General features: G+C 71.2%; 438 protein-coding genes, 3 tRNA genes, 1 other RNA gene, 6 pseudogenes and 2 riboswitches (2 of these 450 only partly in view). Of the genes and pseudogenes, 255 read left to right on the top strand and 193 right to left on the bottom strand.

Going from position 1 to position 450,495, the window contains the following annotated elements:
* The 3 genes in view from BKA14_RS24230 to BKA14_RS24220 are tightly spaced (at most 47 nt apart) and all read left to right on the top strand, a layout consistent with a single transcriptional unit that may run on beyond the window.
* Positions 1-1,138: the 3' portion of an amidohydrolase family protein gene (locus BKA14_RS24230; protein WP_184953167.1), read on the top strand. Its footprint begins 248 nt before the window's first position; the window shows 1,138 of its 1,386 coding nt (coding positions 249-1,386); its start codon lies beyond the left edge, outside the window; the stop codon is at positions 1,136-1,138.
* Positions 1,139-1,149: 11 nt separating this feature from the next.
* Positions 1,150-1,953, top strand: coding sequence for an IclR family transcriptional regulator domain-containing protein (locus BKA14_RS24225; protein WP_184953166.1), 804 nt, complete (start codon positions 1,150-1,152; stop codon positions 1,951-1,953).
* Positions 1,954-2,000: 47 nt separating this feature from the next.
* Positions 2,001-2,321, top strand: a complete 321-nt coding sequence (locus tag BKA14_RS24220; RefSeq protein WP_184953165.1) for a hypothetical protein — start codon at positions 2,001-2,003, stop codon at positions 2,319-2,321.
* 3 nt (positions 2,322-2,324) lie between these two features.
* On the opposite strand, the gene BKA14_RS24215 is transcribed toward BKA14_RS24220, so the two are convergent.
* The gene (locus tag BKA14_RS24215; protein WP_184953164.1) at positions 2,325-2,909 is read right to left on the bottom strand and encodes a MarR family winged helix-turn-helix transcriptional regulator; all 585 of its coding nucleotides are present in this window, start codon (positions 2,907-2,909) and stop codon (positions 2,325-2,327) included.
* Positions 2,910-3,001: 92 nt separating this feature from the next.
* Between BKA14_RS24215 and BKA14_RS24210 the strand changes: the two genes are divergently transcribed.
* On the top strand, positions 3,002-3,637 hold the full coding sequence (locus BKA14_RS24210; RefSeq protein ID WP_184953163.1) for an FMN-dependent NADH-azoreductase: 636 nt from the start codon (positions 3,002-3,004) through the stop codon (positions 3,635-3,637).
* 93 nt (positions 3,638-3,730) lie between these two features.
* Entirely contained in the window at positions 3,731-4,936 is a 1,206-nt protein-coding gene (locus BKA14_RS24205; RefSeq protein ID WP_184953162.1) for a DUF4241 domain-containing protein, read from the top strand.
* Between the two features lie 282 nt (positions 4,937-5,218).
* On the opposite strand, the gene BKA14_RS24200 is transcribed toward BKA14_RS24205, so the two are convergent.
* Positions 5,219-6,046, bottom strand: a complete 828-nt coding sequence (locus BKA14_RS24200) for a sigma-70 family RNA polymerase sigma factor (protein ID WP_184953161.1) — start codon at positions 6,044-6,046, stop codon at positions 5,219-5,221.
* 137 nt (positions 6,047-6,183) lie between these two features.
* Here BKA14_RS24200 and BKA14_RS24195 point away from each other — a divergent pair, with 137 nt between their 5' ends.
* A complete protein-coding gene (locus BKA14_RS24195) occupies positions 6,184-6,630 on the top strand; it encodes a carboxymuconolactone decarboxylase family protein (RefSeq protein ID WP_203722216.1) in 447 nt (148 codons plus the stop codon).
* A 64-nt stretch (positions 6,631-6,694) separates the two neighbouring features.
* Here the strand turns inward: BKA14_RS24195 and BKA14_RS24190 are convergent, their stop codons facing one another.
* Positions 6,695-7,411, bottom strand: a complete 717-nt coding sequence (locus BKA14_RS24190) for a helix-turn-helix domain-containing protein (RefSeq protein ID WP_184953159.1) — start codon at positions 7,409-7,411, stop codon at positions 6,695-6,697.
* Positions 7,412-7,460: 49 nt separating this feature from the next.
* Positions 7,461-8,597 (bottom strand): serine hydrolase domain-containing protein, encoded by a 1,137-nt coding sequence (locus BKA14_RS24185; protein WP_184953158.1) that lies wholly within the window; start codon positions 8,595-8,597, stop codon positions 7,461-7,463.
* 134 nt (positions 8,598-8,731) lie between these two features.
* Here BKA14_RS24185 and BKA14_RS24180 point away from each other — a divergent pair, with 134 nt between their 5' ends.
* From BKA14_RS24180 to BKA14_RS24170, 3 genes are read left to right on the top strand one after another with little or no spacing between them, the layout of a single operon-like run.
* Complete coding sequence (locus BKA14_RS24180) at positions 8,732-9,811, top strand: sensor histidine kinase (protein ID WP_239092709.1); 1,080 nt, start codon at positions 8,732-8,734, stop codon at positions 9,809-9,811.
* Positions 9,808-10,473 carry a response regulator gene (locus BKA14_RS24175; RefSeq protein ID WP_184953156.1) on the top strand — a complete coding sequence of 222 codons (666 nt, stop codon included), beginning with the start codon at positions 9,808-9,810 and terminating at the stop codon, positions 10,471-10,473. The genes BKA14_RS24180 and BKA14_RS24175 overlap by 4 nt, the downstream gene beginning before the upstream one ends.
* Positions 10,474-10,482: 9 nt before the next feature.
* Positions 10,483-11,205 (top strand): 16S rRNA (uracil(1498)-N(3))-methyltransferase, encoded by a 723-nt coding sequence (locus BKA14_RS24170; RefSeq protein ID WP_184953155.1) that lies wholly within the window; start codon positions 10,483-10,485, stop codon positions 11,203-11,205.
* On the opposite strand, the gene BKA14_RS24165 is transcribed toward BKA14_RS24170, so the two are convergent.
* Positions 11,206-11,997, bottom strand: coding sequence for a hypothetical protein (locus BKA14_RS24165; protein WP_184953154.1), 792 nt, complete (start codon positions 11,995-11,997; stop codon positions 11,206-11,208).
* 155 nt (positions 11,998-12,152) lie between these two features.
* Here BKA14_RS24165 and BKA14_RS43290 point away from each other — a divergent pair, with 155 nt between their 5' ends.
* Positions 12,153-13,715 carry an ABC transporter transmembrane domain-containing protein gene (locus BKA14_RS43290; protein WP_221477306.1) on the top strand — a complete coding sequence of 521 codons (1,563 nt, stop codon included), beginning with the start codon at positions 12,153-12,155 and terminating at the stop codon, positions 13,713-13,715.
* Positions 13,712-15,442: an ABC transporter ATP-binding protein gene (locus BKA14_RS45200; RefSeq protein WP_203722212.1), complete on the top strand. Its 1,731-nt coding sequence runs from the start codon at positions 13,712-13,714 to the stop codon at positions 15,440-15,442. The genes BKA14_RS43290 and BKA14_RS45200 overlap by 4 nt, the downstream gene beginning before the upstream one ends.
* Before the next feature lie 468 nt (positions 15,443-15,910).
* On the opposite strand, the gene BKA14_RS24155 is transcribed toward BKA14_RS45200, so the two are convergent.
* On the bottom strand, positions 15,911-18,283 hold the full coding sequence (locus BKA14_RS24155; protein ID WP_184953153.1) for a beta-glucosidase family protein: 2,373 nt from the start codon (positions 18,281-18,283) through the stop codon (positions 15,911-15,913).
* Positions 18,284-18,367: 84 nt separating this feature from the next.
* On the opposite strand from BKA14_RS24155, the gene BKA14_RS24150 reads away from it, so the two are divergent.
* From BKA14_RS24150 to BKA14_RS24120, 7 genes are all read left to right on the top strand, one after another.
* Complete coding sequence (locus BKA14_RS24150; protein ID WP_184953152.1) at positions 18,368-19,747, top strand: serine hydrolase domain-containing protein; 1,380 nt, start codon at positions 18,368-18,370, stop codon at positions 19,745-19,747.
* A gap of 153 nt (positions 19,748-19,900) precedes the next feature.
* Positions 19,901-20,977: a PhoH family protein gene (locus BKA14_RS24145; protein WP_184953151.1), complete on the top strand. Its 1,077-nt coding sequence runs from the start codon at positions 19,901-19,903 to the stop codon at positions 20,975-20,977.
* 22 nt (positions 20,978-20,999) lie between these two features.
* Positions 21,000-21,467: an rRNA maturation RNase YbeY gene (gene ybeY / locus BKA14_RS24140; protein WP_184953150.1), complete on the top strand. Its 468-nt coding sequence runs from the start codon at positions 21,000-21,002 to the stop codon at positions 21,465-21,467.
* A gap of 2 nt (positions 21,468-21,469) precedes the next feature.
* The gene (locus BKA14_RS24135) at positions 21,470-22,843 is read left to right on the top strand and encodes a hemolysin family protein (RefSeq protein ID WP_184953149.1); all 1,374 of its coding nucleotides are present in this window, start codon (positions 21,470-21,472) and stop codon (positions 22,841-22,843) included.
* Positions 22,836-23,186 (top strand): cytidine deaminase-like protein, encoded by a 351-nt coding sequence (locus tag BKA14_RS24130; protein ID WP_184953148.1) that lies wholly within the window; start codon positions 22,836-22,838, stop codon positions 23,184-23,186. The genes BKA14_RS24135 and BKA14_RS24130 overlap by 8 nt, the downstream gene beginning before the upstream one ends.
* 434 nt (positions 23,187-23,620) lie before the next feature.
* Positions 23,621-24,511: a GTPase Era gene (gene era / locus BKA14_RS24125; RefSeq protein WP_184956929.1), complete on the top strand. Its 891-nt coding sequence runs from the start codon at positions 23,621-23,623 to the stop codon at positions 24,509-24,511.
* 107 nt (positions 24,512-24,618) lie between these two features.
* Positions 24,619-25,722, top strand: coding sequence for an acyltransferase family protein (locus BKA14_RS24120; protein WP_184953147.1), 1,104 nt, complete (start codon positions 24,619-24,621; stop codon positions 25,720-25,722).
* Between the two features lie 120 nt (positions 25,723-25,842).
* On the opposite strand, the gene BKA14_RS24115 is transcribed toward BKA14_RS24120, so the two are convergent.
* Positions 25,843-26,598, bottom strand: a complete 756-nt coding sequence (locus BKA14_RS24115) for a thioesterase family protein (RefSeq protein ID WP_184953146.1) — start codon at positions 26,596-26,598, stop codon at positions 25,843-25,845.
* Between the two features lie 7 nt (positions 26,599-26,605).
* Positions 26,606-27,394, bottom strand: a complete 789-nt coding sequence (locus BKA14_RS24110) for a DUF4097 family beta strand repeat-containing protein (RefSeq protein ID WP_184953145.1) — start codon at positions 27,392-27,394, stop codon at positions 26,606-26,608.
* A gap of 140 nt (positions 27,395-27,534) precedes the next feature.
* Here BKA14_RS24110 and recO point away from each other — a divergent pair, with 140 nt between their 5' ends.
* From recO to BKA14_RS24095, 3 genes are all read left to right on the top strand, one after another.
* Positions 27,535-28,311, top strand: coding sequence for a DNA repair protein RecO (gene recO / locus BKA14_RS24105; protein WP_184953144.1), 777 nt, complete (start codon positions 27,535-27,537; stop codon positions 28,309-28,311).
* Positions 28,308-29,090 (top strand): isoprenyl transferase, encoded by a 783-nt coding sequence (locus tag BKA14_RS24100; RefSeq protein ID WP_184953143.1) that lies wholly within the window; start codon positions 28,308-28,310, stop codon positions 29,088-29,090. The genes recO and BKA14_RS24100 overlap by 4 nt, the downstream gene beginning before the upstream one ends.
* Positions 29,091-29,220: 130 nt before the next feature.
* Positions 29,221-29,736: a histidine phosphatase family protein gene (locus BKA14_RS24095; RefSeq protein WP_239092712.1), complete on the top strand. Its 516-nt coding sequence runs from the start codon at positions 29,221-29,223 to the stop codon at positions 29,734-29,736.
* 281 nt (positions 29,737-30,017) lie between these two features.
* On the opposite strand, the gene BKA14_RS24090 is transcribed toward BKA14_RS24095, so the two are convergent.
* From BKA14_RS24090 to BKA14_RS24080, 3 genes are all read right to left on the bottom strand, one after another.
* A complete protein-coding gene (locus BKA14_RS24090) occupies positions 30,018-30,722 on the bottom strand; it encodes an HAD family hydrolase (protein WP_239092713.1) in 705 nt (234 codons plus the stop codon).
* Entirely contained in the window at positions 30,719-31,012 is a 294-nt protein-coding gene (locus BKA14_RS24085) for an MTH1187 family thiamine-binding protein (protein WP_133872614.1), read from the bottom strand. The genes BKA14_RS24090 and BKA14_RS24085 overlap by 4 nt, the downstream gene beginning before the upstream one ends.
* 135 nt (positions 31,013-31,147) lie before the next feature.
* Positions 31,148-31,816: an NADPH-dependent F420 reductase gene (locus BKA14_RS24080; protein ID WP_184953141.1), complete on the bottom strand. Its 669-nt coding sequence runs from the start codon at positions 31,814-31,816 to the stop codon at positions 31,148-31,150.
* Between the two features lie 125 nt (positions 31,817-31,941).
* Here BKA14_RS24080 and BKA14_RS24075 point away from each other — a divergent pair, with 125 nt between their 5' ends.
* Positions 31,942-32,817, top strand: coding sequence for an aldo/keto reductase (locus tag BKA14_RS24075; protein ID WP_239092714.1), 876 nt, complete (start codon positions 31,942-31,944; stop codon positions 32,815-32,817).
* Between the two features lies 1 nt (position 32,818).
* Here BKA14_RS24075 and BKA14_RS24070 read toward each other — a convergent pair whose 3' ends face one another.
* From BKA14_RS24070 to BKA14_RS24060, 3 genes are read right to left on the bottom strand one after another with little or no spacing between them, the layout of a single operon-like run.
* On the bottom strand, positions 32,819-33,748 hold the full coding sequence (locus tag BKA14_RS24070) for a methylenetetrahydrofolate reductase (protein WP_184953140.1): 930 nt from the start codon (positions 33,746-33,748) through the stop codon (positions 32,819-32,821).
* A gap of 21 nt (positions 33,749-33,769) precedes the next feature.
* Positions 33,770-34,243: a hypothetical protein gene (locus BKA14_RS24065; protein WP_239092715.1), complete on the bottom strand. Its 474-nt coding sequence runs from the start codon at positions 34,241-34,243 to the stop codon at positions 33,770-33,772.
* Positions 34,240-35,994, bottom strand: coding sequence for a histidinol-phosphatase (locus tag BKA14_RS24060; protein WP_239092716.1), 1,755 nt, complete (start codon positions 35,992-35,994; stop codon positions 34,240-34,242). Before BKA14_RS24060 ends, BKA14_RS24065 begins: the two co-directional genes overlap by 4 nt.
* 114 nt (positions 35,995-36,108) lie before the next feature.
* Between BKA14_RS24060 and BKA14_RS24055 the strand changes: the two are divergent.
* Positions 36,109-36,753: pseudogene (locus BKA14_RS24055) on the top strand (ABC transporter ATP-binding protein); the annotation flags it as partial.
* Between the two features lie 56 nt (positions 36,754-36,809).
* Positions 36,810-37,565, top strand: a complete 756-nt coding sequence (locus BKA14_RS24050) for an ABC transporter permease (RefSeq protein WP_184953138.1) — start codon at positions 36,810-36,812, stop codon at positions 37,563-37,565.
* Positions 37,566-37,568: 3 nt separating this feature from the next.
* Here BKA14_RS24050 and BKA14_RS24045 read toward each other — a convergent pair whose 3' ends face one another.
* Both BKA14_RS24045 and BKA14_RS24040 read right to left on the bottom strand, forming a co-directional pair.
* Positions 37,569-38,219 carry a response regulator gene (locus BKA14_RS24045; RefSeq protein ID WP_184953137.1) on the bottom strand — a complete coding sequence of 217 codons (651 nt, stop codon included), beginning with the start codon at positions 38,217-38,219 and terminating at the stop codon, positions 37,569-37,571.
* Between the two features lie 37 nt (positions 38,220-38,256).
* On the bottom strand, positions 38,257-39,678 hold the full coding sequence (locus BKA14_RS24040; RefSeq protein ID WP_184953136.1) for a sensor histidine kinase: 1,422 nt from the start codon (positions 39,676-39,678) through the stop codon (positions 38,257-38,259).
* Positions 39,679-42,249: 2,571 nt separating this feature from the next.
* Here BKA14_RS24040 and BKA14_RS24035 point away from each other — a divergent pair.
* On the top strand, positions 42,250-43,545 hold the full coding sequence (locus tag BKA14_RS24035) for an IS256 family transposase (RefSeq protein WP_239092718.1): 1,296 nt from the start codon (positions 42,250-42,252) through the stop codon (positions 43,543-43,545).
* Between the two features lie 208 nt (positions 43,546-43,753).
* Here the strand turns inward: BKA14_RS24035 and BKA14_RS24030 are convergent, their stop codons facing one another.
* From BKA14_RS24030 to BKA14_RS24020, 3 genes are read right to left on the bottom strand one after another with little or no spacing between them, the layout of a single operon-like run.
* Positions 43,754-44,554 (bottom strand): energy-coupling factor transporter transmembrane component T family protein, encoded by an 801-nt coding sequence (locus BKA14_RS24030; RefSeq protein ID WP_184953135.1) that lies wholly within the window; start codon positions 44,552-44,554, stop codon positions 43,754-43,756.
* Between the two features lie 37 nt (positions 44,555-44,591).
* Complete coding sequence (locus BKA14_RS24025) at positions 44,592-46,025, bottom strand: ABC transporter ATP-binding protein (RefSeq protein ID WP_184953134.1); 1,434 nt, start codon at positions 46,023-46,025, stop codon at positions 44,592-44,594.
* Positions 46,026-46,042: 17 nt separating this feature from the next.
* The gene (locus BKA14_RS24020) at positions 46,043-46,618 is read right to left on the bottom strand and encodes an ECF transporter S component (RefSeq protein ID WP_184953133.1); all 576 of its coding nucleotides are present in this window, start codon (positions 46,616-46,618) and stop codon (positions 46,043-46,045) included.
* 71 nt (positions 46,619-46,689) lie between these two features.
* Positions 46,690-46,791: riboswitch (TPP riboswitch) on the bottom strand.
* A gap of 61 nt (positions 46,792-46,852) precedes the next feature.
* Here BKA14_RS24020 and BKA14_RS24015 point away from each other — a divergent pair.
* Both BKA14_RS24015 and BKA14_RS24010 read left to right on the top strand, forming a co-directional pair.
* A complete protein-coding gene (locus tag BKA14_RS24015) occupies positions 46,853-47,674 on the top strand; it encodes an alpha/beta fold hydrolase (RefSeq protein WP_184953132.1) in 822 nt (273 codons plus the stop codon).
* A gap of 31 nt (positions 47,675-47,705) precedes the next feature.
* Complete coding sequence (locus tag BKA14_RS24010; protein WP_184953131.1) at positions 47,706-48,257, top strand: DUF6328 family protein; 552 nt, start codon at positions 47,706-47,708, stop codon at positions 48,255-48,257.
* Here the strand turns inward: BKA14_RS24010 and BKA14_RS24005 are convergent.
* Genes BKA14_RS24005 through BKA14_RS23975 form a run of 7 tightly spaced genes read right to left on the bottom strand, consistent with a single transcriptional unit; the run spans position 48,223 to position 52,434 of the window.
* Positions 48,223-48,831 (bottom strand): hypothetical protein, encoded by a 609-nt coding sequence (locus tag BKA14_RS24005; protein ID WP_184953130.1) that lies wholly within the window; start codon positions 48,829-48,831, stop codon positions 48,223-48,225. The two genes, BKA14_RS24010 and BKA14_RS24005, sit on opposite strands and share 35 nt — an antisense overlap.
* A gap of 16 nt (positions 48,832-48,847) precedes the next feature.
* The gene (locus BKA14_RS24000; RefSeq protein ID WP_184953129.1) at positions 48,848-49,255 is read right to left on the bottom strand and encodes a Fur family transcriptional regulator; all 408 of its coding nucleotides are present in this window, start codon (positions 49,253-49,255) and stop codon (positions 48,848-48,850) included.
* Positions 49,252-49,554 (bottom strand): ArsR/SmtB family transcription factor, encoded by a 303-nt coding sequence (locus BKA14_RS23995; protein WP_133872604.1) that lies wholly within the window; start codon positions 49,552-49,554, stop codon positions 49,252-49,254. The genes BKA14_RS24000 and BKA14_RS23995 overlap by 4 nt, the downstream gene beginning before the upstream one ends.
* On the bottom strand, positions 49,551-50,429 hold the full coding sequence (locus BKA14_RS23990; protein WP_184953128.1) for a metal ABC transporter permease: 879 nt from the start codon (positions 50,427-50,429) through the stop codon (positions 49,551-49,553). Before BKA14_RS23990 ends, BKA14_RS23995 begins: the two co-directional genes overlap by 4 nt.
* 1 nt (position 50,430) lies before the next feature.
* Complete coding sequence (locus BKA14_RS23985) at positions 50,431-51,210, bottom strand: metal ABC transporter ATP-binding protein (protein ID WP_184953127.1); 780 nt, start codon at positions 51,208-51,210, stop codon at positions 50,431-50,433.
* Positions 51,207-52,130 (bottom strand): metal ABC transporter substrate-binding protein, encoded by a 924-nt coding sequence (locus BKA14_RS23980; RefSeq protein WP_184953126.1) that lies wholly within the window; start codon positions 52,128-52,130, stop codon positions 51,207-51,209. Before BKA14_RS23980 ends, BKA14_RS23985 begins: the two co-directional genes overlap by 4 nt.
* A 49-nt stretch (positions 52,131-52,179) precedes the next feature.
* The gene (locus BKA14_RS23975; protein ID WP_184953125.1) at positions 52,180-52,434 is read right to left on the bottom strand and encodes a DUF6703 family protein; all 255 of its coding nucleotides are present in this window, start codon (positions 52,432-52,434) and stop codon (positions 52,180-52,182) included.
* Between the two features lie 34 nt (positions 52,435-52,468).
* On the opposite strand from BKA14_RS23975, the gene BKA14_RS23970 reads away from it, so the two are divergent.
* From BKA14_RS23970 to BKA14_RS23960, 3 genes are all read left to right on the top strand, one after another.
* Positions 52,469-52,810, top strand: a complete 342-nt coding sequence (locus BKA14_RS23970; RefSeq protein WP_184953124.1) for an antibiotic biosynthesis monooxygenase family protein — start codon at positions 52,469-52,471, stop codon at positions 52,808-52,810.
* Positions 52,811-52,827: 17 nt separating this feature from the next.
* Positions 52,828-53,322 (top strand): hypothetical protein, encoded by a 495-nt coding sequence (locus BKA14_RS23965; protein WP_184953123.1) that lies wholly within the window; start codon positions 52,828-52,830, stop codon positions 53,320-53,322.
* Between the two features lie 79 nt (positions 53,323-53,401).
* The gene (locus BKA14_RS23960) at positions 53,402-54,781 is read left to right on the top strand and encodes a glycine--tRNA ligase (RefSeq protein WP_184953122.1); all 1,380 of its coding nucleotides are present in this window, start codon (positions 53,402-53,404) and stop codon (positions 54,779-54,781) included.
* A 6-nt stretch (positions 54,782-54,787) separates the two neighbouring features.
* On the opposite strand, the gene BKA14_RS23955 is transcribed toward BKA14_RS23960, so the two are convergent.
* Positions 54,788-55,270, bottom strand: coding sequence for an XdhC family protein (locus BKA14_RS23955; RefSeq protein ID WP_184953121.1), 483 nt, complete (start codon positions 55,268-55,270; stop codon positions 54,788-54,790).
* Positions 55,271-55,293: 23 nt separating this feature from the next.
* Positions 55,294-55,767, bottom strand: coding sequence for a hypothetical protein (locus BKA14_RS23950; RefSeq protein ID WP_184953120.1), 474 nt, complete (start codon positions 55,765-55,767; stop codon positions 55,294-55,296).
* 56 nt (positions 55,768-55,823) lie between these two features.
* Between BKA14_RS23950 and dusB the strand changes: the two genes are divergently transcribed.
* Positions 55,824-56,942 (top strand): tRNA dihydrouridine synthase DusB, encoded by a 1,119-nt coding sequence (gene dusB, locus BKA14_RS23945; RefSeq protein ID WP_184956923.1) that lies wholly within the window; start codon positions 55,824-55,826, stop codon positions 56,940-56,942.
* On the opposite strand, the gene BKA14_RS23940 is transcribed toward dusB, so the two are convergent.
* From BKA14_RS23940 to BKA14_RS23910, 7 genes are all read right to left on the bottom strand, one after another.
* Complete coding sequence (locus tag BKA14_RS23940) at positions 56,939-58,033, bottom strand: MFS transporter (RefSeq protein WP_184953119.1); 1,095 nt, start codon at positions 58,031-58,033, stop codon at positions 56,939-56,941. The two genes, dusB and BKA14_RS23940, sit on opposite strands and share 4 nt — an antisense overlap.
* Before the next feature lie 57 nt (positions 58,034-58,090).
* Positions 58,091-59,164: a DUF2786 domain-containing protein gene (locus tag BKA14_RS23935; protein WP_184953118.1), complete on the bottom strand. Its 1,074-nt coding sequence runs from the start codon at positions 59,162-59,164 to the stop codon at positions 58,091-58,093.
* A gap of 69 nt (positions 59,165-59,233) precedes the next feature.
* Positions 59,234-59,605, bottom strand: a complete 372-nt coding sequence (locus tag BKA14_RS23930; protein WP_127504994.1) for a hypothetical protein — start codon at positions 59,603-59,605, stop codon at positions 59,234-59,236.
* A 67-nt stretch (positions 59,606-59,672) separates the two neighbouring features.
* Positions 59,673-60,158, bottom strand: a complete 486-nt coding sequence (locus BKA14_RS23925; protein WP_184953117.1) for a roadblock/LC7 domain-containing protein — start codon at positions 60,156-60,158, stop codon at positions 59,673-59,675.
* Between the two features lie 35 nt (positions 60,159-60,193).
* Complete coding sequence (locus tag BKA14_RS23920) at positions 60,194-61,210, bottom strand: DUF4388 domain-containing protein (protein ID WP_311776113.1); 1,017 nt, start codon at positions 61,208-61,210, stop codon at positions 60,194-60,196.
* 11 nt (positions 61,211-61,221) lie between these two features.
* Positions 61,222-61,569, bottom strand: coding sequence for a hypothetical protein (locus BKA14_RS23915; RefSeq protein WP_221477305.1), 348 nt, complete (start codon positions 61,567-61,569; stop codon positions 61,222-61,224).
* 180 nt (positions 61,570-61,749) lie between these two features.
* Positions 61,750-62,259 carry a DUF4388 domain-containing protein gene (locus BKA14_RS23910; RefSeq protein WP_184953114.1) on the bottom strand — a complete coding sequence of 170 codons (510 nt, stop codon included), beginning with the start codon at positions 62,257-62,259 and terminating at the stop codon, positions 61,750-61,752.
* Positions 62,260-62,377: 118 nt separating this feature from the next.
* Between BKA14_RS23910 and BKA14_RS23905 the strand changes: the two genes are divergently transcribed.
* The 14 genes from BKA14_RS23905 to BKA14_RS23840 all read left to right on the top strand — a co-directional run bounded on the left by BKA14_RS23905 (position 62,378) and on the right by BKA14_RS23840 (position 77,524).
* Complete coding sequence (locus BKA14_RS23905) at positions 62,378-62,734, top strand: VOC family protein (RefSeq protein ID WP_184953113.1); 357 nt, start codon at positions 62,378-62,380, stop codon at positions 62,732-62,734.
* 27 nt (positions 62,735-62,761) lie between these two features.
* Positions 62,762-63,976 carry a deoxyguanosinetriphosphate triphosphohydrolase gene (locus BKA14_RS23900; RefSeq protein WP_184953112.1) on the top strand — a complete coding sequence of 405 codons (1,215 nt, stop codon included), beginning with the start codon at positions 62,762-62,764 and terminating at the stop codon, positions 63,974-63,976.
* Between the two features lie 11 nt (positions 63,977-63,987).
* The gene (dnaG, locus tag BKA14_RS23895; protein WP_184953111.1) at positions 63,988-65,847 is read left to right on the top strand and encodes a DNA primase; all 1,860 of its coding nucleotides are present in this window, start codon (positions 63,988-63,990) and stop codon (positions 65,845-65,847) included.
* The gene (locus BKA14_RS23890) at positions 65,844-66,383 is read left to right on the top strand and encodes a hypothetical protein (protein ID WP_184953110.1); all 540 of its coding nucleotides are present in this window, start codon (positions 65,844-65,846) and stop codon (positions 66,381-66,383) included. The genes dnaG and BKA14_RS23890 overlap by 4 nt, the downstream gene beginning before the upstream one ends.
* Positions 66,384-66,444: 61 nt before the next feature.
* Entirely contained in the window at positions 66,445-67,287 is an 843-nt protein-coding gene (locus BKA14_RS23885; protein ID WP_184953109.1) for a MerR family transcriptional regulator, read from the top strand.
* A 75-nt stretch (positions 67,288-67,362) separates the two neighbouring features.
* Positions 67,363-68,286: an ABC transporter ATP-binding protein gene (locus tag BKA14_RS23880; protein WP_184953108.1), complete on the top strand. Its 924-nt coding sequence runs from the start codon at positions 67,363-67,365 to the stop codon at positions 68,284-68,286.
* Complete coding sequence (locus BKA14_RS23875; protein WP_184953107.1) at positions 68,286-69,044, top strand: ABC transporter permease; 759 nt, start codon at positions 68,286-68,288, stop codon at positions 69,042-69,044. Before BKA14_RS23880 ends, BKA14_RS23875 begins: the two co-directional genes overlap by 1 nt.
* A 2-nt stretch (positions 69,045-69,046) precedes the next feature.
* Positions 69,047-69,856 (top strand): ABC transporter permease, encoded by an 810-nt coding sequence (locus tag BKA14_RS23870; RefSeq protein WP_184953106.1) that lies wholly within the window; start codon positions 69,047-69,049, stop codon positions 69,854-69,856.
* 170 nt (positions 69,857-70,026) lie between these two features.
* Entirely contained in the window at positions 70,027-71,136 is a 1,110-nt protein-coding gene (locus BKA14_RS23865) for a YihY/virulence factor BrkB family protein (protein ID WP_184953105.1), read from the top strand.
* 229 nt (positions 71,137-71,365) lie between these two features.
* Positions 71,366-72,592 (top strand): ROK family transcriptional regulator, encoded by a 1,227-nt coding sequence (locus tag BKA14_RS23860; protein WP_184953104.1) that lies wholly within the window; start codon positions 71,366-71,368, stop codon positions 72,590-72,592.
* Positions 72,589-74,196 carry a sugar ABC transporter ATP-binding protein gene (locus tag BKA14_RS23855; RefSeq protein ID WP_184953103.1) on the top strand — a complete coding sequence of 536 codons (1,608 nt, stop codon included), beginning with the start codon at positions 72,589-72,591 and terminating at the stop codon, positions 74,194-74,196. The genes BKA14_RS23860 and BKA14_RS23855 overlap by 4 nt, the downstream gene beginning before the upstream one ends.
* A complete protein-coding gene (locus BKA14_RS23850; RefSeq protein ID WP_184953102.1) occupies positions 74,193-75,209 on the top strand; it encodes an ABC transporter permease in 1,017 nt (338 codons plus the stop codon). The genes BKA14_RS23855 and BKA14_RS23850 overlap by 4 nt, the downstream gene beginning before the upstream one ends.
* 48 nt (positions 75,210-75,257) lie before the next feature.
* Positions 75,258-76,304 carry a substrate-binding domain-containing protein gene (locus BKA14_RS23845; RefSeq protein ID WP_184953101.1) on the top strand — a complete coding sequence of 349 codons (1,047 nt, stop codon included), beginning with the start codon at positions 75,258-75,260 and terminating at the stop codon, positions 76,302-76,304.
* A 29-nt stretch (positions 76,305-76,333) separates the two neighbouring features.
* Positions 76,334-77,524 carry a Gfo/Idh/MocA family protein gene (locus tag BKA14_RS23840; RefSeq protein ID WP_184953100.1) on the top strand — a complete coding sequence of 397 codons (1,191 nt, stop codon included), beginning with the start codon at positions 76,334-76,336 and terminating at the stop codon, positions 77,522-77,524.
* Positions 77,525-77,593: 69 nt separating this feature from the next.
* Here the strand turns inward: BKA14_RS23840 and BKA14_RS23835 are convergent, their stop codons facing one another.
* From BKA14_RS23835 to BKA14_RS23810, 6 genes are all read right to left on the bottom strand, one after another.
* Complete coding sequence (locus BKA14_RS23835) at positions 77,594-77,905, bottom strand: hypothetical protein (protein ID WP_184953099.1); 312 nt, start codon at positions 77,903-77,905, stop codon at positions 77,594-77,596.
* Between the two features lie 64 nt (positions 77,906-77,969).
* Positions 77,970-78,662, bottom strand: coding sequence for a WXG100 family type VII secretion target (locus BKA14_RS23830; RefSeq protein ID WP_184953098.1), 693 nt, complete (start codon positions 78,660-78,662; stop codon positions 77,970-77,972).
* Positions 78,659-78,973 (bottom strand): type VII secretion target, encoded by a 315-nt coding sequence (locus tag BKA14_RS23825; RefSeq protein ID WP_184953097.1) that lies wholly within the window; start codon positions 78,971-78,973, stop codon positions 78,659-78,661. The genes BKA14_RS23830 and BKA14_RS23825 overlap by 4 nt, the downstream gene beginning before the upstream one ends.
* Positions 78,966-79,334, bottom strand: coding sequence for a YbaB/EbfC family nucleoid-associated protein (locus BKA14_RS23820; protein ID WP_184953096.1), 369 nt, complete (start codon positions 79,332-79,334; stop codon positions 78,966-78,968). Before BKA14_RS23820 ends, BKA14_RS23825 begins: the two co-directional genes overlap by 8 nt.
* 9 nt (positions 79,335-79,343) lie before the next feature.
* A complete protein-coding gene (locus BKA14_RS23815; RefSeq protein WP_239092719.1) occupies positions 79,344-79,697 on the bottom strand; it encodes a hypothetical protein in 354 nt (117 codons plus the stop codon).
* Positions 79,698-79,701: 4 nt separating this feature from the next.
* Complete coding sequence (locus BKA14_RS23810; protein ID WP_184953095.1) at positions 79,702-80,229, bottom strand: hypothetical protein; 528 nt, start codon at positions 80,227-80,229, stop codon at positions 79,702-79,704.
* A 335-nt stretch (positions 80,230-80,564) separates the two neighbouring features.
* Here BKA14_RS23810 and BKA14_RS23805 point away from each other — a divergent pair, with 335 nt between their 5' ends.
* From BKA14_RS23805 to BKA14_RS23790, 4 genes are all read left to right on the top strand, one after another.
* The gene (locus BKA14_RS23805; protein WP_184953094.1) at positions 80,565-80,981 is read left to right on the top strand and encodes an iron chaperone; all 417 of its coding nucleotides are present in this window, start codon (positions 80,565-80,567) and stop codon (positions 80,979-80,981) included.
* Between the two features lie 91 nt (positions 80,982-81,072).
* Positions 81,073-81,582, top strand: a complete 510-nt coding sequence (locus BKA14_RS23800; protein ID WP_203722233.1) for a class I SAM-dependent methyltransferase — start codon at positions 81,073-81,075, stop codon at positions 81,580-81,582.
* Between the two features lie 207 nt (positions 81,583-81,789).
* Positions 81,790-82,986: a DUF1996 domain-containing protein gene (locus BKA14_RS23795; protein ID WP_184953092.1), complete on the top strand. Its 1,197-nt coding sequence runs from the start codon at positions 81,790-81,792 to the stop codon at positions 82,984-82,986.
* Between the two features lie 31 nt (positions 82,987-83,017).
* Positions 83,018-83,590: a DEAD/DEAH box helicase gene (locus tag BKA14_RS23790; protein ID WP_184953091.1), complete on the top strand. Its 573-nt coding sequence runs from the start codon at positions 83,018-83,020 to the stop codon at positions 83,588-83,590.
* Positions 83,591-83,649: 59 nt separating this feature from the next.
* Here BKA14_RS23790 and BKA14_RS23785 read toward each other — a convergent pair whose 3' ends face one another.
* The 3 genes from BKA14_RS23785 to BKA14_RS23775 are packed head-to-tail and all read right to left on the bottom strand — an operon-like array spanning position 83,650 to position 87,040.
* Positions 83,650-85,128 (bottom strand): acyl-CoA synthetase, encoded by a 1,479-nt coding sequence (locus BKA14_RS23785; protein WP_184953090.1) that lies wholly within the window; start codon positions 85,126-85,128, stop codon positions 83,650-83,652.
* Positions 85,128-86,255 carry a DUF5938 domain-containing protein gene (locus tag BKA14_RS23780; protein WP_184953089.1) on the bottom strand — a complete coding sequence of 376 codons (1,128 nt, stop codon included), beginning with the start codon at positions 86,253-86,255 and terminating at the stop codon, positions 85,128-85,130. Before BKA14_RS23780 ends, BKA14_RS23785 begins: the two co-directional genes overlap by 1 nt.
* 2 nt (positions 86,256-86,257) lie before the next feature.
* Positions 86,258-87,040 (bottom strand): SDR family NAD(P)-dependent oxidoreductase, encoded by a 783-nt coding sequence (locus BKA14_RS23775; protein ID WP_184953088.1) that lies wholly within the window; start codon positions 87,038-87,040, stop codon positions 86,258-86,260.
* A 98-nt stretch (positions 87,041-87,138) separates the two neighbouring features.
* Here BKA14_RS23775 and BKA14_RS23770 point away from each other — a divergent pair, with 98 nt between their 5' ends.
* The 7 genes from BKA14_RS23770 to BKA14_RS23740 all read left to right on the top strand — a co-directional run bounded on the left by BKA14_RS23770 (position 87,139) and on the right by BKA14_RS23740 (position 91,978).
* Complete coding sequence (locus tag BKA14_RS23770) at positions 87,139-87,774, top strand: TetR/AcrR family transcriptional regulator (RefSeq protein WP_239092720.1); 636 nt, start codon at positions 87,139-87,141, stop codon at positions 87,772-87,774.
* Between the two features lie 276 nt (positions 87,775-88,050).
* Positions 88,051-88,227, top strand: coding sequence for a hypothetical protein (locus tag BKA14_RS23765; protein WP_184953087.1), 177 nt, complete (start codon positions 88,051-88,053; stop codon positions 88,225-88,227).
* Between the two features lie 119 nt (positions 88,228-88,346).
* A complete protein-coding gene (locus BKA14_RS23760) occupies positions 88,347-88,763 on the top strand; it encodes a SitI3 family protein (RefSeq protein WP_184953086.1) in 417 nt (138 codons plus the stop codon).
* Between the two features lie 11 nt (positions 88,764-88,774).
* Positions 88,775-89,824 (top strand): DUF2293 domain-containing protein, encoded by a 1,050-nt coding sequence (locus BKA14_RS23755; protein WP_184953085.1) that lies wholly within the window; start codon positions 88,775-88,777, stop codon positions 89,822-89,824.
* Between the two features lie 9 nt (positions 89,825-89,833).
* The gene (locus BKA14_RS23750; RefSeq protein ID WP_184953084.1) at positions 89,834-90,742 is read left to right on the top strand and encodes an acyltransferase domain-containing protein; all 909 of its coding nucleotides are present in this window, start codon (positions 89,834-89,836) and stop codon (positions 90,740-90,742) included.
* Position 90,743: 1 nt separating this feature from the next.
* Positions 90,744-91,784, top strand: coding sequence for an amidohydrolase family protein (locus BKA14_RS23745; RefSeq protein ID WP_184953083.1), 1,041 nt, complete (start codon positions 90,744-90,746; stop codon positions 91,782-91,784).
* A 23-nt stretch (positions 91,785-91,807) separates the two neighbouring features.
* The gene (locus tag BKA14_RS23740; RefSeq protein WP_184953082.1) at positions 91,808-91,978 is read left to right on the top strand and encodes a DUF5808 domain-containing protein; all 171 of its coding nucleotides are present in this window, start codon (positions 91,808-91,810) and stop codon (positions 91,976-91,978) included.
* 157 nt (positions 91,979-92,135) lie between these two features.
* On the opposite strand, the gene BKA14_RS23735 is transcribed toward BKA14_RS23740, so the two are convergent.
* Both BKA14_RS23735 and BKA14_RS23730 read right to left on the bottom strand, forming a co-directional pair.
* Positions 92,136-93,137, bottom strand: a complete 1,002-nt coding sequence (locus tag BKA14_RS23735) for an NAD(P)H-dependent glycerol-3-phosphate dehydrogenase (protein WP_184953081.1) — start codon at positions 93,135-93,137, stop codon at positions 92,136-92,138.
* Positions 93,138-93,203: 66 nt separating this feature from the next.
* Positions 93,204-93,770 (bottom strand): TetR/AcrR family transcriptional regulator, encoded by a 567-nt coding sequence (locus tag BKA14_RS23730; protein ID WP_184953080.1) that lies wholly within the window; start codon positions 93,768-93,770, stop codon positions 93,204-93,206.
* Positions 93,771-93,857: 87 nt separating this feature from the next.
* Between BKA14_RS23730 and BKA14_RS23725 the strand changes: the two genes are divergently transcribed.
* Positions 93,858-94,841, top strand: a complete 984-nt coding sequence (locus BKA14_RS23725) for an NAD-dependent epimerase/dehydratase family protein (protein ID WP_184953079.1) — start codon at positions 93,858-93,860, stop codon at positions 94,839-94,841.
* Here BKA14_RS23725 and BKA14_RS23720 read toward each other — a convergent pair.
* From BKA14_RS23720 to BKA14_RS23690, 8 genes are all read right to left on the bottom strand, one after another.
* Positions 94,787-95,407: a Uma2 family endonuclease gene (locus BKA14_RS23720; RefSeq protein ID WP_184953078.1), complete on the bottom strand. Its 621-nt coding sequence runs from the start codon at positions 95,405-95,407 to the stop codon at positions 94,787-94,789. The two genes, BKA14_RS23725 and BKA14_RS23720, sit on opposite strands and share 55 nt — an antisense overlap.
* 216 nt (positions 95,408-95,623) lie before the next feature.
* Positions 95,624-95,697: transfer RNA gene (locus BKA14_RS23715), tRNA-Ile, on the bottom strand.
* Between the two features lie 79 nt (positions 95,698-95,776).
* Positions 95,777-97,039 (bottom strand): NAD(P)/FAD-dependent oxidoreductase, encoded by a 1,263-nt coding sequence (locus BKA14_RS23710; protein ID WP_184953077.1) that lies wholly within the window; start codon positions 97,037-97,039, stop codon positions 95,777-95,779.
* Positions 97,040-97,123: 84 nt separating this feature from the next.
* Positions 97,124-98,233 (bottom strand): alpha/beta hydrolase family protein, encoded by a 1,110-nt coding sequence (locus tag BKA14_RS23705; RefSeq protein ID WP_184953076.1) that lies wholly within the window; start codon positions 98,231-98,233, stop codon positions 97,124-97,126.
* A 101-nt stretch (positions 98,234-98,334) separates the two neighbouring features.
* Positions 98,335-99,051: a chitinase gene (locus BKA14_RS23700; RefSeq protein WP_184956920.1), complete on the bottom strand. Its 717-nt coding sequence runs from the start codon at positions 99,049-99,051 to the stop codon at positions 98,335-98,337.
* A gap of 2 nt (positions 99,052-99,053) precedes the next feature.
* Positions 99,054-99,188, bottom strand: a complete 135-nt coding sequence (locus BKA14_RS44300) for a hypothetical protein (protein WP_260416573.1) — start codon at positions 99,186-99,188, stop codon at positions 99,054-99,056.
* 47 nt (positions 99,189-99,235) lie between these two features.
* Positions 99,236-100,423, bottom strand: a complete 1,188-nt coding sequence (locus tag BKA14_RS23695; RefSeq protein ID WP_184953075.1) for a beta-1,3-glucanase family protein — start codon at positions 100,421-100,423, stop codon at positions 99,236-99,238.
* Between the two features lie 421 nt (positions 100,424-100,844).
* A tRNA-Asn gene (locus tag BKA14_RS23690) sits at positions 100,845-100,917 on the bottom strand.
* 189 nt (positions 100,918-101,106) lie between these two features.
* On the opposite strand from BKA14_RS23690, the gene BKA14_RS23685 reads away from it, so the two are divergent.
* The gene (locus BKA14_RS23685; protein WP_184953074.1) at positions 101,107-101,412 is read left to right on the top strand and encodes a hypothetical protein; all 306 of its coding nucleotides are present in this window, start codon (positions 101,107-101,109) and stop codon (positions 101,410-101,412) included.
* Between the two features lie 71 nt (positions 101,413-101,483).
* On the opposite strand, the gene BKA14_RS23680 is transcribed toward BKA14_RS23685, so the two are convergent.
* From BKA14_RS23680 to BKA14_RS23670, 3 genes are all read right to left on the bottom strand, one after another.
* Entirely contained in the window at positions 101,484-102,488 is a 1,005-nt protein-coding gene (locus BKA14_RS23680) for a sugar phosphate isomerase/epimerase family protein (protein WP_184953073.1), read from the bottom strand.
* A gap of 157 nt (positions 102,489-102,645) precedes the next feature.
* Positions 102,646-103,488 carry a sugar phosphate isomerase/epimerase family protein gene (locus BKA14_RS23675; protein WP_239092722.1) on the bottom strand — a complete coding sequence of 281 codons (843 nt, stop codon included), beginning with the start codon at positions 103,486-103,488 and terminating at the stop codon, positions 102,646-102,648.
* 514 nt (positions 103,489-104,002) lie between these two features.
* Positions 104,003-104,647, bottom strand: coding sequence for a response regulator (locus BKA14_RS23670; protein WP_184953071.1), 645 nt, complete (start codon positions 104,645-104,647; stop codon positions 104,003-104,005).
* 144 nt (positions 104,648-104,791) lie between these two features.
* On the opposite strand from BKA14_RS23670, the gene BKA14_RS23665 reads away from it, so the two are divergent.
* The 5 genes from BKA14_RS23665 to BKA14_RS23645 all read left to right on the top strand — a co-directional run bounded on the left by BKA14_RS23665 (position 104,792) and on the right by BKA14_RS23645 (position 109,198).
* Positions 104,792-106,381 (top strand): GAF domain-containing sensor histidine kinase, encoded by a 1,590-nt coding sequence (locus BKA14_RS23665; RefSeq protein WP_184956919.1) that lies wholly within the window; start codon positions 104,792-104,794, stop codon positions 106,379-106,381.
* Between the two features lie 53 nt (positions 106,382-106,434).
* Entirely contained in the window at positions 106,435-107,382 is a 948-nt protein-coding gene (locus BKA14_RS23660; RefSeq protein ID WP_184953070.1) for an Acg family FMN-binding oxidoreductase, read from the top strand.
* 3 nt (positions 107,383-107,385) lie between these two features.
* Entirely contained in the window at positions 107,386-108,342 is a 957-nt protein-coding gene (locus BKA14_RS23655; RefSeq protein WP_184953069.1) for an Acg family FMN-binding oxidoreductase, read from the top strand.
* A gap of 287 nt (positions 108,343-108,629) precedes the next feature.
* On the top strand, positions 108,630-108,947 hold the full coding sequence (locus BKA14_RS23650; protein WP_184953068.1) for a hypothetical protein: 318 nt from the start codon (positions 108,630-108,632) through the stop codon (positions 108,945-108,947).
* Entirely contained in the window at positions 108,944-109,198 is a 255-nt protein-coding gene (locus tag BKA14_RS23645) for a hypothetical protein (protein WP_184953067.1), read from the top strand. The genes BKA14_RS23650 and BKA14_RS23645 overlap by 4 nt, the downstream gene beginning before the upstream one ends.
* A 37-nt stretch (positions 109,199-109,235) precedes the next feature.
* Here BKA14_RS23645 and BKA14_RS23640 read toward each other — a convergent pair whose 3' ends face one another.
* Entirely contained in the window at positions 109,236-109,769 is a 534-nt protein-coding gene (locus tag BKA14_RS23640) for a DinB family protein (protein ID WP_184953066.1), read from the bottom strand.
* A 91-nt stretch (positions 109,770-109,860) separates the two neighbouring features.
* Complete coding sequence (locus tag BKA14_RS23635) at positions 109,861-110,418, bottom strand: DoxX family protein (RefSeq protein WP_184953065.1); 558 nt, start codon at positions 110,416-110,418, stop codon at positions 109,861-109,863.
* Between the two features lie 171 nt (positions 110,419-110,589).
* On the opposite strand from BKA14_RS23635, the gene BKA14_RS23630 reads away from it, so the two are divergent.
* The 7 genes from BKA14_RS23630 to BKA14_RS23600 all read left to right on the top strand — a co-directional run bounded on the left by BKA14_RS23630 (position 110,590) and on the right by BKA14_RS23600 (position 119,805).
* Positions 110,590-111,777 (top strand): extracellular solute-binding protein, encoded by a 1,188-nt coding sequence (locus BKA14_RS23630; RefSeq protein ID WP_239092724.1) that lies wholly within the window; start codon positions 110,590-110,592, stop codon positions 111,775-111,777.
* A complete protein-coding gene (locus tag BKA14_RS23625; RefSeq protein ID WP_184953064.1) occupies positions 111,774-112,115 on the top strand; it encodes a hypothetical protein in 342 nt (113 codons plus the stop codon). Before BKA14_RS23630 ends, BKA14_RS23625 begins: the two co-directional genes overlap by 4 nt.
* 3 nt (positions 112,116-112,118) lie before the next feature.
* Positions 112,119-112,673, top strand: coding sequence for a flavoprotein (locus BKA14_RS23620; protein ID WP_184953063.1), 555 nt, complete (start codon positions 112,119-112,121; stop codon positions 112,671-112,673).
* Positions 112,670-114,328 (top strand): glycoside hydrolase family 3 protein, encoded by a 1,659-nt coding sequence (locus BKA14_RS23615; RefSeq protein ID WP_203722220.1) that lies wholly within the window; start codon positions 112,670-112,672, stop codon positions 114,326-114,328. Before BKA14_RS23620 ends, BKA14_RS23615 begins: the two co-directional genes overlap by 4 nt.
* A gap of 44 nt (positions 114,329-114,372) precedes the next feature.
* Positions 114,373-116,364 carry a SpoIIE family protein phosphatase gene (locus tag BKA14_RS23610; RefSeq protein ID WP_184953062.1) on the top strand — a complete coding sequence of 664 codons (1,992 nt, stop codon included), beginning with the start codon at positions 114,373-114,375 and terminating at the stop codon, positions 116,362-116,364.
* Positions 116,365-116,448: 84 nt separating this feature from the next.
* Positions 116,449-117,213: a GAF and ANTAR domain-containing protein gene (locus BKA14_RS23605; RefSeq protein ID WP_184953061.1), complete on the top strand. Its 765-nt coding sequence runs from the start codon at positions 116,449-116,451 to the stop codon at positions 117,211-117,213.
* Positions 117,214-117,246: 33 nt separating this feature from the next.
* Positions 117,247-119,805 (top strand): ATP-binding protein, encoded by a 2,559-nt coding sequence (locus BKA14_RS23600; RefSeq protein WP_184953060.1) that lies wholly within the window; start codon positions 117,247-117,249, stop codon positions 119,803-119,805.
* A 265-nt stretch (positions 119,806-120,070) separates the two neighbouring features.
* Here the strand turns inward: BKA14_RS23600 and BKA14_RS23595 are convergent, their stop codons facing one another.
* From BKA14_RS23595 to urtA, 8 genes are all read right to left on the bottom strand, one after another.
* On the bottom strand, positions 120,071-120,634 hold the full coding sequence (locus BKA14_RS23595) for a TetR/AcrR family transcriptional regulator (protein ID WP_184953059.1): 564 nt from the start codon (positions 120,632-120,634) through the stop codon (positions 120,071-120,073).
* Positions 120,631-121,197, bottom strand: a complete 567-nt coding sequence (locus BKA14_RS23590; protein WP_184953058.1) for a TetR/AcrR family transcriptional regulator — start codon at positions 121,195-121,197, stop codon at positions 120,631-120,633. The genes BKA14_RS23595 and BKA14_RS23590 overlap by 4 nt, the downstream gene beginning before the upstream one ends.
* A complete protein-coding gene (locus tag BKA14_RS23585; RefSeq protein WP_184953057.1) occupies positions 121,197-122,873 on the bottom strand; it encodes a purine-cytosine permease family protein in 1,677 nt (558 codons plus the stop codon). Before BKA14_RS23585 ends, BKA14_RS23590 begins: the two co-directional genes overlap by 1 nt.
* 90 nt (positions 122,874-122,963) lie before the next feature.
* Positions 122,964-123,647: an ATP-binding cassette domain-containing protein gene (locus BKA14_RS23580; protein ID WP_184953056.1), complete on the bottom strand. Its 684-nt coding sequence runs from the start codon at positions 123,645-123,647 to the stop codon at positions 122,964-122,966.
* A gap of 1 nt (position 123,648) precedes the next feature.
* Positions 123,649-124,440, bottom strand: a complete 792-nt coding sequence (gene urtD / locus BKA14_RS23575) for an urea ABC transporter ATP-binding protein UrtD (RefSeq protein WP_184953055.1) — start codon at positions 124,438-124,440, stop codon at positions 123,649-123,651.
* Positions 124,437-125,534 (bottom strand): urea ABC transporter permease subunit UrtC, encoded by a 1,098-nt coding sequence (urtC, locus tag BKA14_RS23570; RefSeq protein ID WP_184953054.1) that lies wholly within the window; start codon positions 125,532-125,534, stop codon positions 124,437-124,439. Before urtC ends, urtD begins: the two co-directional genes overlap by 4 nt.
* The gene (gene urtB / locus BKA14_RS23565) at positions 125,531-126,415 is read right to left on the bottom strand and encodes an urea ABC transporter permease subunit UrtB (protein ID WP_184953053.1); all 885 of its coding nucleotides are present in this window, start codon (positions 126,413-126,415) and stop codon (positions 125,531-125,533) included. The genes urtC and urtB overlap by 4 nt, the downstream gene beginning before the upstream one ends.
* Positions 126,416-126,491: 76 nt before the next feature.
* Positions 126,492-127,790 (bottom strand): urea ABC transporter substrate-binding protein, encoded by a 1,299-nt coding sequence (gene urtA / locus BKA14_RS23560; RefSeq protein WP_184953052.1) that lies wholly within the window; start codon positions 127,788-127,790, stop codon positions 126,492-126,494.
* 338 nt (positions 127,791-128,128) lie between these two features.
* Here urtA and BKA14_RS23555 point away from each other — a divergent pair, with 338 nt between their 5' ends.
* Positions 128,129-128,938: a class I SAM-dependent methyltransferase gene (locus BKA14_RS23555; RefSeq protein WP_203722222.1), complete on the top strand. Its 810-nt coding sequence runs from the start codon at positions 128,129-128,131 to the stop codon at positions 128,936-128,938.
* Here the strand turns inward: BKA14_RS23555 and BKA14_RS23550 are convergent.
* Positions 128,935-129,405 (bottom strand): SRPBCC family protein, encoded by a 471-nt coding sequence (locus BKA14_RS23550; protein ID WP_184953050.1) that lies wholly within the window; start codon positions 129,403-129,405, stop codon positions 128,935-128,937. The two genes, BKA14_RS23555 and BKA14_RS23550, sit on opposite strands and share 4 nt — an antisense overlap.
* Before the next feature lie 44 nt (positions 129,406-129,449).
* Positions 129,450-129,845, bottom strand: coding sequence for a protein-tyrosine phosphatase family protein (locus tag BKA14_RS23545; RefSeq protein ID WP_184956916.1), 396 nt, complete (start codon positions 129,843-129,845; stop codon positions 129,450-129,452).
* Positions 129,846-130,060: 215 nt separating this feature from the next.
* Between BKA14_RS23545 and argS the strand changes: the two genes are divergently transcribed.
* The gene (gene argS / locus BKA14_RS23540; RefSeq protein ID WP_184953049.1) at positions 130,061-131,662 is read left to right on the top strand and encodes an arginine--tRNA ligase; all 1,602 of its coding nucleotides are present in this window, start codon (positions 130,061-130,063) and stop codon (positions 131,660-131,662) included.
* Position 131,663: 1 nt separating this feature from the next.
* On the opposite strand, the gene BKA14_RS23535 is transcribed toward argS, so the two are convergent.
* From BKA14_RS23535 to BKA14_RS23520, 4 genes are all read right to left on the bottom strand, one after another.
* Entirely contained in the window at positions 131,664-131,999 is a 336-nt protein-coding gene (locus BKA14_RS23535) for a hypothetical protein (protein WP_184953048.1), read from the bottom strand.
* Between the two features lie 80 nt (positions 132,000-132,079).
* Positions 132,080-132,934: a MerR family transcriptional regulator gene (locus BKA14_RS23530; RefSeq protein ID WP_184953047.1), complete on the bottom strand. Its 855-nt coding sequence runs from the start codon at positions 132,932-132,934 to the stop codon at positions 132,080-132,082.
* Positions 132,935-132,976: 42 nt separating this feature from the next.
* On the bottom strand, positions 132,977-134,407 hold the full coding sequence (locus tag BKA14_RS23525; protein ID WP_184953046.1) for a serine/threonine-protein kinase: 1,431 nt from the start codon (positions 134,405-134,407) through the stop codon (positions 132,977-132,979).
* A gap of 165 nt (positions 134,408-134,572) precedes the next feature.
* Positions 134,573-135,001, bottom strand: coding sequence for a hypothetical protein (locus BKA14_RS23520; RefSeq protein WP_184953045.1), 429 nt, complete (start codon positions 134,999-135,001; stop codon positions 134,573-134,575).
* A 318-nt stretch (positions 135,002-135,319) separates the two neighbouring features.
* On the opposite strand from BKA14_RS23520, the gene BKA14_RS23515 reads away from it, so the two are divergent.
* Positions 135,320-135,682 (top strand): STAS domain-containing protein, encoded by a 363-nt coding sequence (locus BKA14_RS23515; RefSeq protein WP_184953044.1) that lies wholly within the window; start codon positions 135,320-135,322, stop codon positions 135,680-135,682.
* A 55-nt stretch (positions 135,683-135,737) separates the two neighbouring features.
* On the opposite strand, the gene surE is transcribed toward BKA14_RS23515, so the two are convergent.
* Genes surE through BKA14_RS23500 form a run of 3 tightly spaced genes read right to left on the bottom strand, consistent with a single transcriptional unit; the run spans position 135,738 to position 137,892 of the window.
* Positions 135,738-136,577: a 5'/3'-nucleotidase SurE gene (gene surE / locus BKA14_RS23510; protein WP_184953043.1), complete on the bottom strand. Its 840-nt coding sequence runs from the start codon at positions 136,575-136,577 to the stop codon at positions 135,738-135,740.
* Positions 136,574-137,506, bottom strand: coding sequence for a 1-phosphofructokinase family hexose kinase (locus BKA14_RS23505; RefSeq protein ID WP_239092726.1), 933 nt, complete (start codon positions 137,504-137,506; stop codon positions 136,574-136,576). Before BKA14_RS23505 ends, surE begins: the two co-directional genes overlap by 4 nt.
* Before the next feature lie 53 nt (positions 137,507-137,559).
* Positions 137,560-137,892, bottom strand: a complete 333-nt coding sequence (locus BKA14_RS23500; protein WP_221477303.1) for a hypothetical protein — start codon at positions 137,890-137,892, stop codon at positions 137,560-137,562.
* Positions 137,893-138,067: 175 nt separating this feature from the next.
* Here BKA14_RS23500 and BKA14_RS23495 point away from each other — a divergent pair, with 175 nt between their 5' ends.
* On the top strand, positions 138,068-139,000 hold the full coding sequence (locus tag BKA14_RS23495; protein WP_184953042.1) for an SMP-30/gluconolactonase/LRE family protein: 933 nt from the start codon (positions 138,068-138,070) through the stop codon (positions 138,998-139,000).
* A gap of 3 nt (positions 139,001-139,003) precedes the next feature.
* Here the strand turns inward: BKA14_RS23495 and BKA14_RS23490 are convergent, their stop codons facing one another.
* On the bottom strand, positions 139,004-141,127 hold the full coding sequence (locus BKA14_RS23490) for a HelD family protein (protein WP_184953041.1): 2,124 nt from the start codon (positions 141,125-141,127) through the stop codon (positions 139,004-139,006).
* Between the two features lie 144 nt (positions 141,128-141,271).
* Between BKA14_RS23490 and BKA14_RS23485 the strand changes: the two genes are divergently transcribed.
* A complete protein-coding gene (locus BKA14_RS23485; RefSeq protein ID WP_184953040.1) occupies positions 141,272-141,595 on the top strand; it encodes an ArsR/SmtB family transcription factor in 324 nt (107 codons plus the stop codon).
* The gene (locus BKA14_RS23480; protein WP_184953039.1) at positions 141,592-142,047 is read left to right on the top strand and encodes an SRPBCC family protein; all 456 of its coding nucleotides are present in this window, start codon (positions 141,592-141,594) and stop codon (positions 142,045-142,047) included. Before BKA14_RS23485 ends, BKA14_RS23480 begins: the two co-directional genes overlap by 4 nt.
* 169 nt (positions 142,048-142,216) lie before the next feature.
* On the opposite strand, the gene BKA14_RS23475 is transcribed toward BKA14_RS23480, so the two are convergent.
* A complete protein-coding gene (locus BKA14_RS23475; RefSeq protein ID WP_239092727.1) occupies positions 142,217-143,188 on the bottom strand; it encodes an alpha/beta fold hydrolase in 972 nt (323 codons plus the stop codon).
* Between the two features lie 152 nt (positions 143,189-143,340).
* On the opposite strand from BKA14_RS23475, the gene BKA14_RS23470 reads away from it, so the two are divergent.
* Entirely contained in the window at positions 143,341-143,961 is a 621-nt protein-coding gene (locus BKA14_RS23470) for a carbonic anhydrase (protein ID WP_184953038.1), read from the top strand.
* Between the two features lie 115 nt (positions 143,962-144,076).
* Here BKA14_RS23470 and BKA14_RS23465 read toward each other — a convergent pair whose 3' ends face one another.
* Positions 144,077-144,403 carry a hypothetical protein gene (locus BKA14_RS23465; RefSeq protein WP_184953037.1) on the bottom strand — a complete coding sequence of 109 codons (327 nt, stop codon included), beginning with the start codon at positions 144,401-144,403 and terminating at the stop codon, positions 144,077-144,079.
* A gap of 234 nt (positions 144,404-144,637) precedes the next feature.
* Between BKA14_RS23465 and BKA14_RS23460 the strand changes: the two genes are divergently transcribed.
* Both BKA14_RS23460 and BKA14_RS23455 read left to right on the top strand, forming a co-directional pair.
* Positions 144,638-145,129, top strand: coding sequence for a DUF3145 domain-containing protein (locus BKA14_RS23460; protein ID WP_133872489.1), 492 nt, complete (start codon positions 144,638-144,640; stop codon positions 145,127-145,129).
* Between the two features lie 42 nt (positions 145,130-145,171).
* Positions 145,172-146,890 (top strand): glycoside hydrolase family 3 protein, encoded by a 1,719-nt coding sequence (locus BKA14_RS23455; RefSeq protein WP_184953036.1) that lies wholly within the window; start codon positions 145,172-145,174, stop codon positions 146,888-146,890.
* A 42-nt stretch (positions 146,891-146,932) separates the two neighbouring features.
* Here BKA14_RS23455 and fabF read toward each other — a convergent pair whose 3' ends face one another.
* From fabF to BKA14_RS23430, 5 genes are all read right to left on the bottom strand, one after another.
* Positions 146,933-148,159, bottom strand: a complete 1,227-nt coding sequence (gene fabF / locus BKA14_RS23450; protein WP_184953035.1) for a beta-ketoacyl-ACP synthase II — start codon at positions 148,157-148,159, stop codon at positions 146,933-146,935.
* A gap of 1 nt (position 148,160) precedes the next feature.
* Positions 148,161-148,403 carry an acyl carrier protein gene (locus tag BKA14_RS23445; RefSeq protein WP_184953034.1) on the bottom strand — a complete coding sequence of 81 codons (243 nt, stop codon included), beginning with the start codon at positions 148,401-148,403 and terminating at the stop codon, positions 148,161-148,163.
* Positions 148,404-148,452: 49 nt separating this feature from the next.
* Positions 148,453-149,403, bottom strand: coding sequence for a beta-ketoacyl-ACP synthase III (locus tag BKA14_RS23440; protein ID WP_184953033.1), 951 nt, complete (start codon positions 149,401-149,403; stop codon positions 148,453-148,455).
* Positions 149,400-150,344: an ACP S-malonyltransferase gene (locus BKA14_RS23435; protein ID WP_184953032.1), complete on the bottom strand. Its 945-nt coding sequence runs from the start codon at positions 150,342-150,344 to the stop codon at positions 149,400-149,402. Before BKA14_RS23435 ends, BKA14_RS23440 begins: the two co-directional genes overlap by 4 nt.
* 190 nt (positions 150,345-150,534) lie before the next feature.
* Entirely contained in the window at positions 150,535-151,731 is a 1,197-nt protein-coding gene (locus BKA14_RS23430; RefSeq protein ID WP_184953031.1) for a PucR family transcriptional regulator, read from the bottom strand.
* A 447-nt stretch (positions 151,732-152,178) separates the two neighbouring features.
* On the opposite strand from BKA14_RS23430, the gene BKA14_RS23425 reads away from it, so the two are divergent.
* The 4 genes from BKA14_RS23425 to BKA14_RS23410 all read left to right on the top strand — a co-directional run bounded on the left by BKA14_RS23425 (position 152,179) and on the right by BKA14_RS23410 (position 154,968).
* On the top strand, positions 152,179-152,418 hold the full coding sequence (locus BKA14_RS23425; protein WP_239092729.1) for a hypothetical protein: 240 nt from the start codon (positions 152,179-152,181) through the stop codon (positions 152,416-152,418).
* Between the two features lie 659 nt (positions 152,419-153,077).
* A complete protein-coding gene (locus tag BKA14_RS23420) occupies positions 153,078-153,623 on the top strand; it encodes a TetR/AcrR family transcriptional regulator (RefSeq protein ID WP_184953029.1) in 546 nt (181 codons plus the stop codon).
* Positions 153,624-153,670: 47 nt separating this feature from the next.
* On the top strand, positions 153,671-154,168 hold the full coding sequence (locus BKA14_RS23415) for an RNA polymerase sigma factor (RefSeq protein WP_184953028.1): 498 nt from the start codon (positions 153,671-153,673) through the stop codon (positions 154,166-154,168).
* Positions 154,165-154,968 (top strand): hypothetical protein, encoded by an 804-nt coding sequence (locus tag BKA14_RS23410; protein ID WP_184953027.1) that lies wholly within the window; start codon positions 154,165-154,167, stop codon positions 154,966-154,968. Before BKA14_RS23415 ends, BKA14_RS23410 begins: the two co-directional genes overlap by 4 nt.
* A 161-nt stretch (positions 154,969-155,129) precedes the next feature.
* Here the strand turns inward: BKA14_RS23410 and BKA14_RS23405 are convergent, their stop codons facing one another.
* The 3 genes from BKA14_RS23405 to BKA14_RS23395 all read right to left on the bottom strand — a co-directional run bounded on the left by BKA14_RS23405 (position 155,130) and on the right by BKA14_RS23395 (position 158,765).
* Entirely contained in the window at positions 155,130-155,798 is a 669-nt protein-coding gene (locus tag BKA14_RS23405) for a hypothetical protein (RefSeq protein ID WP_184953026.1), read from the bottom strand.
* A gap of 305 nt (positions 155,799-156,103) precedes the next feature.
* Complete coding sequence (gltX, locus tag BKA14_RS23400; RefSeq protein WP_184953025.1) at positions 156,104-157,510, bottom strand: glutamate--tRNA ligase; 1,407 nt, start codon at positions 157,508-157,510, stop codon at positions 156,104-156,106.
* A 13-nt stretch (positions 157,511-157,523) separates the two neighbouring features.
* Positions 157,524-158,765, bottom strand: coding sequence for an MFS transporter (locus tag BKA14_RS23395; RefSeq protein WP_184953024.1), 1,242 nt, complete (start codon positions 158,763-158,765; stop codon positions 157,524-157,526).
* Positions 158,766-158,960: 195 nt separating this feature from the next.
* Here BKA14_RS23395 and BKA14_RS23390 point away from each other — a divergent pair, with 195 nt between their 5' ends.
* On the top strand, positions 158,961-159,497 hold the full coding sequence (locus BKA14_RS23390; RefSeq protein WP_184953023.1) for a dihydrofolate reductase family protein: 537 nt from the start codon (positions 158,961-158,963) through the stop codon (positions 159,495-159,497).
* Here BKA14_RS23390 and BKA14_RS23385 read toward each other — a convergent pair.
* The 3 genes from BKA14_RS23385 to BKA14_RS23375 form a co-directional block, all read right to left on the bottom strand.
* A complete protein-coding gene (locus tag BKA14_RS23385; RefSeq protein WP_184953022.1) occupies positions 159,487-161,622 on the bottom strand; it encodes a methyl-accepting chemotaxis protein in 2,136 nt (711 codons plus the stop codon). The genes BKA14_RS23390 and BKA14_RS23385 overlap by 11 nt on opposite strands.
* A 150-nt stretch (positions 161,623-161,772) precedes the next feature.
* The gene (aceE, locus tag BKA14_RS23380; protein WP_184953021.1) at positions 161,773-164,511 is read right to left on the bottom strand and encodes a pyruvate dehydrogenase (acetyl-transferring), homodimeric type; all 2,739 of its coding nucleotides are present in this window, start codon (positions 164,509-164,511) and stop codon (positions 161,773-161,775) included.
* A gap of 148 nt (positions 164,512-164,659) precedes the next feature.
* Entirely contained in the window at positions 164,660-165,064 is a 405-nt protein-coding gene (locus BKA14_RS23375; protein ID WP_184953020.1) for a YjbQ family protein, read from the bottom strand.
* A gap of 55 nt (positions 165,065-165,119) precedes the next feature.
* Here BKA14_RS23375 and BKA14_RS23370 point away from each other — a divergent pair, with 55 nt between their 5' ends.
* From BKA14_RS23370 to BKA14_RS23345, 6 genes are all read left to right on the top strand, one after another.
* The gene (locus tag BKA14_RS23370) at positions 165,120-167,390 is read left to right on the top strand and encodes a thiamine pyrophosphate-dependent enzyme (RefSeq protein ID WP_184953019.1); all 2,271 of its coding nucleotides are present in this window, start codon (positions 165,120-165,122) and stop codon (positions 167,388-167,390) included.
* A 99-nt stretch (positions 167,391-167,489) separates the two neighbouring features.
* Positions 167,490-167,921 (top strand): DUF3052 domain-containing protein, encoded by a 432-nt coding sequence (locus tag BKA14_RS23365; RefSeq protein WP_184953018.1) that lies wholly within the window; start codon positions 167,490-167,492, stop codon positions 167,919-167,921.
* A 61-nt stretch (positions 167,922-167,982) separates the two neighbouring features.
* Positions 167,983-168,441, top strand: coding sequence for a peroxiredoxin (locus BKA14_RS23360; protein WP_184953017.1), 459 nt, complete (start codon positions 167,983-167,985; stop codon positions 168,439-168,441).
* Positions 168,442-168,468: 27 nt separating this feature from the next.
* Positions 168,469-168,540, top strand: a tRNA-Val gene (locus tag BKA14_RS23355).
* Positions 168,541-169,000: 460 nt separating this feature from the next.
* Positions 169,001-169,309: a hypothetical protein gene (locus tag BKA14_RS23350; protein ID WP_184953016.1), complete on the top strand. Its 309-nt coding sequence runs from the start codon at positions 169,001-169,003 to the stop codon at positions 169,307-169,309.
* 19 nt (positions 169,310-169,328) lie between these two features.
* Positions 169,329-170,261 (top strand): zinc metalloprotease, encoded by a 933-nt coding sequence (locus BKA14_RS23345; protein WP_184953015.1) that lies wholly within the window; start codon positions 169,329-169,331, stop codon positions 170,259-170,261.
* A gap of 116 nt (positions 170,262-170,377) precedes the next feature.
* Here the strand turns inward: BKA14_RS23345 and BKA14_RS23340 are convergent, their stop codons facing one another.
* Positions 170,378-170,917: a hypothetical protein gene (locus BKA14_RS23340; protein WP_184953014.1), complete on the bottom strand. Its 540-nt coding sequence runs from the start codon at positions 170,915-170,917 to the stop codon at positions 170,378-170,380.
* 55 nt (positions 170,918-170,972) lie between these two features.
* On the bottom strand, positions 170,973-171,602 hold the full coding sequence (locus BKA14_RS23335; RefSeq protein ID WP_203722224.1) for a maleylpyruvate isomerase family mycothiol-dependent enzyme: 630 nt from the start codon (positions 171,600-171,602) through the stop codon (positions 170,973-170,975).
* A gap of 254 nt (positions 171,603-171,856) precedes the next feature.
* On the opposite strand from BKA14_RS23335, the gene BKA14_RS23330 reads away from it, so the two are divergent.
* Entirely contained in the window at positions 171,857-172,726 is an 870-nt protein-coding gene (locus tag BKA14_RS23330; RefSeq protein ID WP_184953012.1) for a hypothetical protein, read from the top strand.
* Here the strand turns inward: BKA14_RS23330 and BKA14_RS23325 are convergent.
* Entirely contained in the window at positions 172,677-173,522 is an 846-nt protein-coding gene (locus tag BKA14_RS23325; protein WP_184953011.1) for an NAD(P)/FAD-dependent oxidoreductase, read from the bottom strand. The genes BKA14_RS23330 and BKA14_RS23325 overlap by 50 nt on opposite strands.
* A gap of 47 nt (positions 173,523-173,569) precedes the next feature.
* On the opposite strand from BKA14_RS23325, the gene BKA14_RS23320 reads away from it, so the two are divergent.
* Positions 173,570-174,154, top strand: coding sequence for a helix-turn-helix domain-containing protein (locus BKA14_RS23320; RefSeq protein ID WP_184953010.1), 585 nt, complete (start codon positions 173,570-173,572; stop codon positions 174,152-174,154).
* A 62-nt stretch (positions 174,155-174,216) separates the two neighbouring features.
* On the opposite strand, the gene BKA14_RS23315 is transcribed toward BKA14_RS23320, so the two are convergent.
* Positions 174,217-174,879, bottom strand: a complete 663-nt coding sequence (locus tag BKA14_RS23315; protein WP_184953009.1) for a bifunctional DNA primase/polymerase — start codon at positions 174,877-174,879, stop codon at positions 174,217-174,219.
* Positions 174,880-175,119: 240 nt separating this feature from the next.
* On the opposite strand from BKA14_RS23315, the gene BKA14_RS23310 reads away from it, so the two are divergent.
* The 6 genes from BKA14_RS23310 (at position 175,120) to BKA14_RS23285 (ending at position 181,043) form a co-directional block, all read left to right on the top strand.
* Entirely contained in the window at positions 175,120-176,355 is a 1,236-nt protein-coding gene (locus BKA14_RS23310) for a helix-turn-helix domain-containing protein (RefSeq protein ID WP_184953008.1), read from the top strand.
* 70 nt (positions 176,356-176,425) lie between these two features.
* The gene (locus BKA14_RS23305; RefSeq protein ID WP_239092756.1) at positions 176,426-176,953 is read left to right on the top strand and encodes a flavoprotein; all 528 of its coding nucleotides are present in this window, start codon (positions 176,426-176,428) and stop codon (positions 176,951-176,953) included.
* Between the two features lie 82 nt (positions 176,954-177,035).
* Positions 177,036-177,857: a Nif3-like dinuclear metal center hexameric protein gene (locus BKA14_RS23300; protein WP_184956912.1), complete on the top strand. Its 822-nt coding sequence runs from the start codon at positions 177,036-177,038 to the stop codon at positions 177,855-177,857.
* Positions 177,854-178,588 carry a zinc ribbon domain-containing protein gene (locus BKA14_RS23295; protein WP_184953006.1) on the top strand — a complete coding sequence of 245 codons (735 nt, stop codon included), beginning with the start codon at positions 177,854-177,856 and terminating at the stop codon, positions 178,586-178,588. The genes BKA14_RS23300 and BKA14_RS23295 overlap by 4 nt, the downstream gene beginning before the upstream one ends.
* Entirely contained in the window at positions 178,546-179,682 is a 1,137-nt protein-coding gene (locus BKA14_RS23290; RefSeq protein WP_184953005.1) for a bifunctional RNase H/acid phosphatase, read from the top strand. Before BKA14_RS23295 ends, BKA14_RS23290 begins: the two co-directional genes overlap by 43 nt.
* Positions 179,683-179,762: 80 nt before the next feature.
* Entirely contained in the window at positions 179,763-181,043 is a 1,281-nt protein-coding gene (locus BKA14_RS23285) for a glycoside hydrolase family 18 protein (protein ID WP_184953004.1), read from the top strand.
* Between the two features lie 52 nt (positions 181,044-181,095).
* Here BKA14_RS23285 and BKA14_RS23280 read toward each other — a convergent pair whose 3' ends face one another.
* Positions 181,096-181,902, bottom strand: coding sequence for an SAM-dependent methyltransferase (locus tag BKA14_RS23280; RefSeq protein ID WP_184953003.1), 807 nt, complete (start codon positions 181,900-181,902; stop codon positions 181,096-181,098).
* 203 nt (positions 181,903-182,105) lie between these two features.
* On the opposite strand from BKA14_RS23280, the gene BKA14_RS23275 reads away from it, so the two are divergent.
* The 3 genes from BKA14_RS23275 (at position 182,106) to BKA14_RS23265 (ending at position 184,638) form a co-directional block, all read left to right on the top strand.
* Entirely contained in the window at positions 182,106-182,333 is a 228-nt protein-coding gene (locus BKA14_RS23275; RefSeq protein ID WP_184953002.1) for a DUF3311 domain-containing protein, read from the top strand.
* Positions 182,334-182,337: 4 nt separating this feature from the next.
* Positions 182,338-183,984 carry a monocarboxylate uptake permease MctP gene (gene mctP / locus BKA14_RS23270; protein ID WP_184953001.1) on the top strand — a complete coding sequence of 549 codons (1,647 nt, stop codon included), beginning with the start codon at positions 182,338-182,340 and terminating at the stop codon, positions 183,982-183,984.
* A 72-nt stretch (positions 183,985-184,056) separates the two neighbouring features.
* A complete protein-coding gene (locus BKA14_RS23265) occupies positions 184,057-184,638 on the top strand; it encodes a class I SAM-dependent methyltransferase (RefSeq protein WP_203722225.1) in 582 nt (193 codons plus the stop codon).
* Here BKA14_RS23265 and BKA14_RS23260 read toward each other — a convergent pair.
* Positions 184,635-185,048 carry a VOC family protein gene (locus BKA14_RS23260; protein ID WP_184956911.1) on the bottom strand — a complete coding sequence of 138 codons (414 nt, stop codon included), beginning with the start codon at positions 185,046-185,048 and terminating at the stop codon, positions 184,635-184,637. The genes BKA14_RS23265 and BKA14_RS23260 overlap by 4 nt on opposite strands.
* 247 nt (positions 185,049-185,295) lie before the next feature.
* Here BKA14_RS23260 and BKA14_RS23255 point away from each other — a divergent pair, with 247 nt between their 5' ends.
* On the top strand, positions 185,296-186,645 hold the full coding sequence (locus BKA14_RS23255; RefSeq protein WP_184952999.1) for a stress response protein: 1,350 nt from the start codon (positions 185,296-185,298) through the stop codon (positions 186,643-186,645).
* Positions 186,646-186,672: 27 nt separating this feature from the next.
* Entirely contained in the window at positions 186,673-187,818 is a 1,146-nt protein-coding gene (locus tag BKA14_RS23250) for an MFS transporter (RefSeq protein ID WP_184952998.1), read from the top strand.
* Here BKA14_RS23250 and BKA14_RS23245 read toward each other — a convergent pair.
* The 3 genes from BKA14_RS23245 to BKA14_RS23235 all read right to left on the bottom strand — a co-directional run bounded on the left by BKA14_RS23245 (position 187,815) and on the right by BKA14_RS23235 (position 190,433).
* Entirely contained in the window at positions 187,815-188,672 is an 858-nt protein-coding gene (locus tag BKA14_RS23245; RefSeq protein ID WP_184952997.1) for an aminoglycoside phosphotransferase family protein, read from the bottom strand. The genes BKA14_RS23250 and BKA14_RS23245 overlap by 4 nt on opposite strands.
* A gap of 182 nt (positions 188,673-188,854) precedes the next feature.
* Positions 188,855-189,442, bottom strand: a complete 588-nt coding sequence (locus BKA14_RS23240; RefSeq protein WP_184952996.1) for a hypothetical protein — start codon at positions 189,440-189,442, stop codon at positions 188,855-188,857.
* A 31-nt stretch (positions 189,443-189,473) separates the two neighbouring features.
* Positions 189,474-190,433 (bottom strand): glycoside hydrolase family protein, encoded by a 960-nt coding sequence (locus BKA14_RS23235; RefSeq protein ID WP_184952995.1) that lies wholly within the window; start codon positions 190,431-190,433, stop codon positions 189,474-189,476.
* Positions 190,434-190,626: 193 nt separating this feature from the next.
* Here BKA14_RS23235 and BKA14_RS23230 point away from each other — a divergent pair, with 193 nt between their 5' ends.
* The 9 genes and pseudogenes from BKA14_RS23230 to BKA14_RS23195 all read left to right on the top strand — a co-directional run bounded on the left by BKA14_RS23230 (position 190,627) and on the right by BKA14_RS23195 (position 198,118).
* A complete protein-coding gene (locus BKA14_RS23230; RefSeq protein WP_239092731.1) occupies positions 190,627-191,625 on the top strand; it encodes a LacI family DNA-binding transcriptional regulator in 999 nt (332 codons plus the stop codon).
* Positions 191,618-193,216: an FAD-dependent oxidoreductase gene (locus BKA14_RS23225; protein ID WP_203722229.1), complete on the top strand. Its 1,599-nt coding sequence runs from the start codon at positions 191,618-191,620 to the stop codon at positions 193,214-193,216. Before BKA14_RS23230 ends, BKA14_RS23225 begins: the two co-directional genes overlap by 8 nt.
* A 16-nt stretch (positions 193,217-193,232) precedes the next feature.
* Positions 193,233-194,471 carry an ABC transporter substrate-binding protein gene (locus BKA14_RS23220; RefSeq protein WP_184952994.1) on the top strand — a complete coding sequence of 413 codons (1,239 nt, stop codon included), beginning with the start codon at positions 193,233-193,235 and terminating at the stop codon, positions 194,469-194,471.
* Positions 194,468-195,382 carry a carbohydrate ABC transporter permease gene (locus tag BKA14_RS23215; RefSeq protein WP_184952993.1) on the top strand — a complete coding sequence of 305 codons (915 nt, stop codon included), beginning with the start codon at positions 194,468-194,470 and terminating at the stop codon, positions 195,380-195,382. The genes BKA14_RS23220 and BKA14_RS23215 overlap by 4 nt, the downstream gene beginning before the upstream one ends.
* Positions 195,372-196,196, top strand: coding sequence for a carbohydrate ABC transporter permease (locus tag BKA14_RS23210; RefSeq protein ID WP_184952992.1), 825 nt, complete (start codon positions 195,372-195,374; stop codon positions 196,194-196,196). Before BKA14_RS23215 ends, BKA14_RS23210 begins: the two co-directional genes overlap by 11 nt.
* Positions 196,197-196,274: 78 nt before the next feature.
* Positions 196,275-196,508: pseudogene (locus BKA14_RS44290) on the top strand (DUF2625 family protein); the annotation flags it as partial.
* A 91-nt stretch (positions 196,509-196,599) separates the two neighbouring features.
* The gene (locus BKA14_RS44285) at positions 196,600-196,818 is read left to right on the top strand and encodes a DUF2625 family protein (RefSeq protein ID WP_260416571.1); all 219 of its coding nucleotides are present in this window, start codon (positions 196,600-196,602) and stop codon (positions 196,816-196,818) included.
* 145 nt (positions 196,819-196,963) lie between these two features.
* Complete coding sequence (locus tag BKA14_RS23200; RefSeq protein WP_184952991.1) at positions 196,964-197,581, top strand: NUDIX hydrolase; 618 nt, start codon at positions 196,964-196,966, stop codon at positions 197,579-197,581.
* A 54-nt stretch (positions 197,582-197,635) separates the two neighbouring features.
* A complete protein-coding gene (locus tag BKA14_RS23195) occupies positions 197,636-198,118 on the top strand; it encodes a hypothetical protein (RefSeq protein ID WP_184952990.1) in 483 nt (160 codons plus the stop codon).
* On the opposite strand, the gene BKA14_RS23190 is transcribed toward BKA14_RS23195, so the two are convergent.
* Together BKA14_RS23190 and BKA14_RS23185 are read right to left on the bottom strand one after the other, a co-directional pair.
* Positions 198,084-198,683, bottom strand: coding sequence for a DEAD/DEAH box helicase family protein (locus BKA14_RS23190; RefSeq protein WP_184952988.1), 600 nt, complete (start codon positions 198,681-198,683; stop codon positions 198,084-198,086). The genes BKA14_RS23195 and BKA14_RS23190 overlap by 35 nt on opposite strands.
* A 100-nt stretch (positions 198,684-198,783) precedes the next feature.
* Entirely contained in the window at positions 198,784-199,548 is a 765-nt protein-coding gene (locus BKA14_RS23185; protein WP_184952987.1) for a sulfite exporter TauE/SafE family protein, read from the bottom strand.
* A 26-nt stretch (positions 199,549-199,574) separates the two neighbouring features.
* On the opposite strand from BKA14_RS23185, the gene rnpB reads away from it, so the two are divergent.
* Positions 199,575-199,978: RNase P RNA component class A (rnpB, locus tag BKA14_RS23180), an RNA gene on the top strand.
* A gap of 396 nt (positions 199,979-200,374) precedes the next feature.
* Positions 200,375-201,010: a hypothetical protein gene (locus BKA14_RS23175; protein ID WP_184952986.1), complete on the top strand. Its 636-nt coding sequence runs from the start codon at positions 200,375-200,377 to the stop codon at positions 201,008-201,010.
* 47 nt (positions 201,011-201,057) lie between these two features.
* Here BKA14_RS23175 and BKA14_RS23170 read toward each other — a convergent pair whose 3' ends face one another.
* Positions 201,058-201,495, bottom strand: coding sequence for a hypothetical protein (locus BKA14_RS23170; RefSeq protein WP_184952985.1), 438 nt, complete (start codon positions 201,493-201,495; stop codon positions 201,058-201,060).
* A gap of 101 nt (positions 201,496-201,596) precedes the next feature.
* On the opposite strand from BKA14_RS23170, the gene BKA14_RS23165 reads away from it, so the two are divergent.
* Entirely contained in the window at positions 201,597-204,809 is a 3,213-nt protein-coding gene (locus BKA14_RS23165; protein ID WP_184952984.1) for an AfsR/SARP family transcriptional regulator, read from the top strand.
* On the opposite strand, the gene BKA14_RS23160 is transcribed toward BKA14_RS23165, so the two are convergent.
* The 7 genes from BKA14_RS23160 to BKA14_RS23130 all read right to left on the bottom strand — a co-directional run bounded on the left by BKA14_RS23160 (position 204,771) and on the right by BKA14_RS23130 (position 209,971).
* Positions 204,771-204,950 carry a hypothetical protein gene (locus BKA14_RS23160; protein WP_184952982.1) on the bottom strand — a complete coding sequence of 60 codons (180 nt, stop codon included), beginning with the start codon at positions 204,948-204,950 and terminating at the stop codon, positions 204,771-204,773. The genes BKA14_RS23165 and BKA14_RS23160 overlap by 39 nt on opposite strands.
* Positions 204,951-205,006: 56 nt before the next feature.
* Positions 205,007-205,510, bottom strand: coding sequence for a hypothetical protein (locus BKA14_RS23155; protein ID WP_184952981.1), 504 nt, complete (start codon positions 205,508-205,510; stop codon positions 205,007-205,009).
* A gap of 7 nt (positions 205,511-205,517) precedes the next feature.
* Positions 205,518-206,072 (bottom strand): pyridoxamine 5'-phosphate oxidase family protein, encoded by a 555-nt coding sequence (locus BKA14_RS23150; protein ID WP_184952979.1) that lies wholly within the window; start codon positions 206,070-206,072, stop codon positions 205,518-205,520.
* Positions 206,036-206,944, bottom strand: coding sequence for a threonine/serine dehydratase (locus tag BKA14_RS23145; protein ID WP_184952978.1), 909 nt, complete (start codon positions 206,942-206,944; stop codon positions 206,036-206,038). The genes BKA14_RS23150 and BKA14_RS23145 overlap by 37 nt, the downstream gene beginning before the upstream one ends.
* A 10-nt stretch (positions 206,945-206,954) precedes the next feature.
* Positions 206,955-208,013, bottom strand: a complete 1,059-nt coding sequence (locus BKA14_RS23140) for a type I glyceraldehyde-3-phosphate dehydrogenase (protein ID WP_184952977.1) — start codon at positions 208,011-208,013, stop codon at positions 206,955-206,957.
* Between the two features lie 325 nt (positions 208,014-208,338).
* A complete protein-coding gene (locus tag BKA14_RS23135; protein WP_184952976.1) occupies positions 208,339-208,767 on the bottom strand; it encodes a MarR family winged helix-turn-helix transcriptional regulator in 429 nt (142 codons plus the stop codon).
* Positions 208,757-209,971: an MFS transporter gene (locus tag BKA14_RS23130; protein ID WP_184952975.1), complete on the bottom strand. Its 1,215-nt coding sequence runs from the start codon at positions 209,969-209,971 to the stop codon at positions 208,757-208,759. The genes BKA14_RS23135 and BKA14_RS23130 overlap by 11 nt, the downstream gene beginning before the upstream one ends.
* 67 nt (positions 209,972-210,038) lie before the next feature.
* Here BKA14_RS23130 and BKA14_RS23125 point away from each other — a divergent pair, with 67 nt between their 5' ends.
* From BKA14_RS23125 to BKA14_RS23110, 4 genes are all read left to right on the top strand, one after another.
* Positions 210,039-210,929, top strand: coding sequence for a LysR family transcriptional regulator (locus BKA14_RS23125; RefSeq protein WP_239092733.1), 891 nt, complete (start codon positions 210,039-210,041; stop codon positions 210,927-210,929).
* Positions 210,930-211,000: 71 nt separating this feature from the next.
* Positions 211,001-212,131, top strand: coding sequence for a hypothetical protein (locus tag BKA14_RS23120; RefSeq protein WP_239092735.1), 1,131 nt, complete (start codon positions 211,001-211,003; stop codon positions 212,129-212,131).
* A gap of 33 nt (positions 212,132-212,164) precedes the next feature.
* Positions 212,165-212,767 (top strand): GTP cyclohydrolase II, encoded by a 603-nt coding sequence (locus BKA14_RS23115; RefSeq protein WP_184952974.1) that lies wholly within the window; start codon positions 212,165-212,167, stop codon positions 212,765-212,767.
* A 49-nt stretch (positions 212,768-212,816) separates the two neighbouring features.
* Positions 212,817-213,419 (top strand): M15 family metallopeptidase, encoded by a 603-nt coding sequence (locus BKA14_RS23110; RefSeq protein ID WP_184952973.1) that lies wholly within the window; start codon positions 212,817-212,819, stop codon positions 213,417-213,419.
* A 6-nt stretch (positions 213,420-213,425) separates the two neighbouring features.
* Here BKA14_RS23110 and BKA14_RS23105 read toward each other — a convergent pair whose 3' ends face one another.
* Positions 213,426-214,223 carry a class I SAM-dependent methyltransferase gene (locus tag BKA14_RS23105; RefSeq protein WP_184952972.1) on the bottom strand — a complete coding sequence of 266 codons (798 nt, stop codon included), beginning with the start codon at positions 214,221-214,223 and terminating at the stop codon, positions 213,426-213,428.
* Positions 214,224-214,335: 112 nt separating this feature from the next.
* Between BKA14_RS23105 and BKA14_RS23100 the strand changes: the two genes are divergently transcribed.
* Together BKA14_RS23100 and BKA14_RS23095 are read left to right on the top strand one after the other, a co-directional pair.
* Entirely contained in the window at positions 214,336-215,358 is a 1,023-nt protein-coding gene (locus tag BKA14_RS23100; RefSeq protein WP_184952971.1) for an aspartate-semialdehyde dehydrogenase, read from the top strand.
* A gap of 136 nt (positions 215,359-215,494) precedes the next feature.
* Positions 215,495-215,701, top strand: coding sequence for a hypothetical protein (locus BKA14_RS23095; protein WP_184952970.1), 207 nt, complete (start codon positions 215,495-215,497; stop codon positions 215,699-215,701).
* 85 nt (positions 215,702-215,786) lie between these two features.
* Here BKA14_RS23095 and BKA14_RS23090 read toward each other — a convergent pair whose 3' ends face one another.
* Complete coding sequence (locus tag BKA14_RS23090; RefSeq protein WP_184952969.1) at positions 215,787-216,728, bottom strand: hypothetical protein; 942 nt, start codon at positions 216,726-216,728, stop codon at positions 215,787-215,789.
* Between BKA14_RS23090 and BKA14_RS23085 the strand changes: the two genes are divergently transcribed.
* The gene (locus BKA14_RS23085; protein ID WP_184952968.1) at positions 216,697-218,076 is read left to right on the top strand and encodes a hypothetical protein; all 1,380 of its coding nucleotides are present in this window, start codon (positions 216,697-216,699) and stop codon (positions 218,074-218,076) included. The two genes, BKA14_RS23090 and BKA14_RS23085, sit on opposite strands and share 32 nt — an antisense overlap.
* 74 nt (positions 218,077-218,150) lie before the next feature.
* Complete coding sequence (locus tag BKA14_RS23080) at positions 218,151-219,566, top strand: RNB domain-containing ribonuclease (protein ID WP_184952967.1); 1,416 nt, start codon at positions 218,151-218,153, stop codon at positions 219,564-219,566.
* A 142-nt stretch (positions 219,567-219,708) separates the two neighbouring features.
* Here BKA14_RS23080 and panB read toward each other — a convergent pair whose 3' ends face one another.
* Positions 219,709-220,539 carry a 3-methyl-2-oxobutanoate hydroxymethyltransferase gene (gene panB, locus BKA14_RS23075; protein WP_184952966.1) on the bottom strand — a complete coding sequence of 277 codons (831 nt, stop codon included), beginning with the start codon at positions 220,537-220,539 and terminating at the stop codon, positions 219,709-219,711.
* A gap of 200 nt (positions 220,540-220,739) precedes the next feature.
* On the opposite strand from panB, the gene BKA14_RS23070 reads away from it, so the two are divergent.
* From BKA14_RS23070 to BKA14_RS45195, 3 genes and pseudogenes are all read left to right on the top strand, one after another.
* Positions 220,740-222,092: a glutamine synthetase family protein gene (locus tag BKA14_RS23070; RefSeq protein ID WP_184952965.1), complete on the top strand. Its 1,353-nt coding sequence runs from the start codon at positions 220,740-220,742 to the stop codon at positions 222,090-222,092.
* Between the two features lie 57 nt (positions 222,093-222,149).
* The gene (locus BKA14_RS23065) at positions 222,150-222,575 is read left to right on the top strand and encodes a DUF350 domain-containing protein (protein ID WP_184952964.1); all 426 of its coding nucleotides are present in this window, start codon (positions 222,150-222,152) and stop codon (positions 222,573-222,575) included.
* A 637-nt stretch (positions 222,576-223,212) separates the two neighbouring features.
* A pseudogene (locus tag BKA14_RS45195) lies at positions 223,213-223,569 on the top strand (GNAT family N-acetyltransferase); the annotation flags it as partial.
* Here the strand turns inward: BKA14_RS45195 and BKA14_RS44275 are convergent.
* Positions 223,550-224,515, bottom strand: a complete 966-nt coding sequence (locus BKA14_RS44275) for an EamA family transporter (protein ID WP_239092737.1) — start codon at positions 224,513-224,515, stop codon at positions 223,550-223,552. The pseudogene BKA14_RS45195 and the gene BKA14_RS44275 sit on opposite strands and share 20 nt — an antisense overlap.
* Positions 224,516-224,546: 31 nt before the next feature.
* On the opposite strand from BKA14_RS44275, the gene BKA14_RS23050 reads away from it, so the two are divergent.
* Genes BKA14_RS23050 through BKA14_RS23040 form a run of 3 tightly spaced genes read left to right on the top strand, consistent with a single transcriptional unit; the run spans position 224,547 to position 228,560 of the window.
* Positions 224,547-225,332: a type 1 glutamine amidotransferase gene (locus BKA14_RS23050; RefSeq protein WP_184952962.1), complete on the top strand. Its 786-nt coding sequence runs from the start codon at positions 224,547-224,549 to the stop codon at positions 225,330-225,332.
* Position 225,333: 1 nt separating this feature from the next.
* On the top strand, positions 225,334-228,345 hold the full coding sequence (locus BKA14_RS23045) for a bifunctional [glutamine synthetase] adenylyltransferase/[glutamine synthetase]-adenylyl-L-tyrosine phosphorylase (protein ID WP_184952961.1): 3,012 nt from the start codon (positions 225,334-225,336) through the stop codon (positions 228,343-228,345).
* A gap of 17 nt (positions 228,346-228,362) precedes the next feature.
* A complete protein-coding gene (locus BKA14_RS23040; protein ID WP_184952960.1) occupies positions 228,363-228,560 on the top strand; it encodes a hypothetical protein in 198 nt (65 codons plus the stop codon).
* 10 nt (positions 228,561-228,570) lie between these two features.
* Here BKA14_RS23040 and BKA14_RS23035 read toward each other — a convergent pair whose 3' ends face one another.
* From BKA14_RS23035 to BKA14_RS23025, 3 genes are read right to left on the bottom strand one after another with little or no spacing between them, the layout of a single operon-like run.
* The gene (locus tag BKA14_RS23035) at positions 228,571-228,810 is read right to left on the bottom strand and encodes a hypothetical protein (RefSeq protein ID WP_184952959.1); all 240 of its coding nucleotides are present in this window, start codon (positions 228,808-228,810) and stop codon (positions 228,571-228,573) included.
* 40 nt (positions 228,811-228,850) lie between these two features.
* Positions 228,851-229,732 carry a helix-turn-helix domain-containing protein gene (locus tag BKA14_RS23030; protein ID WP_184952958.1) on the bottom strand — a complete coding sequence of 294 codons (882 nt, stop codon included), beginning with the start codon at positions 229,730-229,732 and terminating at the stop codon, positions 228,851-228,853.
* Between the two features lie 32 nt (positions 229,733-229,764).
* Positions 229,765-229,992, bottom strand: a complete 228-nt coding sequence (locus tag BKA14_RS23025) for a hypothetical protein (RefSeq protein ID WP_184952957.1) — start codon at positions 229,990-229,992, stop codon at positions 229,765-229,767.
* Between the two features lie 324 nt (positions 229,993-230,316).
* Between BKA14_RS23025 and BKA14_RS23020 the strand changes: the two genes are divergently transcribed.
* Entirely contained in the window at positions 230,317-230,568 is a 252-nt protein-coding gene (locus tag BKA14_RS23020; RefSeq protein WP_184952956.1) for a hypothetical protein, read from the top strand.
* A gap of 26 nt (positions 230,569-230,594) precedes the next feature.
* Complete coding sequence (locus BKA14_RS23015; RefSeq protein ID WP_184952955.1) at positions 230,595-230,858, top strand: hypothetical protein; 264 nt, start codon at positions 230,595-230,597, stop codon at positions 230,856-230,858.
* On the opposite strand, the gene BKA14_RS23010 is transcribed toward BKA14_RS23015, so the two are convergent.
* Both BKA14_RS23010 and BKA14_RS23005 read right to left on the bottom strand, forming a co-directional pair.
* Positions 230,842-231,852, bottom strand: a complete 1,011-nt coding sequence (locus BKA14_RS23010) for a Glu/Leu/Phe/Val dehydrogenase dimerization domain-containing protein (protein WP_184952954.1) — start codon at positions 231,850-231,852, stop codon at positions 230,842-230,844. The two genes, BKA14_RS23015 and BKA14_RS23010, sit on opposite strands and share 17 nt — an antisense overlap.
* A gap of 275 nt (positions 231,853-232,127) precedes the next feature.
* Positions 232,128-233,798 carry a hypothetical protein gene (locus BKA14_RS23005; RefSeq protein WP_260416569.1) on the bottom strand — a complete coding sequence of 557 codons (1,671 nt, stop codon included), beginning with the start codon at positions 233,796-233,798 and terminating at the stop codon, positions 232,128-232,130.
* Here BKA14_RS23005 and mptB point away from each other — a divergent pair.
* The 3 genes from mptB to BKA14_RS22990 are packed head-to-tail and all read left to right on the top strand — an operon-like array spanning position 233,797 to position 238,573.
* On the top strand, positions 233,797-235,398 hold the full coding sequence (gene mptB, locus BKA14_RS23000; RefSeq protein ID WP_221477298.1) for a polyprenol phosphomannose-dependent alpha 1,6 mannosyltransferase MptB: 1,602 nt from the start codon (positions 233,797-233,799) through the stop codon (positions 235,396-235,398). The two genes, BKA14_RS23005 and mptB, sit on opposite strands and share 2 nt — an antisense overlap.
* Complete coding sequence (locus BKA14_RS22995; protein WP_184952951.1) at positions 235,322-236,464, top strand: glycosyltransferase 87 family protein; 1,143 nt, start codon at positions 235,322-235,324, stop codon at positions 236,462-236,464. The genes mptB and BKA14_RS22995 overlap by 77 nt, the downstream gene beginning before the upstream one ends.
* A gap of 9 nt (positions 236,465-236,473) precedes the next feature.
* A complete protein-coding gene (locus BKA14_RS22990; RefSeq protein ID WP_184952950.1) occupies positions 236,474-238,573 on the top strand; it encodes an esterase-like activity of phytase family protein in 2,100 nt (699 codons plus the stop codon).
* On the opposite strand, the gene BKA14_RS22985 is transcribed toward BKA14_RS22990, so the two are convergent.
* The 3 genes from BKA14_RS22985 to BKA14_RS22975 are packed head-to-tail and all read right to left on the bottom strand — an operon-like array spanning position 238,574 to position 242,497.
* Positions 238,574-241,576 carry an AfsR/SARP family transcriptional regulator gene (locus BKA14_RS22985; RefSeq protein ID WP_184952949.1) on the bottom strand — a complete coding sequence of 1,001 codons (3,003 nt, stop codon included), beginning with the start codon at positions 241,574-241,576 and terminating at the stop codon, positions 238,574-238,576. It abuts the gene before it with no gap.
* Between the two features lie 52 nt (positions 241,577-241,628).
* A complete protein-coding gene (locus BKA14_RS22980) occupies positions 241,629-241,979 on the bottom strand; it encodes a hypothetical protein (protein WP_184952948.1) in 351 nt (116 codons plus the stop codon).
* A 41-nt stretch (positions 241,980-242,020) separates the two neighbouring features.
* Positions 242,021-242,497: an MSMEG_6728 family protein gene (locus tag BKA14_RS22975; RefSeq protein ID WP_184952947.1), complete on the bottom strand. Its 477-nt coding sequence runs from the start codon at positions 242,495-242,497 to the stop codon at positions 242,021-242,023.
* Positions 242,498-242,519: 22 nt separating this feature from the next.
* Between BKA14_RS22975 and BKA14_RS22970 the strand changes: the two genes are divergently transcribed.
* Entirely contained in the window at positions 242,520-242,837 is a 318-nt protein-coding gene (locus BKA14_RS22970) for a GNAT family N-acetyltransferase (protein ID WP_239092739.1), read from the top strand.
* A gap of 27 nt (positions 242,838-242,864) precedes the next feature.
* Here the strand turns inward: BKA14_RS22970 and BKA14_RS45730 are convergent.
* Both BKA14_RS45730 and BKA14_RS22965 read right to left on the bottom strand, forming a co-directional pair.
* Positions 242,865-243,047 (bottom strand): annotated as a pseudogene (locus BKA14_RS45730) (site-specific integrase); the annotation flags it as partial.
* Positions 243,048-243,428: 381 nt separating this feature from the next.
* Positions 243,429-243,941, bottom strand: a complete 513-nt coding sequence (locus BKA14_RS22965; RefSeq protein ID WP_184952946.1) for a CGNR zinc finger domain-containing protein — start codon at positions 243,939-243,941, stop codon at positions 243,429-243,431.
* Positions 243,942-243,977: 36 nt separating this feature from the next.
* Between BKA14_RS22965 and BKA14_RS22960 the strand changes: the two genes are divergently transcribed.
* The 7 genes from BKA14_RS22960 (at position 243,978) to BKA14_RS22930 (ending at position 250,704) form a co-directional block, all read left to right on the top strand.
* A complete protein-coding gene (locus BKA14_RS22960) occupies positions 243,978-244,679 on the top strand; it encodes a hypothetical protein (RefSeq protein WP_184952945.1) in 702 nt (233 codons plus the stop codon).
* Between the two features lie 659 nt (positions 244,680-245,338).
* Positions 245,339-246,961: a phosphatidylglycerol lysyltransferase domain-containing protein gene (locus BKA14_RS22955; protein ID WP_239092742.1), complete on the top strand. Its 1,623-nt coding sequence runs from the start codon at positions 245,339-245,341 to the stop codon at positions 246,959-246,961.
* On the top strand, positions 246,958-247,737 hold the full coding sequence (locus BKA14_RS22950; RefSeq protein WP_184952943.1) for a hypothetical protein: 780 nt from the start codon (positions 246,958-246,960) through the stop codon (positions 247,735-247,737). The genes BKA14_RS22955 and BKA14_RS22950 overlap by 4 nt, the downstream gene beginning before the upstream one ends.
* Entirely contained in the window at positions 247,734-248,687 is a 954-nt protein-coding gene (locus BKA14_RS22945; protein WP_184952942.1) for an alpha/beta hydrolase, read from the top strand. The genes BKA14_RS22950 and BKA14_RS22945 overlap by 4 nt, the downstream gene beginning before the upstream one ends.
* Complete coding sequence (locus BKA14_RS22940; RefSeq protein ID WP_184952941.1) at positions 248,684-249,334, top strand: SGNH/GDSL hydrolase family protein; 651 nt, start codon at positions 248,684-248,686, stop codon at positions 249,332-249,334. The genes BKA14_RS22945 and BKA14_RS22940 overlap by 4 nt, the downstream gene beginning before the upstream one ends.
* 165 nt (positions 249,335-249,499) lie before the next feature.
* Positions 249,500-250,210: a DUF427 domain-containing protein gene (locus tag BKA14_RS22935; RefSeq protein WP_184952940.1), complete on the top strand. Its 711-nt coding sequence runs from the start codon at positions 249,500-249,502 to the stop codon at positions 250,208-250,210.
* Between the two features lie 35 nt (positions 250,211-250,245).
* On the top strand, positions 250,246-250,704 hold the full coding sequence (locus BKA14_RS22930; protein ID WP_239092743.1) for a GNAT family N-acetyltransferase: 459 nt from the start codon (positions 250,246-250,248) through the stop codon (positions 250,702-250,704).
* Here the strand turns inward: BKA14_RS22930 and BKA14_RS22925 are convergent.
* Both BKA14_RS22925 and BKA14_RS22920 read right to left on the bottom strand, forming a co-directional pair.
* Positions 250,691-251,620, bottom strand: a complete 930-nt coding sequence (locus BKA14_RS22925; RefSeq protein WP_184952938.1) for a phosphotransferase family protein — start codon at positions 251,618-251,620, stop codon at positions 250,691-250,693. The genes BKA14_RS22930 and BKA14_RS22925 overlap by 14 nt on opposite strands.
* 72 nt (positions 251,621-251,692) lie before the next feature.
* Entirely contained in the window at positions 251,693-252,376 is a 684-nt protein-coding gene (locus BKA14_RS22920; protein WP_184952937.1) for a maleylpyruvate isomerase N-terminal domain-containing protein, read from the bottom strand.
* A gap of 45 nt (positions 252,377-252,421) precedes the next feature.
* Between BKA14_RS22920 and BKA14_RS22915 the strand changes: the two genes are divergently transcribed.
* Positions 252,422-252,823 (top strand): hypothetical protein, encoded by a 402-nt coding sequence (locus tag BKA14_RS22915; RefSeq protein ID WP_239092746.1) that lies wholly within the window; start codon positions 252,422-252,424, stop codon positions 252,821-252,823.
* Between the two features lie 18 nt (positions 252,824-252,841).
* On the top strand, positions 252,842-253,153 hold the full coding sequence (locus tag BKA14_RS22910; protein WP_239092748.1) for a tyrosine-type recombinase/integrase: 312 nt from the start codon (positions 252,842-252,844) through the stop codon (positions 253,151-253,153).
* 69 nt (positions 253,154-253,222) lie between these two features.
* Here BKA14_RS22910 and glnA read toward each other — a convergent pair whose 3' ends face one another.
* Complete coding sequence (gene glnA / locus BKA14_RS22905; protein ID WP_184956904.1) at positions 253,223-254,647, bottom strand: type I glutamate--ammonia ligase; 1,425 nt, start codon at positions 254,645-254,647, stop codon at positions 253,223-253,225.
* 215 nt (positions 254,648-254,862) lie between these two features.
* On the opposite strand from glnA, the gene BKA14_RS22900 reads away from it, so the two are divergent.
* On the top strand, positions 254,863-255,258 hold the full coding sequence (locus BKA14_RS22900; protein ID WP_184952936.1) for an RDD family protein: 396 nt from the start codon (positions 254,863-254,865) through the stop codon (positions 255,256-255,258).
* Between the two features lie 157 nt (positions 255,259-255,415).
* Here BKA14_RS22900 and BKA14_RS22895 read toward each other — a convergent pair whose 3' ends face one another.
* On the bottom strand, positions 255,416-256,105 hold the full coding sequence (locus tag BKA14_RS22895) for a DUF4191 domain-containing protein (protein ID WP_184952935.1): 690 nt from the start codon (positions 256,103-256,105) through the stop codon (positions 255,416-255,418).
* A 167-nt stretch (positions 256,106-256,272) separates the two neighbouring features.
* On the opposite strand from BKA14_RS22895, the gene BKA14_RS22890 reads away from it, so the two are divergent.
* Both BKA14_RS22890 and BKA14_RS22885 read left to right on the top strand, forming a co-directional pair.
* Positions 256,273-256,440 carry a hypothetical protein gene (locus tag BKA14_RS22890; RefSeq protein ID WP_184952934.1) on the top strand — a complete coding sequence of 56 codons (168 nt, stop codon included), beginning with the start codon at positions 256,273-256,275 and terminating at the stop codon, positions 256,438-256,440.
* Between the two features lie 38 nt (positions 256,441-256,478).
* Positions 256,479-259,310 (top strand): ATP-binding protein, encoded by a 2,832-nt coding sequence (locus BKA14_RS22885; RefSeq protein WP_239092750.1) that lies wholly within the window; start codon positions 256,479-256,481, stop codon positions 259,308-259,310.
* 1,282 nt (positions 259,311-260,592) lie between these two features.
* Here BKA14_RS22885 and BKA14_RS22880 read toward each other — a convergent pair.
* The 3 genes from BKA14_RS22880 to lipA form a co-directional block, all read right to left on the bottom strand.
* Positions 260,593-261,252, bottom strand: coding sequence for a class I SAM-dependent methyltransferase (locus tag BKA14_RS22880; RefSeq protein WP_184952933.1), 660 nt, complete (start codon positions 261,250-261,252; stop codon positions 260,593-260,595).
* Positions 261,253-261,270: 18 nt separating this feature from the next.
* Complete coding sequence (locus BKA14_RS22875) at positions 261,271-262,239, bottom strand: hypothetical protein (protein WP_184952932.1); 969 nt, start codon at positions 262,237-262,239, stop codon at positions 261,271-261,273.
* A gap of 406 nt (positions 262,240-262,645) precedes the next feature.
* Entirely contained in the window at positions 262,646-263,542 is an 897-nt protein-coding gene (gene lipA / locus BKA14_RS22870; protein ID WP_184956902.1) for a lipoyl synthase, read from the bottom strand.
* Positions 263,543-263,923: 381 nt separating this feature from the next.
* Between lipA and aspS the strand changes: the two genes are divergently transcribed.
* Both aspS and BKA14_RS22860 read left to right on the top strand, forming a co-directional pair.
* On the top strand, positions 263,924-265,174 hold the full coding sequence (gene aspS, locus BKA14_RS22865) for an aspartate--tRNA(Asn) ligase (RefSeq protein WP_184952931.1): 1,251 nt from the start codon (positions 263,924-263,926) through the stop codon (positions 265,172-265,174).
* Between the two features lie 147 nt (positions 265,175-265,321).
* Positions 265,322-266,479: an outer membrane protein assembly factor BamB family protein gene (locus BKA14_RS22860; RefSeq protein ID WP_184952930.1), complete on the top strand. Its 1,158-nt coding sequence runs from the start codon at positions 265,322-265,324 to the stop codon at positions 266,477-266,479.
* On the opposite strand, the gene BKA14_RS22855 is transcribed toward BKA14_RS22860, so the two are convergent.
* The 6 genes from BKA14_RS22855 to lpdA all read right to left on the bottom strand — a co-directional run bounded on the left by BKA14_RS22855 (position 266,476) and on the right by lpdA (position 273,454).
* Entirely contained in the window at positions 266,476-266,640 is a 165-nt protein-coding gene (locus BKA14_RS22855) for a DUF5808 domain-containing protein (protein WP_184952929.1), read from the bottom strand. The two genes, BKA14_RS22860 and BKA14_RS22855, sit on opposite strands and share 4 nt — an antisense overlap.
* Positions 266,640-267,275 carry a lipoyl(octanoyl) transferase LipB gene (lipB, locus tag BKA14_RS22850; RefSeq protein ID WP_184952928.1) on the bottom strand — a complete coding sequence of 212 codons (636 nt, stop codon included), beginning with the start codon at positions 267,273-267,275 and terminating at the stop codon, positions 266,640-266,642. Before lipB ends, BKA14_RS22855 begins: the two co-directional genes overlap by 1 nt.
* Positions 267,276-267,297: 22 nt before the next feature.
* The gene (locus tag BKA14_RS22845; RefSeq protein WP_184952927.1) at positions 267,298-269,148 is read right to left on the bottom strand and encodes a DUF6311 domain-containing protein; all 1,851 of its coding nucleotides are present in this window, start codon (positions 269,146-269,148) and stop codon (positions 267,298-267,300) included.
* Positions 269,149-269,179: 31 nt separating this feature from the next.
* On the bottom strand, positions 269,180-270,088 hold the full coding sequence (locus BKA14_RS22840; RefSeq protein WP_184952926.1) for a TIGR01777 family oxidoreductase: 909 nt from the start codon (positions 270,086-270,088) through the stop codon (positions 269,180-269,182).
* Between the two features lie 86 nt (positions 270,089-270,174).
* A complete protein-coding gene (sucB, locus tag BKA14_RS22835) occupies positions 270,175-272,013 on the bottom strand; it encodes a 2-oxoglutarate dehydrogenase, E2 component, dihydrolipoamide succinyltransferase (RefSeq protein WP_184952925.1) in 1,839 nt (612 codons plus the stop codon).
* Between the two features lie 52 nt (positions 272,014-272,065).
* Positions 272,066-273,454 carry a dihydrolipoyl dehydrogenase gene (gene lpdA / locus BKA14_RS22830; protein ID WP_184952924.1) on the bottom strand — a complete coding sequence of 463 codons (1,389 nt, stop codon included), beginning with the start codon at positions 273,452-273,454 and terminating at the stop codon, positions 272,066-272,068.
* 164 nt (positions 273,455-273,618) lie between these two features.
* Here lpdA and BKA14_RS22825 point away from each other — a divergent pair, with 164 nt between their 5' ends.
* The gene (locus BKA14_RS22825; RefSeq protein ID WP_184952923.1) at positions 273,619-273,948 is read left to right on the top strand and encodes a hypothetical protein; all 330 of its coding nucleotides are present in this window, start codon (positions 273,619-273,621) and stop codon (positions 273,946-273,948) included.
* A 38-nt stretch (positions 273,949-273,986) separates the two neighbouring features.
* On the opposite strand, the gene BKA14_RS22820 is transcribed toward BKA14_RS22825, so the two are convergent.
* On the bottom strand, positions 273,987-275,522 hold the full coding sequence (locus BKA14_RS22820; protein WP_184952922.1) for a leucyl aminopeptidase: 1,536 nt from the start codon (positions 275,520-275,522) through the stop codon (positions 273,987-273,989).
* A 140-nt stretch (positions 275,523-275,662) separates the two neighbouring features.
* Here BKA14_RS22820 and gcvT point away from each other — a divergent pair, with 140 nt between their 5' ends.
* A complete protein-coding gene (gene gcvT / locus BKA14_RS22815; RefSeq protein ID WP_184952921.1) occupies positions 275,663-276,745 on the top strand; it encodes a glycine cleavage system aminomethyltransferase GcvT in 1,083 nt (360 codons plus the stop codon).
* Here the strand turns inward: gcvT and BKA14_RS22810 are convergent.
* Both BKA14_RS22810 and BKA14_RS22805 read right to left on the bottom strand, forming a co-directional pair.
* Positions 276,742-277,479, bottom strand: a complete 738-nt coding sequence (locus BKA14_RS22810) for an adenosylcobinamide-GDP ribazoletransferase (protein ID WP_184952920.1) — start codon at positions 277,477-277,479, stop codon at positions 276,742-276,744. The two genes, gcvT and BKA14_RS22810, sit on opposite strands and share 4 nt — an antisense overlap.
* Positions 277,476-279,266 (bottom strand): bifunctional adenosylcobinamide kinase/adenosylcobinamide-phosphate guanylyltransferase, encoded by a 1,791-nt coding sequence (locus BKA14_RS22805; protein WP_184952919.1) that lies wholly within the window; start codon positions 279,264-279,266, stop codon positions 277,476-277,478. The genes BKA14_RS22810 and BKA14_RS22805 overlap by 4 nt, the downstream gene beginning before the upstream one ends.
* Before the next feature lie 81 nt (positions 279,267-279,347).
* Between BKA14_RS22805 and BKA14_RS22800 the strand changes: the two genes are divergently transcribed.
* Both BKA14_RS22800 and BKA14_RS22795 read left to right on the top strand, forming a co-directional pair.
* Positions 279,348-279,545 carry a hypothetical protein gene (locus tag BKA14_RS22800; protein WP_184952918.1) on the top strand — a complete coding sequence of 66 codons (198 nt, stop codon included), beginning with the start codon at positions 279,348-279,350 and terminating at the stop codon, positions 279,543-279,545.
* Positions 279,546-279,555: 10 nt separating this feature from the next.
* Complete coding sequence (locus BKA14_RS22795; protein ID WP_184952917.1) at positions 279,556-280,389, top strand: site-2 protease family protein; 834 nt, start codon at positions 279,556-279,558, stop codon at positions 280,387-280,389.
* A gap of 26 nt (positions 280,390-280,415) precedes the next feature.
* Here BKA14_RS22795 and BKA14_RS22790 read toward each other — a convergent pair whose 3' ends face one another.
* On the bottom strand, positions 280,416-281,414 hold the full coding sequence (locus BKA14_RS22790) for an aldo/keto reductase family protein (protein ID WP_184952916.1): 999 nt from the start codon (positions 281,412-281,414) through the stop codon (positions 280,416-280,418).
* Between the two features lie 50 nt (positions 281,415-281,464).
* Positions 281,465-284,050 carry a WG repeat-containing protein gene (locus BKA14_RS45190; protein WP_184952915.1) on the bottom strand — a complete coding sequence of 862 codons (2,586 nt, stop codon included), beginning with the start codon at positions 284,048-284,050 and terminating at the stop codon, positions 281,465-281,467.
* Between the two features lie 898 nt (positions 284,051-284,948).
* Here BKA14_RS45190 and BKA14_RS22780 point away from each other — a divergent pair.
* From BKA14_RS22780 to BKA14_RS22760, 5 genes are all read left to right on the top strand, one after another.
* Positions 284,949-285,227, top strand: a complete 279-nt coding sequence (locus tag BKA14_RS22780; protein WP_184952914.1) for a hypothetical protein — start codon at positions 284,949-284,951, stop codon at positions 285,225-285,227.
* A gap of 1,875 nt (positions 285,228-287,102) precedes the next feature.
* A complete protein-coding gene (locus tag BKA14_RS22775) occupies positions 287,103-287,963 on the top strand; it encodes an ABC transporter permease (protein ID WP_239092762.1) in 861 nt (286 codons plus the stop codon).
* Positions 287,956-288,756, top strand: coding sequence for an ABC transporter permease (locus BKA14_RS22770; RefSeq protein ID WP_184952913.1), 801 nt, complete (start codon positions 287,956-287,958; stop codon positions 288,754-288,756). The genes BKA14_RS22775 and BKA14_RS22770 overlap by 8 nt, the downstream gene beginning before the upstream one ends.
* Entirely contained in the window at positions 288,753-289,706 is a 954-nt protein-coding gene (locus BKA14_RS22765; protein ID WP_184952912.1) for an ABC transporter ATP-binding protein, read from the top strand. Before BKA14_RS22770 ends, BKA14_RS22765 begins: the two co-directional genes overlap by 4 nt.
* A gap of 43 nt (positions 289,707-289,749) precedes the next feature.
* Positions 289,750-291,024: a glycoside hydrolase family 16 protein gene (locus BKA14_RS22760; protein WP_184952911.1), complete on the top strand. Its 1,275-nt coding sequence runs from the start codon at positions 289,750-289,752 to the stop codon at positions 291,022-291,024.
* On the opposite strand, the gene BKA14_RS22755 is transcribed toward BKA14_RS22760, so the two are convergent.
* On the bottom strand, positions 291,021-291,587 hold the full coding sequence (locus BKA14_RS22755) for a helix-turn-helix domain-containing protein (protein ID WP_184952910.1): 567 nt from the start codon (positions 291,585-291,587) through the stop codon (positions 291,021-291,023). The two genes, BKA14_RS22760 and BKA14_RS22755, sit on opposite strands and share 4 nt — an antisense overlap.
* A 55-nt stretch (positions 291,588-291,642) precedes the next feature.
* On the opposite strand from BKA14_RS22755, the gene BKA14_RS22750 reads away from it, so the two are divergent.
* Entirely contained in the window at positions 291,643-292,458 is an 816-nt protein-coding gene (locus BKA14_RS22750) for an AzlC family ABC transporter permease (protein ID WP_184952909.1), read from the top strand.
* 70 nt (positions 292,459-292,528) lie between these two features.
* Positions 292,529-292,852, top strand: coding sequence for an AzlD domain-containing protein (locus BKA14_RS22745; RefSeq protein ID WP_438861900.1), 324 nt, complete (start codon positions 292,529-292,531; stop codon positions 292,850-292,852).
* A 143-nt stretch (positions 292,853-292,995) separates the two neighbouring features.
* On the opposite strand, the gene BKA14_RS22740 is transcribed toward BKA14_RS22745, so the two are convergent.
* The 4 genes from BKA14_RS22740 to nadA form a co-directional block, all read right to left on the bottom strand.
* Complete coding sequence (locus tag BKA14_RS22740) at positions 292,996-293,754, bottom strand: class I SAM-dependent methyltransferase (protein WP_184952908.1); 759 nt, start codon at positions 293,752-293,754, stop codon at positions 292,996-292,998.
* Between the two features lie 61 nt (positions 293,755-293,815).
* Positions 293,816-294,436 (bottom strand): DUF3043 domain-containing protein, encoded by a 621-nt coding sequence (locus BKA14_RS22735; RefSeq protein ID WP_184952907.1) that lies wholly within the window; start codon positions 294,434-294,436, stop codon positions 293,816-293,818.
* A 68-nt stretch (positions 294,437-294,504) separates the two neighbouring features.
* Entirely contained in the window at positions 294,505-295,860 is a 1,356-nt protein-coding gene (gene murA / locus BKA14_RS22730) for a UDP-N-acetylglucosamine 1-carboxyvinyltransferase (RefSeq protein WP_184952906.1), read from the bottom strand.
* A gap of 210 nt (positions 295,861-296,070) precedes the next feature.
* Positions 296,071-297,249, bottom strand: a complete 1,179-nt coding sequence (gene nadA, locus BKA14_RS22725) for a quinolinate synthase NadA (RefSeq protein WP_221477296.1) — start codon at positions 297,247-297,249, stop codon at positions 296,071-296,073.
* Positions 297,250-297,309: 60 nt separating this feature from the next.
* On the opposite strand from nadA, the gene BKA14_RS22720 reads away from it, so the two are divergent.
* The 4 genes from BKA14_RS22720 (at position 297,310) to BKA14_RS22705 (ending at position 300,510) form a co-directional block, all read left to right on the top strand.
* Positions 297,310-298,413 carry a glycerate kinase family protein gene (locus BKA14_RS22720; protein WP_184952904.1) on the top strand — a complete coding sequence of 368 codons (1,104 nt, stop codon included), beginning with the start codon at positions 297,310-297,312 and terminating at the stop codon, positions 298,411-298,413.
* 100 nt (positions 298,414-298,513) lie between these two features.
* On the top strand, positions 298,514-298,882 hold the full coding sequence (gene erpA / locus BKA14_RS22715; protein WP_184952903.1) for an iron-sulfur cluster insertion protein ErpA: 369 nt from the start codon (positions 298,514-298,516) through the stop codon (positions 298,880-298,882).
* 121 nt (positions 298,883-299,003) lie between these two features.
* Complete coding sequence (locus BKA14_RS22710; RefSeq protein ID WP_184952902.1) at positions 299,004-299,981, top strand: carbohydrate kinase family protein; 978 nt, start codon at positions 299,004-299,006, stop codon at positions 299,979-299,981.
* Between the two features lie 25 nt (positions 299,982-300,006).
* Positions 300,007-300,510 carry a P-loop nucleotide/nucleoside kinase family protein gene (locus BKA14_RS22705; RefSeq protein ID WP_184952901.1) on the top strand — a complete coding sequence of 168 codons (504 nt, stop codon included), beginning with the start codon at positions 300,007-300,009 and terminating at the stop codon, positions 300,508-300,510.
* Positions 300,511-300,557: 47 nt separating this feature from the next.
* Here BKA14_RS22705 and BKA14_RS22700 read toward each other — a convergent pair whose 3' ends face one another.
* The gene (locus BKA14_RS22700) at positions 300,558-300,770 is read right to left on the bottom strand and encodes a sulfurtransferase TusA family protein (protein WP_184952900.1); all 213 of its coding nucleotides are present in this window, start codon (positions 300,768-300,770) and stop codon (positions 300,558-300,560) included.
* Positions 300,767-301,912: a cysteine desulfurase family protein gene (locus tag BKA14_RS22695; RefSeq protein WP_184952899.1), complete on the bottom strand. Its 1,146-nt coding sequence runs from the start codon at positions 301,910-301,912 to the stop codon at positions 300,767-300,769. The genes BKA14_RS22700 and BKA14_RS22695 overlap by 4 nt, the downstream gene beginning before the upstream one ends.
* A 250-nt stretch (positions 301,913-302,162) precedes the next feature.
* On the opposite strand from BKA14_RS22695, the gene ctaC reads away from it, so the two are divergent.
* Together ctaC and BKA14_RS22685 are read left to right on the top strand one after the other, a co-directional pair.
* Positions 302,163-303,041 (top strand): aa3-type cytochrome oxidase subunit II, encoded by an 879-nt coding sequence (gene ctaC / locus BKA14_RS22690; protein ID WP_184956899.1) that lies wholly within the window; start codon positions 302,163-302,165, stop codon positions 303,039-303,041.
* A 6-nt stretch (positions 303,042-303,047) separates the two neighbouring features.
* The gene (locus BKA14_RS22685; RefSeq protein ID WP_184952898.1) at positions 303,048-303,473 is read left to right on the top strand and encodes a cytochrome c oxidase subunit 4; all 426 of its coding nucleotides are present in this window, start codon (positions 303,048-303,050) and stop codon (positions 303,471-303,473) included.
* Positions 303,474-303,533: 60 nt separating this feature from the next.
* Here the strand turns inward: BKA14_RS22685 and BKA14_RS22680 are convergent, their stop codons facing one another.
* From BKA14_RS22680 to BKA14_RS22665, 4 genes are all read right to left on the bottom strand, one after another.
* Positions 303,534-303,725, bottom strand: a complete 192-nt coding sequence (locus BKA14_RS22680; RefSeq protein ID WP_184952897.1) for a hypothetical protein — start codon at positions 303,723-303,725, stop codon at positions 303,534-303,536.
* 118 nt (positions 303,726-303,843) lie between these two features.
* Complete coding sequence (gene trpD / locus BKA14_RS22675; RefSeq protein WP_184952896.1) at positions 303,844-304,902, bottom strand: anthranilate phosphoribosyltransferase; 1,059 nt, start codon at positions 304,900-304,902, stop codon at positions 303,844-303,846.
* 28 nt (positions 304,903-304,930) lie between these two features.
* Positions 304,931-305,365 (bottom strand): hypothetical protein, encoded by a 435-nt coding sequence (locus BKA14_RS22670; protein ID WP_184952895.1) that lies wholly within the window; start codon positions 305,363-305,365, stop codon positions 304,931-304,933.
* Positions 305,366-305,415: 50 nt separating this feature from the next.
* A complete protein-coding gene (locus BKA14_RS22665; RefSeq protein ID WP_184952894.1) occupies positions 305,416-306,411 on the bottom strand; it encodes a cytochrome c oxidase assembly protein in 996 nt (331 codons plus the stop codon).
* Between the two features lie 108 nt (positions 306,412-306,519).
* Between BKA14_RS22665 and ctaE the strand changes: the two genes are divergently transcribed.
* The 5 genes from ctaE (at position 306,520) to BKA14_RS22640 (ending at position 311,157) form a co-directional block, all read left to right on the top strand.
* On the top strand, positions 306,520-307,119 hold the full coding sequence (ctaE, locus tag BKA14_RS22660) for an aa3-type cytochrome oxidase subunit III (RefSeq protein WP_184952893.1): 600 nt from the start codon (positions 306,520-306,522) through the stop codon (positions 307,117-307,119).
* A 52-nt stretch (positions 307,120-307,171) separates the two neighbouring features.
* Complete coding sequence (qcrC, locus tag BKA14_RS22655) at positions 307,172-308,020, top strand: cytochrome bc1 complex diheme cytochrome c subunit (protein WP_184952892.1); 849 nt, start codon at positions 307,172-307,174, stop codon at positions 308,018-308,020.
* Positions 308,017-309,120, top strand: a complete 1,104-nt coding sequence (gene qcrA, locus BKA14_RS22650) for a cytochrome bc1 complex Rieske iron-sulfur subunit (protein ID WP_184952891.1) — start codon at positions 308,017-308,019, stop codon at positions 309,118-309,120. Before qcrC ends, qcrA begins: the two co-directional genes overlap by 4 nt.
* A complete protein-coding gene (gene qcrB / locus BKA14_RS22645; protein ID WP_184952890.1) occupies positions 309,117-310,727 on the top strand; it encodes a cytochrome bc1 complex cytochrome b subunit in 1,611 nt (536 codons plus the stop codon). Before qcrA ends, qcrB begins: the two co-directional genes overlap by 4 nt.
* A 142-nt stretch (positions 310,728-310,869) precedes the next feature.
* Positions 310,870-311,157, top strand: a complete 288-nt coding sequence (locus BKA14_RS22640) for an Lrp/AsnC family transcriptional regulator (protein ID WP_184952889.1) — start codon at positions 310,870-310,872, stop codon at positions 311,155-311,157.
* 6 nt (positions 311,158-311,163) lie between these two features.
* Here the strand turns inward: BKA14_RS22640 and BKA14_RS22635 are convergent, their stop codons facing one another.
* From BKA14_RS22635 to BKA14_RS22615, 5 genes are all read right to left on the bottom strand, one after another.
* Positions 311,164-311,562 (bottom strand): YybH family protein, encoded by a 399-nt coding sequence (locus BKA14_RS22635; RefSeq protein WP_184952888.1) that lies wholly within the window; start codon positions 311,560-311,562, stop codon positions 311,164-311,166.
* A gap of 128 nt (positions 311,563-311,690) precedes the next feature.
* Entirely contained in the window at positions 311,691-312,524 is an 834-nt protein-coding gene (locus tag BKA14_RS22630) for a nucleotidyltransferase family protein (protein WP_184952887.1), read from the bottom strand.
* Positions 312,521-312,967 carry an NUDIX hydrolase gene (locus tag BKA14_RS22625; protein WP_184956898.1) on the bottom strand — a complete coding sequence of 149 codons (447 nt, stop codon included), beginning with the start codon at positions 312,965-312,967 and terminating at the stop codon, positions 312,521-312,523. The genes BKA14_RS22630 and BKA14_RS22625 overlap by 4 nt, the downstream gene beginning before the upstream one ends.
* 82 nt (positions 312,968-313,049) lie before the next feature.
* Positions 313,050-314,840, bottom strand: a complete 1,791-nt coding sequence (locus BKA14_RS22620) for a RelA/SpoT family protein (RefSeq protein WP_184952886.1) — start codon at positions 314,838-314,840, stop codon at positions 313,050-313,052.
* Between the two features lie 108 nt (positions 314,841-314,948).
* Positions 314,949-316,748 carry a DEDD exonuclease domain-containing protein gene (locus BKA14_RS22615; protein ID WP_184952885.1) on the bottom strand — a complete coding sequence of 600 codons (1,800 nt, stop codon included), beginning with the start codon at positions 316,746-316,748 and terminating at the stop codon, positions 314,949-314,951.
* A 104-nt stretch (positions 316,749-316,852) separates the two neighbouring features.
* Between BKA14_RS22615 and BKA14_RS22610 the strand changes: the two genes are divergently transcribed.
* The 4 genes from BKA14_RS22610 to BKA14_RS22595 all read left to right on the top strand — a co-directional run bounded on the left by BKA14_RS22610 (position 316,853) and on the right by BKA14_RS22595 (position 321,010).
* Positions 316,853-318,223: an NYN domain-containing protein gene (locus BKA14_RS22610; protein ID WP_184952884.1), complete on the top strand. Its 1,371-nt coding sequence runs from the start codon at positions 316,853-316,855 to the stop codon at positions 318,221-318,223.
* A gap of 117 nt (positions 318,224-318,340) precedes the next feature.
* Positions 318,341-318,562, top strand: a complete 222-nt coding sequence (locus BKA14_RS22605; protein WP_184952883.1) for a hypothetical protein — start codon at positions 318,341-318,343, stop codon at positions 318,560-318,562.
* A gap of 67 nt (positions 318,563-318,629) precedes the next feature.
* A complete protein-coding gene (locus tag BKA14_RS22600) occupies positions 318,630-319,883 on the top strand; it encodes a M48 family metallopeptidase (RefSeq protein ID WP_184952882.1) in 1,254 nt (417 codons plus the stop codon).
* On the top strand, positions 319,883-321,010 hold the full coding sequence (locus BKA14_RS22595) for a glycosyltransferase family 4 protein (protein ID WP_184952881.1): 1,128 nt from the start codon (positions 319,883-319,885) through the stop codon (positions 321,008-321,010). The genes BKA14_RS22600 and BKA14_RS22595 overlap by 1 nt, the downstream gene beginning before the upstream one ends.
* Here BKA14_RS22595 and BKA14_RS43280 read toward each other — a convergent pair.
* Positions 321,007-321,711 (bottom strand): thioredoxin family protein, encoded by a 705-nt coding sequence (locus BKA14_RS43280; RefSeq protein WP_203722252.1) that lies wholly within the window; start codon positions 321,709-321,711, stop codon positions 321,007-321,009. The genes BKA14_RS22595 and BKA14_RS43280 overlap by 4 nt on opposite strands.
* A 573-nt stretch (positions 321,712-322,284) precedes the next feature.
* Positions 322,285-323,520, bottom strand: coding sequence for an MFS transporter (locus BKA14_RS22585; protein WP_184952880.1), 1,236 nt, complete (start codon positions 323,518-323,520; stop codon positions 322,285-322,287).
* Positions 323,521-323,630: 110 nt separating this feature from the next.
* On the opposite strand from BKA14_RS22585, the gene BKA14_RS22580 reads away from it, so the two are divergent.
* Both BKA14_RS22580 and BKA14_RS22575 read left to right on the top strand, forming a co-directional pair.
* Entirely contained in the window at positions 323,631-324,134 is a 504-nt protein-coding gene (locus BKA14_RS22580; RefSeq protein ID WP_184952879.1) for a MarR family winged helix-turn-helix transcriptional regulator, read from the top strand.
* A gap of 59 nt (positions 324,135-324,193) precedes the next feature.
* Complete coding sequence (locus BKA14_RS22575) at positions 324,194-324,607, top strand: DUF4395 domain-containing protein (RefSeq protein WP_184952878.1); 414 nt, start codon at positions 324,194-324,196, stop codon at positions 324,605-324,607.
* A 72-nt stretch (positions 324,608-324,679) separates the two neighbouring features.
* Here BKA14_RS22575 and BKA14_RS22570 read toward each other — a convergent pair whose 3' ends face one another.
* Entirely contained in the window at positions 324,680-325,348 is a 669-nt protein-coding gene (locus BKA14_RS22570; RefSeq protein ID WP_020512124.1) for a response regulator transcription factor, read from the bottom strand.
* 7 nt (positions 325,349-325,355) lie between these two features.
* Complete coding sequence (locus BKA14_RS22565; RefSeq protein WP_438861899.1) at positions 325,356-327,038, bottom strand: sensor histidine kinase; 1,683 nt, start codon at positions 327,036-327,038, stop codon at positions 325,356-325,358.
* Positions 327,039-327,128: 90 nt separating this feature from the next.
* Between BKA14_RS22565 and BKA14_RS22560 the strand changes: the two genes are divergently transcribed.
* The 6 genes from BKA14_RS22560 (at position 327,129) to BKA14_RS22535 (ending at position 332,517) form a co-directional block, all read left to right on the top strand.
* The gene (locus tag BKA14_RS22560) at positions 327,129-327,572 is read left to right on the top strand and encodes an SRPBCC family protein (RefSeq protein WP_184952877.1); all 444 of its coding nucleotides are present in this window, start codon (positions 327,129-327,131) and stop codon (positions 327,570-327,572) included.
* A 12-nt stretch (positions 327,573-327,584) separates the two neighbouring features.
* The gene (locus BKA14_RS22555) at positions 327,585-328,718 is read left to right on the top strand and encodes a hypothetical protein (RefSeq protein ID WP_184952876.1); all 1,134 of its coding nucleotides are present in this window, start codon (positions 327,585-327,587) and stop codon (positions 328,716-328,718) included.
* Positions 328,719-328,732: 14 nt separating this feature from the next.
* A complete protein-coding gene (locus BKA14_RS22550) occupies positions 328,733-329,683 on the top strand; it encodes an ROK family glucokinase (RefSeq protein WP_184952875.1) in 951 nt (316 codons plus the stop codon).
* A gap of 16 nt (positions 329,684-329,699) precedes the next feature.
* The gene (locus tag BKA14_RS22545; protein WP_184952874.1) at positions 329,700-330,377 is read left to right on the top strand and encodes an endonuclease/exonuclease/phosphatase family protein; all 678 of its coding nucleotides are present in this window, start codon (positions 329,700-329,702) and stop codon (positions 330,375-330,377) included.
* Between the two features lie 26 nt (positions 330,378-330,403).
* Positions 330,404-331,747, top strand: a complete 1,344-nt coding sequence (locus BKA14_RS22540) for a flavin-containing monooxygenase (protein WP_184952873.1) — start codon at positions 330,404-330,406, stop codon at positions 331,745-331,747.
* A 68-nt stretch (positions 331,748-331,815) separates the two neighbouring features.
* Entirely contained in the window at positions 331,816-332,517 is a 702-nt protein-coding gene (locus BKA14_RS22535) for an alpha/beta hydrolase (protein WP_184956894.1), read from the top strand.
* Here BKA14_RS22535 and BKA14_RS22530 read toward each other — a convergent pair.
* A complete protein-coding gene (locus BKA14_RS22530) occupies positions 332,514-333,914 on the bottom strand; it encodes an alpha,alpha-trehalose-phosphate synthase (UDP-forming) (RefSeq protein ID WP_184956895.1) in 1,401 nt (466 codons plus the stop codon). The genes BKA14_RS22535 and BKA14_RS22530 overlap by 4 nt on opposite strands.
* Positions 333,915-333,987: 73 nt before the next feature.
* The gene (locus BKA14_RS22525; protein ID WP_184952872.1) at positions 333,988-334,815 is read right to left on the bottom strand and encodes a DUF308 domain-containing protein; all 828 of its coding nucleotides are present in this window, start codon (positions 334,813-334,815) and stop codon (positions 333,988-333,990) included.
* Positions 334,816-334,944: 129 nt separating this feature from the next.
* Here BKA14_RS22525 and BKA14_RS22520 point away from each other — a divergent pair, with 129 nt between their 5' ends.
* A complete protein-coding gene (locus BKA14_RS22520; protein ID WP_184952871.1) occupies positions 334,945-335,652 on the top strand; it encodes a lysophospholipid acyltransferase family protein in 708 nt (235 codons plus the stop codon).
* Here BKA14_RS22520 and BKA14_RS22515 read toward each other — a convergent pair.
* The gene (locus BKA14_RS22515) at positions 335,603-336,283 is read right to left on the bottom strand and encodes a Crp/Fnr family transcriptional regulator (RefSeq protein WP_221477949.1); all 681 of its coding nucleotides are present in this window, start codon (positions 336,281-336,283) and stop codon (positions 335,603-335,605) included. The genes BKA14_RS22520 and BKA14_RS22515 overlap by 50 nt on opposite strands.
* Before the next feature lie 279 nt (positions 336,284-336,562).
* On the opposite strand from BKA14_RS22515, the gene BKA14_RS22510 reads away from it, so the two are divergent.
* The 5 genes from BKA14_RS22510 (at position 336,563) to proC (ending at position 340,519) form a co-directional block, all read left to right on the top strand.
* Positions 336,563-337,417: a phosphotransferase enzyme family protein gene (locus tag BKA14_RS22510; protein WP_184952869.1), complete on the top strand. Its 855-nt coding sequence runs from the start codon at positions 336,563-336,565 to the stop codon at positions 337,415-337,417.
* 21 nt (positions 337,418-337,438) lie between these two features.
* Complete coding sequence (locus tag BKA14_RS22505; RefSeq protein WP_184956893.1) at positions 337,439-337,927, top strand: polyadenylate-specific 3'-exoribonuclease AS; 489 nt, start codon at positions 337,439-337,441, stop codon at positions 337,925-337,927.
* Between the two features lie 34 nt (positions 337,928-337,961).
* On the top strand, positions 337,962-338,459 hold the full coding sequence (locus tag BKA14_RS22500) for a pyridoxamine 5'-phosphate oxidase family protein (RefSeq protein ID WP_184952868.1): 498 nt from the start codon (positions 337,962-337,964) through the stop codon (positions 338,457-338,459).
* 135 nt (positions 338,460-338,594) lie between these two features.
* Positions 338,595-339,623 carry a 6-phosphofructokinase gene (locus BKA14_RS22495; RefSeq protein ID WP_184952867.1) on the top strand — a complete coding sequence of 343 codons (1,029 nt, stop codon included), beginning with the start codon at positions 338,595-338,597 and terminating at the stop codon, positions 339,621-339,623.
* Between the two features lie 68 nt (positions 339,624-339,691).
* A complete protein-coding gene (gene proC / locus BKA14_RS22490; RefSeq protein WP_184952866.1) occupies positions 339,692-340,519 on the top strand; it encodes a pyrroline-5-carboxylate reductase in 828 nt (275 codons plus the stop codon).
* Here the strand turns inward: proC and BKA14_RS22485 are convergent.
* Positions 340,506-341,183 carry a DUF429 domain-containing protein gene (locus tag BKA14_RS22485; RefSeq protein WP_184952865.1) on the bottom strand — a complete coding sequence of 226 codons (678 nt, stop codon included), beginning with the start codon at positions 341,181-341,183 and terminating at the stop codon, positions 340,506-340,508. The genes proC and BKA14_RS22485 overlap by 14 nt on opposite strands.
* Positions 341,184-341,401: 218 nt before the next feature.
* Between BKA14_RS22485 and BKA14_RS22480 the strand changes: the two genes are divergently transcribed.
* From BKA14_RS22480 to BKA14_RS22470, 3 genes are all read left to right on the top strand, one after another.
* On the top strand, positions 341,402-342,889 hold the full coding sequence (locus tag BKA14_RS22480; protein ID WP_184952864.1) for a glycosyl hydrolase family 18 protein: 1,488 nt from the start codon (positions 341,402-341,404) through the stop codon (positions 342,887-342,889).
* Between the two features lie 75 nt (positions 342,890-342,964).
* A complete protein-coding gene (locus BKA14_RS22475) occupies positions 342,965-344,371 on the top strand; it encodes a class II 3-deoxy-7-phosphoheptulonate synthase (RefSeq protein ID WP_184952863.1) in 1,407 nt (468 codons plus the stop codon).
* Positions 344,364-345,383: a threonine aldolase family protein gene (locus tag BKA14_RS22470; RefSeq protein ID WP_184952862.1), complete on the top strand. Its 1,020-nt coding sequence runs from the start codon at positions 344,364-344,366 to the stop codon at positions 345,381-345,383. The genes BKA14_RS22475 and BKA14_RS22470 overlap by 8 nt, the downstream gene beginning before the upstream one ends.
* Before the next feature lie 52 nt (positions 345,384-345,435).
* Here the strand turns inward: BKA14_RS22470 and BKA14_RS22465 are convergent, their stop codons facing one another.
* Entirely contained in the window at positions 345,436-346,053 is a 618-nt protein-coding gene (locus BKA14_RS22465; protein ID WP_184952861.1) for a thymidine kinase, read from the bottom strand.
* A gap of 94 nt (positions 346,054-346,147) precedes the next feature.
* On the opposite strand from BKA14_RS22465, the gene BKA14_RS22460 reads away from it, so the two are divergent.
* Positions 346,148-347,554: an MFS transporter gene (locus BKA14_RS22460; protein WP_239092764.1), complete on the top strand. Its 1,407-nt coding sequence runs from the start codon at positions 346,148-346,150 to the stop codon at positions 347,552-347,554.
* 219 nt (positions 347,555-347,773) lie between these two features.
* On the opposite strand, the gene BKA14_RS22455 is transcribed toward BKA14_RS22460, so the two are convergent.
* The 4 genes from BKA14_RS22455 to metF form a co-directional block, all read right to left on the bottom strand.
* Positions 347,774-348,229: a hypothetical protein gene (locus tag BKA14_RS22455; RefSeq protein ID WP_184952860.1), complete on the bottom strand. Its 456-nt coding sequence runs from the start codon at positions 348,227-348,229 to the stop codon at positions 347,774-347,776.
* Positions 348,230-348,618: 389 nt separating this feature from the next.
* Positions 348,619-349,086: a MarR family winged helix-turn-helix transcriptional regulator gene (locus tag BKA14_RS22450; RefSeq protein ID WP_184952859.1), complete on the bottom strand. Its 468-nt coding sequence runs from the start codon at positions 349,084-349,086 to the stop codon at positions 348,619-348,621.
* A 356-nt stretch (positions 349,087-349,442) separates the two neighbouring features.
* Positions 349,443-350,123, bottom strand: coding sequence for a CDP-alcohol phosphatidyltransferase family protein (locus tag BKA14_RS22445; RefSeq protein ID WP_438861898.1), 681 nt, complete (start codon positions 350,121-350,123; stop codon positions 349,443-349,445).
* Positions 350,087-351,004: a methylenetetrahydrofolate reductase [NAD(P)H] gene (gene metF, locus BKA14_RS22440; protein WP_184952858.1), complete on the bottom strand. Its 918-nt coding sequence runs from the start codon at positions 351,002-351,004 to the stop codon at positions 350,087-350,089. Before metF ends, BKA14_RS22445 begins: the two co-directional genes overlap by 37 nt.
* On the opposite strand from metF, the gene BKA14_RS22435 reads away from it, so the two are divergent.
* A complete protein-coding gene (locus tag BKA14_RS22435; RefSeq protein WP_184952857.1) occupies positions 351,005-352,111 on the top strand; it encodes a polyprenyl synthetase family protein in 1,107 nt (368 codons plus the stop codon).
* Here BKA14_RS22435 and BKA14_RS22430 read toward each other — a convergent pair.
* Positions 352,108-352,458 (bottom strand): Rv2175c family DNA-binding protein, encoded by a 351-nt coding sequence (locus BKA14_RS22430; RefSeq protein WP_184952856.1) that lies wholly within the window; start codon positions 352,456-352,458, stop codon positions 352,108-352,110. The genes BKA14_RS22435 and BKA14_RS22430 overlap by 4 nt on opposite strands.
* Positions 352,459-352,491: 33 nt before the next feature.
* Between BKA14_RS22430 and BKA14_RS22425 the strand changes: the two genes are divergently transcribed.
* The 5 genes from BKA14_RS22425 (at position 352,492) to BKA14_RS22405 (ending at position 357,893) form a co-directional block, all read left to right on the top strand.
* On the top strand, positions 352,492-353,214 hold the full coding sequence (locus BKA14_RS22425) for a hypothetical protein (RefSeq protein WP_184952855.1): 723 nt from the start codon (positions 352,492-352,494) through the stop codon (positions 353,212-353,214).
* 114 nt (positions 353,215-353,328) lie between these two features.
* Entirely contained in the window at positions 353,329-355,275 is a 1,947-nt protein-coding gene (locus BKA14_RS22420) for a Stk1 family PASTA domain-containing Ser/Thr kinase (protein WP_184952854.1), read from the top strand.
* Entirely contained in the window at positions 355,266-356,123 is an 858-nt protein-coding gene (locus tag BKA14_RS22415) for a deoxyribonuclease IV (RefSeq protein WP_184952853.1), read from the top strand. Before BKA14_RS22420 ends, BKA14_RS22415 begins: the two co-directional genes overlap by 10 nt.
* Positions 356,124-356,203: 80 nt before the next feature.
* Positions 356,204-356,680, top strand: coding sequence for a hypothetical protein (locus BKA14_RS22410; protein ID WP_184952852.1), 477 nt, complete (start codon positions 356,204-356,206; stop codon positions 356,678-356,680).
* Between the two features lie 34 nt (positions 356,681-356,714).
* The gene (locus BKA14_RS22405) at positions 356,715-357,893 is read left to right on the top strand and encodes an MFS transporter (RefSeq protein WP_184952851.1); all 1,179 of its coding nucleotides are present in this window, start codon (positions 356,715-356,717) and stop codon (positions 357,891-357,893) included.
* Between the two features lie 423 nt (positions 357,894-358,316).
* Here BKA14_RS22405 and BKA14_RS22400 read toward each other — a convergent pair whose 3' ends face one another.
* Genes BKA14_RS22400 through BKA14_RS22390 form a run of 3 tightly spaced genes read right to left on the bottom strand, consistent with a single transcriptional unit; the run spans position 358,317 to position 361,655 of the window.
* On the bottom strand, positions 358,317-359,063 hold the full coding sequence (locus tag BKA14_RS22400) for a succinate dehydrogenase/fumarate reductase iron-sulfur subunit (RefSeq protein WP_184952850.1): 747 nt from the start codon (positions 359,061-359,063) through the stop codon (positions 358,317-358,319).
* Positions 359,063-361,009: a fumarate reductase/succinate dehydrogenase flavoprotein subunit gene (locus BKA14_RS22395; RefSeq protein WP_184952849.1), complete on the bottom strand. Its 1,947-nt coding sequence runs from the start codon at positions 361,007-361,009 to the stop codon at positions 359,063-359,065. The genes BKA14_RS22400 and BKA14_RS22395 overlap by 1 nt, the downstream gene beginning before the upstream one ends.
* A gap of 1 nt (position 361,010) precedes the next feature.
* On the bottom strand, positions 361,011-361,655 hold the full coding sequence (locus BKA14_RS22390) for a succinate dehydrogenase cytochrome b subunit (protein WP_260417252.1): 645 nt from the start codon (positions 361,653-361,655) through the stop codon (positions 361,011-361,013).
* Positions 361,656-361,810: 155 nt separating this feature from the next.
* Between BKA14_RS22390 and BKA14_RS22385 the strand changes: the two genes are divergently transcribed.
* From BKA14_RS22385 to BKA14_RS22375, 3 genes are all read left to right on the top strand, one after another.
* The gene (locus BKA14_RS22385) at positions 361,811-362,734 is read left to right on the top strand and encodes a LysR family transcriptional regulator (RefSeq protein WP_184956890.1); all 924 of its coding nucleotides are present in this window, start codon (positions 361,811-361,813) and stop codon (positions 362,732-362,734) included.
* Positions 362,735-362,812: 78 nt separating this feature from the next.
* Positions 362,813-363,565 carry a class I SAM-dependent methyltransferase gene (locus tag BKA14_RS22380; protein ID WP_203722254.1) on the top strand — a complete coding sequence of 251 codons (753 nt, stop codon included), beginning with the start codon at positions 362,813-362,815 and terminating at the stop codon, positions 363,563-363,565.
* A 174-nt stretch (positions 363,566-363,739) separates the two neighbouring features.
* Positions 363,740-365,461: a substrate-binding domain-containing protein gene (locus tag BKA14_RS22375; RefSeq protein WP_184952847.1), complete on the top strand. Its 1,722-nt coding sequence runs from the start codon at positions 363,740-363,742 to the stop codon at positions 365,459-365,461.
* Positions 365,462-365,493: 32 nt separating this feature from the next.
* Here the strand turns inward: BKA14_RS22375 and BKA14_RS22370 are convergent, their stop codons facing one another.
* The 8 genes from BKA14_RS22370 to BKA14_RS22335 all read right to left on the bottom strand — a co-directional run bounded on the left by BKA14_RS22370 (position 365,494) and on the right by BKA14_RS22335 (position 373,505).
* Entirely contained in the window at positions 365,494-366,924 is a 1,431-nt protein-coding gene (locus BKA14_RS22370; RefSeq protein ID WP_184952846.1) for a phytoene desaturase family protein, read from the bottom strand.
* A gap of 838 nt (positions 366,925-367,762) precedes the next feature.
* The gene (locus tag BKA14_RS22365; RefSeq protein WP_184952845.1) at positions 367,763-368,857 is read right to left on the bottom strand and encodes a glycosyltransferase family 2 protein; all 1,095 of its coding nucleotides are present in this window, start codon (positions 368,855-368,857) and stop codon (positions 367,763-367,765) included.
* Positions 368,854-369,639 carry a carotenoid biosynthesis protein gene (locus BKA14_RS22360; RefSeq protein WP_184952844.1) on the bottom strand — a complete coding sequence of 262 codons (786 nt, stop codon included), beginning with the start codon at positions 369,637-369,639 and terminating at the stop codon, positions 368,854-368,856. Before BKA14_RS22360 ends, BKA14_RS22365 begins: the two co-directional genes overlap by 4 nt.
* Entirely contained in the window at positions 369,614-370,192 is a 579-nt protein-coding gene (locus BKA14_RS22355; RefSeq protein WP_184952843.1) for a GNAT family N-acetyltransferase, read from the bottom strand. Before BKA14_RS22355 ends, BKA14_RS22360 begins: the two co-directional genes overlap by 26 nt.
* Before the next feature lie 19 nt (positions 370,193-370,211).
* Positions 370,212-370,805 carry a hypothetical protein gene (locus tag BKA14_RS22350; RefSeq protein WP_438861948.1) on the bottom strand — a complete coding sequence of 198 codons (594 nt, stop codon included), beginning with the start codon at positions 370,803-370,805 and terminating at the stop codon, positions 370,212-370,214.
* A 53-nt stretch (positions 370,806-370,858) separates the two neighbouring features.
* Positions 370,859-371,347, bottom strand: a complete 489-nt coding sequence (locus BKA14_RS22345; RefSeq protein WP_184952841.1) for a YbaK/EbsC family protein — start codon at positions 371,345-371,347, stop codon at positions 370,859-370,861.
* Between the two features lie 10 nt (positions 371,348-371,357).
* Positions 371,358-372,635, bottom strand: a complete 1,278-nt coding sequence (locus tag BKA14_RS22340) for a ferredoxin reductase family protein (RefSeq protein WP_184952840.1) — start codon at positions 372,633-372,635, stop codon at positions 371,358-371,360.
* Between the two features lie 75 nt (positions 372,636-372,710).
* Positions 372,711-373,505, bottom strand: a complete 795-nt coding sequence (locus tag BKA14_RS22335) for an SDR family NAD(P)-dependent oxidoreductase (RefSeq protein ID WP_184952839.1) — start codon at positions 373,503-373,505, stop codon at positions 372,711-372,713.
* A gap of 35 nt (positions 373,506-373,540) precedes the next feature.
* Here BKA14_RS22335 and BKA14_RS22330 point away from each other — a divergent pair, with 35 nt between their 5' ends.
* Positions 373,541-374,410, top strand: coding sequence for a helix-turn-helix domain-containing GNAT family N-acetyltransferase (locus BKA14_RS22330; RefSeq protein ID WP_184952838.1), 870 nt, complete (start codon positions 373,541-373,543; stop codon positions 374,408-374,410).
* Between the two features lie 877 nt (positions 374,411-375,287).
* Here the strand turns inward: BKA14_RS22330 and BKA14_RS22325 are convergent.
* Positions 375,288-375,473 carry a hypothetical protein gene (locus tag BKA14_RS22325; RefSeq protein ID WP_184952837.1) on the bottom strand — a complete coding sequence of 62 codons (186 nt, stop codon included), beginning with the start codon at positions 375,471-375,473 and terminating at the stop codon, positions 375,288-375,290.
* A gap of 346 nt (positions 375,474-375,819) precedes the next feature.
* Between BKA14_RS22325 and BKA14_RS22320 the strand changes: the two genes are divergently transcribed.
* The 9 genes and pseudogenes from BKA14_RS22320 to BKA14_RS22280 all read left to right on the top strand — a co-directional run bounded on the left by BKA14_RS22320 (position 375,820) and on the right by BKA14_RS22280 (position 387,495).
* The gene (locus BKA14_RS22320) at positions 375,820-376,221 is read left to right on the top strand and encodes an SAV_6107 family HEPN domain-containing protein (protein ID WP_184956888.1); all 402 of its coding nucleotides are present in this window, start codon (positions 375,820-375,822) and stop codon (positions 376,219-376,221) included.
* Between the two features lie 472 nt (positions 376,222-376,693).
* Positions 376,694-377,455: pseudogene (gene imuA' / locus BKA14_RS22315) on the top strand (DnaE2-dependent mutagenesis accessory factor ImuA'); the annotation flags it as partial.
* A gap of 511 nt (positions 377,456-377,966) precedes the next feature.
* Positions 377,967-379,901 carry a DNA polymerase Y family protein gene (locus tag BKA14_RS22310; RefSeq protein WP_184956887.1) on the top strand — a complete coding sequence of 645 codons (1,935 nt, stop codon included), beginning with the start codon at positions 377,967-377,969 and terminating at the stop codon, positions 379,899-379,901.
* 8 nt (positions 379,902-379,909) lie between these two features.
* Positions 379,910-383,257, top strand: coding sequence for an error-prone DNA polymerase (locus BKA14_RS22305; protein WP_184952836.1), 3,348 nt, complete (start codon positions 379,910-379,912; stop codon positions 383,255-383,257).
* A 32-nt stretch (positions 383,258-383,289) separates the two neighbouring features.
* The gene (locus tag BKA14_RS22300) at positions 383,290-383,685 is read left to right on the top strand and encodes an SSI family serine proteinase inhibitor (protein WP_184952835.1); all 396 of its coding nucleotides are present in this window, start codon (positions 383,290-383,292) and stop codon (positions 383,683-383,685) included.
* Positions 383,686-383,705: 20 nt separating this feature from the next.
* The gene (locus BKA14_RS22295; protein ID WP_239092767.1) at positions 383,706-384,452 is read left to right on the top strand and encodes a methyltransferase domain-containing protein; all 747 of its coding nucleotides are present in this window, start codon (positions 383,706-383,708) and stop codon (positions 384,450-384,452) included.
* Between the two features lie 64 nt (positions 384,453-384,516).
* Entirely contained in the window at positions 384,517-385,671 is a 1,155-nt protein-coding gene (locus BKA14_RS22290) for an alkaline phosphatase family protein (protein WP_438861947.1), read from the top strand.
* 38 nt (positions 385,672-385,709) lie between these two features.
* Positions 385,710-387,005 (top strand): DNA polymerase IV, encoded by a 1,296-nt coding sequence (gene dinB / locus BKA14_RS22285; RefSeq protein WP_184952833.1) that lies wholly within the window; start codon positions 385,710-385,712, stop codon positions 387,003-387,005.
* A 100-nt stretch (positions 387,006-387,105) separates the two neighbouring features.
* Entirely contained in the window at positions 387,106-387,495 is a 390-nt protein-coding gene (locus BKA14_RS22280; protein WP_184952832.1) for an SCO2097 family morphological protein, read from the top strand.
* Between the two features lie 429 nt (positions 387,496-387,924).
* On the opposite strand, the gene BKA14_RS22275 is transcribed toward BKA14_RS22280, so the two are convergent.
* Genes BKA14_RS22275 through BKA14_RS22265 form a run of 3 tightly spaced genes read right to left on the bottom strand, consistent with a single transcriptional unit; the run spans position 387,925 to position 392,713 of the window.
* Positions 387,925-390,366 (bottom strand): transglutaminaseTgpA domain-containing protein, encoded by a 2,442-nt coding sequence (locus BKA14_RS22275; RefSeq protein WP_184952831.1) that lies wholly within the window; start codon positions 390,364-390,366, stop codon positions 387,925-387,927.
* The gene (locus BKA14_RS22270) at positions 390,363-391,661 is read right to left on the bottom strand and encodes a DUF58 domain-containing protein (protein WP_184952830.1); all 1,299 of its coding nucleotides are present in this window, start codon (positions 391,659-391,661) and stop codon (positions 390,363-390,365) included. Before BKA14_RS22270 ends, BKA14_RS22275 begins: the two co-directional genes overlap by 4 nt.
* 2 nt (positions 391,662-391,663) lie before the next feature.
* Positions 391,664-392,713, bottom strand: coding sequence for an AAA family ATPase (locus BKA14_RS22265; protein ID WP_184952829.1), 1,050 nt, complete (start codon positions 392,711-392,713; stop codon positions 391,664-391,666).
* A gap of 314 nt (positions 392,714-393,027) precedes the next feature.
* Here BKA14_RS22265 and BKA14_RS22260 point away from each other — a divergent pair, with 314 nt between their 5' ends.
* Both BKA14_RS22260 and leuS read left to right on the top strand, forming a co-directional pair.
* Entirely contained in the window at positions 393,028-395,898 is a 2,871-nt protein-coding gene (locus BKA14_RS22260; protein WP_184952828.1) for a M36 family metallopeptidase, read from the top strand.
* A 190-nt stretch (positions 395,899-396,088) separates the two neighbouring features.
* Entirely contained in the window at positions 396,089-398,893 is a 2,805-nt protein-coding gene (gene leuS, locus BKA14_RS22255) for a leucine--tRNA ligase (protein WP_239092769.1), read from the top strand.
* A gap of 55 nt (positions 398,894-398,948) precedes the next feature.
* On the opposite strand, the gene BKA14_RS22250 is transcribed toward leuS, so the two are convergent.
* Genes BKA14_RS22250 through BKA14_RS22240 form a run of 3 tightly spaced genes read right to left on the bottom strand, consistent with a single transcriptional unit; the run spans position 398,949 to position 401,653 of the window.
* On the bottom strand, positions 398,949-399,695 hold the full coding sequence (locus tag BKA14_RS22250; protein ID WP_184952826.1) for a TVP38/TMEM64 family protein: 747 nt from the start codon (positions 399,693-399,695) through the stop codon (positions 398,949-398,951).
* A gap of 34 nt (positions 399,696-399,729) precedes the next feature.
* The gene (locus tag BKA14_RS22245; protein WP_184952825.1) at positions 399,730-400,443 is read right to left on the bottom strand and encodes a type 1 glutamine amidotransferase; all 714 of its coding nucleotides are present in this window, start codon (positions 400,441-400,443) and stop codon (positions 399,730-399,732) included.
* Positions 400,433-401,653 carry a MurT ligase domain-containing protein gene (locus BKA14_RS22240; protein WP_184956885.1) on the bottom strand — a complete coding sequence of 407 codons (1,221 nt, stop codon included), beginning with the start codon at positions 401,651-401,653 and terminating at the stop codon, positions 400,433-400,435. The genes BKA14_RS22245 and BKA14_RS22240 overlap by 11 nt, the downstream gene beginning before the upstream one ends.
* Positions 401,654-402,112: 459 nt before the next feature.
* A riboswitch (cyclic di-AMP (ydaO/yuaA leader) is annotated at positions 402,113-402,291 on the top strand.
* Positions 402,292-402,297: 6 nt separating this feature from the next.
* Here BKA14_RS22240 and BKA14_RS22235 point away from each other — a divergent pair.
* From BKA14_RS22235 to BKA14_RS22105, 27 genes and pseudogenes are all read left to right on the top strand, one after another.
* Positions 402,298-403,116, top strand: a complete 819-nt coding sequence (locus BKA14_RS22235) for a C40 family peptidase (RefSeq protein ID WP_184952824.1) — start codon at positions 402,298-402,300, stop codon at positions 403,114-403,116.
* Positions 403,117-404,170: 1,054 nt separating this feature from the next.
* Positions 404,171-404,602, top strand: a complete 432-nt coding sequence (mraZ, locus tag BKA14_RS22230; protein WP_184952823.1) for a division/cell wall cluster transcriptional repressor MraZ — start codon at positions 404,171-404,173, stop codon at positions 404,600-404,602.
* A gap of 288 nt (positions 404,603-404,890) precedes the next feature.
* Positions 404,891-405,946 carry a 16S rRNA (cytosine(1402)-N(4))-methyltransferase RsmH gene (gene rsmH / locus BKA14_RS22225; protein ID WP_184952822.1) on the top strand — a complete coding sequence of 352 codons (1,056 nt, stop codon included), beginning with the start codon at positions 404,891-404,893 and terminating at the stop codon, positions 405,944-405,946.
* A complete protein-coding gene (gene ftsL, locus BKA14_RS22220) occupies positions 405,943-406,941 on the top strand; it encodes a cell division protein FtsL (RefSeq protein WP_184952821.1) in 999 nt (332 codons plus the stop codon). The genes rsmH and ftsL overlap by 4 nt, the downstream gene beginning before the upstream one ends.
* Positions 406,942-406,947: 6 nt before the next feature.
* Positions 406,948-409,299, top strand: a complete 2,352-nt coding sequence (locus BKA14_RS22215; RefSeq protein ID WP_184952820.1) for a peptidoglycan D,D-transpeptidase FtsI family protein — start codon at positions 406,948-406,950, stop codon at positions 409,297-409,299.
* 54 nt (positions 409,300-409,353) lie between these two features.
* Positions 409,354-410,868: a UDP-N-acetylmuramoyl-L-alanyl-D-glutamate--2,6-diaminopimelate ligase gene (locus tag BKA14_RS22210; RefSeq protein ID WP_184952819.1), complete on the top strand. Its 1,515-nt coding sequence runs from the start codon at positions 409,354-409,356 to the stop codon at positions 410,866-410,868.
* Positions 410,865-412,250 carry a UDP-N-acetylmuramoyl-tripeptide--D-alanyl-D-alanine ligase gene (locus BKA14_RS22205; RefSeq protein WP_184952818.1) on the top strand — a complete coding sequence of 462 codons (1,386 nt, stop codon included), beginning with the start codon at positions 410,865-410,867 and terminating at the stop codon, positions 412,248-412,250. The genes BKA14_RS22210 and BKA14_RS22205 overlap by 4 nt, the downstream gene beginning before the upstream one ends.
* A complete protein-coding gene (gene mraY, locus BKA14_RS22200; RefSeq protein ID WP_184952817.1) occupies positions 412,247-413,350 on the top strand; it encodes a phospho-N-acetylmuramoyl-pentapeptide-transferase in 1,104 nt (367 codons plus the stop codon). The genes BKA14_RS22205 and mraY overlap by 4 nt, the downstream gene beginning before the upstream one ends.
* 65 nt (positions 413,351-413,415) lie before the next feature.
* Positions 413,416-414,868, top strand: a pseudogene (locus BKA14_RS22195) (FtsW/RodA/SpoVE family cell cycle protein); the annotation flags it as partial.
* Complete coding sequence (gene murG / locus BKA14_RS22190) at positions 414,789-415,901, top strand: undecaprenyldiphospho-muramoylpentapeptide beta-N-acetylglucosaminyltransferase (RefSeq protein ID WP_184952815.1); 1,113 nt, start codon at positions 414,789-414,791, stop codon at positions 415,899-415,901. The pseudogene BKA14_RS22195 and the gene murG, both read left to right, overlap by 80 nt.
* A gap of 22 nt (positions 415,902-415,923) precedes the next feature.
* The gene (murC, locus tag BKA14_RS22185) at positions 415,924-417,351 is read left to right on the top strand and encodes a UDP-N-acetylmuramate--L-alanine ligase (RefSeq protein WP_184952814.1); all 1,428 of its coding nucleotides are present in this window, start codon (positions 415,924-415,926) and stop codon (positions 417,349-417,351) included.
* A gap of 18 nt (positions 417,352-417,369) precedes the next feature.
* Positions 417,370-418,131, top strand: a complete 762-nt coding sequence (locus tag BKA14_RS22180) for a cell division protein FtsQ/DivIB (RefSeq protein WP_184952813.1) — start codon at positions 417,370-417,372, stop codon at positions 418,129-418,131.
* A gap of 296 nt (positions 418,132-418,427) precedes the next feature.
* A complete protein-coding gene (gene ftsZ / locus BKA14_RS22175) occupies positions 418,428-419,573 on the top strand; it encodes a cell division protein FtsZ (RefSeq protein ID WP_184952812.1) in 1,146 nt (381 codons plus the stop codon).
* Positions 419,570-420,277: a YggS family pyridoxal phosphate-dependent enzyme gene (locus BKA14_RS22170; protein ID WP_184952811.1), complete on the top strand. Its 708-nt coding sequence runs from the start codon at positions 419,570-419,572 to the stop codon at positions 420,275-420,277. Before ftsZ ends, BKA14_RS22170 begins: the two co-directional genes overlap by 4 nt.
* Positions 420,278-420,524: 247 nt before the next feature.
* Positions 420,525-421,223, top strand: a complete 699-nt coding sequence (locus tag BKA14_RS22165; RefSeq protein WP_184952810.1) for a cell division protein SepF — start codon at positions 420,525-420,527, stop codon at positions 421,221-421,223.
* 45 nt (positions 421,224-421,268) lie between these two features.
* Complete coding sequence (locus BKA14_RS22160) at positions 421,269-421,574, top strand: YggT family protein (RefSeq protein WP_184952809.1); 306 nt, start codon at positions 421,269-421,271, stop codon at positions 421,572-421,574.
* A gap of 43 nt (positions 421,575-421,617) precedes the next feature.
* Entirely contained in the window at positions 421,618-422,430 is an 813-nt protein-coding gene (locus tag BKA14_RS22155; RefSeq protein WP_184952808.1) for a DivIVA domain-containing protein, read from the top strand.
* A gap of 39 nt (positions 422,431-422,469) precedes the next feature.
* The gene (locus tag BKA14_RS22150) at positions 422,470-423,384 is read left to right on the top strand and encodes a hypothetical protein (RefSeq protein ID WP_184957301.1); all 915 of its coding nucleotides are present in this window, start codon (positions 422,470-422,472) and stop codon (positions 423,382-423,384) included.
* Positions 423,385-423,480: 96 nt separating this feature from the next.
* Positions 423,481-423,810 (top strand): DUF167 domain-containing protein, encoded by a 330-nt coding sequence (locus tag BKA14_RS22145; RefSeq protein ID WP_184952807.1) that lies wholly within the window; start codon positions 423,481-423,483, stop codon positions 423,808-423,810.
* Entirely contained in the window at positions 423,807-425,351 is a 1,545-nt protein-coding gene (locus BKA14_RS22140) for a potassium/proton antiporter (protein WP_184952806.1), read from the top strand. The genes BKA14_RS22145 and BKA14_RS22140 overlap by 4 nt, the downstream gene beginning before the upstream one ends.
* A gap of 293 nt (positions 425,352-425,644) precedes the next feature.
* Positions 425,645-426,079: a TraR/DksA family transcriptional regulator gene (locus BKA14_RS22135; RefSeq protein ID WP_184952805.1), complete on the top strand. Its 435-nt coding sequence runs from the start codon at positions 425,645-425,647 to the stop codon at positions 426,077-426,079.
* Entirely contained in the window at positions 426,052-426,669 is a 618-nt protein-coding gene (gene lspA / locus BKA14_RS22130) for a signal peptidase II (protein ID WP_184952804.1), read from the top strand. Before BKA14_RS22135 ends, lspA begins: the two co-directional genes overlap by 28 nt.
* Positions 426,670-426,710: 41 nt before the next feature.
* A complete protein-coding gene (locus BKA14_RS22125; protein WP_221477925.1) occupies positions 426,711-427,595 on the top strand; it encodes an RluA family pseudouridine synthase in 885 nt (294 codons plus the stop codon).
* 19 nt (positions 427,596-427,614) lie between these two features.
* Positions 427,615-428,598: a hypothetical protein gene (locus BKA14_RS22120; protein ID WP_184952802.1), complete on the top strand. Its 984-nt coding sequence runs from the start codon at positions 427,615-427,617 to the stop codon at positions 428,596-428,598.
* A gap of 182 nt (positions 428,599-428,780) precedes the next feature.
* Positions 428,781-430,241 (top strand): MinD/ParA family ATP-binding protein, encoded by a 1,461-nt coding sequence (locus BKA14_RS22115; RefSeq protein ID WP_184952801.1) that lies wholly within the window; start codon positions 428,781-428,783, stop codon positions 430,239-430,241.
* A gap of 76 nt (positions 430,242-430,317) precedes the next feature.
* Complete coding sequence (gene dnaE / locus BKA14_RS22110) at positions 430,318-433,851, top strand: DNA polymerase III subunit alpha (RefSeq protein WP_184952800.1); 3,534 nt, start codon at positions 430,318-430,320, stop codon at positions 433,849-433,851.
* Between the two features lie 55 nt (positions 433,852-433,906).
* Positions 433,907-434,770, top strand: coding sequence for a hypothetical protein (locus BKA14_RS22105; RefSeq protein WP_184952799.1), 864 nt, complete (start codon positions 433,907-433,909; stop codon positions 434,768-434,770).
* Between the two features lie 457 nt (positions 434,771-435,227).
* Here the strand turns inward: BKA14_RS22105 and BKA14_RS22100 are convergent, their stop codons facing one another.
* Positions 435,228-435,935 (bottom strand): LON peptidase substrate-binding domain-containing protein, encoded by a 708-nt coding sequence (locus BKA14_RS22100; protein ID WP_184952798.1) that lies wholly within the window; start codon positions 435,933-435,935, stop codon positions 435,228-435,230.
* A gap of 139 nt (positions 435,936-436,074) precedes the next feature.
* On the opposite strand from BKA14_RS22100, the gene hisD reads away from it, so the two are divergent.
* The 7 genes from hisD to priA all read left to right on the top strand — a co-directional run bounded on the left by hisD (position 436,075) and on the right by priA (position 441,009).
* Positions 436,075-437,382 (top strand): histidinol dehydrogenase, encoded by a 1,308-nt coding sequence (hisD, locus tag BKA14_RS22095; protein ID WP_184952797.1) that lies wholly within the window; start codon positions 436,075-436,077, stop codon positions 437,380-437,382.
* Complete coding sequence (locus BKA14_RS22090; protein WP_184952796.1) at positions 437,379-438,443, top strand: histidinol-phosphate transaminase; 1,065 nt, start codon at positions 437,379-437,381, stop codon at positions 438,441-438,443. Before hisD ends, BKA14_RS22090 begins: the two co-directional genes overlap by 4 nt.
* Complete coding sequence (gene hisB, locus BKA14_RS22085) at positions 438,440-439,051, top strand: imidazoleglycerol-phosphate dehydratase HisB (protein WP_184952795.1); 612 nt, start codon at positions 438,440-438,442, stop codon at positions 439,049-439,051. Before BKA14_RS22090 ends, hisB begins: the two co-directional genes overlap by 4 nt.
* Positions 439,051-439,197 (top strand): CG2302 family histidine operon protein, encoded by a 147-nt coding sequence (locus BKA14_RS22080; protein WP_184952794.1) that lies wholly within the window; start codon positions 439,051-439,053, stop codon positions 439,195-439,197. The genes hisB and BKA14_RS22080 overlap by 1 nt, the downstream gene beginning before the upstream one ends.
* A complete protein-coding gene (gene hisH / locus BKA14_RS22075; RefSeq protein ID WP_184952793.1) occupies positions 439,197-439,817 on the top strand; it encodes an imidazole glycerol phosphate synthase subunit HisH in 621 nt (206 codons plus the stop codon). The genes BKA14_RS22080 and hisH overlap by 1 nt, the downstream gene beginning before the upstream one ends.
* A gap of 4 nt (positions 439,818-439,821) precedes the next feature.
* Complete coding sequence (locus BKA14_RS22070) at positions 439,822-440,142, top strand: hypothetical protein (protein ID WP_184952792.1); 321 nt, start codon at positions 439,822-439,824, stop codon at positions 440,140-440,142.
* 141 nt (positions 440,143-440,283) lie between these two features.
* Complete coding sequence (priA, locus tag BKA14_RS22065) at positions 440,284-441,009, top strand: bifunctional 1-(5-phosphoribosyl)-5-((5-phosphoribosylamino)methylideneamino)imidazole-4-carboxamide isomerase/phosphoribosylanthranilate isomerase PriA (protein WP_184952791.1); 726 nt, start codon at positions 440,284-440,286, stop codon at positions 441,007-441,009.
* On the opposite strand, the gene BKA14_RS22060 is transcribed toward priA, so the two are convergent.
* Positions 440,969-441,883, bottom strand: a complete 915-nt coding sequence (locus BKA14_RS22060) for a LysR family transcriptional regulator (RefSeq protein ID WP_184952790.1) — start codon at positions 441,881-441,883, stop codon at positions 440,969-440,971. The genes priA and BKA14_RS22060 overlap by 41 nt on opposite strands.
* Before the next feature lie 71 nt (positions 441,884-441,954).
* On the opposite strand from BKA14_RS22060, the gene BKA14_RS22055 reads away from it, so the two are divergent.
* From BKA14_RS22055 to BKA14_RS22035, 5 genes are all read left to right on the top strand, one after another.
* Complete coding sequence (locus tag BKA14_RS22055; RefSeq protein WP_184952789.1) at positions 441,955-442,830, top strand: EamA family transporter; 876 nt, start codon at positions 441,955-441,957, stop codon at positions 442,828-442,830.
* Positions 442,827-443,588 (top strand): imidazole glycerol phosphate synthase subunit HisF, encoded by a 762-nt coding sequence (gene hisF, locus BKA14_RS22050; protein WP_184952788.1) that lies wholly within the window; start codon positions 442,827-442,829, stop codon positions 443,586-443,588. The genes BKA14_RS22055 and hisF overlap by 4 nt, the downstream gene beginning before the upstream one ends.
* 163 nt (positions 443,589-443,751) lie before the next feature.
* Complete coding sequence (locus tag BKA14_RS45725; protein WP_184952787.1) at positions 443,752-444,279, top strand: MerR family transcriptional regulator; 528 nt, start codon at positions 443,752-443,754, stop codon at positions 444,277-444,279.
* Positions 444,276-445,178: an aminoglycoside phosphotransferase family protein gene (locus tag BKA14_RS22040; RefSeq protein WP_184952786.1), complete on the top strand. Its 903-nt coding sequence runs from the start codon at positions 444,276-444,278 to the stop codon at positions 445,176-445,178. Before BKA14_RS45725 ends, BKA14_RS22040 begins: the two co-directional genes overlap by 4 nt.
* Positions 445,179-445,512: 334 nt before the next feature.
* Complete coding sequence (locus BKA14_RS22035) at positions 445,513-447,336, top strand: AMP-dependent synthetase/ligase (RefSeq protein WP_184952785.1); 1,824 nt, start codon at positions 445,513-445,515, stop codon at positions 447,334-447,336.
* Between the two features lie 55 nt (positions 447,337-447,391).
* On the opposite strand, the gene BKA14_RS22030 is transcribed toward BKA14_RS22035, so the two are convergent.
* Positions 447,392-448,249 (bottom strand): sigma-70 family RNA polymerase sigma factor, encoded by an 858-nt coding sequence (locus tag BKA14_RS22030; RefSeq protein ID WP_184952784.1) that lies wholly within the window; start codon positions 448,247-448,249, stop codon positions 447,392-447,394.
* Between the two features lie 44 nt (positions 448,250-448,293).
* Between BKA14_RS22030 and BKA14_RS22025 the strand changes: the two genes are divergently transcribed.
* Positions 448,294-448,746 (top strand): pyridoxamine 5'-phosphate oxidase family protein, encoded by a 453-nt coding sequence (locus BKA14_RS22025; RefSeq protein ID WP_184952783.1) that lies wholly within the window; start codon positions 448,294-448,296, stop codon positions 448,744-448,746.
* A 21-nt stretch (positions 448,747-448,767) separates the two neighbouring features.
* Here BKA14_RS22025 and yczR read toward each other — a convergent pair whose 3' ends face one another.
* Complete coding sequence (gene yczR / locus BKA14_RS22020; protein WP_184952782.1) at positions 448,768-450,222, bottom strand: MocR-like transcription factor YczR; 1,455 nt, start codon at positions 450,220-450,222, stop codon at positions 448,768-448,770.
* Positions 450,223-450,281: 59 nt separating this feature from the next.
* Between yczR and yczE the strand changes: the two genes are divergently transcribed.
* On the top strand, positions 450,282-450,495 hold the start of the coding sequence (gene yczE, locus BKA14_RS22015; protein WP_184952781.1) for a membrane protein YczE. It continues 434 nt past the right edge of the window; 214 of the gene's 648 nt are visible here — the first part of the coding sequence; it begins with the start codon at positions 450,282-450,284; its stop codon lies beyond the right edge, outside the window.

Here is a 450,495-nt window from a genome sequence, read left to right as displayed (position 1 = left end):
CTGGTACTACCTCGAGTCGGGCAAGCACTTCCGCCCCGAGGACATCTACGCCGGCAACCTGCTGGGCGCGCTGGAGGCGATCGACTCCGGCGTCACCACGACCGTCGACTGGTCGCACGGCCTGCAGAGCGCCGACCACGCCGACGCCGCGGTCGACGCGCTCGAGGCCGTGCCCGGACGGTTCGTGCTGGCGTACGGGAACATCCAGCAGGGACCGTGGGAGTGGTCGACGGCGCCCGAGTTCCAGGACTTCCACCGTCGCCGCATCGACGGCGGCAAGCTGGCCGGCTTCCAGATGGCCTTCGACGTCACCGGTGACCCCGCCTTCCCCGAGAAGGCCGCCTTCGAGGTCGCGCGCGAACTCGGCGTGCCCGTCACCACGCACGCGGGCGTCTGGGGCGCCACCAACGACGACGGCATCCGGCTCATGCACGACAGCGGCTTCATGAGCCCGGGCCACGTCTACGTGCACGCGGCCACCCTCTCCAGCGACTCCTACCACCGGATCGCGGCCACCGGCGGCTCGGTGTCGGTGTCGACCGAGAGCGAGCAGAGCGCCGGCCAGGGCTACCCGCCCACCTGGCAGCTGCGCCGCCACGGGATTCCGGTCTCGCTGTCGATGGACACCAGCGTGTGGTGGAGCGGCGACCTGTTCTCGGCCATGCGCAGCACACTCAGCGCCGACCGGGCCCGCGAGCACCTCGAGGCGCACGGCCGGCAGGAGACGGTCACCCATCACCACCTGCGGGCCGAGCAGGTCGTCGACTGGGCCACCCGCGGCGGGGCCAAGGCGCTGGGGATGGACTCGTCGATCGGCGCGCTCACCCCGGGTCGTCAGGCCGACGTCGTGCTGCTCAAGAACGACGACTCGCCGGCCGGCTTCCCGGTGCTCAACCCGTACGGGCATGTGGTTTTCCAAGCCGGGCGGGGCGACGTGCACACCGTCGTGGTCGGCGGCCGCACGGTCAAGCGGGACGGCAAGCTGGTGGACGCCGACCTGGCCACCGCCCGGGCCAAGGTGACCGCGACGATCGAGCACCTGCGCTCGACGCTGGGGGAGGACGCCTGGCGGCAGGGCATGAACCCGGACATCCCCGAGGCCCGGATCCTGCACAACCCGTATCAGTACACCAAGTAGGGTCCCGTTCCATGACGGACATCGGACGGGGCGCGGGACCCGACTTCATCGAGGCGCTGGCCCGTGGCCTCGACGTCCTGCGCTCCTTCCGTCCGGGCACGCCGGCCATGACGCTCAGCGAGATCGCCGGGCACACCGGGCTGGCCCGGCCCACCGTACGGCGCATCCTGATCACGCTGGAGGCGCTGGGTTACGTGCGGGCCGACGGCCGGGGGTACGCGCTCACCCCGCGGGTGCTCGAGCTCGGGATGGCCTACGTGAACGCGCAGAACATGTGGGACGTGGCCCGGCCGCACATGGAGAAGCTGGTCGCGCTGACCAACGAGTCGACATCGATGGCCCAGCTCGACGGGGGCGACATCGTCTACGTGGCCCGGGTGGCCGTACCGAAGATCGTCACGCTGGCGGTCACGATCGGCACCCGGTTCCCGGCCCCGGCCACCTCGATGGGCAAGGTGCTGCTGGCCGCGCTGCCCCCGGACGAGCTGCCGGGCGTGCTGGCCGAGCCGTCCCGCTCGGGCATCACGGCGCGCTGGCAGCCCGAGCCCGCTGAGCTCGACGCGTCGCTGCGCGAGGTGCGGGCCAAGGGGTGGGCGCTGGCCGACCAGGACCTCGCGCCCGGCATCCGGTCGATCGCCACGGGCGTACGGGGTGGGGACGGGCGGGTCGTGGCGGCGATCAACGTGACCGTGCACGCGGCCGAGACGTCGCTCGAAACCCTGCTCGAGGAGCATCTGCCCCGGCTGCTGCGCACGGCGGCCGACATCGGGCACGACTGGTCACTGACCGCAGCCGTTCCCGCCATCACCGTCTGAGAATTCCTCGCGGTGCGGTGACGCTGCGGCCGTGCCACGCTGGTCACGTGAGGCTGGTGACCGATCTCTTCGACCCCGAACCCGTACGGTGGGGTCTGCGCGGCGACCCGTGGGTCTGGCGCGCCATGTGTGAGCAGCTCACCGGTCTGGCCCTGCCTCCGTCGGTGGGCGAGGTGGAACGGCTGCTGATCGCGACCTTCGACCGGGTGGTCAAGTGCGACCTGGCCACCGAGACCGCGCCTTGGGTGTTCCGCGAGGAGTTCGCCCGCGGCTCGGGCATGTCCGACGGCAGCGTGCACCTGGAGATGTGGCGTTCCGAGCTGCTGCCCACCCTGGTCGACCGCGCCCGCAGCCGGTTGGACGGCTGAACCTCAGCAGCCGGGAATCGGGCGGCCCCGTTCGGCCGCTTCGATCTGTTGCTCGGCCAGGTCGGCCGCCACGATCTGCTCCTCGATGTGCCGCATCGTGGCTGGGGCGGCCGCCGCGGTGATCTCCTGGGCGACGCGCTGCAACTGACGCACCTGCGTCGCGGTCAAGTTGTCGAAGACCAGGCGACGAGCTTCCCGTACGTGTCCCGGCGCGGCCGCCACGAGCGCGTCGTAGCCCTCCGGGGTGAGCACGGCCTCGATGCATCGCCCTTCACCGGCGGCGTTGGTGCGACGTTTCACATAGCCCTGCTTCTCGAGCCGGCTCACCGCGTGCGACAGCCGGGAGAGCGACCCGCCGGCGATGTGCGCCAGGTTGGTCATCTGCACCGCGTGCTCCTGCGGCCGGGACAGCGACGACAGGATCGAATACTCGAAAAAGTTGATGCCCGCGTCGCGCTTGAGCTGGGCCTCGATGGCGGCCGGGAGGGTCATCACCATCGCCACCAGCGTCATCCACGCCGCGCGTTCCTCACTGTGGAGCCAGGGCGCCTCCTGGGCCACCTGCTCGCCGGACGTGTCGGTGCTCACGACGGAAGAATACCGCCTCGCCGCACTTGAATGTTCAACCCGAAGCTGTCATGGTTCCTATTGAACATTCAACCCGTTAGGGAGAAGGCATCATGAGCGTTCTGCGCATCGACTCGAGCATTCAGGGCCCCGTCTCGGCCTCGAGCGAACTGGCCGACGTGGCCGAGGCGGAGTGGACCGCCGTGCGCCCCGGCGCCTCGTTCGTCCGCCGCCATCTCGGCGCCTCGCCCCTGCCCGCCGACGCCTGGGCGAACGCCATCCACGCCAAGTTCACGCCGGCCGACCAGCGCACCCCGGCCCAGGTCGAGGCCGCGGCCCTGGCCGACCAGCTGGCCGCCGAGGTGCGCGACGCCGAGGCCGCGATCCTCGCCCTGCCGCTCTACAACTACGGCGTCTCGCAGCACGTCAAGGCCTGGATCGACCTGGTCATGGCCGGCGCCACCACGCCCGACGAGAAGCTGCTCGACGGCAAGCCGGTCATCGTGCTCACCACCCGCGGCGGCGGCTACGGCCCGGGCACCCCGCGCGAGGGCTGGGACCACAACACCGCGTACCTGCGCCGGGTCGTCGAGGACATCTGGGGCGGCGACCTCACCCTGATCGAGCGCGAACTGACCCTGGCCGCCGTCAACCCGGCCATGGAGTCGCTGCGCGACACCGCCGACCTGCTGAAGAAGGCCGCGCACGAAGCCGCGACGCATGCGGGTCGCACGCTCGCGTCGCGCTGACGCACCGTCGTACTCTCGATTCGCTCTCGCCACGCTCTTGCACGCAGTTGCGGGGCGGCAAATGCCCCCGCCCGGCGCATAAGATCGCGCCTCATGGAGACGACGTTGGCGGCGGCGTACTGCGAGGGCTGGGACAACGGGTTGGTCAACCCGCTGACCCAGGATCAGGCCGAGTCCCGCGACTCCGCCGGCGAGCCGTACTCCGTGGTGCTGCTCGCCGGCGGCCGTTTACACACCGTGCTCAACATCTCGTGGACCGAGGGTTACTGCGCGGTGCTTCGATACGACGCCGACGGTCACCGCGTCGCCGCCCACGAGCTGCGCCGCGCTCCCGAGGGTGACCTGTTCCTGCGCGAGTCCGCCACCTGGGCCGCCCCCGCCGACGACGCCGCGGCCCGCCACCGCACGGCGTGGCAGATCAACGGCCGCCGCAGCGACGACATCGAACCGGCCGGGCGGCGAGGCGGCCGCAGCACGTTCACCGACGACGGCTTCACCCCGCCCCGGCTGCCGCTGCCCGCCTTCGGCCGCTGGAACGCCCTGCTCGACCGGGCCTCCCGGGTGCACGCCGAGGCCTGCGTGCGGCCGTTCTCCGACGTCTGCGTGCTGCCCCGCGACCCCGGCGACCGCCACCGTGTGACCGGCGCCCCCGCCCCCGGCCTGCCGTCGCGCACCTCGGCCGAGCGGCCCTGGTTCCCGCCCCGCCCGCTGCAGCCGCGCGCCCTGCACACGCTCTTCCGCGACGGCGCCGAACGGACGCTGGGCCCGCGCCGCATGCGCATCTCGACCCACGCCGCGGGCAAACTCAACCTGCCGTCCGGACGCCTGATCGCCGCGGACCCGTCCAGCCTGGACTACGGCGAGGAGCCGTTCGTGATGACGGTGTCGCCCGGCACCTACCCCGTCACGATCAGCCTGGCCACGTTCACCGACGACGAGAACCACAGCCGGGTCGCCGCCGCTCGCCTCGACATCAGCGACCGCCGGCCGGTGCGCTGGGAGCTGGCCCTGCGCGAGGGGCAGGACCTGCTCGACCTGGGCTACGGCGAGTTCTTCGGTTTCGGTGTCGACGCGGGCATGGCCTGCTTCGTCGACGACGTCAACCACGAACGCCTCGCCGGCGAATGGGAATCCCTCGAACTCCGCAACCCCCGCTTCGCGTCGGTCGGCGCGGGCGACATGATCGCCTGGTCCAGCGGCTGGGGCGACGGCGCCTACCCGACCTGGATCGGCCGCGACCACGAGAACCGCATCACCACCTTCGTCGCCGACATGCTGCTCTTCCCCGGCGACGACTGAGCCCGTCCACCGAGTCTCCCGCCCCGGAACCACGCGGTGCTCCGAGATCAGAGCCGGATGGCCGGGGCCGACGTTTTCGGGCGCCACCACTCACTCAGGTCGCCGGGGTGGATTTCGCGTTCTGGACGCGTAGCGGCCAGCGAAAGCCGCCCCGGTCCCCGCGGGAGCGACGGTCCGTCACCCACCACCCCGCCGGGACATCCGGGTCTTGACCTTCACGGTGGCCGGTGGAGGCGTTCCGCTGGGCCGGCGGCGAACAGTTGCTCGGCGCGGACGGCCGGCTCAGAGGGGCAGGATCTCCAACGCGCGCAGGCTGTCCCGGTTGGTGATGGCTTCGAGCGCGGTGATGCGGCCGTCGCTGACGGTGAGGGTGATGACCAGCAGGGTGTCGTCGTCGGGGGCGACGCGGATGCCCAGTGCGCCGTCGACGAGCACGGGGAAGGCGTTCCGGGCGCGGCCCGCGTAGAACTGAGCCACCGTCCGGGCGCCGCGTAGTTCGGTGGGCAGGTTGTGGAACTGTTCGTCCATGCGCAGGCGGACGTCGGGGTCGAGCAGGCTCAGCAGCGTCTCGAAGTCGCCGTCGCGGGAGGCGGTCAGGAACGCGTCGACCAGGGCGCGCCCGGCCGGGCGTTCGGGCGGTCCGGGCTGGGCCCGGACCCGGCGGCGGGCCCGGCTGGCGAGTTGGCGGGCGGCGTCGGGTGTGCGGCCGACGATGGGGGCGACCTCCTCGAACGGCACGGCGAACAGGTCGTGCAGCACGAAGGCGAGCCGTTCGGCCGGGGTCAAGGTCTCCAGGACGACCAGCAGCGCCAGCCCGACCGAGTCGGCCCGCACCGCCTCGTCCTCGGGGCCGGTGGTGCGGGCGGGTTCGGTCTCGGGCAACGAGGACTCACGGCGGGAACTGCGGGAGCGCAGCATGTCGAGGCAGACCCGGCCGACCACTGTGGTGAGCCAGGCGTCGAGGTTGTCGATGTGCCCGGAGCCGGCCCGGTCGAGGCGGAGCCAGGCCTCCTGCACGGCGTCCTCGGCCTCGGCCGCCGAGCCGAGCATCCGGTACGCCACCGCGCGCAGCCGGGGCCGGTTCGCCTCGAAACGCTCGTACTCGGTCATCGTCGCCTCCTGATTTGTGGCCTGCGTCACATCGGTCACATCGGGCCGGGGTCGTCCGTCGCCCTCCCGACGGACGAGAACGCGCGGATGTGACCACGCCGCCGCGAGAACTGAAGGAGAAAATCGTGCAGGCTCGGATGGACAACCCCGCTTCCTTTCTGCCCGACTCGATCAAGGCGATCAACCTGCTCTACAAGGCGGCCCACTCGGCCGGCGTCGACCCGGCCCTCCTCGAACTCGTGCACCTGCGGGGCAGCCAGATCAACGGTTGCGCGCCCTGCGTCGAGTCGGGCGCCCGTGCCGCCCGCAAGAACGGCGAGACCGACGAGCGGCTGATGACCGTGGCGGTGTGGCGCGAGACGCCGTGGTTCAGCGACGCCGAGCGGGCGGCGCTGGCCCTCTCCGAGCACGCCACCCGGCTGGCCGACACCCCGGACGCGGTGCCGGACGCGGTCTGGGACGACGCCGCCAAGCACTTCGACGAGACGCAGCTGGCCGCGATCGTGGTGTGGATCGCCACGACGAACTTCTTCAACCGCATCAACGTGACCACCCGCCAGCAGGCGCCGCAGAACTGGAGCTGAACGCGGGGCCGGTCGCTCGATCTCGTCTGGTGGGCCTCGCCCGACGCCGAGCGGCTTCGGTCCCTCATGGCCGGTCCGGAGTCCGAGCGCGGTTGAGGGCTCTCAGTTCGGCGCGCAGCCGGTCGGGGATCGGGCCCAGCAGTTCGGCCAGTGTGCGCGGGCCGACGCCGAGCTGCTGCTGGATCTCGGGCAGGCTGCGCCCTTCGGCGTAGAGCACGAGCGCCTCGCGTTGCCGCGGGGTCGGTGGCGCCGGTCGCAGGTCAAGACCGGCCCCGCGCAAGGTGTCGCGCAGGGTCCGGATCTCCGCCTCGTACTCCGCGGGGGTGAGCCCGGCCTGCTGCATCGCCGCGGTGAGCCGGCGGCCGCGCCGCACCTGACCCAGCACCTCGCCCAACCGGCTCTCCACCCCCGGCCCGGCCCGGCCGGTCACCTCGACAATCGCCTCGGCCAGCCCGGCGCCCAGGTGGAAGGGGTGGCTCACCGCGGTGCACAGGGTGTCGGCCAGGTGGGAGGCGCCCAGCACTTTGGTGACCACGTCGTTGGCCCCGGCGGCCCAGGCGGCGACGACGGCCCGGGCGTCCGCGCCGGCGGTGCGGACCACTGTGGGCACATCGTCGGCGAGCATTTCCCGTACGAGTTCCGGCGGGCGCGCGCCGAGCGGGTCGAGCACGCGTACGTCGTACCGGGTCGCCCCGGGGCCGAGAATCCGCAGGCGCGGATCGGCGCCGAGCGTTCCCCGGAGAAGGTCGTAGTCGTCGAGTACCGCGACATGCAACCGCATGGGGCCAGGCTAAGCAGGGCCGGTCGGCCGGGGCGACCCACCGATCGGATTACTTGCAGAGAGCTGTGTCGATGATGTCGAGTGTGACGTCGTGGGCCGGCTTGGGCACGCCCGCGTCGCGCTTGAGCGAGTCGGTGTTGATGGTGACGACGACGCTGCGGGAACCGTCGGGCTTGACGCCGTTGCGGGTCTTGAAGCCGTGGATGTCGCCGCCGTGGGCCCACGAACCTCCGCACGAGTTGGGCACGAACACCAGGCCGAGCCCGTAGCGGGCGCCCGGCCAGTTCGCCCGGAACTCGTCGCTGACGGCCACCGTACGTTTCATCTCGGCCAGCTGGGCCGGCTTGAGCACCCGGCCCCGCATCAGCGCACGCAGGAACGTGTTGCCGTCGTCGACCGTGCTGATGATCTCGCCCGCGGCGCCGCCCCACGTCGGGTTGAGCCGGGTCGCGTCGATCGGCTCGCCGTAGTCGGGGTCCTCCGGCGTCGCGTCCGGGCCGGGGAAACGCTCGTAACCGACCGCGTGCGGGTTCGGCACGTTCGGATCGTTGCCGGGCAGGGTGGTCTCGGTCAGGCCGAGCGGGCGCACGATCCGGTCGCGGACCGCGGTCCGCCAGCTGTGGCCGGTGACCTTCTCGATGATCAGGCCGGCCAGCATGTAGTTGGTGTTCGAGTAGTTCCAGCTCGTGCCGGGCGCGAACTCGCGGGGGAACGTCAGGGCCAGCCGCACGGCCTCGCGGCTGGTGATCCCCTCATAACGGTGCTGCTCGAAAAGCCTCTGGTCGAACAGGTACGGCATGCCCGCCAGGTAGTCGGGCAGGCCGCTCGTGTGCTGCAGGAGCTGGCGTACGGTGATCTGCCGCCCGTCGTTGCCGTTGCCGCGCACCAGGCCGGGCAGCCACGTGTCGACCTTGTCCTCGAGGGTCAGCTTGCCCTCGCCGACCAGCTGCAGCAGCGTCGCCGCCACGTACGTCTTGGTGAAGCTGCCGATCCGGAAGTGCGCCCGCCACGGCACGTCACCGCTGCGCACCCGCAGGTCCCGCCGGTCGGTGTCGACCTCCAGCAGCACCGCCGGGGCGCCCTGCCGGCGCAGCTCGTCGGCCTGCCGCTGCAGGGTCGCGGCCGGGCCGCCGCCGGGGATCGTCAGCGTCGCCGCCACCATCGTCGTTGCCAGCACGTTCATCATGCGAAAGACGCTAGGGACGAGATCGACGAATTTCGTCCCCCGAGGACGGGAAGTCCGGCTACCCCCACGGGGGTAGGCGCGGATACCCCCGCCGGTCGATGCCCCTAAGGGCGGCCCTGGTTAGCGTGAGACGCGTGCGAAGACCGTTGCTGGTGGATGTGCTGCTCGCGGCGCTGTTCACCGGGCTGACCCTGGCCACCCTGTACGGCTGGAGCGCCGGCCCGCCGAGCCCCGCGCTGATCGTGCTCGCGGTCCTCTCGGTGGCCCCGATCGCCCTGCGCCAGGTGGCCCCGGTGTTCACCATGGCCGTGATCGTGGCCGCGCTCGGGGTGGCCGGGCTGGTCGGCGGGGAAGGGTTCCCCAGCGGCGGGATCGGCCTGCTGGTCGCCATGTTCTCGGTGGCGATGCTGCGTCCCCGGCCGGTGGCGGCGGTGCTGTTCGGGGTGACGGTGGCCCTGCTCATGGTCACCTGGGTGGCGCAGCGCAACGAGACGGCCTGGCCCCAGGTCATGCAGTCCGGGCTGGTGCTGGTGGGCGCGTGGGCGCTGGGCGAGGCCACCCGCCGCTGGAGCCGGCGGGCCGAGCTGGCCGCGGCCTCCGCGGCCCGGGCGGTGGCCGAGGAACGCGTACGGATCGCCCGCGAACTGCACGACATCGTGGCCCATCACATGTCGGTGATCACGCTGCAGTCCGGGCTGGCCGAGTTCGTCGTCGACACCGACCCGCCGACGGCCAAGGCCGCGATGGGCACGGTGAGCGACGCCGGGCGGGACGCCATGCTGGAGATGCGGCGGCTGCTCGACGTGTTGCGGATCGACCACGACGACGACGTCGACCTGCGGCCCCAGCCGGGCCTGGACATGCTGCCCGACCTGGTGGAGCGGATGCGGGACGCGGGCCTGACGATCGACCTGACCGTGGACGGTGCGCGCCGGCCGCTGCCGCCGGGGCCCGACCTGTGCGCCTACCGGATCGTGCAGGAATCGCTGACGAACGTGCTCAAACATGCGGGGCCGGACGCCAAGGCGTGGGTCGCGCTCGGCTACGGCGAGGACACTCTGACCGTGCGGATCAGCGACGACGGGGTCGGCGGCTCCTTCACCGCCGGCCACGGCATCCGGGGGATGCGCGAACGGGCCGCCCTGTACGGGGGAGTGCTCTCGGCCGGACCGGGCCCGGCCGGGTTCGAGGTGCTGCTGAGGTTGCCGGCATGAGTATCCGGGTGCTCGTCGTGGACGACCAGCCGCTGATCCGGGCCGGGCTGGTCGCGCTGTTCCGGGCGGCCGACGGGCTGGAGGTGGCGGGTGAGGCCGTGGACGGGGAGCAGGCCGTCGCGCTGGCCGCCGAGACCCGGCCCGACGTGGTGCTGATGGACATCCGCATGCCCGGCCTGGACGGGCTGGCCGCGACCCGCCGGATCCTCGCATCGGCGGTCACCCCGCTGCCCAAGGTGATCGTGCTGACCACCTTCGACCTCGACGAGTACGTCTACACGGCGCTGAGCGACGGCGCGTCCGGGTTCCTGCTCAAGGACACGCCACCCCAGCGGATCATCACGGCCGTGCGCACCATCGTCGACGGGGACGTTCTGCTCGCCCCGCGGATCACCCATCGGCTCGTGGAGACGTACGGGCAGAGGTCTTTCGACACCTCGCGGCTGGCCGGGCTGACCGCGCGCGAGACGGAGGTGCTGCGGCTGGTCGGCAACGGGCTGAGCAACGCCCAGATCGCCGGGCGGCTGGTGCTCAGCGAGGCCACGGTGAAGACGCACGTGAAGCGGACGATGGGCAAGCTCGGTTTGTCGAGCCGGGCCCAGGCGGTGGTGGCGGCGTACGAGAGCGGCCTGGTCGTGCCGGGCACCCCGCCGGTTCGGTAGCGTGCGGGGGTGTCCGCCCCGATGTTCCTGGTCGACGCCCTGCCCGCCGGCGACTCGTTCGTGCTCGACGGCCCCGAGGGGCATCACGCCGCCACCGTGCAGCGCCTGCGCGCCGGTGAGACCCTGCTGCTGAGCGACGGCCGGGGCACCCTCGCCACCGGCCACGTCGACACGGTCGGCAAGGGCACGGTGTCGGTCGCGCTCGGTGCCCGGTCGGTGGCGCCCGCGCCCGACCCGCGGCTGGTGGTCGTGCAGGGCATCGCCAAGGGCGACCGCGGTGAGCTGGCCGTGCAGGCGATGACCGAGATCGGCGTGGACGAGATCCTGCCCTGGGCGGCGTCGCGTTCGGTGACCCAGTGGCGCGGCGACCGCGGTTTCAAGGCGCGCGACAAGTGGGCCGCGACCGCGCGCGAGGCCGCCAAGCAGGCGCGCCGCCCGTGGCTCCCGGTGGTCGGCGGTGACCCGGACTGCTCGACCAAGCAGGTGGCGGCGCGGCTCGGCGCGTCCGCCTTCGTGCTGCACGAGGAGGCGACCGAGCGGCTGACCACGGTGCCGCTGCCTTCGTCGGGTGAGATCGTGCTGGTGGTGGGGCCGGAGGGTGGCATCAGCGACGCCGAGCTCGCCCAATTCGACGGGGCGACGCCCGTCCGGCTGGGCCGTGAGGTTCTGCGCACCTCGACGGCGGGCGTGGCGGCGTTGTCGGTGCTGTCGGCCCGGCTCGGCCGCTGGTGATCAGCGCTTGGTCTTGAGGCTGCGGTAGCGGCGGCGCTCGAGGCCCGGCATCTGGATGTGCTCGTTGAGGCCGGCGCCGGTGGCGACCTGGTCGCAGACGCGGGCGGCGGTCCGGCGGGTCAGCAGGCGGCGCAGGCCGCGGGCCCGGATCTCGCCGGCGAACGGGCCGACCGGGCGGCTCAGGCGGCGGGCCTGCGCCACGATCGCGGGTTCGACCTCGGCGAACGACACGTAGACGGCCCGCTGGGCCGGCTCCGCGCCCGCCAGGGCGGTGAAGGGGACGCCCAGCAGCGTGAGGTCGCGGTGGGTGCGGTCGTCGAGCAGGGCCACCACGTGCCGGACGCCGGCGCGGTGCCCCGCCTGCAGCAGGGTGCGGTGGAGCAGCGGGCCGGCGTCGTCGTCGAGCACCACGAGGGTGGCCAGGTCCCAGATCTTGCCGCCGTCGTGCAAGCCGTGCGCGTCGACGATCGCCGACAGGTCGCGGCCGATGCGAGCGGGGGCGTCGTCCAGCGCGCGGCCGCCGCCCTCGACGACCCGGCCGGCGCCCGCGGGCAGGCCGGTGTCGCGGTCGAGCACGAGCAGGAACAGGCTCTGACTCTCGTACGGGCTGTTCTCGAAGGCCAGGGCCGTGGCGTCGTGGCCCAGCGCCTGGCGCTCGACGGTGCGGGCGACGTCGGCCAGCGGGTCGGCCGGGCCGACGGCGAGCGCGACGAACCGGCCCCGGGCGGGGTGCGCGGCGAGGGCGGTGGCGCACCGGCGCCGGACGACGGGGGCGTCGAGGTCGTAGGTCATGCTCGGTCTCCTCGGCGACGATCTCGGTCCGGGCCAATCGGGAGAACCGGACGGATCACACTGTAGTCCGAAATTACTCTCCGTTAAAATGGCGTACATCACACAGAGTCACGGGTCTTGCTCCGACGGTTTCGCGGGGCCAAGGTCGATAGTCGATGACTGTCGATGCACGCGGCCCGGGCGTGAATCTTCTCTGGCGGGCCCTGATCCGCAACCGCGTCCGGGTCGCCTCGGGCAGCCTGCTCAGCGGCGTGCAGGTGGGCTGCGAGGCGCTCGTCCCGGTGCTGATCGGGGTGATCGTCGACCGGGCCGTGGCCACCCAGAGCCTGAGCCGGCTGGTCTTCTGGGTGTGCGCCCTCGGCTCCCTGTTCCTGGTGCTCACCGTGGCCTACCGGACGGGCGCCCGCCGGCTCATGCGGGCCATCGCCGACGAAGCACACCGGCTACGGCTCGAAGTGGCGGCCAAAGTGCTCGACCCGCGCACCGAGGTGCGCACGGGCGACGTGCTCACCATCTCCGCCACCGACGCCGATACCGCGTCCTACCTGCTCGACTATCTGCCCCGGCTGTTCGGGGCGCTGGTCGCCACGGCCGTCAGCGCGATCGGGCTGTTCGTCATCTCGGTGCCGCTGGGCCTGGTCGTGCTGATCGGCACCCCCGTCGTGCTGGCCGGCCTGCAGCGGGCCGCGCCCCGGATCACCCGGCGGGTCGCCGCCCGGCAGGAAGTCGCGGGCCGGGCCGCGTCCGTCGCCACCGACCTGGTCACCGGGCTGCGGCCGCTGCGGGGGATCGGGGCGCAGGACGCCGCGGCCCACCGGTACCGCGAGGTCAGCCGCGAATCGCTCGGCGCCACCCTGCGCGCCGCGAAGACGCTGGGCTGGTTCCAGGCCGCCTCCGACACCGTGAGCACGCTGGTGGCCTGCGGCATCGCGATCCTGGCGGGCTGGTTCGCGCTGACCGGCCGGATCTCCGCGGGCGAACTGGTGACCGTCATCGGCCTGGCCGCGTTCCTCAGCGAGCCGTTCGCCACCCTCTCGGCCGGGCCCGGCTGGCTCGCGTCGGCCCGCGCGTCAGCCGCCCGCATCCAGGCCGTGCTCGACCTGGTGCCCACCCAGCCGCCGACGGGCGACAACCCCATTTCCCCCGTACGGGGGGAGTGCGTCGGCATCGTGGCCGAGCCCGACGCCGGGGCGCTGGTGGCCCTGTTCGACGACGGCTCGCCCGACGTGCTGGTCGCGCCGCACCTGCCCGAACTGTTCACCGGCACGATCCGGGAGAACCTGATCGACGTCGCCGGGACCGACCCGCCCGGGACGCTGCCCGCGGTGCTGCGCGCCTCCGCGGCCGACGACGTGGTGGCGGCGCACCCCGACGGGCTGGACCACGCGATCGCCGACCGCGGCGCGGCCCTGTCCGGCGGTCAGCGGCAACGGCTCGCCCTGGCCCGCGCCCTGCTCGCCCGCCCCCGGCTGCTGGTGCTGCACGAGCCCACGACGGCGGTCGACGCGGTGACCGAGCACGCCATCGCCCGCGGCATCCGCGACCTGCGGCACGGCCCCGGCTCCACCCTGGGCACCCTGCTGGTGACCACCTCGCCGGCGCTGCTGGCCATCACCGACCGGGTGATCGTGCTGCGCGACGGCGAAGTGGTGGCGACCGGCACCCACGCCGCGCTGGCCGCCACCGACGAGACGTACCGGGCGGCGGTGCTGCGGTGAACTACGCCTTACCGGTCGCCACCCCACGCCAGACCTGGGCCTGGGTGTGCGGGCAGCTCAGAACACGCCGCGTCGAGGTCGCGTTCACCGTGGCCACCGGGCTCGGCGCGGCCGCCGCCTCAGTCGTGCCGGTCACCGCGCTGGGCCTGCTCGTCGACCTCGTGCGCGACGGCGCCACCCCGGCCGCGCTGGTGCCGATCAGTGTGCTCGTCACCGTGATCGCCCTGCTCGGCGGGATCGCCGCCGGGGCTACGACCACCCTGGTCAGCCGGCTCGGCGAACGGATCCTGACCAACCTGCGCGAACAGACCGTCGGGGTCGCGCTGCGGCTGCCCGCGAACACCCTCGACCGGGCCGGTCGCGGCGACCTGCTGGCCCGGGTCGGGGCCGACGTGGCCGCGGTGGGCGCGGCGGCGGCCGAAGTGATGCCCACAGTCATCTCCGCGCTTTTCCTGGCGATGCTCAGCGTCACCGCGATGTTCGGCCTGGACTGGCGTCTCGGTGTGGCCGGGCTGGCCGCCATGCCCACCTACCTGCTCGCGCTGCGCTGGTACCTGCCTCGCTCGGCGCCGATCTACGCCGCCGAACGGGCCGCGGTCGGGGCCCGCTCCCAGCTGCTGATGGAAAGCCTGCAAGGCGTGCGCACGGTCCACGCGTACCGCCTGGCCGACCGGCACCTGGACGCCATCAACGACGCCTCGGCCCGCGCCCGGGACCTCTCGGTCGGCGTGTTCGCGCTGTTCACCCGGTTCGTGGGCCGGATCAGCCGGGCCGAACTGCTGGGCCTGGTGACGATCCTGGTCGCCGGTTTCTGCTACGTACGGTCGGGCTCGGGCGTCACCGTCGGCGAGACGGCCGCAGCCGCGGTGCTGTTCCACCGGCTGTTCAACCCGGTGTCGATGATCCTGTTCACGTTCGACGAGATCCAAGCGGCCGGGGCCGGGCTGGCCCGCCTGGTCGGCGTGGGCACACTGGCGGTGACCCCGGCCGGCACCCGTACGCCGTCCGACGCCGGCCTCGCCCTGCGCGCGGTGACCTTCGGCTACGACGACGAAGTGCCAGTGCTGCGCGGCATCAACCTGCGGGTCGCACCCGGCGAACGGGTCGCGCTGGTCGGCTCGACCGGGGCCGGCAAAACCACAGTGGCCTCGATCGCGGCCGGGATCCTGCGCCCCCGCACCGGCACGGCCACCGTGGGCGAGGTGCCGGTCGACCAGCTCGCACCCGGCATCGTGGCGATCATCAGCCAGGAGACGCACGTGTTCGCGGGCCCGCTCATCGAAGACCTGCGGCTGGCCTCACCGTCGGCCACAGTCGAAGCGGCCGAGGCGGCGCTGGCCCGGGTGGGGGCGCTGGACTGGGTCCGCGGGCTGCCCCGGGGCCTGGCCACGGTGGTCGGTGAAGGCGGGCACCCGCTGACCGCGGGCCAGGCCCAGCAGCTGGCCCTGGCCCGGCTGGTGCTGCTCGACCCGGCCGTGGCCATCTTGGACGAGGCGACCGCGGAGGCGGGCAGCGCGGGGGCGCGCGAACTGGAGGAATCGGCGCTGGCGGCCACCCGCGGACGCACGACGTTGCTGGTGGCGCACCGGCTGACCCAGGCCGCCGGCGCCGACCGGGTCGTGGTGCTGGAACACGGGGCCGTACTGGAGGAAGGAACCCACGACGAGCTGGTGGGGGCGGGGGGCCGCTATGCCGCGCTGTGGTCGGCTTGGCTGTCGCGCAGTTAGCCGGCCCGCGGGTCAGGGCTTGCCGCTCCGCGCTGGAAGCCCCCGCAACGGCCGCTCCGCGCGGGAAGCCGTCCGGGAGCAGCAGCTGCTCCGCGCTGGAAGCCGCCCCGCAACGGCCGCTCCGAGCGGAAGCCGTCCCGCAATGGCCGCTCCGAGCGGAAGCCGTCCGAGAGCAGCAGCCGCTCCGAGCGGGCAAGTCCGAGAGCAGCAGCCGCTCCGAGCCGGCAAGTCCGAGAGCAGCAGCCGCTCCGAGCGGGCAAGTCCGAGAGCAGCAGCCGCTCCGAGCGGGCAAGTCCGCCCCACCATCAGCGAATCACGACACCCGCCGCTTCTAGATCAACACGATCGAGGGGGCCCGCCCTACCGGGGGACCCCCGCCCACCGCCATTGTCGCCGGATTGCGCGATCTTGGGTGGGCGGGAGCCGCCGGGCTGTGGACGAACGCGGACTGTGGATATCGTCCGATCTCTATACAGTCAGTGTGGCCGTCAAACGGGGCTCGTCCAGGGCGTGGGCCGCGACCACCCGATAGTCGCCCGTGCGGCGCACCCAGCCGCCGTCCTCCCACACCTCGAACGTGCGGGCCGGCAACGGGATCCGCACGGTGACCGTCTCCTCCGGGAGCGCCTCGACGTTCGCGAAGCCGGCCAGCCAGCGTTCCGGCCGGGACGGGTCCACCGGTGACGGTCCGACGTAGATCTGCACGACCTCGCGCCCGGCCCGCGCGCCGGTGTTGGTCAGCGTCACCACGGCCTCGGTCTCGTTGACCGTGAGCTCGTCGTACTGCCACGTCGTGTAGCCGTGGCCGTGCCCGAACGCGTAGAGCGGCGCGACCCCGGAGCGCAGCCACCCGCGGTAACCGACGAAGACCCCTTCCTCGTACGTCACCACGCCGTCGCGCGGCTCGATCGCCAGCACGGGGCAGTCCTCCTCGCGGCGGGGCCACGTGGTGGGCAGCCGGCCGCCGGGTTCGGTCACCCCGAGCAGCACGTCGGCCAGGGCGGCCCCCGCTTCCTGGCCGGGGAACCAGGTCAGCACCGTCGCGGCGACCTCGTCGGCCCACGGCATGAGCACCGGCGATCCGGCGTTGACGACCACGACCGTACGGGGGTTGGCCGCGGCCACCCGGGACACCAGCTCGTCCTGGCGGCCGGGCAGGGCCAGCGACGTACGGTCGAAGCCTTCGGACTCGACCTGCTCGGTGGTGCCCACGACGATCACGGCCACGTCGGAGCCCGCGGCCAGTTCGACCGCCTCGGCGATCAGGCCGTCGGCGTCGGGGCCGGGCGGGCGGTGACCCAGCGTGCTCGACACGGTGTGGGCCATGCCGCGCGCGATGGTCTGCCGCAGCACGACCGGCACCGCCACGCCTGCTTCCAGTGTCGCCGTGGCGCGCTGTTCGCGCGGGGACAGCAGCAGGTCGGCGCGGGTGGCGCCCGGCGGGTGCAGCGTCCCCTCGTACAGCAATTCGTCGCCCACCCGCAGCTCGAACGTGCCGAAGCCGGAGACCGCGAACGTGTGCTCGCCGCCTTCGAGGGGCGTGAACGTGGTCTCGAGCCGGATCTCCTCCACGTCGGCCGGGTCGAGACCGCCGGGCAGTGAGCCGATCCAGCGCACGGCGGCCGGCTCCACTTCGAACGCGTGGCTGCCCACGGTGGCCGTGACGGCCGACCAGCCGGGTCCGTGCGCGGCGGGCAGGAACGGGCGCGGGTCGGCGCCGACCGCGTAGGCGACGTCTACTCCGGACAGCGCCAGCTCCAGGCCGGTCAGCGGGGAGATCACGTGCGGCGGGGAGACCTGGGCGCTGCCGCCGCCGAGCACGCGGGCGTCGGTGGCCAGCGCGCCGATCACGGCCACCTTGGTCAGCGCGGCCGGCTCCAGCGGAAGCGTGTAGTTCTCGTTGCGCACCAGCACGAACGACCGGGCCGCGACCTCCCGGGCGATCGCGTCGCCGTCCAGGTCGCCGGGCGGGGTGACGGCCGGGCCGCCGTCGAGCACCCCGACTCGCTGGGCCAGCCGCAGCACCCGGCGCACCTTGTCGTCGATCACTTCCTCGGGCACTTCCCCGGCCCGTACGGCGGAAACAAGCTTCTCCCCCCACGGGCTCTCCAGCGCCGGCATGGCGATGTCCAGGCCGCCCAGCGCGGAGCCGGTCGTCGAGCGCGCGGCCCGCCAGTCCGACACCACCACGCCGTCGAAGCCCCACTCGCGTTTGAGGATCTCGTCCTGGATCACGCCGTTCTGGGCCATCGACTGCCCGTTCACCCCGTTGTAGGCGCTCATCACGCCCCAGCCACCCGACTCCACGACCCGCTCGAACGGCGCCAGATAGATCTCCCGCAGCGCGCGGTCGCCGATCCGGACGTCGACCTCCATGCGGTCGGTCTCGAAGTCGTTGCCGACCAGATGCTTGACTGTCGTGCCGACGCCGTGCTGCTGCACCCCACGCACGAAACCCACCGCGATCTCGCCGCTGAGCAGCGGGTCCTCCGAGTAGCACTCGAAGTGGCGGCCGCCCAGCGGGGTGCGCTGCAGGTTCACCGTGGGCCCGAGCAGCAGGTGCACGCCTTTGCGGCGCGACTCCTGTCCCAGCAGCCGTCCGGCCCGCTCAGCCAGTTCGACGTCCCAGGCCGCGGCGAGCGCGGTCGGGCTGGGCAGCGCGATCGACGGGTCGTCGGGCGCCCAGCCGACTCCCCGTACGCCGATCGGCCCGTCCGACATCACCAGCGAGCGCAATCCGATCCGCTCGATCGCCGGCAGCGACCAGAAGTCCTGGCCGGCGAGCAGCGACACCTTCTCGTCAAGGCTCAACTGCGCGAGCAGGTGCTCGACATCCGCCATGGAAGCGCTCCCATCCTCAATCCCTGTCGGTGCCCACCTTAAGATCGCCAGGATGGAGAACCACTGCCTGACCCCGGCCGACCGGTGACCGCCTCCGCCCGCTACGAGCGGGTTGTCCGCAAGGCCCAGGCCGACGGCCGCATTCCCGCCGTCTCGGTCGCGCTGCACCGGGCCGACCGCGAGCCGTGGGTGTTCACCGTCGGTGACTCCGGCAATCCCGATCATCCGCTGAACGCCGACACCCGGTTCCGGATCGGCTCGATCACCAAGACCTTCACCGCGGTGCTCGTGCTGCAGTGCCGCGACGAGGGGCTGCTCGACCTGGACGATCCGATCGGCCGGCACCTGCCGGTCCCGGCCCACGGCGACGCCCTGATCCGGCGGCTGCTGTCGCACACGGCCGGTTTCCAGCGGGAGCCGTACGGGGACATCTGGGACACGCTGCAGGCCCCCGACCCGACCGAGGTGCTGGCCCAGCTCGACCGGGCCGAGCGGGTGCTGCCCAACGCGCGCCGCTACCACTACTCGAACCTCGGCTTCGCCGTGCTCGGGCAGCTCGTGGCCAAACTCCGCGGCGGCAGCTGGGCCGAGGTAGTGGCCGAGAAGGTGCTGGGTCCGCTCGGGCTGGGCGCGACCACGCTGAACCCGCCCCCGCAGGCCGCGGTCGGCTACGTCGTCGACGACTTCTCCGACGCGGCCCGCCCCGAGCCGCAGACCGACCTGGGCGGTGTCGGCCCGGCCGCGCAGCTGTGGAGCACCGCAGGCGACATGGCCACCTGGGGTGCGTTCCTGGCCCACCCGGCCACCGTCGACCCCGGTGGCAAGGTGCTGGCGGCCGCGACGGTCGACGAGATGCGCTTCCCGGCCACGGTGACGCACGAGGCGGTCTGGCAGGCCGGGTTCGGGCTGGGCCTGATCATCGAGCCGCAGAGCCGCTGGGTGACGCACGTCGGGCACGACGGCGCGATGCCCGGGTTCCTGGCTTCCGCGTACGGGCGGCGGGGCGGGGAAGGCGTGCCGGCCGGGCTCGGCGCGGCGGTGCTCGGCTCTTCCGGCACCTCCCGGCTGATCGGTGACGTGGTGCACGAGCTGCTCAAACTGGCCGTCGAGCTGGACCCGGCGGACATCACGCCGTGGACGATCGCCGCCCCGGCCCCGCGGGAGTACCGGTCGATCCTCGGCCACTGGTACAGCGAAGGCACGCCGTTCGTGTTCTCGTGGCACGACGGGGCGCTGCGGGCCCGGCTGACCGAGCTGCCGGCCGACTCGCCGCCGTCGATCTTCGAGCCGTTGCCGGGGCAGCCGGACGTGCTGCGTACGGTCAGCGGGCGGGAGACCGGTGAGCTGCTGCGACTGACCCGCGACGAGGCGGGGGCAGTGGTCCGGATGCACTGGGCCACCTATCGCGTGACCCGTGACCAGCAGGGTTTCGACGGGGGCGCGGCCTCCGACGGAAGCGCGTGAATCACTGGTGAGTGAGGCCGTCCCATTTCCGGCGATAATGGCATCGGCGGTGGGGCGGCCGAGCGGATACGATGGCACGACACTTCAGCACGCCGTCCACCCCGGGCGACGAAGAGCACGAGAGCAGGTGGCGGAGGCCCCTAGGGCCGCCCTATGACCGGTACGCCGAACCCTTCCAGCGCGGGCTCCAACGGCGCGGCGCGGGTGCAGACCAAGATCTCGGTTTCCGACCCGAAGATCATGGTGAACCTGCTGGGTGCCAAGGACGAGATCCTGCGGCTCATCGAGCGAACTCTCGCCAGTGACGTGCACGTTCGCGGCAACGAGATCACCATCACCGGTGACCCGGCCGAGAACGCCACCGCCGAACGCCTCTTCTCCGAGCTGATCGAGCTCATCGAGCGGGGTGAGACGCTCAGCGTCGACTCGGTGCGACGCACCGTCGCCATGCTCGAGGACGCGACCGCCGAGCGGCCCGCCGAGGTCCTCACCCTCAACATCCTGTCCCGCCGGGGCAAGACGATCCGGCCCAAGACGCTGGGTCAGAAGCGATATGTCGACTCGATCGACGAAAACACGATCGTCTTCGGCATCGGCCCCGCCGGCACGGGCAAGACCTACCTGGCCATGGCCAAGGCCGTGCAGGCGCTCACGGCCAAGCAGGTCAGCCGGATCATCCTGACCCGCCCCGCGGTCGAGGCGGGCGAGCGGCTGGGTTTCCTGCCCGGCACCCTCAACGAGAAGATCGACCCTTACCTGCGGCCCCTCTACGACGCGCTGCACGACATGCTCGACCCCGAGTCGATCCCACGCCTGATGGCCGCGGGCACGATCGAGGTCGCCCCCCTGGCTTATATGCGCGGTAGGACTCTGAACGACGCGTTCATCATTCTCGACGAGGCGCAGAACACGACTCCCGAGCAGATGAAAATGTTCCTGACCCGGCTCGGGTTCGGCGCCAAGATCGTGGTCACCGGCGACGTCACCCAGGTCGACCTGCCGGGCGGCACGACCAGCGGTCTCAAGGTCGTCCGCGAGATCCTGCAGAATGTCGAGGACGTGCACTTCGCCGAGCTGTCCAGCTCCGACGTCGTCCGTCACCGGCTGGTGGCCGAGATCGTCGACGCGTACGCGCGGTACGACGCCGATCAGGAGCAGGCCACCGCCCAATCCGTCCACGCCGTGCCCGGTCGTGCCGCCAGTGGCGGCCGTCCCGGGCGTAGGCGCTGAAACAAGGGGTAAACGCACCACTATGTCCATCGAGATCGCCAACGAGTCGGGAGTCGAGGTCGACACCGACGCGATCCTCGCGGTGGCCCGGCACGCCCTCGACGAGATGGGGGTCAACCCCCTCGCCGAGCTGTCGATCCTGCTCGTCGACATCGACTACATGGCCGAGCTCAACCACCGCTGGATGGGTGGTGACGGCCCCACCGACGTGCTCGCGTTCCCGATGGACGAGGGCAGCGTCGACCACGGCCCCGGTGAGGCCGGCACAGGTGAGCCGGCCCTGCTGGGCGACATCGTGCTGGCCCCCGAGGTGGCCGCGAAACAGGCCGCCGCGGCGGGCCACTCGGCCGCCGACGAGCTGCACCTGCTGACCGTGCACGGCGCGCTGCACCTGCTCGGTTACGACCACGCCGAACCCGAGGAGGAGCGCGAGATGTTCGCCCTGCAGAACAGGCTCCTCCAGAGCTGGCGGGCCGGGCGGGCCGGCTAGCCGTGGACCCCGCCGATACATTCGCGGCAGGTGCGGCGTCCGCCGGCCTGCCTGATCTTCAGCTGATCATCGTCGCGGTCGCGCTGGTCTTCCTGGCCGGCCTGGCCTCGATGGCCGACGCCGCCCTGGGCTCGGTCTCCACGGCCCGCGCGGCCGAGATGGCCCGCGAGGGTGAGCGCGGCGCCTCGGCGCTGGCCGCCATCGCTTCCAACGTCGTACGACACCTCAACCTGCTGTTGCTGCTGCGCCTGCTGTGCGAGCTGACCGCCACGACGCTGATCGCGCTGGTGGCCGTGGACAGCTGGGGCATCGGCTGGACGGCGGCGCTGGTCACCGCGGGCACGATGACCGTGGTGAGCTTCGTCGTGGTCGGTGTCGCCCCCCGTACGGTCGGGCGCCAGCACGCGTACGCCGTGGGCCGGGCAGCCGCCCCGCTGGTGCGCTGGCTCGGCAAGGTGCTCAACCCGCTGGCGTCGCTGCTGATCCTGATCGGCAACGCGGTCACGCCCGGCAAGGGCTTCCCCGAGGGGCCGTTCGGCAGCCAGGTCGAGCTGCGCGAACTGGTCGACCTGGCCGAGCAGCGCGGCGTCGTCGAGCACGGCGAGCGCGAGATGATCCACTCGGTGTTCGCGCTGGGGGACACGATCGCCCGCGAGGTGATGGTGCCCCGCACCGAGATGGTGTGGATCGAGGCCCCGAAGACCCTGCAGCAGGCGCTCTACCTGTTCCTGCGGTCCGGCTTCTCGCGCATCCCGGTGATCGGCGAGAGCGTCGACGACGTGCTCGGCGTGCTCTACCTCAAGGACGTGATCCGGCGCACGCAGAACGGCGACCCGGCGTCGACGGCGCAGGCGGTGGCCGACCTGATGCGCCCGGCGACGTTCGTGCCCGAGTCCAAGCCCGTGGACGACCTGCTCTCCGAGATGCAGGCGGCCCGCAGCCACGTGGTGATCGTCGTGGACGAGTACGGTGGCACGGCCGGCCTGGTCACCATCGAGGACATCCTCGAGGAGATCGTCGGCGAGATCACCGACGAGTACGACGTCGAGCGCCCGCCCGTCGAGCACCTGGAGGACGGCGCCGTGCGGGTCACGGCCCGGCTCCCGATCGAGGATCTCGGCGAGATCTACGGGGTCGAGCTGCCCGCCGACGAGGTCGAGACGGTGGGCGGCCTGCTCGCGCAGACGCTGGGCCGGGTGCCCATCCCCGGCGCCCAGGTCGACGTGGGCGGCCTGCACCTGGTGGCCGAGGGCACGACCGGGCGCCGCAACCGGATCGACTCGGTGCTGGTGCGCCGGATCGAGCCGGTCGAGACGCCCGAGACGACTGACGACACCGACACCGAGACAGAGGAAAGACAGCACGCCGATGCCTGAGACCGACACCGTTTTGAGCGCCGAGGACACCAAGCTGGTCACGCTGGCGCGGAGTGCCCGGGCCCGGGTGGGGGCGGCCGAGGGCGCGGCGGTCCGCGACCAGGACGGCCGGACGTACGCGGCGGCCACGGTGTCGCTGCCCAACCTGTCGCTCACCGCGCTGCAGCTCGCCGTGGCCTCGGCCGCGTCGTCCGGGGCCACGCTGATCGAGGCGGCGGCGGTTGTCACCGAGGCGGAGTCGCTGGAGGACGCGGGGCACGCCGCCGTGCGCGACCTGGCCCCGACGTCCCCGATCCACGTGGCCGACCCGGCGGGCACCCTGCGCGGCACGGTCACCGCATGACTGACGAACGTCCCGGCCGGGCCACGGAGGGCTCTCGTTCCGCGGATGCGTCGCGGGGTTCTCGTGCTGCGGATGCGTCGCGGGGTTCTCGCGCTGCCGATGCACCGCGCGGCGAGGGCGGGCGGCGGCTCACTGCGGGGGAGCGCAACGAGCTTCGCCGGCAGGAGCGGCGGGCGGCTCGCCGGGCCGAGGGTACGTCCGAGACCCGGCGCGGCAGCTCTGCTGGTGGGCGCGGCGGTGCCGGTGACGGCCAGGGGCGCGGCCGGGCGGCCGGCTCCCCGAGCGCAAGCGAGCCGGGCCGCAAGCCGCGGGCGCGTCAGGAGCAGGGGCGCGCGAAGGCCCCGCAACGGGCGGATGCCGGCGGGGCGGCCACCCCACGTACGGGAAAAGCAAGCGGGACGACGCGCACGCACCGTCACCGTGAGGCGGGGCGGATCACGCAGGACGACGTCTATCGCGCCGGGTTCGCGTGTTTCGTCGGGCGGCCGAATGCCGGCAAGAGCACGCTGACCAACGCGATCATCGGACAGAAGATCGCGATCACGTCGAACAAGCCACAGACCACCCGGCACGTCATCCGGGGCATCGTGCATCGCGAGAACGCGCAGCTCGTCCTGGTCGACACGCCCGGTCTGCACCGGCCCCGCACGCTGCTCGGCGAGCGGCTCAACGACCTGGTGCGCGAGGTGTGGAGCGAGACCGACGTGATCGGTGTCTGCTTCCCGGCCGACGAGCCGGTGGGGCGGGGCGACCGGTTCATCTCGTCGGAGCTGGCCGAGCTCAAGGCGACGGTGATCGCGGTAGTGACCAAGGTCGACCTGGTCGACCCGGGCACGCTGGCCCGGCACCTGCTGGCCGTCAGCGAGCTCTACGATTTCGCCGAGATCGTGCCGGTGAGCGCGGTCTCCGGACATCAGGTGCAGACGCTGGTCGACGTGCTGGTCAAGCATCTGCCCGAGTCGCCGCAGCTGTACCCGGACGACGTGCTGACCGACGAGCCGGAGCAGGTGCTGATCGCCGAGCTGATCCGCGAGTCGGCGCTCGAGGGGGTGCGCGACGAGCTGCCGCACTCGATCGCGGTTCTCGTCGAGGAAATGATGGTCGAGGGCGGCCTCACGAAGATCTATGCCGATCTCTATGTGGAGCGGGACAGCCAGAAGTCGATCGTGATCGGTTCGCGGGGTGTGCGGCTCAAAGAAGTCGGCAGCCGGGCCCGCGCGGAGATCGAACAATTGCTGGGCACCCGCGTGTATCTCGATCTTCATGTGCGGGTGGCCAAAGAGTGGCAACGTGACCCTCGTCAGCTGCGTAAGCTGGGTTTTTGATCATCGCTATTGCGCTTGATCGACAATTCAAACCTGGCAATGCATCGATTATGGGATAATTCACGCTGGTTTGCGGGATATGTCCCGACTGGGTAACAAAGAATTCTATGCGCAACCGGTACCTGGATCTGCTGCGAGCAGTCGCAACCGTCCGGGTCGTGGTCTACCACTCGACCGGCTGGGCGGCCCTGACCATCGTCTTCCCGGCCATGTCGGTGATGTTCGCCCTGGCCGGTTCGATGATGGCGGCCTCGCTCGACCGCTACGGCCCGTTCGCCGTCGAGCGCCGGCTGCACCGCCTGCTGCCGGCGCTGTGGGTGCTGGCCGCGATCGCGGTCCCGACGATGCTCGCCGTCGGCATGGCCTGGGACTGGGAAGTCCTGCTGTGGGCGTTCCCGATCGTCGACCCGCCGGCCGAGGGCTTCTGGCTCCAGGGTCTCGCCGCGATGTGGTACCTGCGCGATTTCCTGTGGTTCGTGCTGCTGTCCCCGCTGCTGCTGCCGGTGTTCCGCCGGTTCCCGCTGACGACCCTGGCTTTCCCGTACGTGGCCCTGGCCGTCATCACCTTCGCCGGCCTCACGCCGCCGGTGATCGTGCGTGACCTCGCCCTGTACGGCGCGGCCTGGCTGCTCGGCTTCGCCCACCACGACGGGTTGCTGGCCCGCCCCCGCACCGCGCTGCCCGCCCCGGCCGCCACCGGGCGTGGCGCCGCCCTGGCCCGATACCGCTGGTGGATCGCGGGGGTGTTCGCCGTGACGGGCGCGGCGTGGGCGCTCACCCATCCCGGCCCGCGCGGGCTCGACCTCAACGACATCCCGCTGGCCAACGCCCTCTGGTCGGCCGCGTTCATCCTGGTCGTGCTGGGCATCTCGCCGCAGGTGGCCCCGCGCCGCATCCTCACGGTCCTCAACGCCCGGGCCCTCACGATCTACCTCTGGCACGTCCCGCTGATCATCGCCGTGGTCCGCCTGGCCGAGGCGACCGGCCTGCCCGTGCGGGGCTGGGTCGGCATCTCGTGGCGGCTGGCCGTGGTGGCCGTGCTGCTGGGCCTGGTCGTGCTGGCCGTGGGCTGGGTCGAGGACGTCTCGGCGGGCCGCCGCCCCGCACTGATCCCGGGCCGCCCCCGCCGCGTCGCCCCCGTGTCACCGGCCCCGGCCGGCGCCCGCGGTCTCCCTCGTCAGCGCGCCATCGCGTCCGGCTCGCAAGGGTAGACCGAACCTTCCCGCGCCCCCTGACTCATCCACAACGCCCACTTGTCCCCCTGCCGGCAGAGATCGCCGGAGCGCGCGACAATCGCCTCGGGCGCCCCGGGAGCGGATGGGTGATCTTGGTCAGCGGGCCCGGATCACCAGGGGCTGGGAGACCTGGCCGAGCGCGCCGTCGAAGTCGTAGAGCTCGCCCGTCGTCAGGCCCAGCCCGTCGGTGCTGAGCGCCGTCCGGCAGGCCAGGTGCACCCATTCGCCGCTCGCCGGGCGCAGCAGCGTGGTGGTCATGGTGGGCGGGATCGACAGCCACTCGTCCATCGGCAGCACCGCCGACAGCCCGTTCGCCGAGTCGGCCACGATCAGCGCCCGGTCCTGGCCGTCGAGCTCGCCGCCCTCGATCAGCGGCATCCGTACCCGGGTCCACACGTGGGTCTCCCCGCCCGGCCGGCCCAGTTCGCCCTTCGACACCCGCCACTCCGTGGCTTGCCCGTAGCCCCACTGCTCCATGCCTCCGAAGACGTCCTCGCCTTCGGGCAGCGGGTCGGGGTGGTCGGCCGGGGTGGTCACGGACGGGGTCGGGCCGGGCGCGAGATGCCAGGCCCGGGCGGTCACCGCGACCCGGCCGTCGATCACCATGCGGGCCTCGTTGAGGGTGGTGAGCCGGCCCGGTTTGAGCGGCGAGACCTCGACCCGCAGGTCGCGGCGCGGGATCGGGCCCAGGAAGTCGACCGAGATGCGGGCCAGCCGCTGCCCCTCGACGGCGAGCAGCCGGCCGAGGAGCGCGGCGGGCGGCCCGCCGTGCTGCATCTCGGTGTCCCACGGGCTCTCGGTCGAGCGGGTGGGCCGGAACTCGCCGTCGCCGAGCGGCAGATAGAAACTCATGCCCCGATCATGCCGCGGTGAGGATGGCGTCCCCACTGCCGGTGCGCAGGTCCAGCACGTTCTTCGAGGTGGAGTCGTTGATCAGGCCGCTGACGCTTTCGTCGCCCGAGCCGGTGTAAGTGTCGATCTTGTAGCTGCCCTGGGGCACCCGCACCTGGACGTCACCGCTGGTGGTCTGGGCCGTCACCGAGGCCGCCGTGGTCAATTCCGCGTTGATGTCGCCCGAGGTGAGCTTGAGCGTCAGCGGGCCGGCCGCGTTGATGACGTTGATGTCGCCCGAGGTCGACTGGATGTCGACCGGGCTCTTCGCGTTCACCACCCGCAAGTCGCCCGAGGTGGCCCTGAGCTTGACCTTGCCCGCGGGGTCCATGATGTTGACGTCGCCGGAGGTCAGCTTGACGTCGGTGTCGCCCACCGACTCGAGCGCGATGTCGCCCGAGCGGAGCTCGCCGCTCACCTTCACGCCGGTCGGGGCGACGATCTCGTACGACGCCGAGCAGTTGTGCCCGCACGAGGTGTCGATGAGCAGCTTGCTGCCGTCGAGGCGGTAGGACTGGCCGGGGTCGCTGGTGCTGCGCTGAATGATGCGCTTGATGCTCGTCTCGGCCACGGCGGCGGTGCGGATCGAGACGTCACCGCTGCCCCCGTCGAGCCGAATCTCGGTGATCTTGGTCTTCTCGGTGTCGTCGTACGTCATCCGGGCTCCGACCACTCCGGAACACCCCGTCAGGGTCGCGGCCGCCGTCGCGGCGATCAGGGTGATGACTCCGGCGCGCCGGACGAGTGTCGTGGTCATGGGGATGACGCTATGGCCCGGCCGGGTGCGGGCACCATCGGTCCTGTCACTGACCGACCCCCGAGATGACCCTGAGACCGAGTCAGGGTCGGCCGCCCCCGGAAGCCGGTCCTGTCGCACCCAGGGGGCAGAATGACGGGGTGCCTGCCGCCGGATACCGCCGCCATCTCTACCGCGACGACGCGGTGGTGCTGCGCGTGCAGAAACTCGGCGAGAGCGACCGCATCATCACTCTGCTGACCCGCCGGCACGGCCGGCTGCGGGCGGTGGCCCGCGGGGTCCGGCGCACGTCGTCGCGCTTCGGCGCCCGGCTCGAGCCGTTCGGCCACATCGATCTGCAGCTCGCCGGCTCGCCCGAGGGCGTCGGCAGCTCGCTGCACTCGGTGAGCCAGGTCGAGGCGGTGGCGCTCTACGGCAAGCAGTTCCTCACCGACTATCCGCGTTACACGGCGGCCAGCGCGATCGCCGAGACGGCCGAGCGGCTCACTCCGGTCGAGCGCGAGCCCTCGTTGCGGCTGTTCCAGCTCACCCTGGGCGCGATGAAGGCGCTGTCGGTCGGGGAGCACGCGAGCAGCCTGGTGCTCGACGCCTATCTGCTGCGCGCGATGGCCACAGCCGGCTGGGCGCCCGCGGTCGCCGAGTGCGCGGTCTGCGGCACCGCCGGGCAGCATGCCGCGTTCTCGGTGCCGGCCGGCGGCGCGGTCTGCCCCGACTGCCGCCCGCCCGGCGCGGCCCACCCCGCGCCGGCCACGCTCGGGCTGATGAACGCGCTGACCCTGGGCGACTGGGCCGTGGCCGACGCCAGCGAGCCGCCGGTGCGCCGCGAGTGCAGCGGCCTGGTCGCCGCCCACCTGCAATGGCACATGGAGCGGGCGCTGCGCTCGCTGCCGCTGGTCGATCGACGGGAGAACCCATGACGCCGCGTCCACCCACCCCGCACCTGTCCGGCGCGACGCCGCCCGAGCTGCCCAAGGCGGCCCTGCCGAAGCACGTGGCGATGGTCATGGACGGCAACGGCCGCTGGGCCAAGGAGCGCGGGCTGTCCCGCACCAAGGGGCACGAGCAGGGCGAGTTCTCGCTGTTCGACACCATCGAGGGCGCCATCGAGCTGGGCATCCCCTACCTCTCGGCGTACGCGTTCTCCACCGAGAACTGGAAGCGATCGCCCGAGGAGGTGCGCTTCCTCATGGGCTTCAACCGTGACGTCATCCGCCGCCGCCGTGACCAGCTGGTCGAGCTGGGGGTGCGCGTGGTGTGGTCGGGGCGCCGGGGCCGGTTGTGGAAGAGCGTGATCTCCGAGCTGGAGACGGCGCAGGAGATGTCGAAGAACAACAAGACGTTGACCCTGCAGTTCTGCGTCAACTACGGCGGCCAGGCCGAGATCGCCGACGCCGCGGCCGCGATCGCGCGTGACGTCGCCGCGGGCAAGCTCAAGGCCGACCGGGTCACCGAGAAGACGATCGAGAAATACCTGTATCACCCCGAGGTGCCCGCGGTTGATCTCTTCCTGCGGCCGTCGGGGGAGCAGCGCACGTCGAACTTCCTGCTCTGGCAGTCGGCGTACGCGGAAATGGTCTTCCTCGACACCCTGTGGCCCGACTTCGACCGCCGCCACCTCTGGTATGCGTGCGAGTTGTACGCGAGCCGCGACCGGCGCTTCGGCGGCGCCATCCCCAACCCGGTCAGCCCGACGTGAGCCGGGCTGGTCGGTCTGCGGTGAGCCGGCCTGGTCGGCCTGCGGTGAGCCGGGTGGGTCGGTCCGGGGTGAGTCGGCCTGGTCGGTCCGGGGTGAGCCGGTCGGCGGGTTTTGGTCCGGGCGGCCCGGCGTGAAGCGGCTGTGGCTGGCCCGGCACGCCGAGGCGACGGCCGACGAGTCCGGGCTGTCCGAGACCGGCCGGCGTCAGGCCGAGCTGCTGGGGCAGCGGCTGGCCGGTGGGGGCATCACCCGGATCAGTCACAGCCCGCTGGCCCGGGCCGTCGAGACGGCCGCGATCGTCTCCGCCGCCCTGCCCGGAGTGCCGGTCGAGGCGGCCGCGGAACTCGACGACTCCGAACCGTCCGAGGACCCTGGGGCCGCCGAGGCGATGGTGGCCCGGTTCGCCGACCCGGCCGCCGACGAGCTCTGCATCACGCACAACTTCCAGATCGGGTGGTTCCTGCGGGCCGTGCTGCAGGCCCCGCCCGAGCGCTGGCTCGGCCTCAACTCCTGCAACACCGGCATCACCGTGCTGCAGTGGCGGCCGGGCCGGCCGGGGGCGGTGCCGCTGGTCTTCAACGATGTCAGCCACCTGCCGCCCGAGCTGCGCTGGACGGGTTTCCCGCCGGAGCTCAGCCTGCCGTGAGCCGTCGACAGGCGCGGCAGCGGTCAGCCCGGCGGTGGATCAGCGCGGGGTGAGCTCGCCGGCGGGGCGGGGCGGTGCGGGGCGGGGCGGGGCGGTCCACCGTGCGCGAAGCGCGAGGGTCGGCGGCGTGGGGCGGTCTGCCCTGTGCGAAGCGCGAGGGTCGGCGGCGTGGGGCGGTCTGCCCTGTGCGAAGCGCGAGGGTCGGCGGCGTGGGGCGGTCCGCCCCGTGCGAAGCGCGAAGACCGGCGACGTGGCAGGGAAGGCCGGCGACGTGGAGGCGGTCAGGCGGGTGGTGTGGAGGCGGTCAGGCCGTCGGCGCTGAGGATGCGGACGGCCGCGTCGACGTCGGAGAGGTCGGGCAGCACCGCGTGCGCCCCGGCCAGCACAAGGTCGGCCATCTTGGTGCGGCCCGTCGCCACGGCCACGGCGAAGGCGCCGTTCGCGAGCGCCGCCGTCACGTCGTGTTCGGTGTCGCCGATGACGACCGGGTCGAACCGCTCGCCGTACTTGGCTTCGGCCCGTTCCAGGCTGCGCCGCACCAGGGTGGCCCGCACGCTGTCGTCGGTGCCGTAGCCGCCGACGGAGGCGTCGAACGCGTCGCCGAGGCCGAACGCCGCCACTTTGGCCGCCGCCACCTCGGGCACGTTGCCGGTGACCAGTGTCTGCACCACGTCCGGGTCGTCGCCGAGCCGGGCCAGCACCTCGCGGACGCCCGGCATGAGCGCACCCTGTTCGGCGAACAGATGCTTGGTGCGCTCCACCTCGGCCACGTAAAGCGCGAAGAACCGCTCCGCCGTGCAGTCGGTGACCCCGTGCGTCGCGAAGACCTCGGCGCAGATGTCCATGTCCGTACGCCCGCCGAAGTTCGGCGTCGCCCGCCACGGCACCCCGGTCAGCTCGGAGAAGGCCGCCCTCCAGGCAACGGTGGCCGCGCCGCCGGCCCGCAGCAGCGTGTAGTCGATGTCCCACATCACCAGGCGTCTCATTCGCGCAACACCCGTTCGATGTGTTCCACCTTGGCGGTGAGCGCCCCGGTCACCCCGGGGCGCACGTCCGCCTTGAGGGAGACGCTGACCCGCGGCGCCTTGGCCGCGACCGCGTCGACGGCCTGCTTGACGACGGCCATCACCTCGTCCCACTCGCCTTCGACGGTGGTGAACATGGCGTCGGTGCGGTGGGGCAGCCCGGAGGCACGCACGACTCGCACCGCCTCGGCGACCAGGTCGCCGACGGAGTCACCCACCCCGAGGGGTGTCACAGAGAACGCAACCAGCACCCACCCATCGTCGCAGGCTTCACCCGTACGTAGGCAAGCCTGTGAACAAGGTTCCTGAGAGCGCTCTCTGGCGCTGTTCACGCTGGTCAACGGGCGGGCCGCAACGCAGTGTGAACGGCAAAACGGATCGCGCTCTCAGCGTTTCGCCGCGTCCAGGGCCTCCCGGATGACCGCGGCCGGCGCCGCCGTGCCCGGCAATTCCCCGTACGAGCCGTAGGGCGGGCCGTAGACGGGGGTGCCCACCTCCTGCCGCCAGCTGTCCGCGAGCGTGCCGGCGTCCACCGCGTCGTAACCGATCGTGTCGAGAAACTCCGTGGCGGTCTGCTTGGCGGCCATGTCGTCACCGGCGATCGGCAGGGCCGAACGGTCGTCGGCGCCGGCGGGGCGGGCCAGGGCTCCGAGGTGACCGGACCACAGGTTGTTGAACACCTTCACCACCCGGGCCGACCCCAGCGCCTGCTGCTCGAGCTGGGCGCTGGTGAGTTCGCCCGTGTCGAGCGCCTCGAAATGCCCGTCCCGCTGCGGGTAGTAGTTGTTCGTGTCGAGCACGACCTTGCCCGCCAGCTCATCGACCGGCAGCTGCGCGAACACCTTGAACGGCACGCTCACCACCACGATGTCACCGGCCGCGGCGGCCTCGGCGGCGGTGGCCGCGCGCGCCTTGGGACCCAGTTCGTCCGCGAAGTCCTGGAGGGTCTCGGGCCCACGGGAGTTGCTGATCACCACGTCGTAGCCGGCCGCCACCGCGAGCCGGGCGACCGTGCCACCGATGTTTCCGCTGCCGATGAATCCGATCGTCGTCATGACCGCGACAACCCGGCCCGCGCGGAGGGGATTCCGGGATTTACAAGTTAGCAACGACACGTATAAATCGGTATCGGGCGGGCGGCGGAGTGCCCGTGACCGGTGGCGGCGCTACCGTTCCCGCGGTGATTACCGCAGACGCAGCCGGCACGTGGACCCTCGGCGATCAGACAGTCAACCGCATGGGCTTCGGCTCGATGCGGCTCACCCCCAACCCCGACCTCGCGGTCGCTCGGGAAGTGCTGCGGCGAGCGGTCGAACTGGGCGTCAACCACATCGACACCGCCGCGTTCTACGTCTCACCCGGCGGCATCCTCGACGTCGGCACCGGTGCGGCCAGGTTCGCGACCGAGCTGATCCGAGCAGCCCTTTCCCCGTACGATCCGAGCCTGTTCATCGCCACGAAGGTGGGCCCGGGCCTCCTGCCGTCGGGTGAGTTCGAGATCGCCGACACCCCCGTGCGCCTGCGGGCCCAGGTGGAGGAAAACCTGCGCCGCCTCGGTGTGGACCGGCTCGACCTGGTCAACCTGCGCCTGACCCGGCGCGGCGGCTCGATCGCCGACCGCTTCGCGGCCCTGGCCGCCCTGCGCGACGAGGGTCTGATCCGTCATCTGGGCCTGTCCAACGCGACGCTGGAGCAGGTGGACGAGGCCTCGGCGATCGCCCCCGTCGTCTGCGTCCAGAACAGCTTCGCCCTCGACCTGCGCCGCGACGAGGCCCTTGCGCGGGCATCGGCCGTACGGGACATCGCCTTTGTGCCTTTCTTCGCCATCGCCGGGACGAGCCGCGAGGACGGCGCGTCACCCGTGACCGACGACGCCGTGACCAGCGTCGCGGCCGCCCACGGCGTGACGCCGCATCAGGTCCGCCTGGCCTGGACCTTGCACCAGGGTGACAATGTGCTGGCCATTCCCGGCACCGGCGACGTGTCCCATCTGGAGCAGAACATCGCCGCCGCCGCGCTGCGCTTCACCCCCGAGGAATTGGCCCGGCTGAATTGAGCTAGGAACGCAGCAGGGTGCAGATCTCGCGGGCCAGTTCGGTGGAGGCCTCGATCTCGGCCTTGCGGATCGACACGCTTTCCACATTGAAGCCGTACGGCATGCCGAGGCGTTCGCAGTAGTCCTTGAGGTCGCGCGCGATCGTCAGGGCCTCGCGGCGGGAATCGGCCAGCGGGTCGGCGGATTCGCGCAATTCGGTGGCCAGCCACGGCGGCACCTCGACACCCAGCCAGGCCAGGAACTCCAGAGTTTTCGGCGAGCCGCACAACGAGAGCGTGAAAATGATCGGGCGGGGCGTGATCTCGGCCTCGCGGCAGGCGTAGAAGTAGTCGGAGACCAGATTCTTCGTCTCGTTCAGGTCGTAGATCACCTGGGAGATGAAGAACGTGCAGCCACGCTCCTGTTTGGTCAGCATGCGCAGGTGCTCGTCGCCGTGGCGGGCGTGCCGTTCGCCGATCACCACCGCGCCCAGGGGCAGCGACGGGCGTACCTCGTGGTGCAGTTGCTGGGCCCGGCGCAGGGACGTCTGCACGGGCTTGGTGCCCGAGGACGAGCCGACGAAAACGCTCAGGACCTGGCCGGTGTCGGCGGTGGCCAGCCAGCCGCGCATCTCCTGCTCGGTGTATTTGCCGACGCAGCGGTAGACGACAGTGGGTTTGTCCCAGTCGCCGAGGTGGTCGGTGTGGAACGACGCCGGGTCGAGCGTCGGCAGGTAGGGGAACGGGCGTTCGTCGGGATTGCGGTCCGACTCGTCGTCGATGTCGTAGAGGATCAGCCCGTCGAGGTCGAGGCCGGCCAGGCGGCGCACCGTGACCTCGGCTATCTCCTTGACCCGCTCGGGGGCGGTGGCGCGGCGCGGCGGGGTGATGCTGAAGAGCATCACCCCGCCCTGTGCTTCGGCGAGTTTCGACTGCAGCGAGTTACGTGACACGGGCCCAGCGTAGAGAAGGGCCTACCCGTGGTCGGCGCAGCAGGGGGTCGGGTCCCGCGTTTCGAACGGTACGAGCACCCCACCGGCGGCCGGCATGGTCACCAGAACGAGGTCGTCGCCGCGGAACTGCGGGCGGACGAAATCGCGGGTGTCCACGACGGCATCGTCCTCGGCGACCCCGGAGCCGAGCACCTCCACGCGGTCGATCCCCGTACGTTCCAGCAGTTCGGCCACGGTGAGCCGGCCGGTCAGCTCCGACGAGCCCGGGAAGATCACGGCTCGCCCGAACCTCCCGGTGGCGGCCGCGTCGGCCCCCGCCCGGAGCTCGTCCGTGGTCTCGTAGGAACTGGTGGAGACCACACTGATGGCGACATGGGGGAACGGCGTCTGCACGAGATGCGTACACGCGAAGGAAGGGGCCGGATCCAGCGCGAGGATCCAATGGTCGGCTTCGGCCACCTGACGATGACCGAAGCTGACCCCCGTCGAGATCACTTGGGCAGGACCCAGATCGGGTTGGTGTAGAACCACAGGTCGCCCCACGGGTCGGCGTCGCCCAGCACGTCCAGCTTCGGGCCCACCGGGTCGACCGCGGCGCCCATCAGACCGGCCTGCGTACGGTTGGCGTCGGTGCCCCGGACCCGCACGTAGAACGGCTTGTCGAGCCGGCCGAACGAGTACGTCAGCGACACCTTGCCGGTCTTCTGCGACACCTCGAACGACTTGACCACCTTGGTGTTGGGGGCCGTGAAGGCGTCCTTGTCGGCGACCGGGCCGGTGACCGTGCCGACGATGACGTCGACGCGCTTGAGCACCGGGACGAACTGCGCCCAGTTCGGCACGTCCTGCAGGTCGATGTCGAGCGTGATCTCGGTGGAGGTGCCCCGCTTGACGTGCAGCACACCACCGAGCGGGGTGCCGGTCGCCCCGCGTCGGTCGCCGGCCACGCGGACCCGGGCGTCCAGGCCCTTGATCAGGCGGCCGTGGTCGACCCAGACCCGGCCGGCCCGCAGCCCGTCCATGACCTGCTTGTAACCCCACGACGAGGCGCCGACGTTCGTACGGCCGTAGAAGCCGGGCCAGAAGTCGCCCGCCGTGGTCAGCGTCTTGCCGGTGTAGACCGGGTCGTTGTACTTGCCGTTGGCCTCGAAGTCGCTGCCCGGGCCGCGGTCCGACTGGTCCAGGTAGTTGACGTGCGAGTCCGAGTTGACCGTGATCCACCAGGCCTTGCCCTCGGACAGCAGGCTGTCCCAGAGGCCGCCCACGGTCGAGGTCATCCAGTCGAAGCCGCCCCACGTGCGGTAGCTCTCCGGCGGGTAGCCCGGGAACGACGCGGCCGACGGGTTGTTGTCGTAGTACCCGCGCGCGCCGCCGCGGCCGTTCGGGGCGGGGATGCCGGCGGCCTGGTGGCCGGGCGCGCCCTCGAAGCCGACGGCCACCGACGGGTCGGCGTCGCGCCAGTTGCGGATCTCGTGCGGCGAGTCGATGCCCCGCCGGGCCGGGTGGTTGGCCAGGAACAGGGCGGCCTCGACCTTGCGCGCCCGCACCTGGGAGCCGAGGAACTTGATGCCCGCGATCGCGGCCGCCTCGTTCTGCTCCGGGGTGTTGGTGGCAGGCAGCAGGTTGCCGTCGTAGTTGGTCTCGAACTGCTTGAGCACCTCCACCTCGTGCTTGCTCGGGGCCACGAAGACGGTCGCGTGCTCGGCGGCCGGGATGTTCCACTCCAGGCCCTGGAAGGTGAGCAGGTCGCGCAGCTCCTCGCGGGTGGCCCGGATGTCCGGGTTCACCTTCTCGACGCCGATCTTGGCGTGGGCGACGCTGCCGTGGTCGGTGATGACGACCCAGTCGAGACCGAACGCGCGGCCGTGCCGGGCCTGGTCGATCACCCGGTACTGGGCGTCCGAGCTGTACTGCGTGTGGATGTGGTGGTCGCCGGCGAGCCAGGTGAACCCGCCCTTCGCGGTGCCACCACCGGCCGGGCCGTGGCTGTGCGGCAGGCCCGCGGCCTGCGCGGCGGTCGGGGTGGCCAGGACGGAAGCGGCGGCGCCGGCGCCGAGCAGGCCCGCGCCCCGGAGGAAGCCACGCCGCGAGACGTCGGACGGCGACAGCTCGCTGTCCGGGATGCTCATGTCGAGAGCCGCGGGAACGTCGCCGCCGGCGGACTCGTGCGCGTGATCGTGATGGTGGTCGTGACCGTGACCCATATCGGTGATCTCCCACAGATGGATGCATGCGTACTCGGGCACACATTCGTCGTGACAGATCAACGGCGCATGTACCGCGCCTTACTTTCGTCAGTACGGGCGGCTGCCGTTCGGGTCGGGCGCGAGCACCACCTGCGCTTCTAGCGTCTGAGCGTGCTGATAAAGCTGCGGAAACTGACGAAGCGATTCGGGCCTGCGGTGGCCGTCGACGGACTCGATCTGGAGATCCGGCCGGGGCGGGTGACCGGCTTTCTCGGGCCCAACGGCGCCGGCAAGTCCACGACCATGCGGATGATCCTCGGACTCGACCGGCCGACCTCCGGGCAGGCGCTCCTCGATGGGCAACCCTATTGCTCGTACGAGTGGCCGCTGCGCAAAGTGGGCGCCTTGCTCGAAGGTGGGGTGCACCCGGGCCGTACGGGGCGCAATCACCTGCTCGCGATGGCCCGGAGCAATGCGATTCCCGTACGCCGGGTGAACGAGATGCTGGAACTTGTCGGGCTCGGCGGCGCCGCCCGTAAGCGAGCCGGCGCCTACTCGATGGGCATGCGTCAGCGGCTCGGGATCGCGGGCGCGCTGCTGGGCGACCCGCCCGTGGTCATCCTCGACGAACCGGTCAACGGCCTCGACCCGGACGGGGTGCGGTGGATCCGCGGCCTGATGCGCGACCTCGCCGCCGAGGGGCGCACCGTGTTCGTTTCGAGCCACCTGCTCAGCGAGATGCAGGTGACCGCCGACCACCTGATCGTGATCGGCCGCGGCCGGCTGATCGCTGACGCGTCGCTGGCCCAGATCGTCGCCGGGCACGCCTCGCTGGAGGACGCCTACTACCGGCTCACCGAGGGGAGCGTGCTGTCATGACCGTGCTCCGGGCGGCGATCGGCGCCGAATGGACCAAGCTGTGGACCACCCGTACGGTCTGGTGGGCGCTGCTGTCGGCCTTGCTGCTGATGGCCGCGGGGGCCGGGCAGTACGCGCTGTACGCCGAGAACGGCGACCTGCCCGCCGACGTGCTGCGCGGCGGCCTGGTGCCGGCCGGGACGATCGCCGTGCTCGCGCTCAGCTTCGCGCAACTGGCCTTCCTGGCGCTGGCGATGCTGACCATGACCAGCGAATTCTCCACCGGCACGATCCGGGCCGCGCTGACCTGGGTCCCGTCCCGCGGACGGCTTCTGCTCGCCAAATGCACGGTGGTCGCCGCCGTGACGTTCGTTGCGGGCGTCGTCGCCGGTCTGGCCGGCTCACTGGTGGCCCGGCCGTTGCTGGGCGACCTGGGCTCCTCGGGCGGCGTCGTCGCGCAGAGCCTGAAGATCGGGCTCTACCTGTCCGTGCTCGGCGTCCTGGCGGTCGGTCTCGGGGCGGTGCTGCGGGGACCGGTGCTCACCCTGGTGGTACTGCTGATGCTTATCGTGGTCGTGCCGCCGCTGCTGCAGGTGCCGGACGTCGCCGTGCTCAACGGCATCGCCGACGCCCTGCCCGGCGTCGCGGGCGACCACTTCCTGCGCGGCCACAGCGACCCGTACGCCCCGGTCGTCGGCTTGCTGATCCTGACGGCGTGGGCGGTCGCAGCCGTTGCCACCGGCCGCGCGATCCTGCGCAAGCGCGACGCCTGACGCTCAGACCAGGCCGGCCTCGTAGGCGACGATCGCCGCCTGCACCCGGTTGCGCACTTCGAGACGGCTCAGCACGCTGCTCACGTACGCCTTGACCGTGCCCTCGACGAGGAAAAGCCGCCGCCCGATCTCCGCATTGGACAGTCCCGCACCGATCAGAGCGAGCACCTCGCGCTCACGATCGGTCAGGACGTCCACCTTGGATCGCGCGGCGGCCCCGGCGCCCAGCCGCGGACCGGCCAGATCGGTGATGACCCGGTGCGCCACCCGCGGCGACAGGTAGGCCGCACCCGCCGCCACCGCCCGGATCCCCGCGGTCAGCTCCCGCGGGTCGCTCGACTTGAGCAGGAAGCCCGCCGCCCCCGCCGCGATGGCCTGCACGATGTACTCGTCCTCGCCGAACGTGGTCAGCACGAGCACCCCGGACTCCGGGACCAGCCGCCGGATCTCCCGCGCGGCCGACAACCCGTCCTGCCGCGGCATCCGGATGTCGAGCAACACCACCGCCGGCCGGTGCCGCCGGACCAGGTCGACCGCCTCGATGCCGTCCGCGGCCTCCCCGGCCACCTCGATCCCGTCGACGTTGTCGAGGATCGCGCGGATCCCCGCCCGGATCATCGCCTCGTCGTCGGCGATCAACACCCGGACACTCATCCGCGCCCTCCCTCTGACCGACCCGTTGCGCGTTCGCTCACTTGAGCCGTTCCTTGCTGCTCAGACGCTCGTCGGTGAAGCACAGGCGGTACGCGGCGTCGGCCATCGGGAAGTTGCCGTCGCTGTAGAGCTCGCACCCCGCCTGCTTGTCGCCCGGCGCCTCCCGCGACGGCAGCACCCCGGCCAGTTCGCCGCGCGGCGTGCCGATGCTCATCCGCTCGAAAGCCGCCTCCTCCAGCACCGAACCGGCCACCGCGAACGGGTAGTAGCCGAGCGCCGTCACCAGCGCCAGCACCGCCGGGGTGAGCACGGCGGCGGCGAGGCTCCGGCGGGCCCGGCGGCGCATCTCGCTCTCCCCGGCCTCCTCGTGAGCCGGCGCGCCCGCCCGCGGGACCTCGGCCACGGTGCGGAAACCCCCGGTCGGTGTCGGCCCGGCGAGAAGGGTTCCGCCGTTCAGCCGTACGCGTTCGCGCAGCCCCACCAGACCCAGACGCTCCGCTCCGTGCGTTTTCCGTCCCGCTGGGCGCTCCGGGGCATCGTTGACGACAGTGATCGTCGACGCCTCGCCGTCGTCGGTCAGAGTTACCCGTACGGTGGCACCGGGCGCATGCCGGCTCGCGTTGGTCAGGCTCTCGCGCACCACCTCATAGGCCGTACGCTCGGCGCTTCTCGGCAGCTCACCCGACGTCTCCACGAGAATCGTCATCCCGGCGGCGCGGGACTTCGCGATGAGCGCCGCGATGTCGTCCCGCGACGTCGGCGCCGGCTCACCGTCCTCACGCAACACGCCGATGATCTCGCGCAGCTGGTCGGTGGCGGTCGCGGCCGACTCCCGGATCCGCCCCGCCGCCGCGCTCTGCTTGCCGGCCAGACCCGGCGTCGTCTCGAGCGCACCGGCCGACAACGCGATCAGGCTCAGCTCATGCCCGAGCGAATCGTGCATCTCCTGAGCGATCCGCGCACGTTCGCGCAGTCGCACCATGCGCCGTTCCGACTCCAGGCGCGCCGCCCGCTCCCACCCGGCCGAGATGAGCCGCGCCTGCTGCGCCCGGTAACGGCCCGCCAGCCAGGGGAACACACCCAGCAGCACCAGCATCATCGTCAGCGAGAACCATTCGGCCTGACTCGTGCCCAGCACGACGAAGTTGAGCACCGTGCCGGCCGCCGCCACGACCACGAACGCCGCCGCGACCACCCGAATGCGCTCGGTCCGTAAACCCACGAGGTAGCTCATCACCGGCAGCGCGAACACGAAGTTCCCGTCCACAAGCGTCCCGACCACGACCACGAGCCACCCCACGAGCGGCCACCGCCGTGCCGTCGCCGCAATGACACCCCCGGCCACGAGCGATCCCAGGATGCCGACCGGGTTCGCGCTCATCACGTGGTTGACCACGACCGGCGCCACCAGAACCGCCGCGGTGCTCCCGTCAACCGCCCACTCCCGGCGTCTGCCCATCCGGTCAGGCTATCCACGCGCTTCCCGCTCCCACTACTGACGAAAGTAAGCCGTGAGCGGGGTGTCCGGCGGACCGGGCCCACTCCGGCCCCCGACCGGCAGCGCTCCGGTGGCGCCATTGCACCAAAGCCAGTGCTCCGGTGTTTGCGGCGGCAGGGTCAGTGCTTCGGTGGTTGCGGCGGCAGGGTTGGTGCTTCGGTGGTTGCGGCGTCAGAGTCGGTGCTCCTTTGGCCGCGGCGGCAGGGTCGGTGCTTCGGTGGTTGCGGCGGCAGGGTCGGTGCTTCGGTGGCTGCGGCGACAGAGTCAGTGCTCCAGTGGCCGCGACGCCGAAGCCAGCCGGGGACAGGAGCCAGCCGGCGACAAGCCAGCCGGGACAAAGCCAGCCTGTGACAAGGCCGGCCGCCGACGACCGAGACGAGGGACTCGACCGCGCCTACCCCGAATCACGCCGCCGCGTCGTCCGGGCCGGTGATTTCACGGTAACGATTTCACGGCCCGATCGGCCGCCGTTCCGCGCCTCTACTTTTTCTTTTCTTGTCGACAAGAATGGCATGATCGAATACTGACATCCGGCTGGGTGGGCGGCGGACAATATTGGTATGGGTCAGCTGTCGTTGTTCAGCCGGGCTGCTGTTGCCGGCATGCGGGATCGGACCCGGGCGCGCAATTATTCGCCGGGCAACGACGAATTTCGGCGTGACCATGAGCGGCGCCGGGCGTGGGGTTTGCGCCAGCGGCACAGAGAGAAGGCGCGGTGGGTGGAGCAGAACCTTGCGCTGGTTTGGCCCTCTGGTCGTCGTCCGGTTGTGCAGCTCCGTCGTCCGGTGCAGCAGCGCACGGCGAGGCTCTCTGCGGAATCTGCTGCCGCTTCTGAATCTGCTGCGGCTTCGCGGCGGCGTGGGGGGAAGACGCCGTTGGGGATGTCGCTTCCGCTTTCGATTGCGACTCGCGCTCGTTACATTTTATTGAATTTGTGTGGTTGCCGTCGGGCCGTGGTTGCGGTGAAACTCGATGCCGCTTTCAAGCTACCGGCGGGTGCAACTCACCGTGCTGTGTCCGGGGCCGTAAAACGCCTTTTTTCGGTGCGGGAAGGGACTGTCATCACGAGGCGGGAATCCGGCGGCGTCGCTCAGAAGGCACAGCTGGGCTGCATACCTCGTCGAGGGCCCGCCGCGGTTTCGGAGAACACTCTCTCCGGTCCCATCATCTTTTCCTTCACCTCATCGGGCTGTCTCACCGCTTCACCCCGCCCTCCGCCACGGTGTGGCCTCTGCTACGCCTCGGGATCCGTCACGCCTGGGCTTCAGTGCGTCTCCGCTTCCGTCGCGCCCCCGGTCGCCGCACCGTGAACTCCGTCGCGCCCTGGTCCGCGGCCAGCCGCATTCTGCCCGCGCTGCGCCCTGGTCCGCGGCCTGCCGCATGCTGCCCGCGCTGCGGCCTGGTCCGTGCTGCGGCCTGGTCCGTGCTGCGCCGCGCCCTGGCCCGTGCCGTGCCCGCCAGTTGGACGTCTCCGTCACCTCCGGCGCCGGCCCACTGATGCTCAACGCCATAGCCGTGGTCGTCACCTTCGGCGTGCCCTCACTGATCGTCACCCTGAGCGGCATGGCCATCCTGCAGGGCCTGATTTCGTCGTGCGTCGCGCCCCGGCCTGCGTCGCGCCCCGGCCTGCGTCGCGCCCCGGCCTGCGCCTCGCCCCGCCCTACGCCTCGCCGCGGCCTGCGCCTCACCCCGGCCTGCGTCGCACTGCGGCCTGCGTCGGGCTTTGGTCTGCGTCGGGCTCTAGTCTGCGCCGCGGCCGGCGTCGTGCCCTGTCCGGCGTCGCACCCCGGCATCCGTCGCAGCCCCGCATTTGTCGCACCCCGGGCTCTGCCACGCCCCGGTCTACGCCGTGCCCCGCCAACGCCGCGTGGTGAGAGCTCGTTACGTAGGCTGCGGCTTCGGCGACACTCTGTTCGGTTGCATCATCTCGTCCTTCGCCTCACCGGGCTGTCTCACCGCTTCGCCCTGCCCTGGCCTCTGATGCGCCTCAGCTTGGGTCACGCCCCAGCCTTTCTGGCACGTGCCTCCTTCGGTCACGCGCAGACCTCCGGCGACGCCTCTGCTTCTGTTACGCCCCGGCCTTTGCCGCATCTCGGCCTTCGTCACGCCTCGACCTTCGCCGTATCGCGACCCTCGTCCTGTCCCGGCCTTCGGTCACTCCCGGTTTTCGGTACGCCTCGACCTTCGCCGTATCGCGACCCTCGTCCTGTCCCGGCTTTCGGTTACTCCCGGTTTTCGGTACGCCTCGACCTTCGCCGTACCGCGACCCTCGTCCCGTCCCGGCTTTCGGTTACTCCCGGTTTTCGGCACGCCTCGACCTTCGCCGCACCCCGGCCTTCGTCACGCCGCGACCTTCGCCGTACCGCGACCCTCGTCCCGTCCCGGCCTTCGGTCACTCCCGGCCTTCGTCTCGTCCCGGCCTTCGGCCCGCCCCGGCCAATGCTGCGTCATGAGAGCTCGGGTCGAGTGTTTACGCAGGCCGCGGGTCTGTAAAACGAACGGTGTAACTCCTGATCAAGGGAGTAGCACCTGATGACGGACACGACAGCTGCCGTGGATACTGCCGCGGTGCCGAAGAAGAAGGACCAGGCCGACGGCGGGGTGGATGCTGAGCTGGTCGGCCGGCTGGTTGAGCAGGCCCGCGCAGCGGGCCTGCAGTTGACCGGCGAAGGTGGTCTGCTGCAGCAGCTGACCAAACGCGTGGTCGAGGCCGCCCTGGACGGCGAGATCACCGACCATCTGGGCTATGACAAGGGCGACCCGGCTGGCAAGAACGGCGGGAACTCGCGCAACGGCAGCCGGTCCAAGACGGTGCTGACCGAGGTCGGCCCGGTGGAACTCAGCGTCCCGCGTGATCGTGACGGCAGCTTCGAGCCGCAGATCGTCAAGAAACGCCAGCGCCGGCTGACCGGGGTGGAGGACATGGTCATCTCCTTGTCGGCCAAGGGCCTGACCACCGGGGAGGTCCAGGCGCATCTGGCTGAGGTCTACGGCGCTGACGTGTCGAGGCAGACGATCTCCACGATCACCGACCGGGTCCTCGACGCGATGGCCGAGTGGCAGAACCGGCCCCTCGACCCGGTCTATCCGGTGATCTTCCTGGACGCGATCCACGTGAAGGTCCGCGACGGCAAAGTCGCCAACCGGCCCGTCTACGTCGCGTTGGCCGTGACCGTCGAGGGCACCCGCGACATCCTCGGGCTTTGGGCCGGTGACGGCGGCGAAGGCGCCAAGTTCTGGCTGCAGGTGCTCACCGAGCTGAAGAATCGTGGTGTCGCCGACGCGCTGATGGTCGTCTGTGACGGGTTGAAAGGCCTGCCCGACGCGATCGGGCAGACCTGGCCCCTCGCGGTCGTCCAAACCTGCGTGATCCACCTACTGCGCAACTCGTTTCGCTACGCCGGCCGACAGCACTACGACGCCATCGCCAAAGCCCTGCGACCGGTCTACACCGCACCCACCGAAGCCGCCGCTAAGGCCCGCTTCGGCGATTTCGTCGAGGCCTGGGGCGAGCGTTACCCGGCGATCGTCCGGCTCTGGAACAACGCCTGGGCCGAGTTCGTGCCCTTCCTCGCCTTCGACGTCGAGATCCGCAAAATCGTGTGCTCGACCAACGCGATCGAGAGCGTGAACGCCAGGATCCGCCGCGCGGTCCGGGCTCGCGGGCACTTCCCAAACGAGCAGGCTGCGCTGAAATGTGTCTATCTCGCGGTCATGAGCCTCGACCCCACCGGCACCGGACGACGCCGATGGGCGATCCGCTGGAAACCCGCCCTCAACGCCTTCGAGATGACCTTCGAAGGCCGCCTCAACCCGACCGACAACTAACCGCAGTTACACCGTTCGTTTGACAGGCCCCAGGCCGCCGACGTGGGGTTGTAGTGAGCGTTCGTTGCGGGGGATTGAGCACTCCGTACGCCGCCGGATAGGGGTGTCTGGGTGGTCTCGCGCGTCCTTGGCCGGCAGTGAGCGGGGCGGGGTGGATGCTGTGCCGCCAGGTGCTTGGAAGGTGCGAGGTGAGTGTTTGCTGCGGGGGTCAGATGATGGGGCGGAACAGGCCTAGGGCGATCGTCACGGCCAGGGTTGTCGCGGACAGCAGGACTGCGCCGGTGACCAGGGCTGTGTCGGCGGGGTGGAAGGTCTGCTTTCGGGCGTGTGTGCGGGGCACGCCGGAGTCGAAGCCGCGGGCGTCCATTGCTACTGCCAGGCGGCCGCCGCGGCGGAGGGCTCCTACCAGCAGGGCGAAGGCTGTGGAGACGAAGAGGCGTACGGCGGCGATCGGGTTTTTGCCGGCGTCGATGCCTCGGGCGCGTCGGGCCAGGGTCAGCATCTGCCATTCGGTGCCGAGCAGGGGGAGCAGGCGGAAGGCGGCCAGCGCGCCGATGGCGAAGCGGGCGGGGGCCTTTGCGTTCTGCACCAGGGCGTCGGCCAGGTCGGTGGGGTCGGTGGTGGCGAAGACAAGCACGCCGGGGACGGCCACGGCGAACAGTCGCAGGATCAGGCCCAGCGCCGAGGTCAGCACGCCGGTGGTGACGTCGAACGGGCCCAGGTCGAGCAGCAGCGTGCCGGTGCGGTTGGCCGAGAACAGCACCATCGTGACCAGCAGGCCCAGCGATGCGACCAGCACCGGCCAGGCGCGTTTGGCCAGCGTGGAGTAGCGGACGCCGAAGAACGGCGCCGCGGCGAGTTCGATGGCCAGGGCGATGGCGGGGGTGAGCGGGTCGAGTGTGGCCAGCAGCGGCAGCGAGAAAAGCATGGCCGCGGCCAGCTTGGCGACCGGGTTGCGCCGGGCCAGCGGCGCCGACGGATCAGCGATCGGCTGCAAGGAGAGGGTCATGGGCGCGACCGCCGGCGCGTGAAGCGAGGGAGGAGGGTCATGGCCGGGGCCGCCGGCGTTGGGGGAGGGGGTCGCGCAAGCGGGCCTCGCCCAGGGGGAAGGTGCGGTCGGCCACGGTTTGCACGAAGTCGTCGTCGTGGGTCACGGCCAGGATGCCGTGGCCGTCGTCGCGCAATGTGGCCAGCAGCGTCACCAGTTCGATCCACGTTTTGCGGTCCTGGCCGAACGTCGGTTCGTCGAGCACCAGCAGCCGGGGCGCGGTGGCCAGCGCCGTGGCCACGCTCAAGCGGCGGGCCTCGCCACCGGAGAGGGTGTACGGGTTGGCTCCGGCCAGTTTGGTCAGGCGCAACCGGTCGAGCAGGTCGGTCACCACCGTCGTGACCGCCGCGGCCGGGCGGCCCAGCCGGCGTGGGCCCACCGCCAGTTCGTCGGCGACCCGGGATGTCACGAACTGGTGTTCCGGGTTTTGGAAGACCGACCCGATCCGCCCGGTCAGTGTGGCCGCCCGCCATTTGTGTGGCGGGCGCCGGTCGCCGAATCCGCTGATCCGCCCGGACGTCGGCGCCAGCAGACCGCCCAGCAGCAGCGCCAGCGTCGACTTGCCCGCTCCGTTGGGCCCGGTCACCGCCAGCACCTCGCCGGTGCCCACCCCGAGCGTCACCGGCGCGAGCCGGTGCGCCAGCGCAAGATTTTCCCCCCGTACGAGGTCGGGGGTGGCCGCCGTGGCCGACTTGAGTGGCGGAATCGTGAAACCCGGAACCCACACGCCTTCGTCGGCGAGCCGGTCGCCGTAGGCCGCGAACACCACTTCGGGCGCGCCGTCGGCCCGGATCCCGCCGCCCGGTTCCAGCACCACCACCCGGTCGACCAGCGGTAACGCCTCGGCCACCCGATGCTCGACCAGCACCGTGGTGGTGTCGCGCAAGGAGCCGAGCGATTCCCGTACGAGGGCCGCGCCGGCCGGGTCGAGGTTGGCCGTCGGCTCGTCGAGGAGCAGCAGCCCCGGCCGCAGGGCCAGCACGCCGGCCAGCGCCAGCCGTTGGGCCTCGCCGCCGGAGAGTGCGCTGGTCGAGCGGGTGATCGGGTAGGGGAAGCCGACCCGGTCGAGCGCGTCGCTGACCCGCGGCCAGATCTGCGCGGCCGGCACGCCGCGATTTTCCAGCCCGAACGCCACGTCGTCGCCGCTGCGGGCCATCACGAGCTGGGTTTGCGGGTCCTGGAAGACGATGCCGGACTTCTCCCGGGCTTTGCGCGGGTCGAGGCCGTCGATCTCGATTGTGCCCTCGGCCTCACCCGAGTCCTCCGGGAGCAGGCCGGACAGCGCCGCGAGCAGGGTGCTCTTGCCCGCCCCGGAGGGACCGAGCAGGAGCACCCGTTCGCCGTGGGTGATCGTCAGGTCGACCTCGCGGACGGCCCAGGCCCGGCGACCAGCGTGCCGCCAGCCGAAACCGCGGAGGACGACCTCACTCATAACTGAATGACACCAAATCAGACGAGCGCGCGCGAACGGCCCGCCGGGAACCGGTCCAGGACGCCGGTCTGGGCCAGCGCCCGGGTCAGCAGCACACTGCCGAGCCCCGCGATGACCAGCGCCGACGCCGCGGTCAGGAGCACGTACGGGATCCGGAAAGAACCCCACGCCGTGTCCGGGTACCAGACGAAGACGTCGTAGACCGCGGCCACGATGCCGGCCGCCGCCCCGGCCAGCAGGGCGACCGGCAGGCGGTACACCTTGTAGGCGAAGAGGGCGAATACCAGCTCGGCGCCGAGGGCTTCGAGCGGGCCCTGCACGGCGATGGTCCAGCCCCAGCTCGTGCCGATCGCCACCGAGACCAGGGCGGCCAGCGACAGCGTGTAGAAGGCGGCGCCGGGTTTGCGCACGATCAGCGCGCCCAGCACGGCCGGCACCAGCCACACCCCGTAGAGCAGGGCGCGGCCGGGCAGGGGGATGGCATCGGCGGGGCCGTTGTAGAGCAGGCCCCAGGCCCAGAAGATGACGCCGAAGGCCACGGCGACGATCGAGGCTATGACGATGTCGATCGTCCGCCAACGGTTGGTGTTCATGTGAGAACCTCCCAGTGGGTACCGGGAGGAGACGCACGCCGTCGCCGGGCGTGAACCCGGACACGGCGCGGCTGGAGAAAGACCGAACTTCCTGCGCTGGCATTACCCAGATCAGGTGCGAGGGTCTGCGGTTGCCCGCACTCTCAGCGCTGTGCGCTCCCCTGTCGGAAAAACCTGTGTGTTTCGATGAACTTAACACCGGCGGCGGTCCAGGGACAGCGAGGGAGTGATCACATGGAGATCAAGGCGCGGGGCCTGACCTTCGACGTCTACGAGGGTGGCCCGGCCGGCGGCGAGCCGGTGCTCCTGCTGCACGGTTTCCCGCAGGATCATCGCGAGTTCGATCTGCTCGCGCCGCGGCTGCATGCCAAAGGCTTACGGACGTACGCCGTGGATCAGCGCGGCACCTCGCCCGGCGCGCGCCCGGCCGACGTCGGGGCTTACCGCATGTCCGAGCCGACGGCCGACGCGGTGGCCGTGCTGGACGCCCTCGGCATCGAGTCCGCGCACGTCATCGGGCACGACTGGGGCGCGGTCGTGGGCTGGTGGCTGGCCGCGGGCTACCCGGAGCGGGTGCGCACGCTGACCGCGGTGTCGGTGCCGCACCCCAAGGCGCTGGGCCTGGCTTTGCGCGTACGGGCGTCGCAGCGGGCGCGGATGGCGTACTTCAAAGTCTTCCAGTCCCAGGTGGCCGAGCGGTTCCTGCTGGCACGTGACGGCGCTGTGCTGCGCGCGATGTTCCGGCCGATCGGGGGCGGGGGCGACAAGTACGTGGAGTCGATGCAGACCGATCCGGGCCGGCTCACCGGCGGCCTGAACTGGTATCGCGCGACGACCGGAAGCTCGCCCGACACCCCCGGCATCATCCGGGTCCCCACCACGTACGTCTGGAGCGACAAGGACGGAGTGGTCTCACTCACCGCCGCCCTGCGCACCCGGGACTGGGTGGAGGCGGACTATCAGATGGTCGCACTGCGCGGGGTCAGCCACTGGGTGCCCGAGCAAGCCTCCGCCGCGCTGGCCGACGCCGCCCTCGCCCGGATAGGCGTAGTTTGATTTCCGTTGATTCAGGGGAAACCGCAGCGTCATGTCGGGTGAGAAGGCACGGCTCGGGCACGAGACCGAGAAGCAGCGGTGGGACCGGAATTTCGCTGACCTGTTGCAGGAACTGCGGGTCGTTCAGACCGGCATCCAGATCCTGTTCGCGTTCCTGCTGACCCTGCCTTTCAGCAGCGGTTTCCCGCGGGTCACGCAGTTCCAGAAGGACACGTACGTGGTGGCGCTGCTCGCCGCCGCGGCCTCGACCGCGATGATCATCGGGCCGGTCGCGTTCCACCGGGCGCTGTTCCGTCAGGGCCGCAAGCCCGAACTGGTGCGTTACGCCCATCGGTTGCTCAGCGGCGGCCTCGCGTTCCTGCTCGTGTCGATGGTCTCCTGCGTGCTGCTGGTGCTCGACTTCATCCTGACCCGGTGGATCGCGTTCGTCTTCGCGGGCATCGCGGCCGTCTTCTTCCTGACGTTCTGGGCGGCCTTCCCGTTCTTCCGCCGCAACTGGATCGACGAGGACGCCGAGGAGGAGGACGAGCAGGTCAGCGGCGAGGACGTCACCCCCGGCGAGACCGCAGGCCGAGCCGTTTGAGTTCGAGCTCGGCCAGCGCGTCGACCGCCGAGGCGTCACCGTTGCGCCAGCTCTGCGCGATGTCGGGGCCCAGCTTGGCCAGGCGGTTCAAGGGCTGGGAGGCCAGCGCGCGCAGGGCCAGCAGGTCGCGTCCGGCGGGCTGATCCCGTACGGCGGAAGCCACCGCGGCCCTGCGCATCCACCGCAGCCGCAGCGGGAGCCACCCGAAGAGCACGAGCGCCAGCGGAACGGCCACCGCCACGAGCGCCACGACGATCGCCATCGTGTCGACGACGTCCTGCTGCTGACGGCCCGCCTCGGCCAAGGAGCGGGCGGCTTCGGCGGCGCCGGTGAACGGCTTGACCAGCTGGTCGCCCACGAGCGGGACGTCACCGACCTTGTTGCCGGCGTCGGTCAGGTTGTCGGCGATGCCACCGCCCGCGCTCTCCAGCTTGGCGCCCGGCACGCCCAGCTTCTCGACCATGTCGTTGACCCACAGAGCCGCGCGGACCCAGAGATAGACCCACAGAACCACGACGATGTCGGTGAGGAGCTGACGTACGGCGGTGGGCAGCCGGTCGGCGTAAGGCTTCACCGGCACAGAATCCCACTCAGTGCTTGGCCGCGCAGTCCGGGCAGGTGCCGAAGATCTCCATGGTGTGCGAGACGTCGACGTACCCGTGCCGGCTGGCCACCTTGTCGGCCCACGACTCGACCGCCGGGCCCTCGACCTCGACTGCCCGGCCGCACTCGCGGCACACCAGGTGGTGGTGGTGACCCTGGCTGCAGCGGCGGTAGAGGTGCTCGCCGCCGGGCGGGCGCATCACGTCGATCTCGCCCGCGTCGGCCAGCCCCTGCAGGGTGCGGTAGACAGTGGTCAGGCCGACCCGCTCACCCCGTTCCCGCAGCCGGGCGTGCAGCTCCTGCGCGCTGTAGAAACCCTCGGCCTCCGACAGCACGGCGCTCACCGCGGAGCGCTGCTTGGTGTTGCGCTGCGCGACGTTCTGCTCGGTACTCACGACCTGACCTCCCTCGCGTGGCTGACCGCGTCGGCGACGATGTGCGCCACGTGATCGTCCACCAGCGAGTATGCGATCTCCCGGCCCCGGCGTGCACCCCGGACCACCCCGGCGCCGCGCAGCACCCTCAGGTGCTGGGAGACCAGTGGCTGCGGTGCGCCTAGCTTCTCGACCAACTCGTGGACGCAGCGCTCGCCCACCCCCAACTCTGCCACGATCGCCACGCGGATCGGTGCCGACAGGGCGCGCAGCAGCTCACCGGCCGACTCGTACGCCTCGTAACCGCTCGTCGTCGTCATCGGACCGGTGCCTCCTGCAGAACGACGTCGGGCGGTTCCACCTCGCGTGGCGGGTGGGCGCGCCGCCGGGCCATCCGCAGGCCGGCCGCCCCGACGGTGATGGCGACGAACAGGGCCAGCGCCAGGATCACGGTGGTGGCGCCGGGCGGGGTGTCGGCCTCGGCCGAGACGATCACGCCGACCCCGGCCGCGACCAGGCCGATCGCCATCGCCGCGGCCATGGTGGTGCGGAAACCGCGGGTCACCTGCTGCGCCGCGGCCACCGGGATCACCATCAGGGCGGAGACGAGCAGGAGACCGACCGTACGCATGGCGATCGTCACCGTGACGGCCGTGGTCACCGCCATCAGCAGGTTGAGCGCGCGCACCGGCAGGCCGCTGACCCGCGCGTACTCCTCGTCGTTGCAGACCGCGAACAGGGCGGGCCGGAACACCAGCATCGCCACCAGCACGGCCGCCCCGAGCCCGGCGATCACCACGATGTCCTGCGGCGATGTGGTGATCAGCGAGCCGAACAGGTATTGCACCAGGCTGTTGTTGTTGGCGTTGTCGGAGAGCGCGACCAGCACCACGCCGCCCGCGATGCCGCCGTAGAACAGCAGCGCCAGCGCGAGGTCGCCCGACGTGCGGCCGCGTTCGCGGATCAGTTCGACCCCGACCGCGCCGATCGCCGCGACGATCACCGCGCTGATCACGGGGGACTGGTTGAACAGCAGGCCGACACCCACACCGGTCAGCGCCACGTGACCGATGCCGTCGCCGATCAGCGAGAGCCGCCGCTGCACCAGGTAGATGCCGAGCGCGGGTGCGGCCAGGCCGATGATCAGCGCGCCCAGCAGGGCCCGGATCATGAAGTCGTACTGGAAAAGGTCCATGTTAATTCGCCGCGATCCGGTCGGCGGGGGCCACGCAGATGCCGGCTGCGGGCGGCACGGCGTGCGGGTGCACGTGGTCGTGGTCGGGCTCGGCGTGGTGACCGGCCGGCTCGGGCGGCGCGCCCTCGTGCGCGATGCGGCCCTCGTGCACCACGACGGCCCGGTCGATGAGCGGCCGCAGCGGGCCGAGTTCGTGCGCGACCAGCACGATCGTGCCGCCGGCACCGGCGAACCGGCCCAGCGCCGCCGCGAACGCCTCCTGGCTGGCCGCGTCGACCCCGGCCGTCGGCTCGTCCAGCACCAGCAGGTCGGGCTTACCGGCCAGCGCGCGGGCGATCAGCGTGCGCTGCTGCTGGCCGCCGGAGAGGGTGGTGACCGGGTCGTTGATGCGGTCGATCAGGCCCACGGCGGTCAACGCCTCGCGCACCGCGGCGCGGTCGGCGGCGCCGGACGGGCGGAAGATGCCGCGCCGCGCCAGCCGCCCCGAGGCGACCACCTCGCCCACCGTGGCGGGCACGCCGCTGCCCGCGCCGAGCCGCTGCGGCACGTAGCCGACGCGGGCCCAGTCCCGGAACTTGCGCTGCGCGGTGCCGAACAGCTCGATCTCGCCGTGACCCAGCGGGACCAGCCCGAGGATGCTGCGGATGAGCGTGGACTTGCCGGAGCCGTTGGCCCCCAGGATCGCCACGACCTCGCCGGCCGCCACGGTCAGCGAGATGTCGTGCAGGATCTCGCGGCCCTCGTAGCCGACCGCGGCGTGACGCACCGATACGACGCTCATTGCTTGCACCCCAGACCGGTTTCCAGCGCGGCCAGGTTCTGCCGCATCACGGTGAAGTAGTCGCCCGCGGAGTCGACGAGCCCCTCGAGCGGATCGAGCACCGCGGTCTTCGCGCCGACCTCGCGGGCGATGGTCTCGGCCACCGCCGGGCTGACCAGGGTCTCGAAGTAGATGGTGGTGGTGCCGGTCTCGCGGGCCTCCCGGGCCACGGCGGCCAGGCGCTGCGGCGAGGGCTCGGCCTCGGGCGAGATGCCGGTGATGCCGACCTGGTGCAGGTCGTAACGGGCGGCCAGGTAGGCGAAGGCGGTGTGGCTGGTGACCAGCTCGCGGCGGTCGCAGGTCTTCAGGCCGTCGGCGAACTCGGTGTTCAGCGCGGTGAGCTCGGTGCTGAGGGCTTGGGCGCGCTCGGTGTAACCGGCGGCGTGGGCGGGATCGAGCTGCCCGAGGCGCTCGGCCAGCTTCTCGCCGATCGTGACCAGCCGTACGGGGTCGAGCCAGACGTGCGGGTCCTCGCCACCTTCGGCCTCCTCGTGCTCGTGGCCGTGATCGTCCGCACCGCCCGCGGGCAGCAGCGGCACCACCGAGGCGGCGTCGAAGCCTTTGTCCTTGGCCTCCAGGTCGATGGCCTCGTCGACGGCGGGCTGGAAACCCTTGAGGTAGACGGCGAGGCCCGCGTCGGCCACGTCGCCGACCTGGCGCGGCGTCAGCTCGAGGTCGTGCGGTTCGGCGCCGGGCTTGGTGAGGTTGGTGACGCTGACCACGTCGCCTCCGATCCGCTCGCTCAGGAACTGCAGCGGATAGAACGCGGTGACGATCTCGAACTTCCCGTCCTCCGTCGTGCCCGCCGGCCCGGCCTGGTCACCGCACCCGGCCAGGGCGAGGGCAGACACGAGCAGAGCAGGCAGAAGACGGCGGCGCATACCATCCACTGTCGCTGAGAATGATAATGATTGTCAAAAGCGCATGTGTCTAGAGCGCCTTCGCGACCACCACGGCCAGCAACAGGCCCAGGATCAGCAGACGCAGGGCCCGGGTCGACGCCGACTGCACCGGCCAGGTCGTGAACGTGAGCGCGGCCAGACCCGCGGCCAGCACGAACAGCAGGGCGGCGCCGACGATGCCGGGCAGGAAGAGGCCGCCCAGCATCACCACCAGCGCGACCACGAAGGCCGCGGTCGGGCTGACCCGGGACAGGCGCCGGAGCAGGTTGCCGGAAGGTGTCACCTGGTCACTCCTCGTCGCTGCGTACCCTCGTCGCATGTTGGTGCTCAACCGCTTCCACGTGCAGCCGGACACGCAGGACGGCTTCCTCACCCGGGCCCGGGCCGCGCTGGCCGCCCTGGCCGAACGACCCGGTTACCTGTCCGGCCGGCTGACCCGCGCCCTCGAAGACCCGCAAGTGTGGACCCTGGTCACCGACTGGGAGTCCGTCGGAGCCTACCGGCGCGCCCTGGGAGCCTTCGACGTCAAGGTCCACGGCGCCCCGCTGCTGTCCGAGTCGATCGACGAACCGTCCGCGTTCGAGACCCTGGCCAGCGCCGAACCGGGCGGAGAGGTCGTGCTGGCCGAGAGCGACCGGGCCGCCGAACCCTGGCGCTGACGTCTACTGTTGGTGTCATGACGACGGCGCCTCATGTTCCGGTCCCGCCACAGGGCCCGGGAGTCCAGCCGCCGTTCCCGGCCCCGCCGGTCGAGGGCAAAGGCCGGCGCCTCGGCTGGGGGCTGGGCATCGGCGCGGGTGTGCTGGTGCTCGTCTGCGGTGGCGGGCTGGCCGCCCTGATCGGTCTCGGCACCTCCGTCACGGGGGCGCTCGACGAGCAGGCCCACGCCGCCGTCAACGACTACCTCGGCGCGCTGCGCGACGAGCGTTTCGACCAGGCGTACGGGCTGCTCTGCGATCAATCGCGGCGCGAGCAGACCGCCTCGGAGTTCCGCGCCCGGGCCGAGGCCGAGGAGCGGATCACCACCTGGCAGCTGGGCCGGTTCAACACGGTCGAGATGAGCGTGCCGGTCACCGCGACCCGGCAGAGCGGTCAGGTGGACCAGCTGGAGGCCTCGCTCGACCAGAACACGTCGACGGGCCAGTTCGAGGTGTGCGAAGTCGGGGAGTAATCTCGGCGTTTGTCCCGATCACGCCCCGTGATCACTACCTTCGAGGTCCCCGCCGACACCCAGCCGGCGTAGGAGGAACATGCCCGCCGACCGTATCGACTCCGTCGTCAGCCTGGCCAAGCGCCGTGGCTTCGTCTTCCCCTCCAGCGAGATCTACGGAGGGACCCGCTCGGCCTGGGACTACGGTCCGCTGGGCGTGGAGCTGAAGGAGAACGTCCGCCGCCAGTGGTGGCGTCAGATGGTCCAGCAGCGGGACGACATCGTCGGACTCGACTCCGCCGTCATCCTCTCCCGCGACGTGTGGGTCGCCTCCGGCCACGTCGAGGCGTTCACCGACCCGCTCACCGAGTGTCAGTCCTGCCACAAGCGGTTCCGGGCCGACCACCTCGAAGAGGCGTGGGAGGAGAAGCACGGCTCGCCGCCCGCCTCGCTGCAGGAGCTGAACTGCCCCAACTGCGGCAACAAGGGCACCTTCACCGAGCCGAAGAACTTCAACGGCCTGATGAAGACCTACCTCGGCCCCACCGAGAGCGCCGAGGGCCTGCACTACCTGCGCCCCGAGACCGCTCAGGGCATCTTCGTCAACTACAACAACGTGGCCACCGCGGCCCGCAAGAAGCCGCCGTTCGGCATCGCGCAGATCGGCAAGAGCTTCCGCAACGAGATCACCCCGGGCAACTTCATCTTCCGTACGCGGGAGTTCGAGCAGATGGAGATGGAGTTCTTCGTCGAGCCCGGCACCGACGAGAAGTGGCACGAGTACTGGCTGCAGGAGCGCTGGAACTGGTATCGCGACCTCGGCCTGTCCGAGAACAACCTGCGCTTCTACGAGCACCCGGCGGAGAAGCGCTCGTTCTACTCGACGCGCACGGTCGACATCGAATACCGGTTCCAGTTCGGCGGCAGCGAGTTCGCCGAGCTCGAAGGCATCGCCAACCGCACGAACTACGACCTGTCCACCCACTCGAAGCACTCCGGCGTCGACCTCTCCTACTTCGACCAGGAGAAGCAGGAGCGCTGGGTGCCGTACGTGATCGAGCCCGCGGCCGGTCTCACCCGCGCGGTGCTGGCCTTCCTGCTCGAGGCGTACGACGAGGACGAGGCCCCGAACACCAAGGGCGGCGTCGACAAGCGCACGGTCATGCGCTTCGACCCGCGGCTGGCCCCGGTCAAGGTGGCGGTGCTGCCGCTCTCCCGCAACCCCGACCTGTCGCCCAAGGCCAAGGGGTTGGCGGCCGACCTGCGCAAGCGCTGGATCGTCGAGTTCGACGACTCGCAGGCCATCGGCCGGCGCTACCGCCGCCAGGACGAGATCGGCACGCCGTTCTGCGTCACTGTCGACTTCGACACGCTGACCGACGACGCCGTGACCGTCCGCGACCGCGACACGATGAAGCAGGAACGGGTCGGGCTGTCCCAGATCGAGGACTACCTGATCAAGCGCCTGCCCGGCTGCTGACCTCGCTCAGAAGTCGAACCCGCCCGGCCGGTCGTTGCGGTCGGCGATGAGCCCGGCCAGGGTCGCCACCGCGATCTCGGCCGGGGTCCGGGCCCGAATGTTGAGCCCGATCGGCCGGTGCACCCGGGCGATCTGCTCGTCGGCCACACCCAGGGAGCGAAGGGCCGCCACGTGCGGCCCTTCCTTCTTGGGGTTGCCCATGATCCCGACATACCGCGTCTTCGCCGCGAGCGCCTGCTGCAACACGTCCCCGACCTCGGCCCGGTTGTGATCGGTGAGGACGACATCGGTGTGCTCGTCGAGGTGGGCCGCCGCCAGATCGTGCACGACCCGATCCCCGCGCGGCCGCGGCGTCCCCGCCAGCCGGGTCGCGTCCGGCTCCACCAGCACGGCCTGAAACCCCAGGTCAGGCGTCAGGCGCAGAATGGCCTCGGCCACCGGCGACTCGAACACCACAACCAGCCGCCGAGCCCCGTCCCCATCACCCATGCCCCGACTCTGCCAGATCGTCCCTAGCTTCCGCCGCCGCTGCTGGAGGCGGCGGCTGCGGCTGCCTCCGAGTCCCACTTGCTGATGACCACACCGAGGACGAAGAGTTGCAGGTGCGGGGGCAGGCCGGGGAGTTCGACCGCGATCGTGCCGCCCCACCAGCTGGTCTTACGGACACTGCCGACCCGGGTGTCGCCCAGGACGAGTTCTTCCTCACTGGCCCAGAGGGACTTGCGGCGGAAGTCGTAGGTCTGCCCGCCGGCCGAGACGCTCCAGCGTTTACGGCCCACGCGTTCGGCGGTGGCGACGATCGTGTCCGAGTCGTCGGTCATCGTGTATTTGCTGCCCCAGCCGTTCGACCGGACCCGGTAGCGGCGCCCGTCGAGGGTGAACTCGCCGCCGCTCTTCCAGGTCGACTTGTCCCACGTGGCAATCTCCCGGCCACGATCGGTGACGACGTAGTTGCTTTTCCATGCACTGGACTTCCGGGCCTCCATGCGAACAGGGTACGAAGGGCGGGCCAACTACGCTGGGGGGCGTGACTGCACCGCTCATGCTCGGCGACCACGCCGTCAATCCGCCTGTTGTGCTGGCCCCGATGGCGGGCATCACCAACGTGGCTTTCCGGCGTCTGTGCCGTGAGCAGGGCGGGGGTGTCTACGTCTGCGAGATGATCACGACGCGGGCGCTGGTGGAGCGGATCCCCAAGACGCTCAAGATGGTCGCCTTCGCCGAGGACGAGGATTTTCGCAGCCTGCAGCTTTACGGGGTCGACCCGGACGTGACGGCGGCCGCCGTGCGGATGGTGGGCGAGGACGGGCTGGCCGATCACGTCGACCTCAACTTCGGGTGCCCGGTGCCCAAGGTCACCCGGCGTGGCGGAGGTTCGGCGTTGCCGTGGCGGCGCAAGTTGTTCGGGCGGATCGTCCGGCAGGCCGTCGAGGCGGCCAAGCCGTACGGGATCCCGCTCACGATCAAGATGCGCAAGGGCATCGACGAGGACCATCTGACGTACGTGGAAGCGGGTTTGATCGCCCAGGAGGCGGGCGTGGCCGCGGTGGCGCTGCACGCGCGCACGGCCGAACAGCGGTATTCGGGCAAGGCCGACTGGGACGCGATCGCCACGTTGAAGCAGGCGCTCGACGTGCCGGTGCTGGGCAACGGTGACATCTGGGAGGGCTCGGACGCGCTGCGCATGGTCGAGCACACCGGGGTCGACGGCGTGGTGGTGGGGCGCGGCTGTCTGGGCCGGCCGTGGCTTTTCGCCGACCTGGAGGCCGCGTTCACGCAGGGCGCCGACTACAAGCCGGTGCTGCCCGTGCTGGGTGAGGTCGCGAAGATCATGTCCCGGCACGCCGAACTGCTGGTGGACGCGCTGGGCGACGAGAAGCACGGGTGTGCCGACTTCCGCAAGCACGTGGCCTGGTATCTGAAGGGCTTCCCGATCGGGGGCGAGCTGCGGCGGCGGCTGGCGATGACCTCGTCGCTGGCCGAGCTGGACGACCTGCTGGGCAAGCTCGACCCGGGGGAGCCGTTTCCCGTGGGCGAGCTGGGCCAGCCGCGTGGGCGGGTGAACGCGCCGGGCAAGGTCTCCCTGCCGTACGGGTGGCTCGACAGCCGCGACGACGACAGTGTGCCCGAGGGTGCCGAGATGGAGAACAGCGGCGGCTAACGCCGGGCGATCACGGCGGTGAGCAGCAGCGGGATCGCGCAGAGGGCGAACAGCGGGCTCAGCGGCAGGTCGACGGCGAAAGCCGCGTAGAGCAGCACCGCGAAGACCTCACCGCCGAAGCCGGCCACCGAGAGCACGGTGCTGCGGGCGGGGCCGGTGATCGTGTCCTGCAGGCGGGTCTCGGCGCGGACGATCGCGTATTCGAGCAGACCGAACGCCACCGAGACGACGAGCATGCCGGTCAGGTGGGGGATGAGCGCGCCCGTGGCCACCGCCGCGGCGGCGACGGTCAGGGTGGCCGGCAACGGGAAGCTGCGGGCTGCCAGCGCGCTGCCGGCCGCCATGGCCAGGGCGGTCCCGGCGTAGAGCAGCGGCACCTGGGCGATCGAGGCGCCTTTGTCCTGCGCGAGCAGCGGCAGGTATTCGTCGAGCGCGGTGAAGCCGGGCACCAGGGCCGCCACGAGCACGGCCCGGGCCACGAGCCGCGATCCGGCCGCCTCCCGCACGCCGTTCCTGAGCATCGTCCAGTAACCGGCGTCGTCGTCCGAGGCGTCAGGAGGCCCGGAGCCGCGGGTAGTTTCCGGCAAGCGCAGCGACAGCGCCGCGCCCGCCAGTTTGACGGCGACGCTCAGCCCGCCGACCAGCGCGTAACCGCCGGCCTGCCAGGCGGGGGTGGCGATCAGCGTGGCGCCCAGCATGGCCAGGATCGCGATGGTGTTGCCGCGCCCGATGACCCGGGCGTAGCCGGAGGAACGGCCCGCGGCGGCCAGCTCGTCGTAGACCAGGGCCTCCGACGACCCCGACGACAGCGATCCGCCCAGCCCCCACAGCACGAAGCCCAGCGCGAACCCCGGATACGCCGGCCACAGGATCCACGTCAGGAAACCGGCCGCGGTGACCAGTTCGCCCAGCGCGTACAGCCGCTTGCGGGACCAGGCGTCGGCGAGCGCGCCCGACGGCACCTCGGCGGCGAACGCCACCACCGACCAGATCGCGAACAGCGACGACACCTGGGCAGTGGACAGACCGGTGTCGGCGAAGAGCAGCGCATACACCGGGTAGAGAGGCACGGCCTCGGAACAGGCCCGCACCGCGTAAAAGGTTCAGCGTCAACGTGGGGGAGACATGGTTTCAGTCTGCCCGGCGCGTCAACCCAATTCCGCTTCGTCGGCGGCGGCCCGGCCCGACTCCCACCCTTCGAGGCTGTCGATGCGGCTGCCGCGGGCTCGAACCGTACGGGGGAACGCTTTTTGCATGGCCTCGCGCACCTGGATGTCGCGGTTGCGCAGCACCGGCAGCAGGTCGGAATGTGACGCGAGTTCCTGCCGGGTCACCTGGACCAGCCGCTCGCCGATCCGGATCGCGTACGCCACCAGGAAGCTCCGCCGAAACGCCTTGATCCGCGCCTTGCCCTTGGCCGGCTCGTCGCGGGACATGGCCCGGTTGGCCTGCACCAGCAGCGACGTGTAGAGCAGCTCGACGCCGTCGATGTCCGCGTCGAAGCCGAACACCGTCGAGAAACCCAGCTCCGGCGACCACACCGTGTGGCAGTGGTTGGCCCGGGCCACCGCGTCGAGCAGGCTCGCCTTCTCGCTCTCGTACGGGTGGTCCACCCCGATCCGCCGCGCGAACGGCACCACATCGGCCCGATCGGCGCTGGTCAGGGCCTCCTCGATGCTGTGCCGGGCGATCAACTCCTGAGCCTTGGCCGAATACGCCTCCGCCTCGGCCGGGAAGTCAGTCGACTCCGCTTTGGCCAGGAGCGCCCGCACCCGCTCGAGCACCTTGTTGTCCGTTTTGTCAGTGGCGGCCGCGGTGCCGGGCGGCGGGATCAGCACCTCGATCACCGGCAGCCGCCGCAATTCGATGAGCAGCCCCAGCGACGAGTCGATCACACTGATCCGGTCGGGGCGGCGGCTCAGCCGGGGCAGCCGTGCCACCTGCTCCTGCCAGCGGGAGTCGACATCGGCAAAGCGTTTCCCGTACGCCGTGGCGCCGTCGGCGACCAGCGCGGCCTTCACCGGATCCCCCAGCCGGGCGATCACCCGGTGCAGCTCGGCCGGCTGCCACCCGCCCTTGAAGAGTCGCTCGAACGCGTCGCGCAGGCTGCCCCCGAGCGCCGCGTCGACCTCGGCCGCGGGCGCCACGGTCAGCGCGTCCAGACCGGCCTCATATCCGATCGCGCCGCCGGCCACATCCCGCACGATCTCCTGCACTGACACAGAAAAACAGTAGAGCGCGCACAGGGAGGGCCGGACGCGGCCCTCCCTGTGCGCAGGAGACGACGGAACTCAGACGTCCATGTCGTTCTCGATGCGCTTGAGCTGGTGGCGGGCCATGGCCAGGTTCGACCGGTCGCGGCGCAGGGCCACGTAGAGGAACAGGCCCTTGCCGGCCCGGCTCGTCAGTGGGCGGATCAGGTGATACTGCGAGTCGAGGGTGATCAGGATGTCCTCGATCTTCTCGGTGATGTTGAGCATCTCCATCGCCCGCAGCTTGGCCCGCACGACGTCGGTGTTGCCGGCCGCGGCGACCGTCAGGTCGAGGTCCTTGCCGCCGCCGACGGTGCCGAGGGCCATGCCGCTCGTGTGGTCGACCAGCGCGACGCCGACGGCGCCGTCGATCTCCATGATCTCTTTGAGTGCGGTGTCCATGTCAGCCATGGAATTGTCCTCCAGTGCGGTGGGATGGCGGTCCGCTGTCGATGGCGGACCGTTCGAAACAAGCGGGCTAGCCCGCGGCCTGCCGACGGCGGGCATTGGTCGACAGGGTGGCCATCGGTGTGCGCCGGGCCAGAGGGCTCGGCGGTCCCGCCTGCTGCGGGATCTCCGGGCGGGGGCGTGGGTTGTCCAGCCTCATGAGCCGTACGAGCCGGCGTACGCAGCGGCGTGCCTCGAGGTGCACCATGGCCAGGTTCGCGTCGCCCGACGTGACCAGGGTGAGCAGGGCGTTGGGGCCCGCCGTGTACGAGGTGATGTAGCCGCGGTCGCACTCCACCACCGATTCGCGCAGGTCGCCGTGGCTGACGGCGTGTGCGAAACGGCGGGCCAGCGCCAGGTGGGCCGCGGCCAGCGCGGCGATGCTGTCCGGCTCGATGTCGTGCGCGTCGTGCGCGACCACCAGCCCGTCGGTGGTGGCCAGCACGCTGCCGGAGAGTTCGTGCAACCGGCCTCGCAGGCGGTCGAGTTCCTCGAGCACCGCCGGATCCACCGTCATCCTCGGTCTCTCCTTCTCCCTCGGGGGTGCGCGGGTCACCGCAAGGCCCTCAATGCGGTGCGGATGCGCTTGAGCAGGACTTCATCGGTGCCCTGATGCACCGGCGGGGGCTCGCCGGCGACCTCCTTGGGCAGCTTGGCCCCGGGTTTGCGGCGGGCCAGGCGGGGCGGCGGGCGGTAGAGCGCCTGGGTGGCCGAGGTGTCGTCGGGCACCGAGTGGCGCGGCGGTTCCGGCACGGGCGCGGGCACGGCGGCCCGCGCCACCGGGGCGGCCTCGACCGGGGTGGGCCCCATCACCGGTCGCTGCGCGTCCACGGCCGGGCCGCGGGCCCGGGGCAGCCGGACGAGCTCCGGCCCGGGCGCCGGGATCTCGGGCAGCTCGATCAGCCCCATCGCGGTCATCCGCCGCAACTCCTGCACGCAGGCGAACCCGGCCTTGCCCAGCAGGAGCGCCAGATCGGCCGGTGTCCGCTGCCCGTCCGCGTGCACGAGCAGCTCCCACTGCAGGGCGGTGAGCGTGATCCGCTCGCGCGGCGGCCGGGTCGCCGGGGCGATCGCCGTCGTGTCGACCCGGGCGTCGGGGAAGATCTCGTCGAGGATCCGCACCCGCCGTGCCACCTCGTCGTTGACCGCCTCCGGGTCGACGTGCACCACCGGGCCGAGCCAGTGCGTCGCCCCGGGCAGGAAATCGGCCGGGGCCGAGGCGCGGGAGAGCGCGAAGTACGCCGCGTCGTAGATCGCGCCCAGCACGCACATCTCCAGCTCGCCCCGGGTCAGGTGGCCCTGGTCGACCAGCAGCCGGCCCACCCGGGCGGTGGACGTGCCCAGGTCGAGCGCGTTCTGCCAGGTGCGCCCGGCCAGGCGGCCCGACGCCGTGAGCAGCTCGCCGACGCCGGGGGCGGCCGGCGACTCGGCGTAGATGACGCGGCCCTCGAGGACGTAGACCGCGCCGCCCGGGTGGCCGCCGACCACCAGCACGCCGGTCTGCCGCTCGCCGGCCACCTGCGTGAGCAGGCGCCCCGGCGAGAGGGTCCTCGAGGCTGTCAAAATCACTCCCATCCCCGTCAGGTCGCGACGAGCTCGTCGGCGAGTTTCTGCATGCGGCGGCGGGCCACCGCGAGGTTGCCCTGCACCCGGTCGAGCCAGACGTAGAGCACCAGCCGGCTGTCGAAGTCGGTGTGCACCATCCGCAGCAGGTGATAGCCGGCGGCCGTCGTGATGATCAGGTCTTCGAGCAGGTCGTGCGGCAGCGCCGAGACGAACAGCGACCGGCTGGTGGCCGCCTGCACCACGTCGGCTGTCCCGGCCGCCGCGGCCTGGTGATCGGAATTGGGTGCGGCTCCCGTCATGGCGACCGGGAAGCCGGTGGTGTAGTCGACGAGACTGGCGCCGACCGCGCCAGGTATCGCCATGGCCTCCTGTAGACAGTGATCGACGCCGGGCACTTCTTCTCCTCAGCGCTGTGCTGCTCCCGCCGGGCCGTGCATCGTTGCCGCGGTCACCGGCGAGCCTCCGGTCGGTGCCGGCGCCGACCCGCGGGTACACGTGGCCTCGCCGTCACCGTGGGCCATCCTCTGACCACACCGCGAGAGCTAGTCGCACCCCATGTGCGTCATGGTCGGCGGCTTCCGCGACCACGGCTGTGGGCAGGCATTTCGTCCTCCACCGGCGCGAAATCGGCGGGCCGGCTCCAAGCCGGCCACCGGGCCCAGCCAGTGGCGCTCGCCCGGCACGAAACGCACCCGCGCCTCGGCCGACCGCAGCAATTCGTGGGTCGCGTCCGCGATCGCCGCCGCCAGTCGCAGCGCCAGCTCGTTCTGCCCGATCAGCCCGTCCCGCAGCAGCAGGCGCCCGACCCGGTGCGCGCCTCGGCCCTCGGCCAGGGCCCGGCGCCACACCGCGGCCGGGATGCGGCCCGACGCGACGAGGCGATCGCCGATGCCGGGGCAGGCGGGCGTTTCCGCGTACGCGATGCGGCCGCTCACGAGATACAGCACACCGCCGGGGTGCCCGTCGATGTGCAGCGCGCCGGTGCGCGCGGACTCGCCCAACTCCGTCAGCAGGCGCCGCAGACCAGCGGTGGCCGGTGAACCTGGAATCACGAAGTCATCCTCAGCGGCATCGAGGACTGTCGCCGGACCGTCAGTGCGCTGTTTCCGACGGGGTTCAATGGAGCCAGGCGCGTAACATGATCGCCACTTTTCGATGAAGGAGAGATGGATGCCGAGCCAATGGGAGCAGATCGTCGTCGACGCGGAGGATCCCGCACGGCTCGCGCGCTGGTGGGCCGAGGCGCTCGGCTACGTGATCGTGCACGAGCAGCCCGACGAGGTGGAGATCCGCCGCAGCGCCGACCAGCTGCCGGGCCTGCTCTTCGGCCGCGACGCCGAGGTCAAGAAGGTCAAGAACCGGCTGCACATCGACCTGCGCCCGGACGACCAGGAGGCCGAGGTGGAGCGCCTGCTCGACATGGGCGCCCGGCACGCCGACATCGGCCAGGGCGACGGCGTGCCGTGGGTCGTGCTGGCCGACCCCGAGGGCAACGAATTCTGTGTCCTGTCATCCAAGCGTGGATAGGGGCCGTCGCCGCTTAGGGTGATCCTCATGACGGCGTTCGACGCCCAGCGGTGGATTACCGAACCGGCCAAGGACAGCGGATACGGACGAACGCCCTACCAGCGCGACCGCGCCCGGGTGCTGCACTCGGCCGGGTTCCGCCGGCTCGCCGCCAAGACCCAGGTGCACACCGCGGGCTCCGACGACTTCCTGCGTACGCGTCTGACCCACTCGCTCGAGGTGGCGCAGATCTCCCGGGAGATGGGCGAGCGGCTCGGCTGCGACCCCGACGTGGTGGACGTGGCCGGCCTCGCCCACGACCTGGGCCACCCGCCGTTCGGGCACAACGGCGAGGCGGCGCTGCACGTCGTGGCCGAGCCGTGCGGCGGCTTCGAGGGCAACGCCCAGACGCTGCGGGTGCTGACCCGGCTCGAGGCCAAGGTGCCCGGGGCCGGGCTCAACCTGACCCGGGCCTCGCTCGACGCGAGCTGCAAATATCCCTGGGCGCGGCAGCCGGGGCGGCGCAAGTTCGGGTTGTACGCCGACGACCGCCCGGTGTTCGACTGGATCCGCGGGGCCGAGCAGGGCGAACGGCGCTGCCTGGAGGCGCAGGTCATGGACTGGGCCGACGACGTGGCCTACTCCGTGCACGACGTCGAGGACGGCGTGCACGGCGGCTACCTGGCGCTGCGGCCCCTGCTGGAAGATCCCGACGAGCGCGCCGCCCTCTGCGCCGACGTGGCCGGGGTCTACTCCGACGAACCGGTCGGCGAGCTCGCGGCCGCCCTCGATCAACTGCTGGCCGACCCGGTGGTGACCGAGGTCGCGGGCTACGACGGCAGCTACCGCGCGCAGGTCGGCCTCAAACGGATGACCAGTGTGCTGACCGGCCGTTTCGTGGCCTCGGCAGTGGGCGCGACGCAGAGCCGGTTCGGCACCGACCCCGTACGGCGGTACGCCGCCGACCTGATCGTGCCGCGAACGGTGCGTAACCAGTGCGCGCTGCTCAAGGGTATGGCGTTGCGCTACGTGATGCGTCCGAGGGCGGCCGAGGAGTGGCACGAGCGGCAGCGCGTCATCCTGGTCGAGCTGGTGGAGGCGCTCATGCGTACGCCGGAAGCTCTTGATCCGATCTTTGGCCCGCTTTACGCGGCAGCGCAGAGTGATGCCGAGGCGCTGCGGGTGGTGATCGACCAGGTGGCGTCGCTCACCGACACGGCCGCCGTGAGCTGGCACGGGACCCTGGTGGCAGCGCGCGCCTGACACGAGGCAGGATGTATGCCGTGGCGGGCAGGGTCAAGGACGAAGACATCGCACTGGTCCGTGACCGCACGTCGATCGCCGACATCATCAGCGAGTCGGTGACGCTGCGGCCCGCGGGCGGCGGCAACCTCAAGGGCCTGTGCCCGTTCCACGACGAGAAGACTCCGTCGTTCACGGTGGCCCCGGCCCGCAACGTGTACTACTGCCACGGCTGCGGCCAGGGCGGCGACGCGATCAAGTTCCTGATGGACGCGGAACACCTGTCGTTCATGGAATCGATCGAGCGGCTCGCCGGGCGCGCCGGTATTCAGCTTCGATACGACGAGACGGGCGCCCCGAGCGGGCCCCGGCCGCAGACCGGGCAGCGGCAGCGGCTGCTGGCCGCGCACGCGGCGGCCGCCGACTTCTATCGCGACCAGCTCGGCACGCCGGGCGCCCGCAAAGCCCGGCAGTTCCTGGCCGAGCGGGGCTTCGGGCGCGACGCGGCCGAACGCTACGGCTGCGGGTTCGCCCCCGACTCGTGGGACGCGCTGGCCAAGCATCTGCGGCAGAAAGGCTTCACGGCCGACGAACTGAACACCGCGGGCCTGACCAAACCGGCCCGCTCGGGCTCGATGATCGACCGGTTCCGGCGGCGGCTGCTGTGGCCCATCCGCGACCTGTCGGGCGACGTGATCGGCTTCGGCGCGCGCAAGCTGTTCGACGACGACGACGGCCCCAAATACCTGAACACGCCGGAGACGCCGCTCTACAAGAAGTCGCACGTGCTCTACGGCATCGACCACGCCAAGCGCGAGATCGCCAAGCGCGGCCGGGCGGTCATCGTCGAGGGCTACACCGACGTGATGGCCTGTCACGAGGCGGGCGAGCCGACGGCGGTGGCCACCTGCGGCACGGCGTTCGGCATCGACCACATCGGGGTGCTGCGCCGCCTGCTGATGGACAGCGACAGCTTCACCGGCGAGATCATCTACACGTTCGACGGCGACGCGGCGGGCCAGAAGGCGGCGTTGCGCGCCTTCGAGGAGGACCAGCGTTTCGTCGGGCGCACGTTCATCGCGGTCAGCCCCGACAACATGGACCCGTGCGAGTTGCGGCTGGCCAAGGGCGACCTGGCCGTCCGCGACATGATCGCCGGACGCGAGCCGCTGGTCGACTTCGCCTTGCGGCAAACCCTGCGCAAGTTCGACCTCGACACGGTCGAGGGCCGGGTCGACGCGATGCGCCGCGCCGCCCCGCTCATCGCCAAGATCAAAGACCGGGAGAAGCGCCCCGAGTACGCCCGCAAGCTCGCCGGCGACCTCGGCATGGACCTGGAACCGGTGCAGCGGGCGGTGGCGTCGGCCATGCGCGGCACCGACGCGGCCGAAACGCGCCCCGCCCCGCAGGCCGCCGAGGCGCCGCAGCGGCTGGTCGAACGCGAATCGCTCAAACTCGCGCTGCAGGAACCGGTGCTGGCCGGCCCGATGTTCGACGTCGTCGGCGCCGAGAACTACGCCGACCCGGTCTACCAGTCGATCCGCGCCGCGATCGAGGCCGCCGGCGGCGCGTCGTCGGTCTCCGGCGGCGGCGTCGTCTGGATCGAGAAGGTGCGCGACAGCTGCACCGACCTCGGCGGGCAAGGCATGATCTCGCAGCTCGCGGTGGAGCCGCTGCGCGTCGACGGGGCCGTGGAGCCCTACTACGTGCAGATCACGCTGGCCCGGCTGCAGATGGGCGCGGTGACGACCCGCATCCGCGACCTCAAGTCCAAGGTGCAGCGGCTCAACCCGGTGGCCAACAAGGACGCCTACCTCGCCCTGGCCGGCGAGCTCTTCTCGCTCGAACAGCAGGCCCGGGCCCTGCGTGACCAGGCGGCAGGTGGACTGTGAACTTCCTTCGGCGCAAACCCGCCCTCCCGGCGGCCCTCAAACCGGCGCTCGCCCCCGAGGAACGGGTGCTGGCGTGGTCGCTGGTCACCGACGACCGCGCCGTGGTGGCCACCAACCACGGCCTCTGGCTGCCCGGCTCGGGCAGCACGTCGTCGCGGCTGGGCTGGCACGAGATCCACAAGGCGGCCTGGTCGGGCCGCGAGCTGCGGATCACCCCTGCCGAACAGGCCGAGGAACGCGACGGCTACACCGTGCTCGTGGACGGCCCGATCCAGACATTCCTGCTGCTCGAACCGGGCCAGCTGCCCGACCAGGTGCGCACCCGGGTGACCAAGTCGGTGGCCTACACCACGCACCACCCCCTGCCGTCGGGCTCGGGCGGAGTCAGGGTGGTCGGCCGGCGGGTGCCGGGGCAGAACGGGCTGAGCTGGGCTGTTCGCTACGACTCGGGCACACCGGTGACCCTCCCCGCCGTGATCGAGCTGACTGACGAACTGGTGGCCACCGCCCGAAGCACGATGGCCGCCCCAGACTAGGGCCGGCCGGCCGCGGCGTCCGGGTTGTCCACGGGGCTCACCCAAGGTCGGTGGCACTTGGATGCAGGTCAAGATCGGTGATGCCGCCGCGTTCGCTGGGACAACCCCACGCGCCGTCCGCCATTACCACGAGATCGGTCTGCTGCCCGAACCCGAGCGCGGTGGGGACGGCCGCCGCCGCTACGGCTATGACGACATGATCCGCCTGCTGTGGATCCGCAAGATGGCGGATGCCGGCATCAGCTTGGACGACATGCGGGTCGCCTTCGGTGAGGCCCGGGACGGAGCCCTGGATATCGAGTCGGTCCTGGGCCGGCTGGAGGAAACCCTGGCGGCGCAGGAGGCCGCCATCAAACGTCGGCGCGCGGCTGTCCAGCGCCTGCAAGCGATGGGCAGCCCGTTGGGGCTGCTCTCGGAACTGGTCACGGACCGGCTCAGCGACTTGCCCGCGGGCGCGTTGCGCCCCTCCGACCTGGACGCCCTGCTGGTCACCGAACGGATCTTCGGGCCGGTGGGCGCGGCCATCCAGGCCGGCACGTTCATCGTGCTGGCCACCCACCCCGGCCTGCGGGCCGAGGAGGACCGACTGGAGGCGGCCGAGGCTGCCCTCGACGACGGTGTCGAGCCCGGCGACCCGCGCGTCGAAGAGCTCGCCGGGCAACGATGCGCTCACCTGATGGCCCTGAATCGGGCCATCGAGGCAGCTGGTCTCGACGCGGACGACGAAAAGATCTTCGAGAGCTACGAAGCCGGCCTGACCGGGGCGGAAGGCGCACAGATGAGTGTCGCCACGGCGATCACCAAGATGCCTTACGACTTCTCGCCGGCTCGGATGCGCTGCGTGGAACTCGCCGGACGGCTCTTCGGCGCGGCCCTGGCCAACGCCTGCTCCTCGGACAACTGATCGTCTGGGCCTGACACGTCGCACCAGCGGGAAAAGCGGTCGTTTCTGTCGTACCCCCTCTCTAGGGTCGTCAGCGTGGACTCCCTGATACACGCGCGTGGCCTGATCAAGCGGTTCGGCGACTTCACCGCGGTCGACGGCATCGACGTCGACGTCCAGCGGGGTGAGGCGTTCGGTTTCCTCGGGCCCAACGGGGCGGGCAAGAGCTCCACGATGCGCATGATCGGGTGTGTCTCCCCGCCGACCGACGGCGTGCTGCAGATCCTCGGCATGGATCCGCGGCGTGACGGCCCCCGGATCCGGGGCCGGCTCGGCGTCTGCCCCCAGCTCGACAACCTCGACATCGAGCTGACCGTGCGGGAGAACCTGACGACGTATGCCCGCTTCTTCGGCATCCCGCGCAAGGAGGCCCGCCGCCGCGCCGACGAGCTGCTCGAGTTCGTGCAGCTGGCCGAGCGGGCCGACAGCAAGGTCGAGCCGCTGTCGGGCGGCATGAAGCGGCGGCTCACGATCGCCCGCGCGATGGTCAACCAGCCCGAGATGGTGCTGCTCGACGAGCCCACCACAGGTCTCGACCCACAGGCCCGCCACCTGGTGTGGGAACGGCTGTTCCGGCTCAAGCAGCAGGGCGTGACGCTGGTGCTGACCACGCATTACATGGACGAGGCGGAGCAGCTGTGCGACCGCTTGGTGGTGATGGACGGCGGCCGCATCGCCGCCGAGGGGTCGCCGCGGGCGCTGATCGAGCGATATTCCACGCGCGAGGTCGTCGAGCTGCGGTTCAACACCGAGGAGCAGACGGCGTACGCGGACAAGCTGGCCGGCATCGGGGAGCGGCTCGAGGTGCTGCCCGACCGCATCCTGCTCTACGTGCCCGACGGTGACGGCGCGGTCGACGAGGTAAACCGGCGTTCGCTCAGCCCGGCCAGTGTGCTCGTGCGCCGCAGCAGCCTGGAGGACGTGTTCCTGCACCTCACCGGCCGGACGTTGGTCGACTGATGACTGCCACGCTCTCCGTTCTCGAATATCACCTGGTCAACTATCGCCGCACCTGGCGTTCGAGCGCGCTGTCGACGCTGGTCATGCCGTTGCTGACGCTGCTCGGGTTCGGCGTCGGGGTCGGCGCCTACGTGCGGGGCGGCGTCGACGGGGTGCCCTACATCGACTGGATCGTGCCCGGTCTGATCGCGTCGACGGCCATGCAGGCGGCGTTCGGCGAGGCCACCTGGCCGGTGCTGAGCTATTTCGAGTGGCTCAAGGTCTATTTCGCGCAGGCCGCGGCGCCGCTGCGGGTGGCCGACATCATCGGCGGTCATCTCGCCTTCATGCTGTTCCGGGTGCTGCTCACCGCGGCCGCCTTCCTGGCCGTGGCGGCCGCCTTCGGCACGCTGCACTCCTGGTGGGCGCCGATGACCCTGGTGGTGTCGCTGCTCGTGGGCATGGCCTCGGCCGCGCCCACGATGGCCTACGCGGCCAGCATCACCAGCGACAGCTATCTGATCATCCTGATGCGGTTCGCGGTGCTGCCGATGTCGCTGTTCTCCGGGGTGTTCTTCCCGGTCGAGTCGCTGCCGGTGCTGCTGCGCTGGGTGGCGTACGTGTTTCCGTTGTGGCACGGCGTCGAGCTCTGCCGCGACGCGATGCTCGGCCTCGACCCCGGCGCCCTGGGCTTGCTGCACGTGGCGGTGCTGCTGGCCTGGTGTGCCGCCGGCTGGCTGCTGGCCCACGCCCGTTTCCGTCGCCGGCTGGTGGTGTGATCGTGGTGAGTCTGGTGATGCCGCGGCTGCTCTCCTTCGAGGGCACGGGGCGCCGCGCGGCCTCCGTGACCGAGCGCAACATCTCGACGTTGCGCTCGGCGTACTGGGTGGTCATGGTGTCCGGCTTCCTCGAGCCGGTGCTCTACCTGTTCTCGATCGGCGTCGGCGTGGGCGCGCTGATCGGCGACATCACGCTGCCCGGGGGCGAGGTGGTGGGCTACGCCGAGTTCGTGGCCCCGGCCATGCTCGCGGCGTCGGCCATGACGGGCGCGCTGGCCGAGACGACGTTCAACTTCTTCGGCAAGATGAAATTCGTCCGGCTGTACGAGGGCATTCTGGCCACCCCCGTGCGGCCCATCGAGATCGCGCTGGGCGAGCTGGCCTGGGCGATGGTCCGTGGCGTGATCTACTCGGCCGCGTTCGTGGTCATCATGACGCTGATGGGCCTCACCACGTGGTCGCGTGCGCTGGTCATGCTGCCCGCGACGCTGCTGGTGGGCCTGGCCTTCGGCGCGCTGGGCATGGCCGTCGCCACGATCATCCGCAGCTGGCAGGATTTCGACCTGATCGCGGCCGGCCAGTTCGCCCTGTTCCTGTTCTCGGGCACGTTCGTCCCGCCCACGGCCTACCCGGCCGTCGTGCGCTGGCTGATCGAGGCCACTCCGCTTTACCGTTCGGTCGATCTGATCCGGGCCCTGAGCACCGGCACGACGGGCTGGTTGCAACTGCTCGATGTGCTCTATCTGTGCGCGCTGATGGTGCTCGGCCTGACCGTCGCGGGCCGCCGGATGGAGAAGCAGCTTTGTAAATAGCGGTGCCCGGTCGGCGCAGATGGTGAACGGCGGCGTTCCCGTACGGGGAGAAGGTGGTTAGGGGCGCGTCGTGGCGGGCATCACGGGGGCAGGTCGTTGTCGCACGTCGCCGGGGTGCCGGGGCGCGACGGGAGCGGACCGATCAAGGACCGTGTGCCTGGAGGAACCCGATGAAGCTGCGCCACAAGCACGACGACGAGAAGGCGGGCGCTCCCGACGCCGACAGGGCGCGCGGCAAGGGCGCCGAGGACTACGACGTGGCGGCGGCCGCGAGCACCCGTACGGGCGAGGACAAGAAGAACGACCTCTCCGCGCCGTCACCCGACGCCGGACCGGACAGCCCGGCCGAGCTCAAGGGCAAGGGCCTGTTCGCCGCGGTGAAGCGCACGTTCAAGCAGTTCTCGGAGGACAACGTCTCCGACTGGGCGGCCGCGCTCACCTACTACGGCGTGCTGTCGATCTTCCCTGGTGCCGTCGTTCTGGTGTCGATTCTCGGCCTGCTCAGCGACAACGGTCAGGAGACCGTCAAGGACACGGTCAGCGAGATCGCTAACAACGACCAGATCGAGAACCTGGTCGGCACCGTGCTGGACCAGGTCAAGGGCACCGGCGGCGCCGGCTTCGCCGCGATCATCGGTCTGGTCCTGGCGTTCTGGTCGGCCTCGGGTTACGTGGCGGCCTTCATGCGCGCCTCGAACGCTGTCTACGACGTGCCCGAGGGCCGCCCGATCTGGAAGACGCTGCCGATCCGGGTCGGCGTCACCGCGGTCATCGGCATCATGCTGATCCTCTCCGCGTTCATCGTCATCTTCACCGGCGACCTGGCCCAGGTGGTCGGCGACCGGATCGGTCTGGGTGACGCGGCCGTGACGACGTGGAGCATCGCCAAGTGGCCGGTGCTGATCATGCTGGTCAGCCTGATGTTCGCGATCCTCTACTGGGCGTCGCCGAACGCCAAGACCGGCGGTTTCCGCTGGGTCAGCCCGGGCGGCATCTTCGCCGTGGTGCTGTGGCTGGTGGCTTCGGCCGGGTTCGCGATCTACCTGGGCAACTTCGCCAACTACGACAAGACGTACGGGACCCTGGGTGGTGTCATCGCCTTCCTGGTCTGGCTGTGGATCTCCAACATCGCCATCCTGCTGGGTGCGGAGCTTGACGCCGAGCTGGAACGGGGCCGGGCCATCGCGGCCGGTCACGACCCGTCGGACGAGCCGTTCCTGGAGCTGCGCGACGACCGCAAGATCAAGAAGGGTAGCGAACAGGGTCTGAGCACGAACTGACCGCGCGTTTTCGAGCCCCCGGTCCACGCCAGTGGCCGGGGGCTCAAGCGTGTCCGGCGCGCGAAACACACCTAGGTCAACGGCCGATAACAAACCCAACTTTTGCTCCAATAGACAAAAGTTGGCGATGATCTTCAAGAAGGTATGGACTCTCACGGCACAACGCGCCTACTGTGACGGGCACGACACCGAGGGGTTACCCCGGTGTTAAGCGCCTCCGGAGGTATTTGTGCACGACGCCGATGCTCCCCATCTGCGGGTCTTGCGCCTGCTGCGCGACGAGGGACCGGTGTCGCGGGCCGAGCTGGGAGATCGTCTCGAGCTGACTCGCCCGCGCCTGCTGGCCGAGGTCGAGCGGCTCGTCGCGGCGGGTCTCATCGCCGAAGCCGGCATGGCCGCCTCGCGTGGTGGCCGCCGGTCGACGCTGGTCGAGCTCGACCCCCGACTCCGTTTCGCCGCCGTCGACCTGGGCGCCAGCTCGATCGACATAGAGGTCACGAACGGGCGGCTGGAGCCGGTCGCGACCTACCGCGAGTCGGCCGACATCCGCTCGGGGCCGCGGACCATACTGCAACGGGTCAATGAGCTGCTGCACAAGGCTCGCACCGACGGGGCTTACGAGCGGCTCGACGCGGTCGGCATCGGTGTTCCCGGCCCGGTGAGCTTCCGCGACGGCGTCCCGGTGTCGCCCCCCATCATGCCGGGCTGGGACAGGTATCCCGTACGGGAGTTGCTGGCCCGGGAGCACGGCTGCCCGGCCGTCGTCGACAACGACGTGAACATCATGGCGATCGGCGAACGGCACGGCGGGGTCGCGCACTCCGTCGACGACTTCCTCTTCGTCAAGATCGGTACGGGCATCGGCTGCGGCATCCACCTGGGCGGCACTGTCTATCGCGGGGTCGACGGCTGCGCGGGCGACATCGGGCACATCCAGGTCGACGCGAACGGACCGGTCTGTTCGTGCGGCAACACCGGCTGCCTGGAGGCGTTGTTCAGCGGCTTCGCCCTGGGCCGCGACGCCATCGCGGCGGCCCGCTCGGGTGAGTCGCCGGCCCTGGCCGAGCGGCTCGCCGCCGCGCTGAGCCTGGCCGAGAGTCAGAGCGACGACGACCAGTCCGAGCCCGTCGTCACGATCACCGCCCGCGATGTCGCCGACGGCGCCGCCGAGGGCGACGTCACCTGCATCCGCCTGATCCGCGAGGGCGGCCGCCGCGTCGGCGGTGTGCTGGCCACGCTGGTCTCCTTCTCCAACCCTTCGATGATTGTCATCGGCGGGGGCCTGGCCCTGCTGGGCCACGTGCTGCTCGCCGAGATCCGCAGTGTGGTCTACCGCCGGTCGCTGCCCCTGGCCACCGGCAACCTTCCCGTTGTCCTTTCGGAGCTGGGCAGCCGGGCCGGTGTCACCGGTGCCGCCGTGCTGGCCAGCGACACGGCTTTCGAGCAGGCATCATGACCATTCCCGCCCCGCGTGAAGACCTCAAATCCGACGACCAAGTGCCGGCGCCGCCGGAGCAGAACGACGGCGACGGCCCGCACGACGTGGTGCTGCGCCTGACCGATGTGGTGAAGACCTTCCCCGGCGTACGGGCTCTCGACGGCGTGCAGCTCGAGGTGCGCGCGGGTGAGGTGCACTGCCTGCTCGGGCAGAACGGCGCCGGCAAGTCCACCCTGATCAAGACACTGGCCGGGGTGCATCACGCCGACGGCGGCGAGATCACCTGGCTCGGCGAGCCGTTCGCCCCGGCCAACCCGCAGGCCGCCATGCGGGCCGGCATCGCCACCATCTATCAGGAACTCGACCTCGTCGACGACCTGTCGGTGGCCGAAAACGCCTTCCTGGGCCACGAGGACACCCGCTTCGGCTTCACCCGCCGGCGGTCGACGGCCCAGAAGACCCGCGAGATCCTGTCCCGCCTGGGCCACCCGGAGATCCCGCCACGCACCCTCGTGCGGGACCTGCCCGCGGCCGGCAAACAGATCGTCAGCATGGCCCGCGCGCTCTCGCACGACGCCAAGCTGATCGTCATGGACGAGCCCAGCGCTGTGCTCGCTCATGACGAAGTGGACAATCTGTTCCACATCATCCGGGGGCTCACGGCCCAGGGAATCGCGGTCATCTACATCTCGCACCGGCTCGAGGAGATCCGCGAGATCGGCGACCGGGTGACGGTGCTCAAGGACGGCCGCACCACCGCGGCCAACCTGCCGGCCCGCAGCACACCGACGCGTGACCTGGTGAGCCGCATGACCGGCCGGTCCATCGAGTACGTCTTCCCGCCGCGCCGCACCCTCGACGCGAGTGAGCCGCTGCTGGTCGTGGAGGGGCTGAGCCGCAAGGGCGAGTTCGCCGAAGCCAGCCTCACCGTCGCGCCGGGCGAGATCGTCGGCATCGCCGGCCTGGTCGGCTCCGGCCGCTCCGAGCTGCTGGAGACGATCTTCGGTGCCCGCCGCGCCGACTCGGGCACGGTGACCCTCGACGGCCACCGGATCACCGGCGTCGGCCGGGCCGTCCGCAACGGCATGGGCATGGCGCCCGAGGAACGCAAGAGCCAGGCGCTGCTGCTCGACGAGCCGATCTACAAGAACATGACTCTCGCGTCGTTCAGCGGCTTCGCCAAGGCGGGCTTCACCGACGCGGGCGGCGAGCGCAAGGCCGCCGAGAAGACGGCCGACCTGCTCGAACTGCGGCCGCGCGACGTCAACCGCCCGGTGCGCACGCTCTCCGGGGGAAACCAGCAAAAGGTGGTGGTCGGGCGCTGGCTGCTCGACGACACCAAGTTGCTGCTGCTCGACGAGCCCACCCGCGGCGTCGACGTCGGCGCCCGGGCCGAGCTCTATCAGGTCATTCAGGACCTGGCCAAACGTGGCGTCGGGGTGCTGCTCGTGTCGAGCGAGGTGCCCGAGGTGCTCGGCCTGTCCGACCGCGTGCTGGTCATGCGGGAGGGCCGGATCATCCGAGAGGCGCCGGCGCCCGAGATCGACGAGGACACCGTTCTCGACCTTGTGATGTCGGGTTCGCTCACGACTGAGTCCATTCTGGAAGGGGAGCCAGCATGACAACCCAGACGGCGCCCCCTGAGGCGCCCGCCAAGCAGCAACGCCGCAAGCTCGACGAGAACACCCTGAGGAATCTGGGTCTCGTCGGTGTGCTGATCCTCCTGATCATCGTCGGCATCGCCACGAAGCCCGACCTCTACAGCGACCCGACCTGGGTCAAGAACAACTTCCTGACGATCCTGCAGCAGGCGTCGGCGATCGGCGTGGTCACGGTGGGCATGACCTTCGTGATCATCGGGGGCGGCATCGACCTGTCGGTCGGCGCCATCGTCGCCATCGCCGGGGTGTGGTCCACGACCCTGGCCACCCAGAGCTACGGGGCCGGCGGCATGATCTTCACGGCGATCGTCGTGGGGACCGTCGTCGGGCTCGTCAACGGCGTCCTCATCGCGTACGGGAAACTGGTTTCCTTCATCGCGACACTGGCGATGATGGTGGCGGCGCGGGGCCTGGCCGCCCAGATCTCCGGCAAACAGACGCAGATCTCCACCAACAGCACCATCAACGACCTCGCCAGCACCCGGCCGCTCGGCATCCCGCTGCTGGTGTGGATCCTGGCCCTGGTCGTCATCGCGGGCTGGGTGCTGCTCAACCGCACCACGTTCGGGCGACGCACGGTCGCCGTCGGCGGTAACCCCGAGGCGGCCCGGCTCGCCGGCATCAACGTCAAGCGGCACACCATGCTGCTGTTCGCGCTCTCCGGCCTGTGCTGCGGCATCGCCGCGATCATGCTGACCTCTCAGGCCACCAGTGCCCAGGCGGCCATGGCGAACCTGTACGAGCTCGACGCGATCGCCGCTGCGATCATCGGCGGCACGCTGCTCAGCGGTGGCCGCGGCACCATCGTCGGCGCGCTCTTCGGCGTGCTGGTCTTCTCCACCATCACCAACCTGTTCGCCATCAACAACCTCCCCACCGAGGTTCAGAACATGGTCAAGGGCGGGATCATCGTGGCCGCCGTCCTGATCCAGCAGTTCCGGTTCCAATCGCTCACTCAATTGTTCAAGCGCTGATCTCTTTCGCCCGGCTTTGCTCGGCCCGGGTACCCCCTTGGAGGAATCATGTCCGCTTTGTCCCGTAGGCGCATTCTGTTCGGCGGCGCGGCCGTCGGCGCCGGCGCCCTCCTCACCGCCTGCACCAGCAACGAACCCGACAACACGGCGCAGGTGAACACCAACACCGACGCGAGCGCCAACCCCAACGCCGCGGCCGGTGAGAAGGTCGTCATCGGGTTCAGCGCCCCGGCCGCCGACCACGGCTGGATCGCCGCGATCACCAACAACGCCAAGGCCCAGGCCGCGGCGTACACCGACGTCGAGTTCAAGGCCGTCGAGGCCGGCGCCGACGCGGCCGCCCAGCGCGCCGCCATCTCGACCCTGGTGGCCCAGAAGCCCAGCGTGATCGTGATGCTGCCGCACGACGGCAAGGAGCTCGACTCGGCCGGCCTCGAGGCCATGAAGGCCGGCATCCCGGTGATCAACCTGGACCGGGCGTTCCCGTCCCAGGCCGCCTTCCGGCTGCAGATCAAGGGCGACAACTACGGCATGGGCCTGGCCGCCGGCCACTACATCGGCGACCAGCTCAAGGCCAAGAACGTGGCCAACCCGATCATCGGCGAGATCCCGGGGATCGACTCGCTGGAGCTGACCCAGGAGCGCAGCGAGGGCTTCAAGGTCGCGCTGGCCGAGTACGGGTTCAAGGTGGCCAACCGCCGCCCGGCCGAGTTCACCGCCGACTCCGGCCAGGCCGCCGCCACCGCGCTGCTGCAGGCGCTGCCCAAGATGGACGCGCTCTGGAACCACGACGACGACCAGGGCATCGGCGTGCTGGCCGCGATCAAGCAGACCAACCGCAGCGAGTTCTTCATGGTCGGCGGGGCCGGCTCGAAGGCCGCGATCGACCAGATCAAGGCCGACAACTCGGTGCTCAAGGCGACCGTTACCTACAGCCCGTCGATGGCGTCCTCGGCCATCTCGCTGGCCCGGCTCATCGGGCAGGGCAAGGGCATGAGCGACCTGGTCGAGCTGCAGGTGCCCAAGGAGATCACCCTCGCCTCCGAGACGATCACCAAGGACAACGCGGACGCGTACGCCAAGCTCGGCTTCTGACCGAGCCGGGTTTTCGATAAGGAGATTCGATGTCGGAACAGCTGCGGGTCGGCATGGTCGGCTACGCGTTCATGGGAGCCGCGCACTCAACGGCGTGGCGCACCGTCAACCGCGCCTTCGACCTGCCGCTGTCGGCACGGATGACCGCGGTCAGCGGCCGCTCCCCGGAAGGGGTGGCGGCCGCCGCCGCGAAACTCGGCTGGGACGAGCACACCACTGACTGGCGCTCGCTGATCGAACGGGACGACATCGACCTGATCGACATCTGCACGCCGGGTGACACCCACGCCGAGATCGCCCTGGCCGCGCTGGCCGCGGGCAAACACGTGCTGTGCGAGAAACCGCTGGCCAACTCGGTGGCCGAGGCGCGGGACATGGCGGCGGCCGCGGCCCAAGCCGCCACCTCCGGTGTGCTCGCGATGTGCGGCTTCAACTACCGCCGGGTGCCCGCCGTGGCACTCATGCGGCAGCTGGTGCAGGAAGGGCGCATCGGCACGATCCGGCACGTCCGCGCCCAGTACCTGCAGGACTGGATCGTCGACCCGTCGTTCCCGCTGGTCTGGCGCCTGCGCAAGGAACTGGCGGGCTCGGGGGCACTGGGCGACATCGGCGCCCACATCATCGACCTGACCCAGTTCGTCACCGGTCAGTCGATCTCCACGGTGTCGGCCCTCACCGAGACGTTCGTCAAGCAGCGGCCGCTGACCGCCGAGTCGGCCGGGCTGTCCGCGTCCGCGGCCAACGACGGCAGCGGGCTGGGCGACGTCACGGTCGACGACGCGGCGCTGTTCCTGGCCAGGCTCGACGGGGGAGCTGTGGCCACGTACGAGGCGACCCGCTTCGCGACCGGCCGCAAGAACGCGCTGCGGGTCGAGCTCAACGGCTCACTCGGCTCGCTCGCGTTCGACTTCGAACGGCAGAACGAGCTCGAGTTCTACGACGCCGCGCTGCCCTCGGCCGAACAGGGCTTCAGCCGCATCCTGGTCACCGAGGCCGACCACCCGTACATCGGGGCGTGGTGGCCGCCCGGCCACGGCATCGGCTACGAGCACACGTTCACCCACGAGGTCCGCGACCTGATCGAAGCCATCGCCACCGGGCAGCAGCCCACGCCGTCGTTCGCCGACGCGCTGCAGGTGCAACTGGTGCTGGACGCGGTCAGCCGCTCGGCCGAAACCGCCCAGTGGACCGCCGTGGAACCGGCCCTGGAGCGGGTCTAACCAGACGTCCGTCGCGGGCCGGCGAGGGACGGCGCGGTTGCGCCCCGCGCCGGTCCGGCCCGCGACGGATCACGGCCGTTGATAGCCGCACACGTCGAAAAGCCAGTGATCGTAGTAGCCGCGTACGGCCGCACGGTCGGCATGGTCGAGGGCCAGCCACTCGCGGGCCGCGTCGGCCGCCCGGTCCTGCTCCCACTCGCTCTCCCCGAGAAAACCCCACAACAGGTAGAGGCTGGTCGCGAACTCCTCGGTCGCCAAGTGGTCGTGCAGCGCCGCCACGATCGCGGCGGCCGGGATCGAAAGGTCGTCGGCCGCCAGCACCTCGTGCAGGAGCACACGGATCTCGTCCAGGTAGGCCGGCGCCCGGCGCTGATCACTCACACGCTGACGATGACACGGCTACGTGGCGAAGTGATTACTGGCCTCACGCCGACGGGTGATCTTCTCAGCCGTTCACGAGGCGCGTCAGGTTGGTCAAGCTGGTGACCAGCGCCGTCGTGTACCCCAGGATCCGGCCGGCCCACTTCACCACGGCCGACGCGATCTGCGCGGCCACGATCGGAATCGTGACGATCAGCAACGCCTCCGCGGCCCACACGATCACCCGCGCCACCAGGTCGGCGATCAGATCCCGGACGATGTCGCGAGTGAACATGACCAGGTTGCCCGCCGCCTCCGTGGACACCGCCATCGTCGACGCCAGCGACGACAGCCCGCCCAGCGCGTCGACGTTGTTGGCCATCAAACTCTGATACGTCGTCGCGGCCGGCCCCGTCCAGTCGGGCACGTCGGCGGCCAGCGCCCCCTGCAGGTCGGCCGACATCGAAGCCAGCTCACGCGCCATGTTCTCCCAGGTGGCGGCGTGCGCGGCGACCCGTTCCGGCATGCCCGCCAGCTTGTCCAGCACCTCCCGCAGCGGCTCGAAGTACTCCATCGCCCAGCCCAGGCCGTTGGCCAGCAACGTGCTGAACGGGTCGAGCACCGCCGACGCCGCCTCCAACGCGAACGCCCCGCCCGCGAGCGCCTGATCAACCCAGCTGCCACCGGCGATCGTCTGCTGCAACCCTTGGAAACTGTCGACGAGCGAAGCCCCCGCCGTGCCCGGCCCGGTCGACGCCACCGCGATCAGGTTGGTCATCCGAGCCCACCCGCCTTACGCAGCCGATCGGCGGCCGCGTCATCGGCGACCTCGTAATCCTGGCTCGTGCGCACCAGCGCGTCCGACGCGAGGCGCAGATTCTCCCCGACATAGGCGTACAGCTCGTCCTGCTTCGCGTGCCGGGCCTCCAGGATGCCTGCCATCCAACCGCAGAGCAGCCCGTACGCCGCATCGTCGGCCACAATGGCGGAACTGGCCGCCTTCACAGCCGCGAACCGCTGCTCGATCGACTCCACCTTGGACGCGTGCGCCCGGATCTGCCGCGCGTCGACCGAGAACCCGTCACTCATCGACGCCCTGCCGCTCCTTGAGCATCCGCCCGGCCATCGAATCAGGGCCGAGGGTCTCATCGATGATGTCGCGCGTCACCCGGACCGCCTCACCCCGCGCGCTGCCGAGCGCCCCCATCACAGCCCGGCCCACAGCCTCCGGCGACACGCGGTGAATCCGCTCGGTGAACCGCACATCGAGCAGCACCCCACCCGAGTCGATGGTCACCTCGACGAGCCCGTTCCCGTCGGCGGCGGTGAAGGTGGCCTCCCCGAGCCGCTCACTCATGGCCTGCGCGGCGGCCGCAGCCCGATCGACACGCCCCTTCCAGTCCCGCAGATACGCACGAGACGCGTCGGGGTCCAGCAGAGGCTCGGTCATGCTTCCTTCTTAGCCCGCCGAGTCAACGACCGATCGAAGGACGTCAGCGATCTCGCGGAGGAGGGCAGCGGCGCCGGCGTCGGTCGGGTCATCGAGTCCCCAGTTCGCATCGTCCTCGACCAGGCGCACCAGAGTGCCGGGCGGGAGATCGGCGGCGAGCACCGATTCCAGGGCTTCCAGGTCCTGGCGCAGAAATCTGGTCGTGATCTGCGCGGAGTGCCGGAACTCGGCACGGACGCCTTGCATCCCGCCGGAATCCATGACGTAGCTCTGCAACAGGTCGCGCACCTTCTGCAGAGCGGGGCGTGCATCCAGTTCCGCCATGCGAGCCCGCAACGGTTCCGGAAGACGAGGCTGATCCACGGCCCTACAGTAATCCGGACGGGAAAGCCGAGTCGACGAACAGTTCCGGCGGGTCCGATCCGGTCCTGGTCTTTATCCTGACCAGTACCAGGCTTGTCGCGCCGTATTCGGCCTCCCGCGGTCCGGCACCGTACATGCCCTTGTTGTAAAAACCCTCGCCGACGCGGTGGTGAGCGTCGAAACCACCCCTGTGGCGTCCGGTCAACGCCAAGTCCTGGCGGATGGTCTCCCAATTTTCCTGCACGTACCGGTTGATCTCACGATTCATCGTCGTGTGGTCGGTCCAGCGGTATGACCGTGTCTCGGGGTGATCCCACGGGCGGTCGCCGTAGACCCGGCCCTCGATAGTCCGTCCGGCCGGAGCGCGGCGCAGAGGAATGTCAGGACCGTGATGCTTGAGCGTGTGCGCGCCATCATCGCGGAACGTGGCGTCATTTCGTGCGATGTTGACCGTCGGTGGTTCGTCGCCGAGTTGTTCGTATCGACTCAAAATCGCATGGAATTCGACGTCGTCCGCGGACGAGGCGCTCACCGGAGTCGGCGTCTCGTCGGTGGGCGCGCTGGACGGGGCAGTCCTGTTGCGAAGCGACCGCCCGCGACGAGCCACCTGATCGGTGGCAGCGTGTTCGTCAGCGAGACTAAAGTAGCCTCCGTTTTGCGGGCGGGTCGGCGAATCTCCGTCGCCTTCCCGGGGACGTTCGGGCTCCGGGGTGTCGTCTCCGCCATGGCCCCGCGGGCGCGCGGTCACGGCATAGCTCCGGAGGTCACTCTTTCTTCTTACTGCGCCAGGTCAACCGCCTCGGCCGCCCGGGAGTCGATCAGGAATCGAGAAGCGGTCGCCACCTGGGCGTTCGTAGGCTCGCAGGCATGAGCGAGAACTTCACCACCGAGGAACGCGCGGCCATGAAGGAGCGTGCCCAGGAGGTTCGTAAGAGCCGGGGCGCGAAGGGTAAGGATCAGGAGCCCGCCGTGCTCGAGAAGATCGCCGAGATGGAGGGGGACGACCGGGCCCTCGCCGAGCGGGTGCACGCGATCGTCAAGGAGGTCGCGCCCGAGATGGTGCCTCGGCTCTGGTACGGCATGCCGGCGTACGGGAAAGGGGGTAAGGCGACCCTGTTCTTCCAGGCCAAGGCCAAGTTCAAGGCCCGGTACGCCACCCTCGGCTGCAACGAGGACGCGCAGCTCGACGACGGCGCGATGTGGCCGACCGCGTTCGCTGTCACCGCGCTCACGCCCGAGGTCGAGGCGCGCATCGCCGACCTGGTGAAGCGGGCCGCCGGTTAACATCGGGGCCGTGAGTGATCAGAACGGCTGGCTCAGGCTGCTCGACGAGAATCCTGGGCACTCGCAGTGGTACATCGACCGGTTCCGGAAGATGGCCGCGTCGGGGGCCGACCTTCATGGTGAGGGCCGGCTGGTCGACGCGATGGTGCCCCGCGGGGCGCGGATCCTGGATGCCGGTTGTGGCACGGGCCGCGTCGGGGGCTACCTCGCCGCGGCCGGGCACGATGTCGTCGGCGTCGACCTCGACCCCACGCTGATCGAGGCGGCCCGGGCCGATCACCCCGGGGCCGAGTGGCTGGTCGGTGATCTCAGTGAGCTCGATCTGCCGGGCGGCTTCGACCTGATCGTCTGCGCCGGCAACGTCATGACTTTCGTGGCGCCCAGCACCCGCGTCGAGGTTCTCCGCCGGGCTCGCCGTCATTTGCGAGACGGTGCCCGCTTTGTGGTGGGCTTCGGTGCGGGGCGTGACTACGCGTTCGACAACTTCCGGGCCGACGCGGCGAGCGCCGGGCTGACCCCTGACCTGCTGCTGGGCACGTGGGATCTACGCCCGTTCACGGCCGAGTCCGACTTCCTGGTCGCCGTCCTCCGCGTGGCGTGACACGCCCGGCCAAAGCTGTGTGACGTGGTGCGGGCCGGTATCCCGCAGGGTGCCGAGATGCTGTCCTTGGACGCGACGCCCGACGAGCGTGCGGAAGTTCTCCCGGAGATCAGGCTGATCCCGCCCGCTTCCTCAGTTTTTGTTATCGCAGGCCGGCCCGTACGTCTCCTCATCCGGTGATCAAGAACCTCGGGTGAGGAGCGGTCTGTGTCGAACCCTGCGAACGAGCGCGAACTGCCGCCGTCCCGGCATCGGCGACGGTCGAAGCGGGCGCTCACGGTGGCCTGCGCGGCTGTCGCCGTGGTCGCTGTCGCGGTGACGGCGGCCGGGGTGTCGTTGGCCGACGACCGGAGCGAGCCCACCCGCGACGTGCTGGTGGCGGGGAAGGCGGCAGCTGTCTCGACCGCCCCGGCACCGGTTTCGTCGTCTGCCGCCCCGCGGGCGACCCCCAAGTCAGCCAGCCCGAAGCCGGTCAAGACCACCGCTGCCACCACCACCGCGGCCGCCCCGGCTCCGCGTGGGGGCTGGGTGCCGGTCGACCGGGTGGCCTGGCAGAAGCAGCTCGACGCCTACAAGGCACGCAAGGTCGACCCCGTGCCGGCCGGCGTCGGTGACCTGCCCGAGTTCCGGGCCGACTGCCAGTACAGCCACCGCCGCGCCGACGATCCGATTGTGTTCCCGGGGCTGGCGGGCGCCTCCCACATGCATTCGTTCGTCGGCAACAAGGCTGTCGACGCGGACACCACTGCCGGTGACCTGATGAAGTTCACCGCGACCACCTGCAAGCCGGTGCTCGACCACTCCGCGTACTGGGTCCCGACTCTCTACGACAACGCGACGAAGAAGCCGGTCGAGACCACGGGCTTCCGCGTCTACTACCGTTCGCTGCGCAAGAAGTCGTCGGACGTGAAGCCGATGCCCAACGGCCTGCGCATGATCGCTGGTGACGCCAAGAAGAAGGTGCCGACCCCGCGCGGTGCCCAGGGCCAGTTCTATTGCGCCTTCTACGGCCCCGGCGACCTCGACGGCGTCGCCCGCAGCACGAACGGCAACTGGCCCATCTGCGGCACGCCGGCCACGCTGCACTTCATGATGCAGTTCCCGGACTGCTGGGACGGCAAGAACCTGGACAGCCCCAACCACAAGGACCACGTCACCTACGGCGGCGAGCAGGGTTGCCCGGCCAGTCATCCCGTACGCATCCCCGCCATCACGTTCGACATCCAGTACGGCGCCAAGGGCACCAAGGCCGGCTACTACCTCTCGTCGGACCCCCAGGGCAAAAGCGCCTCGTCCATGCACGGCGACGCCTTCGTGATGTGGGACGCCGACGCCATGAACAAGCGCACCAAGAACTGCATCGCCGAGCGCAAGACTTGTGACAACAACGGTTACTATCGCTGACGGACTTGTCGTACGACTATAGTCATGGAGCATGAGTGACAGGCTGTTGTTCGTGCACGACACCGGTTTCCGGCCGGACGGTGCGAACCTGACACAGGCCGCCGTGCACCGGGCCCTGATCGCGGACGACGGCCGGAACGCCCAGATAGTCGAGGACGTCTCGGCCGCGTTGATGCGCGGCCGGAACTGTCTCGTGCTCACCCGATGGGTCGCCCACGTGGCGATCCTGGCCGCCCGGTTACAGGATCGCGGGCACGCCGCGCTCTCGCTGCGCGGCGGCCTCAGCCTCACCGGCCGCACCGCCGCAGCGAACCGTCTCGCGCAGGTCACCGCGGGCGACGGCCTGCTCGCCGTGGGCACCACGTCGTTCATCGGCCTGGACTTCGACGCGCCGGCGCTCGACACGCTCTTCCTGGCCGGCCCGATCTCCTTCGAAGGCCTGCTGCTCCACTGCGTCGGCCGGGTGATCCGCCCGGCGCCGGGCAAGGGCGTCGCCGAGATACACGACTACCACGACCCGGCCATCCGCAACCTGGCCGCCGCTTTGCAGCGCCGGAGGCCCACCTACCGAGCGCTGGGCTTCCGGGAAGGCCCTACCGTTTAAGCGTTGATTTCCGACTGCTTCGTGGGATCCGCCTCACTCGCATCCGGCGCGGTGCAGCGTTACCGACCGGCGAGACGGGTGCGCAGGTCGACCTTGAGGATCTTGCCGACCTTGGAGCGGGGCAGGTCGTCCCAGATCTCGATCTGCTTGGGGGTCTTCACGCTGCCGATGCGCTCCTTGACGAAAGCGGCCACCTCCGCCTTGTCGACCGTCGCGCCCTCCCGCAGCTGCAGCACGGCGGTCACCCGCTCGCCCCACTTGTCGTCGGGCAGACCGATGACCGCGCAGTCCTGCACCGCCGGATGCTGCATCAGGGCCTGCTCGACCTCGGTCGAATACACGTTGAAACCTCCGGTTATGACCATGTCCTTGGCCCGGTCCACGATGAACAGATAGTTGTCGTCGTCGAGGTAGCCGATGTCGCCGGTGTGATGCCAGCCGTGGGCCGAGGCGGCCGCGGTGGCCTCCGGGTCGCGGTGGTAGCCCCGCATCACCAGCGAGCCGCGGCACACGATCTCGCCGGTCGCGCCGCGCGGCCGCAGCTCGCCGTCGGCGCCCATGATGGCCACGGTGACCAGCGGCGACGGGCGGCCGGCGGAGGACAGCCGGTCGGTGGCGACGCTGCCGTCGGGCCGGTAGTGCTCGTCCGGCGCCATCGTCGAGATCATCATCGGGGCCTCGGTCTGGCCGAACAGCTGCGCCATCGGCCCGATCCGGCGCAGCGCCTCCTCGAGCCGTGCCGCCGACATCGGCGCCGCCCCGTACCAGAAGCAGCGCAACGACGACAGGTCGGCCGCGTCGAGCGCCGGGTGCGCCAGCACCATGTAGATCAGCGTCGGCGGCAGGAACGTGTGGGTCACCCGGTGGCGTTCGAGCAGCGTGACGAACTCGCCGACGTCGGGTTGGCGCATGATGACGATCTCGCCGCCCCGGGCCAGCACGGGGAAGCAGAGCACCCCGGCCGCGTGGGTGAGCGGGGCCAGAGCCAGGTAGACCGGTCGGTCCGGCCACGGGTAGCTCATCAGCGTGATCGCGGTCATCGCCTCGAGGTTGGCCCCGGTCAGCTCGACCCCCTTGGGCCGCCCGGTCGTGCCGCCGGTACCCACGATCATGGCGAGGTCGTCCACGGCTGGAAGATCGACATCGCCCGGTACGGAAAGGCCCTCCGCCTCCAGGCAGAGCAGCCCGTCGCTGATCTTCTCCACGAGCGGCGCGAAGTCCCGGTGATAGATCAGCACCCGGCAGCCGAAGAGCTCGAGCAGTTCCCGGTTCTCGTACGCCTCGTTGCGGGGGTTGATCGGGCACCACACGGCCCCGGCCCGGCTGATCCCGAACACGCAGGTGAACGCGGTCGGGTCGTTCCCGGAGAGCACCGCCACGCGATCCCCGGGGGCGACGCCGTGCGCGGCCAGCGCCGCCGCCACCCGCTCACTGAGCTGTTGGACTTCCCCGTACGTCCTGGTCCGCCCGTCAGTGGTGAAGCACGGCGCGTCCGGGTCGAGCGAGGCGCCCTTGTCCAGGTAGTCGACGAGCCGCATCAGCGCTCGACCGTGACGGTCGGTTCCCGTACGAGACCGAAGCTCTCCAGGACCCCGAGCAGCTCGCGATGCCCGAACGCCTGGCAGCCCGAGGCGAACCCGACCCGGCGCGGCGGTTGCTGCAGCAGGTGATAGGCCGCGTACGCCTGCATCAGACCGGTCTGTTTGTAGTTGGAGTTGCCGTAGATGACGCAGTGCGCGCGCCCGAGCGGCCCCGACGCGTGCACCGAGTCGACCGACTTGTTGAGCCGCGGGTTCTCGCGCGGCGGCATCACGTTCATCACCTGCGCGGCGGTGGCGGTCAGGGCCGCGTACCGCTGCTCCGGGTCCATGTCTTTGGTCGCTTCGACGGCGGACGAGACGATTTGCGGTACGCCGTTCATCAGCGCACGGTTGAACACGCCCCCGAGCACCTTGACGTTGGCGACGCGCGGATCGCGGCGATACCAGACCGGATGCGACGTGCCGCCCCACGGCAACGCCAGCGCCAGCTCGTGCTGACCCGGCAGCACCAGCTGATAGAGGCCCGCGTCGGGATCCCAGGCCTCGTACCGGTTCTGCTCGAGCCGGAAGGCGCCCGACGTGGCCGCGTTGACGAGGATCGTCAGCGTGGACGCGATGGTCGGGCTGCCGCCCCAGAACACCGCGATGTCCAACGTGTCCAGTCCCGGCTTCTCCAGGCACAGCTCGGCCGCGATCTCGCCGGTCGTGTACATCTGCGCGATGCCGGGCGCGAGCAGCAGGCCGGCCGCGGCGAACCGGTCCCCGTACGTCTCGTCACAGGTGATCATCCAGTCCTGCTCGCCGGTGGTGTCGAGGTAGTGCGTGCCCGCGGCCAGGCACGCCTCGGCCACCTCGGGCCCGTAGACGCTGAACGGCCCCACCGTGTTGCACACGACCGACGCCCCCGCGAACAGCTCGGTCAAAGCCGCGGTGTCGTGGGCGACCTCGACGACCTCGTAGTCGGCGGTCTCGATGCCGGCCACGTTCTCCTGCATCGACAGCTTGAGCTTGGCCGCGTCGCGCCCCGCGGCCACGAACGGCACGTTGTACTCGCGCAGGTACTCGCAGATCAGCCGGCCGGTGTAGCCGGAGGCGCCGTAGACGACGACGGGTTTGCCGGTCATGGTCACATCCCCATTCCGCCGTCGACGGGCAGGCCTGCGCCGTTGATGAACCGCGCGGCGTCGGACGCCAGGAACACCACCGCGTCGGCCATGTCGGCGACCTCGCCCAGCCGTCCGCTCGGGGTCAGCTCGACGACCGCGCCGACCGCCTCCTCGGGCGAGCCGAACAACCCGATCCGGGCCACGTCGTTGGCCAGCCCCGCACCCATGGCCGTGGGGACAAGACCGGGATAAAGGCAATTGACCCGTACGCCGTAACCCAGCTTGCCGCTCTCCATGGCCGCCACGCGGGTGAGGCGGTCGACGCCCGACTTGGTGGCCGAGTAGACCGCGATGCCCGGGAAGGCGATGGTCGCGGCCACGGAGGCCACGTTGATCACGACGCCGGACTTCTGCTCGCGCATCGCCCGGAACGCGTGCTTGATGCCCAGCGCGGTGCCGAGCAGGTTGACCTCGAGCTGTTTGCGGACGGCGGCCGGGTCGAGGTCCACGATCAGGCTGGTGATCTCGACGCCGGCGTTGTTGACCACGATGTCGAGCCCGCCCAGGATCCCGGTCGCCCGGCCGACGGCGGCGCCCCAGCTGTCGTCGTCGGTGACGTCGAGGTGCACGAAACCGTGGCCGTCGCCCAGCGACTCGGCGACCTTGGGGCCGAGGTCGTCCTGCAGGTCGGCGACGACGACGCGCGCGCCCGCGGCGGCCAGGGCGCGGGCCATGCCTTCACCCAGGCCCTGCGCGCCGCCGGTGACCAGCGCGCGGCGGCCGGTGAGATCGATCTGTGTCATGAGGGCTCCTCCGTGGTGTAGGGAGACCCACATCACATGCCTCCTCTTGACACTTGTCAAGAAAACTTTGGACGAGTGTCAAGCCGTACGATGTCCTGGTGCCCCCTGTGAAGGACCGCCCGGCCGACAAGTTCGACCGGCGCCGCGACGAGCTGGCCGAGTCCGCGCTGCTGACCCTCGGCGAACTCGGCTACGCCCGGGCCAGCCTGCGCGAGATCGCGGGCAACTCCCCGTTCAGCCACGGCGTGGTCCACTACTACTTCTCCGACAAGACCGAGCTGGTCGTCTACAGCGTCCGCCACTACAAGGCCCGCTGCGTGACCCGCTACGACGCCGTGGTCAGCGACTCGACCACCCCGGAGGAACTGGTCGAGGCCTTCGCGGCCAAACTGGCCCAGACCATCCGCGACGAGGCCCCGATGCACCGCCTCTGGTACGACCTGCGCACCCAGAGCATGTTCGAGGAGTCGCTGCGCGAGGCGATCACCGAGATCGACGGCACCCTGCAAGCCATGATCTGGCGGGTGGTCGACCGCTACGCGACCCTGAGCGGCACCCGGCCGTCGGTGCCCGCCCCCACCGCGTACGCCATGCTCGACGGCCTCTTCCAGGCGGCGCTGCTGGCCCACTCCACGACCGGCGAGCCGATCCTCGACGACCTGGCCGCCCAGGTCCGCACAGTGATGCCGTTGCTGGTCAGCGCAGGCCCTGTCGCTCAAGATCCCAGTCGCTGATCCGTACCCGCTTGCCCAGCCGTTCCACAATGACGGACAAGCAGGCCGAAACGGACGAGCGGGGTGGTCGCGCGGATGCCTCCGAAAAGCAGAGGACACGGCGACGCGCCCGACAACGAAACGTCCCGGCGCCATCGTGGTGACAGCGGCGGCCACTCGGCCCAAAACATGAGTCAGCAGCAGGAAGCGGCCGATGCGCGTGCGCGAACTGGACGCTCGATTGCGGACGGCGGCCGTGGCGCTGCCCCAGCCGAGCAGCCCGCCACCCCGCGAATCGTGCCCGGAGATCTGCTCACCGCGAGCACAGGCCGGCCCGGCGGTTCTCCGGCCGGTCCGCCCAAACGGATCGACCCGGAGGAGGACAACGAGGTCCGCCGATCGCTCGAGATGGAGAACTCGGGCGCGGTGACGCTCGCCGATCGAGGGTTCCAGATCCGGCAGAAATCCGACTAAGGCGGACGTCGCCCGGGCGCGCCGGGACACCGGCGATATCGGAAATCCGAACACAGAGCCGGACTACCTGATCGAGGGCCGCGTGTTCGACTGCTACTCGCCTGTCCGGTCCGACAAGAATGTGCCCGGTCAATCAGGTTGCCGAGCGGGCCTTTCCGGAGGCGGCTGGACGTCCGGTTGGCATCGCTCCGCACCTCGGCGCCGACCACAAGCCGGAGCTCGGGTTCGACGTCACCATTACGGCCGGGCGCGAGGGGTACCTGGACCTGGGAACGGATGAAGGCTCATGGGAATGGGAGCCGGAATCCTACGTCCAGATCACGTTCGGGCTCGACAACGCGGCCGATGCCCGTTGGGCGGTGACCAATGTGCTCACCGTCGTCCGCCGGGTGCTCGACACCGGCCGGGAGGACGCGGCTTTCGACTTCAACGGCGACATTCTGCTGTTTTCCCGCCAGGCCGGCCGGCTCGTCAAGCACCGCCGCGACAGTTGGTGGGAACGTTACTCGGCCGGTGATCAAGTGATTCCGGGGTAGCGTGCAGCGTCATGCAGGGCGCCTCGAAGCTGGAACGTCGCGTGGTGACCGCCGCTGAGCAAGTTCTGCAGCGGCAGCGCTATGTGTGCCCGGTGGACGTGCTGGCCGGGTTGGGGTGGTTGCCGCCGGGCCGGGTGACCGACTGGCGGCAGGGCCGCGAGCCGCACCTGGAAGGTATCGCCGCGGTGACCGCCGACCGGCTGGCCGACGCGATGGAGATCTTTCACCGCTGGGTGGAGAGCCGCGGGCTGCGTCCCCGCGAGGTCGACTACGTGGCCGCCACTCGCGACCGCCGGCCGCTGCGGTTCACCAGTGCCGGGCGGGGCGAGGAGGCGTACCGGAAACATTGGCTGGCCGCCGATCTGACCGGGAAGCAGCAGGAACGCATCACGGCCCGGCAGAGCAAACCCCCGGACCTGGTGGTGCTGATGGCCGCGAAACCGTTCACCTGCGCCGGGTGCGGGGAGACGGAAGCCGGCCTGCTCATGATGGAGGACGCCGGGCCGATCTGCCCGGGCTGCGCCGACCTCGGGCATCTGGTGTTCCTGCCGGCCGGTGACGCCGCGTTGACCCGCCGGGCCAAGCAGGCCAGCCGGCTGTCGGCGGTCGTGGTGCGGTTCAACAAGTCCCGCAAACGCAACGAACGGCAGGGGCTGCTGGTCGAGCGGTCCGCGCTCGAACTGGCCGAGCAGCAGTGCCTGTCCGATGAGGACGCCCGGGCCCGCCGCCGCGTACGCGACCGGGAACGCCGGGCGGCCGCCGACGACGTGTTCCAGCAGAAACTGGCCGGCCTGATCGGCGAGTTGTTCCCGGGCTGCCCACCGGACCGCGCGGCCGAGATCAGCTTGCACACGGCCGTCCGGGGGAGTGGCCGGGTGGGTCGCAGCGCCGCCGGCCGGGCCCTCGACCCGGATGCCGTGACCCGTGCGGTGGTCGCCTCTATCCGGCACGAGGACACCCCGTACGACGAAATGCTCATGGCCGGTGTGCCGCGGGACGAGGCCCGCCGGCGCATCCGCGCGACCATCGACGGGGTAATGGCGCGGTGGCGGCGCGCTTAGGATGCCCCGGTGGATCTCGATGACGTCGCCGCCCGGCTAGGTGTTCCTGTCGATCAGGTCGAGCGGCTCGCGGGTGACGGTCCGTCGGCTCCGCTGCCGGCCCGGTCCGACGCCCCCGAACTGCTCGACCGGCTGGCCGTACGGCCGGAGGACGCCCGCGAGATCCTGGACGATTGGCCTTCCGAGCGGTGGACGCCCGAGTTGCGCTGGCTGCTCGACCGCTCGATCGCCCTGGTCCGCGCCGACCTCGGCGGCTACGACTGGCTGGTCCCCGGCCCGGAGCTGCCGCGCTATTTCGTGTACGCCTACCTGGCCCTGCTCGACGACGTCCGGGGTTACCACCGTGAGCACGGCATCCCCGACGCGGTTTCCTGGACCACCCTGGCCGACCTGGGCCGCAACCTCGCCGTGGACCGCCGGATGAAGGGCGAGGGCTGGCCGGTCATGCAGAGCTGGCTCACCCTGCACGCCCGCGGTGGCCTCTACGAGCTCGGCCGCCTGCAGTTCCAGCGCGGCCACAAGTCCCTCAGCCTGCACATCCCCGAGTCGGGCCCGCTGACCCCGGCCGCGGTCGACGCCTCCCTGGCCGAGGCCCGCGCGTTCTTCCCCCGTCATTTCCCCGACGAGCCCTACGCCGCGTTCTCGTGCGGCTCCTGGCTGCTCGACCCGCAGCTGCGTGACTACCTGCCCGACGACTCCAACATCATCAGCTTCCAGAAGCGTTTCGACCTTTCCCCGTACGAGGAACAGGCCGGTTTGGACTGCGACGTCGAGGTCATGCGGTTCGGCTTCCGTACGTTGTCCACACCCCTCGGCCAGCTCCCGCGTGACACCGCCCTGCGGCGCGCCCTCATCGACCACTTGCAGGCCGGCGGTCACTGGCAGTGGCGCCAGGGCTCTTTCCCGATCGGGGGTTGAGGTGACGGTACGCATCCGGGGTTTCGCGCTTCCCGAGGCCGAGCCGATCGACCTGTACGCCGACGGGGACCGCTGGACGACCGATCCGGTGCCGCACGCGGACCTGGTCGCCGAGGGCTGGTTGCTGCCCGGCCTGGTCGACGCGCACACGCACCCCGGCGCGCAAGAGCTCGGCCGGCCGCTCGACGACGCCATCCTGCGCGACGACCTGCGGGCGCATCTGGCCGCCGGGGTCACGTTGATCCGCGCGCCGGGCCTGGCCGGGGACCCGCCCGAGTGGTTCGGCCGCGACGAGGACACCCCACGGGCCCTGCACGCGGGGGAGTGGATCGCCCAGCACGGGCAGTTCTTCCCCGGCTGGGGCCGTCGCCCCGACCCCGCCGACCTGCCCCGGATCGCCGCCGCGCAGGCCGCCCGTACGGGATGGGCCAAGGTTGTCATCGACTGGAAGTACGGCGACGACGTGCTCCCGGTGGACATCCTGCGCGAGGCGGTCACCCGCGTGCACGCGGCGGGCGGGCGGCTCGCGGTGCACTCGCAGCACGCCGCCGGGGGCGCGGTCGCCGTCGAGGCCGGGGTCGACTCGATCGAACACGGCATGTGCCTCGACCCGGACCTGCTGTCCACGATGGCCGAACAGGGCACCGCGCTGACCCCCACCCTGTCCGTGATCACCGGCTCGCTGGCCCGCAAGCAGCAGGACCCGGACACCCCCGGCCGGTCCTGGTACGTGTCCGGTGCCACCGCCCATCCGGGCCTGGTCGCCGCCGCGGTCGAGGCCGGCGTCACCATCCTGGCCGGCACCGACTCCCGCCCGCACGGCCGCATCACCGACGAGATCCGGGCGCTGGTGGCCGCCGGTGTCCCACCCCACGAGGCACTGGGCGCGGCCTCGTGGAAAGCCCGGTCCTATTTGGGCTTCGCGGGCCTGACTGCCGGCGCCCCGGCCGACGCGGTAGTCCTGGACGCCGACCCTCGCCTCGACCTCGGCGCGCTGAGCCGTCCCCGAGCGGTGATCGTCCGCGGCCGGCGCGTCGCCTGACCGTGCGCGCGCATACTGGGCAGATGTGGTTCTACTCGGACCCGCGAGATCCCCGCTTGTTCGTGCCGCGCCGCTCCGGCCTGGGCCTGACGCTCAACTTCGCCCACCCCGCGACCCGCTGGGTTCTGACGGGCCTGTTCGCGGCCATGGCCCTGATCGCGATTCTGGCCACCTTGCTGGAGGCCCGGCAGTAAGTTTCTCCGCCCGGCTGAGCTCCGCACCCGCGACGCAGTTTCGGCGGCGCCGCCCCCGACCAGGTGAAAGCCGCCGGGGATCGCGCCGCGAGCGGCACCAGCAACGCCGCGGTGCTCGGCTCGATCACCGTCTGACCAGCGGCCCGGCGCGCTCTCGTCACCCGGGTTCGGACTCGTGGCCGGCCGGATGTGAGCGCAGCAGCCCCTCGTAGGCCCGCTCGGCGGTGATGTCGCCGGTGATGACGCGGTGGATCGTACGGGTGATCGGCATCGCCAACTCGTGCTGATCGGCCAGTTGCACCGCCGCGTGCACGGTCTTGACCCCCTCGGCCACCTGCCCCATCTCGGCCAGGATGTCGTCCAGGCTGCGCCCCCGCCCGAGCTGCTCACCCACGTACCGGTTGCGGCTGTGCGGGCTGATGCACGTCGCCACCAGGTCACCCATGCCGGCCAGCCCGGCCAGCGTGGTCGGTTCACCGCCCATCGCGACCGCCAGCGTCGTCAGCTCGGCCAGCCCCCGTGAGATCACCCCGGCCCGCGTGTTGTCCCCGACACCCAGCCCCTGGGCGATGCCCGTAGCAATGGCCACGACGTTCTTCAACGCCCCGCCGACCTCGCACCCGATCACGTCATGGTTGGTGTAGACCCGCAACAGCCCGCGCCGGAACACCCGCTGGATCTCGGTGGCCACGGTGAGATCCTCGGTCGCGATCACGGTCGCCGCCGCCATCCCCGCCATGATCTCCTTGGCCAGGTTGGGCCCGGTGAGCGCCGCAGCCGGATGCCCCGGCAGCACGTCTTTGATCACTTCGCTCATCCGCAGCAGCGAGTCGCGTTCCAGCCCTTTGCTGAGGCTCACCACCGGAATCCACGGGTGCAGATCAGCCCGTACGCGTTCCAGCGTGCCGCGAAACGCCCCCGTGGGCACCCCCACGACGAGCAGTTCCGCGTGTCCCGCCGCCTCACTCAGATCCGCGGTGGCCCGCAACCGTTCCGGCAGCGTGAACCCCTGCAGATACCGCTCATTGGTGTGCTTGGCGTTGATTTCGTCCGCGACCACCGGATCCCGTGCCCAGATCAACGACTCATGATCCCGCCGAGTCAACACCGCCGCGACCGTGGTGCCCCACGACCCCGCCCCCAGCACAGTGATCCGCATGCTTTCCCCTTCCACCGGGTGTGCACTGACAATACGCAGAGCACCCCCGCGGACCGGGTCTCTTGTTCAGCCGGTGGGGAGGATCGCGATGAGTTCTTCGAGGATCTCGTCGGCGTCGGTATGCCACTTGTCCCGGGTGAGTTGACCGCTGGCTTCCATGCCGATGACGCCGTGCACTCCCGCGATGAGCATCGCCCCGTAGAGATGAGCCCGGGTGTCACCGACGAGCTCTTCGAGAACGGCGACGAACGGGCCCTGGCTGCGCCCGGCCGCCCGGAGCACCTCGGGACCGGCCGGTGGTTTGTGCATCAGCCGGTACAGGTGCGGCTGTTTGCGGCCGATCACAAGGATCCCGTTGAGCATTTCCCTCAGCTTCTGGTGCGCCGACAGGTCGGGGACGGCACCGAGAGTCACGGCCTGATCCGCCAGTCGTTCCCACGCCTCGGCGGCGATCGCGGTGAGCAGCCTCTTCTTGTCGTCGAAGTGCCGGTAGGGCGCGCCCCGGCTGACTCCGGCTCGCGCACCCACTTCGCGCAGCGTCACTGCCTCCGGGCCGCCCTCGTCCAGCAGGGCAGCTGCCGCGTCCAGCAACGAACGGCGGGTGGCGGCGGCGGACTCCGTGCGACTCGTCACGGCACCACCTTACCCAGTTGACAATGTCATCCGAGATGCCGCACGCTCATACAGATGACAACGTCAACTGAACGCGGGAGCGATGATATGGACGTTTTCCTGACCGGCGGATCCGGATCGACCGGCGGCACGGTCATCCGCCGCCTCGTGGCCGACGGGCACACTGTTCACGCTCTCGCCCGCTCGGCGAGCGCCGCGAAGACGGTCACCGCGGCTGGCGCCCAGCCGATCCCGGGCGACTTGACCGACCTCGGCCCGACCGCAGGGACGCCCGCCTGGCTGAGCGTCCTGGCCGAGGTCGACGCCGTGGTCCACGCGGCGGCCCACATGGAGTTCTGGGGTCCGGACCAGCTCTTCGTCGACCGCAACCTGGTGCCGACGCGTGCCCTCTACCAGGCCGCCGTGGCCGCACACGTCAAACGCTTCGTGCTGCTTTCGGCCGCAAGCGTCTCCACCGGCGACAACCACGCAGTCACCGTGAACGAGGACTCACCGATCGGCAAACCCAACATCGCTTACAGCCGTGTCAAACTCCGCACCGAGCAGGAACTGCTCGCGTTGCCCCACGGCGAAACCGCATTGGTCGTCCTCCGCCCACCCTTCATCTGGGGGCCGAACATGGCCAACCTGCAGGGTTTCGTCGACTCGGTCGAGGCCGGCCGCTTCTCCTGGATCGACGGCGGGCAGCACAAGGTCGACTTCTGTCACGTGGAGAACCTCGCGCACGCCATCACCCTCGCGGCCACCCGCGGCGAGCACGGCCTCGTCTGCTACATCACCGACGACGACCCGCGGCCGGCCCGGGAGTTCTTCGTGCCGCTGCTCGCCACCCGAGGCGTCGACGTCAGCAAAGCCGGTAGCTTCCCCCGGGCGCTGGCCTCGCCGGTCGCCACCCTCCTGGAAACCGTCGCCAAGGCGAGGCGCAGCACCACCCCGCCCCCGATCACCCACTGGATCGTCTCCTTCATGGGCCGCGACCGCGTCTACGACATCACCCGCGCCCGGACCCGCCTCGGCTACCGCCCCGTGATCACCGTGGAGGAGGGCCTCCGCCGGCTGGCTGAAGCCTGAACGCCGTGGTCGGCCGCATCGGTGAGGCGAAAGGCGTGAGGCTCAGCCGAGGTGGTCTCCGGGGCTGGTCTGCAGCAGCCAAGCCAATGGCATCTTCGCGCGTTCGGCATAGGCAGCGTTTGAGCGTCATCGCGGTCGACGACCCAGTACTGGGGGATCCCGGCGGTGGCGTACTCGCGGCGCTTGGTGACCTCATCCATCGCCTCCGAGCCCGGCGAGACGATTTCGACGACGAGGAGGAGGTCGGCGACCGACAACCAGACGGCGCGTGACGGAGTCTTGCCCACACGCTGATATCCGGGATTCGGCCCCCTCCCGACCTGCGCCCGGCACGCGGATACCGGCAACCTGCGGTATCTGCTCGGCCGGCCAGCCGGCCCTGAGCAGCCATGCGAAAAGCGGCTGGCGAGCTGCGCGTGCTCCGAGTCCGTGGGCGGCCTGACGGACAGCACTCCCTCGGGGCTGGTCTCGTAACGGTGGCCGTTCGGATCTGAGGCGTTCATCGCCGCCAGGTCATCGAGCGTCACCATGGCGGGCATGTGCACGCCAACGGTCTCCGCGCTCATGCGCCCATCGTACGAGACTGCACAGCGCTCATGCGGTATCCGCTCACCGGTGAAGTGCAGCTGAGGACGACGTACGCATCCCCCGGGATCGACGCCCTGGTGGCCCGACACGCTTCCTCGTACGGAAACGGCGCAGCCCCGGACGGCCTGGTGCCGACGCACCCAGCGCTCGCACCGTAACGTGGACTCCGGGGGCGCCCCCGGGTAAGTACTGCGTGGGGCGGGCGGGACTCGAACCCGCGACCGAGGGATTATGAGTCCCCTGCTCTAACCCACTGAGCTACCGCCCCTTACCGGCGGCGATCCTAACCCGTGCCGTGTAGTCGCAGCCAGCGATCTCCCGTGCCGAGGCCAGGGAAGACCGACGAATCAGGCGTGGACGTGGGTTCCCAGCCAGGAAAGCACAGCCCCCGCTGTGCGCCAGCCGCCGGCCAGGGCGCCCTGGATGGAGGGGCTGTCGCGGTGGTCGCCTGCGATGAACAGGCCGTCGCCCAGGTCGACCGGTTTGCGGAGGTTGTGCTGGGGGACGCGCGCCGACGGGAGGGCGTTGGGGATGTTGACGACTTCCAGCAGCTCCCAGTCATCGGTCGGCACCCCGTACAGGCGGGACAATTCCACCCGGATCACCGTCTCGGAGGCCGAGGACGGGGCTGACACCCCCACCACGGACGCCGCGATCAGGGACTTGCCGCTGGGTGCGTACTCGGGCGCCGCGTTGGACAGGACGATCGTGTTCGCGATGATTTCGCGCCGGTCGCCGTCGAGCAGCAGGGTGGGCTCGTCGATGGGCGCCTGGTCGGCCCCGAAGTAGAAGGTGGTCAGGCCGTGCATGTCGGGCCGGGGCAGTTGCGGCAGCAGCTCCGACGCGGCGACGGGGTCGGTCGCGACGATCACGGCCCGGCAGTGCAGCTCGCCGCCTTCGGTGACGACCACGCCGGGGGCGACGGAGAGGGTGGCCGCCCCGATGAGCAGCTGCGGGTAGGGCAGGGGGCCGGCGATGGCCGCGGGCAGGGCCGCCATGCCGGCCGCGGGCACCCCCATCCGGCCGCGCGCGAACGACCGCAGGATCATCGCGAACACGTGACTGGACGTGTCGAGCGAGCGGTCGCCGAAGACCCCGGACAGGAACGGCCGCATGACCTCTTCGATCATCCGGTGGGACAGGCCGGCTTTGCGCAGCATTTCCTGCGTCGTCGTCTCGCGGGCCTGGAGCAGGCGGGACGCGGGCAGGGTGGCGCATTTGGTGGCGAGCGCGGCGAATTTCAGGCGGTCGCTGAGCGTGCCGACCCCGGAGGTCAGGGTCTGCGCGGCGGCGAGGGGTTCGCGCACCGGGTTCTCCAGCCGGTGCAGCTCGCCGCCTCGCCGCACGAGCACGCCGGGTGTGAAGTAGCGCAGGTCGAGCGCGTCCACGTCGACCAGCGCGGGCAGCCGCGGGTAGGCCGTGTTGATGACTTGGAAGCCCCGGTCGAAGTGCCAGCCGTCCACGACGTCGGTGGTGACCCGGCCGCCGATCCGGTCGGAGGCCTCCACCAGCAGCCATTCCACGCCCGCGCGGTCGAGCCGGCGGGCAGCGGAGAGTCCGGCGAGTCCGCCGCCGACGATGACGACGTCCACCTCAACGGGCTGCGACACGGGCACCTCACAAGGGGACGAACAAGGCAGGCCCAGCCTAACGGCGACGGCTGGTCACGGCAGGGAGAAAGACGAAGACGCCGTTCACGGCAGGTACTTCACCTCCGGGAAGCGGCGGGTCGGCCCGTCCAGCAGGCGCTGTTCGCGGCCTCGCAGGTGCTCGTCGAAGAACGCAAGCGGGTAGGCCTGGCCGATACGTACCGCGCGGCCCGGGTCGAGCGTCCCGATCCAGCCCCGCAGCTCGTCGTTGCTCATCCCGACCACTTTCGCCAGCTGCGGCATCAACACCTGCAGGTCCCCGTACGAGGAATGCACTGCGCCTTCGGCCCGGACGTCCAGGCGCCAGCCGTGCAGCTGGGTCCAGAACCGCGCCACGGCCGGGTCGGTGGCTCGGGGGAACTCGGCCGTCATCAGCATGAACGGCCGGTCGATGTGTCCGCTCAACGCCGGCAGCATGGGCCCGTCGATGGCCAGCCCCGCCTTGACCCGGGGGTCGGTCAGCAGCACCCGTGCGGTCGCCGTGCCGCCCTTGGACCAGCCGAACATCCCGATCCGGCTGGTGTCGACGGCCCCGGCCAGCCCGTGCGGCAGCCGCGCGAGCCGGCCCACCACGAACCGGGCGTCCTGCGCGTAGTCCTCCGGCACGGCGGACTGCTCGGTGGGCGTCACGATGCGCCCGTCGGGCAGCCGGCTGTAGGCGTCGCCCAGGTGATCGATCGCGATCACCACATAGCCGTGGCTGGCCAGCTGCTGGACCATCGTCGAGTGTTCGTTGCGATGCCCACCCGCGCCGTGCGAGAAGATCAGGACCGGTAGACCTTTTCCCGTACGGCGGACAGGCGCGCCCACGTGTCCGTAGGTGAGCGGGGTCAGCACCGTGTCGGCCGCGTACCCGGCGTCCACCAGGTAGGTCCGCAGCAGGTCGGGCTCCATCCACGGCGCCCGTGGGTACCGGCCGGTGTCGCGGGCCGGATACCAGACCCCGGCCATCAGTTCCCGGTGCCCGGCCTGCCCGGTGAAGGGGTCGGGCCGGGACCGGTCCACCAGGTTCAGCGTCACCGTTCCCACTTCGTACGGGCCGGTCGGCCGGGGCAGAGTGAGCCGTGGCGGAGCTGCGGTGGCCGGGACGGTGGTGCTGCCGATGGCGGCGACGGCGAGCGTGCCGGTGAGCAGAGTGCGGCGGCTGATCGACATGGAACCTCCCCTGTTCGGTATGCGCTGAGCGTATACACCGAGAGTATAGTTGTCGACGGCATAAGGGGCCGCCCGGCGCCGGGCGGCCCCTCGGTCAAGGGTCAGCAGGACAGATTGCCGCCCGGGTCCACCCCGAGAATCTGGGCGAACCGCTGGTAGGCGTCGATCCGGCTCTGCACCTGGGCCGGGTTGCCGCCGTTGCACTCGAGCGCGCCGTTGATGCTGCGGATCGTCTCGCCGAACCCGGCGCCGCTGGTGATGGCGGCGTGCGGAGTCAACGAACCCGGCCCGGTCTGTGTCATCCAGTACCAGAGGCCGGTCTGCCAGGCCACCGACGCGTCGTTCTTGACCAGGTCGGGCTGGTTGAGCAGGTCGATGCCGAGTGCGTCACCGGCCGCCTTGTAGTTGAAGTTCCAGCTCAGCTGGATCGGGCCGCGCCCGTGGTAGGCGTCCTGCCCGGCCGGGCACCCGTACGGCTGGGCACTGTCGCAGTAGAGCGGCCAGTTGGCCTGGTTGAGCTCCTCGACGTGGACCAGCCCGCCCGACTCGTGGTTGATGTTGGCCAGGAACGCCGCGGCCTCCCGCTTCTGCACGTCCTCGCCGCCGGTGCCGGTGAACTCCGGATACTTGTTCATGGCGTCGACCAGACCCGCGTACGAGTAGAAGTCGATCCGGTTGGGGAACATCTGCTGGAACTGGGCCTCGGAGACCGGCAGGGTGGCCGCCGAGGCGCCCGTGCTCGGGAGCACGGCGGCGAGGCCGGCGGTGACGGCCACGGCGAGGGCGCCGGCCGCGGCCAGAAGACGATGACGCTTCATGCTCACGCTCCGATGGTCAGGTCGACGCAGGGGTAGAACGCCATGGCGGTGCCGGCGCCGTTCCGGCGGGCGCCGACGGTCAGGGCGGCCACGGTGTCGCCGACGGTCAGCGCCGGCCGGGCCAAAGCTCGTTTCATGGGGAAGAACTCCTTCGTTCTGATGGGCGTTCGAGGACGCCGGGGGCTCAGTTGAAGGGCGAGAGGGTGATGGCGATCGACGCCGGGTCGCCGCTGTGCACCAGCGACTCCTGGTTGGCGACGTCGTCGAAGGCGAACGCGTACGCCTTGCCGTCCACCATGTTTTCGTGGATCAACTTGCCGTACAGGTTGGCCGGGCTGCTCCGGTAGAACGTGCCCGGATCGGTGCTGGGCTCGACGTCCTGCGTGCCCAGGGTGCCGCGGAACAGCGCCGCGCACAGGCTGCGCGCGATCGGGCCGACGACCAGGTCGTTGGGCGCGCCGAGGTTGCCGTCGCAGCCCCACACGTTCGACGAGGTGGGCTTCGTGAAGCGGGCCACCTGCGCCCCGGTCGCGTCGGTGAAGGTCATGACGTCACCGCTCGTGCGGCCGGTGAAGACCTTGTCGGGCTGCTCGGCGAACGGCTTGACCGTGAGGTCCTTGCTCGCGTACGCGTCCCAGGCCCGGTCGATGGAGCCGCCCAGGTAATCGGGGTCGAAGCCGCCGGCGTCGGCGCCCTTGCCCGGGGCCAGCACCCGCAGCACGGTGCCGTCGCCGCGGGTCTGGATCAGCTTGGCGAACTCGGGGTCGGCCCGTAGCCCTTCGACGACGGCGTCGTGCCCGCCCGGCTTGAGCTCGCCGGTCTTCGAGGTCTGCCCGTCCGAGCCGGTCACGCTGACCGCGTGCGGCACGGCGAACATGTCCACCTGCGAGCTGTTCAGCCACACGCCGGAGTCGTTGTAGGTGAACTCGCTCCAGTCGAAGAGCACGTCGCGGCTGGGGTCGCCGCCGGCCCAGGGTGCGGGCTGCACGAGGCCGCCGTCCGGCGAGATGCGGAAGTCGAGCTTGTCGCCGAACGCCATGTACATGCGCCCGGACAACCCCTTGGGCACCTGGATGGTCTTGCTGGCGCCGCTGGCCGGTCCGGCGATCGACACGTCGGGCGCCGGTACGGGCGGGCTTCCGCCGGCGGGCCACGCGGTGAACGTGCCGCCCTCGCTGACGTAGCCGAGCTTGCCGCCCGACTCGCCGAGCACGTAGAGGTTCACGGCCTCGCTACGGCCGGAGTCGTTCGTGACGGTCAGGGGGAGCAGGTCGGGCCCGGCCGCGCTGGCGGACGGCACGACCGCGGCGACCCCGGCGACGGCGACGGCCGCCACACCCAGTCCGAGCAGGGATTTGCGATGCAGACGCATAGGCACTCCACGGTCCGGCCCCCGGATGGCGCAGGCCCGGCGCTGCCGGAAGGGATCCCGCACCGGCCGGAACGCTTCGGGGGCGGACACAGAAGGGGGACGCATCCCGGCCGTCACGCTCCGTGCAACCAGAGCGCTCTCGAAACACCCTTCCCCGCCCCGTACGGCCATGTCAATCGACCTTGGTCGCTCCGTAGCACACATCCCAAGCGTCGCAAATCGGGGACGTTCTAGCAGGTCAGAGGGATGCGATAGACGATCGGGAAAGAATGTTGACGAAAGGGCAACGCCTACGCGCGCTCACCTTAAGTGCGCCACCATGCGTCACCGACGCACCGTGGGGTCTGGGGGCTCGGCCCCCAGGTGAGAAACAGAGTGAGGCCCCGGTTCGCGCAGTTGGCGAACAGGGGCCTCCGACTCGCTCCCCCGATTGGACTCGAACCAATAACCTGCCGGTTAACAGCCGGCTGCTCTGCCAATTGAGCTACAGGGGATTGCTGCTGACACCGTGGCTTCCCTCGGTGCCGGAGAACAGAGTACATGACGGGTGGGCCGGAGCGCGAAGGGGTTCCCCGGCACGCCGTCGTCAGGGGAAAGGCCGACGGCAGGTATACGAAACCGGCAGCATGGGTATGCACGGTGCAGCGACGCACGCGCGTCATCGAACGGAAGGAGCCGCCATCATGCGCGGAAAGCTGATGTTCATCACCGGTCTCGCGGCGGGCTTCGTCCTGGGCAGCCGTGCCGGCCGGGAGAAGTACGAGGAGATCCGGTCGAACGCCAAGAAGGTGTGGGAGCACCCCTCGGTGCAGGAAGCCGCTGGTGTCGCCCAGGCGCAGGCCAACAAGCTCTACAGCGAGAGCAAGGACAAGCTGCAGTCGTCCAAGCTCGGCGAGAAGCTGCACGTCACCGGAGACGACTCCAGCACCACCACGGAGCCGCTGGCCACGTCGGCCAGCAAGCCGTCGTCGACCGGCACGACGTACTGACCGGCGCACAACAAAGGCTCTGGGGCCGCCCTCAACGTCGAGGGCGGCCCCAGCCTTGTGCGAAAAGGCGGTCAGGAGTTGGACGAGAAGGCCGCGTCGAAGGCCGCCGACGGGGCGTCGAAGGCCAGGCGGCGGACGAACTGCAGGGCCTCGGGCGCGCCGACCAGGCGGTCCATGCCGGCGTCCTCCCACTCGATCGAGATCGGCCCGTCGTAGCCGATCGCGTTGAGCGCCCGGAAGCAGTCCTCCCACGGCACGTCGCCGTGCCCGGTGGAGACGAAGTCCCACCCGCGGCGCAGGTCGGCCCAGGGCAGGTGCGAGCTGAGCCGGCCGCGCCGCCCGTCGCCCGTACGCACCTTGGCGTCCTTGCAGTCGACGTGGTAGATCCGGTCCTTGAACTCCAGGATGAAGTTGACCGGGTCGAGGTCCTGCCAGACGAAGTGCGACGGGTCCCAGTTGAGCCCGAAGGCGGGCCGGTTGCCGATGGCGTCCAGCGTGCGGCGGGTGGTCCAGTAGTCGTACGCGATCTCGCTCGGGTGCACCTCGTGGGCGAAGCGCACGCCGACCTCGTCGAACACGTCGAGGATGGGGTTCCAGCGGTCGGCGAAGTCCTGATAGCCGCGCTCGATCATCGACTCGGGCGTGGGCGGGAACATCGCAACCGTGTGCCAGATCGACGAGCCGGTGAAGCCGATGACGGTCTTGACGCCCAGCTTGGCGGCGGCCCGCGCGGTGTCCTTCATGCGCTCGGCGGCCCGCTGCCGTACTCCTTCGGGGTCGCCGTCGCCCCAGATGTCGGCGGGCAGGATGTCTTTGTGGCGCTCGTCGATGAGGTCGCACACGGCCTGGCCGACCAGGTGATTGCTGATCGCGTAGACCTTCAGGTTGTACTTGGCGAGTTGCTCGCGCTTGCGGTCGACGTAGTCGGGTTCGGCGAGCGCCCGGTCGACCTCGAAGTGATCACCCCAGCAGGCGATCTCCAGGCCGTCGTAGCCCCACTCGGAGGTGAGCCGGCAGACCTCGTCGAAGGGTAGGTCGGCCCACTGGCCGGTGAAGAGCGTGATGGGTCGCGCCATGATTTCTCCCTCGGAACGGAACAGCACTGGGTGGGCGGCGAGGGAAGGCCGCCCTGGCGGCACGGCCGACGAAGGGGCGTCACGACCGGGGCAGGTTTGCGCCTCCCGCACCCGGCCCGCCCGTCACGGCAGTGCCAGGACCGACACTAGACGAGTTTCAGCGCGCGGGGCAGGGCTCATTTTCCGGCGCGAGGCCCAGGGCGGCCAGCTCGGCCAGCAGGTAGGCCAGGTCGCCGGCGATCTGTTCCACCGTGGCGCCGCGGCTCATCAGCGTGAGATTTTCGGTGAGCGGGCCGGACCGGCCGAACAGCTGCTGCAGCCCGTCGCGCCAGGCCCCGGTGGTCGAGCCGGCCACCGCGGTCAGCCGGACCTCGACGATCGCCAGCCCGGCGTCGGTGAGGGTCTCGATGCCCGCGGCCGGGTCGGGCCAGTTGCGCGCGACGTGGCCCAGGTCGAGACAGACGCCCAACCTGTCCTTGTCGATGCGGCTGAGCCCGGCCACCGTCTGCTCCGGGTCGTCGAGCACGAGGCCGGGGGCGGGCTGGAAGCCGACCCGCACGGCGCGGCCGTTCTGCCAGGCCAGGTCGGCCAGCCCGTGCGACAGGCGGCGCAGGATGCCGAGGGCGGCCTTCTCCTCCGCCTCGGCGTAGCCCTCGCGCCGGCCGATGCCGATGGTGCTGACCGTGCCGCGGACGGTGTCCTCGTCGAGCAGGTCGAGCAGGATGCGGGCCAGGTCGAGCGTGTATTCGCGGCGAGCGGGCTCCGTCCAGCCGGGGGTCTCGCCGCCGCCCTCGTCGAAGGGCGCGCCGCTCAACGTGACGACCTCGAGCCTGCGGGCGTCGAGCTCGGCACGAAGCCGGGTGCGGGCGCGGCTCTCGACGGCGAGGGCGGCGGCGAGCGAGGGGGGAAGCCAGAGGCTCACGCCGAGGGCGTCGGCGCCGAGCCGCGCGCGCACGGCGCCGTACATGTCGAGCTGCGAGACGATCACCGGTAGATTCACCGGTGTCTCGGCGGGGGTTGGGCTGAGCTCGCAGGAAAGGTGCACGATGCGGCCGGAGGGGTGTCTCAGCCGCATCGTTGTCCTCCCCGAGCAAGAGAGCCGGCGCATCTGCACGTGCATCGGCACGTGCTCACTGATCCAGTATGGACCATGCGGCGGCCTGTGCTCGACGCGCGCGTGGCGGGCTTGCGCGGTGCCATGTCGCCTCCATCCCTGCAGTCACCTGCCCTCGGATACGAGAGTCATGCGTCTGCGGGATCAGCGGCGTACGCGCCGTGCGACGCGATGACCGGGGCGAACATGATCGACGAAGGCCGATTCAATAGGTAGGTCTCGATCGGTAAGGGCAGGGTGACCTGCCGGTAGGACCGTCAAGGCAGCGGCCGCGACGGTTCCACCGGACCCGATCGATGTGCACCATGTGAATATTCGGGCGCGCACGAGACGATCTCTCGTGCGACCGCACTGGATCTTCAGCCGTGCGGATGCCCCCGAGCGTGTGCCGTACTCGATCTCAGCCGTGCGGATGCTCCCCCAGCAGCCGGGTGGCCAGCACGGCCGCCTGGGTGCGGCGCTCCAGACCCAGCTTGGCCAGCATGCTCGACACGTAGTTCTTGACCGTCTTCTCGGCCAGGAACATGCGGCCGGCGATCTCCCGGTTGGTCAGGCCCTCGGCCACGAACTCGAGGATCCGGCGCTCCTGATCGGTCAGCGCGGCCAGCTCGCGCGGCTGCTCCACCCCGTTGCGAATGCGCTCGAGCACCCGCTGAGTCACCGCCGGATCGAGCAGCGACTGCCCCTGCGCGACCCGTTCGACCGCGTCGACCAGGTCGGTGCCGCGGATCTGCTTGAGCACGTACCCCGACGCACCCGCCATGATCGCGGCGAACAGCGCCTCGTCGTCCTCGTACGAGGTCAGGATCAGCCCCCGGATCGACGAGTCGACCGCCCGCACGTCGCGGCACACGTCGATGCCGTTGCCGTCGGGCAGCCGCGCGTCCAGGATCGCCACGTCGGGCTTCAGGGCCGGGATGCGCCGGGCCGCCTCCTGAGCGGAACCGGACTCGCCGACCACCTCGATGCCGCCACCGGACTGCAGCAGGTCGACGAGGCCGCGGCGGACCACCTCGTGGTCGTCGAGGAGGAAGACTCGGATCATGCGCTGTTCCTATCGCGTACGGACGGCCTGGTCCTAGGGTCTGAAGTCCCGCCACCGTAACCTTGGGCCGTGGCGGAGCAGAAGAAGCCCGAACTCGGCCTGAGTCCCCTTTCCCGCGTACGCCTCGACGAGCTCCTGCAGGAGATGCTGGACCGGGTGGGCGAGGTGATGACCAGCCGGGAACGCCTGCGCGCGCTGCTCGACGCCGTGGTCGGCATCGGCACCGACCTCGACCTGCGCAGCACCCTGCAACGCATCGTCGAGTCGGCCTGCGCGCTGGCCGGCGCCCGCTACGGCGCGCTCGGGGTGATCGGCGCCGACCGCACCCAGCTGTCCGACTTCATCACCCACGGCATCGACCCCGCGACGCACGCCGCGATCGGGGACCTGCCGCACGGCCGGGGCGTGCTCGGGTTGCTCATCACCGACCCGCACCCGGTCCGGCTGCCCGACATCACCGAACACCCTTTCTCGTACGGGTTCCCGCCGCACCACCCGCCGATGCACAGCTTCCTGGGCGTGCCCGTCCGGATCCGCGACCACGTTTTCGGCAACCTCTACCTGGCCGAGAAGCAGGGCGCGACCGAGTTCAGCCAGGACGACGAGGAGATCGTGGTGGCCCTGGCCGCTGCCGCGGGCGTGGCGATCGACAACGCGCGGCTGTTCACCCTGGCCCAGCGGCGCGAACGCTGGCTCGCGGCCACGGCCGAGATCACCGGGGTGCTGCTGGGGACCGTCCGCCGTACGGAAGCTCTGCAGTTGATCGCCCGGCGCGCCCGCGAAGTGTCCGGCGCCGCGCTCGTGCTGGTGCTGCTGCACCACGACTCCTCTTACCGCATCGAAGTCGCCGACAGCGACGACCCGGCGTGGACCCGGCTGGCCGGGAAGCAGGTCGCCGTGGACTTCGACGGCTACCAGGTGCTGGACGACCTGCGCGCGGTCGCCGACTGGCCGGCCCCGGTGCCCGCCGGCCCGGCCGTGGTGGCCCCGCTGGCCGGGGCCGACTCCCCGCACGGCCTGCTGATCGTGAGCCAGGCCCCGGGCCAGCCGGTCGCCGACGACGACGCGGTGCTGCTGTCGACCTTCGCCGGGCAGGCCGCGCTCGCCCTTGAACGCGCCCGCGCCCAGGAGGAACGCGAACTGCTGGCCGTGCTGGCCGACCGCGAACGCATCGCCCGCGACCTGCACGACGTCGTCATCCAGCGGCTGTTCGCGACCGGCATGCAGCTGCAAGGGGCCGCCCTGCAGCAGTCGCGCGACGAGACCGTACGGCGGATCAACACCACGGTCGACGACCTGGACGAGACGATCCGCGACATCCGGCGGTCGATCTTCGAGCTGCGCGCACCGGCCGGGCCGTCGCTGCGGGCGTCGCTGCGCGAGACGGCCGAGGCGGCCGCGCTCGGTTTCCGGCCCACCCTCGACACGAGCGGTCCCGTCGACAGCGCGATCCCCGACGACATCGTGCCCGAGCTGCTGGCCGTGCTGAGCGAGGCGCTGTCGAACGTGGCCCGGCACGCCAAGGCGACGAGCGTACGGGTCTCGGTCCGGGCCGCCGGCGGTGAAGTGATCTTGCAGGTCTCCGACGACGGGGTCGGCCTCCCGCCCGGCGCGGCCCGCGGCGGCCTCGTCAACATGGCCGAACGAGCCCACGACCTGGGTGGATCCTTCGACGCCGGCCCCGGCCCGGACGGCGGGACGGTGCTCACCTGGCAGGTGCCGATCTCCTCGTGAGACGGGACTTTCGGCCCTGAACGGGCGGGGGTCGCCGGCCGCACGCTTGTCCCATGACACCGCTCGAGCAAGCCGCCCAGGCCGCGCTGCACGCCCCGTCCGTCTTCAACACCCAGCCGTGGCGCTGGCGGATCGACGGCGACACGATGGAGCTCCACGCCGACGAGTCGCGCCGGCTCGAGATCACCGACCGCGACGGCCGGCTGCTGCTCCTGAGCCTCGGCGCCGCCCTGCACCACGCCCGGACCGCGCTGGCCGCGGCCGGCTGGTCCTGCACCGTGGAGCGGCTGACCGGTCCCGGCCCGGTGGCCCGCATCCAGCTCGGCGCCCCCGTGCCGCCCGCGCCCGACGCTCGGCGGCTGGCCGAGGCGATTCCGCAGCGCCGCACCGACCGGCGGCCCTTCGGTTCCCGTACGGTCACCGACGCCGAACTGACCCGGCTGCGCCTGCTGGTCGAGGCGAACGGCGCCTACCTGCACGTGGTGCCGGCCGACCAGGTTCCCGCACTGGCGATCTCGGCTCAACTGGCCGGCGACGCCGAACTCGGCGACCCCTTCTACCGTGACGAGCTGCGCGAATGGACCCACCGCCCGGTGGCCGCGGGCGACGGCGTGCCGGCCGGCACCGCGGTGGAGCCGGGTCTGCGCCGGGTTCCCGTACGGGACTTCGCCCCCGACGACACCCCCGGGCTCGCCGTCGGCGCCGACCACGACCAAGGTGCCGCGTACGTGATCCTCTTCGGCCGCGGCGACGAACACCTCGACCTGCTGCGCGGCGGCGAGGCCCTCTCCGCCCTGCTGCTCGCCGCGACCGCCGACGGCCTGGCCACGGCCCCGCTCACCGACGCCGTCGAAGTCACCTGGCCCCGGCTGCTCGTGCGTGGCCTGCTGGCCGACCTGGGCGAGCCGTACGTGGTGGTGCGGCTCGGTTACAGCGCCTCGGCCACGCCGCTGCCGCCCCGCCCCCGGCGCGTCGCCGCCGACGTGATCGTCAACGGTTGAGTCATGGCCCGCTACGGCGAGGACGACCTGCTGCACGCGGCCGCGGCCGGCATCCACGCACCCTCCCTGCACAACACGCAGCCGTGGCAGTTCCGCCTGCGCGCCGGCGCCGTCGAGATCCTCGCCGACCCGTCCCGCCGGCTGACCGTGGCCGACCACACCGGCTGGGCCACCCGCCTCGCGCTCGGCGCGGCCACGTTCAACGCCCGTCTGGCCCTCGCGGTGCGGGGCCGGCCCGCCACCGTCACGCTGCGCCCCGACCGGGCCGACCCCGACCTGATGGCCCGCTTGACCCCGGCCCGTACCCGGCCCCCCACGTACGCCGAGAGCGCCCTGCACGCCGCGATCCCGCGCCGCCGCAGCCATCGCGCCCCGTTCTGGCCCGACCCCGTGCCCGCCGAGGCCCGCCGCCGCATCATCGACGCCGCCCGCGCCGAGAACGCCTGGCTCGACCTGCTCGTCGGCATGACCTCCGTGGCCGGCTTCGCCGAGATCGCCCGCAGCGCCGACCGCGTCCTGCGCCGCGACACCCGCTACCAGACCGAAATGGCCGGCTGGACCCACGCCGACACCGCCCCCGACGGCGTGCCCGCCACCGCCGGCGCCCCCGCCCCCGAACCCCAGGACCTGCTGCCGCAGCGCTCGTTCGCCGGCCGCCGCCGCGCCCCCGGCCGCGACTACGAGCCGGAACCCCTGGTCGCCGTCCTGAGCACGGCAGGCGACCGCCCCACCGACCAACTGCTGGCGGGCCAGGCCCTGCAACACATCCTGCTCACCGTCACGGACGCCGGCCTGGCTGCGTCGATGATCAGCCAGCCCATCGAGGTCCCGGCCGCCCGCGACCAGCTACGCCGTTCCCTGCGCGGCTCCGGCCACCCCCAGCTGACCTTACGCATCGGCTACGGCCACCCCGGCCCAGCCACGCCCCGCCGCGCCGTCGCCGACGCCATCATCAGGTGACGGTGCGCCTGGCCGACGGTTGCTAGTTTCGGCAATGTGGACGGACGCGCTGTACGGGCGACCCCATGACCAGCCGCCGGCGGAGATCCCCCGGTGGTGATGGGCCGAGGCCGCGGCCGCACCGGGCGGACGATGTGGCAGCGGCTCAGGAGTCGGTCGCGTCCGTCTCGCGTGCCGGGCGATCAACTCCGAGCACACGATCGGTTCGTGACTTCGCCCTGTTCTCGCGAACCGGCAAGTTGTCGAATCGAGCGGTCGTCGACCAAGGCGCCGGGCTTCCGCGCACCATGGAGACCGTCCAGAACCACGCCGAGCTGGCCGGTGTCGACTTCCGAGGAGCCACGGTCGAGATCGTGCACCACCCGGATGACATCGCTTATCTGGATTTCCAAGGGGTTGTAGCCAGAACTGACTCCCTCGGCGTTCAGCTCGGGCCGGCCGCTTTTCAGGACGCGGAGACGTTGGTACGTACGCTCGGCCACGAGAGCGTGCACGTCCGGCAATACCAGGAGGGCCGGATCGACTCCGTGACGGGACCGCTGGAGGATGAGGCGTACGCCGCCGAGGAGGGCTTCGTCGCGATGTGGAGGAGGAACCGCGGATGACCCGGCTCATCGTCGAAGGTCTTCACCGCCTTTCGAGCCGGCCCTGGCTCTTTGTCACGGGCCGGTTGGAAGGCGACGCACTGCGTATCGGGGATGATTTGTCTCTGGAGGGAGACATCTCGCAGCCTGCCGTGACCGTGCGTGCGATCGAGTTGCACGGACCTCCCGGCAGAACCACCGTCGCCGTCGACGGCGTTGGTGCCGCGGTAATCGGTCAGGGCGCTGTGCTGGTGCGTCCCGACGAGGCGTAAGACCTCACCCGCCAGGGCCGAACCCCGGAGATCCTCGCTATTGTCCCGTGCGGCCGTCGATGCACTCGCGTAGCAGGTCGGCGTGTCCGCAGTGTCGTGCGTACTCCTCGATCATGTGGATCAGGATGTCGCGGACGCTGACGTCGTCGCCCCACGGTGTGCGGATCACCGTTCCCGGGTCGGGCCGCCCGTCGAGCCACGCGTCGGCCGCCGCGATCTGCTCACGCCACCGGGCGAACGCGTCCTCGATCACCACCGGGTCGCCGGTCGCCTCGTTGAAGTCGACGTCGTGGTCGTCGGCCGTCCAGAACAGGCGGGGCACGTCGCCGTGGCCCTGCAGGCAGCGGTGGAACCAGTTGTGCTCGACGCGGGCCATGTGCCGGACCAGGCCGAGCAGGCTCATCGTCGACGGCGGCACCGACCGCCGGGCCAGCTGCTCGGGGTCGAGGCCTTCGCATTTGAGGCCCAGGGTGAGCCGATAGTTCGTCAGGTACTCCCGGATGACTTCCAGCTCGTCCACTGGTGCGTTCTGCGTCCGCGGATCCTGTTCGGCGGGTACCCACATCGTCATGGCTTCCACCCTGGCCGACACTGCTGCCTCTGCGCCATCCGAATAGGGGAACGCGAAAGGCCCGGCCGGTCGGCCGGGCCTCGGGACGGGTTCAGATCAGCCAGCGGTTCTTCTGGACGAGGGGGAGCTTGGCCCACCGGCGGCCGAGGCCCCAGGTGTGCCCGGCGTATGTGAGGGTCAGCGCGATCGCGGCGACCGCGTAGATGAAGTGGTAGTCGACCACCGGGTTGCTCGAGCCGCCGGCCAGGGGCCACTCGGCCAGCCACATGAGCAGCATCATCGCGGTGGCGCCGACGGCGGCCAGGCGCAGGCCGATGCCGCCGACGAGGGCGACGCCGATTGCCAGCATGCCGAGCATGAAGCTCCAGTTGGCCCAGCCGGCCCCGGCGATGGAGTGGAAGAAGCCCTGCAACGGCCCGGCCTCGACGCTGCTGAGGAAGCCTTTGGTCGGTGAGCCGCCGTTGATCCAGGCTCGCTCCCACGGGGTCGAGTAGCCCAGTCCGAAGGTCTTGTCCAGGAATGCCCAGAGGAAGACGAACCCGAGCGAGATCCGGGTGACGGCCAGGGCTTTCGCGGCGGTCCGGGTGAGCATGGCGCCCGGCGCCTCGACGGTTTCGAGGTGTGCCGCGGTCTGGCGGATGGTGGTCATCTCTGCCTCCTTCATCGTCATCTCTCACTTCTGAGATTCCTCCTGGTGGGGGCGGCGCACCCGGGCCGTCGATCCCGACCTGCCGGGACCAAGGTCCCGTCCGCCGGGGAGTGACCGGGGTCACCGGAAGGCGATCAAGCGGGTACCGTACGTAGGCGAACGGAGGCGTGGATGACGGAGCTCTACTCGCGACGGTCGTTCCTGGCCGGTGTGCTCACCTCCGGCACCCTCTCGGCCGGTGCGGGTTACGTGCTGACCCGCCGCGAGCCCGTCGATCTGGTGCTGGCGACCGGGGTCGACCCCACCGGCGGCCGGCAGCTGCTGGTGACGATGTGGAATCAGCTCAACCCCGATGCGCAGATCCACACCGAGACGGTCAACAGCTCCACCCGCGACCAGTACGAGCTGTTCCTGCGCACCAAGGCCGACATCTTCAACCTCGACGTCATCCACATTCCCCGCTTCGCCGACGACCAGCTGATCGTGCCGATCACCCCGCCCGACGGGAATCCGCTGCTGCCCGCGGTGAGCCGGCTCTCCCAGCGCACGGGCCGCGACGACTTCTGGGCCGTCCCGTTCAACACCGACGTCGGCATGCTCTACCGCCGGGTCGCCGACAAGGCGGTCGCCGACCCCGAACCCGAGCTGGCGGACCTGCTGACCTCGGCCCCCGGCCAGTTCGCGGGGCAGCTCAACACGGTCGGCCCGCAGACCGAGGAGGCGTTCGTCGTCAACGTCCTCGAGCACGCGCTGGCTCAGGACGACGCGATCCTGACCGAGGACGGCGTGCTGTCGTACAGCCTCGGGCAGTGGCGTGAGGCGCTCGGCCCGGTGACCGCCGCGATCAAGGCGGGCCGGGTGCTCGACCAGGCCGGCGAGGGCTCCACCACCCGGGTCTTCCAGCAGTCCGGGCTGCGTTACATGCGCAACTGGCCGGTCAGCTACCCGGCCGTCGAGCGGGCCGAGCGCACCAAGGTGTCCACCGCCGAGATCCGCCTGGGCGGGTTGCCCACCGGCATCATCGGCGGGCAGAGCCTGGCCGTCTCGGCCGACAGCCCTCATCGGGAGGTGGCCGAGCAGGCGATCCATTTCCTGACCGGCAAGTCGTCGCAACTGCTGCTGACCAAGTACGGCTTCGCCCCGACCAACCTCGACGCGTACATCAATCAGCGGCTGGCCGAGTCGCTGCCGCACCTGGAGGACATCCGGGTCGCGGTGGAGTCGTCCCGCCCGCGGCCGATGCACCACAACTACGCCGCCTTCGCGCGGGTCTTCGCCGAGCACACGCGCAACCTGCTGCAGGAGGGCGAGCCGCTGACGCAGCGGTTCATCTCGGACATCCAGAAGGAACTGGGATGAGCGGGGTGGAGCTCGACGCCTGGCAGATCCCGATCCTGGTGACCGCGGCCGTGGTGCTGGTCGAGGTGGTCGTCAATCTGGTACTGCGCCACCGCGGCGGCCGCCCGCCCTCCCAGCGGGTCCGTACGGTCGGCTTCGGCGTGCTGGTCGTGCTGACCGTGGTGGTCTTCGTGGCCGCGCTCGGGCCGTCGCGGGCCGACCAGCTGTCCAGTGTGGCGGCGGCCGTCGCCGCGGTGGTGGCCTTGTGGCTCACTTACCGCTCCTACAACACTGCCACCAAGCAGGCCGAACAAGAGAAACCGGCCGCGCCGGGCCCCGATGATCCAGGAGAATCGTGAACCATGGGTGATTTGCGAGTGGTCGTGTGCGGCGGCAGCGCCGCCGGGGGAGTGCTCGAGCTGATCAAGGTCGCCTGCGAGCGCGGCTGGACGGTCGACGTCACGGCGACGCAGAACGCCCTCGACTTCATGGATCCCTCCGCGGTGGCCCGGGTCAGCGGCCGGCCGATCCGCACGACGTACAAGTTCGCGGCCGACGGCACCCGGATCTCGCCCCCGGCCGACGCCATGATCGTGGCCCCGGCGACCTTCAACACGATCAACAAGCTGGCCAACGGCATCGCCGACACGTACGCGCTGAGCTCCATGGCCGACGTGATCGGCCGCGGTGTGCCCACCGTCGTCGTGCCCGCGGTCAACGAGCCCCTCGCGGCCCGCCGCCCGTTCCGCCGCTCCCTCGACGAGCTGCGCGCCGAGGGCGTACGGGTGCTTTTCGGCCCGGTCGACGGCTGGGTCCCCGGCAGCACCGAGCCCTTCCCGTGGATCAAGGCGCTCGACCTGGTGGAGGATGTCTTCGGTTTGACAAGGTTCGATAGCCGCGCTCCCATGAGAGCGTGAAACGGCGACTTCTGACCCTGGTGGTGGCGCTGACCGTGGCCGGTTATCCCTCGGCAGCAGTCGCCGGCGATCCACTGAGCAGGATGACCCTGGCCGAAAAGGTCGGGCAGATGGTCGTCTCGTACGTCTACGGCGAGTCGGCGACCAGCGTCTCGGCCGCCGACGCCGCGGCCAACGAGGCCATGTTCGGCGCGGGCGTCACCACCGGCGCCCAGGCCGTCGAGAAATACCACCTGGGCGGCGTCATCTATTTCACGTGGAGCCGCAACCTCACCAACCCGCCGCAGATCGCCGCCCTGTCCAACGGGTTGCAGCGCGCGGCGATGGCCGACACCGGCATCCCGCTGCAGATCAGCACCGATCAGGAGGGCGGCACGGTCAACCGGATCGGGGCGCCGCTGGCGATCTCCCCCGGCGCCATGGCCATCGGCGCCACGTTCGACCCCCGTACGGCCTACGACGCGGCCAAGGTGAGCGGCACCGAACTGCGCGCGCTCGGCATCACCGTCACCCACGCCCCGGTCGTCGACGTCAACACCAACCCCCGCAACGCCGCCGACGGGGTGCGGGCGTTCAGCGACCGTACGGCCCATGTCGCCACGTTCGGCGTCGCGGCCGAGCGGGGCTACCGCGCGGCCGGCGTCGGCACCACGGCCAAACACTTCCCCGGTCTGGGCGACACCACGGTCAACACCGACAACGGGGTCGCGGTCACCGACGAGACCCGCGAGCAGATCCTGCGCACCCACGTGCCGCCGTTCCGGGCGATCATCGCGGCCGGCGCCGGGAGCATCATGGCCGCGCACATCGTGGCGCCGTCGCTCGACCCGACGGGCGTCCCGGCCAGCCTGTCCCGCCCGATCATCACCGGCCTGCTGCGCGAGAAACTCGGCTTCGACGGCGTCGTGGTGACCGACGCGCTCGAGGCCGCGGCGCTCGGGGACTACACCGACGAGCAGGTCATCGTCGGGGCCGTACGGGCCGGGGTCGACCAGCTGCTGATGCCCCGCAGCGTCCCCGGCGCGATCCGCATCCTGCTCGACGCCGTCGCATCCGGCCGGCTCAGCGAGCGCCGCATCGACCAGTCCGTCCGCCGCATCCTCAGGACCAAGACCGGTTCCCCGTACGTGGTAGAGCCCCCGGTCGTGGGCACGCCCGCCGCCGTGGACACCATGAACCGCATCGCCGCCCGCTCGATCACCACGCTCCGCTCCGCCGCCCTCCCGCTCCAGGACGGCCAGGACGTGCTGGTCACCGGCTGGGGCGCGGGCACGACGACCAACCTGGCGACCGCGCTCGGAGCCACCCGCCTCTACACCGGTTCACCCTCCGACACGGTGATCGCCCAGGCGGTTGCCGCCGCCGCTGAACACGACGTCACCGTGGTCACGACGTCCAACGCGTGGGCCGACCCGACCCAGGTCGAACTGGTCCAGGCCTTGCTGGCCACCGGCCGGCCCATCGTGGTGGTCGCCGTCGGCACCCCGTACGACCTGGCCTCGTTCCCAGCCGCCCCGACGTTCGTGGCCGCGTACGGCTACCAGCCCCCGACGATCGCCGCGCTGGCCGCGGTGCTGCAGGGCCGGGCCCAGGCCCCCGGCCGCCTCCCCGTCACGATCGACGGCCTCTACCCGTACGGCTTCCGCGCCCCCTGACGTCGAACGGTGTGCGCCGTCGGTGCGGCGGCTAGGTTGGGGCCATGTCGTATCAGGTGGGTCCCGATGACAGCGCAGTTCCGGCGTGGCTGGTCGGCGAACCCGCGGACGTCGTGGCCGCGTTCGAGGAAATGCCGGTCGGTCTGGCCGCGATGGAGGGCCCGGATTTCCGGTGGATCGCGGTCAACGCGTCGTACCGGGCGGCGTTCGATCGTGAGGAGTTCATCGGCGTCACGATGCGCGAAGGCCTCCCGGAAGCCCAGGGCCAATATCTGTTCGAGCTGGTCGACGGCGTCTACGCCTCGGGTGAGCCCTTCTTCGCGACCGGGTGGCGGGCTCAGTTCGAGATCGGTGGCGAACTGCAGGACCGCTACTACGACTTCGAGTTGCACCCGCGGCGCCGGCCGGACGGCACGATCCGCGGCATCCTCCTCCAGGTCATCGACGTCACCGAACATACGTTGCAGTCGCGTGCGGCGGAACGTGCCGTGGCCGAGGCCGAGCGGCGCTACCAGGCGGCCCGGGACGTGGTCGTCGAGTTGCAGAAGGCGCTGCTGCCCACCGGGTTGCCGGTGCTGCCGCAGGCTCGGGTGGCCGCACGGTATCTGGTGGCGGGCGACGACCAGGCCGCCGGCGGTGACTGGTTCGACGCCGTCGCCCTGCCCGGCGGAAACCTCGCCCTGGTGGTCGGCGACGTCGTCGGTCACGGTGTGGCCGCGTCAGCGGTGATGGGTCAGGCCCGTGCAGTCTTCGACGAGCTGCTGGGTGAGACGGGCGACCTGGACCATGCCCTGCACCGCATCGACCGGCTGGCGGCGCGGTCGCCGGGACTGCGGGCGGCCACCATGTGCGCGGCGGTGCTGAACCCGCGAACGGGTGGCCTGCGATACAGCACGTGCGGTCACCCGCCGCCGCTGGTCGTCGCGCCGGACGGATCGTCGCGATACCTGAAGTCATCCGGTGGCGGGCCGCTGGGCACGGGCTCGGCCTTATCGGTGTCCGAGGACGTGCTTCGACCCGGTGACGTCCTGATGCTCTACAGCGACGGGCTGGTCGAACAGCCCGGTAGCCCGCTGAACGCGGGCATGCGGACCTTGGCCACTGTGGCCGGCGACGCGGTCGCGAACCGGGCGCTGCGCGGCGGCGCGCCCGAGTCGGCGGCCGAGCGGGCCTGCCAGCAGACGATCGAGCTGATCACCCGGGTCGGCTACGTCGACGACGTGACGGCCCTGGCCGTGCAACTGTCCGCCGAACCGGTGCCACCGTGGCGTCTCGACTTGTCCGCCACGCCGGGCGCCGTGACCAAGACCAAAGGCGCCCTTCGTGAATGGCTGCGGCAGGTGGATCCGACTCCGCACGACGGGCATCTGATCTCGCTGGCCGTTACCGAACTGGTCGCCAACGCCGTTGAACACGCCTATCCGGCCGGACGAACCGGACCGGTGCGGCTCGGAGCTGACCTGGGTGTCGACGGTGTCCTGAGTCTCACCGTGGCCGACGACGGAACCTGGACCGAGCCGCCGGCAACCCCACCCGACCTGAGCGGACGTGGCCTGTGGATGGTGGGTGCCGTCCTGGACGACGTTGCCATCCGGCACGCGGACGAGACCGGCCGGGCCGGGGGCACCACGGTCACCGTCCGGCATCGGCTCCACCACCCGGCCGTCCTTTCGGCCGAGCCGTCAGCGACCGCCGACAGGAGAACCGGCGTGGACTTCTCCACCACCCTCGAGGACGGACCGCCGCGGACGCTGCGCGTCACCGGTCCCCTCGACATCACGACCGTCACCGTGTTCGCCGACCGGCTCAGCACGGCCGGCCGTGGCGGAGTTCATCCCGTCGTCGTCGATCTCACCGAGGTGGACGTCCTGGCCAGTGCCGGTGTCAGCGCCTTGTTCGACGCGCGGGGCCGGTACACGACCCACGGACACCCGCTGACCATCGTCGCCGCGGCGGGCGGCGTGCCCGCCGCGGTCCTCGACCTGGTCGGCCTGAACTACGTCAGTCACGTTCCCCCGGACAAGCCGGCCGGTTAGCATCCGTCCCGTGAGCTCCGGATCAGACTGTCTGTCACGTTTCCGCCGGTAGGCCCAGCAGCCCACACCACTGTCGAGGACCGCATGCCCCCAGAACAGCCGCCCGGCGACCTCGCCGCCACCTTCGTCACGCTCAACCAGCACCTGAGCACCGACGACCCGGGCCACCTGCTGCAGCGACTTGTCGGCCTGGCCGTCACGGCCGTTCCCGGCTGCGACTGGGCCGCGATCACTGTCTGGCCGCTCACCCGGAAACCACGAAGCATGGCCACCTCCGGGCCCATCGCCGCGGACGTCGACCAATTGCAGTATCAGCTCGGGGAAGGCCCTTGCCTGACCGCCGCCGCCGTATCCGACATGATCCAGATTTCGGACGTCTCGACTGACGATCGATGGCCGGACTTCGCCCGTGCCGTCTTGTCCGACACCCCGGTCCGCGGAGTCTTGTCGTTCCACCTCGCCGACCAGCCCGACCGCACCGCGCTCAACCTTTACACGAGCCGGCCGGGAGCCTTCGACGCCGATGCGGTCACCGTGGCCGCCCTGTTCGCCGCTCACGCCCGTGTGTTGCTGCTCCACGCCACCAGCGCGGGCAGAGCCGCCGGCCTCGAGAACGCCCTGACCGCCAGCCGCCAGATCGGTATGGCCATCGGCATCCTCATGAACATTCACAAGATCAGCTCCGATGACGCGTTCGACCTGCTCCGCAGCAGCAGCCAGCGGCTCAACCGCAAACTGCGCGACATCGCCGACGAGGTCACCGAAACCGGAACACTGCCCGACATCAGGAACCGGGGCGCTGATCCACCTACCGGATCGACCGGGGCGAGCCTGTCCGATAGGCGCTAGGCGGGACCCGTCCGGGCTGCCTAGCCTGGGCGGGTGACTCCGCTTCTGGAGCGCTCCGCCGAGCTGCGTGTCCTCGACGGGCTGCTCGCCGAGTGCGCCGCCGGTGGGCGCGTCGCCGTGGTCAGTGGCGAGGCCGGGGCCGGCAAGTCCACTCTGGCCGCCGCCTTCGCCGACGCCGCGGGTCCGCGCGCGCAGATGTTGTGGGGCGCCTGCGATCCGCTGCTGACGCCGCGTGCGCTCGGGCCGTTGCACGACATCGCGCGGCGGCTCGGCGGGCGGCTGCGCGACAGCATCGCCGGCGGGCCCCGCGGCGAGGTGTTCGACCTGTTGCTGGCCGCCCTCGACCGGCCGCCGCAGGCCGCGCGGCCGGTGGTCGTGCTGGAGGATCTGCACTGGGCCGACGAGGCGACGCTCGACATGGTGGCGTTCCTGGGGCGGCGGCTGGCGCTGTGCCGGGCCCTGCTGCTGATCACCTATCGTGAGGACGAGATCGGCCCGGACCACCGGCTGCGCACCGTCCTGGCCGGACTGCCGCGGGGGCTGGTACGGCGGATCGGTCTGCCCCCGCTCAGCGCGGACGCGGTGGCCGAGCTGGCCCGTCGCGCCGGCCGGGACGCGCCGGGCGTGCACGCGATGACCGGTGGCAACCCGCTGCTGGTGAGCGAGGTGCTGGCCGCGCCGGCCGCGGGCGTTCCCCCGACCGTACGGGATCTGGTGCTGAGCCGCCTGGCCACGCTCACCGCGACCGCCCGCGAGGTCGCCTGCCTGGTCTCCGTGGTGCCGTCGAGCGCGGGCCCGGAGCTGCTGGGCGACCGGCCCGCCGAAGTCGACGAGTGCCTGGCCCGGGGGGTGCTCACCACCCGCGGCGACGACGTCGCGTTCCGCCACGAGCTGCTGCGCCGTGCGGTCGAGGAGAGCCTTTCCCCCGTACGTCGCCGGGCCCTGCACGCCGAGATCCTGCGCGCCTACGAGGCCCGCCCGGGTGTCGACCCGGCCGCGCTCGTGCATCACGCCCACCACGCGGGCGACCCGGGGGCCGTGATGCGCTGGGCCCCGGTCGCCGCCCGCCGGGCCGCGTCGCTGGGCGCCTACAAGCAGGCCGCCGCCCACTACGCGCGGGCCTTGCCGCTCGCCGCGGACCAGCCCGTACGGGATCGCGCGGCGCTGCTCGAGGAGTATTCGGTAGCGGCCTACCACGGCGGGCTCACCGAGGCCTTCGAGGCCAGCCGGTCCGCCCTGGCCCTGCGCACCGAACTCGGCGAACCCGTGCCGACCGGGGTCGCGCTGCGCTGGGTGTCCCGGCTGAGCTGGTGGAACGGCCGCCCCGAGCAGGCCCGCGAGCTCGGCTTCCAGGCGGTCGAGGTGCTCGAACGGCAGCCGCCCGGGCCCGAGCTGGCCGCCGCCTACAGCAACCTGTCCCAGCTGTTCATGCTGAGCGTCGAGAACGACGCGGCGATCGAGTGGGGCGTGCGCGCGACCGACCTGGCCCGGCGCCTGGGCGACTTCGACACCGAGGTACACGCGCTGATCAACATCGGGTCGGCCCGGCTGCACCGGGGCGACCCGGCCGGCGTGGACGATTTGCGCCGGGCCCACGAGCGGGCGGTCGCGGCCGGGCTCGACGACCACGCCGGGCGCGCCCTGACCAACCTGGCCAGCACCGCCGTCGACTGGTTCGACCTCGACCTGGCCGACCGGACCTTCGACCGGATCATCCCGTTCCTGGCCGCCCGTGACCTCGACGGCTACGCCCGTCACCTGCTCGGGCACCGGGCCCGTGTGCAGCTGGCCCGCGGCGACTGGGCCGCGGCCGCCGACGACGCCGAGCAGGCCTTGACCGGCCCGGCCATGCACGGCGGGGGCCTGGTGCCGGCCCTGGTCGCGCGGGCCCTGCTGCGGGTGCGGCGCGACGAGCCGGGCGCCCTGGACGACGCGCTGCGGGCCACCGAGCGCGGCTACCCGACGGGGGAGTCCCAGTTCTTCTGCCCGTCCGCGGCGGCCCTGGCCGAGGCGTACTGGCTGGCCGGCGACGACGTCGCGGCGGCCGCCGAGGCCCGCCGCGGTCTGGCCGTCGCCCTGCGGGCCGGGCAGCCGTGGTTCATCGGCGAGCTGGCCTACTGGCTGTGGCGCAGCGGCGGCCCGGCTCCCGCCCCGCCCGCCGCGGCCGAGCCGTTCCGCCTGCTGATCGACGGCGACTGGCGCGCCGCGGCGGCCCGGTTCGATCGGCTGGGCCACACCTACCTGGCCGCCTGCGCCCGCTCCCACGGCGACGCCGCCACTGCTCTGCGCGTCTTCGACCGCCTGGGCGCCGCCGCGCCGGCCCGGCAGTTGCGCTCGTCCCTGCGGCAACGTGGACTGCCGGTGCCCCGTGGCCCGCGCGCCACCACGGCCGCCGACCCGACCGGCTTGACCAGCCGTCAGCGCGAGGTGCTGAAGCTGCTGGCCGAGGGCTTGAGCAACGCCGACATCGCGGCCCGCCTGACCCTGTCGGCCAAGACGGTCGACCATCACGTCTCGGCCGTGCTCGCCAAGCTGGGCGTCTCGTCCCGCGGCAAGGCCGCCGCCGAAGCCCGCACCCGCGGTCTGCTCTGAGCGCTGTCAGCGGCACGAGCCGTGGGCGTGGGGGTGTCCTCACCACGCAGCGGCTCAGGGGAGTGGGACGACCGACCGTCTCGTCGTCGAGGTCGCGGCCACGCCGCCGAAGTGCTCCAGCAACGCGGTCTTACCGACTCCCGCGTCAGCGCGATCGCGGCGGCGGCATCGCTGAGGAAAGTCAGTCGCTCGGCGTGCAGGCCTTCGCCCGCGACGATCTGGCAGACCCGCCTGTTCGGCGCCGCCCCGTCCGGACCAGGCGCGCTCAGCGGGTGACGCGGTCGCGGATGGTGTCCAGCACTGCTTCCGCCGCCCATGCGGCGGCGTCGGCGATGTCGCGGCGGTCCAGGCCGAATTCGCGGCGGAACGTCACCCAGGTCCCGGCGGAGTCGAGGTGGGACAGCGCCGCGATGACCGCTCTGCGTTGCGCCGCGTCGAGGGTGGGCACCTCGGCGTCCAGCAGCCGTTCCAGGTGGGCCCGGCCGGGTGACGGCGCCGCGCCGCTGACCCCGCGCATGGCTGTCTCGGCGACGACGTGCGCGAGTTCCGGCCGTGCGTCGTAGCGTTGCATCGCCTCGCGGACCGCGAGGGGGATGTCGAAGATCGAGTGTGATTCCTCGCGGGCGAACAGCGTCGCCTCGATCCAGGCCGCGGTGGCCAGCAGCAGGTCGACGCGGGTGGGGTAGTTGCGGAACACCGTGCGTTCGGCGATGCCGGCCCGGCGCGCGATGACCCGGTACGACACGTCGTCGCTGCCGACCTCCTCGATCAGCTCGGCGTACGCGGCCAGGATCGCCTCCTGCGTGCCGCTCAGCTCGGCAATGGTCACGGCTCGGCCCGCGTGGCGTCGGGCAGCTTGGCCAGCACGGTGTCGACGGCGCGGTCGAACGCGTCGCAGATGTCGCCCGCGTCCAGGTCGAAGCCCGTGCGCAGGCGCGCCCAGAACATCGCCGACGAGAAGTAGCGCAGGGAGGCCGCGATCCGCCGCCGGTCCCGCCGGTTGAGCGTCGGCGCCGCCACGTCGAGCATCGCCTCGATCGCCCGGGTGATGTAGGCCGGCTCGGTGTCGAGCGTCGGTGAGATCGCGGACGCCCGCGCGCCGACGTACGCGTACGCGGGCAAGGTGTCGAAGGCCCGGAAGCGTTCGTGCACGGCGGCGCGGAAATCGGACACGGTCACGAACGGCGGCAGCGGGAAGCTGGTCTGTTCGATCCAGTTGGAGAGCGCGGCGAGCAGGTGTGCGCGCGTGGGGTACTGGCGATAGATCGTGCGCTCGGAGATGCCGACCTCGTCGGCGAGGGCGCGATAGGAGATGTCGTCGAACATGCGCTCGCGCAGCAGCACCGCGGCGCTCGCGAGAATCGCGGTCGCGGTGTCGACCGGCTCCTCCATCACGTCCCCCTCTTGCGGGCTGTCGTCCACCGCGGGGGCCCGGTGACTTCCGGCGGGAGCACGTAGCGATCGGAATCGTCGAGGGTGAGCGCCAGCGACGAGACGTACTGCACCTGGCCGTGCGGTCCGCGCTCGGCCGACGCCAGCATATCCGGCCGCTCGAACGTGTACCCGGTGACATGGCAGCGGAGGCGCTCGCCCGAGGGGTTGCCGTCGGCGTCGAACCGGGGGGAGTCGATGCCGTCGGAGCGGCGGCGCAGGTAGTACCGCCCCCGCGTGGCGACGGCCATGACCGGCGTGGTGACGATCGCGACGCCGATCGCGATGAGCACCGAGAACGGCTTGACGGCGGCGCCGAGCAGCCCGGCGAAAGCGAGCAGCGACAGCACCGAGGCCAGCCCCACCGACACGAGCCCCACCGGGTTCCAGTCGTGCACCATGCCGCGCCGGAACTCGGGGTAGCGCGGCGAGATGCGCAGCACCCACTTGTTGATCGCGATGTCGGTGGCGATGGTCACGAGCCACGCCATGACGACGTTCGCGTACAGGCTCAGCACGAAGGTGATGAGGGTGAAGACGTCCAGCATCATGAGCACGTACGCGATCACCAGGTTGAACAGCACGAAGATCGTGCGGCCGGGGTAGTGCTTGGCCACCCGGGTGAAGACGTTCGACCAGGCGAGCGAGCCCGAGTACGCGTTCGTCACGTTGATCTTCACCTGCGCGATCACGATGAGCACGACGGCGAGGATGATCGCGAGCCAGTCCGGGATGAGGGTCTGGTACATCCCGACGAACTGTTTGACCGGTTCGGCCGCGCGGTGCCCGAGCGCGGGTTCGACCTTCACGAGGAGGTAGACCGCCAGGAACACCCCGATCACTTGCTTGGTGCCGCTGAAGATGACCCAGCCCGGACCGGAGAACACGAACGACGTCCACCACGAGCGGGCGTTCGCTCGGGTGCGCGGCGGCATGGCGCGCAGATAGTCGATCTGTTCGGCCAGCTGCGGCGTGAGCGCGAAGCACACGGCCGCGCTGGAGACGACGGCGCCGAAGCTGACGGAGCCGTCGGAGTTGCCGGTGAACGACGTGAAGGCGCGCACCGACTCGGGGTCGGAGACGAGGATCCACAGCAGCGGCAGCAGGGCGAGGGCGAGCCACAGGGGCGTGGTCCAGAACTGCAGGCGCTCCAGCGCGCGCATGCCGTAGATGACGATCGGGATCACGACGACTGTCGAGATGAGGTAACCCAGCCACAACGGCAGCTCCGTCGCCACCTGCAGCCCCTGCGCCATGATGGCACCCTCCAGGGCGAAGAAGATGCAGGTGAAGCCGGCGAAGATCACGGTCGTGATCACCGAGCCGTAGTAGCCGAACCCCGAGCCGCGCGCGATGAGGTCGAGGTCGAGGTTGTAGCGAGCGGCGTAGTAGGCGACGGGCACCCCCACGACGAGGATGATGACCGACGCGAACAGGATGCCGAGCACGGCGTTGCCGGTGCCGTGGTCGATGCCGATGCTCGCGCCGATCGAGAAGTCGGCGAGGAACGCGATGGACCCGAGGGCTGTCGCGCCGACGGACGCCGCGCTCCAGCGCCGGAAGGTGCGCGGCACGTAGCGGAAGGCATAGTCCTCGAGGCTGTCCTCCGCGGCCGCGCGTGCGTTGTCCGTCGACACAGTGGCATCCCCTAAGGCACCTTCGCGTGGGGGATCCTCCCTGCCCGGTGTTACGACGGCATTTCCGGCGTGGAAGCCGGTCATGTCGGCTCAGATCGCCATGGCGGCTCGCACGGTGGAGGCGGCGGCCGAACCGCCCTCACCGGTGTGGGTGACGAAGCCCGAGGCGAGCACGACGTAGCGTTCGGCCGCCTCCAGGGCGAAGCCGATGTGCTGCTCGACGAGCAGCACGTTGATGCCCTCGCCGGCCAGCTGCATGATCGTCTGCTCGATCTCGGCGACGATCGTGGGCTGGATGCCCTCGGTCGGCTCGTCGAGGATGAGCAGCTTCGGCTCGGTGATGAGGGCGCGGGCAATCGCGAGCTGCTGGCGCTGCCCGCCCGAGAGCAGGCCCGCCTTCCGGGTCGCGAACTTCTCCAGTGCGGGGAAGCGGGCCAGCTGCGCGTCCAGGAGAGCCTTGCCGCGCCGGCGCCCGTCCGCGACGAGCTGGAGGTTCTCCATCGTCGTGAGCTGGCCGAACGATTGCTGACCCTGCGGCACGTAGGCCATACCGCGGGCCACGCGCTTGTTGGGGGCGAGCGACGAGATGTCCTCGCCGTCGAACAGCACGCGGCCCTTCGTCGGCTTGATCAGGCCGATCGCGAGGCGCAGCAGAGTCGTCTTGCCGGCGCCGTTGTGGCCGAGCACGGCGACCACCTTGCCGGTCGGCACCGTGACGCCGTGCAGCGCCCGCGTACGCCCGTAACCGGCCTCGATGTCGGTGATTTCGAGCATGTCAGTCCTCCGTCGGCTTCAGCGGTTCGGGCACGACCGCCATGGCGGCTGTGGTGGCGGCGCCCGCAGTGCCGAGGTAGACCTCCTGCACCTGGGGATCGGCCTGAACCTCGGCCACTGTGCCCTGCGAGAGCACCTGGCCCTGGTGCAGCACTGTCACGCGGGTGGCGAAGCGGCGCATGAAGTCCATGTCGTGTTCGACCACGAGCACGATCCGCTTGGCCGCGATGCGCTGCAGGAGCTCGCCGGTCGCGGTGCGCTCGTCGTGGCTCATGCCGGCGACGGGCTCGTCCAGCAGCAGCACCTTCGCGTCCTGCACGAGCAGCATCGCGATTTCGAGCCACTGCTTCTGGCCGTGCGACAGGATGCCGGCCGGCGTGGCGAGTTCGCCGGCAAGACCGGTCTCCTCCAGCGCCTGCTCGATCGACGGGTCGACACCGCGCCGGGCTCGCAGCAGCGAGACCGGGGAGCGGCGGAGCCCGGCGGCGATGTCGAGGTTCTGCAGCACGGTCAGCTCGTCGAAGACGCTCGCGGTCTGGAACGTGCGGCCGACCCCGAGCCGGACGATCTTGTGTACCTGCTTGCCCAGCAGCTCTTCGTCGCCGAGCCGGGCCGACCCGGTGCCCTTGGTCAGCCCCGTGACGGCGTCGATGCAGGTCGTCTTGCCGGCGCCGTTCGGGCCGATGAGGAACCGGACCTCGCCGGGGTGCGCGTCGAAGGAGACGCCGCCGACCGCGACGAAACCCGAGAACTCGACACGAAGATCCGTGACGACGAGCGAAGCGCCGGTCATGACCGCACCTCCTCGAGCTCGGCGCCGGCGAGCGCCGGGGCGGGCTGTTCGGCCGGGCTCCGCCGGCGTAGCGCCGCGAACCTGGCCGGCAGCGACGACAGCCCGTTGGGCAGGAACAGGATGACGACGATGAACAGCAGACCCAGGATGTAGGTCCAGCCGTCGGGCCAGGTGGAGCCGAGGCTCGACTGTCCCCATCCGACCGCCATCGCGCCCAGGGCGGGGCCGAAGAGCGATGCGCGGCCACCCAGGGCCACGCCCGCGATCATGAGGATCGAGGCGGCGGCGCCGATCTCGGCCGGGGTGATGATGCCGACGATGGGCACGAACATCGCTCCGCCGATGCTGGCCATCAGCGCGGAGACGACGAAGGCGACGAGCTTGACGTTGGCCGGGTCGTAGCCGAGGAAGCGCACCCGCTCCTCGGCGTCCCGGGTGGCCACCAGGAGCTCACCGAAGCGGCTGCGGTAGAACTGCCACACCGCGAGCAGGCACACGATGAGCAGCGCGGCCGCGATCAGGTACACCAGCAACTTGTTCGCCGGGTCGTTGAGCACGAAACCGAAGAAGTACTTGAAGTCGCTGAGCCCGGTGTCGCCACCGGTCTCACGGATCGTCGAGCTGATCAGGGTGGCCAGCGCGACGGCGAGTGCCTGCGTCAGGATCGCGAAGTACGCGCCCTTCACCCGGCGCTTGAACAGCGCGTAGCCGAGGACCCCGGCCACGATTACCGGGAGCAGCACGATCGCCAGCAGGGTGAACCCCGCGCTGCGGAACGGTTCCCAGAACACCGGGAGCGGCGCGAGCGGATCGTAGAGCACCATGAACCCGGGGACCCGGTCACCGGCGGTCTCCAGGGTCAGGTGCATGGCCATCGCATAGGCGCCGAGGGCGAAGAACACCCCCTGCCCCATCACCAGCATCCCGCCCCGGCCCCAGGCCAGGCCGATGCCGACGGCGGCGATGGCCCAGCAGCAGTACTTGCCGAGGTTGTTGAGCCAATGATCGGTGAGTACGAGAGGGGCGACCGCGAGGAGCAGGACGGCGAACACCCCGATGCCGCTGAGGGAGATCCATGGCTTCAGCTTGGTCATGCCAGACTCCTGGTTCGCACCGTGAACAGGCCCTGCGGGCGCAGCTGCAGGAAGACGATCACAAGGATGAAGGCGAGCACCTGCGCCAGGCTGCCGGTCGTCCAGTAGGCGAAGAACGAGAGGGCCACACCCACCGCCCACGCGGCGATGACGGTGCCCCTGAGCTGGCCGATGCCACCGGCGGCGACGACGAGGAAGGCCGGGATGATGTACTGCGCGCCCATCTGCGAGTTCGTGCCGCCGATGAGCGACGCGGTGACCCCGGCGACCCCGGCCAGACCGGAGCCGACGAAGAAGGTGAGGCGGTCGATGCTGCGGGTGGAGATTCCCGTGGTCTCGGCGAGGTCCCGGTTGTGCACGGTCGCCCGGATGCGGCGGCCGAACGAGGTGTACTTGAGCCAGGCCGACAGCGCGGCGACGCAGGCGGTCGCGAGCAGGATGGTGAACAGCTGCCGCAGCGGCCAGTTGTAGCCGAGGACGGTCAGCTGCCCGTCGAGCCAGCCGGGTTTCTCGACCGGGACACCCTGGGACGGGAAGATCTGCAGGGCCGCCTGCTGCAGGATCAGGCCGACGCCGACCGTGACGAGCAGGGTGTCCAGGGGCCTGCGGTACATCCAGCGGATGATGGTGACCTCGAGCAGGAGGCCGAACAGGCCGGCCACGACGAACGCGACCGGCAGCGCGACCGGGATCGACAGGTTGCTGGCGGTGACGACTTGCTGGACGAGGTAGGCGGCGAAGGCGCCGATCATGAGGAACTCGCCGTGGGCCATGTTGATGACGCCCATCTGGCCGAAGGTGAGCGAGAGGCCCAGCGCGGCCAGCAGGAGCAGCGCGCCTTGGGCGCTGCCGTTCAGCAGTGGTGCGATCAGTGCGTCCACGTGCGTTCGCTCTCTCTAGCGTCTCGGTGGAGGGGGAGGGGTCGCACGCCGTCGGTGACGTGCGACCCCGGGGTGATCAGCCCGCCGCGTCCGTGAGCTGCTTGCGGATGTCCGCCGGGAACCAGTCGTAGCCTTCGAGGTACGGGTCGGGCTTGATGAAGCCGTCGGAGGCCCAGACGATGTCGAACTGGTTGTCGGCGTTGATCCGTCCGATGTGGCCGGGCTTGGAGATGTGGTGGTTCTCGCCGTCGAGCGTGACCTTGCCCTCCGGTGCGTCGAACGTGATGGGCTTCGCCTTCGCCGCGGCGTTCACCGCGTTGACGTCGAACGACCCGGCCGCCTCGACGAGGGCCTTGTACAGGTGGAGCGAGATGTAGGCGGCTTCCATCGGGTCGGAGGTGACGCCGCTGCTGTTGGGGTAGGCCTTCCAGCTCTTGATGAACTTCGGGTTGGTGTCGGTCTCGAGCGACTGGAAGTAGTTCCACGACGCGTAGTTGCCGGTGACTTCGTGGCCCATGGCCGGTGCCTCCTCCTCGGCGATCGACACCGAGATGATCGGCGTCTTGGCGGGGGTGAGGCCGGCGTCGTAGTACGCCTTGATGAACCCGACGTTCGACGAGCCGTTGATGGTGTTGAAAATGAAGTCCGGCTTGGCCGCCACGATCTTCGCCACCTGGCTGGTCCAGTCGTCCTTGTCGAGGGGCACGTACTCCTCGCCGACGATCTTGATGCCGAGCTTGGCCGCGTAGAGCTTGATGATCGCGTTCGCGGTGCGGGGGAAGACGTAGTCGCTGCCCGCGAGGAACAGCGTCTTCACCCCCTTGGAGGCGAGGAAGTCCATCGCCGGGATGATCTGCTGATTGGTGGTCGCGCCGGTGTAGTAGATGTTCGGCGACGACTCGAGGCCCTCGTACTGCACCGGGTAGAAGAAGAGGCCGTTGAACTTCTCGACGACCGGCTTCACCGCCTTGCGGGAGGACGAGGTCCAGCCGCCGAAGATCGCGGCCACGCAGTCCTGGGTGAGCAGCTTCTCGGTCTTCTCCGCGAAGGTGGGCCAGTCGGTGGCGCCGTCCTCCTGGACGTACTCGATCTTCTTGCCGAGGATGCCGCCGTCGGCGTTGATCTCGTCGGCGGCCATGTGCAGCACATTGGAGACGGTCTTCTCCGAGATCGCCATGCCGCCGGTCAGGGAGTTCAGGAAGCCGAGCTTGACGGTGTCGCCGGAGGTGTCGACGCAGCTGGCTGCCGCGGACGACCCGGCGCCGGCCGTGTCGTCGCCGGCTCGCGCGCCGCAGCCGGTGAGCACGAGGGCCATGGTCGTCGCGATGGCGCCCGTGGCGACAAGCGCGCGCATCCGCTTGCTGGTGGAGGACATATAGGAGACTCCGTTCGGCCGCTGCTAGTGAAAGCAGACTGACCGTGAGTCATTACTCTGACATTTCTTGACTGTTCCAACTCTGTAGCCGCCGCACCTAATGGCCGACGATTTCCCTGCAAATCAGCGCGGATTCGCGACGAAGAGATGTCAAAGTTCTGTCACGAGCGGAGTGGCTTCGATGCTCATGGCATAGTCCTGACATCGCTCGGGTTCAGCCCGCGAATGTACTCGGGTCCGGTGCGCCGTCGGTTCGCGCACGCACTGGGTAATGGAGCGGGCCAACATAGGGAGCCTTCCCCATGTGCCCGGAGCTGCGGATTCGTAGCGTCGTAGGCATGACGGAGCTGAATCTCGAAGGACTCAAAGCCAAGCAGCAGAAGACCTGGGCCAGCGGCGACTACGGCGCGGTGGCCTCCCTGATCCATCCGATGGCCGAGGAGACGGTGCAGGCGGCCGACCTCGCGCCGGGTGCGGACGTGCTGGACGTGGCGGCCGGCACCGGCAACGCCGCCCTGGCCGCCGCCCGGTGCGGGTGCCGGGTGACCGCTTCCGACTACGTGCCGGGGCTGCTGGCCCGGGCCCGGGAGCGGGCCGACGCGGAACGCCTGCCGTTGACCACGGAGATCGCCGACGCCGAGCACCTGCCGTACGACGACGGCCGTTTCGACGCCGTGCTCTCGGTGGTCGGCGCGATGTTCGCCCCCGACCAGGAGCGCACCGCGGCCGAGCTGACCCGGGTGTGCCGGGCCGGGGGCACGATCGCCATGGCCAACTGGACGCCCGACGGTTTCATCGGCGAGATGTTCCGCACGGTGGGCCGCCGGGTGCCGCCACCGCCCGGCATCCGCGGGCCGGTCGAGTGGGGCAGCGAGGCCCGCGTCCGCGAACTGTTCGGCGACCGGGTGCGTGACCTGCGCACGACCCGCCGCGAGTTCGTCTTCCGCTTCCGGACGGCCGAGCATTTCGCCGACTACTTCCGCGAGTACTACGGCCCGACGCTCAAGGCGTTCGAGGCGCTCGGCCCGGACGGCGGCAAGCCGCTCTACGACGACCTGGTCGCCCTGGTCGGGCGTTACAACACGGCCACCGACGGCACGGCCCGGATCCCGTCGGCCTACCTGCAGGTCGTCGCGACCCGCGCCTAGGGAGCCGCGGGGGCCAGGCTGTTCAGCGCCTGGGTGAGGGCGGCCGCGCCCCTGTTCCCGACCTTCTCGAACTCCATCTTGATCAGCCGGGAGGCCAGCTTGGCCAGCCCGTGCACCTCGAGCTCGACCCGGTAAGTGACCTCGCAACCCGACGGGGCCGCCCGCACGACCACAGTGTCGACGCAGGTGGCCCCTTCGTTGCGCCCGTGGAACAGCAGCCGCCCGGGTTCCGAGGTGACCAGCGTGTAGGTCAGTTCGGTGGTGATGCCGAGCAGCCGGCACACCTGGCGCCAGCTGACCCCCGGCACGATGGGCCCGGCGCCGTTGCGGATCGACTGGCGCACGACCGGATCCCACACCGCGGTGTTGCCGAAATCGGCCAGGTAGCCGAGCGCCAGCGGCGGGGCGGCGGTCACGGCCAGGCTGCGCTCCACGACGATCATGAGTCCCCCCAAGGCGCCGGACATGCCGCTCCAGCCTAATGGCCGCTTCTGATCATCACGGTATTTTCCTAACGGGTGAAGGAACGGACGAATTTTCGCTGCCAGGGCGTCTCGACGGCCCGCGGATGGTAGTGCTCGCGCACGTAGGCCACCGCCTCCTCCGCGGGCACCCCGTCGATGACCGCCACGCAGGCCAGCGCGGTGCCGGTGCGTCCGCGGCCGCCGCCGCACGCGATCTCCACCCGCTCGCCGGCCGCGCGCTCCCACACCTCGGCCAAGACCTTTCCCGCGTACGAGGGGTCGGCCGGAAGCCGGAAGTCGGGCCATCGGATCCAGCGGCTGACCCACCCGAACTCGGGCGGCGCCGAGCCCAGCAGGTAGGCCCCGAAAGCGGGCGGGTGCCCCGACGGCATCGGGTCCCGCAGCCCTCGCCCTCGCACCAGGCGCCCCGACGGCAGTCGCATCACTCCGGTCTCGCCGGCCACCCAACTCACGGCCCTATCTTGCTACGGCCACCGGGCCGGGATGAGCTACGGTGTGCCCATGACGACCTTCAGCGAGCGACGCCGCCCCGACGACCGCCGCTGAGTCCTGTTCTCCTCCCGGCGGGTCGATCCCGCCGGTGCTCTGCTTGCACGACCCGGTCGACCCGCTTTCGCGTACGTCGATGGGTGTGTCAATGAATCTCGAAGCTGTTCTCGCCGCTCGGCTGGCGGTCGCGTTCGAAGCGGTGGCCGGCGAGCCGGTCGACCCCCTCGTGCGGGCCTCGCAGCACGCCGACTTCCAGTCCGGAGCCGCCCTCGGCCTGGCCCGCCGGCTGGGCCGGGCCCCGCGCGAGATCGCGGCCGACGTCGCGGCCCGGGCCGACCTGACCGGGCTGGCCACGGCCGAGCTCTCCGGTCCCGGCTTCCTCAACCTGACCGTCGACGACGCGGTGCTCGCGGCCGCGTACCCGCTCGACCCGCCACCGGGCGCGAAGGAACGGATCGTCCTCGACTACTCGGGCCCCAACGTGGCCAAGGAGTTGCACGTCGGGCACCTGCGGTCGACGATCATCGGGGACGCGCTGGCCCGGCTGCTCAGCTGGGGCGGGCACGACGTGGTGCGGGTCAACCACCTGGGCGACTGGGGCACGCAGTTCGGCATGCTGATCGAGCACATGTCCGACCACGACGGCGACTACTCGCTGAGCGACCTCACCGCGTTCTACCAGCAGGCGCGGGTCACGTTCGACAACGATCCCGATTTCCGTACGCGGGCCCGGCTGCGGGTGGTGGCGTTGCAGAACGGCGACCCGGCGACCCGGGCGATGTGGCACCGGCTGGTCGAGCAGTCCGAGCGGTCGTTCGTGGCCGACTACGAGCGGCTCGGCATCACGCTGACCCGGGCCGACTTCAGCGGCGAGAGCTCCTACCAGGACCAGCTGGGCTCGGTGGTCGACGAGCTGACGGCCAAGGGGCTGCTGGTCGAGAGCGAGGGGGCGCTCTGCGCCTTCCCTGCCGGGTTCACCGGCCGCGACGGGCAACCGCTCCCGCTGATCGTCCGCAAGAGCGACGGCGGTTTCGGGTACGCGGCCACGGACCTCGCCGCCCTGCGGCACCGCACCCGGGAGCTGGCCGCGACCCGCCTGCTCTACGTGGTCGGCACCCCGCAGGCCAACCACTTCGCCATGGTCTTCGCGGTCGGCCGGGCTGCCGGCTGGCTGCCCGCGGGGGTCACCGCCGAGCACGTCAACTTCGGCTCGGTGCTGGGCCCGGACGGCCGGATGCTCAAGACCCGGTCCGGCGACACGATCAAACTGGCCGGCCTGCTCGACGAGGCCGACGAGCGGGCCACCGCCCCGGCCGTGGGCATCGGCGCGATCAAGTACGCCGACCTGGCCAACGACCGGCGCAGCGACTACGTCTTCGACTGGGACCGGATGCTGGCCGTGACCGGCGACACCGGTCCCTACCTGCAGTACGCGCTGGTCCGGATCCGCTCGCTGCTGGCCAAGGCGGGCGCGGCGCCCGGCCCGGTCGTCCTGGGTCATCCGGCGGAGCGGCGGCTGGCGCTGACCCTGCTGGGCTTCGAGCCGGCCGCGGCGGCCGCGATCGAGCACCGCGAACCGCACCGGCTGGCCGTCCACCTGCACGACGTGGCGGTGGCCTTCTCCACGTTCTACGAGACGTGCCGCCCGATCCTCGGCTCACCCAGCCGGCTGGCCCTGACCGCCCGCACCGGCGAGACCCTGCGCCTGGGCCTCGACCTGCTCGGCATCCCGGTGCCCGACGAGATGTGAGCTATTCAAGGAACATCACCGTCGCGGCCGCCACCGCGAGGACCGTGCCGAAGGCGAGCCAGTACGGGTAACGCTCATGGCCGCCGTGCCGGGCCTCGGTGCTGCGCCGGATCGCCGACACGGCCCCGGGCACGCCGAGCAGCAGTGTCCAGAAGACCACGGGCAGCCACGCCGGGGCCTGCGGCCGGGCGGCCCGCGCCATCTCCTCCGGGAAGCGCACGAACAGCCGGGGAGGCGTCGCGGGCGGGGCCGAAGGTTCGGCCGGGGCGGCCGGGGTCTCCGGCACACCCCAGGGCGGCGTGGTCGGATACTCCGCGTACGGGATCGGGGTCGGCATGCGTCGGGGCCTTTCGGTAGCGGCTCGGTTGCGATTCCGTGCCGCCCGGGCCCATCGGCCGCGCCCCGGGGAACCTGAGGTTAGTTTTCGGGTGCGGTTCGGATCGGCACCTGCAGCTCGGTGACCCACTTGTCGAACTCGCCCGGCGGGCACTCCAGGTAGACCTCGACGGCGAAGCCCGGCTCGACCGCGCGGTACCCGTTGTCGTCGATCCAATTGGCGATCTTCTGCCCGGTGCGGAACGCCTCGGACATCGAGCCGTGGTGCAGTGCCGTCGCCGCCTCGGCGACCTCGGGCAGCGTCACGACCTCGAAGCCGGCGCCGGGCGGGACCTCGGCCGCGCCGATCGGGAACGCGGCGTGCACCGTGATCGTCTCGTCGCCCGGCTCGGTCGGCGCGGGGAGGTAGTACGCGATCGGCGCCGCGCACATGGCCACGTTGTGCTTCTCCATGAGCTCCATCAGCCGCGGATACAGCGGCGTCAAGTTCTCGGTGATCGACGTCGGGTGGTCGTAGCTGGTCGCGGTGCCCCAGAGCATCGCGCAGCGGGTGGCCGGGATCTGCTTGAGGACGACGTCTCCGGTATCCATGTGCCCCTCACTCTCGATCATGCGGAGGCGGGCGTCGACCTGGGCCAGCCGTGCCGTGTCCTGCGCCATCCGCGCCGCGAGCTCGGTCCTGCGCAGGCGCAGCATGCCCCACAGCTCGGCCGTGTCGATCTTCTCGTCGATCAGCGTCTGCACCTGGTGCAGGCTGAACCCGAGGTCCTTGAGGGCGGTCACCCTGTTGAGCAGGCGCAACTGGGCGGCGGAGTAAAAGCGATAACCGCTGTGCGGGTCGACGTGGGCGGGCCGGAGCAGCCCGATCGCGTCGTAGTGGCGCAGCATGCGAACGGACACGCGTCCCAGACCGGCGAACTCTCCGATGCTGAACATGGGATCACCTTCCGCCCTGACACAGTGTCAGAGTCAAGCGCCCTACGGGTTGGCCCCCGCGGCCGCTCCACCGTCGCCACCCGTGTCGGGCGGCGGGGGCGTGGTGGTGGGCGGCGTGGTCGGTGGCGTCGTCGGCGGCGTGGTCGGCGGGGTCGTCGGCGGCGTGGTCGGCGGTCGCGACGTCGGCCGGGTGGTGGTCGGCAGGCTCGGCGGCGTCGTGCTCGGCGTCGCGCTCGGGGTCTGGGTGCGCTGCGGCGAGTTGCCCCGCGTCGTCGTCGAGCGGGTGCTCGGCACCTCGCTCACCTGGTCGGTGGGGTCGGGCGTGGCCTCGTCGACCTGCTGGGAGGGCACGCCGCCGGGCACCGTGTTGTCGACCGGGCTCTTCGCGTCGTTGTCGGGCCGCAGCGCGATCGCGAAGGCGAGGCCGCCGGCCAGCACGAGCAGAGCGATCACGCCCACGAGCAGCGCCGTCTGGCTGCGTGGGGGCCGCCGGGGGGTCAGGCCGGTCGAGGTCGACGACGGGCCGGTCGGCGGGGGCGGGGGTGTCGCCGGCGGCAGGTCGCGCGGCATCGGCACGGCCCGGGTGGGTGCGGCCGGGCTGAGCGGGGCCACCATCGACGTGCCGGTCAGGCGCTTCCAGTCGAGCGGGCCGGCCGCGGCGAAGGCGGCCTCGGCGAACTCGGCCGCGGTCTGGAACCGGTCGGCGGGCTGCTTGGCCATCGCCTTCTGGATCAGCTCGCGGACCTCGAGCGGCACGTGCTCGGGCAGCGGCTCGGGCTCGTCCTCCAGGTGGCGCAGGGCGACCTGGAGCGCGTTGTCGCCGTCGAAGGGCGGTTCGCCGGCGATGCAGTGATAGGCCACGGCGCCGAGCGCGTAGATGTCGGTGGCGGCCGAGACGTTGCCCTTGGCGACCTGCTCGGGCGCCATGTAGAGCGCCGTGCCGACGATCGCGTTGACCGCCGTGACGCTGGTGACCGCGGCCGAGCGGGCCACGCCGAAGTCGACCAGCACGACCGTGCCGTTGGGCTTGACGATCAGGTTGCCCGGCTTGACGTCGCGGTGCACCGTGCCGTTCTCGTGGGCGGCGTGCAGCGCGTCGGCCGCCTGGGCCACGATCGACATGACCTCGGTCACCGGCATCGGGCCCTGCTTGACCCGGGTCGACAGCGGCTCGCCCTCGACGTAGGCCATGACCAGATAGGCCATGCCCTCCTCGCCACCCGACTCGTTGGCACTGGCGTAGTCGTAGACCTCGACCACGCCGGGGTGGCGGAAGGCCGCCATCATCCGGGCCTCGCCGTAGAACCGGGCGGCGAACTCGGGGTCGGCCATCATGTTCGAGCGCAGGACCTTGACGGCGATGACCCGGCCCAGCACGACATCGGTGCCGCGCCAGACGTCACCCATCCCGCCTGTGGCGATGCGCTCGTCCAACCGGTAACGGTTGCCGAGGAGGTGGCCGGCAGTGAGCACCAACGGACCTTATCTAATCGGGTGGCTGAGCCACAGCGGAGAGACGGCGAAACTGTAACCGGCCCCCGGCTCCGGCGGGGGTCAGAGGGGGCCCTTGCGGGCGTCCCGGGTACGCCAAGGCCCCGGGCGGCCATGGGGCGCCGCCCGGGGGAGATGTCGCAGGGCTCAGTTGTCGTACGTCGGGGTGACCACGACCGCCGTCTCGGCCAGCTCGAGCTCCTCCTGCTCGGCCTGACGCTCGAGGGCGGCCCGGGCCGACTGCGCGACCGCGTAACCGACCGCGGCGCCGAGCAGGCCCACGCCGATGATCAGGCCCCACGGGCGGGCCGGCTTGCGCCCGGCCAGGGCCGCCGCCGCCGCGTTGGCGCGGTGCCAGGCGACATCGGCCTTGCCGCTCGCCTTGGTCGCCAGCTTCTGGCTCTTCCTGTAGCTTTTACCGGCCAGCTTGTGACCCTGATCACTGGCCTTGCCGGCCAGGGTGCTCGCTTTGTCGCCGGTGTCCTTGGCCGTGTCACCCACGGCCGTCATGGCCGCCGACAGATACTCCCAGGCCTGCGCGGCCGTTCGTTCCGTCTTGCTCTTGCTGGAGAACATCGTTGGTACCTCCCGCGCTCGCCGTTCGTGCTTAACCGTGCCCATGCGCGCCGTTCAACAAACGTGTCCGGTGTGGACGCCATCACGTTTCGGAAACGACTTGCCACCAGCCGGTATCCTTGACCCGGTTCACATCAGGCACTCAGGTGCCTGACAGGTTCGGGTCCTAACCTTTCGGTCAGTTTCACCGAACCTTGTGGGGGTAGTCTCGACAACCCCCGATGCGAGGGGTGCGCCGGGCGAGCTGGGATCGCTCGGAAGTGGCCCTGAGCAGGAGGAACGACGCCCGGAGGTCCCGGGTGGGTGGAGGGATTTGGCGTGACGCTGTCGATAATGACGTCGACGCTTGCCGACGACGTGGTGGAGGTCTCGCCCAGCGGCGAGATCGACGTCGAAAACGCGTACGAGATCCGCGAGGCGGTGGCGGGGCAGTTGGCCGCCGGGCATCTCGCTCGCATCGAGCTCAATCTTCAAAATGTGACCTTCATCGACTCCGTGGGCATCAGCGCGCTCGTCGCCGCTTTCCAGCTCGCGCAGGTCAGTGAGGTCAAACTGGTCGTCACGCGGCCCAGCCGCTTCGCGCACCGCCAGTTGTGGGTGACGGGGCTGCTCGGTCTGTTCGGCAATCCGCAGCCGTTCGGTCAGGCCGACGCGGCGCAGCCGGCGGTGTCCGGGGCCTGAGTTCGTCGAAAGGCCGGCCTTCCCGCAGGGGAGGGCCGGCCTTTTTCGTGCCCGCCTACAGCGCCGAGGCGTGCAGGGGGATCGCCTCGAGGTTGATCTTGACCTCGGTCATCTCGTGTGGCGGCCGGATCGGCGTGACCACGGCGAAGTGCTCGGCCAGGGCGGCCAGGTCGGTGTCGGGCTGCAGGGTGTCGTCCGCGGCCTGCACGGCTGTGCGCACGAAGCCCTCCCCGGCCTCGGCGATGCTCACTTGCACCTGGCCGAACTGGGCCAGCGAGGCCCGCCGCAACCCCCGGATCCCGTCCAGGTGCAGGTCGGGCACGTTCAGGTTGAAGATCGTGCCGGGCGGTGTGTGCGCCAGCGTGGGCAGCAGGCGCACGGCGAGCTCGGCCGCGCTGTCCCAGTGCCGCTTCTCGTCCTCCTCGTGGTCGAGGGCGGCCAGGGCGGCGCCCCCGCTGCGCGCCGAGGAGGCCCGCGGCGAGAGCACGTCGAGCGAGACCGCGAGCCCGTGCAGACCCGCGTACGAGCCGGTCAGGGTGGCCCCGACCGTGCCCGAGTGCACGACCGCGGCGCCCGCGTTGGCGCCCCGGTTGATCCCCGACAAGATCATGTCGGGGACGTCGCCGAACGCCTCCCGCAGGGCCAGCAGCACGATGTAGGCGGGTGAAGCGGCTACCGCGTACGCGGGAATGTGCTTGGCGTGGGGGAGCTCACGCTTGTGCAGAATGATCTTGCCGTGCTCCTCCACCGCCGTCATGGCCGCGCTGCTGCCGCTGGCCTCGGTGACCGGCGCGGCGACCGTGACGTCGTGCCCCTCCCGGGCCGCGGCCCGCGCCAGCCAGCGCAGACCGGGCGCGTCGATGCCGTCGTCGTTGGTGACCAGGATTCTCGTCATGTCGCCTTCTTGAGAGGGGTGATCTTGACTCGTTCGGTGAGCACCTGCACGGCGTCCAGGTGCCCGGTGCCGAGCCCGTGCCGGGTGACGTTGAGGGCTCCGGCGGCCGCCCCGGTGCGGACGGCCTGGGTCATCTCGCCGCCCTTGGCCAGCACGGCGGCGACCCCGGCGGTCATCGAGTCACCGGCGCCGCGATGGTCGGCGATCGAGAGCTTCGGGATGGCGACCTTGTAGATCTGCTCGTTGAACAGGGCCAGCGCGCCCGCGTCGGCCCGCGACAGCAGGGCCGCCTCGGCACCGTCGGAGTGCAGCTTGACCAGCGCCTCGGTGAGCGACTTCTCGGACGCGTCCTTGATCATGCCGTCCCGGAGCAGCTCCTCGTGGCTGACCTTGACGACGTGCAGGCCGGCCTCGAGCACCGCCTTGAGGTGGTCGCCGGACAGGTCGGCGATCACCCGGCAGCCGTGGGCCTTCAAGTCGTGCGCGAGGCGCCCGTAGACGTCCGGCCGGATCACCGACGGGTGCGCCGGGCCGCTGAGGATCGCGTTGCCCGCCCGTAGCCCCTCGGCCAGCGCGAGGTTGTAGAGCTCGTCCAGCTCGTGCCGGGTGAACGGGGCCCCGGGCTGCTCCGCGAGCTCCTGGCGCTTGCCGTTGCGGCGGTCGTGCACGTACCAGCCGCTGCCGCTTTCCCGCGGGACCGTGCGCAGCTGCACGCCCTTGAAGTCGAGCAGCGGCTTGAGCACACGGCCCACCTCGCCGCCGACCGCCGTGCAGAGCGTCACCTCGGCGCCGAGCGAGGTGATCATGCGAGCCTGCCAGATGCCCTGCCCACCCGGGTGCACGTGCAGCTCCGGCTGGTTGTGTTGCTGTTCGATGGTCACCGTCAACTGCGGTGCCGGCGCGAAGACCATCACCCGAGCGTCACCCATACGGGCATTCTTGCCCCTAGTTGGGGCGCTTCGGGCGGATTACCGCAAAAGCGTCAGAGCTCGAATCCCTCACCGGTCAGCTCGAGCACCGGCCCGGTCAGCTCGGGACGCTCCCGGAGCAGGTCCTCCAGCCGTACGCGCCACTTGCCGGCCTCGATGTCGGCTGCATACCGGTCGCCGCCCGTCTCGACGAGCGCCGTGAGCAGCCGCTGGCGGGTGTCGGCGAAGTGGCCGTACATCTCGCTGCCGAGCCGGCTCAGCACGCGCGCGGCGAACCCCTCGGACTGCGGGCTGCCCGCCGCCTGCACGAAGGCGCGGGCCCCGTCCCACGCGACCCGGGGCTGATGAATGACCGTGGGCATGATGCTGTCCTCCCGTGATGACATGGTCACCAAGCGTAGAGAGGATGCCGGGGGTGGGTCCGCAGGTCGGCACACATCGCGGTGACCGTACGTCGATCATGCACCCTGGAATGTGATGATCGCCATAGCCTGTCGAACCATTCGCCGGAGTTCGGGGTATGTACGCGACGACAGCACGTTCCGCCTGGAAAGGATCTCCGTGTCCAGACGTACCCTCGCGATTGTCATCTCCACGGCGCTGGCCGTGGTGGCCGGCGCGACACCGGCCGCCGCCCACCCCTCGGCGCCCGCGACGAAGTGGCCCACCACGCTGACGTTGCCCGCCGGCTTCCAGCCCGAGGGCATCGCGATCGGCGACAAGCCGTACGCGTACTTCGGCTCCCGGGTCGACGGCGACATCTACAAGGTCAGCCTGCGTACCGGGAAAGGCTCGGTCCTCAGTGAGGGCCCCGGGGCGGGCAACCCGTCGCTCGGCCTCAAGATCGACAACCGGGACCGGCTCTTCGTGGCCGGTGGCAGCGCCGGCAGCGCCCGCGTGGTCGACCTGCGCAGCGGCCGGGTGCTCAAGTCCTACACGCTCAAGACCCCGGGCAGCACCGCCTGGTTCGTCAACGACGTCGTGCTCACCCGCGACGCCGCCTGGTTCACCGACTCGGCCAACCCGGTGCTGTGGAAGGTGCCGCTCAACCTCAGGTCGGCGCCGGTGGCCGTGCCGCTGACCGGCGACATCCAGTACACGACGGGCAACAACGCCAACGGCATCTCCCGTACGCCGGACGGCCGCGCCCTGATCGTCGTGCAGTCCAACCTCGGCAAGCTCTTCAAGGTCGGCTACGACGGCCGCAGCACCGAGATCAAGCTGGGCACCGAGACCGTGGTCAACGGCGACGGCCTGTGGCTGCGCGGCCGCACCCTCTACGTCGTGCAGAACCGGCTCAACGTGATCGCCGAGGTCGCGTTGGACAAGCGCGCCACCGAGGGCCGGGTCGTTTCCCGTACGGGTAGCGCCGCCTTCGACGTGCCGACCACCATCGCCGAGTACGGCACGAAGTTCTACCTGCCCAACGCCCGCTTCACGACCCCGGCCGAGCCGGCCACGACGTACAACGCCGTGGCCGTGCCCATTCCGTAGGTTCTAGCCGCGCCAGCCGGGGTCGGTTCCGATCGTGGTCAGGCGCTGGGTGGCCCGGGACAGGGCGACGTAGAGGGTGCGCAGGCCGGCCGGATCCTTCGTGAGGGACCCCGGCTCGACCAGCACCACCGCGTCGTACTCCATGCCCTTGGCCTCCAGCGCCGTGACCACCTGGACCCGCTCCGGCAGGCCGGCGACCCAGGCCGCCATCTCGTCGCGTCGCGGCACCGGCGTGATCACGCCGATCGTGCCGTCGACGTCGGCCAGCTGCTTCTCGGTCACCTCACGCACCCGCTCGGGCAGCCCCGGGGCGTCGGTCACCACGTCCACCGGGTCCACCCCTGTGCTGCGGACGGCCGTCGGCAGCGGCAGATCGGGCATGATCCGGCGGATCACCGAGGCGGCCACCGCGAAGATCTCCGACGAGTTGCGGTAGTTCGTGGTCAGCGCGTAGCTGTTGCGCTTACGCGAGCCCAGCGCCTTGTCGCGGGAGCGGTCCAGCTCCTCGGCGTCGCCCGACCATGCCGTCTGCGCCGGGTCGCCGACGATCGTCCACGACGCGTACGACCCGCGGCGGCCGATCATGCGCCACTGCATCGGCGAGACGTCCTGCGACTCGTCCACCACCACGTGCGCGTACTCGCGGTAGTCCTCGTCGCGCTGCACCTGCTGGGCGCGGGCCGCCGCCTGCCGCTCGTTGGCCGTGCTCAGCTCCTGGATGCCGTCGCGCACGTGGAACGGGTTCTTCGTCTTGCGCTGCGGCTTGCGCGGGCGGCCCATCAGCTCGTCCAGCTCGTCCAGCAGGGCCACGTCGGCGATCGTCGGACCCCGGGAGTCCAGCGCGTCGAACGAGCCCTGCAGCAGCCCGACCTCCTCGCGGGAGAGCAGACCGTGCGCGTACGACCGGAGCCGGCCCGGATCGGCCAGCCAGCGCAGCACCCGCATCGGGGTGAAGCGCGGCCACCAGGCCTTGAGGAACTCGCGGAAGTCGGGCCGGTCGGCCAGCTCGGCCTCGAAATCCGGCTTCTCGGGCAGACCGGTGACCTTCTGCTGCCGGGCCTGCGCCCACAGCGCGTCGAAGACGCGGTCGAAGCCCGCACCCCGCACCTCGTTGCGCCGGGCCCCGCGGGGCAGCGCCGAGCGGCGGATCCGGTCGAGCTCCTTGGCGTCCAGGCGCAGCAGCGTGCCCCGATAGAGCAGGCGCAGCTCGGCCGGCCCACCCGGCACGGCGTCGTGCGAGGCGCGCTCGAGCACCCGGCGCATGCGCAGCGAGCCCTTGATCGCGGCGACCGGGCTGGGGTCGACCCGGGACGCGTCGTAACCCGGCACGAGCGTGCCCAGCGAGCGCAGGGTCGCGGTGTCCTCGCCCAGTGAGGGCAGCACCGTCGCGATGTAGTCGACGAAGACGCCGGACGGGCCGACCACCAGGATGCCGCCGCCGGCGAACCGGTTGCGGTCCGAGTAGAGCAGGTAGGCCGCGCGGTGCAGGGCCACGGCCGTCTTGCCCGTGCCGGGGCCGCCGGTCACGATCGTCACGCCCGAGGCGGGGGAGCGGATCGCGTCGTCCTGCTCACGCTGAATGGTGGCCACGATGTCGCGCATCCCGCGCCCGGTGGCCTTGGACAGGCTGGCCAGCAGCGCGCCGTCGCCGACCACGCGCATGTCGGCCGGCGCCGCCTCGGGGTCGAGCAGGTCGTCCTCGATGCCGGTGACCCGCTCCCGGCTGGACTGGATCATGCGGCGGCGGACCACCCCCAGCGGCTCGGCCGGGGTGGCCCGGTAGAACGCGGCGGCGGCGGGGGCCCGCCAGTCGACCACCAGAGGCTGCGAGCTGTCGTCGCGGATGCCCATGCGGCCGACGTAGTGGGTGGCCCCCGTGCCCAGGTCGAGGCGGCCGAAGACCAGCCCCTCGTACTCGGTGTCGAGCGCGTGCCGGCGGCGGGCGGCGTGGAAAACCATCGCGTCCCGCTCCACCAGCGCGCCGAACGTGCCCACCCCGGCGAGCTGATAGCCCTCCTTCTCGGCCCGTGAGGCGTCACGGCGGAGCTCGGCGAGCCGGGCATAGACGCGGTCGACGTGCTTCTGCTCGACCGCGATCTCCTGTTGAAGAACGGTGGCGTCGCTCAAGACGGTGAATCTCTCTTTCCGGCACCCCGATGCACGCGTTCGGGCAGCGTGCTCGCATAAGGGAGCACTCGAACTTACTCCGTGCGGGCCCACCGCGTCTCACCCGGCCTTGACATCGGCGCGGCCGGCCCAATACTTAGGCAAGTGCTTAACCATTCGCTCTCGCTCGACCTGATGTACGCGGCCCTCGCCGACGGCAGCCGCCGCAGCATGGTCGAACGGCTCAGCCGCGGCCCGGCCACCGTGAAACAGCTGGCCGAGCCGCTGGTGATGTCCCTGCCCGCGGTCATGCAGCACCTGCGGGTGCTCGAGGAGAGCGGCATCGTGCGGTCGCAGAAGACCGGACGGGTCCGCACCTGCTACCTCGAGCCCGTCGCGCTCGACGCCGCCGAGCAGTGGATCGCCGAGCGCCGGGCCGGATGGCTGAGCCGCCTCGACCGCCTCGGCGACTTCCTGGAGGAATCATGACCGTCCAGCACGACACGTTCCGGCTCGACCGTCACTACCCCGCGGCCCCCGCGCGAGTGTTCGGCGCCTTCGCCGACCCGGCCGCCAAGGCCAAGTGGTTCGGCGCCCCCGACGATCAGACCCAGCAGAAGGACAAGACCTTCGACTTCCGCGAGGGCGGCCGCGAGACGGCCACCACCGTGCTGCCGGACGGCACCGAGTACGGCTTCTTCGCCACGTACACCGACATCGTCCCGGACGAGCGGCTGGTCTACACGTACGAGATGACCCTGAACGGGGCCCGGATCTCGGTCTCGGTCGTCACCGCCGAATTCAAGGCCGCCCGGAGCGGTGGCACCGACCTCGTGCTCACCGAGCAGGGCGTCTACCTCGACGGCCTGGACAACGCCGCCCAGCGCCGCGCCGGCACGGAGGTCCTGCTGGAGGCCCTGGCCAAATCCCTGATCGATTAAGTGAGGGTGCTGCCGCCGTCCACGACGGCCACGGTGCCGATGACGTAGCTCCGCTCCATGAGGCTGAGGCAGGCGAGAGCCACGTCACGCGGTGGGGCCACCCGGCCGAGCAGACTGCCCCGGCCGAGCTGGTCGAACAGGGGCTCAGGGGGTAACGCCGGCCCGACGGCTAGGCGGCCTTCTTCAGTGCGCTGGTGGTTCGGCGGGCGCGGCGCGGGCGGCGGGCCGGGGTGGCGCGTTCGACGATGGCGGTCAAGGCGGCCGACACCTCGTGCGGCCGTTCCAGCGGCAGCATGTGGCCGGCCCCGGGCACGACCCGCAGGTCGGCGAAGGGCAGCGCCTCGGCGATCGAGCGGGCGCAGGCGGGCGGGGTCAGCCGGTCGCGCTCGCCGACCAGCACCGTGGCGGGCACGTCGGCCAGCGCGGTCAGGGTGTCGAGACGCTGCTGGGCGCCGATCGAGGAGCGGAACGCGCCGATCGAGCGCAGCGAGGCCCGGCCGAAGCAGCGCATGGCCAGGTCGAGCGCGTCCTCGTCGTAGTCGTCGCCGAACAGCAGCCAGCGTACGGCGGGGCGCAGCGCGGGCAGCACGGCGCGGTGCGGGCGCCACGGGCCGGAGCGGGCCAGCACACCGGCCCCGAGCGTCTCACCCGCCCGCATCAGCGCCGCGATCCGGGCCGGCAGGCCGTACTGGGTGTGGGTGTGGCCCTCCGCGGTGGTCGAGACGAACAGCAGGCCGGTCACCCGCTGGGCGAACTCGCCGGGGTGGGCGTGGGCGTACTCCATGATCGTCATGCCGCCCATGGAGTGCCCGCCGAGCACGATCGGGCCGGTCGGGGCGTAGCGGCGCAGCACCTCCGCGAGGTCGTCGCCCAGCTGGCCCAGGGTGGCGCCGCCGAGCCCGGTCGCGCCGGAGCGGCCGTGTCCCCGGGTGTCGTAGACGATCACGCGTGGGCGCCGGGCGCCCAGCACCCGCAGGGCGGAGATCTGGTGCTTCCACGTACGCCGGTCCTGGCACCAGCCGTGTGCCAGCACCACGGTGAGCGGGGCATCGGCCGGCCCGTACGCCTCCACGTGCAGCCGTACGCCGTCGGGGAGCGTGAGCTCCGAGCGCTCGGACATGGGCACCTCCGCGATCCGCATGCCCCCGGCTATACCCGCGGGTAATCAGCATCACTCGCGATCACCCGAAAAGCCACCCGTCATTCGGCGCGGTAGGGCCGAAAGTCCCGCGCAGAAAGTGAGTTGGCTCGCACTCACTGTTCATGCGGCCGAACTGGGCCAGAATCACTCGTATGACGACCGACCCGTCGGCGGGGCCCGCCGCACCGATCACGAACGCCGCGGAAGCCCTGGCCGAGCTGGTCGCGGGCAACAAGCGGTTCGTCAGCAGCCGCCCGGAGCACGGGCACCGGGTCTCGGCGGCCGCCGCGGCGTCGGGCCGGCAGCAGCCGCACGCCGTCGTGCTGGGCTGCATCGACTCCCGGGTGCCGCTCGAGGCGATCTTCGACCAGACCTTCGGCTCGATCTGCGTGGTGCGCTCGGGTGCGCACGTGGTCGACCGCGCGGTGCTGGGCTCGGTGGGCTTCGCGGTGGCCGAGCTGGGCGTGCCGCTGATCATGGTGCTGGGACACAAGCGGTGCGGCGCGGTGGCGGCGTCGGTGTCGGCGCTGCGGGCGGGCGAGATCCCGGCGGGGGAGATCGGCTATCTGGTCGACGAGATCGCCCCGGCCGTGCGCGCGGTGGGTGTCGACGAGCCGGAGGCCGCCGAGAAGGCGATGCGGGCCCACGTGGGTCGTACGGTGCGCCGGGTCGGCGCGTACGACGTGGTGGCCGACGCCGTGGCCGCGGGCCGGGTCGACGTGGTGGGCGCCGTCTACGACCTCGACACGGGCGTCGTCGAGCTCCTGCCCTGACGTCCTTTTTGTCGGCATCCTGCCGCCATGATCGCGGTGGGGTGATCTTCAAGGGGTGCAAAAAGGCGCCTGTCGGCCGTAGCCGGCAGGCGCCTTGTGTCTTGCGGTGAGGGCCTCAGCCCTCGAACACACCCGCGTCGACCAGACGCTTCTCGGTGGCGCCCCAACCGTGGGCCGGGTTCGCCTCCTCGAGCGCGCTGAGCTCGGCCCGGATCTTGGCGCCGTGACCGGCGGCCGAGAGCGCCCGGATCTCCTCGACGAAAGCGTCGGAGTCGGTCTTGAGGTGCGCAGTCTTGCCGTTGGTCAGGTTCCGCACATACGCGAAGCGGCCGTTGGCGAGCGGGATGACGTACTTGTACTCACCGAGCACGCTGAGGGCGCCACCGGCGCCCTGGCCGGCGCGGACTGATGCGCGGGCGGTCTTTGAGGTGTTGCTCGCCACGGCGGCACTCCTTGGGGAAAGCAGAAAAAAGGCCTTGCCAACTCTACACGATGCTCGCGGGACCGTGCCGTCCGAGCAGGTTGAGGCGTTGAACCGGATGTGCCGCTACGGCCGATCCGATGTCGATGTTGCCGATTCTCTGGCGCACCATCAGTACCAACCGGCATCATGGGACACGATCAACCGCGGTCGAGGTCGTAGGGGAAGACGCACCTCGGTCTTCGGGAGGTCACCGTGCCAACGTGTGGCGTCGTATACGTCCACTCGACCCCACTCGCCGTGTGCCAACACGTCGAGTGGGCGATCGCGCGCGTACTGACAGCGCCGGTCACGCTGCACTGGACTCCGCAGCCGGTCGACCCCGGCATGCGGCGCGCTGAATGCAGCTGGACCGGCCGGGCCGGTACAGGCGCCGAACTGGCTGCTGCCCTCCGGCAGTGGCCCATGATCCGTTTCGAGGTGACCGAGGAACCCAGCCCGGGTGTGGACGGCGAGCGTTTCATGCACGTCCCAGGGCGCGGCCTCTTTCACGGGATCATGGGCGCGTCGGGCGACATCCAGATCGGCGAGGACCGGCTGCGCTCGATCATGGCCTCCGCGCGGGCGCCGGAGGCCCTTTCGCATGCCCTGGAAAAGGCGCTCGGCTCCGCCTGGGACGCCGAGCTCGAGCCGTACCGGTACGCCGGTGACGGCGCCCCGGTGACGCTGCTGACCCGGGTGGGCTGACCCGCGCGTTACGCCCGAATGGCCCCCTGATTCGATGCTTGCATGAGGATCGTCCGCGCCGCCCTGCTCCTCCCGCTCGTGCTGGCCGCCACGGCCTGCGGCTCCGACGACGCCCCGGCGCTGCAGGCCACGGCCACGGCGCCACCGATCGCGCCCTCGCTGCGGCCCTCCACGCCGGCCTCGGCGCCGACCGGTGACCCGGCGACGAGGGCCGCCGCCGCCGTGGCCGCGATGAGTGACACCGACCTGGCCGGGCAGGTCCTCATGCCGTACGCCTACGGCAGCAACGCGACGACGGTGGACAAGGGCTCGGCCGCCGGTAACCAGGGGCTGGCCGGGGTCAACACCCCCGCCGAGATGATCGCCAAGTTCCACCTGGGCGGCCTGATCCTGGTCGGCTTCACCGCGAAGGACCCCACCGGCGCCACGAACCCGACCACGAACGTCGAGAACCCGCAGCAGGTCCGGGCCTTGACCGACGGGCTGCAGGCCGCCGCGCGGCAGCTGCCCGGCGGGGCGCCGCTGATGATCGGCACCGACCAGGAGTACGGGGTCGTCACCCGCGTGACCCAGGGCGTCACCATGCTGCCCTCCGCCATGGGCGCCGGCGCGGCCGGGCGACCCCAGCTCACCGAGGGGGCCTGGCGCGCGGCCGGCACGGAACTGGCCGCCATGGGCATCACCGTCGACTTCGCCCCCGTCGCCGACACGCTCGGCCCGCCCGCCAACACTGTGATCGGGTCACGCGCGTTCGGCGCGGACGCCAAAGCCAACGCCCTGCAGGTGGCCGCAGCCGTACGGGGTCTGGAAGGGGTCGGGGTGGCGGCCGGTCTCAAACACTTCCCCGGGCACGGGCACACCAGCGGCGACAGCCACGAGGGCCTGCCCGTGGTGACCCAGAGCAAAGCCGCGTGGACGGCTCAGGACCTGCCGCCATTCAAAGCGGGCGTGGACGCCGGGGCGGGCGTGGTGATGTCCGGCCACCTCGACCTGCAGGCGTTCGACAAAGGTGTGCCGGCCACGTTCTCCAAGAAGATCATGACGGACGTGCTGCGCGGGCAGCTCAAGTTCACCGGCGTCGCGGTCACCGACGCCATGAACATGCCGCCCGCGATGAAATGGGCGCCGGGAGAGGCCGCCGTACGGGCCCTCAACGCCGGCAACGACATGCTGCTCATGCCGCCCGACATCGGCGCGGCCCGCGACGGCATCCTGGCCGGGCTCAAGGACGGCTCGCTCAAGAAGCAGCGCCTGACCGAGGCGGTCACCCGGATTCTGACGCTCAAGTTCCGCACCGCGCAGAAGAAGCAGCCGGACCTGTCGGTGGTCGCCTCGCGGGCCCACGAGCAGGCGGTCGGGGCGCTCGACGCCGCCTCGATCACGGTGCTGCGCGGCCCGTGCTCGGGCGCACTGATGAGCGGGCCGATCACCGTCACGTCATCGAGCGACCGCGAGGTGGCGCGGGTCACCCTCGTACGGGCTCTGCAGGCTCAGGGGTTCAAGGTCCAGGCAGCGGGCGGCACGGTGATCCACCTCGTCGGCTACGGCGACAAGAGCGTCGACCTCAGCCCGTCGGCGCGGGTCACGGTCATGATGGACACCCCGTACCTGCTGGCCGCGGCCAAGTCCCCGGTGCTCGTAGCCACGTATTCGTCGAGCAAGCTGTCGCTGACCGCCCTGGCCGCCGTGGTCGCGGGCAAGGCCAAGGCCCCCGGCAAGTCACCCGTGGCCGTGCCCGGCCTGCCCCGCACGGCCTGCTGAAAAGGGCCCGGCCGGCGCGGCCGGGCCCTTCTCGTCGAAGGCTCAGGCGCGGGTGAAGACCAGCGCCACGTTGTGGCCGCCGAAGCCGAACGAGTTGTTCATGGCGGCGGGGATGTCGAGCTGACGGGCCTTGTGCGCCGCCACGTCGAGGTCGAGCTTGTCGTCCGGGTCGTCCAGGTTGATCGTGGGGGGAACCACGCTGTCCCGGATGGCCAGGATGGTGGCGATCGACTCGAGCGCACCCGCCGCGCCCAGCAGGTGGCCGGACATCGACTTGGTCGAGGTGATCACCGGGTGGGTGCCCACCGCGGCCTTGATGCCGATGATCTCGCCCATGTCGCCGGCCGGGGTCGACGTGGCGTGGGCGTTGACGTGGGCGATGTCGGCGCCGGTGAGACCGGCGTCGCGCAGCGCCTTGGCCATCGCGCGAGAACCGCCCTTGCACTCCGGGTCGGGCTGCACGATGTCGAAACCGTCCGAGGTGATGCCGGCGCCGGCCAGCCGCGCGTAGATCTTCGCGCCGCGGGCCTTCGCGTGGTCGGCCCGCTCGAGCACCAGCGTGCCCGCGCCCTCGCCGAAGACGAACCCGTCACGACCCTTGTCCCAGGGGCGGGAGGCCTTCTCCGGCTCGTCGTTGCGGGTCGACATGGCCCGCATGTTGGCGAAACCGGCGTACGGCAGCGGGTGGATAACCGCCTCGGTGCCGCCGGCCACGACCACGTCGGCCCGGCCGGAGCGGATGATGTCGAGGCCGAGCGACATGGCCTCGGCCCCGGTCGCGCAGGCGCTGGCCATGGCGTGCACCCCGGCCCGGGCCTGCAACTCGATGCCGACCCAGGCGGCCGGGCCGTTGGGCATGAGCATCGGCACCGTGTGCGGGCTGACCTTGCGCTGCCCCGACGCCTCAAGGATGTCGTCCTGGTCGAGGAGGGTGGTCGCACCCCCTATTCCGCTGCCGAAGCTGACGGCCAGGCGCTCCTTGTCGAGCCCGGCCTCCTCGAGACCGGAGTCGGCCCAGGCCTGCTTCGCGGCGATCAGGGCGATCGCCTCGGAACGGTCGAGCCGGCGCATCCGCACCCGCTCGATGACCTCGGACGGGTCGACCTTGAGCTGGGCCCCGATGCGTACGGTGAGCTGCTGAGCCCACTCCTGGGTGAGGTGACCCACCCCGGAGCGGCCCGCGAGCATGGCGTCCCAGGTGGACGCGACGTCCCCGCCCAACGGGGTGGTCGCGCCGAGCCCGGTGACGACGACGTCGACGTTGCTCATGTCAGTGGTTCGCCTCGATGTAGCTGACGGCGTCACCGACGGTCTTCAGGTTCTGGACCTCGTTGTCGGGGATCTTGACGCCGAACTTCTCCTCGGCGGCCACCACGACCTCGACCATGGACAGCGAGTCGACGTCCAGGTCGTCGGTGAAGGACTTGCCCTCGGCGACGTCGTCCGGGTTCACGCCGGCGACCTCCTCGAGGATCTCGGCGAGGCCCGAAGTGATCTCTTCGCGAGTAGCCATTGTCAGGTGTTTCCTCTCAAAAGGTGGGACTGTTCCGGTTGATCAACGCTTACGGACAGCGAATGACCTGGCCGGCGTAGGTGAGGCCGCCGCCGAAGCCGAAGAGCAGCACCGGGGCGCCCGAGGCGACCTCGCCACTCTCGATCAACTTCGACAGGGCCAGCGGCACACTGGCCGCGGAGGTGTTGCCCGAGTGCACGATGTCCTTGGCCACGACGACCTCAGGGCCCAGGCCGAGCCGCTTGACGATGCCGTCGATGATGCGGGTGTTGGCCTGATGCGGCACGAAGGCGGCCAGCTCGGACGGCTTGATTCCGGCCTTCTCGCACGTCTCGAGCGCGAACGGGGCGAGCGCGGTGGTGGCCCAGCGGAACACCGTCTGACCGTCCTGCTCGATGTAGGGCTGCCAGCCCTCGATCCGCAGCGCGTCGCCCTTGTCGGGGGCCGAACCCCACAGCACCGGGCCGATGCCGGGCTGCTCGTCGTCGGCCACCCCGGTCACGATCGCGGCGCCCGCGCCGTCGCCGAAGAGCACGGCGGTCGTGCGGTTCGTCCAGTCGGTGACGTCCGACAGCTTCTCGGCCCCGATCACCAGGGCGTTACGCGAGGCGCCGGCCCGGATCGCGTGGTCGGCGGTGCCCAGCGCGTACGAGAAGCCGGAGCACGCGGTGTTGAGGTCGTACGCCGCCGGGGCGTTGATGCCGAGGCGTGCCGCGACCCGGGTCGCCACGTTGGGGCAGCGGTCGATCGACGAACAGGTGGCCACGGTGACCAGGTCGATGTCGGCCGCGGTCAGACCCGAGGCGGCCAGCGCCTTCTCGGCCGCGAAAGTGGCCATGTCGGCGACCGACTCACCGTCGGCGATGCGCCGCTCCGCGATGCCGACCCGGCTCTTGATCCACTCGTCGTTGGTGTCGATCGTCGCCGCGAGGTCGTCGTTGGTGACGATGCGCGAGGGCTGGTAATGCCCCATCGCGAGGATGCGGGTGCCGGCGGTCATCGTGTTGCTCCTTCGATCTGGTGCCCACTGTGCCGGGCGATCAGGTCGCGCGCGGCGGGCAGGTCGTCCGGCGTGTTGAGGGTGACGATCTCAGGGGCCCCGTCGCCCTTGAGCTCGCGCTTCACCAGCCCGGCCAGGGTGCCGGCGGGCGGCAGCTCGAGCACGCCGGTGACACCGAGATCGGCCAATGTGCGCATCACCAGGTCCCAGCGGACGGGCGCGGTGACCTGGCGGACCAGGCGCCCGACCATCTCGCGGCCCTGTGTCACGGCCGTGCCGTCCAGGTCGGAGAGCAGCGTCCGGGCCGGGTCGGCGACGGTGACGGCACCGGCGACAGCGGCCAGCGCAGCCTCAGCCGGGGCCATGTAGGGCGTGTGGAAGGCGCCGGCGACCTCGAGCGCGCGGACGCGGGCCTTCACGGGCGGCTCGGCGGCCAGCTGGGCCAGCCCGTCGAGCGGGCCCGCGGCGACGACCTGGCCGGTGGCGTTGCGGTTGGCCGGGTGCAGCCCGTGCTTGTCGAGCGCGGCCAGCACCTCGTCGGCGTCACCCCCGAGCACGGCGCTCATGCCCGTCGGCTCGAGCGCGCAGGCGGCGGCCATTTCCCTTCCCCGTACGCCGGCCAGGGCGATCGCGGCCTCGGCCGAAAGCACACCGGCGAGGGCCGTCGCGCCCAGCTCGCCGACGCTGTGCCCGGCGACCACGTCGACCTGCTCCAGCGGCAACTCACCCGCGGCGAGCAGGGAGGCCGCGACCAGCAGCGGCTGCGTACGGGCGGTGTCCTTGATCTCGTCGGCCTCGGCCACGGTGCCGAGATGCAGCAGGTCGACCCCGGCGAGCGCGGACCACCAGCGCAGCTTGGTGTCGGCGCCGGGCAGGGTGAGCCACGGGGTCAGGAAGCCGGGCTTCTGGGAACCCTGGCCGGGGGAGAGAACGGCGAGCACGTCTTCGACTCTTCCGGATGGGCCGCGGTTGCGGGGCTGACGGCGTCTACCAAACCCTACGATTGCTGTTGTGGGAACCCTACAAGACGGCCCGGAAATCACCCCTCTTTGTCCGTATTTGAAGGCCTGTTCAGGGTGGGTGAGCTCGAGGTGAGCTACGTCGCTTTTCCGGCCGGCTGCGCTGAGTCGGCTACGTCGCGGGATCGAGGCGGCCCACCGCCAGGGCGATGCGCAGCGCGAACGCGTCCCGGCCGTCCAGCGGCGACAGACCGGTGACCTCCGTGACCCGTTTCAGCCGGTAACGAATAGTGTTCGGATGCACGAAGAGCTCACGGGCGGCGCTCTCGAGCACCCCGCCCGTGGCGAAAAACGCGTCCAACGTCTCGATCAGCCCGCTGCCGGCGCGGGTCAAAGCCCCGTACGCGTCGTGGCGCAAAGTGCGCCGGGCCTCCATGTCGCCGGCCAGGGCCCGCTCGGGCAGCAGATCATCGGCGGCCACCGGATTGGGCGCGCCGGGCCAGGCCGGAGCGGCCCGGAAACCGGCCAGGGCAGCCCGCGCCGACTCGGTGGCCTGATCGAGCGACGGCACCGCCGGCCCCACCACAATCGGGCCCTCCCCGAAAGTTTCCGCGAGCGCCCCCGCAATGGCCACCGGATCGGTCGCGCCACCCATCACCACCACCAGGCGGTCGCCGTGCACCCCGCCGATCACCTCGATGCGGGCCCGGCGGGCGGCCCGGTAGACCGCGTGCAGCACGGCCGTGATGTCGCCGCCCGGCGACCGCCCCACCACCACGGCCACCGGCGGCGCGTCGGCCCAGCCCAGCGCCGCGGCCCGGCTGGCCAGCACATCGGAGGAGTCGCCCCGCAGCAAGGCGTCGACCAGCAGGGCCTGCAGCCGGGCGTCCCACGCGCCCCGCGACTCGGCGGCGCGCGCATAGACCCGGGCCGCCGAAAAGGCGATCTCGCGCGAGAACTTGAGGATGGCCTGCAGCAGCGGCTCCTCCTCACCCGGCGCGGCCAGCGCGGCCACCTCGGCCTCGGCCACATCGATCGTGACCTTGATCAGCTGCACGGTCTGGGTCAGCGTGATCGACCGGGCCAGCGCCCGCGGCGCGGCCGCGAACACCTCGTCGGAGATCTCCTGCGTGGCCGCCGCGACCACGCCGCCCGAACGCAGCCACTCGACCAGCGACCGCACACCGGCCTGCGCCACCAGCATGACCTGCGACCGCTGATCGGCCGGCAGGGCACGGAACCAGGGGAGCGTCTCATCCATGCGCGCCACGGCCGAGGTCGCCAGGACGCCGGCGTGCCGCTCGATGCGCCGCAGGGTGGCGGCGGGGGGTGGTTTGGCGGCTCCCCGGGGTGGTGCGCTCTCAGACACGCCCCCAGGGTGCCACGTGGGCGGTGACGGGCCGGTGTCAGCGGGGCCGGGCGCCGCGTCTCGTGCGGTGCTCGGCCGGGTGTGGGGGGCCTCTACACCCCTCACCTTGCCCCCCGCCCCTGACCACCCACCCGGGGGGACTGGATGGAGACTTTAGCGCGATGTCAAGCCGGCGGGCCGAGTTGTCCACAGGGGCGGTGGCGGGGCTTCGGGTTGTCCACAGGGTGGGGTCTTTGCTGCGGTTTTGGTGGGAGTGGCGTGAGTCGTGCCTGCGTGGTTTGTGATGATTTGCGCCTATAGTCCGGAGTAGCGGTGCGCCCCTGCCACGACTTCGGTCGGTGACCTGGCATGGTGTCGTCCTAGCGTCGCCAGACTTGCGGCCGCCAGGGGTAAAAGCGGGCCGCGAGCTGCCGATCATTGAGCGCGAACATGCTGAGGGGAGGCGAGATGACGGAACGGGAGAACGAGACCGTGCCGACCGCGGAGACGCCGGGCACGGCCCTTCCGGCGATCGCCGGGCCGGCAGTGGAGGAGCCACCGGTCGACCAGGACGACGCCGAGCCGGGCCCGAGCCGGGGCGCGTGCCGCACCGAGCTGCGGGGCTGGGCGGGCGCGCATCTGCACGGCGCGGTGCGGCCCCGCCGCCGGGCCGCGGGCCGCGGGCGGCCGCCGGGCCGCTGGTGCTGACCGGATCCGTGCGCCGATAAGGCCAGGCCAGCGCTGACAAAGCCCAGGCCCGCGCTGACAGATGCCGGGCCCGCGCCGACAGAGGCCCCGCGTCGGCAGAGGCCGGGCCCGCGGGGACAGATGCCGGGCCCGCGCCGACAGAGGCCCCGCGCTGACAGAGGCCGGGCCCGCGCCTACAGAGGCCGGGCCCGCGCCGATAGATGCGGCCCCGCGCCGACAAAGGCCAGCCCGTGCCGACAAAGGCGAGCCCGCGGGGACGAGACCGAACCCGCGGGACAAGGCCGAAGAAGGCCGAGCACACAGGGACAAGACCGAGCCCGCGGGACAAGACCGAGCCTGCGGGACAAGACCGGACCCGCGGGACGAGGCCGGACCCGCGGGGAGAAGTGCAGGCCTGCCCGCCGACGAAGGTCAGCGCTGCAGAGCCGGCGCGGGACGAGCCCAGGTGAGCCGGAGCGGGGTCCGCCCAGGTGAGCCGGTGCGGGATCAACCCAGGTGAGCCGGCTCGAAACGAGCAGAGGCGAGCCGGCGCGGGCTCCGGCGGGCGATAAGAGATGATAAAGACCGGCAAGCCGGTGGGCTCACTCGACCGGGTGAGCCAGGCGCCCCTGGTGGGCGCGTCCCGGTGGACGGCCCGCCGGGCCGGGAACGGTGAACCGGTGGACGACAAGAGACGGCTGATTCTCGACCAGGCGCTGGCTTTGGTCGACGAGCGTGGCCTTGCCGCCATGTCGATGCGGGCGGTGGCCGAGCGGGTCGGGCTCACGTCGATGGCGCTCTACCCGTATGTGGGGGGCAAGGACGCCCTCCTCGACGGCCTGGTGGATCTGCTCGGCCTGGAGCTGGGCGACGATGTGGGCGGTGAACGGCCCGAGGATTGGCGGCACCGGCTGCGGGCGCTGGGCCGGGCCGTGCGGGCGTTGGCCAAGCGGCATCCGGGTGCGTTTCCGCTGTTGTTGAACCGGCCCGCGGCGGGGGCTTCGGCTTCGTGGCTCACGGCGGCTCTGCGCGGGATCCTGCATGACGCGGGGGTGCCGGAGGTGCACGTCCCGCGGCTGGCCCGCATGATCTTGGCGTTTCTGCTGGGTTATGCGACCGGTGAGGTGACTGGCGCGACCACCGTGGCGACGGACAGTGATGACGAGTTCGAGGCCGATCTGGCCGATCTGGTGCGTCTGGTGGAAGTCGCCGTTCGAGTCGCGTGATCGCCGTTCGGCACCGAAGTGGGCCTTTTGCCACCTATAAAGGAGGTATGTCCGGCGACACGAGCGCTGCCGAAGAGAATGAAGCAGCCCTGCGCGAGTTCGTGACCAGCCGCCTGCCCCAGCTGCGCCGTACGGCGTTCCTCATGTGCGGCGACTGGCAGATGGCCTCCGAGCTGACCAGGGCCACCCTGGCCCGCCTGGTGGCCGACAGCCGGCGCGGCGCGGTGGCCGACCCGGACGTCTTCGCCTACTCCGATCTGATGGAGGCGTGCCGCCGCCGTAACCGCCGCCGTGAGCACGTCTTCGTGGCCTCGGCCGGGGCGGCCGGCGTCGAGGCCGAGTCGATCCTGCTGCTGGACGCCCTGCACAAGCTGACGGCGCGCTGCCGGGCCGTGCTGGTGCTGCGCTACTGGGACGGTTTCGACGTGGACGCCACGGGCGCGATGCTCGACCTGGAGGACGAGCAGGTCTCCGCGTACGAGCGGGCCGGGTTGGCCGCCCTGGAGAAGCTGCTCAGCGAGTCCGAGGCAGCGATGGCCGGATGAGCGCGCCGCTGAGCCAGCTCCTCGAGCACGTGCTCGAGGGTGAGCCTCCGGCCGGCGACGAGGTGGATGCCGTCTTCCGCCGCGCCGATCGCCTGCGCCGACGCCGTACGCAGGGAATTCTCGGTGCGGGGGCGGTGACCGCGGCCATCATCGTCGCGCTCGGCTACGTGCTGACCTCGACGTTGCTGGCGCCCCGGCCGGCCACGATCAAGGCCGTCCCGGCCACGCCCGGTCTGGGCGCGGTGTCGCCGCCGCTCGTGCCCAGCCAGGCCCCGGTGCCCGGCCCTTCCGCGCCGGACGGGGTGCTCGAGGTGATCGAGCCGCTGGTCGAGGGGCGTGAACTGCGCGTGGTGCCGGGGTCGGCCGAGCGGGGTGACGGCTGGCGGCGCTACGAGGTCGCCGAGCCGGACGGGCGGTCCCGCGGCACGGTCGAGGTCGCCGTTTTCGACGTACGCAAGAAGTGGTGTTTCCCCGTGGCGGCCGACCCGGACGAGTGCGCCCGCCCGGACCGCGCGGCCGGGCTGGAGTTCGTGCGTTACGACGACGTCAGCGACGCGGACCGTCAGGTGCGCCAGACCATCGCCCATCGGCTCGACGACGGCCGCACGGTGGCCGTGATGGCTCTGGGCAAGCGGGACGCCGGGGCGCAGCGCGGCAAGCCAGGACTGACCGGCGCCCAGGTCGAGCAGGTCGCCACCGATGAGCGCGTGTTCGACGCCTTCGGCCGCAAGGAGGACTGCGGCAAGGGCTGCCCCGACTTCAACACCCCGGTCGAGAGCAGCCCCGCCGAGAAGGACTAGGGCCTGTCCTGCCGATCACGCGGGGCTGCGGCGTGGCCCAGGCGGCGTCTGACGGCGTCCGGGAAACGGCCACATACAACACCGGTATGCGGCCGCTTCCCGGCCGACATCAGCCACCACCTGGACCTCGCCTCGCTGCCACGTGATCGGCAGGACAGGCCCTAGACCCGGCGGCGGATCAGGAAGGCGATGCCGGCCAGGCCGGCGAAGATGACGACCAGGACCGCGCCGTTGAGCAGGAAGAGCCGGCGGATGTCGCCGAGCACCTGGTCGACGCCGCCCGCGGCCTCGGTGTCGACGTCGAGGTCCTGACCGACGCCACCGCCGATGCCGCCACCCACCACGTCCGGCTTCGCCTTGAGCGGCACGCCGCTGACCCGCAGCGTCTCCGGCATGGTGAGCCGGCCGTAGAACCAGCCCTCGGCCGCCTTCTTGCCACCCGGCTGCTTGGCCAGGCGGTGCGCCCGCGGGCCGCCCGCGGCCGACGGGAACACGTCGTACGTCTGCAGGCCGGTCTTGCCGGACAAGACCGTGAGGTTGTATTTCGGCCCCAGCTTGTCGGCGGGCAGCGAGGCCGTCTGCGACCGGGCCGAATACATCCAGTTGACCTCGCTCAGCAGGCTCGAGAAGAGCCGCTTGCTCTCGGCCTGGGTGATCACGATCTTGTCGTCGATGCCCTTGCCGGTGATCTGGATGATGTTCGGCTTCGGGGCCGGTTTCGGTGCACCCTCCGCGTACGCGGCGGCGGGCGCGAGCCCGATCGCCATCGCGGCCGTCGCCGCGAGCACTCCGGCCGCCGCTACGAACCGTGTGATCGCCCCTCGAACCATCGTCCGGCCTCCCCGCCCCGTGGTGGACATGGCTTCGCGCGCCATCCGCCGCCCACCTGCCGTGGAGCGACCGAGACCCTCAGCCTTCCCGAGCCGAAGCCCGCCCGCATCTCGGGCCGCACGAATTGTTGCCATCCGGAGGATGACTTTCGAGACGACGACGGCCGTTGATCAGTGGCGAGATAGTACCCACTCCGCGCAATCCGAACGGGGCCCGGTCACCCGCTCAGCGGATTTCACCACCGTTACGGCGGCGGGCGAATGGCCGACCGGACCCCAAATGCTGTAAGGACGGCAATACCGGGTCAGAGGCGCGCCCGGGCCGCCCGCAGGCGGGCCAGGGTGCGCTCCTTGCCCAGCACCTCGATCGACTCGAAGAGCGGGAGCCCCACGGAACGGCCGGTCACCGCCACCCGTACGGGGGCCTGGGTCTTGCCCAGTTTGAGCTCGCGGGCCAGACCCACCGCCTCCAGCGCGCCCTTGAGCGGCTCGGCCGCCCACTCCTCGAGCGCCTCGAACGCGTCGACCGTGGCGTCCAGGATGCCGGCCGCGCCCTCCTTCATCGCCTTGGCCCACGACGCCTCGTCGATCGCCGGCTCGTCGAGGAAGAGGAAGTCGACGTACTCCACGATCTCGGACAGCACCGCGATGCGGGTCTGAGCGAGCGGGGCGACGGTGGTGAACACCTCGGCGTCGAACGCGGACGGCGACCACGGCGGGGCCGGGATCGTGTCCGTGCCGCTCAGCCAGGGCGTGGTGAGCTGGATGAACTCCTCGACGGAGAGCGCCCGGATGTAGTCGCCGTTGAACGCGCGCAGCTTCTTGATGTCGAAGAACGCGGAGGCGTGGTTGACCTCTTCGAGGCGGAATTCCTCCTCGATGACCTGCCACGGCACGATCTCGCGGTCGTCGCTGGGGGCCCAGCCGAGCAGCATCAGGTAGTTCTTCATGGCCGCGGCCAGGTAGCCCTCGTCGCGGTAGCTCTCCAGGGCCACCTTGTCGCGGCGCTTGGACAGCTTCTGCCGCTTCTCGTTGACGATGACCGGCACGTGCGCCCAGACCGGCGGGGTCTGGCCCAGCGCCTCCCACAGCAGCTGCTGCTTCGGCGTGTTGGGCAGGTGCTCCTCGGCCCGGATGACGTGGTTGATGCCCATGGTCATGTCGTCGATGACGTTGGCCAGCAGGAACAGCGGGGAGCCGTCGCTGCGGGCGATGACGAAGTCCTCGAGCAGCTTGTTCTCGAACGTGGGCTTGCCGCGCACCAGGTCGACCACCACGGTCTCGCCCTCGTCGGGCGTGCGGAAGCGCAGCGCGCGGCCCTCGCCCGGCCCGAGGCCCCGCTCGCGGCAGAAACCGTCGTAGCCGGTGTGCTGGTTGCCGGTGCGGGCGATGACGTCCTCGCGCTTGCAGTCGCAGTAGTACGCCTTGCCCTCGCCGTAGAGGCGGGTGACGGCGGCGGCGTGATCCGGCGCGTAGGAGGACTGGTAGTACGGCCCCTCGTACGTCCCGCGTTCGATCCCGATCCAGTCGAGCGCCTGCAGGATGCCCTCGGTCCACTCGGGACGGTTGCGGGCGGCGTCGGTGTCCTCGATCCGGAGCACGAAGACGCCGTCGTGCTGCTTGGCGTAGATCCAGTTCTGCAGCGCCGTGCGGGCGCCGCCGACGTGGAACATGCCGGTCGGGGAGGGGGCGAAGCGTACGCGAACAGTCACCCGCTCAGACTACCTAGGGCACAGAACGGATTTTCACCACGGCTACGGCTCCGACCAGGCTGACCAGCGCGGTCAGGGCGAACAGGGTGGGGTAGCCGCCCAGGCTGGTCACGATCGGGGCGGCCAGCAGCGGGCCCAGGGCCTGCGGGGCGGCGCTGGCGATGTTGATGACGCCGAGGTCCTTGGCCCGGTCGGCCTCGCTGGGCAGCACCTGGGTGATCAGCGCGGTGTCGACCGCCAGGTAGACCCCGAAGCCCATGCCGAACAGGAACGCCGCCACCAGCGAGATCGCCCAGGTGGGCCAGATCGCCAGCAGGGTGGCGGCGATCGCGATCAGCACCCCCGACCAGATCACGAAGATCTTGCGCCGGCCGACCCGGTCGGAGAGCCAGCCCCCGATCATCGCGGTGCTGATCATGCCGACCGTGTAGAGCAGGATCATGTAGAGCAGGCCGGTGTCCGGGTCGTCCAGCCCGACCGCGTCGTCGAGGAAGTAGAGCAGGTAGAGCGTGCCCAGCGCGTTGCCCAGCTGCACCAGGAACCGGGTGCCCCAGGCCCACATGTAGTCGGGGTGGCCACGCAGGTCGATCTTCCAGTGCGCGCGCACCTTGTGCCCCGTCGGCAGCGGGTCGTCCTTGGTCAGCAGCGCGAACGGCACGGCCAGCACGACCAGGCCCAGACCGAGCGCGATGTAGCCGGGCCCGATGTCAGTGAGCACCGCGGTGACCAGCACGGCCCCGACGACCAGGCCGAGCGCCTGCGGCATGCCGATCCAGCCGGAGACCAGGCCGCGCTGGGCCACCGGCACGCGGTCGGGCACGGCGGCGGTCAGCGAGGCCAGCATGATGTTGATCCCGACGGTCACGAAGCACCAGGCCACGATCACGGTGAACAGGTTGCGGGCCTCGGCCAGCACGGCGATCGAGAGCACCGAGAGGGCGCAGCCGGCCAGGGTCCAGACGTGCCTGCGCCCGTACGGGCGGCCGAAGAGCTTGATCCTCGTACGGTCGGAGAGCGCACCCGCCAGCGGATTGACCACGATGGCCACGATCGCGCCGATGCCGGTGACGATGCCCAGCCAGAGCTCTTTGCTGTCCGGCGTGATCTCGGCGACCTGCTCGGGCAGCAGCACCTGGATGGGCGTGAAGTACGCCATCCAGAGGCCCAGGTTGGCCGCGAACAACAACCCGATCCACGACCGGCGCACGGGTTCGACCGGGGTGGCGAGGACGGGGACTCCGTGGGCGACGGCCATCCGGCCCTCCTCGTGGGCTCATTTTCCTCGGAGATTAGAGGATCACTGATCTCTCGGGAAGGCCCCATTGCCACCCACGGGGGCAGCTTACGGAAAACTCGCGTCACCGGTCCATACTCCGGAGCGCGTTCGAACGAACACTCAACGTGCGTCCGATACGGTCACCTCGGGCCGCGTACTTTGAGGAGAGACGCCATGGGCAAGATCGTTGCCGTTGAATACGTGACACTCGACGGAGTGTTCGAGGAGCCGTCCTGGAGCGGACCCTATTTCAACGACGAGCTGAGCGGCTGGCAGGCGGAAAATCTGCACGAGGCCGACGCGTTGCTGCTGGGCCGCAAGACGTACGAGGGGTTCAAGGCCGCCTGGCCGCAGATGGAGGCCCAGACCGGCGACTTCGGCGTGAAGATGAACGCGATGCCCAAGCACGTGGCGACCACCACGCTGACCGAGCCCGAGTGGAACGCGACGTTCCTTCAGGGCGACGTGGTCGACGCCGTCCGCGAGCTCAAGGCGGGTCCGGCCGCGCTGCTCATCAACGGCAGCGCCGACCTGGTCAACCACCTCACCCGGCACAACCTGATCGACGAGTACCGCATCATGAACTTCCCGGTCGTGCAGGGCGAGGGCCGCAAGCTCTGGGCCGAGGGCACGAAGATCGCCCTGACCTTGACCGGCAGCTGGCAGACCAAGACCGGTGTCGACGTGGTGACGTACGTGCCTACACCGTGAACCTGTTGACCAGACCGGTCAGTCTGCGCGCGGTGGCGTTGAGCTCGTCGGCGGCCCGGTGCGACACCGAGACCGAGGCCCGGGTGCCCTCCACGGCGCCGCTGACCACGCCGATGCCCTCGGCGATGTCCCGGCTGCCCGAGGCCACCTCGCTGATGTTGCGGGCCATCTCGGCGGTGGTCGCGGCCTGCTCCTCGACCGCCGCCGCGATCGCCGTCTGGTAGTCGTTGACCTGGGCGATCCGGGCGGTGATGGCCTCGATGGCGTCGACCGCCCGGGTGGTGTCGCTCTCGATCGCGGCGACCCGCGCGGTCACGTCCTCGGTGGCCCGCGCGGTCTCCTGGGCCAGCTCCTTGACCTCGTTGGCCACCACGGCGAAGCCCTTGCCGGTCTCGCCGGCCCGGGCCGCCTCGATGGTCGCGTTCAGGGCCAGCAGGTTGGTCTGCTCGGCGATGCTGGCGATCAGCCGGACGACGTCGGCGATCTTCGTGGTGGAGTCGCGCAGCTCGCCGATCACGCCGGCCGCGGCCGCGGTCAGGCCCACGCCGTCCCGTCCGGCCTCCGCCGCGTCCTGCGCGTTGGTCGAGATCTCGCGGATCGAGGCGCCCATCTCCTCGGCGCCCGCGGCCACGGTCTGCACCACCGTCGAAACGCTCTCGGCGGCGTGGTTGACCGTGCCCGCCCGGCCCGCCGCGGCCTCGGCCGAGCCGGCCAGCTCGCCGCCGGTCGCGGCCACCTGCCCGGCCGTCGTGGTCACGTCGTGCGAGGCGCTGGTCACCTCGATCATCACCGTGCGCAGTTCGTCGGCCGCCGAGTTCAGCGCGGTCGACGCCGTCGCGATCTCGTCGCCGCCCGTCACCGGCACGGTCACGGTCAGGTCGCGCTGGGCCAGCCGGGACAGGCCCGCGGTGAGGCCGCTCAGGCGGCGCGAGATGCGCCGGGCCAGCACGCCCGCCACGACGCCGCCGATCAGCGCCAGCAGCACCGCCGCCACGACCAGCGTCCACAGCATCTCGGTGCGCCCGTCGCGCACGGTGTCGACCGGGCCCGCCGCGTCGTTGTCGTAGCCACCGATCACGATGGCCCACGAGTACGGCTTGTAGAACGCGACGGTGGTGGTGGTCGGCCCGACCGGTCCACCGGCCGCGCCCGCCAGCTGGTACTTCGTCGTCCAGGTCTGCCCCTCGCCCAGCGTGGGCGCCTTGGTCACGAGCTCCTTGACCCACTCGGTGCCGTTCGCGTCGGTCGACGTCAGGTCCACGCTGTCCGCCGCGCCCCCGATGTTCGACGCCACGATCTGACCCGAGTTCGCCGCCGCCGTGCTGAAGACGGAGAGCCAGCCGTTCTCGCCGACCTCGCCCGCCTCGACGGCGGCGGTCAGGTTCTTCAGCGCCTCGGCCTGCGGCACACCCGCGTAGAGCGCGCCGATCACTTGGCCGGACGCGTTCTTGATCGGGTCGTAGGCCGAGACGTACGGGGTGCCGACCACCTGGGCCACGCCCCGGTACGGCTTGCCCGCCTTGATCGCGGCCGCGACCGCGTTGGGTTTGCCGTCCGCGCCGACGGCGGGGATGTACGTGCCGATCGCCCGGGCGCCGGTCTTGGCCTTGACGGTCGTGCCGACGCGCAACAAGTCACCGGCGGCGTTCATCCGCTGGAACACGGTGATCGTCGAGCTGGACAGGGACGCGGCGTCGTCGACGAACGGGGTCCGTACGCCGAAATCGGTGTTCTTGCCGAGCCAGGTGCCACCCACCGTCAGCCGCGGCAGCCGTACGGAGGTCTTGGCCTGGCTCACCTGGTTGGTGGCCGTCCAGGTGGTCGTCTGGCCGGTCAGGCGGGCGCCCCCGCGCTGGGTCAGCAGCTCCGACGCCGCGTGCATGCTGACGTTGACGCTGTTCTGCACCTCGTTGCCGACCGACTGCACCAGGGTGGTCACGTCGGTGGTGGTGCGGTTGAGGCTCGCGGTGTTCTGGGCCACCACCTCGCGCTCGGTGCCCGCAGCGAAGTCACCGCTCTCCCAGGCGCCCACCGCCACAAGGACGACGGCCGTGCCGATCACCCCGCCCAGGCCCAGAGCGAGGAGCTTGTGACTGATCTGCAGACTGCGGCTGTTGCGTCCCACCTAGCCCCTATCGGCGCGGTTAGGGACGGGCTGAGACGCGAAACGCCGGATCCGCACCTTTCGGGCGGATCCGGCGTCGAAAATCAGACGCTCAGCTGTCGCCGCCGGTCTCGCCTCGGCTTGAGAGCCCGCGTGGCCGGCGGCCGTTCGTCAGCTGTCGCCGCCGGTCTCTCCGACCGGGGCCGCGTTGACGTCGTCGATCGCGTACTTCTTGGCCGCTTCGGCCGGGACGTGCGACGGCACCTTGCCGCTCAGCGCGAGCTGGCGCAGCGTGGCCACGACGACCGACTCGGCGTCGACGTGGAAGTGCCGCCGCAGCGCGTGCCGGGTGTCGCTCATGCCGAAGCCGTCGGTGCCCAGCGACGTGTAAGCGTTCGGCACCCAGCGCGAGATCAGGTCGGGCACGGCCCGCATGAAGTCGCTGACCGCGATGACCGGGCCCTCGGTGCCCTCCAGCTTCTGCTGGATGTACGGCTTGCGGGGCTGGTCGCCGACGTGGAGCAGGTTGTGCTCCTCGGCCTCGACCGCGTCGCGGCGCAGCTCGGTCCACGAGGTGACCGACCAGACGTCGGCGCCGACACCCCAGTCCTGGGCCAGCAGCGTCTGTGCCTTCAGCGCCCAGGCCATGCCGGTGCCGGAGGCCAGCAGCTGCGCCTTGGCCCCGGTGGTCTCGGGCGCTGCGGCGTACCGGTAGATGCCCTTGAGCAGGCCCTCCCGGTCGACGTTCTCGGGCTCGGCGGGCTGCACGGCCGGCTCGTTGTAGACGGTGAGGTAGTAGAAGATGTTCTCCTGCTTCTCGCCGTACATGCGGTGCAGGCCGTCCTCGACGATGTGCGCGATCTCGAACGCGAACGCCGGGTCGTACGCCACCACGGCCGGGTTCGTCGCCGCGATCAGCAGCGAGTGCCCGTCCTCGTGCTGCAGGCCCTCGCCGTTGAGCGTGGTGCGCCCGGCGGTGGCCCCGAGCAGGAAGCCGCGGGTCATCTGGTCGGCCGCCGCCCACAGCTCGTCGGCCGTGCGCTGGAACCCGAACATCGAGTAGAAGATGTAGAGCGGGATCATCGGCTCGTCGTGCGTGGCGTACGACGTGCCGGCGGCGATGAAGCTCGCGGTCGACCCGGCCTCGTTGATCCCCTCGTGCAGGATCTGGCCGTTGGTCGCCTCCTTGTACGACAGGAAGAGCTCGCGGTCGACCGACGTGTAGGTCTGGCCGTGCGGCGAGTAGATCTTCTTGGTCGGGAACAGCGAGTCCATGCCGAACGTGCGGGCCTCGTCAGGGATGATCGGGACCCAGCGGGCGCCGAACTCCTTGTCCTTCATGAGGTCCTTGAGCAGGCGGACGAAGGCCATCGTGGTGGCGATCTTCTGCTTGCCGCTGCCCCGCTTGATGTCGCCGAACTGCTTCGACTCGGGGATCTTGAGCGCCTTGGCCTTGGTGCGCCGGGTCGGGATGGACCCGCCCAGCTCACGGCGGCGCTCGAGCATGTACTGCATCTCGTCGGACTTCTCACCGGGGTGGAAGTACGGCGGGAGGTACGGGTTGTCCTCGAGCTGCTTGTCGCTGATGTCGAGGTAGAGCCGGTCGCGGAAGCCCTTGAGGTCGTCCAGCGTCAGCTTCTTCATCTGGTGCGTGGCGTTGCGGGCCTCGAAGTGCGAGCCCAGCGTCCAGCCCTTGATCGTCTTGGCCAGGATCACCGTCGGCTGGCCGGTGTGCTCCGTGGCCGCCTTGTAGGCCGCGTACAGCTTCTTGTAGTCGTGGCCGCCGCGCTTGAGGTTCCAGACCTCGTCGTCGCTCATGCCCTCGACCAGTTTGCGGGTGCGCGGGTCGCGACCGAAAAAGTTCTCCCGGACGTACGCCCCGGACTCGCCCTTGTAGGTCTGGTAGTCGCCGTCGGGCGTCACGTTCATCAGGTTGACCAGCGCGCCGTCGGTGTCCGCGGCGAGCAGCGGGTCCCATTCCCGGCCCCAGACGACCTTGATGACGTTCCATCCGGCACCCCGGAAGAAGGCCTCCAGCTCCTGGATGACCTTCCCGTTTCCCCGTACGGGCCCGTCCAGGCGCTGCAAGTTGCAGTTGATCACGAAGGTGAGGTTGTCGAGCTCCTCGCGGGCGGCCAGGCCGATCGCGCCGAGCGACTCCACCTCGTCCATCTCGCCGTCGCCCAGGAACGCCCAGACGTGCTGCTGGCTGGTGTCCTTGATGCCGCGGTTGTGCAGGTAGCGGTTGTAGCGCGCCTGGTAGATGGCGTTCAGCGGGCCCAGGCCCATGCTGACCGTGGGGAACTCCCAGAAGTTCGGCATCAGCCGCGGGTGCGGGTACGACGGGAGGCCGCCACCGGGGTGCGAGAGCTCCTGGCGGAAGCCGTCGAGGTCGTTCTCGCTGAGCCGGCCCTCGAGGTACGCCCGGGCGTACATGCCGGGGGAGGCGTGGCCCTGGTAGAAGATGTGGTCGCCGCCGCCCGGGTGGTCCTTGCCGCGGAAGAAGTGGTTCATACCGACCTCGTAGAGGCTGGCGCTCGACGCGTACGTCGAGATGTGGCCGCCCACGCCGATCTCGGGGCGCTGCGCGCGGTGCACCAGCATCGCGGCGTTCCAGCGGATGTAGGCCCGGATCCGGCGCTCCACGAACTCGTCGCCGGGGAACCAGGGTTCCTGCTCGGGCGGGATCGTGTTGATGTAGTCCGTGGAGGTCAGGGGCGGGACGCCGACCTGTCGCTCCCGGGCCCGCTCGAGCAGGCGCAACATAACGTAACGGGCTCTCTTGGCGCCGCGTTCGTCGATGACTCCGTCGAGCGACTCGACCCACTCATTGGTTTCTTCGGGGTCGATGTCCGGAAGCTGGCTCGGCAGGCCGTCGCTGATCACCGGGCGCTTGCGCTCCGTGGCCACAGGCATTCCTCTTGGTCGGGTGTCGGAACCGGGCGCCCATTGTGTGAGCCGCTCGGGTATAGCTCCATCCTGCCCCTTCGCCGTGCGCATCGTCACGCCTACCGTCCGGGTACGCGATTCGCGACACACGTACTGAGCAGTAACTTCGTTAGCCTTGTAGAAAGCTGAACCTTACTTGGCGTTCCGGGTTGTCTCCGTTGGTGTCCACAAGACAGATGGACTGCCAGGTGCCCAGGGCTATCCGGCCGCCGATCACGGGCAGCGACGCGTACGGCGGGATCCAGGCCGGCAGCACGTGATCGCGTCCGTGCCCCTTCGAGCCGTGCCGATGCCGCCACTTGTCCTCGGTCGGCAGCAACTCGTCGATCGCGGTCAGCAGGTCGTCGTCCGACCCGGCGCCGGTCTCGATGATCGCCAGCCCGGCCGTCGCGTGCGGCACGAAAACGTGCAGCAGCCCGTCCCCTTCGGACTCCACGAACCGTTCCGCCTCGCGGGTGATGTCCCGCACCACGGGACGCGAGCCGGTCCGAACCGTGATCACTTCGGTGCGCATGAGCCGAGTCTGCCAGCCCTTGCGCAGGTCCCGCCGGGTGGGCGACTTTCCTCCCATGGCGAGGCTCGCTCATGTCGGTAATGCTGGTCAGGTGACCACCCCGCAGAACCTCGACGAGCGCTTCCGCAACGCTGTGTCGGCCCTGCCTCTCCCGGAAGGACGCCGCGCGCCCGGCGACGCCGTCCGCGACGGTTCCACCCTGACCGGCGCCCGCGCGCTCGAACTGTTCGACGCCCAGCTGGCCAGCCGCCACCTCGACCTCGCGGCCCGCTGGCTGCGCAGCTTCAACGAGGGCTTCTACACCATCGGATCGTCAGGCCACGAGGGCAACGCCGCCGTCGCCGCGGCGCTGCTGCCCACCGACCCCGCCCTGCTGCACTACCGGTCGGCCGCCTTCTTCAGCGCCCGCGCCAAGAGCCTGCCCGACGCCGCCCGTGACGTGCTGCGAGGCGTGGTCGCCTCGGCCCACGAACCCATCGCCGGGGGCCGGCACAAGGTCTTCGGCAGCGCCGACCTCAACATCGTCCCGACCACCTCGACCGTGGCGTCCCACCTGCCCCGGGCCGTCGGCCTGGCCTCCTCGCTGGCCCGCCCGGGCGGCGACGCCCGCTGGCCGCGCGACGCCATCGCCGTGGCCTCCTTCGGCGACGCCTCGGCCAACCACGCGGCGGCCACCGCCGCGCTCAACGCCGCGGGCTGGTTCGAGCACACCGGTGCGCCGCTCCCGCTGCTGCTGATCTGCGAGGACAACGGGCTCGGGATCAGCGTGCCCACCCCCGAGGGCTGGCTGGCGGCCATGCTCCGGTCGCGCCCCGGGGTGCGCTACTCGGCGGCCGACGGCTGCGACCTGACCGCCACCTACGACGCGGCGATCGAGGCCGTGGGCTACGTGCGCCGCGAGCGCCGCCCCGCCGTGCTGCACCTGTCCACCGTGCGCCTGATGGGCCACGCGGGGGCCGACGCCGAGGTGGCCTACCGTACGGCCGACGAGATCGGCCGGGATCTGGAGCGCGACCCCCTGATCGCCACCGCCCGGCTGCTCGTCGAGGCCGGTCTGCTCGGGCCGGACGAGGTGATCGCCCGCTACGACGAGGTCGGCTGGCAGGTCCGCAAGGTCGCCGAGGAGGTGCTGGGCGAGCCCAAGCTGGCCAACGTGGCCGAGATCGTGGCGCCGCTGGCCCCGCGCCGGCCCCTGCGTGCCGCCCACATGATCACCGAGGTCGCCACCCGGGCCCTCGGCCCCGGCGCGGCCGCCCGCTCCCGGGCCTTCGGCGGCAAACTGCCCGAGCAGTCCGGCCCGCTCACCCTGGCCCAGACCATCAACGCCACCCTGACCGACGCCCTGGCCTACGAGCCCGGCGTGCTGGTCTTCGGGGAGGACGTGGGCCGCAAGGGCGGGATCTACGGCGTCACCAAACACCTGCAGGAACGCTTCGGCGACGAGCGGGTCTTCGACACCCTGCTCGACGAGACGACGATCCTCGGGCTCGCGCTCGGGGCCGGCCTCGACGGCCGGATCCCCGTGCCCGAGATCCAATACCTGGCCTACCTGCACAACGCCGAGGACCAGCTGCGGGGGGAGGCGGCCACGATGTCGTTCTTCTCGTCCGGGGCCTACCGCAACCCCATGGTCGTACGGGTCGCCGGGCTCGCCTACCAGCAGGCGTTCGGCGGCCACTTCCACAACGACAACTCGGTCGCCGTGCTGCGCGACATCCCCGGCCTGGTGCTGGCCGTGCCCAGCCGGCCCAGCGACGCCGCGCCCATGCTGCGCTCCTGCCTGGCCTCGGCGGCGTCCGACGGCAGCGTCTGCGTGTTCCTGGAGCCCATCGCGCTCTACCACACACGCGACCTCTACCAGCAGGGCGACAACGAGTGGCTGGCCCCGTACAGCGGGCCCGGCGCCTGGACCACCGAGCACGTGCCGATCGGCCGGGCCCGCACCTACCCCCTCGGCAGCGCCCAGGACCTGACGATCATCACGTACGGCAACGGGCTCCGGATGTCGCTGCGGGTCGCCGCCCAGCTGGCCGAGCAGGGCTACGGATCCCGAGTGGTGGACCTTCGCTGGTTGAATCCGCTTCCCGTCAACGACCTCGTCCGCGAGGCCGCGGCCACCGGCCGGGTCCTGATCGTCGACGAGACCCGGCGCTCCGGCGGCGTCGGCGAAGGCGTGCTGGCGGCCCTGGTGGACGGCGGTTTCGTGGGCGCGGCCAGGCGAATCGCCTCCGCCGACTCACTGATTCCGCTGGGTCCGGCCGCACAGCATGTGCTGGTGGGGGAGGATGCCATCACACAGGGTGCCCGCGCCCTGCTGGCGCGGTAAATTGCCACACACCCGGTGCGCCACTTGCGCCGAGCGCCCGGAGTGTGTGGACTACCCCCAGGTTTTTACGGCAATTCGACGGCTAGGAGGACTTAGACAGTGAGCGCGACCGCTGGTCAGGCCGACGGCGTACGCAGCCTGGCGGACCGGTTCGGCTTCGAGCCGAACATGGTGGTCATGGAGATGGGCTACGACGACGACGTCGACGAGGACCTCCGTGACACCCTGACCGAACGCGTCGGCGAGTTGGTCGACGAAGACACCGATGAAGTCGTCGACGCGGTGCTGTTGTGGTATCGCGACGGAGACGGTGACCTCTTCGAGATCCTCACCGACGCCCTGGGCCCCCTCGCCGACAACGGCGTGGTGTGGCTGCTGACCCCCAAAGCCGGCCGGGACAACCACGTCGAACCGAGCGAGATCAGCGAATCGGCCCCCACCGCGGGCCTGCAGCAGACCTCGACGGTGAACGCGGGCAAGGACTGGACCGGTGCCCGGTTGGTCTCCCCCAGGGGCAACAAGAAGAAGTAGCTCGCTGCGTTCCCCAGCCGACCGGCGTCCTCCGGGTGCCGGTCCGGTTAGGGTTGTCCGCATGACGGTCCCGGTCGGTGCCCCAGCGCCCGAATTCTCCCTCAAAGACCAGAACAACCAGGACGTGCGGCTGGCCGACTTCCGCGGCCGCAAAGCCGTCCTGCTGGTCTTCTACCCGTTCACCTTCACCGGCACGTGCCAGGGCGAACTGACCGAGATCCGCGACCACCTGCCCGACTACCAGAACGACGACGTGCAGGTGCTGGCGGTCAGCGTCGACTCCGTCTACAGCCACAAGGTCTGGGCCGTGCAGGAAGGCTTCGACTTCCCCCTGCTGGCCGACTTCTGGCCGCACGGCGCGGTCGCCCAGGCCTACGGCGTCTTCCACGAGGCCGGCGGGATGGCCAACCGAGGCACGTTCCTCATCGACCGCGACGGCGTAGTCCGCTTCGCCGAAATGACCGGCCCCGGCGAGACCCGCGACCAGAAGGCCTGGCGGGCGGCGCTGGCCGAGCTTTAGGTACGATGGCGTCTCCGGTTTCACACCGGGCGCGTAGCTCAGTGGGAGAGCACTCGCCTTACAAGCGAGGGGTCGTAGGTTCGAAACCTACCGCGCCCACGAGCCGAGGGTCGGTCTGTCCGCTCAGAAGCGCGGACCTGGCCGGCTCGTCATGCCTGCTCCGGGGGCCGAGCCCCGGGAAACCTCACGTTACGGTGGGCCCGCCCGGGTCTCCTGCTTGCGCCTGTCTGCCCGTGCGCCGTGCCTTCAAGCTCCGCTCCGGGTGGAGCAAACACCGAGTCCCGAGGGTGTCAGGTCACTGTTCGTGGCGGCCACGCCTTGGCGCGGCGCGACCGGAAACGGTGGCCGGCCGGTTCGCGGTGCGGCGTCGAGGAGGAGTGGCGGGCTTGTCGGGCGGGCCTGCTCCGCTGTGTGGGCGAGGGGCATCGGACGTTCGTTCCGATGCGGGGTCCGGGGCTGTCGGATCGAGGACGTAAGGGTCCTCACCTCGGTCGACGCTGCCAGTCTGCGGGGCACCACCACGAAATTCAGCACCCTGCGAGGCGGTCGAGACGCACCGATGCCCGACATTTCTCCTGAGCTTTTCCGGCGCTGGTATCGCTCCTTCGAGGAGGACACCGACGACCAGGCCGTCTACCGCCCCGGCGACTTTCCGTTCCCGCCCAGCCGGGCGCCCCGGCCCAGCCTCGAGTTCCGGCCGGGCGGCGGCTACCTCGAATACGCCGCGGGGCCGGCCGACCGGGCCGTGGCGAGCCGGGGCAGCTGGGAGGCCACCGGGGGTGACGGCGTGCGGGTCCGGGCCGGGGCCGGGGTCCGGGTGCTGCGGATCGTCGCGCACGACGCGCAGGTGCTGAGGATTCGGAAATAGCGCGAGGAGAAGAGGCACGATGGACAACGCCGACATCGTCGAGACCCCGGCCCGGCGCCGTTGCGGCACCGAAAACGTGCACCGCCGCATGCTGAACGAGAGTTTGAACTATCGGCTGAACCGGGCCGCCATCGAGAACCTCGCCTTCGCCTACGCCACCGGGGAGGAGCGGCCGGCCCGGGCCGAGGTCGTCACCGTCGACGTGGTGGTCCACATCGTGCACGCCCACGACGGGCAGAACCTCACCGAGGAGCAGATCGACGGCCAGATCGCCGTGCTCAACGAGGACTTCCGGGCCACCAACGCCGACGTCAAGAACGTGCCCGCGGTGTGGCAGGGCCTGATCGCCGACTCGCGGATCGAGTTCCGCCGGGCGAGCACCGACCCCGAGGGCAACCCGACCACCGGCGTCACCCGGCGGCGGACGAACAAGACCGCCTTCTCGGACAACGACGCCATCAAATTCACCGCGCAGGGCGGCACCGACGCCTGGCCGGCCGACCGTTACCTGAACATCTGGGTCGGTCAGCTCTCGGGCGGGCTGCTGGGCTACGCGCAGTTCCCGGGCGGGCCGGCCGAGACCGACGGCGTGGTGATCACCCACACCGGCTTCGGCACGACGGGCACGGCGGCCGCCCCGTTCAACCTGGGGCGCACCACGACCCACGAGATCGGGCACTGGCTCAACCTCTTCCACATCGGCGGTGACGACGGCACGGGGTGCAGCGGCTCGGACTTCGTGGCGGACACCCCCAACCAGGCCGGGCAGAACTTCGGCACGCCGAACTTCCCGTCGATCACCTGCAACAACGGGCCGAACGGCGACATGTTCATGAACTACATGGACTACACCGACGACGCGGCGATGGTCATGTTCACCCACGGGCAGGTCCTGCGGGTCGAGGCGTGCCTGGCCGGCCCGCGCCGAAGCCTGCTGACGGCCGGGCAGTAGGGACCGGGAACGAAGACGGCACCACCGGGGGACGGCCGCCGGCCGGCGACCGCTCCCGGTGCGGTGGCGATGGCGTGGGGCCGGGCGCACGGGACGCGCTCGGCCCCACCCGGCCGTCAGCCGGCGGGCCGGTCGGCCGCCGGGCCGGCGGGACCGACCGCCGGGGGCTCGCCGGAGCCGCCGCGCGGAGCCCGCCAGCGGCCGCCGGGCGCCAGCTCACCCAGGTGTTCCAGCCGGGCGCGGATGCCGCCGGTGCTGCGCCCGAACTCGGCCGCCAGGGCGCGCTGACTCGCCCCGGCCCGATAGCGCTCGACGAGGCTCTCGTCGTCGCCCGGCGTCCAGCGGGCGCCCTGGTTGGGGTGGCGCTCGCGCCGGTCGGGCGGGAGACCGGCCGGCGCCGGGGCCGGCCGGGCCCGCGTCATCGCGATCAGGCCGGCCAGGGTCGAGGTGAGCACGTCGGTGAGCGCGGGCAGGTCGGCCGGCGAGATGCCGCCGCTGATCTCGCTCACCACGTGACCGTCGCCGTCGCTGCTCACGATGCAGAGATCGATGCGGTGGTCGTCGGTGGGGAAGGCGGTCACCTGATAGTCGATCTCGCCGAGCAGCAGACGGCGGTCGAGAGTGATCGGGGAGGACTGGAGGGCGGTGTCATTCATGGGAGCGAAGATAGGGCGACCCTCTGACAGTTTTCGGCGCCGGCGGGCGAGCGCCTCAGCCGAGCCGCGCGGCCAGGATCCGTACGCCCGGTCCGTCGATCTCCCCGAGCACTGCCGCCCGGCCCGTCAGCGCCATCATCACCGCTTCGGCCGGCCCGCTGACCAGGGCGCCTTCCCCGTACGCCCAGTCCAGATCGGTGGTCTCGAGGCGCAGCCCGGCCAGCCGCCGGCGCGGGGTGAAGCCGATCGCGCGGCCCCCGGTCAGGAAGTCGAGCGACACGCGCAGGTGGTCGAGCGCGAGACCGTGCGGCAGCCCGAGCGGGCGCCGCATGTCCTGCCCGTGCACCTGCAGGTCGGTGAGCTGCCCCGGATGGCCGACGACGGGCGGCCGGAACGGGTTCTCGGCGTTGCGGCGCAAGCTGGCGGCCAGGTCGGGCACGGGCCGCCGGGCGATCTCGGCGGCGAGCCGGGCGTTGGCCCGGTGGATCCGGAATCCACTGCGGAGCAGCGTCGTGAGGGTCAGACGGCCCGGCGCGTCCACGGCGGCCACCAGGTGCCCGGCGACCTGCCGCACGGTCCAGGCGCCGCAGAGGCTGGGGGTGTCGAGCCGGTCGGGGCTGAGCGACTCGATCAGGTCGGCGACCCGGCGGCGTTCGGTGGCGATGGCAGTGCGTACGGCATCCACTCCGAGCACCCTACGGAGATCCGCCGGGGAACTTCGTCCGGCCCGGATCGGGAGTCGCCGCGGGGCCGGCGGGCTGGCCGATCCCAAGCACACCCGCTCTGCAACCGAGCGTTCCTCAACCGGGCCCCGCGATCACCGATTCCTTCTGGTGCCGGCGGGATGTCCCACCGGCGGGCGGGCCCCGGTCGGCATCCCCCCGGCGATCGGGCCCGCCCTGCCGACGGCACCACGTACGGACTCGGGAGGGCGGGCAGATGCCGTCGGAGCTGCACATCGGCATGGACGACGAGAAAACCGTCCTTTCCCCGTACGCCCTCCGGCTGCGCACCGGGCGTGCCAGGCGGCACCGTTCCGGTTCCGTCACCGAGGTCGTCCCGATGACCCCGAGCGGTGTGACCCGTGAGGCGCGGGTGGCGTTCGCGGCCCGGCTCAGCCTTCCCCTCATCTTCGCCTCGGCCCTGTTCTTCGCGGCCGGCGTGCCCTGGTGGCTGCCGTTCGCCGCCTCGGTCGCCACCGTCACCACCGTCTGGCGCCGGCAGGCCCGCGCCGCGCAGATCGCCCGTTTCGAGCGGCCCGTCGCGGAGGGCGGCCGCGTGCTGGTGAGCCCGAAGGAGCGGGCCGCGTTCGCGCGTGCCGTCGCGGTGTCGCGCCGGATCCGGCGTACGTGGCCCGGTCTGCCCGGCATGATCGACCCCGAGCCGGCCGACCGGTCGCTGACCCGGGCCCTCGACGACCTGGCCGCCCTGCTGGTGCGCCGTCAGGAGCTGCGTCGGCTCCAGGCCGGGCTCGAGGGCGTCAGTGAGCAGGACGTGCCCGCCGACAGCCCGGCCGTGCTCGCCCTGGCGGCTCAGCGCGACCGGGCCCTTGACCTCTGGCGCGAAACCGGTGAGCAGGCCGATCGCATCCTGCGCAGCCTGGACCGGGCGGCCCTGGCGGGCGAGTCGTTCCTGCGCGAGCGCGAGATCGGCGAGGCCGCGCGCCGGGCCGGGCTGGTGCTGGCCGGGCTGGCCGGTGTGCCCGGGACCCCGGCCGCCGAGTCGGGTCCCGAGCTGGCCGACCGTACGGCCGCCGTGATCACCGCTTATCGGGAGCTGGCGGAACAATGCCCAGAAGGTCGGCATTGATCATCGCGCCCGCCGTCAGTCCCGCGCCCGCCGACGTGATCACCTGAGCCATCGGGTCGGTGACGTTGCCGGCCACCCAGACCCCGGGCACGTCCGTGCGCCCGGCCGGGTCGATCGCCGGCACGTGGGTGCCGATGCCCATGGGGTGCTCGACGGTCTTGAGCCCGAGCGACTCCAGGAACCCGGCCCGCGCCTCCATCCGCGTGCCGACGACCAGGTATTCGCGCTCGATCAGGGAACCGTCCCGCATCCGTACGCCGTCCGCCTCGACCGCCGTGATCTCGTTCAACGGCAGGAGCCGTACGTCGGGGCTCCACTGCTCCCACAGCCGCAGCCGGTGCTCGGTCATCTCGTCGCCCGGCGTCCCGATCACGCCGATCGCCCGTCCGCGCACCTCGTAGCCGTGGCAGTAGGGGCAGTGCAGCACGGTCGTGCCCCAGCGCTCGGCCAGCCCGGGCACGTCGGGCAGCCGGTCGGTCAGCCCGGTGGTGACCAGCAGCCGCCGCGCCCGGTGCACGCTGCCGTCGGCCAGGGTCACCTCGAAGCCGGGCCCGGCCGTGACCACCTCGCCGTCGAGCACCGTGCCGCCGTAGCGCTCGACCTCGGCCCGGCCGGCCGCCCGGAACTCCGCTGGGCTCATCCCGTCCCTGGTCAGGAAGTTGTGGATGCCTTCGGCGGGTGCGTTCCGGCCCTGCCCGGAGTCGATCACCAGCACCGAGCGCAACGCCCGTCCCAGGGCCACCGCGCCGCTCAGCCCGGCCGGTCCGCCCCCGATCACAACAACGTCGTATGTCATGTCCTCATGGTGGCCGGGGCCAGCGGAAAGAGGGAAACTTCTTTGCCATGACAGCAAAAGACTTCCTGCAGGAGGTCGGCCCCCGCCTGCGCACGCTGCGGAAGGACGCGGGCATCACGCTGACCGCGCTGGCCGACACGACAGGCATCTCGGTGAGCACCCTGTCGCGGCTCGAGTCGGGGCAGCGCAAGGCCACCCTCGAGCTGCTGATGCCGCTGGCCCGGGCCTATCGGGTGCCGCTGGACGAGCTGGTCGGCGCGCCGCCCACCGGTGACCCGCGGGTCTACGCCCGGCCGATCCAGCGGCTCGGCCAGACGATCCTGCCGCTGACCCGCAACCCGGGCGGCCCGCAGGCCTTCAAGCATGTCATCGGGGCCGGGGAGCGGCAGACGCCCGACCCCAAGACCCACGAGGGCTACGAATGGCTCTACGTGCTCAGCGGCCGGCTGCGGCTGGTGCTCGGCGAGCACGATCTGGTGCTGCCACCGGGTGAGGCGGCCGAGTTCGACACCCGGGTGCCGCACTGGTTCGGCAGCGCCGAGGGCAAGCCGGTGGAGTTCCTGTCCATCTTCGACGCGCAGGGCGCCCGGATCCACGTACGGGCGCGTCCGAAGAAGACTTCATCCGTTTGAGTGACTCGACCGTCACGCTCCGGGGCATTACGTTGTCAGTCGACATGGTGATCGTCAACGCCTCATCCGCCCCGGCGGGCGGTCGACAACTGCCGGGGGACCGTGAGCTGAGGCTCTCGCACAGTGCCGAGCGCGTCGGTCATCAGTTGCTGCACGGTCTCGCTTCCGGGCAGTCGCCACTGGGCCTGGTCGGGCGAGACGGCCCAGCGCACCGGTCCGTCGGGCATCCGGCTCGGCGCGGCCGGGATCCACGAGCCGGAGCCGTGCCGCACCACGTCCAGCCGGTTCTCCAGTTCGGGGCGCAGCGGCGCCCCGGGCGCGACCAGGAACATCCAGCGGCCGGCAGCCGTGACGGCCACCGGCCCGCAGGCGTCGGCGCGCCGGTTCAGCCGTACGGTGCCGAGCACCCGCAGGCCGAGTGCGGCCGGCACCTCGATCGCGTCGAGGCGGCGGCCGGTGACCAGCAGCACGCTGTGCGGCTCGTGCCGCCACCAGGCCTGCACCCGCGCCGGATCGGTGCTCGCGGTGTCCTCCCACGACGCGAGCGCCGGGTGACAGGTCATGATCGGGCAGGCCGGCTGTCCACAGGCGAATCGCCGGCCGATCAGGCGCGCGCCGGGCGTGACCGCCCAGCCGTGCGCGGCGAAGCGGAGCGCCGCCCGGCGCAACCGGAGCCGATCGAGGAACGGCCGCGGTACGAACGGCCGAGGAACGGTCCACTGCATGGCTCGATAACCCCCGATCTAGGTGGTCCGGCGCTATATCAGCCAGGTACGCCGTATCCAAGCGCGACACACCTCGTTGGTTCCGGCAGATCCACCCTTTGCAAGTTGCAACAAAAACTACGAGCATCGGTTAGCAGGCGATCACACACGCTGTGCGACGTGCGCGGACGTGGACGGTCCAGACTGCACATGACACAAGGGCTCGCCGGCGGGGGTCGCCGGTGAGTCGGGGGAGGCACCGTGGACGAGCTGCCGATCGGCCGCCGCGTCGCCTATTGGCGCGGTCGACGCAAGATGTCCCAGCAGGTCTTTGCTGACCGGCTGGGCAAGTCCAAGAGCTGGGTCGACAAGGTGGAGCGGGGGGTCCGCCGGCTCGACAAGTTCTCCGTCGTCTACGAGATCGCCGATGTTCTCCAGGTCGACGTCCAGCTGCTGCTGGGCAAGGACGTGGAACGGCGGCCGGAGACACAGAACTGCATCGACCAGGTCGAGGTCGAGGAGATTCGCGCGGCTCTGGAGCGATATGACCAGATGAGCGCGTTTTTCCAAGCAGTGCCACATTCACCGCCGCTGACGGAGATGCGCAAGGCGGTCAGCCACGCCTGGCTGACCTATCAGCACGCCAAGTACGGCGTGCTGGCCCGCATGCTGCCCAAGCTGCTGCGCGACGCCCAGGCCGCCGACAGCGCGTACGCGACCGGCACCGAGGCCAAGGACGCCGCGCATCTGCTCGGGCAGGTGTATCAGATCGCGTCGTCGGCGCTGCGCAAGGTCGGCGAGCACGAGTTGTCGTGGCTGGCCGCCGACCGCTCGATCGCGGTCTCGCAGCGGGCCGGCGATCAGCTCCTGGCCGGGCTGGCCAGCTATCGGGTGGGCAGCGCGCTGCTGGCTCTGGGCCGGGTCCGTCCCGCGCTCGAGGTCAACGTCAACATCGCGAACCGGCTGGCTCCCAGCCCCGTCACCGAGCACGAGATCAAGGGGCAGCGCCTGTCGGTGTACGGCATGCTGCTGCTCAACGGGGCGATGGCGGCGGCCCGGATCGGCGACAGCGCGACAGTGCGCGACCTGCTCTGCGGGGCCGAGCAGGCGTCGCTCGAGCTGGGCGGCGACTTCAACCACTACTGGACCAGCTTCGGCCCGACCAACGTGCAGCTGCACCGCTGCGCCACGGCGGTCGAGCTGGGCGACGGCCGCACCGCGGTCGAGACGCACGAGAAGATCGACGTGATCGGCTTCAACGCGATGCTGCCCGAACGCCGGGCACACCACTTCCTCGACATCGCGCGCGGCTACACGCAGATCGGCAACGTCGAGAAGGCCAGCGAGATGCTGCTCGAGGGCGACCGGCTCGCCCCGTCCGAGATCCGCTGCCGCCCGCTCGCGCACGAGGTTCTTTCCGACGTGCTCCGCCGGACGCGGGGCACTCCGCCGGCTCCCATAGCGGAGCTGGCCGAGCAGATGGGAGTCGGTGTATGAGGTGGGTTAGCACGTGACGACCGGTAACCCCGCCCGCGGTGTACTGTACGTCCTGGTCTGCGGCTCGCCCATGGCTCGTGACGTCGGCATCCTGGTCGACCTGGCCCAGTCGGAAGGCTGGGACGTCTGCGTGATCACCACCCCCGACGGGCGCAAGTTCGTCGACGTGGCGGCGCTCCAGGCCCAGACCGGCCACCCGGTACGCACCTATTACAAGAGCCCCGGGGACCCCGACGTCCTGCCCGCGGCGGACGCGATGATCGTCGCGCCGGCCACGGTCAACACCGTCAACAAATGGGCCGCCGGGATCACCGACACCCTCGTGCTCGGTCTGCTGGTCGAGGGCTACGGCTACGGCGTGCCCACAGCCGTCGTCCCGTACACGAACAAGGTCATGGCGTTGCACCCCGCGCTGCACGAGAGCCTGGCCCGGCTGCGCGACTGGGGCGTGCACGTGCTCTACGGCGAGGACGTCTGCCGGTTGGGGAATCCCGGACAGACCGACCGTTTTCGCAGCCAGTTTCCCTGGCGGCGTGCGCTTCAGGCGGTCAGCAACCCGGTCAGCATGAGCAGCAGCGGCCCGGTGGAACGAGCGTAGGCGGTCCCGCCGATCGAGCGGCGGAAGCCCGATAGAGTTGGCGGCCGTGACCGACACTGCTGCCGACCCCACCGTCCTCGACGTGGTGAGCGCCCTCGACCGGCGCTACCCCCGTGCCTGGGCGGAGTCGTGGGACCGCGTCGGCCTGGTGCTCGGCGACTTCGAGCACCCCGTCCGGCGCGTCCTCTGCGTCGTCGACTGCGTGCCCGAGACGGTCGAGCAGGCGCTCGCCGTACGGGCCGACCTGATCGTGGCCCACCACCCGCTGCTGCTCAAGCCGGTGTCGTCGATCGCCCCCGATACGTACAAGGGCCGCATCATCCACCGGCTCATCCGCAACGACGTCGCGCTCTACTCCGCCCACACGAACGCGGACGTGGCCAATCCGGGCGTGTCCGACGCCCTCGCCGCCCGCCTGGGCCTGCGTGACCTGCGTCCCCTGGTGCCCGCCACCGGCGCCGCCGAGGGCGCGGGCCGGGGCCTCGGCCGCATCGGCGAGCTGGCCGAGCCGATGGACCTGGCCGCTTTCACGCGTTTCGCGGCCACCCGCCTGCCCACCACGGCGGCCGGGGTGCGAGCGGCCGGCGACCCGTCCCGGGTCCTGCGCACGGTGGCCGTCTGCGGCGGCGCCGGTGATGCGTTCCTGGCCGCCGCGACCCGGGCCGGCGTCGACGCGTATCTCTGCGCCGACCTGCGGCACCACCCGGCCAGCGAGCACCTCGCCGAGGACGGGCCGGCTCTGCTCGACGTCGCGCACTGGGCCACCGAGCGCCCCTGGCTGGACGACGTCGCGGCGTGGCTGCGCGACGAGTCCGGCGCCGAAGCCATCGTGTCCGATCTGGACACGGACCCCTGGACCGTGCACGCCAGGGAAGACCCCGAAAAGAAGGAGCCCCTGCCGTGAAGGCCTCGCCGGAAGCCCAGAGCCGCCTGCTCGACCTGCAAGCCGTCGACACCGCCCTGGCCCAGCTCGCGCACCGGCGTAAGTCGCTGCCCGAACTGGCCGAGATCGACGCGGTGACGCGGGAGATCTCCGCGCTCGAGGACGAGCGGGCCCGGGCCCAGGTCGCCGTGGACGACCTGGAGCGCGACATCAGCCGCTTCGAGAAGGACATCGAGCAGGTCCGCATCCGCAAGGACCGCGACCAGGCCCGGCTCGACGCGGGCGGCGCCCTGCGCGAGATCGAGGGTCTGCAGCACGAACTGGCCACGCTCAACCGGCGGCAGTCCGAGCTGGAGGACGCCGAGCTCGAGCTGATGGAGCAGAAGGAGACCGCGGACACGGCCCTGGCCGAGGTGCAGCAGCGGATCGACTCCGCCGTCGGGCGCCGCGGCGAGGCCGAGCGCCGGCGCGACGAGGCGTACGAGGAGATCACCAAGGAACAGGAGTTCAAGACCTCGGCCCGGGCCCCGCTGGCCGCCGACCTGCCCGCCGACCTGGTCGCGCTGTACGACAAGATCCGGCTCGACTCGGGGCTGGGGGCCGCGCTGTTCCAGTCCGGCCGCTGCGGGGGCTGCCGCATCGAGCTCTACGGCGCCGACCTGGCCCGGGTCAAGGCGGCCGACGCCGACGAGGTGGTCCGCTGCGAGGAATGCCGGCGCATCATGGTGCGCACGAAGGAAAGCGGGCTGTGAGGGTCGTCGTCGAGGCCGACGGCGGGTCGCGGGGCAACCCGGGCCCGGCCGGCTACGGCTCGGTGGTGCGCGACACCGACGGCCAGGTGCTGCTGGAGCGGCAGGGGTCGCTCGGCACCACCACGAACAACGTCGCCGAATACACCGGCCTGCTCGAGGGGCTCAAGGCGGCCCACGAGCTGGGCGCCTCCGAGGTCGACGTGCGGATGGACTCCAAGCTCGTGGTCGAGCAGATGTCCGGCCGCTGGCAGATCAAGAACGCCGGCCTGCGCCCGCTCGCCGCCGAGGCCGCCCAGTGGGTAGCGCGGTTCGACCGGGTGAGCTTCGAGTGGATCCCGCGCGAGCGCAACAAGGCGGCCGACGCGCTGGCCAACCGGGCCATGGACGAGGCCGCGGGCAAGCCCGTACGGGATCGCGTCGAGCCTGAGGTCGTCACCCCGGCGTCGCCCCGGTCATGGGCGCCGCCCTCGATGGAGAACGCCACCCGGCTGATCCTCGTGCGGCACGGCGAGACGGCGTACACGCAGCAGGGTCGCTACTCCGGGCGCGGTGACATCCCGCTCTCCGAGCAGGGTGAGGCGCAGGCCATGGCCGCGGGCGGTCGCGTCGCCGGCCTCGCGCGCGACGTCACGGCCGTCGTCAGCTCACCGCTGGGCCGCTGCGTGCGCACCGCCGAGCACATCGCGGCCGAGGTCGGCGGGGTGCCGGTGACGATCGTGGACGACCTGATCGAGGTCGACTTCGGGCTGTGGGAGGGCCTGACCTTCGCCGAGGTGCAGGAGGGCTGGCCGGGCGAGATGACCGCGTGGCTCGGCTCGACGAGCGTGGCGCCGCCGGGTGGCGAGTCGTTCCAGGCGGCCGCGAAGCGCGTGCGGGGCGCGATGGCGAGCATCCTTTCCTCGTACGGGGGAGGGGTTGTCGTGGTTGTCTCCCACGTCTCGCCGATCAAACTGATCCTGCGGGACGCGCTGGCCGCCTCCGACGCGTTCCTGCACCGGCTGTTCCTCGACGCCGCCGGCGTCTCCACTATGGATGTCTGGCCGGATGGGAACATAGCGGTGCGTTCCGTCAACGAGACGGCCCATCTGCGCTGACTCCTATTGCCTCCAGGGTTCGAGACGTTTAGCTTCCTCGATTAGGAAACTTTCTTCAACGTTTCGGCCCTGGAGGGCTTATGCGCGTTTTCACCCGGCGTGCCGTCGCCGTGGCGGCCGTGGCCGCGGTGGCGTCGACGTTTGCCGCGACACCCGCACAGGCGACGATCAAGCCGTACGTCAAGGTCGGCTACTTCACCCAGTGGGGCATTTACGGCCGCGACTTCCAGCTGGCCAAGGTGCAGAAATCCGGCGCCGCGAGCCGCCTGACCCACATCAATTACGCTTTCGGCCCGGTCACCGCGGACGGGCTCTGCGCCTCGGCTGACGCCTGGGCCGACTGGCAGACCCCGTTCTCGGCCGAGAACAGCGTCGACGGCGTCGCCGACGTCGAGGGTCAGCCGATCGCGGGCAACCTCAACCAGCTCAAGGAACTCAAGGCCAAGAACCCGAAGCTGCGCGTGCTGATCTCGCTCGGCGGCTGGTCCGGCTCGAAGTACTTCTCCGACGCGGCGCTGACCGACGCCTCGCGTCAGAAGCTCGTCTCCTCCTGCGTCGACCTGTGGATCAAGGGCAACCTGCCCGGGCTGACCCCCGGCGTGGCGGCCGGCATCCTCGACGGCATCGACCTGGACTGGGAGTGGCCGGGCTCGGCGGGCGAGGTCGGCAACATCATCCGGCCCGAGGACAAGCAGAACTTCACGCTGCTCACCGCGGAGTTCCGCAAGCAGCTGGACGCGTTGTCGCGCTCGACCAAGAAGCACTACGACCTGACCGCGTTCCTGCCCGCCTCGCCGGTCAAGGTCGACGCCGGCTTCGAGGGCAAGATCTTCAAGTACCTCGACTTCGCCACGGTGCAGGGCTACGACTTCCACGGCTCGTGGGAGGCCCGCACCAACCAGCAGTCCGCGATCTTCGTGCCGAAGGGTGCGCCCGACAACCCCGACTTCTCGTCCGAGGTAGCGATCAACAAGTGGATCTCGGTCGGCGCCCCGCGCAAGAAGCTGGTGCTCGGCCTGCCCTACTACAGCCAGGGCTGGACCGGCGTCACCGCGCCCGGCAACGGCCTGTTCGCCCCGGCCACCGGCCCCGCCCCGGGCACGTTCGCGGCCGGCACCGAGGACTACAAGACGGTCAAGTCGCTGCCCGGCTTCAAGGTCTACCGTGACCTCAAGTCGGGTCACTCCTGGCTGTTCGACGGCACGACCTTCTGGACGTACGACGACCCGGCCATGATGCTGCAAAAGACGCTCTACATCCGGGCCAAGGGCCTGGGTGGCGCCATGATGTGGTCGCTCGACGGCGACGACACCAACGCCTCCCTGACCAAGGCCGTGTCGACGGGTCTCTGGACCCCGTAGGGCCGTCGGTGGTGCGGCGGGCCGGACGGCGCGCCGCACCACCGCGGGACGGTCAGGGCTTGCGGCCGACCGCGCAGTACTGGGCGATCTCGGGGGCGGCTGCGGCCTCCGCGTCGGGCTTCCACCGGGTCACCGGCACGACGCCCGGCTCGACCAGTTCCAGCCCCGCGAACAGCCCGGCGATCCGCTCGGGGCTGCGCAGGTGGTATTTCGGGTTGGCCGAGACGTTCCAGATGCGGGTGGCCTCGACCACGTCGGGGTTGGTGTCGGCGCCGTCGTACATGGCGAGGTAGCTGCCGGGGGCCAGGGCCGACATGAACTGGTCGATGATCGAACGGGCCTCGTCGTCGCTCTCGATGTGCCCCAGGATGCCCATGACCATGAGCGCCACCGGCTGGTCGAGGTCGAGCGTGGTCGCCGCCGCGGCCAGGATCGCGGCCGGGTCGCGCAGATCGGCGTCGACGTAGTCGGTGGCCCCCTCGGGGCTGCTGGTCAGCAGCGCGCGGGCGTGGGTCAGCACCAGCGGGTCGTTGTCGACGTAGACGATGCGCGACCGCGGGGCGACCGTCTGGGCCACCTCATGGGTGTTGTCGGCGGTGGGCAGGCCCGTGCCGACGTCGAGGAACTGCGAGATGCCGCCGTCGGTGGCCAGGTAGCGCACCGCCCGGGCCAGGTATTTGCGGGACAGCCGGGCGTACTCCGCCAGGTGCGGCAGGTTCGCGATGATCTGGTCACCCACGGCCCGGTCGGCGGCGAAGTTGTCCTTGCCGCCGAGCAGGTAGTTCCAGATCCGGGCCGTTTGCGGAACGTTCATGTCCAGCGCGTGTCCGCCCTCGTGGACGACCGGCTCCTGAGCCATGCGACAACCTCTCACCCGTACGCGTCCTCAGTGGTGCGGTGATCGTACCGTCCACGGCCGTACGGGCATCGAGCCGTGGCGATCCTCGCCGATCGCCGTTGGGCGCAGGTCGTAAACCGCTCGGCGCACGATGATCGCTTGTAACGGGCGTGTGTCGTTAGCGTGACTGTGACCGTCTCCACAGTTACCAGGAGGTACGGCTGATGGCGGAGCCCGAGACGCCGAAAGCAGTGCCCGCAGCCCGCAGCGATCGCAGCCCGTGGAACTGGCTGCTGGTCATCCCCATCGTGCTGCCCGTGCTGACCCCTTTGTTCAATCACGACTCGCCCCGGTTGTGGGGTTTCCCGGCCTTCTACTGGCTGCAGTTCCTCTTCATCCTCGTCGGCGTGGCCACGACCTCGCTCATCTACCAGATGACGAAGAAGAGGTGACCCGATGAGCGACCACGTCACCGAGATCGTCGTCTTCACCCTCCTCTTCCTGCTGGTCAGCGGCATGGGCTTCGTCGCGGCGCGGTGGCGGGCGCCGCAGAACATGGAGCACCTCGACGAGTGGGGCCTGGGCGGCCGCAGCTTCGGCGGATGGATCACCTGGTTCCTGGTCGGTGGCGACCTCTACACGGCGTACACGTTCGTCGCCGTGCCCGCCCTGATCTTCGGCGCCGGCGCGGCCGGGTTCTTCGCGGTCCCGTACACGATCGTCATCTACCCGCTGTTCTTCCTGATCCTGATCCGGCTCTGGTCGGTTTCCCACCGGCACGGCTTCGTCACCCCGGCCGACTTCGTCCGTACGAGGTTCGGCTCGCCCACGCTGGCCCTGCTGGTCGCCATCACGGGCATCGTCGCCACCATGCCGTACATCGCCCTGCAGCTCGTGGGCATCGAGGCCGTGCTCAAGACGATGGGCGTGACCGGCGAGAGCGTGATCGCCCGGCACGCGCCGATCATCATCGCGTTCGCGATCCTCGCCGCGTACACGTATCAGTCGGGACTGCGCGCCCCGGCGCTGATCGCCTTCGTCAAGGACACGCTGATCTACATCGTGATCCTGGTCGCGGTCATCTACCTGCCCTACAAGCTGGGCGGCTGGGGCAGCATCTTCGACGCGGCCCAGGCCAAGTTCGACGCGTCACCGGCGCCCGGCGACGGCATCACGCTCAATGCCAACAACCAGGTCCAATACATCACGCTGGCCCTCGGATCGGCGCTGGCGCTGTTCCTCTACCCGCACAGCATCACCGGCGTGCTGGCCAGCAAGAACCGCAACGTGATCAAGCGGAACATGTCGGCCCTGCCCGCCTACAGCTTCCTGCTCGGCCTGCTCGCGCTGCTCGGCTACGCGGCCATCGCCTCCGGCGTCAAGCCGATCACCGACCCCGCGACCGGCAAGGTGGACAGCAACACCGTCGTGCCGCTGCTCTTCGACATGCAGTTCCCGGCGTGGTTCGCGGGTGTCGCGTTCGCCGCGATCGGCATCGGCGCGCTGGTGCCGGCCGCGATCATGTCGATCGCCGCGGCCAACCTGTTCACCCGCAACATCTACAAGGAGTACCTGCGCAAGGACGCGTCGCCGGCCCAGGAGGCGCGCGTCTCGAAGATCACCTCGCTGGTGGTGAAGGTCGGCGCGGTCGCCTGCATCGTCTTCCTCGACCCGCAGTTCTCCATCGACCTGCAGTTGATCGGCGGCATCATCATCCTGCAGACCGCGCCCGCGGTGGCGCTCGGCCTGTTCACCCGCTGGCTGCACCGCGGCGGGCTGATCGCGGGCTGGGCCGTCGGCATGGGCCTGTCGATGTGGATGCTGTGGCAGATCCCGAACGCGGCCACCGGCCGGGCCCACTTCGGCGGCTCGGCGTTCCCGCTGTCCGACTTCGGCTTCGACACCAAGCGCACGATCTACGTCGGCTTCGTCACCGTGATCCTGAACCTGCTGGTCGCGGTGATCGTGACGCTGATCCTGCGGGCGGCCAAGACCCCGGACGGCGTGGACGGCACCACCCGGGACGACTACTTCGCCGACGAGGGCGACCCCCGCATCGACCGGGACGTGGCCGCGACCGTCGACCACACGTCGTCCACCTAGCAGACCTGGCCCGCTCCTAGGAGACGCCGCGTCCCTCGTCCGGGCGCGGCGTCTTCGTGTTCAATGACTCGCGTGACACGGGACTGGGTGCGCTGGCACGACGAGTACGACATCCCCGGCTCGTCGCTGGCCCGGCGGCTCGCGGTGGTGCAGGACTGCCTGCGCCCACTGCTCGACCGCCCCCGCCGCGTGATCAGCATGTGCGCCGGCGACGGCCGCGACATCCTGCCGTTACTGCCCGCCGGTTCCCGGGCCGTGCTGGTCGAGTGGGATCCGCTGCTGGCCGGACGCGCCCGGCAGTCGGCCCCCGAGGGCGTCACGGTGGTGACGGGCGACGCGGGCATGACCGACCCGTACGCCGCCGTGGCCCCCGCCGACGTCCTGCTCGCCTGCGGCGTCTTCGGCAACATCCCGTACGCCGACACGCGCCGCACCATCGAGGCCCTGCCCACGCTGCTCGCCCCCGGCGGCACGGTCGTGTGGACCCGCGCCGGTTCCGGGGCCGCCGAGGTGCGCGACGTCTTCGCCGGGAACGGTTTCGACGAGCTCGCCTTCCACGAACCGCCGGACGCCCGTTTCCGGGTCGGGCTGCACCGCCTGCGCCGGCCGCCCGAACCGTTCGTGCCCGGCCTTCAGCTGTTCACCTTCGCCTAGAGCTCGCTCTCGTCCAGATACAAACAGAACGGATGTCCCGCCGGGTCGAGCATCACGCGCACCGTCTTCTGCGGCTGAAATTCGGCCACGGTGGCGCCCACACCCACCGCGTGCGCCACGGCCGCCTCCAGATCGTCCACTTCGATCTCCAGGTGCATGCTCATCTGCGGCTTTCCCGGCTCGGCGGGCCACACCGGCCGCACATAATGCTCCTCGGTCTGAAACCCCAGATTGAACCCGGCCTGCTCGGACGGCGCGACGGCCCCGCCGAGCCCGTTGTCGGCCGGATAGAACTTCCAGTCGAGCAGCCGCGAATAAAACCGCCCCAGTGCCACCCCGTCCGGCGCGTCCAACGTCACGCCCCACCATTGCTTCCGACTCCGAAGCGGCACAACAGCCCCCATTCCCATCACTAACCGGCCTCCGGTCATTCAACCGACATTCCCACCCGTACGCGACCCCGCAGCCCCGTATTTCTGCATTCCGAATGCCGGAGTCCGATCGGCACTCGCCCCCGGATCCGGAAAAGCCCAGCTAACAGCTTGTCGTCAGTGGACGGACGGTCGAATTCCGTGACTGATCGACGCGTCGTTCGATCCGATCGCGAGGCGTTACCGGGCGTAGCCTTCGTGCACGTTTCATGACAGGGGGTGACTGATGAGTGAAGACACCTGGCTGGCCGCGCGACTCATTCCTACGTCGGGCATCAACGGCGCCGACGAGCAGGAGCGGCGGGCCACGTCGGCGCTTCTGGCGGTGATGTGCGCGGTCCGGGAATTCGGCCGGGCCTTGACGCAACCACTGGGCGCTCCGGCCGGCGCCGTCCAGACGTATATCGAGGTGCCGTTCAAACTCGGGGACGCGAAGGTCTTCCCGGACGGGCTCATTCGCGTGTCCCGCGGTCAACGGGAGTGGACCGCGCTGGTCGAAGTCAAAACCGGCAGCAACGACCTGAAGGCCGACCAGCTCGAGAACTATCTCGATGTCGCCCGCGAGCAGGGCTTCGATGCGGTCATCACCATCTCGAACCAGATTCCGCCCGTACCCGGCCAGCACCCGACGGCGGTCGACAAACGACGCCTCAAGAAGGTCGCTCTGCATCACCTGCCCTGGTCGGAGGTCCTCACCACCGCGGTGATGCAAAAGGAGTATCGCGGCGTCGCGGATCCGGACCAGGCGTGGGTGCTGGGCGAGCTGATCCGATATCTGGAGCACCCGAAATCGGGGGCCCTCGAGTTCAGCGACATGGGTCCGAACTGGGTGACCCTCCGGGAGTCGGTCGGCGCGGGCACGTTGCGCGCCAATGATGCCGCGGCGGCCGACGTGGTCGGGCGATTCGACGCGCTCGTGCGGTACGCCGGTCTCAAACTCGGCCGAGGCCTGGGCACTGAAATCGTTCCCGCCCTCACCCGCCGGGAATTGGCCGAACCAGCGGTCCGGACGCAGGCCCTGGTGGCTCAGTTGACCTCGACCGGCGCCATGACTGCGGGCCTTCGGATTCCCGGCGCGGTCGGTGCGCTCTACATCACGGCTGATGTGCGGGCGGCGAAAATTACCTGCCACGTCGACGTCGACGCGCCTCGCGAAGGCCGGCCCACGACGCGGGTGAACTGGTTGGTGCGGCAGCTGAAGCAGGCGCCCGAGAGTGTGCGGCTCGAATCGTTCGCGGCCTATTCGCGTGGTCCCGGAAATGCCGAGCTGCTCAAGGCCGTACGGGAAAATCCTGGTCTTTTGATCAGTGACCCGGCGAAGGAGCTGAAAGCCTTCCGCGTGGCCGCGAACTCCACGGCCGGCACGAAGAGGGGGACCGGGCGCGGGTCGTTCATCGACTCGGTGCTCGACGCCGTCGACGATTTCTATCAGCAGGTTCTGCAGAATCTCAAGCCGTGGATGCAGGCGCCACCGCGTCTCCGGTCGCCCGAGGAGGTAGTGGCGGAGCCCGTTTCGCCGGCGTTGGTGTCGACGGCCATCTCGTCGCAGGACGGGCCCGAGGCGGGCCCCTCGTAGGGTGCCGCTTCGCCTACTGTCAGGAACGTGATCAGTACTGAGGTGGCCGGGTTGCGGCGGGCGCGGGTGGCCACGTCGGCGGTTTTCGCGGCGCACGGGGCGGTGACGGGGACGTTCGCGGCGCGGGTGCCGTGGATCGCCGACCATGTCGGGGTCGGGCCCGGCGGGTTGGGGGTCGCGCTGCTCATGCCGGGGGTGGGGGCGCTGCTGGCGATGCCGCTGTCGGGGCGGCTCGTGCACCGGTTCGACCTGCGTTCCCTCGTACGGGTCCTGATGCTGGCCTGGGTCGCCGCGCTGATGCTGCCGTCGCTGCCCACCTCGTTGTGGCTGCTCTGCGTCTCGCTGGTGGGCTACGGAGCCGCCGCCGGGCTGGCCGACGTGGCCATGAACGCGCACGCCGTCCTGGTCGAGGAGCGGTACGGGCGGTCCGTCATGTCCGGTTTCCACGGCTGGTGGAGCGTCGGCGGGCTGGGCGGCTCGGCCGTGGCGGCGTTCGCGGCCCGCGAGGGGCTGGGCGCGCCGGTCCACTTCGCGATCACGGTGGCCGTGCTGGTCGTCGTCGTGCTGGCCGCCTCCTGGGGGATCGTGCCGCACCGGCCCGCCCCGACGCTGGCCGAGCCGCCGGCGTTCGCCCTGCCCAGCCGGGCCGTGCTGCCGATCGGCCTGATCGGCTTGTGCGCCGTCTTCGCCGAGGGGGCCAGCCTCGACTGGGCCGCCGTCTACGTCCGGGACCTGCTGCACCACCCCGCAGCGACCGCCGCCGCCACCGTGTCGATCTTCTCGGTGTGCATGGCGGTCGCCCGGTTCGGCGGGGACCGGGTCGTGCAGAAACTGGGCCCGGTCAGGACCGTGCGGATCAGCGGCGCGCTGGCCACGGCCGGCGCGCTGCTGGTCGTGCTGGTCGATCAGGTCGTGCTGGTCATCGCCGGGTTCGGCCTGCTCGGCATCGGGATCGCGGTGGTGGTGCCGCTGGTGTTCGCGGCGGCCGGGCGCAGCAGCGAACACCCGGGGCGCAGCATTGCCGGGGTGGCCGGGATCGCGTACGGAAGCGGTCTGATCGCCCCCGGGATCATCGGCGGAATCGCCCACGTGTCGTCGCTGACCGTATCGTTCGGCGTCATTGTCGGGCTCATGGTCGTCATGACGCTGGGCGCGACAGTGCTGCGCCGCTAATCCAGCAAAGGTTCCAGCCGGCGCGCCACGTCGAGGGCCCGGCTGCGAGCTTGACCGGAAGCCTCCACTGTCCACAGTTCCGCCAGCACACCCATGACGTAGCCCCAGGCGATGACCCTTTCCCGTTCCTCGTACGCCGTGAGCATGTCGATCCGGCGCGGGACGAGCGCGAGAAGTTCCGGTTCACGCCGTTCCGGATCCGGGTTGTAGAGCATCGCGCCGCCGTCGTAGCCGGGATCGCCCACCCATCCGTGCGGGTCGATGGCCAGCCATTCCCCGTCGCGTCCGCGCAGCACATTGCCGTGATGCAGGTCCCCGTGCAGAACTGTTTCCCGCGGCGCGCCGGCGCAGAGGTCGTCGAACAGTTCGGCCGCCCGATCCACCATGCGCCGCGGAATCGGCCCCTCGCGATACCGCTCGAAACCCCCGCGCAGCGTGCGTAGGTGCGGCAGATGGCGATTCTCCGCCGGTACGCGGTGAAGGCGGTGACCCACTTCGACCAGCGCGGCCTCGTCGGCGACCGTCAATGTCGTCCCCGGGTCGGCACGTTCGACGAGAAGTGCGCCTTTGGCGGCGTTCTCGGCCAGCAGCCGTACGGCCCCCTGCCCGTCGAATATCCGCAGCGCTTCCGCCTCGGCGTCGAGATGCCCGTCCGGCACACCCAGCTTGAGAACCGCCGGGGTGCCATCCGCACGAACGGCCGCGGCCACCCAGTGAAACGTCATCGGGTAGGTCTCCAGGACCCGTACGTCCCATTCCGCCGCCACTTCGTCAACAAGCGCGGGCAACCCCGACAGCCACCGCTCCCCGTCCGCGCCCCAGTTCTCCACGACGTTGCGCGTCAATGTTTTCATCGCCCGGTCCTCCACGGAGTTTGCCGTAGGACGCACGGTCGAACGGGACCGCATCCCGATGAGTGGAGGCCGAGGGCATCGCCGGCGGCTGGTCGGGCGCGGTCCGCCGGTGCAGCGGCGCCGCAGGGCGACGGCCAGCGTTGTGCGCCCAGCAGCCCTCCGCGCTTCCACAAAAGCAGGCCTCAGGCGCGGTTCCGCCGGCGGTCGGCGAGTTGCAGCGCGAACTGGCCGGCGAATTCGACGGCGGCCATCCGTACGGCCAGGCCGCGGGTCGGGTGGGGGTGGCCGTGGCCGGTCAGGCGGGCCAGCCACCGCTTCTCCAGCTGGCGGCGGCCGGCGATCGCCCCGGCCGAGAGGGCCACGACGGCCGCGCCGAGGACGGCTTTGCGCTTGTCGAACGGGACTTTGATGTCGAGCATCTCGGACGCGTCGAGCAGGCCGTGCGATGGCCCGGCAGCGGCCTGCGGGGCGCGGTCGCCGGTCGGGTGCGCGGCGTCGGGCGACCCGGCCAGTTCCGGGGCCGCGACCCCCAGAGCGTTCGCGGAGCCGGGCGCGACCAGCCGCAGCGTGACCGGCGAGTCAGGTGTCTCCGCCGAGCTCGACGACGGCGGGGAGATGACGTAGCCGATGCCGGTCGTCACGGCGACCGCACCGAGGCGGGCCAGTCGCCGCCGGGCCGGGGTGAGTTCGCCGGCGGCGATCCAGCTTCCGCTCAGGGCTGCTTGGAGGGCGGCCAACGCCAGGGCGCGCGGGTACGAGACGGGAGCCATGAACCGACGGTAGCCCCGCGAGGCAACCAGATCAGGCGGCGCGGGCGATGCAGATGCGGGCGTTCAGCCGCGGCCCGGCCTCGTAGAACATGTATTGCACCCCGCCGTCGGTGCCGAACGAGGGCGCCGCCGCGCGGCCGTTGTCGGAGGCGGCGGGGGAGTAGAAGACGCCCAGGTGGTTCTCCCGGTCGAACGACGGACCGACCTCGGTGAGCCGCATCTTGCCGTCGTTGCCGTGGTAGGCGACGTAGACCGTGCCGTTGCGGAACACCAGCGACGGCCCCGAGATGTCGGTCAGCCCGTCCGGTTCGGGGTTGACCAGGGCCGTCTGCGCGAACTGCCAGCCGTCCCAGCCGTTCGGCGACCAGCCGTGATAGATGCGCCGTCTGCCGCCGAGCACACCCATGTAGACCATCGTGTATTTGTTGCCGCGTCCGGGCAGCACGTGCTCGAAGACCCGGGCGTACGAGGTCTCGGTCAGGCCGGGGACCAGCCGCGTGCTCAGAATCGGGGTCTCGTCGCGGAAGGTCAGGCCGTCGGAGGAGCGCGCGACGCGGGTCGTGGTGTTCTCGCCGTGGAAGTAGAGGAAGAACTGCCTGGTGGCGTTGTCCCACGTCACGTGGGGTGAGGACACGTGCGAGACGGTCGTGCTGGGCAGCACGTTGTCGATGATCGGGTTGTTCGTGTACTCGGCGAAGGGCCCGTTGAGCGAGTCGGCCCCGGCCACGCAGATGCCGCCCGGCTTCTCGTGCGGCGCGTAGTAGAGGTAGTAGCGGCTGCGGGCGCCGCTGATCTTGTCGTAGACGCCGCGGATGCACGGGAAGATGAACTCCCCGGTCGGGTTGTAGCGCAGCGGTGTCTTGAGCGCGTCGCGCAGATAGGTGTAGGTGGGCATGCCGGCCGGTCCGGCCTGGGCTGAGCCGGGGAAGGCGCCGAGTCCGGCAATTCCAGCCAAACCGGCAGTGCCTCGGAGCAGGGATCGTCGGTCCACGAGGTGACCTCCAGGTAGGGGATGCCCCGAAGTTTCGCCATCGTTAACAACCTCGGTCAAGGCGCTAATAGGTATTAGTACAGGCATTTCCTTGACGATCACGGAGAGCGTGGCCCACGATCGGTTCACGTTTGTTAATGCGTATTAGCGGCGTAACAGAGGAGACTCCGACGTGCCATCCAGCAGCAGGCGGGTGACGCAGCAGGACATCGCCCGGATGACCGGCGTCAGTCAGACGACCGTCTCGATCGTGCTCAACGAGCGCGACGACGCCGCCGTCCGGATTGCGCCCGAGACGCGGGAGAAGGTGCTCGCGGCCATCCGGCGTACGGGTTATGTGGCCGACCCGATCGCCCGCCGCCTGGCCGCTCAGCGCAACCGTTTCCTCGGTGTCTTCACCTACGAGCCGGTGTTCCCGGCCGGGCTGGGCGACTTCTACCACCCGTTCCTGGTCGGCATCGAGGAGTGCGCCGAGCGCATCGGTTGCGACCTGCTGCTGTTCACCAGCGCGTCGGTCGTCGACGGCCGGCGCCGGATCTTCTCGCAGGACAACCGGCTGCGGCTGGCCGACGGCTGCATCCTGCTGGGCCGCTGGCTCGACCCCGAAGAGCTGGCCCGGCTGATCGCGGAGGGTCAGCCGTTCGTCAGCGTGGGCCGGCGCGACGACGCCGGCGGTCCGGTGCCCTACGTCGGCGCCGACTATCCGGCGGCCACCGCGGCCCAGGTCCGCCGGGCCGTCGAGCTGGGCCATCGCAAGATCGCGTACGTGGGGGAGGGTGGCGGGCCCGAGTCGCACGCCGACCGCTTCCGCGGCTTCACCGACGCCGTAGCGCGCGCGGGGGTAGCCGGAATACATGTCAAACCGGGCAAAGAGGTGCTAAGCCAGTTGATCACGGAACAAGTGACCGCGGTGTTCGCCGAGGAGTTCGCCGACGGCGCCCTGCTCGCCGACGAGGCCGTCAAGCAGGGTCTGCGCGTACCGGACGATCTGTCCTTCGTGGCCCTGGGCGACCCCACCCGGCCCGCCAGCACGGATCTCGACTTCACGGGTTATCGGATCCCGCGGCGCGAAATGGGCTGGCAGGCCGTCGAGGTGCTGTCGGCGATCCTCGAGGGTGCGGGCGGCGACCACCAGCGGCTGCTGCCCTGCGAGCCCGTGGCCGGCGCGACCCTGGCGGTGGCCCGTGCCTGAACTGCGGGCGGATGTCCTGGTCGTCGGGGGCGGCCTGGGCGGAGTGGCGGCGGCCCTGGCGGCGCTGCGGGCGGGCCGGACGGTGCTGCTGACCGAGGAGCACGCGTGGCTCGGCGGGCAGCTGACCAGCCAGGCCGTGCCGCCGGACGAGCACAGCTGGGTCGAGCGCTTCGGCATCACCGCGAGCTACCGCGCCCTGCGTGACGGCATCCGTGACTACTACCGCGCCCACTATCCGCTCACCGACCGGGCCCGCCGCACCCGTGACCTCAACCCCGGCGCCGGGCACGTCAGCCGCCTCTGCCACGAGCCGCGGGTCGCCGTGGCCGTGATCGACGCGATGCTGGCCCCGTACCGGGGATCGGGTCGGCTGACCGTCCTGCAACCGGCCGTGCCGACTGCCGCCGAGACCGACGGTGACCGGGTGACGGCCGTGACGGTCCGCCACCACGGCGACGACTACGTGCTGTCGGCGCCGTACATCCTGGACGCGACCGAGACCGGCGAGCTGTTGCCGATGACCGGCACCGAATACGTGACCGGGGCCGAGTCGCAGGCCGAGACCGGCGAGCCCAACGCCCCCGGCACCGCGAACCCGGCCAACATGCAGGCGCTCTCGGTGTGCTTCGCGGTGGATCACGTCGACGGCGATCACACCGTCGACAAGCCTTCCGCGTACGGGTTCTGGCGCGACTACCAGCCCGGGTTCTGGGGTGCGCGGATGCTCTCTTGGCAGACCCCGAACCCCCGTACGCTGCAACTCTCGACGCGGTCGTTCACCCCGAACCCGGACGACGACCCGTGGCTCGTCGACGCCGACCAGCGGGTCAACCCCGGCGACGGCAACCTGTGGACGTTCCGGCGCATCGCCGCGCGCCGCAACTTCACGGGCGGCCTCTACCCGAGCGACATCTGCCTGGTGAACTGGCCGATGATCGACTACTTCGAGCAGCCGTACGTCGACGCGCCCGACCCCGCGAGCGTCGAGCGCAAGGCCCGCGAGCTGTCGTTCTCGGTGCTCTACTGGCTGCAGACCGAGGCTCCGCGCCCCGACGGCGGCACCGGCTGGCCCGGGCTGCGCCTGCGCGGCGACGTCACCGGCAGCGCCGACGGTCTCGCCATGGCCCCGTACGTGCGGGAAAGCCGCCGGATCCGGGCCGAGTACACGGTCGTCGAGCAGGACCTGTCCCTGCAGATCAGAGGCGACAAGGGTGCCGTCCCGTACGCCGATGCGGTCGGAGTCGGCATGTACCGCATCGATCTGCACCCCTCCACCGGCGGCGACAACTACATCGACGTGGCCAGCTGCCCGTTCGAGATCCCGCTCGGGGCCCTCATCCCGCAGCGCGTGGAGAACCTGCTGCCCGCCGGCAAGAACATCGGCACGACCCACATCACCAACGGCTCGTACCGGTTGCACCCGGTCGAGTGGAACGCGGGGGAGGTGGCCGGCGCGCTGGCCGCGTTCTGCCTCGACCGCGCCGTCGCGCCACGGGCCGTCCGCAACACCCCCGACCTGCTCGCCGATTTCCAAGCCCACCTGAGCGCCGACGGCGTCGAGCTGCACTGGCCCGACATCAGCGGTTATTGAGATAAGGAGCATCCCCGTGAGACGACTTCTGTCCGGAATAGCCGTGGCCGCCCTGCTCGGTTCGCTCACCGCCTGCGGTGGTGGTGACGACGCCGGGTCCGACGGCCCGATCACGCTGCGCATGACCACGTGGTCGGCCAACCCGGCCCACGTGCAGCTGTTCGACGCGATCGCGGCCGAGTACAAGGCGACCCACCCCGACGTCACCGTCAAGTTCGACGCATTGCCGATCGACAACTACACAACCACGGTCACCACGCAGATCGCCGGCGGGAACGCCCCCGACATCGCCTGGATCCTGGAGGGCTCCGCGCCCGACTTCGTCGCGTCGGGTGCGCTCGAGCCGCTCGACGACAGCATCGAGAACGTGGCCGACCTGGCGCCCGCGGCCACCGCCCTGTGGAAACAGGACGGCAAGCTGATGGCGTACCCGTTCTCGACCTCGCCGTTCGGGGTCTTCGTCAACACCGACCTGCTCAAGAAGGCCGGGGTCACGCTGCCTGCCGAGTGGACGTGGGAGAACGTGATCACCGCGGCCGGCACCGTCGCCGCCAAGACGGGCAAGCAGGGCCTGGTGATCCGCGACTTCGACTACAAGGACTGGACCAACCTGGCCACCGTGTTCCGCGGCTGGGACGCCGAGGCGTGGACCGCGGACGGCAAGACCTGCGGCTTCGATCAGCAGCCGATGATCGACGCCATGACGTTCCTGCACAAGGCGATCTTCACCGGCAAGGCGTTGCCCGCTCCCGGCGTGGCCGCGGACTTCTTCGCCGGCGAATCGGCCATGACGATCGCCCAGATCTCCCGGACGTCGCTGCTCAAAGAGGGCGGCTTCGGCTGGACGCTGGTCCCGCTGCCGGCCGGCCCCGCCGGTGAGTACTCGGTGATCGGCCAGGGCGGTCTCGGCGTGCTCAAGAAAGGCAAGCACGCGGCGGCCGCGGCCGAGTTCGTCACGTTCTTCACCAGCCCCGCCAACAGCGCGAAGCTGGCCCAGTTCTTCCCGCCGCCGCGGCAGTCCCAGCTCGACGCGGCGACCCTGGCCAAGGCCAACCCGCTGCTCAAGCCCGACCAGCTGCAGAACGTGGTGATCGACGGGATCGCCGACGGTGTCGTCAAGCCCAGCCACACCGGCAGCGCCGAGCTCAACCAGGCCGTACGGGCCGGTCTGGATCCGCTGTGGAAGCCCGGCGCCGACATCCCCGGTGTGCTGAAGGGTGTCTGCACCGCCATCAACCCGCTGCTCGCCAAATGACCGTTGGCTCCGCGTTGATCCGCCGCCGCTTCTGGACCACGCGGCGGCGTGATCAACTGACCGCGTACGTCTTCATCACGCCCGCCCTGCTCGGCTCGCTGGCGTTCGTCTTCGTGCCGCTGGTGCTGGTGGTCTGGTACAGCCTGCACGAATGGAACGTGCTGGCCGACACGTTCACCTTCGTCGGCGCCGAGAACTACCGGAAGCTCGCCGACGACCCGAACGTGCCCGCCGTTCTGCGCGCGACCGCTTTCTTCTCGATCGGGCTGGTCGTCCTCAACCTCGCGCTGGCTTTGCTGCTGGCCGTCCTGCTCAACCAGAAACTGCGCGGCACCACGGTTTTCCGCGTGCTGTTCTTCTCCCCGGTCGTCGTGTCGCTGCTCGCGTGGACGATCGTGTGGGGTTTCCTGCTGCAGGACAACGGCGGCATCAACGGTCTGCTGGACACGATCGGCATCGACGGCCCCAATTGGCTGCGCTCCGGCGGAACGGCCATGGCCGCCGTCGTCATCGTGCAGGTCTTCAAGAACGTCGGCCTCAACATGGTGCTTTTCCTCGCGGCTCTGCAAGGCGTTCCCCAGGACCTGTACGAGGCCGCCCGCACCGACGGCGCCAGCCCGTGGACCATTTTCCGCCGCATCACGCTGCCGCTGATCAGCCCGACCGTTCTGCTCACCTCCATCATCACCGTGGTCGGCTCGCTGCAGGTCTTCGCGCAGATCAGCGTCCTCACCCAGGGCGGCCCCGGCACGTCCACCACGGTTCTCGTCTACTACCTGTACCAGCAGGCGTTCCAATTCCACGCCTTCGGCTACGGCGCCACGCTCTCCGTGCTGCTGTTCCTGATCGTGCTCGCGCTGACCGTCCTGCAATGGCAGATGCGCAAAAGGTGGGTCTTCCATGAGCATTAAGACCAAGCTTTTCCTGTACGGGACCCTGCTCGTCCTGTGCGTGCCGTTCGTGTTCCCGACCTGGTGGATGATCACGAGTTCCTTCAAACCGAACGCCGAGATCTTCTCCCCGTCGCTGCTCCCGTCCTCGTGGAGCCTGGAACCGTGGCGTCAGGTCTTCGAGATGCAGCCCTTCGCCCAGCAGTACTGGAACAGCGCCTACATCGCCGTGGTGGTCACCGCGGGCACGCTGGTCGTGGCCTCGATGGCCGGCTACGCCTTCGCCCGCATCCGCTTCCCCGGTCAGAACGTGCTGTTCCTGGTCGTACTGGTCGGCCTGCTCATCCCGAGCGAGGTGACGATCGTCCCGCTGTTCCGCATCTTCAACAGCCTGGGCCTGGTCGACACCCACTGGCCGCTGATCCTGGTGCCCATGCTGGGCCCGCCCAGCGTGCTGGCCACGTTCATCATGCGGCAGTTCTTCATCACCCTGCCCGGCGAACTGGAAGAGGCCGCCCGCATGGACGGCCTGGGCCGGCCCGCCATTTTCCGCCGCATCGCCCTGCCGCTGGCCCGCCCCGCCCTGGGCGCGGTCGCCATCTTCACGTTCCTGCACAGCTGGAACCTGTACCTGGAGCCGGTCGTCTACATCTCCTCCCAGGCGAAATACACGCTGCCTCAGGCCCTGACCCAGTTCACCGACGCCTACCAGGGCCAGCTCTGGAACGTCCAACTGTCAGCGGCCTCCATGACCGCCATCCCCGTCCTGATCGTCTTCGTCATCGCCCAGCGCCAGTTCATCGAAGGCCTGGCCCACACCGGCCTGAAAGGCTGACGGACGCACCTGGTGCCTAGTGACAGTCCAGCCGGACCCTGAGCGTCGCATCGTTGATCCTCCTGCGAGGCTGACGCGGTGGAGCAGTCTGCATGGTCTGAGATCTCGGCGTTGGCGGCGGTAGCTCCGTATCCGGTGGAAATTCTGGCGGCCGATCCCCAGCGGGCTGCCGCCTGCCTGGCGGCCCTGGAGGTTTCGACCAGGTCGTGGCTCGGGGCAGTGGTCGCCGGCAGCGGTGGGCTGGTGATCGATCACGGTTGGCTGCGAGTGCTCGGCGGTGGGTGTGACGGGTTGCCGGATGCAGCAGCCGAAATGGTTCCCGAGGCTGGTCGTCTGATCGTCGCGTTCGACGTGATGGGCGGGCAGTTCGCGTGGTTGCCGGCAGAGCCTGTGGCTCGAGGCCATGCTTACCGGTGCGCTGACCGGGTTCTGTGCGGGTCTGCGGTGGCCTGGGTGGGAGGCGGAGGTGGCCGGCGTCGCGTTGAATCAGGGGATCAGCGCTCGGCCACCGCCCTGGACCAGAGGAGGCAAGGATCTCTCGGCAGCGTCTCGTAAGCCGATCCCGCTGGCTGAGCTGGTTTCGCTTCATCGGGACGCGGCCCGTCAGCCCGGCTTCCTCTGACCGATCGAGGGCCGCGCCGATCCACGGCCGAGCATGGCGATGTCCGCCGGTCAGGTCTGCGTTGACTCCAGGCGGGTGGGGGTCCGGCATCCTTCACGGCTGCCTGGATGCCGCACCGCGGTGAATGTGGCCGGCGGCGTAACCCATGACGGTGTATACCCTGGCGGCCGAACGGGCCGGTTGGACCGGGCTCTGGGAGCATGCACGGATGCGGGCGTCGGTGGCGGTTGTGCATTCTGTGGTGGGCCGGCTGGAGCCGGGGGACGCGCTGGAGGGTGAGCACCGGCGGCTGGTACTCGACTGGCTGGGCGGCACCGATGACGTGTTTCGCCGGGTCAAGCCGGCTACGCCTGATCGGCACCTGGTGTCGTACGTGGTGCCGGTTGATCCTCGGGACGGCGCGATCCTGCTGGTTGATCATGTGAACGCGGGGCTGTGGCTGCCGCCCGGCGGGCATGTCGAGCCGGATGAGGATCCGTGGCTGACTGCCGTACGGGAAGTCGGTGAGGAGCTGGGGCTCGACGGCACGGGGGTGCCGGAGGAGCCGGTGTTTCTCACGGTCACCCGTACGGTCGGGATCGACTCGGGGCATACCGATGTAAGCCTCTGGTACGTGCTGCCGTGCGACCGGGCTCAGAAGCTCGCCGTGGACGAGGGCGAGTTTCGCGGCGTGCGATGGTGGGCGCGGGATGAGCTGGTGGCCGCCGACCCGGACCGGTTCGATCCGCACTTCCGCCGGTTCCTGAGAAGGATTTCGGACTAATACGACACGGGCGAAATGTCGGAATAGCGGATGCGGCAGGCCGATACTGAGCCGATGACCGCAGCCCTGCAACCGCCGCCGGCGCCGGCCAAGGCGACCTGGACCGACGCGGACTACCCGGTGATGGGCTGGCACGACTGCCGCATCCACGGGCTGAGCCTGGCCGAGCACAGCGCCGACGGAGCGCTGCCCCAAGTGCGGCTGATGATCGACCTGGACTACATCGTGCACTGGGCCGACTCGGCCTGCTGGGTCGCCCCGGCGACGCTCGTCTTCGACGGCGCGTGGGGGATCAGCGGGGAGTTCGGGCCGCTCTTCGAGCAACTGGAGATCGCCGACATCCACCGCGTCGACCCGCCCGACCAGCACCCCGAGCCGTCGTGGCACGTGGAGGGGCACAACTTCGGCTTCCACCTGCGCGCGCGGGGGTTCCGCCAGCATTTGCGGAGCGCTCCCCAACTCGTACGGGGGAAGGGTCTGACCTCGGACGAACGCGGTGGGGTCAGCTTTGCCGAGCGCTCCTTCCAGGCAGACTGAGCCGCTCGACCGCGAGATCGGCCACCTCGCCGGGCGTCAGATCGGTGTTGTCGACGCGCAGATGGTCGTCACGGCCCGCGAACTCCGTCGTCGAGTTGAGCCGGTAACGATCGTCGGCCTCGAGCAGATGCAGCCGGGAACGGCCGAGGTCGCGCTTCGAGGCCTTCTCGGCCAGCCTGTCCGCGCCCGCGTTACGTTTCAGCCGGGCCTCCTGCGACGCCTCGAGCTCGAGGAACAGCACCCGGCCACCGCGCCTGACGAACGGCTCGGCGTACTTCGACACGGCCTCGGCGTCACCCGGATGATCGAAGGCCCAGACGTACGTGAACACGAGCCCCGGCAGGTCGCTGGCCGCCACCTCCTCCAGCACACCCGCACGGAAGCTCTCGACCAGCCGGTGGAACGGCGGCGTGCCGAAATCGAAGAACCGCAGCACCGGCTCGATCGTCAGGTGGTTGTGGAACACGCGGAACCCGGTGCGCGCGGCGATCGCGTTGCCCACGGTCATCTTGCCCACGGCCGGGGGCCCGATGACGAAGAGCAGGGTTGGAACGCGCTGATTCATGCGCCGGAGCGTAGCGAAACAGGCGTCCCGATTTCCCGCCGCTGAGGACAACCCTGGAGTGTGGATAACGCTCGCCGTGCCCCCGGATCGTGTAAGGCGCTCAGGTCAGCGCGCGATACAGCAGGAGCAGCCCGATCGCCGTGCCGAACGTGACGATGACGGCGCGGAGCACATGCGAGGGCAGGCGGCGGGCCAGCCTGGCGCCCGCATAACCGCCGACGACCGTGGCCGGGGCCAAGATCGCCACGGCAGCCCAGTCGACCGGGGCGAAAACCGCGAAAACCAGCAGCGTGACCAGGCCCACGGCGGCCGACAACACGTTCTTGAGCGCATTGATGCGGTTCAGCGGCTCGTCCAGGATGAGGGCCAGCGCCGCCACGTACATGACGCCCAGCGCGGCACCGAAATAGCCGCCGTAGATCGCGCCGACGAACACCACAGCCTGCAGCGAGACCGCGGCCCGCCGCTTGGACATGGCGCGCGGGTGCCCGACCAGGCCGCGCAGCCGCTGCTGGAAGGCGAGCGTCGCGGCCGCCCCGAGCACCAGGAACGGCACGATCACCTCGAACGCGCGGGCCGGCGTGACCAGCAGCAACACACAGCCGGCGACCGCACCGAGCACACCCGCCGGCAGGGTCGCGGTCAGCCGGGCCCGCTGCCCCGCGAGATCCGCCCGGCTGCCCGCGACGCTGGAGACGTACCCGGGGAAGACCGAGACGGAATTGGTGACGTTCGCCGCCACCGACGGCAACCCCGTCGCGATCAAACTCGGGAACGTGATCAGCGACCCGCCCCCGGCGATGGCGTTGACCGCCCCGGCCGCGACCCCGGCCACCAGCAACAGGGCGACGTGTGCGAAATCCATGATGAGTAGAATGACCGGACGACGGACGAGTCGGCCAGGCGGTCGCGTCGGCGCCCCCCGCGGGGTGCCGCCGAGGAACGTCCGGACTCCGCAGAGCAGGGTGGTTGTTAACGGCAACCCGGGGCGACCCGCGGGACAGTGCCACAGAGAACAGACCGCCGGCCCCCAGGGGCCGGTAAGGGTGAAACGGTGAGGTAAGAGCTCACCAGCACCCCGGGTGACCGGGGTGGCTAGGTAAACCCCACCCGGAGCAAGGCCAAGCAAGGCCACCGCCGCGAGGCGGTGGCCGGCGCAGGCGTTCGAGGGCTGCTCGCCCGAGCCTGCGGGTAGGCCGCAAGAGCCGAGCCGGCAACGGCCGGCCGAGATGGATGACCGCCCACGGCGACTTCGGTCACCGGGACAAAATCCGGCGTACAGGCTGACTCGTCCGTCGCCCACCTGGTCATGACAATGGTCATGGCCTCTGGCTGTTGATTCGTACGTCAGCACTGGTCGATGCCGGTCAATGTCGGTCTACGTTCGGCGGAGCCCCGGCCCACGGCGGCCGACAACACGTTCTTGAGCGCGCGTTCTGGGGACGCCCGGCATCTCGAGGCCGCCTTACCGGTCACCTCCGCCGCGAGCAGGCCGCAACCGGCACGCAGCCGATGACCGCGCAATCTCCGGCCGTCCGGAATCGAGGCGTGGGGCATGGTGACCATCGTCAGCGGGTGCTACGGCTGCACATTTCCCGTTGGCCGCGCATGTACGAATGGTGTGCGACCCGCAGATAGCTTTCCGTCGATGCCGGCGCGGCATCGCCCCGTACGGGAAAGGAAAGCCACAGATGCGCAGGTCCACGAACCGCCGGATCCGGATGGCCGCGATCGCGGCCGCCGCCGTCACCGTGTCGGTTGTCTCGGTCCCCGTTTCCGCCTCGGCCGCCGGGGTCATCGCCACCCGCGACCCCGGCAGTCAAAGCGGCGCCGCGGCCGTGGCCGTCCGCGAGGGCAAGGAGGAAGTGCTCACCGTCGCCGAGGACGTGGAACTGGCCGCGGCCGGCTACGGCAAGCCGGTTTCGCGGGACACCGTCATGACGCGGGCGAAAGACTGGTTCAACCGCAATGTGCCGTACGACGACACCTCTTCCGCCTGGGACGTCAATGAGGGCAAGCGGTACCGCCAGGACTGCTCCGGTTTCGTCTCGATGGCCTGGAAGCTCAGGACGAGCAAAACGACCCGGACGCTGGACCAGGTCTCGCACGTCATCAACTGGAACGACCTGCTCCGCGGCGACGCCCTGGTCCACTACGACGACCACGCGGTGCTCTTCGACAAGTGGGTCGACGCGGACACCAAGGCGGACTTCTGGGTGTACGAGGAGAGCAACCCCACCAACGACATGAACCACCGCAAGATCAACGTGAGGGACATCCGCAACGACGGCTTCAAGCCCTACCGCTACGACGGGATCCGCAAGTAACCCGCGAACGCGGCGGAAGGCGCTGCCTTCCGCCGCGACGAAGCGGGCTACGGACGGTACTTCCACTCCTCGCAGCCCCAGACGTTGCTGTCGGGCCCGATGTAGGTGTGGAACATCAGCTTGGTGACGCCGGGGTGGTTCACCGGGTTGCTGTAGGTGATCCCGCCACCGCCGTTGCTCCGGTCCACGATCTGGGTGTACTTGTAGTCCTGGGTGCGCCCGTCGCTGAAGAACAGGCGCACGAACGACTCCGATTTGATCGGGCCCTTGCTCGAGTTCATCTCGAAGTTCGTCTCGACGCTGCCGTTGGACGACCAGGAGACGCCGGCGTTCAGGTAGCCGTACTCGGTCCAGTTGTGCAGGCTCTTGTCGCAGGAGTGCCGCTGCGTCCAGGCCGCGGCGGGCCCGACGCCGCTCAGCAGCGCACCGCCCGTCATCGCGAGAGTCAGGGCGGCTGTACCGGCGATCTTGCGCATGGTTGGCATGCCGGAAACGTAGGCGCCGCCCGCATATTCAGCGCATATTTGCCGTCCCGGGCCGCCGTGAACCGTTCCGCCGTACGACGATGGACGTCTATCTTGCTGGCGTGTCCTCATCGGAGCTCGCCGAAATCCGCATCCTCGCGTTCGGGGAGATAGCGGTCACGGTGGACGGTGTGGCTGTGGCCGCCGGTCCGCCCAAACAACGCGCCCTGCTCGCCCTGTTGCTCTGCCGCCCGGGCGCCGAGGTGCCCTCGGGGGAACTGATCGAGGCCCTGTGGAGTTCGCAGGCCCCCAGTTCCGCCCGCAACAACCTGCGCACGTACGTGCACGGCCTGCGCCGGATCCTCGGCGAGGACCGGGTCAGCGGCAACGGCCGTCCCGGTTACCGGCTGCACCGGGACGACCTGTGGACCGACGTCGGGCATTTCGAGGCTCTGTGCGCCGCGGCCGACCGGGCCCTGGCCGACGCCGAACCGGATACCGCCCGGGCCGCCCTGGCCGAGGCGGTGGCGCTGCGCCGCGGTCCCGCCTTCGGCGACGTCGGGCCGCCGGCCGTGGTCGAGGACGAGGCCGCCCGGCTGGAGGAGCGCTGGCTGCTCGCCGTCGAGCAGCGCATCGAGCTGGACCTGCGCCGCGGCAGCCCGGCTCAGGTCATCGGCGAGCTGAGCGGCCTGGTCAAGCGGCATCCCTGGCGGGAACGCTTCGCCGCGCTGCTCATGCTGGCGCTCTACCGGTCCGGACGGCAGACCGACGCGCTCACCACCTATCGCCAGACGGCCGCCGCGCTGGCCGACGAGCTCGGCATCGAACCCGGCGCCGAGCTGACCGAGCTGCATCAGGCGATGTTGCGGCAGGATCCGGCCCTGGACCGTCAGTCCGCGGTCCCGGCCGGGGCGGACTCGCCGGTGGTCGCCCGGCCGGCCGAGCTGCCGCCTGGTTCGGGGCATTTCACCGGCCGGACCCGGGAGGGAACGACGCTCGACGCCGCCTTGGCCGACGCCCGCATCTCGGGCCGGTTGCCGGTGCTGGCGGTGGTCGGCCCGGCCGGCATCGGCAAGACGTCGCTGGTTGTGGAGTGGGCGCAGCGGGCCGTCGCCGACTTCCCGGACGGGCAGATCTTCGCCGACCTGCGGGGTTTCAGCGCCGAGCCGGTCACGCCACCCGCCGACGCCCTGCGCCGGCTGCTGTGGTCGCTCGGCGTCGAGGCGGACCGGGTGCCCGCCGCCATCGAGGAGGCGGCGGCGCTGCTGCGTTCGCTGCTGTCCGGCAAGCGCCTGCTGATGATCCTGGACAACGCCGCTTCGGCCGAGCAGGTGGTGCCGCTGCTGCCGGGCGGCACCGGCAACGCCGTCGTGGTGACCAGCCGCAACCGGCTGGCCGGGTTGATCGCCCGGCACGGCGCGCGGCAGCTCGTGCTGGAGCCGCTGGCCGAGGACGAGGCGCTCAGTCTCGTGGCCCGCATCGCCGGGCCGGTACGCGTCCGGATGGAGGCCGCGGCCGCCCGGGCCCTGGTCCGGCGGTGCAGCCGGCTGCCGCTGGCCCTCTGCATCGCCGCCGCCGACGTGGCCGAGGACCCGGCCCAGACGATCACCGAATACCTGGTGGAGCATCGGGCGGAGGCCCGCGCGCGGGGCAACCCGGAGCTCGCGGTGCTGGCCGCGTTCGACCTGTCGCTGCGCGGGCTCAGCGCCGGCCAGCAACGGCTGCTCCTGCTGCTCGGCGTCGTGCCCGGTCCGACCTTCACCGCCGACGCGGCCGCGGCGCTGGCCGGCAGTACGGCGGAGGCGGTCGAACCGGACCTGTTCCGCTTGGTCAACGCGCATTTCGTGCAGCGCCGGGGCGGGGGCCGGTTCGCTTTCCACGACCTGATCCGCGAGTACACCCGGACCAAGGCGCCCGCTCCGGAGCGCGCCGCGGCCCTGCACCGTCTGCTGGAGCACTACCGGGAGTTCGCGGACGCCGCGGACCGGATCCTGCAGCCGGGCGCGCTGCGGTTGCCGTCGGTGGCCGGTCGGGACCCGTTCGCCGGGGACGTGGCCGCCGCGCGGAGCTGGTTCGCCGACGAGTCAGCCGACTTGGTCGCCGCCTGCCGCGCCACCGGCGAGCCCGGGCACCTGGCCACCGTGGCCCAGCTGGCCGACACTGTGGGCCGTTACCTGTGGACCCGCGTCGACCTGGACAACTGGACCGTGGTGGCCGAGGCGGGCGCCCGCGCCGCGCGGCTCGGGAAAGACCTGCGGGGCCAGGTGGCGGCCCAGATCGCGCTGGCCCGCATCGCCGACTGCCGCTGCGACTTCACCACGGGCGTGGCCCGGTACGCCGAAGCGGCCGCCCTGGCCCGCCGCGCCCACTGGCCCGAGGCGGAACAGCTCGCGCTCGGTTCCACCGCCGCCCTGCACGGGCAGCTGGGCGACCTCCGGTCGGCGGTGCGGCAGTTGGAGGCGTCGCTGACCGCCACCCGCGAACTGGGCGACCGGTTGCACGAGGGCCGCACCCTGCAACTGCTCGGCGCCTACCGCGCGGAGCAGGGGGAGCTCAGGCTGGCGGGTGACCTGTTCCGTCAGGCGCTGGCGGTGATCGAGAAGCAGGGTTCGCGGATCGGGCAGGCGATCATCCTGACCAACACGGCCGAGCTGAGCCTGTTGCGGGGCGAGTTCGGCGAGGCCGCGCGCCAGGCCGGCCGGGCCCTGAGCATCGCCGACGAGGTCGGTCACGTCTCGTGCCGGATCGGCGCCCTGGTCAACCTGTCGGCGGCGTGGCGCGGGCTCGGGGTGGCGGCGACGGCCCTGCCGTACGTGCAGCAGGCGCTGGCCATCCCGGCCGGGCTCGACGCCCGCGACCTGGGCGTCGTGCTGCACGAGGCGGCCGAGGTGCACGACGCCCTGGGCGAGCCCGGCCGCGCGATCGAATACCACCGGACCGCGTACCGGCTGACCGCGTCGGCCCAGGCCCGCTCGCCGGCCCTGACCCACGCGATCGCGCTGGCCCTGGCCGAGCACCGCTGGGTGCGGTCCGGGCGGGCGGGCACCACCGCGCCGGACACTCCCGATCCGGCCGTCGCCCTGGCCGAGGCCCGCCGGTACGGCTATCGCGGCCTGGAAGGTTTCGCGCTGGCCGCGCTGGCCGAGATCAGCCGCGATCGGGGCCGCCCCGCCGAGGCGGCCCGGCTGGCCGAGCAGGCCCTGCGCCGGCAACGCGAGTCCGGCCGCCACACCGACCCCGAGCTGCTCACCGCGATCATCGAGGCCGCCGGCCCGCAGCCGGTGAGCGATGACACGTCAGGTCTCGGTGTCGGCCTCAGCTGGGGTGCGCAGTAGGAGGAACGTGCGGGATCTGACCCAGCGTTCCGGCAGGAGCCCACGCCGGCGGAGCGACGTCAGGGTTTCCTGCGTCGCGTAGATGCCGAGCGCCGCCGACAGGCCGGCGACGACGGGTTCGATCAGGTCGGTCCATGTCATGGCAGCCACCTCCGCTGATCCTTTCGGCGCGGCGGTGGCTGTATTTAGGCCGGTGATCAATAACCCGGGGGCTGGCCGGCGGCGGCGCGCGCTGCGGCCTCGGCCGGGGTGTCGTTGTAGCCGGGCCGCGCGACCAGGACCGACTGGAAGTAGTAGCCCTCTTCCTCGTCGGGGTCGTCGTCGGCCGCGAAGGGGCGCCACAGGGCGAGGAACAGGTCGTTGGCGACGAAGCCGTCGTCGTCCGGCGTCCACCGGGCGTGTTCGGAGAGGCGCTCGACGACGGTCAGTGCGGGCAGCTCGAAGAGGTTGACGTTGCGGAAGGTGACGGTGTCGCCGGGGCTGTCCGGGCGCCCGGCCTCGATCGCGTTGACGCGGCCGCTGGTCGGGCCGGCGCCGAAACCGACGCCGAGGCTGAGACCGCTCGGCCTGTGGATCATCAGGCCGCCCGTCGGGTTCGCGGGCAGCGGGCCGAGGAACGCCAAGGCCGTGCGGGCCTCGTCGGCGGTCAGGCCGAGACGCAGCGGGCCGATGCCGTACGGCGGGTCGAGGACGAATTCCATCCGACGATCATGCCGGGTCGGTGAACGTCCAGCGGGTCGGGTCGAACTGGTCGTGGGTAGGGAAGGCGTAGGCCCGGGCCGGTGCCAGCTGCCACACCTCGTACGGGGGTCCGCCCGAGGTGGGTGCGCCGCCCTCCGCGTCCAGCTGGTCGTCGCGGACGACGGTGGGCCAGCCGAAGACTTCGCGCAGGGCGGTGGACGCGCGTTGCAGGTCGGCGGCGCGGGTCACCCGGCCTTCGACCACCAGGTGCAGCGTCTTCAAGTCGACGCTCAGGCTGACCTGGGGGTGCTGCGTGAAGTGGTGGGTCTTGGCGGCCGACTCCTTGGAGACGAAGAAGAACGTGCCGGTGTCCCAGGCGGCGAAGATGGGGCGGACGTGCGGGGCGGCTCCGGCGCGGGTGACGCTGAGCCAGAACGGGCCCGCGTCGCCGCTGCGCAGCAGCTCGCAGGTGTCCGGCCAGGTGGCCAGGGGCAGGGCGCCCGCCGCGAAGCCGGGTGGGCGCGCCCGGTCCTGGAGGATGGGTGCTACGCGAGGTCCGCCGGGTTCGTGTTCGCTCCGCACAGCAGCACTACTGCCCGCTCGCCGGGCGCGGGAACGTAGGCGCCCGAGGTCAGTGCGGCGTAGGCGGCCGCCGTGCCGTGTTCGACGGCCTGCCGGTAGTCGTCCCAGAGGCGGCGGCGAGCATCGATGATGGCCTGGTCGTCGACGAGCACCGACGGGATGCCGGCGGCCATGTCGAAGGCGATCCGGCCGACGCGGCGGGCGCCCAGCGAATCGGCTGCCACGCCCGAGACCGGGACGTCGACCGGGGCGCCGGCGGCCAGCGCCGCGTGCAGGGCCGAGGCGGAGACGGGTTCGACGGCCACGACGCGGTGGGCAGAACCCAGGGCCGCGATCACCCCGGCGATCAGCCCGCCCCCGCCCACCGCGACCAGCACGGTGTCGAAGCCGCCGGGGATCTGGTCGAGCAGTTCCAGGCCCAGCGTGCCGTTGCCGGCCACCATGTCGGGGTCGTCGTAGGCGTGGCAGAACCGGGCCCCCGTGGCGGCGGCGTGCACCACGGCCGCCTCGTAGGCCTCCGCGTACTCGTTGCCGACCTGCACCACGTGCGCGCCCAGTTTGCCGAGCTTGGCCACCTTGACCGCGGGCGCGGTGGCGGGGACGAAAACCTCCGCCCGTACGCCCGACTCGCGCGCCGCGTAGGCCGCCGCCAGGCCCGCGTTCCCGCCCGAGGCGGCGACGATGCCCGCGTCGGGCAGTGTGCCCGCGGCCAGGATCTGGTTGACCATGCCCCGCGTCTTGAACGAGCCTGCGTGCTGCGTGTGCTCCAGCTTGAACCAGACCCCGTCGTCACCGCGGAACACCGGCGTGCGGCGGATCCGGCCCTCGAGCCGAGCGGCGGCCGCCCGGACGTCGTCATACGAAACAGTCACCGAAGAAACTCTAGGCGATGCTCCAGGACACCTGACGCGACGTCACGGGCGTACGTTCACCCACGAGGCGCGCGATGTCGAGTAATCGGTTCGAGAAGCCCCATTCGTTGTCGAACCACCCGCGCACCTTCACCCCGCCGTCCGCTGTCGTCTGCGTGCCGGACGGGTCGAACAGGCAGGACGCCGGGTTGTTCTTCACGTCGATCGAGACGGTCGGGTCGGGGTCGTAGGCCAGCACGCGGCGCAGCGGGCCCGCCGCCGCCTCGGCCATGGCCCGGTTCACCTCCTCGACGCTGACCGGCCGGTCGGTCTGCCCGGACAACTCGGCCAGCGACCCGATCGGGGTGGGCACGCAGTAGTAGCTGTAGCGCATCTCGCCGATCTCGGGCAACGCCACCCGTACGAGGTCACCGACCACGTAGTTGTGCGGGATGATGCTCTCGCCGGTGGCCCGGCCCAGGCGCGGGTCGTCGCGGGAGGTGCCGCTGAAGGTGTCCTGCGGTTTCTGCCAGCCCTGCGTGGCCAGCACGACCGACGTGTTGACGGCGCCCAGCCCGAACCGGTCGAGCAGCACCTTGGCCATCACGGTGAGCGCGTTCACACCGCACGAGCCGGGGGAGACGACGTCGTGGCGGGCCGGGTCGTACGTGGTGTGGTTGGCCCCGTACATCAGGAACGCGTCCGGCTCGTCGGCCGAGGCGCTGATCACGACCTTGCGCGCGCCGCCGTGGGTGATGTGGGTGCGGGCCGTCGTGCCGGCCCGGAACCGCCCGGTGGCCTCGATGACGACGTCGACCCCGGCGTCGGCCCACGGAATGCGTTCGGGACGTTCATGGTGGAAGGCGCGGATTGCATGGTCATTCACGACAAGGTGGTCGGCGCGGGCCGTGACGGTGCCCGGAAATGCGCCGCGAATGCTGTCCCGGCGCAGCCCGTAGGCCATTTTCTCGGTCGAGGCAAGGTCGTTTACGGCGGCAATGGATATTCCCGGATCGCCGGCCGCCGCGACTATCCGTGCGAGACTGCGACCGATCCGCCCGAATCCGTTGATGCCGATCGTGACACTCATGGATGGCTCTCCTCGGCCGCTGATGACGCTGCTGGCGCAACACCGGTCCAGTGAACACCCGGGGTTACGCCCTCGACACTATGAGTCGTGCAACTTGCACGTCAACGCACGGCGTGTCACACCATGTCGATGATCCACACCGGACGTCGGGCATCCATGCTCGTCGTCGTGCCCGCCGACCTGCTCATCCTTGCCAATAGCGCCGACCGTCGTCTGCGCCTTTCGGATGAGTGTTGCGCATTTCGGCCAGTCGATGTCCGGGCGAGACATTTAGGCTGCCGGGAATTCCAACCCGGGCCGCCTCCCCGCGGTATTCCGAAATCGATCAGTGAGTGGCCGCAATCACCCGTGTGAGTGCCGCGTGCAACGACTCCAGTTCCTCGATGGGCAGGCCCAATCGGGCGACGATCGCGGGCGGGATCTTCTCAGCCTCGGCCCGCAGGTCCCGGCCCCGCCCGGTCAGGGTCACGGCCAGGCTGCGCTCGTCGGCCGGATCGCGCTGCCGGTCCACGTACCCGATGGTCTCGAGCCTCTTGAGCAGCGGCGACAGCGTTCCCGGGTCGAGCTGGAGAAGCCGGCTGAGGTCGCGCACCGAGAGCGGGGCGTGCTGCCAGAGCGCGAGCATCACCAGGTACTGCGGATGGGTCAGGCCCATCGGCTCGAGCAGCGGGCGGTAGAGCCCGATCACGCTGCGCGAGGCCACCGCGAGGGCGAAGCACACCTGTCGTTCCAGTTCGAGGGGGTCATCGGCCACGTCGCAAGCCTAGCCAGGCCACCCCGCCCAGGAGCGCCAGCATGATGCCGGTGAACCAGAGGATCGACGTGGTCGACGGGACGTAGCGGCTGGCGACGCCCAGGCCGAGTACCGGGACGACCAGTCCGGAGTAGGCGATCAGGAACAGCCCGGCCAGGCTCTCGCCGCGCTGGGCGGTGGGAGCGTTCGCCGCGATCGTGCCGACCGCCGACTTGAACAGGATGCCCGCCCCGGCCCCGGCCAGCGCGCCCCCGGCCAGGAAGCTCGCCAGCGACGCGGTCTGCATGCCGGTCGTCAGCACCACGAGACCCGCGGCCTGCGCGATCAGCCCGCCTGAGAACCGGGCCTGCGGGGTGAGCCGGCCGCTGACGGCCTGGCTGGCGGCGCCCGCGCCGAAGACCACGAAGACGGTCAGGCCGGCCAGCACGCGGCTGGGGTGGTGCAGGGCGCCCGCCACGAAGCTCGGCGCCAGCGAGGTGAACAGGCCGAACACGGCGAAGGCGGCGAACGCGGAGACGCCGGCCACGACCACGGCGGTGCGGTCCCGCCCGGCGATGCGCACGCCCTGGGGCCGGTAGCGCGGGCGGGTGGCGGGCGCGTCCACCGTCTCGGGCGCGGCGGCCACGGCGATCACGCTGAGCGCCAGCAGGACCAGGAAGACCACGTACGGCGTACGCAGGGGAGACGTCACGAACTGGGCCAGGCCGCCCGCGAGCAGGGTGCCCGCGCCGAGCCCGCCCAGGTTGGCGGCCGACGACACGACCTCGAAGCGCGTGCCGTTCGCCTCCGGGCGGTGTGCCTTGTGCAGTTCGAGCAGGTACGCGGTGGCGGTCGCGGTCAGCATGCCGACGCCCAGGCCGGTCAGGAAGCGGGCCGTGATCAGGCCGGGCAGGGTGGTCCAGGTGAGGAACAGCACGGCGGCGGCGATCTCCAGGCCGAGCGCGGCGTAGAGCACGCGGCGGCGGCCGGTCCAGTCCGAGACGTGCCCGGCCAGCACCAGGCTGGTGATCACGCCGACGGCGTACACGGCGAAGACGACAGTCACCGTGAACGCGGAGAAGCCGTCCGCGCGCTGGTAGAGCGGGTAGAGCGGGGTGGGCACGGTGGAGAAGGCGAGCGCGACGAGGTAGACGGCGGCGATCAGCCAGAACCCCCGGCCGTGACGCTGCGAGGAGAGGTGCGGCCTCTCCAGAAGAACGGTCATGCGCCGACAGTGCCCCCACCGATGCATCATCACCAACGATGATCGGTGCTGACTACTATCATCAAACGTGCTGGAACTGCGTCACTTCGAGTACTTCATCGCGGTCGCCGAGGAGCGGAGCTTCACCCGGGCCGCCGACCGCCTGCACGTCGTGCAGTCCGGGGTGTCGGCCGTGATCAAGGCCCTGGAGCACGAGCTGGGCACGCGGCTGCTCGAGCGGACGTCGAAGCGGGTCGAGCTGACCGACGCGGGCGAGGCCCTGCTCCCGCGGGCGAGAGCGGCCGTCGACGCCGTACGGGAGGCGCGGGACGCCGTCGACGAGGTGCGCGGCGGCCTGCGGGGCACCGTCCGGGTCGGCACCCTGACCTCGGTGCCGCTGATCGACGTGCCCGCGCTGATGGGGCAGTTCCACCGCAGGCACCCGCACGTCGGCCTGCGGCTGATCGTCTCCCCGCGCGGCTCCGACGGCCTGCTCGACGGGCTGGCCGACGGGTCCCTCGACGTCGCCTTCGTCTCGGTGCCCGGCCGCCCGCCCGCGGGCCTGCGCGTGCGGCAGATCGAGACCCGCCGCCTGGAGCTCGTGCTGCCCGCCGGGCACCGCCTGGCCGGGTCGCCCGAGGTGCGCATCGCCGACCTGGCCGGCGAGCCGTTCGTCGACTTCCCGCTGGGCTACGGCAACCGGACGATCGTCGATCGGGCCTTCGCCGCGGCCGGGGCGCAGCGCCACGTGGCGATCGAGGTCACCGACATCGGCGCCGGGGCGAGCTTCGTACGGGAAGGTCTCGGGGTGGCCATTCTGCCGCCGTTCGTGGTGCCCGACGACCGGACCGGACTCGTGCTCAAGAACGTCGTCGGCGCCGACCTGGAGTGGCCGCTCGGCGTCGCGGTGCCGGCGACGCGCAGGCCCAGCGCGGCGGCCCGGGCGCTTCTGGCGCTGATCGACGAGAAGGTCGGTTAGCCCGAAACACTCTCATGATTGCCATTCGTCCGTAAAACTTTCACATATCGGACCGAGTGGGGGGAGCGGCGGTGGCTGAGGTTCAACCGGCCGAGTCGGTGCTGCAGTTCCGGCGGTTCGCGCTGGCCGTATGCCTGATCGGCGTGCTGGTCCAGCTCGGGCTGACCGCCTACTACCTCGGCATGGGGCACAAGGCGCAGCCGCATCACGTGCCGGTCGGCCTGGTGTCGCCGGCCGCGGAGCGCGCCCAGGTGGCCGGCCTGCTCACCGAGAAGGGCTATTTCCGGGTCACCGACTACGCCACCGCCGACGACCTCGAGATCGCGATCAAGCGGCGCGACGTGTACGGCGGCGTCGACATCACCGGCACCCGGCCCCACCTGTACGTCGCCTCGGCCGCGGGGCCCGCCGCGGCGTCGCTGCTGCGCACCACCTTCACGACTGTCGTGCAGCAGCAGACGGCCGCCGAGCTGACCCGGCTGGCCCGCGCGGGCGACCGCATCCCGGTCTCGCAGGCTCAGCAGCTCAACTCCCCGCCGCCGGTCACCGACGTGGTGCCGCTGCCCGACGACGACGTCAACGGCGTCTCGCTCGGCTTCCTGACCCAGGCGCTCGCCCTCGGCGGCACTATCGCCTCGATGGGCCTGGGCCGGCTGATTCCCCGTACGCGCAGGTCCTGGCGCCGCGGTCTCGCGCACGTGAGCATCCTGGCCGTCTACGCCGCCGGGTCGGCCGCCGCCGTGCTGTGGTCGATGGGCTGGTTCGGCGTGGGGGTCACCGCCGACCGCAGCGAGATGCTGGCCATCTTCTCGTTGATCTCACTGGCCATCACGGCCTCCACGGCGGGGGCGGTGGCCCTCTTCGGCCCGGCCGGCGCCCTGCTCGGCGCGCTGTACTTCACCGTGGGCACGGTGATCTCGGGCGCCAGCATCCTGCCCGAGTTCCTGCCCGTTTTCGGCCGCCACCTCGGGGCCAACCTGCCGACCGGCGCCGGCGTGCAGGCCGTCCGCGACAACCTGTACTTCCCGGCCGCCGACATCCGGGGCCACCTGATCGTGCTCGTCCTCTACGCGGGTCTCGGCGCGGTCGTCGTGCTGGTCACCAACATGCTGCCCAACCGGCGTAACCGGACCTCCGAGGTCGACCTCGACCTGACCCACCGGCTCGAGGGCTCGGAGCGACGGGAGGCGGTGAAACTCTGAGGTCGCGGCCGGGTCCTGCCGATCACGAGGGGCATGCCCGTACGCACCCGAGTCACCGTCCCGCTGCGCTTCGCCGACGGCTACCAGACCGACGCCGGCATGGTCACCTTCGACGGCCTGTCCGACGGCAAGGAACACCTGGCCCTCGCGCTCGGCACCCCCGGTCAGTTCCCGCTCGTACGGATGCACTCCGAATGCCTGACCGGTGACGTCTTCGGGTCGCAGCGCTGCGACTGCGGGCCCCAGCTGCGCGAATCCGTCGAGCGGATCGCCGCGCACGGCGGCTACCTGCTCTACCTGCGGCAGGAGGGACGCGGCATCGGGCTCTACAACAAGCTCGACACCTACACGCTGCAGGACGCGGGGCTCGACACCTACCAGGCCAACCGCGCCCTCGGGCACGGCGACGACCAGCGCGACTACTCGGCCGCCGCGCAGATGCTGACCGCGCTCGGCGCCACCACGATCGACCTGCTCACCAACAATCCGGACAAGGTCGCCCAGCTTCGCCAGAACCGCATCGCCGTACGGGAGGTCGTGCCCACCGCCGTGCACGCGTCCCCGGCCAACCTGCGCTACCTGGCGGCCAAGGTCGCCCACACCGGCCACACGATCGTGCTCCCGGCAGTGCACTGAATCACGGCGCGGCCGCTCAGGTTTCCGCGCGGGTGCCGAACAGGAGTTCGTGGGGATTGAGCGGATCAACTCGCGAATCGCGGACATCCAGAGCCGGATGATCGCGCTGCAGACGCAACAGGCGGGCCGGAACGTGCAGGCCCAGCAGAGCAAGTCGGCCTCGGGCGCCGAGAGCGGCACGTTCGCCAGCGCCCTGGAGAGCGCCGTGGCGCAGACGTCCACCGCCGGCAAGTCCTACACCCTCAACAGCAAGGGCATCCCGACCGAGCTCGCCGCCTACGGCAACGGCAAGATCCCGGCCAACGCGCTCGAACGGGTCGGCACCACCCGGCACAAGCTGTGGGCGCCGGCCGCCGAGTCGCTCAACCGGATGATCAACGACGCCAAGCGGGAAGGCGTCACCATCGGCATCACCGACTCCTACCGCCCGTACGAGGAACAGGTCGACCTGGCCCGCCGCAAGGGGCTCTACTCCCAGGGCGGGCTGGCGGCCAAGCCCGGCACCAGCGAACACGGCTGGGGCATGGCCACCGACCTCGACCTCAACAGCAAGGCGCAGACCTGGATGCGGGCCAACGCCGAGAAGTACGGCTTCTCCGAGAACGTGCCGCGCGAACCGTGGCACTGGGAGTTCAAGCCGCCGTCGGCCTGACGTTTCTCAGACCCGCGCGATCAACTCGCCGTGCAGCAGTGACATCCAGCCGTCGGGGTGGGCGGCCCAGTCGCGCCAGGCCTGCGAGATGCGGGTGAGGTCGGCACGGGTGGCGGCGCCGGTGCGCTCGGCGGTGGCCGCCATGTCCGACTTGAGGATGCGTTCGGCCCACATGCCGCCCCACCACTCGCGGTCGGCCGCAGTCGCGAAGCACCACGTGCTCGACGTGGCCGCCACGTCGGTCAGGCCGGCCGCGTGCGCCCAGGCCAGCAGGTGCCGGGCCGCGTCGGGCTCGCCGCCGTTGCCGCGGGCCACCCGCTCGTAGAGAGCGAGCCAATCGTCGAGCTCGGGCAGCCTCGGATACCACGCGAAAGCCGCGTAATCACTGTCCCGTACGGCGATCAGGCCGCCCGGCCTCGTGACCCGGCGCATTTCGCGCAGCGCCGCCACCGGGTCGCCGAGATGCTGCAGCACCTGGTGGGCGTGCACGACGTCGAAGGTGTCGTCGGCGAAGTCGAGCCGCTGCACGTCGCCGACCGCGAAGTCGACGTTGGTCAGACCGCGCCGGGTGATCTCGGCCCGCGCCAGGTCGAGCGCGCCCTCGGTCACCTCCAGCGCGGTGACCCGGGCCGGAGTGACGAGGCTCGCGAAGTCGGCAGTGATCGTGCCGGGGCCGCAACCGACGTCGAGCACCGCCACGCCGGAGGAAAGATGCGGCAACAGGTAAGCCGCCGAATTCTCTGCGGTGCGCCAGCGGTGTGAGCGCAAGACCGATTCGTGATGACCGTGGGTGTACGTCGCCATGCTCAGCAACGTACGCCCGCCGTCCTTGCATGTGGGACAAAAATCCCGACATGTGAAACGCGGGCGGTTAACTGATTTCTCCGTACGCAGTTCAGGCCGTACTTTTGTCGCCATGAGGATCGGCATTGTGGGCGCGACGGGACAGGTGGGCAGCGTCATGCGGCGCATCCTGGCCGAGCGCGAATTCCCGGTAGGACAGCTCCGTCTCTTCGCCTCCGCCCGCAGCGCGGGCCGCACCCTGCCGTGGGGCCCGGGCGAGGTGACCGTCGAGGACGCGGCGACCGCCGACTACAGCGGTCTCGACATCGTGTTGTTCTCGGCCGGCGGGGCCAGCTCCAAAGAGCTCGCGCCGCGCGTGGCCGAGGCCGGCGCCGTCGTCATCGACAACTCGTCGGCCTGGCGCATGGATCCCGACGTCCCGCTGGTCGTCAGCGAGGTCAACCCGGACGCGATCCGCCACCGCCCCAAGGGCATCATCGCCAACCCCAACTGCACCACCATGGCCGCGATGCCGGTGCTGCGCCCGCTGCACGACGAGGCCGGGCTGGTCGCGCTGGTCGCCACCACCTATCAGGCCGTCTCCGGCGCCGGGCTGGCCGGCGTGAGCGAGCTCGACGAGCAGGTGAAGAAGGTGGCCGACCGGGCCACCGAGCTCACCCACGACGGCTCGGCCGTCGAGTTCCCGGCGCCGCGCTCGTTCGCCAAGCCGATCGCGTTCAACGTGCTGCCGCTGGCCGGCAAGATCGTGGACGACGGCCGCGACGAGACCGACGAGGAGCAGAAGCTCCGCAACGAGAGCCGTAAAATCCTCGATATCCCGTCGCTGCTCGTCTCGGGCACCTGCGTGCGGGTCCCGGTCTTCACCGGCCACTCGCTGCAGATCAACGCCCGCTTCGCCCGCCCGATCACCCCGGCCCGCGTGCGCGAGCTGCTGACCGGTGCGCCCGGGGTCGAGCTCTCCGACGTGCCCACGCCGCTCGAGGCGGCCGGGCGCGACGCTTCGTACGTGGGTCGCATCCGCGCCGACGAGACGGTGGAGAACGGCATCGCCCTCTTCGTCTCGAACGACAACCTGCGCAAGGGTGCCGCGCTCAACGCCGTGCAGGTCGCCGAACTGGTGGCCGCGTCGCTGTAGTTCCGTAGCTCAAAACCGCCCTGGTCACACGGCCGGGGCGGTTTTTGTTGTCCTCGCCTCATCCTCCAATGTGGAAATCTAGGACTTTTTGCCCGAATCGGTGGCGGATGGTCGGTTTGAGGTGCAGAGTGATTGCATGAGCGACAGTGGGCCCGGCGACGGTGGCTACTTCTGGTGCCTCCGCCACCATCGGGTCGAGACCGGCGACGACGTGTGTCCCGCCCAGTATCGGCTCGGCCCCTACGCCACGGCCGACGAAGCGACGCACGCGCTCGAGACCGTCGAGAAGCGCAACGCCGAGTGGGATGCCGAGGACGCTCGTTGGAACGGGGAGGCCCGCTGACGCCGGCGCCGGCCCCCTGAGTCCGCGCACCATCACCGATCGTTGCAGTCTCCGGGCGGAGACGAGCCCGCAGTAATTCGCGCAGTCATTCGCAAGGAGGAACACCCCAGATGGCCGCTGCCAAAAAGGCCCCCAGTCCAGCCTCTAGAGCGGACAAAAACCGCATTTCGCGTACGCCGGTTCGTGAGCCCACGAAGCCGGCTTCGACGCGTTCCGGGCCCGCCTCCGCACGCTCCGTCGCCGCCGCCCGCACCACGCCGGCCACGACGGTGACCGCGAAGACCGGCCCGCGCGGCGCGGCGGTGTCCGGGACAGCGACGCGGGGGACAGCCTCTGGGGCGGCGTCGCGGGGAGCGGCTTCGGGGACGGCTACGCGGGGGACAGCTACTGGGGCGGCTTCGCGCAGTGGCGGGGCGCGGGCTGCTGCGGCCACCGCCTCCAGGACGGTTGCTGCCAAGGGGTCTGCGATCAAGCCGGTGGGTGGGAAGGCGACGGCGACGAAGTCGACGGCCGCTAAGGCGACGGCGACGAAGACTGCGGCTGCCAAGGCGACGGCCACGAAGTCTGCGGGTGCGAAGTCGACGGCGGCGGCCGCGGGGCGGGCTGTGGGTGCGCGGAGTGCGACTGCTGTGAAGCCTGCGGCCGCGCGGGCTGGTGCTGTGAAGAGTGCGGGTGCGAAGACCGCAACATCGAAGACAGCGGCCGCAAAGGCTGCGACTGTGAAGACTTCGGGTGCGAAGGCTGCGGCCGGCAAGGCCGCGCCGAAGCAGCGGGCGGGCACGACACGTGGCGCTTCGTCCACGATGGGCCCACGGGCGAAGGAGACCACCGTGACTGCTGCGGCGGCGGTGAAGGCGGCCTCGGCTGCCAAGAAGGCTACGACGACCGTTGCCGGCCAGGCGACGGCGGGCAAGGCGGGCAAGGCGACCGGGGTGGCCAGGGTTCCGGCCAGCCGCACCGGTTCCACCAAAACGGCGGCTACCAAGGCTGGGGCGATGACGACAGCAAGCAAGACGACCGCGGCCAAGGCCGCCAAGACGATGGCGGCGGCGAAGACCGCCCGTAAGACGACGGCGGCGGCCTCGGCCACGCCGAAGCGGGCGGCCACCGCCACCGTCGGCAAGACGAGCGCGAAGCCGGCGGCGGCCAAGAAGACCGCGGCCGCGGCGAGCACGACGGCTAAGAAGGCGGCCACGACCACGACGGTCGCCCAGAAGACGGCCCCGGCGGCGGCCCGCAAGACCGCGGCCGCGGCGAGCACGACGGGCAAGAAGGCGGCCACGACCGCGACGGTGGCCAAGAAGACCGCCGCCGCGACGAGCGCCCCGGCCAAGAAGACCGCGGCCGCGACGAGCACGACGGCGGCCAAGAAGACCACGGCCAAGGCCGCCACGGCCAAGAAGACGGCGGCCAAGGCCACTGCGACGCGGCCGGCGAGCAAGACGGCGGCCAAGAAGGCGCCCGCGACCAAGGCGGCGAAGACGGCCAAGGCGACGACCGCGGCCAAGGCGACGGGCTCCGCGGCTGCCCGCAACGCGACGGCGTCGGCCAACAAGGCCGCGGCAGGCAGCGCACGGGTCGGCTACAGCCGGAGCGCAACCGCCGCGGCCAACCGCGCCGCGGCCGGCAGCGCCAAGACGGGGGCCGAGCGGGGCGCCGCGGCGGCGGCGAACCGGGCCGCGGCCACCGCCAACCGGGCCGCGGCGACGGCGGCCAAGGGCGCGAAGTCGACGGCGGCCGCGCGTAAGGCGACGGCGGCCAAGGCCACCGGCACGAAGGCCACTGCGTCCAAGGCCCCCGCGGCCAAGGCGACGGCGAGCAAGGCGACGGCGGCCAAGAAGACTGCCGCGAAGAAGACCGCAGCCAAGAAGACCGCGACCAAGGCGACCGCGGTCAAGAGCACGGCGACGAAGGCGACCGCGGCGAAGAAGGCCGCGCCGGCCAAGACCGCCGCCGCGAAGAAGACGGCCGTCAAGAAGACGGCACCGGCCACGAAGACGGCGGCCAAGAAGGCCCCGGCCGCCGCGCGCTCGTCCGAAGGGACCGCCACCAAGGCCGCGCCCCGCTCGCCGGTGGCCAAGGTGGCCGGTCTGAGCCCGGTCGTGGCCCGCGGCGGCAACAAGCCCGCGGCGGACACGGTGGCCAAGCGCAGCACCACCAACGAGGCCGGCGCCAACCGGAGCCGGGCCGGCCGCTCGGCCAACGCGCCGCGCACGGCCGCGACCGCCAAGAACTCGGCGACCAACCGGGCCCGGGTCGCCAAGGCGGCCACCGCGGCCGCCGCCCGTCAGGCCGCGCTCGGGAACACCCCGGCCGCCGACATGATGGACGCGCCCGCCTCCACGGCTCGCAAGGCCGCCGCGCGCCGGCGCTGACAACCGCACGAAAAAGGAGGGCCGCGCCGCCGGGCGCGGCCCTTCGGCGTACGGCGAACTGGTAGGAATGACCCGTGCCGATCAGACGGGTGTGGGCGCCGCGCATCGACTTCGACGCTCTGCGGCGGGAACTCAGGCTGCCGGGGGACTTCCCGGCCGATGCGCTGGCCGAGGCCGAACAGGCCGCCGCGGCGCCCCCACCACCGGCCGCCGACCGTACCGACGTGCCGTTCGTGACCATCGACCCGGCCACGTCGAAGGATCTCGACCAGGCCATGCACCTGAGCCGGCGGCCCGGCGGCGGTTACCGGGTGCGCTACGCGATCGCCGACGTCGCCTCGTACGTGCGGCCGGGCGGCCCGCTCGAGGCCGAGACCTGGGTGCGCGGTCAGACGATCTACCTGCCCGACGGCCGGATCCCGCTGCACCCGGCGGTGCTCAGCGAGGACGCGGTGAGCCTGTTCCCCGACGTCGACCGGTCGGCGGTGGTGTGGACGATCGACCTCGACGCCGACGGCGCGACCACCTCGATCGCGCTCGAACGGGCCCGGGTGCGCAGCCGGGCCAAGCTCAACTACACCGACGTGCAGGGGCAGGTCGACGCGGGTGAAGCCCCCGAGCCGCTGGCGCTGCTGACCGAACTGGGCACGCTGCTGGCCGGGCGGGCCGCCGACCGGGGCGCGGTCAACCTGCCGCTGCCCGAGCAGGAGGTCGAGCCGCACGACGGCGGCTGGCGGCTGGTGCTGCGGGCCCCGCTGGCGGTCGAGGAGCACAACGCGCAGATCTCGCTGCTCACCGGCATGGCCGCGGCCGAACTGATGCTGGGCGCGAAGGTCGGGCTGCTGCGCACGATGCCGCCGCCCAAGCCCGAAGCGATCGTGAAGTTGCAGGCCGCCGCGAAGTCGCTGGGGGTCCTGTGGCCGTCGGGGGCGCAGGTCGGCACGGTGGTCGCGGCGGTCGACCCGGGCACCCCGCGCGGCGCGGCCTTCCTCGACCAGGCGGCCGACCTGCTGCGCGGCGCGGGCTACACGCCGTTTGACGGCGCGCTGCCCGAGCAGACCGGGCACGGCGGTGTCGGCGCCCCGTACGCGCACGTCACGGCCCCGCTGCGCCGGCTGGCCGACCGCTACGCGACCGAGGTCTGCCTGGCCGTCGCGACGGGGGAGAGCATCCCGGAGTGGGCCCGGGCCGCGCTGCCCCGCCTGCCCAAGGCCATGTCGGAGTCGGACCGCCTGGCCGGCGCGGCCAACCGGGGCGCGATCGACCTGGCCGAGGCGGTGCTGCTGGAACACCGCGTGGGCGAACTCTTCGAGGCGGGCGTGGTCGACCTGGACGACTCGTCCAAAGGCCGCCCACCGGGTGGCACGGTGGCGATCGACGAGCCGGCCGTCCGGGCCCACTGCCGGGGCGCGTTGTCGCTGGGCGTCCGGGTCCAGGCCCGGCTGATCACCGCCGACCCGGCCACCCGCAAGGTCCAGTTCGAGGTCTGATCACGGTTTTCGGGCGCAACCACTCACGCAGGTCGCCCGGGTGGGTTTCGCGTTCTGGACGCGTCAGCGGCCAGCGGAACCCGCCCGGGCCCCCGCGGGAGCGACGGTCCGTACCCACCACCCCGCCAGGACATCTCGATCTTTAAAAGGTGTGCTCCGCGGCCGGGAACTCGCCGCCGCGAACCTCGGCTGCGAACTGCTGCGTGGCCGACGACAGCACCCCCGCGAGGTCGGCGTACTGCTTCACGAAGCGCGGCGTGCGACCGGTGCGCAGACCCGCCATGTCCTGCCAGACCAGCACCTGGGCGTCGGTGTCGGGGCCGGCGCCGATGCCCACGGTCGGGATCTCGAGCTCCTTGGTGATCGTCTTGGCCACCTCGCCCGGCACCATTTCGAGCACCACGGCGAACGCGCCCGCCTCGGCCACCGCGTGGGCGTCGGCCAGCACCTGGGCGCCCTGGTTGTCGCGGCCCTGCACGCGGTAACCGCCGATGGTGTGCTCGCTCTGCGGTGTGAAGCCGACGTGACCCATGACCGGGATGCCCGCCCCGACCAGCGCCTCGATCTGGGCCGCGACGCGGCGGCCGCCCTCGAGTTTGACGGCGTGCGCGCCGCCCTCCTTCATGAACCGGACGGCCGTGCGCAGCGCCTGCGTGGGGCCCTCCTCGTAGCTGCCGAAGGGCAGGTCGGCCACGATGAGCGCGGTCCTGGTGGCCCGGACGACCGCGCGGACCAGCGGGATCAGCTCGTCGACGGTGATCGGCAGGGTGGTCTCGTGGCCGAACACGTTGTTGGCCGCCGAGTCGCCGACCAGCAGCACGGGTACGCCGTTCTGGTCGAAGATCGAGGCCGTGTACTGGTCGTAGGACGTCAGCATGGGCCAGCGGTCGCCGCGGCTCTTGGCGGCGACGAGATCGCGGGTGCGGACCCGGCGGGTGGGCGGGCCACCGTACAGGGTGGGGATCTCGGTCATGGTGTGCTCCTTCCCTCGAGGCCGCGCGGATGCGGTCCCCGGGTGCTGATCCGATCGTCGCACCCGGGCCGGTGCCGCGGTCAGGGGCGAGTGCGGGTTTTCACACCCCAGGCCGCCGGAGGGAGGCAGTGCCAGCGTAATCTCGGCGTAACTGGGCCGGGGAAGACTGGCTTGTCAAGTCATCACTACTAGGGGTGAACGTGGACCGACAGCAGGAGTTCGTGCTTCGTACTCTGGAGGAGCGCGACATCCGTTTTGTCCGGCTCTGGTTCACCGATGTGCTGGGCACGCTCAAGAGCGTCTCGGTCGCCCCGGCCGAGCTCGAGTCCGCCTTCGAGGAGGGTATGGGCATCGACGGCTCGGCGATCGAAGGCTTCGCCCGGGTCTACGAGTCGGACATGGTCGCCATGCCCGACCCGACGACGTTCCAGGTCTTCCCGTTCGAAGGTGGCGCCAGCGGCGAGAGCGCCCGCATGTTCTGCGACATCCTGCTGCCCGACGGCAGCGCCGCGTGGGCCGACCCGCGGCACGTGCTGCGCCGCATGCTGGCCAAGGCGGCCGAGAAGGGCTTCACCTTCTACACCCACCCCGAGGTCGAGTTCTTCCTCGTACAGGACGGCCCGCTCGACGGCTCGGTGCCCGTCCCGGTCGACAACGGCGGCTACTTCGACCACACCACCCACTCCATCGCGCGCGACTTCCGCCGCCAGGCCGTGCTCGCGCTCGAGCGGATCGGCATCTCGGTCGAGTTCAGCCACCACGAGGTCGCCCCCGGCCAGCAGGAGATCGACCTGCGCTACGCCGACGCGCTGACCACCGCCGACAACATCATGACGTTCCGGCACGTGGTCAAGGAGGTCGCGCTCTCGCAGGGCGTGCGGGCCACGTTCATGCCGAAGCCGTACACCGACCAGCCCGGCAGCGGCATGCACACGCACCTCTCGCTGATGGAGGGCGAGCGGAACGCGTTCTACGACGCCGACGACCCGCAGAAGCTGTCCAAGACCGCGCGTTCGTTCATCGCCGGCCTGCTCGTGCACGCGCGGGAATACACCGCCGTGACCAACCAGTACGTGAACTCGTACAAGCGGCTCTTCCCGCTGCAGCTGCCCAACGTGGTGACCGAGTCGCCCGCGTTCGTCAGCTGGGGTCACCTCAACCGCTCGGCCCTGGTCCGCGTGCCCGCGTTCGGCAAACCCAGCTCGGCCCGCGTCGAGGTCCGCTCGATCGACTCCGCCACGAACCCGTACCTGGCCTTCGCCGTGCTGCTGGGCGCGGGCCTCAAGGGCATCGAGGAGGGCTACGAGCTGCCGCCCGGCGCCGAGGACGACGTGTGGTCGCTCTCGCCCGCCGAGCGCAAGGCGGCCGGCTACGAGGCGCTCCCGGAAAACCTGTCCGAGGCGATCGACGTCATGAGCAAGTCGGAACTGATCCCCGAAGTGCTCGGCGAGCACGTTTTCGACTTCTTCCTGCGCAACAAAACGGCCGAATGGGAGCAGTACCGGCGCGAGGTCACGCCGTACGAGCGGCAGCGTTACCTGGGCGCGCTGTAAAGACGTTGGCCTGGTCTTGTACGGTCTCTCCTGACGTCGCGCGACAAGGGAGAGGCCGTGCTGGAAGATCTGCTTGAGGGTGCTGGGCGCAGTCTGGTTTTCGGAATCGTCGGCATCGGGCTGATGGCGGTGGGCTACGTCCTCGTCGACCTGCTCACACCGGGCAAACTGCGCGACCTGATCTTCGTCGAGCGCAACCCCAACGCGTCGCTGCTGCTGGCGGCCAACCAGCTCGGCATCGCGGCCATCGTGTTCACGGCGATCTTCACGTCGTACGACTCGTTCGGCCAGGGCCTGGCGTCGACGGTGCTGTTCGGCATCATCGGCATCGGCATCATGGGCCTGGCGTTCCTGGTGCTCGACTGGATGACCCCCGGCAAACTGGGCGAGGTCATCTGCACCCCGGAACGCCACGGCGGCGCCCTGGTCAGCGCGGCCTCCCACTTCGGCGCGGCCCTCATCGTGTGCGCCTGCATTTCCTGATGTCCTAGCGGGGTGGGGGGTGCGGGCCGTCGCTCCCGCGGGGGCCCGGGCGGGTTTCGCCGGCCGCTGACGCGTCCAAAACACGAAACCCACCCGGGCGACGTGCGTGAGTGGTGACGCCCGGAAAACCGGGCGCTCGCCCTCGCCGGCCTTCTCGCTCGCGCCGCCCCCGTTTCGCGGGGGCGTCCTCGTTCGCCCAGCCCTCGTTTCGCGGGGGCGTCCTCGTTCGCCCAGCCCTCGTTTCGCAGGGGCGTCCTCGTTCGCCCAGCCCCCGTTTCGCAGGGGCGTCCTCGTTCGCGCGGCCGGCCCCGGACAGCGGCTCTGCCTCATCCGCTCGGCCGGCCCATGCAGCGGCTCGTCCTCATTGGCGCAGGGGACCCGCGCCGCGGGCCGGCCCTCGGCCCGCCGGGCCGAGCTACTCGCCCACCATGCTCATGTGCGCAGCCGACGCACGCCGCGGCTCAGCCTCATTTGCGCAGCTCACCCCACACAGGGGCCCGCCCTACCGGGGGACCCCCACCCTGACACGATTTTATCGAGCTGGGGCGATCTTGGGGCGAGCGCGCCGGGGCCTGTGGACAACTCTGGGGCTGTGGATAACCGGGGTGCGCGTCCGGGACTCGGGCAGAATGGCGCGATGTCGATCGATCACGGGGTTGAGTTGGTGCCGGTGACGGCGGAGAACTGGCGCGACTGTGCCGGCCTCGCCCTGCGAGGGGAGCAGCAGCAGTTCGTCAATGCGGTCAGCTATTACCTCTGCCTGTGCCATTACGGGGACACGTGGCACCCGCTGGCGGCGGTCCGGGGCGGCGAGGTGGTCGGGTTCGTCATGTGGGGGATCGACGACGACCGCAGCGCCTGGATCGGTGGGCTCGTCGTCGGCGCCCAGCATCAGCGTCAGGGCATCGGGCAGGCGATCGTGCGCACCCTGCGGGAACGGCTGATCGCTGAGCCGGGCACGCCCGACGTGGCGCTCAGTTATGCCGCCGCCAACGCCGCGGCCAGGCGGCTCTACCGGGCGCTCGGCTTCCGCGAGACGGGCGAGACCGAGGACGAGGAACTGGTGGCCCGCTGGACTCCCGCGGAGCCGGCATGACGGACGGGCCGGACCGCGGAGCGCCGCCCGTCACGGTGACGCCGGCGCTGGCCAGTGTGACCAGGGCCAGGGCGGCCAGCGAGACCGGTCCCAGGTGCTGATCGAGCACGAGCAGGCCCGCGATCGCCGCCGCGGCCGGGTTGAGGCTGGCCAGGATGCCGAAGACGCGCGTGGGGATGCGGCGCAGCGCGAGCAGTTCCAGGACGTACGGGAAAATGGTCTGCAGCAGCGCCACCGAGCCCGCGCCGGCCAGCAACAACGGTTCGTCGACGACAGCGCGGACCCCGGTGAGGCCGAAGGGCAGCGCCACCAGGGTGGCCACGCTCAGCGAGACCGGCAGGGCGCCCACTCCGGGCACCAGGCCGCCCACCCTGGCGGTGAGCACGATGTAGCCCGCGCCGCACACCCCGGCCAGTGCGGCCAGCCCGAGCCCGGCGGGCGGCACCGACGGGCCGGGATGCCACCACAGCAGGGCCACCCCGGCCCCGGCCAGCAGCGCCCAGAGCAGGTCGAGCAGGCGGCGGGTCTGCACGAGCGCGACGGTCAGCGGGCCCAGGAACGACACGGTGACGACCACGCCCAGCGGCACCGTGCGCATGGCCAGCGCGGAGAACAGGTTGAGGCCGGCCACCGCGATCCCGAGCAGGCACGCCGCCCGCCAGGCCGCGCGGGGCCAGGTGCGCAGGCGCGGGCGCACCAGCACGGCCAGCACCAGGGCCGAGAGGCCGGCCCGCAGCAGCACCACGCCGGTGGCGCCGAGGTCGTCGAAGAGGGTGCGGCCGACCGCCGACCCGAACTGGATCGAAATCACCGATGCGAGCACGAGCAGGGGCGCGGCCGACATGCCGGCGACGCTAGCGGTTAGCCTCGTGGGCGTGGCGACTGCACTAGTCATCGAGAACGATCCGACCGACGACCTGCGCCGGCTCGGCGAGTGGCTGACCGAGGCGGGGCTGGAGCTGACCGTGCTGCGGCCGCACGCCGGTGACCAGCTGCCCGAGACCCTCGACGGCTACCTCGCGCTCGTCGTGCTGGGCGGCGACCAGAACGCGTATTCCGACGCCGAGGGCGTGCCCGGGGCGCCGTGGTTCCCGGCTCTGGAGGGGTTGCTGCGCAAGGCGGTGCGCCACCGGGTGCCCACGCTCGGCGTCTGCCTGGGTGGTCAGCTGCTGGCGAGCGCCCACGGCGGTCTGGTCGAGCGCAGCACCAGCGGTCCCGAGATCGGCCCGGGCCTGGTCGGCAAGCGCGACGCGGCCGACACCGACCCGCTGTTCAAGTGGGTGCCGCTGCTGCCCGACGTCGTCCAGTGGCATCGCGACGAGATCACCGAGTTGCCGCTGCAGGCCGTGCTGCTGGCCGCGTCCAGCCGCTATCCGCATCAGGCTTTCCGGCTGGGTGACCGGGCCTGGGGTCTGCAGTTCCACATCGAGTGCGACGCCGCGATGATCGAGCAGTGGGCCGCGAGCGACCGGGCCACGATCGACGAGCTCGGCTACGACTCCGAGGCCGTCGTCTTCGCCACCGCCGACGTGCTGCCCGACGTCGAGGAGGTGTGGCAGCCGTTCGCCGCCCGCTTCGCCTCGCTGGCCCTGGGCACCTTGCCCGACGCCGACATACCCGCGCCCGGCACCGGCCGCACCCTTCCGCTGCTGGGGCAGTGACGTGACCCGGCCCAGCCGGCTCGCCCGGTACGGCTTCGCCGACAACGGCCTGCGCGTGGCCGACCTGCTCGGCCCGACCGGTTTGCGGCTGTGGGACCCGGAGGCGCAGGCCCCGACCGGCCCCGACGCGGCCGAGCTGCTCACCTCGCTGTCCCGGGCGGCCGACCCCAACCTGGCCCTGCGTCAGCTGCACCGGCTGGTCGACGCGGCGGGCCGGGCGGCGGCGCGGGGCAACGGCGGTCCGGTCACCGGCCCGGGCGGCGAGATCGCCGGCAACGACGCCACCGAGGCGCTGCTGGGTGCGCTCGCGCAGGACCCGGGGCTGCGGCGGCGGCTGGTGGCCGTGCTGGGCGCGTCGTCCGCGCTCGGCGATCACCTGGTGGCCAACCCGGCCGACTGGCGGGTGCTGGCCACGGGCAAGACCGGGCTGCCGCCCAGCGCCGAGGGTCATCTCGAGGTGGAGAGCGACGAGCCGAGCGTGCCCGCGCTGCGCCGGGCGTACCGGATCTCGCTGTTGCGGATCGCCGCCGCCGACCTCACCGGTGGGCGGGGGCTCGAGCCGACCATGGCCGCGCTGTCCCGCCTGGCCGACGAGACACTGGCCGCGGCCTACGCGATCGCGGTGGCCGGCCTGCCCGCGTCGACGCCCGAGCCCAGCCTGGCCGTGGTGGCCATGGGCAAGTGCGGCGGCAACGAGCTCAACTACGTCTCCGACGTGGACGTCATCTTCGTGGCCGACTCCGACGAGGATCTCAACGCCGGCACGATCGTCGCGGCCCGCCTGATCGAGATCTGCGGCATGGTGGCCTGGCCGGTCGACGCCGCACTGCGGCCCGAGGGCAGCCGCGGCCCGCTGGTGCGCACGCTGGCCAGCCACGAGGCTTATTACCGGCGCTGGGCGCGCACGTGGGAGTTCCAGGCGCTGCTCAAGGCCCGGCCCGCCGCCGGTGACCTGGCGCTGGGCCGCCGCTGGATCGAAGATCTGGCTCCGCTGGTGTGGCATGCGGCGGAGCGGCCCGAGGCGGTGCCCGACGTCCGCGACATGCGCCGCAAGATCATCGACAATGTGCCGCCGGGCCTGGTCGACCGTGAGATCAAGCGGGGGCCGGGCGGGCTGCGCGACATCGAGTTCGCCGTTCAGCTGCTGCAGCTCGTGCACGGCCGGATCGACGAGACGCTGCGGCCGCCCGGCACCATCCCGGCCCTGCGCGCGCTGGTCGCCGGCGGTTACGTCGGCCGCGAGGACGGCGAGACCCTGCTGCGTGGCTACCGGTTCCTGCGCGGCGTCGAGCATCGGCTGCAACTTCAACAGCTCCGCCGTACGCACACCGTGCCCGACGACCCCGACGGCCTGCGCTGGCTGGCCAGCGCGCTGGGCTACACGGCGCTGCCCGGGCGCGACGCCGTCCAGGCGTTCCGCTCCGACTGGGTGGGTCACGCCGCCCAGGTCCGCCGCCTGCACGTCAAGCTGCTCTACCAGCCGCTGCTGGAGGCCGTGGCCCGGGTGCCGGCCGAGGCGCTGCGGATGACCCCCGAGTCGGCCGGCCGCCGGCTCGAGGTGCTCGGTTTCGCCGACCAGGCGGCCGCGCTGCGCCACCTGCAGGCGCTCACCGGCGGGGTCACCCGCACCTCGGCCATTCAGCGCACGCTGCTGCCGATGCTGCTGCAGGAGTTCGCCGACGCCCCCGAGCCCGACCGGGGCCTGCTCAACTATCGCCACGTCTCCGACAAGCTGGGCTCCACCCCGTGGTATCTGCGGCTGCTGCGCGACGGCGGCCCGGTCGCCCGGCGGCTGGCCCGCGTGCTCAGCCTGTCGCGCTACGCCACCGACCTGCTCACCCGCGACCCCGAGGCGTTGCGTCTGCTCGCCGACGACGCCGAACTGCTGCCCCGCTCGCGCGAGTCGCTGCTCGACGGGTTCCGGGCCGCCGCCGAGCGCTACCCGGAGGACCCGGTCAAGGCGATCGCGGCCGTGCGCGCCCGCCGTCGGCGTGAGCTGTTCCGGCTGGCCTGCGCCGACGTGCTGAGCAAGGCGGGCGACCTGGCCCCGGCGGAGCCGCTCGACGTCAACGCCATCGGCATCGCGCTGTCCGACGTCACCGACGCCACGCTGAACGCGGCCCTGGCCGTGGCCCGGCGCGCCCGTCCCGGCCCCGACGGCCTCACGTTCGCGATCATCGGGATGGGCCGGCTCGGCGGGTACGAGATGAGCTACCCCTCCGACGCCGACGTGCTCTTCGTCTACGAGCCCGCGCCCGGCGCCCCCGAGAGCGAGTCGTCGGCCGCGGCGCTGGCCATCGCCGAGCAGCTGCGCAAATCGCTGACCGCGCCCGCCCCCGACCCGGAGCTGGGCATCGACGCCGACCTGCGCCCGGAGGGCCGGCAGGGTCCGCTGGTCCGCAGCCTCGCGGCCTACCAGCAGTATTACGCTCGCTGGTCGCGTGTGTGGGAGGCCCAGGCGCTGCTGCGGGCCCGTTTCGTCTGCGGCGACGCCTCCCTGGGCCGTACGTTCGAGGAGCTGGCCGACAAGATCCGCTACCCCGAGGGCGGCCTGACCCGCGAGCAGGTCGTCGAGATCCGGCGGATCAAGGCCCGCGTCGAGGTGGAGCGGCTGCCCCGCAACGCCGACCCGCACACCCACACCAAGCTGGGCCGGGGCGGTCTGTCCGACGTGGAGTGGGCCATCCAGGTGTTGCAGCTGCGCCACGCGTACGCGGAACCGGGGCTGCGCAAGACCCGGACGCTCGAGGCTCTCGACGCGGCTGTCCGGGCCGAACTGGTCGACAAGGTCGACGCGGCCGCCATGACCGCAGGCTGGACCCTGGCCGCCCAGGTGCGCAACGCGCTCACCCTGGTGCGGGGCCGGCCCACCGACCAGCTGCCCCGCCACGGCGTCGAGCTGGCCGGCACCGTGCAGCTGCTGGGCGGCGGCGACCCGGGGGAGTTCGTCGACCGCTACCTGCGCCTGACTCGCCGCTCCCGCGCGGCCATGGAACGTGTGCTGGAGTCCTGACTGGGTATATCTCTACCATGCTGTTCAACATGGTGAAGCGCTTCGCGATCATGGCCGTAGCCGTCCCGCTCGCGGCGGCGGGCGCCCGCAAACTCAGCGAGAGGCTGGAGGCCAAGCGTGGCCCGAGCCGCGGCAGCCGGTACTTGCGAGAGGGAGCCGACTTCCTCGGCGGCCTGCGCGGCCAGAAGAAGAAGCGGCGTCGTTTCGCCTGGTGACGCCTTTGTCTCAGGCCTGCTTACGAATCGCGTCGGCGGCGGCGAGCAACACCTCGGTGGGAATCCTGACGAGGTGCTCGCCGTCGGGCACGTCCAGGCTGCCCTCGTCTCCGGTCACCGCATAGCCCTGCACAATCACCGACGTGGCGTCGGCGCTGTAGACGGTCGGGCAGGTGCCGGTTCCGCAAAGACTCGCGAGCACTTTCAGCCGCTTGTCAGGGGACTCGACAGAATACTCGTGGGTCGTCATGCCTCCACGGTACGGAGCGAAGCAAGCACGTCACAACGGGTCAGGCAACGGCGCTGCGGAGCATCTGGAGATATCGATCCTGATGCGCGTCCATGACGGGACCGATGTCGGTCGTCGCGACACTTTCCAGGGCTTCGAAGATCCGCCGGTGCTGCTGGACGACCTGGCGATCCGCCCGTGACACGAGGCTGCTGTTGACGGTGTCGACCATGACGGCCCGGTCTCCCATCAACTCGAAGCCGTTCAGCGGCGGCACCGGCCATCGGGTGTAGTGCCGGATGAACTTCACGGTGACGTTGGGCAGCGCGGCCACCTCGCGTAGCCGCTTGATCTGGCCGAGCATGTCGAGTGGCTCGCACACCATGGTGGTGAGTACCGTCTCGGCCAGCAGAAAATGAAACTGCCGGTCGGGTTTGTACAGGGCCTGGCCGCGAGCCATGCGTTCGGCGACAGCTTCCGAGATGGCCAGTTCGGACGCGCCCAGCTCGTTCTCGCCGACTTCGAACCGGAAGGACTTGAGGACGGAGCGCGCGTACTCACTGGTCTGCAAGAGACCGGGAACCACGGCCGGCTGAAAAACGCGGACCTCTCGAACCAGCGCCTCAAGCGATTTGATGATCTCTTGCCGGTTTGTCAGGTTGGGTTCGGCCGCCTGCCAGTCGATGAGTGGTTGTTCCGACTGCTCGGCCAAGCTGGCCAGACGCTCCACCTCGGCCGACGGCAGATCCAAGCTTTCGGCGATTCGCCTGACGTCCTCGGGGTCAGGAGTGGAGACACCCGTCTCGAGCCGGGAGATCTTGGCCTGACTCATGCCGACTCGACGGCCGAGGACCTGCCCGGAGATCTTTCTTCGTTTGCGCCACCACGCCAGAGCAGCCCCGACGTCGCCGGGCGACTGCGGGGGGTCGGGCGAATCGCTCATGCAACTCGCCCCCTCCTGTGTTGTCTCTATGGTCAGATCGTCGAGTTGGCCGCCGCTGTGGCGAGCAGGCCGAGCGGGATCTCAACCAACTGCTCGCCGGGCGGCAGGTCGAGCCCGGCGTCTGCGGCGGAAACGATGTATCCCTGCACCAGCACCGTCTCGCGGTCGGTCCGATAAACGGTTGGGCAGGTCCCTGTGCTGCATTCTGCAGCAAGAAGGGTGAGGTGCGGCTTTGTGCCGGAATGAGGTTGGTTTGTCACGGAAGCCGAGGATACCGGACTAGTCGCGTGCACGATACAGTACCGGCCAAGGTTCTATGCGGGGCAGTTGCATAGGACTTCATGGAACCACACGCAGCGGGTAGGGGAAACCCCCCGGACCTCATCGTGAACAGTCTGAGGAACTTATTCACGGCCTCGCATCACGGTTGCTTCCCGTTGCATAAACCAGGATATTCGTATGTGGGGTCACGGTGAGATCTCGGAACGGAGCCGATTCAGCTTCCTTCCGCGTTCGTCTCGCCGAAGACATCGAGGTCGGACTCTCCGTTCGTGCATAGGCGGCCTGAACCGGAGGTCGATCACGTGCTCACTTCCCTTCCCACCTCACTGGGGAACGCCGGGCTTCTCGACACCGTGCGTTCCGCCCCGCCGATCGTGTATCTGGCTCTCGCGGCGGTGTCCCTGCTGGTAGCCCTGCGCATCATGCGTGCTCTGCGCAAGGCCTTCATGCCGCTCGGTGCGCTGCTGCAAGCGGCCGCCGGCATTGCTGTCGTCTCGGTGGCCGTCGTGCTCGCCCTCGTCCTGGTGGCCGCGGCTGCGCTCAGCGCTCAGTAAGTTCCTCCTCGGACAGGAGAACGTCGATGACCTCTTCCCTGCTCGCCGGGATCGTCGCTCTGCTGGCCCGGGTGCTGGCGACCGTCGACTCGTCGCGCCGGCTGCGTCTGTGGCCGGCGTTGCGGCTGGCCGTGGCGCTGCGCCGGCAGGAGCGGCGTATTGCCCGCGAGGTCCGTGACCCCCGGCGCAACCCGTACGCCCACCTCAACGCCCACTTCGCCGACATGCCGGGCGACGCGCCGCTGAACCAGCCGTACGAGCGGGCCGAACCGGTCAGCCCCGTGGATTAGCCACCCGCCGCCGGGCCTCGGCGGTGGCTGCGGCGCTCGGGGTCACGCCGTCGCGGCGGGCGGCCGCGAACACGGCGGTCAGCGTGTCCGCGATGCCGTCGAGGCGGGCCGCCACCCGGGCCGGGCTTTCGTGGTGCAGCTCGACGGCGGTCGCGCCGATGACACCGCCCGCGCTGACCACGTAGTCCGGCGCCCACAGGATGCCGCGCTCGTGCAGGAGGGTGGCGGTGGCCGGGTCGTCCAGCTGATTGTTGGCCGGCCCGGCCACCGCCGCGCACCGCAGCGTGGGTACCGAATCCGGGGTCAGCACACCGCCGAGCGCCGCCGGCACCACCACGTCGACGGCCGCGGTCAGGGCCTCGCCGGGTGTGACCCAGGCGGCCCCGAGCTCGTCGGCCAGGGCCCTCTTGGCCGGGTCGGCGTCGGCCACGACCAGCTTCGCGCCCGCCTCCGCGAGCAGGCGGGCCACCCGGCCACCGACCCGGCCCAGCCCGAGCAGAGCGAAACTCCGCTTGCCGAATCCCGCTGAGCCGAATCGGTCGGAACAGACCGCCCGCAGCGCCGCCACCGTGCCGAGGGCGGTGCCGGGGGAGGAGTCGCCGCTGCCACCCGCGGCGACCGGCCGGCAGAAGACGTGAGTTGTCCGCTCGCCGATCGTCACCATGTCGTCCGGCCCGGTGCCGACATCCGGGCCGGTCGCGTAGATCCCGCCCAGCTCCTCGATCACGGTTCCCGCGTCCCGCAGGGCCGCCTCCGAATGCTCGCCGACGATCACGGTCTTGCCGCCGCCGTGGGGCAGACCCGCCAGCGCACATTTGCCGGTCATGGCGGCGGACAGCCGCAACGCGTCGGCCAGGCCGTCCCGCCAATCCGCGTACGGCTTGAGACGGCACCCCCCGAGCGCCTGCCCCAAGGCCGTCGAGTGGACGGCCACGATGATCGGCTGCCCGGACTCGGGGCCGCGCCTGATGATGATTCTTTCGTGCGAGAACATGCACCGAAGCTAGACGCTTGCCCAGCCTTTTCGGCCGCTCCCCGAACGACGTTCGGCATCAGCCCGGAAAGCCCGGCTCATGGCCGCATTGATTCGGCGATCGTGCGGGAAGTCGGGGAGTCAACCGGCACGCCGGCAATCGCGTCCGGGAAGACACCAACTTGATCCCGTACGCGTCCCGGCCGCCTGCAAAAGCACTACAACCGCTCAGGGCCCGCCTCGCGAGGCGGTGGGTGGTCCGGGCCGTTGCGCGGGCTCCGGCCGTGGTGGTGGGTTCAGCTGGAGATCGTGTAGCGTCCCGCGGCGGGCACCCGGACGAGCAGCCAGTCGCCGTCCCGGTGCAGCGTGGCGCCGCCGGACACCGTCAACCAGCGGTTCCAGCGGACCCGTACGGGGAAATCGCCGGCGGCCGTGGACTCGAACGTCAGCGCAGCCGCGTCCTGCGAGGTGAGCGTGGCCGGGGCGGCGACGATCGGGCGCGGGTCGGTGACCGCGTAGAGACGCCAGTGCGGACTTGCCCAGATCTCGGTCAAGTAGGGCAGGCCCGCGTCGATCAGGGCCGCCTCGGGCCGGCCGGACCACGTCAGCTCGGCGTCGGGCACGGCCACGAACTGGACGGCCAGTTCCTCCAGCCAGAGACGGTAGGTGCCGGCCGTGAGCGGCACGCCGGTTCCGGTGGCCCCCGGGATCTCGGTGAAGAACAGCGGGTTGCGGTCGATGTCGGCCTGCCGCAGCCAGCCCCGGGCCAGTGGCACGTCACCCATGTGCGCGGCCTCCCAGTAGGCGCGCGTGGCGGGGATCTCGACCCGGCCCGTCAGGCGTTCCCGGGCGAGGCGGTCGAGCAGCGGCCGGAAGTAGGCGGGGTCGGCGGTCGGGTTGCCGATGTCGCGCACGTCGCCGGTGACGACGGGAGGCTGCCACCAGCACGCCACGACCAGCAGGAGCGCGACGGCCCACACCGGTGTCGCCCCCGCGCGCGCAAGCCGGGGCAGGCCGGCCCGCGCCGGTGTCGCCTTCGCGCGCGCGAGCCGGGGCAGGCCGGCCCGCGCCGGCGTTGTCTTCGCGCGCGCGAGCCGGGGCAGGGTGGCGTAGGCGGCCAGCAGCGGGAGCGTGAACATCACGGCCAGGCGGGTGGCGTTGAGGCCCACCGGCGTGTGGATCAGCGCCGCCGCCAGCACGCCCAGGGCCGCCAGGACACCGCCGATCCGAACCGGCCGCCGGGGCACCAGGACCGCCACGACCAGCGCGGCGACCACGGCCCGGACGGTGTCGGAGCGGCTGATGTTCATCCAGCCGCCGTCGCCGAACAACAGCGCGTTGAGGACCAGCGGAAGGGCGGCGGGCACGGCGATCAGCAGGCCGGCGCGCACTCGGCCGGACAGGGCCAGGGCCACCCCCGCCAGCCCCAGGAACAGGGCGGCCACCGGGCTGGTGGCGGCGGCCAGCAGGGCCGGCACGGGGGGCAGCCAGCGGCGCCGCGGCGAGGTCAGGGCCAGCAGGGCGGCCAGACCCAGGCAGACCCCCAGCCCGTACGTGACCCGGCCGCTCACCAGGTTGCCGGCGATGCACAACGTGCCGATGATCGCGCCCAGCAGCGGGCGCGGGGCTTCGGTGCGGCGCAGCAGCAGGGCGAACAGCACCGCGGCGACCAGCAGCGACAGGGCGCCGGTGACACGTACGCCCAGAAGGGCCATCACGGGCTGTGAGGTCAGGCTGTAGCCCAGCTGATCGACCCCGGCATACCAGCGAAGGTCCATGGGGGTGTAGCCGTGCGCCGCGAAAAATCCGGCCCGGGCCTGCTGGGCGGCCAGGTCGGAGCCCATCGGCGGAAGCAGCAGGTAGACGACGCCGAGCGCCGCCGCGAGCACGGCGGTGAACAGTTCCAGCCGGTGCCGAGCCCACACGCGCCAAGACCCTACCCGTACGCACGGTAGTGTGCTCGCCATGCCCCGCCCCGCCGTCGTCCGCTACGGGGGCTTAGCCGGCAGCCTGGCCCTCGCGGCCGCGGCCTGGCTGGGCGGCGCGACCGATCCGTGGCAGCCGACGATCACCCCCGGCACGATCTTCGCGGGCGACAACGGCGTCCTGCTGCCCCTGGCCTGGCTGGCCGGCACGGGGCTGCTGATCGCGGCGTGGGTGGCCGGCGTCCGCTCCGCCCCGACGGCGCGCTGGGCCTACGTCACGGCCGTCCTGTGGATGCTGCCGCTGCTCGCGTTCCTGCCGCTGGGCAGCTACGACGCGTACTCGTACGCCTGCCAGGGCTGGCAGCAGAGTGCGGGCCTGGACCCGTACGGGGGCGGTGTCGACGTGCTGGGTTGTCCCTGGGCCGACGCCGTGGCCCCGACGTGGCGCGATGCCCCGGCCCCCTACGGCCCGCTGTTCCTGGTGCTGGCGGGGGTCGCGGCCCAGACCGGCAGCCTCACCGTGACCCTGGCCGGCCTGCGGGTCATCGCCCTGCTCGGCATCGCCCTGATCGCTGTGGCCCTGCCCACGCTGGCCCGCCGCGGTGGCGTGCCGCCGGGGCGCGCGGTGTGGCTCGTGCTGGCCTGCCCCCTGGTCCCGATCCACCTGGTGTCGGGCGCCCACAACGACGCCCTCATGGTCGGGCTGGTGGCGGCGGGGCTCGCCCTGGCCATCCGCGCCAACCCCGCCGGTTCCGCGGCGTCTGCCGGTTTCGCGGCGTCTGCCGACTCCGCGACGTCCGCCGGCCGTGGCGCGGGAGCCGTCGCTGATTCCGGCGAGACGATCCGTGCGACAGGCCGCCGTGCCGATCTCGCGGGCTGGGCCGCCGGCCTCCTGCTGGGCCTGGCGATCGCTGTGAAGGCAACTGCCCTGGTCGTGGTGCCTTTCGCGCTCCTGCTGATGATCGAACGTTATCCACAGTTCCGGGGTGCCTCGCCCGGGCCTGTGGACAGCCGGGAGGTCTCGTCGGCCCAGCGGCGTAAGTTCGGGCCACGCCCCTGGTGGCTCGGCCCGGTGATCCGGGTCGTCGCCGGCGCGCTGGTCGGGCTGGCGGCGGCGAGTCTGGTCAGCGGCCGCGGCTTCGGCTGGGTGACCGCCCTGAGCGGCAGCGGTAAGTCGGTGCAGTGGACGTCGCCGCCGACGGCGGTCGGCATGGCCATCGGTCTGTTCGGGCCGGATGCCGTGCCGGTGACGCGCGTGCTCGGCATCGTGGCGCTCGCCTTCGTCCTGGTCGTGCTGTGGTGGAAGGCCCGCGACAACAACCCGCTCCGGTACGCCGGTTACGCGCTCGCCGCCACCGTTCTGCTCGCGCCGGTTTTTCACCCGTGGTACGCCTTGTGGCCGCTCGCGATCCTGGCCGCCACCCTGCACACGCACCTGAACTGGCTGGTCGTGCCGTGCGCGGTGGTGTCCGCCCTGTGCCTGCCGGACGGCTACAACCTGGCCTTGGCCGTGAAGACGCAGGGCGCGGTCGCGATGACGGTTTTCCTAGTCTGGATAGTGGTGCATGAAGCGAAAATCAGGTCTGCTGGCCGCCGCCGGGCTGATCACGTTGCTGATCGTCTATCTGGCCCAGACGCGTAACGGCTACTTCGACTCCAAGGTCTATTACGGGGCGATCCAGTACTGGTTCCGCGGCGACGGCGGCATGGTCTACGACTGGCTGCGTCCCGGCACCCCGTACGGGTTCACCTATCCGCCTTTCGCCGGCCTGGTCATGTCCCCGATGGCGTTGCTGCCGTTCGGAGCCGTCGTGGTCATCGCGATCATCGCCACGGTGCTGACCACCGCGCTGCTGACGTGGTGGTTCACGCGGGATCTGATCCGGCGCCGGCAGTGGACGGTCTGGTTCGCGTACGGGATCGCGGTGTGTCTGGCCATCTCGTTCGAGCCGGTCCGCGAGACCATCACGTTCGGCCAGGTCAACACGCTGCTGCTCACGCTTGTGGCGGGGGACCTGCTGTTCGGCTTGTCGCGGAACCGTAAATGGGCCGGTGCCGGCATCGGGCTGGCCACCGCGATCAAGCTGACGCCCGGCATCTTCATCGTCTATCTGCTGGTGACCCGGCGCTGGCGGGCCGCCGCGACGGCGAGTGGCACGGCGGCCGGGGCCACCCTGCTCGCCGCCGCCATCTTCCCGGACGAGTCCCGCGAGTTCTGGACGTCGGCGTTGTGGGACACCAACCGCGTGGGCGTGCTGTCCTTCTTGTCCAACCAGTCGGAGCGCGGCTTCCTGGCCCGGCTGCCCATCGCGCAGGTCGAGTCGAAGGTGTGGCTGGCCTGTGTGCTGCTCACGCTGGCGTTCTGGGCGTGGCGCGTCAGCCGGGAGCCGGACGACATCATGGGCGGGCTGGCGCTGACCGGCATCGTCGGCTGCCTGATCAGCCCGGTGACGTGGATCCACCACTGTGTCTGGCTGCTGCCGGCCATCGTGCGGTGCGTCGAGGCCGACCGCAAGGCGCTGGGCATCAGCGCCTACCTGCTCATGACCAGCCGCCTGACCTGGCTGTGGGAGAGACGCCCGCGTCCCCCGCTGGAGCTCATCGGCGGCAACCTCTATGTCTGGTTCAGCCTGGCCCTGCTGATCTGGACACCCATCGGCACGCGTCGTTCAACGGAAGTCCATGCGGAGGACAAGATCCTCACGTAGTCAGAGCGCATGCACAAACGCTCGGCTGTCGCCCTGATCGGCCTGGCCGCGACCTTCGTGGCCGCGCCCGCCTCGGCCCATCGGAACGACACAGAATTCCGCAGGCTGTCCACGTTCCCGGCCTATTTGAACTCGTCGATCGACGACACGGCCGCCGCCGAGATCTCCACGGTCACCGAGGACGGCCGTACGGTCGTCTACACCGACAGCCCGGGCCGGCGCCTCGGTTTCGTCGACATCACCGACCCCGGCCGGCCCCAGCCGGGCGGCACGCTCGCGCTCGACGGCGAACCGACCTCGGTGGCGCACCTGGGTCACCTGCTCCTGGCCGGCGTCAACACCCGCGAGAGCTTCACCGACCCGTCAGGCAAGCTGGTCGTGATCGACGACCGCAGCCGTACGGTGGTGCGCGAGATCGACCTGGGAGGCCAGCCCGACTCGGTGGCGGTGGCGCCGAGCGGCCGCTACATCGCGGTGGCGATCGAGAACGAGCGCGACGAGGACGTCGACGACGGCGCGATCCCGCAGCTCCCGGCCGGCTACCTGTCGGTGATCGACACCCGGACCTGGAAGGCGTCGAAGGTCGAGCTCACCGGTCTGGCCGCGGTCGCGCCGACCGACCCCGAACCCGAGTACGTCAGCATCAACGCACGCGACGAGGCGATCGTCAGCCTGCAGGAGAACAACCACCTCGCGATCGTCTCGCTGAAGTCGAAGAAGGTCGTCGAGCACTTCCCGGCCGGGCAGGTGACCGTGTCCGGGGTGGACACCGAGGACGACGACCGCATCACCCTGGACGGCACGATCACCGCCAAGCGGGAGCCGGACGGCGTCGCCTGGATCACCGACGACCTGTTCGCGTCGGCCAACGAGGGCGACTACGAAGGCGGCTCGCGCGGCTGGACGATCTTCTCGCGCGACGGGAAGGTCGTCTGGGACGCCGGCAACACGCTCGAGCACATCGCCGTCGAGCACGGCCTCTACCCCGACAAGCGCTCCGACGCCAAGGGCATCGAGGTCGAGAACGTCGCCTTCGCCACGATCGGCCGTACGCCGTACGTCTTCGTCAACTCCGAGCGTGGCAACTTCACCGCGGTGTACGACGTGTCGAACCCCCGGAAGCCGAAATTCCAGCAGCTGCTGCCCACGACCAACGGGCCCGAGGGCGTGGTCGCGGTGCCGTCGCGCGGGCTCGTCGTGGTCTCCAGCGAGGAGGAGCTCCCGGACGAGAACATCCGCGGCTCGGTGCAGATCTACGGCATCGGCCACGGCCGGTTCCCGTCGATCGTCTCCACCGGCACGATCCCGTTCGGCACGTTGTCGGCCCTGTCGGCGGTGCCCGGCAAGCGTTCACAGCTCGTCTCGGTGACCGATTCGGCCTACACGCCCACCCGGATCCTGACGATCGACACCGCGCAACGCCCGGCCGAGATCCACAAGCAGCTGACTGTCACGAAGGACGGCAAGCCGGTCGGTTACGACGCCGAAGGCATCGTGGCCCGCAAGTCCGGCGGCTACTGGCTGGCCAGTGAGGCGCCGGATCTGATCGTTCGACTCGATGACAAGGGCCGGGTCCAGCAGGAGATCGCACTGCCGGCCGACATCGCCGCCGCCGTCACCAGCAACGGTTTCGAGGGCGTCACCGAGGTCGGCTCGAGCGTGTGGGTCGCCGTCCAGCGCCCGCTCAAGACCGACCCGCAGAACGTCGTACGGATCGGGAAGCTCGACCTGAGGACCGGCTCCTGGTCGTGGCTGCTCTACCCGCTCGACGCGGCCCCGGTCGGCTGGACCGGCCTGTCCGAGATCGTCGCGGTCGACGGCAACACGTTCGCCGTGATCGAGCGGGACAACCAGCGCGGCCCACGGGCGTCGATCAAGCGGGTCTACACGTTCGACGTCCCGGCCACCTGGTCCGGCACCCCGGCCGTACGGAAGAAGCTCGTCAAGGACCTGCTGCCGCTGCTCAAGGCCGACAACGGCTGGGTGCAGGACAAGGTCGAGGGCCTGGCCGTCGCCGGTGACGGGCAGACGTACGCCGTCACCGACAACGACGCGATCGACGACGCCACCGGCGAGACGGTCTTCCTGCGCCTGGGCCGGATCCTCTGATCAGAGCAGGTCGGCCGCAGTGAACATGGTGGTCCCGGCCGCCCGCCGATAAGCCGTCTCGAAGCCCGCGTCGCCCAGTGCGGCGCGGGCCTCGGACGTGATGCGCTCGACGTCCGGCACCGAAAGATCGCGCGACCCCCGTACGGCGTCCGACGCGCCCAGCAGGAAAGCGGCCCGCTCCGGGTGGCCCTCGCGCAGCTCCAGTTCGGCCAGCCCGACCAGGGTCAGCGCGATCACCGGCGAGTCCCGCGACTCGACCGCGGTGCGCACCGCCTCCATGTGGCCACGCCGGGCCGTGACCAGCTCACCCGCCGCGGCGTCGATCAGCGCCTGCGTGTGCTGCGCCATCGCCTGGAACTGCGGCATCGCCCCCGGGTGGCGCATCATCTCGACGGCCCGGTCCATGCAGCGGCGGGCCTCCTCCAGATCACCCTCCATCCGGGCGAACGTCGCCGTCCCGTACGCCACCGAGGCCAGCACCTCGGGCAGGGCGATCTCCTCTGCCCCCTCCCGCGCCTGCTTGAGCGCGGCCCGCGCCTCGTCGACCTCTCCCGCCAGCCACAACTGGTGGCCCAGCTTGACCTCCATCTGCGGCAGGTCCTCGCGGATGCCGACCTCGCGGACCAGCGCGATCGCCTCCCGCTGCCAGCTGACCGCCTGCCCGAAATCGCCCTTGGCCGCGGCCATGTCGCCCAGCGAGCTCAACGCGAACCCGATGCCCCAGCGCTCACCGATCGCCCGGAAACCGTCGAGGGCCTCCCGCATCTCGGCCTCGGCCACGTCGGCGCTGTGCCCGAAGTTGAGCCGCAGCTGCGACGCGAACATCTTGGCCACCGCGCGCAGCCACGGGTCGGGGTCGTCGAACAGCGGCGCGATCAGCTCGAACCCGTCGCCCGGATGGGCTGCCTCGTCGAACATCGCGGACAGGGCCGGGATCAGCCGCAACGCCGGATGCCGGGCCCCGCTGACCGCGATGAGCCCCTGGGCGGCCCGGAAGTCAGCCTCGACCCGATCGACCGGCAGCCCGCCTTCCAGTCCGTTGATCGCCGCGTACGTGTGGGTCAGCGCGATGTCCTCGCGGTCGGCGTCACCCGGCATCCCGGCCACCGCGGCCGCCAGCACCGCACCTTCCGGCCGGTGCCCGCTGAGCCACCAGTACCAGCCCAGCCGGGCCACCAGCGCGGCCGCCGTGGCCCGGTCACCCGCCTCGATCGCGGCCCGCACCGCGGCGATCAGATTGTCGTGCTCCACGGCCAGCCGGGCCAGCCACCCCAGCTGCTCGGGGCCGCGCAGGTAAGGGTCGGCCCGGCCCGCCAGTTCGAGCAGCCAGCGCGCCACGGCCAGCCGCTGCGCCTCGGTCTCGCCCGCCTCGGCCAGCCGCTCCAGGCCGTACTCGCGGATGGTCTCCAGCATGCGGTAACGCCCGTCGAGGCCCAGCACCAGCAGGGACTTGTCGACCAGAGCGGCCAGCGTGTCCACATCGGTGCCGCAGACCAGCTCGGTGGCGGCCAGGTCGGCGCCGCCGTGGAACAGCGCGAACCGCCGCCACAACCGCCGCTCCGGCTCGGCCAGCAGATCCCAGCTCCAGTCGACGACCGCGCGCAGCGTCTGATGGCGGGGGAGTGCGGTGCGGCTGCCCCCGGTGAGCAGGCGGAACCGGTCGGTCAGGCGATCGGCCAGCACGGCCACGGGCAGAGTGCGCAGGCGGGCCGCGGCCAGTTCGATGGCCAGCGGCATGCCGTCCAGCGCGCGGCACACCCGGACGACGGCCGCCGTGTTCTCCTCGGTGAGCACAAAACCGGCGGCGCGATCGAGCAGAAGCCGTACGGCGGGAAACCCGGAAGCGGTCGACGCGCCCGCACCCACCGGCGGGAGAGCCAGCGGCTCGACCGGATGCAGCCGCTCGCCCGCGATGCCCAGCGGTTCGCGGCTCGTGGTCAGCAGCGTCAGCCCCGGCGCGGCCCGCAGCAACTCGTCGGCCACCTCGGCCACCGGACCGATCAGATGCTCACAGTTGTCGAGGATCAGCAGCATCGTGCGGCCCGCCAGCGCCTCCCGCAGCCCGGTGCGCGCGCTGCGGCCCGGCCGGTCGAGCACGGCGTGCCCGCGCAGGTTGAGGGCGGTCAGGATGGCCTGCGGGATCTCCGCCGGATCGGTCACCGGGGCCAGCTCGACCCGCCACACCTCGCCCGGGACCTTGCCGCCGGCCTCCACCGAGAGCCGTGTCTTGCCGCTGCCGCCCGGCCCGAGCAGCGTCACCAGCCGGTGGGTCTCGACCAGACGCCGTACGGCGGAGACGTCCGACTCGCGGCCCACGAAGCTGCTCACCTCAGCGGGCAGGTTGCCCCGCCGGGTCTCCCCGCGCAGCAGGTCGACGTGCAGCTCGCGCAGCGCCGGCGACGGGTCGGCGCCCAGCTCGTCGGCCAGACGGGTCCGGAACGACTCGTACGCCGCCAGCGCCCGGCCCGGGCTGCCGCCGGCCCGCAACGCCCGCATCAGCAACGCGACCAGCGACTCGTCGAGCGGATGGGCGGCGAGCAACCCCTCGACCTCGGGCACGACGTCGCGCGACCCCAGATCGCCGGCGATGCGCTGCTTGAGGGCGAGCAGGCGCAGCTGCTCCAGACGCACGGCCTCGGCGTGGGCCGCCTCCGGGAACTCCAGGTCACCGCGCCACAACCGCAACGCCGCGGCCGGGTCGGCCGTCACCAGCCCCACGAAGACGTGCGCATCGACCTGCCCCGGCTCGACGACCAGCCGGTAACCGTGCGGCGTGGCCTCCACCACCAGCTCGGGCGCGGCCCGCCGCAGCCGCGACACGAGCGCCTGCAGCGCGTTGCCCGCCGCGGCCGGGGGATCGTCACCCCACACGCCGTCGATCAGCCGGTCCGCCGACACGACCCGTCCCGCCTCGAGGGCGAGCAGGATCACGAGCGCACCGAGGCGGGCCCCCGATACGGCGCGGCCGCGCAGCTCCAACGGCCCCAGCACCGCGATCTCCACCCGTACGATTCTGCCCGCTGCCCGCACCCGGCGGCGACCCGCCGCGCTCGCCTCAGCGGGCCGGCTCGGCCCGTGCCCCGCGCAACGCCGGCACCAGCAGCACGACGGCGACCGCGGTCAGCACCAGGGCGACGACGACACCGACCAGGGCCGCACCCGGCGCGGCGTCGTCGAAGAAGGCCCCGATGCCCAGCAACGCCGACAGCGCTCGCGAGACGACCACGACCAGGAGCGCCCGGCGGTTGCCGCGCCACGCCGGCACCAGCGCGGCCAGCGTGATCAGCCCCAGCACCAGCCCGGCGACGAGCACGCCCAGCGGCGGCCGGACGTCCCCCATGGGCAGCGAACCCACCAGGTCCAGCAGGGCGAGCAGGGCACAGATGACAAGTCCGGTGATTCTCATGTTCCGACCTCCCAGTGGCGATGACACCGGGAAGGGGCGGCTCACGCCGGTGAGATACGTCCCGGACGGTCCGAGGCCGGCCAGACGTACGGGAGGTCGTCCGGCACGTCCGGGCCGAAGAAGGGCCGGTAGAACTCCGGATCCTTGCGCAGCAGCGCCGACTGGTGACTGGTGTGCACCGCCGGGTCGCCCAGCCACGGCGGCAGCTCGCCGGCCTTGCCCAAGGCTTCCTGCGTACGGATCCCGCCCGCGGTGGCGTAATCGGCCAGCAGCGTGGCGGCGGTGGTGTCGGCCCGCCCCGTCGCCGTCCACACGTCGACGAAGTCCAGCCCGTACCGGATCAGCGCCTCCTCGTACCCGTGCCACATCTTCACCGCCGGGTGATGCCGCCAGCCGTACCCCGGCACCACCAGCCCCCGCAAGACCTGCACCGTCTCGACGCGCTGCTTACCGAGCCGTTTCGCGTCGAGCACCCGGGCCGAGGCGAGAAAGTCCCCGTACGGAAGAAAGGTCTGCACACCCCGACGCTACTGTTCCGCCGTGCGTGGTTTCATGGGGGTCGTGAACATCGCGGACGTGCCCGAGAAGGACCGCTTCGAGGCCAGAGACGACGACGGCACCCTGCTCGGCGTCATCACGTACCAGCTGACCGGCAACGTGATCGCCTACACGCACACCAAGGTCGAACCCGACCACGAACACCAGGGCATCGGCAGCGACCTGGCCCGCGCGGCCATGGAGGACGCACAGTCCAAAGGCCGCCTGGTCGTCCCGATCTGCCCGTTCCTGAGCGCGTGGCTGGACGAACACCACGACTACGACCAGATCGTGGCCCGCCAGCACCGCCGCGTGAAGTAACGTCAGCCGTCCCGCACCCGGAACCCCTCAATCTTGAGGCTGCCGCACTCCGCCTTCTCCCGGTCCGGACCGATCAAGCAGCTCACGTTCGAGGGCATCAGGCCACTCGTGCCCGTACTCGTTGAGTGTCACCGCCGGCGTGGCATGCCCGAGCGTCAACTGGACCGTCTCGACGCCCGCACCCGCGTGAATCAGCAAGGTCGCGCAGTAGTGCCGTAGGCGCGGGGCCTCCGGCCCGCCTGGACTCGGCTCGGTTCCGCATCCCGTGGTTCAGTCCGAGCGTTGGTCATCGCGGCGAACACGATCCGCTTCCAGCGGCGTCGGATCGCGCTCGGCTGCAGCTCGAACTCGTGCGCCAACTGATCAATGCTTCGCCCGGCCAGATGTCCGGCTGCCAGGTCTGCGTTCGTACGAGGCGTCCAGCGGTCATGAGCCCTGGAGTGACGCTTGCGAACCTCGGCGATGCCAGGAAGCGCTGTCCTCAGAGGCTGGCCTGCCGCACACAACCGTGCCTTGCGCCGACTGGGCTACGCCTCCGGCAGGCAAGATCTTCGATTCCGCACCCGGACACGCCTCGGACCGCCGGGTCGGTCATTGCGGCGCGGACTTGTGGCGGGCGCGGTAGGCGGCCACAGTGGTGCGACTGGCGCAGGTGTTGGAGCAGAACCGGCGGCTGCGGTTGCGGGAGTCGTCGATGTGGAAGCGGGCGCAGCCATCGGCCTGGCACCGGCCCACGGTGACGTCGGGATCTCCGCAGAGCACGTGGGCGAGCGCGGCGGCGCAGCTGCGGGCAAGCCAGGAGGCGGGGCTTTCTCCGTTGCGCGCGAAGTGCAGGTGCGGACCGCCGTCCCCGCCATGCGTACTCACAAAAAGTACGGGCGGGTACTTCTCCAAGAGGAGATTGATGGGGTCGATCGGACCTGAGTCCGCGACAGCCGCCACAGCATCGCGCAGAGCTGGGAGGAGCTCGGCGAGCTTGTCATCGTCCGGTTCGGCGATGTGGTGTTGGACGAAGAACTCCTGCCGCAGCTCGCTGGGGTCATCGCCGTTGACCAGTTCGACGGCCAACCTGGCCAGGTTGGCAATGTAGGCGACATCTCTCACTTGACTACCTACCTTCCTGTCTGCACAGTAGGCCGCATGAGCGCAAACGCCACCTACATTGGCAAAGCTGCGGAGTATGCTGCGCGGTCGTTGCAGCGTGCCGGACTTTGGGACCTCGCGCTGGAGCTGCCGGGAGCCGAGACGACCGCAGTGCGCGCCGGCCTCCTCACCGACCGGTTCTTCTGGCAGCTGGACCAGCCGGCCGCCGCCGAGGCCGCCGTCACTGCGCTGGCCCGAGAAGATCCGACGCTGGCAGGATTCTACGAGGCTCAGCTCGCCTACACCCGTCTGCTCTTCGGCCTCGCCCCTCGCCCCGACGACGATGCGCGAGTACGTGCCGGGTTTACCGCCGCGGCTCAAGACCAACGGCTCGTAAACTGGGCGACTCTCTGGATCGGCATCGTCACCGAGAAGTTCGATGACGCCCCGCAACCAGCGAAGCAGTACTACACCCAGGCGCTCGATGCTGCGGTGAAGGATGAAGACCTCTTGCTGGAGTCCTATGCGATCCGGCACCTGGGCGGCCTGACCCTGGAGAGCGGCGACGCGTCCGGGCTCGATGACCTCCGCAGGTCCTACCAGCTGCGCGCCGCACTTGGCGCCCGCCCGCAGACCGCTGCCGCGGCGGCGACATACGCCGCCGCGCTCCCGCCTGGCGCCGAGGCTGAGGAGCTGAAGACTGTCGCTGCGCGAACAGCCCGCGAGCTCGGGCTCACCTGGCTGATCAAGAGCCTGTGAGCACCCCGCATCGACAGTGGATGACGGAATGGTCGAGGCCACCAGCGCAGAACCGGGACGGTCCTTGTGGGGAGACCATCCGCTCGGGCCCTACTCACCGCGAGACGCGCAGGCGGCGCTGAGCGCCTGGGATCCCGCCGCCACCGGCCGGTTCAGCCTAGGAATCATGCGGGGCGAACGGCTGCTCGGCGCGGTCGGGCTGATGCCGGAGCCCTCTGGGGAATGGAACTGGCGTACTGGCTACGGCCCGAGAAACTCGACCGGCTTGGGACCTCGACGTCAGCAAGGTGCGGGAGCCGTCATACCGGATGTGGTCGGTCAGCATCGCGAGCGGGCCGGGGCATCGCCACCAGGCCGGCACTGTCAGAGCCGAGACCAGGGCCGAAGCGCCGGTCGCGATCGCCACGGCCCCGAACATCAGGCCACCACCAAAGCGGCCGGTGGACGAGAACGACGGAGCGGGAACGGCTCGGCCGGACGACGCCGCCGGCGCCTATTGATCGATGGTCTCGGTGAGCTCGGGGCGTGCAGGTAGCGCACAGGCGGTTTTCAGCTTGTTCCACAGCGGGCGCACAGAGGATGGCGTCATGGAGTTGAACCGCTGGGAGCGGGCACCGCTGTTGAGGCGGAGTGTTGCGCGGGTTGTGCAAGTGGCGGGCGTGCTCGATGTGGTCACCGGGATCGCGCCGCCGCGGCAGGGGCGGATGGCGACCGTGATGGAGTTCGTGCCCGCGGCGGGGGTGCTCACGGCGCGGGCGGGCACGGTGGTGGCCGGGCTGCTGCTGATCTATCTCGGGGCCGGGCTGCGGCGGGGCAAACATCGGGCCTGGCAGGTGGCGGTGGTGCTGAGCGCCGCCTCCATCGTGCTTCACCTGGTGAAGGGGCTGGACTACGCGGCCGCCGTCGTGGGCGGGGTTCTGCTGGTCGTGCTGCTGGTCACGCGGGACAGGTTCACCGCCCTGGCCGACCAGCGCAACCGGTGGCGGGCGCTCAAGGCTCTGGCCGGGTTCGGGGCGGCCGGGTTCGGGCTGGGTTTCCTCGAGATCGCGATCCGCGCCGATCACCTGGTGGGCGCGCCGGGGGTCGTGGCCTGGGCCGAGGAGGCGGCGCTGGGCCTGGCCGGACTGGACGGCCCGGTCGTGTTCCGGCATCACTTCGCGGCCGGGCTGGTGGCGTACACGACGGGGGCGTGCGGACTGCTCGCGGCCGGGGCCGCCCTGGTCCTGCTGCTGCGGCCGGGGTCACGCGGGCCGCAACGCGACGGCGAGGAGCACCTGCACGAGCTTCTTTCCCGGTACGGCGGTCAGGACTCGCTGGCGTACTTCGCGTTGCGGGCCGACAAGTCGTTGATGTGGTCACCGGACCGGGCCGCGGTGATCGCCTATCGGGTCGTCAACGGCGTGAGCCTGGCCGCGGGTGACCCGATCGGCGCGGAGTCGGCGTGGCCGGAGGCGATCGGCGCCTGGCTCGCCGACGCGCACCGTCACGGCTGGACCCCGGCCGTGCTCGGCTGCGGTAACGCGGCCGGGAAGGCGTACCGGAAAGCGGGTCTCGACGTGGTGGAGCTGGGCGACGAGGCGATCGTGGAGACGGCGGCCTTCTCGTTGACCGGCCGGCCGATGCGCGGGGTGCGGCAGGCGGTGAACCGGATGCGGCGGGCCGGTTACACGTGCCGGGTGGCCCGGCAGCGCGATCTGACGGAGACCGAGCTGAGTGACGCGGTGCGGGCGGCCGAGCTTTTCCGTGACGGGCCGGTCGAGCGCGGCTTCTCGATGGCGTTGTCCCGGCTCGGTGATCCGCGCGACGCCGACTGCCTGCTGGTGCTCGGCCACGACGCCGAGGGGCGGCTGCGCGGGTTGTTGCAGCTCGTGCCGTGGGGCGACGACGGCTTGTCGCTCGACCTGATGCGGGGTGACCGCACCGCCGACAACGGACTGACCGAGCTGATGGTGGTGGCCGTTCTGGAGGCGGGAGAAGCTTTGGGCGTACGCCGGGTGTCGCTGAACTTCGCGGTGCTGCGCTCGGTTTTCGCGCGGGCCGACGAGCTGGGCGCCGGTCCGGTGCTGCGGCTGTGGCACCGGCTGCTGCGCGCGGCTTCCCGGCTGTGGCAGATCGAGTCGCTGTATCGCGCCAACGCCAAGTACCTGCCGGTCTGGGTGCCGCGCTACCTGTGCTTCCCGACCGCCCGCGACCTGCCCCGCATCGCCGTGGCCGCGTTGACGGCGGAGGCTTTCCTGCCGCCGCTGCGGTCCCGCGGCGCCGACCGGGTGCTGGTGTCATGAGCCTCACCGGAGTGCCGTTGCTGCTGCTGGCCGCGCTGCTCACCGGGGCTGCCGGCGTCGTCGTGGTGCGCCTGTGGTCCCGTTCCGGCGTCGCCCTGCGGGTCGTGGCCGTGCTGCTGCTGGAGGCCTCGCTGGTGCTGACCGCGGGACTGGCCGTGAACCGGCACGAAGGGTTCTACCCGTCGTGGCAGGCCCTCGCGGGCGACACCGGCACGGCCGTGCGCCAGGAGCACGTACGGGCGGGCCGGCTCGACGACACCGTGCCCGCCTCTTTCACCTGGCGCCCGCCGGGCTGGAGGTCGTGGCATCTCGCGGAGCCGCCGACGGTGAATCTGCCCGCCGGCTACCGCGCGCGGGCCGATGTCGCGTTCCCGGTGCTGCTTTCGTCGGTTCCTTCCCGTACGCCGGAAGCAGTGTCGGTGCTCGTCGAGCCGACCACCCGCACGACGCCCGGTGACCTGCTCGCGCTGGCCGCCGATCTGCGCCGCGACCTGCGGGTGACCACCGGTGGGTGGGCCGTGGACGTGGGGCCGCTGAGCGCCGCGCTGACCACCCTGGGCGTTCCGGAAGGCGCCCCGCGCGACCTGCCGCCACCCCTGTCCGCCCCACTGACCCTGCCCTCGGCGGCTGCGGCGGCCTACGCCCTCCCGACCGCGGGCCGCGCTTCCGGAACCAGCGCGGCGCCCGCCGCCCCCACCGCGGGCCGCGCTTTCGGAACCAGTGCGGCGCCCGCCGCTGACACCCTCGGCGCCGCCGTGAGCGGGGTGCGATCGTGAGCACATTTCTTTCGCTGGGTGCCGTGCTCGTGACTGCCGTTCTGCTGGCCGCCGGCTGGGACCGGGTGCGCCGGCTCGGCCGATCGGTGCTCGTTCTGCTGGCCGTGTGCAGCCTCTCCGCTACCGTGTTCGTCCAGGTCAACCGCCTCAGCGGCGCCTTACCCACATCCGGCGTACCGGAAATGTCGGCCGGCGGCGGAAGCCGGCTCCTCACGGTCACGGTCCACGGTGGTCGAAGCGGGCTCGACCTGCCCATGTACGTCTACCTGCCCGCGGCCTACGGCGACGGCGACCGCTTCCCCGTGATCGAGGCGCTGCACGGCTATCCCGGAACTCCCGGGACCTGGCTCGGCAAACTGCACGTCCAGTCCTATCTCGACCGGGAGATCAGTGCCGGGCGGATGGCTCCGGCCGTGGTGCTGTTCCCGACCCAGACACCGCGGCCGTTGCTCGACACCGAATGCACGAACCTGCGCGGCGGGGCGCAGTCCGAGACGTTCCTGACCGTCGACGTCCCCGCGTTCACTCGCGCGCACTACCGGATCCGCACCGACCGGTCGGCCTGGGGCCTGACGGGCTACTCGGCCGGTGCGTTCTGTGCGACCAACCTGCTGCTGCGCCACCCCACCCGGTACGCGGCGGCCGCGAGCCTGGCTGGTTACGCCGCCCCGGGCATCGACGTCGGCGACGGCTCGCAGAACACGACGAACAACCCGCTGTGGCGGCTGCGCCACCTGCCCCGGCCGTCCGTCGCCCTGTGGCTCGGGTGGGCCGCCGACGACAAGGAGTCGGCCGCCGATTCGCAACGCCTGACGGCGGCCGCCCGCGCGCCGATCGCCGCGACCACCGCGGTGATCGCGCACGGTGGCCACAGCAGTGCGGTCTGGCGGCAGATGGAGGCGCCCGCGTTCGACTGGCTCTCGGCCCACCTGGCCCGGCCGCTGCCGTGAGACGACTCGCCCTCCTGGTCGCCCTCCTGGGCCTGACCGCGTGCGCCGCGCCCGCGCACCCGACGGTGGTGACGCTGGGCGATTCGGTTCCGGCGGGCACCGCTTGCGGCTGCACGCCGTTCCCCGCCCTCTACGCGCGGTCGCAGCACGCGACCGACGTCAACCTGGCCGTGCCCGGCGCCACCTCGGCCGATGTGCGAGCCGCGGTCCCCGCCGCCGCGTCCTCGGCGTCCGAGGTCGTCCTCATGATCGGCGCCAACGACATGGCCGCGGTGTTCGACGACCCGTCCCGGTACGCGGCCACGGCCGCGGCGGTCGAGGCCAACGTGACCGCCACGATCGAGGCGATCGGCCACGGCCGGCGAACGCGGGTCGTCGTCCTGGGCTACTGGAACGTCGTGCAGGACGGCGACGTGGGCGCGGCCGCGTACGGCCCGGACGGCGTGCGCAAAGCCACCCGGGCCACGGATCTGACCAACGCCGCCCTGCAGCGGGCCGCGGCGGCCACGGACGCGACGTACGTGTCGACCGAGCCGCCGTTCCACGGGCCGGCCGGCGCGACGGCCCTGCTGGCCCCCGACGGCGACCACCCCGACGAGGCCGGGCAGGCGGCCATCGCGAAACTCATCCCACCCTTGCCCGCCTGAAGCCCGGCCACAGGGAACATCCCGGTCGCGCGCTACGGCCGTTCCGGCCGCCCGGGCCGCGGTGAACCTCGTGGTCGGGGAAGTGCGGTTGCGCGGCCGACCAGCCGTACGTCTGCTGTCGGTATTCCGGTTTCCAAGTCGCGGAGATCGGTGTATGCCGTACCCATGGATGAGTTCCCTCTGCCGCCGCCCGTTGTCGAGCCGACGCCGCGCCGGGTGCGGGTGCGTCTGGGGGCCACTGTGGTCGCCGACAGCCGGCGGGCCTGGCTGCTCGACGAGATCTCCAGCCGCGGGTTCCCGACCTATTTCGTGCCCCTCGACGACGTACGGGACGGGGTGCTCGCCGACAGCGCGGCGGGCCGCTGGTCGGTGGTCGCGGACGGCCGGCGGGTGGCGGACGCGGCCTGGACGGATGACCGGTTCTCCGAGCTCAAAGGGCACGTGACGTTCTCCTGGGAGGCGCTCGACTGGTACGAGGAGGACGAGCAGGTCTTCGTGCACGCCCGGTCGCCGCGCCATCGCGTCGACGCGTTGCACAGCTCGCGGCGGGTGCAGGTGTTCATCGACGGGCAGGAAGTGGCGAACAGCACGCGCCCGGTGGTGTTGTTCGAGACGGGGCTGCCGACGCGCTACTACCTGCCGTTCGCCGACGTGCGCACCGACCTGCTGACCGCGAGCGAGACGGTGACCCGCTGCCCGTACAAGGGTGTCGCCCGCTACTGGTCGCATCCGGCCCGGTCCGACGCGGCGTGGAGCTATCCCGATCCGATCCCGGAACAGCCCAAGATCCGCGACCTGGTCTGCTTCTACAACGAGCGCGTCGACATCGTGCTGGACGGCACGCCGCTGGACCGGCCGCTGAGCCCGTTCTCATGATCGTTCAACGGGAGACTCCGAGGCAGGCGAAGTCCGTGTACGCGGTGACCGCCGCCGCCTTCGATCGGCCGGCCGAAGCCGACCTCGTGGACGAGCTGCGCCGGAGCGACGCGTGGCTGCCCCGGCTGTCCCTGGTGGCCCTCGACGGCGACGACGTGATCGGCCACGTTCTGTGCACCCGCGCCCACGTGGCCTCGGCACCGGTTCTGGGCCTCGGCCCGCTCAGCGTCCACCCCGATCATCAGGGCCGCGGCGTCGGTTCGGCCCTGGTGCACGCCGTGCTGGGGGCGGCCGACGCCCTCGACGAGCCGCTCGTGGTGCTCCTGGGCGACCACCGCTACTACACGCGGTTCGGCTTTCGCCTGGCCGAGACGTACGGCATCACGCCCCCGGTTCCTTCGTGGCGCCCCCACTTCCAGGCGCGCCCGTTGGCCACGTTCAGTTCCGCGCTGCACGGCGAGTTCGCTTACGCCGAGCCGTTCAACCGCGTCTAGTCAGCGCCACCAGGTCGGGCAGCCGCCGCCACAACTCGGGCAGGCCGCGAACCCCGCCGCGGGCGACTTCCTGCGACAACGCGAGCTCGGGCCCGCTGCCCGCCTCCACTCCGGCCAGGCACCGAGAGATGTTCCACCGTACGTGCCCCAGCCAGCCCCCGATCATGTAGACGAACCAGCTCGCTCCCGGCGGCGGCAGCTCTCCACCGCCCGCGACGTAGCCGTCCAGCACCGCGTGGAAGACGGCCGGCCGGATGTCGTCGAACCCGGGCCCCTTGGCGATGCTCAGCGCGGTCGAGCCCAGCTCGCCCGACAGATCCAGCAGCCCGGAGAGCTCCCAGTCGAGCACCACCGGCCGCCCCTTCCGGGCCAGCAGGTTCCACGGCTGGATGTCCTTGTGGGTCAGCACGACAGGCCCCGGCCGCTCACAGGTGTCGACGAAGTCGGCGATCGCCGCGAACGTCCCGGCCTGGGCGCTCAGCTCGCCCGCCCACTCCTGCCCGGTTTCCGTCGCCCGCTCCGCCAGCTCGGCCCAGCCCCGCGGTGTCCCTTCCTCGGCCGCGTCGTGGGGCCACGCCACATCCAGCGTGTGCAGTTGCGCGAGGATCTTCCCGACCTCGTACGCGTAAGCCGGTTCGACAGGTTCCTCAGGCACCTTGTCACCCTCGACCCACCGGTGAACAAGCGTGTCGTGGCCGGCCGCGACCGGCTCAGGCATCGGAATCCCCGCCGCGAACGCGGCCCGCTCGAACCGGAACACATCCTCGACGTGGTATGCGTGGCGCCGGTCGAGAACGTTGAGCTCCTTGACCGCGAACGAACCGTGATCGGTGTCGAGCCGGAACAGCCGGTTGGCGTAACCGCCGTGCACACGTCTCATCGGCCCGAGCGGCGCGCCGAGGGAGGAAAGGTCCATTCCCCGCAATGTAGAACCGGGCAGGTCGCCCGCGCATCCGATTTATCCCCGCGGCCGTCGGCCGGCGGCGTGTCAGCCCAGGGTGAGCCACCGGACGCCGAGCCGGTCGACACGGGCGACGTCGGCGGGCATCAGCGGCTCGCGCCCGGTCGCCTTCCGCAGAAACTCCAGCCGCGCCCAGCCCAGCTCCCGGAGCGTGATCGCCCGGTCCGGTCCGAGCAGCAACTCGGTCACGACCTCGCCGGCCTGCGGAGTCGTCCAAGGCGCGCGGCCCAGGGCATCCGCCATGTCCAGACCGTGCACGGCGACCTCGACCACGCGGGTGAGCAGGAACTGCGACAGCAGCATCGCATCCCCGTGCCGGGTACGCACCACCCGGTCCTCCCGCTCGGCCCCGCACAGCCGAACCGCCGTTTGCCAGGTGGCCGTGAAGTCGTCGACGAGCGCGGCGCCGTCGGTCAACCCGGCCGCATGGTCCCGCGCCAACCCGATCCGGGCCGTGTTGGTCCGCGCGGCGAAACGCTCGTCCGGCCGGTAGTACGCGACCGCGGAAACCTCGGCCCGTTCCGGCTCCGGGGCCGCCACCATGCCCGGCAGCCAGGCGATCGCGACCCGGATGTGCCCCAGCAACTCCCGGACCGTCCACGGCTCACACCGCGTCGGGAGGTTCCATTCCTCCTCGGACAGGCCCGCCACCGCCCGGCCGAGACTCTCAGCCTCACAACGAAACGCGTCCAGCGGGTGGCTCACGGTCATACCGGCCAAGCTAGCAACGCACACCGCCGGCCGGCCTTTACCCTCATGATCATGATTGCGAGACCCACCGAACGCTGGCGCCGGGAAACGGCGACCCAACAGGCAGCGGTCGATGCGGGCGGCCTCACCGCCGAAGAAGCGTGGGCACCAGCTCTATGGCCCCCGGACTTCACGGCGGCAGTCGACCGGGCGCTGGACGCCTTCGATGACGAAGTAGCGGATCTGTCGGCCGACTCAGCGGACGACGCGGCCTGGACCGCGGTCGAGCGAGTCGTGCTGGCCCTGAACGCCGCCGACGAAGAGGGTCACATCGAGACCGGCGAGAGGGAGGAACTCTGCGACTACATCGATCGAGCGTTGGCCTCGGCCGGGATCGACGTCAACGGGCTGACGGCCAGACGCGGCGTGGATCGCAGCGAGCTGACCGACGAATGGCGGGACTGGTAGCTCGGGCTGAACCACGAGATGCGGAACCGAACCGAGCCCAGGTGGGCCGGAGGCCTCGCGCTGAGTTTCAACAGCGCAACTGCTCCCGGCCCGGTGTTGCCGTCGCGTTGGGGGATCCACGGCCTACGGCACTACTACGCGACCTTGCTGATTCACGCGGGTGCAAGCGTCAAGACGGTCCAGTTGACGCTCGGACATTCCACGCCGACGCTGACGCTCAACGAGTGCGTACACGAGTGGCCGGATGCCCTCGACCGGAATCGAGCGCTGGTCAACGGGGCGCCCGGTGAACGCGAAACGGCGGCCACGTCGGCTGTGAGCCGAGCATGACCGCCGTCGCGCAACTTGTGCCCAAGATGGATCCGGCGGCTGTTTCCGCTGGTCCTGGCCTAGCGAGGGTCAGACGTTGTAGTACATCTCGAACTCGTGCGGGGTCGGGCGCAGGCGCACGGGGTCGATTTCGTTGGCGCGCTTCCAGTCGATCCACGTGGAGATCAGGTCGTCGGTGAAGACGCCGCCGGCCGTGAGGAACTCGTGGTCGTTCTCGAGGCTGTTGAGCACCGCGTCGAGCGAGCCCGGCACCTGCTTGACGCTGCCCCACTCCTCCGGCGGCAGGTCGTACAGGTCCTTGTCGATCGGGGCCGGGGGCTCGATCTTGTTCTTGATGCCGTCCAGGCCGGCCATCATCTGGGCCGAGAACGACAGGTACGGGTTCGACGACGGGTCGGGCACGCGGAACTCGACGCGCTTGGCCTTGGGGTTGCTGCCCGTGACCGGGATGCGGGTGCAGGCCGAGCGGTTGCGCTGCGAGTAGACCAGGTTGACCGGGGCCTCGTAGCCGGGCACCAGGCGCCGGTACGAGTTGACCGTCGGGTTGGTGAAGGCCAGCAGGCTGGGCGCGTGGTGCAGCAGGCCGCCGATGTACCAGCGGGCCGTGTCGGACAGGCCGGCGTAACCGGTCTCGTCGTAGAACAGCGGCTCGCCGTTCAGCCACAGGCTCTGGTGGGTGTGCATGCCCGAGCCGTTGTCGCCGAACAGCGGCTTCGGCATGAACGTGGCGGTCTTGCCGTGCTCCCAGGCGGTGTTCTTGATGATGTACTTGAACATCTGCATCTGGTCGCCGGCGTGCAGCAGGGTCGAGAACTTGTAGTTGATCTCGGCCTGGCCGGCGGTGCCGACCTCGTGGTGCGAGCGCTCGACGGTGAAGCCGACGTCGATCATGCGGCGAACCATGGCGTCGCGCAGGTCCGAGTAGTGGTCGACCGGGGCGACGGGGAAGTAGCCGCCCTTGTACGCGGTCTTGTAGCCGCGGTTGCCGCCCTCTTCCTCACGGCCGGAGTTCCAGGCGCCCTCGATCGAGTCGATGTAGTAGAACGACTGGTGCGCGGCGGTGGAGTGGCGGATCGAGTCGAAGATGTAGAACTCCGCCTCGGCGCCGAAGTAGGCGGTGTCGGCGATGCCGCTGGACGCCAGGTAGGTCTCGGCCTTCTTGGCCACGTTCCGCGGGTCGCGCGAGTAGGGCTCGCGGGTGAACGGGTCGTGGATGAAGAAGTTGAGGGCCAGCGTCTTCTGGATCCGGAACGGGTCGATGAAGGCCGTGGAGACGTCCGGCAGAAGCATCATGTCGGACTCGTGGATGGCCTGGAACCCGCGGATCGACGAACCGTCGAAGGCGAGACCGTCAGTGACGACGCTGTCGTCGAAGGACTCGACCGGCATGTTGAAGTGCTGCATCACGCCGGGCAGGTCACAGAACCGTACGTCTACGAACTTGACGTCCTCGTCTTTGAGGTATCGCAGGAGTTCCTCGGGATTGGCGAACAACACGTCCTCCTGGCACACGATTTCAATACCGGGGCGGCGTGGTTCCGCCGCATGGCTAGGCTGGTCGCGACGCTATGGGGCCGGAGTTGCCCAGGCGTATCCCTATTGTTTCCGTCGTGTTACGGCGTCGGTTGATCAGCCTTGCCTGGCGAGGCTATCGCGCCGGCCCGGCCCGCGTGCGGGGTCGCCGAAACCGCCCCGGCTACGCTGGTCGCATGGCAGGCAAGGCGGACGGCGTGACCGATCCGGGCACCACCGAGACGGCGTCGTTCGGCCGGCGGCTGGGGGCGCTCTTCATCGACTGGGCGCTGGCGACGGTGATCGCGGCTGTGCTCGTCGACGACCTGCGGACCAACCCGTGGCCTCAGCTCGGCTTGTTCGTGCTGGTGCACGCGGTGTTCGTCGGCCTGTTCGGACAGACCTTGGGCATGCTGCTGGCCGGCATCCGCTGCATCTCCATAACGGACGGTGGCGCGATCGGCCTGCCCCGGGCCGCGGTGCGGGCGGTGCTGCTGGCCCTCGTCATCCCCGCGATGATCAATGACGGCGACGGGCGAGGGCTGCATGATCGTGCGGCCAAGTCGGTCATGGTTCAGCGTCCGCGTCCCTGAGATCAAACCCGTTCCCCCGTACGGCGGTCAGGCGCGCGCCGCGTGGGCGGGCTCACGGCGTACGGGAAAACGTGGTTGATCTTGCTGAGCGACGCGTGGGCCGGGCTCATGGCGTACGGGAAAACGCGGTTGATCTTGCTCGGCGACGAGTGGGCCGTCAGCGGGGGCGCTGCTGGCGGAACGCGCCCTTGCTGGGGCGCATGTTCTTGGGGATCGCACCCTTGGGCATCTGCGGGCGGGCCATCAGGGCGCCGAGGCGCTTGTCGAGCGAGTTGACGTCCTTGCCCGTGAGGTTGCGGGGCAGGCGCATCATCGTCGTGCGCAGCTTCTTGACCGGGAGCTGGCCCTCGTCGCTGCCGATCACGTAGTCGTAGAGCGGCGCGTTGCCGATGACCTTGGACAGGCGCCTCTTCTCCTGGCCGAGCAGGCCGCGGACGCGCTGCGGGTTGCCCTCGGCCAGCAGGATCACGCCGGGCCGGCCGATCACCACGTGCACCATGTCGAACTGCGTGGTCGACGCGGCGGCGGGACGCACCCGCCAGTCACCCCGCATGTTCTCGATCAGCGAGGCCGCGGCGCCGGGCTGGCCCTCGGCCGCGTTCATCATCGCGGCGTTCGAGCGCAGGTTGAGCACGATCACGGCGGCCAGCAGCGTGACCATGATGCCGATCGGCAGGTAGATCCAGCCGAACAGGATCACCAGGAGAACCGTCAGGGCGAGCGGGATCAGAATCGCCGCCAGCAACAGCGGAACGAACCATTTGTCCTGCTTCGCCGTGAACGAGAACACCTGACCGATCTGCTTCAGGCGCGTGCCGAACGACACCTTCTCCTCGGGTTTTGCCATAGCTCGAAAGTGTAGTGGGGCGGGCGGGTCTTACGCGGGGCGGGAGGTCTCAGCTAGGTAAGTAAGGAGGGGCGGGGCCCAAGATGGGGCAGCTTCCCCATGCCCGGACGGTGCCTTCCGGCGAAGAGTCGAGGTCAGCAAGAGGACGGCTCTTCGAGGGAGTGGACATGTTTCCGTACAACGACCCGTACGCCATGCTCGATCTGCACCTGCAGCGGGCCAACCGGCTGGCTGAGCAGGCGGCCTCGGCCCGGCGGGCGCGGGAGACCGCGCAACCCGAAGTGCGCCGGTTCGGCCGGTGGCCCCGCCGGGCCGCGCGGGCCGCCGTCGCGTGAGTGCTTTCTTGTCGTACCCGCGTGCCATGCTCGACCTCATGACGGGGCATGCGCACAGCGAGGTGCTCGTCGGTCGCGAGGCCGACCTGGCCGTGCTGCGCGACGCACTCAAGCGGGCCCGCCACGCCGAGCCGTCGACCGTGCTGGTCGGCGGCGAGGCGGGGGTGGGCAAGACCCGTCTGGTCGAGGAGTTCTGCCAAAGCCTGACCACCGATCCCGTCCGGGTCCTGGCCGGTCAGTGCCTCGAGCTGGGGGAGGAGGGGCTGCCGTTCGCCCCGTTCGCCGGCGCCCTGCGTGACCTGCTGCGGGCCGAAGGCCCCGAGGTGCTCGACGGCCACGAGCGCGAGCTGGCCCGTCTGCTGCCCGAGCTGGGCCCGCCGCCCGAGGGCGAGGCCCGCCGTGGCCTGCTCTTCAACGCGGTCGCCGCCGTGCTCGGCCGCGCGCCGCTCGTGCTGGTCATCGAGGATCTGCACTGGGCCGACCGCTCCACCCGTGACCTCATCGCCTTCCTGGTGCGCGCGGCCCGCCTGCCCCAGCTGCTGCTGATCACCACCTATCGCACCGACGAGCTGCACCGCGGCCATCCGCTCCGGCCCTTCCTGGGCGAGCTCGATCGCGTACGGGGGGTGTTGCGCCTCGAGCTCGACCGGCTCGACCGCGAAGGCACCTCCGAGCTGCTCACCCACCTGGTCGGCGCCGAGCCCGACCCGCGCACGGTCGACGCCGTCAACGAGCGCGCCCAGGGCAACCCGTTCTTCATCGAGCAGTTCGCGGCCGCCGCCGACCCGTCCTGCGACTTCCCGGCCACCCTGCGCGACCTGCTGCTGGCCCGCGTCGACCAGCTGCCCGAGCCGGCCCAGCGCGTGCTGCGGGTGGCCGCGGTCGGTGGCACCCGGTTCGGCCACGAGCTGCTGGCCCGCGTGGCCGGCATGCCCGAGGCCGATCTCGAGTCGGCGCTCCGCGCGGTCGTCGCCGCCCAGCTCGTCGTGGTCGTCGACGCCGACGGGGATTACGAGTTCCGCCACGCCCTCGTGCGCGAGGCCGTGCACGACGACCTGCTGCCCGGTGAGCACGCCCGGCTCCACGCGCGCTACGCCCAGGCCGTCGAGGCCGAGCCCCACCTCGTCGCGGCGGGCCGGGCCCCGGCCGAGATCGCCCACCACTGGCACGCCGCCCACGACCGCCCGCGCGCCCTGGTCACCGCCAAGATCGCCGCCGACGAGGCCAAGTGCCGCTTCGCGTACGGGGAACAGGTGCGCCTGCTCGACCGGGTGCTCCAGCTGTGGGAAGAGGTGCCCGACGCCCGGAGCCTGCTCGGCCTCGACCACCTCGACCTGCTCGAGGAGTCGGCGCTGGCCGCACTCCACTCGGGGGAGTATTCGCGCGCGCTCATGCTGACCAAGGCCGCCCTCGGTGACCTCGACGCGGAGGCCGAGCCGCTGCGGGCCGGCCGCCTGCTCGTGCGCCGGGCCAAACTGCTGCGCACCGCGGGCAAGTCCGACGCCAGGCCCGAGTGTGACGAGGCGCTGCGGCTGCTCACCAGCGCCCCGCACAGCCCCGAGCAGGTGCGGCTGCTGGCCGAGCTGGCCCACCTGATCAGCTCCGTCGACGCCGCCCGCGGCTTCGAGGTGGCCCAGCTCGCGATGGCCGGCGCCAACGAATCCGGCGATCTCATCGCCATCGTGTCGGCCGAAGTGGCGTACGGGTCGTCCTGCTCCGGCCGGCAGACCGCCGTCGAAGCCCTGCCCGTGATGCGCGAAGCCACCCACCGGGCCCGGGCCGCGGGCGACTTCCCGAGCTTCACCCGCGGGCTGATCAGCGTCTCCGACTCGCTGTTCGAGCTCGGCCGCTACGCGGAGTCCGCCGACGCCGCGGCGGAGGGCCTGCCCGAGGCCGACCGCATCGGCGTCGGCCGCACCACAGGCGTCTACCTGCTGGCCAACCACGCCGAGGCGCTGATCGCCCTGGGCCGCTGGGACGAGGCCGACGCCCGCCTGGCCGAGGCCGCCCGGCTCGACCCGCCCGAGACGATGGCCCTGCCCTGGCTGCGCCTGCGCGCCCGCATCCGCCTGGCCCGCGGCCGGGAAGACGCGGAAACCCTGGTCACCCGGGCCGCCACCTTTCTGCGGCGGCCCTACCTCTCGACCGAGGGCCGCCTGGCCACCGTTGATCTGCGCTTGACGGCCGCCCTCGGCTCGGCGCCGGCGACGACCGCGGTTGAGACCGCCCGGGCCGCCCTGGCCGAGCCCAACCTGACCGTGCTGCCGCGTTACGCCTGGGCGATCCTGGCCCACGCCGCCGAGGCCGCCGCCGACGCCGGCGACACCGAGCTGGCGGCGCAGGTGGCCGGGGTCGCCGCGGGTCTGCCGCAGCGCTACCCGGCCCAGGTCGCCTTCGCCGCCCAGACGCGGGCCCACCTCGAAGGCGGGGCCGGCCGCTGGGCCGAGACCGTTGAGGCGTGGCGGGCCGACGGGCACCGCCACGAGCTGGCCTCCGCCCTGCTGCGGCAGGCCGAGGCTCAGGCCGCCACCGGCGACCGGGCCGCCGCGGCCGGCGCGATCGCCGAGTCGGTCGCGATCGCCGCCGCCCTGGGCGCGGTCCCGCTGACCGAGGCGGCCGACACGCTCAGCCGCCGCCTCGGCATCCGCCCGTCCGCCCACCGCGACGAACTCCTGACAGTCCGCGAACGCGAGGTGTTGCGCCTGGTCGCCGAAGGCCACAGCAACAGCCGCATCGCCGCCGGCCTCTACATCTCCCCCAAGACGGCCAGCGTCCACGTGTCCCGCATCATCGCCAAACTGCAGGTCTCCAACCGCGGCGAGGCAGCGGCCGTAGCCCGCAGGCTGGGCCTGCTCGACGAGCTGCCCTGACGTCCACACCCCCGTACTTCGGGCAGACCGTTCCGAGAGCGCTCGTTGAACCCGCTCCCGCGCCGCGTGCCTTCACGCCTGAGCCGACGCCCTTTACGCCTGCGCCCTTTACGCCTGCGCCCTTTACGCCTGCGCCCTTTACGCCTGCGCCCTGACGCCTGCGCCCTGACGCCTGCGCCCTGACGCCTGCGCCCTGACGCCTGCGCCCTGACGCCTGCGCCCTGACGCCTGCGCCCTGACGCCTGCGCCCTGACGCCTGCGCCCTGACGCCTGCGCCCTGACGCCTGCGCCCTGACGCCTGCGCCCTGACGCCTGCGCCCTGACGCCTGCGCCGAGTGTCCGGTGCCTGTGGCGATGGCCCGCGCCGCACCCGCGCCGACGGTCCCACATCCGCTTCCCGCGCCCCGCGCCCCAGCCAGCTCCCTTCAACGGCGCCCGCGCCGTGTTGCCCTCGCGCCCGCGCCCGGTCCCTGCGCCGACTGTCCGGCGCCCACGCTGATGGCCCGTGCCCGCACCTCGCGCCGACAGCCCGCATCCGACCTCCATGCCCCGCGCGCATGCCCTGCACTCGCGCCCCGCCCGCGCCCTTGCGCCTGCGTCCTGCACACGCGCCCAGACCCGCGCCGCCCCCGCGTCCGGCATCCGCGCCTCGTGCCGCCTTACGCCCGACACTCGCGCCCTGCGCCTGACGCCCGAGCCTCGCGCCTGTGTCGGTGCCGGTGCCGGTGCCTGCGACCTCCCCCAGGGCCCGAGCTCCGGCCCTTTGCCCGCGCCATGTGCCCGACACCCGTGCCCTGCGTCTTTGCGTTCGCTCCGCGCCCCGCATGCGTCTTACATTCGCCTCTGCACCCCGCACCCGCGTCCCGCACCCGCGTCCCGCACCCGCGTCCCGCACCCGCATCCCGCGTACCGCACCCGCGTCCCGCGCCCGACCTTTGCCCGCGATCCGTGCCTGCGCCCGGCGCGTGCCCTCGATCTGCACCAGCGTCTCGCGACCGAGTCCGATCTGCGTCCGGCGTCCGAGCCCCGCGCCCGAGCTCGGCGCCCCCGCCCCGCGCCCCCCGCCTCCGCTTTTGCAGTCGCGGCCCACACCCCTTCCGTGCCTCGCGGTCTTGTGTTGCGGCCGGTCGGGTTGGGGTTGGGAGGCACTGGCCTGCTGCGTCCAGCTTGGTGACCGCTTTCGGCCGCAGGTGAGGGGTCCGTCAGTCAGTCTGCGTCGTAGCGGCGCGCCACCGTTTGCGTCGCTGTCTGACCAGGTGGAGGCGTTTGAAGGGCTCCACCGTCAGGGGCGTTCGGCGGTGGCGTAGAGGATGTGGCCGTCCGGGGCGACGTCGGCTGTCATGCGCCAGCCGAGGGCGGCTACCGCGGCGGTCAGGGCGGACGGCTGCCAGAAGTGTTTGACGATCTGGAACTGGCGGCCGTCGTTGAGCGTTCGGGGCTGGGTGTGGCCGGGGAGTTCCTCGTGGTGGTAGCTGTCGAGCAGGAAGACGCGGCCGCCGGGGCGGAGGGCTGCGTTGACCCGGTGCCAGAACGGGGCGAACTGGTCGGTCGGCACGTGCGACAGCCAGTAGCTGAAGAAGACCACGTCGAAGGTGGCCGGGGGCGGGTCCCAGGTGAAGATGTCGGCCTGCCGGTAGCGGACGTGATCGCCCAGAGAGCGGGATCGGTTGCGGTCGAGCATGGCGGGGGAGGCGTCCACGGCCAGGACCGTTGTGGCGTACCGGGCCAGGTGGCGGGTCCACAGGCCGGTGCCGCAGGCGTATTCGAGCACGTCGCCGGTCGGGTTGAAAGAGAGAAGGGCCTGCTCGGCGTAGGCGACGGCGGCGAACCAGCGGTCCTCCTCGTCGGGGGTCAGGGCGTAGCGGCCCTGCCGGTACCACCACTCGTCGTACTCGCCGGCTCGGGCTTGGTAGTAGGCGCGCTGCTCGTCGAGAAGGCTCATACCCGGACGGTAGGACGGTCAGGGTTCCCGGATCGACCGCATTACCCGCACCAGCAGGATGATGCCGCCGCCGATCAGCACCAGGCCGAACGCGATCGCGATGACGCTGCCGGCGCTCATGCTTTTCTTGGCCACGGCTACCAGCGACTCGGACGTGGTGGTGGGGTTGCCGTAGACGGCGGCGGGGGCATCGGCGGTCGTGACTGTTGAGGACGGACCGCTGGAGCCGGGGACGGGCGGGGGCGCGATGGCCGCAGGCGGTGGCGTGGTGGTGGTTCCGGCGGCGGGCGCGGACGGTGGTGGCGCCGCGGAGTCGCAGCCGCTCACCGGTGGGCGCCAGGTTCCCACGTACGAGGTGAAACTGCTGTCGCGGATCGTCAGTGAACCGCCCGCGGGGGCCTTGACCGTGGTCGAACGGCCGGGGGCCAGGCGGGTGAGGCGGCCGCCGATCAGGAACACGGCGCTGACGCGGGCGCTCGCGGCGTTGGTCAGGGTGGCTGTGAACGAGCCGTCGCAGGCGTTGGCGAACGTGACCCGCGGCGCGGGGGAGCAGTCGGAGGATCCGCCGCGGTAGTGGGCGAACGGGCCCGACGAGCGGCTGCCCGGGGCGCCCAAGGTCTTTTCCCCGTACGGGTTCTGGTCGCTGGTCACCTCGTCGAGCAGGTCGCCGCCGATGATCGCGTCGACCGCGGCGTGGCAGGGCGGGACGACCACGTCGAGGTTGACGGTGCGGTTGGTCGCGGTGATCGTTTTGCGGTCGGACGAGTACACGAACTGGCCGGTGCTGCCGGTGCCCGCCGTGTAGGCGATCAGCCCGAACGTCTGCGTCTGGCCGGCGCACAGGGGGCGTACGGAGGAAATGGTTGTCTTGCCCGAATTGCCGGCGAATGTGTGGCGGAAGGTGGCGGACGCGGCGGAGGTGCACGTCTCGGCGGCCGAGGCGGCGGCGGGCGCGGCAAAGGCCGTGGCCCCGGCAAGCAGGAGCATGAACCGACGCAGCCTCATAAAGCACTGATCGGCGGAAATATCCGACTTGCTTAGCCGAGCGAATGTCGAGCGGCGGAGAGGCGGTGGACGGCGGCGAGTGGCCGAGGCGTTGGACAGCGTGCGGAGGCGCTGGACGAGACCGGCGGCGGAAGGCGGTGGACGGCGCGGGGAGGCGGTGGACGGCGCCGCGGCGGCGGGGAAGTGGTGGACAGCGTGGGAGGCGTGGACGGTGGCGGGAGGGGGTGGACAGCGTGGGGAGGCGCTGGACGAGACCGGCGGCGGAAGGCGGTGGGCAGCGCGGGGAGGCGCGTGGGCGCGGTGGGTCAGGTGCAAGGCGGACGGCGACCCGGCGTACAGGAAAATGCCCCGGCTCTCAGCGCGAGAACCGGGGCATCGGCCGAAACGGTCAGCCGCGGGCTTCGAGGGCCTGCTTGTAGAGGCGGCCGGCCCGGTAGGACGAGCGCACCAGCGGCCCGCTCATCACGCCGGCGAAGCCGATCTGCTCGGCCTCCTCGCGCAGCTCGACGAATTCCTCCGGCTTGACCCAGCGCTCGACGGGGTGGTGCCGCGGGGTCGGCCGCAGATACTGCGTGATGGTGATCAGCTCGCAGCCCGCGTTGTGCAGGTCGCGCAGGGCCTGGGAGATCTCGGCCCGCTCCTCGCCCATGCCCAGAATCAGGTTGCTCTTCGTGACCAGGTCGGCCGCGCGGGCCTGGGTGATCACGTCGAGGGAGCGCTCGTAACGGAAGCCGGGGCGGATGCGCTTGAAGATGCGCGGCACGGTCTCGACGTTGTGCGCCAGCACCTCGGGCGTGGCCCCGAAGACCTCGGCCAGCTGGTCGGGCTCGGCGTTGAAGTCGGGGATCAGCAGCTCGACGCCGCAGTCGGGCTGGAGCTTGTGGATCTGGCGGACGGTCTCGGCGTAGAGCCAGGCGCCGCCGTCGGGCAGGTCGTCACGGGCGACACCGGTGACGGTCGCGTATTTGAGGCCCATCGTGGCGACGGACTCGCCCACGCGGCGGGGCTCGTCGGCGTCGAACTCGGCGGGCTTGCCCGTGTCGATCTGGCAGAAGTCACAACGCCGGGTGCACTGGTCGCCGCCGATGAGGAAGGTGGCCTCGCGGTCTTCCCAGCATTCGTAGATGTTGGGACACCCGGCCTCCTGGCAGACCGTGTGCAGGCCTTCCTTCTGCACGAGCCCACGCATCTGCGTGTATTCCGGGCCCATCTTGGCTTTGACCTTGATCCACGGCGGCTTCCGCTCGATGGGAGTTTCGGCGTTGCGCGCTTCGATGCGCAGCATGCGGCGGCCCTCGGGAGCAATAGTCACAGGGTCGAGGTTACGCCTGAATAGGCCCCTGCCTAGACAGGGGCGACGAGGCTCACGTGGCGTCTCGTGTGACCGCCGCCACATGAAACGTGTTAAATGCCTTTCGCATGGACGTTGCCCCTTGTTAACGTCGGCGGACGGCGTTGAAGGAACCGAGTACCGCCTCGATCCGCCGGCCGAGAGAGCCACCGCGTGCTGTGAAGGTGGCCCGGCGCCGGGGCGGGAAGACACTCCCGAGCCGCAGCACGACAAGAGGCGCCTGCCAAGGCGCGAAGGTGTGGTGGCACCGCGAGGATCCCGCTCGCCCACGCCTCCCTGGGGCCGCGTTGCAGCAAACCAGAGGAGGTCCTAGCCGTGCAACGCATCCTCTCTTCCCGGCTCACGGCGCATCCGCACGAGACCGTGACGATCGCCGGCTGGATTCATCGCCGCCGCCTGCTCAAGTCGGTGGCCTTCCTGATCGTCCGCGACGCCGAGGGCCTCTCGCAGGTCGTCGTCACCGCACCGGAGACCCGGGAGCAGCTCGAACAGCTCACCGAGGAAAGCGTCGTCGAGGTAATCGCCACCGTGAGCCCGAACGAGCAGGCCCCCGGCGGGGTCGAGCTCACCGAGCCCAAGATCCGGGTGCTTTCCGCCGTGCGCGAGCCGCTGCCGTTCGAGCTGCACCGCCCGGCCCTCGGCGCCGCGCTGCCGACCCAGCTCGACCATGCGGCGCTGGCCCTGCGGCATCCCGCCCGCCGCTCCGCGTTGCGGATCGCGGCTCAGGTCACGGCGGGTTTCCGGGCGGCCCTGACCGAGCAGCGCTTCGTCGAGATCCAGACGCCGAAGATCGTCGCCTCGGCCACCGAGTCCGGCGCGAACGTGTTCAAGCTCGACTATTTCGGCCGCCCGGCCTACCTCGCGCAGTCGCCGCAGTTCTACAAGCAACTCATGGTCGGCGTCTTCGAGCGGGTCTTCGAGGTGGGCCCGGTCTTTCGCGCCGAACCCAGCGACACCGTGCGTCACCTCGCGCAGTACACGTCGCTCGACGCCGAGATGGGGTTCATCGCCGACCACCGCGACGTGATGGCCGCGCTGACCCGCACGCTCGCCGTCATGACGGCCGGCCTGTTCGAGCAGCCGATCGTGCCGTCGGAGATCCCGGCTGTGCACTTCACCGAGGCGCTGCGCATTGCCGGGGCGCCCGCGGACGAACCCGACCTGGCCCCGGCCCACGAGCGCGCACTGGGGGAATGGGCGCTTCGCGAGCACGGGTCCGAGTTCGTCTACGTCACCGGTTACCCGATGCGCAAACGTCCCTTCTACACCCATCCCGACCCGGCCGACCCCACCTACTCCAACGGCTTCGACCTGCTCTTCCGCGGCCTCGAAATCGTCACCGGCGGCCAGCGTCTGCACAGTCACCAGGACTATGTGGACGCTCTGACCCGGGCCGGCGAACCCTTGGCGCCCTACGCCGGTTACCTGGACGGCTTCCGCTACGGCATGCCCCCGCACGGCGGGTGGGCGATCGGCCTGGAACGCCTGGTGGCCCGCCTGACCGAGACCCCGAACGTGCGCGAGGTGACCGCCTTCCCGCGCGACCTCAACCGCGTGACCCCGTAACCCCTGATCCCGTACGCGTCGTGGGCCCCGGTGTTCGAGGGGCCCACGACGCAGATGGATCAGGCCTGGTCGTCCACGGGTGGCGACCAGCGGGGCCGGGCTGCGGACAACGGTCGTTGATCGGCCCCGAGGCGTAAAGTCCCGCACGTGCTGATCGACCTCGACGTCGTGCCCGCGGAGCGGGAGCGGGTCCGTGCGACCAGGCCGGTTGCGTACGTGGTGGTCGCGGTGGCCGCGCTGGCCCTGCTGCTGCTCGGGGGCTCGGCCGTGCTGCCGCGGGGCGCCGGGGTCGTCGAGGTGCTCAAGGCCGACGGGACGGGGCTGTCGGCGGGCCTGCTGACCACCGAGGCCACCTACATCGTGCGGGCCGACGGGCAGATCGAGGCCACTCCGCTCTGTGCGGGCTGCCCGGCCTGGAGCGCCCAGATCACCACGGGGCAGCGGCTGCGGATGGGTGACGGCGGCACGCTCGTGGTCGACGAGAACGAGGCCGGCGTGGTCACGTTCCTCGACGCGCGTACGGGTGCGGTGTTGTGGAGTCGCAGCGGCTTCCCGATCGTCGAGCTCGTCGGTGGGCGGGTCGCCGAGTGGAGCCCTGACGACGGCATGCTCCGGCTGCGGGAGTTGCGCACCGGGCGGCTGTTCTGGCAGCGCCCGGCGGAGGCGTTCGTCGGCGACGACAAGCGTGTGGTGCTGCTGGACGAGGGACGCGCGGCCGTCTACGCCGCTGACAGTGGACGTGAGCTCACCGGGTGGCGCGATCTGGGCGTACGGGGTGAATTGCGATTTTTCTCCCCCGGCACGGCAGCGGCGCAGATCGTGGGGGAGCGGCTGATCGTCTTCGACGCCCAGCAGGTCGCGGCTTTCCGGCTCGACGGGCTCCAGGGCGAATGGCTGACGCCGGTGGTCTCGCCGTTCGGGATGGCCGCCTGCGGCGGCGGACTGTTGTGTGCGATCGGCTTCGAAGGGCTGACCGTGCTCGACCCGGCGAGCGGAAAGGTGCGGTGGCGGGGGCCGCAGTGGCGCACGCTGGCCGGCGGCCGGGTGCTGACCGACGAGAACGGCCGGTCGGCGCGCGTCGACGTCGCCACGGGCCGGATCGAGCACGACTTCGGCCGCGGCCGCCCGATCGACCACCTGCTGTTCTATCCCGAGGGCAACCGCACGACGCTGGTCGGCGCGGACGACGGCCGCGTGCGCGGGGTCATCCCCCGGGTCACGCCGGACGCCTGCCAGACGGCCGGCGACCTGCTGTCCTGCCTGCGCTACGACCTGACCGTGACCGTCTGGCGGATCAAGCCTTAGGCCAGCACGGCGATGGTCATGCCGATCACGATGGCGAACGGAATGATCGTCGTGCAGACCAGGATCACCCAGGCGACGGGGTGGCCGAAGTTGAGGGACACCCCACCGCCGCGTTTGGGGACGAAGACGCGTTTGTCCTGCGGGTCCCGATAGAGAGCCATCAGAGCAGGGTAGTGAGGTGCTTCTCGACCACCGGCAGCACCTCGGCCACGGTCACGTCGCGGCCCAGTTCGGCGCTGAGCGACGTGACGCCCGCGTCGCGGATGCCGCACGGGGTGAACCGGTCGAAATTGGTCAGGTCGCAGTCGGCGTTGATGGCGAAGCCGTGCTGGGTGACGCCGCGGGCGACCCGGATGCCGATCGCGGCGATCTTGCGGTCGGGGCCGCGGTCGTCGGCCAGGACCCAGGCGCCGCTGCGGCCCTTGATGTCGGAGCGGGCGGCGGTGACCCCGAACTCGGCGCACACGTCGATCAACATCTGTTCCGTACGGCGGACGTAGGCCACCACGTCGATCGGGTCGGGCAGCTTGAGGATCGGGTAGCCGACCAGCTGGCCCGGGCCGTGCCAGGTGATCTTGCCGCCACGGTCGACGTCGACGACGGGGGTGCCGTCGATCGGCAGGTCGGCGGGCTCGGTGCGCTTGCCCGCCGTGAGCACGCTGGGGTGCTCCAGCAGCAGCACGGTGTCGGGCTGGGTGCCGTCCGCCACGGCGTCGTGCAGGCGCCGCTGCTCGTCCCAGGCCTCGCGATAGTCGACCAGGCCGGGCCGCAGGACAGTGAGCGTGGAAGTTGTCACGCCGTCCACGGTAGTCCCCTCCTCACCGGTCGACCGGGTCCACTCCGGGACGGATGCGCCACACCAGCACGTCGTCCACCCGCTCCGGCTCGCCCAGCAGGTCGCGTGCGGTGATCTCGACGGCCGAGCGGAACAGCGGCCCCTCGGGCCCGGTGATCTGGTCGGGCAGGAACAGCGCCTGGATGTCCCAGCGCTGGAAGTCGGCGCGGGCCGTGGCCCGGTCGGCGTTGTCGAGTTCGGCGATGTAGCCGTAGAGGGCGGCCCGCAGAAACAGCCAGTCGGTGGCGCGCGGGATCGAGCCGATGCGGCCCTTGCCCGCGGAGCCGTCGACGTCGGGGCCCAGGAAGTAGCCGTCGGGGATGCGGAACGTCTCGGCCCCGCGGGCCATCGTGTACGCCTGCCAGCGCTGCCCGTCGGCGGCCACGTTGATCGCGAACGGCAGCGCGCTGATCACCCCGCCGTCCGGCGCGTACCGCTGCCACGTCCCGTCGGCGATGAACCGCGGTTCGGGCGCCCGGTGCCGGTACTCGAGCGGGATCGGGAAGATCGGCACGAGGGCGATCACGAGGCCCATCGTGAACAGGGGCTGCGGCCGGGTGGCGTTGAACGCGCGCTCGCAGGCCAGGGCCAGGATCACGCCGAACACGCCCACCAGCACCAAGGCGTAACGGGCGGGAAGTGCGGCGTCGAACAACGGCGCGTGCTGCAGGAGGGCGTACAGGAGGGGAATGTCGGTTTCCTGCCCCGAGATCCGCAGGCGGGGGCCGAGCGAGATCAGCAGGAACAGGCCGCCCACCACCATCAGGGCGCGCAGGGTGGCGCGGCGCCGGTCGTCGGCGTGCCGGTAGAGCACCACCAGCGAGACGATGATCAGCAGCATCAGCGGCAGACCGAAGAAGCTCTGCTCCTCCGTGCGGTTGGCCGCGAGGTCGTTGCCCAGCCCGGCCCAGGCCGCCAGCGAGCGGTCGGCGAACGCGAAGAACGAGAACAGATCCTCGGAGTAGTGCCGCTGGTTGAACCCGGTGCCCTTGAAGGTCTGCGGCCCCGCGAAGTGCATGTAGAGCGGATAGGCCAGCAGGGCTCCGGCCACCACTGCGGTGACGCCCAGCCCGGCCAGGAACTTCGGCCCCGCCGTGCGCGCCTCGGACCGGTTGACCGGGGCCAGCGCCCACACGATCACGAACACCCCGCCCGCCATCGCCGCGAAGAACAGGCCCTCGGCGGCGATCGAGAAACCGACGGCCAGTGTCAGCCCGAGCAGCAGCCCGTTGCGCAGCCACCGCCCGGGGTCGCGCATCTTGAGCAGCCGCCACAGCACCAGCGGCGCGATCCAGCCCGCCGTCCAGTTGAGGTGGCCGTTGGCGTGCGCGATGAAGCCCGGCGCGAACCCGCAGAACAGGCCGGCCAGCGCGGCCGCGGCCCGGTTGGGGGTGATCCAGCGGCTGAGGAACAGATACCACCCGTACGCCGAACCGGCCAGGTTGAGCGTGAGGATCGTCAGAAACGTGATCTGCGGGCCGGCCAGCATGGTGAGCGGCGCGAACACGATCGCGTAGACCGTGATGGACGTGTTGGCGGCAAGGTTGACGCCGTCCGGCACGTTGAGCAGGTCGGTGAAGAACGGGTCGCCGCCGTGGTGGAGCAGGTGCACGCCGTACGACAGCACCCACTCGAAGAACGCCTGATCGCCCACGTTCTCGGCGACGGCGTGCTCGAACGGGTCCTGCCAGAGCCGGCTGACGACATAACCCCCCAGAACGAGGGCGGCCAGCGCGACGAACAGATGCGAGCGCCACCGCCGGGTCGCCGGTGGGGCGTCGGGCGGGGCCGGCTCATCGGCGGCGGACGTGGTGGTGGGAACGGCGACGGACATCAGGCGCAGGTTAGCAAGCCTGCGCCTGCGATCAAGCGGACGCCGCCGCTTCCCGGCCCACCGCCGCCTGCAGCGCCGCCTCGATGGTCGGGTGCGGCCAGCTGAAGCCGGCCCGGTCCAGCACCGCGGGGACGACCCGGGAGCTGCGCAGCGACTCGCCGGCCAGCTCGCCCAGCACCACGTAGAGCGCGGGGCTGGGCACGGTGAGCAGGGCCGGGCGGTGCACGGCTTCGCCGAAGGCCTTGGTGAAGTGCGCGTTGGTGGCCTGCTCGGCCGCGGTGACGTTGACCGGGCCCGCGATGTCCTCGCGTTCGAGCAGGAACTCGGCCGCGGCGAGCCAGTTGGGGGCGCTGGTCCACGGCATCCACTGCTTGCCGCCGCCCAGCTTGCCGCCCGCGCCCAGTTTGAAGACCGGCAGCAACCGCTCGACCAGGGTTTCGACGGCGATGCCGGTGCGCAGCAGCACGACCCGGACGCCGGCGTCCTCGGCCGGGCGGGCGGCGGCCTCCCAGACCCGGCACAGGTCGGCCAGGAAGGTGTTGCCCGCGGGCGCCTCCTCGGTGACCGGGTCGTCGCCGGTGTCGCCGTACCACCCGACGGCGGAGGCCTGCAGCAGTGTGTGCGGGCGGTCGCCCTCGGGCAGGTTGCGGATCGCTCGCGCGATCGTGCCGGTGGTGTCGACCCGGCTGGAGCGCAGCTCGCTCTTGTAGCGGGCCGTCCAGCGCTTGCCGCCGACGTTGGCGCCGGACAGGTTGATCACCACGTCGGCCGCCGCGACCAGGTGCGGGTCGAGCTGACCCTGGGCGGGCTGCCAGGTGGCCTCGTCGGCTGCCTGAGCGGGCCGGCGCACCAGCCGGGTCACATCGTGGCCGCTGCCGCGCAGCCGCTCGACGAGGGGCGCGCCGAGAAAGCCGGAGCCGCCGGAGATCAGGATCCGCATGGCTCCCATCATGCCCCGAAGTGAACCCGTTCAAAACGAAGAGAGCGCCCGGGGTGATCCCGGACGCTCCCTGTCGCTGCTGACTGTCAGGCCAGGCCGAGGTCACCCTCGAAGTGCCCGCCCTCGAGACGCTCCTTCAGCGTGACCAGGAAGCGGGCGGCGTCAGCGCCGTCCACGATCCGGTGGTCGTAGCTGAGGGCCAGGTAGACCATCGAGCGGGGCGCGATGACCTCGCCCAGCTCGGGGTCGTTGATGACCACGGCCCGCTTGACCACGGCGCCGGTGCCCAGGATGCCGACCTGCGGCTGGTTGATGATCGGCGTGTCGAAGAGCGCGCCCCGGCTGCCCGTGTTGGTCAGCGTGAACGTGCCACCCGAGATCTCGTCCGGGCCGATCTTGTTGTTGCGGGTGCGGTCGGCCACGTCGGCGATCCGCTTGGCCAGCCCGGCCAGGTTGAGGTCGCCGGCGTCCTTGATGACCGGGACGATCAGGCCCTTCGGGGTGTCGACGGCCATGCCCAGGTGCTCGGCGTCGTGGTAGGTGACCGTGCCGGCCTCCTGGTCGATCGACGAGTTGACCACCGGGTGCTGGCGCAGCGCCTCGACCGCGGCCAGCGCGAAGAACGGCAGGAAGCTGAGCTTCACGCCGTGCTGGGCCTGGAAGTCGGCCTTGGCCTTCTGCCGCAGCTGGGCGATCTTGGTGACGTCGACCTCGACGACCGTGGTGAGCTGGGCCGAGATCTGCAGCGACTCGACCATGCGACGGGCGATCGTCGCGCGGGTGCGGGTCAGCTTCTCGGTGCGGCCGCGCAGCGGGCTCGGCTCGGGCTTGGCCTTGGGGGCCGCCGGAGCCGCAGCGGAGGACACCGGGGCCGAAGCGGCCGGAGCCGGGGCCGCCTTGGCCGCGGCGGCCTTGTCGGCCGCGTCGGTCACGTCCTGCTTGCGGATGCGGCCGCCGACGCCGGTGCCGGTCAGGGTCGACAGGTCGACGCCCTTCTCGGCGGCCAGCTTGCGGACCAGCGGGGTGACGTAGCCGGCGTCGCCGGCGCCGTTCGGGCTGGCCTGCTCGACGCGCGGCTGCGACGGGGCGGGCGGCTCGGCCTTGGCCTCGGCGGCGACCGGGTCCTTGGCCGTCTCGGCCTCGGGGGCCGGGTCGGCGTAGGACTCGCCGGACGGCGCGAAGTCGGGGGCGGGGGCCGACTCGATCTTGGGAGCGGACTGCTGCTGCGGCGCGGGAGCCGGAGCCGGCTTCTCCTCAGCCGGAGCCGGCTTCTCCTCAGCCGGGGCCGGGGCCGCGCCCTCGGCGCCGATGATCGCCAGGTCGGCGCCGACGTCGGCCGTCTCGTCCTCCTGCACCTTGATCTCGAGCACCGTGCCCGCGACCGGCGAGGGGATCTCGGTGTCGACCTTGTCGGTGGAGACCTCGAGCAGCGGCTCGTCGACCTCGACGGAGTCACCGACCGCCTTGAGCCAGCGGGTGACGGTGCCCTCGGTGACGCTCTCGCCGAGCGCCGGCATCTTGACCGCGGTGCCCTCGCCGCTCGACGGCGCGGCGGCCTGGGCCTGCGGGGCCGGGGCCTCCTCCTCGACCGGCTTCTCGGTCGAGGGCTCGGTCGGGGCGGGAGGCTCGGGCTCCTCCTGCTGCTGCTGTTGCGCGGGAGCCGGGGCGGAGGTGCCCGCGTCCTCGCCGTCGCCCGAGATGACCGCGAGCTCGCTGCCGACGTCGGCCGTCTCGTCCTCGCCGACGACGATGCGCGACAGCACACCGGCCGCGGGCGACGGGATCTCGGTGTCGACCTTGTCGGTGGAGACCTCGAGCAGCGGCTCGTCGGCCTCCACCCGCTCGCCCTCCTGCTTCAGCCAGCGAGTGACGGTGCCCTCGGTGACGCTCTCACCCAGCCGCGGCATGGTGACCGATGTCGGCATGTCTCAGAACTCCTTAACCACGTTTTGGTCCGGCTCGGCGTAGATCAGGTGATCAGCTGTGTGCGTGCAGGGGCTTGCCCGACAGGGCCAGGAACGCCTCGCCGAGCGCCTCGTTCTGCGTCGGGTGCGCGTGGACCAGCTGGGCGACCTCCTCCGGGAACGCCTCCCAGTTGTAGATCAGCTGGGCCTCGCCCACCAGCTCACCCATGCGCGCGCCGACCATGTGGACGCCCAGGACCGGGCCGTCGTTGAGGCGCACGAGCTTGACGAAGCCCGCGGTCTTGAGGATCTGGCTCTTGCCGTTGCCGCCGAGGTTGTAGTTGTACGTCGAGACCTTGTCCGCGCCGTACTGCTCCTTGGCCTTGGTCTCGGTCAGGCCGACCGACGCGACCTCGGGGTCGGAGTAGGTGACCCGCGGGATGCCCGCCTCGTCGATCGGGGCCGGGCGCAGGCCCGCGATCTCCTCCGCCACGAAGATGCCCTGCTGGAAGCCGCGGTGCGCGAGCTGCAGGCCGGGCACGATGTCGCCGACGGCGTAGATGTTGCCGACGCCGGTGTGCAGGCGCTCGTTGGTGATGACGAAGCCCCGGTCGAGCGTGATGCCCTGCTGCTCGTAACCCAGGTTGGCCGTCGTCGGGCCGCGGCCGACCGCGACCAGCAGCACCTCGGCCTCGACGGTCTCGCCGCCCGCGATGGTGGCCCGCACGCCGTTGGCGGTGTGCTCGACCTTCTCGAACGGCTTGCCGACCTTGAAGTTGATCTTGCGCTTGCGGAAGGCGCGCTCGACCGTCTTCGAGATCTCCTCGTCCTCGGCCGCGACCAGCCGGGGGAGGGCCTCGATGATGGTGACGTCGGCGCCGAACGACTTCCACACGCTGGCGAACTCGACGCCGATCACGCCGCCGCCCAGCACGATCGCGGAGGACGGCACACGGTCCAGCTTGAGGGCGTGCTCGCTGGTGATGACCCGCTTGCCGTCGACCTCGAGGCCGGGGATGGTCCGCGAGTAGGAGCCGGTCGCCAGGATCACGTTGCGTCCGGTGTAGCGCTTGCCGTCGACCTCGACCGTGTCCTTGCCGACCAGCTTGCCGGCGCCCTGGACCACAGTGATCTTGTCCTGCTTGAGCAGACCCTGCAGGCCCTTGTAGAGACGCGCGACCACGCCGTCCTTGTAGGCGTTGACGCCGGCCATGTCGATGCCGACCAGGTCGGCCTTGACGCCGAACTGCTCGCTCTCGCGGGTCTGGTCGGCGATCTCGGCCGCGTGCAGCAGCGCCTTGGTCGGGATGCAGCCGCGGTGCAGGCAGGTGCCGCCCAGCTCGGCCTTGTCGATCAGCGCGACGGAGAGGTTGAGCTCGGCCGCGCGCAGGGCGGCCGCATAACCACCGCTGCCGGCGCCGAGGATGACGATGTCGAAGGTTCCGCCGTTCGGCTGGCTCACGTTGACTCCAGTGTTCGCGTCGTTGCCATGCGGGTCACACAATGGAAACGGTCACAGTATGTCCACGCCATCTTGTCACTTTGCGAACCGGCCGATGCACTCAGGTTCCCCGCGGCGGCCCTGCTCGACGTACTCTTGCCGCAATTGGACGTGAGGAGCATGGGGTGGCCTGGTTTCGGCGTCGCCAGGAGCCGCGGGCCGCGGCCGGACGGGCTGTTGACCGTGCCGATCTTGAGTATCTCGCGGAGTTCGTCCGCACCCGTCGCGGGGTCGAGGCCTTCATCGAGCCGCGCACCAACGTGACCGAGACCACGGTGTTGCTCGTGGCACACGACGGCGAGTGGACGCGCCGGCGCACCGAGACTCCCGAGATCGCCCGGCGGTGGGCTCATCAGCTGAGCGTTCCCATCTATGACGTGCGGCTCATGGGTTATCCGCAGCGGATGCGCGACTACAACGAGCGCAAGAAGCGCCGTCCCGCTCAGGAAAGCTGACACGGTTCCGGGCGCCGTGCGCCCGGAACCGGCAAGATTTACCCCAACCGGTCGATAACCGACAGAAGCGTACGAACCGGGACGCCCGTGCCGCCCTTCGTCCAGTAGCCGGTGGCCTCGCCCGTGTGGTAGCTCGGGCCCGCGATGTCGATGTGCGCCCACTCGACACCCTCGGCCACGAACTCGCGCAGGAAGACGCCGCCCTGCAGCATGTGCCCGGCCCGGTCGAGGTTCGCGTTCGTCTGGCAGATGTCGGCGATGTCCGACTCCATGCCCTTGCGCACCTCCTCCGGCAGCGGCATCGGCCAGGCCGGCTCGCCGACCTCGTCGCCCGCCGCGCGCACCAGCTCGGTCGCCGCGTCCGAGCCCATCAGGCCCGCGATGCGCTTGCCGAGCGCGATGACCTGGCCGCCGGTCAGCGTCGACGCCTCGAACACGTAGTCGGTGCCGTCGGCGCAGGCCCGGGCGATCGCGTCGCCCAGCACCATCCGGCCCTCGGCGTCGGTGTTGAAGACCTCGACCCGCTTGCCGTTGAACATCGTGATGACGTCGCCGGGGCGGTACGCCGTACCGGACGGCATGTTCTCGGCCATTGCCAGGTAGGCACTGACCGCCACCTTGGGCTTGAGCGCCGCCACGGCCAGCATGGTGGCGCCGACCGCGGCCGCACCGGCCATGTCGGACTTCATCTCCCACATGCCCGCGGCCGGCTTGATGCTGATGCCGCCGGTGTCGAACGTGATGCCCTTGCCGACCAGCGCGACCCGCTTCGGCGACTCGACGCCCTCGGGCACATAGGTCAGCTTGACCAGCCGCGGCGGGGCCTCGGAACCCTGGCCCACGGCCACGATGCCGCCGTAGCCGCCCGCTTTGAGCTCGTCGAAGTCGAGCACCTCGACCTGCAGGCCGGTGCCCTCGGCCGCCGCCACCACGGCGTCCGCGAACTGCGGCGGGCGCAGCGAGTTGGGCGGGGTGTTGACCCAGTCGCGGGTCAGGCGCACGGCCCGCGCCACCACCTCGGCCCGGCTCACCTCGGCCACCGCCGCCGCGTCGCTCGCGTCCGGCACGTGCACCTGCAGCGCCGACACCGGGTCACGGCGATTCGGCTGCGGCTTGGTCTTGTAACCGGCGAACTTGTACGACCCGAGCAGCGCACCCTCGAGGATCGCGCGCAGCACCGGCGGCGCGTCCTCGTCGTCGGGCAGCGGCAGGGCGAGCGCGACGGTGGCGCTGCCGGCCAGCGCGCGCACCGCGGCACCGGTGCCCCGGCGCAGCATCTCCCGCTCGGGCGCCGAACCGGACGGCTCGTCACCGAGGCCGACCGCCACCACCAGCGGGGCGGCGATCGTGCCCAGGGTGGCCAGCTTGGTCACCTCACCGGGCGCGCCGCTCGCCCCGAGCAGCGCCAACGTCGAGGTCAGCTTGCCGTCGAACGCGGCGGCGATGCTCTCGGCGCCGGCTGCGGGCAGCAGGGCGCCGCCCTCGTCGGGCTGGCTGTGCAGGCCGATCACGATGGCGTCGACGGCCAATTCGGCTGGATCGGTGTCGACCAGGCTGAGGCTGGGCTGGCTCACTGAAGGCTCTCCGCGGACTTCGGGGCCGGGCGCCTGATGGGCCACGCCGGCTGGTCGGTGGTTCCCCGGCGGACTGACGCCGGAGGTGGGGTGTCCCCGCGACTCTAACCACACCCAAGGTCACGGGTAAGTTGACTCTCATGTCTGCCGACGCCCTTTCTCGTTCCCCGCTGCACGAGCGTCATGTCGCCCTCGGTGCGAAGTTCGCCGCTTTCGGGGGCTGGGAGATGCCGTTGGAGTACGCGGGCGGCGGCGTGATCAAGGAGCACACGGCGGTGCGCGAGGCCTCCGGCGTGTTCGACGTGTCGCATCTGGGCAAGGCCCGCGTACGGGGTGCGGGCGCAGCCGCCTTCGTCAACGCGTGCCTGACGAACGACCTGGGCCGGATCGCTCCCGGCAAGGCGCAGTACACGCTGTGCTGCGACGAGAACGGCGGCGTGGTCGACGACCTGATCGCGTACCTGATCTCCGACGACGAGGTCTTCCTGATCCCGAACGCCGCCAACACCGCCTCCGTCGTACGGCTCCTGCAGGCCGCCGCGCCGTCCGGCGTGACCGTGACCGACGAGCACCGTTCGTACGCGGTGCTGGCCGTGCAGGGTCCGCAGTCGCCCGGGGTGCTGGCCGAGCTGGGCCTGCCCACCCCCGGCGAGTACATGGCGTTCGTGCCCTCCGGCGAGCTGATCGTCTGCCGTACGGGCTACACCGGCGAACACGGCTACGAGCTGGTCGTGCCCTGGTCCGCGGCCACCGGGATCTGGGACGCGCTGATCGGCGCCGGGGTACGCCCGTGCGGCCTCGGCGCCCGCGACACGCTGCGCACCGAGATGGGCTACCCGCTGCACGGCCAGGACCTGTCGCTCGACATCACGCCGGTGCAGGCGCGCTCGGGCTGGGCCGTGGGCTGGGGCAAGCCGGCGTTCTGGGGGCGCGACGCGCTGGTCGCCGAGAAGGCCGCGGGTCCCCGTCGCACCCTGCGTGGGCTCGAGCTGACCGGCCGGGGCATTCCACGCGGCCACATGCCCGTGTACGCCGGTGAGTCGCTCATCGGCGAGACCACGAGCGGGACGTTCTCGCCCACCAAGAAGGCCGGCATCGCACTGGCCCTGCTCGACACGGCGGCCGGCCTCACCGACGGCGACCTGGTCGAGATCGACATTCGGGGCCGGCGCACGGAGGCCCGCGTCGTGAAGCCGCCGTTCGTGCAGCCCTCGGTCCGCTAGCCGAGGGTCAGACCGACCAGCGTCAGCGTCGTGGCGGCCTCCACGGCGGCGCCCAGCACGTCGCCGGTGATGCCGCCGAAACGGCGTACGGCGTGGCGCACCAGCAGGACCACCGTCAGCAGCGCGACGGCGACGGCGAGCGGCCCCTGCCACGTCCGGCCCGGAATCACCGCGGCGGCCGCCATGACCAGCGCCGCTCCCACGACCGCCACCGGGAGCGGCACCGTGCCCGCCACCAGCGCGCCCAGCCCTCCGGGCCGGGCCGCCGGCACCCCGCGGCGGCAGGCGAGCGGGATCGCGACCCGCCCGGCCGCGAACGCCACGACCACCGCGAGCAGCGGGAGCGCGGTCACCGCGGCCGCCTGCAGCAGCAGCGCGCAGGCGATCGCGGCCACCCCGAACGGCCCGATGTCCGGCTTCTTCATGATCTCCAGGGCGGCGTCACCCCGGCGGTAGGAGCCCAGCGCGTCGATCGTGTCGGCCAGCCCGTCCAGGTGCAGGCCACGGGTCAGCAGGGCCGCCGCGGTCACCGTGACCGCGGCGGCGACCAGCGCGGGCGCGTGAGCCTCGCGCAGCAGCCACAACAGCCCGGCCAGCAGCGCGCCGAGCAGCGCGCCCACGGCCGGCGCCACGCTCATCGCCACCGCGGCCGCCGCCCGGTCGACCCGTCCGGCCCGGACCGGCAGGACCGTCAGCGTGGTGATCGAGAGCCGGAGGCCGGCCCCGAAGCTCACGTGCTGGCCGGTCCCGGGCCGTCCGGCTCCGGCTCCACGAACTCGGCGTCGTCCTCGTCCTCGTTCTCGTCCGAGGAGGCGGCCAGCGCCGGGTGCGCCCCGACCGCCGACGCCAGACCCACAGCCGTGCGCAGCAGCGGCAGAGCGGCCAGTGCGTTGGCCCCCTCGCCCAGACCCAGACCGAGCTCCAGTACGGGGTTGAGCCCGAGCACGTCACCGGCCTGGCGCACCAGTTCCAGGTCGCCCGTGTCGACCAGCAGCGACCAGTGCCGGGTCTGGCCGGCCAGGTCGCGGGCGATCAGGCCGGCCGCCACACCGACCGGCCCGTCGAGCACGACCGGAAGCCGGCGGGCGGCCGCGCCCAGCAGCGCCCCGGTGGCCACGGCGAGATCGTGACCGCCCAGCTCGCGCAGGATGTCCTTGGCCCCGCGGGGCTCCCGGCGGATGCGGTGCAGCGCGTCCCGCACGGCGGCACAGCGCAGCATCCACGACTCGTCGTCGAACACGCCGCCGGGCAGCAGCACCCGGGGCAGCACCGCGACGGCCTCCGACCCGGTGGTGGCGACCGAGACGGCCGTGGCCACCGCGTCCGTGCCGACGCCGATCGAGGCCAGCACCAGCAGGTCCTTGCCCGCCTCGGCGGCCGCGTCGGCCAGGTGCCAGCCCTGCCGGAGCGCGCGCTCGACCTCCTCGTCGGTGGCGGCCGGGCCGTCCTCGATGGGGCCCGACTCCTCGGTGCGCAGCACGGCGATGTCGGCCCCGGCCGAACCGGCCAGCCGGCTCAGCACGCCCTCGCCCGCCTCGACCTGCGCGACCCGGCGCTCCACGTCCTCGATGTCGTCACCGGCCGCGGCGCCGCCCGCGTGCCGGCCCGAGAGCAGCAGCACGCGCGGGGCCGACCAGGCCTGCGGGGTGACGGTGGCTTGGGTGGCCGCGGCGAACTCGACGGCCTCGACGAGGCGTCCCAGCCCCGCCCCGGGGAAGTCGACGGTGGTCAGGCGGTCGCGCGCGTCGGGGCCGGCGTCGCTGTCGGGCAGCGGCAACTCCATGCCGGCCTCGATCACGGTGTTGGACGCCACGAGCGGGAGCACCATGGTCGGCTCGTTGAGCACCCCCGCCGTACGGGGGGAAGGGGCCGGTTCCTCGACGACGGGGCTGACGACGTGGGCCTCGACAGGCTCAGACGGGACAACAGGCGTCTCCCTCACCGGGGCCGGCGCCGGCGCGGGCGGAGCGACCTCGGCCGGCTCCTTCAGCCAGACCACGCGGCCCGCCACGACCAGGGCGACCCGGTCGCAGGCGTCGGCCAGGGCCTGGTTCGTCGTGCCCAGCGCGTCGGCGAAGGCCCGCCCCACCGGCGTGGCCGGCACCAGCGACAGGCCCACCTCCGGGCTCACCAGCACGACCCGGGCCGCGCAGGCGCGCACCGCCGCGGCCAGCGCCGCCACGTCGGCCTCGTCGTCGTTGGGCTGCCGGGCCGGGTCGAGCAGCGCCGCCACCCAGCCGCCCAGGTCGTCCACGAGCAGCGTGTCGTCGGGCTTGGCCTCGGTCAGCAGCTCGGTCAGCCGGGCCGGGTCGGCCCCGGTCTCCTCGGTCGACCACGACTGCGGCCGCCGCCGCTGATGGGCCTCGATGCGACCCAGCCACTCGGGGTCGTCCTCGCCACCCGCCGCCGTCGCCACGTAGCGCACCGCGGGGGCGTCGGCCACCAGCGACTCGGCGAACTCGGACTTGCCGGAACGGATCCCGCCGAGCACCAGGACCGTGTGCCACCGATCATCGGACATGCCCCGTACCTTAAGGCCGGAGCGCACACGCGGACGCCGTAGGGTGGAGGCGCACCGACCGAGGACGTGAGGGGGCGGCGAATGCCGTGGAGTTGGCGGTACGAGAACGTCGAGGGCCAGCCGGTCGCCGGGCCGCAGGAGACGTTCAGCAGCCAGGCCGACGCCGAGTCGTGGATCGGCCAGGAATGGCGGCAGCTGTCCGAGCAGGGGGTCGCCGGTGTCGTGCTGCTCGAGGACGACCGGGTCGACTACCGGATGAGCCTGCGCCCGGCCGAGTGAGCGCGCAGCCGTGACATACGAGCCGGTCTCCACCAGGACGCCTCGCAACGCCTTCGTGCCCAGCCCCGTCTTCGTGGGCATCGTCGCTGTCTTCGCGGTCAGCGGCTGGATGACGTGGACGGGCTTCGGCAACGTCCGGGTCGACGTCTTCCTGTTCATCGTGTCGGGCTGGCTGGTCTCGCTGTGCCTGCATGAGTACGCGCACGCGCTGCTGGGCTTCTTCTCCGGCGACCGCAGCGTGGCCGACCGCGGCTACCTGCGGCTCAACCCGCTCAAATACACGAGCCCGCTGCTGTCGATCGTGCTGCCGGTGGTCGTGGTGATCCTCGGCGGCATCGGCCTGCCCGGCGGCGCCGTCTGGGTCGACCACCGCCACATCAACAGCCGCCTCAAGGATTCGCTGATCAGCGCGGCCGGCCCGCTCACCAACGTGGTCCTCGCGGTCCTCGCGGCGTTCCCGTTCCTGATCGGGGTGGTCGATCCGCCGTTCGTCGAGGTCGCCGGGGGTTACGCGTTCAACAGCGGCGACGGGGCCCACGCCGAGTTCTGGGCGGCCCTCGCGGCGCTGGCGTTCCTGCAGGTCACCGCGACGATCCTCAACCTGCTGCCGATCCCCGGCCTCGACGGCGGCGGCATCATCGCGCCGTGGATGAGCCCGGCCTATCAGCGGGCGTGGAACCTCTTCGCCCCGTACGGATTCATCCTGCTCTTCCTGCTGCTGTGGCAGACGCCCGTCGGCGACTACTTCTACGACCTGGTCTTCTGGATCACCGACAAGCTCGGCCTGGACCAGGTGCTGATCCAGGTCGGCCTGGAGTTGATGAGATTCTGGTCCGGCTCGTAGGAGCCGGACCAGAATCCCGTACGTCGTCAGGGACGTTGGGCGGGGCTCTGCGTCTTCGCGGGGTCCCGCTCGACGACCGGGTCGAGGGCGGCGTCGATGGCCTTCATCAGGTCGGCGTCGAGCTTCTTACCCGAAGCCTTGGCGTTGTCGTGCACCTGCTCGGGCCGCGACGCGCCGATGATGGCCGCGGCGACGTTGTCGTTCTGCAGCACCCAGGCCACGGCCAGCTGCGCCATCGACAGCCCGGCCTGGTCGGCCAGCGGCTTGAGCTGCGCCACCGCCTCCAGCACCTCGTCGCGCATGAGCCGCGAGATGAAGTTGGCGCCCGACTTCTCGTCGGTGGCTCGCGACCCCGCCGGCGGCTGCTCGCCCACCTTGTACTTGCCGGTCAGCACACCCTGCGCGATCGGCGAGAAGACCACCTGACCGACACCCAGCTCGATCGACGTGGGCACCACCTCGGCCTCGATGACCCGCCACAACGCCGAATACTGCGGCTGGTTCGACACGAACGGGATCTTCAGGTCCTGGGCCATCTCCCAGCCCGCGCGGATCTCCGACGCCGTCCACTCCGAGACACCGATGTAGAGCGCCTTGCCCTGCCGCACCACGTCGGCGAACGCCTGCATGGTCTCCTCGAGCGGGGTCGAGTAGTCGTAGCGGTGCGCCTGGTAGAGGTCGACGTAGTCGGTCTGCAGGCGGCCCAGCGACGCGTCGATCGACTCCATGATGTGCTTGCGGGACAGGCTGCGGTCGTTCGGGCCGGGCCCGGTCGGCCAGAACACCTTGGTGAAGATCTCCAGACCGGCACGGCGCTCACCCTTCAGCGCCCGGCCCAGCACCTCCTCGGCGCGGCCACCGGCGTACGCGTCGGCGGTGTCGAAAGTCGTGATGCCCACCTCGAGGGCGGCCCGCACGCACGCGACGGCGGCCTCCTCCTCGACCTGGGAACCATGGGTGATCCAGTTGCCGTAGGCGAGCTCGCTGATCAGCAAGCCGGAACGGCCGAGATGACGATGTTCCATGCCCCGACCCTATGCCTGTTCCAGAGAACCGGCCTTCGGAGCGCCGGCCTTCAGAGCACCGGCCGAGTGTCCTTGATCAACTTGTCGATCTCGTCGAGCACGTCGGCCCGTTCCCGATACTTGAGTTCGACCAGCATGTCGCCCTTACGGTCGAGCGCGCCCCACAACCCGAACTTGTCGGCCACCAGGAACGCCGCCGGATGGATCAGCAGGGCCGCGTGCACCGGCTGCACCAGCAATTGCCCCGTACGGTCGACGACCCCGTACAGCTCGCCCGCATCGACGACGGCCAGCCCCTCCTCGGTGAAACCGTCGACCGGCTCACCGGTGGCCAGCATCGTCGCGAACGCCCGGTAGTGCGGCTGCACGACAAGACGCGCATGGTTGTCGACCACACCCCAGCCACCCCGGCGCACCAGGGCCAGCCCATTGTGGAACGGCCGCGCGTCGTCGAACCCGCCCGGCACGATGACCCGGTTCTGCTGGTCGATCGCGTACCAGCCACCCGCGTCGTCCCGCGACACCCAGGCCAGCCCGTCCGCGAACCGCCCCGCCGCCCGATAACCCGACGACGCGTCGATCAGCACCTCGCCCGCCGCGTCGATCAGCTCCCAGGCCTGCGCCTCCGGCCGCCGCACCCAGGCCAGCCCGTCCGCGAACGGCTGCGCCTGCGCGAACTGCGGCGTCAACGACCCCGGATACCCCCACAACCCCGACGTCTCATCCTTCAACGGCCGCGGCTGTACGCGCTGGCCCACGATCTCCTCGCGGGTGCGCGGGTACGGGCCCCAGCCGTCCGCGGCCCGCCCGGTGATCGTGTCCAGGGCCAGCTCGATCCGCTCGACCAGGTCCGGGTCGGCCCCCTTGCGCAGATCGAGCGCGCCCTCCAGGTGGTTCACGGCCTCCAGGTGCCGGCCCTGCTCGAACGCGGACCGCCCGGCCAGCTCCTGCATCTCGGCCCGCAACCGGGCGGGCAGCTCGGGCGAGTTGGTCTCCTCGAAGATCCGGTCGGCCTCGGCGTACTCCCCGCGCCACAACAGCACGTGCCCGAGCCGGGCCTTGACCGTGGCCAGCCGTACGAGATCACCGGCCGCCTCCGCGTGCCGCAACGCCGCCTGCGCGTCCTCGAGCGCCGCGTCCAGATCGTCGAGCAGCCGCTCGGCCACCGCGCGCAGGCTCAGCAGCCGCGCCCGGTCGGAGTCGCGCTCGGCGTACTCGAGCTTGTCGGTGAGCCGGTCGATGACCACCCACATCGGCTCGTCGTCCTCGATCTGCTCCCGCAGCGTCCGCGGGTCGTACGTCACCGGGTAGGCGGCGAGGATCTGCTCCGGGTCGGTGCGGCGGTTGCGCGGATCAGCCACTTGCTCGCGGCGTTGCTTGATGAACCCCTCGTACGCGGGGGAGCCGTCCCCGGGCCTCCCGCGCTCGCTGCTCGGGGCAGCCGCCGTCCCGCCCGGGCCGTCCACGTCCGCGCCGGCGTCGTCGCGTTCCTCGGGCCGGGCGCCGGCTGCTTCCGTGCCGGGCTCGATGTCGTGGCCCGTTTTGGTTGCGTGGTCCGGCGCGGCCGTCTCGCTCGCCGGGCCGGCCGCACTTTCGCCGTGCGCCGGCTCGCTGTCCGCCGGGACCGCGGTGACGTCCTGGCCTGCTTCCCCGTACGCCTCGGCCGTGATCGCGTGCGGGACCCCCGGCGCCGCAATGGCCTGCGGCGGGTCCTCGATCAGCTCGACGTCCACGATGTCGTCGTTGCCCGGCATCTCCGCCGCGCGCAGAACCACCGGCTCGTCATCGTCGATCTCCGGCTCGACGATCTCGGCATCGATCGCCTCGTCGTCGTCGAACCCGCCCGCCGGCCCCGAGAACCGTGGCTCCGGCTCTCCGTCCGGATCCGGACCGTCCTCAGCCACCGGCGGCGCCGACACGGGCTGCGCCGAGACCGGAGCGGCGGAAAACGGCTGCCCGGAGACGGGCGCGGGTTGGCTCGGTGCCGACTGCGCCGAGTCGCCGTGCATCACCGTCGAATTGCCGGAGTCCAGCAGCGATGGTGCGGTTTGCGTCGTCCCGGGGTGGGCCGACACGGGCTGGGCCGGCATCGGCTGCGCTGTCATCGGCTGGGCTGACACGGGCTGGGCGGTCATCGGCTGGGCCGACATGGGGTGGGCCGACACCGGCTGAGCCGACACCGGCTGAGCTGACACGGGGTGGGCTGACACCGGCTGAGCTGACACGGGGTGGGCCGACACCGGCTGGGCTGACACGGGGTGGGTCGACACCGGCTGGGCCGACACGGGGTGGGCGGTCATCGGCTGGGCCGACACCGGTTGGGCCGAGACGGGCTGCGCCGAGACCGGCGCGGAGGCCGCCTGCCCGGAAACCGGCTGGTCCGAGGCCGGGCCGACCGTGGACGGCGCCTCCGGAACCGGGTCAGCGGACACCGGCCGCACCGCTGTCGGCTGCACGGAAATCGACTCGTTGCCGGCATAGGGAAGGTCCGCGTCGGGCCGCGTCTCTGCCGCTTCGGTGGCGTCCTCGCTGACATCGTTGTCGCCCTGCGCCGGGACCACGACGGGCTGCGCGCCCGACAACGCGACCCAGTCGGGAGTCTCCGCCACACCACCGGCCGGCCGAACCCCGGCCACGCCCGAACCGGCCCGCGGACCGTCCGAGCCCCACCCCGAGTCATCTGCAGCGGGCTGCGCCGAAACGGGCCAAGCCCCACCGGAATCCGCCCGTATCCGCTCACCGCTGACGGGTTGCGCCGAGCCGCCCCGAGCGGTGAAGGGCTGCCCAAGACGTCCGGCCGACGGCTGTTCCGAGTCCGGTCGTGGAGTGACGGCGTCCTCTGCAGCCGGCCGTCCCGCAACCGGCCCGGAGTCCTCCGGCCGTTGCTCGAAAGGCCGACCGGAAATCGGCTGAGCCGCGCCGGGCTGCCCGAAGGTGTGCTGAGGTCCGGCGTCCCGCTCCGGGCCCTGGAACGCGGACGGCTGCGTGGAGACCGGCCCAGCGGAGGGTTGCGCCGAAATCGGCACAAAGCCGGGCGGCGTGGAGACCGGCCCAGCGGCGGGCTGCGCCGAAACCGGGCTGAAGCCGGGAGGCGTCGCGGCGGCCGGTGGCGCGGAGACCGGCCCAGGCGCCGGCTGCGCCGGAAGGGGGACGGCGGCGGACGGTGGCGCGGAGACCGGCCCAGCGGCCGGCTGCGCCGGAAGCGGGACGGCGGCGGACGGTGGCGCGGAGACCGGCCCAGCGGCCGGCTGCGCCGGAAGCGGGACGGCGGCGGACGGTGGCGCGGAAACCGGGACGAAGCCGGAGGGTTGCGCGGAGACCGGCCCGGCCACGGGTGGTCCCGAGGCCGGCTCCGGCGCCGTGGGCTGTGCCGAGATCGGGGCGGGGAATGCGGCCGGCTGCCCGGAGACGGGGTGAGCCGTGGCGGGCGGGGCTGACGTGGGCTGGAACATGGACGGCGAGGCGGACACCGGTGCGGGGCCGGGTTCGTCGATGGGTTCGATGACGACGGGCTGAGCGACGGGTGATCCGGTGATGGGCTGGGGGATCGGCGGCGGCAGCGGCGTGATCGCGCCGAGGCCGCTCTGGGAGAGCAGCCAGCCCAGACCGTGCGGCTCGTCCTCCTCGGGCGACGCCGGTGCGGGGGTGGCCGAGGCCGGGCGCGGATCGGGCGCGGGGCGGTCCCACACCGAACCGTTCCCCGTGGCGTCGCCGGCCCGCGGCTCCGAGTTCGGCGGACCGGTGACCGGCTCGATGCCTTCGGCCGTCCGTCCGCCGGGAAGCGTCGAGACCGGGCCCACCGACGGGTCGTAGCCCTCGCCCGGCCCGGCCGGCGGCGCGGTGACGGGCGGGACCTCAGCCGCAGAACCGGCGCCGTCGTACCCGGCCCGGCTCTCGCCCTGCCCCGCCGAACCGTCCGCATGCTGAACGCGGCGCGCATCCTCCACCGCCGGGAAAGGCTGCCCCGACGTGGGAGCGCCACCCACCGGCCCGTTCCGGGCCGATCCGGCACGCGGGTAACCGGCCGACGACGCACCGGACGCCGGCTGTGAGCTGCCCGGCTGCCCGGCCGCAGGCTGCGAGCCGCCCGGCTGCCCGGACGTCGGTCGCACTTCGCGCGGTTGCCCAGGCGTCGGCCATGCCGCACCTGGCTGTCCGGATGCCTGCCGCATGTCATCCAGCTGTCCGGAGGTCGGCCGCCCTTCGCGCGGCTGTTCACGAGTCGGCCATGCCCCACCCGGCTGTCCGGGCGTCGGCTGCGAGCTGCCCGGCTGCCCGGACGTGGGTCGCACTCCGCCCGGCTGCCGGGACGCAGGCTGCGCGCTGCCCGGTTGCCCGGATGGGGGCCGTCCGGCGTTCGGCGGCCCGGACGTGGGACCCGTGGGCGCGTAGCTGCCCGGTGCCGCGGAGGACGATGGCGTGGCCGGCGCAGGACCGGACCTGCCCCCGTACGGCTGGCCGGAACTCGGATGGACACCGGGACGCGACGGCCCGGGCCCCTGGTAGCCGGGACGCGGCAGCGCGGAGGTCGGCCGGGCATCGTCCGACGGGTAACTCTCGCGCGGCGACGGCGGGCCGGACTGCGGGTATCCGGCGGCGTTCGCCGAGCGCGGCGGGACGGGCTGGGCTGAGGTGGGACGCACGGCGTCGGGCCGCGGATGGTGACCGGGCCGCCAGTCGCGGGGCTCGTCGGACGGCGGCCGGTTGGGGCCGGGCTGCGACGGTGCCGCGGGCGAGCGTCCAGCAGCCTCACCCGGCGACGCCGACCCGTGCCGGGGAGCGCGCCCCGGCGGCGTGGGCTCGTAAGCGGGGGTGCGCCCCGGCGTCTGAGGGTAGGCAGGCGTCGAGGGCCGGGCCGGGGTCATCCGCGTGGGCTGCGGCGCGGGCCGGGCCGGGGCCGGGGCGCCGCGCTCGGACGGTGCGGGCCGCAGGTCGAAAGGCGTCTCGTCGCGCTGCCCGGAGGCCGGGTGGGGGCGGGACGGGAAAGCGTCGGAAGGCGCCGATCGGGCGCTGCCGTAGACGCCGGCCGACGGCGAGACCGGGCGTGGCCCACCCGGGGATTCCTGGTAGGGCGGTCGCGCGGACCCGTACGTGCTCGGCGGCGTGGCGGCGGGGACCGTGGACGGGCCGGGCGTGACGGGTACGTGACCGCCGCTGCGGGACGGCGGTGGCGCGGCTTCTCGCATCTGGGCCTCGCGGAACTGCACGGCGTCGCGGTAGGAGCCACCCGACGCCGCGGCGGGTCGACCACCGTACGAGGTCTGACCGCCGTAGGCGGGTGCGTCGGCACGCCGTTGCTCCGGCACAGCCCCGGCGGGCCGATTCCACAACGGTTCTTCCCGCAGCGGCGGCGACGGCTGCGTCTCGGGAGCGTCGGACCAGGAGGCCGGCGCCGAGGCCGAGTCGGGCGACGCCTCGTAGACCGGTGTGTGCACGGCCTTGCGTTTGCCCGGATCGCCCGGATAGCGCTGCCCGGGCTGCGGCTCCCACTCCCAGGTGATCTCGTACACCCAGGCCGGTTCGTCGGCCCAAGCGCCCCAGCCGCTCATCGGGCACCCGAGGTGAGGCCCGGCGAATGGCGACGCTCCGTCACGGCGAACTTCCACTTCTGGTCGAAATTGTGCGGCGGGCGTCCGGCCAAGATGGGTAGAGTCGCCCGGCTCTACTTCAGGGAAGGAGATTAACGGCGTGGACGGGCTCGACGCCAGCGTGCCGACGATCTCCCCGCACCGTCCGTTGAGCGTCTCCGTCGCTACTTTCGGTGCCTTGATGTGGTCGGGTTTCCGGCGCTACGCGACGTATCGGCAAGCCACGGTGGCCGGATCGTTCACCAACATAGTCTTCGGCTTTCTTCGCTGCTACGTGCTCCTGGCCGTGGCCGCGAGCGCGGCCGGGGGCCTGGCCGGTGGTTACGGCCCGCGGCAGCTCGCGACGTTCGTCTGGGTGGGCCAGGGGTTACTCAACGTGGTCGGGATCTGGGGCTGGAACGACCTCGCGGAGCGGATCCGTACGGGCGACATCGCCGCCGACCTGTTGCGCCCGGTCCCGCCGGTGACCGCCTATCTGGCCGCTGACCTGGGCCGCAGCGGCTATCAGATGCTCACCCGGTTCGCGCCGCCGGTAGTTGTCGGAGCGTTGGCGTTTCCGCTGGTCGCGCCGTCGCGCTGGCAGACTGTGCCGCTTTTCGCAGCTTCTGTGATGCTGGCCGTCGTCGGCAGCTTCGGGTGCCGTTATCTGGTCAACGCGACCGCGTACTGGCTCGGCGACGCCCGCGGCCCGCTCATGTTCTGGACGCTCGGCGCGGGTGTGCTGGCCGGTCTCTACTTCCCGCTGCGCCTGCTCCCGGAGTGGCTGACGATCACGCTCTGGGTGGCCACGCCGATTCCGGGGTTGTTGCAGACACCGCTCGACGTGCTGGTCGAGCGGGACGGTCCGGCGCTGCAGGCGGGGCTGGTCGCGCTGCAGGCGATCTGGGCAGTGATCATGGTCGCACTGGCGGGCCTGGTGCAGCGCCGGGCCGAGCGCAGGCTGGTGGTGCAGGGTGGCTGACCTCAAGCCGTACGTGGCGTTGATCGGGGGCCGGTTCCGCAGCGCCACGGCGTACCGGACCTCGTTCGCCGTTGAACTGATCACCAACGCCGGCGGCACGGCGGTCGACGTCTCCACTGTCTTCGTGCTTTTCCACGCGGCCAAGGTCGTGGGCGGGTTCACCCTCGGTGAGGCGCTGATGATGACCGGGCTGACCGCGTCGGGTTTCGTGCTGGCCGATCTCACCGTCGGCAACATCGACCAGCTCAAGACGTACATTCGGATGGGCACGCTGGACGCCGTGCTGGTGCGTCCGCTGGGTGTCCTGCCCCAGCTGGTGATCGCCGACCTGCCGCTGCGCAAGCTGATGCGGTTCGTCGTCGGCTCGGCCGTCCTGATCGTCGCGATCGCGCGCAACGACATCGCGTGGACCGCGGGCAAGGTCGTCCTGCTGGTCACAGCCCCGCTGGCCGGTGCCGTGTTCTTCGGGGCGATCTTCGTGCTGAGCGCCGGCCTGGCCTTCTGGTGGGTCGAGTCGGGCGAGGTCGGGGCGGCTTTCACGTACGGCGGGCGTGACTTCACCTCGTACCCGATCACGGTGTACGGGACCTGGTTCCGCACGCTCTTCGCGTACGGGCTGGGTTTCGGTTTTGTGAGTTATCACCCGGCGCTGACGCTGCTCGGGCGCGCGGACCCGCTCGGTCTGCCGGCCTGGGCGGGTTACCTGTCGCCGCTGGTGGCGCTGGCCGCCGCGGGGATCGCCGGGCTCGTCTGGAGGACCGGCGTGCGGCACTACCGGAGTACCGGCTCATGATCGAGATGAACGGCCTGCGCAAGGAGTTCACCGTACGGGTCAAAGCCGGCCGCTTCCGCCGGGAGAAACGCTTGATCCCGGCCGTCGACGGGGTGAGCCTGTCGATAGCCGCGGGCGAAATGGTGGGCTACATCGGGCCCAACGGCGCCGGCAAGTCGACCACGCTGAAGATGCTGACCGGCGTGCTGTCCCCGTCCGGCGGTGAGGTCTCGGTGTGCGGGCTCCGCCCCGTGCCGCAGCGGACCCGGCTGGCCCTGCGCATCGGCGTCGTCTTCGGGCAGCGCTCGCAGCTGTGGTGGGATCTGCCCCTGCGCGAGTCGTTCCGGCTGCTCCGCCACGTCTACCGGGTGCCCGCGAGCGACCACGAGTCCCGCCTGCGCCGCTGCCGTGAGCTGCTCGATCTCGACGCGTTCCTGGACACCCCCGTACGGCAGTTGTCGCTCGGCCAGCGCATGCGCGGTGAGCTGACGGCGGCCCTGCTGCACGGCCCCGAGGTGCTGTTCCTCGACGAGCCCACGATCGGGCTGGACGTCGTCAGCAAGCAGGCCGTGCGCTCGTTCCTGGGCGAGCTGGGCCAGGCCGGCCACACCACGCTGGTGTTGACGACCCACGACCTGGCCGACATCGAGCGTCTGTGCCGGCGGCTGGTCGTGATCGACCACGGGCGGGTGGTCCACGACGGCACGATCGAGGACCTGCATTCCCGGTACGGTTCCCGGCGCCGGCTGGTCGCCGACCTGGACGCGCCGTTGCCCCCCGGTTTCGCCCTGCCCGGCGCCACCCTGGTCGCGAGCGAGGCCGACGGTCACCGGGTGACGTTCACGCTCGAGTCGATCACGGCCGGGGCGGCGGTGGCGGCCCTGGTCAATGCGGCCCCCGTACGGGATCTGTCGGTTGTCGAACCCGAGATCGAGGACGTCGTGGCCCGCCTCTACACCGACCGCCGCTGACAAAACGTCAGGACCGCTCCGTCCCGGCCGATCACGAACCACCATGAGGTCCCTGCTTGCCGCCGTCCTGTCGATGCTGTTCCTGGCCGCACCCGGGCCTGCCTCCGCGGCGAGTTCCGAGATGGTGCTCAACCCCTCCGCCCGTACGGATGTGAGCGGCTGGCGGGCCCAGTCGGAGTCCGGAGCCGTGGAGCTGAAGCGGGTCACCGGGCTACGCGGAGGTCCCGCCACGACCGGTCTGTCGATCACCCGTGACGGCGGGGACGGCGCATGGGCGTACGCGGTGGGCGCTCTGCAGTCGTCGTTCGTCGTCGGCCGGACCTACCGGATGAGCGTCTGGCTGCGGGACCTGGCCGGGGCCGGCCGGACGTACGGGATCCGGCTGGCCGACGGCTACCTGCAGAACCAGCCCACGGCGGTCACGGAGTACGTCACCCCGGCCGGCTCCGGCTGGCAGCGGGTCACGCGCACCTTCGTGGCCACCGCGACCGGGGCGGCCGGGACCGCGTTCTACCTCGCCTTGCCGCCCGCGGGCGCGTTCGCGGTCCAGGTGACGGGAGCGAGCGTGGAGAGTGCGGTCTCGTACGCGCCGGCCACCGTGCGTGGCAAGCCGTCGCAGGTGATCGGGTTCTCGGACAGCACGTGGACCGCCCGTACGGGCGGTGGCGGCTGGGGCAACGGCGAGCTGCAGACCTATCAGCCTCAGAACGCCCGCGTCGACGAGGCCGGCCGGCTGCGCATCACGGCCGACCGCACTGCGGACGGCTTCACCAGCGCCCGCCTCGACACCCTGGGCAAGGTCTCGGTGCCCACCGGGTCGTACGTGGAGGCCACCATCACCGCTCCCGTCGGGGCGGGGGTGTGGCCGGCCTTCTGGATGCTCGGCACGTCCATGCCCCGGGTGGGCTGGCCGGCGTGCGGCGAGCTGGACATCTTCGAGGGCACGGGAGCGCAGCCCACGGTGGCCCGGGCGGCGGCGCACATGGCGATCGCGCGCAACCCCGGGGCCGATCAGCAGTACGGATGGGACGAACCGGGCGGCACCACGGATCTCGGCGCGCCGCTCGACTCGGGTCCGCACCAGTTCGGTGTGTACTTCGACGCGCGTACGGTCCGCTTCTATATCGACCGCAGGCCCACGATGACGTTGTGGGCTTCGGACGCGCTCGCCGCCGGCCGCACCTGGCCCTTCGGTCAGTCCTTCTTCCTCGTCGCCAACGTGGCGATCGCGGGCACCGTGGACAGCTCGGCCACCACCTTCCCCCGCAGCATGACGGTCGGCCCGGTGTCGGTGTGGAAAGGCGGCGTGCCCTTCTAGCGGTGCTCCATGACCAGCACGGCCCATGAGGGTTCGAGCGCCTCGTAGTGGTGGTCGACGTCGCCCGGGAACGTCACGTAGTCGCCCGGGCCCAGCTCGACCTGCTCGCCGACCGGGCCCGCCTTGATCCGCCCGGAGGCCAGCACGATGTGCTCGACGCTGCCCGGGATGTGGGCCAGCGCGTCACGGGCCGGGCCCGGTTCGAGCTCCATCACGTAGAGGTCGCGCCGGGTGTGCGGGGACCCGGCCGCGAGCAGGGTCGCCACGAACTCGGCCTCGTCGGCCTGCAGGCGCGGCCCCTCGCCGGCCCGGATCACCCGCACCTGTGTCTCGGGCGGCTCGACCAGGCGGCTGAAGGGCACACCGAGGGCCACCCCGAGCGACCACAGCGTCTCGATGCTCGGGTTGCCCGTGCCCGCCTCGAGCTGCGACAGCGTCGACTTGGCCAGCCCGGCCCGGCGGGCTAGCTCGGCCAGTGAGATGCCGGCCCGTTCCCGTTCACGGCGCAGAGCGGCGGCGATCGTGGCGAGCGGAGGCGCCGGCTGATGCAATGTTCGCTCCATCGATCGAGTTGTTCGGTTTGACGAACGCTGGTGCGGTCGTTCAGTATCTCGAACTATGCGTACGATACAGCGAACGCTGCTCCGGGACGCGGCCGCCATCGCCGCCGCCATGGTGGCGGTCGGGGCCTCGTTCGGGGCCATCGCCATCGCGTACGGGCTCCCGGTCTGGGTGCCGTTCCTCATGTCCACGGTCGTCTTCGCCGGGGGCGCCCAGTTCCTCGCCGTCGGCCTGCTCGCCGCCGGCCCCGTCGCCGCGGTGCTGGCCGGCCTGCTGCTCAACGCCCGCCACCTGCCGTTCGGCATGGCGATCGGCAGCAGCATGGGCACCAGTTGGCGTGACCGCCTGATCGGCAGCCACCTGATGACCGACGAGGTGGTCGCCTTCACCCTGGCCGAACAGGACCCGGTCCAGCGCCGCCGCACGTACTGGCTGATCGGCGTCACCCTGTTCACGTCGTGGAACCTCGGCACCGCCCTCGGCGTCCTGCTCGGCACGGCCGTCGGCGACTACGAGACGCTCGGCCTCGATGCCGCCTTCCCGGCCGCGCTGATCGCCCTGATCCTGCCCTCGCTGCGCGACCGCACCACCCGCCTGGCCGCCCTCACCGGCGCCGCCGTGGCCGTGGCAGTCACTCCCTGGCTGCCTGCCGGCCTGCCCGTCCTGTGCGCCCTGCTCGGCCTGTTCACCCTGCTCCGCCCGGACAGCCCGGACAGCCCGGATCGCTCGTATTACGTGGAAAGCCCGGATTACGTGGAAAGCCCGGATCGCGCGGATCACCCTGACCGGCCGGATCACCCGGACCGACCGGATCACCCTGACCGGCCGGACCGCCCGATTCACCCGTTTCGCACGCGGAAGGCAGCCGGCTGATGCCCGCCGAAATCCATTGCCGCTCTTTGCGGGGCCGCCGTCTGATGGCCGCCGAGGTCCGTCGCCACTCGTGGCGGGCCGCCGCATGATGCTCGCCGCGATCGTCGTGCTGGGTGTCGGCACGTACCTGATGCGCCTCGGCGGCGTCCTGCTCCGCGAGCGCATCGAACTCTCCGACAACCTGCAGCGCCTGCTCCCCATGGCCGCCACCGCCCTGCTGACCGCCCTGGCCGCCACGTCGACCCTGATGGCCGGCAGCGGCTTCGCCGGCGTGGCCCGCCCGGCCGGCGTCATGGTCGGGGCCCTGCTGGCCTGGCGCAAAGCCCCGTTCGTGGTCGTGGTCGTGGCCGCCGCGGCCGCCGCCGCCCTGCTCCGCCTGGCTGGAATCGACTGACGCCGATATCCACAATCCCGCGTCGTCCACAGGTCACCGCCCGCGACCCGTCCAAGATCGCCCCAGCTCAGTAAAATGGCCGAGGGCGGGGGTCCCCCGGTGGGGCGGGCCCCTGTGCTCGAGTCAGCAGGGACGTAGGAACATCAGCGACGCGCCAGCCAGACGGTTCGCTCGGTGCGCACGCTCAGATCCTCCCGTCCGCGCAGCCCCGAGACCACCCCGTCCAGCCCCGGCACCCGCTCGCCCAGCCGTCCCAGCGACACCTCCGCGTAGCGCACGACCCCCGAGTCCAGCGGCGGCTCCAGAGCGATCTCAAATTTCCGCTCGACCACGTCGGTGAAGCCGGCCCGCCCGGCCAGTGCGCCCCAGTTCTCGTGCATGTGCATGCCGGCCTCGTGCCGGGCCTTGTCCGCTTCGGCGTGGGCCTGCGCCTCGACCTCCTCGTCCGGCGTGCCCACCAGGAAGCGCGGGAACGAGTCGAGTTCGGCGATCACCAGCAGCCCGCCGGGGCGGAGTGCGGCGTGGGCGGAGCGCAGCGCGAACCCCGGGTCGGCCATGTGGTGCATCGACGATGCGGCCCAGACCACGTCGACCGGGCCGAGGGCAGGCCACGGCCGGTCCAGGTCGGCCTCGACCGTGGCGATGTGGTCGCCCAGCCCGGCCGCCTCGGCGCGAGCTCGCAGGTGGGCCAGCATGTCGGGGGAGACGTCGACCGCGGTGACCCGGGCGCCGGGCAGGTCGCGGGCCAGGGCCAGGGAGCCGGTGCCGCTACCCGCGCCCAGGTCGACGACGTGCGGGTTCGCGGGGGCTTCGCGGCCGACCCAGGCGATCAGGTCGCGGTGGTAGTCGCTGAGGACCTGGGCGTCCAGGTCGAGCATTTCGATCAGGTGGTCGTGTGCCATGCCTCGAAGCTAGAGGCTGTTTGCAGTGAAGGCACTAATCCTTGCCATAACCGCAAGAAGTCTAGAGAGCCTGACCGAGTTCGACCTTCGGCTTGGGAACCCGCATGCGGCGGAACGTCAGGCCCCGCATCACGCCGTAGATCTGCAGCGAGCCGATGCGCTGGGTGGTGTTGGGGAAGCGTTCGTTGACCAGGCGCTTCACCTTGCGCGAGATCAGGACGCTGTCGATGATCACGCCGAGGGCCAGCATCAGCCACAGCAGGTTGCTGGCGAGCTGGACGGCGGGGATCTGCACGGTGGAGCCGATCAGCACGATCAGCGCGCCACCGAAGAAGTAGGTGCCGACCGTGCGGCGGCTGTCGATGATGTCGCGGACCAGCGAGCGCTCGGGGCCCCGGTCACGCGCCAGCAGGTAACGCTCGTCGCCGGCCCGCATGCCCGCGGAAGCCTCGGCCCGCTCGGCCCGCTGGCGCTCACGCATCTGCTTGAGCTGCTCGCGGCGGTTGGCCGGGGCGGGCTCGGCGCCGACCCGGCGGCCGGTCGCGGTGCGCTTGGGCGTGACGACGCCGAGTTCCTTCTTGCTGGGGGTGTAGCCCTTGGGGCGCGGCTCGGCCGGCGTCACCTCCTCCTCGATGTCTCGAGTGGCGACGTCGGACTGCTTGCGGCGAAAAAGCGAGGGCACGCTCAGAGAGTAGCCAAGCGGCGCGGTGTGATTCACACCGCGCCGCTGATAGTGATGAAACTGAGGACCTAAAGACGCTCGACGTGGGCGCCGAGCGCCGACAGCTTGCCCTCGAAGTCCTCGTAGCCCCGGTTGATCAGGTCGACGCCGTAGACGCGCGAAGTGCCCTCGGCGGCCAGCGCCGCGATCAGGTGGGCGAAGCCGGCCCGCAGATCGGGGATGACCAGGTCAGCCGCGTGCAGCTTGGACGGGCCGGCGATGACCGCGGAGTGCTTGAAGTTGCGGCGGCCGAACCGGCACGGGGTGCCACCGAGGCAGTCCCGGTAGACCTGGATCGTCGCGCCCATCTGGTTGAGCGCGTCGGTGTAGCCCAGCCGCTGCTCATAGACGGTCTCGTGCATGATCGACAGTCCGCGGGCCTGGGTCAGCGCCACCACCAGGGGCTGTTGCCAGTCGGTCATGAAGCCGGGGTGCACGTCGGTCTCGAGCGCGACGGCCTGCAGCTCGTGGCCGGGGTGCCAGAACTTGATGCCGCCCTCGGCGCCGGTCACGCCGGGGCGGGCGACCCGGTCGTCGGTGATCTGGAACTCGCCGCCGATGGACCGGAAGACGTTGAGGAACGTCATCATGTCCTGCTGGCGGGCGCCGAGCACCTCGATCTCGCCCTTGGTCGCGAGCGCGGCGGCCGCCCAGCTGGCGGCCTCGATCCGGTCGGGGATCGGCTTGTGCTGGTAACCGTGCAGCCGCGGCACGCCCTGGATCTCGATGACCCGGTCGGTGTGCACCGTGATGATCGCGCCCATCTTCTGCAGGACGCAGATCAGGTCGATGATCTCGGGCTCGATGGCCGCGTTGCGCAGCTCGGTCACACCCTCGGCCCGTACGGCGGTCAGCAGCACCTGCTCGGTGGCGCCCACGCTCGGGTAGGGCAGCTCGAGCTTGGCGCCCTTGAGGCCGTGGGGCGCGCTCAGGTGCATGCCCTCGGGCGTCTTGTCGACGACCGCGCCGAACTCGCGCAGCGCCTGGATGTGGAAGTCGATCGGGCGCGGGCCGATGTGGCAGCCGCCGAGGTCCGGGATGAACGCGTGCCCGAGGCGGTGCAGCAGCGGGCCGCAGAACAGGATCGGGATGCGGCTCGAGCCGGCGTGCACGTTGATCTCGTCGGTGCTGGCGCTCTCCACGTTCGTGGGGTCCATCACCAGCTCGCCGTCGTCGACGCCGTCGGACACCTTGACGCCGTGCAGTTCGAGCAGGCCGCGGACGACCTCGACGTCGCGGATGCGCGGGACGTCGAACAGGACGCTCGGGGTCTCGCCCAGCAGGGCCGCCACCATCGCCTTGGATACGAGGTTCTTGGCGCCACGGACCCGGATCTGACCCTGCAGCGGTGTACCACCGTGCACGACCAAGACGTCGTCGGTCAACGTAACCTCCAGCCGGCGGGCGTCAAGGGGCGCCCGAGAATGATCGAGGGGGCAGGACCGGGCGGGGGTACCCGTTTCTGCAACCGGGGAAGCATAGCGCTGAGTGACAGACGCGCCAGTCGTCAAACGCCCGACCCGGCACGAAACCCTGATGATTAAGACAACAGAAAGGTGCGGTCGCGCTCAGCGGATCTTATTGATCACGGTGCGTTACGGCAGTGCGAGCATCTGGTCCAGCGCGACACGCGCGTTGGCGGCGGTTTCCTCGTCCACGGTGATGACGTTCGGCACGCGGCCGGCCACCAGCTCCTCCAGCGCCCACACCAGGTGGGGGAGGTCGATCCGGTTCATGGTCGAGCAGTAGCAGACCGTTCGGTCGAGGAACATGATCTGCTTGTCCGGGTGGGCCAGGGCCATCCGCCGCACAAGGTTGAGCTCGGTGCCGACCGCCCAGGCCGAGCCGGGCGGAGCCGCCTCGAGGGCCTTGATGATGTATTCGGTCGAGCCCACCTGGTCGGCCGCGCGCACGACGTCGTGGCGGCACTCGGGGTGCACCAGCACGTTGACCCCGGGCACCCGCTCGCGCACCTCGCGCACGCTGTCGAGCGTGAAGCGGCCGTGCACCGAGCAGTGCCCCCGCCACAGGATCATGCGGGCGTTGCGCAGCTCATCGTCCGTGAGGCCGCCACCGGGCTTGTGCGGGTCGTAGAGCACGCAGTCGTCGAGGCCGAAACCCATTTCCAGTACGGCCGTGTTGCGCCCGAGGTGCTGGTCGGGCAGGAAGAACACCTTGCTGCCCTGCTCGAAAGACCAGGTCAGGGCGCGCTTGGCGTTGGACGACGTGCAGACCACGCCCTTGTTGCGGCCCACGAAGCCCTTGATGTCGGCCGACGAGTTCATGTAGGTCACCGGGACGATCTCACCGGTGATGCCGAGGTCCTCGAAGCGCTCCCACGCCGCCTCGACCTGGCCCAGCACGGCCATGTCGGCCATCGAGCAGCCGGCCGCCAGGTCGGGCAGGATGACCTGCTGGTTCTTCCCGGTCAGGATGTCGGCGCTCTCGGCCATGAAGTGCACGCCGCAGAACACGATGAACTCGGCGCCGGGCCGGGCCGCGGCCTGCTGGGCCAGCTTGAACGAGTCGCCGGTGACGTCGGCGAACTGGATGACCTCGTCGCGCTGGTAGTGGTGGCCGAGCACGAAGACGCGGTCACCCAGCGCGGCCTTGGCGGCGGTGGCGCGGGCGACCAGGCCGGGGTCGCTGGGCGCGGGCAGGTCGCCCGGGCATTCCACGCCGCGCTCCGAGGCGGGGTCGGTGCCCCGGCCCAGCAGGAGCAGGGCGGTGGCGGTGTTCGAGGGTTCGGTCCAGGTCGACGTCACATTCGCCATCGTCGCACAGCGCGGGACAGGTATCGGCTCCGTGAACAGTGGCCTGCCACACTCGTACGCGTGCGCGTACTGATCTGTCCGGACAAGTTCGCCGGCACCCTGTCCGCCCCCGACGTCGCCGACGCGGTCGCCGATGGCTGGGCCAAGCCCGACGACCTGATCAAACGGCCCCTCTCCGACGGTGGCCCCGGGTTCGTCGAGGTGCTCGCGAGCGCGCTGCCCGGCCGCCGCGTCCCGGTGCCGACGGTCGACCCGCTCGGGCGCCCGGTCGACGGCGAGATCCTGCTCTCCGGCCCCACTGCCTACATCGAGAGCGCGCACGCCTGCGGTCTGCACCTGCTGACGGCCGAGGAGCGAGACCCCAACACCGCTTCCTCGTACGGGCTGGGTCTGCTCCTGACGGCGGCGGTGGAGGCGGGCGCGACCGAGGTCGTGATCGGCCTCGGCGGCTCCGCGGTCAACGACGCCGGGGCGGGCATGCTGGCCGCGCTGGGCGCCCCGCCGGTCGACATCGCCGGCTACGCCCTCCCGTACGGCGGGGCCTATCTCAACGCCGCCGCCGCGCTGGGCGGCGTGCCCCGGCTGCGGCAGGTCAGCCTGGTCGCCGCCACCGACGTCGACAACCCGCTGACGGGCCTGCAGGGCGCGAGCAACGTGTTCGGGCCGCAGAAGGGCGCGAGCCGCGAGGACGTCTATCGCCTCGACGCCGCCCTCGAGCAGTTCGCCGGTGTCCTGGAGAAGGCTTTCGGGGTGGACGATCTGCAGCGGGTGCCCGGTGGCGGCGCGGCGGGCGGGATCGGTGCGGCCCTGATCGCCCTCGGCGGGCGCGTGGTGTCGGGGATCGGCCTGGTCAGCACGGCCATCGGGCTCGAGAAGGAGCTCGACGCGGCCGACCTGGTGATCACCGGGGAGGGATCTTTCGACCACCAGTCGCTGCGCGGCAAGGTGGTGGCCGGCATCGCCGGCGCCGCCCGCGATCGCGGACTGCCCTGCGTCGTGCTGGCCGGGCGCAACGAGACGGGCTATCGGGAGGCCGCCGCGGCCGGTGTGACCGAGACGTATTCCCTCACCGACCACTTCGGCAGCACCGAACTGGCGCTCGCCGAGCCCGCCCAAGGGCTGCGTGAGCTGGCCGAACGCTTGAGCCACCAGTGGAGCCGCTGAGCCGGGGGTGAACTGGGCCACCCGGATTGGGAATCTTCGGGAATGGGGCTAGCGTTGGCCAGTACGGCAGATCTGTCCGCACTTGCAGGGAGATAACGCAGTGACCACTGAATCGCACACCGAGTCGGCCGAGGCGACCGCCCCGACCACTGTCCTCCTGACCGATGTCGCCGCGGTGAAGGTCAAGGCCCTGATCGAGCAGGAAGGCCGTGACGACCTGCGCCTGCGCATCGCGGTCCAGCCCGGTGGCTGCTCCGGCCTGCGTTACCAGCTGTTCTTCGACGAGCGTTCGCTCGACGGTGACGTGGTCAACGACTTCGGTGGCGTCGAGGTCGTCGTCGACCGCATGAGCGCGCCCTACCTGGCCGGTGCCACGATCGACTTCGCCGACCGGATCGACGCCCAGGGCTTCACGATCGACAACCCGAACGCGCAGAACTCCTGCGCCTGTGGCGACTCGTTCCACTGATCCACGCCACACCGCGAGACTTCTCAGCAGGCCGTCCCGTTAACGGGGCGGCCTGCTGCGCGTAACCAGCCGGTAGGCTGCGTACGTAAGCCCCCCGTTCCCGAAAAACCCGAGGGCCCTCATGAAGATCGCCGTGACCGGTTCGATCGCCACCGACCACCTGATGCATTTCCCGGGGCGGTTCGCCGACCAGCTCATCGCCGACCAGCTGCACAAGGTCTCGCTCTCGTTCCTCGTCGACGACCTGGTGGTCCGGCGCGGCGGCGTGGCCAGCAACATCTCGTTCGGCATGGGCAAGCTCGGTCTGCGGCCGATCCTGGTCGGAGCGGTCGGCGCCGACTTCGCCGACTACCGGTCCTGGCTCGAGCGCCACGGCGTCGACTGCGACTCGGTGCACGTCAGCGAGGTCGCGCACACGGCCCGTTTCGTCTGCACCACCGACGACGACCTCAACCAGATCGCCTCGTTCTACGCGGGCGCCATGGCCGAGGCCCGCAACATCGAGCTGTCGCCGGTCGACCAGCGCGCAGGCGGGCTCGACCTCGTGCTGATCAGCGCGAACGACCCGGCCGCCATGATCCGCCACTCGCAGGAGTGCCGGGCCCGGGGCTTCAAGTTCGCCGCCGACCCGTCGCAGCAGCTGGCCCGCATGGACGGCAGCGACGTGCTCACCCTGATCACCGGCGCGGACTACCTGCTCACCAACGAGTACGAGCGCTCGCTGCTCGAGACCAAGGCCGGCCTCAGCTCCGACCAGGTCCTCGAGCAGGTCAAGATCCGGGTCACCACGCTCGGCAAGGACGGCGTCGAGATCACCGGCCGCGACATCGAGCGCATCCACGTGCCGGTCGCGCGCGACGTGCTGGCCGAGGACCCGACCGGTGTCGGCGACGGCTTCCGGGCCGGCTTCTTCAGCGCCGTCTCGTGGGGGCTCGGCCTGGAGCGGGCGGCCCAGGTCGGCTCGCTGGTGGCCGCGCTCGTGCTGGAGTCGGTCGGCCCCCAGGAGTACGACGTCCGCGCCGAGGACTTCGCCAAGCGTTTCGCCGACTCCTACGGCGACGACGCGGCGGCCGAGATCCGGGCCTACCTTCCGGCCTGACCAGGCGCATGGTCTGATCGGAGACATGGTTCTAGCGGTCTTCGCCGGTCTGCCCGGTGTCGGGAAGAGCTCACTCGCCGCGCGGGTGGCCACCGAGCTGCCCGCGTGCGTGCTCGCGGTCGACACCGTCGACTCCGCGCTCCAGCGCTACGAGGTCGTCGAGCCGAGACCCGGTTTCGCCGCGTACGGGGCGGTGGCCGCGCTGGCCGAGGTGCAGCTGCGCATCGGCCACCACGTGATCATCGACGCGGTCAGTCCGGTCAGGGCGGCCCGTCAGCTCTGGATCGACGTGGCCGAGCGGGCCGGCGCGCCGCTGCGGGTGGTCGAGGTGGTCGTGGGCGACGACGCCGAGCACCGCCGCCGGGTCGAGAAGCGGTTCGAGGCGCGCGACCACGACGGCGTGCCCGACTGGGTGCGGGTGCTGGAACGCCAGGCCGAGTACGAGCCGTATCTGGGCCCGCGCCTGGTCGTCGACACGCACCTGGCCGCCGAACCGGTCGAGGCGATCGTCAGCTACATCAGCCGCTAGTCCGCGCAAAGGGGCGGCTGCCGGCCGGGGTGGTGGAACGGGCTGCGTCAGCTGAGCCGGCGCACGTCGAAAGTGTGCGGCGCCGGCGAGCCCACGAACTCTTGTTTCTTCATGCGGCACCAGGCCGGGATGTCGTTGGCCGCGGCCGGGTCGTCGGCCAGCACCCGGACGACGTCGCCGATCTCGGCCCGCCCGATGTTCTGGGCCAGCCGGATCACCGGCAGCGGGCACTTCTGGCCCCGGCAGTCCAGCTCGATCACATCCCCGCCTCCCGCCGGATGCCTTCGACCAGGCCCGGCAGCACGGCCAGGAACCGCTCCACATCGGCCTCGGTCGTGCCGCGGTGCAGCGAGACCCGGACGTTGCCGTGGCTGAGCACCCCCATCGCCTCCAGCACGTGGCTGGGCCGCAGCGTCGACGCCGTGCACGACGAGCCGGACGAGACGGCGAAACCGGCCCGGTCCAGCGCGTGCAGCAGGGCCTCGCCGTCGACGTACAGGCACGAGAACGTGACCAGGTGGGGCAGCCGCTCGTCGGGGTCGCCGACCACCTCCACGTCCGGCACCAGCTCGGGCACGCGCGCGCGGATGCGGCCGACGAGCGCGCTCAGCCGTACGGACTCGGTCGCGGCCTCGGCCCGGACGGCGCGCAGACCGGCCGCGGCGGCGACCACGGCGGGCAGGTCGGCGCTGCCGGGCAGGCCGGGGCGATAAAGATCATCCTGCGGGTACGGGGAGATCCAGCGCACACCCTTGCGGACCACCAGCACGCCGACGCCGGGCGGGCCGCCCCACTTGTGCGCGCTCGCGCTCAGCAGCGACCAGCCCGGCGGCACGTCGGCCCGGCCCACCGACTGGGCGGCGTCGACGAACAGCGGAACCCCCGCCTCGTCGCAGTACGCCGCGGCCGCCGCGACCGGCTGCACCGTGCCCACCTCGTGACTCGCGCTGATCAGGGCGGCCAGCGCGACCCCGGGCGCGGACACGGCCCGCTCCCAGGCGTCGAGGTCGAGCCGGCCCAGCCGGTCCACGCCCACCTCGACCGCCTTGCCGCGGGCGGCCGCGTGCAGCACCGCGGAGTGCTCGATCGCCGAATGCACCAGCGTGTCGCCCTGCCGGGCCCGCCCGGCCAGTGCCCCGAGGACGGCGGCCTGCGCGGCGGCCGTGCCCGAGGGCCAGAACGAGACCTCGTCGGGACGTACGCCCAGCACCTCGGCGAACGCGGCCCGGGCGGCGTCGGAGAGCTGCTGGGCCCGCCGGCCCGCGGAATAGAGGCGCGCGGGGTCGGCCCAGCCGTCGGCCAGCGCGGCCAGCAGGGCCTCGCGGGCCACCGGATGCAGCGGACTTGCGGTGGCCGCGTCGAGGTACGCGACCGGACCAGCGGGATCGCCCGTGTTTTCCACCCCAGGAACGGTATCGTCCGATTGTCGAGGGGTATACGCGCACGGTCGAAGATCGGACCCCCGCAAAGGTGTGTCAGGGCCTGGTCGAGTAGTGTGCGACCGTCGGTAACGCCTGGCCACTCGTGTCCGTTTCGGGCGGGAGGCGGCGCTGCTAAGGAGGCAAAAGCAGGTGAGCGCAAAGAGTTCGGCCGCGCGGTCGCGAGCTGCAGTCCGGATCGCCGGGCTCGGCCTCAGCGGCACGGCGCTGCTGATGCTGCTCTCGGGATGTTCCCTTGAGGGCGTCGGAAACGCCTTCGGCCACTTCGGATGGCCCGGCAAGGGCATCACCCTGCAGGCGCACAAGATGTACGACCTGTGGATCGCCTCGACGATCGCGGCGCTGGTCGTCGGCGTCTTCGTGTGGGGCCTGATCTTCTGGTGCATCATCCGGTACCGCAAGCGCGGCGACGAGCTGCCCGTGCAGACCCGGTTCAACATGCCGATGGAGGTCCTCTACACGGTCACCCCGGTGCTGATCGTGGCGATCCTCTTCTACTACACGGCGATCGTGCAGACCGACGTGGACAAGCTCTCGAAGAACCCCGACCAGGTCGTCGAGGTCGTCGCGTTCAAGTGGAACTGGCAGTTCAACTACCGCGACGGCATGGGCGCCGAGGCCAACACGGTCGCCTCGACGGTCGGCTCCTCCGACGTCATCCCGATCCTGGTCCTCCCGACCAACGAGAAGATCCGGTTCGAGGAGACCAGCAAGGACGTCATCCACTCGTTCTGGGTCCCCGAGATCCTGTTCAAGCGGGACGTCTTCCCGGGCAACGTGCGCAACACCTTCGAGATCACTCTCGACAAGGAGGGCCGCTACGTCGGCCGCTGCGCCGAGCTCTGCGGGACTTATCACGCCTTCATGAACTTCGAGCTCGTGGTGGTCTCTCCCGAGCGGTTCGACCAGTTCCTGGCGGCCAAGCGGGACGGGTCCTCCACGCAGGAGGCGATGGCCGCGATCGGGTTCACCGGCGACCAGGCGTACGCCACCACGACCGAGCCGTTCGACTCGCGGCGCCAGAAGAACGGCTGGAACCAGAACGGCGCGGTTGCCGCCGGCACCGGTGCGGCCGCGACGGCCGGGAAGTAGGGGAACGTGCGTACCGAATACAAGATCTTCGTCGGCGTCGCCGTCTTCCTCTTCGGAGCGGCCATCGTCTACGGCTTCTACACCCGTGGCACCGGCACCCACGTCGAGTGGGTCGGCACTGTCGCGCTGATCCTGTCCGGACTGCTCTGCTCGATGTGCGGCGGCTTCTTCTGGTTCGTCGCCCGGCGCATCGACCTGCGGCCGGAAGACCGTGAGGACGGCGAGATCGCCGAGGGCGCGGGCGAGATCGGCTTCTTCAGCCCGGGCAGCTACTGGCCGTTCGGCATTGCCCTGTCGGCCACGATCGCGGGCCTCGGCCTGGTGTTCTGGATGTGGTGGCTGGTCGCCTTCGGCCTGATTCTGGTCATCGTCTCGTCCAGCGCCATGATCTTCGAGTACTACACGGGCACGCGGCACCCCGCCGAGCACTGAGCCGAAGATTTGACGAAGCCCGGCACCCTCATGGGGCGCCGGGCTTCGTCGTGTTCGTTGTCAGGCGGCTCGGCGTTGCTGGGGGAGGACCGGGGTGCGCCCCGGCCACAGGTGGGCTACGACGGGGGTGACGACCTCGGCGGCGCCGCAGCGACGGCAGACCAGCTCCTCGACCTCGCCGTCCGGGGTCGCCGGCACCTCGAACATCATGTCGCTGTCGCAGATGACACAGCGGGGTTCTTGATACGACACGGGTGGCCTCCTCTTCGCCGGAAGGTGATTACCCGAAACTGATTCCGACGCTGCCACGTAAATCAGGCATATGGGAGCATTCGCGGCGGCGTGTCCGCTGTGAAATTGCTCCGAGGGCCTACTCGGCGGCTTTGGCCTTCTGCGCCGCATCCACCCAGCGGGCCAGCTGAGCCGTCGCGGCGCCGGAGTCGATCGTTGCCTGGGCCCGGGCTATTCCGGCCCGCAGCGTGTCTCTCAGGTCGCCGGGGAAGCCTTCGTGCGCGGCCAGGGCGGCCGCCACGTTGAGCACCACCGCGTCGCGCACCGGGCCGGGCTCGCCGGCGAACGTCCGATGGGCCACGTCGGCGTTGAACGGCGTGTCGCCGCCCCGCAGGGCGCCCGGCTCACTGCGCGGCAGGCCCAGCTCGACGGCGTCGATCACGTGCTCGGTGACCTGACCGTCCTTGGCCTGCCAGAGACGGGTGGGAGCGGAGGTGGTGAACTCGTCCAGCCCGTCCTCGCCCCGCATCACCAGCGCCGAGTCGCCGCGCCGGGCGAAGACGGCCGCCATCACCGGGGCCATCCGCAGATCGAAACAGCCGACCGCGGCCGCCGTGGGGCGGGCCGGGTTGGTCAGCGGGCCCAGCATGTTGAAGAACGTGGGCACGCCCAGCTCGCGCCGCGTGACGGCGGCGTGCCGCATGCCGGGGTGGAACCGGGCCGCGAAACAGAAGCCCACGCCGGCGCCGGTCACCGTGCTCACCACGCCCTCGGGACCGAGGTCGAGCGGGATGCCGAAATGCTCCAGCAGATCGGCCGTGCCGGTGCTGGACGAGGCGGACCGGCTGCCGTGCTTGACCACCGTCACACCGGCGGCGGCTGTGATGATCGCCGCCATCGTGGAGATGTTCACGGTGTTGGCCCGGTCGCCGCCGGTGCCGACCACGTCGACCGCGTCGGTGCGCACGGACTCGGGCAGCTCGACCAGCGTGGCGTTGGCCAGCATGGCCTCGACCAGGCCGGCCAGTTCGCCCGGGGTCTCGCCCTTGGCCCGCAGCGCGATGGCGAACCCGGCGATCTGGGCCGGGGTGGCGTTGCCGGCCATGATCTCGCCCATGGCCCAGGCCGTGTCGGGGGTTCCGAGCTCCTCGCCCCGCAGCAGGGCACTCGTCAGGTTCGGCCAGGTGCGTGCGCCCACAGCGGGGGCCCTTTCGTTCGTCGGGGAATTAACCCAGCGTGCCGAGCGTGCCCAGGGGGATCGCACCGTTGCGGCGGGCGCGGAGCATGGCGGCGACGGTCTGCCCGGTGGTGACCGGGTCGAGCGGCGCGACCAGGGTCTGGTCGACCTGCGCGTAGGCCGCGAGCCAGCGGTCGGCGGCCCGGGCGATGACGACGCAGACGGGCGGGGGCGTGGCGTACTCGTCCTTGGTCTGACGGGCGATGCCCAAGCCGCCCGCGGGCGACGCCTCGCCGTCGAGGACCATCAGGTCGATCTCGTACTTGTCCAGCAGATCCCGGCAGTCTTCCCAGGTGGCGGCGTCGGCGAACTCGACCTTGAGGTCGGCCGCGGGGCGCACCCCGATCGCCATCCGGATGCGGTCGCGCACGGCGGCGTCGTCGCTGTACAGCAGGACCGTGTACTGAGTCGGTTCGTCGCTCATAATGTGCCCCGGTTCACGTCGTAGGTGCCCGCCGATCGTAACGGACCGGTTTACGCGGTGTCGGACCCCGGTCCGGCGGTGTCGGCGGGGGCCCCGTTTGTGATCCTGGCTTCATCTTTGCGGGCCTGCTCGGCGGCCTCCTCGGCTTCCTGCCGGTCGAGCGCGCGGTCGATCCGGCGGGCCTCGCGCTCGGACTGGCGCACCCACTGGAGCACCAGGATGCCGAGCATGGTGACGCTGACGATCTCGCCGCCGGCCCACAGGATGCCGCCCGCCGTGACCTGGTCGGCCTTGGGGTCGAGCCAGCTCAGGCCCAGGCTCGGGTAGTAGTCACCGGCCAGGAGCGTCGCGCTCTGCATGATCGTCAGCCCGAGCACGGTGTGGAACGGCACCGACAGCACCATCAGCAGCGCGCGGCCCGGATAGGGCCAGCGGCCGGGCAGCGGGTCCAGGCCCAGCAGCGGCCAGAAGAACAGGCAGCCGGTGACGATGAAGTGGACGTGGACGAACTCGTGCAGCCACGGGTGCAGCAGCGTCTGCCGGTAGAGGTCGGTGAAGTACAGGACGAACGGGTTGGCCACGAAGATGCCGAACGCGACCAGCGGGAACGTCAGGACGCGGGCGACCCGGCTGTGCACGACCGCGAGCAGCTTCTTGCGGGGCGCGGCGGGCAGCGTGCGCAGGGCCAGCGTGACCGGTGCGCCGAGGGCCAGGAAGATCGGTCCCACCATCGAGAGCACCATGTGTTGCACCATGTGCACCGAGATCAGCGTGGTGTCGTACGCCTCGATGCCGGTCACGGCGACCGCCGCGATCGAGCCGAGTCCACCGGCGACGAACGCCACAGTGCGGCCCACCGGCCAGTGATCGCCCCGCTGGCGCAGCCGGTAGACGCCGTAGCCGTACAGCGTCGCCGCGATCAGCAGGAACAACGCGATCAGGCTGCCCAGGTGGAGCTCCGTGAAGATCACGCCCGGCGTGAACGGCGGAAGAACATTATCGCTGCCCGGAGCGGCGTGTGTGGTCGTTTCGGCTAGGTGCACCACTCGAGGCTAGGCCTATCCGGTCGGTGCCCTTCTTCCCGGGCTGCAACTCGTGCGGCGAATTCGACCCCCCGCAGCACGTTGGACTGATCGCGGAGCAATAATGAGCCCGTGACAGCGGCCTCAGCCATCGACAAGAGCAGGATCCACTCGCTGACGCGACCGAACATGGTCAGCGTCGGAACGATCGTGTGGCTATCCAGCGAGCTCATGTTCTTCGCGGCCTTGTTCGCGATGTACTTCTCGATCCGCGCGGCGGACTACAGCATGTGGGAAGAGCACACCAAGCATCTGGACCTGCCGTACGCGACGACGTTCACGGTGATCCTGGTGCTCTCCTCGGTCACGTGCCAGCTGGGCGTCTTCGCGGCGGAGAAGGGTGATGTGTTCGCGCTGCGGCGCTGGTTCACCATCACCTTCGTGATGGGCCTGATCTTCGTGCTCGGGCAGGCGAACGAGTACCGCACTCTCGTCAGCGAGGGCGTCAAGCTCAACGGCGACGGGTACGGCTCGATGTTCTACCTGACCACCGGCTTCCACGGTCTGCACGTAACGGGCGGCCTGATCGCCTTCATCGTCTACATGATCCGCACGACGATGGGTAGGTTCACCCCGGCGCAGGCCACCTCGGCGATCGTCGTGTCGTACTACTGGCACTTCGTGGACATCGTGTGGATCGCGCTGTTCGCCATGATCTATTGGCTGCAGTAGAGCCACACGCCCGTCCATGAGCTCCTCGTCAAAACGCAGAGGGATACAACCCATGACTTCAGACACCCCCGCCGGCCGGCGCCTCAGGGTGTTCTCCCGGCGGCGTGGCGCGCCCAGCAAGGCGCGGCGGCGCCTCGGAGCGGCCGTGCGCATGGTCGCCGCGCTCGCGCTCGCCGGCGGCGTATACACCGCGTTCGCGCCGGGCGCGTTCGCCGACGAACCGCGGCAGCTGTCGGCCACCGCGCAAGAGGGCAAGCAGCTGTACGACAACAGCTGCATCTCCTGCCACGGGCGGGACGGCCAGGGTGTCGAGGACCGCGGCCCGAGCCTGATCGGCGTCGGCTCGGCGTCGGTCGAGTTCCAGGTGGGCACCGGCCGCATGCCGATGACCCGGCAGGAGGCTCAGGCCGAGGAGAAGAAGCCCCAGTTCGACAAGAACCAGACCAAGCAGATCGGCCAGTACGTCCAGGAACTGGGTGGAGGCCCCCAGCTGCCCGCGGGCGACCTGACCGAGGACCTGAAGGAGAACCCGGAGGCGATCGCCCGCGGCGGCGAGCTGTTCCGGGTCAACTGCACCTCCTGCCACAGCTTCACCGGCGCCGGCGGAGCGCTCAGCTCGGGCAAGTTCGCCCCGGCCCTGCACGACGCCACTCCCGAGACGATCTACGCGGCGATGCTCTCCGGCCCGCAGAACATGCCGGTCTTCGGTGACAACCAGCTCACGCCGGAGGAGAAGCGCGAGATCATCACCTACATCAAGGTGCAGCTCCAGGACGAGCGCGACCCGGGCGGTATCTTTAACCTCGGCGGTTACGGCCCGTCGACCGAGGGCGTCGCGATCTTCCTCGTCGGCATCACGATTCTGGTCTTCACGTCGCTGTGGATTGCGGGGAAGTCATGACCACGCTGCACCACGACTCGCCCGGTGAGGCCAAGCCGGTCGACATCGACGACCCGCGGCTGTCGCGTTTCGACATCGTCAAAGAGGGCCTGCGCCGCGACGAGATCGAGATCATCACCTACGAGTCGCAGTTCCAGGGCACGAACTCGAAGGCCGAGAAGCGCGTCGTGCGCAACATCGCCTTCCTGTTCATCATCGCCGGCCTGGCCGCCCTGGCCTTCCTCGGCTTCTACATCTGGTGGCCGTGGCGTTTCGAGCTCGGCGAGACGATGAGCGACTTCTACACCCCGCTGCTGGGCATCACGCTGGGCATCTCGCTGTTCGCGGTCGGCTTCGCCATCCTGGCCTGGGCCAAGAAGCTGCTGCCGCACGAGGTGTCGATCCAGGCCCGCCACGACGGGGCGTCCCCGACGGACGAGCAGAAGATCACCGGCCAGACGATGATGTTCGTCGCCGACGAGCTCGGCAACGGCGTCCAGCGCCGTCCGCTGCTCAAGGGCGCGATCGGCTTCGGCCTGGCGCCGATCGGCCTGGTCGCCGCGGCCCCGCTGGTCGGCGGCCTGATCGAGAACCCGCACAAAGACGACCAGCCGATGATGTACCACACCGGGTTCGACCCGGTGCCCAACGGCGGGCCGGTCCGGCTGACACGGGAGGACGGCTCGCCGATCCGCCCCGAGGACGTCAGCACCGGTGGTCAGATGACGGTCTTCCCGGGCATTCCGCACGGTGCGACCAATGAGTACGCCGACTCGCCGACCCTGCTCATCCACCTGCGCGCCGACGACGCGCAGACGACCCGCGAGGCGGCCGAGGCCGACCGCCGCAACAAGGGCTCGATGTGGGGCGACTACGTGGCGTACTCGAAGATCTGCACGCACGCCGGCTGCCCGGCGAGCCTGTATGAGCAGCAGACCAACCGCCTGCTGTGCCCCTGCCACCAGTCGCAGTTCCTCATCACCCGGAACGCCCAGCCGATCTTCGGCCCCGCCACCCGGCGTCTGCCGATGCTGCCGCTGGGGGTGGACGAGGAGGGCTTCTTCGTGGCAACGTCCGACTTCAAGGACACTGTCGGACCTGACTTCTGGGAGCGGCCGTGAAGCGCCGGAAAGTAGACCTCCAGCAGGCGCCGGTCAATGCAGCCAAGGGCGTCGACGAGCGGTTCCAGGCGGCGACGCCGCTGCGCGCGCTGCTCAACAAGGTTTTCCCTGATCACTGGTCGTTCCTGCTGGGTGAGATCGCGCTCTTCTCGTTCATCATCCTGCTGCTCACCGGTGTCTTCCTGACCCTCTTCTTCGACCCGTCGATGAAAGAGGTGCCGTATGAGGGCAGCTACTCGGCCCTCCGCGGCACCATGATGTCGGCGGCGTACGAGTCGTCACTGAACCTCTCGTTCGAGGTGCGTGGCGGTCTGTTCATGCGCCAAATGCACCACTGGGCGGCGCTGCTGTTCATGGCTTCGATCGTCGTGCACATGGCGCGCGTTTTCTTCACCGGCGCCTACCGCAAGCCGCGCGAGGCCAACTGGGCCATCGGCATGATCCTGTTCCTCCTGGGCTTCCTGGCCGGCTTCACCGGCTACTCGCTCCCGGACGACGGTCTTTCCGGCACCGGCCTGCGCATCGCCTCGGCGATCATGCTGTCGATCCCGGTCGTCGGTACCTGGCTCTCGGCCTCGATCTTCGGCGGCGAGTTCCCGGGTCACCTGATCATCGGCCGTTTCTACATCGCGCACGTGCTGCTCATCCCGGGTGGCCTGCTCGCGCTGATCAGCGTCCACCTGGGCCTGGTCTTCAAGCAGAAGCACACGCAGTGGCCCGGCCCGATGCGCACCAACACCAACGTGGTCGGCGAGCGCATGTTCCCGCGGTACGCGCTCAAGCAGGGCGGCTTCTTCATGGCCGTCTTCGGCACGGTCGCGCTGATGGCGGGTCTGTTCCAGATCAACCCGATCTGGCTGTTCGGTCCGTACCGGGCGTCCGAGGTCTCCTCGGCGTCGCAGCCCGACTGGTACGTCATGTTCATGGACGGCCTGGTCCGGCTCATGCCGAACTGGCAGATCTACATCGGCGACTACAGCATCCCGCCGCTGTTCTGGCCGGCGGTGGTCGGCCTGGGCGCCCTGACCACGGGTCCGATCTTCTGGCCGTGGCTCGAGGCACGCAAGTCCGGCGACAAGCGGATCCACAACCTGCTGGAGCGCCCGCGCGACAACCCGGAGCGCGTCGGTGTCGGCGCGATGGCGTTCACGTTCTTCATCGTGGCCACGCTGTCCGGCGCCAACGACGTCATCGCCGACAAGTTCCACATCAGCCTCAACGCGATGACCTGGGCCGGCCGTATCGGATTGCTCGTCCTGCCCCCGCTGGCGTATTTCATCTCGGTGCGCATCTGCCTGGGCCTGCAGCAGCACGACCGTGAGGTGCTGGCCCACGGCGTCGAGACCGGCATCATCAGGCGCCTGCCGAACGGCCAGTTCGTCGAGGTGCACCAGCCGCTCGGCCCGGTCGACGACCACGGGCACCCCATCCCGCTGGAGTACGGCGGCTGGGTCGTCCCGAAGAAGATGAACCGGGTCGGCGCCCTGGCGCCCGCCGTGAAGGGTTTCTTCTTCCCGGTCGAGAAGCCGTCCGAGGCTCCGGTCTCGCCCGGCATGCCACCGGTCAGCGGTGACACCCGCGAGGAGATCACCTCCGGCCGTAAGTAACGCACGAGCACACGAGCAAGGGGTCCGCTTCGGCGGGCCCCTTGCTCGTTGTCCGGGCTACTTGCGGCCGTCCCGGTGCGCGGGCCACAGCGGCGGATAGCATGGTCGCGACCATCCGTCCCGCCAGCTGAGGAGTTCGCCGGTGAACACCGCGATCGTGCACATCGACTGCGCAACCGACTCCATCCCCGAGGTCGCGGAGGCGCTGGCCGCCCTGGACGGGGTGAGCGAGGTCTACTCGGTCGCGGGCCACGTCGACTTGATCGCGATCGTGCGGGTCGCCAAGTTCGAGGACATCGCCGAGGTCATCGCGGGCAAGATCTCGAAGACGCCGGGCGTGCTCAACACCGAGTCGCACATCGCGTTCCGCGCCTACTCCAAGCACGACCTGGAGGACGCGTTCGCGATCGGCCTGCCCGACGCCGACTGACCAGCCTCACTCCTCGATCGGGAACGAGTGGTGTTCGTGGGTCACGAGCCAGCGGCCGTTCTCCTTCCGGAAGCCCAGGGACAGGCGTAGCCGGCGGCCGGGGTGGGCGTCGAGCTCGCCGACCGGGCCGCAGCGCAGCAGCCCGTGGGCGTAGGCCACGTCGGCTCCGGCCGTCACGTCCAGCCGTACGATGTCGAACGCGGCGCCCGCCCTGATGAACTCGAAGAACGGCGGCCAGACCCGGCGGTAGGCGTCGATGCCGCGAACACCGTCCTGCGGCGGCGGCACGTCGAACATCACGATGTCGTCGGCGTGGTGCGCGACTACGGCGTCGAGGTCGCCGGCCCGGATGGCGGCCGCCCAGCGCTCCACCAAGCCGGCGATGGTCTTCTCGTCCTGTCGCATGTGTTCAACCATGACAGTAGGACCCGGCGCGCGCCGGAGACTCATCGCTGGCGGTGCCGGGGCCCTGGTCCCGCCCGCGCCGGCGGCTGGAGCACGGCTCGGCCACGCTGCTCGGATCTGGGCCTCGCTCAGACCAGCACGGTGACCCCGCCCGGAGCACGGATGCAGTCGGTGAGGGATTCGCCCGCAGCCACTTCGGCGCCGGGCCAGACGACGCAGCGTGTGATCGAACCACCGACCCGGGCTCCTGGGCCCACCACCGACTCCGTGACGGTGCCGGAGACGCTGGCGGAGGGGTCGATGAGGACGCTGCCGTTCGCGGCGTGCAGATTGGCTCTCAGGTAGTCGGCCGGGGTGCCGGTGTCGATGTAGACGCCCTCGTAGTTGATCAGCTCGAGAGCACCCTCGGCTTCGGCCGGGCGCCAGACCGTACGGACGAGGTTGCTGTGCCCGGTGCCGAGGTCGCGGACGTAGCGCCAGGGCAGCAGCGAGAAACCGGTGAAGCGGCGGCCGCTGAAGCCGCCTGTCTCGCCGGGCCGGTTGGGTTTGGTCAGCATCCGGACCGTCTCGCCCGACCAGCCGTCGAGCAGGGCCGCGACGTCCTTGCCGGGGTCGCGGGCAGGATCGGCCAGATAGGCGTCGGCGTTGCCGACCAGGGCGCCGCGGCCGTCGATCCAGCCCTTGAGCCGGCCCACGCCGCCCGACGTGCCGACCGGGTCGCCCGGCTCGACCGAGAGGTGGGCCCGGTCGCCGACATGCCGCACGACCTGATCGCCGAGGTAGCACGCGTTGACCGCCACCCCCGCCGGGCCGGTCAGGCCCAGCGCGGCCAGCCGGGCCAGCGCGCGGTCGAGCAGGGCCACGTTGCCGACCGGGCAGAGCGCCTTGGGCAGCGTCTCGGTCAGGGGGCGCAGCCGCTGACCCTCGCCGGCGGCCAGGACGACGCCGCAGACCGCGGTCACGGGCGGCCGATGTCGTAGCGGGCCAGCAGCTGGGCGGTGTTGCGGGTGAGCCGGGGCAGGTCGTCGACCGGGAACCAGTTCGCCTCGAGGATCTCGCCGCCGTCGACGCGCAACTGGGTGGTGGACGCCGGGACCGACGCGAACCAGACGGTGTCGACCACGCCGACCGGGTGGATGATCGCGTTCGGGTTGCCGGGAGTGAGGTCGTCGGGGTCGACCCGGACGCCGGTCTCCTCGAACAGCTCGCGGGCGGCGCCGACGGCCGCGGGCTCGTGCCGTTTGAGCAGGCCGGCCGGGAGACTCCAGCCGTGCTTGGTCGGCTGCCGCAGCAGCAGCAGCCGCGACGGCTCCGGCGTCTCCGAGTCGCGGATCACCGCGACCGCGCCGACCAGGTATTTCGGGGCGACCAGGCTGGCCACGGTGCGGCGCACGGAACTCGGCATGCGATAGAACGTCTGATAGGCGTACGCCCGCACGCGCCGAGGAATATTCACAACGGCAAGGCTAGCCGGGCCCCGCCGCGGGCTAGTCAGGGTGGTCGACGAGGGCGATCAGCTGCTCGACCACGGTGTCCGGCTCGAGGGTGCGCTCACAGACCGCGACCAGCATCGTCTCGAGGTCGGGATAGCCCAGCTCCTCGGCCAGGCGGCGCAGCGGCACCTCGCTGGCCAGGCCGCGGTCGTGCTTGCGCAGCGTCAGCCCGATCGTGGCGCGGCCCAGGCGCACCTTGTCGGCGATGCTGATGCCCGGCTCGTTCTTCTCGTCGAAATACCGGTTGATCTGCAGCTGGGCCTGGCTCGATTTCACGAAGCCGAGCCACTCGCGGCGCGGGCCGCGAGGAGCGTTCGGCTCCACCTCCACATGGTGATCGTTCTCGGAGAAGATCTCGACCACGTCGCCGTCGCGCAGCTGCGAGCTGAGCGGGGCCAGCCGGCCGTTGATGGTGGCGGCGAGGCACTGGTCACCCGTCTGCGGGCCCAGCTCGTAGGCCAGGTCGACCGGGGTGGAGCCGCTGGGCAGCTCGAACGCGTGCCCGTGGGCGAAGACCGTGATCTGGGCCTCGGCCAGGTCGCACCGCAGCGACGCGAGGAACTGGGCGGCGTCGGTGGTGTCCTGCTGCCAGTCGAGCACGCGCTTGAGCCAGGTCAGCTGATCGGCGCCCGAGGCCTCGGCGGTCTCCGCGTATTTCGGGTAGCGATACGTCGTGGCGACGCCGTATTCGGAAAAGCGGTGCATCGCCTCGGTGCGGATCAGCACCTCGACCAGGCGCCCGTCGGGGCCGGTGACCGTCGTGTGCAGCGAGCGGTAGAGATTGTTCTTGGGGGAGGCGATGAAGTCCTTGAAGCGGCCGGCCACGGGGCGCCACTGGCCGTGGATCGCGCCCAGCGCGGCGTAACAGTCGGTCTCGGGGCCGTCGACCACGACCGCGATGCGGGGCAGGTCGAAGGGGACGGCGTGCCCGCCGGCCACCGTGTCCTTCCAGATCGAGTAGTAGTGCCGCGGGCGGGCCGTGACCTCGGCCGTCACCCGCTGGCGGCGCAGGGCCGAGCGCGCCTTGCCGGTGACGTCGTCGAGGTATTCCGACCAGCCGGGGCGGTTGCGCACGTGCTCGTCGATCCGCGCGTACGAATCGGGCTCGAGGTGGAAAAGCACCACGTCGTCGAGGTCGCGCTTGAGGGCCTGGATGCCGAGCCGGTCGCAGAGCGGGACGAGCACGTCCAGCGTGGCCGTGGCGATGCGGGCGCGCGACGACGCGGAGCGGGCGTCCAGCGTGCGCATGTTGTGCAGCCGGTCGGCCAGCTTGATCACCAGAACGCGGACGTCCTTGCCGGCGGCGACGATCATCTTGCGGATCGTCTCGGCCTCGGCCGCCTTGCCGTAGAACGCCTTGTCGAACTTGGTCACGCCGTCGACCAGATGGGTCACCTCGGGGCCGAAGTCGCCGTGCAGCGCCTCGAGCGTGTAACTCGTGTCCTCCACCGTGTCGTGCAGCAGGGCGGCGACCAGGGTCGTCGTGTCCATGCCGAGCTCGGCGCAGATCTGCGCCACGGCCAGCGGATGCGTGATGTACGGATCGCCGGACTTGCGCATCTGACCGCGATGCATGTTCTCCGCGATCGCGTAGCTGCGGCGCAGGACGCCGGCGTCGGCCGACGGGTGCACGGCCCGGTGGGTGCGGGTGAGGACGGTGACGGGATCGTCGTCGTCGCCATGGAAACTGAGGAAGGAGCGCAGCCGCTGGGTGATCGACAGGTCGCGCTGGGTTGTCGGCAGGGCACGTCCAAGGGCGGCGCCGTGGCCGGCGTCGACGTCCACTGGACACCCCCTAACCGCAGGGCCGTCGCCTTCCGCGCGGGGGACCGCGGGAGCCGAGGGCCAAATCGTCGTGAAGCCCCGCGAACCAGGCCGGAGATTCCACTTGCCTTACAGCCTAAGCGAGCGAGCGTCATCCGAACGGTCAGTTACGGATGAGCGAACGGACGAGTCTTTGCCCGAAGCGGCGGCTTCCGCCCTGTTGAGCAGGGCGGTGAAGCGCGCCGCGCCACGAACCGGTGACACCCAGTCGCCGGAAGTTTCCACCAGCCGGGTGTCGGGCCGTTCGAGCCAGGCCAGGATCCGCTCGGTCTCCTCGGCCGTGGCGGCCGGCACCGGACCCGGTCCGGGTAGGACCTTCTCTGCCGTCAGCCGGACCGCGTCGAGGGTCGGCCGGGGGTGCTCGCGGGGCGGTGAGGTGGCCGCGGCGGCCAGCCGGCCGTGCCGGACGACCGAGATCTCCCAGCCGCCGATCGTGTCCCGGCGGGCGGCGACGATCTCGCTCAGCTTGGTCAAAGCGGACAATCGCTGCATCCGTACGGTGGCTCGCAGCAGCGCGATCAGCCGGGAGCGCAGAACGGCGGCCTCCTCGTAGCGGCGCTTGTCGGAGAGCCCCTCGATCCGATCCATCAGGGCGTCGACCACCTGGGACGGGTCACCGTGGATGGCGTCGCGGAAGGGCAGCGCGGCGGTGGTCGCGTAATCCTCCGGGGTGATCTTGTGCTGGCACGGCGCGGGACAGCGGCCCAGCTCGGCCAGCGCGCAGGCGGGGGTCGGGGTGCGCACCGAGAGCTTGTGGCCGCATTGGCGCAGCGGCACGGCGTCGTAGACTCCGGCCGCGGCCAGCTCGGCCGTGCGGCGCGACGAGAACGGGCCCAGATAGGCCGCGTCGTCGTCGGCCAGCGTGCGGACCACCGACAGCCGCGGGTAGGCCTCGGTGGTGAGCTTGAGCCAGACCACCCGATCCGGATATTTCGACCGGCGGTTGTACGGCGGGGAGTGGGCCGCGATCAGCCGCAGCTCGCGGACCTCGGCCTCGAGCGAGTGGGCGCACTCGACGGCCTCGACCCGGGTGGCCGCCCCGAGCATCTCGCTGATCCGAGCCCGTTTCTCGCTGGCGGTGAAATAGCTGCGGACCCGGGTGGCGATGTCTTTGGACGTGCCGACGTAGAGCGCGCGGTCGTCGGCGGCACGGAACACGTAGACCCCGGGGGAGTGGGGCAGGCCGTCGGCCAGGTGGCGCTGCCGGCGCTGGGTGGGCGTGACCGCCTTGGCGAACTCGATCGCGTCGCCCAGAGTGTGCACGCGATAGCTGCCCAGCCGCTCGATCAGGCCGTGCAGCACGTCGACCGTGGCCCGGGCGTCGTCGAGCGCGCGGTGGGTGGGCTGGACGGTCGCGTGGAAGAACTGGGCCAGCGTGCCCAGCTTGCGGTTGGGCACCTCGTCGCGGGTCAGCGCGCGGCGGGCCACGGCGGCCGTGTCGAGCACCCGCGGGTTGGGCCAGGGGTAGCCGTGACGGGCGCAGGCGGCCTTGAGGAAGCCCACGTCGTAGGGCGCGTTGTGCGCCACCAGCACCGCGCCGCGCAGGAACTCGAGCAGGCTGGGCAGCACCGACTCGATCGGCGGGGCCGGGGCCAGCATCGCCTCGGTGATGCCGGTCAGCACGGTGATGAACGGTGGCAGACGTTCGCCGGGATTGACCAAGGTCGCGAAAACGCCCAGCTCGGCCCCGCCGCGCACCTTGACCGCGCCGATCTCGGTGATGCCGGCGCCGTCGGCCGCGCCGCCGGTCGTCTCGAGGTCGAGCACCACGAAAGTGGTGTCGGCCAGGGAGAGCGCGGCCGGTTCGACCGAGCCGTCGGCGCTGAGAAGGGTGTCCAGAGTGCCCTGGACATATGCCGGTTGTGCCACGGCGGGGAGATTAGAGCGGGGGTACGACAGAAAACCGCAGCCCGCTTGAAAAGATCACTTGCTTCGACAAGCTTTTCCGCAGTCCGCGGTGGGAGAATGGGTAGATGTCAGAGCTCCTGCCGTCCGGCGACCGCCCCGAGGAGGAGGCGGCTGTCCAGGATGCGGAGTTCGCTCCGGAGCCGGTGTTGCCCGAGCCGGTCCGCCAGCGGGTGATCGTGCTCGCCGCCGCCGCCCTGCCCGGGCTGCCCGCCGACGAGATGCCGGTGCAGATGCGCCGGGTCGCCCGGTTCGCCCCCAACCGCCGGGCCCGCCTCGGCGGCCGCGAGATCGCCGCCCAGCTCACCGCCGACCCGCTGTTCCGCCAGCGGATCAGCGGCCGGGTCGTGGCCGACGCGGGCGACCTGGGCAGCGCCATCGCCTCGGGCGTGGCGCCCGGCGCGGCCGACCCGGTCGAGGTGGCCGCGCTGGCCTATCTGGCCCGCCCCGAGGGCTGGCACGAGTTGATCGAGGAGGCCGGCCACGCCGTGCAGGCCGAGGCCGACAGCGCCGCCGTCGCCCACCAGGTGCGCGACGCCGAGCAGCGGGCCGCGCGGGCCGAGCACGACCGCGCGGTGGCCAAGGTCGAGGCGGACAAGCTGCGCGACGAGCTGGCCCGGGTCCGCGAGGAGCTGGGCCAGGTGCGCGAGGAGGCGCGGGCCAACGGCAAGGCCCTGCGCGAGGCCCAGGCCGCCCAGAAACGCGCGAGCGACCTGCTGGCCACCGAGAAGGGCCGGGCGTCGCGCGTCGCGGCCGACCACGACTCCGAGGTCCGTCGCCTCAAGGCCCGGCTGGCCGAGGCCGAGGCGCTCGCCGCGACCGGCAAGGCGGCCGCCAAGGACGCCCGCGCGGCCGACGACGCCCGGCTCTGGCTGCTGATCGAGACGATCGGCCAGGCTGCCTCCGGGCTGCGCCGCGAGCTCGCGCTCAACCCGTCCGACAAGATGCCGGCCGATTTCGTGGCCGACACCGCGGCCGAGCGGCCCGGCTCGCCCGAGCGGTCGCAGGCCCGCGCGCAGGACACCGACGACCCCGGCCGGCTCGACCAGCTGCTGGCCCTGCCCCGGGCCCACCTGATCGTCGACGGGTACAACGTGACCAAGCGCGGATTCGCCGAGATGTCGCTCGAGCAGCAGCGCAAACGCCTGATCACCGGGCTCGGCGGCATCGCGGCCCAGACCGGCGACGAGATCACTGTGGTCTTCGACGGCGCCGAGCGGGTGCACGGCCTGCCGCCCGCGCCGCGCGGGGTGCGAGTGCTGTTCTCGCGCAAGGGCGACACCGCCGACGAGCTGATCCGCCAGCTGGTGCGGGGCGAGCCGGCCGGGCGGCCGCTCGTGGTCATCTCCTCCGACCGCGAGGTGGCCGACGGCGTTCGCCGGCACGGGGCCTACCCGATGGGTGCGGACTCTCTGCTACGGCGTCTCTCCCGTTCGTGACCTGCGGTAACGGATTTTTGTCATACCCCTGCCCTAGCGTTCTGGTCACCGATGGTGGTCGGTCCGCGACGGTGCTTCCCCCGTTGACGTCGCGCCGCCACCCGGGGAGGAGGAGTGATGATCATCGACTGCGGTCGCTGCGACCGGAGCGTTGAGGAGTGCCGCGAGTGTGTGGTCGGGGCGTTGCTGACCACGCCCGACGGCATCGGCGACCTGACTCCCGGTGAGCTGCGGGCGGTCGAGGTGTTCGAGCTGGCCGGCTTCGAGGTCGAGCTGCTCGAGACGCCCGAGCCCCCGGTGGTGGTCCCGATGTATCCGCGGAGGCGTCACGTGGCGTGATCATGACGCTCCCGGGGCCCTGCCACAGCCCCGCCCCAGCCACGAAACAGACCCCTAGGATGGTCGGATGAATCGGGTCTGGGCCGCGGGCACGCTGCTCGTCCTGCTGGTGATCCTCGTCGTCGTCGCCTGGCAGTCGATCCCGTGGCATCGCCCGCCCGCCCCGCGGCCCGACCAGCTGGCCGCGCTCGACCAGCTCCCCGCCGACCAGGTGGCCCGCGGCCGCGCCTTCCATGCCGAGCTGCGTCCCGGCTCGTACGGGGCAATGCTGTTGACCTTGATCGTGGCCCTGGTCATCGGGCTCACGCCGCTCGGCGCCGGGCTGGTCACCCAGGCCGGCCGCCCGTTCGGCGGGCACTGGCTGGCCCAGGCGATCCTCGGCGGGTTCGCCGTCGTGCTGGTCTCCGAAGTGGTCACGCTGCCGCTGGCGGCCTGGCGGCACACGATCGTCGTGCGTTACGGCATCTCCACCCAGTCGTGGGGCGCGTGGACGGTCGACCTGCTCAAGTCCTTCGCGGTCGGCGCCGTGATCGGTGGCCTGGCGCTGGCCGGGTTCTACACGGTCACCCACTTCGCCCCGCGCTGGTGGTGGGCGATCGGCGCGGCGGGCGCGGCCGGGCTGGTCGTGCTGCTGTCGTTCGTGCTGCCGGTGGTGGTCGAGCCGGTCTTCAACAAGTTCACGCCGATGGCCGACGGCCCCCTGCGTACGGAACTGATGGAACTGGCCGCCCGCGACGGCGTGCCGGTCAAGGATGTGCTGGTCGCCGACGCGTCCCGGCGCACCCGGGCCGTCAACGCCTACGTCTCCGGTCTCGGCCCGACCCGGCGCATCGTCGTCTACGACACCATGCTCACCGAGGCCGAACCGGCCGAGGTCGTCTCGGTGGCCGCCCACGAGCTGGGTCACGCCAAGGACGGCGACGTGCTGACCGGCACGATCCTGGGCGCCCTGGGCACGGCGGCCGCGGTGATCGTGCTCTTCCTGCTCGGCTCCTGGCAGTGGCTGCTGAGCCGGGCCGGCGTCGACACGATCTCCGAGCCGCGTGCCATCGGCCTGCTGCTCGCGTTGGTCACGCTGGCGGGCCTGATCGCCGGCCCCGCCCAGGCCTTCGTGTCCCGCCGCATCGAGGCCCGCGCCGACGAACACGCCCTCGTCCTCACCGGCGACCCGGCGACGTTCGAGGCCATGCAGCGCCGCCTCGGCACGCTCAACCTGTCCGACCCCGACCCGCCCGCCTGGGAGCACCTCATGTTCGCCTCACACCCGTCCACGGTGGAACGGATGGCCGCCGCCCGCGCCTACGCCCGGGGCGAGCGCTGATGGGCCGCACCCTGCTGGTCACCAACGACTTCCCGCCCCGCCCCGGCGGCATCCAGCAGTTCGTGCACAACCTGGCCGTCCGCCGGCCCAGCGGCTCGCTGGTCGTCTACGCGTCGACGTGGCGCGGCGCCGAGAAGTTCGACGCCGACCAGCCGTTCGAGGTCGTCCGCGAGAAAACCGGCATCCTGCTGCCCACGCCCGCGGTCGCCCGCCGCGCGGCCGAGATCGCCCGGGCCCACGACTGCGACCGCGTCTGGTTCGGCGCCGCCGCCCCGCTCGGCCTGCTCGCCGAGGGCTTGCGCAAACGGGCCGGCATCACCCGGGCGGTCGCCCTCACCCACGGCCACGAAATCGGCTGGGCCGCCCTGCCCGGCGCCCGCGCCCTGCTCCGGCGCATCGCCCGCGGCACCGACGTCATCACCTACCTCGGCGAATACCAGCGCACCAGGCTGGCCCGGGCGCTGCACGGCCTCACCGCGCTGGAACGGCTGGCCCCCGGGGTCGACGTCGACACGTTCCACCCCGGCGTCGACGGCAGCGAGGTGCGGGCCCGCCACGGCCTGAGCGACCGGCCCGTGATCGTCTGCGTCTCGCGCCTGGTGCCCCGCAAAGGTCAAGACATGCTGATCCGGGCCCTGCCCACGATCCGCCGCCGGGTGCCCGGCGCGGCGCTGCTGCTGGTTAGCGGCGGACCGTACAGGGAAACGCTGGAAAAGCTGGCCCGCGACCACGACGTGGAAAAAGACGTCGTCTTCACCGGCTCGGTGCCGTGGGCCGAACTGCCGGCCCACTACGCGGCGGGTGACGTCTACGCCATGCCGTGCCGCACCCGCGCTCGTGGCCTCGACGTGGAGGGCCTCGGCATCGTCTACCTGGAGGCGTCGGCCACGGGACTGCCCGTGGTGGGTGGCGACTCGGGCGGCGCGCCGGACGCGGTGCGGGACGGCGAAACGGGCCACGTGGTGGGCGGACGCGACGTCCAAGCGATCGCGGCCCGCCTGACCGACCTGCTCACCGACCCGGCCCGGGCCAAGGCGATGGGCGCGGCCGGGCGGGCCTGGGTCGAGCAGGAATGGCGCTGGGAGAACCAGGCGGCCCGGCTCGACCGGCTGCTGTCGCCGGCCTAAAGAACCTCGCCCAGCGCGGCGATCAGCTGAGGCTTGGCCGGCACGCCGGTGGCCCGCTTGGCGACGCGGCCCTCACCGTCCAGCACGAGCAGCGTCGGGGTCCGCCAAATCCCCAAGGCCCGCACGGCTTCGAGGTGACTCTCGGCATCCACCTCGACGTGCCGCACGCCGGGAATCAGGGCGGCGACCTCCTCGCTGACCCGCCGCACGGCCCGGCAGGGGGCGCAGAAGGCGGAGGAGAACTGCAGGAGGGTCGCCCTGGCCTCGCCGACGCCGAGCTCCCTCAGCAACGCGTCGTCCAGCCGCTGACCGGCGGCGCTGGGGTCGTGGGGGGTCGCCTCGATCACGCCTGGCTCCTCCCGCTCGTCGGCCGCTACGACACCGGCTCCAGTCCTCGTCACGGCGGCCACCTCGGTGGTCGGGGCGGCGCCCTGAGAAACCGGGCCCGGCGTGGTGGCGGCCTCGGCTTCAGCCGCGGCCGTGAATGGCGCGACCGTTTTGCCGGCCACCGTGCCAACCTCGGGCGGCAGCACCACTGTGCCCGACCGCACCGGCGCGTGGCCGGGACTCGTGGCGTCATGCCCGATGTTCCCAGCGGGCGCGACATCACGGATGAGACCGTCCGTGCGGCGTCGCCACAACCCGACCAGGACGCCCACGACCAGCACGGCGACGATCGCGACGACACCCACCAGATCCATAGGACAACTCTGTCACGCCATCCCCGGAGTGGCGAGATCGAGCGATCCAGCCCACGTCCCTGCTGGCCCGGCCGCCCCGCGCCACCTCCCGCACCGAGGGGACCGTTCCGTGCTGGCGGGATCGCTACGCGGCGCCTCGTGCACCGTGGGATCGTTTCGTGCTGGCCCGGCTCGACGCTGCCTCCCGCAACCAATGGGAGCGGAAGCGGCTGGCCCGCCAGGGGGTGCGGTCCGGTCGTCACGCGGCTACGCGATCGCTCCGCGCTGGCTCGGCTTGACGCCGCGCCGCGGCTGCAACGGGGAGGGTTGGCGAAGGAGGCCGGGCCGGCTGGGTGGCCGGGGTTGGCTGGGTGGCTGGTCAGCTGGCTTGCTGACGCCGCTGGGGCGGCTGCGGTGGAGGGGCGGCCGGCGCCGCTGGGCGGTTGGGTGGAGGGGCTGGGCTGAGTCAGGTGGACACGCGAGTGGCCGGGCGAAGGGTGGCTGGTCCGGCTGCGTGGCCGGGCGGAGCGCCCAGCCCGGACGGGTAACCGGTCGTGCGGGCCGGCCGGGCTGGGCGGCGGGGCGGAGCGGTGGTCAGGTTCCGGTGGTTTCGGCGAGTTCCGGAGGGCGGCTGGGGTTGGCCGGCTCGGGCTGGGTCCGGGTGAGGCTGCGGGTGCCGGGCACCAGGAGCTGGACCGCGGCCGAGCAGAAGAGGACTGCGGCGCAGGCGGTCAGGACCTTGTCGGTGCCGTAGCGGGCCGACAGCGGGCCCGCGAGGACGTTGCCCAGGGGCATGGCCAGGAACGACGTCAAGTAGTCCCAGGAGGAGACGCGGCCCAGCATGCGTTGTGGCACGTTGTCCTGGATCGCGGTCTCCCAGGCCACGTCGAAGAAGATCAGGCCCGCGTAGCCGATGATGGCGCCGGCGATGACGGCGATCAGTTCGGCCGGCCAGACGTACGCGAGGGCCCACAACGGCATGAGCAGAAGCGTCAGCCATCCGGCGCGCAGCAGCCGGCGCGGCTTGAAGCGCAGGGCGATCGCCGCGCCCAGCACGCCGCCCAGGCCTTCGGCGGCGGCGATGAAACCGGCCGCGGAGGGCCCGCCCAGGCGTTCGATGGCCACGACCTGCACCAGGACCAGGATGATGCCGTTGGCCACGTGGTAGACGGTCGCGCTGAAAAGGCCGCCGATCAGCCAGTCGCGCTTACTGATCTCGCGCCAGCCCTCGGCCAGTTCGCTCAGCATCGACGTGCGGGGGCCGCGCTCGGCCCGCACCCGCAGCAGCAGCGCGGCGACCATCGAGGCCAGGAAGCTGACGGCGTTGACTGTGAAGCCGGCCGAGGCGCCGAACGCGGCCACGGTCAGGCCGCCGAGCGCGGGGCCGGCCACTTGGCTGCCGGTCTGCAACATGCTGAACGTGGCGTTGGCCGACTGGCGTTTCCCGGCTGGCACGAGCAGGGGGCGGAGCGCGCCGAAGGCCGGGTCGAAGAAGCTCGCGGCCCCGGTCGAGATGGCGGCCAGGGCGCACAGCAGCACCAGGTGGTAGCCGTCGCTGGCGAACATCACTGCCATGGCGGTCGCGGTGAGGAGCCGTACGAGATCGGAACCGACCATGACGCGCTGCGGCTGCAGACGGTCGGCCCACACGCCGCCGAAGAGGGTGCAGACCAGCCGGGCCACGATCGACGACGCCATGACCAGGCCCAGGTCGCCGGGACCGCCGCCGGCGAGCACGACGGCGACGGCGAGCGCCACTGTCTGGAAGCCGTTACCGATCCAGGAGAGGGTCTGCCCGGCCGCGAGCAGCCGGAAGTCGGAGATCCGCATGACGAGGAAACTAGTTCACCGTCTAACTATTAGCAATCTAAAAATTAGATGTCGGCGTGTTCCCGGGAGGGCGACGTCGCAGAGGGTGCCGACCGGGACAGAATGGCGGCATGGAGCAGGACAGCGTCGATCAGCATGTGGCCCGGTGGTCGGCGTTCTGGAAGGACGAGCCGTCCTTCGCGCCCGAGGTCGAGGGGGCGCTGGTGCGGATGAACTACATCCAGCGCGAGGCCCGGCGAGCCGACGCGGCCGCGTTCGCCGAGTCGCGCGAGCTGAGCGCCGAGGACTACAAGACCCTGCACGTGCTGATGATCCAGCCGTGGCCGATCGAGGCGACGCCGGCCCAGCTGGCCGAGGCGTCCAAGGTCACCCGGGCTGCGATGACGAGCCGGCTCGACCGGTTGGTGGCCGCCGAGCTGGTGACCCGTGAGAACGACGACACCGATCGCCGCCGGGTGCTGATCCGGCCGACCGCCGCCGGGCGCGCGATGTGGAACAAGTACATCTTCGAGGGGATGGCCCGCGATCAGCGCCTGCTGCGGGCGCTCTCGTACGAGGAACTGACCCAGCTCAACGGGCTGCTGCGGAAGGTCGTTCTCGACCTGGAGAGCTGAGATGCCCCTCACTGGTCCCGGGCGGCGGCAAAAGGCCAGGTGGGTGCGACCCTGACCGCATGGAACTCGACCCCCGCGGGCAGCGGTTCGCCGCCACGGTGACCAGCGTCGTTCTCGTCGTCGTGCTGGCGACCGGGTGGGGATGGCTCGCGCTCGCTCAGGCGGTGATCTTCGCAATCACCGCGGCCGACCCCCGGCGCGGGCCTTATGCGTACGTCTATCGCGCCCTTCTGCTGCCCCGCCTGGGGCCGCCGGCCGAGCGGGAACCCGTCCCACCCGTACGCTTCGCGCAGTTGGTCGGATTTAGCTTCATGGCTGTCGCGAGTGTCGCGTACCTCTCCGGGATGACGACGCTCGGGGTGGTCTTTGCGGCTTTCGCACTGCTGGCGGCGTTCCTGAACGCGGCCTTCGGGCTCTGCCTGGGGTGCGAGGCCTATCTGGCCATCAAGCGGCTGAGTGCCAAGAGCGCATAAGGCGAAGGCGGCCCAGAAACACGACACGCCCGGTGGGGGGACCGGGCGCTGACGTCGTGGGGAAGCGAGCGTTCAGAACTTCGGGGCGTCGGGTGCCTCGAGCAGGCCCAGTCGCAGGGCCGTCATCAGGGCCTGGGCCCGGTTGGCGGCGCCCAGCTTCTCGTACAGCTTCGAGATGTGGGTCTTGGCCGTGGACTCCGACACGAACAGCTGCTTGGCGATGCCGGCCACGCTCATGCCGTCGGCCAGCAGGCGCAACACCTGACCCTCGCGCGGCGAGAGCTGCGGGCCCGACGGGGCGAGCCGGCGCTTCATGGCCTCGGCCAGGTCGGCCGCGGTGAAAGCGCTGGGCGCGGAGGCCGCGTGCCGGGCGGCCGCGACGACCTCGTCGGCCGGGGCCGTCTTGGGCACGAACGCGCTGGCGCCCGCCTCGAGCGCGCCGAACAGCTGATCGTCACCGGCGTACATGGTGAGCACCACGATGCCCATGTTGGCGTTGTTCTTGCGGAGGGCCTTGGTCGCCTCGAGACCACTGCCGTCGGGCAGGCGGAGGTCCATGATCACAACATCGGGCTGCAGCGCGCCGGCCTGCCGGACCGCTTCGGCGGCCGTGGCCGCCTCGCCGACGACCTCGAACTGACGGTCGCGCTCGAATGCGTGTCGCAGCCCCTTACGAATCAAGTCATGATCGTCAACAAGGAGGACCTTGGTGCGCGTAGTCGGCGCCGGACTGGTCGACATGCTCGGGTTACTCCCCTTCTGGAGCGGAAACGCTATCCCGCACGCTATCGCGCCTGGCAGGGGATCCGAGCACTACGGCAACGGTTGTCCCGCTGGGGTGTCGCGGCGTGATCTTCAATCGGCCCCGGATCCGTTCGGCCCGCTCGGCCATGATGGTCAGGCCGTAACGACCGTCCGGGCGGTCGTCGGCGAAGCCCCGTCCGTCGTCGGAGACTTCGATTTCGGCGTAGGGCGGGTCGACAGTACAGGTAACCCACAGATTAGAGGCTCCGGCGTGCTTGCGCGCGTTCGTGATCGCCTCCTGGGCGATGCGCAGCAGCTCGGCCTCCGTGGCCGCGGGCAGGCGGGCCGTCGACTCGTCGAACGTGAAGTGCACCCGCAGCCCGGCCGACGTGCCCAAGGTGCGCGCGTATTCGGCGATCGCCGCGGCCAGGCCGCCGTTGCGGTCCACCTCGGAGCGCAGCTCGAACAGGCTCAGCCGCAACTCGGTGATCACCCGCGTCACCTCGGCCCGCAGCGCGCGCAGTTCCTCGGCCGTCTCCTCCGCGCCCTCGGGCAGGGTGGCCTGGGCGTTGTCGATGCCGTAGCCGACCATGACGAGCTCCTGCGCGACCCCGTCGTGGATCTCGCGGGCCAGCCGCTGCCGTTCCTCGTTGGTGGCCAGCGACCGCACGTCGTCGAAGAGCAGCGCGGCCTCCAGCCGCAGGGCCGCGGCGTCGGTCACCCAGGTCACCTCGCCGACGGTTTCCTTCGGGTACGCGTTGGCGACGTCGCTTTCGAGGATGACGAGACCGATCGTCCGAACGCCGGCGACCAGCGGGACGACCAGCGAGGAGGTGTCGCCGCGGCGGCTCGACCGGGCCTGCGAGCGGCTTGCGACCTGCGGCTGCTGACTGGCCCAGGCGTCGGCGATGGCGGAGTCGGCGTCGAGCGTGACCTCCCAGTCGACCCGTTCGACCCCGGTCTGGGCCAATACGACCAGCCGCCCGCCGCCGCTGGCCGACAGCACCGCGGCCCGGTCGGACGGCTTGATCAGGCGCAGCTCCTCGAGCAGGTGCTCGGAGATGCCGCCCGGGTCCAGAGTGGCCCCGGGCAGCGACCGGGCCACGCTGCGCAGCTGGGTCAGCAGGCGGGTGGCTTCCGCGTAAGGCTGGGGGGTGGGTTCGGCGGGCTGGATGAACCGGCGCATGGTGTCGGCCGCGAACGTGATGATCGCGCCCAGCACCAGCCACTGGCCGCCCACCGCGAGGAACCCGGGCTGGGTGATCACGTCGCCGACCAGCGTGCCCCCGACCACCAGGGAGACGGCCGCGACGCCGAGCAGCGCCGTGCCCTCGGTGGGGCGGCGGCGCAGAGCCGCGGTGAGCAACGGGACCGCCAGGTAGGGCAGCACCGCCTCGGCGCCGAACCCGGCATCCAATGTGTTGTTGCTGTCGCTCGCGGCGGCCACCGACCCGGCCGCGAGACAGGTGACCACGACCTCGGCGAAGCGGCCCAGCGGGGCCAGCAGATGATGGTCGGGGGCCAGCACCGCGGGCAGTGCGGCGACCGCGAGAAGCGCTATCCAGCGGAGCTGCCCGAAGTCGCTCGTGGCGATCACGGTGAGCGCCGCGACCAGCGCGAGCATGATGATGCGAGCGGCCACCGCGAGCGGTTGGACGCGCGCGGAGACACTGGCTAGCACCGGCACCTGAGGGATGGTAGCCGCACTCCCTCCCGGTGGCTCGTCGTGCCTGGCCCGGCCGCCGGGAATGTCGCAGGCGGGAGGTAGCCTCCGTGCATGGCGGATACCTCGACCCAGTCGATCCAGGTCCTGGCGCCCCTCGACCGGGTGGCCGCGGTGATCAGCGACTTCCCGCGCTACACCGAGTGGGCCGAGGCCATGAAGCAGGTGGAGGTCCTCGAGGAGTACGAGGACGGTTATGCCTATCGCGTCCGTTTCGTCATCGACGCCGGGGTCATGGCCGACGACTACACGCTCGAATACGCATATGCCGACGATCTCTCCCGCATCGAGTGGCACCTGGTCGAGCCGTCGAAGACGCAGAAGTCGCAGCGCGGGTCCTACGACCTGACCGAGGGCGCCGACGGCAGCACGACAGTGACGTACACACTCGAGGTGGAGCTGTCGATCGGAATGCTCGGCATGTTCCGCCGCAAAGCCGAGAAGATGATCATGGATACGGCCCTCAAGCAGCTCAAACGCCGGGTCGAGTCGTTGTAGCGGGAGGTTGTCATGGCCGGATCGGCACGGGAAGAGGCCGAGCGGCTCGTCGCGTCGGTGCTGGCGCGGGCGGTCGCGGGACAGGCCTTCAACGACCGGCGCTGGGCGACGGGCGAGCCGGAGTGCTGCGTGTGCCCGGTGTGCAAGGCGATCGCGGCCATGCGCGACCCGAAACCCGAGACGGCGGCGAAGCTGGCCGGCAGCGCGAGCGACCTGGCGGGCTCGGTCGCGGGGCTGCTGCGCTCGGTGTCGGCGATCGTGGGAGAGAAGCCGAAGCCGGCGCCGCCCGCTCCGGCCACCAAGCCGGGGAACGCCGACCAGACGTGGTCCGCGGCTACCCGGGCCGACAGCAACACGGCCGACTCGGCGTGGGCGGCCGCCATCAACGCCGAGGCGGCAATCTCCGGTCAGAGTACCGCCAACAATTCGGATTTGTCCGACTCTGAGGCAGTTGCGCGCGGGGGCTCGAAAGCGCCCGGCACATCCCCTGGCGAGAAATCGGATTTGTCCGGAATGGGGGCGGGTGTTGAGGGGCCGGAAGTCGCGCGCGGCGAAGTGAGCGGACCCGGTAGTGAGGCCCGTGGGTCTGATGGGGCTGGCGGTGAGGCGCGCGGGGCTGGCGAGGTGCGCGGGGCCGGCGGCGAGTTGAGCGGGGCGCGCGGGGCCGGCGGCGAGTTGAGCGGGGCGAGCGGGGCCGGTGGCGGGCCGCGCAGGGCCGGCTTCGCGGCGAGCGGGTTGTTCGGGGACGTGGTCCGCGACGATCCGTGGGCTTCGGCGACCACGAGCAGCGCCGCGGCGGTGGCCAAGGAGCATGCGGCCGAGCTGGCGGAGCGGCGGGCTGCCGCGTTGAAGGCCGCGGCAGAGGCCGAGCGGCGGGTGGCCGAGGCGGCTGAGCAGGCCAAAGCGCGGCGGGCAGCGGCGGCGGCCCGGGCCCGCAGCGAGAACAACGAGGCGACGACGGGCGAGCGCGGGGCTCGAAGGGTGGATGTGTGGGCGGCGGCCACCGCTGATGCGGGTGTTGCCGACGTGGCGTCCGGGGCGGGCGTGGATCATGATGTTGCGGGCGCGGAAGCGGCCGGGGGTGCCGGGGACGACGAGGCGGGCAGTGCGGCCCGTGACGGCGACGCCGGGCAGAGGGACAACTGAGGGGTAGGGGCAGCGTGACGCTGACCATCGGAGTCGACGTCGGCGGCACGAAGGTGGCCGGTGGGGTGGTCGACGAGCACGGCACCGTGCTGGCGTCCAACCGCCGGAGCACACCGGCCGAGGACCCGGCGGGCACCCGGGACACGATCGTCGAGGTCGCGGCCGAGCTGGCGCAGCAGTTCCCGCAGGCCACGGCCATCGGGATCGGTGCCGCGGCGTGGATCGACGCGCCCGGTGCGACGGTGCTGTTCGCCCCCAACCTGGCCTGGCGCGACGAGCCCCTGCGGGACTACGTGAGCAAGGCGGTCGGCCTGCCCACCGTGCTCGAGAACGACGCCAACGTGGCCGCCTGGGCCGAGTTCCGCTACGGCGTGGCCCGCGAGGCCGACGACTCCATGGTGATGATCACCGTGGGCACCGGCATCGGCGGCGGCATCGTGCTGGGGGGCCGGTTGTGGCGGGGGGCCCACGGCATCGCGGGCGAGCTCGGCCACATCCAGTCGGTGCCCGACGGCCACCCGTGCGGCTGCGGCCGGCTGGGCTGCCTGGAGCAGTACGCGAGCGGCAACGCGCTGGTCCGGTTCGCCCGGGCCGGGGCCCGGCAGGAGCCGGAGCGGGCGGCGAAGCTGCTCGAGCTGGCCGGCGGCGACCCACTGGCGATCACCGGGCGCCAGATCACCGAGGCGGCCCGGGCCGGTGACGGCGTAGCCCGCGACGCGTTCGGCCAGATCGGCTACTGGCTGGGGGTCGCCATGGCCGACCTGGCGCAGAGCTTCGACCCGCAGATCCTGGTGGTCGGCGGGGGCGTGGTCGACGCCGGTGAGCTGCTCATGGCCCCGACCCGCGACACCTATCGCGACCAGCTCAAGCAGCGCGGCCGCTTCCCGGTGGCCGAGGTGCACGCGGCCGAGACGGGCAACACGGCCGGCGTGGTCGGCGCGGCCGACCTGGCGCGAAGCGTCTGAACCGGCGGAGGTCACCATGTCGGGCGCCGGCCTGCGGGTCGTCAGTTACAACGTCCACGGCCTGAAGGACGACCGGGCCGCCCTGATCGGCCTGGTCCGTGACCTGGCCCCCGACGTGCTGGTCGTGCAGGAGGCGCCGCGCCGGTTCCGGTGGCGGCACAAGTGCGCGGCCCTCGCCGACGACCTGGGCCTCGTGGTGGCGGCCGGGGGGCTGCCCTCGCTGGGCAATTTGCTGCTGGTGAGTTTGCGGGTGGCGGTGCACGACACGTGGTGCATGCGCTACCCGCTGACCCCGGGCCGGCATCTGCGGGGCGCCGCGTTCGCCCGCGGTTCCGTGCGGGGTGGCAGTTTCACCGTGTCCGGGTCCCACCTGGCGACCGACCCCACCGAGCGGCCCCACCAGGCGGCGCTGTGGAAGGAGGAGCTGGGCCGGATCGAGGGGCCGGTGATCGCCGCGGCCGACCTCAACGAGGGCCCCGGCGGTGGTGCCTGGCGTACGGTGTCCGACGGCTTCACCTCGTACGGGGAAGCGCCTTCGACCTTCCCGGCGACCCTGCCCAACCGGCGGATCGACGGCATCTTCGTCACCCCGGACGTCGCGATCGAGAAGTACGACGTCGTCGACACCGACCGGGCCCGCCGCGCCAGTGATCATCTCCCGGTTGTCGTGGACCTGAGACTCCCTTCCGAGTAACCCTCGGGTTCTGGCAATATCGCCGGGTGCCCGACACCCCCGACATCGCCGACCGCCGTGACGCCGTGTGTGTCATCGGGGCCGGGGCCAGCGGTCTCGCCGCGATCAAGAACCTGCGCGAGCACGGCTTCGAGGTCGACTGCTACGAGCGGGAGACGTCGGTGGGCGGCGCGTGGAACTGGCGGCACGACCGCAGCCCGGTCTTCGCGGGCACCCATCTGGTCACGTCGCGGCCGCTGACCGAGTTCCCCGACTTCCCGATGCCCGACGCGTGGCCCGACTTTCCGGGCCACCGCCAGGTGTTGTCCTACCTGGAGCGCTATTCCCGGCATTTCGACCTGGAGCGCGACGTCTGGTTCGGCACCGAGGTCGTCTCGGTCGTGCCGGTCGGCGACGGCCGTTGGGACGTGACCACCCAGTCCACCGGCGGCGGGTCGTCCCGGGTGCAGCGGTACGCGGGTGTCGTGGTGGCCAACGGCCACAACTGGGCGCCGCTCAAGCCGAAGATCCCCGGCGACTTCAGCGGCCAGCTCATCCACTCGGCCACGTTGAAGGACCCGGCCCAGCTGCGCAAACGCAAGGTGCTGGTGATCGGTGGCGGCAACACGGGCTGCGACATCGCCGTCGAGGCGGCCCAGCAGGCGAGCACGGTCTGGCACTCGACGCGGCGCGGCTACTGGTACGCCCCCAAGTACGTGCTGGGCCGCCCGGCCGACCAGGTCAACGACCGCATGCTCCAGCTCGGCCTGCCGCTGCGCCTGCGTCAGTGGCTCTATCGCCGCGCGCTCGCGCTGACCACCGGCGACCTGACCCGCTACGGCCTGCAGGAGCCCGACCACCGCCCGTACGAAAGCCATCCGGTCGTCAACAGCCAGCTCCCGCTCCATCTGGGCCACGGGCGGATCACTCCGGTGCCCGACGTGACGAGCTTCGACGGGGCCGAGGCCGTGCTGGCCGACGGGCGCCGGATCGAGCCCGACCTGGTGATCACCGCCACCGGCTACCGGCCGCGCTTCGAGTTCCTCGCCCCCGAGCTGCTCGGCACCGGCGAGGACGGCCGCCCCGACCTGCACCTGCACGCCTTCGCCCGGCAGCACCCCACGCTGGCCGTGGTCGGGCTGGTGCAGGCCGACTTCGGGCTGTTCCCGATCGCGCACTGGCAGAGCGTGGCTGTCGCGCGGTGGCTGCGGCTGCGCCGGACCGACCCCGAGCGGGCCACGGCCGTCCAGCAGAAGGAGTCGACCCGGCCGGTCGCGAGCTGGTCGCGGCGACGGGTGGTGCCCGGGCCGCGGCACTGGTTCGAGGTCGACCACGCCGACTATCTGCGAGCCGTCGAGGGGCTCCTGCACGAGATGGAGCCCGCCCGGTGAGGTCCGAGCTGCTGCGCTTCGACGACTGGACGAACCCCGTGCCGCCGGTCGAGCGCGAGGTCGTCTCGATGACGGAGGAGACCGACGCCAAGCTGCCGCCGCTGCTCTTCGTGCCCGGCCTGGGCCACGGGGCGTGGGCGTTCGCCGAGCACTGGATGCCCGCGGCCGCCGCCCGTGGCTTCGCCGCCTACGCCCTCACCCCGCGCCCGGGTGGTGACCTGCGGGCCCAGGCCCACGACGTGGTGCAGGTGGCGGCGTCCCTGCCGCGCCAGACGGTGCTGGTCGGGCACGGGGCCGGCGCGCTCGTGGTGGCGTACGCGATGGGTCGTTATCCGGCCCGGGCGGCAGTGCTGGCCGCACCCGTCATGGACGGCTGGCCCGCCCTCGGGGCCGCGCTCCGGGTCAACCCGCTGGGCACGCTGCCCGCGCTCTTCGGCGGCCGGCTGCGGCTGCACCGCAAGCAGCTCTTCGGCCCGGACATGCCCGGTGAGCGGGCCGACGAGATCATCGCCCGGCTCGACGCCCGGCCCCGCCGCGAGCTGGTCACGCACGGCCCGGCGCCGCGGCCGGCCGGTAACCCGCCCGTGCTGGTGGTGGGCAGCCCCGACGACCGGGTCGTGCCACGCACGTCGCTGGACCGCACGGCCGCCCGTTACGGCGGCGCTCCGCTGCTCTTCCCCGGGATGGGCCACGAGCTGCTGCTCGAGGCGGCCTGGGCCGAGCCGATCGCGGCGATCCTGGACTGGCTGGGCAAGGAGCTGGAGACCTAAGGCACCAGGGCCTGGGACTGCTCGAGCGCGGTGAGGTAGGCCCGGGCCCAGGCGTGGATGTCGTGCGACGTGATGTGGTCGCGCATTGCCTTCATCCGGGTGGCCAGGTCTTCGGGCGCGGCTGCCAGGGCCTGCAGCAGGGTCTCCTTGAGCCCGTCGACGTCGTGCGGGTTGACCAGGAAGGCGTCGGAGAGCTCGGCCGCGGCCCCGGCGAACTCGCTGAGCACCAGGGCGCCGCTGTCGTCGCGCCGGGCCGCCACGAACTCCTTGGCGACCAGGTTCATGCCGTCACGCAGCGGGGTCACCACCATGACGTCGGCGGTCTGGTAGAGCGCGGCCAGGTCGGCCCGGTCGAACGGCTGGTTCAGGTAGTGGATCGCCGGCTCGCCGACCCGGCCGTACTCGCCGTTGATCCGCCCGACCTCACGCTCGATCCGGTCGCGCAGCCCGCGATAGCTCTCCACCTGTTCCCGGCTGGGCACGGCCACCTGCACCATCACGGTGTCGCGGACCTTGATGCGGCCGTCGCGCAGCAGCTCCGAGTACGCCGTGAGGCGGTGCTCGATGCCCTTGGTGTAGTCGAGCCGGTCGACGCTGAGCAGCACCCGCTTGTGCGCGCCGAGGTCGTGGCGCAGCTGGTGGGCCTGATTCACCACGTACGGGCGGGCGTTGAGCGTCCGCATCTCGGCCACGTCGATCGAGACGGGGAACGCGCCCGTCCGGACCACCCGGTCGTCCAGGATGATCGCGTCGTCGGCCCCGTGCGCGCCCAGCAGCTTGGCCGCCAGCTGAGCGACGTTGTGCGCCGCCTGGGGCCGCTGGAAGCCCACGAGGTCGGCCCCGAGCATGCCCCGCAGCAGCTCGACCCGGCGCGGGAGCTGCATGAACAGCTCGGGCGGGGGGAACGGGACGTGCAGGAAGAACCCGATCCGGACGTCGGGGCGCAGCTCGCGGAGCAGCTGGGGGACGAGCTGCAGGTGGTAGTCCTGCACCCAGACCGTGGCGCCGGGCTCGGCCACCTCGGCCGCGGCCTCGGCGAAACGCCGGTTGACGGCGCGGTAGGCCAGCCACCACTCGCGATCGAAGACGGGCTGCTCGACCGCGTCGTGATAGAGCGGCCACAGCGTCGAGTTCGCGAAGCCCTCGTAGTAGCCGCGCAGCTCCTCCTCGCTGAGCGGGACCGGGCGCAGCCGCAGCGTGCCGATGTCGGGCAGGTCGCGGGCCTGACCCGTGCCGCCGGCCCAGCCCACCCACGTCGCCGGGGTCTGTTCGAGGATCGCGTGCAGCGCGCCGGCCAGGCCGCCGGGACTTCGCCGCCACTCACACGCCCCGTCGGGCGCGACGTTGTCATCGAGGGGAAGACGGTTGGCCACGACGACCAGCGAACTCTGGCGCAGCATCACCGAAGGTTATCGGATGGCTACCCATATATATACCGACGGTGGTCTATGGAACATTTCACACCGCGGATCAGACGACCGCGCCGTCGTCGAAATCGTCCTCGTCGTCGCCGGAGCGCAGCCGCCAGACCAGCATCACGGCGCCGCCGACGATCGCCGCGAAACCGAGCATCGTCACGTAGTCGCGGTCGATCGGGATCAGCGTCGGAAACAGGAAGAGCAGGAACCCGACGACCACGCCCAGCACGCCGATGACCGCGTATTTCGAGATGCGGGGGAGCGGCGGGGGCGGGGGCGGGACGTACCGCTCCTCCTCGTCCTCGTCGCCGGGCAGGCCGGCGCCGAACGTGTCGAGGCCGTCGAGCAGCGACGGATCCTCGGCGGGCGGGTCGGTGCGCCGCCGGTTGAGCGAGACGCCGGAGAAGTCGGAGGCGTTGGAGAGCCCACCCGTACGCGGTGGCTCCTTGGGGCGTTCGATGGCCTCGGAGGCCGGCCAGGGGGCGGCGGTGGGGTCGACGGTCGTGTGGAACCCCGCGACGATCTTGGCCCACTCGGCCTCGATGTCGACGCCGCTCGACGGCTCGGCGGTCGGGTCGGCGGGCGGCGGCGCGGCCGGAGTGGGCGGCTCGCCCCCGGTCACCTTGTGCAGATGCTCGCGGGCGGCGTCGAGATGGGTGCGATCGACGTAGAGCCGGTCGATCGGCCGCGCGGGCAGGGTGGTGGCGCGCAGAATGGGGTTGAGATCGGCCGTGGGCTGCAGATAGGCCGCGATGCCACCGGCCGCCAGCACGTCGAGTAGGTGTTCGCCGACGCGCGGATCCACGTCGCCCGCGACCGCGTAATCGGCCGCGTCGAGCCCGTTGTCCCGCCGCCCGCGGCGGGCGCCACCCGCTGTCACTCCTGCACACTCCCTCGCCGACCGTGCCTTGAATGGTGACACGTCTTGGACAGTCTGCGGGAGTGCGTTGTGGCGCGCCGTCCCGCTTCGTACGCTTCCTAGACGCTCGGACGTCCCGGAAAGGACACCGTGTTCTACTGGCTGCTCAAGTTCGTGGTCCTCGGGCCCGTGCTCAAGCTTCTCTTCCGCCCCGATGTGCGCGGCCTGTCCCACCTGCCCCGCAACGGGCCGGTGATCCTGGCCTGCAACCATCTGTCGTTCTCCGATTCGATCTTCACACCCCTGGTGGTGGACCGGAGGGTGACGTTCGTCGCCAAAGCGGAGTACTTCACCGGCAAGGGGATCAAGGGCTGGCTCATGCGCCAGTTCTTCAGCGGAACGGGGACGATCCCGGTCGACCGTTCGGGCGGGAAAGCCGCCCAGGCGGCCCTGGACACACTGCTGCGGGTGCTGCGCGAGGGCGGGGTGGCCGGCATCTATCCGGAGGGCACGCGCTCGCCCGACGGCCGGCTCTACCGCGGCAAGACCGGCGTGGCCCGCCTGGTGCTGGAGAGCGGGGCCGTGGTGGTGCCGGTCGCGCTGCTCAACACCGACGAGATCCAGCCCACCGGCACCCTCATGCCCAAGGTCAAGCGCGTCCGGATGAGGTTCGGCGCGCCGCTGGACTTCTCCCGCTACGCGCAGGCCAAGGGCGACCGGTTCGTCGAACGGGCCATCACCGACGAGATCATGTTCGAGCTCATGGCGATGTCCGGCCGCGAATATGTGGATCAATACGCGGTCAAACCTAAGCCGCTGTCATCCCGGCTCGACGCCGCAGTGCCTGTAGAGCGGTGACGACGATGCGGCGGCCCTCGGTGCGCAGCCAGCCGCGGCTGGCGAACGAGCCGATCGCCTGATTCACGCTCTGCCGTGAGCCGCCCGCCATCTCGGCCAGCTGGCTCTGGTTGAGCTCGATCGTGATCATCGGGGCCTGACTCTCACCGGCCAGCCGCACCAGCGTCTTGGCCACCCGGCCGGGCAGGTCGAGGAAGACGTGATCGGTGTTCTGCTCGGTCAGGCGGCGGATCAGCGCGCCCACGGAGCGCATCACCGCGTCGAGGATGCGCGGGTTGGCGTGCACCAGATCGATGAAGGCCGACCGGGACAGCGTGAGCGCCTGGCAGTCCTCGATCGCCTCGGCCGAGGCGCTGCGGGCCGATGCGTCCAGAAGGGACACCTCGCCCAGCACGTCGGGCGGGCGCACCACGGTGAGCACCGCGCGCTCCCCGGTCGGGGCCGTGCGGAAGATGGCCACGGCGCCACGTTTGAGGATGATCAGTGATTCGCCGGGGTCGTGCTCGACGAAGATGATCTGTCCTTTGCGGTACGTACGCGGGACTGCCGTGGCGATGACCCGTTGCCGGACGTCCGGCTCCAGGCCGGCGAACATCTCCACGCCGGTCAGCGCGTCGCCGTTGTCCGGCATGCGATGGTCCACGGCGTCATCCCTCCCCCGGTGGGGGCCGTGTCGGCGAGTGTGGCCGCGCCGGCCCCACGACGCGAACGATCACTCTTAGCACACGGCAACCCGCCGGCGCCATTTCGGAGCACCCGTACCGCCGGTGCCTCATAGGATCATGTCGCGCTGGTCGCTATCTGTAAACACCTGAATGCCATGAGTGAAAGTGCTCCGGAGTGATCGCCTCATGGGGGGATCGCCCAGCCAGTCCGTCGCATTTACCTCTTCTGCCGTGATAATCCCGCCGTGCCGGATGCCGAGCTTCTTCGATCGACGTTGCGGGACGAGTGGCATCTCGTGCCCAGCGAGATCACCGCCCTCGACGACGTGCTGCTGTCCCGTGGCTGGGAGGTGACCGCCGGATCCCGTACGTACGTCGTCCGCCTCTGTGACCCCGGCGCGCGGCTCCCGGTGGAGGCCGGCCTGGTCGCCACCGAACGCCTGCGCGCCCGGGACATAGCGGCCGGTGAACCCGTGCGTACGCTCTCGGGCAGCCTCACCGCCCAGACCGAGGCCGGGGCGTTCGCCGTGCTGCACCGGGTGCCCGGGCGGCGCCTGGACGGCGGTGACCCGGTCGACCAGCAGTGGTGGGGTGATCGCCTCGGCGCCGTGCATCGCGCCCTGCAGGGCTTTCACCACCCGGGGCTGCGCTCGTGGCAGCCGCTCGACGCCGGCGCGGCCCACCTGGACGCCGAGCCGTGGCTGCGCGCCGCGGTCACGGAGGCGGCGGCCGCGGCCACCCGTCTGACGATCACCGACCGCCTCACGTACGGGGTGCTGCACGGCGACCCGGCACCCGGCGTCTTCGTGCTCGACCCCGGCACCGGCCGCGCCGGGCTGCTCGACTGCGGGGCCAGCGGGGTCGGCCCGCTGGTCTACGACGTGGCCGCGGCCGTCATCTACGCGGGGGGAGTGCCGCGGGCGGCCGAACTGCTCGACGGCTACCTCGCGGCCGGGCCGGTCGAGGCGGGCGAACTGGAGGCGGCCCTGCCGGTGCTGCTGCGCCTGCGCTGGGCCGTCAAGGCCGAGCGGGCCGCCCGCCGGGGCTGCTCGCAGGGGCTGCGACGCGCCCGGGAGGCCCTGGAGTCGGCCCCCGGCTGACGATGGGCAAGGATGGACCCGATGGTCTACCGCTATTTCTACGACTGCGAGTTCATCGAGGACGGGCGCGTGGTCGACCTGGTCTCGATCGGTGTCGTCGACGAGTTCGGCCGCGAGTTCTACGCGGTCAGCACGGAGTTCGACGACAGCCGCGCCATTCCCTGGGTGCGGCGCAACGTGCTCGACAAGCTGCCCTCGCCGTCGGACAAGGCGTGGCGTTCCCGCGAGCGGATCCGTGACGACCTCTACGCCTTCCTGACCGAGCCGGTCGCGGGCCGCGGCGAGCAGATCGAGCTGTGGGCCTGGTTCGCCGCGTACGACCACGTGGCGCTGGCCCAGCTCTGGGGCGCGATGCCGGCCCTGCCGCGCGACCTGCCCCGCTTCACCAAGGACCTGCGCCAGCTGTGGGACGACAAGGGCCGCCCGGCGCTGCCCTCGATGTCCGGCCGGCACGACGCCCTGGTCGACGCCCGGCACAATCTGGCCCGCTGGCGCGCGATGGGTGGCTGAGTTTGGTCCGTCCCGGGCCGGGAACGACCTGGGTATGACCGACATTGAGCAGGAACGCCGCGACAAGGTGAAGCAGATGATCGCGGACGCGCGCATCTGCATGCTGACCACGATGACGGCTGACGGCAAGCACGTCAGCCGGCCGATGGCGCTGCAGGACGTCGAGTTCGACGGCGACCTGTGGTTCTTCGCGTACTCCGACTCCGACCTGGTCGAGCAGATCGCCGTGCATCCGCAGGTGAACGTGTCGTTCAGCGACCAGAAGCAGAACAACTGGATCTCGCTCGCGGGCGAGGCCGTGCGTACGGACGATCCGGCGAAGGCCAAGGAGCTGTGGAGCGCGCCGCTCAAGGCGTGGTTCCCCGACGGCCTCGAGACCCCCAACCTCACGCTGGTCAAGGTGAACGCGGACACGGCCGAGTACTGGGAGGCCGCGCACAGCTCGAAGGTCGTCACTCTGCTCGGCTACGCCAAGGCCGCCGTCACCGGCAAGACCCCGGACGCGGGCGAGAACGAAACAGTCCGGCTTTAAGGGGCGGATGCATCACGGTGGTGGGCGGCGACTAGAGTTCGGGTCGCGGCCCGCCCCGGACCGGCAACGCTGCCGACGTGGGGTTCGACGGGCTATCTGACTTCTCGCATACCCCGATACAGGGAGGACGAGCACATGCGTATCGGCGTGCTCACCGGCGGCGGCGACTGCCCCGGTCTCAACGCGGTGATCCGGGCGGTGGTCCGCAAGGGCGTCGCCGCTTACGGCCACGAGTTCGTCGGCTTCCGCGACGGCTGGAAGGGCCCGCTCGAGGGTCTGACGAAGCCGCTCGGCATCGCCGAGGTCCGCGGCATCCTGCCCCGCGGCGGCACGATCCTGGGCTCCTCGCGCACGAACCCCTTCAAGATCGAGGGCGGCGTCGAGAAGATCAAGGCCAACCTGGCCGAGCAGGGCGTCGACGCGCTCGTGGCGATCGGCGGCGAGGACACCCTCGGCGTCGCCACCAAGCTCAACGACCTCGGCGTCAACGTCGTCGGTGTGCCCAAGACGATCGACAACGACCTCAACGCGACCGACTTCACGTTCGGCTTCGACACCGCGGTCAACATCGCGATGGAGGCCATCGACCGGCTGCACACCACCGCCGAGTCGCACCACCGCACCCTGGTCGTCGAGGTCATGGGCCGGCACGCCGGCTGGATCGCGCTGCACGCCGGCCTGGCCGGTGGCGCCAACGTGATCCTGCTGCCCGAGCGCGAGTTCGACGTCGAGCAGGTCGCGACGTACGTGACGAAGCGTTTCCAGGTCGAGTACGCGCCGATCGTCGTGGTCGCCGAGGGCGCGCACCCGCTCGAGGGCCAGATGGCGCTGCAGAGCCAGGAGCTCGACTCCTTCGGCCACGTCCGCCTGGGCGGCATCGGCCAGTGGCTCGCCGAGCAGCTCGAGGAGAAGACCGGCAAGGAGGCCCGTACGGTCGTCCTCGGTCACATCCAGCGTGGTGGCACCCCGTCGGCGTTCGACCGCGTGCTCGCCACCCGGTTCGGTCTGCAGGCGATCGACGCCGTCCACGAGGGCGATTTCGGTAAGATGATGGCGCTGCGGGGCACCGACATCGTGCGCGTGCCGCTGATCGACGGCACCGGTGAGCTCAAGACCGTGCCGCTGTCGCGGTACGAAGAGGCTGAGGTCTTCTTCGGCAGCTAGGTCGAGCTTTCTCGTAAGGGGCGGCTGTCGCGGTCGCCCCTTACGTGTTTTCCGGACGAGGGGCGTGAATGACCAAGCACAGTGTCGCCGTGATCGGCGCGGGCAAGCTCGGCGAGCTGGTCCTGGCCGGTCTGCTGCGCTCCGGCTGGGCGCCGCAACAGGTGCTGGCCACCACCCGGCGCCCCGAGCGCGCGGCCGAGCTGGCCGAGCGGCACGGCATCCGCCCCGTGCTCAACCTGACCGCGGTCACCCAGGCCGACGTGCTGCTGATCGCCGTGAAGCCGCAGGACGCGGGCGCCCTGCTCGACGACTTCGGCATGAAGGTGCCGCCCGACACGCTGGTCGTCTCGCTCTGCGCCGGCCTGCCCACCAGCTTCTTCTCCGAGCGCCTGCCCGGCGGCATCCCGGTCGTCCGGGTCATGACCAACACCCCGGCCCTGGTCGATCAGGCGATGACCGCGATCTCCGCGGGGCCGTACGCGACGGACGAGCACCTTGCGATCACCGAGGAGATCTTCCAGCCGCTCGGCCGCACCCTGCGCGTGCCCGAGAGCCAGCAGGACGCGGTGACCGCGCTCTCCGGCTCCGGCCCGGCGTATTTCTATCTGCTGGTCGAGGCCATGGTCGACGCGGGCATCCTGCTCGGCCTGCCGCGCCATGTCGCCCACGAGCTGGCCGTGCAGACCGCGGTCGGTTCCGCGGTCATGCTGCGCGACTCGGGGGAGCACCCGGTGCGCCTGCGCGAGTCGGTCACCTCGCCCGGCGGCACCACCGCCTCGGCCCTGCGTGAACTCGAGACGCACGGGCTGCGGGCGGCGTTCCTGACCGCCCTGGAGGCGGCGCGCGACCGGGCGCGTCAGATCGCGGCCGAGATGACCGCGGCTAGTACCAAATAGCGATCTTGGAGCCGTTCGTCTCCTCGGGCGGGCTGGGGTGGCTCAGTGCCGTCCCGGTGGCCATCCGGTGGGCCGACCAGGCCACCGCGGCGGCGTCCAAGATGTCGTCGGGCGGGGCCTGACCGGCCGGTCCGATCTGGTCGGGCAGCACGATCCCGTTGCGGGCCAGCAGCTCGCGCCGCCGGGCCTGTCCGGTCCACGTCTTCTTGGCGTGCTGCAGCGGCTCGCCCGCCATCGTGCGGAACGAGACCTCGGGGTGGGCCTCGAAGAGCAGGCCCGGGTGCCGCTCCCAGATCGCGTTGGCCTCGAGCAGCTTGGGGCGCAGGGCCCACGACTGCCGGCTCAGCCCGGCGCCGGTCAGTTCGCGGCAGAGCCGGTTGGCCGCGGTGAAGTCGGCCTCCTGCCAGACGGCGCGCGGCGGCACCCGGAAGACGCTGCCACGGCGGGGTCCCAGTTCCTCGGCCGCGAGGGTGTCGGCGGCCCGCCAGCGGTCGGGCAGCATGCCCAGGGGAATGTCCACGCCGATGACGGAGGCGCCGGAGCTGCCGGCGACGATCTCGTACAGCGTGGACGCCAGCACCGCCCGGCCGAACGCGCCGTCCCGCAGTTCGACGCCGACCCAGCCGAGCGCGTACGCATCGACACCTATAACTCGGACACTCATCGGCGGCGTGCGGCCAATCGGACAACGACGTCGGAGATGGTCATGAACGCAGACTACGCGCTGTGTCCGTCAGTGTGCACCCCGTAGCCGTCGGTGCGACAAAGTTAAGCCTTTGCGTAAACCCTCGTCACTGTCTTGACGATGGTGAATATCTGTGACTACGGTCTCCCTCAACGAACTTTTTGGAAACTTTCCTAACTGTTCAACGAGGAGACCCAGTGCAGATATCCCTCCGCCGCGCCACCTGGGTGTCGGCGATCGTAGTGGTGGCGGCCACTGCTGCGATCCCGGCCACCCAGGCGTCGGCCGCTGCGGCCTGTGCCCCCGCGTGGTCCTCGACCGCCGTCTACGTCAAGGACAACGTCGCCTCCCAGAACGGCCACAACTACACCGCCAAGTGGTGGACCCAGGGCGAGTCGCCCGCCACCAAGAGCGGCCAGTGGGACGTCTGGATCGACAACGGTGTCTGTGGCGGGACGCCCCCCACCACGCCCCCCACCACCCCGCCGACCACTCCTCCCACGACGCCTCCGACCACGCCCCCCACGACCCCGCCGACCACGCCGCCGACGACCACACCCCCCGGTCCCAGCGGTAAGAACGTCGTCGGCTACTTCGCTCAGTGGGGCGTCTACCAGCGTCAGTACTTCGTGAAGAACCTGGTCACCTCCGGCTCCGCGTCGAAGCTGACCCACCTGCTGTACGCGTTCGGCAACACCACCGGCGGCCAGTGCACGATCGGCGACTCCTACGCCGACTACGACATGGCCTACACCGCGGCCAACAGCGTGGACGGCGTGGCCGACACCTGGGACGCCGGCGCGCTGCGCGGCTCGTTCAACCAGCTGCGCAAGCTCAAGAAGGCGTACCCGAACATCAAGATCATCTGGTCGTTCGGCGGCTGGACCTGGTCCGGCGGCTTCACCCAGGCCGCGGCCAACCCGACCGCGTTCGCCAACTCCTGCTACAACCTGATCAAGGACCCCCGCTGGTCCGACGTCTTCGACGGCATCGACCTCGACTGGGAGTACCCGAACGCCTGCGGTCTGAGCTGCGACGCCAGCGGTCCCGCGTCGTACAACAACGTGATCACCGCGGTCCGCAACAAGTTCGGTAACAACTTCCTCGTCACCTCGGCGATCTCGGCCGACGGCTCCAACGGCGGCAAGCTCGACGTGGCCGACTACGCGTCCGGCATCTCGAAGCTGAACCTGGTCTTCCCGATGACGTACGACTACTTCGGCGCGTTCGCCCCGCAGGGCCCGACCGCCCCGCACTCGCCGCTCACCTCGTACTCGGGCATCCCGCAGCAGGGCTTCTGGTCCGACGCGGCGATCCAGAAGCTCAAGAGCAAGGGCGTCCCGGCCAGCAAGATGCTGCTCGGCATCGGCTTCTACGGCCGCGGCTGGACGGGCGTCAGCCAGGCCGCCCCGGGCGGCTCGGCCAGCGGTGCGGCCCCGGGCTCGTACGAGGCCGGCATCGAGGACTACAAGGTGCTCAAGAACAGCTGCCCGGTCACGGGCACGGTCGCCGGCACCGCCTACGCCAAGTGCGGCAGCAACTGGTGGAGCTACGACACCCCGTCGACCATCGCCGGGAAGATGTCCTACGTGAAGCAGCAGGGTCTCGGCGGAGCCTTCTTCTGGGAGTTCTCCGGCGACACCAGCAACGGTGAGCTGATCACGGCCATCAAGAACAACCTGTAAGCCTGCATCTCCTCAGTAAGAAGAAGCGGGGCACCGGGCGCAAGCCCGGTGCCCCGCTTCCGTACGCTTTCCCTCATGCAGCGAGAGTGGCATCAGCTCAGCTATCCGGGAGTGGGTCACCAGGCCCTGCAGACCTCCCGCCCGTCGACCGACTCCGCCGAGGACGAGGCGCTCGGCCTCGACCGCTGGCGCAGCCTGCCGAGGGTGCAGATGCCGCCGTGGGCCGACATGGACGAGGTCGCCTCGGTCTGCCAGGTGCTCGACAACGTCCCCTCGATCGTGGCGCCGTACGAGGTCGACCAGCTGCGGGTCAAGCTGGCCGACGTGTGCGAGGGCCGGGCGTTCCTGCTGCAGGGCGGTGACTGCGCGGAGACGTTCACCGACAACACCGAGAGTCACCTGCTGGCCAACGCGCGCACGCTGCTGCAGATGGCGGTCGTCCTGACGTACGGGGCCTCGATGCCCGTCGTGAAGGTCGCGCGCGTCGCCGGCCAGTACACCAAGCCCCGCTCCGCGCCGACCGACTCGCTCGGCCTGCCGGCGTACCGGGGCGACATGATCAATTCGCTCGACGCCAACGAGTCGGCCCGCGTCGCCGACCCCCAGCGCATGATCCGGGCCTACGCGAACTCGGCCGCGGCGATGAACATGCTCCGTGCCTACCTGGCGGGCGGCCTGGCCGATCTGCACGGGCTGCACGACTGGAACAAGGACTTCGTCCGGGCCTCGCCCGCCGGTGAGCGCTACGAGGCCATCGCGCGCGAGATCGACCGCGCCCTCGACTTCATCCGCGCCTGCGGCATGACCGACAGCGAGGCCCTCCGTACGGTCAGCCTGTACTGCTCGCACGAGGCGCTCGCGCTCGAATACGACCGCGCCCTGACCCGGGTCAGCGACGGCCGGGCGTACGGGCTCAGCGGGCACTTCCTGTGGATCGGCGAGCGCACCCGGCAGCTCGACCACGCGCACATCGACTACATCAGCCGGATCGCCAACCCGATCGGGGTCAAGCTCGGCCCCGGCACCTCGCCCGAGACCGCGATCGAGCTCTGCGAGAAGCTCAACCCGGACAACATCCCGGGCCGGCTCACACTGATCAGCCGGATGGGCAACGGGCGGGTCCGTGAGGCGCTGCCGCCGATCGTCGAGAAGGTGAACGCGTCCGGGGCCAAGGTCGTCTGGCAGTGCGACCCGATGCACGGCAACACGCACGAGTCGTCCAACGGCTACAAGACCCGTCACTTCGACCGGATCGTCGACGAGGTGCTGGGCTACTTCGAGGTGCACCGCGGCCTGGGCACCCACCCCGGCGGCATCCACATCGAGCTGACCGGCGAAGACGTGACCGAATGCCTGGGCGGCGCGCAGGGCATCGAGGACCTCGACCTGCCCGGCCGCTACGAGACGGCCTGCGACCCCCGGCTGAACACTCAGCAGAGCCTCGAGCTCGCCTTCCTTGTCGCGGAGATGCTTCGTGGTTGATCTGCGTTCCGACACCGTCACCCGGCCCACCGCGGCGATGCGCGAGGCCATGGCATCCGCCCCCGTCGGCGACGACGTCTTCGGCGACGACCCGACGGTGAACGAGCTGGAGGCGTACGTCGCCTCGCTGTTCGGCCACGAGGCGGCGCTGTTCTGCCCGTCCGGCACGATGGCCAACCAGATCGCGCTGCAGCTGCACGTCCAGCCCGGCGCCGAGCTGCTGGCCGGCGGGGACGCGCACGTCGTCACGTACGAGCTGGGCGCGGCCGCGGCCCTCGGGGGCATCACGACCCGCACGTGGCCGTCGGTCGGGGCCGACCTCGACGTCGAGCAGATCGCCGGGATGATCCGGCCCGCGGGCTATCCGTCGGTGCCGACGCGGGCCATCGCCGTCGAACAGACCCACAACCTGGGCGGCGGCTCGGTGGTGCCGCTCTCCGTTCTCCAGTCGCTCCGCGAGGCGTCCGAAGGCATCGCCCTGCACTGCGACGGCGCCCGCATCTGGCATGCGCACGTCGCGGACGGGGTGCCGCTGACCTCGTACGGGGCCGTCTTCGACACGTTGTCGGTGTGCCTCTCCAAGGGTCTCGGTGCTCCGGTCGGGTCGCTGGTCGTCGGCAGCCGCGAACGCATGGCCCAGGCCCGCGTGATCCGCAAGCGGATGGGCGGCGGCATGCGCCAGGTCGGCATTCTGGCCGCGGCGGGGCGGCACGCGCTGGAGAACCACATCTCGCGCCTGGCCGACGACCACGCCCGGGCCCGACGGCTGGCCGAGGCGCTGGCCCCGCTGGGAGTGGTGGACCCGGCCAAGGTCCGCACCAACCTGGTGCCGCTCGATCTGTCGAAGTCGTCGCTGGACTCGCCCACCCTGGCCGCACTGGCCGCGAAGCAGGGCGTGCTGATCGCCCCGATGCTGCCCGACGTCGCCCGCGTGGTGACACACCTGGACGTGGACGACGAGGGCGTGGATCAGGCGATCGTGGTGCTGGGCGGCCTGCTGAGCGGCGCCTGACCCCGGCTGCCGGCCCGGCGGGGCCATGCGGGGGCTACGCGATCGACGTCGTTCAGGCCGCCAGCTTGACCGCCGGGGCGGGAGCGTACGGGAGGCCGGCGCGGTGGTGGCGGCGGCAGAGGACGACGTAGCGGGTCTCGGCGTCGGCGTCGGTGTTGCCGACCAGGACCGTGTCGCCGTCGTGGACCATGACGCCGTGGCTGACCCGGGCGTTCATGCGGGCCGGCTGGCCGCACCAGCACATCGGATAGACCTGCAGCGCCTCGACCACGTCGGCCAGCACGACCAGGCGGGACGAGCCGGGGAACTGGTCGCCGCGGAAGTCGGAGAGCAGGCCGAAGGTGAACACGTCGATGTCGTGGTCGTCGGCCAGCCCGGCCAGCTGATCGACCTGATCGGACGAGAGGAACTGAGCTTCGTCCAGGATGACGTGGTCGACCGGTGCGCCGGGCTGAGTGAGCACGACGTGGGCGAGGTCGGTTCCGGCGCCGAACTCGATGGCGTCGGCGCTGATCCCGATGCGCGACGAGACGATGCCTTCGCCGGCCCGGTCGAGGCGGGTCATCAGGAGGCCGTTGCGTCCGCACGCGGCGTACGTGTGCCGGTACTGCAGCACCATCGTGCTCTTGCCACTGTTCATCGCCGCGTATCGGAAGTGCAGTTGAGCCACCGCGGAAGCATATAAAACGATCTTTGGAAGCGATGCAGCGCCATGCTCTCGAAGCAGATAGTTGGATAGCGGATCATCTGTTACGGTCAGAGGCATGAGCCCTTCGACCGATCGGCGCATGGGCGCCCTCACGGTGCTGTGCGCGATGTCCCTGATGATCGTGCTGGACAGCACGATCGTCGCCGTCGCCGTCCCCGACATCCAGCGCGACCTCGGCTTCACCGACGCCGGGGTGTCCTGGGTGGTCAACGGCTATCTCGTGGCCTTCGCGGGCCTGCTCCTGCTGGCCGGGCGGCTCGGTGACCTGGCCGGGGCGTGGCGGGTCTTCCTGGCCGGGCTGACCCTGTTCACCGCGGCCAGCCTGCTCTGCGGGTCGGCGACCACGGCGGGCCTGCTGATCGCGGGCCGGTTCGTCCAGGGCGCGGGCGGCGCGCTGGCCGCGGCCGTGGTCATCGGCATGATCGTGCGGCTGTTCCCGGAGCCCGCGGCGCAGGCCCGCGCGATGGGCATCTACAGCTTCACCCAGGCCGGCGGGGCCGCGGCCGGGTTCGTGCTGGGCGGCCTGCTGACCGACGCGCTCGGCTGGCCCGTGATCTTCCTGATCAACGTGCCGATCGGTGTCGCCGTGTACCTCTTCGGCCGGCGTCTGCTGCCCCGCGAGACCGGCCCGGGGCTGGGCCGCGGGCTCGACGTGCCGGGCGCCCTGCTGATCACGGCCGGACTCTCGCTCGGCGTCTACGCGATCGTCGGGTCCTCCGTCGCCGCCGCGGCCGCGGCCGTCCTGCTGATCGCGGGTTTCCTGCTGCGGCAGCGACTGGCCCGCCACCCCCTCATCCCGCTGCGGATCCTGAGCCGCCGCCGGCTGCTGATCGCAAGTGCCGCCGTCGTGCTGGTCTTCGCCACCGGCATGGGCTTCCAGTTCATGAACGCGCTGTTCGTGCAGCGGGTCATGGGCTACGACGCGCTCGGCACCGGCCTGGCCTTCCTGCCCACCCCGATCGTGATCGGCCTGGTCTCGCTGTTCGCCGCGCCCCGGCTGACCGGCCGGTTCGGCCCGCGCCCGGTGCTGATGGCCGGCCTGACCGTGCTGGTCGGCGGCCTGCTCCTGCTGTGGCGGGCGCCGGTCGCGCCGTCCTACGTGGCCGACATGCTGCCCGGCCTGATCATCATGGGTCTCGGCATCGGCGTCACCATCCCGTCGATCATCATGCTGGCCATGAGCGGCGCCGCGCCCGCCGACACCGGCGCGGCCTCGGGCTTCGTCAACACCGCGCAGCAGGCCGGGGGCGCGCTCGGGCTCTCGGTGCTGGCCGCGCTGGCCGCCGACCGCACCGGTTCTTCGTCCTCGGTGGCCGCGCTGCACGCCGGCTACACGCTCGCCTTCCTGGTGGCGGCCGGTTTCGTCCTAGCCGCCCTCCTGATCACGGCGATCCTCCTCCGCCGTGATCAGGACCCGACTGCTCCCGTACGGCATGTCGAGACCACAACCGCACAGGCATAGCTCGCGAGGCTCACCGCAAGCGCCGCGCCATCATCGGCCGCGCGTTCACCAGCAGGCCTGGTCGGCTCGCGTCGCCGCCCGCCAGGGCCACCTCGACCGGACCGAGGGCTCGCACAACACGCTCCGCCGGCATTCCAACCTCGGCTACCGAAGTCCCGCCGTCTACAGAACGGAGCTGCACATCGAGCTGTCCGCTGATCAGGGCAGGTTCAACGACGGCTACGTCAAGTCTGTCGCACTGGCGCCCATGACCATGTTCGGCCCACCTCGCAAGAGCACGAAGCCTCGCTCTCTGGCCCAGGCGTACCTCCTGTCGACTGGCTCCTTCTCCTGGTCCAGGCTGCACATGAGATACGGGAACGCCTTCGCGGTCCGACTTGCGAAATGCCTGAGAAGCTTCGTGCCCAGTTCGGTTCGAGGCTGTGCGACGACCACTAGCTCGACCCATCCGTACGGCCCTTGATGACCGGCCTGGTCGGCCAGTTCCGCATACTCGGCGTCGGCCGCGAACCCGTAGACGATGCCAGTCACTCGCGGGTCGATGTCATCTGGGCCATCCAGTGCAACAAAAGCGATGGTGCCCTCGTAGCTGTTCAGATGATCGTCCCAGCCTTTCTCATGAAGCAGGGTCTCCACAGAATCGTGATGGTGAGGGCTGAGCGGCACGATGGTCACGGATCATTCCTACAGGCCGGTGGCCGATGGACACGCGAGTTCCCGGTCATCCGCTCAACCCTTACAAGTTGTAGGCGGGCGAACGGACGAAGCGCGGTGTGAGGCTGTAGTACCCGGCCGGTCGGGTTCGAGGGGGCAGCCATCACCTCAACGAGCTGGGTGGCGTGACAGTTCGTATTACCAATCGGTGGCTGCGGCGGCCGATGGGGAGTACGGCCAGGCGGCCCGCACGGTCGAACCGGTGCAGGTTCGCGCCGGGTGACGGACTGTCCATGAGCTGTCTGAGGTGGCGGCAGCACCTTCGAGCATGAGCCGGCTGAGGCGTTGGGCGAGGTCGAGCGCATCCGGGGGCTGGTAGTCGGCGATGGGCAGTTCGACGCCGGTTCCTCTTAGCGGCCGCGGGCCCGGCGTACGGGCTGGGGACCCTGGTCGCGCGTGGTGTCGGCCAGCCGGCCCAGGGCTTCCACGAAAGCCGTGCGGGCGGCGGCGGGCAGGCTGCTCAACGCGTCGGCGTGCACCTCGTCGACGATGCGCTGGCCCTCCTCGGCGGCGAGGCGGCCCTTCTCGGTGACGGCGATGATGCGGGCCCGGCGGTCAGTGGTGGAGGGGCGGCGTTCGGCCAGGCCGCGGCTTTCCAGGTCGTCGACGGTGCTGACCATGGTGGTCTTGTCCATGTCGGCCAGGGCGGCCAGCTGGATCTGGGTGCGCTCCTCCTCGAGGGCGTGCACCAGCACGCACTGCATGCGCGGCGTGAGGTCGATGCCGGCCAGAGCTGCGGCGAGGCGGTTGGTGAGCGCGTGGCCGGCCATGTTGAGCAGGCCGGTGACGTCGCGCTCGGTGCGTTCGGGAGCCGACATGGGGCCAGCGTAACTCGGATTATCCGCTAGCGGATGATCCGGGGCCGGGACGGTCGGCGGACCTGCCCCCGTGTCGGCCCGCCGCCCGGCCCGGCGGCTCCGATGTGGACAACCGTACGATCCGCAACGGTTCACTCACAACCGATTAACGATCACGTCGGGCAGGGGGAGCGAGGCAGGAGCGGGGGACTGGGTTCGCGGGCGTAGGCGGCGGGGAGCGAGGCAGGAGCGGGGACTGGGTTCGCGGCGTCGGGGAGTGCGCAGGACCGGAGGGCTGGGTTCGCGGGCGTAGGCGGCGGGGTGCTCGCACGAGCGCGGGGGCGCGGTGCGAGAGGGGGCAAGGGCTGTTCCGGCCCCTACGAGAGCGCGCGCCGGACGGCGATCGTCAGCTGAATTCCCGCCACCAGGGCCAGGGCCAGCCAGACCCCGGTGGCGACGGTGATCGCGACGGGCACCAGAGCCGCCGCCAGCAGGCCGAAGATGGCCACCAGCACACGAGTGGGGCGTTCGGCCACGGTGACCACGCCGATCTCCGCCATGCCGGCCGCCGTGGCGCGGGCCCGGGCGTATTCCTGCAGCCAGGACGCCGCGCCGGCCGTGGCGACCAGCCAGCCGGGCGCGCCGGCCAGCCAGAACGCCGTGAGCCAGGCCAGCTCGCCGAGGCGGTCGGCGACGGAGTCGTAGACGTAGCCCAGCCTGGTGGTGCGGCCGGTGATCACGGCGACCGCGCCGTCCAGGCCGTCGGCCAGCGCCGCGACCAGCACCAGCACGGCCGCCAGCAGCGCGCCCCACCGGTCCGCGAGCACCGCCACGGGCACTGTCGCGCAGATCAGCAGGCCCGCGGTGGTCACGGTCATCGGGCCGATCCGGTGGCGGCCGAGCCACGAGCCGATCCCGTACGCGATGCGCACCCACCCGCGTACGAGGAAAGAAGCACGCCGCGGGTCGAAGCCGCCGTGCAGCCCGGACCACGCCGTGGCGTAGTCGTCCCAGAGCACGGTCAGGCGGCCGTGGGCATGGGGGCCAGCAACTGCCACACCTCGCGCGTCGCCGTGGACCGGTTGAGCGTGATGAAGTGGATGCCGGGCACCCCTTCGTCGATCAGCCGCGCGCACATCTCGGCGCACAGTTCCACCCCGAGCGCCCGTACGGCGGCCTCGTCGTCAGCGATCGCCTCGAAGCGAGCGAGCAGGGCCGGCGGGAACGGTGCCCCGGACAGCTGCGACGAGCGCTCGATCGTGGCCATCCGGGTCACCGGCATCACGCCGGGCAGGATCGGGGTGTCGCAGCCGGTGGCCGCGACGCGGTCGCGCAGGCGCAGATACTCGTCGGCGTCGAAGAACATCTGCGTGATGGCGAAATCGGCGCCCGCGCGGCATTTGCGGACGAAATTGGCGGTGTCGCTCTCGATGTCGGCCGAGCGCGGATGCTTGTGCGGGAAGGCGGCCACGCCGACGCTGAAGTCGCCCGACTCCTTGAGCAGCCGGACCAGGTCCTCCGCGTAGAGGACTCCTTCGGGGTGCTGGACCCAGTCTCCCATCGGGTCGCCGGGCGGGTCGCCGCGCACCGCGAGGACGTTGCGGATGCCCGCCCCGGCCAGCCGGCCGATCACGTTGCGCAGCTCGGCCACCGAGTGGTTGACCGCGGTCAGGTGGGCCATCGGCAGCAGCGTGGTCTCGGTCGCGATCCGCTCGGTGACGGCGACCGTGGTGTCGCGCGTGGTGCCGCCGGCGCCGTACGTGATCGACACGAAGCTCGGCCGCAGCGGCTCCAGCTCGCGGATCGCCTGCCACAGCAGCTGCTCGCCCTTGGACGTCTTGGGCGGGAAGAACTCGAACGAGAACGTCGGCGCGGACCCCCGGACGAGGTCACCGATCGCCGGTGTCGCGGGAAGCCGGGAAGGAAGTCCGAGAGCCACATGGTCACTCTACCGAGGTCTTCCGCTAGCGTTCGTGCGGTGACCTCGCCCCTGGATGCCGCCGACCTGCGCGCCCGCGTCGACAAGGCGCTGGCCGCCTTCCTCGGCGAGCAGCGCACCCGCCTCACCGGGATCGACCGGGCGCTGGTCCCCGTGGCCGAGGCGCTGGAGGATCTGGTGCTCAAGGGGGGCAAGCGGCTGCGTCCGGCGTTCGCCTACTGGGGCTTCCGCGGGGCCGGGGGCGCCGACTCCGACCAGGTGGTGTCCGCGCTCGCGGCGCTCGAGCTGGTGCAGGCCAGCGCGCTGATTCACGACGACCTGATGGACCGGTCGGACACCCGGCGCGGCGAACCTTCGGTGCACCGGCGGTTCGAGGCGCGGCACACCGCGCAGGGCTGGCGGGGCGGGGCGGCGGCGTTCGGCGACAGCGCGGCGGTGCTGCTGGGCGACCTGGCCCTGGTCTGGTCGGACGAGTTGCTGCACACCTCGGGGGTGGGGCCGGTCGAGCTGACCCGGGCCCGGCCGGTCTTCGACGAGATGCGTACGGAGGTCACGGTCGGGCAGTACCTCGACGTGCTGACCCAGGCCACCGCGGACACGTCGCTCGAGCGGGCGGGCAAGGTGGCCCGGTTCAAGTCGGCCAAGTACACCGTCGAGCGCCCGCTGCTGCTGGGCGCGGCGCTGGCCGGCGCCGGTCCCGAGCTGTTCGCAGCCTATTCGGGTTTCGGCCTGCCCCTGGGCGAGGCGTTCCAGCTGCGCGACGACGTGCTGGGCGTGTTCGGCGACCCGGAGCGCACCGGCAAGCCCGCCGGGGACGACCTGCGCGAGGGCAAGCGCACCTATCTCGTGGCGGCGGCGTTCGCGGCCCTCGGCGAGAAGGAGAGCGCCGAACTCGACGCCGGGCTGGGTGACCAGGGGCTCGACGGCCGCGGGGTGGAGCGGCTGCGCGCGCTGATCCGCGACAGCGGCGCGCTGGCCGCCACCGAGCGCCGCATCGACGAGCTGATGACGGCCGCGCTGGCGGTGCTGGACGGCGCCCCGGTCGAGGCGGAGGCCCGTGCGGTGCTGCACCGCCTCGCCGACGCCGCGACCAGGCGGACGGTCTAGAAGCCCAGCGCCTGCGCGCGCCTCTTCACCTCGCGGGCGCGATGCCCGCCGAGGCCCTTGGCCGCGTTGCCGTCGAGCGCCTCGTCCGGCTCGTACAGCCACCGCAGGGCCTCTTCGTCGTTATACCCGGCGTCGCGCAGCAAGTTCAGGACGCCGGGGAGGTGCTTCAGCACCGTGCTGTTGGCCACCAGATCGGCCGGGACGACGCGGATGCCGTCACGGCGCACCGCGAGCAGGTGCCCGTCGCGGATCATCTGGTGCACCTTGCTGATCGACACGTCGAGCTTCGCGGACACGTCCGGCAGGTTGATCCACTCGGCCGGGCCGGCGGTTACGGAATCGCTCACACCTACAGCGTACGAGAGTGAAGAAGGAACCCGATGAGCCTGCTGCGCAGGACCCGTACGGAGGTCGCCGGCGCGTGGCGTTCGCTGCGCTACGACATGGGCCGGGCGCCGGCCGAACCGCCCGCCGGTGGGCCCGACGTGACCTCGACCGGGATGGGCACCTTCGGCATCGACCTGCCGATCGACCCGGCACCCGCCCCGATCACCCGACGGCCGCGCCGCGCGCTGGCGATGACGGCCTTCGGGGCGCTGACCGTGGCCGGTGCGGCCGGGGCCTATCTGGCCGTGGTGAACGGGCTGGGCTCGCTGGTGTCGGAGAGCACGGCCGCGGCGGGCACCAGTCCGCCGCGGGCCGCCGCGACCACCGCCGTCGGCCTGGGCTCGTCCTCTTCCCCCGTACGGGCTGCGGCCACCACCGCGGCCGTGCGGCCGGTGGTTCCGCCGGCTCCGAAGCCGGCTGATCCGGCCTTGCCGCGCACTGCCGCCGCCACGTCACCGCCGCCACCACCGCCTCCGCCGGTGAACACGCCGGTCCGGCCGGCCAAGCCGGCGAGTCCGGACCACCGCAACCCGCCCGTGCCCACGCCGACGGCCCCCACATCGTCGCCCTCGCCGACGCCGCCGGTATCACCGTCCTCGTCGGATTCGTCCGGTCCGAGCAGTCCCGGTCCGTCGCCCAGCGACTCCGCGGAGCCCGCGACCTCGGTCTCACCGAGTCAGTCGTGGAATGGCAGACGCCACAAGCGGCACCACTAAATCCGCTTTTGCCGGGGCAGATCCGACGGTGCACGGTGATCAGCCGTACCCGTTTGGACTCAGCTGTGACATCCTGGACCGCCCCTGAGCGAAAGCCACATACACTTCACGCCGATGGACACCACAGTCGCCGACACGTTGATCGGCACGACGATTGACGGCCGCTACCGGATCACCGGTCGCGTGGCCCGTGGTGGCATGGCGACCGTCTACACCGCCACCGACGAACGACTCGAGCGCACCGTCGCTCTGAAGATCATTCACCCGTCGCAGGCGACCAACGCCCACTTCGTCGACCGGTTCACCGACGAGGCCAAGACGATCGCCCGGCTCACCCATCCCAACGTCGTGGCCGTCTACGACCAGGGCCGCCACCAGGGCCTGCCCTATCTGGTCATGGAGTACGTGCAGGGCCGCACACTGCGCGACCTGCTCACCCAGCGCCGCCGGCTCAACCCGGTGGAGGCGTTGGCGATCGGAGAGCAGATGCTCGCCGCGATCGCCGCCGCCCACCGCGCGGGTCTGGTCCACCGGGACGTCAAGCCCGAGAACGTGCTGGTGGCCGAGGCGCCCAGCGGGGGTGTGGCCAACCTGGTCGACTCCGTGGTCAAGGTGGCCGACTTCGGGCTGGCCCGCGCCGTCGAGGCGAGCAGTGCCGACGAGGGCGGCCAGCTGATGGCGACCGTGGCCTACGTCGCGCCCGAGCTGGTCACCGAGGGCCGCGCCGACGCCCGTACGGACGTCTACTCGGCCGGCATCGTGCTGTTCGAGATGCTGACCGGCCGGGTGCCGTTCGACGGCGACGACCCGGTCGCGGTCGCCTGGGAGCACGTCGACAACGACGTCCCCGCCCCGTCCAGCATCGTCAAGGGCCTGCCCTCGGTGCTCGACGACCTGACCGCCCGGGCCACCCGCCGCGACCCGGGGGCCCGCCCCACCGACGCCGGCGCGCTGCTGGCCGAGGTGCAGACGGTGCGCGACGACCTGGGCGCGGCCAACGTCGAGACCGCGCTGCTGCGCCAGGTGCCGCCCGCCCGCGGCGCCGTCACCGACGCCACCACCGTGGTGCCCGCCGTCGGCGCGGGCGACCGTCCGAACTGGGCCCGCCTGCCCAACCAGGCCCCCCGTGGCCAGGAATACACCGCGGGCCGCATGCCCCGGTCGAAGTCGCGCTCGCTGCGCGGCGGCACCGACCGGCGCCGCATCCTGCTCAGCGCGGCCGTGGCCGTGATGGTGCTGGTCGTCATCGGCAGCACCTGGTGGGTCACCCTGGGCCGCTACACCGACGCGCCGCCCATGGTCAACATGACCAAGGCCCAGGCCGAGCTGTACGCGCAGCAGCACGGCTTCGAGCTCTTCTACGGCGATGGCGCCTACAGCGAGACCGTGCCCAAGGACACTGTCGTCTCGCAGGACCCGCCGGCCACCGAGCGGATCGTCAAGGGCGGCGTGCTCACGGTCAACCTGTCGCTCGGCCCGGAACGCTTCGCCGTTCCCGACCTGGCCGGCCTCGAGCTGACGGCCGCGCGGGGCGAGCTGGAGCAGCTCAACCTCAAGCTCAAGGAGGGCGCGGGGCAGTACAGCGACACCGTGCCCGAGGGTGCAGTGATCGCCTCCGACCCCAAGGAGGGCACGCAGCTCAAGCGGGGCGCGACGATCACCGTCGTGCTCAGCAAGGGCCGGGCCCCGATCCGGGTGCCCGACCTGACCGGCAAGAACATCAACGACGCCCGCGCCGAACTGGCCCGGCTGGGGCTGACCGCGGCCGAGGTCTACAAGGACAGCGACCAGCCGGCCGACACGGTCATCGGGCAGAACCCGAAGCCGAACACCGGCGCCACCAAGGACGACACGGTCACCCTCGACGTCAGCAAGGGCCCGCCGTTCGTCGTCGTGCCCGACCTGACCAACCAGCCGTGCCAGCAGGCCAAGGCCACGCTGGAGGGCCAGGGGCTGCGCGTCCGGATCGACTTCAACCCCAACGCCGTCGTCCGCAGCCAGCAGCCGGGCCCCAACAGCCAGGTCGCGCCCCAGTCCGAGGTCGCCCTCCAGTGCTTCTGAGTCCGTCCGATCGCCGGATCGGTTCGCACACCAAGACGTCGGGCGGGCTGGCCAAGGCCGCCCTGCCGTACGTGGACGCCGCCGGGTCCGAGACGCTGCAGGTGTACGTCTCGAACTCGCGCGGCTGGGCCCTGCCGCCCGGCGACCCGAAGCAGGACGTGCTGTTCCGCGACGGCATCGGCGAACGCGCGATCCCGGCGTACATCCACGCCTCGCTGCTCGTGAACCTGGGCTCGCCGACCGAGCTGACCGTGGAGAAGTCGGCGGCCGTGCTGGCCCACGCGCTCGAACGGGGCCAGGCCATCGGGGCGACCGCTGTGGTCTTCCACGCCGGCAGCTCGGTCGACGAAGCCCACGAGGACAAGGCGTTCCACCAGCTGCACGAGGTGCTGCTGCCGCTGCTGGAGCGCCCGGGAATGCCCCAGCTGCTGGTCGAGCCGAGCGCCGGGGGCGGGCGCAGCCTGGCCTCCAAGGTGCAGGACCTCGAGCGCTACCTGGACGCGGTGGAGAACCACCCCGGCCTGGGCGTCTGCTTCGACACCTGTCACGCCTGGGCTGCCGGGCACGACCTGGCCACCCCCGGCGGCATGACCGCGACGCTGGACGCGCTGGTCGCCACGGTCGGCCGCGACCGCGTCAGACTGATCCACGCGAACGACTCCAAGGACGACTGCGGCTCCACCCGCGACCGTCACGAGACGATCGGCGCGGGCCGCATCGGCACGGCCGCGTTCGCCGAGCTGATGACCCACCCGGCCACGGCCGGCGTGCCCGTCATCGTGGAGACGCCCACGGTCGAGCACGAGGGCCACGCGGCCGACATCGCGCTGCTCAAATCCCTCCGCTGACCGCCCTCATCGCAGTCCGGGCTCAGATCTACCTTTTCCTGTTGTCAACGAATCATTGACAACGAGGCTAAGCTGAGGCGGTGCCCGACCTGGAAAAGCTGAGAGCTGTACCCGCCGCCCGGGCCCGGCTCGACGCCGAGGAGCTCGAGCTGATCGACCGGGCCCGGCGTGATGGCGCGACCTGGGGCGAGATCGCCGCCGCGCTCGGGCTGGGCAGCCGGCAGGCCGCCGAGCAGCGCCGGCTCCGTCTGGTGGCGGCAGTGCCGCCGGTGGTGGTCGATGCGTACGGGAAAGCCTTTGACACGCTGCGCCAAGCGGCCCTCGAGCTGCACCGACGCGTCGGGGCGGACCGCCGCTGGGACCGGCGCTTCACGCGGGCCGTGCTGGTTCGCGAGACTCTGGCCGCCGTGCCCGCAGCGGCCGGCGGGGCCCTGTTCGCCCTGGCCGAAGCGGTGATCGCCGACCTTGCCGAGGCCGCGGCCCCGCTGCCGGCGCCCACTCGGGCGGCCGTTGACCGGCTGCGGGCCGCGCTGGAGGCCGCGTCACCACAACGTTGACAGATTGCCGCTCAACTCTGAAGTATGTGAGTCCATGCGGCGCAACGCGGTCCTCTTCGTGCTGATCTCCCTGTTGTCCGGCTTCGGCAGCACGACCATGACCCTGGCCGCCGGCCTCTGGGTGCTCGACCTGACCGGCTCGGTGAGCCTGGCCGCGCTGACCGCCGTCTGCATCTACGCGCCGACCCTGGCCGCCCCGTGGCTGGGCGCGCTGGTCGACCGCCTGCCCCGCCGCCCCCTGGTGATCGGCGTCGACCTGGGACTGGGTCTGCTGCTGCTCACGCTGCTGGCCGTCCGCTCGGCGGCGGCGGCCTGGCTCATCTTCGCCGTCCTGCTGGCCCGCGGCGCGAGCTACGTGCTGATCGAGGCCGGGGAGTCCGCGATCATGCCGTCGGCCCTGCCCACCTCGATGCTGGGCGACGTCAACGGCTGGCGCTCCAGCGCCCAGGAGGGCACGAAGCTGATCGCCCCGGTGGCGGGGGCGGCCCTCTACGCCTGGCACGGCCCGATCGCGGTCGTCCTGCTGAGCGCCTCGATGCCGCTGCTGACAGCCGCCTGCTACGCGGCAGTCCGCCTGCGCCACGTGCCCGTTGAGCCACGGCCGGCGCCCGGCCGGTCAGGGCTGCGGGAGGGTTTGCGGGCTCTGTTCAGTGTGCCCGCGGTGCGGAACCCGGTGCTGCTGGCGGCCGTCGCGATCGGCGGGTCCGGGCTCAAGGACGCCGCGGTGCTCGCCCATCTGGTGCACGACCTGCACCTGCCGTCCACCCATCTGGGCTTGCTGGGCACGGGTCAGGGCGCGGGCTCGATCGCCGGGGGCCTGATGGTGGGCCGCGTCCTGGCCCGGCGCAGCGCGATCACGGTGGCCGCCGTCGGCGCGGTCGTCTTCGCCGCCGGATGTGTCTCGCAGGCGCTGCCCTGGTTCCCCGCCATGGTCGCCGGCAGCGTGGTGATCGGCATCGGGCTGCCCTGGACGTTGATCGCCGCGGTGACCGCCGTGCAGACGCTGACCCCCGACCACCTGCTGGGCCGCGTCGCCGCCACCGCCAACACGATCATGTTCGGCCCGGTCGCCATCGGCATCCCCCTGGGCGCGGCCGCCATCCACATCGGCGCCGTCGTTCCCCTGGTTGTCACCGCCACCACCAGCGTCGCCGCCGCGGTGATCGCCGTGCGCGCCACCAGAAAGCTTTCCCCCGTGGCATCGAACGCCTGAACCCGGTCCAGGGGTGGCGACCCGATCGATTGTCGTCGGCCTGGCGACGGTCAGCCTTTCGTCGGCAGGGTGCCGGTACGAACTGGTTCGGGACCGGCCCGTCAGGTCGCAGTCGCGCGTCCGTGCGCCGGCTGGGGACCCACGTGAGGGTGCGCCACCGGTCACGAAGCCGGCTCGGCCGGCGTCCGCCCATCGGCCCGCTCGAGCTGCTGCCGGCGCACCAGCGAGCCCACCGGACCGGTCCGAGCCGTGCTCATCCGCCACGGACGGGCGGCCAGCGGCAGCGTGAGGCCGCTCCAGAGCGTGCCGAAGGCGGCGAACAGGAGGAAGGCGATCAGCCCGCGCGAGACGACCAGCGGCTCGCGCGGGAGGCCAAGCTCGGGGCCGGCTCTCGGTGAGAACCGGCCCCGATGAGCGCCGCCGTCAGATCTGCTTGCGCAGAGCCTTGCGGTAGTCGCTGTTCAGCCTGCCGATCAGGGTGAGCGGGATGCCCTTGGGGCAGACCTGCGAGCACTCGCCCATGTTGGTGCAGCCGCCGAAGCCCGCGTCGTCCTGGGCCTGCAGCATGTCGAGCACGCGGGTGTCGCGCTCGGGCTGACCCTGCGGCATCAGGCCCAGGTGGGCGACCTTGGCCGCGGTGAACAGCATGGCCGAGCCGTTGGGGCAGGCCGCCACGCAGGCGCCGCAGCCGATGCAGGTGGCCGCCTCGAACGCCAGGTCGGCGTCCTTCTTGGGCACCGGAGTGGCGTGCGCCTCGGGGGCGGCGCCGGTCGGGGCGGTGATGTAGCCACCGGCCGCGATGATCTTGTCGAGATTGCCGCGGTTGACGACCAGGTCCTTGATCACCGGGAAGGCGGCTGCTCGCCACGGCTCCACGTCGATCTTGTCGCCGTCCTTGAAGTGCCGCATGTGCAGCTGGCAGGCGGTAGTGGCCTTCTCGGGGCCGTGCGCCACACCGTCGATCACCATGCTGCACGCGCCGCAGATGCCCTCGCGGCAGTCGTGGTCGAAGGCGATCGGGTCGTCGCCGTCGAGGATGAGCTTCTCGTTCAGCACGTCGAGCATCTCGAGGAAGCTGGCGTCGGGGGAGATGTCCTTGACGTCGTAGGTCTCCATCCGGCCTTTGTCGGACGAGTCCTGCTGACGCCACACGCGGACCTGGATGTCCATTACTTGTAGCTCCGGGTGCTCGGGTGGACGTACTCGAATTCGAGCTGTTCCTTGTGCAGGGTGGGCTTCGCGCTCTCGCCGGTGGCGTACTCCCAGGCCGCGACGTAGCTGAACTCGTCGTCGTGGCGCAGGGCCTCGCCGTCGGGGGTCTGCGACTCGGCGCGGAAGTGGCCGCCGCAGGACTCGCGGCGGTGCAGGGCGTCGATGCACATCAGCTCGCCCAGCTCGAAGAAGTCAGCCACGCGGCCGGCCTTCTCCAGGTTCTGGTTGAGCTGCTCGCCGGTGCCGGGCACCTTGACGCGCTGCCAGAACTCGTCGCGCAGGGCCCGGATGAGCCCGATGGCCTTGGTCAGGCCCTCCTCGGTGCGCTCCATGCCGCAGTACTCCCACATGATGTGGCCGAGCTCGCGGTGGAAGCTGTCGACCGTACGGTCGCCGTTGATCGACAGCAGCTTGGCGATGCGGTCCTCGACCTGCCGGCGCGCCGCCACCACCTCTTCGTGGTCCGCGGCGATCTTCTCGTACGGGCCACTGGCCAGGTAGTTGCCGAGCGTCGTGGGCAGCACGAAGTAGCCGTCGCCCAGACCCTGCATCAGGGCGGACGCGCCGAGCCGGTTGGCGCCGTGGTCGGAGAAGTTGGCCTCACCCACCACGAACAGGCCCGGGATGGTCGACTGCAGGTCGTAGTCGACCCAGAGGCCGCCCATCGTGTAGTGCACCGCGGGATAGATGCGCATCGGGACCTCGTACGGGTCCTCGCCGGTGATCCGCTGGTACATCTCGAACAGGTTGCCGTACTTGGCCTCCACGGCCTTCTTGCCCAGCCGCTTGATGGCGTCGGCGAAATCCAGGTAGACGCCCAGACCGCCGGGGCCCACCCCGCGGCCCTCGTCGCAGACGTTCTTGGCCGCGCGCGAGGCGATGTCGCGGGGGACCAGGTTGCCGAAGGAGGGGTAGATCCGCTCCAGGTAGTAGTCGCGGTCCTCCTCGGCGATCTGCGCGGCGGGCTTCTGGCAGTCCTCGGCCCGCTTGGGCACCCAGACCCGGCCGTCGTTGCGCAGCGACTCGCTCATCAGCGTGAGCTTGCTCTGGTGCGTGCCGGACTCGGGGATGCACGTCGGGTGGATCTGCGTGTAGCAGGGGTTCGCGAACAGCGCGCCCTTGCGGTGGGCCCGCCACGACGCCGTGACGTTGCAGCCCTTGGCGTTGGTGGAGAGGAAGAAGACATTGCCGTAGCCGCCCGAGGCGAGCACGACGGCGTCGGCCATCTCGGTGGTGATCTCGCCGGTGACCATGTCGCGCACGACGATGCCGCGGGCCTTGCCCTCGACGACGATCAGCTCGAGCATCTCGTGCCGGCTGTTCATCTCGATGTTGCCCAGGCCGATCTGCCGCTCCATGGCCTGGTAGGCGCCGAGCAGCAGCTGCTGACCCGTCTGCCCCCGGGCGTAGAACGTGCGGGACACCTGGGTGCCGCCGAACGAGCGGTTGTCGAGCAGGCCGCCGTACTCGCGGGCGAACGGCACACCCTGCGCGACGCACTGGTCGATGATGTTCACCGAGACCGTGGCCAGGCGGTACACGTTGGACTCGCGGGCCCGGAAGTCGCCGCCCTTGACGGTGTCGTAGAACAGGCGGTAGATCGAGTCGCCGTCGTTGCGGTAGTTCTTCGCGGCGTTGATGCCACCCTGCGCGGCGATCGAGTGGGCCCGCCGCGGGCTGTCCTGATAGCAGTACGACTTGACGTGATAGCCGGCCTCGGCCAGTGTCGCCGCCGCGGAACCGCCGGCCAGGCCGGTGCCGACCACGATCACCGTCAGCTTGCGGCGGTTGGCCGGGTTGACCAGCTTGGCCGAGAACTTGCGCTTCTCCCAGCGGTTCTCGATCGGGCCCTCGGGGGCCGCGGTGTCGGCGATCGGGTCGCCGTCGTTCCAGAAGTCAGCCATTTCAGTCCACCAATCCGACCAGAACCGCGAACGGCACCGAGAGGTAGCCGACGACCAGCACCACCGACAGCACCAGGGCCGTCGCGCGGGCGTAGAGCTCGCCGCGCGGGCTCTGCAGGCCCAGGGTGCGCACGGCGCTCCACAGGCCGTGCCGCAGGTGGAAGCCGACCGCCACGATCGACAGCGTGTAGAACAGCGTCACGTACCAGCGGGACGGGGCGAAGTCCTCCGCCACGTTGCGATACACCTCACCGGTGACGCCGTGCGGGTTCAGCGTGAGCGTGGTCAGGTCGAGGATGTGGTAGATCACGAAGAGCAGGATGATCACGCCACCCCAGCGCATCGTGCGGGCCGCGTAGCTGCCCTGCACCTTGGGCCGGTGCGCGTACTTGACCGGGCGCGCCTGCCGGGCCCGGCGGGTCAGGATCACCGCTGCCACGATGTGCCCGATCACCGCCACGGTCAGCACGGCGCGCTGGATGTAGAGGTACCACGCCTCGGGGAGCAGCGGGGTGCCGATGCTGCGGAGCCAGTGCGCGTAGTGGTCAAAGGTCTCGGCCCCGAAGAAGATCTTCAGGTTTCCGATCATGTGCACGTACAGGAAGGCGACGAGCAGGAAGCCGGTCACCGCCATGAAGATTTTCAGAGCGACCGAGGAGCGCCGCTTCGCTGGTTTGCCCGGAGCGGGCGCTGCCGCCGCCGACTTCCGGGTCGAAGTATCTACCGCCACACACTGGACGGTAGAAAGCTGTATGCGATTCGTCTAATGCATGATCGACGCAGTCACCATAGAGATAAGCTATCGTCGTGCAGCTCCAGCAGCTTCGGTACTTCCTCGCCGTCGAGAAAACCCGGCATTTCACCCAAGCGGCGGACATTTTGGGCGTCTCGCAACCGACACTCAGTAAGCAAATTCACACGCTGGAGACGACGCTCGGCGCGCCGCTTTTTGAGCGGATTCGTGGCGGTGTGACCCTGACGGCGGCGGGCCAGACACTGCTTCCGCTCGCCCAGCGCATGGTCGCCGACGCCGACGCGGCCCAGGAGGCGGTGGCCGACATCGTCGGGCTGCGCCGCGGTGAGGTGCGGCTCGGCGCCACCCCCAGCCTCTGCTCCTCGCTCGTGCCCGAGGTGCTGCGCACGTTCCGCACGGCCCACCCCGACATCCAGCTCTACGTCAACGAGGGCGGCTCGCAGGACCTGATCGAGAACCTGCAGGCCCACACGCTCGACCTGGCCCTGATCGTGCAGCCCGAGGAGGGCGTCGACGAGTCGCTGAGCACCACCCCGGTGCTGCGCGAAAGTCTGGTCGTGGCCTCGGTGGCCGACCGTCCGCCGCCCACGCCGCACGCGCAGATCGCCCTCTCCGAACTCGAACACACCCCGCTGGTCATGTTCCGCGCCGGCTACGACATCCGCGGTGTGACCCTCGAGGCCTGCGAGAAGGCGGGCTTCACCCCGAAGTTCGCCGTGGAGGGTGGCGAGATGGACGCGGTGCTGGCCTTCGTCGAGGCCGGGCTGGGCGTCGCCCTCGTGCCCAGCATGGTGCTGGCCAACCGGCCGCTGCTGCGGGCCACACCGCTGGCTCCGCCGGGCATGCGCCGCACGATCGCGCTGGCCCACCGCACCCGCTCGGTGTTGCCGCACGCCGCCCAGGCCTTGCGGGCGACGCTGCTCCAGCACGTGGCCACGCAGGAGCTTCCCCTGGGTGTGCGTCCCCTTTAGACCCTTTCCCGTACGGCCTCGGCCTGCTCAGGAGCTGTGTGCAGTTGCGTACCGGAAATCGGATTTAGCATCGTCGCTGTGCATCATGGTGAGTTCGAGGACCCGCGCCTGGTCGAGATCTACGACGCGGAGTTCGTCTGGGGCTACGACGACGACCTGTTCATGGCGTTGCTGGCCGAGCGCAACGCGCCCCGGGTGCTCGACTTCGGCTGTGGCACCGGCCGGCTCGCGATCGCGATGGCGGAGGCCGGTCACGAGGTCACCGGGGTCGATCCCGCGCGGGCCTCGCTCGACGCCGCCCGTCGTAAGCCCGGCGCCGACCGGGTGACGTGGATCGAGGGTTCGATCGAGGTGCTGCCGCAGCGGACGTTCGATGCGGTGTTGCTCACAAGTCACGTCGCGCAGTTCTTCGTCAGTGACGAGCAGTGGTTGTCGGCCTTGCGGGCGCTGCGCCGGTGTCTGGTCCCGGGCGGCCGGTTGATCTTCGACAGCCGCGACCCGGACGACCGCCGGTGGGAACGGTGGAACCCCGTCGACTCACGTCGGACCGTGATCCTGCCCGGCCGCGGCGAGATCGAGACATGGACGGAGGTAAATGCCGAGGTGGACGGGGTGGTCAGCTTCACGCGGCACTACGTGCTTACGGATCGTGACGAAGCGACAAGCACGGCCACGCTACGTTTTCGGTCGGAAAGTGAGATCAGGACAACCGTGGAGGCGGCCGGATTCGACGTCGACCGGATCTACGGCGGATGGGCCAAGGAGCCTGTTGGCACAGGTGAAGATGGGGAATTGATCGTGCTCGCGGTGGCCCGGGCGCAGGGTAGGTGATCGGTCACGCGGTGTCTGTCGGCAATGTGCCAATAGGGGGCGGGCGGTTGTCGGCCGCCGAGATGTGATTACTATTCGCTCACGTTGCAGCGAGGCTGCTCGATACCGTGATCACCGTCCGGGGAGGCCGGCCGGGTCGCCGAGCAGGCCGGAGTCGAAGGAGAGGTGGGTGCGATGTCGGATCTGACGGGGCGCAATCAGTCGCCGATGGACGAGCCCGTGACCCACCACGGCCCACCCGGCGGTGGCGCCGGCCGGATCCTGCTCGCCGCCGCGATCGTGCTGTTGCTGGTGGCCGTGGCGGGCGGCACCACCTGGTGGATGTACACCCGTGACCCGGCCCCGACCACGAACACGGCCCCGACCGCCCGGCCCTCCGCCCCGGACGCCTGCCCCGGCGTCAAGCTGCGGGTGGCGGCCGCCCCCGAGATCGCGCCGGCCGTGCAGGCCGCGGCCAAGACGCTCGACGACGACGAGGCCGACCCGTGCGACCCGATCAAGGTCGTCGCCGAGGAGCCCGGCGTCACGGCCGCGGGCGCCGCCAAGCCCGATGTCTGGATCCCCTCCAGCAGCGTCTGGCTGGGCATCGCCAACGCCGGCGGCGCCGCCTTCACCGCCCAGGACAAGCCGATGGCCTACTCGCCCATCATGCTGGCCGGCCCGGGCACCGTCACCGACTCGCTCAGCCAGGGCGGCCGCACCTCGTGGGCCCAGCTCACCGGCGCCGTCGCCACCGGCAAGGTCGTCGCCGTGACCATGCCCGACGCCCGCACCAGCACGGTCGGCCTGCTCTCGGTCTACGGCGTCAACGCGGCCATGGCCCGCACCACGCCCGACAGCGGCATCGCTCAGCTGCGCGCGTTGACCCTGCGCAGCCGGCTCAAGGAGGCCGCGGCCGACCCGTCCAAGGTGCTGGCCCGAGTGGCCAAGCAGTGGAACACCAACAGCGTGGTCTACGACGTGGGCCTGTTCCCGCTCGTCGAGCAGCAGCTCAAGACGTACCAGAGGGGCAAGCACACCGTGCCGCTCAAGGGCGCCTACCCCGCGGACGGCCTGGTCCAGGCCGACTACCCGTTCGCGGTGGCCAAGAACAACCAGGACACCGAGCTGACCGCCAAGCTGCGGGCCGCGATCACCCGCTCGTCGCTGATCCAGGCCGGTTTCCGCCCGCTGCCCACCCCCAACGCGCTGCCGCTGCCGCCCCAGCCCGCCGCCCTGCTCGCCCCGGCCACCATGTGGAGCGAGTACAAGTCGCTCGCGACCCAGGTGCTGCTGCTGATCGACGCGTCCGGCTCGATGAACCAGAAGATCCAGGCGCCCGGCGGCCGCACCGTCACCCGTGCCGCCCTGCTGCGCGAATCGGGCCGGTTCGCGGCCGACCTGTTCGCCGAGGACACCACCGTCGGCATGTGGTATTTCGGGCAGCCCACGCCGACCAGCCCCGCCCACCGGGAGGTCGTCCCCTTCGGACCGATCACCGAGCAGCTCGACGGCACCAAGACCCGCCGGGACGCCCTGATCAAGGCGATGGACACCTATCGGGCCGCCGACAACTCGGGCACCCCGCTCTACCAGAGCGTGCTCGACGGCGTCGCCCAGATGCGCGAGAAGGTCGCGCCCGGCACGGTGACGCTGGTCGTGGTGCTGACCGACGGCGAGGACGGCGAGTCCACGTTCAAGATGACGCAGGCCCAGTTCATGACGAAGCTGGCCGCCGAGCAGGACCCGAGCCGCCCGGTGCCGATCATCGCCGTGGGCTACGGACCCGACGTCGACATGAAGGCCCTCAACGACATGTCGACGGCCACGGGCGGCAAGGCGTTCCCGGCCACCAACCCGGCCGACCTGTCGTCCGCCATCGCCAAGGCCTTCCTGGCGGCTCACGCCCCGCGCTGACCCGCGCCTGATGGCGTCGGCCGGGGGCGAACCTAGGCGGGGCCGATCCGGTCGGCCACCATCTGGGCCGACAAGGTGACCATGGGCAGACCGCCGCCCGGATGCACCGAACCGCCGACCAGGTGCAGTCCCGCCACCGAGCCGTGATTGACCGGCCGCATCAGCCCGCCCGCGGTGCCGTAGATGGCCCCGCCCGGCGCGCCCGTCGCCGCGGCCAGATCGGCGGGCGTGCGCGTCTCGCGGAACACCAGCCGGTCCCGCACGTCAAGCCCGCGCCGGGCCAGCACGTCAAGGACCAGATCCCCGTACGCCTCCGGCAGTCCCGGCCGCCGCCAGTCGACGGCCCGCCCGCCGGTGCCGTGCCTCGGCGCATTGACCAGCACGAACCAGGCCTCGCAGCCCTCGGGGTGCACGGCCGGGTCGACGGCCCGGGTGACGAACACCGTCGGGTCGCCGGCCGGGACCGCCCGCCGCGACGCCGAGCCGAAAATCGCGTCGAACTCGGCGTCGTAGTAGTGCGGGAAGAACACCGTGTGGTGGGCCAGCGCCGGGGTCTCGCCCCGCACCCCCAGCAGCAGCACGAAACCGGCCAGGCTGCGATCGGTGAGCCCGGACAGCCGGCGCGGCTCGGGCAGCAGATCGCGGTAGACCGTCAGCGCGTCCACATTCGACACCACCTGGTCGGCCGGCACGTGGGCGCCACCGGCCAGCCGGACCCCGATGACCCGCCCGTCCGCCGTCTCGATCCGCTCGACCGCCTGATCGAACACGATCCGCACCCCCGCCGCGGCGCAGCCCGACGCCAGCGCGGAGCCGAGCGTGCCCAAACCGCCCGGCACATACCAGCCCCCGAAGGCCAGCTCGGCGTACGGCACCGCGGCCAGCGCGGCCGGCGCCCGCCGCGGATCGGCGCCGGTGTACGTCGCGTACCGGTCCAGCATCATCCGCAGCCGCGGATCGCGCAGATAGTGCCGGCCCAACGACCGCAGTGAACGGCCCGGAGCGATCGCGGCCAAGTCGCCGACCCGCCACGACAGCGCGGCCAGCGAGGCGGGCGTGACCGGTTTGCGCAGCACCGACCGCCACGAGGCGTCCCAGATGCGCCGGGCCCGACGCCAGAACCGGTCCCAGTCGTACGCGGCCTCGGCGCCCAGCGCGTCGCCGATACGGTCGAGAAACTCGGCGTGCACCGGCGACGAATCGAGCACCGTGCCGTCCGGGAAGACATGCCGCACCACCGGGTCGAGCGGCACCAGATCGAGCGCGGCCTCGGTGAAAACCTGCGGCAAGGTGAGCAGACTGGGTCCGGTGTCGAAGCGGAAGCCGTCGCGCTCGTAGACGCCGAGCTTGCCGCCCAGCCGGCCCGACCGCTCGAACACGGTCACCGCGTGCCCGGCCCGGGCCAGCCGTACGGCCGCGGTCAGCCCGCCGACCCCGGCCCCGATCACGACGACCCGGCTCATGCGTCCCCCCTGCGATCAGCCCGCTGCCCGTCCGCCTGCCGTGGGCCGGCCTGCGGCCTGTTCGCCCGCCGGGTGTTCGTCCGCGGCCCGTTCGTCTGCAATGCGTTCGCCCGCGGGACGTTCGCGCGCTGCATGGTCGCCCGCGGGGTGGTCGCCCACTGGGCGTTCGCCTGCGGCCCGCTCGCCCACTGGCCGCTCGCCCACTGTGCGTTCGCCCACTGTGCGTTCGCTTGCTGCGTGTTCGTTCGCGGGGCGTTCGCCTGCCGCGTGTCCGCCTGCGGCCCGCTCACCCACTGTGCGTTCGCCCACTGTGCGTTCGCCCACTGTGCGTTCGCTTGCTGCGTGTTCGTTCGCGGGGCGTTCGCCTGCCGCCTGTCCGCCAGCGGCCCGCTCACCCACTGTCCGCTTTGTCCCATCGGGGGAGGTTGCTCCTGGGGGCTTGAGCCGGTCTGGTGGTGGGGGTTGGTGTGGCAGCTCGAGTGGGCCTGACGGTGGGACGTGGAGTGGCGGCTCGGGTTGGTTTGGCGGTGGGGCGCGGGGTGGCGGTTGGGGTCGTCCTGGCGGGACGGGGAGTGGTGGCTGTCGGCCTGGTGGTGGGGCATGAGGTGGCGGCTCGGGTTGGTTTGGCGGTGGGGTGCGGGGTGGCGGTTGGGGTCGTCCTGGCGGGACGGGGAGTGGTGGCTGTCGGCCTGGTGGTGGGGCATGAGGTGGCGGCTCGGGTCGGTTTGGCGGTGCGGCGCGGGGTGGCGGTTGGGGTCGTCCTGGCGGGACGGGGAGTGGTGGCTGTCGGCCTGGCGGTGGGACGCGAGGTGGCGGCTCGGGGCGGCCTGGTGGTGGGTCATACCGGTCGTCCGCGCCAGGTCAGGGCGCCGCGGTGGTGCAGGTGGAAGGAGCGGGTCACCAGCCAGGCGAACAGCGTGACCGAGGCCGGGTGGCCCAGCGCGTCGGGCCAGGCGCGGCCGCCCGTGGCCGCCGCTGACGCGAGCCGGCCCAGCACGCCCAGGCCGTAGGCGGTCAGGGCGACCCCGGCCCACGCGAACTGCCCGGTCGCGGCCAGGGCGACCGCGGCGAGCGGCGGGAGGACGTACAGGAAAAGGAGGAAGGCCACGACGGCGCTCGCGCCGGGCGCCGAGCCGAAGGACGCCCAGAGCGACTTGGTGTAGCCGGTGGTGAGTTCGGGCCACGAGTCGTACATGCGGCAGGTCGCCAGGGGGGAGCCGTCGGCCAGCGCGATCCGTCCGCCGGATCGTTTGACCGCGCGGGCCAGCGCGATGTCCTCAAGGATCTCGGTGCGCACTGCCGCGTGGCCGCCCGCCCGCCGGTAGGCCGCGGCGTCGATCACCAGCCATTGGCCGCCCGCCGCGGTCAGGGACGGGCGGAGGGAGCGTTCCATGGCCCGCAGCGGGAGGAACGTCAGCCATGACCATTGCAGCAGTGGCTGCACGAGACGGCCGGCGCCGGTGATCTTCGGGTAGGGCGAGAGCAGATCGGCCGCGATTTTGCGCATTTCCGACACGGCGGCGGCGATCGCGTCCGGTTGCAGCACGACGTCGGCGTCCACGTAGGACAGCACTGTGGCGCCGGCGGCGGCCCGGGCCAGCTGGTCGCAGGCGTGCGGCTTGCCCAGCCAGCCCGTGGGCAGGGGCTCGCCGGTGAGCAACTCGACCTTGTCGCCCGCGATCGACCGGACGACGTCGGCCGTCCCGTCGGTCGAGCCGTCGTCGAGCACGTAGATCTTGAGGTTTTCGACGCCGCGCTGGGCCAGCAGCGACTCGAGGCAGGGGCCCACCCGGGCGGCCTCATCGCGTACGGGAAGGAGGACCGCGACCCGCTCGGTGGTCGTTGCCGCACGGCGCGGGCGGCGCAGGAGCAGGGCGTTGGCGACGGTGTGCGCGGTCAGGGCGGCCCACGGCAGCAGGGCGAGCCACCTCATGATCGGTGCCGCAGGTGGGGCAGGAGCGGCAGGACGGCCGCGCCCATCAGCACGCCGCCCCAGACCGCCGAGGCGGGCAGGCCGAGGAACACCGCGTGGGCGAGCACTGAGGAAGCGTACGTCCAGATCCAGAGCACGATGATGGGCACGTCGCCGTCCGGGGCCACGGACGGCCCCGCCGGCGGAATGATCCTGCGGACCAGGTGATCAAGGGTGGTCATCAGGATGAGGGCGAAGCCCAGCCAGCCGAGGTAGTTGCTGATCGGGATGCCGGGCAGGCCGGGCAGCGCGGGGGTGGGGGAGACCCAGCGCCAGTAGCCCTCGGCCACCATCTGCGGGTCGAGGAAGATGTCCCAGGCGGCCAGGCCGAAGGCGGCCACGGCGACGCGGGCCCAGCGGGCCAGCGGCAGGCGTTGCGCGGCCAGCCAGGCCGGCCAGGCCATCCACGTCCAGGCCAGCGGGATGATCAGCGGGACGCCGAGCAGTTTCGGGCCGAGCTGGCCGGAGTAGTCGTACGTGCCGAACGGGAAGCCGGTGGCGACGCCGAGCGCCTCGACCGCGAACCCGCCCAGCGTGGCCGTGCCGACCAGAGCGAGGGCGGCACGGGGACCGCGGGTCAGGAAGGCGTGCGAGACGGACAGGACGTAGCCCAGCACGACCGTGGCCACGGTGAACGCGGCGCGCGTGTCGCCCGACGTGAGCGGGTAGCAGATCTGCGCGAGGATCAGAAGCCCGAGCAGGGTCCAGGGCGTGACTCTAGAGACCGACAATGCCCGGTGCATCCTCGGCCGGGCGCTCGGCGAGCGGCAGGTCACGGCCGAGGATCGCGAACGCGCGCTCGTCGCCGGGGAACAGGAACTGGCGCAGCACGTCGCTGAAGCCGAACCGGCGGTAGAGCCGCCAGGCCCGCGACTTCTGCTCGTCGGCCTCGGGGGTGGAGAGCAGCACGGTTTCGCCGTCGGCCATGGCCAGCAGGGCCCGCAGCTGCCGGGCGCCGACGCCGTGCCCCTGGGCCGCGGGCCGCACGTGCAGCTCGACGACCTCGAAGCAGTTGCTCAGCCAGCGCGGCCGCTCGTCCTCGGGCAGGCCGGCCCGCACCTGGTCGTGCCACCACTGGCCGGGACCGGAGGTGTAGCCGTAGCCGAAGCCGGCCAGCCGCCCGTCGGTGGTCAGCGTGGCGACCGCCCGGAAACCGGCCCGGCGCACGTGGGCGCCGATGTAGCCGCGGCGGGTCTGCAGCAGCTCCTGGCGATAGCCCATCGCCTCGCCGTAGACGCTCACCACATCGTCGAGCCGCCTCAGCAGATCGTCCGGCTGCCACGCCACGAGCCTCATCGTCGAGTCCGCCCCTCTGTTACCGCTCAGCCAACCAACCGAGCACTGCCCGGTCACCGCTGATCTCACGCACCGCGAACCGGGCGAAAAGCTCCTCGGCGTACCACCGATCGGCCGGTGTCCGCGCGATCACCGCCCGATGCTCCGGCTGACGGTACGCGAATCGGGCCAGGTCCGCCGCATTGCGCCACAGGCTGATAGTGCCCTGGAAGCCGATCGGGGCCTCGCCGATGCCGAGATGGGCCAGCAACCCCGGTGCTTGATCGACTTCGGCCGCCACCGCCGGGACGGCCCGATAAAACGTGATCATCTTGGTCGTCCGGAGCCGGGCCCGGGTCAGCGCCAGCACCATGCCGTCGTGGGCGACGTCCGATTTGTCGGGATGGAACGGTTCCTGGCCCGACCAGGCGCCGCGGCTGAGCAGCGGCTCCAGCTCTACCCGAGCCGACGCGATCGCCAGTCTGTCCCATTTGTCCACACGAACCGGGGCGTCGCTCACGATGAGGGCCGCATACCGGGTCAGATCGGCGTCCCGCGGCAGGAAGCCCCGCGAGGTCCCGACAAACTTCGCAAACCGCGTTCCCCGTACGCCGGGGAACGCGACACGGAACATCGCCGCCCCGATCCGCCGCCGCGGCACCCGCCAGACGTGCAAGGTGACCGGCATCAGGCCACGTCGGCCGGGGTGCCGCCGGTGACGCGGACCAGCTCGGCGTACGTGATCGGGAAGACCGCCTGCGGCACGCCGCCCGCCGCCCAGACGTCGCGATGCCGCTCCAGCGCCGTGTCGACCAGGGTCCGTACGGGCTTGGGGTGGCCCAGCGGCGCCACCCCGCCGATCGCCTGCCCGGTGTGCTCGCGGACGAACTCGGGCGTGGCCCGCTTGAGCCTGGTCACGCCCAGCGCCGCCGCGACCTTGGCCGTGTCGACCCGGTGGGCGCCCGACGTGAGCACCAGCAGCGGCTCCCCGTCGGCGTCGAAGATCAGCGAGTTGGCGATCTGGCCGACCTCGATGCACAGGGCCTCGGCGGCCGCGGCCGCGGTGTGCGCCGCCCCGTCCAGGATGATGACCAGCGACGGCGCGTCGTCGGCGGTACGCGCGCCCGCGGCGTCCAGGGCGTCCTGCACGGCCAGCACGTTGGGGTGTTCCCTCATGCACCCATTCTCACCACCCGAAACGTTCCCGGTGCAGGCGGGCCGGGGGTACGCCGACCGCGCGGGCGGCCCGGAACACCGACGCGGTCCAGGCGTCGGGCCCGCAGACGTACACGTCGTGGCCGGCGATGTCGGGCGACAGGACGCGCAGCGCCCCGGCGTCGTCGTGGTCCGCGTACTCGGCGGGCAGCCACGACCCGGCCTCGGCGCGCGGCCCGACCAGCGGCACCAGCCGCACCCCGCGGTGCTCGGCCAGCCACTCCAGCTCGCTCAGGAACGCCACTTCGTGCGGATGGCGTGTGCGGTAGACGAGGGTGGCCTGGCCCGGGGCGTACGGGAGGTCCCACAGCAACGCGAGCAGCGGCGTGATGCCGACCCCGCAGGCCAGCATGGTCACCGGGCCGCCCGCGTAGGTGGCCGCGGTCATCCGCCCGTACGGGCCCTCGATCAGCACCCGGGTGCCGGGCCGCAGCGCCGCCACCCGCGAACTGCCGTCGCCCACCACCTTGACGGTGATCCGCAACGCGTCGCTGCGCGGCGGTCCGGACAGCGAGAACGGGTTGCCGCGCAGCGCCCCACGGCCATCGAGGAAACGCCACACGAAGAACTGGCCCGCCCGTACGGGAAGCCGGTCGAGACGCCGCCCGCTCAGGTAGACCGACACCAGGCCGGGCGCCTCGGGGTCGACATGATCGACGGTGAGCCGGTGCCGCAGCGTGCGCCACACCGGCAGGCCGAGGCGGAACACGAGCACCGAGCCCGCGGCCACGACGTAGAGGCTCCACCAGTACGCGCGGGCCGGCGGCGACCGGAAGTCACTGCCCAGCAGCAGCATGTGCGGCAAGGCCAGCCCGACGCCCAGGTACGCGTACAGGTGCAGCAAATGCCACGATTCGTACCGCATCCGCCGGCGCACCAGCCGGACCGACGTGACCACGACCAGGATCAGCGCGACCAGCGCGGCCAGCGCCCGGAGCATCCCGGGCTCCTCGATCAGCCGCGGCCAGGGCTTCCTTTCCCCGTACGCGACCACGGCCAGCACGACGTGCGTCAGCAGCAGCTGGAACGAGGCGAAACCGGTCCATCGGTGCCAGCGGGCCAGCGTGTCCTGGCCGTACGCCCGTTCGATCCACGGGATGCGGGCCATCAGCACGACCTGGAGCAGCAGCAGGTCGGCCGACCACAGCGCGGCCAGCCGTCCCCATGCGGCCACGCCGCCGGGCGCGTCGTTCAGGCCCGCCGTCCACAGTGCCGTGACGACGAGCAGGGAGAGGGCCGCGGTCCGCACGAGCCGAGACCGTACGTTTCCGCAGGCCCGCGCGGCAGGGTTGTGTTGGCAACCCCTCGCTTTCGCGGTTTTCGGTTATTCCCGTACGCCGGTGGCCTCGGCGCTGGCCTCCCACAGGCGCGCGGCCAGGGCCGGGTCGTTCGCGTGCCGAGCGGGCGTCTTGACCTCGTGGCCGACGTAGTAGGCGCCGTCGGCCAGGTGGTCGTCGGTGGCCAGCCAGGTCAGCAGCGCGCCCGCCTTCTCGGGTGTGACCAGGAAGGGTGCGTACTTGTAGAAGAACCGGATCGCCTTGCCCGCCCCGAAGTTGGTGCGCACCACGCCCGGGTGGAACGAGACGCTGGTGATCTCGGGCCAGCGCCGGGCCGCCTCCGCCGCGAACAGGATGTTGGCCGCCTTGGCCGCGCCGTAGGCCGGGAAGGACTGGTAACGCCCCGGGTCGCCGGTGAGGTCGGCCGGATCGGGGGCGCCGCGCATGTGGGCCTGGGAGGACGTGCCGATCACGGTGCCGCCGGTCAGCCTGTCCCGCAGCAGATGCGTGAGCAGGAACGGGGCCAGGTGGTTGCTCTGGATGGTGGCCTCGAAGCCGTCCTTGGTGCGCCGGTAGTGCTCGACCATGCCGCCCGCGTTGTTGGCCAGCACGTCGATCCTCGGGTACGCCTCGAGCAGCTGGGCAGCCAGATCGCGGACCTGGTCGAGGTCCTCGAAGTCGGCCCGGAAGGTCCGCGCGTTCCCGGCCGCGCGGGCGGCCGCTTCCAGGCGCTCGGGCGTGCGGCCGACCAGGGCGACCTCGTGCCCGGCGGCGGCGAGTTGCTCGGCTGCGGCCAGGCCCACCCCGGAACTCGCGCCGGTGATCACGATGGTCCGGGGCATGCGGTCCTCCTTTTCTCTGACTAAGGTCAGAGATTGTGGATCAGATCGAACAGGTGCGGGACTTCAACCGCTACTACACGCAACGTCTCGGCGTCCTCACCGATCATTACCTGGGGCAGGGCCGGCCGCTCGGCGAGGCGCGCCTGCTGTTCGAGATCGGGGCCGGGGCCGGGGTCGGCCTGCGTGACCTGCGGGCCCGGCTGGGTCTCGACTCGGGCTACCTGAGCCGGCTGCTGCGCTCGCTCAGCAGTCAGGGCCTGGTGGCGGTCGGCCCGAGCCCCGCCGACGGCCGGGTGCGCATCGCCACCCTGACCGAGGCCGGGCGGCGCGAACGCGACGATCTGGAGGCGCGCTCGCGGGAGAGCGTGGCCGCACTGCTCGGGCCGCTCACCGACGCGCAGCGGGAGCAACTGGTGGAGGCGCAGGCGCGGATCCGGCGGCTGCTGCGCCTGGCCGCGGTGGTGATCACGCCGGTGGCCGATGACGATCCCGCGGCGCGCGCCTGCCTCACCTCGTACGGGAAGGAACTGGCCCTTCGCTTTCCCGAGGGTTACGACCCGGCCGCTCTGACCGCGCCGGGGACGCTCGGTTCCGGGACGATGCTGCTGGCCCGCGAGGAGGATGCGCCGGTCGGCTGTGGTTTGTGGATTCTGCTGGGCTCGTTCGCCGAGATCCGCCATCTCTGGGTGAGCCCGGCCGCCCGCGGCTGCGGGCTGGGCGCGCGGCTGCTGACCGGGCTCGAACGGGACGCGGCCGCCCACGGCGTCACCGTGCTGCGGCTGGGCACCCATCCCGCGCTGACCGAGGCGATCGCCCTGTACCGGCGCCACGGCTACCGCGAGATCGCGGCGTACGACTCCTCGCCGTACAACCAGCTCTCCTTCGAGAAAGAGCTAGTGCTTTAGACCGGTCCGAATCGGACGCGCATTCGCCGGCGCCGGCCCGGCCGGGCCGCCCGCCCAGCCGATCGACGCCCTGCGATGGGGGCGTACGAGACGGGCCGCTCACCGAGGCCGAGCCGCCGATCCGCACACGGGGCGCGGTGCTCGTCCGGGTGCGGGCGGCCTCGATCAACGCGCGGGACTGGCACCTGATGCGCGGCGACCCCTACCTGGCCCGGCTCACGATGATGGGTCCCCGGCGGCGGCCGAGCACGTACGGGCCAAGGTCGTCATCACAGTGTGAACTCTTCCGGCTGGGCTGACTCGCGCCGTCTTGCATTTTTGTCGTACGTCAGTGCTAGTCTTCTCCTTAGTTAGAACGGATGTTCGAAACGCTCGAACGTCCGGGCTGACACCGGGGGCCGTGTTTCGCGGCGCGGCTCCCACAGCGTGGCACCCGCGAAGTGCTGCGCATGAGGTTCCGGGCATTCGCGGGTCCGGGCCTTCAGACAAGGCAGGACCGTCGTCCGCTGCCCCCGACCCCCGGGTGGCGGGCGACGGACCCGCCGGCAGGTCCGGCCGGGTGTGGTGTGGGGAAGCTTCACACCCGGCCGGTCACCACCACGGGGCTGCTGCTCCTTCCTCCGCAGCGCCTCGGTTCGACCCGGCACGTCGGATGCGAGACACGCGAGGAGAGACACATGGCGAGCCACACGGCGCCAAGCCTTTTGCCGGCTCCCGACCTGGCCCATGCCGGCCGGGCCCATGCTGACTCGGCCCATGCCGGCCGGGCCTCAGCTTCGGCCTCGACACACCCGGCCTCGGCAGGCCCGGCCCCGGTCCCCCCGCGTCCGGCCACGCCAGGCGCGCCATCGCCCGGTTCCGCCGCCCCCGGCGCGCCCTACGCATACCCCGCGCTCCCCGGGCTGGCCACCCCCGGCGTGACGCCTGACGCGACCGCTTCGGCCCCGGCTCGCGCGGCGACGCCTCGCGCGGCTTCGGCCCGCACGGCCCTCATCGACCCGTCGGTCTTCACCAGCGCGCCGTCCTCCCGTCCGGCCCCCGAAGAACCTTCCGGCTCGGTCATGGCCCGCGCCTCCGGCTGGGTCGTGCCCCGCCAGGCTGCACCCGATCCGTCGTCGGCGCCCGCTCACCGAGAGCCCGCTGTTCCTGCCCCGGCCCTCAGCCACAGCGGGTCCTCCGTTTCTGCCTCGGCCCCTGGCCCCCGGGAGCCCTCCGGTCCGGCAGTGCCTCGCCAGGTGGCTGGGCCCGCGACGGCTGCGGCCGGCTCCGGGCTTTCGGCTGCGGCCGGTGGCGGAGTGTCTTCCCGGCGGGGCTCGTCCGGTGTGGATGTTTCCGGGCTGAGCGTGCCGGGGCTGGCGCACGCGCCCACGGCGGCGGCCCGGGCCGATGCCCCGACCGTGCCGGCTCACATGCTTCCGCAGCGCACGCCCGCGCAGCTGCTGGCCATCGCCCGCGACGGGCTGGCCGAGGCGGCGCGCACCCAGCCCGACGGCATTCGTTACGCGACGGCCCACCTGGCCGCCCTGCGCGCCGCGGCCGCCGTGCTCGCGGCCCGGGCCCGCCCCGCACCGGCCAGCCGCCGCAGCAAGGTGACCAGCGTCTGGTCGTTGCTGGTGCTGGTGGCGCCCGACTTCGGCGAATGGGCCAACTATTTCGCCCTCGGCGCCTCCAAACGTGCCGCGGCCGAAGCCGGCATCCCGCGCGTCGTGACCCCCCGCGAGGCCGACGACCTGTTGCGGGCCGCCGAACAGTTCGTGGCCGTGGTCGAGTCGTCGCTGGGCCTGACCTATCAGCCCCCGCTGGCCGCCTGACCCGCCGACCGTGGCCGCCTGACTCGCCGACCGTGGCCGCCTGACCCGCCGACCGTGGCCGGCTGGCCCTGACTGGCCGGCCGGGGCCGGCTGGCCGTGGCCGGCGGCCCTGACTGGCTGACCGTGGCTTGCTGGGACTGGTTGGCTGGGACTGGCTTGCTGGGACTGGTTGGTTGGCTGGCTGGCTGTAGCTGGCTGACTGGCTAGCCGTGGTCGGCTGATCTTGGTCGGGGCCGGGGCCGGGCCGGGCCGGGTGACCCTGGCCGCGGCCTTGACCCGGTCGTCTCTCGCCGTCGGCTTTCCCGGCCGGCGAGACGACGGCCCGTTGTACCCCGGACCCGTCCGGGCGGTTCTTCCCCGCTGCTCGGCGGCTTCCCGTCAGGAGGCCGCTGATCAGTCATGCCTGCTCGCCGGGTGGGCGTCAGTGACGGGGGGCAGGCAGGAAGAACAGGCAACAAGAGTGAGGCAACACATGGCGGGACGCATGATCAGCGGTGCGGCCGCCCTTGCTGAACTGGTGCGGGCGGCGGGTGAGACCGAGACGTCGGGCATCGACCGGACGTTGCCGGTCGCGCCCGAGTTGAGTGCGCTGCTGCCCGGGCACGGACTGCGCCGGGGCAGCACCGTCGCGGTGGCGGCAGGCCGGTCGGCCACCGCCGCGGGCGGGACGTCGCTGGTGCTGGCGTTGCTGGCCGAAGCCTCCCGTACGGGGTCGTGGTGTGCCGTGGTCGGCGTGCCCTCGCTGGGGGCGACCGCCGCCGCCGAGAGCGGCATCGCGCTCGACCGGCTCGCGCTGGTGCCCGACCCCGGGCCGGAGTGGCCCACCGTCGTGGCTGCGCTGATCGACGGCGTGGACGTCATCGTGCTGGCCGTCCCCGGCGGCGTCTCCGCCTCGATCGCTTCCCGCCTGGTGGCCCGGGCCCGCCAGCGGGGGAGTGTGCTGGTCCCGTACGGGGACTGGTCCGGCGCCGACGTGACCCTGAGCGTCCTCGAAGCCCGCTGGGAAGGCCTCGACGAGGGCCACGGCCGTCTGCGCCGCCGCGAGGTGCGGGTGCTGGCCCGCGGCCGCGGTGCGGCGGCCCGCCCCAAAGAGGTGACCATGTGGATGCCGGGCGTCACGATCCGCCGGCTGCCGTTGCCCCCGGCTCCCGCCCAGAACGATTCCACGATGGAGCGCCGGACCCGGCCGCACCTCACCGCCGTCCCCTCGCCAACCACCCCGAAGCCGTCCCCAGCCGCGAGCGCGGGTTATTCGCCCCAGTTGTCCCTGGTGCCGCCACCCGAACAGGACGAGCCGATGGGAGCCGGCGAGAAAGTCAGCGCCGGAGGGGAACGACGCGCTGGGGAAGGTGCCGGAGGGGAGCGGCGCGCTGGGGAGAGAACCGGAGGCGAGCAGCGCGTCGGGGAGGGTGCCGGAGGGGAGCGGCGCGCTGGGGAAGGTGCGGGCCGGGAAAGGCGTACTGGGGAGAGTGCGGGGCAGGAGAGGCGCCCCGGGGAGAACGTGGGAAAGCAGAGGCGCGCTGGAGAGTGGGCGAGGCAGGAGCCCGGCGTCGGAGAGAGAGCCGGGGAGGAAGCGGAGGCCGGCGGCGAAGCGGGTGTCGAGGCCGGCGGCGTGGGGGCCGGGGATCGGCGGGTGGTGGCTCTTCGGGCGAAGAAGAGCGAGCACCGAGTGACGGCTGTGATGTGACGTGGGGGGCAAGGAAGCGGGCAGCCGGGTGGTGGCGGGCACCGTCGGGGCTCGGACCATGCTGCTCTGGTGTCCGGACTGGCCGGTCATCGCGGCTGAGATCGTGCTGGGGGTGGCGGCCGCGGAACCGGTCATCGTGTTGCACGGTAATCGGGTGGTCGCCTGTTCGGAGGCGGCCCGGCGGGAGGGCGTACGGCGGGGGCTGCGGCGGCGGGAGGCGCAGAGCCGCTGCCCGCAGGTGGTGGCGGTCGAGCACGATCCGGGGCGGGATGCGCGTGCGTTCGAGCCGGTGGTCGCGGCCGTCGAGGAAGTCGCGGCGGGGGTCGAGGTGATCCGGCCGGGGGCGTGCGCGGTGGCCGCCCGCGGGCCGTCGCGTTACTTCGGCGGGGAGGAGGCGGCGGCCGAGCGGATCGTCGAGCAGGTCGCCGAGTCGTGTGAGGTGGAGAGCCAGGTCGGCATCGCCGAGGGGGTGTTCGCGGCGGGACTGGCGGCCCGCGCGGGCCGGGTTGTGCCGCCCGGCGAGACGGCCGCTTTCCTGCGGGGGCAGCCGATCGAGGCGATCGAACGACCCGAGCTGACCGACCTGCTCAAACGGCTGGGCCTCAAGACGCTGGGCGAGTTCGCGGCGCTGCCGCCGGGGGACGTGCTGACCCGGTTCGGCTTCGACGGGGCGTTGGCGCACCGGCTCGCGGCGGGGTTCGATCATCGGCCGTTGGCGGTGCGCCGGCCGCCGCCCGATCTGGAGGTCTCCGAGACGTACGACGAGCCGCTGGAACGGGTGGACGTGGCCGCCTTCGCGGGGCGCGCGCTGGCCGAGCGGCTGCACGACAAGCTGGCCGCGCACGGGCTGGCCTGCACCCGCCTGGGCATCGAGGCGGTCACCGCGAACGGTCAGGAGCTGCACCGGGTGTGGCGGCACGACGGCACGCTGACCTCGGCCGCGATCGCCGAACGGGTCCGCTGGCAGCTCGACGGCTGGCTCACCGGGGCCCGCCGTGGTGCGCCCGCCCGGCCGACCGCCGGTCTCGTCCGGCTGCGTCTGGTCCCCGACGGCGTGCTGGTCCATCTTGGACTGCAGCCCGGCCTGTGGGGTGACGCCGGGGCCGACCGGGAGCGGGCGCATCGCGCGTTCAGCCGGGTGCAGGGTCTGCTCGGCCCCGAGTCGGTGGTCACTCCCGTGCTGGGTGGTGGCCGCAACGCCGACGACCAGATCCGCCTGGTCCCGTGGGGCGACGAGCGTGAACCCCACCGGCCCGCGGCCCCGCACACCGACCCGATCCCCGGCATCAGGACCGTGCCGGTGCTGTCCCACCACATCCAGCCCGAGCTCGCCCTGCCCTCCCCGACGACCCCTTTTCCCGTACGGGATGAGTCTGCCCACGACGACGCGCGCCCTCGCCGGCCGGTGCTGGGGCTGGTGCCGGGCGGGCAGCCAACGCGAGCCCCGGCGGGCGAAATGCCGGAATGGGCCGCGGCGGAGGCGAAAGCAAAGGCAGAGGCGAAAGCCAAAGCAGGGACGAAAGCCGAAGCAGGGGCGAACGCGCAGGCGGAGGCGCAGGCAGGGGCGGAAGCGGAGGCGGCCCAGAGGTGGACGACCGCCGCGGAGGCGACACCGGGCCGGGGCCGGGCAAGCACCGGCAAGGCGCGGAAGAAGCAGCCCCAAGAGCCGCCGTGGCCGGGGAAACTGCCCAAACCCGCGCCGGCCATCGTCCCTGCGAGGGCGCTACCTGCAGTGGTGCTCGACGGCCACGGCGACCCGGTGGGGGTGAGCGCCCGGCTCGAGCTGACCGGCAGCCCCGCGGCGCTGATCGTCGAGCGGTCCCGTCCGGTGCCCATCACCGGCTGGGCCGGCCCCTGGCCGGTGGACGAGCGCTGGTGGGACGCGAACGAGGCCCGGCGGCGGGCCCGTTTTCAGGTGGTGCTCGAAGACGGGCGGGCGTTCCTGCTCAGCCTGTCCGGCGGGCACTGGGCCGTCGAGGCGATCTATGACTAGGGGTTTCCGTGGGCTTTCATAACCCCAAGATCTCGTGGGCCGACCTCGAGAAGACGCTGTCCTCCCACAAGGACGACAAGCACGTCGTCGATCCGCTGGCTGTCGACGGGGACGGTGGTGACTCGCCCGCGTGGTCGCGCAAGCGGCAGGCGTACGAGGCGCCGGCCCTGATCCGCCGGGAGAACCGCACCCCGTACGCGGAACTGCACTGCCACACGAACTTCAGCTTCCTCGACGGCGCCAGCCACCCCGAGGAGCTTGCCGAGGAGGCCGCCCGCCTGGGTCTGAACGGGCTGGCCGTGACCGACCACGACGGCTTCTACGGCGTGGTCCGGTTTTCGCAGGCCGCTCGTGAGCTGGGCCTGCCCACGATCTTCGGCGCGGAGCTCTCCCTCGATCTGACCAAGCCGCAGAACGGTGAGGCCGACCCGGAGGGCCGTCACCTGCTGGCCCTCGCGCACGGTCACGAGGGGTACGCGCGGCTGGCCACCACCCTGTCCCGCGGCCAGCTGGCGGGCGGGGAGAAGGGCAAGCCCGAGTACGGGGATCTGGAGGACATCGCGGCCAACCTGCGCGATCACGTGCTGATCCTCACCGGCTGCCGCAAGGGCACGGTGCCGCTCGCGCTGGCCACGGAGGGGGTGGAGGCCGCCGCGTACGAGCTGGACCGGCTGGTCTCCCTGTTCGGCCGGCCGAACGTGGCCGTCGAGCTGACCTCGCACGGCGACCCGTACGACGACGACCGCAACGACGTCCTGTTCGCGCTGGCCAAGAGCCGCCGCCTGGAGGTCGTGGCCACCAACAACGTGCACTACGCGACACCGGCCCGGCGCCGGCTGGCCACCGCCCTGGCCGCCGTGCGGGCGCGCCGTGGCCTCGACGAGATCGACGGCTGGCTGCCCGCGGCCGGTGCCGCCCATCTGCGCAGCGGCGACGAGATGGCCCGCCGGTTCGCCGCCTACCCGGGCGCGGTCGAGGCGGCCGCGATGTTCGGCGAGGGTCTGGCGTTCGACATCGACCTGGTCGCGCCGAGATTGCCCGATTTTCCGGTGCCGGCGAACCACACCGAGATGAGCTGGCTGCGCGAACTCACCATGCGCGGCGCCCTCGACCGCTACGGCCCGCCCGAGGCCCACCCCCGGGCGTACCGGCAGATCGAGTACGAGCTCCGGATGATCGAGGAGCTCAGGTTTCCCGGTTACTTCCTGGTCGTGTACGACATCGTCAAGTTCTGCCGGGACAACCGGATCTACGCCCAGGGCCGGGGCAGTGCGGCCAACTCGGCGGTCTGTTACGCGCTGCGCATCACCAATGTGGACGCCGTCGCGCACAACCTGCTGTTCGAGCGGTTCCTGGCCCCGGAGCGCGACGGCCCGCCCGACATCGACGTCGACATCGAGTCCGACCGGCGCGAGGAGGTCATCCAGCACGTCTACGAGCTGCACGGCCGCGAGCACACGGCCCAGGTCGCGAACGTCATCTCGTACCGGCCGCGCTCGGCGGTGCGCGACATGGCCAAGGCGTTCGGTTTCTCGCCGGGGCAGCAGGACGCGTGGAGCAAGCAGATCGACCGGTGGGGGAGCGCGGCCACGGTCGACGTGGAGGACATCCCGCCCCAGGTCGTCGAGTTCGCCAATCAGGTGCAGAACTTCCCGCGGCACCTGGGCATCCACTCCGGGGGCATGGTGATCTGCGACCGGCCGATCATCGAGGTGTGCCCGGTCGAGTGGGGGCGGATGCCGGGCCGCACGGTGCTGCAGTGGGACAAGGACGACTGCGCAGCGATCGAACTGGTCAAGTTCGATCTGCTGGGGCTGGGCATGCTGTCCGCGCTGCGGTACGCGTACGAAATGATCGAATCCGACCTGGACATCTCCACCATGGACCTGACCGATGCCGAGGTCTACGACATGCTCTGCCGGGCCGATTCGGTGGGCGTTTTCCAGGTGGAGAGCCGGGCCCAGATGGCCACCCTGCCCCGGCTCAAACCGCGCGAGTTCTACGACCTGGTGGTCGAGGTCGCGCTCATTCGCCCGGGCCCGATCCAGGGCGGCTCGGTGCATCCGTTCATCAGGCGCAAGAACGGTCTGGAAGAGGTCACCTATCCGCATCCGCTCATGCGCAACGCGCTCGAGAAGACGCTCGGGGTGCCGCTCTTCCAGGAGCAACTCATGCAGCTGGCGATCGACGTGGCCGGTTTCGACCCGGCCGAGGCGGATCAGCTGCGCCGGGCCATGGGCTCGAAAAGGTCGGTCGAGAAGATGGAGAAAATCAAGCGGCGCCTGTATGAGGGAATGGCCGCCAACGGCATCACCGGCCAGCTCGCCGACGACCTGTTCGTGAAGCTTTCCGCGTTCGCCAACTACGGCTTTCCGGAGAGCCATTCGATGAGTTTCGCCTATCTCGTCTACGCCAGCGCGTGGCTGAAGCGCTATCACCCGGCGGCCTTCTGCGCGGCACTGCTCAACGCGCAGCCGATGGGTTTCTACTCGCCGCAGTCGCTGGTCGACGACGCCCGCCGGCACGGGGTCGAGGTGCGCCGGCCCGACATCAACCTGAGCGATGCCCGGGCCACGCTGGAATCGACGCCGCAGACCCGCTGGGGGGCGCTGCCCGGTGAGCCGCCGCACGCGTGGGGGCTGGGCGGGCCGGCCGTGCGGCAGGGGCTGGGCAGCATCCGCTCGCTGGGCGAGGGCCTGGCCGAGCGCATCGAGCAGGAGCGGCGCGCCCACGGCCCGTACGGGGGAATGACCGATCTGGCCCGGCGGACGGGATGCTCCACCGCGCACCTGGAAGCCCTCGCGACCGCCGACGCCTTCGCCGGTTTCGGCCTGACCCGGCGGGAGGCGCTGTGGGCCGCCGGGGCCGCCGCGCAGGACCGGCCCGACCGTCTGCCCGGCACGGTGACCGGCACCGACGCGCCGATGCTGCCCGGCCTGAGCGCGGTCGACGAACTCGTGGCCGACGTGTGGGCCACCGGGCTGTCCCCCGACTCGCACCCGGCCCAGTTCATCCGGGCCGACCTCGACCAGGCGGGCGCGATCCCGATCAACCGGCTGGGCCGGGTCGAGGCGGGCACCCGCATCCGGGTCGGCGGGATCGTCACGCACCGGCAGCGGCCGGCGACCGCGGGCGGGGTCACGTTCATCAACCTCGAGGACGAGACCGGGATGCTCAACGTGACCTGCTCGCCGGGGCTGTGGCAGCGCTACCGGCGGGTGGCCCGCACCAGCACGGCCCTGATCGTGCGGGGCCGGCTGGAGAAGGTCGCCGAGGGCAGTGTGCTCAACCTGGTGGCCGATCGGCTGGAGGCGCTCACCCCGCCGGTGGCGCCGGGCTCCCGGGACTTCCGCTGATTCGACTTGCCCGATTTTGTACCTTTAGCGACATGCTTCCTGTCGTCCTCGCCGCAGCCGCCGTCACCGCTGTCCTCGGCCCGCTTCCCGACCCCAAACCCACGTACGGGGGTCACCCGCGCCCGCAGCCGCAGGAGGAGCTCACGCTGAGCTACGTCGCGGGCGCAGGCTCCGCCATGTCGGTCAAGCTCACCTGCGACCCGCTCGGCGGCGGCCACCCCGACCCCGCCGAGGCCTGCGCGGCCCTCGCCGGGGTGGACGGCGACCCGGGCCGGATCAAGCGCGCCGGCACCGCGTGCATCCTGCTCTACAAGCCGGTCACGGCCGAGCTCACCGGCACATGGGAGGGGCGCCCGGTGAGCTGGAAGCAGCGGTTCGGCAACGCCTGCGAGATGCGCCGCGCCACGGGAGTGCTGTTCCGGTTCTGACCGGCCGTTACGCTGCCCGTGTGGAAATCGCATCGGCGCGGACAGCGCGCCCGCTCGTCTCCGCCCGCACCGCCGCCGTCTGGGCCGTGCTGCGGCGCGAGCTGGACCGGCACGCCGGCCGCGAGCTGACAGTGCTCGATGTCGGCGGGGGCACCGGCGGGTTCGCCGTGCCGCTGGCCGAGGCCGGGCACACCGTCACCGTCGTCGACGCCAGCCCCGACGCCCTGGCCGCGCTGACCCGCCGCGCCGCCGATGCCGGGGTCGCCGACCGGGTCCGGGCCGTGCAGGGCGACGGCGACGCGCTGGCCGGCCTGGTCGAGCCGGCGAGCGCCGACCTGATCCTGTGCCACGCCGTGCTCGAGGTCGTCGACGACCCGGCCGGCGTGGTCGCCGCCATCGCCGCCGCGTTGCGTCCCGGGGGAGCGGCCAGCGTGCTGGTGGCGAGCCGGGCCGCGGCCATCCTGGGCCGGGCGATCAACGGGCATCTGCGGGCGGCCGCGGCGGTCGCGGCCGACGCCGAGGGCCGGGCCGGCACGCGCGACACCCTGCGCCGGCGCTACGACGCGGAGAGCGCGGCCGCCCTGCTCGGCGCGGCCGGGCTGACCGTCGAGCAGACCCACGGCGTACGGGTCCTGGCCGATCTTCTCCCGGCGGCCGTCGTCGAGGAGGACCCGCAGGCGCTGCTCGACCTCGAAATCGAGTTGTCGTCCCGGCCACCGTTCCGCGACATCGCCTCCCAGCTGCACCTGTTCGCCCGCAAGCCGTGACGTTTTCCGGTCGCGGCCGCGCGGGCGGCGTGATCGGATAGCGGCTGTGACCACCGAGCCGCTCGTGGTGCCCGCCGACCACCTGCCCGACGCCGCGCTCGAGCCGGTGCGACCCGCGTACGGGTCGCACAGCCTGGCCGACGTGCTGCCGAGCGCGTGTGCCGTGCTCGGGGTGCCCGGCGCCCCCGACGTGCTGGGGCTGCGTGACCGTCTCGACGGCGTGACCCGCATCGGCGTGTTGCTGGTCGACGGTCTGGGCGCGCACCAGATCCCGGTGCTCTCCCCGTACGCCCCGACGGTCGCCGACCTGGCCACGTCGGGGCGCACGCTGACCGCCGGCTTCCCCTCGACCACCCCGACCAGCCTGGTCACCGTGGGCACGGGGGTGCCACCCGGCGTGCACGGCATCCTAGGCTTCACCGTGCGGCGGCCCGACGGCCGCACGGTCAACCACGTGCACTGGAAACACGACCCCGACCCGGCGGCCTGGCAGCCGGAGCCGACCCGCTTCGCCACCGCCGCTGCCGCCGGGGTGGCCGCGACCGCCGTCGTCCGGCCGGAGTTCGAGGGCAGTGGCCTGACCGTCTCGGCCTACGGCGGCGCCCGCTTCGTCGGCCAGAACGACCTGGCGGCCGACATGATCGCCGCGTTGTCCGCCGCCTCCGGGCCGGCGCTGGTCTACGGCTACCACCCCGACCTGGACAAGAAGGGCCACGAGGACGGCGTCGACTCCCCCTCGTGGCGTGCGGCCGCCCGCGGCGTGGAGGCCCTGATCGACCGGATCGTGCACGCGCTGCCACCCCGGGCGGCCCTGCTCGTGATCGCCGACCACGGCCAGCTCAACGTGCCCGCCGACGCCCGTTTCGACATGGCCGACATCCCGGACCTCAGGGCCGGCGTGGCCGGGGTCGCGGGCGAGCCGCGGGTCCGCTACCTCTACACCGAGCCCGGGGCCCTCGACGACGTGGTGGCCGGCTGGCGCGGTGTCTTCGGCGACCAGGCGTGGGTGCTGCCCCGCGAGGAGGCGATCGACGGCGGCTGGTTCGGTCCGGTGCCGCCCGGTCACCGCGACCGCATCGGCGAGATCGTGGTCATCTGCCAGGGCCGCACGATCGCCGTGGCCGGCGGCTGGGAACCGCCCCCGGTGGGCCGGCTGATCGCCTACCACGCCTCGGTGACCGCGGCCGAGATGCAGATCCCGCTGTTGATCGCCCGCTGATCCGCGATCTTGTCAGGGGGTCGGGCTAGCCTGCTGACGTGGGACGCAGCCAGGCGGTGCCGAAGGGCCGTGACCCGCGGTTCGGGCCGCAGGCCGACGACGCGGGCTGCACGATCCTGCACGTCGACATGGATGCCTTTTTCGCCTCGGTGGCCGTCCGCGCGCGCCCCGAGCTGCGGGGCAAGCCGGTGATCGTCGGCGGGGTCGGCCCGCGGGGCGTGGTCAGCTCGGCCAGTTACGAGGCCCGCCGATTCGGGGTGCGCAGCGCCATGCCGACGGCCCGGGCCCGTGCCCTCTGCCCCCGCGGCATCTTCCTGCCCGTCGACGGCCCGGCCATCGGCGAGGCGTCCGAGGCGGTTATGGCGATCTTCCGCGATGTCACCCCCCTGGTCGAGCCGCTCTCCTCCGACGAGGCCTTTCTCGACGTGGCGGGCGCCCAGCGGCTGCTCGGCCGGCCCGTCGAGATCGCCCGGCTGATCCGCCGCCGCATGCAGCAGGAGCAGCGGCTGACCTGCTCGGTCGGGGTCGCGCCGACCAAGTTCGTGGCCAAGCTGGGCTCCACCCGGGCCAAGCCCGACGGCCTGATCGTCGTGCCGGCCGGGCTGGTGCTCGACTTTCTGCACCCGCTGCCGGTCGACGCGCTGTGGGGCGTGGGGGAGCGCGCGGCCGAGACCCTGCGCCGGCTCGGCCTGACCACGGTCGGCGAGATCGCGCACGCCCCGGCCGGCCTGCTGCGCGGCGCCCTGGGCGAGGCCGCCGCCGCCCACCTGCACGAGCTCTCGCGGGGGCGTGATCCCCGCCGGGTCAGCCCCGATCGGGAGGAGAAGTCGATCGGGGCCGAGATGACCTTCGACGTCGACGTGGCCGACCCCGAGGTGCTGCGCAAGAGCATGCTCGCGCTGGCCGACAAGGTCGGGGCCCGGGTGCGGGCGAGCGGCTTCGTGGGCCGCACGGTGGCGATCAAGGTGCGCCTGGCCGACTTCCGGACGGTCAACCGCTCCCGCACGATGCCCACGAGCACCGATGTGTCGCGTGAGATCTTTGAGATCTCCTGGTCGTTGTTCACGGCTCTGGGGGCGAGCGACCACATTCGCCTCGTCGGCGTCCGGCTCGAGGGCCTGACCCCCGCCGCCACCACGTCGCGGCAGCTCAGCCTCGGTGAACCGGAGCACGGCTGGCGCGAGGCGGAAGCGGCCAAGGATGCAGTAATCGCCCGTTTCGGTCGAGCCAGCGTCGGTCCGGCCAGTCTTTTGGGACGAAGCGATCTACGAAGAACCGAAAATCACCCGCACTCGACGGTCGTCCCGCTTTCCGACCCGCCAACCCCCTCGTAGACTTGCTCGGTAAGGCAGCCGACGGCTGTCCCGCGCCACTTACCTTAGTGACACCCCGACCCCGCCTGGGGGGTTGGATTTGCGCCCGGGGAGGAATGCCGTGCCGCTCTCGGAGCACGAGCAGCGGCTGTTCGATCAGATCGAGCGGTCGCTTGCCGAGGATCCTAAGTTCGCCTCGGCTGTGCGGGCCAGCGACCCGCGTTTTCACGCACGGCGCCGGCTGCTGGTCGCCGCGTTCGTCATCGTCCTTGGCCTAGCGCTGGTCGTCTATGGCACGGTCAGCAGCAACACGCCGCTGGGCGTGGCGGGCTTCGTGGTCATGCTGGGTTCCGCCGCTTTCGCGATGCAGTCCCGCCGCAAGAGCTCGGCCCCGACCGACCTGCACGCCGTGGGCGGCACCGCCACGCGGCGCACCCGCCAGACCCGCAAGGCCGGTTTCATCGACCGGCTGGAGGACCGCTGGCGCCAGCGCCCCGAGGGTCATCGCTGACGGTCCCGCAGACCCGCGGCTGACGGTGACGGCAGCCGCGGATCTCGGTACAACCAAGCCCGGCCGGTCCGGGAGACCACCGAAGATGGCGGCCATGCGGGCCGCCATCGGTCTTTCCCGCGCCCACCGTGCCGCGCCGCACTGACCCCGCGCCAACCCGCCTGCGCCGACCGCGTCGCTCCGGCCGCGTCGAGCTTCCGCCCACCGCTGCGCCGACCCCGTTGCCCAGGCCGCGCCGACCGGTTGCCCCCGCTGCGCGGACCGGTTGCCCCCGCTGCGCGGACCCGGTTGCCCAGACCGCGTCAAGTAATCGGCCGTCGCGCGTCGAACCGGCACGGACTCCGGACACAGCAAAGCGCCGCCCCCGCCCGGGGAGCGGCGCTTTGCTGTGCGGTTGTCGGCGGTGCCGGTTGGGGCGGCCGTGTGGTGTCAGCGGCTCCGGTGGGGGAGCAGCCGGCGCGGGCTGAACTTGACCAGCACGTCCCGCACCCGTCCGGACGCGCCGACCAGCCGGGCCGACCCCTCGGCGATCCCGAGGCGCCAGCGCATCAGCACCGACGGCGGCAGCAGCACCGCCGTGACGCGGGTGCGGCGGGTGGCCGACCGGGCCAGACCCTTGCGCACCTGGGTCAGCGCCGTGGTCAGCTCGCCACCCTGCAGCGGTGTGCGAGCGTACCGGGCCCGTTCCTCCGCCGACCCGAGCAGCGTCGCCGCGGAGGCGGACTCCTCGAGCAGCACCGCGTCCTTCACCAGCCGCTGGGCGGTGACCCGAGGCGTCTCGGTGAGGTCGATGGGGATCCGGAAGTCGACCATCGTGTCCATCAGTTCGTCCCAGGCCGCGTGCGCGTCGGCCCGCGCCTTCGTGGTCTCGGAGGTCACCACGATGTCGGACGGGCCGCCCAGCGTCGTGACCTTCGGTTCCTTGGGCACGGTGGCCGCGTGCCGATGCCGTCGCACCAGCACCCGCCGCAACGCGGGCACCAGCAGCAATGCCAGGAGCAGGGCGGCCAGGGCGATGATCAGCACGGAGGTGGTGGAGATGCCGCCGGAGGTGCCGTCGTCGATCGGGCCGACCGCGCCCGGGTCGTTGAGGTCGGCCCGGTCGGGCCGTTCGACCCGGCCCGCCGCGGACGGGTCCGCGCCCGGCGCCGCCTGCGACTCCGCCGCCGTCGGGGCCTGCGTGGGCAGGTCGACGTCGGGCGCGTAGTCCGAGCGGGCCGCGCCGGTCACGCTCGCCGCCGGGGTGGCGTCGAACGGGATCCAGCCGAAGCCGCGCAGGTAGACCTCGGTCCACGCGTGGGCGTTGCGGTTGGTGATCTTGTAGGTGCCGTCCTCTTCGCGCTCGCCGCGGGTGAAGCCGAACGCCACCCGGGCCGGGATCCCGGCCTCGCGGGCCATCCAGGCCAGCGCCGCCGCGTACTGCTGGCAGTAGCCGACCTTGGTGTTGAGGAACGCCGCGATCTCGGAGCTGGCCCCGACGGGCTGCGTCGACAGCCGGTAGCTGAAGCCGTTCTTGGACGAGAAGTGCTCGTAGAGTGCCAGCACCTTGTCGTACTCGGTGCGCTTGTTCGCGGTCAGCCGGTCGACCAGGGCGGTGACCGCGGCGTCGTCCGGGTGGGCCGTGTTGAGCCGCACGATCGGGTCGTCCGGGTTCAGCGGCTCGGCCTGCCGCAGCTGGGCGGCGGTGGGCCGGGCCCGTACGTAGTCGAACGTGTACGTCAGCCCCTTGGTGGACCGGCGGTTGGAGAAGACGACCTGCTGGTTGTCGTCGAAGTTCCAGCCGCTCTGCAGCCCGTCGACCCCCACCGTGTTCTGGTAGATCGGCAGCATGCCCTGCTGGAGGTCGTCGGTGACCTGCACCTCGGCCCGGTGCTCGGTGAAGTTGCTGGTCGCCGTCGAGGTGCGCGGGTCGGGCAGGCCCTGGGTGACGCTCTCGCCGTTGGGTGTGCGGCTGCCGAACCCGTTGGTGGTGAGCTGGTCGGCCACCCCGAACCGCAGGTAGTAGGGCGTCTGCTCGTCGGTCTTGAGCCGCACCAGGTCGACCACCTCGGTCCTGGTCAGCTCGCCGGCCAGCGAGGCGAACAGGTTGATCCGCCCGCCGGTGCCGTTGCCCGTGCCGACGCCCACCCCGGAGCCGGTCTGGGTCAGCCGCGACAGCAGCCCGCCGTTGATCGTGGGGACGAGCAGCGGCAGCAGGACGGCCGCGATCACGCCGATGAGCCCGAGCCGGCGCCCGGCCGCGGCCAGCGGCGACGGCTCCCACACGTCGACGTCGCGCCCGTCGCCGGTGAAGCGGCGGCCGAACCGGCGTACGCGGTCGATGTTGTCGCTGACCAGCAGCCACAGGAAGCCGAAGGCCCCGATGATGAACGGCAGCACCGGCACGCTGTCGACGTAGACCGCGACCGGCACCGAGTAGATCGCCAGCATCGGCAGGCCGGCCAGGGCGGGCCGGCGCGCGATCACGGTCAGCAGGTCGACCGCGATGGCGACCGAGCCGATGCCGAGCACGGTGACGAACAGCAGCCCGTCCCGGTCGGGCACGGGCACCCCGTACGACCGGGTGTCCTGCCCGGCCTGGGTGAACAGGTCGGCGAAGTGGCCGAACGTGCTCGGCGTGGGGATCAGGAACTCTTCGCCGCTGGGGAACAGCCAGGTCAGGGTCAGCAGCAGCACCATGATCATGCTGAGCGCCTGGGCCCACGAGGGGAACCGCAGCGTCCGGGCGCCGACCGCGGCCCCGGCGATCAGGCCCACCGTGAGCAAGCACTGCATCAGCCACGTGTAGCTGTCGAAGATCGAGACGATGGGCGCGGCCGCGAGCAGGGTGGCCCCCGCCGCGACGAGCCCGAGCCGTCGCCGGCCGCTCATCGGATCACCCCGCCCACGGTCTCGGCCATCGCCGCCCGCCACGCGAAGCCGCTGGAGCCGCGTGCGGCGGCCGGCCACAGCGCGGGCAGCGTCGACCCGTGCACGACCGGCACCGAACGCCAGCCGCTGTGCACCAGAGCCAGCGCGGCCGCCGAGTGCTCACGGTCGGATTCCGAACGTTCCCCGGGCGACATGGTGACCCAGGTCGAGCTGTCGATGGCGAAGCCGATGCAGGTGGCGCCGTTGCCGCGCAGCCCGGCCAGGAGCTCGGCCTCGGGCACGGTGAGGGCGCCGAAGATGCCGATCACCAGGCCGCCGTCGGAGCGGCGGCGCACCTGCTCGACGAGCACCGAGATGTCGCCGTTCTGGGCCGGCTTCACGTCGGCCAGGGTGTCCAGGATGACGCCCTCGCCGGTGGCTTCGGCCGCGTCGATGTCGATGCCGGAACCGGTGACCAGCCGCAGCTTGTAGCCCTGCTGACGCAGGTGCATGGCGACGCTGGCGGCGGCCGAGACGGCCCACTCGAAGCTGGCCGTCGGGCCCTCGCCGCGGTGGGCGTAGACCCGGGTGTCGAGCACGACCGTGGCCCGGCTCTCCCAGGGCTGCTCCTCGCGGCGCACCATCAGCTCGCCCGTACGGGCGGTGGACCGCCAGTGCACCCGCCGCAGGTCGTCGCCGCGGCGGTACTCCCGGGTGGCGGCGTCGTCCTCGCCGTGCACGGCCACCGACCGGGCGCGGCTGTCGCCGGTGCCGGCGTATTCGCCCGCGAGCCGGACCGGGGGCAGCGTGAACACCTGGGGGATGACGGTGAGCTTGTCGACGCTGGGGAACGAGCGGGTCAGCTCGCACAGCCCGAACGGGTCGGTCAGCCGGATCACCAGCGGGCCGATCGGGTAGCGGCCCCGCACGTCGGCCCGCACCGTGTACGCCACGCTGCTGGCCTGGTGCGAGCCGAGCCGCTCCAGCACGACCCGGGGCCGGCTGCCCAGCGCGTACGGCAGCCTGTCCTCCAGGAGCAGGGTGCCGGTGGGCAGGCGGGACATGTTCTGCAGGCGCAGGATCACCCGCGCGCTCGAGCCGACCGGCGCGCGGCCCGGGTCGAGCGAGCGGGTGCAGGCCAGCTTGTACCGGCTGCGGCCCACGTACGCCGCGGCCAGCAGCGGCAGGGCAGCGAGCAGAACCGCCACCCGCAGCAGGTCGCGCTCGCCGAGAATGATCGCGGAGATGCCGGCCGCCGCGGCCGCCGCGAGGAACGAGCGACCGCGGGTGGTCAGCCCTCGCAAGGCCTCCCGCATGGTCAGCGCCCCCGAGGCTCGTACTGGTTGCCGCCGGCGTTGTTGCTGCGGGTGTCGTACGGCGAGCGGTTGCGGTCGTGCGGGAGCGGCAGCCGGTGCACGATCTCGGACACGATGGCGTCAGTCGTCCGGCGGTTGAGCTGCGCGTCGGCGGTCGGGATGATGCGGTGCGCGAGCACCGGCACGGCCAGCGCCTGCAGGTCGTCCGGGAGGACGTAGTCGCGGCCCTCGAGCGCGGCCACGGCCTTGGCCGTGCGCAGCAGCTGCAGCGTCGACCGGGGGGACGCGCCGAGACGGATCTCGGGGGCCTCCCGGGTCGCGGTGACCAGGGCGATCGCGTACTGCTGGACGGCCTCGGCGGCGTGCACGTCACGCGCGGTGGCGATCAGCCGGCGGACCATGGCGGCGTCGGCGACGGCCCGCAGGTCGTTCAGCGGGTCGTGCGCGCCGTGCCCGCCCAGCATGGCCAGCTCGGCCCGCGGGTCGGGGTAGCCCATCGCGATGCGCGCGGTGAACCGGTCACGCTGCGCCTCGGGGAGGGGGTAGGTGCCCTCCATCTCGATCGGGTTCTGCGTCGCGATCACCATGAACGGCGCCTGCAGCTCGTACGTCGTGCCGTCGACGGTGACCTGCCGCTCCTCCATGCACTCCAGGAGGGCGGACTGGGTCTTGGGTGACGCGCGGTTGATCTCGTCGCCGACCACCAGGTTCGCGAACACGGCGCCGGGCTTGAACTCGAAGTCGCGCTGCTCCTGGTTGTAGACGCTGACGCCGGTCACGTCGCTGGGCAGCAGGTCGGGCGTGAACTGGATGCGCCGGACGGAACAGTCGATCGAGCGGGCCAGCGCCTTGGCCAGTTTGGTCTTGCCCACGCCGGGCACGTCCTCGATGAGGAGATGACCCTCGGCCAGCAGAACCGCCAGAGCGAGACGAACCGTGGCGCTCTTGCCCTCGATGACCTGTTCGATATTGGCCATGATGGCTTGCGTCGCGGCGCGGAAGTCCTCGTTCGGCATCGGTCCACCGGGCTCGTCCCAGGTCGGGGTTGTCACGGGCCTCCTCCAAGTTGGTGTGCGCGCCAATCTTGCGCAGCCGGGGCGAAAGGGCAGCGAAAAGCTGAGCGAGCCGCCCCGTCACCCACAGGTTAGCCCGATCACAGCAACTCGCCGAGGTCGGCCGTCGGCCTGATTCGACAACCGTCAACCGGACATGCGTATCAGATAGGTAAAGAATCAGACATCGCTCTAGTTATATTTGCCGATGTTCAAGAGAGTCAGCCATCGACGGGCCACACAAGTGAGGTGGGGCCGGCGGGGGGTTTTGCCCTGCTCGCGGCCGCATCTGAGCCCGATCGAGAGGGGCTGAATTGAGACCGTTTTCCGTACCGTCCGCGACCCGGCGGGTCGGGGCGGCGGCCGCCGGTGTCGTCCTGCTGGCAGCGTTGTTGCCCGCGCAGGCGCAGGCCGCGCCGGTACCCGGCGCAGTGACCGGGGCCACCGACAGCAAGCAGCAGCGGCGAGCCGACTACGACAGCCGCCAGAACCTGGCCGCCGCCGCGGCCGCGCAACCGACCGCCGCCCTGAGCCGCGCCGTCGTGCCGGCACCCGCGGGCAACGCGGTGAAGACTCTGCGTGACTCCCTGGGTGTACAGGGGATCGTCGACATCGACCGGGCGACGGGAACTCCGCGCCGGGTGGCGAAGCTCGACGGGTTCCTCACCGGGCCCAGCACCAAGAAGCCGGCGAAGATCGCGCTCGACTACGTCAAGGCCCACCCCGAGGTGTTCGGCATCGACGCGGCCGACCTCGCCACGCTGGTGCTGCGCCAGGACTACGTCGACGTCGAGGGCACCCACCACCTCAGCTGGGTGCAGGTGGCCGACGGCGTGCCGGTCTTCGGCAACGGCCTGAAGGCTCACGTGACCGCCGACGGCCGCCTCGTGCAGGTCGACGGCTCGCCGCTCAAGGCGCTGCCGTCCAGTGCCGGCGCCGCGAAGGTCTCGGCCACGGCCGCGCGCGCCGCCGCCGTGAAGGACGTGTTCGGCACCTCCACCGCCAAGGTCACCAAGACCGAGGGCGGCAAGACCACGTTCAGCGACAAGGGCAACGCCAAGCAGGTCTGGTTCCAGACCGCCTCGGGCCCCCGGCTGGCCTGGCAGACGATCGCCGTCGACGAGGGCTACGTGCACGTCGTCGACGCGGCCAGCGGCGAGGTGCTCTACCGCAAGAGCACGATCGCGAACGACCGCGCCGACGTATGGCAGAACTACCCGGGCGCGCCCAAGGGCGGCAAGCAGCAGCCGGTCGACCTGGCCGGCAAGGGCTGGCTGCCGAACAACGCCCGCGTGCTCAGCGGCAACGTCGCGCACGTCTGGTCGGACGTCAACGACAACGACCTCCCGGACGCCTCGGAAGAGGTCGGTCCCTCCGGCGTACGGTCCTGGAACTACCCGTTCGTCGACTTCAACGACGAGGTCGGGGGCCTGTGCTCCGACGCGTACCCCTGCTCGTGGGACCCGGAGACGCCGAACTCGTGGCAGACCAACCGCAAGCAGAACGCGGTGCAGCTGTTCGCGTTCCTGGGTACCTTCCACGACCACCTCAAGGCCGGCCCGATCGGCTTCACCCGGGCCGCCGGCAACTTCGAGGCGCAGGACGGCGACGCGGTGCAGGGCCAGGCCATGGACGGCGCCAACACGGCGGACGGCCTGCCCGACGCCAACCACACCGACAACGCCAACATGAACACCCCGCCCGACGGCATCCCGCCGGTCATGCAGATGTACCTGCTGAGCCCGGGCCCGAGCTCGGTCGCCGCCAACACCGGCGACGAGGCCGACGTGGTGTTCCACGAGTACACCCACGGCCTGTCCAACCGCCTCGTGGTCGACGCGGACGGCAACTCGACGCTCAGCGACCAGCAGGGCGGCGCGATGGGTGAGGCGTGGAGCGACTTCTACGCCTGGGACTACCTGGTGGCCAAGGGCCTGGAGAAGGACACCGCCAAGCCCGGTGAGGTGCTGGTCGGCAAGTACTGGACCGCAGGCGGCACGATCCGCTACGAGGCCCTGGACTGCCCGGTCGGCTCGGCCGCGACCGAGTGCGCGGGCACCCCGGGCGCCGGTCCCGGCGGCTTCACCTACGGCGACTACGGCAAGATCTACGCCGGTGGCCCCGAGGTGCACGCCGACGGTGAGATCTGGGCGCAGACCCTGTGGGACCTGCGTCAGGCGGTGGGCAGCAAGACCGCGCAGTCGATCGTGACGCGCGGCATGGAGCTCTCCCCGTCCAACCCGTCCTTCCTGGACATGCGCAACTCGATCCTCGCCGCCGACCTGGTCGTCAACAAGGGCAAGAACGCCAAGACGATCTGGAAGGTCTTCGCCAAGCGGGGCATGGGCTACTTCGCCGCCGCGATCGACGGAGACGACGCGCAGCCGGTCGAGGACTTCTCGACGCCGCCGTCGGCCAACACCCCGCGGGGCACCCTCAAGGGCAAGGCGACCGACTCGGACACCGGCGCCGCGGTGGCCGGCCTGACCGTCGCCTTCGGCGGCCACGCCTCCGGCTTCGCCGGTGACTACCGGGCCACCACGGGCGCGGACGGCACCTACACGATCTCGGGCATCATCCCGGGCACGTACGCCAAGGTCTACGCGCGTGGCGCGGGCTACGACCAGGTCGTCAAGACGCTGTCGATCAACTCGGGCACCAAGACCGAGAACTGGTCGGTCCGCAAGGACTGGGCCGCCTCCTCGGGCGGCGCGTCGATCGTCAGCTTCACCGGCGTCGACTACACCCCGTACGGCTGTGGCCCGAACGAGCTGATCGACCAGTCGCAGCTCGCGGGCTGGGGCTCCGAGATCGAGACCGAGGCCGGGCAGAACGCCGTGATCCGGCTCTCCGGCACGGTCGACGTCTCCGAGCTCGTGATCAACCCGTCGGCCACCTGTGGTGACGACGAGACCGCCTCGACCGGTGGCTACCGCGTCGAGACCTCGGTCGACGGCACGACCTGGGCGGTCGCCGCGAGCGGCACCTTCCCGGCCGGCACCGTCACGCCCACCCCGGTCGCGCTGGCCGCGGGCACCGGCGACGGCATCGGCTTCGTCCGGTTCACGATGTTGACCTCGCAGGGCCAGGACGCGGGTCTCTGCCCGGCCGGCCAGCCGCCGACGGTCAGCGGCTGCGTGTTCCTCGACAGCACCGAGCTCGCCGTCTACGGACAGGCCGGCTAGTAGTACGGGTGATACCGGTCGCCGTCTCCGGGCGGCGACCGGTATCATGCAACACATGGCTCGGCGTTTCCTGCTTCTTAGCCGGCCGTGCTGATTCCGCTGCAACAGCGGCCCAGCACGGCGACCCCTCCTGCGTGAGGGGTTTTTTCATGCCCAGAGCCGCCCTTAGACGAGAAGACGGATGCCGACGATGAGCAGCGAGTCAGAGACCCCGAAGTTCCGTTACACCGCCGCGCTGGCCAACGAGATCGAGCCGCGCTGGCAGGCCTACTGGGCCGAGAACGGGACGTTCCAGGCGCCCAACCCGGCGGGCGAGCTGGCCGATCCCGCGCACCCGCGGTTCGGCGCGCCCAAGCTGCACGTGCAGGACATGTTCCCGTACCCCTCCGGGGCGGGCCTGCACGTCGGGCACCCGCTCGGCTACATCGGCACCGACAGCTACACCCGGTACAAGCGCATGGCCGGCTTCAACGTGCTGCACCCGATGGGCTTCGACGCCTTCGGCCTGCCCGCCGAGCAGTACGCGGTGCAGACCGGCACGCACCCGGCGGTCACCACGGCGGCCAACGTCGAGCGCTACAAGAACCAGCTGCGCCGCCTGGGCCTGGCCTACGACGACCGGCGCTCGTTCGCGACCACCGACCCGGAGTACTACCGGTGGACGCAGTGGATCTTCCTGCAGGTCTTCAACTCCTGGTACGACACCACGATCCGCAAGGCCCGCCCGATCGCGGACCTGATCGCGGAGTTCGAGTCCGGCACCCGTCCCACGCCCGGTAAGACCTGGGCCGAGCTGTCACCGGTCGAGCGCCGGCAGCTGATCGACGACCACCGCCTGGCCTACGTCAGCGAGGCCCCGGTCAACTGGTGCCCCGGCCTGGGCACGGTGCTGGCCAATGAGGAGGTCACGCCGGACGGGCGCAGCGAACGCGGCAACTACCCCGTGTTCCAGCGCAACCTGAAGCAGTGGATGATGCGGATCACCGCGTACGGGGATCGCCTGGTCGAGGACCTGGACACGCTGGACTGGCCGGAGCCGGTCAAGCTGATGCAGCGCAACTGGATCGGCCGGTCCCGCGGGGCCCACGTCGACTTCACGGTCGGCGCTGACAAGATCACCGTCTTCACCACGCGGCCCGACACCCTGTTCGGCGCCACCTACATGGTGCTGGCGCCCGAGCACGAGCTGGTCTCCCGCATCGCGCCGAAGGACTGGCCGACCGGCACGAACGCGAAGTGGACCGGTGGCGCCGCCACGCCCGGCGAGGCGATCGCCGCCTATCGCGCGGCCGCCGCGGCCAAGACCGAGGAGCAGCGCACCGAGGGCAAGGAGAAGACCGGCGTCTTCACCGGCGCGTACGCGACCAACCCGGTCAACGGCAAGGACGTGCCGGTCTTCATCGCCGACTACGTGCTGGCCGGCTACGGCACCGGCGCGATCATGGCGGTGCCCGGCCAGGACACCCGCGACTGGGAGTTCGCCGAGGTCTTCGAGCTGCCCATCATCCGTACGGTGAAAGCTCCCGACGATTTTGAGGGTGCCTTCACCGGCGAGGGTGTGGCGATCAACAGTGACTGGCTGGACGGCAAGGGCGTCGCCGAGGCCAAGGCCGAGATGATCACCTGGCTGGAGCAGCACGGCCACGGCAAGGGCGCGACCACGTGGCGCCTGCGCGACTGGCTGTTCAGCCGGCAGCGCTACTGGGGCGAGCCGTTCCCGATCGTCTACGACGAGACCGGCCTGCCGGTGGCGCTGCCCGAGTCGATGCTGCCGGTCGTGCTGCCCGACGTCGACGACTTCTCGCCCCGCACGTTCGACCCGGACGACGCGGACAGCGAGCCCGAGACCCCGCTGTCGCGCAAGAAGGACTGGGTCAACGTCGAGCTGGACCTGGGCGACGGCCTGAAGTCGTACACCCGCGAGACCAACACCATGCCGCAGTGGGCCGGTTCCTGCTGGTACGAGCTGCGCTACCTGGACCCGCACAACGACAAGGCGCTGGTCGACGCGGACAACGAGGCGTACTGGATGGGCCCGCAGCGCGACGGCGACTGCGGTGGTGTCGACCTGTACGTCGGCGGTGTCGAGCACGCCGTCCTGCACCTGCTGTACGCCCGGTTCTGGCACAAGGTCCTGTACGACCTGGGGCACGTCTCGTCGTTCGAGCCGTTCCGCCGGCTGTTCAACCAGGGCTACATCCAGGCGTACGCGTTCCGCGACGAGCGCGGCGTCATCGTGCCCGCCGAGGAGGTGGAGGAGCTGGGCGGCCGGTACTACTACCGCAACACCCAGGAGGTCTTCCGCGAGTACGGCAAGATGGGCAAGTCGCTGAAGAACGTCGTCACCCCCGACGAGATGTGCGAGCAGTACGGCGCGGACACGTTCCGGGTCTACGAGATGGCGATGGGCCCGCTGGACGTCTCCCGCCCGTGGGAGACCCGGGCGGTCGTGGGGTCGCAGCGGTTCCTGCAGCGCGTGTGGCGTCTGGTGGTCGATGAGGAGACCGGAGCCGTACGGGTGGGGGACGAGCCGCTGGAACCGGCGGTGCGCAAGACGCTGCACCGGACGATCGCGGGCGTCCGCGAGGACCTGGACGAGCTGCGCTTCAACACCGCCATCGCGAAGCTGATCGAGCTGACCAACACGCTGACCCCGCTGCCGTCGGCGTCGCGGGAGGCGGTCGAGCCGCTGCTGCTGATGCTGTCGCCGTTCGCGCCGCACCTGGCCGAGGAGCTGTGGGGCAAACTGGGGCACGCGGGCACGCTGGCCTACGCCGACTTCCCGGTGGCCGACCCGGCGCAGCTGGTGGCCGAGTCGATCACGTATCCGGTGCAGATCAACGGCAAGGTCAAGGCGCGCGTCGAGGTGTCGCCGTCGGCCCCCGAGGCCGAGGTGCGCGAGCAGGCGCTGGCCGCCGTGGTGGACGCACTGGCCGGGCGGACGCCCAAGAAGGTCATCGTCGTCGCGGGCCGCCTGGTCAGCGTCGTCGTCTGACGCCCTCCGAACACGGAAAAGGCCCACCTCGTCCGAGGTGGGCCTTTTCCGTTGATCAGGCTGCTGTGGCGGCGGCCTTCTTGGCCGAGCGCTTCCACCAGAGGACGATGCTGGTGGTCAGGGTGAAACCGATGAGGGCCGGGGCCAGCGACAGCGGGCTCATCTCGCCCGGCTTGACGACTGCCGCGCCGATCACCGCGTACGAGATGGCCGACGGGATCGAGGCCAGCGTGGTGCCCAGCAGGTAACGCTTGCGGCAGACGCTGGTGGTGCCGTACGCGTAGCCGACCAGGCCGAACGGGGCCAGCGGCAGGAACCGGACGAGCAGCACAGCCGAGAGGCCACGACGGTTGAGCCAGCCGTCGAGACGGTCGAGCTTGCCGCCGGAGCGGGCGGCCAGCGCGCCCCGGCCGACCCAGCGGCCCGCGTAGTAGGTGGCGGCGGCCGCGATCACGGCCGCGGCCAGGGCGGTCGCCGCGCCGGTGGCCGCACCCAGCAGGGCGCCGCAGGCCAGCGTGATCGCCGTGCGGGGGACGAGCACCGAGAGCAGGAGACCGCCGATGACCGCGATGCCGACGGCGGCCGCGGGGCCGAGGGCGGCGACGGTGTCGGCGATCTCGCGGATCGGCAGCACCGCGGCCGCGGCCGCGATGCCCCCGACGACGACACCGAGAACGCCGAACCGGACGAGTCGGCGCTTCCAGCCCATCTCGGACTTTTCGCCGGTGGTCTGCTGGGGCTGAGAAACCTGAGTATCCGCCGCGAGATTCACGCCCCGCGGGGCGATCAGGATGTCAGTCATGCAGGCGTACCGTCCCTTGCTCGTCGGGTCTGTTTCAGGAGCCGGCTGCGGCGAGGCGTTCCGCTCGCAGTTTGTCGGGCCAGGTGTCGTCGACCGGGGAAAGACTATCCGCGCCGATCGCCCAACGCAGTAGCAGATCGGCTATAGCTGGGTTGCGAGCCAAAGCCGGGCCGTGCGAGTAGGTGCCCAGGATCTTCCCGTGCCAGGCTCCCTCGGTTTGCCCGTCATTGCCAACCCCGGCCGTCACCCGGGCGAGCGGCGCCACCCCGGGCCCGAGGTGCGTACGCCCGCCGTGGTTCTCGAAACCGGTCAGCGGGGGCAGGCCCAGCCGCGGGTCGATGTCCCCCCGGATCTCACCCACCGCACGGGTCTCGCCGCGGTCGGAATGCAGGTCGAGCAGCCCCAGGCCGGGGCACTTGGCCCCCTTGGCGAAGAACGAGTGACCGAACAACTGGTAACCCGCGCAGATGGCCAGCACGGCCGCGCCCTGGTTGACCGCCCGGTGCAGGCCGCCGTCGGTGATCAGCCGCTGGGCCGCCAGGGCCTGCGGGCCGTCCTCGCCGCCGCCGATCAGATAGATGTCGGCTGTCGAGGGCATGGGCTGGTCGGAGCGTACGGAATACGTCTCGACGGGGATGCCGCGCATGGCCGCCCGCCGGCCCAGGATCAGCAGGTTGCCCCGGTCCCCGTACGTGGAGAGCAGGTCCGGATAGATCCAGACGATGCGCAGGACGCTCTCAGTTGACACGGTCCAACTCCGCTCGGATGTCCTGGAACGCCGTGTAGTTGGCGATCACCTCGAGGCGGCCCGGCGGCACCGACCGGAGCGCCTCCTCGAAACTCAACACGTGCCGGAAACCGATTCCGTTCACCTCGAGGCGTACGGCGAGGTCGAACGCCCGCTCGCCGGTGATCAGCACCGGCCGGTCGTGCAGGGGCGAGAAATCGACGTCGTAGAGCCACGAGGTGTCGAAACCGTCGGGGTCGCGGGCGTTGATGGAGAGCAGCGTCGGCGCCTGCTCGGCCATGTCGAACGCCTCGAGCCAGCTGGCCGGGTTCTTGGCCAGCAGCAGGCGGATGTTGCGGCCGTCCCGGTCGACCTGCGCGTACCGCCCGGCGATGGAGGCCACCGTGGCCAGCCGGGGGAGCGCCTCGATGGGCCGCACGCCGAACTCGGCCGCCACGGCCAGCGCGGTGGCCGCGTTGCCCAGGTTGACCGTGCCCGGCAGCTGCAGCTTGACCAGGTGCCAGTCGCCGCGGGGGTCGATGACGCCGTCGTCCTCGACGCGCCACTGGGCCTGCGGGCGGCGCAGCGGGCAGCCCGTGCACCACCAGTCGCCGTTGGCCCGCTCGATCGGGTCGCCGCTCTCGGGGCACACCACCGAGTCGTCGGTCCAGCGCTGGCCGGCGCTGAACCAGGTGATGTGCGACGAGCCCCGGGCCGCCCACACGACCATCGGGTCGTCGGCGTTGGCCACCACCGAGATGTCGGGGTGCCCGGCCAGCGCGGTGCGCCACATCTGGGCCATCATCGCGACCTCTTTGGCCCGGTCGAGCTGGTCGCGCGAGAGGTTGAGCAGCGCCACCACGCGCGGGTTGGTCTCGTCGATCACCCGGGCCAGGTAGTGCTCGTCGACCTCGAGCACCGCGAACGGGGTCGAGCCCGCCTTGGCCAGGGCCGAGGTGTGCCCCGTGGGCATGTTGGCGCCGAACGAGTTGGTGGCCACCGGGCCGAGCACGCCCAGGCCGGCCGCCGCCAGCCGGGTCGTGGTGGTCTTGCCGTTGGTGCCGGACACCAGCGCGATCGCGCGCCCGGCGGCCAGGTTGCGCAGCAGATCAGGGTCGATCTTCAGACCGATCCAGCCGCCGATGACCGAGCCGTCGCCGCGCCCGGCGGCCCTGGAGAGTGCGGCCGCCGTCTTCGACACCGACGTCGCGACCTTGGCCCGCAGGGGCATTTTCCCGTCCGTCACGGGAGACGAGCGTACCGGACCCGGCTGTCACGTCGAGTTGCCGAGCATCCGGTTCCGGACACCCGGCCGGCCGTCTCCTCCCCACCCTCCGGCCCAGCCATTTACCAGTGACCATTTTCGCCGGTGAGAAAGGTTTGAACGGCGGAAGAGTGAAATTGCGGTGTGCGTCACCCGAATGGTTCCGAGCAAAAATGTGTTCTGATTCACGCGTAACCTTCGACCCTCGGTAATTCACCAATCACGAGTCGTCATGGCAATTCTTGCCGCCTAGTAACAAATCGGACACTGTCCACTGTGCCAAACACTCTCTGTTACTGAACCGGTTCCCCCAGAGCGCCCGGAATCGGTGTAGCAAGGTCTGGCCGGCAGCACCCGCTGCCTGACTCGCGACGACCTGGCTTACGCCGAGCCCTGCCCCGGGCCGGTCGTCTCGACCACCCGCACCATGAACAACCACAAAGGCATACGGGGGCAGGGACGGGGGAACCATTTCCGGTTCACTCCGCCGCCACCCGCTCCGGTGGCGATCACGGAGAACCTTGGGGTGAAGTCGCTCCGGCGACCGGGCACACCTTCCCGCCCGAACCCGACAGCTAACCTCGCAGGCGTGCCGGAGGGATATCTCTACCGTGCACGAACACAGTTCGAGCCGTGGCCGCCGTTCGCTCGGTGCCGGCGCCATCGCACTGTCTCTGGGTCTCTGCCTCTGCGCAGGCCAGCTGATCGCCCCGTCGCCCGCCAGCGCGGCCCCGATCGTCACCGCGGCGGCTGCCGCCAAGGCGAAGGTCAAGCCGTCGGTCCGCAGCTCCATCTCCACGCGGTCCGTCACCTACGGCGGCAAGATCAAGGTCACCGCGAAGTACATCAACCCGGCCAACGGCAAGGTGATCACTTCGGGGACCGTGCGACTGCAGGCGCTCCGCAAGAGCAAGTGGGTCAACCTGTCGGCCAAGACGCTGGGCAAGAGCGGCAGCGTCACGCTGACCGGCGAGCCGCACGTGAGCGGCGCGGTTCGCGCCTACTACGTGGGCACGCCGACCTACAAGGCGGCGGCCGGCGGCAAGTTCTCGGTGACCGTCAAGCCGAAGTCGGCCCCCGCTCGCACCAAGATCATCAACGAGGCGAAGAAGCACGTCGGCTCGCTGTACAAGTACGGCGCGTCCGGCCCCTCCCGCTTCGACTGCTCGGGCTACACCATGTGGGTCTACAAGAAGGCAGTCGGCAAGAGCCTGCCCCACAAGGCCAACTCGCAGCAGAAGTACGGCAAGTCGGTCGCCAAGGGCAGCAAGCAGATCGGCGACCTGATCATCTTCCGTAACGGCTCGTACGGTTACCACGCCGGCATCTACGCCGGCAGCGGCTACATGTACGACTCCCCGCACACCGGCGCGCGGGTGTCGAAGCGCAAGATGATCGGCTCGAACTACGTGGTTCGCCGTCTGGTCTGACGCCGAGCCTGACTCAGCGGGACGTGTCCGGTTCGGGCGCGTCCCGCTGTCACGCCACGTCGGCTTTCTCCCGTACGCGTCCGGCCCGGCAGTCCCGAGCTGCCGTTCCTCGCGCCGGGTGACCCGCCACGTTTCCCCCATCCCGGTCGCTCATCCCCGCTGCCCACCTGCTGCGGCCGGACCGCACCCCAGCGCCACCCCATCCCCGGAACGCCGGGCCGCCCCACGCGGCCCGGCGTTTCTTCACGTCCGGTCCCGCTCTAACCGCGCCCGGCCGGGCCCGTTCTGCCAACGCCCAGCCTGCTCTGTCCGCGGCCGGTCTGGTCCGCTCTGCGTGCGCCCGGTCCGGCCGACGCCTCCCTGTCCTGCGCCGCTTCCGCTTCCTGGCGGCCTTGGCCACCCCGGCCGCGCCCTCCCGTTCCGTGCTGCCCAAGCTCCGCCGCCAGCCGTGCCGTCCGCCGGCCGTGCCGCCGTGCCGCCCGCCGGCTCTGCTGTGCCGCCGGGCCGCCACCTATATATAGGGCCCTCGCCTTACACCCGAAGCCCCTTGATCAGGGCGTTGTCCACAGTCCGGGGTTGTCCACAGGGCCGCGCCCCAAGATCCACGATTTTGACCACAATCTGCGGTGGCGGTGGGCCCCCTGGGAGGGCGGGTCAGGGGTGGGGCGAGTCAGGGGTGGGCGAGTCAGGGGTCGGCGACCAGCAGGGCATCGCCCCTTCGTCCTCCACTTTCCTCCCCCGTGGGGGTTGACATCGTGGCCGTCTGGGATGTTTGGGCGTGTTTGGGATGGTTCTTGACAGGGGCCCCGGGAGGATGTCGGAAACCGGACGTGGTTGATCATGCTTGGCCCCTCCACTTCGCACCCACCTCGTTGAGCTGCGGTTTCGTCTGCGAATGGGGTTCGCGACCCCGCTCATTCGGCTTGCGGGTGGAGGGAAGTGGAGTAGAGTGGAGCGCAGTGGCAGGGCCGAAAAGTCGAACCAGACCTGAGGGGCCTGCCGGCCCGAGTTGACAGGCGGACCGCGAACCGCCCGGGGCAGGGGGTAGGGGCCGATGTTTCTCGGCACGCATACTCCGCGCCTCGACGACAAGGGGCGGCTGATCCTTCCGGCGAAGTTCCGTGATGAGCTGGCGGGAGGTGTCGTGATCACCAAGGGGCAAGAGCGCTGCTTGTATGTGTTCCCGATGCCGGAGTTCCAGCGCATCGCCGGTCAGCTGCGTGAGGCGCCGGTCACCAACAAGGCGGCCCGGGCTTACAGCCGGGTCTTCTTCGCCAGCGCGCACGACGAGGTCCCGGACAAGCAGGGGCGGGTCACCATCCCCGGCCATCTGCGGGAGTACGCGGCCCTCGATCGCGAGCTCGTCGTCATCGGCGCGAGCACGCGTGTGGAGATCTGGGACAAGCAGTCCTGGGAGGACTACCTCGCGGCGAGCGAAGACGAGTTCGCCGACATCGAGGAGGGGGTGCTGCCCGGCGGACTGTAGGCACGGCACTCGACTGGGCCCGCGAAGGCCCGGACGCTGCCGCTTCCGTACTGCGAGATCTCCAGCCGCTCCCGCTCCTGGCGCCTCTTCCCCGGCGCCAGGCGCGTGTCCGGCCAAGGGCGAGCCCGATTGGCAACGGGCACGAGCGGATGGGGATCTGGCGGTACGGGCGGGCGTCCGGGAAATGCCGCGGAACGGGTGACGTACGCGGGCGTCGGCACAAACAACCGGCAGGTCGGTGCCGGGCAGGGCGCGCGGGACAGTCGGGGTGGGGCGATGGGGGTCGTTATGGGGGAGCTTCGCGGCACGCACGTGCCGGTGCTGCTCGAGCGCTGCCTCGAGCTGCTCGACCCCGCTCTCCGGCTGCCGGGCGCCGTGCACGTCGACTTCACGCTGGGCCTGGGCGGTCACGCCGAGGCGGTTCTGGAGCGCTATCCGGACGTGGTCCTGGTCGGACTTGACCGCGACACCGAGGCGCTGGCGCACTCGCGGCACCGGCTCGCGCGGTTCGGTGAGCGGGTCAAGCTGGTGCACGCCGTCTACGACGAGCTGCCCCGCGTGCTCGGCGAGCTGGACCTGGCCGGGTTCCACAGCGGACTGTTCGACCTGGGTGTCTCGTCGTTGCAGCTGGACGAGGCGGACCGCGGTTTTGCGTACGCGCAGGACGCCCCGCTCGACATGCGGATGGACCAGACCTCGGGCATCACCGCCGAGCAGGTCGTCAACGAGTACGAGCCGGGCGAGCTGGTCCGGATTCTGCGGCAGTACGGCGAGGAGAAGTTCGCGCAGCGGGTCGTGTCGTCGATCGTGCGCGAGCGGCAGAGGGGCCGGATCACGTCCACGGCGCGACTGTCCGAGCTGGTCAAGGAGTCGATCCCGGCCGCCGCGCGACGAACGGGTGGAAATCCCGCGAAAAGAACGTTTCAGGCGCTACGTATTGAGGTAAATGGCGAACTCGCCACGCTCGAAGCCGCCGTGCCGGAGGCTTTGGACGCCTTGGCCCCGAAAGGGCGCCTTGTGGTGATGAGCTACCAATCTTTGGAGGACCGGATCGTCAAGCGTGCCCTCACCGCGAGGTCGCGCAGCACCGGGCCGGTCGACCTGCCGGTCGAGCTGCCCGGGACGGGTCCGACGCTGCGGCTGCTGACAAGGGGGTCGGAGCCGCCCAGCGAGCAGGAGGTCGCGGCCAACCCGCGAGCGGCTTCGGTGAAGCTGCGCGCGGTCGAGCGCATCGACCAGGCAACACCCGGGGCCGCCCGCGAACGGCCCCGATTGACTACAACGCACGGGGGACAAGGGCGGTTACGCCCGGGGGAACGCGAAGAGGGGGAGGGGAAAGCATGAGCGAGCGCACCTACGCGCCGCGGTCGGGGGGCCGGACCGCGGACGAGCAGCGTCCGGCCACCGGGCGGCGCCAGCCGGGGTCGAGCCGCGATGCGGACGCCCCGGGAAGTGCCGGCCGGGGGGCGCGGCAGTTCGCCGGAGCGGAGGACGGCGGAGCTCGCCGGTCCGACACGCGCCGGTCAGGGACACGGAGCAAGGAAGAGAAGCGGACGCCGGCCGAGGCGCGCCGCGAGCGGGACGAGCGCCGCGCGACGCGTGACGACCGGCCGGGCCGCGACACCCGTACGGGCCGTGACGAGCGGACGAGCCGTGACGAGCGGGCGGGCCGCACGACCCGCGAGCCGGTCGCGCGGGCCAAGACTCGCACCACCGAGGGCGCGCGGGCCAAGACGCGTACCACCGAGGGCGTGCGGCCCAAGACCCGCAACACCGACGCCGTACGTGCAAAGACGCGCACGGCAGAGGGTGCACGGGGTCGCAGGGTCGAGGCCCCGGTCGACGGTGCGGCCGCGCTGCAGCTCGAGGTGACCGCCGCCGAGCCGCTGCGGACGACGGGTGAGGTGCCCGCCGCGCCGCGGCTGCGCGTCGCTCCGCCGCCACCGATCCACGGTGGACCGCGAGCGCCGTTCGTGGCGGGCGTGATCGGCGTGGTGATCGTCGGGGTGCTCGGCATCCTGCTGATCAACACGAAGACCAACGAGAACTCGTTCCGCATCGCCGACCTGCAGAAGCAGAACACCGCGCTGGAGAATCAGCGGCAGGATCTGGACAACCAGCTGGTCGAGGCGTCGAGCATCGGCAATCTGGACGCCGCGGCCCGCCGGCTCGGCCTGGTGCGGGCCGACATCCGGGAAGTGGCCAAGCTGCGGCTGCCCGACGGCAAGATCATCCAGGTGCCGAAGCCGGTGCAGGGCCAGCCGTCGATCACCCAGCCCGACGCGGCGACCGACAAGGGCGGCGGGAACATCTCGCCCGCCGACGGCACGGGGCGGTAGCCACCGATGCCGCCGCGAGCCGACGACACTCCACCGCGCCGGGGCGCTCAGCCCCGGCGTGGCACGTCTCGTGACGTCTCCGCCGAGGGTGACGAGGCGCCGAAGCCGAGCCGGGGGTTCGGCGGTATCGGTGACGCGCGGGCCTACACCCCGCGCGGACGCACCGTGGCCGAGCGTGATCAGCGCACCCGTTCGCCGCGGGCCGGGCGCACGTCCGACCCGTTCCGTCCGGCGTTGCAGGTGCTCGACGGCGGTCAGCCGCCGCGCCGGGGCCGGCCCGCCGTGGACGAGCCGTCCGACCGGGTGGGGAAGAGGACACCCGAGCGGAAGACCCCGGAGAAGAAGCAGCCGCCGCGCAGCCGCCGGCCCGAGCCCGAGGACGACGACGAGGACGACATCCGTCCCGTACGGCGGACGAGCGGGCGCATCGTGGCCGACCGCGAGCGGGTCCGCACGACCGCGGCCAAGCCGGGCCGCACGACCGCGGCCAAGCCGGGCCGTACGGGACGTCCGACGGCCTCACCCCGTACGGGAAAAGCGGCCGGACCACGACGGACGGTGAGCGGACCGCGGGTCGACCGGGCCGTCCGCGCGGTCGCGCCCGAGCCGCCCCGCCTGGCCAACAGCACTCGGCGGCTGCGGGTCGGCGCCGTCGTCGCGCTGTCCCTGTTCGCGATGATCGGCATCCGGCTTGTGGTGCTGCAGGTGGCGTCGTCCCCCGAGGACGCGCAACGCCTGGTCGCGCTGCGTAAGGACCGTCTGGCCGAGGTGCGTCTGCCCGCCCCGCGCGGCAGCATCTTCGACCGCGAGGGCGCCGTGCTCGCGCACAGCGTGAAGGCCCGGTTCGTGGCCGCCGACCCCGGGCTGATCAAGGACCCGGTCAACACCGCGGCCATCCTCAGCCCGATGATCGGCGTGGCCCAGTCCGAGCTGGTGCCGCTGATGACACCGCACAAGCGGCCCGACGGCCTCGACGCCCGCTTCGAGTTCCTGAAGCAGGGTGTCGACATCTCGGTCGGCGACCGGATCAAGGCCATGGAGCTGCCCGGCATCGTGGTCAAGGAGGACGAGCGGCGCGACGTGCCGAACGCCGACCTCGCGGCTAACCTGATCGGGTTCACCGGCGCCGACAACTCCGGCCTGGAGGGTCTCGAGGCCCGGTACGACTCGCTGCTGCGCGGCACCGACGGCGAGCGTCAGTTCGAGATCGGCAAGGGCGACCTGAACAAGCCCATCCCGGGCGGGTTCGAGAAGTACACGGAGCCCCAGCCGGGCACGTCGCTGCAGCTCACGATCGACAGCAAGCTGCAGTACGAGGTGCAGCGGATTCTGGCCAAGGAGAGCAAGCGGACCAAGGCCACCATGGCCGGCGCCGTGGTGATCGACGTGAAGACCGGCGAGGTGCTGGCCCAGGCGAGCTACCCGATGTACAACGCGGCCAAGCCCGGCGACTACAAGCCGACCGAGCGTGAGGACGCGCCGAGCAGCGTCGTGGCCGACCCCGGTTCGGTGCACAAGGCGTTCATCTTCGGGGCGGCGCTGCAGGAGGGGCTGATCTCGGACGACTCGGTGCTGACCATCGGCCCGGCCGTGGAACGCGGCGGATACCGCTTCCAGGACGGTCACATGCAGAAGAAGGGCACCAAGATGACGATGCCCGGCCTGCTGGCGCTGTCGTCCAACGTCGGGACCATCCTCATCGCGGAGCGGCTGGGCAAGGAGAAGGTCGTCGAGTACCAGCGCAAGTTCGGGCTGGGCCGATCGACCAACGAGGGCATGCCGGGTGAGGCCGAAGGCCGCATCCTGGCCCCGGAGGAGTGGAGTGGCTCGGCGTACGGCTCGGTGCCGATCGGCATGAGCGTGGACGCGACACTGGTGCAGATGGCGGCCGGCTATGCGGCGATCGCGAACGACGGCGTGTACATCCAGCCCCGCCTGATCAAGTCGATGATCTCGGGCCGGGACGGCGAGGTCACCGAGGCCGCCCCGCCCGCGACGCACAAGGTGCTCGACCCGGGCGTGGCGGCGCAGCTGCGCAGCTGGATGGAGTCCGTGGTCGACAACAAGGGCGCGACCGGAACCCAGGCGGCCGTCCCGGCGTACCGGGTGGCCGGCAAGACCGGCACGGGCAAGCGGCTCATCGACGGGCAGTACACCAGCGCCAACTACGGCTCGTTCATCGGGATGGCCCCGGCCGAGAACCCGCGTTTCGTCATCGCGGTGTCGGCCGACGTGCCGGTGGGCACCGGCGGCGACGTGGCCGCACCGGCCTTCTCGGAGATGATGTCGTACGCGTTGCTGCACTACCGGGTGCCGCCGTCCTCGACGCCGGCGCCGAAGTTCAAGATCCATCCATGACCCTCTGCATGGCGTTTTCCGCGCGGGGCCGGGCACGGGGTAGGGTCTGACGCCGTGTCCGGCATTCCCCGTCCCGCAACTGTTGCCCCGTATCGTCTGGCCCGGTTGGCGGCGCTGTTGCCGGCGACCCTGAGCGGCGCGGACGTCGAGGTCACGGGCGTCACGCACGACAGCCGGGCGGTGCGCCCGGGCGATCTCTACGCGGCGCTGCCCGGCGCCCACCGGCACGGTGCCGAGTTCGCCGGCGACGTCGCCGCGTCCGGTGCGGCCGCCGTGCTCACCGACGCCGGCGGGCACGCCGCGGCCACCGCGGCCGGGCTGCCGGTGCTGGTGGCCGACGACCCGCGGGCGGTGCTCGGCACGGCCGCGGCCGCGATCTACGGCGACCCCTCGGGCCGGCTCACGATGATCGGGATCACCGGCACCGCGGGCAAGACCTCGACGGCATATCTGGTGGAGTCGGGCCTGCGCGCGGCCGGGCGGACCACCGGGCTGATCGGCACGGTCGAGACCCGCATCGGCGACCTCGTCGTGCCCAGCGTGCGCACCACCCCCGAGGCCACCGACCTGCACGCGATCCTGGCCGCGGGCCTCGAGCGCGGGGTCGAGGCCGTGGTGATGGAGGTGTCCAGCCACGCCCTCGCGGTCGGCCGGGTCGGCGGCATCGGCTTCACCGTCGGCGGCTACACCAACTTCGGCCTCGACCACCTCGACTTCCACGCCGACGCCGACGACTACTTCGCGGCCAAGGCCAAGCTGTTCGACGGGCGCAGCCGGTTCGAGGTGCTCAACCTCGACGACGCGGCGCTGCGCCCGCTGTTCAAGCCGGCCACGATCAGCTACTCGGCGGCCGGGGATCCGGCGGCCACGTGGTGGGCCTCCGACGTGCGGCCCTCCGAGTTCGGCCAGCGGTTCGTCGCGCACGGCCCGGGGGTCGAGGTCGAGGCGGGCGTGGCGCTGCCCGGGCGGCACAACGTGGCCAACGCCCTGCTGGCCCTGGCCGCGCTGGTGGCCGCGGGCGTCGATGCGCGCACGGCGGCCGGCGGCATCGCGGCCTGCCCCGGGGTGCCGGGACGGCTCGAGCAGGTGACCGCCCCGGGCGAGGTGCTGGGCGTGGTCGACTACGCGCACAAGCCCGACGCGATCGTGGCCGCCCTGGCCGCGCTGCGCGAACTGGCCACCGGGCGCGGCGGCCGGGTGATCGGCCTGATCGGGGCCGGGGGCGACCGCGACAAGGGCAAGCGCCCGCTGATGGGCGCGGCCGCGGCCCGCGGAGCCGACCTGGTGATCGTCACCGACGACAACCCCCGCACCGAGGACCCCGCGGCCGTCCGCGCGGCGGTGCGGGCCGGTGCCGAGGAGGCCGGGTCGGGTGCGAAGATCATCGAGGTTCCCGGCCGGCGGGCCGCGATCGACGAGGCCGTACGGCTGGCCGGCCCGGGCGACGTGATCGCGTTGCTGGGCAAGGGACACGAGCGGGGCCAGGAGGTGGACGGCCAGATGTTGCCGTTCGACGACCGCATCGAGCTCGCCGAGGCGCTGACCGCCGCGGCCGGGGGTATTTCGTGATTCGTCTGACGCTGGGGGAGATCGCGGAGATCACCGGCGGCCGCGTCGTGCACGCGGAGCCGGGGCTCGAGGTCACCGGGGGAGTGGAGTACGACTCCCGCAAGATCGGCCCGGGTGGCCTGTTCGTCGCGTTCGAGGGCGAGAAGGCCGACGGCCACGAGTTCGCGGGCACCGCGGTCGCGGCCGGGGCCGCCGCCGTGCTGAGCACCCGCGACACCGGGCAGCCGGGCGTGGTCGTCGAGGAGCCGCTGCAGGCGCTGGCGGCGCTGGCCCGGGTGGTGGTCACGCGGCTGGACAACCTCACGGTCGTGGGGCTGACCGGGTCGTCGGGCAAGACCACGACCAAGGACTACATCGGTCAGTTGCTGTCCCGGGTCGGGCCGACGATCGCGCCCGCCGGGTCGCTCAACAACGAGCTGGGCTTTCCGTACACGGTGCTGCAGGCCGGTGCGGACACCCGGTTCCTGGTGCTCGAGATGGGGGCCCGGGGGATCGGGCACATCCGCTACCTGACCGAGATCGCCCGGCCGTCGATCGGCGCGGTGCTCAACGTCGGGGCGGCCCACATCGGCGAGTTCGGCTCGGTCGAGGGCACCGCGCGGGCCAAGGGCGAGCTGGTCGAGGCACTCCCGGATGCGGGAGTGGCGGTGCTCAACGCCGATGACCCGCTGGTGGCCGGGATGGCGCCACGCACCCGCGCTCGCGTTTGTCTCGTTGGCGAATCTGACATTTCTGAATTGCGGGCCTCCGACGTCAGCGTCGACGCTCAGGGCCGGGCCTCCTACACGCTCCACCACGATGGCCGGGACGTGCGCGTCGTGCTCGCCGTCGCGGGGCGTCACCAGGTCGCGAACACCCTCGCGGCGGCGGCCGTGGCCCTCTCGGCCGGCCTGCCGTTCGACGACCTGGCCTCCGCCCTGGGCGAGGTCGGCATCGTCTCCGGCCGCCGCATGGACGTCTTCACCCGCCCCGACGGCGCGACGGTGATCGACGACTCGTACAACGCCAACCCGTCGTCGACGGCGGCCGCCCTGCAGGCGCTCGCCGCGATGGCCGGCGGGCGCCGCACCACCGCCGTGCTCGGCTACATGGCCGAGCTCGGCGAGCACGAGCGTTCCGGTCACGAGGAGGTCGGCCGGCTCGCCGCCGGGCTCGGCGTGGACCGGCTGATCGTGGTCGGCGCCGAGGCCGCCCCGATCGCGACCGGCGCCGAGACGGCCGAGGGCTGGACGGGCGAGGCGGTCGTCGTGCCCGATCAGGCCGCCGCCACCGAGATCCTGGCCGGTGACCTCGGCCGCGACGACGTCGTGCTGGTCAAGGGTTCCCGCTACCGCACGTGGGACGTGGTGGACGCGCTGCGCCCCGAGGAGGTTCGCCCGTGAGGGCAGTCATCGTCGCGGCCGCGGTCGCGTTCATCATCTCGCTGTTCGGCACACCGATCGCGATCCGGGTCTTCACGGCGCTCAAGGCCGGCCAGCCGATCCGCACCCTCGGGCCGGCGACCCACCAGGGCAAGAAGGGCACCCCCACGATGGGTGGGGTCGCCTTCATCATCGCCACGGTCTTCGCGTACGTGGCGGGGCACATCGCCCTGACGACGCTGCCCGAGCGGCAGATCGCGCAGGAGTCGCCGACCATGACGGCGCTGGTCCTGCTCGGCTTGTTCGTGTTCTGCGGCGTGGTCGGCTTCCTGGACGACTTCCTCAAGGTGCGCCGGCGCAACTCCGACGGCCTGAGCGCCAAGGGCAAGCTGCTCGGCCAGTTGCTCGTCGGCGGCGCGTTCGCGGTCGTGGCGCTCTACGTGCCCAGCACCAACGGCGAGACCGTGGCCAGCGAGAAGATCTCCTTCATCCGCGACATCGACCTGCTGGACGTGGGCAAGGTCGGCTCGGTCATGGTCTTCGTGTTCGTCATCATGGCCATGTCGAACGGCGTGAACCTGACCGACGGTCTCGACGGCCTGGCCACCGGCGCCTCGATCCTCGTGCTGGGGGCGTACGCGCTGATCGGTTTCTGGCAGTACCGCCACTGGTGCGGCGACTCGGACTACGCCCGGGTCAACGACTACTGCTACCAGGTGCGCGACCCGCTGGAGATCGCGATGATCGCCGCCGCGGCGGCCGCCGCCTGTGTGGGCTTCCTGTGGTGGAACACGTCCCCGGCCCGCATCTTCATGGGCGACACCGGTGCGCTCGGGCTGGGCGGCCTGATCGGTGGTCTGGCCGTGGCCACCCGGACCACGCTGCTGTCGGTCATCATCGGCGGCCTGTTCGTGATCATCACGATGTCCGTGGTCATCCAGATCATCTCGTTCAAGACCACCGGCAAGCGGGTCTTCCGGATGTCGCCGCTGCAGCACCACTTCGAGCTGGCCGGGTGGAGCGAGGTCAACATCGTCGTCCGGTTCTGGATCGTCGCCGGCATCTGCGTCGCCATCGGCTTGGGACTGTTCTATTCAGACTTCCTCGCCGTCATGGGATAGATATCTCTCGCGACACGCCAAGCGCCATCCGGACCTTGGCGTGTCGCCGGGACGAAGATGAGTGAATGGCGGATCGGACCGAGCAGGAACCCCGCCCGTCACTGAGCCGGCAGCTGCTGCCCGCCGTGCACGGGATGCTGGCGCGCCCGCTCTCCTCGTACTACCTGCTGCTCGCGTGCTCCGGTCTGCTGCTGCTGATCGGTCTGACCATGGTCTTCTCGGCGACCAGCGTGAAGGCGTACGCGGAGAACGGCAACGCCTTCAGCGCGATCGCCAACCAGGCCGTCTTCGCGCTGCTGGGGCTGTTCGCCTTCTGGGTCTGCCAGCGCCTGCCCGCCGGCACGCTGCGCGACCTCGGCAAGGTCGTGCTCGGCCTGGCCGTCGTGCTGCTGATCATCCTCGACCTGCTCGGGGCGCTGGCCTCGGTCGGCCTGCTGAGCTCGCCCCGGATCGGCCCGGTGCACGCCGAACTGCTCTGGCTCTACTTCGGCCCGATCGGTCTGCAGCCCGCCGAGTTCGCCAAGCTCGGCATGGTGCTCTGGGGAGCCGACGTGATCGCCCGCAAGGGCCCGGCGCTGGGGCACTGGAAGGAGCTGTCGCGCCCGCTGTTCCCGGTCGTCGGGCTGCTGTTCGTGCTGGTCGGCTATAACGACCTGGGCTCCATGCTGGTGCTGCTGGCGCTCATCGTCGGCCTGCTGTGGGCGGCCGGCATCCGCCTGCGGATCTTCGCCGCGCTCGGCGTGCTCGGCCTGGCCGGCATCAGCCTGCTGATCGCGGCCGCGTCCGGCGGCGCCGGTTCGGGCCAGGCCGGTGAGGAGAACTACCGGCTCGCCCGGCTCACCAACTTCCTGCAGCCGATCGACCAGTGCGACCTCGCCGGGCCTTGCTATCAGCTGATCCAGGCCCGCTCGGCGATCTTCGAGGGCGGCTGGTTCGGGGTCGGCCTGGGCAAGGGCGCGCTCAAGTGGAACTGGCTGCCCATGGCCGACAACGACTTCATCTTCGCGGTGGTCGCCGAGGAACTGGGCGTGGTCGGCTGCGCGGTCATCCTGGTGCTGTTCTCGGTGCTGGCCTACACCGGTTTCCGGATCGCCCGGCGCTCGCAGGACCCGTTCCGCCGGCTGGCCGCGGCCGCGATCACCACCTGGCTGGTCTCCCAGGCCGTGATCAACATGGGCGGGGTGACCGGCACGCTGCCCATCACCGGCCTGCCGCTGCCCTTCATCTCCGCAGGTGGCAGCGCCCTTGTCGTGACCATGGCGGCGATCGGGATGCTGGCCTCCTTCGCCCGCGCCGAACCGCAGGCGTCACTTGCCCTGAACGCGCGTCCGCCCGCGAGATGGGTACGGCTAGTCTGGGCCCCGCTGCCGCCGCTTCCCCCTTCGCGGCGGCCCAGCCCCGCCGTCCGGGAGACCGCGGGGGCAGAGAGGAGACGGTGATGGGTTCGCTGCGGTCGGTCGTGCTCGCCGGGGGAGGCACCGGTGGTCACATCTATCCGCTGCTGGCCTTCGCCGACGCGGTCAAACGGCACTTCCCCGACGTCCGGATCACCACGCTGGGCAGCCCGCAGGGCATGGAGAACCAGCTGATCCCGGCGGCCGGTTACGACCTGCGCGTGATCCCCGCCTTCCAGCTGCCGCGCTCGATCAACCTCAACCTGATCCGCACGCCCGACCGGATGTGGAAGTCGGCCCACGCGGCCGGCAAGATCCTCGACGAGGTCCAGGCCGACGTGGTGGTCGGTTTCGGGGGTTACGTGTCGGTGCCGGCGTATCTGGCGGCCTGGCGGCGTGAGCTGCCGATCGTCATCCACGAGGTCAACGTGCCGCCGGGCGTGGCCAACCGGATGGGCATGAAGTTCACCAAGAACGTGGCCGTCGGTTTCCCGCAGCAGCCGCAGCAGGCCGAGTCGCTCAAGGACGCCCGCGTGGTCGGGGTGCCGCTGCGCACCGCGCTGACGCATCTCGACCGCGCGGCGCTGCGCCCGCAGGCGCTCTACCAGTTCGGCCTGCGCCCCGACCTGCCGGTGCTGTTCGTCTCGGGCGGCTCCTCGGGCGCGCGCACGATCAACCTGGCCGTGGCCGCGGCGGCCAAGCGGCTGGCCCACGCCGGGGTGCAGGTGCTGCACGTGCAGGGCGGGCGCAACGACCCGTTCGAGGTGCCCACCGACCTGCCCGTGCCCTACGTGGTGGTGCCGTACCTGTCGGACATGCAGCTGGGCTACGCGGCGGCCGACCTGATGCTGTGCCGCGGCGGTGCGATCACGGTGGCCGAGACGACCGCGCTGGGCGTGCCCGCGATCTACGTGCCCTATCCGTACAGCAACCAGGAACAGACCCGGAACGCGCAGCCGGTCGTGCAGGCGGGCGGCGGCATCCTGGTCGACAACGGCGATCTCACCCCCGAGTGGATCGAGCAGAACATCATCCCGCTCGCCCGCGACCGGCAGCGCCTCGGGGCGATGGGCCACGCGGCCTCCCGGTACGGTCGTCGCGACGGTGACGAGGCACTGCTCGAGTTCGTTCTCGAAGTGGTGGCGAAGGCCAAATGAACGTGACCAAGGGAGCAGACGAGTGAACACGGCGGAGCTGCGGCCGGCCGGCGAGTTGACCGCCGAGGATCTGGGCAGCGTGCACCTCATCGGCATCGGCGGCGTGGGCATGGCGGGGCTGGCCCGCCTGCTGCTGACCCGCGGTGTCGCAGTCTCGGGCAGCGAACTGCGCGAGTGGCCCGCGCTGGCCGGCCTGCGCGCGCTGGGCGGCACGGTGCACATGGCTCACGTGGCCGAGAACCTGGACGGTGTGGACACGGTCGTCTACTCCACGGCCATCCCGCACGACCACCTCGAGCTGGTCACCGCGCGCGAGCGCGGGCTGCGCGTCCTGCACCGCTCGGAGGCCCTGGCCGCGGCGATGACCAACCGGCAGGCCATCGCGGTCGCCGGCACCCACGGCAAGACCACCACGACGTCGATCATGACGGTGATCCTGCAGCACGCCGGTCAGGACCCGTCGTTCGTCATCGGCGGCGAGATCAGCGAGGCCGGGTCCAACGGCCACCACGGCACCGGCCCGCACTTCGTGGCCGAGGCCGACGAGAGCGACAAGTCGTTCCTGATCTATCGGCCGCACGTCGCGATCGTCACCAACATCGAGGGCGACCACCTCAACAACTGGGGCGACCTCGACGGCCTCAAGGCGGGCTTCCTGCAGTTCGCCGAGCTGACCGCGCCCGGCGGCTTCGTGATCACCTGCGCCGACGACCCCGGCACGCAGGAGCTGATCGCGGCGCTGCGGGCCAAGGGCAAGACCGTTTACACGTACGGCGAGACGGCCGGATCCGACCTGCGGATCAGCGAGGTGGTCTCGACCGTCAGCGGCGTGCGCTACTCCGCCGAGCTCGACGGCAAGCCGCTCGGCGAGCTCAAGCTGGCGCTGCCGGGCAAGCACATGGGCCTCAACAGCGCCGCCGCGGTGCTCACGGCGCTGCGCCTGGGCCTGCCGCTCGACAAGATCACCGAGGCGCTGGCGTCGTTCCCCGGGGTGCGGCGGCGCTTCGAGCGCAAGGGCATCGCGGCCGGCGTGCGGGTCTACGACGAGTACGCGTACCACCCGACCTCGGTCAAGGCCGCGCTGCGCACGCTGCGTGAGGTGGCCGGGGACGGGCGCCTGCTGGTGGTCTTCCAGCCGTACCGGGTCTATCGCACCCGTGACCTGCAGGCCGAGCTGGCCGAGGGGCTGGCCATCGCCGATCAGGTCATCTGCATGGAGGTCTTCGGGCCGGGCGAGGTGCGCGGCCCGGGCGAGGGCGGGGTGGCGCTCACCGCCGCCATCGACCTGCCCGACGCGCAGAAGGTTTTCGTGCCCGACTGGGAGGACGTGCCGGCCGAGGTCGTGCGGCGCAGCCGGCCGGGTGATGTGGTGGTGACGATGGGCGCGCCGCCGATCTCGCTGATGGGCGACGAGCTGCTGGCCGCGCTGGACGAGGCCGACCGGGCGTAGCGAAGCGGAGGCGGGGGCATGAGCGGGGGGCGCAACTGGAGGCTGGTGCGGGCGGGCACCGATGCGGTGCCGTCGTCCGCGCGCCGGTTCATGGCGCGCGCCCGTCAGCGCCGGATGCGCGCCGCGCTGCCCTGGGCGGTGGCCGCGGGCGTGCTGCTCGTGGCCGGGGGCCTGGTCTGGCTGGTCTACGGCACCTCGGTGCTGGGTGTGCGCGAGGTGAAGGTGGTGGGCACCCAGTTCGTGGCCGTGACGCAGATCGAGCAGGCCGCCGCGGTGCCCGACGCCGAGCCGCTGGCCCGGGTCGACCTCGACGGCGTCCGGGCCCGGGTGCGGGAGCTGCCGCCGGTGGAGCGGGTCGTGGTACGCCGCAGCTGGCCGTCCACCTTGGTGGTCGAGGTGGTGGAGCGCACGCCGGTGGCCGCGGTGCCCCAGCACGGGGAGTTCGCGCTGATCGACCGTACGGGGGTGGCCTACCGGACGGTCAAGGAGCCGCCCGCTGGCCTGCCGCTCGTACGGGTCGATTTCCCCGGAGCCTCCGACGTGAACACGCGGTCGGCGCTGACCGTGCTGGCGGCCCTCAGCGACGAGCTGCGCGAGCAGGTGGTGGCCGTCTCGGTGGCCGCCCCCGCGCAGATCAAGCTGGAGCTGAGCAAGGAGCGCACGGTGGTCTGGGGCGACGACACCCAGAGCGACACCAAGAGTCAGGTCGCGACGGTCCTGCTCAAGCGGGCGGGTAAGGAGATCGACGTCTCCGCCCCATCGGTCGTGACGATCCGTTAATAGCAGCGTCTAACGGACATAGGGGCGGAAACGCCATATTTTGGTCGAGGTTACGGGTCGGTCGGATTTTCGCCACGTAAGCGGACGCCGACACGCCGCGCCGGTTCTTTGGTTGATGTGGGATGTCCGCTTACGTTGCCACCAGAGGTTGAGTGGTTGACATAACTCTCACCCTCTAGTAGAGGGTGAGGGTTTCCTCGCCCTCCCTTGTACGGCAGCGGGTGACGAAGGTGCGGTCTGGCCGGACCGCACGGGGCCCATGACACCCACTAACCCTGGAAGGGAAGGCTGAGCCCATGACACCTCCCCACAACTACCTGGCGGTCATCAAGGTCGTCGGGATCGGCGGCGGCGGCGTGAACGCCGTCAACCGAATGATCGAGGTCGGGCTCAAGGGCGTCGAGTTCATCGCGATCAACACCGATGCTCAGGCGCTGCTGATGAGCGACGCCGACGTCAAGCTCGACGTCGGCCGCGAGCTGACCCGGGGCCTCGGCGCCGGCGCGCAGCCCGAGGTCGGCAAGAACGCCGCCGAGGACCACCGCGACGAGATCGAGGAGGTGCTCAAGGGCGCCGACATGGTCTTCGTGACGTGCGGCGAGGGCGGCGGCACCGGGACCGGCGGTGCGCCGGTGGTCGCGAACATCGCCCGCAAGCTCGGCGCCCTTACCATCGGCGTCGTCACGCGGCCGTTCTCGTTCGAGGGCAAGCGCCGTCAGGTGCAGGCCGAATCCGGCATCGACGAGCTGCGCAACCAGTGCGACACGCTCATCGTCATCCCGAACGACCGGCTCCTCGCGCTGGGCGACCGCGGAATAAGCATGATGGACGCGTTCCGTCAGGCCGACCAGGTGCTGCTCTCCGGCGTGCAGGGCATCACCGACCTGATCACGACCCCGGGTCTGATCAACCTCGACTTCGCCGACGTCAAGAGCGTGATGAGCGGGGCCGGCAGCGCGCTCATGGGCATCGGCAGCGCCCGCGGGGACAACCGCGCGGTCGAGGCGGCCGAGAAGGCGATCTCGAGCCCGCTGCTCGAGCAGAGCATGGACGGCGCCCGCGGCGTGCTGCTCTCCATCGCCGGTGGCTCCGACCTGGGCCTGTTCGAGATCAACGACGCGGCGCAGCTGGTCACCGACGCGGCCCACCCGGACGCGAACATCATCTTCGGTGCGGTCATCGACGACGCGCTCGGCGACGAGGTGCGGGTCACCGTGATCGCGGCCGGCTTCGACGGGGGCACGCCCTCCTACAAGCCGTCCGAGCCCGCCCGCAAGGTCGTGCAGCAGCCGGCCGAACGCACGGCGGTCACACCGCCGGCGCCCGCCGCCGCCGCGGCGTCGACCACGCCGGCGCCGGCTCCGGCCCAGGCCACGCCGCCGCCGCGGCGCGTGCTCTTCGACGACGTGGACGTGCCGGACTTCCTCAAGAACGGCTCGTGACCGGTGAGGGGCGGCGGGCCGAGCTGGCCGCCGCCCTGAGCGACGTCAACGACCGGATCGGCCGCGCCTGCGCGGCCGCCGGTCGTCCCGCTGACGAGGTCACCCTCGTCGCGGTGACCAAGACCTATCCGGCCAGTGACGTGGTGCTGCTGACGGGGCTCGGTGTCACCGACGTCGGCGAGAACAAGGATCAGGACGCGGGCCCCAAGGCCGAGCTGGCCCGGGCCGAGGGAGCCACCCCGCGGTGGCACTTCATCGGTCAGCTGCAGCGCAACAAAGCCCGCTCGGTTGTCCGGTACGCCGACGTGGTGGAGTCGGCCGACTCGGTCCGCCTGGTCGAGGCGCTGGCCCGGGCCGCCGCCGGGCGCTCCGAGCCGCTCGACGTGCTGGTGCAGGTGAGCATCGACGGTGATCCGGCGCGTGGGGGCGCGGCGGGCGACGACCTGTGGCGGGTATCCGACTCGGTGGCGGCCGCGGACACGCTGCGGCTGGGCGGGGTGATGGCGGTGGCCCCGATGGACTGGGACCCCGACCGGGCCTTCGCGACCCTGCGCGAGCTGTCGGAACGCCTGGTCATCACCCATCCGGGGGCTTCCGTCATCTCCGCCGGCATGAGCGGCGATCTCGAGGCGGCGATCCGGCACGGCGCGACACACGTCCGAATCGGCACTTCTTTGCTCGGAATGCGAAACCCGCTGCGGTAGCCTTGCGGCGGGCAGCAAACTACATGGGTGTTGTTTACGCGACACCGCTCGCGACCAGGGTTCTGATTCGCGCGGCGGTGGGTAAGCGTGACGGCGCGGCACGTCGCGGGACGAGGGACTGCTAAGACCTTCCGACCGTGCAAAGGGGGAATGCGGTACGCCGAGGGGGTGCGTTCCGCAGCAGCGGACGAAGGTGGGGGCACATGGCTGGTCGGGTCAACTCGGGGTGGCGTGACGGGGTGATGGCATGAGCGCGCTTCGCAAGGCGGGCGTGTGGCTGGGCCTCGTCGAGGAGGACGACGACCGCGGCTACAACGATTACGACGACAGCTCCTACCGTCCTCGCAGCCGGTACTCGGGAAGCCGGTACGCCGAGGACGAGTTCGCCGACGAGGAAGACGTCGAGGAGGAGCGTCCGGTGCCGCGGGCGCGCACGGAGCGCAGTCGCCCGTCCGACCGTCTGTCGTCGCATGCCGACCTGGACGACCACGATCGGGTGGAACGTGCCGAGCGCAGCGAGCGGGCCAGCGTCCGGTCGATCACCCGGCCGAGCACGGTCAGTGACAACTCGTCCGCGCTGAGCTACTCCACTCGGGAGAATCTGGCCCTGGCGCCGCAACCGGTGCACCCGCCCGAGACGCGTCCGCGCCCGGTCGAGGAGGAGCAGCGGTATCAGATCACCACGCTGCACCCGACCACCTACCGCGAGGCGCGCACCATCGGGGAGCACTTCCGCGACGGGGTTCCGGTCATCATCAATCTCACTGAGATGGATGAAGGTGACGCCCGCCGGCTGGTCGACTTCGCCGCCGGACTTGCCTTCGGCCTTCGCGGTACGATCGAGCGCGTTACTAACCGGGTTTTCCTGCTCTCACCGGCAAATGTCCAGGTCACCGCGGAGGACAAGGCCAAGATCGCCGAGGGTGGGTTCTTCGGGCAGGCCTGAGGCGGGCCGCGCGCAGCCCGCCACCCAGATGGGGGATCCGCACGAGTGCTCTCGATCGTGTTCCAAATATTGTATTTAGTCGTTTACATCTTCTTCCTCGTCCTGCTTGCCAGGTTCGTGCTGGGTGCGGTACTCCAATACGGTCGTCGGTGGCAGCCCAGTCGTGGGGCGTCGGCGGCATTGGAAACGGTGTGGAGCGTCACTGATCCGCCCCTCAAGGCGTTGAGGCGTGTGATCCCCCCGCTGCGCATTGGTAACGTGAGTTTGGACCTGGCTTCCATCGTGCTGCTGGTTATCCTGTTCGTGCTCATGAGGTTCGTGCTTCAAAGATTGATCCTGAACTTCAGCTAAACAGCAGCCCCAACCGCGGCCGCGACTGACCCGAGGAGTTTCGATGCCGCTGACCCCGGCCGACGTGCACAACGTCGCCTTCAAGAAACCCCCCATCGGCAAGCGGGGGTATGACGAGGAGGAGGTTGACGCCTTCCTGGACGAGGTCGAGCGTGAGCTCGCCCGTCTGATCGAGGAGAACAACGAGCTGCGCGCCCAGGTGGAGCGCGGCGGTCGGGGTGGCGCGCCAGCCGGTCCGAGCGCCGACCCGCGCCTCGCGGCCGAGCTCAACGAAGTCAAGGCACAGCTCGACCGTGTGCAGCGCGACAAGTCGCAGGCCGAGCAGGCCGCGCGGCAGATGCAGGCCGAGCTCGAGCAGGTCCGTGCCCAGGGTCCGGTCGGTGGTGGCGCCGCTGGGTCCGGTGCTGACGGCGAGCAGCAGGCCCTGCGGGTGCTGATGATGGCCCAGCGCACGGCCGACGACCACGTCGCCGACGCCCGCCGCGAGGCCGACAAGCTCCTCTCCGACGCCCGCTCCAAGGCCGAAGAGGTCACCCGCGAGGCCCGCGCCAAGGCCGACGCCCTCGAGCGCGACGCCCGTCAGCGCCACCAGGAAGCCATGGGCGGCCTCGACGCGAAGCGCTCCGCGCTGCAGAAGCACATCGAGGAGCTCAAGCAGTTCGAGCGGGAGTACCGCACCCGCCTGAAGGCGTATCTGGAGAGCCAGCTGCGCGACCTCGACGGCCGGGGCCAGGGCCTCGAGGCCGAGATGTCGCGGGCCGACTCCGGTCGTGCCGTCGGCGGAAGCGGGGGTCTCGCCGCGGCCGGTCTCGCCGGTTCGTACGGTGGCCGCAACGCCATCGAATCCGGGCGCTGAGTCTTCTCTCTCCCTCCGGCACCTCGACGAGGATGAGCCATGATCGTTGTTAGCCTCCTGCTCATCCTCGTCGCGGTGACGCTGCTCGTGCTGGGCCTCACCGGCGGGTCGAGCACCCTGCTCATCTGCTCCATCGTGGCCAGTCTCGTGGCCGCGGTGTTCCTGGTCATCGGCGCGCGTCAGGCCGCCGCGACCCGGCGGGCAACGGCCGCCCCCCAGGACAAGGAGCCGGCCGCCCCCGCCGACGAGAATTCCGTCTTCGTGGCCGAGCCCGAGTTCGCCGCCGCGGCCCAGGAGGCCGGCGCGCGCCGCTCCGCCGCATACGACGACCCGTACGACGCCCGGCTCGACGACCCGTACGACGACCAGCGGGAGACCGTTCAGTTCGACCCGGGTGACCTGGCCGCTGCGCGGCCCTCGGCCGGTCCCGACTTCTCGGCGGCCGCGGACGGGCCCGCCTACGCTGATCACGCCGACACCGCCGTCTTCGCCGATCAGGCGGGCGCCGCCCCGGCGGGCGATTTGTCAGCAGATGAGGCCCGACGTCGGGATCTTGAGTCGCCGGACCACGAGCGGGCGCCCGATTACGAGCGTGCCTCGGATGCGATCAACGCCGCCCGCAGTGAAGCCTCCGACGAGGACGCGTGGCCCCGCCGGCCGGAGAACGCCGCGGGTTCCGGACCCGACGAGTTCGCCGAACCCGACGACGACGACCCCGACGACGAGCCGCTGCCCCAGTCGGTGCAGCCTGCCGACGCCGTACGGGTGGCCCGCCTCGACGCCGAGGTGCTCGTGGTCGACGGGCGCCCGCGCTATCACGTGGCCGACTGCCCCAGCCTGGCCGGGCGGCTCGCCGAGCCGATTCCGGTGCGGGAGGCGGTCGAACTCGGCTTCAGCCCGTGCGGGCTGTGCCGCCCGGTCGACCGCCTGGTCGGCGCGGACGCCCGCCGCTGACGGCCGTCGCGGGCGCGGCCGAGGGCAGCCGGGACCGTCGGAAAGGGCACGGAAACCGGGCCTCCCCGGGACCGGCGCCGATCGGCACAATGAGGCATGGTCAAGCGCCGCGTGCCCCCGCCCGACGAGAGCCGGCTCGCCGTGCCCGTGCGGGTGCGTCCCGGTGCCGGCCGCAACCGGGTCGGTGGGCGTTACGAGGGCCCCCACGGCCCCGCCCTGATCGTCGCCGTGGGCGCCCCGGCCGTCGACGGCAAGGCCACCGAGGCCGTGCGTCGCGCGCTGGCCGAGGCGCTGGCTGTGCGGCCCGCCGATGTGGAGCTGCGGCTCGGCGCGACGAGCCGCGACAAGGTCTTCACCGTCGCCGCGGCCGGGGCCGAGGTCGCCGGGCGGCTGGCCGCGCTGCGGGACGGTACGGGCGGCCGGTGACCGGTGGGCTGGACTACGCGCTGCTGATCGGCGCCGGTGTCCTCCTGGTGGCGGTGGCCGCCGTCCGCGTCTCGACCCGGGTCGGCCTGCCCAGCCTGCTGGTCTACCTCGCGATCGGCATGGTCATCGGCGAGGCCGGGCTGGGCATCCGCTTCGACGACGTCGAGCTGACCCGCACGCTGGGCTTCTGCGCGCTCATCGTGATCATCGCCGAGGGTGGCCTGACCGCGCGCTGGAGCACACTGCGGCCGGTCCTGGGCCTGTCCGCCTCGCTGGCCACGGTGGGTGTCGCGGTCAGCATCGCGGTGGTCGGGCTGGCCGTCCACATCATTCTGGACCTGCCCTGGCAACTGGCCCTGCTCTACGGTGCGGTGCTGTCGTCGACCGACGCCGCCGCGGTCTTCGCCACCCTGCGCCGGCTGCGGCTGCCCCCGCGCCTGGTGGCCACGCTGGAGGCCGAGTCCGGCATGAACGACGCCCCCGTGGTGCTGCTGGTCGTGCTGCTCAGCGCGGACCTGAGCGAGATGCACCCGTGGTGGTACGAGCTCGGCATCGTCACGTACGAGCTGCTGGCCGGCGCGGCCGTCGGGTTCGCGGTCGGCGCGGCCGGGCGGTGGCTGCTGCGCCACGCGGCCCTGCCGTCGGCCGGGCTGTATCCGATCGCGGCGGTGGGCCTGACCGTGCTCGCGTACGCCGCCGGGGCCGTCGCCCACGCGTCCGGGTTCCTCGCCGTCTACGTGGCCGGCGTCGTGCTGGGCAACGGCCGTGTCCCGCACCGCCGGGCCATCCTCGGGTTCGCCGACGGCCTGGCCTGGGTCGCCCAGATCGGCCTGTTCGTGCTGCTGGGCCTGCTCAGCTCGCCCCGCCGGCTCGACGAGGCGCTGGTCCCGGCGCTGGTGGCCGGGGTGGCCCTGGTGCTGCTGGCCCGGCCGCTGTCGGTGGTGATCTCGGCCGTGCTGGCCCGCCCGGTGCGCGGCCCGCGCCGCCCCGGCAACCGGGTGGGCTGGCGGGGGAGCGCGTTCCTGTCGTGGGCGGGCCTGCGCGGCGCGGTGCCGATCGTGCTGGCCACGATCCCGTTGTCGGCCGGCACGCCGGGCGCGCGAGGGCTCTTCGACGCCGTGTTCGTGCTGGTCATCATCTTCACGCTGCTGCAGGCGAGCACGCTCGGACCGGTGGCCCGCAGGCTGGGCGTGACGGCTCCCGGCGAGGCGGCCGAGGTGCGGATCGAGACCGCGCCGCTGGAGCGGATGAACGCCGACCTGCTGCAGCTGGACGTGGCCGAGGGGTCGCGGCTGGCCGGTGTGCACATCGACGAGCTGCGCCTGCCCGAGGGCGCCTCGGTGACCCTGGTGGTGCGGGCCGGCGCGGGTTTCGTGCCCGGACCGGACACCCGCCTGCGCACCGGTGACGCCTTGCTGATCGTGGCCACCGCGGCCGCGCGGGACTCGGCCGAGCGCCGCCTGCGGGCGGTGAGCCGCCGGGGCCGGTTGGCCCGCTGGTTCGGGGAGGAGGGCAGCGAAGATCCGGCGTCGGGTATCTGACCCGGCTTTCGCGGCGATTCGGGCCGATTGTGGAACATGATCCCGTACGGGCTGTTGTCGGTGCGGTATACGTTCCGTATCCTTGCCACCCTCGAAGAGTGCGCGGCTGGTCGTTCGGCCGCGCCGTCCGTGCAGGTGGGGCAAGATCTACTGCGCGGCCGCGCGGGACCGGGGCGTGAGCCGGTCGCCGGGTGGGCAGAAACAAAAGAAGAGGATGCCGGCGGGCGCCAGGGGGACGCTCACCGGCTCAAGGGACGCTGATCGCCGCGCGGCGCGCGGCTGAGGGAGCGACGATGGCCAAGGCAACCGGCACCAGAGCGGCCGCCAGCAGCAAAACCGGGGACACGGGCGCTGCCCGCAAGACCCGCGACGCCGCCGAGACCGAGAAGATCCGGGTCGCCCTGGTCGAGCGGCGCGACGAGCTGCAGGCCGAGTACGACACCTCGATCACCGAGCTCACCGAGCTGCAACGTGACCGTCTGGAGGACTCGGCCGGCGACGATCAGGCCGACACCGGCACCAAGACGTTCGAGCGTGAGCAGGAGATCACTCTGGCGAACAATCTGCTGGAGCGCATCACACAGGTGGAACGCGCCATCGACCGCCTCGGCGAGGGCAACTACGGTTGGTGCGAGCGATGCGGCAACGCGATCCCGGTCGAGCGACTGGCGGCGTTCCCGTCCGCGACCCTCTGTGTGTCATGCAAGCAGCTGGAGGAACGACGCTGAACGCGGACGACCAGGCGGCAGCACCCACGGTGGACGAGCCGGCGCCGGAGCCGAAGCCCCGGTTCAGCGGCCGTGCCGTGACGGTGCTGGGCGTCACCGCGGTGATCGCGGTGGCCATCGACCAGTGGACCAAGTGGCTCACCACCGAGAATCTGGACGAGGGCAGCCCGGTCCGCATTCTCGGCGGCCTCATCTATCTGTCATATCTGCGCAACCCCGGGGCAGCGTTCAGCTTCGGCAGCGACTACACGTGGGTCTTCCCGGTGGTGACCCTCGTCGTGGTCAGCTGGATCGGCTACATGGCGACCCGGCTGCGCTCGGTGCCCTGGGCGATCGCGCTCGGCCTGGTGCTCGGCGGCGCGCTGGGCAACCTCGGCGACCGGCTGTTCCGCGCTCCCGGCCCGCTGCACGGGCACGTGGTCGACATGATCAGCCTGTTCGGTCCGTACGCGGAGTACTTCGCCGTGTTCAACATCGCCGACAGCTGCCTCAGCGTCGGCGTCGTGCTCGCCGTGCTGCTCGAACTGACCGGGCGGCAGCGTGACGGCAGCCGCATCTCCGTACGGAAGAAGAAGGACGAGACCAAGTGAGCTCGCAGCGGTCTCTCCCGGTGCCCGACGGCCTCGACGGCATGCGCCTCGACCAGGCCGTGAGCCGGTTGTTCGGGCTGTCCCGCACGGCCGCCGCGACGCTCGTGGAATCGGGCGACGCGCTGGTCGACGGCATCCCGCGCCCCAAGTCCGACAAGGTCTCGGCGGGCGCCTGGCTCGAGGTCACGCTGCCCGCCCCGGCGGCCGCCCCGGCGCTGGTGGCCGAGCCGGTGCACGGCCTACGGGTGATCTACAGCGACGACGACATCGTGGTGGTCGACAAGCCGGTCGGCGTGGCCGCGCACCCGAGCCCCGGCTGGACGGGGCCGACGGTGGTGGGCGGGCTGGCCGCGATGGGGCAGAACGTCGCGACCAGCGGCGCCGCTGAGCGGCAGGGCGTGGTGCACCGGCTCGACGTCGGCACCACCGGCATCATGGTCGTGGCCAAGAGCGAGACGGCGTACAGCGCGCTCAAGCGGGCCTTCAAGGAGCGCGAGGTCGACAAGCGCTACCACGCGGTCGTGCAGGGTCACCTCGACCCGCTCCGCGGCACGATCGACGCGCCGATCGACCGGCACCCGACCGCCGACTACCGGTTCGCCGTGATGTCGACCGGCAAGCCGAGCGTCACTCACTACGACACGGTCGAGGCGTTCCGCTCGGCCAGCCTGGTCGACGTGAAGCTGGAGACCGGCCGCACCCATCAGATCCGGGTGCACTTCTCGGCGCTGCGGCACCCGTGCGTCGGCGACCAGCAGTACGGCGCCGACCCGACGCTGGCGGCCCGGCTCGGGCTGACCCGGCAGTGGCTGCACGCCCGCGAACTGTCCTTCCTGCACCCGCGCACGCTCGACGAGGTGCGCTTCGTCAGCGACTACCCCGACGACCTGCAGCGCGCGCTGAGCATGCTGCAGGACGCGAGCTGATCAGGGAAAGCGGTCACCGGTGGGGCCCGCGGAGCGGATACGAGGGCCGGTCCTGGGCGGCGCCCCCGCGGTGCGCCTGGCGGCCACGGTCGCGGCCGTCTCGGCCGGGGTGCTGCTGGTCGGGCTGATCTGGGTGAGCCGGCGCGACGCCGTGCCGCCGGAAGATCCGAGTGACGTCGTACGGGTGGGGGTCGTGCAGGGCCAGTCGGTGCCCGGCTATCTCGACGCGACCCGCAGCGAGCTGACCGCCCTGACCGATCCGTCGGCGCCCGCCGCCGGGGAGACGTGGGCCCTGGTCAGCCTGGACGGCTACGTCGGACCCGGGCTGCTGCCCGATCTGCTCGCGGGCACGGCGGTGGCTCAGGCCTACGCCCGGGTGCCGCTGCCCGGTACGCACACTCCGGTGGTGCGCATCCCGGTCTACCGGCTGCCCGCCGACGTGATGAGCGGGATGCTCGACACGGCCCTGGCCCGCGACCGGGAGCACGCCGAGTACGAGCAGCTGGCCCGCCGCCTGGCCGGGGACGACGACAACCAGCAGCGGGCCCGGCGGGCGTACGCGACGGCGGCCCGGACAGCGGCCCAGGAGGCCTCGGCGTACCGGTCGGGCTGTTCCTGCGTGTTCGCGGCCGTGGTGCGCGCCGCGCCGTCCGCGCTGCGCGACCTGGCCGACCGGCCCGGCGTGCGCGCGGTCGACCCGGCCCCCGAGGTCAGGAGTCTGGACCGGACGCAGTTCCGGCCGCCGCAGCCCGAGGAGAACGGCACCGTGCCGCCCGAACCGTCCCGTTCGCCCGCTGTGCCAATGGGGACTCCGGGCATTGCCTCCCGCCCGCCCGCGCCGATAGTGTCGTCGCCCGGGGCGCCTGTGACATCTGCCTCATCGAGCGTCGCCGGACGCACGAGCACGCCTTCCACCCCGGCCCACGAGGAGCGTTCTGCCGTACCCTCTGCCTCGGACGCGACTCCTGCTCACGATGCGACCAGCCGTTCGGCAGCACCTTGAACCCGGCCCGGACGTTAGTTTCTTCGTCCGCCGGTGATGTGGCCGATGGGGGCCGCGGTCGTTCCGAACGGGCAGTGGCCCGAACGGGGTTGGCTCCGTAGCCTGTCAGGGGCGAGGAGCCCGGGCGTGGGCACACCGAAAGCCGTGGGCATACCGAAAGCATTGTGCAGGGAGGACGAGCCGTGGACGGGACCGAGACCGGCTGGGGCCGGCCTGCGGAACCAGCCCCGCGTTGGCGGGCGCTGCTCGATCGCGCCCGGCACGGTTCCCGCCAGGCCGAGGAGCAGTCCGACCCGGAGCGTGAGGCCCAGCCCGGCCAGCAACCGTCCGCCCAGCAGTACGGGCAGCCGCTGCCGACCCGCCGCCCGGTCAACCCGCTCGACGGCCGCGGGCAGTACGGTGCCGGCCGTTACGAGCAGCCGCCGCCGCCCGAGGCCGCCCAGCCCGAGCCGCGCCCGATGCCGCAGCGGCCGATCAACCCGCTCGACCCGCGCTGGCAGGGCCGCCAGGCCGAGCCGCCCCGGCCCGCCGAGCTCAACGGAGGCGGCCGCCGCGCCGCGGTCCCGCCGCCCCCGCCGCCCGCGGCCCCGCCGGTCGAGGAGCCGCACAGTTTCTTCAGCCCGTCGGCTCGCCCGCCCGCGGCCCCGCCTCCCGGCCGCGACTATCCGCAGGTGCGGGGGTCGGCCGCCCCGGTGGCGCCGGTCCGGCCCGGGCCGCAGCCGCCGGTCATGCCCGTGCACCAGCCGCCCATGATGCCGGTGCAGCAGCCGGTCGCCCCGCAGCCCACCTCGCCCGCCCCGGCGCGCATCGAGTGGCGGCAGGGCCGCGCCGACGACGAGCTCGAGCGCGCGGTCGCGGTGATGCGGCGCAAGCTCGGCAAGCCCCGCGTGCTGGCCTTCGCCAACCCCAAGGGCGGCGTGCACAAGACCACGGCGACCGTGCTGGCCGCGGCCACCATCGGCAGCGTCCGCGGCCGCGGTGTGCTCGCGTGGGACGACAACGAGCTGCGCGGCACGCTCGGCCTGCGCGCCGGCAGCGCCCGCCACGCCCGCACGATCAAGCATCTGCTGGCCGACCTGATGCAGATCGAGAATCTGCACGGCGACGGGCTGCTGCAGGAGCTCGACGGCTACCTGCGGCACGCCTCCGACGGGTCGTACGACGTGCTCGCGGGCGAGGAGAATCCGCGCTTCGCGGCCCGCCTCGACCAGGCCACCGTGCGCCGGGTGATGGATCTGCTGCGCCGCACCCACGACGTGATCTGCGTCGACACCGGCAACAACGTCGAGAGCGTGAACTGGCAGACCGTCATGCGCCAGGCCGATCAGCTCGTGATCACCACGGTGCCCCGTGAGGACGCCGCGTTCACCGCCGACTGGATGCTCGACGTGCTCGACGACAGCGGCATGGGCGACCTGGTCTCCAACGCGGTGACGTTGATCTCCTGCCCCTCGCCGGGCCCGCTGCCGCTGCTCAACGACTTCGCCAAGCACTTCGCCACCCGCACCCGGGCGGTCGCGATCGTGCCCTACGACCAGGCGCTCGAGGTCGGCTCCTCGATCGAGTACGCGGATCTTCAGCAGGAGACCCGTACGGCGTGGCTCAAGGCGGCCTCGGTCATGATCGAGCCGTTCGCCGAATGACACGCGTGTAGCCCTCGTTCTTGTCGGAGGGTCCAGCTAGAGTCGCTCGGGTCCACACAACTTAAGGGGGCCCGGGGTGTCTGACTCGTTCGTGCATCTCCACGTGCACACCGAGTATTCGATGCTCGACGGGGCGGCCCGGGTCAAAGAGTTGCTGGCCGAGGCCAAGCGGCTGGGCATGCCGGCCGCGGCGATCACCGACCACGGCAACATGCACGGGGCCTACGACTTCTACACCCAGGCCACGTCGGCCGGGGTGATCCCGGTGATCGGCGTCGAGGCGTATGTCGCGCCCGACTCGCGGGACAACAAGAGCCGCGTCAAATGGGGCCGTCCCGAGCAGAAGAGCGACGACGTCTCGGGTAACGGCGCCTACACCCACATGACCATGTGGGCCCGCAACGCGGTCGGCCTGAAGAACCTGTTCCGGCTCAACTCGCGCGCCTCGATCGAGGGCCAGCTCGGTAAGTACCCGCGCATGGACTTCGACATCATCGCCGAGCACGCCGAGGGCATCATGGGCACCACCGGCTGCCCGTCCGGCGCCGTGCAGACCCGCCTGCGGCTCGGCCAGTTCGACGAGGCGCTCAAGTCGGCCGCGCGCTATCAGGAAGCCCTGGGCAAGGACAACTACTTCCTCGAGATCATGGACCACGGCCTGTCCATCGAGAAGCGGGTCCGGGACGGCCTGCTCGAGATCGGGCAGAAACTGGGCATTCCGCCCCTGGTCACCAACGACTCCCACTACACGCACGAGGCACAGGCCTCGGCCCACGACGTGCTGCTGTGCGTGCAGACCGGCAGCAACGTGGCCGACCCCAACCGGTTCCGCTTCGACGGCGCGGGTTACTTCGTGAAATCGGCCGACCAGATGCGCGCGGTCGACTCGTCCGAGGCATGGCAGGAGGGCTGCCGCAACACGCTGCTCGTGGCGGAGAAGGTGGACACCGAGGGGATGTTCACCTTCAAGAACCTCATGCCCCGGTTCCCCATCCCCGACGGTTACACCGAAGAGGAGTACTTCCGGCACGTCGCGTTCGAAGGCCTGCGCAACCGGTTCCCCGACGGCATCCCCGAGACCCACGTCAAGCAGGCGGAATACGAACTCGGCGTGATCATCTCGATGGGCTTCCCGGCGTACTTCCTGGTGGTCGCCGACTTCATCCAGTGGTCCAAGCGCAACGGCATCGCGGTCGGCCCCGGCCGCGGCTCGGCCGCGGGCTCCCTGATCGCGTACGCGATGGGCATCACCGACCTCGACCCCCTGCCGCACGGCCTGATCTTCGAGCGATTCCTCAACCCCGAGCGCATCTCGATGCCCGATGTCGACATCGACTTCGACGAGCGCCGCCGGGGTGAGGTCATCAAATACGTGACCGACCGCTGGGGCGACGACAAGGTCGCCCAGATCGCCACCTTCGGCACGATCAAGGCCAAGGCCGCGATCAAGGACTCGGCCCGTGTGCTGGGCTACCCGTTCGCGGTCGGCGACCGGATCACCAAGGCGTTGCCGCCCGACGTCATGGGCAAGGGCATCCCGCTCTCCGGCATCTTCGACAAGGAGCACAAGCGCTACAGCGAGGCCGGCGAGGTCCGCACGCTTTACGAGACCGATCCCGACGTCAAAAAGGTGATCGACACCGCGCGCGGCATCGAGGGCCTGATCCGGCAGACCGGGGTGCACGCCGCAGGCGTCATCATGTCGGCCGAGCCGATCATCGACCACATCCCGCTGATGCGGCGCGCCTCCGACGGCGTCATCATCACGCAGTTCGACTACCCCACGTGCGAGACGCTCGGCCTGCTCAAGATGGACTTCCTGGGCCTGCGCAACCTGACGATCCTCGACGACGCGGTCAAGAACATCAAGCTCAACCACGACCTCGACCTCGATCTGCTGGCGCTGCCGCTGGACGACAAGGCGGCGTACGAGTTGCTGGCCCGCGGCGACACGCTCGGCGTGTTCCAGCTCGACGGCGGCCCCATGCGGTCGCTGCTGCGCCTGATGAAGCCCGACAACTTCGAGGACATCTCGGCCGTCCTGGCGCTGTATCGTCCGGGCCCGATGGGCGTCGAGTCGCACACCAACTACGCGCTGCGCAAGAACAAGCTGCAGGACATCACGCCGATCCACCCCGAGCTCGAGGAGCCGCTGCGCGAGATCCTCGAACCGACGTACGGGCTGATCGTCTATCAGGAGCAGGTGCAGCGCGCCGCGCAGATCCTCGCCGGTTACAGCCTCGGCCAGGCCGACCTGCTGCGCCGCGCCATGGGTAAGAAGAAAAAGGAGATCCTGGACAAGGAGTTCGGCCCGTTCCAGCAGGGCTGCCTCGACCACGGATACTCCAAGGAAGCCATCCAGGCGGTGTGGGACGTGCTGGTCCCCTTCGCGGGCTACGCGTTCAACAAGGCCCACTCCGCGGCGTACGGGCTGGTCTCCTACTGGACGGCCTATCTCAAGGCGCACTACCCGGCCGAATACATGGGTGGTCTGCTGACCAGCGTCGGCGACGACAAGGACAAGATGGCGATGTATCTGGCCGAGTGCCGGCGCATGGGCATCCAGGTCCTCCCGCCCGACGTCAACCAGTCCGCGGGCCCGTTCACCCCGGTCGGCAAGGACATCCGGTTCGGCCTGGCCGCGGTGCGCAACGTCGGCAACAACGTCGTCGAGGCGATCGCCCGCTGCCGCACCGAGAAGGGCGAGTATCAGGACTTCTACGACTTCTTGTCCAAGGTGGATGCCGTCGCCTGCAACAAGAAGACGATTGAATCCCTGATCAAGGCGGGCGCGTTCGACTCGATGGGGCACAGCCGCAAGGGCCTGCTCGCCGTGCACGCCGAGGCCATCGACGCGTACGCCGACGTCAAGCGCAACGAGGCGGCCGGCCAGTTCGACCTGTTCGGGGCGTTCGGCGACACCGAGGGCGGCAGCGCGGCCACGGTGGCCATGCCCCCGATCGGCGACTCCGAGTGGGACAAGCGCGACAAGCTGGCGTTCGAGCGCGAAATGCTCGGCCTCTACGTCAGCGACCACCCCCTGGCCGGGCTCGAGCAGCTGCTGCACAACGCGGCCGACACCACGATCGCCGCGCTCAACGAGGAGGGCTCGGTGCCCGACGGCCAGGTCGTCACGCTGGCCGGCATCCTCACCGGCGTGCAGCGCCGCATCACCAAGCAGGGCCGGGCCTGGGCCTCGGCCACCCTCGAAGACCTGGCCGGCGGGGTCGAGGCGCTGTTCTTCCCGAACACCTACGAGGTGATCGGCCAGTTCATCGCCGAGGACGCGATCGTGGTGGTCAAGGGCCGGGTCGACCGGCGCGACGACACCCCGCGCATCATGGCGATGGACATGTCGCTGCCCGACATCAGCCACAACCCCGACAGCAAGCCGGTCACGCTGACCATGCCGATCACCCGGTGCACGCCGCCGCTGGTCTCGGAGCTGAAGGAGATCCTGACCAGCCACCCGGGCGACTCCGAGGTGCACGTTCACCTGCAGAACGGCAGCCGCACGACGGTGCTGCGGCTGGGCGCGGTGCGGGTCGCGCCGACCCCGGCGCTGCGGGCCGACCTCAAAATGATCCTCGGCCCGTCCGCGGTGGGCTGACGTTCGTGACCCGGCATGGTGAACGGCGGGCCCCGGCACCTGGCAGGATCGTAGGGTGAACGCGAGTCAGGAACCGGCGCCGCACCAGCCCGGCGAGCGCCCGGCACCCGAAACCAGTGCCGTCGGCTACGGCTACGGCGCGGGTTACGAGCTCGCACATCCGGCCGGGCCAGTCGAGCAGCGGGGTCTCTTCGGCCGGGCGTGGAACCCGGGGATGTCGTCGCACCGGCCCTGGAAGCGCACACTCACGGTCGCCGTCGTGAGCTTCCTGGTCATCGTCGTGCTCGGTGGCCCGCTGGGCCTGCTCTGGCGCGCGCTGGCCCCCTCGGTGCCGGTGATCGACGCCGGCCAATCCGGAGTCGTGATCAACGACCCGTCGCCCGAGGAGTTCGTCGCCGCCGACGGCTTGTTCACGCTGCTCGGCCTCGGGTTCGGTCTGCTCGTGGCGATCGCCGCCTGGTTCCTGCTGCGTCGCGACCGGGGGCCTTTCCTGCTGCTCAGCGTGGTGCTGGGCACGCTCGGGGCGGGCTGGCTGGTGGCTCCCCGGGTGGGTGAGCTGATCGGCCGCTCCGATTACGAGAGCTGGATCGAAACGGCCCAGCAGGGCGCGACCTACATGGCGCCGCCCGAGGTGCACTCGCTCGGACCGACGCTGGTGCCCGCCTTCGCCGCGGCGATCGTGCTGACGCTGATGGCCGGCTGGTCCAACGACCCCGACCTCGACCAGCCGGGCGCCAAGCCGGGCTACGGCCCCAACAACCCGGACGCCGGTTATCCCGGCCCGGACCAATCCGGGCCCGGCTATCCCGGCCCGGACGCGGCCGGCCCCGGCTATTACGGCGCCGGCCCTCACCAGCCTGGCAGCAACCCGGGCGACGGTTATCCGCACGCTGAGCGGCCGGCCGAGCCACGCGGGTAGGGCCGGCCTCGACTCCGGGCGCGTCGTGCGGGTGCCGGGCTGGCCGTGCGAGTCGGGCCGGCTCTCGGCTCGGCGTGACCGGGCGCGTCGTGTGGGTGTCGGGCTGGCCGTGCGAGTCGGGCTGGCCGTGCGGCTTGGCTCGGCGTGACCGGGCGCGTCGGGGGGGTGTCGGGCGGGTCGAGCCGGCTCTGCTCCGGCGGGCTGGGCGCGTCGTGTGGGTGTCGGGCTGGCCGTGCAAGTCGGGCCGGCCCTCGGCTCGGGCGTGACCGGGCGCGTCGGGTGGGTGTCGGGCGGGTCGGGCCGGCTCTCGGCTCCGGCGGGCTGGGCGCGTCGCGTGGGTGTTGGACGGGCCGGATCGCGGGCGGGAAGGGGCTCAAGCACGGTCGGGCTGCCGGCTCGGTGCCGGCGATCCGCAGCACGTGCACATCGGCCGGGGCGGGGCCGGCGGCCGGGCCGGCTAGTTGGGGCTGGCCGGGCGGGCCAGGTCGCTCAGCGGCACCGGCACCGCTCGCACCCGGGCCAGCAGACCCGACTCGCGGTTGAGCAGCTTGAGCTCGGTGCGCAGCCGGGTCGCGGTGTCGGGCGCGGAGAGCAGCAGCTGGCGTTCGTCGGTGGTGAGCTGGGCCGTGGCCGCGATCAGGTGGGACAGCACGGTGGCGTCGCCGGGGACGGCGTCGAGCACCTCGGAGTCGGGGCGCAGCAGCTCCAGGTAGCCCCGGAAGGCGGCCAGGGCCCGCGGCGCCAGCAGCTCGGCCAGGTCGTCGGGGGACTCCTCGGGCAGCCACTCGACGTCGGCCGTCAGGTAAGGCTCGTCACCCTGGCGGACGTCCTTGAGCGTGAACCGCCGCCGTCCGACCGTGATGATGTCGTAACGGCCGTCGTCGAGCTCGGTGACCTGCCGCAACTCGGCCGTGCAGCCCGTCGGGTAGAGGTCGTCGACCACGATCGGGGCCGCCTCGGGGGCCGGGCCGTCGGCTCCCTCGGGCCCGGGCGCCTCGGCTCCGCGGCGCAGCGTCACCACCCCGAACTCGTGCGGCCCGTCCTCGGGGCTGGCCACCAGCTCGCGCACGAGCGTGCGGTAGCGCTCCTCGAAGATGTGCAGGGGCAGCACCAGGCCGGGGAAGAGCACCGTACCCAGCGGGAACACCGGCAACCGATTGCTCACCGATTCAGACTATCGGTAGCCCCTCCATGGTCAACCCGTCGCGCCCGCGTCGCCACGCGAGTGGTGTTCGTCATCTCACGCCTCGGGCCCGCCTGCGGCGGCGCCGGTTCTGTCGGGGCCTCCGCCTAGAATTGGCGACGTGCTGAATCGGATCGACCTGCGCGGCTCCTCCCGTGACCCGCGCGGCCTGCTGCCCCGTGCCCAGCTCGACGTCTCCCAGGCTGTCGAGCAGATCCGCCCGGTCGTCGAGGCGGTCCATCAGCATGGCTTCTCCGCGATCCGCGAGGCCACCGAGCGGTTCGACGGCGTGACCCTCGACCGGCTGCGGGTGCCCGCGGCCGCGATCACCGCCGCCGCCGAGACGCTCGAGCCGGAGGTGCGGGCGGCTCTCGAAGTGGTGATCGAGCGGGCCCGCAAGGTGCACGCCGACCAGCGCCGCACCGACGTGACCACCCAGGTCGTCGACGGCGGCACGGTCACCGAGCGCTGGATCCCGGTGCGCCGCGTCGGGCTCTACGTGCCCGGCGGCCTCGCGGTCTATCCGTCCACCGTGGTCATGAACGTGGTGCCCGCGCAGGAGGCCGGGGTCGAGTCGCTGGTCGTGGCCAGCCCGCCGCAGAAGGAGAACGGCGGCCTGCCCGACGCCCGGGTGCTGGCGGCGTGCGCGCTGCTCGGTGTGACCGAGGTCTACGCGGTCGGCGGCGCCCAGGCGATCGCCATGCTGGGTTACGGCTCCGACGGCATCGACGAGGCCGACCGCTGCGAGCCGGTCGACGTGATCACCGGCCCGGGCAACATCTGGGTCACCGCGGCCAAGCGCATGCTGCGCGGCGCCGTCGGCATCGACGCCGAGGCCGGTCCGACCGAGATCGCGATCCTGGCCGACGACTCGGCCGACCCTCGGCACCTGGCGGCCGACCTGATCAGCCAGGCCGAGCACGACCCGCTCGCGGCGAGTGTGCTGGTCACCGACTCCGAGGCGCTGGCCGCGGCGGTCGACACCGAGCTGGTGCGCCAGGTGGCGAGCACGAAACACGCCGCCCGGGTGCAGACCGCGCTGGCCGGCGAGCAGTCCGGCATCGTGCTGGTCGACGACCTCGAGCAGGGTCTGCGCGTGGTCGACGCCTACGCGGCGGAGCACCTCGAGATCCAGACCCGCAACGCGCGCGAGTGGGCCCTGCGGGTCCGCAACGCCGGCGCAATCTTCGTCGGGGCCTGGTCGCCGGTGTCGCTGGGCGACTACGCGGCCGGCTCCAACCACGTGCTGCCCACCGGTGGCTGCGCGCGGCACTCGTCGGGCCTGTCGGTGCAGTCGTTCCTGCGGGGCGTGCACGTCATCGAATACACCGAGGAGGCGCTGCGCGACGTCTCCGGTCACGTGGTCGCCCTGGCCAACGCCGAGGATCTGCCCGCGCACGGCGACGCGGTGAAGGCGAGGTTCCCGTGACCACCATCGACGACCTGCCGATCCGTGACGATCTGCGGGGCAAGACCCCGTACGGGGCTCCGCAGCTCGACGTCGCGGTCCGGCTCAACACCAACGAGAATTCGTATCCGCTGCCCGATGCGGTGGTCGACGCGATCGCGAAGGCCGTGCAGGCCGAGCTGCACGAGCTCAACCGCTATCCCGACCGGGACGCGGTGGCGCTGCGGGCCGACCTCGCCGGGTATCTCGGGCACGGGCTGACCGGGGCCAACACCTGGGCCGCGAACGGCTCCAACGAGATCCAGCAGCAGCTGTTGCAGGCGTTCGCGGGCCCCGGCCGCACAGCGCTCGGCTTCGGCCCGTCCTATTCGATGCACCCGCTGCTGGCCCAGGGCACGGGCAGCCGGTGGGTGGGCGCGCTGCGCGACCCCGACTTCGGGCTGACCCCGGCGGCCGCGGTGGCCCAGATCGAGGAGCACGATCCCGATCTGATCTTCCTGTGCTCGCCGAACAATCCGACCGGCACGGCGCTCGACCCCGAGGTGGTCGCGGCCGTGCTGGAAGCGGCGCGCGGCATGGTGATCGTCGACGAGGCGTATGCGGAGTTCGCCCGCCCCGGCACCCCGAGCGCGCTGACCGTGCTGCCGGGCCACCCGCGCCTGGTGGTCACCCGCACGATGAGCAAGGCGTTCGGCTTCGCCGGGGGCCGGTTGGGCTATCTCGCCGCCGACCCCGCCGTGGTCGACGCCGTGCAGCTGGTGCGGCTGCCCTATCACCTGTCCGCCCTCACGCAGGCCGCCGCGCGGGCCGCCCTGGCCCAGCGCGACGCTCTGCTGGCCACCGTCGAGGCGATCAAGCAGCAGCGTGACCGCATCGTCACCACGCTCCGCGATCGCGGCGTCAAGGTGGCCGACAGCGACGCCAACTTCGTGCTGTTCGAGGTGGGTGGCGATCAGAAAATCGCTTGGCAGCGGCTGCTCGACCGCGGTGTGCTCATCCGCGACGTCGGCCTGCCGGGCTGGCTGCGCGTGACCGCGGGAACCCCGGCTGAGACCGATGCATTCTTGGAGGCCTTGAAGTGAGCCGCACCGCGCGCATCGAGCGCGTCACCAACGAGACCAAGGTGCTCGTCGAGATCGACCTCGACGGCACCGGTAAGGGCGACCTGAGCACCGGCGTCGGCTTCTACGACCACATGCTCAACCAGCTCGCCCGGCACGGCGGCTTCGACCTCACGGTGCGCACCGAGGGCGACCTCGAGATCGACGCGCACCACACCATGGAGGACACCGCGATCACGCTCGGCGAGGCCTTCTCGCGCGCGCTCGGTGACAAGGCGGGCATCCGGCGCTACGGCTCGGCCACCATCCCGATGGACGAGGTGCTCGTGCGGGCCGCCGTCGACCTGTCCGGCCGGCCGTACATCGTGCACGACGAGCCCGAACTCGCGCCGTACATCGGCCCGGTGTACCCGACCAGCATGACCCGGCACATCTTCGAGTCGTTCGGTCACGCGGCCAAACTCACGCTGCACGTGAGCGTGCTCCGCGCGGCCCGTGACGGCGGCAAGCCCGACGCCCACCACGTCGTCGAGACCCAGTTCAAGGCGTTCTCGCGGGCGCTGCGCGAGGCCGTCGAGATCGACCCGCGCAACGCCGGCCAGCTGCCGTCGACCAAGGGCGTGCTGTGATGGCGATCGTCCTGTTCCTGGTCGCGGGCTTCCTGGTCGGTGGCGTGATCCAGCTGGTCCGGTCGGGCGCCACGAAGTTCAGCATCGGCCTGGTCGGGGTGCTCGCCGCCCTGGCCACGGCCGGCGGCATCCTGTGGTCGGTCTGATGACGAGCGTGGTGGTGCTCGACTACGGGTCGGGCAATCTGCGGTCCGCCGAGCGGGCCGTCGCCCGTACGGGTGCGGACGTCACCGTGACCAGCGATCTGACCGCCGCCGCCGAGGCCGACGGGCTGGTCGTGCCCGGTGTCGGGGCTTACGCGGCGTGCATGGCCGGCATCGAGGAGGTCGGGGCCGGGCCGATGATCGCCGAGCGGGTCGCCGCGGGCCGCCCGGTGCTCGGCATCTGCGTCGGCATGCAGATCCTGTTCGAGGCCGGGGTCGAGCACGGCGTCGAGAGCAAGGGGCTGGGTCTGCTGCCCGGAGTGGTCGACAAGTTGTCGGCCGAGCGCATTCCGCACATGGGCTGGAGCACGGTGGACATCCCCGCTGACTCCACGCTGTTCCGCGACATGTCCGAAGACGACAGGTTCTACTTCGTGCACTCCTACGCGGCCAATGACCTCGACGCGCTTCACCGAGCCGGCGCGAAGGTGACCACAGCCAGCCACGACCGGCCGTTCGCGGCGGCCGTCGAGCTCGGCCCGCTCAGCGCCGCCCAGTTCCACCCCGAGAAGTCGGGGGACGCGGGCTACGCGCTGCTGCGCAACTGGGTTGCCGGTCTCTGACGTCATGTCGAAGGAGCGTGCCCGGCGGCGCGAGCAGCGTCTGGCGGTGCTGGAGAAGGAGAAGGCCGTGCGCGCCCGCAAGGTGGCGCGGCGGCAGCGCCGGCGTGCGCTGGTCAAGCGGCTGACGCCGCAGACCCGCAACGCCGGCCGGTTGCATCGCCGCAGCCGGGGCGAGCGGCTCGGCATCGTGCTCGTGCCGGCGGTGGCCATCGCCGCGGTCTGGCTGTTCGTGCCCGAAATGCCGCTGCGGATCGTGCTCACCGCGGTGCTCGTCCTCGCCGCACCGGCCCTCGTGGTCGTCGTCCTCGGCCGCAAGGCCGGCTGAAAACCCGGCCGCGTGGCCGGCTGAAAACCCGGCCGTGTGGCCGGCTGAGACCCGGCCGCGTGGCCGGCCGAAACCGTCGTCCCGGCCCTCCGGCCGGGGGAGCCCGGGCCGCACCGGGCGGCCGAACCTCTGGAGAAGAACATGACGCTTGAGCTGCTGCCCGCCGTCGACGTCGCGGACGGGCAGGCGGTCCGCCTCGTGCAGGGCGCCGCCGGCTCCGAGACGGCCTACGGCGATCCGCTCGACGCCGCGCTGGCCTGGCAGAACGACGGCGCCGAGTGGGTGCACCTGGTCGACCTGGACGCCGCCTTCGGGCGTGGCTCCAACGCCGAACTGCTGGCCGGTGTGGTCGGCCGCCTCGACGTCAAGGTCGAGCTGTCCGGCGGCATCCGCGACGACGAGTCGCTGACCCGGGCCCTGGCCACGGGCTGCGCGCGGGTCAACATCGGCACCGCCGCGCTGGAGGACCCGGAGTGGTGCGACCGGGTCGTCGCGGAGTACGGCGACCGTGTCGCGATCGGTCTCGACGTGCGCGGCCGCACCCTGTCGGCCCGCGGCTGGACTCGGGACGGCGGCGACCTGTACGAGGTGCTGGCCCGGCTCGACAAGGCGGGCGCGTCGCGGTACGTGGTCACCGACATCACCAAGGACGGCACGATGCGCGGCCCCAACCTCGACCTGCTGCGCGAGGTGTGCGCGGCCACCGACAAGCCGGTGATCGCCAGCGGCGGCGTGTCCACCCTGGACGACCTGCGCGCCCTGGCCACGCTGGAGCCGGTCGGCGTCGAGGGTGTGATCGCGGGCAAGGCGCTCTACGCGGGCGCTTTCACGGTGCGTCAGGCGCTCGACGTCCTGTCGCAGCCCTGACCCACGACTGACGCAGGGCCTCCACGGCCGCCCCGATCGCCGGGCGGGCCGCGGAGGCCTCGCGCCAGGCGACGACGACTCTGCGCTTCGGCTCGGGCGTGACCTTCACAACCCGTACGCCGGGGGGAAGCTCCCGGGACCGGGCGAGCCGGGGGATCACCGCGACCCCCAGCCCGGCCGCGATCAGGGTCAGCTGGGTCTCGAACTCACCGACGTGGAAGTCGGGCTGCACGCCGGGGACCGCCCGCAGCAGCCACTGGTGGCAGACGTCGCCCGCCGGGGCCGCGATCCAGCGTTCAGCGGTGAGCTTGGCGCGCGGCACCGTGTCGCCGAACCGGTGGCCGCTCGGCACGATCAGGTCGGCCACGTCCCAGCCCAGCTCGACGTGCGTGACGCCGGTGGGGTAGCGCAGCGCCACCTCGGGCCAGTCGTCGAGCACGGCCAGGTCGGCGTGCCCGCGGTGCAGCACCTCGAGACCCTCGTGCGGGTTGACCTCGACCAGGCCGGTGCTCAGCTGCGGGTGTTCCGAGGCCAGGCGGTGCAGCGCGTACGGCAGCAGGGCGCGGCACGCCGTGGCGAAGGCGGCCACCGTGAGCCGCCCGGTGACCGTGTCGCGGTGCGCGGCCAGCGCCGCCTCGGCCTCGTCGACCGTGGCCAGCACCTTCTCGGCGTGCCGGGCCAGCACCTGGCCGGCCTCGGTCAGCCGCAACCGCCGACCGTCCTTCTCGACGAGTGTGGCCCCCGTCTCGCGTTCGAGCTTGGCCAGCTGCTGCGACACCGCCGACGGGGTGCAGTGCAGCGCCTCGCCCGCCGCCAGCACCGTCTTGTAGCTGGCCACGGCGTGCAGGGCCCGCAGCCGCCCGAGGTCAATCATGCAGCCAGGCTACAACTTGGATGTAGCAGTATTCGATAGTGCTTAACAGTTGAACGGCTCAAGCTAGGCCCATGAGACCACGCGACATCGGGCTGGCCGTCGCCGTCATGGCGATCTGGGGCTTCAACTTCGTCATGATCGACGTGGGCCTCGATCACTTCCCGCCGCTGCTGTTCAACGCGTTGCGTTTCACCCTGGCCGCTTTCCCGGCCGTGCTGTTCGCCGGCAAGCCGCAGGTGCCGTGGCGCTGGATCATCGCGGTCGGCCTGATCCTCGGCGTCACCAAGTTCTCGTTGCTGTTCGCGGGCATGGCGGCCGGGATGCCGGCCGGGCTGAGCTCGCTGGTGCTGCAGAGCCAGGCCGTCTTCACGGTGGTCTTCGCCGTGCTGCTGCTGCGCGAGCGGCCGCGCCCGGTGCAGCTGGCCGGGCTGGCCGTCGCGGTGGCCGGGGTGGGTCTGGTGGCGACCCGGATGGGTGCCGCGTTCGGGGCGTTCCTGCTGGTCGTGGGGGCGGCCGCGTGCTGGGGCCTGTCCAACGTCGCCACCCGCAAGGCCTCGCCGCCCGACACTTTGCGCTTCATGGTCTGGGTCAGCGCCGTCGCCTCGGGCCCGCTGATCGTGCTGTCGCTGCTGATCGACGGCCCGTCGGCCGACCTGGCCGCGCTGCGCTCGTTCGACCTGTCCGCACTGGTGGCGCTGCTCTACGTCGGGCTGATCTCGACGCTGGCCGGGTTCGCGGTCTGGGGCAACCTGCTCAACGCGTACGGGGCTTCGACCGTCGCGCCGTTCTCGATGCTCGTCCCGTTCTTCGGCATGGCCTCGGCCGCGATCTTCCTGGGCGAGCGGATCCACGCCGTGGACGTCGCCGGGGGCGTGCTGGTGATCGGCGGCATCCTGCTGGGACTGGCCAAAAAGCCAGTTCCCAGGCTGGTTAGGGTAGAGGCATGACGGTTGCCGTGCGCGTGATCCCCTGCCTCGACGTGGATGCGGGGCGCGTGGTCAAGGGGGTCAATTTCGTCGACCTGCGCGACGCCGGCGACCCGGTCGAGCTGGCCGCGGCCTACGACGAGGCCGGCGCCGACGAGCTGACCTTCCTCGACGTGACGGCGTCCTCCGATGCTCGCGGCACGATGCTCGACGTCGTCCGGCGTACGGCGGAATCGGTCTTCATCCCGCTGACCGTGGGCGGGGGCGTGCGCTCGGTCGAGAACGTCGACGTGCTGCTGCGGGCGGGCGCCGACAAGGTCGGGGTCAACACGGCGGCCATCGCGCGGCCATCGTTGATCGAGGAGATCGCGTCCCGGTTCGGCAACCAGGTGCTCGTGCTCTCGCTCGACGTGCGGCGCTCCGCCGGGCAGCCCAGCGGGTGGGAGGTCACCACGCACGGCGGGCGGCGCAGCGCGGGGCTCGACGCGATCGAGTGGGCTGCGCGGGTCGCTGACCTCGGGGCCGGCGAGATCCTGCTCAACTCGATGGACGCCGACGGCACCAAGGCCGGGTTCGACCTCGATCTGATCGCCGCGGTCCGCAAGGTCGTCGACATCCCGGTCATCGCCAGCGGTGGTGCGGGCAAGGCCGAGCACTTCCCGCCCGCGGTCACGGCCGGGGCCGACGCGGTGCTGGCGGCCAGCGTGTTCCACTTCGGCGAGCTGACCATCGGTGAGGTCAAGGACTCGCTGCGAGCGACCGGCACGCCCGTACGCTGAAGCCGGTCTTGACCTTGACCCTGCGGGCCGGACGCGCCGGCGGCCTGTGTGGACCGGCTCGACCGCGGGTGCGGCACGCTGTTCGCGCCGGGCGAGCACGACAACGGCGCGTATCGATCGTCGGGTGAGCGCCTGGCCCGGTGGGTCTGACACGATGCGGACCATGGCGACCCTACTGCTCACGATCGGCCGGCTCGCCTCGTGCGCGGGCGTGACGATCAAAGCCGTACGCGTCCACCACGGCCCGGGGCTGCTGCCCGAACCCGAACGGGACGCCTCGGGTTACCACCGCTACGGCGCCGGCGACGCCATCCAGCTCGTGAGGATCAGGACGCTGGCCCGCATCGGCGAGCTGCCGGCGGCCGGCCCGGAGGGGTTCGCGGCCGCGATCGAGCAGATTGCCCGTACGAGGGAAAGGGTTGCTCAGGTGACCGGCGGTGATCGGCTGTTCGTGTCGCCCGAGGTGGCCGGCTACCTGGACGAGCTGCGCCGGATCGGGGTGAGCGAACGCGGCGTCGGCCGGGAACGCGAGCTGTGGAGCCTGCCCCAGCCGGCCGCCCGCACCCGCACCGGGCAGGCGGCCCGCTCGCCCGAAGACCTCCCGCGCGGCCCGGTCGCGGCCGAGTTGGTGGCCGCCACCGCCGCGGCCGCCTCACCGGCCGGGGCCCGGATCGCGGAGCCGGCCCGATGAGCCTCGGCCCCGCACCTCAGCGGCTCACCGTCGAAGTGGATCAGGCCCGGCGGCTGGTCGGCAGTCAGTTTCCGCAGTGGGCCGGCCTGCCCGTCCGGCCCGTGGCCAACGGCGGGTGGGACAACCTCACCTTCCACCTCGGCTCCGAGATGTCCTTGCGCCTGCCCAGCGCGGCCGAGTACGCCCAGGCCGTGGAGAAAGAACATCGCTGGCTGCCGTTCTTCGCCGGCCGGCTGCCCCGGCCCGTGCCGGTGCCGCTGGCCCTGGGCGCGCCGGGGGAGGGCTATCCGTTCCCGTGGTCGGTCTACCGGTGGCTCGACGGCAGGCGGGCGCGGGCCGCGGAGATCGCCGACCCGGTCCGGTTCGCCCTCGACCTGGCCGAGTTCCTCGCCGCGTTGCAAGAGATCGACCCGGCGGAGGGGCCCGCGCCGGGCACCCACAACTGGTTCCGGGGCGGACCGCTGACGGTCTTCGACGGGCTGGCCACGGATGCCCTGGCCGTGCTGGACGGGATCATCGACGTCGGGCTCGCCCGCGAGATCTGGGGACAGGCGCTCGAGGTGCCGTGGGACGGGTCGGTGCGCTGGTTCCACGGAGACGTGGCGCCGGGCAACCTCCTGCTGCGGGACGGGAAGCTGGGCGCGGTCATCGACTTCGGGACGTGCGGGGTGGGCGACCCGTCCTGCGATTACGCCGTGGCCTGGACGCTGCTGACCTCAGCGGGTCGCGAGGCCTTCCGGCGGCGGCTCGGCATCGACGAGGACAGCTGGCTGCGGGGACGGGGGTGGGCGTTGTGGAAGAGCCTGTCCACCTGCGCCAACTCGCTCGACGAGACCGGCCGCCCGGCGCCTGACACGCTGCACGACCTGAACGAGATCTTCACCGATCACCGAGCCTGATTTCCGAACCTGATTACCGAGCCTGCCCAGGACCGCCACCGACCGTGGGTGGCCGCTTACATTGACTGAAAATGTACTGAGAAAACGCGGGAAGTGGCTCCGGTCACAGTATCGGTCAAAACCCCCCAATCCCCGTACGCGATCATGGACGCCCTGCCCGCCGGGCACGTTTCACGTCGTGAGACCGGACGAAGCGGCGGTCGATAGACTTGACCGCAGTATTCCCGGTCGCGGCCGGTGCCGGGGCGGCACTAGCCCTCCCGCCGCCGTGCCAATACCCTCTGGTTACTCCGAAGTTAACTCCCCCGCAAAATCTGGACATAAGGCGGCGCCGATGGCAGTTGAGGTTCCCTACCGGTCGATCCCCGACATGTTCTTCAAGCGTGTCGCCGCCACCCCCAACGGCCAGGCGTTCGCCGTGCCGAATGCCGACGACACGGGCATGGTCTGGTTCACGTGGGCGCAGGTCGGCGAGCGGGCCTCGGCGATCGCGGCGGGCTTGCGCGACCTCGGCGTCGGCCTCGAGGACAGGGTGGCCATCCTCTCCGGCACCCGCTTCGAGTGGGTCCTGGCCGACCTGGGCATCAACTGCGCCGGCGCGGCCACCACGACGGTCTACCCGACGACTGAGCCCGAGGACGCGAGCTACATCGTCGCCAACTCCGGTTCCAAGGTGCTGATCGCCGAGAACGCGAAGCAGGCGCTCAAGATCGCAGGGGTCGACACCGACGTCACGAACGTCGTGCTCATCGACGGCCCGGCCGACGCCGGTGCCACCCCGCCGCAGATGACGCTGGCCGACCTCGAGGTGCGTGGCGCCGCCGTCCTGCGGGAGCGCCCCACCCTGATCGACGAGGTGGTCGAGAGCATCGGCCCCGAGCACCTGGCCACCCTCATCTACACCTCCGGCACCACCGGCCGCCCCAAGGGTGTGCAGCTGCTGCACGCGGGCTGGACGTGGGAGGGTGTCGCCCAGCAGGATCTCGGCCTGTTCGAGTCGACCGACCTGCAGTATTTGTGGCTGCCGCTGTCGCACTCGTTCGGCAAGACGCTGCTCTGCGGCATCATCCACGTGGGCGTCCCGACCTATGTCGACGGCCGCGTCGACAAGCTCGTCGACATGCTCTCGGTGGTCAAGCCGACGCTGATGTGCGCCGCCCCGCGCATCTTCGAGAAGGTCTACAACAAGACGGTCACCACGGCGCTGGCCGGCAGCGGGGCCAAGGTCAAGATCTTCCACTGGGCGGTGGCCACCGGCAAGCAGAAGGTCGCGCTCGAGCAGGCGGGTAAGCCGCTGCCGGGTGCGCTCAAGCTGAAGTATTCCGTGGCCGAGAAGCTGGTCTTCTCGAAGCTGCAGACCCGGCTCGGCGGCCGCCTGCGCGTGCTGGTCAGCGGGTCGGCCCCGCTCAGCCGCGAGATCGCCGAGTTCTTCGCGGCCGCCAACCTGCCGATCATGGAGGGTTACGGCCTGACCGAGAGCAGCGCGGCCAACTTCGTGAACCGGCTCAACAAGCTCAAGATCGGCACGGTGGGCCTGCCGCTGGGTGACCTCGAGTGCAAGATCGACGCGGACGGCGAGGTGCTGCTGCGCGGCAAGCCGGTCATGCGGGGCTACCACGATCTGCCGCAGGAGACGGCCGAGGCCTTCACCGAGGACGGCTTCCTGCGCACCGGGGACATCGGCGAGGTCGACGCGGACGGCTTCCTCAAGATCACCGACCGCAAGAAGGACCTGGTCAAGACGTCGGGCGGCAAGTACATCGCCCCCAGCGCGATCGAGGGCCAGTTCAAGGCGGTCTGCCCGTACACGTCGCAGGCGGTCGTGGTGGGCCAGGCCCGCAACTTCGTCACCATGCTGATCTCGCTCGACGAGGACGCGATCAAGGGCTGGGCGGCTAACGGACCCCTGGCCGGCAAGAGCTACGAGGAGATCGTGGCCGCCCCCGAGACCGAGAAGATGGTCGAGGGTTACGTGGCCGAGCTCAACGCCAAGCTCAACCGCTGGGAGACGATCAAGAAGTTCGCGATCCTCCCGCGCGACCTCAGCATCGAGGCCGGCGAGATCACGCCGTCGATGAAGATCAAGCGGCGGTCGGTCGAGGCCAACTTCGCCGAGCAGATCGACAAGATGTACGCGGGCTCGCTCGCGCAGATCTGAGCACATGACAGAAGCGGCCGGTTTCCCCGTACGGGGGAACCGGTCTTCCGCTCTTTCAGGCGATCCGCACGCCGGCGATGCGCGACGGGTCGGCCACCTGCTCGATGCCCGCGATCCGGCCCGCGTCGTCGTCGAACACCAGCCGGAAGACGACCCGCACCTGACCGTCGGAGGCCCACACCAGCCCGGGGACGCCGTCGACGAGCGCGACGGTGGCCGCGTGGGCCCGCCCGTTGAACACCCCGGCCACCCCGGCCGCGCCGTTCACGATCTCGGCCGCGCCCATGCGCACCGACGCCGCGTCGGCCCGCAGCACCACCTCGGGGTCGAGCAGCGTGAGCAGCCGCTCGAAGTCGCCGCCCTGCGCCGCGGCCAGGAACGCCTCCACGATCTCGCGGCGGCGCTCGACGTCGGGCGCGCCGACGGCCGTCTGCCCCTGCACCCGCCGCCGCGCCCGGCTGGCCAGTTGCCGGGCCGCCGCCGGTGAGCAGCCGACGATCGTGGCGATCTCGCCGAAGGGCACCGCGAACGTGTCGTGCAGCACGAACGCCAGCCGCTCGCTCGGCCCCAGCGTGTCGAGCACCAGCAGCAGCGCGGGCCCGATGGCGTCGTACTGGACGGCCTGTTGCTCCGGCCCGGGCGTGGCGACCGGCAGGTCCTCCGGCAGCTCGGCCAGGTCCTCCCGGCGCGACGCCCGCGAGCGCAGCATGTCGAGGCAGATCCGCGAGACGACAGTGGTCAGCCAGCCGGTCAGGTTGCCGACGTCGCCGGTGTCGCTGCGGCTCAGGCGCATCCACGCCTCCTGCACCGCGTCGTCCGCCTCGTCGGCCGAGCCGAGGATGCGCTGAGCGACGGTGCGCAAGTGGGCCCGGTCCCGCTCGAAGCGGGCGGCCAGCACGTCGAGCTCGTTCATCGTCGCCCCCACCCCCGTTGTGAAGCAGGCTTTAGGCTACGACGATGCCGGACGAACCGCGGTCCCTCGAACAGCGCAAAGCGGACGTGCTCGCCCGATTGAGCAGTCCGGTGGCCGACGCATGGGTGTCCACCGCCGCCGGCGACCAGCCCTATCTGGTGCCGCTCACGCTGGGCTGGTTCCGCGAGCGGCTGTTGATCGCCACCGGCCGCACGATGGTGACCGCACGCAACATCACGGCGAGCGGACGGGCGCGCATCGCCCTCGGCACGACCCGCGACGTGGTGATGATCGACGCCGTGCTGGAGACGACGATCCCGGTCACCGAGGCGCAGGAGGAAGGCGCGGCGTACGCGGAGCAGAACGACTGGGATCCCCGTACGGCGGGGGAGTCGTACGTCTTCCTCGTGCTGCGGCCCGAGCGGGTGCTGGCCTGGCGCGAGGAGAACGAGCTGCCCGGCCGCACCCTGATGACCGGCGGTGTCTGGAAGATCTAGCAGGGCTATGACAAAGCCCTGCTAGGCGATCACCGAGGGCGTGCGCCAGGACGGGACGGACGCCCGGTCCAGGTCGTGCCGCACCGAGGCGATCCGGCGTACGGCCTCGGTCAGGTCCTCGCCCGGCAGCGTGAACGGCAGCCGCAGGAAACGCTCGAGCGTGCCGTCCAAGCCGAAACGAGGACCAGGAGCCAGCCGTACGCCGACGTCCTCCGCGGCCCGGGCCAGCGCGCTCGAGATCGGCCCGTCCAGCTCCGCCCACAACGACGCCCCGCCTCGCGGCAGCACGAAACTCCACTCCGGCAGCAGCCGCCGCAGCGTCGCGGCCAGCACGTCCCGCCGTTCCCGCAGCCGCAGCCGCCGCTCGCCGAGCACTTGCGGGGCCTGGTCGAGCAGCCGTACGGCGACCAGTTGCTCCAGCACCGGGCTGGCCATGTCGACGCCGACCCGGATCGCGGCCAGCCGCTGCACGAGCGGGGCCGACGCGCGCACCCAGCCGATCCGCAGACCGCCCCAGAAACCCTTGCTCATGCCGCCGATCGACACCACCCGCGAGTGCCGGTCGAACACGGCCACCGGCGGCGGCATCTCCTGACCCTCCAGCGCCAGGTCGGCCCACGACTCGTCGACCACCAGCTCCGTGCCGGTGGAATGGGCCGTGGCGGCCAGGCGCTCGCGCAGGTCGGCCGACATGAGGTGCCCGGTCGGGTTGTGGAACTCCGGGATCACGTACGAGAGCCGGGGCCGGGTCTGCCGCAGCGCGCCCAGCAGCATCTCGCCGTCCCAGCCGGTCTCCGCGTCCAGCCCGTGGGTGTTGATCCGGGCCCGGCGCGCGGCCAGGGCGGCCAGGGCGTTCGGGTAGGTCGGCGCCTCCACCAGCACGGGGGAGCCGGCCGGCACCGACAGCCGCAGCACCAGGTCGAGCGCCTGCTGGGTGCCCGCGGTGATCAGGATCTGCTCGGCCGAGGTGGCGACGCCGCGGGCCCGGTAGCCGGCCGCCACGGTGTCGCGCAGCTCCATCAGACCGGTCGGGTGATAGCCGGCGCTGCCCAGATAGCGCGGCAGGTCGTCGGCGGCGGCCCGGGCGGCCGGGACGAGCTCGTCCGGGGCGGCCGACGCGGCCACACCCAGGTCGATCATGTCGTGGTCGTCGCCCGCGGCCCACAGCCCCGACGTCGCGACCCGGTGGCCGTGGGGGAGCGTGGTCCAGCTGCCGGCCCCGCGACGGCTGGTGAGGTGCCCGGTCTCGCGCAGCGTGCGATAGGCCGCGCTGACCGTCGTGCGGCTCACGGCGAGCGACTCGGCCAGTTCCCGTTCGGCCGGCAGCCGTACGCCCAGAGGAAGCCGGCCGTCGCTGAGCAGGCCCCGCACCGCCGCCGCCAGGGCAGCGTAGTCAGGGCTGCGGTGCCGGCCCGGCAGGGAGTGCCACTGACCGAGCAGGCGCGCCAATTGGCCCCCGCGTATCGCCGTGGTCACATCCACCTCCGCGGAATTGGCTCTTCAGCTTCGCATAATTGGCCCTCAGAGTGGCATTCATGAAACCGAGTGGCAACGGAGATCGTCGTCTCACCCGTCGCGTGACCCAGCTTTTCGCCGGGCTGGTGCTGTACGGCGTCAGCATGGCGCTGACGATCGAGTCGGCGCTCGGCCTCAACCCGTGGGACGTGTTCCACGAGGGCCTGTCCGAGGTCACCGGCATCAGTTTCGGCTGGGTCGTGATCCTGCTCGGCATTCCGATCCTGCTGCTCT

Source organism: Paractinoplanes abujensis, from assembly GCF_014204895.1.
In the GTDB taxonomy this organism is placed as follows: Bacteria; Actinomycetota; Actinomycetes; order Mycobacteriales; family Micromonosporaceae; genus Actinoplanes; species Actinoplanes abujensis.
Note: the sequence above shows the minus strand (reverse complement) of the source record. Positions and strands in the feature narration are given on the sequence as shown.

Excerpts from the sequence above, each read along its gene's own strand:
- BKA14_RS24225 (WP_184953166.1), top strand. The coding sequence starts at position 1,150 with ATGACGGACATCGGACGGGGCGCGGGACCCGACTTCATCGAGGCGCTG.
- BKA14_RS24210 (WP_184953163.1), top strand. The coding sequence starts at position 3,002 with ATGAGCGTTCTGCGCATCGACTCGAGCATTCAGGGCCCCGTCTCGGCC.
- BKA14_RS24205 (WP_184953162.1), top strand. The coding sequence starts at position 3,731 with ATGGAGACGACGTTGGCGGCGGCGTACTGCGAGGGCTGGGACAACGGG.
- BKA14_RS24200 (WP_184953161.1), bottom strand. The coding sequence starts at position 6,046 with ATGACCGAGTACGAGCGTTTCGAGGCGAACCGGCCCCGGCTGCGCGCG.
- BKA14_RS24195 (WP_203722216.1), top strand. The coding sequence starts at position 6,184 with ATGGACAACCCCGCTTCCTTTCTGCCCGACTCGATCAAGGCGATCAAC.
- BKA14_RS24190 (WP_184953159.1), bottom strand. The coding sequence starts at position 7,411 with ATGCGGTTGCATGTCGCGGTACTCGACGACTACGACCTTCTCCGGGGA.
- BKA14_RS24185 (WP_184953158.1), bottom strand. The coding sequence starts at position 8,597 with ATGATGAACGTGCTGGCAACGACGATGGTGGCGGCGACGCTGACGATC.
- BKA14_RS24175 (WP_184953156.1), top strand. The coding sequence starts at position 9,808 with ATGAGTATCCGGGTGCTCGTCGTGGACGACCAGCCGCTGATCCGGGCC.
- BKA14_RS24165 (WP_184953154.1), bottom strand. The coding sequence starts at position 11,997 with ATGACCTACGACCTCGACGCCCCCGTCGTCCGGCGCCGGTGCGCCACC.
- BKA14_RS43290 (WP_221477306.1), top strand. The coding sequence starts at position 12,153 with ATGACTGTCGATGCACGCGGCCCGGGCGTGAATCTTCTCTGGCGGGCC.
- BKA14_RS24155 (WP_184953153.1), bottom strand. The coding sequence starts at position 18,283 with ATGGCGGATGTCGAGCACCTGCTCGCGCAGTTGAGCCTTGACGAGAAG.
- BKA14_RS24145 (WP_184953151.1), top strand. The coding sequence starts at position 19,901 with ATGACCGGTACGCCGAACCCTTCCAGCGCGGGCTCCAACGGCGCGGCG.
- ybeY (WP_184953150.1), top strand. The coding sequence starts at position 21,000 with ATGTCCATCGAGATCGCCAACGAGTCGGGAGTCGAGGTCGACACCGAC.
- BKA14_RS24130 (WP_184953148.1), top strand. The coding sequence starts at position 22,836 with ATGCCTGAGACCGACACCGTTTTGAGCGCCGAGGACACCAAGCTGGTC.
- BKA14_RS24120 (WP_184953147.1), top strand. The coding sequence starts at position 24,619 with ATGCGCAACCGGTACCTGGATCTGCTGCGAGCAGTCGCAACCGTCCGG.
- BKA14_RS24115 (WP_184953146.1), bottom strand. The coding sequence starts at position 26,598 with ATGAGTTTCTATCTGCCGCTCGGCGACGGCGAGTTCCGGCCCACCCGC.
- BKA14_RS24110 (WP_184953145.1), bottom strand. The coding sequence starts at position 27,394 with ATGACCACGACACTCGTCCGGCGCGCCGGAGTCATCACCCTGATCGCC.
- BKA14_RS24100 (WP_184953143.1), top strand. The coding sequence starts at position 28,308 with ATGACGCCGCGTCCACCCACCCCGCACCTGTCCGGCGCGACGCCGCCC.
- BKA14_RS24090 (WP_239092713.1), bottom strand. The coding sequence starts at position 30,722 with ATGAGACGCCTGGTGATGTGGGACATCGACTACACGCTGCTGCGGGCC.
- BKA14_RS24080 (WP_184953141.1), bottom strand. The coding sequence starts at position 31,816 with ATGACGACGATCGGATTCATCGGCAGCGGAAACATCGGTGGCACGGTC.
- BKA14_RS24050 (WP_184953138.1), top strand. The coding sequence starts at position 36,810 with ATGACCGTGCTCCGGGCGGCGATCGGCGCCGAATGGACCAAGCTGTGG.
- BKA14_RS24045 (WP_184953137.1), bottom strand. The coding sequence starts at position 38,219 with ATGAGTGTCCGGGTGTTGATCGCCGACGACGAGGCGATGATCCGGGCG.
- BKA14_RS24040 (WP_184953136.1), bottom strand. The coding sequence starts at position 39,678 with ATGGGCAGACGCCGGGAGTGGGCGGTTGACGGGAGCACCGCGGCGGTT.
- BKA14_RS24035 (WP_239092718.1), top strand. The coding sequence starts at position 42,250 with ATGACGGACACGACAGCTGCCGTGGATACTGCCGCGGTGCCGAAGAAG.
- BKA14_RS24030 (WP_184953135.1), bottom strand. The coding sequence starts at position 44,554 with ATGACCCTCTCCTTGCAGCCGATCGCTGATCCGTCGGCGCCGCTGGCC.
- BKA14_RS24025 (WP_184953134.1), bottom strand. The coding sequence starts at position 46,025 with ATGAGTGAGGTCGTCCTCCGCGGTTTCGGCTGGCGGCACGCTGGTCGC.
- BKA14_RS24020 (WP_184953133.1), bottom strand. The coding sequence starts at position 46,618 with ATGAACACCAACCGTTGGCGGACGATCGACATCGTCATAGCCTCGATC.
- BKA14_RS24015 (WP_184953132.1), top strand. The coding sequence starts at position 46,853 with ATGGAGATCAAGGCGCGGGGCCTGACCTTCGACGTCTACGAGGGTGGC.
- BKA14_RS24010 (WP_184953131.1), top strand. The coding sequence starts at position 47,706 with ATGTCGGGTGAGAAGGCACGGCTCGGGCACGAGACCGAGAAGCAGCGG.
- BKA14_RS23995 (WP_133872604.1), bottom strand. The coding sequence starts at position 49,554 with ATGACGACGACGAGCGGTTACGAGGCGTACGAGTCGGCCGGTGAGCTG.
- BKA14_RS23990 (WP_184953128.1), bottom strand. The coding sequence starts at position 50,429 with ATGGACCTTTTCCAGTACGACTTCATGATCCGGGCCCTGCTGGGCGCG.
- BKA14_RS23985 (WP_184953127.1), bottom strand. The coding sequence starts at position 51,210 with ATGAGCGTCGTATCGGTGCGTCACGCCGCGGTCGGCTACGAGGGCCGC.
- BKA14_RS23980 (WP_184953126.1), bottom strand. The coding sequence starts at position 52,130 with ATGCGCCGCCGTCTTCTGCCTGCTCTGCTCGTGTCTGCCCTCGCCCTG.
- BKA14_RS23970 (WP_184953124.1), top strand. The coding sequence starts at position 52,469 with ATGTTGGTGCTCAACCGCTTCCACGTGCAGCCGGACACGCAGGACGGC.
- BKA14_RS23965 (WP_184953123.1), top strand. The coding sequence starts at position 52,828 with ATGACGACGGCGCCTCATGTTCCGGTCCCGCCACAGGGCCCGGGAGTC.
- BKA14_RS23960 (WP_184953122.1), top strand. The coding sequence starts at position 53,402 with ATGCCCGCCGACCGTATCGACTCCGTCGTCAGCCTGGCCAAGCGCCGT.
- BKA14_RS23955 (WP_184953121.1), bottom strand. The coding sequence starts at position 55,270 with ATGGGTGATGGGGACGGGGCTCGGCGGCTGGTTGTGGTGTTCGAGTCG.
- BKA14_RS23950 (WP_184953120.1), bottom strand. The coding sequence starts at position 55,767 with ATGGAGGCCCGGAAGTCCAGTGCATGGAAAAGCAACTACGTCGTCACC.
- dusB (WP_184956923.1), top strand. The coding sequence starts at position 55,824 with ATGCTCGGCGACCACGCCGTCAATCCGCCTGTTGTGCTGGCCCCGATG.
- BKA14_RS23930 (WP_127504994.1), bottom strand. The coding sequence starts at position 59,605 with ATGGCTGACATGGACACCGCACTCAAAGAGATCATGGAGATCGACGGC.
- BKA14_RS23925 (WP_184953117.1), bottom strand. The coding sequence starts at position 60,158 with ATGACGGTGGATCCGGCGGTGCTCGAGGAACTCGACCGCCTGCGAGGC.
- BKA14_RS23915 (WP_221477305.1), bottom strand. The coding sequence starts at position 61,569 with ATGGCGATACCTGGCGCGGTCGGCGCCAGTCTCGTCGACTACACCACC.
- BKA14_RS23905 (WP_184953113.1), top strand. The coding sequence starts at position 62,378 with ATGCCGAGCCAATGGGAGCAGATCGTCGTCGACGCGGAGGATCCCGCA.
- BKA14_RS23900 (WP_184953112.1), top strand. The coding sequence starts at position 62,762 with ATGACGGCGTTCGACGCCCAGCGGTGGATTACCGAACCGGCCAAGGAC.
- dnaG (WP_184953111.1), top strand. The coding sequence starts at position 63,988 with ATGTATGCCGTGGCGGGCAGGGTCAAGGACGAAGACATCGCACTGGTC.
- BKA14_RS23885 (WP_184953109.1), top strand. The coding sequence starts at position 66,445 with ATGCAGGTCAAGATCGGTGATGCCGCCGCGTTCGCTGGGACAACCCCA.
- BKA14_RS23875 (WP_184953107.1), top strand. The coding sequence starts at position 68,286 with ATGACTGCCACGCTCTCCGTTCTCGAATATCACCTGGTCAACTATCGC.
- BKA14_RS23865 (WP_184953105.1), top strand. The coding sequence starts at position 70,027 with ATGAAGCTGCGCCACAAGCACGACGACGAGAAGGCGGGCGCTCCCGAC.
- BKA14_RS23855 (WP_184953103.1), top strand. The coding sequence starts at position 72,589 with ATGACCATTCCCGCCCCGCGTGAAGACCTCAAATCCGACGACCAAGTG.
- BKA14_RS23850 (WP_184953102.1), top strand. The coding sequence starts at position 74,193 with ATGACAACCCAGACGGCGCCCCCTGAGGCGCCCGCCAAGCAGCAACGC.
- BKA14_RS23845 (WP_184953101.1), top strand. The coding sequence starts at position 75,258 with ATGTCCGCTTTGTCCCGTAGGCGCATTCTGTTCGGCGGCGCGGCCGTC.
- BKA14_RS23840 (WP_184953100.1), top strand. The coding sequence starts at position 76,334 with ATGTCGGAACAGCTGCGGGTCGGCATGGTCGGCTACGCGTTCATGGGA.
- BKA14_RS23830 (WP_184953098.1), bottom strand. The coding sequence starts at position 78,662 with ATGACCAACCTGATCGCGGTGGCGTCGACCGGGCCGGGCACGGCGGGG.
- BKA14_RS23825 (WP_184953097.1), bottom strand. The coding sequence starts at position 78,973 with ATGAGTGACGGGTTCTCGGTCGACGCGCGGCAGATCCGGGCGCACGCG.
- BKA14_RS23820 (WP_184953096.1), bottom strand. The coding sequence starts at position 79,334 with ATGACCGAGCCTCTGCTGGACCCCGACGCGTCTCGTGCGTATCTGCGG.
- BKA14_RS23805 (WP_184953094.1), top strand. The coding sequence starts at position 80,565 with ATGAGCGAGAACTTCACCACCGAGGAACGCGCGGCCATGAAGGAGCGT.
- BKA14_RS23800 (WP_203722233.1), top strand. The coding sequence starts at position 81,073 with ATGGCCGCGTCGGGGGCCGACCTTCATGGTGAGGGCCGGCTGGTCGAC.
- BKA14_RS23790 (WP_184953091.1), top strand. The coding sequence starts at position 83,018 with ATGAGTGACAGGCTGTTGTTCGTGCACGACACCGGTTTCCGGCCGGAC.
- BKA14_RS23785 (WP_184953090.1), bottom strand. The coding sequence starts at position 85,128 with ATGCGGCTCGTCGACTACCTGGACAAGGGCGCCTCGCTCGACCCGGAC.
- BKA14_RS23780 (WP_184953089.1), bottom strand. The coding sequence starts at position 86,255 with ATGACCGGCAAACCCGTCGTCGTCTACGGCGCCTCCGGCTACACCGGC.
- BKA14_RS23775 (WP_184953088.1), bottom strand. The coding sequence starts at position 87,040 with ATGACACAGATCGATCTCACCGGCCGCCGCGCGCTGGTCACCGGCGGC.
- BKA14_RS23760 (WP_184953086.1), top strand. The coding sequence starts at position 88,347 with ATGTGCCCGGTCAATCAGGTTGCCGAGCGGGCCTTTCCGGAGGCGGCT.
- BKA14_RS23755 (WP_184953085.1), top strand. The coding sequence starts at position 88,775 with ATGCAGGGCGCCTCGAAGCTGGAACGTCGCGTGGTGACCGCCGCTGAG.
- BKA14_RS23740 (WP_184953082.1), top strand. The coding sequence starts at position 91,808 with ATGTGGTTCTACTCGGACCCGCGAGATCCCCGCTTGTTCGTGCCGCGC.
- BKA14_RS23735 (WP_184953081.1), bottom strand. The coding sequence starts at position 93,137 with ATGCGGATCACTGTGCTGGGGGCGGGGTCGTGGGGCACCACGGTCGCG.
- BKA14_RS23725 (WP_184953079.1), top strand. The coding sequence starts at position 93,858 with ATGGACGTTTTCCTGACCGGCGGATCCGGATCGACCGGCGGCACGGTC.
- BKA14_RS23720 (WP_184953078.1), bottom strand. The coding sequence starts at position 95,407 with ATGAGCGCGGAGACCGTTGGCGTGCACATGCCCGCCATGGTGACGCTC.
- BKA14_RS23705 (WP_184953076.1), bottom strand. The coding sequence starts at position 98,233 with ATGTCGATCAGCCGCCGCACTCTGCTCACCGGCACGCTCGCCGTCGCC.
- BKA14_RS23700 (WP_184956920.1), bottom strand. The coding sequence starts at position 99,051 with ATGAAGCGTCATCGTCTTCTGGCCGCGGCCGGCGCCCTCGCCGTGGCC.
- BKA14_RS44300 (WP_260416573.1), bottom strand. The coding sequence starts at position 99,188 with ATGAAACGAGCTTTGGCCCGGCCGGCGCTGACCGTCGGCGACACCGTG.
- BKA14_RS23695 (WP_184953075.1), bottom strand. The coding sequence starts at position 100,423 with ATGCGTCTGCATCGCAAATCCCTGCTCGGACTGGGTGTGGCGGCCGTC.
- BKA14_RS23685 (WP_184953074.1), top strand. The coding sequence starts at position 101,107 with ATGCGCGGAAAGCTGATGTTCATCACCGGTCTCGCGGCGGGCTTCGTC.
- BKA14_RS23680 (WP_184953073.1), bottom strand. The coding sequence starts at position 102,488 with ATGGCGCGACCCATCACGCTCTTCACCGGCCAGTGGGCCGACCTACCC.
- BKA14_RS23670 (WP_184953071.1), bottom strand. The coding sequence starts at position 104,647 with ATGATCCGAGTCTTCCTCCTCGACGACCACGAGGTGGTCCGCCGCGGC.
- BKA14_RS23665 (WP_184956919.1), top strand. The coding sequence starts at position 104,792 with ATGCTGGACCGGGTGGGCGAGGTGATGACCAGCCGGGAACGCCTGCGC.
- BKA14_RS23660 (WP_184953070.1), top strand. The coding sequence starts at position 106,435 with ATGACACCGCTCGAGCAAGCCGCCCAGGCCGCGCTGCACGCCCCGTCC.
- BKA14_RS23655 (WP_184953069.1), top strand. The coding sequence starts at position 107,386 with ATGGCCCGCTACGGCGAGGACGACCTGCTGCACGCGGCCGCGGCCGGC.
- BKA14_RS23650 (WP_184953068.1), top strand. The coding sequence starts at position 108,630 with ATGGAGACCGTCCAGAACCACGCCGAGCTGGCCGGTGTCGACTTCCGA.
- BKA14_RS23645 (WP_184953067.1), top strand. The coding sequence starts at position 108,944 with ATGACCCGGCTCATCGTCGAAGGTCTTCACCGCCTTTCGAGCCGGCCC.
- BKA14_RS23640 (WP_184953066.1), bottom strand. The coding sequence starts at position 109,769 with ATGACGATGTGGGTACCCGCCGAACAGGATCCGCGGACGCAGAACGCA.
- BKA14_RS23635 (WP_184953065.1), bottom strand. The coding sequence starts at position 110,418 with ATGACCACCATCCGCCAGACCGCGGCACACCTCGAAACCGTCGAGGCG.
- BKA14_RS23630 (WP_239092724.1), top strand. The coding sequence starts at position 110,590 with ATGACGGAGCTCTACTCGCGACGGTCGTTCCTGGCCGGTGTGCTCACC.
- BKA14_RS23625 (WP_184953064.1), top strand. The coding sequence starts at position 111,774 with ATGAGCGGGGTGGAGCTCGACGCCTGGCAGATCCCGATCCTGGTGACC.
- BKA14_RS23620 (WP_184953063.1), top strand. The coding sequence starts at position 112,119 with ATGGGTGATTTGCGAGTGGTCGTGTGCGGCGGCAGCGCCGCCGGGGGA.
- BKA14_RS23610 (WP_184953062.1), top strand. The coding sequence starts at position 114,373 with ATGTCGTATCAGGTGGGTCCCGATGACAGCGCAGTTCCGGCGTGGCTG.
- BKA14_RS23605 (WP_184953061.1), top strand. The coding sequence starts at position 116,449 with ATGCCCCCAGAACAGCCGCCCGGCGACCTCGCCGCCACCTTCGTCACG.
- BKA14_RS23590 (WP_184953058.1), bottom strand. The coding sequence starts at position 121,197 with ATGGAGGAGCCGGTCGACACCGCGACCGCGATTCTCGCGAGCGCCGCG.
- BKA14_RS23580 (WP_184953056.1), bottom strand. The coding sequence starts at position 123,647 with ATGCTCGAAATCACCGACATCGAGGCCGGTTACGGGCGTACGCGGGCG.
- urtD (WP_184953055.1), bottom strand. The coding sequence starts at position 124,440 with ATGACCGGCGCTTCGCTCGTCGTCACGGATCTTCGTGTCGAGTTCTCG.
- urtC (WP_184953054.1), bottom strand. The coding sequence starts at position 125,534 with ATGACCAAGCTGAAGCCATGGATCTCCCTCAGCGGCATCGGGGTGTTC.
- urtA (WP_184953052.1), bottom strand. The coding sequence starts at position 127,790 with ATGTCCTCCACCAGCAAGCGGATGCGCGCGCTTGTCGCCACGGGCGCC.
- BKA14_RS23555 (WP_203722222.1), top strand. The coding sequence starts at position 128,129 with ATGACGGAGCTGAATCTCGAAGGACTCAAAGCCAAGCAGCAGAAGACC.
- BKA14_RS23550 (WP_184953050.1), bottom strand. The coding sequence starts at position 129,405 with ATGTCCGGCGCCTTGGGGGGACTCATGATCGTCGTGGAGCGCAGCCTG.
- BKA14_RS23545 (WP_184956916.1), bottom strand. The coding sequence starts at position 129,845 with ATGCGACTGCCGTCGGGGCGCCTGGTGCGAGGGCGAGGGCTGCGGGAC.
- argS (WP_184953049.1), top strand. The coding sequence starts at position 130,061 with ATGAATCTCGAAGCTGTTCTCGCCGCTCGGCTGGCGGTCGCGTTCGAA.
- BKA14_RS23535 (WP_184953048.1), bottom strand. The coding sequence starts at position 131,999 with ATGCCGACCCCGATCCCGTACGCGGAGTATCCGACCACGCCGCCCTGG.
- BKA14_RS23530 (WP_184953047.1), bottom strand. The coding sequence starts at position 132,934 with ATGTTCAGCATCGGAGAGTTCGCCGGTCTGGGACGCGTGTCCGTTCGC.
- BKA14_RS23520 (WP_184953045.1), bottom strand. The coding sequence starts at position 135,001 with ATGTTCTCCAGCAAGAGCAAGACGGAACGAACGGCCGCGCAGGCCTGG.
- surE (WP_184953043.1), bottom strand. The coding sequence starts at position 136,577 with ATGACGAGAATCCTGGTCACCAACGACGACGGCATCGACGCGCCCGGT.
- BKA14_RS23505 (WP_239092726.1), bottom strand. The coding sequence starts at position 137,506 with ATGGGTGACGCTCGGGTGATGGTCTTCGCGCCGGCACCGCAGTTGACG.
- BKA14_RS23500 (WP_221477303.1), bottom strand. The coding sequence starts at position 137,892 with ATGTCATCACGGGAGGACAGCATCATGCCCACGGTCATTCATCAGCCC.
- BKA14_RS23480 (WP_184953039.1), top strand. The coding sequence starts at position 141,592 with ATGACCGTCCAGCACGACACGTTCCGGCTCGACCGTCACTACCCCGCG.
- BKA14_RS23475 (WP_239092727.1), bottom strand. The coding sequence starts at position 143,188 with ATGCGGATCGCGGAGGTGCCCATGTCCGAGCGCTCGGAGCTCACGCTC.
- BKA14_RS23470 (WP_184953038.1), top strand. The coding sequence starts at position 143,341 with ATGACGACCGACCCGTCGGCGGGGCCCGCCGCACCGATCACGAACGCC.
- BKA14_RS23455 (WP_184953036.1), top strand. The coding sequence starts at position 145,172 with ATGAGGATCGTCCGCGCCGCCCTGCTCCTCCCGCTCGTGCTGGCCGCC.
- fabF (WP_184953035.1), bottom strand. The coding sequence starts at position 148,159 with ATGAGCAACGTCGACGTCGTCGTCACCGGGCTCGGCGCGACCACCCCG.
- BKA14_RS23445 (WP_184953034.1), bottom strand. The coding sequence starts at position 148,403 with ATGGCTACTCGCGAAGAGATCACTTCGGGCCTCGCCGAGATCCTCGAG.
- BKA14_RS23440 (WP_184953033.1), bottom strand. The coding sequence starts at position 149,403 with ATGACCGCCGGCACCCGCATCCTCGCGATGGGGCATTACCAGCCCTCG.
- BKA14_RS23425 (WP_239092729.1), top strand. The coding sequence starts at position 152,179 with ATGACGGAACGGGAGAACGAGACCGTGCCGACCGCGGAGACGCCGGGC.
- BKA14_RS23415 (WP_184953028.1), top strand. The coding sequence starts at position 153,671 with ATGTCCGGCGACACGAGCGCTGCCGAAGAGAATGAAGCAGCCCTGCGC.
- BKA14_RS23410 (WP_184953027.1), top strand. The coding sequence starts at position 154,165 with ATGAGCGCGCCGCTGAGCCAGCTCCTCGAGCACGTGCTCGAGGGTGAG.
- BKA14_RS23405 (WP_184953026.1), bottom strand. The coding sequence starts at position 155,798 with ATGGTTCGAGGGGCGATCACACGGTTCGTAGCGGCGGCCGGAGTGCTC.
- BKA14_RS23395 (WP_184953024.1), bottom strand. The coding sequence starts at position 158,765 with ATGGCCGTCGCCCACGGAGTCCCCGTCCTCGCCACCCCGGTCGAACCC.
- BKA14_RS23390 (WP_184953023.1), top strand. The coding sequence starts at position 158,961 with ATGGGCAAGATCGTTGCCGTTGAATACGTGACACTCGACGGAGTGTTC.
- BKA14_RS23375 (WP_184953020.1), bottom strand. The coding sequence starts at position 165,064 with ATGCGCACCGAAGTGATCACGGTTCGGACCGGCTCGCGTCCCGTGGTG.
- BKA14_RS23370 (WP_184953019.1), top strand. The coding sequence starts at position 165,120 with ATGGCGAGGCTCGCTCATGTCGGTAATGCTGGTCAGGTGACCACCCCG.
- BKA14_RS23360 (WP_184953017.1), top strand. The coding sequence starts at position 167,983 with ATGACGGTCCCGGTCGGTGCCCCAGCGCCCGAATTCTCCCTCAAAGAC.
- BKA14_RS23350 (WP_184953016.1), top strand. The coding sequence starts at position 169,001 with ATGCCCGACATTTCTCCTGAGCTTTTCCGGCGCTGGTATCGCTCCTTC.
- BKA14_RS23345 (WP_184953015.1), top strand. The coding sequence starts at position 169,329 with ATGGACAACGCCGACATCGTCGAGACCCCGGCCCGGCGCCGTTGCGGC.
- BKA14_RS23340 (WP_184953014.1), bottom strand. The coding sequence starts at position 170,917 with ATGAATGACACCGCCCTCCAGTCCTCCCCGATCACTCTCGACCGCCGT.
- BKA14_RS23330 (WP_184953012.1), top strand. The coding sequence starts at position 171,857 with ATGCCGTCGGAGCTGCACATCGGCATGGACGACGAGAAAACCGTCCTT.
- BKA14_RS23325 (WP_184953011.1), bottom strand. The coding sequence starts at position 173,522 with ATGACATACGACGTTGTTGTGATCGGGGGCGGACCGGCCGGGCTGAGC.
- BKA14_RS23320 (WP_184953010.1), top strand. The coding sequence starts at position 173,570 with ATGACAGCAAAAGACTTCCTGCAGGAGGTCGGCCCCCGCCTGCGCACG.
- BKA14_RS23315 (WP_184953009.1), bottom strand. The coding sequence starts at position 174,879 with ATGCAGTGGACCGTTCCTCGGCCGTTCGTACCGCGGCCGTTCCTCGAT.
- BKA14_RS23305 (WP_239092756.1), top strand. The coding sequence starts at position 176,426 with ATGGCTCGTGACGTCGGCATCCTGGTCGACCTGGCCCAGTCGGAAGGC.
- BKA14_RS23290 (WP_184953005.1), top strand. The coding sequence starts at position 178,546 with ATGCCGGCGCATCATGGTGCGCACGAAGGAAAGCGGGCTGTGAGGGTC.
- BKA14_RS23285 (WP_184953004.1), top strand. The coding sequence starts at position 179,763 with ATGCGCGTTTTCACCCGGCGTGCCGTCGCCGTGGCGGCCGTGGCCGCG.
- BKA14_RS23280 (WP_184953003.1), bottom strand. The coding sequence starts at position 181,902 with ATGGCTCAGGAGCCGGTCGTCCACGAGGGCGGACACGCGCTGGACATG.
- BKA14_RS23275 (WP_184953002.1), top strand. The coding sequence starts at position 182,106 with ATGGCGGAGCCCGAGACGCCGAAAGCAGTGCCCGCAGCCCGCAGCGAT.
- mctP (WP_184953001.1), top strand. The coding sequence starts at position 182,338 with ATGAGCGACCACGTCACCGAGATCGTCGTCTTCACCCTCCTCTTCCTG.
- BKA14_RS23260 (WP_184956911.1), bottom strand. The coding sequence starts at position 185,048 with ATGGGAATGGGGGCTGTTGTGCCGCTTCGGAGTCGGAAGCAATGGTGG.
- BKA14_RS23255 (WP_184952999.1), top strand. The coding sequence starts at position 185,296 with ATGAGTGAAGACACCTGGCTGGCCGCGCGACTCATTCCTACGTCGGGC.
- BKA14_RS23245 (WP_184952997.1), bottom strand. The coding sequence starts at position 188,672 with ATGAAAACATTGACGCGCAACGTCGTGGAGAACTGGGGCGCGGACGGG.
- BKA14_RS23240 (WP_184952996.1), bottom strand. The coding sequence starts at position 189,442 with ATGGCTCCCGTCTCGTACCCGCGCGCCCTGGCGTTGGCCGCCCTCCAA.
- BKA14_RS23215 (WP_184952993.1), top strand. The coding sequence starts at position 194,468 with ATGACCGTTGGCTCCGCGTTGATCCGCCGCCGCTTCTGGACCACGCGG.
- BKA14_RS23210 (WP_184952992.1), top strand. The coding sequence starts at position 195,372 with ATGAGCATTAAGACCAAGCTTTTCCTGTACGGGACCCTGCTCGTCCTG.
- BKA14_RS44285 (WP_260416571.1), top strand. The coding sequence starts at position 196,600 with ATGCTTACCGGTGCGCTGACCGGGTTCTGTGCGGGTCTGCGGTGGCCT.
- BKA14_RS23200 (WP_184952991.1), top strand. The coding sequence starts at position 196,964 with ATGACGGTGTATACCCTGGCGGCCGAACGGGCCGGTTGGACCGGGCTC.
- BKA14_RS23195 (WP_184952990.1), top strand. The coding sequence starts at position 197,636 with ATGACCGCAGCCCTGCAACCGCCGCCGGCGCCGGCCAAGGCGACCTGG.
- BKA14_RS23190 (WP_184952988.1), bottom strand. The coding sequence starts at position 198,683 with ATGAATCAGCGCGTTCCAACCCTGCTCTTCGTCATCGGGCCCCCGGCC.
- BKA14_RS23185 (WP_184952987.1), bottom strand. The coding sequence starts at position 199,548 with ATGGATTTCGCACACGTCGCCCTGTTGCTGGTGGCCGGGGTCGCGGCC.
- BKA14_RS23175 (WP_184952986.1), top strand. The coding sequence starts at position 200,375 with ATGCGCAGGTCCACGAACCGCCGGATCCGGATGGCCGCGATCGCGGCC.
- BKA14_RS23170 (WP_184952985.1), bottom strand. The coding sequence starts at position 201,495 with ATGCCAACCATGCGCAAGATCGCCGGTACAGCCGCCCTGACTCTCGCG.
- BKA14_RS23160 (WP_184952982.1), bottom strand. The coding sequence starts at position 204,950 with ATGACATGGACCGACCTGATCGAACCCGTCGTCGCCGGCCTGTCGGCG.
- BKA14_RS23155 (WP_184952981.1), bottom strand. The coding sequence starts at position 205,510 with ATGGAATTCGTCCTCGACCCGCCGTACGGCATCGGCCCGCTGCGTCTC.
- BKA14_RS23140 (WP_184952977.1), bottom strand. The coding sequence starts at position 208,013 with ATGAGTGTCACGATCGGCATCAACGGATTCGGGCGGATCGGTCGCAGT.
- BKA14_RS23130 (WP_184952975.1), bottom strand. The coding sequence starts at position 209,971 with ATGACCGTTCTTCTGGAGAGGCCGCACCTCTCCTCGCAGCGTCACGGC.
- BKA14_RS23115 (WP_184952974.1), top strand. The coding sequence starts at position 212,165 with ATGCCCGTACGCACCCGAGTCACCGTCCCGCTGCGCTTCGCCGACGGC.
- BKA14_RS23105 (WP_184952972.1), bottom strand. The coding sequence starts at position 214,223 with ATGGCGACGTACACCCACGGTCATCACGAATCGGTCTTGCGCTCACAC.
- BKA14_RS23100 (WP_184952971.1), top strand. The coding sequence starts at position 214,336 with ATGAGGATCGGCATTGTGGGCGCGACGGGACAGGTGGGCAGCGTCATG.
- BKA14_RS23095 (WP_184952970.1), top strand. The coding sequence starts at position 215,495 with ATGAGCGACAGTGGGCCCGGCGACGGTGGCTACTTCTGGTGCCTCCGC.
- BKA14_RS23085 (WP_184952968.1), top strand. The coding sequence starts at position 216,697 with ATGACGACAGCAAGCAAGACGACCGCGGCCAAGGCCGCCAAGACGATG.
- panB (WP_184952966.1), bottom strand. The coding sequence starts at position 220,539 with ATGACCGAGATCCCCACCCTGTACGGTGGCCCGCCCACCCGCCGGGTC.
- BKA14_RS44275 (WP_239092737.1), bottom strand. The coding sequence starts at position 224,515 with ATGTCGGCCGCGCCCCTGCTCGTGCTCGCATCGGTGATTTCGATCCAG.
- BKA14_RS23040 (WP_184952960.1), top strand. The coding sequence starts at position 228,363 with ATGCTGTTCAACATGGTGAAGCGCTTCGCGATCATGGCCGTAGCCGTC.
- BKA14_RS23035 (WP_184952959.1), bottom strand. The coding sequence starts at position 228,810 with ATGACGACCCACGAGTATTCTGTCGAGTCCCCTGACAAGCGGCTGAAA.
- BKA14_RS23030 (WP_184952958.1), bottom strand. The coding sequence starts at position 229,732 with ATGAGCGATTCGCCCGACCCCCCGCAGTCGCCCGGCGACGTCGGGGCT.
- BKA14_RS23015 (WP_184952955.1), top strand. The coding sequence starts at position 230,595 with ATGACCTCTTCCCTGCTCGCCGGGATCGTCGCTCTGCTGGCCCGGGTG.
- BKA14_RS23010 (WP_184952954.1), bottom strand. The coding sequence starts at position 231,852 with ATGTTCTCGCACGAAAGAATCATCATCAGGCGCGGCCCCGAGTCCGGG.
- mptB (WP_221477298.1), top strand. The coding sequence starts at position 233,797 with ATGCCCCGCCCCGCCGTCGTCCGCTACGGGGGCTTAGCCGGCAGCCTG.
- BKA14_RS23005 (WP_260416569.1), bottom strand. The coding sequence starts at position 233,798 with ATGGCGAGCACACTACCGTGCGTACGGGTAGGGTCTTGGCGCGTGTGG.
- BKA14_RS22995 (WP_184952951.1), top strand. The coding sequence starts at position 235,322 with ATGAAGCGAAAATCAGGTCTGCTGGCCGCCGCCGGGCTGATCACGTTG.
- BKA14_RS22990 (WP_184952950.1), top strand. The coding sequence starts at position 236,474 with ATGCACAAACGCTCGGCTGTCGCCCTGATCGGCCTGGCCGCGACCTTC.
- BKA14_RS22980 (WP_184952948.1), bottom strand. The coding sequence starts at position 241,979 with ATGAGAATCACCGGACTTGTCATCTGTGCCCTGCTCGCCCTGCTGGAC.
- BKA14_RS22960 (WP_184952945.1), top strand. The coding sequence starts at position 243,978 with ATGAGCGCAAACGCCACCTACATTGGCAAAGCTGCGGAGTATGCTGCG.
- BKA14_RS22950 (WP_184952943.1), top strand. The coding sequence starts at position 246,958 with ATGAGCCTCACCGGAGTGCCGTTGCTGCTGCTGGCCGCGCTGCTCACC.
- BKA14_RS22935 (WP_184952940.1), top strand. The coding sequence starts at position 249,500 with ATGGATGAGTTCCCTCTGCCGCCGCCCGTTGTCGAGCCGACGCCGCGC.
- BKA14_RS22925 (WP_184952938.1), bottom strand. The coding sequence starts at position 251,620 with ATGGACCTTTCCTCCCTCGGCGCGCCGCTCGGGCCGATGAGACGTGTG.
- BKA14_RS22920 (WP_184952937.1), bottom strand. The coding sequence starts at position 252,376 with ATGACCGTGAGCCACCCGCTGGACGCGTTTCGTTGTGAGGCTGAGAGT.
- BKA14_RS22915 (WP_239092746.1), top strand. The coding sequence starts at position 252,422 with ATGATCATGATTGCGAGACCCACCGAACGCTGGCGCCGGGAAACGGCG.
- BKA14_RS22910 (WP_239092748.1), top strand. The coding sequence starts at position 252,842 with ATGCGGAACCGAACCGAGCCCAGGTGGGCCGGAGGCCTCGCGCTGAGT.
- BKA14_RS22900 (WP_184952936.1), top strand. The coding sequence starts at position 254,863 with ATGGCAGGCAAGGCGGACGGCGTGACCGATCCGGGCACCACCGAGACG.
- BKA14_RS22895 (WP_184952935.1), bottom strand. The coding sequence starts at position 256,105 with ATGGCAAAACCCGAGGAGAAGGTGTCGTTCGGCACGCGCCTGAAGCAG.
- BKA14_RS22890 (WP_184952934.1), top strand. The coding sequence starts at position 256,273 with ATGTTTCCGTACAACGACCCGTACGCCATGCTCGATCTGCACCTGCAG.
- BKA14_RS22885 (WP_239092750.1), top strand. The coding sequence starts at position 256,479 with ATGACGGGGCATGCGCACAGCGAGGTGCTCGTCGGTCGCGAGGCCGAC.
- BKA14_RS22880 (WP_184952933.1), bottom strand. The coding sequence starts at position 261,252 with ATGAGCCTTCTCGACGAGCAGCGCGCCTACTACCAAGCCCGAGCCGGC.
- BKA14_RS22875 (WP_184952932.1), bottom strand. The coding sequence starts at position 262,239 with ATGCTCCTGCTTGCCGGGGCCACGGCCTTTGCCGCGCCCGCCGCCGCC.
- lipA (WP_184956902.1), bottom strand. The coding sequence starts at position 263,542 with ATGCTGCGCATCGAAGCGCGCAACGCCGAAACTCCCATCGAGCGGAAG.
- BKA14_RS22855 (WP_184952929.1), bottom strand. The coding sequence starts at position 266,640 with ATGGCTCTCTATCGGGACCCGCAGGACAAACGCGTCTTCGTCCCCAAA.
- BKA14_RS22845 (WP_184952927.1), bottom strand. The coding sequence starts at position 269,148 with ATGTCCGTCGCCGTTCCCACCACCACGTCCGCCGCCGATGAGCCGGCC.
- BKA14_RS22840 (WP_184952926.1), bottom strand. The coding sequence starts at position 270,088 with ATGCGGATCCTGATCTCCGGCGGCTCCGGCTTTCTCGGCGCGCCCCTC.
- sucB (WP_184952925.1), bottom strand. The coding sequence starts at position 272,013 with ATGCCGACATCGGTCACCATGCCGCGGCTGGGTGAGAGCGTCACCGAG.
- gcvT (WP_184952921.1), top strand. The coding sequence starts at position 275,663 with ATGTCTGCCGACGCCCTTTCTCGTTCCCCGCTGCACGAGCGTCATGTC.
- BKA14_RS22805 (WP_184952919.1), bottom strand. The coding sequence starts at position 279,266 with ATGTCCGATGATCGGTGGCACACGGTCCTGGTGCTCGGCGGGATCCGT.
- BKA14_RS22800 (WP_184952918.1), top strand. The coding sequence starts at position 279,348 with ATGCCGTGGAGTTGGCGGTACGAGAACGTCGAGGGCCAGCCGGTCGCC.
- BKA14_RS22790 (WP_184952916.1), bottom strand. The coding sequence starts at position 281,414 with ATGGAACATCGTCATCTCGGCCGTTCCGGCTTGCTGATCAGCGAGCTC.
- BKA14_RS22780 (WP_184952914.1), top strand. The coding sequence starts at position 284,949 with ATGGGCTGGGGGATCGGCGGCGGCAGCGGCGTGATCGCGCCGAGGCCG.
- BKA14_RS22765 (WP_184952912.1), top strand. The coding sequence starts at position 288,753 with ATGATCGAGATGAACGGCCTGCGCAAGGAGTTCACCGTACGGGTCAAA.
- BKA14_RS22760 (WP_184952911.1), top strand. The coding sequence starts at position 289,750 with ATGAGGTCCCTGCTTGCCGCCGTCCTGTCGATGCTGTTCCTGGCCGCA.
- BKA14_RS22755 (WP_184952910.1), bottom strand. The coding sequence starts at position 291,587 with ATGGAGCGAACATTGCATCAGCCGGCGCCTCCGCTCGCCACGATCGCC.
- BKA14_RS22750 (WP_184952909.1), top strand. The coding sequence starts at position 291,643 with ATGCGTACGATACAGCGAACGCTGCTCCGGGACGCGGCCGCCATCGCC.
- BKA14_RS22740 (WP_184952908.1), bottom strand. The coding sequence starts at position 293,754 with ATGGCACACGACCACCTGATCGAAATGCTCGACCTGGACGCCCAGGTC.
- nadA (WP_221477296.1), bottom strand. The coding sequence starts at position 297,249 with ATGGCGAATGTGACGTCGACCTGGACCGAACCCTCGAACACCGCCACC.
- BKA14_RS22710 (WP_184952902.1), top strand. The coding sequence starts at position 299,004 with ATGAAGATCGCCGTGACCGGTTCGATCGCCACCGACCACCTGATGCAT.
- BKA14_RS22705 (WP_184952901.1), top strand. The coding sequence starts at position 300,007 with ATGGTTCTAGCGGTCTTCGCCGGTCTGCCCGGTGTCGGGAAGAGCTCA.
- ctaC (WP_184956899.1), top strand. The coding sequence starts at position 302,163 with ATGCTGCTCTCGGGATGTTCCCTTGAGGGCGTCGGAAACGCCTTCGGC.
- BKA14_RS22670 (WP_184952895.1), bottom strand. The coding sequence starts at position 305,365 with ATGAGCGACGAACCGACTCAGTACACGGTCCTGCTGTACAGCGACGAC.
- qcrC (WP_184952892.1), top strand. The coding sequence starts at position 307,172 with ATGACTTCAGACACCCCCGCCGGCCGGCGCCTCAGGGTGTTCTCCCGG.
- qcrA (WP_184952891.1), top strand. The coding sequence starts at position 308,017 with ATGACCACGCTGCACCACGACTCGCCCGGTGAGGCCAAGCCGGTCGAC.
- BKA14_RS22635 (WP_184952888.1), bottom strand. The coding sequence starts at position 311,562 with ATGCGACAGGACGAGAAGACCATCGCCGGCTTGGTGGAGCGCTGGGCG.
- BKA14_RS22625 (WP_184956898.1), bottom strand. The coding sequence starts at position 312,967 with ATGCCGAGTTCCGTGCGCCGCACCGTGGCCAGCCTGGTCGCCCCGAAA.
- BKA14_RS22610 (WP_184952884.1), top strand. The coding sequence starts at position 316,853 with ATGTCAGAGCTCCTGCCGTCCGGCGACCGCCCCGAGGAGGAGGCGGCT.
- BKA14_RS22605 (WP_184952883.1), top strand. The coding sequence starts at position 318,341 with ATGATCATCGACTGCGGTCGCTGCGACCGGAGCGTTGAGGAGTGCCGC.
- BKA14_RS22600 (WP_184952882.1), top strand. The coding sequence starts at position 318,630 with ATGAATCGGGTCTGGGCCGCGGGCACGCTGCTCGTCCTGCTGGTGATC.
- BKA14_RS22595 (WP_184952881.1), top strand. The coding sequence starts at position 319,883 with ATGGGCCGCACCCTGCTGGTCACCAACGACTTCCCGCCCCGCCCCGGC.
- BKA14_RS43280 (WP_203722252.1), bottom strand. The coding sequence starts at position 321,711 with ATGGATCTGGTGGGTGTCGTCGCGATCGTCGCCGTGCTGGTCGTGGGC.
- BKA14_RS22585 (WP_184952880.1), bottom strand. The coding sequence starts at position 323,520 with ATGCGGATCTCCGACTTCCGGCTGCTCGCGGCCGGGCAGACCCTCTCC.
- BKA14_RS22580 (WP_184952879.1), top strand. The coding sequence starts at position 323,631 with ATGGAGCAGGACAGCGTCGATCAGCATGTGGCCCGGTGGTCGGCGTTC.
- BKA14_RS22575 (WP_184952878.1), top strand. The coding sequence starts at position 324,194 with ATGGAACTCGACCCCCGCGGGCAGCGGTTCGCCGCCACGGTGACCAGC.
- BKA14_RS22570 (WP_020512124.1), bottom strand. The coding sequence starts at position 325,348 with ATGTCGACCAGTCCGGCGCCGACTACGCGCACCAAGGTCCTCCTTGTT.
- BKA14_RS22560 (WP_184952877.1), top strand. The coding sequence starts at position 327,129 with ATGGCGGATACCTCGACCCAGTCGATCCAGGTCCTGGCGCCCCTCGAC.
- BKA14_RS22555 (WP_184952876.1), top strand. The coding sequence starts at position 327,585 with ATGGCCGGATCGGCACGGGAAGAGGCCGAGCGGCTCGTCGCGTCGGTG.
- BKA14_RS22545 (WP_184952874.1), top strand. The coding sequence starts at position 329,700 with ATGTCGGGCGCCGGCCTGCGGGTCGTCAGTTACAACGTCCACGGCCTG.
- BKA14_RS22535 (WP_184956894.1), top strand. The coding sequence starts at position 331,816 with ATGACGGAGGAGACCGACGCCAAGCTGCCGCCGCTGCTCTTCGTGCCC.
- BKA14_RS22515 (WP_221477949.1), bottom strand. The coding sequence starts at position 336,283 with ATGCCGGACAACGGCGACGCGCTGACCGGCGTGGAGATGTTCGCCGGC.
- BKA14_RS22505 (WP_184956893.1), top strand. The coding sequence starts at position 337,439 with ATGGTCTACCGCTATTTCTACGACTGCGAGTTCATCGAGGACGGGCGC.
- BKA14_RS22500 (WP_184952868.1), top strand. The coding sequence starts at position 337,962 with ATGACCGACATTGAGCAGGAACGCCGCGACAAGGTGAAGCAGATGATC.
- BKA14_RS22495 (WP_184952867.1), top strand. The coding sequence starts at position 338,595 with ATGCGTATCGGCGTGCTCACCGGCGGCGGCGACTGCCCCGGTCTCAAC.
- proC (WP_184952866.1), top strand. The coding sequence starts at position 339,692 with ATGACCAAGCACAGTGTCGCCGTGATCGGCGCGGGCAAGCTCGGCGAG.
- BKA14_RS22485 (WP_184952865.1), bottom strand. The coding sequence starts at position 341,183 with ATGAGTGTCCGAGTTATAGGTGTCGATGCGTACGCGCTCGGCTGGGTC.
- BKA14_RS22475 (WP_184952863.1), top strand. The coding sequence starts at position 342,965 with ATGCAGCGAGAGTGGCATCAGCTCAGCTATCCGGGAGTGGGTCACCAG.
- BKA14_RS22460 (WP_239092764.1), top strand. The coding sequence starts at position 346,148 with ATGAGCCCTTCGACCGATCGGCGCATGGGCGCCCTCACGGTGCTGTGC.
- BKA14_RS22450 (WP_184952859.1), bottom strand. The coding sequence starts at position 349,086 with ATGTCGGCTCCCGAACGCACCGAGCGCGACGTCACCGGCCTGCTCAAC.
- BKA14_RS22435 (WP_184952857.1), top strand. The coding sequence starts at position 351,005 with ATGGTCACTCTACCGAGGTCTTCCGCTAGCGTTCGTGCGGTGACCTCG.
- BKA14_RS22425 (WP_184952855.1), top strand. The coding sequence starts at position 352,492 with ATGAGCCTGCTGCGCAGGACCCGTACGGAGGTCGCCGGCGCGTGGCGT.
- BKA14_RS22420 (WP_184952854.1), top strand. The coding sequence starts at position 353,329 with ATGGACACCACAGTCGCCGACACGTTGATCGGCACGACGATTGACGGC.
- BKA14_RS22405 (WP_184952851.1), top strand. The coding sequence starts at position 356,715 with ATGCGGCGCAACGCGGTCCTCTTCGTGCTGATCTCCCTGTTGTCCGGC.
- BKA14_RS22400 (WP_184952850.1), bottom strand. The coding sequence starts at position 359,063 with ATGGACATCCAGGTCCGCGTGTGGCGTCAGCAGGACTCGTCCGACAAA.
- BKA14_RS22395 (WP_184952849.1), bottom strand. The coding sequence starts at position 361,009 with ATGGCTGACTTCTGGAACGACGGCGACCCGATCGCCGACACCGCGGCC.
- BKA14_RS22375 (WP_184952847.1), top strand. The coding sequence starts at position 363,740 with ATGTCGGATCTGACGGGGCGCAATCAGTCGCCGATGGACGAGCCCGTG.
- BKA14_RS22370 (WP_184952846.1), bottom strand. The coding sequence starts at position 366,924 with ATGAGCCGGGTCGTCGTGATCGGGGCCGGGGTCGGCGGGCTGACCGCG.
- BKA14_RS22365 (WP_184952845.1), bottom strand. The coding sequence starts at position 368,857 with ATGAGGTGGCTCGCCCTGCTGCCGTGGGCCGCCCTGACCGCGCACACC.
- BKA14_RS22360 (WP_184952844.1), bottom strand. The coding sequence starts at position 369,639 with ATGCACCGGGCATTGTCGGTCTCTAGAGTCACGCCCTGGACCCTGCTC.
- BKA14_RS22355 (WP_184952843.1), bottom strand. The coding sequence starts at position 370,192 with ATGAGGCTCGTGGCGTGGCAGCCGGACGATCTGCTGAGGCGGCTCGAC.
- BKA14_RS22350 (WP_438861948.1), bottom strand. The coding sequence starts at position 370,805 with ATGTTCCGTGTCGCGTTCCCCGGCGTACGGGGAACGCGGTTTGCGAAG.
- BKA14_RS22345 (WP_184952841.1), bottom strand. The coding sequence starts at position 371,347 with ATGAGGGAACACCCCAACGTGCTGGCCGTGCAGGACGCCCTGGACGCC.
- BKA14_RS22335 (WP_184952839.1), bottom strand. The coding sequence starts at position 373,505 with ATGCCCCGGACCATCGTGATCACCGGCGCGAGTTCCGGGGTGGGCCTG.
- BKA14_RS22325 (WP_184952837.1), bottom strand. The coding sequence starts at position 375,473 with ATGACCGAGCCGGAAGGTTCTTCGGGGGCCGGACGGGAGGACGGCGCG.
- BKA14_RS22320 (WP_184956888.1), top strand. The coding sequence starts at position 375,820 with ATGCTTCCGCAGCGCACGCCCGCGCAGCTGCTGGCCATCGCCCGCGAC.
- BKA14_RS22310 (WP_184956887.1), top strand. The coding sequence starts at position 377,967 with ATGCTGCTCTGGTGTCCGGACTGGCCGGTCATCGCGGCTGAGATCGTG.
- BKA14_RS22300 (WP_184952835.1), top strand. The coding sequence starts at position 383,290 with ATGCTTCCTGTCGTCCTCGCCGCAGCCGCCGTCACCGCTGTCCTCGGC.
- BKA14_RS22275 (WP_184952831.1), bottom strand. The coding sequence starts at position 390,366 with ATGAGCGGCCGGCGACGGCTCGGGCTCGTCGCGGCGGGGGCCACCCTG.
- BKA14_RS22270 (WP_184952830.1), bottom strand. The coding sequence starts at position 391,661 with ATGCGGGAGGCCTTGCGAGGGCTGACCACCCGCGGTCGCTCGTTCCTC.
- leuS (WP_239092769.1), top strand. The coding sequence starts at position 396,089 with ATGAGCAGCGAGTCAGAGACCCCGAAGTTCCGTTACACCGCCGCGCTG.
- BKA14_RS22250 (WP_184952826.1), bottom strand. The coding sequence starts at position 399,695 with ATGACTGACATCCTGATCGCCCCGCGGGGCGTGAATCTCGCGGCGGAT.
- BKA14_RS22240 (WP_184956885.1), bottom strand. The coding sequence starts at position 401,653 with ATGCCCCTGCGGGCCAAGGTCGCGACGTCGGTGTCGAAGACGGCGGCC.
- mraZ (WP_184952823.1), top strand. The coding sequence starts at position 404,171 with ATGTTTCTCGGCACGCATACTCCGCGCCTCGACGACAAGGGGCGGCTG.
- rsmH (WP_184952822.1), top strand. The coding sequence starts at position 404,891 with ATGGGGGAGCTTCGCGGCACGCACGTGCCGGTGCTGCTCGAGCGCTGC.
- ftsL (WP_184952821.1), top strand. The coding sequence starts at position 405,943 with ATGAGCGAGCGCACCTACGCGCCGCGGTCGGGGGGCCGGACCGCGGAC.
- BKA14_RS22215 (WP_184952820.1), top strand. The coding sequence starts at position 406,948 with ATGCCGCCGCGAGCCGACGACACTCCACCGCGCCGGGGCGCTCAGCCC.
- murG (WP_184952815.1), top strand. The coding sequence starts at position 414,789 with ATGGGTTCGCTGCGGTCGGTCGTGCTCGCCGGGGGAGGCACCGGTGGT.
- BKA14_RS22180 (WP_184952813.1), top strand. The coding sequence starts at position 417,370 with ATGAGCGGGGGGCGCAACTGGAGGCTGGTGCGGGCGGGCACCGATGCG.
- ftsZ (WP_184952812.1), top strand. The coding sequence starts at position 418,428 with ATGACACCTCCCCACAACTACCTGGCGGTCATCAAGGTCGTCGGGATC.
- BKA14_RS22165 (WP_184952810.1), top strand. The coding sequence starts at position 420,525 with ATGAGCGCGCTTCGCAAGGCGGGCGTGTGGCTGGGCCTCGTCGAGGAG.
- BKA14_RS22155 (WP_184952808.1), top strand. The coding sequence starts at position 421,618 with ATGCCGCTGACCCCGGCCGACGTGCACAACGTCGCCTTCAAGAAACCC.
- BKA14_RS22150 (WP_184957301.1), top strand. The coding sequence starts at position 422,470 with ATGATCGTTGTTAGCCTCCTGCTCATCCTCGTCGCGGTGACGCTGCTC.
- BKA14_RS22145 (WP_184952807.1), top strand. The coding sequence starts at position 423,481 with ATGGTCAAGCGCCGCGTGCCCCCGCCCGACGAGAGCCGGCTCGCCGTG.
- BKA14_RS22135 (WP_184952805.1), top strand. The coding sequence starts at position 425,645 with ATGGCCAAGGCAACCGGCACCAGAGCGGCCGCCAGCAGCAAAACCGGG.
- lspA (WP_184952804.1), top strand. The coding sequence starts at position 426,052 with ATGCAAGCAGCTGGAGGAACGACGCTGAACGCGGACGACCAGGCGGCA.
- BKA14_RS22125 (WP_221477925.1), top strand. The coding sequence starts at position 426,711 with ATGCGCCTCGACCAGGCCGTGAGCCGGTTGTTCGGGCTGTCCCGCACG.
- BKA14_RS22080 (WP_184952794.1), top strand. The coding sequence starts at position 439,051 with ATGGCGATCGTCCTGTTCCTGGTCGCGGGCTTCCTGGTCGGTGGCGTG.
- hisH (WP_184952793.1), top strand. The coding sequence starts at position 439,197 with ATGACGAGCGTGGTGGTGCTCGACTACGGGTCGGGCAATCTGCGGTCC.
- BKA14_RS22070 (WP_184952792.1), top strand. The coding sequence starts at position 439,822 with ATGTCGAAGGAGCGTGCCCGGCGGCGCGAGCAGCGTCTGGCGGTGCTG.
- priA (WP_184952791.1), top strand. The coding sequence starts at position 440,284 with ATGACGCTTGAGCTGCTGCCCGCCGTCGACGTCGCGGACGGGCAGGCG.
- BKA14_RS22060 (WP_184952790.1), bottom strand. The coding sequence starts at position 441,883 with ATGATTGACCTCGGGCGGCTGCGGGCCCTGCACGCCGTGGCCAGCTAC.
- BKA14_RS22055 (WP_184952789.1), top strand. The coding sequence starts at position 441,955 with ATGAGACCACGCGACATCGGGCTGGCCGTCGCCGTCATGGCGATCTGG.
- hisF (WP_184952788.1), top strand. The coding sequence starts at position 442,827 with ATGACGGTTGCCGTGCGCGTGATCCCCTGCCTCGACGTGGATGCGGGG.
- BKA14_RS45725 (WP_184952787.1), top strand. The coding sequence starts at position 443,752 with ATGGCGACCCTACTGCTCACGATCGGCCGGCTCGCCTCGTGCGCGGGC.
- BKA14_RS22040 (WP_184952786.1), top strand. The coding sequence starts at position 444,276 with ATGAGCCTCGGCCCCGCACCTCAGCGGCTCACCGTCGAAGTGGATCAG.
- BKA14_RS22035 (WP_184952785.1), top strand. The coding sequence starts at position 445,513 with ATGGCAGTTGAGGTTCCCTACCGGTCGATCCCCGACATGTTCTTCAAG.
- BKA14_RS22030 (WP_184952784.1), bottom strand. The coding sequence starts at position 448,249 with ATGAACGAGCTCGACGTGCTGGCCGCCCGCTTCGAGCGGGACCGGGCC.
- BKA14_RS22025 (WP_184952783.1), top strand. The coding sequence starts at position 448,294 with ATGCCGGACGAACCGCGGTCCCTCGAACAGCGCAAAGCGGACGTGCTC.